Source organism: Streptomyces sp. NPDC028331 (assembly GCF_055565775.1).
Genome location: NZ_JBVHTR010000001.1, coordinates 1 through 355,749, shown reverse-complemented (window position 1 = coordinate 355,749; position 355,749 = coordinate 1). Strand labels below are relative to the sequence as shown.

At 71.3% G+C, this 355,749-nt stretch carries 329 protein-coding genes, 4 tRNA genes, 1 rRNA gene, 6 pseudogenes and 1 riboswitch; of the genes and pseudogenes, 119 read left to right on the top strand and 221 right to left on the bottom strand.

The genetic code is table 11. The annotated features are described in order from the left end of the window. Positions 1–97 precede the first annotated feature (97 nt). Both purH and purN read right to left on the bottom strand, forming a co-directional pair. The gene (gene purH, locus ACZ4SW_RS01700) at positions 98–1,660 is read right to left on the bottom strand and encodes a bifunctional phosphoribosylaminoimidazolecarboxamide formyltransferase/IMP cyclohydrolase (RefSeq protein ID WP_468236455.1); all 1,563 of its coding nucleotides are present in this window, start codon (positions 1,658–1,660) and stop codon (positions 98–100) included. Continuing rightward, positions 1,657–2,439 carry a phosphoribosylglycinamide formyltransferase gene (gene purN, locus ACZ4SW_RS01695; protein ID WP_468236453.1) on the bottom strand — a complete coding sequence of 261 codons (783 nt, stop codon included), beginning with the start codon at positions 2,437–2,439 and terminating at the stop codon, positions 1,657–1,659. Before purN ends, purH begins: the two co-directional genes overlap by 4 nt. Before the next feature lie 247 nt (positions 2,440–2,686). On the opposite strand from purN, the gene ACZ4SW_RS01690 reads away from it, so the two are divergent. Then, complete coding sequence (locus tag ACZ4SW_RS01690) at positions 2,687–3,475, top strand: hypothetical protein (RefSeq protein WP_468236452.1); 789 nt, start codon at positions 2,687–2,689, stop codon at positions 3,473–3,475. 45 nt (positions 3,476–3,520) lie between these two features. On the opposite strand, the gene ACZ4SW_RS01685 is transcribed toward ACZ4SW_RS01690, so the two are convergent. Continuing rightward, a complete protein-coding gene (locus ACZ4SW_RS01685; protein WP_468236451.1) occupies positions 3,521–5,056 on the bottom strand; it encodes a cell division protein PerM in 1,536 nt (511 codons plus the stop codon). A 104-nt stretch (positions 5,057–5,160) separates the two neighbouring features. Between ACZ4SW_RS01685 and ACZ4SW_RS01680 the strand changes: the two genes are divergently transcribed. Beyond that, the gene (locus ACZ4SW_RS01680; protein WP_468236449.1) at positions 5,161–5,967 is read left to right on the top strand and encodes a sigma factor-like helix-turn-helix DNA-binding protein; all 807 of its coding nucleotides are present in this window, start codon (positions 5,161–5,163) and stop codon (positions 5,965–5,967) included. A 90-nt stretch (positions 5,968–6,057) separates the two neighbouring features. On the opposite strand, the gene sucD is transcribed toward ACZ4SW_RS01680, so the two are convergent. From sucD to ACZ4SW_RS01650, 6 genes are all read right to left on the bottom strand, one after another. Next, positions 6,058–6,942 (bottom strand): succinate--CoA ligase subunit alpha, encoded by an 885-nt coding sequence (sucD, locus tag ACZ4SW_RS01675; protein WP_468236448.1) that lies wholly within the window; start codon positions 6,940–6,942, stop codon positions 6,058–6,060. A gap of 21 nt (positions 6,943–6,963) precedes the next feature. Continuing rightward, entirely contained in the window at positions 6,964–8,145 is a 1,182-nt protein-coding gene (gene sucC / locus ACZ4SW_RS01670; protein ID WP_468236447.1) for an ADP-forming succinate--CoA ligase subunit beta, read from the bottom strand. Between the two features lie 780 nt (positions 8,146–8,925). Further along, entirely contained in the window at positions 8,926–9,987 is a 1,062-nt protein-coding gene (locus ACZ4SW_RS01665) for a hypothetical protein (protein WP_468236445.1), read from the bottom strand. Positions 9,988–10,177: 190 nt separating this feature from the next. Further along, complete coding sequence (locus ACZ4SW_RS01660; protein ID WP_468236442.1) at positions 10,178–11,356, bottom strand: VWA domain-containing protein; 1,179 nt, start codon at positions 11,354–11,356, stop codon at positions 10,178–10,180. Further along, positions 11,353–13,707, bottom strand: coding sequence for a DUF5682 family protein (locus ACZ4SW_RS01655; protein WP_468236440.1), 2,355 nt, complete (start codon positions 13,705–13,707; stop codon positions 11,353–11,355). Before ACZ4SW_RS01655 ends, ACZ4SW_RS01660 begins: the two co-directional genes overlap by 4 nt. Then, entirely contained in the window at positions 13,704–14,924 is a 1,221-nt protein-coding gene (locus ACZ4SW_RS01650; protein ID WP_468236438.1) for an ATP-binding protein, read from the bottom strand. The genes ACZ4SW_RS01655 and ACZ4SW_RS01650 overlap by 4 nt, the downstream gene beginning before the upstream one ends. A 134-nt stretch (positions 14,925–15,058) precedes the next feature. On the opposite strand from ACZ4SW_RS01650, the gene ACZ4SW_RS01645 reads away from it, so the two are divergent. Both ACZ4SW_RS01645 and ACZ4SW_RS01640 read left to right on the top strand, forming a co-directional pair. Then, positions 15,059–16,411, top strand: a complete 1,353-nt coding sequence (locus ACZ4SW_RS01645; RefSeq protein WP_468236435.1) for an SWIM zinc finger family protein — start codon at positions 15,059–15,061, stop codon at positions 16,409–16,411. Between the two features lie 41 nt (positions 16,412–16,452). Next, a complete protein-coding gene (locus ACZ4SW_RS01640; RefSeq protein WP_468236433.1) occupies positions 16,453–18,075 on the top strand; it encodes a DUF5691 domain-containing protein in 1,623 nt (540 codons plus the stop codon). Positions 18,076–18,205: 130 nt separating this feature from the next. Here ACZ4SW_RS01640 and ACZ4SW_RS01635 read toward each other — a convergent pair whose 3' ends face one another. Continuing rightward, positions 18,206–18,622, bottom strand: a complete 417-nt coding sequence (locus ACZ4SW_RS01635; protein WP_059424972.1) for a cobalamin B12-binding domain-containing protein — start codon at positions 18,620–18,622, stop codon at positions 18,206–18,208. 583 nt (positions 18,623–19,205) lie between these two features. Here ACZ4SW_RS01635 and ACZ4SW_RS01630 point away from each other — a divergent pair. Next, on the top strand, positions 19,206–20,063 hold the full coding sequence (locus tag ACZ4SW_RS01630; RefSeq protein ID WP_468236431.1) for a lipase family alpha/beta hydrolase: 858 nt from the start codon (positions 19,206–19,208) through the stop codon (positions 20,061–20,063). Between the two features lie 266 nt (positions 20,064–20,329). Further along, positions 20,330–21,871, top strand: a complete 1,542-nt coding sequence (locus tag ACZ4SW_RS01625) for a M23 family metallopeptidase (RefSeq protein ID WP_468236429.1) — start codon at positions 20,330–20,332, stop codon at positions 21,869–21,871. 86 nt (positions 21,872–21,957) lie between these two features. Here ACZ4SW_RS01625 and pcrA read toward each other — a convergent pair whose 3' ends face one another. After that, positions 21,958–24,468: a DNA helicase PcrA gene (gene pcrA / locus ACZ4SW_RS01620; RefSeq protein WP_468236427.1), complete on the bottom strand. Its 2,511-nt coding sequence runs from the start codon at positions 24,466–24,468 to the stop codon at positions 21,958–21,960. A gap of 202 nt (positions 24,469–24,670) precedes the next feature. Here pcrA and ACZ4SW_RS01615 point away from each other — a divergent pair, with 202 nt between their 5' ends. After that, positions 24,671–25,645, top strand: a complete 975-nt coding sequence (locus ACZ4SW_RS01615; RefSeq protein ID WP_468236425.1) for a tellurite resistance/C4-dicarboxylate transporter family protein — start codon at positions 24,671–24,673, stop codon at positions 25,643–25,645. Here ACZ4SW_RS01615 and ACZ4SW_RS01610 read toward each other — a convergent pair. Next, positions 25,623–25,976 (bottom strand): hypothetical protein, encoded by a 354-nt coding sequence (locus ACZ4SW_RS01610; RefSeq protein WP_468236423.1) that lies wholly within the window; start codon positions 25,974–25,976, stop codon positions 25,623–25,625. The genes ACZ4SW_RS01615 and ACZ4SW_RS01610 overlap by 23 nt on opposite strands. 442 nt (positions 25,977–26,418) lie before the next feature. Here ACZ4SW_RS01610 and ACZ4SW_RS01605 point away from each other — a divergent pair, with 442 nt between their 5' ends. Then, positions 26,419–27,486 carry a C40 family peptidase gene (locus ACZ4SW_RS01605; protein WP_468236421.1) on the top strand — a complete coding sequence of 356 codons (1,068 nt, stop codon included), beginning with the start codon at positions 26,419–26,421 and terminating at the stop codon, positions 27,484–27,486. A gap of 33 nt (positions 27,487–27,519) precedes the next feature. Here the strand turns inward: ACZ4SW_RS01605 and ACZ4SW_RS01600 are convergent, their stop codons facing one another. Together ACZ4SW_RS01600 and ACZ4SW_RS01595 are read right to left on the bottom strand one after the other, a co-directional pair. After that, on the bottom strand, positions 27,520–28,227 hold the full coding sequence (locus ACZ4SW_RS01600; RefSeq protein ID WP_468236418.1) for a LuxR C-terminal-related transcriptional regulator: 708 nt from the start codon (positions 28,225–28,227) through the stop codon (positions 27,520–27,522). Further along, positions 28,224–29,516 carry an ATP-binding protein gene (locus tag ACZ4SW_RS01595; protein ID WP_468236416.1) on the bottom strand — a complete coding sequence of 431 codons (1,293 nt, stop codon included), beginning with the start codon at positions 29,514–29,516 and terminating at the stop codon, positions 28,224–28,226. Before ACZ4SW_RS01595 ends, ACZ4SW_RS01600 begins: the two co-directional genes overlap by 4 nt. Positions 29,517–29,692: 176 nt before the next feature. Between ACZ4SW_RS01595 and ACZ4SW_RS01590 the strand changes: the two genes are divergently transcribed. Then, on the top strand, positions 29,693–31,351 hold the full coding sequence (locus ACZ4SW_RS01590; protein WP_468236413.1) for a PspC domain-containing protein: 1,659 nt from the start codon (positions 29,693–29,695) through the stop codon (positions 31,349–31,351). Continuing rightward, positions 31,338–31,589, top strand: coding sequence for a hypothetical protein (locus ACZ4SW_RS01585; protein WP_468236411.1), 252 nt, complete (start codon positions 31,338–31,340; stop codon positions 31,587–31,589). The genes ACZ4SW_RS01590 and ACZ4SW_RS01585 overlap by 14 nt, the downstream gene beginning before the upstream one ends. 93 nt (positions 31,590–31,682) lie before the next feature. Here ACZ4SW_RS01585 and ACZ4SW_RS01580 read toward each other — a convergent pair whose 3' ends face one another. Next, complete coding sequence (locus ACZ4SW_RS01580; RefSeq protein ID WP_468236408.1) at positions 31,683–32,213, bottom strand: DoxX family membrane protein; 531 nt, start codon at positions 32,211–32,213, stop codon at positions 31,683–31,685. A 265-nt stretch (positions 32,214–32,478) separates the two neighbouring features. Then, entirely contained in the window at positions 32,479–33,768 is a 1,290-nt protein-coding gene (locus tag ACZ4SW_RS01575) for a hypothetical protein (protein ID WP_468236405.1), read from the bottom strand. 275 nt (positions 33,769–34,043) lie between these two features. On the opposite strand from ACZ4SW_RS01575, the gene ACZ4SW_RS01570 reads away from it, so the two are divergent. Then, positions 34,044–34,937 carry a DUF4429 domain-containing protein gene (locus ACZ4SW_RS01570; RefSeq protein WP_468236402.1) on the top strand — a complete coding sequence of 298 codons (894 nt, stop codon included), beginning with the start codon at positions 34,044–34,046 and terminating at the stop codon, positions 34,935–34,937. A gap of 19 nt (positions 34,938–34,956) precedes the next feature. Here ACZ4SW_RS01570 and ACZ4SW_RS01565 read toward each other — a convergent pair whose 3' ends face one another. Further along, positions 34,957–35,751 (bottom strand): class II aldolase/adducin family protein, encoded by a 795-nt coding sequence (locus ACZ4SW_RS01565; RefSeq protein ID WP_468236400.1) that lies wholly within the window; start codon positions 35,749–35,751, stop codon positions 34,957–34,959. A 490-nt stretch (positions 35,752–36,241) separates the two neighbouring features. Here ACZ4SW_RS01565 and ACZ4SW_RS01560 point away from each other — a divergent pair, with 490 nt between their 5' ends. Next, a complete protein-coding gene (locus ACZ4SW_RS01560; protein WP_468236397.1) occupies positions 36,242–36,715 on the top strand; it encodes a pyridoxamine 5'-phosphate oxidase family protein in 474 nt (157 codons plus the stop codon). A gap of 18 nt (positions 36,716–36,733) precedes the next feature. Here ACZ4SW_RS01560 and guaA read toward each other — a convergent pair whose 3' ends face one another. Then, positions 36,734–38,314, bottom strand: coding sequence for a glutamine-hydrolyzing GMP synthase (gene guaA / locus ACZ4SW_RS01555; protein ID WP_468236395.1), 1,581 nt, complete (start codon positions 38,312–38,314; stop codon positions 36,734–36,736). A gap of 347 nt (positions 38,315–38,661) precedes the next feature. Here guaA and ACZ4SW_RS01550 point away from each other — a divergent pair, with 347 nt between their 5' ends. Then, positions 38,662–38,994, top strand: coding sequence for a chorismate mutase (locus ACZ4SW_RS01550; RefSeq protein ID WP_468236392.1), 333 nt, complete (start codon positions 38,662–38,664; stop codon positions 38,992–38,994). Positions 38,995–39,722: 728 nt separating this feature from the next. Here ACZ4SW_RS01550 and ACZ4SW_RS01545 read toward each other — a convergent pair. Beyond that, positions 39,723–40,931, bottom strand: coding sequence for a hypothetical protein (locus ACZ4SW_RS01545; protein ID WP_468236389.1), 1,209 nt, complete (start codon positions 40,929–40,931; stop codon positions 39,723–39,725). 225 nt (positions 40,932–41,156) lie between these two features. Here ACZ4SW_RS01545 and ACZ4SW_RS01540 point away from each other — a divergent pair, with 225 nt between their 5' ends. Further along, positions 41,157–42,164 (top strand): LPXTG cell wall anchor domain-containing protein, encoded by a 1,008-nt coding sequence (locus ACZ4SW_RS01540; protein ID WP_468236387.1) that lies wholly within the window; start codon positions 41,157–41,159, stop codon positions 42,162–42,164. A gap of 101 nt (positions 42,165–42,265) precedes the next feature. On the opposite strand, the gene ACZ4SW_RS01535 is transcribed toward ACZ4SW_RS01540, so the two are convergent. The 8 genes from ACZ4SW_RS01535 to ACZ4SW_RS01500 all read right to left on the bottom strand — a co-directional run bounded on the left by ACZ4SW_RS01535 (position 42,266) and on the right by ACZ4SW_RS01500 (position 58,016). After that, positions 42,266–44,071, bottom strand: a complete 1,806-nt coding sequence (locus ACZ4SW_RS01535; RefSeq protein WP_468236384.1) for a GMC family oxidoreductase N-terminal domain-containing protein — start codon at positions 44,069–44,071, stop codon at positions 42,266–42,268. 40 nt (positions 44,072–44,111) lie between these two features. Beyond that, complete coding sequence (locus tag ACZ4SW_RS01530; protein ID WP_468236381.1) at positions 44,112–45,728, bottom strand: succinic semialdehyde dehydrogenase; 1,617 nt, start codon at positions 45,726–45,728, stop codon at positions 44,112–44,114. A gap of 115 nt (positions 45,729–45,843) precedes the next feature. Further along, the gene (locus tag ACZ4SW_RS01525; protein ID WP_468236379.1) at positions 45,844–47,616 is read right to left on the bottom strand and encodes a serine/threonine-protein kinase; all 1,773 of its coding nucleotides are present in this window, start codon (positions 47,614–47,616) and stop codon (positions 45,844–45,846) included. Between the two features lie 112 nt (positions 47,617–47,728). After that, positions 47,729–49,351 (bottom strand): serine/threonine-protein kinase, encoded by a 1,623-nt coding sequence (locus ACZ4SW_RS01520; RefSeq protein ID WP_468236377.1) that lies wholly within the window; start codon positions 49,349–49,351, stop codon positions 47,729–47,731. A gap of 120 nt (positions 49,352–49,471) precedes the next feature. Continuing rightward, on the bottom strand, positions 49,472–51,109 hold the full coding sequence (locus ACZ4SW_RS01515; RefSeq protein WP_468236695.1) for a serine/threonine-protein kinase: 1,638 nt from the start codon (positions 51,107–51,109) through the stop codon (positions 49,472–49,474). A gap of 175 nt (positions 51,110–51,284) precedes the next feature. After that, positions 51,285–53,744, bottom strand: coding sequence for a protein kinase (locus ACZ4SW_RS01510; protein WP_468236375.1), 2,460 nt, complete (start codon positions 53,742–53,744; stop codon positions 51,285–51,287). Positions 53,745–53,918: 174 nt separating this feature from the next. Further along, entirely contained in the window at positions 53,919–55,964 is a 2,046-nt protein-coding gene (locus ACZ4SW_RS01505; protein ID WP_468236372.1) for a serine/threonine-protein kinase, read from the bottom strand. Between the two features lie 345 nt (positions 55,965–56,309). Next, positions 56,310–58,016: a glycerol-3-phosphate dehydrogenase/oxidase gene (locus tag ACZ4SW_RS01500; protein WP_468236370.1), complete on the bottom strand. Its 1,707-nt coding sequence runs from the start codon at positions 58,014–58,016 to the stop codon at positions 56,310–56,312. A 263-nt stretch (positions 58,017–58,279) separates the two neighbouring features. Between ACZ4SW_RS01500 and ACZ4SW_RS01495 the strand changes: the two genes are divergently transcribed. Continuing rightward, the gene (locus ACZ4SW_RS01495) at positions 58,280–59,488 is read left to right on the top strand and encodes a nucleotide sugar dehydrogenase (protein ID WP_468236367.1); all 1,209 of its coding nucleotides are present in this window, start codon (positions 58,280–58,282) and stop codon (positions 59,486–59,488) included. 530 nt (positions 59,489–60,018) lie between these two features. Here the strand turns inward: ACZ4SW_RS01495 and ACZ4SW_RS01490 are convergent. The 4 genes from ACZ4SW_RS01490 to ACZ4SW_RS01475 form a co-directional block, all read right to left on the bottom strand. Then, entirely contained in the window at positions 60,019–61,143 is a 1,125-nt protein-coding gene (locus ACZ4SW_RS01490; RefSeq protein WP_468236364.1) for a GuaB3 family IMP dehydrogenase-related protein, read from the bottom strand. A 140-nt stretch (positions 61,144–61,283) separates the two neighbouring features. Further along, positions 61,284–62,789 (bottom strand): IMP dehydrogenase, encoded by a 1,506-nt coding sequence (gene guaB / locus ACZ4SW_RS01485; RefSeq protein WP_468236362.1) that lies wholly within the window; start codon positions 62,787–62,789, stop codon positions 61,284–61,286. A 190-nt stretch (positions 62,790–62,979) separates the two neighbouring features. After that, positions 62,980–63,555, bottom strand: coding sequence for a sigma-70 family RNA polymerase sigma factor (locus tag ACZ4SW_RS01480; RefSeq protein ID WP_055493219.1), 576 nt, complete (start codon positions 63,553–63,555; stop codon positions 62,980–62,982). A gap of 293 nt (positions 63,556–63,848) precedes the next feature. Further along, positions 63,849–64,460 (bottom strand): response regulator transcription factor, encoded by a 612-nt coding sequence (locus ACZ4SW_RS01475; protein ID WP_003948568.1) that lies wholly within the window; start codon positions 64,458–64,460, stop codon positions 63,849–63,851. Positions 64,461–64,839: 379 nt separating this feature from the next. Between ACZ4SW_RS01475 and ACZ4SW_RS01470 the strand changes: the two genes are divergently transcribed. Continuing rightward, on the top strand, positions 64,840–65,178 hold the full coding sequence (locus ACZ4SW_RS01470; RefSeq protein WP_468236359.1) for a WhiB family transcriptional regulator: 339 nt from the start codon (positions 64,840–64,842) through the stop codon (positions 65,176–65,178). 528 nt (positions 65,179–65,706) lie between these two features. On the opposite strand, the gene ACZ4SW_RS01465 is transcribed toward ACZ4SW_RS01470, so the two are convergent. Then, on the bottom strand, positions 65,707–66,606 hold the full coding sequence (locus tag ACZ4SW_RS01465; RefSeq protein WP_468236356.1) for a LysR family transcriptional regulator: 900 nt from the start codon (positions 66,604–66,606) through the stop codon (positions 65,707–65,709). Positions 66,607–66,686: 80 nt separating this feature from the next. Here ACZ4SW_RS01465 and ACZ4SW_RS01460 point away from each other — a divergent pair, with 80 nt between their 5' ends. From ACZ4SW_RS01460 to ACZ4SW_RS01450, 3 genes are all read left to right on the top strand, one after another. Continuing rightward, the gene (locus ACZ4SW_RS01460) at positions 66,687–67,361 is read left to right on the top strand and encodes an MOSC domain-containing protein (RefSeq protein ID WP_468236353.1); all 675 of its coding nucleotides are present in this window, start codon (positions 66,687–66,689) and stop codon (positions 67,359–67,361) included. A gap of 89 nt (positions 67,362–67,450) precedes the next feature. Beyond that, positions 67,451–68,224, top strand: coding sequence for an SDR family NAD(P)-dependent oxidoreductase (locus tag ACZ4SW_RS01455; protein ID WP_468236351.1), 774 nt, complete (start codon positions 67,451–67,453; stop codon positions 68,222–68,224). 75 nt (positions 68,225–68,299) lie between these two features. Continuing rightward, entirely contained in the window at positions 68,300–69,007 is a 708-nt protein-coding gene (locus tag ACZ4SW_RS01450) for an ester cyclase (protein ID WP_468236349.1), read from the top strand. Positions 69,008–69,080: 73 nt separating this feature from the next. On the opposite strand, the gene groL is transcribed toward ACZ4SW_RS01450, so the two are convergent. The 3 genes from groL to ACZ4SW_RS01435 form a co-directional block, all read right to left on the bottom strand. Continuing rightward, positions 69,081–70,706, bottom strand: a complete 1,626-nt coding sequence (gene groL, locus ACZ4SW_RS01445; protein ID WP_468236346.1) for a chaperonin GroEL — start codon at positions 70,704–70,706, stop codon at positions 69,081–69,083. 113 nt (positions 70,707–70,819) lie between these two features. Continuing rightward, positions 70,820–71,128, bottom strand: a complete 309-nt coding sequence (gene groES, locus ACZ4SW_RS01440; RefSeq protein WP_086729066.1) for a co-chaperone GroES — start codon at positions 71,126–71,128, stop codon at positions 70,820–70,822. A 335-nt stretch (positions 71,129–71,463) separates the two neighbouring features. Then, positions 71,464–72,312, bottom strand: coding sequence for a polysaccharide deacetylase family protein (locus ACZ4SW_RS01435; protein WP_468236344.1), 849 nt, complete (start codon positions 72,310–72,312; stop codon positions 71,464–71,466). Between the two features lie 153 nt (positions 72,313–72,465). Between ACZ4SW_RS01435 and ACZ4SW_RS01430 the strand changes: the two genes are divergently transcribed. After that, positions 72,466–73,680 (top strand): class I SAM-dependent methyltransferase, encoded by a 1,215-nt coding sequence (locus ACZ4SW_RS01430; protein WP_468236341.1) that lies wholly within the window; start codon positions 72,466–72,468, stop codon positions 73,678–73,680. On the opposite strand, the gene ACZ4SW_RS01425 is transcribed toward ACZ4SW_RS01430, so the two are convergent. The 7 genes from ACZ4SW_RS01425 to tsaB all read right to left on the bottom strand — a co-directional run bounded on the left by ACZ4SW_RS01425 (position 73,652) and on the right by tsaB (position 79,136). Next, positions 73,652–74,932 carry an RNA polymerase sigma factor gene (locus tag ACZ4SW_RS01425; protein WP_468236339.1) on the bottom strand — a complete coding sequence of 427 codons (1,281 nt, stop codon included), beginning with the start codon at positions 74,930–74,932 and terminating at the stop codon, positions 73,652–73,654. The genes ACZ4SW_RS01430 and ACZ4SW_RS01425 overlap by 29 nt on opposite strands. A 44-nt stretch (positions 74,933–74,976) precedes the next feature. Then, a complete protein-coding gene (locus tag ACZ4SW_RS01420) occupies positions 74,977–75,333 on the bottom strand; it encodes a YciI family protein (RefSeq protein ID WP_468236337.1) in 357 nt (118 codons plus the stop codon). Between the two features lie 119 nt (positions 75,334–75,452). After that, positions 75,453–76,436, bottom strand: coding sequence for an LCP family protein (locus ACZ4SW_RS01415; protein WP_468236692.1), 984 nt, complete (start codon positions 76,434–76,436; stop codon positions 75,453–75,455). A 130-nt stretch (positions 76,437–76,566) separates the two neighbouring features. Next, a complete protein-coding gene (locus ACZ4SW_RS01410; protein ID WP_468236335.1) occupies positions 76,567–76,833 on the bottom strand; it encodes a hypothetical protein in 267 nt (88 codons plus the stop codon). Next, complete coding sequence (gene tsaD / locus ACZ4SW_RS01405) at positions 76,830–77,927, bottom strand: tRNA (adenosine(37)-N6)-threonylcarbamoyltransferase complex transferase subunit TsaD (RefSeq protein WP_468236332.1); 1,098 nt, start codon at positions 77,925–77,927, stop codon at positions 76,830–76,832. Before tsaD ends, ACZ4SW_RS01410 begins: the two co-directional genes overlap by 4 nt. After that, the gene (rimI, locus tag ACZ4SW_RS01400) at positions 77,920–78,474 is read right to left on the bottom strand and encodes a ribosomal protein S18-alanine N-acetyltransferase (RefSeq protein ID WP_468236689.1); all 555 of its coding nucleotides are present in this window, start codon (positions 78,472–78,474) and stop codon (positions 77,920–77,922) included. The genes tsaD and rimI overlap by 8 nt, the downstream gene beginning before the upstream one ends. Positions 78,475–78,482: 8 nt before the next feature. Next, positions 78,483–79,136, bottom strand: a complete 654-nt coding sequence (gene tsaB / locus ACZ4SW_RS01395) for a tRNA (adenosine(37)-N6)-threonylcarbamoyltransferase complex dimerization subunit type 1 TsaB (protein ID WP_468236330.1) — start codon at positions 79,134–79,136, stop codon at positions 78,483–78,485. 226 nt (positions 79,137–79,362) lie between these two features. Between tsaB and ACZ4SW_RS01390 the strand changes: the two genes are divergently transcribed. Beyond that, on the top strand, positions 79,363–79,917 hold the full coding sequence (locus ACZ4SW_RS01390) for a hypothetical protein (protein ID WP_468236327.1): 555 nt from the start codon (positions 79,363–79,365) through the stop codon (positions 79,915–79,917). Between the two features lie 109 nt (positions 79,918–80,026). Here ACZ4SW_RS01390 and ACZ4SW_RS01385 read toward each other — a convergent pair whose 3' ends face one another. The 7 genes from ACZ4SW_RS01385 to ACZ4SW_RS01355 form a co-directional block, all read right to left on the bottom strand. Continuing rightward, positions 80,027–80,212, bottom strand: a complete 186-nt coding sequence (locus ACZ4SW_RS01385; RefSeq protein WP_468236324.1) for a hypothetical protein — start codon at positions 80,210–80,212, stop codon at positions 80,027–80,029. A 191-nt stretch (positions 80,213–80,403) separates the two neighbouring features. Continuing rightward, on the bottom strand, positions 80,404–80,934 hold the full coding sequence (tsaE, locus tag ACZ4SW_RS01380) for a tRNA (adenosine(37)-N6)-threonylcarbamoyltransferase complex ATPase subunit type 1 TsaE (protein WP_468236321.1): 531 nt from the start codon (positions 80,932–80,934) through the stop codon (positions 80,404–80,406). After that, positions 80,903–82,132, bottom strand: coding sequence for an alpha/beta fold hydrolase (locus tag ACZ4SW_RS01375; RefSeq protein ID WP_468236318.1), 1,230 nt, complete (start codon positions 82,130–82,132; stop codon positions 80,903–80,905). The genes tsaE and ACZ4SW_RS01375 overlap by 32 nt, the downstream gene beginning before the upstream one ends. Before the next feature lie 68 nt (positions 82,133–82,200). Continuing rightward, on the bottom strand, positions 82,201–83,364 hold the full coding sequence (gene alr, locus ACZ4SW_RS01370) for an alanine racemase (RefSeq protein WP_468236315.1): 1,164 nt from the start codon (positions 83,362–83,364) through the stop codon (positions 82,201–82,203). 116 nt (positions 83,365–83,480) lie between these two features. After that, the gene (locus tag ACZ4SW_RS01365; RefSeq protein WP_468236312.1) at positions 83,481–84,914 is read right to left on the bottom strand and encodes an NAD(P)H-hydrate dehydratase; all 1,434 of its coding nucleotides are present in this window, start codon (positions 84,912–84,914) and stop codon (positions 83,481–83,483) included. A gap of 82 nt (positions 84,915–84,996) precedes the next feature. Further along, positions 84,997–85,368, bottom strand: coding sequence for a holo-ACP synthase (locus ACZ4SW_RS01360; RefSeq protein ID WP_468236310.1), 372 nt, complete (start codon positions 85,366–85,368; stop codon positions 84,997–84,999). Between the two features lie 324 nt (positions 85,369–85,692). Further along, entirely contained in the window at positions 85,693–85,860 is a 168-nt protein-coding gene (locus tag ACZ4SW_RS01355) for a hydrophobic protein (RefSeq protein ID WP_200418852.1), read from the bottom strand. A gap of 209 nt (positions 85,861–86,069) precedes the next feature. Between ACZ4SW_RS01355 and ACZ4SW_RS01350 the strand changes: the two genes are divergently transcribed. Further along, a complete protein-coding gene (locus ACZ4SW_RS01350) occupies positions 86,070–86,243 on the top strand; it encodes a CsbD family protein (protein ID WP_468236307.1) in 174 nt (57 codons plus the stop codon). A 145-nt stretch (positions 86,244–86,388) separates the two neighbouring features. On the opposite strand, the gene ACZ4SW_RS01345 is transcribed toward ACZ4SW_RS01350, so the two are convergent. Continuing rightward, complete coding sequence (locus tag ACZ4SW_RS01345; RefSeq protein WP_468236304.1) at positions 86,389–87,129, bottom strand: SDR family oxidoreductase; 741 nt, start codon at positions 87,127–87,129, stop codon at positions 86,389–86,391. A gap of 232 nt (positions 87,130–87,361) precedes the next feature. On the opposite strand from ACZ4SW_RS01345, the pseudogene ACZ4SW_RS01340 reads away from it, so the two are divergent. Beyond that, positions 87,362–87,514, top strand: a pseudogene (locus tag ACZ4SW_RS01340) (DUF2201 family putative metallopeptidase); the annotation flags it as partial. A 113-nt stretch (positions 87,515–87,627) separates the two neighbouring features. Here the strand turns inward: ACZ4SW_RS01340 and ACZ4SW_RS01335 are convergent. Beyond that, positions 87,628–88,116 (bottom strand): hypothetical protein, encoded by a 489-nt coding sequence (locus tag ACZ4SW_RS01335; RefSeq protein ID WP_468236711.1) that lies wholly within the window; start codon positions 88,114–88,116, stop codon positions 87,628–87,630. Continuing rightward, positions 88,031–88,543 carry a hypothetical protein gene (locus ACZ4SW_RS01330; RefSeq protein WP_468236301.1) on the bottom strand — a complete coding sequence of 171 codons (513 nt, stop codon included), beginning with the start codon at positions 88,541–88,543 and terminating at the stop codon, positions 88,031–88,033. The genes ACZ4SW_RS01335 and ACZ4SW_RS01330 overlap by 86 nt, the downstream gene beginning before the upstream one ends. On the opposite strand from ACZ4SW_RS01330, the gene ACZ4SW_RS01325 reads away from it, so the two are divergent. From ACZ4SW_RS01325 to ACZ4SW_RS01315, 3 genes are all read left to right on the top strand, one after another. Further along, positions 88,544–88,837 (top strand): DUF397 domain-containing protein, encoded by a 294-nt coding sequence (locus tag ACZ4SW_RS01325; RefSeq protein WP_468236298.1) that lies wholly within the window; start codon positions 88,544–88,546, stop codon positions 88,835–88,837. It begins immediately after the preceding gene. Positions 88,838–88,926: 89 nt separating this feature from the next. Continuing rightward, entirely contained in the window at positions 88,927–89,874 is a 948-nt protein-coding gene (locus ACZ4SW_RS01320) for a hypothetical protein (RefSeq protein ID WP_468236296.1), read from the top strand. A 15-nt stretch (positions 89,875–89,889) separates the two neighbouring features. Next, on the top strand, positions 89,890–91,671 hold the full coding sequence (locus tag ACZ4SW_RS01315) for a M16 family metallopeptidase (protein WP_468236293.1): 1,782 nt from the start codon (positions 89,890–89,892) through the stop codon (positions 91,669–91,671). A gap of 57 nt (positions 91,672–91,728) precedes the next feature. Here the strand turns inward: ACZ4SW_RS01315 and glmS are convergent, their stop codons facing one another. Continuing rightward, positions 91,729–93,576 (bottom strand): glutamine--fructose-6-phosphate transaminase (isomerizing), encoded by a 1,848-nt coding sequence (gene glmS, locus ACZ4SW_RS01310; RefSeq protein ID WP_468236291.1) that lies wholly within the window; start codon positions 93,574–93,576, stop codon positions 91,729–91,731. 173 nt (positions 93,577–93,749) lie between these two features. Here glmS and coaA point away from each other — a divergent pair, with 173 nt between their 5' ends. Both coaA and ACZ4SW_RS01300 read left to right on the top strand, forming a co-directional pair. Further along, complete coding sequence (gene coaA, locus ACZ4SW_RS01305) at positions 93,750–94,718, top strand: type I pantothenate kinase (protein WP_468236288.1); 969 nt, start codon at positions 93,750–93,752, stop codon at positions 94,716–94,718. Between the two features lie 16 nt (positions 94,719–94,734). Beyond that, the gene (locus ACZ4SW_RS01300; RefSeq protein WP_468236286.1) at positions 94,735–95,676 is read left to right on the top strand and encodes a DUF389 domain-containing protein; all 942 of its coding nucleotides are present in this window, start codon (positions 94,735–94,737) and stop codon (positions 95,674–95,676) included. Here ACZ4SW_RS01300 and glmM read toward each other — a convergent pair. Next, a complete protein-coding gene (gene glmM, locus ACZ4SW_RS01295) occupies positions 95,673–97,031 on the bottom strand; it encodes a phosphoglucosamine mutase (RefSeq protein WP_468236283.1) in 1,359 nt (452 codons plus the stop codon). The two genes, ACZ4SW_RS01300 and glmM, sit on opposite strands and share 4 nt — an antisense overlap. 37 nt (positions 97,032–97,068) lie before the next feature. On the opposite strand from glmM, the gene ACZ4SW_RS01290 reads away from it, so the two are divergent. Beyond that, positions 97,069–97,338, top strand: a complete 270-nt coding sequence (locus ACZ4SW_RS01290; protein ID WP_468236281.1) for a Cys-every-fifth RiPP peptide CefA — start codon at positions 97,069–97,071, stop codon at positions 97,336–97,338. 115 nt (positions 97,339–97,453) lie between these two features. Here ACZ4SW_RS01290 and rpsI read toward each other — a convergent pair whose 3' ends face one another. After that, the gene (gene rpsI / locus ACZ4SW_RS01285) at positions 97,454–97,966 is read right to left on the bottom strand and encodes a 30S ribosomal protein S9 (protein WP_103837531.1); all 513 of its coding nucleotides are present in this window, start codon (positions 97,964–97,966) and stop codon (positions 97,454–97,456) included. A gap of 42 nt (positions 97,967–98,008) precedes the next feature. Beyond that, positions 98,009–98,452 (bottom strand): 50S ribosomal protein L13, encoded by a 444-nt coding sequence (gene rplM / locus ACZ4SW_RS01280; RefSeq protein WP_070026304.1) that lies wholly within the window; start codon positions 98,450–98,452, stop codon positions 98,009–98,011. 336 nt (positions 98,453–98,788) lie between these two features. Here rplM and ACZ4SW_RS01275 point away from each other — a divergent pair, with 336 nt between their 5' ends. After that, positions 98,789–99,664 (top strand): hypothetical protein, encoded by an 876-nt coding sequence (locus ACZ4SW_RS01275; RefSeq protein ID WP_468236278.1) that lies wholly within the window; start codon positions 98,789–98,791, stop codon positions 99,662–99,664. Positions 99,665–99,686: 22 nt separating this feature from the next. Here ACZ4SW_RS01275 and truA read toward each other — a convergent pair whose 3' ends face one another. The 31 genes from truA to rpsJ form a co-directional block, all read right to left on the bottom strand. Beyond that, complete coding sequence (truA, locus tag ACZ4SW_RS01270) at positions 99,687–100,541, bottom strand: tRNA pseudouridine(38-40) synthase TruA (protein WP_468236275.1); 855 nt, start codon at positions 100,539–100,541, stop codon at positions 99,687–99,689. Between the two features lie 92 nt (positions 100,542–100,633). Then, positions 100,634–101,161: a 50S ribosomal protein L17 gene (gene rplQ, locus ACZ4SW_RS01265; RefSeq protein WP_468236273.1), complete on the bottom strand. Its 528-nt coding sequence runs from the start codon at positions 101,159–101,161 to the stop codon at positions 100,634–100,636. A gap of 162 nt (positions 101,162–101,323) precedes the next feature. Further along, positions 101,324–102,346, bottom strand: a complete 1,023-nt coding sequence (locus tag ACZ4SW_RS01260) for a DNA-directed RNA polymerase subunit alpha (protein WP_003966937.1) — start codon at positions 102,344–102,346, stop codon at positions 101,324–101,326. A gap of 143 nt (positions 102,347–102,489) precedes the next feature. Next, positions 102,490–102,894, bottom strand: a complete 405-nt coding sequence (gene rpsK / locus ACZ4SW_RS01255; RefSeq protein WP_003956432.1) for a 30S ribosomal protein S11 — start codon at positions 102,892–102,894, stop codon at positions 102,490–102,492. Positions 102,895–102,959: 65 nt separating this feature from the next. Then, positions 102,960–103,340, bottom strand: a complete 381-nt coding sequence (gene rpsM, locus ACZ4SW_RS01250) for a 30S ribosomal protein S13 (RefSeq protein WP_388571531.1) — start codon at positions 103,338–103,340, stop codon at positions 102,960–102,962. A 199-nt stretch (positions 103,341–103,539) separates the two neighbouring features. After that, positions 103,540–103,653, bottom strand: coding sequence for a 50S ribosomal protein L36 (gene rpmJ, locus ACZ4SW_RS01245; RefSeq protein WP_003998809.1), 114 nt, complete (start codon positions 103,651–103,653; stop codon positions 103,540–103,542). A gap of 62 nt (positions 103,654–103,715) precedes the next feature. Next, on the bottom strand, positions 103,716–103,937 hold the full coding sequence (gene infA, locus ACZ4SW_RS01240; RefSeq protein ID WP_003948620.1) for a translation initiation factor IF-1: 222 nt from the start codon (positions 103,935–103,937) through the stop codon (positions 103,716–103,718). 180 nt (positions 103,938–104,117) lie between these two features. Beyond that, positions 104,118–104,954: a type I methionyl aminopeptidase gene (gene map / locus ACZ4SW_RS01235; RefSeq protein ID WP_468236269.1), complete on the bottom strand. Its 837-nt coding sequence runs from the start codon at positions 104,952–104,954 to the stop codon at positions 104,118–104,120. A 752-nt stretch (positions 104,955–105,706) separates the two neighbouring features. Then, positions 105,707–106,369, bottom strand: coding sequence for an adenylate kinase (locus tag ACZ4SW_RS01230; RefSeq protein WP_468236266.1), 663 nt, complete (start codon positions 106,367–106,369; stop codon positions 105,707–105,709). After that, positions 106,369–107,682 carry a preprotein translocase subunit SecY gene (gene secY, locus ACZ4SW_RS01225; RefSeq protein WP_468236263.1) on the bottom strand — a complete coding sequence of 438 codons (1,314 nt, stop codon included), beginning with the start codon at positions 107,680–107,682 and terminating at the stop codon, positions 106,369–106,371. The genes ACZ4SW_RS01230 and secY overlap by 1 nt, the downstream gene beginning before the upstream one ends. A gap of 250 nt (positions 107,683–107,932) precedes the next feature. After that, complete coding sequence (rplO, locus tag ACZ4SW_RS01220) at positions 107,933–108,388, bottom strand: 50S ribosomal protein L15 (RefSeq protein WP_468236260.1); 456 nt, start codon at positions 108,386–108,388, stop codon at positions 107,933–107,935. A 2-nt stretch (positions 108,389–108,390) separates the two neighbouring features. After that, positions 108,391–108,573 carry a 50S ribosomal protein L30 gene (rpmD, locus tag ACZ4SW_RS01215; protein WP_030174559.1) on the bottom strand — a complete coding sequence of 61 codons (183 nt, stop codon included), beginning with the start codon at positions 108,571–108,573 and terminating at the stop codon, positions 108,391–108,393. Positions 108,574–108,575: 2 nt separating this feature from the next. After that, positions 108,576–109,181: a 30S ribosomal protein S5 gene (gene rpsE, locus ACZ4SW_RS01210; protein ID WP_058923758.1), complete on the bottom strand. Its 606-nt coding sequence runs from the start codon at positions 109,179–109,181 to the stop codon at positions 108,576–108,578. A gap of 41 nt (positions 109,182–109,222) precedes the next feature. Further along, positions 109,223–109,606, bottom strand: a complete 384-nt coding sequence (gene rplR, locus ACZ4SW_RS01205) for a 50S ribosomal protein L18 (protein ID WP_468236257.1) — start codon at positions 109,604–109,606, stop codon at positions 109,223–109,225. 3 nt (positions 109,607–109,609) lie between these two features. Continuing rightward, positions 109,610–110,149 (bottom strand): 50S ribosomal protein L6, encoded by a 540-nt coding sequence (gene rplF / locus ACZ4SW_RS01200; protein WP_468236255.1) that lies wholly within the window; start codon positions 110,147–110,149, stop codon positions 109,610–109,612. A 24-nt stretch (positions 110,150–110,173) separates the two neighbouring features. Next, positions 110,174–110,572 carry a 30S ribosomal protein S8 gene (gene rpsH, locus ACZ4SW_RS01195; RefSeq protein WP_103837545.1) on the bottom strand — a complete coding sequence of 133 codons (399 nt, stop codon included), beginning with the start codon at positions 110,570–110,572 and terminating at the stop codon, positions 110,174–110,176. Between the two features lie 213 nt (positions 110,573–110,785). Further along, entirely contained in the window at positions 110,786–110,971 is a 186-nt protein-coding gene (locus tag ACZ4SW_RS01190) for a type Z 30S ribosomal protein S14 (RefSeq protein WP_003956452.1), read from the bottom strand. A gap of 5 nt (positions 110,972–110,976) precedes the next feature. Then, entirely contained in the window at positions 110,977–111,537 is a 561-nt protein-coding gene (gene rplE, locus ACZ4SW_RS01185; protein ID WP_468236252.1) for a 50S ribosomal protein L5, read from the bottom strand. Beyond that, positions 111,537–111,860, bottom strand: coding sequence for a 50S ribosomal protein L24 (gene rplX, locus ACZ4SW_RS01180; RefSeq protein ID WP_200418829.1), 324 nt, complete (start codon positions 111,858–111,860; stop codon positions 111,537–111,539). Before rplX ends, rplE begins: the two co-directional genes overlap by 1 nt. 2 nt (positions 111,861–111,862) lie before the next feature. Beyond that, on the bottom strand, positions 111,863–112,231 hold the full coding sequence (gene rplN, locus ACZ4SW_RS01175; protein ID WP_003998823.1) for a 50S ribosomal protein L14: 369 nt from the start codon (positions 112,229–112,231) through the stop codon (positions 111,863–111,865). Between the two features lie 185 nt (positions 112,232–112,416). Then, positions 112,417–112,701: a 30S ribosomal protein S17 gene (rpsQ, locus tag ACZ4SW_RS01170; protein ID WP_200418828.1), complete on the bottom strand. Its 285-nt coding sequence runs from the start codon at positions 112,699–112,701 to the stop codon at positions 112,417–112,419. Continuing rightward, entirely contained in the window at positions 112,701–112,925 is a 225-nt protein-coding gene (rpmC, locus tag ACZ4SW_RS01165; RefSeq protein ID WP_018564811.1) for a 50S ribosomal protein L29, read from the bottom strand. Before rpmC ends, rpsQ begins: the two co-directional genes overlap by 1 nt. Next, positions 112,925–113,344: a 50S ribosomal protein L16 gene (gene rplP / locus ACZ4SW_RS01160; protein ID WP_103837549.1), complete on the bottom strand. Its 420-nt coding sequence runs from the start codon at positions 113,342–113,344 to the stop codon at positions 112,925–112,927. Before rplP ends, rpmC begins: the two co-directional genes overlap by 1 nt. A gap of 5 nt (positions 113,345–113,349) precedes the next feature. Next, entirely contained in the window at positions 113,350–114,168 is an 819-nt protein-coding gene (gene rpsC / locus ACZ4SW_RS01155) for a 30S ribosomal protein S3 (protein WP_055706471.1), read from the bottom strand. After that, positions 114,168–114,515 (bottom strand): 50S ribosomal protein L22, encoded by a 348-nt coding sequence (gene rplV, locus ACZ4SW_RS01150; RefSeq protein WP_006130776.1) that lies wholly within the window; start codon positions 114,513–114,515, stop codon positions 114,168–114,170. The genes rpsC and rplV overlap by 1 nt, the downstream gene beginning before the upstream one ends. 43 nt (positions 114,516–114,558) lie before the next feature. Continuing rightward, positions 114,559–114,840, bottom strand: a complete 282-nt coding sequence (gene rpsS / locus ACZ4SW_RS01145) for a 30S ribosomal protein S19 (protein WP_039656232.1) — start codon at positions 114,838–114,840, stop codon at positions 114,559–114,561. 12 nt (positions 114,841–114,852) lie between these two features. Beyond that, complete coding sequence (gene rplB / locus ACZ4SW_RS01140) at positions 114,853–115,689, bottom strand: 50S ribosomal protein L2 (RefSeq protein ID WP_468236249.1); 837 nt, start codon at positions 115,687–115,689, stop codon at positions 114,853–114,855. Between the two features lie 40 nt (positions 115,690–115,729). Continuing rightward, entirely contained in the window at positions 115,730–116,149 is a 420-nt protein-coding gene (gene rplW / locus ACZ4SW_RS01135; protein ID WP_468236246.1) for a 50S ribosomal protein L23, read from the bottom strand. Then, entirely contained in the window at positions 116,149–116,802 is a 654-nt protein-coding gene (rplD, locus tag ACZ4SW_RS01130; protein WP_468236243.1) for a 50S ribosomal protein L4, read from the bottom strand. The genes rplW and rplD overlap by 1 nt, the downstream gene beginning before the upstream one ends. 8 nt (positions 116,803–116,810) lie before the next feature. Further along, a complete protein-coding gene (gene rplC, locus ACZ4SW_RS01125) occupies positions 116,811–117,455 on the bottom strand; it encodes a 50S ribosomal protein L3 (RefSeq protein WP_200418824.1) in 645 nt (214 codons plus the stop codon). An 18-nt stretch (positions 117,456–117,473) separates the two neighbouring features. Then, positions 117,474–117,782 carry a 30S ribosomal protein S10 gene (gene rpsJ / locus ACZ4SW_RS01120; protein WP_003948644.1) on the bottom strand — a complete coding sequence of 103 codons (309 nt, stop codon included), beginning with the start codon at positions 117,780–117,782 and terminating at the stop codon, positions 117,474–117,476. A 636-nt stretch (positions 117,783–118,418) separates the two neighbouring features. On the opposite strand from rpsJ, the gene ACZ4SW_RS01115 reads away from it, so the two are divergent. Continuing rightward, entirely contained in the window at positions 118,419–119,600 is a 1,182-nt protein-coding gene (locus tag ACZ4SW_RS01115) for a right-handed parallel beta-helix repeat-containing protein (protein WP_468236240.1), read from the top strand. Between the two features lie 67 nt (positions 119,601–119,667). On the opposite strand, the gene ACZ4SW_RS01110 is transcribed toward ACZ4SW_RS01115, so the two are convergent. Beyond that, positions 119,668–119,877, bottom strand: a complete 210-nt coding sequence (locus ACZ4SW_RS01110) for a DUF397 domain-containing protein (protein ID WP_468236238.1) — start codon at positions 119,875–119,877, stop codon at positions 119,668–119,670. Then, complete coding sequence (locus ACZ4SW_RS01105; RefSeq protein ID WP_468236686.1) at positions 119,874–120,749, bottom strand: helix-turn-helix domain-containing protein; 876 nt, start codon at positions 120,747–120,749, stop codon at positions 119,874–119,876. Before ACZ4SW_RS01105 ends, ACZ4SW_RS01110 begins: the two co-directional genes overlap by 4 nt. A gap of 116 nt (positions 120,750–120,865) precedes the next feature. Here ACZ4SW_RS01105 and ACZ4SW_RS01100 point away from each other — a divergent pair, with 116 nt between their 5' ends. Both ACZ4SW_RS01100 and ACZ4SW_RS01095 read left to right on the top strand, forming a co-directional pair. Continuing rightward, entirely contained in the window at positions 120,866–121,360 is a 495-nt protein-coding gene (locus ACZ4SW_RS01100) for an ATP-binding protein (protein ID WP_468236235.1), read from the top strand. A 193-nt stretch (positions 121,361–121,553) separates the two neighbouring features. Continuing rightward, positions 121,554–122,630: a helix-turn-helix domain-containing protein gene (locus ACZ4SW_RS01095; RefSeq protein WP_468236232.1), complete on the top strand. Its 1,077-nt coding sequence runs from the start codon at positions 121,554–121,556 to the stop codon at positions 122,628–122,630. Here the strand turns inward: ACZ4SW_RS01095 and ACZ4SW_RS01090 are convergent. From ACZ4SW_RS01090 to rpsL, 6 genes are all read right to left on the bottom strand, one after another. Beyond that, positions 122,527–123,933 (bottom strand): alpha/beta hydrolase family protein, encoded by a 1,407-nt coding sequence (locus ACZ4SW_RS01090; RefSeq protein WP_468236229.1) that lies wholly within the window; start codon positions 123,931–123,933, stop codon positions 122,527–122,529. The two genes, ACZ4SW_RS01095 and ACZ4SW_RS01090, sit on opposite strands and share 104 nt — an antisense overlap. A gap of 75 nt (positions 123,934–124,008) precedes the next feature. Further along, positions 124,009–124,362 carry a hypothetical protein gene (locus ACZ4SW_RS01085; protein WP_468236225.1) on the bottom strand — a complete coding sequence of 118 codons (354 nt, stop codon included), beginning with the start codon at positions 124,360–124,362 and terminating at the stop codon, positions 124,009–124,011. A gap of 165 nt (positions 124,363–124,527) precedes the next feature. Continuing rightward, complete coding sequence (gene tuf, locus ACZ4SW_RS01080) at positions 124,528–125,721, bottom strand: elongation factor Tu (RefSeq protein ID WP_468236222.1); 1,194 nt, start codon at positions 125,719–125,721, stop codon at positions 124,528–124,530. A gap of 166 nt (positions 125,722–125,887) precedes the next feature. After that, positions 125,888–128,014, bottom strand: a complete 2,127-nt coding sequence (gene fusA, locus ACZ4SW_RS01075; protein WP_468236219.1) for an elongation factor G — start codon at positions 128,012–128,014, stop codon at positions 125,888–125,890. Positions 128,015–128,053: 39 nt separating this feature from the next. Further along, on the bottom strand, positions 128,054–128,524 hold the full coding sequence (gene rpsG, locus ACZ4SW_RS01070) for a 30S ribosomal protein S7 (RefSeq protein WP_003998848.1): 471 nt from the start codon (positions 128,522–128,524) through the stop codon (positions 128,054–128,056). Positions 128,525–128,526: 2 nt separating this feature from the next. Then, complete coding sequence (rpsL, locus tag ACZ4SW_RS01065; RefSeq protein WP_003948652.1) at positions 128,527–128,898, bottom strand: 30S ribosomal protein S12; 372 nt, start codon at positions 128,896–128,898, stop codon at positions 128,527–128,529. Positions 128,899–129,467: 569 nt separating this feature from the next. Here rpsL and ACZ4SW_RS01060 point away from each other — a divergent pair. The 6 genes from ACZ4SW_RS01060 (at position 129,468) to ACZ4SW_RS01035 (ending at position 136,929) form a co-directional block, all read left to right on the top strand. Next, positions 129,468–130,175: a Crp/Fnr family transcriptional regulator gene (locus ACZ4SW_RS01060; protein ID WP_468236215.1), complete on the top strand. Its 708-nt coding sequence runs from the start codon at positions 129,468–129,470 to the stop codon at positions 130,173–130,175. A 203-nt stretch (positions 130,176–130,378) separates the two neighbouring features. After that, entirely contained in the window at positions 130,379–131,287 is a 909-nt protein-coding gene (locus tag ACZ4SW_RS01055) for a hypothetical protein (protein WP_468236213.1), read from the top strand. Further along, positions 131,284–133,419, top strand: coding sequence for a hypothetical protein (locus tag ACZ4SW_RS01050; RefSeq protein ID WP_468236210.1), 2,136 nt, complete (start codon positions 131,284–131,286; stop codon positions 133,417–133,419). Before ACZ4SW_RS01055 ends, ACZ4SW_RS01050 begins: the two co-directional genes overlap by 4 nt. A 37-nt stretch (positions 133,420–133,456) precedes the next feature. Then, positions 133,457–134,782: a PE-PGRS family protein gene (locus ACZ4SW_RS01045; protein ID WP_468236207.1), complete on the top strand. Its 1,326-nt coding sequence runs from the start codon at positions 133,457–133,459 to the stop codon at positions 134,780–134,782. Continuing rightward, on the top strand, positions 134,779–135,321 hold the full coding sequence (locus ACZ4SW_RS01040) for a Pycsar system effector family protein (protein WP_468236204.1): 543 nt from the start codon (positions 134,779–134,781) through the stop codon (positions 135,319–135,321). The genes ACZ4SW_RS01045 and ACZ4SW_RS01040 overlap by 4 nt, the downstream gene beginning before the upstream one ends. A gap of 429 nt (positions 135,322–135,750) precedes the next feature. Beyond that, positions 135,751–136,929, top strand: a complete 1,179-nt coding sequence (locus tag ACZ4SW_RS01035) for a M48 family metalloprotease (RefSeq protein ID WP_468236201.1) — start codon at positions 135,751–135,753, stop codon at positions 136,927–136,929. Between the two features lie 70 nt (positions 136,930–136,999). Here ACZ4SW_RS01035 and ACZ4SW_RS01030 read toward each other — a convergent pair whose 3' ends face one another. The 10 genes from ACZ4SW_RS01030 to ACZ4SW_RS00985 all read right to left on the bottom strand — a co-directional run bounded on the left by ACZ4SW_RS01030 (position 137,000) and on the right by ACZ4SW_RS00985 (position 150,952). Beyond that, the gene (locus tag ACZ4SW_RS01030) at positions 137,000–140,899 is read right to left on the bottom strand and encodes a DNA-directed RNA polymerase subunit beta' (protein ID WP_468236199.1); all 3,900 of its coding nucleotides are present in this window, start codon (positions 140,897–140,899) and stop codon (positions 137,000–137,002) included. A gap of 97 nt (positions 140,900–140,996) precedes the next feature. Next, positions 140,997–144,485, bottom strand: a complete 3,489-nt coding sequence (gene rpoB / locus ACZ4SW_RS01025; protein ID WP_468236196.1) for a DNA-directed RNA polymerase subunit beta — start codon at positions 144,483–144,485, stop codon at positions 140,997–140,999. Positions 144,486–145,646: 1,161 nt separating this feature from the next. Beyond that, on the bottom strand, positions 145,647–146,036 hold the full coding sequence (gene rplL / locus ACZ4SW_RS01020) for a 50S ribosomal protein L7/L12 (protein ID WP_468236193.1): 390 nt from the start codon (positions 146,034–146,036) through the stop codon (positions 145,647–145,649). A gap of 117 nt (positions 146,037–146,153) precedes the next feature. Beyond that, entirely contained in the window at positions 146,154–146,684 is a 531-nt protein-coding gene (gene rplJ, locus ACZ4SW_RS01015; RefSeq protein WP_468236190.1) for a 50S ribosomal protein L10, read from the bottom strand. Between the two features lie 381 nt (positions 146,685–147,065). Beyond that, entirely contained in the window at positions 147,066–147,935 is an 870-nt protein-coding gene (locus tag ACZ4SW_RS01010; protein ID WP_468236188.1) for an SCO4651 family lipoprotein, read from the bottom strand. Between the two features lie 161 nt (positions 147,936–148,096). Continuing rightward, positions 148,097–148,822 (bottom strand): 50S ribosomal protein L1, encoded by a 726-nt coding sequence (rplA, locus tag ACZ4SW_RS01005; RefSeq protein WP_103841201.1) that lies wholly within the window; start codon positions 148,820–148,822, stop codon positions 148,097–148,099. Between the two features lie 91 nt (positions 148,823–148,913). Beyond that, positions 148,914–149,348, bottom strand: a complete 435-nt coding sequence (gene rplK, locus ACZ4SW_RS01000) for a 50S ribosomal protein L11 (RefSeq protein WP_468236184.1) — start codon at positions 149,346–149,348, stop codon at positions 148,914–148,916. Between the two features lie 220 nt (positions 149,349–149,568). Then, positions 149,569–150,402, bottom strand: coding sequence for a transcription termination/antitermination protein NusG (nusG, locus tag ACZ4SW_RS00995; protein ID WP_468236182.1), 834 nt, complete (start codon positions 150,400–150,402; stop codon positions 149,569–149,571). 80 nt (positions 150,403–150,482) lie between these two features. Next, positions 150,483–150,770 carry a preprotein translocase subunit SecE gene (gene secE / locus ACZ4SW_RS00990; RefSeq protein WP_055493151.1) on the bottom strand — a complete coding sequence of 96 codons (288 nt, stop codon included), beginning with the start codon at positions 150,768–150,770 and terminating at the stop codon, positions 150,483–150,485. 109 nt (positions 150,771–150,879) lie between these two features. Next, positions 150,880–150,952, bottom strand: a tRNA-Trp gene (locus ACZ4SW_RS00985). Between the two features lie 259 nt (positions 150,953–151,211). Between ACZ4SW_RS00985 and ACZ4SW_RS00980 the strand changes: the two genes are divergently transcribed. Together ACZ4SW_RS00980 and ACZ4SW_RS00975 are read left to right on the top strand one after the other, a co-directional pair. After that, a complete protein-coding gene (locus tag ACZ4SW_RS00980; RefSeq protein WP_468236180.1) occupies positions 151,212–152,438 on the top strand; it encodes a pyridoxal phosphate-dependent aminotransferase in 1,227 nt (408 codons plus the stop codon). A 131-nt stretch (positions 152,439–152,569) separates the two neighbouring features. After that, entirely contained in the window at positions 152,570–153,622 is a 1,053-nt protein-coding gene (locus ACZ4SW_RS00975) for an adenosine deaminase (protein ID WP_468236177.1), read from the top strand. A gap of 810 nt (positions 153,623–154,432) precedes the next feature. Here ACZ4SW_RS00975 and ACZ4SW_RS00970 read toward each other — a convergent pair. After that, positions 154,433–155,056: a TetR/AcrR family transcriptional regulator gene (locus ACZ4SW_RS00970; RefSeq protein WP_468236175.1), complete on the bottom strand. Its 624-nt coding sequence runs from the start codon at positions 155,054–155,056 to the stop codon at positions 154,433–154,435. Between the two features lie 147 nt (positions 155,057–155,203). Here ACZ4SW_RS00970 and ACZ4SW_RS00965 point away from each other — a divergent pair, with 147 nt between their 5' ends. After that, positions 155,204–155,836, top strand: coding sequence for an NAD(P)-dependent oxidoreductase (locus ACZ4SW_RS00965; protein ID WP_468236172.1), 633 nt, complete (start codon positions 155,204–155,206; stop codon positions 155,834–155,836). A gap of 72 nt (positions 155,837–155,908) precedes the next feature. On the opposite strand, the gene ACZ4SW_RS00960 is transcribed toward ACZ4SW_RS00965, so the two are convergent. The 6 genes from ACZ4SW_RS00960 to ACZ4SW_RS00935 form a co-directional block, all read right to left on the bottom strand. After that, on the bottom strand, positions 155,909–156,964 hold the full coding sequence (locus tag ACZ4SW_RS00960) for a UDP-N-acetylmuramate dehydrogenase (protein ID WP_468236170.1): 1,056 nt from the start codon (positions 156,962–156,964) through the stop codon (positions 155,909–155,911). A 95-nt stretch (positions 156,965–157,059) separates the two neighbouring features. Then, positions 157,060–157,488, bottom strand: a complete 429-nt coding sequence (locus ACZ4SW_RS00955; protein ID WP_468236167.1) for a MaoC family dehydratase — start codon at positions 157,486–157,488, stop codon at positions 157,060–157,062. Positions 157,489–157,493: 5 nt separating this feature from the next. Further along, positions 157,494–157,949 carry an FAS1-like dehydratase domain-containing protein gene (locus ACZ4SW_RS00950; protein ID WP_468236165.1) on the bottom strand — a complete coding sequence of 152 codons (456 nt, stop codon included), beginning with the start codon at positions 157,947–157,949 and terminating at the stop codon, positions 157,494–157,496. 231 nt (positions 157,950–158,180) lie between these two features. Next, positions 158,181–158,345: a 50S ribosomal protein L33 gene (gene rpmG, locus ACZ4SW_RS00945; protein WP_003948671.1), complete on the bottom strand. Its 165-nt coding sequence runs from the start codon at positions 158,343–158,345 to the stop codon at positions 158,181–158,183. Positions 158,346–158,434: 89 nt separating this feature from the next. Further along, positions 158,435–158,507: transfer RNA gene (locus ACZ4SW_RS00940), tRNA-Met, on the bottom strand. Between the two features lie 46 nt (positions 158,508–158,553). Then, positions 158,554–158,626, bottom strand: a tRNA-Thr gene (locus tag ACZ4SW_RS00935). 200 nt (positions 158,627–158,826) lie between these two features. On the opposite strand from ACZ4SW_RS00935, the gene ACZ4SW_RS00930 reads away from it, so the two are divergent. Continuing rightward, positions 158,827–160,119 carry an amidohydrolase family protein gene (locus ACZ4SW_RS00930; protein WP_468236162.1) on the top strand — a complete coding sequence of 431 codons (1,293 nt, stop codon included), beginning with the start codon at positions 158,827–158,829 and terminating at the stop codon, positions 160,117–160,119. A gap of 334 nt (positions 160,120–160,453) precedes the next feature. Further along, a complete protein-coding gene (locus ACZ4SW_RS00925) occupies positions 160,454–161,110 on the top strand; it encodes an SDR family oxidoreductase (RefSeq protein WP_468236160.1) in 657 nt (218 codons plus the stop codon). 67 nt (positions 161,111–161,177) lie between these two features. On the opposite strand, the gene ACZ4SW_RS00920 is transcribed toward ACZ4SW_RS00925, so the two are convergent. Beyond that, positions 161,178–161,390: a hypothetical protein gene (locus ACZ4SW_RS00920; RefSeq protein WP_468236157.1), complete on the bottom strand. Its 213-nt coding sequence runs from the start codon at positions 161,388–161,390 to the stop codon at positions 161,178–161,180. A 155-nt stretch (positions 161,391–161,545) separates the two neighbouring features. On the opposite strand from ACZ4SW_RS00920, the gene ACZ4SW_RS00915 reads away from it, so the two are divergent. Next, positions 161,546–162,004, top strand: coding sequence for a YybH family protein (locus tag ACZ4SW_RS00915; RefSeq protein WP_468236155.1), 459 nt, complete (start codon positions 161,546–161,548; stop codon positions 162,002–162,004). A 54-nt stretch (positions 162,005–162,058) separates the two neighbouring features. Here ACZ4SW_RS00915 and ACZ4SW_RS00910 read toward each other — a convergent pair. Beyond that, a tRNA-Tyr gene (locus ACZ4SW_RS00910) sits at positions 162,059–162,140 on the bottom strand. Between the two features lie 223 nt (positions 162,141–162,363). Between ACZ4SW_RS00910 and ACZ4SW_RS00905 the strand changes: the two genes are divergently transcribed. Then, positions 162,364–162,852, top strand: coding sequence for a YajQ family cyclic di-GMP-binding protein (locus tag ACZ4SW_RS00905; RefSeq protein WP_468236152.1), 489 nt, complete (start codon positions 162,364–162,366; stop codon positions 162,850–162,852). Between the two features lie 85 nt (positions 162,853–162,937). Here ACZ4SW_RS00905 and ACZ4SW_RS00900 read toward each other — a convergent pair whose 3' ends face one another. Beyond that, positions 162,938–163,204 carry a GlsB/YeaQ/YmgE family stress response membrane protein gene (locus tag ACZ4SW_RS00900; protein ID WP_468236149.1) on the bottom strand — a complete coding sequence of 89 codons (267 nt, stop codon included), beginning with the start codon at positions 163,202–163,204 and terminating at the stop codon, positions 162,938–162,940. Between the two features lie 183 nt (positions 163,205–163,387). Here ACZ4SW_RS00900 and ACZ4SW_RS00895 point away from each other — a divergent pair, with 183 nt between their 5' ends. Further along, on the top strand, positions 163,388–164,650 hold the full coding sequence (locus ACZ4SW_RS00895; protein WP_468236147.1) for an APC family permease: 1,263 nt from the start codon (positions 163,388–163,390) through the stop codon (positions 164,648–164,650). A 48-nt stretch (positions 164,651–164,698) separates the two neighbouring features. Here the strand turns inward: ACZ4SW_RS00895 and ACZ4SW_RS00890 are convergent, their stop codons facing one another. The 13 genes from ACZ4SW_RS00890 to ACZ4SW_RS00830 form a co-directional block, all read right to left on the bottom strand. Next, complete coding sequence (locus tag ACZ4SW_RS00890) at positions 164,699–165,265, bottom strand: SMI1/KNR4 family protein (protein WP_468236143.1); 567 nt, start codon at positions 165,263–165,265, stop codon at positions 164,699–164,701. Between the two features lie 110 nt (positions 165,266–165,375). Next, complete coding sequence (locus ACZ4SW_RS00885) at positions 165,376–165,768, bottom strand: YccF domain-containing protein (protein ID WP_468236140.1); 393 nt, start codon at positions 165,766–165,768, stop codon at positions 165,376–165,378. Further along, positions 165,765–166,628 carry a zinc metalloprotease HtpX gene (gene htpX, locus ACZ4SW_RS00880; protein WP_468236138.1) on the bottom strand — a complete coding sequence of 288 codons (864 nt, stop codon included), beginning with the start codon at positions 166,626–166,628 and terminating at the stop codon, positions 165,765–165,767. Before htpX ends, ACZ4SW_RS00885 begins: the two co-directional genes overlap by 4 nt. 216 nt (positions 166,629–166,844) lie before the next feature. Further along, a complete protein-coding gene (locus ACZ4SW_RS00875; protein WP_468236136.1) occupies positions 166,845–168,344 on the bottom strand; it encodes an NADH-quinone oxidoreductase subunit N in 1,500 nt (499 codons plus the stop codon). Further along, on the bottom strand, positions 168,341–169,915 hold the full coding sequence (locus ACZ4SW_RS00870) for a complex I subunit 4 family protein (protein ID WP_468236133.1): 1,575 nt from the start codon (positions 169,913–169,915) through the stop codon (positions 168,341–168,343). The genes ACZ4SW_RS00875 and ACZ4SW_RS00870 overlap by 4 nt, the downstream gene beginning before the upstream one ends. A gap of 6 nt (positions 169,916–169,921) precedes the next feature. Next, positions 169,922–171,913: an NADH-quinone oxidoreductase subunit 5 family protein gene (locus tag ACZ4SW_RS00865; RefSeq protein ID WP_468236131.1), complete on the bottom strand. Its 1,992-nt coding sequence runs from the start codon at positions 171,911–171,913 to the stop codon at positions 169,922–169,924. Further along, complete coding sequence (nuoK, locus tag ACZ4SW_RS00860) at positions 171,910–172,275, bottom strand: NADH-quinone oxidoreductase subunit NuoK (RefSeq protein WP_468236129.1); 366 nt, start codon at positions 172,273–172,275, stop codon at positions 171,910–171,912. Before nuoK (ACZ4SW_RS00860) ends, ACZ4SW_RS00865 begins: the two co-directional genes overlap by 4 nt. Next, complete coding sequence (locus ACZ4SW_RS00855; protein ID WP_468236127.1) at positions 172,275–172,907, bottom strand: NADH-quinone oxidoreductase subunit J family protein; 633 nt, start codon at positions 172,905–172,907, stop codon at positions 172,275–172,277. Before ACZ4SW_RS00855 ends, nuoK (ACZ4SW_RS00860) begins: the two co-directional genes overlap by 1 nt. Further along, positions 172,904–173,425: a 4Fe-4S binding protein gene (locus ACZ4SW_RS00850; protein WP_468236683.1), complete on the bottom strand. Its 522-nt coding sequence runs from the start codon at positions 173,423–173,425 to the stop codon at positions 172,904–172,906. Before ACZ4SW_RS00850 ends, ACZ4SW_RS00855 begins: the two co-directional genes overlap by 4 nt. A 110-nt stretch (positions 173,426–173,535) precedes the next feature. After that, complete coding sequence (locus tag ACZ4SW_RS00845; protein WP_468236124.1) at positions 173,536–174,504, bottom strand: complex I subunit 1/NuoH family protein; 969 nt, start codon at positions 174,502–174,504, stop codon at positions 173,536–173,538. Further along, on the bottom strand, positions 174,501–175,832 hold the full coding sequence (locus tag ACZ4SW_RS00840) for an NADH-quinone oxidoreductase subunit C (RefSeq protein WP_468236122.1): 1,332 nt from the start codon (positions 175,830–175,832) through the stop codon (positions 174,501–174,503). The genes ACZ4SW_RS00845 and ACZ4SW_RS00840 overlap by 4 nt, the downstream gene beginning before the upstream one ends. Next, positions 175,829–176,449, bottom strand: a complete 621-nt coding sequence (locus tag ACZ4SW_RS00835; protein ID WP_468236120.1) for an NADH-quinone oxidoreductase subunit B — start codon at positions 176,447–176,449, stop codon at positions 175,829–175,831. Before ACZ4SW_RS00835 ends, ACZ4SW_RS00840 begins: the two co-directional genes overlap by 4 nt. Continuing rightward, positions 176,440–176,841: an NADH-quinone oxidoreductase subunit A gene (locus ACZ4SW_RS00830; protein WP_468236117.1), complete on the bottom strand. Its 402-nt coding sequence runs from the start codon at positions 176,839–176,841 to the stop codon at positions 176,440–176,442. Before ACZ4SW_RS00830 ends, ACZ4SW_RS00835 begins: the two co-directional genes overlap by 10 nt. Before the next feature lie 423 nt (positions 176,842–177,264). Here ACZ4SW_RS00830 and ACZ4SW_RS00825 point away from each other — a divergent pair, with 423 nt between their 5' ends. The 5 genes from ACZ4SW_RS00825 (at position 177,265) to ACZ4SW_RS00805 (ending at position 184,577) form a co-directional block, all read left to right on the top strand. After that, positions 177,265–178,467: a sensor histidine kinase gene (locus tag ACZ4SW_RS00825; protein WP_468236115.1), complete on the top strand. Its 1,203-nt coding sequence runs from the start codon at positions 177,265–177,267 to the stop codon at positions 178,465–178,467. 129 nt (positions 178,468–178,596) lie between these two features. Next, complete coding sequence (locus ACZ4SW_RS00820) at positions 178,597–179,946, top strand: sensor histidine kinase (protein ID WP_468236113.1); 1,350 nt, start codon at positions 178,597–178,599, stop codon at positions 179,944–179,946. A gap of 680 nt (positions 179,947–180,626) precedes the next feature. After that, positions 180,627–181,286, top strand: coding sequence for a LuxR C-terminal-related transcriptional regulator (locus ACZ4SW_RS00815; RefSeq protein WP_468236680.1), 660 nt, complete (start codon positions 180,627–180,629; stop codon positions 181,284–181,286). A 290-nt stretch (positions 181,287–181,576) separates the two neighbouring features. Next, on the top strand, positions 181,577–183,505 hold the full coding sequence (locus ACZ4SW_RS00810; protein ID WP_468236110.1) for a 2-oxoacid:acceptor oxidoreductase subunit alpha: 1,929 nt from the start codon (positions 181,577–181,579) through the stop codon (positions 183,503–183,505). Next, complete coding sequence (locus tag ACZ4SW_RS00805) at positions 183,498–184,577, top strand: 2-oxoacid:ferredoxin oxidoreductase subunit beta (protein WP_468236108.1); 1,080 nt, start codon at positions 183,498–183,500, stop codon at positions 184,575–184,577. The genes ACZ4SW_RS00810 and ACZ4SW_RS00805 overlap by 8 nt, the downstream gene beginning before the upstream one ends. A 13-nt stretch (positions 184,578–184,590) precedes the next feature. Here the strand turns inward: ACZ4SW_RS00805 and ACZ4SW_RS00800 are convergent, their stop codons facing one another. Next, the gene (locus ACZ4SW_RS00800; protein WP_468236106.1) at positions 184,591–184,998 is read right to left on the bottom strand and encodes a winged helix-turn-helix transcriptional regulator; all 408 of its coding nucleotides are present in this window, start codon (positions 184,996–184,998) and stop codon (positions 184,591–184,593) included. A gap of 91 nt (positions 184,999–185,089) precedes the next feature. Here ACZ4SW_RS00800 and ACZ4SW_RS00795 point away from each other — a divergent pair, with 91 nt between their 5' ends. Beyond that, complete coding sequence (locus ACZ4SW_RS00795; protein ID WP_468236103.1) at positions 185,090–185,944, top strand: SDR family oxidoreductase; 855 nt, start codon at positions 185,090–185,092, stop codon at positions 185,942–185,944. A gap of 137 nt (positions 185,945–186,081) precedes the next feature. Beyond that, positions 186,082–187,068, top strand: coding sequence for an EamA family transporter RarD (gene rarD, locus ACZ4SW_RS00790; protein WP_468236101.1), 987 nt, complete (start codon positions 186,082–186,084; stop codon positions 187,066–187,068). Positions 187,069–187,072: 4 nt separating this feature from the next. On the opposite strand, the gene ACZ4SW_RS00785 is transcribed toward rarD, so the two are convergent. Then, the gene (locus ACZ4SW_RS00785) at positions 187,073–188,872 is read right to left on the bottom strand and encodes a tetratricopeptide repeat-containing protein (protein ID WP_468236098.1); all 1,800 of its coding nucleotides are present in this window, start codon (positions 188,870–188,872) and stop codon (positions 187,073–187,075) included. 253 nt (positions 188,873–189,125) lie between these two features. Here ACZ4SW_RS00785 and ACZ4SW_RS00780 point away from each other — a divergent pair, with 253 nt between their 5' ends. From ACZ4SW_RS00780 to ACZ4SW_RS00770, 3 genes are all read left to right on the top strand, one after another. Beyond that, positions 189,126–189,662: a DUF6668 family protein gene (locus ACZ4SW_RS00780; protein WP_468236096.1), complete on the top strand. Its 537-nt coding sequence runs from the start codon at positions 189,126–189,128 to the stop codon at positions 189,660–189,662. 2 nt (positions 189,663–189,664) lie between these two features. Then, positions 189,665–190,207 (top strand): NUDIX hydrolase, encoded by a 543-nt coding sequence (locus ACZ4SW_RS00775; protein ID WP_468236093.1) that lies wholly within the window; start codon positions 189,665–189,667, stop codon positions 190,205–190,207. Between the two features lie 152 nt (positions 190,208–190,359). Next, complete coding sequence (locus tag ACZ4SW_RS00770) at positions 190,360–190,953, top strand: flavodoxin family protein (protein WP_468236091.1); 594 nt, start codon at positions 190,360–190,362, stop codon at positions 190,951–190,953. 35 nt (positions 190,954–190,988) lie between these two features. On the opposite strand, the gene ACZ4SW_RS00765 is transcribed toward ACZ4SW_RS00770, so the two are convergent. From ACZ4SW_RS00765 to ACZ4SW_RS00750, 4 genes are all read right to left on the bottom strand, one after another. Then, positions 190,989–191,864, bottom strand: coding sequence for an ABC transporter permease (locus ACZ4SW_RS00765; protein ID WP_468236088.1), 876 nt, complete (start codon positions 191,862–191,864; stop codon positions 190,989–190,991). Continuing rightward, a complete protein-coding gene (locus tag ACZ4SW_RS00760; protein ID WP_468236086.1) occupies positions 191,851–192,849 on the bottom strand; it encodes an ABC transporter ATP-binding protein in 999 nt (332 codons plus the stop codon). Before ACZ4SW_RS00760 ends, ACZ4SW_RS00765 begins: the two co-directional genes overlap by 14 nt. Before the next feature lie 40 nt (positions 192,850–192,889). Beyond that, on the bottom strand, positions 192,890–194,110 hold the full coding sequence (locus ACZ4SW_RS00755; protein ID WP_468236083.1) for a LolA family protein: 1,221 nt from the start codon (positions 194,108–194,110) through the stop codon (positions 192,890–192,892). Positions 194,111–194,415: 305 nt separating this feature from the next. Next, positions 194,416–195,426, bottom strand: a complete 1,011-nt coding sequence (locus ACZ4SW_RS00750) for a polyprenyl synthetase family protein (protein WP_468236081.1) — start codon at positions 195,424–195,426, stop codon at positions 194,416–194,418. 761 nt (positions 195,427–196,187) lie between these two features. Continuing rightward, a riboswitch (cyclic di-AMP (ydaO/yuaA leader) is annotated at positions 196,188–196,388 on the top strand. Between the two features lie 4 nt (positions 196,389–196,392). On the opposite strand from ACZ4SW_RS00750, the gene ACZ4SW_RS00745 reads away from it, so the two are divergent. After that, entirely contained in the window at positions 196,393–196,908 is a 516-nt protein-coding gene (locus tag ACZ4SW_RS00745; protein ID WP_468236078.1) for a transglycosylase SLT domain-containing protein, read from the top strand. Positions 196,909–196,917: 9 nt separating this feature from the next. On the opposite strand, the gene ACZ4SW_RS00740 is transcribed toward ACZ4SW_RS00745, so the two are convergent. The 3 genes from ACZ4SW_RS00740 to ACZ4SW_RS00730 all read right to left on the bottom strand — a co-directional run bounded on the left by ACZ4SW_RS00740 (position 196,918) and on the right by ACZ4SW_RS00730 (position 200,779). After that, positions 196,918–197,730: an HAD family hydrolase gene (locus ACZ4SW_RS00740; protein ID WP_468236076.1), complete on the bottom strand. Its 813-nt coding sequence runs from the start codon at positions 197,728–197,730 to the stop codon at positions 196,918–196,920. Positions 197,731–198,235: 505 nt separating this feature from the next. After that, entirely contained in the window at positions 198,236–199,438 is a 1,203-nt protein-coding gene (locus tag ACZ4SW_RS00735) for an FAD-dependent oxidoreductase (protein WP_468236073.1), read from the bottom strand. 90 nt (positions 199,439–199,528) lie between these two features. Beyond that, a complete protein-coding gene (locus ACZ4SW_RS00730) occupies positions 199,529–200,779 on the bottom strand; it encodes a carboxylate--amine ligase (RefSeq protein ID WP_468236678.1) in 1,251 nt (416 codons plus the stop codon). Positions 200,780–201,021: 242 nt separating this feature from the next. On the opposite strand from ACZ4SW_RS00730, the gene fahA reads away from it, so the two are divergent. From fahA to ACZ4SW_RS00695, 7 genes are all read left to right on the top strand, one after another. Further along, entirely contained in the window at positions 201,022–202,239 is a 1,218-nt protein-coding gene (fahA, locus tag ACZ4SW_RS00725) for a fumarylacetoacetase (RefSeq protein WP_468236071.1), read from the top strand. Between the two features lie 286 nt (positions 202,240–202,525). After that, positions 202,526–203,317 carry a GntR family transcriptional regulator gene (locus ACZ4SW_RS00720; protein ID WP_468236069.1) on the top strand — a complete coding sequence of 264 codons (792 nt, stop codon included), beginning with the start codon at positions 202,526–202,528 and terminating at the stop codon, positions 203,315–203,317. 32 nt (positions 203,318–203,349) lie between these two features. Next, a complete protein-coding gene (locus ACZ4SW_RS00715) occupies positions 203,350–203,577 on the top strand; it encodes a 4Fe-4S dicluster domain-containing protein (RefSeq protein WP_010986276.1) in 228 nt (75 codons plus the stop codon). 15 nt (positions 203,578–203,592) lie between these two features. Beyond that, complete coding sequence (locus ACZ4SW_RS00710; RefSeq protein ID WP_468236066.1) at positions 203,593–204,936, top strand: ABC transporter substrate-binding protein; 1,344 nt, start codon at positions 203,593–203,595, stop codon at positions 204,934–204,936. Next, a complete protein-coding gene (locus tag ACZ4SW_RS00705; RefSeq protein ID WP_468236064.1) occupies positions 204,933–205,802 on the top strand; it encodes an ABC transporter permease in 870 nt (289 codons plus the stop codon). Before ACZ4SW_RS00710 ends, ACZ4SW_RS00705 begins: the two co-directional genes overlap by 4 nt. Further along, a complete protein-coding gene (locus ACZ4SW_RS00700; RefSeq protein WP_468236062.1) occupies positions 205,786–206,553 on the top strand; it encodes an ABC transporter ATP-binding protein in 768 nt (255 codons plus the stop codon). The genes ACZ4SW_RS00705 and ACZ4SW_RS00700 overlap by 17 nt, the downstream gene beginning before the upstream one ends. Before the next feature lie 20 nt (positions 206,554–206,573). Continuing rightward, on the top strand, positions 206,574–209,342 hold the full coding sequence (locus ACZ4SW_RS00695) for a fumarate reductase/succinate dehydrogenase flavoprotein subunit (RefSeq protein WP_468236059.1): 2,769 nt from the start codon (positions 206,574–206,576) through the stop codon (positions 209,340–209,342). A gap of 30 nt (positions 209,343–209,372) precedes the next feature. Here ACZ4SW_RS00695 and recQ read toward each other — a convergent pair whose 3' ends face one another. Next, positions 209,373–211,361: a DNA helicase RecQ gene (recQ, locus tag ACZ4SW_RS00690; protein WP_468236057.1), complete on the bottom strand. Its 1,989-nt coding sequence runs from the start codon at positions 211,359–211,361 to the stop codon at positions 209,373–209,375. A 199-nt stretch (positions 211,362–211,560) separates the two neighbouring features. On the opposite strand from recQ, the gene ACZ4SW_RS00685 reads away from it, so the two are divergent. Further along, a complete protein-coding gene (locus ACZ4SW_RS00685) occupies positions 211,561–212,163 on the top strand; it encodes a Uma2 family endonuclease (protein ID WP_468236054.1) in 603 nt (200 codons plus the stop codon). A gap of 69 nt (positions 212,164–212,232) precedes the next feature. Here the strand turns inward: ACZ4SW_RS00685 and nuoN are convergent, their stop codons facing one another. The 14 genes from nuoN to ACZ4SW_RS00615 are packed head-to-tail and all read right to left on the bottom strand — an operon-like array spanning position 212,233 to position 228,286. After that, positions 212,233–213,882, bottom strand: coding sequence for an NADH-quinone oxidoreductase subunit NuoN (gene nuoN, locus ACZ4SW_RS00680; RefSeq protein ID WP_468236052.1), 1,650 nt, complete (start codon positions 213,880–213,882; stop codon positions 212,233–212,235). Continuing rightward, positions 213,879–215,450 carry an NADH-quinone oxidoreductase subunit M gene (locus ACZ4SW_RS00675; RefSeq protein ID WP_468236050.1) on the bottom strand — a complete coding sequence of 524 codons (1,572 nt, stop codon included), beginning with the start codon at positions 215,448–215,450 and terminating at the stop codon, positions 213,879–213,881. The genes nuoN and ACZ4SW_RS00675 overlap by 4 nt, the downstream gene beginning before the upstream one ends. A 5-nt stretch (positions 215,451–215,455) precedes the next feature. Further along, on the bottom strand, positions 215,456–217,402 hold the full coding sequence (gene nuoL, locus ACZ4SW_RS00670) for an NADH-quinone oxidoreductase subunit L (RefSeq protein ID WP_468236047.1): 1,947 nt from the start codon (positions 217,400–217,402) through the stop codon (positions 215,456–215,458). A 15-nt stretch (positions 217,403–217,417) separates the two neighbouring features. Beyond that, positions 217,418–217,717: an NADH-quinone oxidoreductase subunit NuoK gene (gene nuoK, locus ACZ4SW_RS00665; RefSeq protein ID WP_023547474.1), complete on the bottom strand. Its 300-nt coding sequence runs from the start codon at positions 217,715–217,717 to the stop codon at positions 217,418–217,420. Then, a complete protein-coding gene (locus ACZ4SW_RS00660; RefSeq protein ID WP_468236045.1) occupies positions 217,714–218,553 on the bottom strand; it encodes an NADH-quinone oxidoreductase subunit J in 840 nt (279 codons plus the stop codon). Before ACZ4SW_RS00660 ends, nuoK (ACZ4SW_RS00665) begins: the two co-directional genes overlap by 4 nt. Further along, positions 218,550–219,191, bottom strand: coding sequence for an NADH-quinone oxidoreductase subunit NuoI (nuoI, locus tag ACZ4SW_RS00655; RefSeq protein ID WP_388993169.1), 642 nt, complete (start codon positions 219,189–219,191; stop codon positions 218,550–218,552). Before nuoI ends, ACZ4SW_RS00660 begins: the two co-directional genes overlap by 4 nt. After that, positions 219,184–220,551 carry an NADH-quinone oxidoreductase subunit NuoH gene (gene nuoH, locus ACZ4SW_RS00650; RefSeq protein WP_468236042.1) on the bottom strand — a complete coding sequence of 456 codons (1,368 nt, stop codon included), beginning with the start codon at positions 220,549–220,551 and terminating at the stop codon, positions 219,184–219,186. The genes nuoI and nuoH overlap by 8 nt, the downstream gene beginning before the upstream one ends. Next, positions 220,548–223,052: an NADH-quinone oxidoreductase subunit G gene (locus tag ACZ4SW_RS00645; protein ID WP_468236040.1), complete on the bottom strand. Its 2,505-nt coding sequence runs from the start codon at positions 223,050–223,052 to the stop codon at positions 220,548–220,550. The genes nuoH and ACZ4SW_RS00645 overlap by 4 nt, the downstream gene beginning before the upstream one ends. Continuing rightward, positions 223,049–224,398: an NADH-quinone oxidoreductase subunit NuoF gene (gene nuoF / locus ACZ4SW_RS00640; RefSeq protein ID WP_468236038.1), complete on the bottom strand. Its 1,350-nt coding sequence runs from the start codon at positions 224,396–224,398 to the stop codon at positions 223,049–223,051. The genes ACZ4SW_RS00645 and nuoF overlap by 4 nt, the downstream gene beginning before the upstream one ends. Continuing rightward, positions 224,398–225,273 (bottom strand): NADH-quinone oxidoreductase subunit NuoE, encoded by an 876-nt coding sequence (gene nuoE / locus ACZ4SW_RS00635; RefSeq protein ID WP_468236035.1) that lies wholly within the window; start codon positions 225,271–225,273, stop codon positions 224,398–224,400. The genes nuoF and nuoE overlap by 1 nt, the downstream gene beginning before the upstream one ends. Further along, positions 225,270–226,601 carry an NADH-quinone oxidoreductase subunit D gene (locus ACZ4SW_RS00630; protein WP_468236033.1) on the bottom strand — a complete coding sequence of 444 codons (1,332 nt, stop codon included), beginning with the start codon at positions 226,599–226,601 and terminating at the stop codon, positions 225,270–225,272. Before ACZ4SW_RS00630 ends, nuoE begins: the two co-directional genes overlap by 4 nt. After that, the gene (locus ACZ4SW_RS00625) at positions 226,598–227,362 is read right to left on the bottom strand and encodes an NADH-quinone oxidoreductase subunit C (protein WP_468236031.1); all 765 of its coding nucleotides are present in this window, start codon (positions 227,360–227,362) and stop codon (positions 226,598–226,600) included. Before ACZ4SW_RS00625 ends, ACZ4SW_RS00630 begins: the two co-directional genes overlap by 4 nt. Further along, positions 227,359–227,913: a NuoB/complex I 20 kDa subunit family protein gene (locus tag ACZ4SW_RS00620; RefSeq protein WP_007383964.1), complete on the bottom strand. Its 555-nt coding sequence runs from the start codon at positions 227,911–227,913 to the stop codon at positions 227,359–227,361. Before ACZ4SW_RS00620 ends, ACZ4SW_RS00625 begins: the two co-directional genes overlap by 4 nt. A 13-nt stretch (positions 227,914–227,926) precedes the next feature. Then, positions 227,927–228,286 (bottom strand): NADH-quinone oxidoreductase subunit A, encoded by a 360-nt coding sequence (locus tag ACZ4SW_RS00615; protein ID WP_003992243.1) that lies wholly within the window; start codon positions 228,284–228,286, stop codon positions 227,927–227,929. Positions 228,287–229,091: 805 nt separating this feature from the next. Between ACZ4SW_RS00615 and ACZ4SW_RS00610 the strand changes: the two genes are divergently transcribed. Further along, positions 229,092–229,895: a C40 family peptidase gene (locus tag ACZ4SW_RS00610; protein WP_468236029.1), complete on the top strand. Its 804-nt coding sequence runs from the start codon at positions 229,092–229,094 to the stop codon at positions 229,893–229,895. A gap of 87 nt (positions 229,896–229,982) precedes the next feature. Here ACZ4SW_RS00610 and ACZ4SW_RS00605 read toward each other — a convergent pair whose 3' ends face one another. After that, positions 229,983–231,794, bottom strand: a complete 1,812-nt coding sequence (locus ACZ4SW_RS00605) for a hydroxysqualene dehydroxylase (protein WP_468236026.1) — start codon at positions 231,792–231,794, stop codon at positions 229,983–229,985. Between the two features lie 88 nt (positions 231,795–231,882). Here ACZ4SW_RS00605 and def point away from each other — a divergent pair, with 88 nt between their 5' ends. Then, positions 231,883–232,512, top strand: coding sequence for a peptide deformylase (def, locus tag ACZ4SW_RS00600; protein ID WP_468236024.1), 630 nt, complete (start codon positions 231,883–231,885; stop codon positions 232,510–232,512). Here the strand turns inward: def and ACZ4SW_RS00595 are convergent. Both ACZ4SW_RS00595 and ACZ4SW_RS00590 read right to left on the bottom strand, forming a co-directional pair. Continuing rightward, entirely contained in the window at positions 232,435–232,857 is a 423-nt protein-coding gene (locus ACZ4SW_RS00595) for a hypothetical protein (RefSeq protein WP_468236023.1), read from the bottom strand. The two genes, def and ACZ4SW_RS00595, sit on opposite strands and share 78 nt — an antisense overlap. Positions 232,858–233,025: 168 nt before the next feature. Beyond that, on the bottom strand, positions 233,026–234,315 hold the full coding sequence (locus tag ACZ4SW_RS00590; protein ID WP_468236020.1) for a geranylgeranyl reductase family protein: 1,290 nt from the start codon (positions 234,313–234,315) through the stop codon (positions 233,026–233,028). Between the two features lie 158 nt (positions 234,316–234,473). On the opposite strand from ACZ4SW_RS00590, the gene ACZ4SW_RS00585 reads away from it, so the two are divergent. Continuing rightward, a complete protein-coding gene (locus ACZ4SW_RS00585; RefSeq protein ID WP_468236018.1) occupies positions 234,474–234,980 on the top strand; it encodes a GNAT family N-acetyltransferase in 507 nt (168 codons plus the stop codon). Between the two features lie 120 nt (positions 234,981–235,100). After that, a complete protein-coding gene (locus ACZ4SW_RS00580) occupies positions 235,101–235,415 on the top strand; it encodes a PASTA domain-containing protein (protein ID WP_468236015.1) in 315 nt (104 codons plus the stop codon). Here the strand turns inward: ACZ4SW_RS00580 and ACZ4SW_RS00575 are convergent. From ACZ4SW_RS00575 to ACZ4SW_RS00555, 5 genes are all read right to left on the bottom strand, one after another. Then, the gene (locus ACZ4SW_RS00575; protein WP_468236013.1) at positions 235,402–236,097 is read right to left on the bottom strand and encodes a demethylmenaquinone methyltransferase; all 696 of its coding nucleotides are present in this window, start codon (positions 236,095–236,097) and stop codon (positions 235,402–235,404) included. The two genes, ACZ4SW_RS00580 and ACZ4SW_RS00575, sit on opposite strands and share 14 nt — an antisense overlap. A gap of 46 nt (positions 236,098–236,143) precedes the next feature. Beyond that, positions 236,144–236,785, bottom strand: a complete 642-nt coding sequence (locus ACZ4SW_RS00570) for a hypothetical protein (RefSeq protein ID WP_468236010.1) — start codon at positions 236,783–236,785, stop codon at positions 236,144–236,146. Positions 236,786–236,792: 7 nt separating this feature from the next. Then, positions 236,793–238,007, bottom strand: coding sequence for a cyclic dehypoxanthinyl futalosine synthase (gene mqnC / locus ACZ4SW_RS00565; RefSeq protein ID WP_468236008.1), 1,215 nt, complete (start codon positions 238,005–238,007; stop codon positions 236,793–236,795). Positions 238,008–238,095: 88 nt separating this feature from the next. Continuing rightward, positions 238,096–238,821 (bottom strand): prepilin peptidase, encoded by a 726-nt coding sequence (locus ACZ4SW_RS00560; protein WP_468236005.1) that lies wholly within the window; start codon positions 238,819–238,821, stop codon positions 238,096–238,098. 33 nt (positions 238,822–238,854) lie between these two features. Next, positions 238,855–239,703: a menaquinone biosynthetic enzyme MqnA/MqnD family protein gene (locus tag ACZ4SW_RS00555; RefSeq protein WP_468236003.1), complete on the bottom strand. Its 849-nt coding sequence runs from the start codon at positions 239,701–239,703 to the stop codon at positions 238,855–238,857. Between the two features lie 287 nt (positions 239,704–239,990). Here ACZ4SW_RS00555 and ACZ4SW_RS00550 point away from each other — a divergent pair, with 287 nt between their 5' ends. Next, entirely contained in the window at positions 239,991–240,194 is a 204-nt protein-coding gene (locus tag ACZ4SW_RS00550) for a cold-shock protein (RefSeq protein WP_043442843.1), read from the top strand. A gap of 139 nt (positions 240,195–240,333) precedes the next feature. Here ACZ4SW_RS00550 and ACZ4SW_RS00545 read toward each other — a convergent pair whose 3' ends face one another. Next, on the bottom strand, positions 240,334–240,909 hold the full coding sequence (locus ACZ4SW_RS00545; protein WP_468236001.1) for a helix-turn-helix domain-containing protein: 576 nt from the start codon (positions 240,907–240,909) through the stop codon (positions 240,334–240,336). A gap of 69 nt (positions 240,910–240,978) precedes the next feature. Here ACZ4SW_RS00545 and ACZ4SW_RS00540 point away from each other — a divergent pair, with 69 nt between their 5' ends. Together ACZ4SW_RS00540 and ACZ4SW_RS00535 are read left to right on the top strand one after the other, a co-directional pair. Further along, positions 240,979–241,680 (top strand): AzlC family ABC transporter permease, encoded by a 702-nt coding sequence (locus ACZ4SW_RS00540; RefSeq protein ID WP_468235998.1) that lies wholly within the window; start codon positions 240,979–240,981, stop codon positions 241,678–241,680. Beyond that, positions 241,677–241,991, top strand: coding sequence for an AzlD domain-containing protein (locus tag ACZ4SW_RS00535; RefSeq protein WP_468235996.1), 315 nt, complete (start codon positions 241,677–241,679; stop codon positions 241,989–241,991). The genes ACZ4SW_RS00540 and ACZ4SW_RS00535 overlap by 4 nt, the downstream gene beginning before the upstream one ends. 71 nt (positions 241,992–242,062) lie before the next feature. Here the strand turns inward: ACZ4SW_RS00535 and ACZ4SW_RS00530 are convergent, their stop codons facing one another. The 4 genes and pseudogenes from ACZ4SW_RS00530 to ACZ4SW_RS00515 all read right to left on the bottom strand — a co-directional run. Further along, positions 242,063–243,268 (bottom strand): cytochrome P450, encoded by a 1,206-nt coding sequence (locus ACZ4SW_RS00530; RefSeq protein WP_468235993.1) that lies wholly within the window; start codon positions 243,266–243,268, stop codon positions 242,063–242,065. A 72-nt stretch (positions 243,269–243,340) separates the two neighbouring features. Continuing rightward, positions 243,341–244,345, bottom strand: coding sequence for a DUF1259 domain-containing protein (locus ACZ4SW_RS00525; RefSeq protein WP_468235991.1), 1,005 nt, complete (start codon positions 244,343–244,345; stop codon positions 243,341–243,343). 159 nt (positions 244,346–244,504) lie between these two features. Further along, complete coding sequence (locus ACZ4SW_RS00520) at positions 244,505–246,442, bottom strand: AMP-dependent synthetase/ligase (RefSeq protein WP_468235988.1); 1,938 nt, start codon at positions 246,440–246,442, stop codon at positions 244,505–244,507. 207 nt (positions 246,443–246,649) lie between these two features. Continuing rightward, positions 246,650–246,850 (bottom strand): annotated as a pseudogene (locus tag ACZ4SW_RS00515) (acetyl-CoA C-acetyltransferase); the annotation flags it as partial. A gap of 178 nt (positions 246,851–247,028) precedes the next feature. Between ACZ4SW_RS00515 and ACZ4SW_RS00510 the strand changes: the two are divergent. Together ACZ4SW_RS00510 and ACZ4SW_RS00505 are read left to right on the top strand one after the other, a co-directional pair. After that, positions 247,029–247,175: pseudogene (locus tag ACZ4SW_RS00510) on the top strand (3-oxoacyl-ACP reductase); the annotation flags it as partial. A 41-nt stretch (positions 247,176–247,216) separates the two neighbouring features. After that, a complete protein-coding gene (locus tag ACZ4SW_RS00505) occupies positions 247,217–248,029 on the top strand; it encodes a MaoC family dehydratase (protein WP_468235986.1) in 813 nt (270 codons plus the stop codon). On the opposite strand, the gene ACZ4SW_RS00500 is transcribed toward ACZ4SW_RS00505, so the two are convergent. From ACZ4SW_RS00500 to ACZ4SW_RS00460, 9 genes are all read right to left on the bottom strand, one after another. Next, a complete protein-coding gene (locus ACZ4SW_RS00500) occupies positions 247,998–248,669 on the bottom strand; it encodes a TetR/AcrR family transcriptional regulator (protein WP_468235984.1) in 672 nt (223 codons plus the stop codon). The two genes, ACZ4SW_RS00505 and ACZ4SW_RS00500, sit on opposite strands and share 32 nt — an antisense overlap. Positions 248,670–248,711: 42 nt before the next feature. Next, positions 248,712–249,011, bottom strand: a complete 300-nt coding sequence (locus ACZ4SW_RS00495; protein WP_468235981.1) for a DUF4229 domain-containing protein — start codon at positions 249,009–249,011, stop codon at positions 248,712–248,714. A 96-nt stretch (positions 249,012–249,107) separates the two neighbouring features. Further along, positions 249,108–249,632, bottom strand: a complete 525-nt coding sequence (locus ACZ4SW_RS00490) for a GNAT family N-acetyltransferase (RefSeq protein WP_468235979.1) — start codon at positions 249,630–249,632, stop codon at positions 249,108–249,110. A gap of 8 nt (positions 249,633–249,640) precedes the next feature. Then, positions 249,641–250,804, bottom strand: a complete 1,164-nt coding sequence (gene mqnE, locus ACZ4SW_RS00485; protein WP_468235977.1) for an aminofutalosine synthase MqnE — start codon at positions 250,802–250,804, stop codon at positions 249,641–249,643. Positions 250,805–250,845: 41 nt separating this feature from the next. Beyond that, the gene (locus ACZ4SW_RS00480) at positions 250,846–251,301 is read right to left on the bottom strand and encodes an Lrp/AsnC family transcriptional regulator (RefSeq protein WP_468235974.1); all 456 of its coding nucleotides are present in this window, start codon (positions 251,299–251,301) and stop codon (positions 250,846–250,848) included. A gap of 103 nt (positions 251,302–251,404) precedes the next feature. Then, positions 251,405–252,094: a UbiX family flavin prenyltransferase gene (locus tag ACZ4SW_RS00475; RefSeq protein WP_468235972.1), complete on the bottom strand. Its 690-nt coding sequence runs from the start codon at positions 252,092–252,094 to the stop codon at positions 251,405–251,407. A 126-nt stretch (positions 252,095–252,220) separates the two neighbouring features. Next, entirely contained in the window at positions 252,221–254,578 is a 2,358-nt protein-coding gene (locus tag ACZ4SW_RS00470; RefSeq protein WP_468235970.1) for an ArnT family glycosyltransferase, read from the bottom strand. Between the two features lie 298 nt (positions 254,579–254,876). Next, complete coding sequence (gene mqnP / locus ACZ4SW_RS00465; RefSeq protein ID WP_468235968.1) at positions 254,877–255,779, bottom strand: menaquinone biosynthesis prenyltransferase MqnP; 903 nt, start codon at positions 255,777–255,779, stop codon at positions 254,877–254,879. Further along, on the bottom strand, positions 255,776–257,233 hold the full coding sequence (locus tag ACZ4SW_RS00460) for a menaquinone biosynthesis decarboxylase (protein ID WP_468235965.1): 1,458 nt from the start codon (positions 257,231–257,233) through the stop codon (positions 255,776–255,778). The genes mqnP and ACZ4SW_RS00460 overlap by 4 nt, the downstream gene beginning before the upstream one ends. Before the next feature lie 89 nt (positions 257,234–257,322). Between ACZ4SW_RS00460 and ACZ4SW_RS00455 the strand changes: the two genes are divergently transcribed. Beyond that, on the top strand, positions 257,323–257,721 hold the full coding sequence (locus tag ACZ4SW_RS00455; RefSeq protein ID WP_468235963.1) for a PLD nuclease N-terminal domain-containing protein: 399 nt from the start codon (positions 257,323–257,325) through the stop codon (positions 257,719–257,721). A 71-nt stretch (positions 257,722–257,792) separates the two neighbouring features. On the opposite strand, the gene ACZ4SW_RS00450 is transcribed toward ACZ4SW_RS00455, so the two are convergent. Beyond that, positions 257,793–258,770 (bottom strand): isopenicillin N synthase family dioxygenase, encoded by a 978-nt coding sequence (locus ACZ4SW_RS00450; protein WP_468235960.1) that lies wholly within the window; start codon positions 258,768–258,770, stop codon positions 257,793–257,795. A gap of 273 nt (positions 258,771–259,043) precedes the next feature. Here ACZ4SW_RS00450 and ACZ4SW_RS00445 point away from each other — a divergent pair, with 273 nt between their 5' ends. After that, positions 259,044–261,158 (top strand): hypothetical protein, encoded by a 2,115-nt coding sequence (locus ACZ4SW_RS00445; protein ID WP_468235958.1) that lies wholly within the window; start codon positions 259,044–259,046, stop codon positions 261,156–261,158. A gap of 112 nt (positions 261,159–261,270) precedes the next feature. Next, on the top strand, positions 261,271–262,815 hold the full coding sequence (locus ACZ4SW_RS00440) for a hypothetical protein (protein ID WP_468236676.1): 1,545 nt from the start codon (positions 261,271–261,273) through the stop codon (positions 262,813–262,815). A gap of 12 nt (positions 262,816–262,827) precedes the next feature. On the opposite strand, the gene ACZ4SW_RS00435 is transcribed toward ACZ4SW_RS00440, so the two are convergent. From ACZ4SW_RS00435 to hemL, 8 genes are all read right to left on the bottom strand, one after another. Further along, positions 262,828–263,226, bottom strand: coding sequence for an SRPBCC domain-containing protein (locus ACZ4SW_RS00435; protein ID WP_468235956.1), 399 nt, complete (start codon positions 263,224–263,226; stop codon positions 262,828–262,830). Between the two features lie 119 nt (positions 263,227–263,345). Beyond that, on the bottom strand, positions 263,346–264,428 hold the full coding sequence (ccsB, locus tag ACZ4SW_RS00430; protein ID WP_468235953.1) for a c-type cytochrome biogenesis protein CcsB: 1,083 nt from the start codon (positions 264,426–264,428) through the stop codon (positions 263,346–263,348). Further along, the gene (gene resB / locus ACZ4SW_RS00425; RefSeq protein ID WP_468235951.1) at positions 264,425–266,254 is read right to left on the bottom strand and encodes a cytochrome c biogenesis protein ResB; all 1,830 of its coding nucleotides are present in this window, start codon (positions 266,252–266,254) and stop codon (positions 264,425–264,427) included. The genes ccsB and resB overlap by 4 nt, the downstream gene beginning before the upstream one ends. A gap of 3 nt (positions 266,255–266,257) precedes the next feature. Further along, complete coding sequence (locus ACZ4SW_RS00420; protein ID WP_468235949.1) at positions 266,258–267,028, bottom strand: cytochrome c biogenesis CcdA family protein; 771 nt, start codon at positions 267,026–267,028, stop codon at positions 266,258–266,260. Position 267,029: 1 nt separating this feature from the next. Then, positions 267,030–267,665 carry a TlpA family protein disulfide reductase gene (locus tag ACZ4SW_RS00415; RefSeq protein WP_468235946.1) on the bottom strand — a complete coding sequence of 212 codons (636 nt, stop codon included), beginning with the start codon at positions 267,663–267,665 and terminating at the stop codon, positions 267,030–267,032. Between the two features lie 66 nt (positions 267,666–267,731). After that, entirely contained in the window at positions 267,732–269,051 is a 1,320-nt protein-coding gene (locus ACZ4SW_RS00410) for a polysaccharide deacetylase family protein (RefSeq protein ID WP_468235944.1), read from the bottom strand. A gap of 197 nt (positions 269,052–269,248) precedes the next feature. Next, positions 269,249–269,938 carry a histidine phosphatase family protein gene (locus tag ACZ4SW_RS00405; RefSeq protein WP_468235942.1) on the bottom strand — a complete coding sequence of 230 codons (690 nt, stop codon included), beginning with the start codon at positions 269,936–269,938 and terminating at the stop codon, positions 269,249–269,251. Then, positions 269,935–271,254: a glutamate-1-semialdehyde 2,1-aminomutase gene (hemL, locus tag ACZ4SW_RS00400; RefSeq protein WP_468236673.1), complete on the bottom strand. Its 1,320-nt coding sequence runs from the start codon at positions 271,252–271,254 to the stop codon at positions 269,935–269,937. The genes ACZ4SW_RS00405 and hemL overlap by 4 nt, the downstream gene beginning before the upstream one ends. Before the next feature lie 139 nt (positions 271,255–271,393). Between hemL and ACZ4SW_RS00395 the strand changes: the two genes are divergently transcribed. Further along, on the top strand, positions 271,394–272,083 hold the full coding sequence (locus ACZ4SW_RS00395; protein WP_468235939.1) for a hypothetical protein: 690 nt from the start codon (positions 271,394–271,396) through the stop codon (positions 272,081–272,083). 67 nt (positions 272,084–272,150) lie between these two features. Here the strand turns inward: ACZ4SW_RS00395 and ACZ4SW_RS00390 are convergent, their stop codons facing one another. Then, positions 272,151–273,464: a tyrosine-type recombinase/integrase gene (locus ACZ4SW_RS00390; RefSeq protein WP_468236670.1), complete on the bottom strand. Its 1,314-nt coding sequence runs from the start codon at positions 273,462–273,464 to the stop codon at positions 272,151–272,153. A gap of 1 nt (position 273,465) precedes the next feature. Then, on the bottom strand, positions 273,466–273,762 hold the full coding sequence (locus tag ACZ4SW_RS00385) for a helix-turn-helix domain-containing protein (RefSeq protein WP_468235937.1): 297 nt from the start codon (positions 273,760–273,762) through the stop codon (positions 273,466–273,468). 480 nt (positions 273,763–274,242) lie between these two features. On the opposite strand from ACZ4SW_RS00385, the gene ACZ4SW_RS00380 reads away from it, so the two are divergent. The 6 genes from ACZ4SW_RS00380 to ACZ4SW_RS00355 all read left to right on the top strand — a co-directional run bounded on the left by ACZ4SW_RS00380 (position 274,243) and on the right by ACZ4SW_RS00355 (position 279,956). Next, positions 274,243–274,485, top strand: a complete 243-nt coding sequence (locus tag ACZ4SW_RS00380) for a helix-turn-helix transcriptional regulator (RefSeq protein WP_468235935.1) — start codon at positions 274,243–274,245, stop codon at positions 274,483–274,485. 109 nt (positions 274,486–274,594) lie between these two features. Continuing rightward, positions 274,595–275,845 (top strand): DUF3631 domain-containing protein, encoded by a 1,251-nt coding sequence (locus ACZ4SW_RS00375; protein WP_468235932.1) that lies wholly within the window; start codon positions 274,595–274,597, stop codon positions 275,843–275,845. Between the two features lie 219 nt (positions 275,846–276,064). After that, a complete protein-coding gene (locus ACZ4SW_RS00370) occupies positions 276,065–276,919 on the top strand; it encodes a DUF2637 domain-containing protein (protein ID WP_468235930.1) in 855 nt (284 codons plus the stop codon). Between the two features lie 122 nt (positions 276,920–277,041). Then, on the top strand, positions 277,042–277,692 hold the full coding sequence (locus tag ACZ4SW_RS00365) for a MobC family plasmid mobilization relaxosome protein (RefSeq protein ID WP_468235928.1): 651 nt from the start codon (positions 277,042–277,044) through the stop codon (positions 277,690–277,692). Then, complete coding sequence (locus tag ACZ4SW_RS00360; RefSeq protein WP_468235925.1) at positions 277,689–279,398, top strand: relaxase/mobilization nuclease domain-containing protein; 1,710 nt, start codon at positions 277,689–277,691, stop codon at positions 279,396–279,398. The genes ACZ4SW_RS00365 and ACZ4SW_RS00360 overlap by 4 nt, the downstream gene beginning before the upstream one ends. Positions 279,399–279,491: 93 nt before the next feature. After that, positions 279,492–279,956 (top strand): ATP-binding protein, encoded by a 465-nt coding sequence (locus tag ACZ4SW_RS00355; protein ID WP_468235923.1) that lies wholly within the window; start codon positions 279,492–279,494, stop codon positions 279,954–279,956. Between the two features lie 40 nt (positions 279,957–279,996). Here the strand turns inward: ACZ4SW_RS00355 and ACZ4SW_RS00350 are convergent, their stop codons facing one another. The 3 genes from ACZ4SW_RS00350 to ACZ4SW_RS00340 form a co-directional block, all read right to left on the bottom strand. Beyond that, on the bottom strand, positions 279,997–282,471 hold the full coding sequence (locus ACZ4SW_RS00350; RefSeq protein ID WP_468235921.1) for a SpoIIE family protein phosphatase: 2,475 nt from the start codon (positions 282,469–282,471) through the stop codon (positions 279,997–279,999). A gap of 945 nt (positions 282,472–283,416) precedes the next feature. Next, positions 283,417–283,971, bottom strand: coding sequence for a flavoprotein (locus tag ACZ4SW_RS00345; RefSeq protein ID WP_468235919.1), 555 nt, complete (start codon positions 283,969–283,971; stop codon positions 283,417–283,419). Continuing rightward, entirely contained in the window at positions 283,968–285,239 is a 1,272-nt protein-coding gene (locus tag ACZ4SW_RS00340) for a helix-turn-helix domain-containing protein (RefSeq protein ID WP_468235916.1), read from the bottom strand. The genes ACZ4SW_RS00345 and ACZ4SW_RS00340 overlap by 4 nt, the downstream gene beginning before the upstream one ends. Before the next feature lie 175 nt (positions 285,240–285,414). Here ACZ4SW_RS00340 and ACZ4SW_RS00335 point away from each other — a divergent pair, with 175 nt between their 5' ends. The 11 genes and pseudogenes from ACZ4SW_RS00335 to ACZ4SW_RS00285 all read left to right on the top strand — a co-directional run bounded on the left by ACZ4SW_RS00335 (position 285,415) and on the right by ACZ4SW_RS00285 (position 295,385). Continuing rightward, positions 285,415–285,855 carry an ATP-binding protein gene (locus ACZ4SW_RS00335; RefSeq protein WP_468235914.1) on the top strand — a complete coding sequence of 147 codons (441 nt, stop codon included), beginning with the start codon at positions 285,415–285,417 and terminating at the stop codon, positions 285,853–285,855. Continuing rightward, complete coding sequence (locus tag ACZ4SW_RS00330) at positions 285,855–287,174, top strand: UDP-N-acetylglucosamine 1-carboxyvinyltransferase (RefSeq protein ID WP_468235912.1); 1,320 nt, start codon at positions 285,855–285,857, stop codon at positions 287,172–287,174. The genes ACZ4SW_RS00335 and ACZ4SW_RS00330 overlap by 1 nt, the downstream gene beginning before the upstream one ends. Continuing rightward, positions 287,171–288,405, top strand: a pseudogene (locus tag ACZ4SW_RS00325) (bifunctional UDP-sugar hydrolase/5'-nucleotidase). The gene ACZ4SW_RS00330 and the pseudogene ACZ4SW_RS00325 overlap by 4 nt, the downstream one beginning before the upstream one ends. Next, a complete protein-coding gene (gene dcd / locus ACZ4SW_RS00320; RefSeq protein ID WP_468235909.1) occupies positions 288,405–288,944 on the top strand; it encodes a dCTP deaminase in 540 nt (179 codons plus the stop codon). The pseudogene ACZ4SW_RS00325 and the gene dcd overlap by 1 nt, the downstream one beginning before the upstream one ends. After that, positions 288,941–289,477 (top strand): dCTP deaminase, encoded by a 537-nt coding sequence (locus ACZ4SW_RS00315; RefSeq protein WP_468235907.1) that lies wholly within the window; start codon positions 288,941–288,943, stop codon positions 289,475–289,477. Before dcd ends, ACZ4SW_RS00315 begins: the two co-directional genes overlap by 4 nt. A 23-nt stretch (positions 289,478–289,500) precedes the next feature. Then, entirely contained in the window at positions 289,501–290,589 is a 1,089-nt protein-coding gene (locus tag ACZ4SW_RS00310) for a glycosyltransferase family 4 protein (RefSeq protein WP_468236667.1), read from the top strand. 94 nt (positions 290,590–290,683) lie between these two features. Further along, positions 290,684–291,727: a serine hydrolase domain-containing protein gene (locus ACZ4SW_RS00305; RefSeq protein WP_468235904.1), complete on the top strand. Its 1,044-nt coding sequence runs from the start codon at positions 290,684–290,686 to the stop codon at positions 291,725–291,727. A 116-nt stretch (positions 291,728–291,843) separates the two neighbouring features. Further along, positions 291,844–292,280: pseudogene (locus ACZ4SW_RS00300) on the top strand (NUDIX domain-containing protein). A gap of 508 nt (positions 292,281–292,788) precedes the next feature. Continuing rightward, positions 292,789–293,301 carry a hypothetical protein gene (locus ACZ4SW_RS00295; protein ID WP_468235902.1) on the top strand — a complete coding sequence of 171 codons (513 nt, stop codon included), beginning with the start codon at positions 292,789–292,791 and terminating at the stop codon, positions 293,299–293,301. A 254-nt stretch (positions 293,302–293,555) separates the two neighbouring features. Next, positions 293,556–294,068: a DUF5994 family protein gene (locus ACZ4SW_RS00290; protein WP_467224122.1), complete on the top strand. Its 513-nt coding sequence runs from the start codon at positions 293,556–293,558 to the stop codon at positions 294,066–294,068. Positions 294,069–294,128: 60 nt separating this feature from the next. Then, positions 294,129–295,385: a PP2C family protein-serine/threonine phosphatase gene (locus ACZ4SW_RS00285; protein ID WP_468235900.1), complete on the top strand. Its 1,257-nt coding sequence runs from the start codon at positions 294,129–294,131 to the stop codon at positions 295,383–295,385. Between the two features lie 53 nt (positions 295,386–295,438). Here the strand turns inward: ACZ4SW_RS00285 and ACZ4SW_RS00280 are convergent, their stop codons facing one another. The 3 genes from ACZ4SW_RS00280 to ACZ4SW_RS00270 all read right to left on the bottom strand — a co-directional run bounded on the left by ACZ4SW_RS00280 (position 295,439) and on the right by ACZ4SW_RS00270 (position 299,117). Then, positions 295,439–295,921: a DUF5994 family protein gene (locus ACZ4SW_RS00280; protein WP_467224124.1), complete on the bottom strand. Its 483-nt coding sequence runs from the start codon at positions 295,919–295,921 to the stop codon at positions 295,439–295,441. Between the two features lie 1,016 nt (positions 295,922–296,937). Beyond that, positions 296,938–297,927 carry a LacI family DNA-binding transcriptional regulator gene (locus tag ACZ4SW_RS00275; RefSeq protein WP_468235896.1) on the bottom strand — a complete coding sequence of 330 codons (990 nt, stop codon included), beginning with the start codon at positions 297,925–297,927 and terminating at the stop codon, positions 296,938–296,940. Between the two features lie 188 nt (positions 297,928–298,115). Further along, entirely contained in the window at positions 298,116–299,117 is a 1,002-nt protein-coding gene (locus ACZ4SW_RS00270; protein ID WP_468235894.1) for a LacI family DNA-binding transcriptional regulator, read from the bottom strand. A 387-nt stretch (positions 299,118–299,504) separates the two neighbouring features. Between ACZ4SW_RS00270 and ACZ4SW_RS00265 the strand changes: the two genes are divergently transcribed. Both ACZ4SW_RS00265 and ACZ4SW_RS00260 read left to right on the top strand, forming a co-directional pair. Beyond that, positions 299,505–302,030, top strand: a complete 2,526-nt coding sequence (locus tag ACZ4SW_RS00265) for a GH32 C-terminal domain-containing protein (protein ID WP_468235892.1) — start codon at positions 299,505–299,507, stop codon at positions 302,028–302,030. A gap of 398 nt (positions 302,031–302,428) precedes the next feature. After that, on the top strand, positions 302,429–303,166 hold the full coding sequence (locus ACZ4SW_RS00260; protein WP_468235889.1) for a polyprenol monophosphomannose synthase: 738 nt from the start codon (positions 302,429–302,431) through the stop codon (positions 303,164–303,166). Between the two features lie 105 nt (positions 303,167–303,271). Here ACZ4SW_RS00260 and ACZ4SW_RS00255 read toward each other — a convergent pair whose 3' ends face one another. Together ACZ4SW_RS00255 and ACZ4SW_RS00250 are read right to left on the bottom strand one after the other, a co-directional pair. Then, positions 303,272–303,634: a DUF952 domain-containing protein gene (locus tag ACZ4SW_RS00255; RefSeq protein WP_468235887.1), complete on the bottom strand. Its 363-nt coding sequence runs from the start codon at positions 303,632–303,634 to the stop codon at positions 303,272–303,274. 92 nt (positions 303,635–303,726) lie between these two features. Further along, positions 303,727–304,557, bottom strand: a complete 831-nt coding sequence (locus tag ACZ4SW_RS00250; protein WP_468235885.1) for a hypothetical protein — start codon at positions 304,555–304,557, stop codon at positions 303,727–303,729. 457 nt (positions 304,558–305,014) lie between these two features. On the opposite strand from ACZ4SW_RS00250, the gene ACZ4SW_RS00245 reads away from it, so the two are divergent. Then, on the top strand, positions 305,015–306,970 hold the full coding sequence (locus tag ACZ4SW_RS00245) for an APC family permease (protein ID WP_468235882.1): 1,956 nt from the start codon (positions 305,015–305,017) through the stop codon (positions 306,968–306,970). A gap of 6 nt (positions 306,971–306,976) precedes the next feature. On the opposite strand, the gene ACZ4SW_RS00240 is transcribed toward ACZ4SW_RS00245, so the two are convergent. The 5 genes and pseudogenes from ACZ4SW_RS00240 to ACZ4SW_RS00220 form a co-directional block, all read right to left on the bottom strand. Further along, positions 306,977–308,494 (bottom strand): HAMP domain-containing sensor histidine kinase, encoded by a 1,518-nt coding sequence (locus ACZ4SW_RS00240; protein ID WP_468236665.1) that lies wholly within the window; start codon positions 308,492–308,494, stop codon positions 306,977–306,979. 48 nt (positions 308,495–308,542) lie between these two features. Continuing rightward, positions 308,543–309,241 (bottom strand): response regulator transcription factor, encoded by a 699-nt coding sequence (locus ACZ4SW_RS00235; RefSeq protein WP_468236662.1) that lies wholly within the window; start codon positions 309,239–309,241, stop codon positions 308,543–308,545. A 934-nt stretch (positions 309,242–310,175) separates the two neighbouring features. Next, positions 310,176–310,676, bottom strand: a pseudogene (locus ACZ4SW_RS00230) (FMN reductase); the annotation flags it as partial. Then, complete coding sequence (locus ACZ4SW_RS00225) at positions 310,673–311,818, bottom strand: LLM class flavin-dependent oxidoreductase (RefSeq protein WP_468235879.1); 1,146 nt, start codon at positions 311,816–311,818, stop codon at positions 310,673–310,675. The gene ACZ4SW_RS00225 and the pseudogene ACZ4SW_RS00230, both read right to left, overlap by 4 nt. A gap of 450 nt (positions 311,819–312,268) precedes the next feature. Continuing rightward, the gene (locus tag ACZ4SW_RS00220; RefSeq protein ID WP_468235877.1) at positions 312,269–312,727 is read right to left on the bottom strand and encodes a hypothetical protein; all 459 of its coding nucleotides are present in this window, start codon (positions 312,725–312,727) and stop codon (positions 312,269–312,271) included. Between the two features lie 141 nt (positions 312,728–312,868). On the opposite strand from ACZ4SW_RS00220, the gene ACZ4SW_RS00215 reads away from it, so the two are divergent. The 3 genes from ACZ4SW_RS00215 (at position 312,869) to ACZ4SW_RS00205 (ending at position 314,225) form a co-directional block, all read left to right on the top strand. Then, positions 312,869–313,204, top strand: coding sequence for a YnfA family protein (locus ACZ4SW_RS00215; RefSeq protein ID WP_468235875.1), 336 nt, complete (start codon positions 312,869–312,871; stop codon positions 313,202–313,204). Positions 313,205–313,299: 95 nt separating this feature from the next. Beyond that, positions 313,300–314,076 carry an SDR family NAD(P)-dependent oxidoreductase gene (locus ACZ4SW_RS00210; protein WP_468235872.1) on the top strand — a complete coding sequence of 259 codons (777 nt, stop codon included), beginning with the start codon at positions 313,300–313,302 and terminating at the stop codon, positions 314,074–314,076. Continuing rightward, positions 314,076–314,225, top strand: a complete 150-nt coding sequence (locus tag ACZ4SW_RS00205) for a hypothetical protein (protein ID WP_468235870.1) — start codon at positions 314,076–314,078, stop codon at positions 314,223–314,225. The genes ACZ4SW_RS00210 and ACZ4SW_RS00205 overlap by 1 nt, the downstream gene beginning before the upstream one ends. A 93-nt stretch (positions 314,226–314,318) precedes the next feature. Here ACZ4SW_RS00205 and ACZ4SW_RS00200 read toward each other — a convergent pair whose 3' ends face one another. Continuing rightward, positions 314,319–315,512 carry an RtcB family protein gene (locus ACZ4SW_RS00200; RefSeq protein ID WP_468235868.1) on the bottom strand — a complete coding sequence of 398 codons (1,194 nt, stop codon included), beginning with the start codon at positions 315,510–315,512 and terminating at the stop codon, positions 314,319–314,321. 193 nt (positions 315,513–315,705) lie between these two features. On the opposite strand from ACZ4SW_RS00200, the gene ACZ4SW_RS00195 reads away from it, so the two are divergent. The 3 genes from ACZ4SW_RS00195 (at position 315,706) to ACZ4SW_RS00185 (ending at position 319,175) form a co-directional block, all read left to right on the top strand. Then, positions 315,706–316,596 carry a DUF3558 domain-containing protein gene (locus ACZ4SW_RS00195; RefSeq protein ID WP_468235865.1) on the top strand — a complete coding sequence of 297 codons (891 nt, stop codon included), beginning with the start codon at positions 315,706–315,708 and terminating at the stop codon, positions 316,594–316,596. Between the two features lie 118 nt (positions 316,597–316,714). Beyond that, positions 316,715–317,695, top strand: coding sequence for a DUF3558 family protein (locus ACZ4SW_RS00190; RefSeq protein WP_468235863.1), 981 nt, complete (start codon positions 316,715–316,717; stop codon positions 317,693–317,695). 178 nt (positions 317,696–317,873) lie between these two features. After that, positions 317,874–319,175 (top strand): DUF2637 domain-containing protein, encoded by a 1,302-nt coding sequence (locus tag ACZ4SW_RS00185; protein ID WP_468236660.1) that lies wholly within the window; start codon positions 317,874–317,876, stop codon positions 319,173–319,175. 74 nt (positions 319,176–319,249) lie between these two features. Here the strand turns inward: ACZ4SW_RS00185 and lysS are convergent, their stop codons facing one another. Beyond that, on the bottom strand, positions 319,250–320,992 hold the full coding sequence (gene lysS, locus ACZ4SW_RS00180) for a lysine--tRNA ligase (protein ID WP_468235861.1): 1,743 nt from the start codon (positions 320,990–320,992) through the stop codon (positions 319,250–319,252). A gap of 221 nt (positions 320,993–321,213) precedes the next feature. On the opposite strand from lysS, the gene argS reads away from it, so the two are divergent. Next, positions 321,214–322,989, top strand: coding sequence for an arginine--tRNA ligase (argS, locus tag ACZ4SW_RS00175; RefSeq protein ID WP_468235859.1), 1,776 nt, complete (start codon positions 321,214–321,216; stop codon positions 322,987–322,989). Positions 322,990–323,080: 91 nt separating this feature from the next. Here the strand turns inward: argS and ACZ4SW_RS00170 are convergent, their stop codons facing one another. Further along, positions 323,081–323,536, bottom strand: coding sequence for a peptidoglycan-binding domain-containing protein (locus ACZ4SW_RS00170; RefSeq protein ID WP_468235856.1), 456 nt, complete (start codon positions 323,534–323,536; stop codon positions 323,081–323,083). Positions 323,537–323,868: 332 nt separating this feature from the next. Here ACZ4SW_RS00170 and ACZ4SW_RS00165 point away from each other — a divergent pair, with 332 nt between their 5' ends. Both ACZ4SW_RS00165 and ACZ4SW_RS00160 read left to right on the top strand, forming a co-directional pair. Then, positions 323,869–324,726 carry a peptidoglycan-binding protein gene (locus ACZ4SW_RS00165; RefSeq protein ID WP_468235853.1) on the top strand — a complete coding sequence of 286 codons (858 nt, stop codon included), beginning with the start codon at positions 323,869–323,871 and terminating at the stop codon, positions 324,724–324,726. Beyond that, positions 324,723–325,649 (top strand): helix-turn-helix domain-containing protein, encoded by a 927-nt coding sequence (locus ACZ4SW_RS00160; protein WP_468235851.1) that lies wholly within the window; start codon positions 324,723–324,725, stop codon positions 325,647–325,649. Before ACZ4SW_RS00165 ends, ACZ4SW_RS00160 begins: the two co-directional genes overlap by 4 nt. Positions 325,650–325,729: 80 nt before the next feature. Here the strand turns inward: ACZ4SW_RS00160 and ACZ4SW_RS00155 are convergent, their stop codons facing one another. Further along, entirely contained in the window at positions 325,730–326,146 is a 417-nt protein-coding gene (locus ACZ4SW_RS00155; protein WP_468235848.1) for an ATP-binding protein, read from the bottom strand. A gap of 113 nt (positions 326,147–326,259) precedes the next feature. Here ACZ4SW_RS00155 and ACZ4SW_RS00150 point away from each other — a divergent pair, with 113 nt between their 5' ends. Together ACZ4SW_RS00150 and ACZ4SW_RS00145 are read left to right on the top strand one after the other, a co-directional pair. Beyond that, positions 326,260–327,087, top strand: coding sequence for a helix-turn-helix domain-containing protein (locus ACZ4SW_RS00150; protein ID WP_468235845.1), 828 nt, complete (start codon positions 326,260–326,262; stop codon positions 327,085–327,087). Beyond that, positions 327,084–327,284, top strand: a complete 201-nt coding sequence (locus ACZ4SW_RS00145) for a DUF397 domain-containing protein (RefSeq protein ID WP_468235843.1) — start codon at positions 327,084–327,086, stop codon at positions 327,282–327,284. Before ACZ4SW_RS00150 ends, ACZ4SW_RS00145 begins: the two co-directional genes overlap by 4 nt. A 10-nt stretch (positions 327,285–327,294) precedes the next feature. Here ACZ4SW_RS00145 and ACZ4SW_RS00140 read toward each other — a convergent pair whose 3' ends face one another. Next, positions 327,295–328,500, bottom strand: a complete 1,206-nt coding sequence (locus ACZ4SW_RS00140; protein WP_468235840.1) for an aminotransferase-like domain-containing protein — start codon at positions 328,498–328,500, stop codon at positions 327,295–327,297. Positions 328,501–328,663: 163 nt separating this feature from the next. Between ACZ4SW_RS00140 and ACZ4SW_RS00135 the strand changes: the two genes are divergently transcribed. Continuing rightward, positions 328,664–329,596: a phosphotransferase family protein gene (locus ACZ4SW_RS00135; protein ID WP_468235837.1), complete on the top strand. Its 933-nt coding sequence runs from the start codon at positions 328,664–328,666 to the stop codon at positions 329,594–329,596. A gap of 83 nt (positions 329,597–329,679) precedes the next feature. Here ACZ4SW_RS00135 and ACZ4SW_RS00130 read toward each other — a convergent pair whose 3' ends face one another. Continuing rightward, entirely contained in the window at positions 329,680–330,585 is a 906-nt protein-coding gene (locus tag ACZ4SW_RS00130; protein WP_468235835.1) for an SAM-dependent methyltransferase, read from the bottom strand. 349 nt (positions 330,586–330,934) lie between these two features. On the opposite strand from ACZ4SW_RS00130, the gene ACZ4SW_RS00125 reads away from it, so the two are divergent. Beyond that, the gene (locus ACZ4SW_RS00125; protein ID WP_468235833.1) at positions 330,935–331,522 is read left to right on the top strand and encodes a DUF4232 domain-containing protein; all 588 of its coding nucleotides are present in this window, start codon (positions 330,935–330,937) and stop codon (positions 331,520–331,522) included. A gap of 17 nt (positions 331,523–331,539) precedes the next feature. On the opposite strand, the gene ACZ4SW_RS00120 is transcribed toward ACZ4SW_RS00125, so the two are convergent. Continuing rightward, complete coding sequence (locus ACZ4SW_RS00120) at positions 331,540–332,409, bottom strand: helix-turn-helix transcriptional regulator (RefSeq protein WP_468235831.1); 870 nt, start codon at positions 332,407–332,409, stop codon at positions 331,540–331,542. Between the two features lie 196 nt (positions 332,410–332,605). Here ACZ4SW_RS00120 and ACZ4SW_RS00115 point away from each other — a divergent pair, with 196 nt between their 5' ends. The 3 genes from ACZ4SW_RS00115 (at position 332,606) to ACZ4SW_RS00105 (ending at position 334,199) form a co-directional block, all read left to right on the top strand. Beyond that, a complete protein-coding gene (locus tag ACZ4SW_RS00115; protein WP_468235829.1) occupies positions 332,606–333,661 on the top strand; it encodes an aldo/keto reductase in 1,056 nt (351 codons plus the stop codon). Between the two features lie 31 nt (positions 333,662–333,692). Continuing rightward, entirely contained in the window at positions 333,693–333,995 is a 303-nt protein-coding gene (locus ACZ4SW_RS00110; protein ID WP_468235826.1) for a putative quinol monooxygenase, read from the top strand. 81 nt (positions 333,996–334,076) lie between these two features. After that, complete coding sequence (locus tag ACZ4SW_RS00105; protein WP_468235823.1) at positions 334,077–334,199, top strand: hypothetical protein; 123 nt, start codon at positions 334,077–334,079, stop codon at positions 334,197–334,199. 168 nt (positions 334,200–334,367) lie between these two features. Here the strand turns inward: ACZ4SW_RS00105 and hemB are convergent, their stop codons facing one another. Continuing rightward, on the bottom strand, positions 334,368–335,366 hold the full coding sequence (gene hemB / locus ACZ4SW_RS00100; protein WP_468235820.1) for a porphobilinogen synthase: 999 nt from the start codon (positions 335,364–335,366) through the stop codon (positions 334,368–334,370). Positions 335,367–335,552: 186 nt separating this feature from the next. Here hemB and ACZ4SW_RS00095 point away from each other — a divergent pair, with 186 nt between their 5' ends. After that, positions 335,553–336,545, top strand: a complete 993-nt coding sequence (locus ACZ4SW_RS00095; RefSeq protein ID WP_468235817.1) for a phospholipase D-like domain-containing protein — start codon at positions 335,553–335,555, stop codon at positions 336,543–336,545. 123 nt (positions 336,546–336,668) lie between these two features. Here the strand turns inward: ACZ4SW_RS00095 and ACZ4SW_RS00090 are convergent, their stop codons facing one another. The 5 genes from ACZ4SW_RS00090 to ACZ4SW_RS00070 form a co-directional block, all read right to left on the bottom strand. Beyond that, positions 336,669–338,375 carry a bifunctional uroporphyrinogen-III C-methyltransferase/uroporphyrinogen-III synthase gene (locus tag ACZ4SW_RS00090; protein WP_468235814.1) on the bottom strand — a complete coding sequence of 569 codons (1,707 nt, stop codon included), beginning with the start codon at positions 338,373–338,375 and terminating at the stop codon, positions 336,669–336,671. After that, the gene (hemC, locus tag ACZ4SW_RS00085; RefSeq protein ID WP_468235811.1) at positions 338,372–339,334 is read right to left on the bottom strand and encodes a hydroxymethylbilane synthase; all 963 of its coding nucleotides are present in this window, start codon (positions 339,332–339,334) and stop codon (positions 338,372–338,374) included. The genes ACZ4SW_RS00090 and hemC overlap by 4 nt, the downstream gene beginning before the upstream one ends. Next, the gene (locus ACZ4SW_RS00080; RefSeq protein WP_468235808.1) at positions 339,331–341,082 is read right to left on the bottom strand and encodes a glutamyl-tRNA reductase; all 1,752 of its coding nucleotides are present in this window, start codon (positions 341,080–341,082) and stop codon (positions 339,331–339,333) included. Before ACZ4SW_RS00080 ends, hemC begins: the two co-directional genes overlap by 4 nt. Next, complete coding sequence (locus ACZ4SW_RS00075) at positions 341,079–341,852, bottom strand: redox-sensing transcriptional repressor Rex (RefSeq protein ID WP_468235806.1); 774 nt, start codon at positions 341,850–341,852, stop codon at positions 341,079–341,081. Before ACZ4SW_RS00075 ends, ACZ4SW_RS00080 begins: the two co-directional genes overlap by 4 nt. 236 nt (positions 341,853–342,088) lie before the next feature. Then, entirely contained in the window at positions 342,089–342,379 is a 291-nt protein-coding gene (locus ACZ4SW_RS00070) for a glutaredoxin family protein (protein WP_468235803.1), read from the bottom strand. Between the two features lie 202 nt (positions 342,380–342,581). On the opposite strand from ACZ4SW_RS00070, the gene ACZ4SW_RS00065 reads away from it, so the two are divergent. The 3 genes from ACZ4SW_RS00065 to ACZ4SW_RS00055 all read left to right on the top strand — a co-directional run bounded on the left by ACZ4SW_RS00065 (position 342,582) and on the right by ACZ4SW_RS00055 (position 346,757). Next, positions 342,582–343,493: an HAD family hydrolase gene (locus ACZ4SW_RS00065; RefSeq protein ID WP_468235800.1), complete on the top strand. Its 912-nt coding sequence runs from the start codon at positions 342,582–342,584 to the stop codon at positions 343,491–343,493. Between the two features lie 1,006 nt (positions 343,494–344,499). Further along, on the top strand, positions 344,500–345,273 hold the full coding sequence (locus ACZ4SW_RS00060) for an ECF subfamily RNA polymerase sigma factor, BldN family (RefSeq protein WP_468235798.1): 774 nt from the start codon (positions 344,500–344,502) through the stop codon (positions 345,271–345,273). A gap of 263 nt (positions 345,274–345,536) precedes the next feature. Continuing rightward, positions 345,537–346,757, top strand: a complete 1,221-nt coding sequence (locus ACZ4SW_RS00055; RefSeq protein WP_468235795.1) for a DUF5667 domain-containing protein — start codon at positions 345,537–345,539, stop codon at positions 346,755–346,757. A 108-nt stretch (positions 346,758–346,865) separates the two neighbouring features. On the opposite strand, the gene ACZ4SW_RS00050 is transcribed toward ACZ4SW_RS00055, so the two are convergent. The 10 genes from ACZ4SW_RS00050 to rrf form a co-directional block, all read right to left on the bottom strand. Continuing rightward, complete coding sequence (locus ACZ4SW_RS00050) at positions 346,866–347,915, bottom strand: lysophospholipid acyltransferase family protein (protein WP_468235792.1); 1,050 nt, start codon at positions 347,913–347,915, stop codon at positions 346,866–346,868. Between the two features lie 14 nt (positions 347,916–347,929). Next, complete coding sequence (locus ACZ4SW_RS00045; protein ID WP_468235790.1) at positions 347,930–348,994, bottom strand: NAD-dependent epimerase/dehydratase family protein; 1,065 nt, start codon at positions 348,992–348,994, stop codon at positions 347,930–347,932. 304 nt (positions 348,995–349,298) lie between these two features. Next, positions 349,299–349,397: a 30S ribosomal protein bS22 gene (locus ACZ4SW_RS00040; protein ID WP_003948845.1), complete on the bottom strand. Its 99-nt coding sequence runs from the start codon at positions 349,395–349,397 to the stop codon at positions 349,299–349,301. A gap of 144 nt (positions 349,398–349,541) precedes the next feature. Beyond that, on the bottom strand, positions 349,542–349,754 hold the full coding sequence (locus ACZ4SW_RS00035) for a helix-turn-helix domain-containing protein (RefSeq protein ID WP_158712621.1): 213 nt from the start codon (positions 349,752–349,754) through the stop codon (positions 349,542–349,544). A gap of 129 nt (positions 349,755–349,883) precedes the next feature. Next, entirely contained in the window at positions 349,884–350,699 is an 816-nt protein-coding gene (locus tag ACZ4SW_RS00030) for a phosphatase (protein ID WP_468235788.1), read from the bottom strand. A gap of 722 nt (positions 350,700–351,421) precedes the next feature. Then, complete coding sequence (locus ACZ4SW_RS00025; protein WP_468235786.1) at positions 351,422–352,594, bottom strand: acetoin utilization protein AcuC; 1,173 nt, start codon at positions 352,592–352,594, stop codon at positions 351,422–351,424. Next, positions 352,545–353,840, bottom strand: coding sequence for an MFS transporter (locus ACZ4SW_RS00020; RefSeq protein ID WP_468235783.1), 1,296 nt, complete (start codon positions 353,838–353,840; stop codon positions 352,545–352,547). Before ACZ4SW_RS00020 ends, ACZ4SW_RS00025 begins: the two co-directional genes overlap by 50 nt. A gap of 66 nt (positions 353,841–353,906) precedes the next feature. Then, positions 353,907–354,692, bottom strand: coding sequence for a VC0807 family protein (locus tag ACZ4SW_RS00015; protein WP_468235780.1), 786 nt, complete (start codon positions 354,690–354,692; stop codon positions 353,907–353,909). Between the two features lie 93 nt (positions 354,693–354,785). After that, positions 354,786–355,430, bottom strand: coding sequence for an HAD family hydrolase (locus ACZ4SW_RS00010; RefSeq protein WP_468235777.1), 645 nt, complete (start codon positions 355,428–355,430; stop codon positions 354,786–354,788). 61 nt (positions 355,431–355,491) lie between these two features. Beyond that, a 5S ribosomal RNA gene (gene rrf, locus ACZ4SW_RS00005) occupies positions 355,492–355,608 on the bottom strand. Positions 355,609–355,749 lie beyond the last annotated feature (141 nt).

The window sequence follows — 355,749 nt, the reverse complement described above, 5'->3', positions numbered from 1 at the left end:
TCCCACCCCCACCCCCCCCCCCCCCCCCCCCCCCCCCCCCCCCCCCCCCCCCCCCCCCCCCCCCCCCCCCTCCCCCGTCATCACGGCCGGCCGCGGCTCAGTGGAAGAAGTGGCGCGTGCCCGTGAAGTACATCGTCACGCCCGCCTTCCGTGCCGCCTCCACGACCTGCTCGTCGCGGATCGAACCGCCGGGCTGGACGATCGCCCTGACGCCCGCGGCGATCAGGATCTCCGGGCCGTCGGGGAACGGGAAGAAGGCGTCCGAGGCGGCGTACGAGCCGCGCGCCCGCTCCTCGCCCGCCCGTTCGACGGCGAGCCGGCAGGAGTCCACCCGGTTGACCTGGCCCATGCCGACGCCGACGGAGGCGCCGTCCTTGGCGAGCAGGATCGCGTTGGACTTGACGGCGCGGCAGGCCTTCCAGGCGAAGGCGAGTTCCTTCAGCTCCTCGGCGCTCAGCGCCTCACCGGACGCCAGGGTCCAGTGCGCCGGGTCGTCGCCGTCGGCCTGCAGGCGGTCGGTGACCTGGAGCAGCGCACCGCCGTCGATCTGCTTGAGCTCGGCGGGGTTCTCCGGCGCGTTGGGCGCCCTCAGCACCCGGATGTTCTTCTTCTTGGCGAGTGCCTCGAGCGCGCCCTCCTCGTAGTCCGGCGCGACGATGACCTCGGTGAAGATGTCGGCGACCTGCTCGGCCATCTCCCGGCTCACGGGCCGGTTGACGGCGATGACACCGCCGTACGCGGAGACCGGGTCGCAGGCGTGGGCCTTGCGGTGCGCCTCGGCGACGTCCGCGCCGATCGCGATGCCGCACGGGTTGGCGTGCTTGATGATGGCGACGCACGGCTCGTCGTGGTCGTACGCGGCACGGCGCGCGGCGTCCGTGTCCGTGTAGTTGTTGTACGACATCTCCTTGCCGTGCAGTTGCTCCGCCTCCGCGAGGCCCCCGGTGCCGTCGACGTAGAGGGCGGCGGGCTGGTGCGGGTTCTCGCCGTAGCGCAGGGTGTTGCGGCGCTCGTAGGTCGCGCCGACGAAGTCGGGGAAGACGGAGTCGTCGACGGGCGCGTAGGAGGAGGCGAACCAGGACGCCACGGCGACGTCGTACGCGGCCGTGTGCTGGAAGGCCTCGGCGGCGAGCCGCTTGCGGGCGGTGAGGTCGAAGCCGCCGTCGCGGACCGCGGCGAGGACGTCGCCGTAGCGCTCCGGGCTGGTGACCACGGCGACGGACGGGTGGTTCTTGGCGGCGGCGCGGACCATCGAGGGGCCGCCGATGTCGATCTGCTCGACACACTCGTCGGGGGAGGCCCCCGAGGCCACGGTCTCGCGGAACGGGTAGAGGTTGACGACGACCAGGTCGAACGGCTCGACGCCCAGCTCGGCGAGCTGCTGCCGGTGGGTCTCGAGGCGCAGGTCGGCGAGGATGCCCGCGTGGACCCTGGGGTGCAGGGTCTTGACCCGGCCGTCCAGGCACTCGGGGAAGCCGGTCAGCTCCTCGACCTTGGTGACGGGGACGCCTGCGGCGGCGATACGGCCGGCGGTGGAACCGGTCGAGACGAGTTCCACACCCGCCTCGTGCAGGCCACGGGCGAGCTCCTCGAGCCCGGTCTTGTCGTAGACGCTGACGAGCGCGCGCCGCACGGGCCGCTTGGTGCTCTCGGCGGTCACTGGATAACTACCTTTCGTCCCTCAATGCGATAGCCGTTGCGGGCGATCCGCCCCACGACCTCGACGAGCAGTCTTCGCTCGACTTCCTTGATGCGCTCGTGCAGAGCGCTCTCGTCGTCCTCGTCCCGGACCTCCACCACGCCCTGCGCGATGATCGGCCCGGTGTCGACGCCGTCGTCGACGAAGTGGACGGTGCAACCGGTGACCTTGGCGCCGTACGCGAGCGCGTCGCGCACACCGTGGGCTCCGGGAAAACTGGGCAGCAGAGCGGGGTGGGTGTTGACGAACCGCCCGCCGAACCGGGCGAGGAACTCCTTGCCCACGATCTTCATGAACCCGGCGGAGACGACGAGGTCGGGTTCGTAGGAGGCGACGGCCTCGGTGAGGGCGGCGTCCCACGCCTCCCTGCTGTCGTAGTCCTTCACCCGGCAGACGAAGGTGGGCAGCCCGGCGCGTTCGGCGCGGGCGAGGCCCTCGATGCCGGTGCGGTCGGCGCCGACGGCCACGACCTCGGCCCCGTAGGCGGCGGCGCCGGTCTCGGCGATGGCGTCGAGGAGCGCCTGCAGGTTGGTGCCGGAACCGGAGACCAGGACGACCAGGCGCTTGGCCGCGGACTCGGTGACGGTCTCGGCCACGGACTCGGGCACGGCGGGGCCCTTTCTCGGGGAAGTGTGCGTGCGGTCGCTCGGGAGAGCGTTTGTACGGTCGTACGAATGCTTCGCGGCCCGCGATACGGGGAAGTCTACGAAGCGGCCGACCGTCAGCAACGATACCGGCACACCAGCGGGCCCCCGGGCGACGGGGGCGTGGCCGGAAGGTAGCGTCTGGGGAGGGAGCCACCCGGGGACGGCCCGGAAAGCGGTCCGAGGCGGGGGAACGCCGCACCTGCGCGGGACGTTGACCGGGTGAGGGGGGCCCGCGCGGGACCGCCTGCCCGGGGATGCGCCCGCCGTACGGCGAGCTCCGTGGACGAACCGCCCGCCCGTACCACCCAGCCCGTACCACCAAGGGGAAGACGCACACCTGATGCCGGACCGCAGTCTCCGACTCCCTCCGCTGCTGCTGCGCGAGCGGCACCCTTCGCCTGTGCCGCCGCAGGAGAGCGACGGGGCACCGTCCGCGGGCGGCGGGTCCGTCGGGGACGGTCGGGGACCCAAGGGGGAACCGGCGGACGACAACCCGTTCGCGCCACCGCCGGAGGGGGCGCCGGACCGCCCCTGGCAGCCGCGACGCCCAGGTCAGGGTCGGGGCGGCAGCGGCGAGGGCGGGCGTTCGCCCTGGGGCAGTCAGTGGAGCGACCGGCAGCCGGGCCCCGCGACGGGCGGCCGTTTCGGCGAGCGCCCGGGCGGCTCCGGCGGCCCCGGCGGCTCCGGCGGACAGGGCGGCCCCGAGGGTCCCGGCGGTTCCGGTGCGGGCCTGCGCTGGGATCCCACGGACCCGGCCCAGCGCCGTGCGCGGTACGCGCTGCTGGGCGGTATGTGGGCGTTCTTCTTCGCCCTGTTCAGCTGGACGTACGTGGCGCTGCTGCTGGGTGCGCTGTCGCTGTACTGGGGCGTGAGCGCCCTGCGCGCGAAGCCCCGCACCCCCGCCCCGAAGAGCCCTGCGCCACCGGCCCGCCCGCAGACCACGGCAGCGATCAGCGGCCTGGTCACGGCGTCCCTGGCGCTGGCGCTGGTGGCCACCACGTTCGCGGCGCAGCTCGTCTACCGGGACTACTACACGTGCGTCAACGACGCCTTGACGACGGCGGCGAAGCAGTCCTGCAACGACCTTCTGCCGAAGGACCTGCGGGGAGTCCTGGGGACGAACGGCTGACCTTCCCGGCCGTATCCCCTCCGGTCCGGTGAACCGACCGGGCGGTCACGACTCTTCCGGCCGGAACGGCGTCGGCCCCGACCCGTCCGGCAGGAACGGATCCACGTCCGCGGCCAGCACCTCGTACGGGATCAGGTCCGGGTCCTCCCAGGCCGCCTGGTCGGGCCCGTCCGCCCGCGCCCCCGCCGGTGCCGGCACCGGAGTCACCGCCGAGGCGACCGGGACCTCGGCCGACCGCTCCTCCACCCTCCGGACGGCCGCCCCGCGGACCTCCGCCCCCGCGGCCCGGACCGGCCGCTGTTCCACCCCACGCAGCGACCACCACCGCACCGCCGCCCCGACCGGCACCCCCACCCCCGCGATCCATCCCGCGGCGGCACCCCCGACCTGCCACCCCACCGGCCCGAACCGCGCCAGCGCCGCCACCCCGAGCGGCCCGCCGGACGCCTCCGCAAGCCCTCCGAGCAGCACCCCGCACACCACCGCGGCCGCCAGGACACCCGTCACCGTCCGCCCGGCCGACCACGCCGCCCCGCGCCCCCGTTCCCGCGCAGCGCAAGCCGCGAGCGCCACCAGCCGGCCCACCGCCGTCCCCGCCGCCACCGGCACCGCCACCACCGCCCAGCGCAGCAGCCCGCCCCCGTCTCCGGGCACGGCCGCCAGCAGCGGAAACGGCGGCAGCGACGACGGCGACGGCGCCGTCGACCACGGCCCCACGCCGTGCCCCGCCGCCAGCACGAACCCGGGCCCGAGCGCGTAGGCCGCCGCCCACACCGCCGCGTTCGGCACCAGGGCGACCGCCAGCAGCAGTACCGCGCTCCGTCCCGCCCAGCCCTGCGCGACCTGGAGGAACGACTCCCGCACCGCCCCGCCGTGCCACACCAGCGACAGCCCCGCGAGCAGCCCGCCCCCGCCCAGCAGCACGGCCACCCCGGCCAGACCCGCCCGTCCGACACCCCACAGCCACTCGTGTTCCGCACCGCCGAGGACGCGCAGCGCCCCGCACGGCCGCCCGTACGCCGTCCACACCCCCACCCCCGCAGCCGCCACGGCCACCAGTGGCAGGCCCACCAGGGTCCCCGCCCACGACGGCCGCAGCGCCCCGGCCGAGGCGTACAGCGCCGCCGCCACTCCCACCCCGGCATAGCCCGCGGCCACACCGCACCACACCGGTCCCGCCGCGACCGCCTGCGATCCCTCCGGGCTCTCCGCGTCCTCCACGCCGTCCCCGCCGGCCGCCTCCCGCGCCGCCCGGTACAGCAGCCACACCGGCACCACGGCCGGGAGCAGCGGTGTGATGCCGACGGGTGCGGGCAGCCCGGACAGCGTCTCGGCGCGGAAGAGCACCACGCCGTGCGCCAGCAGCCACAACGCGGCCGCCACCCGCAGTGCGCCACCCGGTCCGTCGTCGGGGTACGGCGTACTGATCCACAGCACGATCGTGAGGAGGGCGAACGCACCGAGCCCCAGCAACGCGGCAACCGCTCCGCCGAGCAGGCTCACCCCCAGCCCGGGCCACCGGTCGCGCGACCGGGCGAGCAGGGACGGCAACGGGGTGCGGCGGTCGATCCTTGGAGTCACGCCGCCATGCTCCCAACGACACGCACTTTTCCGGCGTAACGCGCGAAGCTCTGATGTGTCGTTAAAAATACTTTTATGTACTTTTCAGCACGAAGGGCCGTCCCGTGCGGCAGACCCTGACGCCTCATCAGGCCTTCGACGCGCTGTACGAGTACTGCGCCCCCGCGCTCGTACGGCAGGCGTATCTGCTCACCGGCCGGCGCGACCTGGCCCGCGCGGCGGTCGAGCGTGCCTTCGAGCTGGCGTGGCGACGCTGGCCCGAGGTGGCCGTGGACCGTGACCCCGCCGGCTGGGTACGGGCAGCGGTGCACGACCGGGCGCTCTCGCCCTGGCACCGCTTCCGCCTCCGCCACCGCCTCCCGGAGCCGCCGCCCCCGGGGCCCGCGAACCGCGCCCTGCTGCGCGCGCTCCGGAAACTGCCGCCCGCCCAACGGCGCACCCTGCTGCTCTACGACGGCCTCGGCCTGGACCTGCCGGACGTCGCGGCCGAGACGGAGGCGAGCACCCCGGCCGCGGCAGCCCGTCTGCTGCGCGCCCGCGCAACCCTGACCAGGCTCGTACCGGACCAGGCGGAACCGGAGGTCCTGCCCCGCAGGCTCGCCGAACTGGCCTCCTGGGAACTTCTCCGCGCCCCCGGGGCCTCCTCGGTCCGCACCCGCGGCGAACGCCACAACCGCCGGTGCACCCGCGCGGCGATCGCCCTGACGACGGCCGTCATCGGCATGACCACCCTGACCGTGCGCACCGCCCCGAACCACTACGAGCCACCGGTGGGCCCTGGCACACCCGTCCAGGACCTCCCCCCGCCCCTGGCCCAGGGGCCGCTGTCCCACGCCCGGACAGCGCTCCGCGCCAAGCTGCTGGCGGCCCCGCACCAGGGACCGGCCCGGCTGACCCCGGAACCCCGCTGAACCCGCGTGACGCGCTGCACCGCACAACAACGCCGGTGGGCCCGCCCCCGGAAGGGGTACGGGCCCACCGCACGTTCAGCCGGGCGGAGTTCAGCCGGCCAGGATCTCCCGCGCGAGCTTGGCGGTCTCCGTCGGCGTCTTGCCGACCTTGACGCCCGCCGCCTCGAGCGCCTCCTTCTTCGCCTGGGCGGTGCCCGACGAACCGGAGACGATGGCGCCCGCGTGACCCATGGTCTTGCCCTCGGGCGCGGTGAAGCCCGCGACGTAGCCGACGACCGGCTTGGTCACGTTCTCCTTGATGAAGGCCGCGGCCCGCTCCTCGGCGTCGCCGCCGATCTCACCGATCATGACGATCAGGTCGGTGTCGGGGTCGTCCTGGAAGGCCTTCAGCGCGTCGATGTGGGTGGTGCCGATGATCGGGTCACCGCCGATGCCGACGCAGGTGGAGAAGCCGATGTCCCGCAGCTCGTACATCATCTGGTACGTCAGCGTGCCGGACTTCGAGACCAGGCCGATGCGGCCCGGCTTGGTGATGTCGGCCGGGATGATGCCGGCGTTCGACTGACCGGGGGTGATCAGGCCGGGGCAGTTCGGACCGATGATGCGGGTCTTGTTGCCCTTCTTGCCGGCGTACGCCCAGAAGGACGCCGTGTCGTGCACCGCGATGCCCTCGGTGATGACGACCGCGAGCGGGATCTCGGCGTCGATGGCCTCGACGACCGCGTCCTTGGTGAACTTCTCCGGGACGAAGATGACCGTGACGTCGGCGCCGGTCTTCTCGATGGCCTCGGCCACCGAGCCGAACACGGGGATCTCGGTGCCGTCGAAGTCGACGCTCTGGCCCGCCTTGCGCGGGTTCACGCCACCGACGATGTTGGTGCCGGAGGCGAGCATGCGGCGGGTGTGCTTCTGGCCCTCGGAGCCGGTCATGCCCTGGACGATGACCTTGGATTCCTTGGTGAGGAAGATAGCCATGGTTGTCTTTGACCTCGTCCCTTACTTCGCGGCAGCAGCCAGCTCGGCGGCCTTGTCGGCCGCGCCGTCCATGGTGTCCACACGCTGGACCAGCGGGTGGTTGCGGTCGTCCAGGATCTGGCGACCCAGTTCGGCGTTGTTGCCGTCGAGGCGCACGACCAGCGGCTTGTTGACCTCTTCGCCCTTGGACTCGAGGAGCTCCAGGGCCTGCACGATGCCGTTGGCGACCGCGTCACAGGCGGTGATGCCACCGAACACGTTGACGAACACGGACTTCACGTCCGGGTCGCCGAGGATGATCTCGAGGCCGTTCGCCATGACCTCGGCGGAGGCGCCACCGCCGATGTCGAGGAAGTTCGCGGGCTTGACACCCTTGTGCTTCTCACCGGCGTACGCGACCACGTCCAGGGTGGACATGACCAGGCCCGCGCCGTTGCCGATGATGCCGACCTCGCCGTCGAGCTTGACGTAGTTGAGGTTCTTCTCCTTGGCCGCGGCCTCGAGCGGGTTGGCCGCCGCCTTGTCGTGGAGCTCCTCGAACTCGGGGTGACGGAACTCGGCGTTGTCGTCCAGGGACACCTTGCCGTCGAGGGCGATGACGTCACCGGAGGCGACCTTGGCCAGCGGGTTCACCTCGACCAGGAGGGCGTCCTCCTTGACGAAGACCTCCCACAGGCTGACCAGGACGTCGGCGACCTTGTCGGCCACCTCGGCCGGGAACTTGGCGGCCGCGACGATCTCCTGCGCCTTCGCCTTGTCCACGCCGTCGATGGCGTCGATCGCGATCTTGGCGACGGCCTCGGGGCGGGTGGCCGCGACCTCCTCGATCTCCATGCCGCCCTCGACGGAGGCGATGGAGAGGAAGGTGCGGTTGGCGCGGTCGAGGAGGAAGGAGACGTAGTACTCCTCGAGGATCTCCGGGGCGGTCTCGGCGATCATCACCTTGTGGACCGTGTGGCCCTTGATGTCCATGCCGAGGATGTCCGTCGCGCGGGCGACCGCCTCGTCCGGGGTGGCGGCCAGCTTGACACCGCCGGCCTTGCCGCGGCCACCGACCTTCACCTGCGCCTTGACGACCGACTTGCCGCCCAGCCGCTCGGTGATCTCGCGCGCCGCCTCAGGCGTGTCGATGACTTCACCGGCCAGCACCGGTACACCGTGCTTGGCGAAGAGGTCCCTCGCCTGGTACTCGAACAGGTCCACGCGCTTCCGTCCCTATCAGTGATCTCGCGGTTCGTTGGATGCGTGGGCGTGCCGCGAAGGGCAACGTGACGTCCGCTCTGTCACAAGGGAGGCGCACACGGTGTCCGAGCGCGCGGCATGTCCGTCTCGCAGGTTATCGCCGCTCGCGGGGCGTCCATAAATCGAGGGTCACACCTGAGCGGTGATACCTGTCACATGATGCCGGACTCTCTGGCACCGCGTGCCAGCGGTGAAGGGCCTCACCGGGCTGGGGTTGACCCGGTGAGGCCCCTGGAACAACCCCGAAGGGGTCAGGGCCACCGATCCCCACCCCAATGGGGACCGGTCGGCCCCTTCCGCGAGGTTCGGGGCGGACGGACCGACGGCTTTCGGTCGTCCGTCTCCGTCAGCCCGCGGAGTCGGTCGGGCGCCGTACGGCGGCGCCGGGTCGGACGGGGTCGGTGCGGCCTTCTCGCCGCTGGGACTGGGCTGGCTGGGCTGGGCTGGGCTCGGCGTGGCCCGGTCCCGGGTGCCGGGTGCCGGTGACGCCCTGGACGGTGAGCCGGCTTCTTCGCGGCCGGCTTCTCTGCGGCCGGCTTCTGCGGCTGGGGGGTGCGTCGCCGTCCAGGCGGTGCCGTCGGCGGCCCGCGCCGTGCGCGACGCCGGAGACGGTGTGGGTCGCCTTGGGGACGACGCCGTTCACGGCGCTGGAGGCCGTGCCGGCCGTGTCCGCGGTGGCGATGCCCGACGGGCACACCCGTGCCGCCCACGCGGCGGGTCCGGAGAGGCGGAGGTGCTGCCCTAACCGGGGGACTCGGGAAGGTCCCTGTGCCGGTCCCGGGTCCTGTCCGCGGTGACGGCCGCCGTGGCGCCTGGCACGAGCCCGTTCGGCGCCCGGTGGACCGAGGTGACGGCGCGCGCGTCGCCGTGGTGCGGCGAACCCGCGTCGGCGGCGGGCCGGTCGCCCAGCACCAGGGTCGCGTCGCCGCCGGGGATCCGGGGCGGGTGCGGGTGCGCGTGCGGGTGCGGGTGGGGGTACCAGTGCCGGTACGTGTGCGGGTGCAGGTGTTGGGCGGTCTGTACGGCGTGGGGCGCGGGCCCCGCGTACCGTGCCGCCGTCCCGCCGGGGCGCCCGGTGACCCGGGGCCCGGGGGTGTCGGTTTCCCGCTGCTTCGCCGTGCCGTGGCGCGCCGTGCCGCCGTCCGGTTGTTGCGGCGTGGCCGGCGCGGGCAGGGTGCGCACCGGGGGCGTCGGCCGGCCCGGAGCCGCCGGGATCCCGGGGAGACCGGGAAGGCCCGGCAGACCGGGCGGGGACGGCCGCCACGGCGGGGACGGAGCCGGCGGCCACTGCGCGGTCGCGTCCGCCACGCCCTCGGTCACCGCCCGCACCAGTCCGCCGACAGGCCCTGCGACCGCGTCGCCCACCGGCGGCACGAGGCCGTCGGTTCCAGGTGGCACCAACTCGTCGGCGACCGGTGGCACCAGTTCGTGGGCGACCGGCTGCGCGGCCTCGGTCACGAGGGGGACGAGGGCCCCGGCTGCGCCGGATGCGCTGCGCTGCGGGTGCTTGGAGGGGTGGACGCCCGGCTGCACGGTGGAACGGCCGACGGCCGTTTCGCCCCGCCCGCCTGACGGAGTTCCGTTCCCGGTCCCGGCCGCCGTGCCGGCTCTGGTCCCGGCAGCGGTGGGAGACCCCGGGGCCGCCGGTGTTCCGTCCGCGGCGTGTGCCTGTCCCTGGCACAGGAGTCCCAGCGCGAACAACGCGCCCAGCACCAGCGCGACGTGCAGCGCATGCCTTCCGGCCGCCGTACGCATCGCGCGCAGTGCGGCACCGGCGAAGGGCAGTGCGGCTGGCAGGGTCACGACGGGGAGAGCCTCCGTGCGGCGGAAACCAGGCGGGCACGGAGCGAACACCGCGCACCATGGATGCCGAGCGCCGTCGATCCTCGCACGGGACGCCCGCGATCGCGCAAGCCCGCTGTCACCGATGGACCGTCATATCCGTTTCCTCCTTGCATGGTGCGGTGTCCCGCCTCCGGGTCCTCGGTCGTCGTCAGGCCGTCTCCGGTATCGGCAGGGGCCGCTTCTCGATCGCCGCAGCCATCACCTCCGGGAACAGGTCGGGCGTGCACGCGAACGCCGGTGCGCCGAGCGCCGCGAGTGCCGCCGCGTGCTCCCTGTCGTACGCGGGTGCCCCCTCGTCGGAGAGCGCGAGCAGCGCCACGAACTGCACCCCCGACGCCTTCATCGCCGCCACCCGCTTGAGCATCTCGTCGCGGATGCCTCCCTCGTACAGGTCGCTGATGAGGACCACGACCGTCTCCGTGGGCCGGGTGATCTGCGACTGGCAGTACGCCAGCGCCCTGTTGATGTCCGTGCCGCCGCCGAGCTGGGTGCCGAAGAGGACGTCGACCGGGTCGTCGAGCTGGTCGGTGAGGTCCACGACGGCCGTGTCGAAGACGACGAGCCGGGTGGCGATCGACCGCATGGAAGCGAGCACCGCCCCGAACACGGACGCGTACACCACCGAGGCCGCCATCGACCCCGACTGGTCGATGCAGAGGACCACCTCCTTCTTCACCGACTGCGACGCCCGCCCGTACCCGATCAGCCGCTCCGGCACCACCGTGCGGTACTCCGGCAGATAGTGCTTGAGGTTGGCCGCGATCGTGCGGTTCCAGTCGATGTCCCGGTGGCGGGGCCGGGTGATACGGGCGCTGCGGTCGAGGGCGCCGGTGAGCGTGGCCCGGGTGCGGGTGGCGAGCCGCTTCTCCAGGTCCTCGACGACCTTGCGCACCACCGCCCGGGCCGTCTCCTTGGTGGTCTCCGGCATCGCCTTGTTCAGCGAGAGCAGCGTGCCGACCAGGTGCACGTCGGCCTCGACCGCCTCGAGCATCTCCGGTTCGAGCAGGAGGGCGGACAGCCCGAGCCGGTCGATGGCGTCACGCTGCATGACCTGGACGACGGACGAGGGGAAGTAGGTGCGGATGTCCCCCAGCCAGCGCGCCACGGACGGCGCCGACGCCCCGAGCCCCGCCGAACGGTCCCGCCCCTGCTGCGGCCTGTCGCCCTTCCCGTACAGCGCGGTCAGTGCCCCGTCCATCGCCGCGTCCCGCCCGGTCAGCCCATACCCGGTGCCGTCCGCCGCGTCTCCTCCGAGCACCAGCCGCCAGCGCCGCAGCCGCTCGTCGGCACCGGCGATGTTCGTGCCGTCGGTCGTGTGCGTGCTCATCCGGCCACCCCCACCAGGTCGTTGACATCGCTGCCGTCCGGTTCGTCCAGGCCGAGCAGCAGGCGCAGCACCGGGACCACGGCATCCGCCCGCCCGGCGTCGAGGTCGGTGCCGAACCCCGGAACGCCCGCCCCCGTGGCGGCCGTGCTCCCCCGCGTGCCCGGGCCGCGCCGCACCAACTCGCCGAGGGTGCGCCGCACTCCGGGCTCGTACGCCGAGAACGTCCGCCGCAGCAGCGGCAGCACATCGGTGAACGCCTCCGCCGGCACGCCGGTCAGCCAGGCGTCCACCAGCGCGAGCAGCCGCTCGTCGTGCACGAGCAGCATCCCGCCGCCGGAGCCGCCCCCGACGAACCCCTCGATCCACGCGGCGGCGTCCGCCGGTGGCGTCCCCGGCGACAGCACGAGCCCCATCAGCCGCGCGGCCTCCTCCTGCGCCAGTTCCCCCTCGTCCAGGAGCAGCCGCACGGCCCGCCCGCGGATCACCCCGGGGACGGTGTCCCGCCCGCCGAGCACCCTGAGGACGGCACGCCACCGCTCCCGTATGTCGCCGTGGTCCGCCCCGATGCCGTCCCCCAGCAGCCCCACCGCCCCGTGCACGGCGTCCACATGGCGCCGCATCTCCTCGGCCGCCTCGGCGTCCAGCGCGGCGCACGCCGGTGGCAGCCCGACGAACACGCGCTCGGCGAGACCCGCGGCCACCTCCCCCAGCGCCGTGGTGTCCGTGCCGCGCACGTCCCCGTAGCGCAGGGAGCGGACCAGGGCGGGCAGGGCCTGGGCGAGGTGGCCGACGTCGGCGTCGAGCGCGGCGCGGTCGGCGAGGACCCGCATCACCACGGGCAGCGCCTCCGTCAGTTCCGCCAGCAGACACCGCTCGGCGAGCGCGGTGACGTCGGCCAGGGACTGCGCGGCCGTCGCGTCCGCCTCGGCCCTGGCGGTCGCGGCGGCGAGCACGGTCGTCCCCCACACCCCGGCCTCCGCGACCCGCACCGCGAGCTCCGGTTCCCAGCGCAGCCGCCAGGTCTCCCGGAACGTCCCGGTGCTGCCGCGCGAGGCCGCGGGCTCGCCCCAGTCGATCCCGAGGAGCCGCAGCCGGTGCAGCAGCCGGCTGCGCTCGGTGTCGGTGTCCTTGCGCAGGTCCAGCTCCACCTCCCGCTCCAGCGGCTCGGGCTTGAGCCTGAGCCTCTTCTGGTGCCGGGCGAGGTCCCGCTGCAATGGCACGGCGGGGGCCGATTCCGGTACTCCGCCCATGTCGTCGCCGACCACGAGCCGGTCGTGCACCAGCGCCAGCGGCACGTCGGAGCCCTCGCACATCACCGCCCGCACCGCGTCGGTCGTCTCGGACAGTCCCGGCAGCGGGCGCCCGCGCAGCACGGCGAGCGTCTCGGCCAGCCGTACCGCCTCGATGACGTGCGCGGACGACACGATCCGGTCCTCGTCGCGCAGCAGCCCGGCGACCTTGGTCAGCCACCGCTCGACGGGCCGGTCGGGGGCGCGGAACAGATGCCCGTACCAGCCCGGCGAGTCGATGCCCGCCCCGTACCCACTGGCCCGGGCGAGCCTGCGGTGGGTCCAGGGCACCCAGGTCATGTCCGTCTTCACCTTGGGCAGGCCCTTCAGCAGGACGCGGTCGGCGGTGACGGAGGTCCGCTCGCGGAGCGCCGGCACGTGCCAGGCCCCGCACACCACCGCCACGTCCGGCCCGAACTCCCGCAGGGCCGCGCGTACCTGGAGCCGCATGTACGCCTCCCGCACGAGGTCCCGCTCGTGTCCCCCGGCGCCGTACTCCTCCCGCAGCGCGGCCATGGCCTCCTCGAGCACGGTGAACGGCGCGAGGGGGTCCCCCGTCCCCACGCCCCGGTGCTCGACGACGTCCTCCCACCACCGCTCCGGGTCGTCGTACCCGGCGGTCTCGGCGAGCACGGCGAGGGGGTCGATGCGGACGGTGTCCTCGGAGCCGTCGACCGCGTCAGGGTCCTCGGCTCCGGTGCCCGTCGGCTCCGGCCTCCCCCATGCCAGCGTGTGCGTCGCCGGCAGGTCGATGAACCGGGCCGGAACGCCCTGCCGCACGGCCCAGCGGATCGCCACCCACTCCGGGGAGAACTCGGCCAGCGGCCAGAACGCCGACCGTCCGGGCTCGTCCACGGCGTGGGCGAGCAGGGCGACCGGCGGCCGCATCTCCGGGTGGTCCGCGAGCGGGATCAGGGCGTCCGCCTCCGGTGGCCCCTCGATCAGCACGGCCTTGGGCCGCGTCGCCTCCAGCGCGGCCCGCACGGCCCGCGCGGAGCCCGGGCCGTGGTGCCGCACCCCGAGCAGCAGCGGCCCCGTCCGCGGCGAGTCGGAGTCCTTCACGCGGTCACCTCCCGGCACGCGCGGTAGAAGTCCGTCCAGCCGTCACGCTCGCGGACCACCGCTTCCAGGTACTCCTGCCAGATGACCCGGTCGGCCGCGGGGTCGCGGACGACGGCGCCCAGGATGCCCGCGGCGACGTCGCTCGGCCGCAGCACGCCGTCGCCGAAGTGGGCCGACAGTGCCAGCCCGTTGGTGACGACGGAGATCGCCTCCGCGGTGGACAGGGTGCCGCTGGGCGACTTCAGCTTGGTCCGGCCGTCCGTCGTGATCCCGCCTCGCAGTTCGCGGAAGACCGTCACCACGCGGCGGATCTCGTCGATGCCGTCGGGCACAGCCGGCAGGTCGAGCGAGCGGCCGATCTGGTCGACGCGGCGGGAGACGATGTCGACCTCGGCGTCGACGCTGTCCGGCAGCGGCAGCACCACCGTGTTGAAGCGGCGGCGCAGCGCGCTCGACAGGTCGTTGACCCCACGGTCGCGGTCGTTGGCCGTGGCGATCAGGTTGAAGCCGCGGACGGCCTGCACCTCTTCGCCCAACTCCGGTATCGGCAGCGTCTTCTCCGACAGGATCGTGATCAGTGTGTCCTGGACGTCGGCCGGGATGCGGGTCAGTTCCTCGACGCGGGCGGTCATCCCCTCGGCCATGGCCCGCATGACGGGGCTCGGCACCAGGGCGTCGCGGCTGGGGCCGTGCGCGAGCAGCCGCGCGTAGTTCCACCCGTAGCGGATCGCCTCCTCCGGGGTCCCGGCCGTGCCCTGCACGAGCAGGGTCGAGTCGCCGCTGACGGCCGCCGCCAGATGCTCGGACACCCAGGTCTTCGCCGTGCCGGGCACGCCGAGCAGCAGCAGGGCGCGGTCGGTGGCGAGCGTGGTGACGGCGACCTCGACGATGCGGCGCGGGCCCACGTACTTCGGTGTGATCACCGTGCCGTCCGGCAGCGTGCCGCCCAGCAGATAGGTGGCCACGGCCCACGGCGACAGCTTCCAGCGGGCCGGGCGCCGCCGGTCGTCCTGGGCGGCCAGTGCGGCGAGTTCGTGGGCGAAGGCGTCCTCGGCGTGCGGCCGGAGCGCTTCCGCGGGCGCGGTGCCCTTCTCCTGCGCCGGTGTGCGCACGGGCGCGGACGTCGGCCCGCCGGGGCTCGCGTCCCCGCTTCCGTTCGCGGGCGCGGACGGGTTCGGGTTCGCTTCGACGGACTTCTGGTCAACGGACACACGCATGGCCGTATCCCCCTCCAGCTCGGCCGGTTCGGATCTGCCACCAACCGTGCACCACGCCACTGACAATGCGTCATGACCTGCGGTTACGCCGTCGCGAGGGTCGATTGTCAGTGCCGGGACCTACCGTCGACGACATGACTTGGCAGGGGGAGCGCTGGACCGCCGACCAGGTGCTGGCACTGGCACCTGACGCGGCCTCACGCAAAGCGGGAAGCAAACTCGGCACGGCGGGACCGTGGTCGGAGGCGGGCAGTTCCGACGAGGGGACGGTGTGGGGACTGTGCAAGGGCAGTGGCATCAAGCCGTACCAGACGGTCGTCGACATCGCGGACGCGGCGGGGCCCGCGTACAAGTGCAGTTGCCCGAGCCGGAAGTTCCCGTGCAAGCACGCGCTGGGGCTGCTGCTGCTCTGGGCGGGCGGGGACGGCGTGGTGCCGCGGGGTCAGGCGCCGGACTGGGCGGAACAGTGGCTCGAGGGGCGTCGGCGGCGCGCGCAGGAGAAGCGGGCGACCGGCGGCTCGCAACCGGCCGCGTCCGCCGATCCGGAGGCGGCCCGCCGCAGGGCGGAGCGGCGGGCCGAGCGGGTCACGGCGGGGGCGACGGAGCTGGAGCAGCGGCTGGCCGACCTGGTGCGCGGTGGCCTGGCCGCGGCCGAGCAGGCGGGGTACGGGCTGTGGGAGGAGACGGCCGCCCGCATGGTGGACGCGCAGGCTCCGGGACTGGCCGGGCGGGTGCGGGAGTTGGGGGCACTGCCGGCGTCGGGGCCGGGCTGGCCGGTGCGGCTGCTGGAGGAGTGCGCGCTGCTGCACCTGCTGGACCAGGGGTGGCTCAGGCGTGAGCGGCTGCCGGAGGGACTGGCGGCGACGGTCCGTTCACGCGTCGGCCTCGCGGGTTCGCCCGACGGTCGGCCCGTCCGCGACCGCTGGCTGGTGCTGGCGCAGTACGACACCTCGGACGGCCGGCTGACCACCCGCCGGATCTGGCTGTACGGCGAGAAGTCCGACCGCACGGTGCTCCTCCTCTCCTACGGAGCGGCAGGGCGTGCGCCGGAGTTGATGCTGCCGGTGGGGCTGGCCTTCGAGGCCGACGTGACGTCCTACCCGGACGCGGGGCAGCTTCGGGCGGCGCTGGGCGAGCAGTTCACGCCCCCGGCCCCGGCAGCGACGAGACCGCCTGGAATGGCCACGTCCGACGCGGCGGCGCGGTACGGGGAAGCCCTCCGGGCCGACCCGTGGCTGGACTCGTGCCCCGTGACGCTGGACCGCGTCGTACCGACCCCGCTCGACGGCTCCTGGCAGCTCGCGGACGCCGACGGCGGCATGGCTCTGCCCCTGACGCCGTCCGCGGGCAGCCGACCGGGCCTGTGGCGGCTGGTCGCGCTGTCGGGCGGCGCTCCGGTCACGGTCTTCGGCGAGTGCGGGCACCGCGGTTTCACTCCGCTCACCGCCTGGCCCGAGGGTGCCGGAGAGGCGGTCCCGCTGTGCTGACGACACCCGAGCGACTCCGTACCGACCCGGAAGGGGCTGGCATGAATACGACTCCCGCTCCCGCGGACCCGTCCTCCGCCGTCTCCTGGGAGGAGCTTGTCACGGTGGCCCTGCTGGGCACCGACCGGCGCACTCCCCCCTGGCTGCCGTCCGGTCCGCAGGCCGCGACGGCCCTGCTGGACCTGGCCGCCGTGCAGACCGTCCGCCGCAGGGCCGGGCTGCGCCCCGCACCGGCCGGGCCGCGTCCGGAGCCCGCGGCGACGGACGCCCGCCCTCCGTTGCCCCCCGCGGCGGCCCGCAGACTGGCCCTGCTGCTGTCCGACCGGCCCGGCCCGGGCGGCGGCGGCCGCCGGGGGGCGGCCCCCGACCTGATGGAGCTGCTGCCGCAGTGGCTCGCGCTGGCCAACGAGCACGGCTACGCGCCGCCCCCGCAGACCCTGCCGGCCCTGCTGGACGCGGCCCGCGCCCGCACGGATCTGCGGCCGGCGGCACTGGCCTTCGCCGGACCGCGCGCCCTGTGGCTGGCCCGGCTGAACCCGGACTGGCGCTTCGCGCTGCGCTCCGCGCCCGGCGGCGGGTCCGATCTGCCGCCGCCGGAAGAGCCGGACCGTGTCCGGCGCCTGTGGCAGGAAGGCCTGTTCGCGGAACGGGTGGCCCTGCTCACCACCCTCCGCGCACGACGCCCCGCCCTCGCCCGCGACCTGCTGGCGGGCACCTGGGCGACGGAGCGGGCCGAGGACCGCCTGATGTTCCTCGACTCGCTGCGCACGGGACTCGAGCCCGCTGACGAGCCCTTCCTGGAGCAGGCGCTCTCCGATCGCAGCCGCAATGTGCGGGCCACGGCGGCGGAGTTGCTGTCCGCGCTGCCGGACTCGGCCCTGGCCGGGCGGATGGCGGCCAGGGCGGCGGCCTGTGTCGCGGTCGACCCCACGCAGGGGGAGCCGACGCTGGTGGTCGAGGCGCCGCACGAGTGCGATCCGGGCATGGAGCGCGACGGAGTGGTGCCGAAACCACCGGCGGGGCGGGGCGAACGATCGTGGTGGCTGGGCCAGTTGGTGGAGGCGGCACCGCTGGGCACATGGCGGGTCCGGCTCGGCGGACGTACGCCGGAGGAGATCCTCGCGCTGCCGGTCGCGGACGACTGGCGGAGCGAACTGCACGCGGCCTGGTGCCGGGCGGCGGTACGGCAGCGGGACGCCCCCTGGTCGCGGGCCCTGCTCGGCCCGCCGTCCGCGCCGGAGGCCGCGGGCCCGGGGGCGGTGTCCCTGGCGGAGCGGGCGAAGCTGCTGTCGACGCTCGAAGCGGGGGAACGGGCCGACTGGGTCGCCGGGTTCATCGCCACCCACGGCCTGTCGGAGGCGTTCCAGCTCCTCGGGGTGTGCGCGGTGCCCTGGGCCGCTCCACTGGGCCGGGCCGTCGTGGACGCACTCAACATCGCGCGGGACGCCGGAAGTTACCCGTGGAGCTTCAGCGGCGTGATGGGGCTGGCGGAGCGGTGCCTCGACCCGGCGGAGGCGAGCCGCCTGGACGCGCTGACGGCGATACCGGACGAGCCGGAGGACGCGTCCCCGGGAGCGGGCGGCTACTGGGCGGAGGCGTTCCAGCGCCTGACGACGACGCTGCGGCTGCGGGCGGCGATGACGGAGGAACTGCGGAGTGCGTGAGTCCGGGGGCCGCATCCGGCCCCTCGGTCCCTCCGCCTCCACCGGACCCCGATCAGCCTCCACGGCCGGCCGGCTGTCCCCGGCCCGGAGCGGGTCCGGCCTCGGTGGACGCGACACCGCCCACGGAGCCTTACGCCCCGGCCGGCTGCCGTACGTTCGCCCGTACCCAGTCCACGATCGACGCGGTCGTCGCCCCGGGCGTGAAGATCTCCGCCACGCCCTTCTCCTTCAGCAGGGGGATGTCCGCCTCGGGGATGATGCCGCCGCCGAAGACCAGGATGTCCTCCGCGTCGCGCTCCTTCAGCAGGTCGATCACCGCGGCGAACAGCGTGTTGTGCGCCCCGGACAGGATCGACAGCCCGATCGCGTCGGCGTCCTCCTGGAGCGCCGTGTCGACGATCTGCTCGGGCGTCTGGTGGAGACCGGTGTAGATGACCTCCATTCCCGCATCGCGCAGCGCCCGCGCGATCACCTTGGCCCCGCGATCGTGGCCGTCGAGCCCCGGCTTGGCCACCACCACGCGGATCGGACCGGCTGCCACACCCATCACTGCCTCCATGAAGCGACTACACACACCCTGTACCGATGTACCGCCTGCCGCCACATCACCGCACCGGCGGACACACGGACCGCACGCTCGGCACGCCTCGCACCGGCGGATCACGCCCCGTCGGCACCGGCGCCGCACGCCGTTCCGGCCCGGGAAGTGAACGAACGTTATCGCCAGCATCCCGCAACCGGCAGTTTCACGGTGGTGACCGAGGGGGAAATCACACAATGGGACACGTTCGCCGCGCAGGGTCCCCCTCCCCGCGGCACACGCGCCGCAGCAGCGGCTCGAGCGCCGTGGATCGAGGGGATCGTGCGCAAGGAGAGCCGCGAAAGGAATGCAAGGGCACGAAAGCGGGAGCACCACCCGTACGAGGAGGACGGGACACCGCGCCACGAGGACGGGCGGGTTCGCGTCACCACGACGAAAAAGGCGCCCGTCGCGTCACGGCGCCGTATGCGCCGCGTCCGCGGCAGGCCGTACCCGCGGCACCCGCCCCGCAGGCCACCGCCACGGCTTTCCATGAGGGCACACGGGGGACACGGAGACGTCCTCGCGCGTGCCGACGGGAGGTCGGCCAATGAAGGTCACCGGGGTAGTAGAGCCTCTGGTTCCGCTGTGCCAGCGCCTGTTCCCCAGCAGACTGGCCGGACTCTCCGTCGCGCTGCTGAAGGCGACCGCCCTGGAGCTGGCGATTCTCGCCGGGCACCTCCTGCTGTACCCGTCGGGGATCATCCAGGAGCGCCGCTGCGCCCCGCTCCCGCCCCCTCCGGACACCGCCAAGCTGCCCACCGGGGCCAAGCCCCCGGTGATCCTGCTGCACGGGTTCATCGACAACCGCTCGGTCTTCGTCCTCCTGCGCCGGAACCTCGCTCAGCACGGCCGCCAGCACATCGAGTCACTCAATTACTCACCGTTGACGTGTGACATCCGCACCGCTGCCGAGCTGCTCGGCCGGCATGTCGAGGAGATCTGCGAGCGCACCGGACAGCGGCAGGTGGACATCGTCGGGCACAGCCTGGGCGGCCTGATCGCGCGGTACTACGTGCAGCGCCTGGGCGGCGACCTCCGCGTACGCAGGCTCGTCACGCTGGGTACACCTCACTCCGGCACCCGCGTCGCCCCGCTGGCGAACGCGCATCCCATCGTCCGCCAGATGCGCCCGGGCTCGGAGCTGATCGAGGAACTGCACGAGCCGGCCCCCGGCTGCCGTACGCATTTCGTGAGCTTCTGGAGCGATCTGGACCCGCTGATGGATCCGCTGGAGGCGGCGTGCGTCGACCATCCGGACCTGGTGGCGCAGAACATCCGGGTGAGCGGGATCGGCCATCTGGCCCTGCCGGTGCACCCCGCCGTCGCGGCCGGGATACGGCAGGCACTGGACTTCGAGGAGCCGGCGGCGGCCGCGGCCCACACCGGCGGCCTCACGGTGGCGTGAGGCCCGCCGCGCGGCACACCTGGCCCGGCAGGCGGTACCCGCGACACATCACCCGCACAGCCGCCCGACAGCCCCCGGACACCCGCACACTATCGAACATTCATCGAACGCAGCGCCAAGGCCTTGGGCGGTGACCGCCGAAACACGGCCGAATGCCCGTTTCCTGCGCACCGGAAACCTGCGGAAGATTGTCGCGCCGCCGTACCGCCGGGTACAGTCGCCGCACTGCTCTGGCAGCCCTTGTTGTCGAGGCGAAAGAGAAGTCGGTGAACGACCGTCACCCGTCGGGGACCGCAACTCCCCCGGCCCCGGCTCCCGATGCCGCCTCGGCGCAGTACGCGTCGTACGGCCCCCAGGGCGGCCAGTACGGTGAGTTCCCGGCCTACGCCGACTCCACCACGGCCTTCGCGACCGACCCCCTCTTCGGCACCCTCCCGGGTGACGGCGGGACCGGTTCGTACGACGCCGGACAGTGGTCCACCGGCAGCCTGAACACGGGCAGCCACGACACGTTCGGCACCGGCACGCACCAGAGTCCGTACTACGACCCGTACGCCGCCCAGCACCACGCCGCGTTCGACACCGGCGTCCACGACACGGCGGCGTGGGCGACCGGCTACCAGCAACTGGCCGCCATCCCCGCGCAGGCCCCGCCCCCCGACGCCACCGGCCAGTGGGATGCGCAGGCCTGGCTCGAGGCGGAACAGTCGGCGGGCCTCACCCAGCAGTGGGAGTGGGGCACGCAGACCTTCGACACGGGCACCTACGACGCCACTCAGTGGAATTCGGCGGGCGGCCCGGAACACGAGACGGAGCAAGCGGCCACCGGCGGCTTCGAGCACGTGGCCCAGGATCCCTTCGCCGACGCCGAGTCCTTCACGGAGCCCTTCGCCGAGTCCTTCGCGGACGCCGAGCCCTTCGATCATCAGACGGCCACCGCCACCTTCGGCCAGCTTCCGTCCGGGCATCCCGCGGACGACGATCCGTCCGGGGCGGCCGACGAACTTCCGCTGCTCGACGGCCAGGAAGAGCGCGCCCCCGTCCCGTCCCCGCGTGTCGCGTCCCGCGCCGGGAGCCGTTCCCGGCGTCGCACCCCGGCGAAGCGGTCCGCGCTGCTCACGGTCGCCGTACCGTCGGTGTGTGTCATGGGGGTCGCCGGGATCGCCGCGGCGACCGTCGGCGTGGGCGGGGACGACGGCAAGGACACCACGGCGAGCGCCGCCGAGACACCGGTGAAGCCGTCCGCCGCCAACAAGAAGCTGGACTCCCAGCTCGCGAACCTCTCCGCGGGCGCCAACGACTTCGCGGACCGGGCGAGTCGCACGCAGGAACGTATCGACCTCAAGGCCCAGCAGGTGGCCGAGAAGAAGAAGGCGGCGGCCGAGGCGGCGCTCAGGGAGCGACTGCGGCCCAAGTTCGTGCTGCCGGTCCTGCAGAAGGGCCTCAGCGCCTACTTCGGCCAGGCGGGGGTCAACTGGATGTCCGTGCACACCGGCATCGACTTCCCGGTGGCGTACGGGACGACGGTGATGGCCGCGACCGACGGCACCGTGCAGACCAAGTGGAACAGCGCGTACGGCAACATGCTGATCCTGACCGCCAAGGACGGCACGCAGACCTGGTACTGCCACCTCTCCAGCTACCGGGTACCGGCCGGTGCGACGGTGAAGGCCGGTCAGCCGATCGCGTACTCGGGCAACTCGGGCAACTCCACCGGTCCGCACCTTCACTTCGAGGTACGGCCGGGCGGCGGCGCCCCGATAGACCCGCTGCCGTGGCTGCGGAGCCACGGGCTCGACCCCACCTGACCGACCGACCGCCCGTCAGACCGGCCCGCCCGAACCACTGTGCTCCGGAGCGGCCCCCGCCGTTCGGCGAGGGCCCGGATGCGTGGCTACAGCTTCTCCACCGGCGCGTACCGCAGCAGCAGCCGCTTCGGCTTCTCGTCGCCGAAGTCGATCGTCGCCTCCGCGTTCGCCCCCGTGCCCTTCACGGCGACGACCGTTCCCAGGCCGAACTGGTCATGGGTGACGCGGTCGCCCACCGCCAGCGAGACCACCGGCCTCTCCGTCGCACCGCCCCGGCGCGTGGCGAATCCGGACGCGCCCGCCGCCGACGAGCGCGAGCGGGAGGACGACAACGAGGCCGCCACCCCCGAGAGCGGTCCGGCCGACGGCGCGGCGGAGGAGCCGCCCTTCCGCTTCCACTCCATGTGCTGCTCCGGGATCTCCTCCAGGAACCGCGAGGGCGGGTTGTACGAGGGCTGGCCCCAGGCGCTGCGCATCGCCGACCGCGTCAGGTACAGCCGCTCCCGCGCACGCGTGATGCCGACGTACGCCAGACGCCGCTCCTCCTCCAGTTCCTTCGTCTGACCGAGGGCGCGCATGTGCGGGAAGACGCCGTCCTCCATGCCGGTCAGGAACACCACCGGGAACTCCAGGCCCTTCGCGGTGTGCAGGGTCATCAGCGTGATGACGCCGTCGCCCTCCTCGCCGTCGGGGATCTGGTCGGAGTCCGCGACGAGGGCCACCTGCTCCAGGAAGTCGGCCAGGGTGCCGCCCGGGGCGGGTGCTCCCGGGGCCTCCGCGCCCTCACCGCGCTCCTGTTCGAACTCCAGGGCGACGGCGGCGAGTTCCTGAAGGTTCTCGATGCGGGTCTCGTCCTGGGGGTCGGTCGAGGACTGCAACTCGGCGAGGTAGCCCGTGCGTTCGAGGACGGCCTCGAGGACCGTGGCCGGCCCGGCGCCCGACTCCACGATGGTGCGCAGCTCCTCCATCAGCGCGTTGAACCGCTTGACCGCGTTGGTGGAGCGGGCCGCCATGCCGTACGCCTCGTCCACGCGGCGCAGCGCCTGCGCGAAGCTGATCCGCTCGCGCTGGGCGAGGGCGTCGATCATCGCCTCGGCGCGCTCGCCGATGCCCCGCTTGGGCACGTTCAGGATGCGCCGCAGCGGCACGGAGTCCTCCGGGTTCGCCAGCACCCGCAGGTAGGCGAGGACGTCCCGGACCTCCTTGCGCTCGTAGAAGCGGACGCCGCCGACGACCTTGTAGGGCAGGCCGACGCGGATGAAGACCTCTTCGAAGACACGGGACTGGGCGTTGGTGCGGTAGAAGACGGCGACGTCGCCCGCCTTCGCCTCGCCCGCGTCCGTGAGACGGTCTATCTCGTCGGCGACGAACTGCGCCTCGTCGTGCTCGGTGTCGGCGACGTAACCGGTGATCCGGGCGCCGGCGCCCGCGTTGGTCCACAGGTTCTTCGGACGGCGGGACTCGTTGCGCTCGATGACCGCGTTGGCGGCGGAGAGGATCGTCTGCGTGGAGCGGTAGTTCTGCTCCAGCAGGATCGTCGTGGCGTCCGGGTAGTCCTCCTCGAACTGGAGGATGTTGCGGATGGTCGCGCCGCGGAAGGCGTAGATCGACTGGTCGGCGTCGCCGACGACGCACAGTTCGGCGGGCGGGACGTCGTGCTCGCCGGGGGCCGCGCCCGCGGGGTGCCCGGAGGTGCCGACGAGTTCGCGCACCAGGGCGTACTGGGCGTGGTTGGTGTCCTGGTACTCGTCGACGAGGACGTGGCGGAAGCGGCGGCGGTAGTGCTCGGCGACGTCCGGGAAGGCGCGCAGCAGGTTGACCGTCGTCATGATCAGGTCGTCGAAGTCGAGCGCGTTCGCCTCGCGCAGGCGGGACTGGTAGAGCGCGTACGCCTGGGCGAGGGTCTTCTCGAAGCCGTCGGACGCCTGGGCGGCGAAGTCCTCCTCGTCGATCAGCTCGTTCTTCAGATTGGAGATCTTGGCGCTGAAGGACTTGGGCGGGAAGCGCTTGGGATCGAGGTCCAGGTCGCGGCAGACCAGGGCCATCAGGCGCTTGCTGTCGGCGGCGTCGTAGATCGAGAAGGAGGACGTGAAGCCGAGCTTCTTGCTCTCCCGGCGCAGGATGCGGACGCAGGCGCTGTGGAAGGTCATCACCCACATCGCGTTCGCACGCGGGCCGACGAGCTGCTCGACCCGCTCCTTCATCTCGCCCGCGGCCTTGTTGGTGAACGTGATCGCGAGGATCTGCCCCGGGTGGACGCCCCGCTCGGCCAGCAGGTACGCGATGCGGTGGGTGAGCACACGGGTCTTGCCCGAGCCGGCGCCGGCGACGATGAGCAGGGGGGAACCGGCGTGCACGACGGCCGCGCGCTGGTTCTCGTTCAGCCCCTCCAGCAGCGCCTCCATGTCGACGGCAGGGCGGTGCGCGCCGTTGCGGTAGTACGCGTCCCGGTCCGGTGGCAGGTCGAACTTCCCGCCGAACAGATCGTCCGGAACCGGCTCCGGAGCATGATCGTCCTCGGGCGGCGGGGGCTCCTCCTCGTGGGCCGAGGTGGCCTTGAGGTCCGCCAGGAAGCTGTCGTCAAAGAGGCTGCTCATCGCTCTCCGAGTCTAGGCCGCCCCACCGACAGCCCGCCGCCACCCCGGAAACTCGGCGGCCGGAATCGCAGCACGGCCTCGAAGACGCCGGAAGCCGACCGGCCCGGGGGACGCCCGTCCGGCACGCGCGCGTGGGGTTGTTTTCCCTCGTGGCGCGCGTGGCCCGTACGCAACCCGTGTGGGGGTCCCTAGCATCGGGCGCATGTCAGGGACTTCCGCGCTGCGCACCTGGTGGGCGCCGCGTCCGCCCGCCACCGGGTCCGCCGTCATGGCGACCGGCATCCTGTCGGTCGGGCTGCACCTGACCGGTCACCAGGTCCTCTCCCGCCTCGCCCTGGTCCTGGCGGGCGCCGCCTGGCTCGGGCTCGCCGCCGACATCGCCCTGCAACTGCTGTGGGACCGGGAGCGGTGGCGGGCCCGGGCCGGCTCGCCGGCCGCGCTGACCGTGGTGCCGGCGACCACGGTGCTGGGGTCAGGCGTGTCCGCTCTGAACGGGCAGCCGCTCGCCGAGGCGCTGCTGGCGCTGGACGCGGTGGTCTGGGCCGGGCTGGTGCCGTTGAGCGTGCCGGACTGGGAGCGCCGGATGCCCGGGACGGTGTTCCTCGGCTGCGTGGCGACGGAGGGGATCGCGGTGCTCGGGGCGGTGCTCGCCAGGGCCGAGGGGGTGGCGTGGCTCGCCCACGCGGGGCTGGTGTTCTTCTGGCTCGGTCTGGCGCTCTACCTGATCGGGCTGGGGTGCTTCGACCCTCGGCAGGTGGTCACCGGGCCGGGCGACCACTGGATCTCGGGTGGCGCACTCGCCATCTCGGCGCTGGCCGGTGCGCAGCTCATGGGCGCCGCGCACAAAGGGCTCTACCTGTGGAACAACGACGACGGCGACGTTCTGCGCGGCGTCACCGTCGGCCTCCTCGTCCTCGCGCTGGCCTGCTACGTCGTCCTGGCGGTGGCCGAGGTGCTGCGGCCCCGGCTCGGCTACGACGTGCGGCGCTGGTCGACCGTGTTCCCGATGGGGATGACGGCGGTGGCGGCGCTGTCCGTCGCGTCGTCCGTCGGCGTGCCGTGGCTGCGCGGCCTCGGCCGGGTACTGCTGTGGATCGCGGTGGCCGCCTGGGGCGTGGTCCTGGCCGGAGCCGTCGCGTCCACCCTGGACCACATCAGGTCCAGAGCACGGCGATGAAGATGTTCGCCAGGGTGGCGGCGCCGACGAGGCCGAAGAGGGGCTTCTCGACGGTCTCCTCGTCCCGCTTCACATAGACCAGGCCGAGGATGACGATCAGCAGGGCCAGCTTGATCCCGATCTTGATCGTGTTGACCGAGTGGTGGTCCGCCTGGTTGAGGCCGACCAGGGCCACCCCCGTGACCAGCATGGTCAGCGCGCCGTGCAGCATCCCGGGCACGAAGCGTGCCGTGCCCTGGCCCATCGCCTTCATCTGGGTGAGGAAGCCGCCGAGGAGCGCGGCGATGCCGACGATGTGCAGGCCCACGAAGAGGTGGATGAGTACGTCCATGAGGCCGGAGCCTAATCAGCGCGCCCGTCCCCGCTGACACCGCCCCGGTGGATGTGACGCCGCTCGCTCGGCCCTCGCGGCCGGCCGTCCAGACCGCATATATGCGCCCTATAGCACTCGGCGACCGTCCGGCGCGCCGGATCCGCCCGATCGGTCATCGCAGAGCGTGAAGACGGCGACGCCGCACCGGGATCACGGTCACATACGGTCACCGTCAGTCCGGTCGTGCCACTTCCGTACATCGGGTCACGACGGCATCACCGACGGGTTTAGCGTCCTCCCCCAGGTGCCCGGCTCCCCATCGCCGCCCGGGCCAGGGGCGGCCGTCGGACACCACCGCCGAGAAGGTCCGGCGGCGGCGCGTTCCCCCTGTGCGGGCCGCCGCCGGACGCGCGACACCGCCCGTGGCCCCGGCGGTCGTACGAAAGGACGTGGCGTCCAGGTGGCAGCGCACCGCAAGCCCAGACAGCGTTCGCTCGGCGGCGGTACGGCCCGCACCGCCGCCACGATCGCCCTCGCGGGAGCGGCGACCGCGACAGGCTTCGACGGCACGGGGCACGCCGAGCCGCCGCGCTCGCCGGCCCAGGTCAAGGCCGAGGTCGACAAGCTGTACCGGGAGGCGGAGGCCGCCACCGAGAAGTACGACGGCGCCGAGGAGCAGGCGGAGGGGGCGCAGAAACGGCTGAACGCCCTGCGGGACGAGGCGGCCCGCCGGACGGACCGGCTGAACTCCGCGCGGGAGGCGCTGGGTTCCACCGCGGCGGCGCAGTACCGCGACGGGGGCCTCGACCCGGCGGTGCGGCTCCTGCTCTCCTCGGACCCCGGGCGGTATCTCGACAACGCCGCCTTCGCCGAGCGGGTGGACAGCCGGCAGGCGGCGGCCGTGAGGCGGGTACGCGACCAGCTACGGGAGATCGAACGGCTGCGCGGTGCGGCACGCGTCGAACTGGCCTCCCTGACGTCCCGGCAGGCCGAGCTACGGCGGCAGAAGCGGACGATCAACGAGAAGCTGGGCGAGGCACGGCAGTTGCTGTCCCAGCTCACGCCGGGGCAGCGGGCGGGGGTCGCGGCGGACGGGGGCGTGGAGCGGGCGTCGCGGTCCGCGGGGCGGGACCTGCCGGGCGCGGTGTCGGCCGCGACGGCGGCGGCCCAGGCGCCGGACACCCGGGCGGCGGCCGCGGTGGCGTACGCGTACGGCAAGCTCGGCAGCCCCTACATCTGGGGCGCGACCGGCCCGAACGCCTTCGACTGCTCGGGCCTGGTCCAGGCCGCGTACCGCTCGGCGGGCATCTCGCTGCCGCGGACGACCTACGCCCAGATCGGCGCGGGCCGCCGCGTCTCCCGCTCCGAACTGCTCCCGGGTGATCTGGTGTTCTTCTACTCGGGGGTGAGCCATGTGGGGATCTACGTCGGCCACGGCCAGATGATCCACGCCCCGAACCCGTCGGCGCCGGTCCGCCTGGCGCCGGTCGACGAGATGCCGTTCGCGGGGGCCACGCGGGTGGTGTGACCCGGGCAGGGGCCCGCGCTCACACCCGTCGGCTCACACCAGCCGGCGTGCCGTGGCCCAGCGGGTCAGTTCGTGGCGGTTGGACAACTGGAGCTTGCGCAGGACCGCCGAGACATGGGACTCTACCGTCTTCACCGAGATGAAGAGCTGCTTGGCGATCTCCTTGTACGCGTAGCCGCGGGCGATGAGGCGCAGGACCTCGCGTTCGCGCTGGGTGAGGCGGTCCAGGTCCTCGTCGACGGGCGGGGCGTCGGTCGAGGCGAAGGCGTCGAGCACGAAGCCGGCCAGGCGCGGGGAGAAGACGGCGTCGCCCTCCTGGACCCGGAAGATCGAGTCGACCAGGTCCGAGCCCGTGATCGTCTTGGTGACGTACCCGCGGGCGCCGCCGCGGATCACGCCGATCACGTCCTCGGCGGCGTCCGAGACGGACAGCGCCAGAAAGCGGACCGGCTGCTCGGTGTCGGCCGTCAGCGAGGCACAGCGGCGCAGCACTTCCACCCCGCCGCCGCCCGGCAGGTGGACGTCGAGGAGGACGACCTCGGGGCGGGTGGCGGTGATGACGGCGACCGCCTGGTCGACGTCGGCCGCCTCGCCGACGACCTCGACGCCGGTCAGCTCCGTCTGCCCGATCTCGGCCTGGACTCCCGTACGGAACATGCGGTGGTCGTCGACGAGTACGACCCGCACCCGCCGGTCCGCGTTTCCGCCGGACACCGCGGCCTCCCCGTTCGCGTCGCTCATGACGTCGTCTCCGCCCTCTCCATCTCCAGCTCGACCTCCGTGCCGCCGCCCGGCACCGCGCGCAGCCGTGCCGTACCGCCGTTGCGCTCCATGCGGCCGATGATCGATTCTCTGACACCCATGCGGTCTGCGGGTATCGCGTCGAGGTCGAAGCCGGGGCCGCGGTCGCGGACGGACACGAAGACCGTCTTGCCCTCGACCTCGGCGTAGACCTGGACGGCACCGCCCTCGCCACCGTACTTGGCGGCGTTCACCATCGCCTCGCGCGCGGCCTGCATCTGTGCGCCGATCCGTTCGTCGAGGGGGCAGTCGCCGACGATGACGACCTCTATGGGGACGCCGTGCTTGTCCTCGACCTCCGCCGCGTTGCGCCGGACCGCCTCCGCGAGGGTGTCGGGCTCCTCGGCCTCGTCCTTGCCGGTGCCCTCCGGTTTGTAGAGCCAGGCGCGCAGGTCGCGCTCCTGGGCGCGGGCCAGGCGGCGCACCTCGTTCGCGTTCTCCGCGTTGCGCTGGATCAGGGTCAGGGTGTGCAGCACCGAGTCGTGGACGTGGGCCGCGACCTCGGCGCGCTCCTGGGCGCGGATGCGCATCAGGCGCTCCTCGGACAGGTCCTGGGTCACGCGCACCAGGTACGGTCCGGCGAGCAGCGTGATGCCGACGAGGACCGCCAGCGCGGCCTGCAGCACCGAGCCGAGGTGGGCGGCGGAGCCCTGCAGGACGAACATGCCGGAGACACCCGCGGTGACCAGCAGGACACCGGCCGCGGCGCGCAGCAGGGTGAGGGTGCGCCGGCGGCTGCCGACCTCCATCCAGCGGGCCCGCCGGGCGTTGTCCGCCTGGCGCCAGACCAGGGCGACGCCCGCCGCGACGAGGACGGCCGGTATGAGGTACACCTTGGCGACGCTGCCGAGGTTCACGCTCCCCACGAAGGTGAGCGCCACCACGACCATGAGGAGCAGGGCGACGATCTGGCCCCGGTCGGGCTTGCGGGCGACGAGCCGGCGCCGGCCGTCGGGCGAGGTCTCGGTGCCGACGAGGGACGGGGCCCGGCGGTCGTCGACTCCCCCGACCCCGAGCGGCACGAAGAACCAGAACGCGGCGTACACCAGCGCGCCGAGGCCGTCCGCCATGAACAGGCCGACGAAGACGAGACGCACCCAGATCACGGGCAGCCCGAGGTGCCCCGCGAGCCCCCGCGCCACGCCCCCGAGCCAGCGTCCGTCGCTGCTGCGGTAGAGCTTGCGCGGCGGCCGCGGGTCGGCGAGGGGAAGCGTTGCGGCGTCCGGCATGCCAACGATGGTCACACGAGCCGACCGGCCGGGCATCAGGGTCGGCCCCCTAGACACCCCTGATCTTCGGATTTCCGTGATCGAACACTTCCCCCGCGGCCGTCAGGGCAGATTTCAGGGTCGGGCCAGGGTCGTCCCGACTGCCGCCGGGCGCCCGCGGCGGCGACCATGGACGCATGACGGATCAGCAGCACGCGGCAGCGGGGCAGGGCCCTGGCGCCGGGCACGCCTCCACCGCGGGGCGCGGCCCCGACGCGGAGCGGGGTGCCCGGCCGCCGGGGGACGGCGCGCGGGACACCGCCCCGCGGTACGCCGGGCCCGCGTCCGTCCCTGCCGCGCCCGCTGCGGAGGAGGAGCCGCGTGCGCGGGCGGGCGCGGGCGTGCGGCAGGATGCGACCGTGCGTGAGAACGGAGGCGAGGACACCGGCCTCGGTCAGGGCGGGGCCGGACGCCGGCAGGGGGGCGCCCGGGCGGGTGCGGCGGCGCGCGAGCAGGCCGGCGCCGGGAAGGACACGTCCAGACGCGGCGAAGCCGCCACGCCCGAGGACGCGGCGGCGGCCGAGGAGCCGGGCCGGTTCCGGCGTGACCGGCGGCACAAGATGCTGGCGGGTGTCTGTTCGGGTTTGGCCCGGCAGTGCGACATGGATCCGGTGATCTTCCGGATCGTGCTGGCGGTGCTCTCCGCGACCGGCGGTCTCGGCCTCATCTTCTACGGCTTCGTCTGGCTCCTGGTGCCCTACGAGGACGACGAGGAGAACGAGATCCGCAAGCTGCTGACGGGCCGCGTCGACGGCCAGGCCCTGGCCGCGGTGCTCTTCGCCCTGGTGGGCTGCGGCATCTTCCTGTCGATGCTCAGGAACGGCAGCGTGCTGACCTTCGCCACCGTTCTGTCCCTGCTCCTCGCCGGCGCGGGCTACTGGTCGCGGCAGCGCGGCGCTCCGGGCCCCGACCCCCTTGCCGCGCAGGCGGTGGCCGACGCCCCGCCGGAGGCGACGGCACCGCCCGTGCCCGCCTCCTACCCCTCCTGGTGGCGCGACCCCATCGTCAAGGACGGCACCCACGTGGGCGGCACCGGCTATCTGTGGGGCCCGAGCGACGCCCCCAGCCGTGACGTCGCGGCCGCGGTCGCCATCGCCCGCGGCTCCTCCTACGCGGAGCGCATACGGACCGAGCAGCGGCGCGAGCCGGGGCCGAGACCGCGGGGGCCGCGCTGGACAGGCGGCTGGGTGTTCCTGCTCGCCCTGCTCGCGGGCGGCCTCGGCACCCGTCTGACCTGGGACGACCGGGCGCTCGGCACGAGCCTGCAGACGGGCCTGGCGTGCGCGCTGGTCGTGTTCGGCGTGGGCATCGCGGTCAGCTCGTTCCTGGGCCGTACGGGGGCGGGGTCGATCTTCCTCGCGGTGCTCACGGCGGCCCTGCTCGCCGGCTCGGCGGCCCTGCCCAAGGACATCGGCACGCAATGGCGGCACACCACGTGGGCGCCGGTCTCGGTGGCGGCCGTTCAGGAGAAGTACGACTTGGGCACCGGCGTCGGCACCCTGGACCTCAGCGGCCTCAGGCTCGCCGGGAACCAGACGGTGACGACCCGGGCCGAGGTGGGTGTGGGCCGGCTGAGGGTGGTGGTCCCGCGGGAGGCGACGGTGAAGCTGAACATCGACACCGGTGTCGGCGACATCCGGTTGCCGGGCGACAGCCGCCAGGACGTGGACGTGGAGCCGGGCAAGCACCGGCAGGTGACGCTCACCCCCGCGGCGGGGACGGAGAAGGCGGCCACGCTCCGCCTCGACCTCGAGGTCGGCGTGGGCCAGGTGGAGGTGGACCGTGCTGCGTCATGAGTTCCAGCCGGGCCGGCTGGTGGCCGGGATCTTCCTGGCCGGTGCGGGGGTCGCTTACCTGGGTGATGCCAAGGGGGCCTGGGAGACACCGTGGTTCGCGATCATCCCGATCGTGGTCGGCGGCCTCTGCCTCGCGACCGTGACCGGCCTGCTCACCCGTGCGATACGCAAGCGCCGGACACACCGCGCCGAACAGCGGCCCCAAGCGGACGAGGCGAGGGTCCAGGGGGGCGTCTGACACCCCCCTGGTGCCGCGGCAGGCAGCGTTCGCCTCGCCGCGCGGCCCAGCCGCCGAGCCGTCGGCTCAGCGGTAGTCGCCCGAGCCGTCGGCTCAGCGGTACCCGCCCGTGCGTTGCCGTCGCCGGGCGCGCAGGGCGGCGTCGAGGGACAGCACCGGGGTGCCGGCGAGGATCAGCGGAATCCAGGCCATCAGGTAGGGGAGGTCGTTGCCGTAGTAGTAGGGGGTCGAGGCCCAGCTCATGGTCAGCCACAGGCTCAGTGAGATCAGTGCGCCGCCGAGCGCGGCGAGGCGGCCCAGCAACCCGAGGAGGGTGCCGATGCCGACGGCGAGTTCACCCAGGGCGATGGCATAACCGAAGCCGACGGGGTTCTTCAGCGCCAGGTCGACCAGGGCCGGGATCGCCGACGTGCCGCGCACCGAGTGCATCAGATCGCCGATGGAGCCCGGGCCGGAGGCATGCATGAAGGCGCTGTTGGTGAGCTTGTCCAGGCCCGCGTAGATGAAGGTGATGCCGAGGAAGACGCGCAGGGGAAGCAGGGCGTACCGGGTGGCGGTGTCCCGCCAGCTCCTGCGCTCGTCGACGTAGGAGGTGTGGGAGTCCGTGCGAATGCCATGAACCATCGTGCCGCCGCCTCTCGCCCGTCGTGCCCAGCCTTGCCCCTCACAGACCATACGTACGAAATGGGAGAACCGCTCAACCGCTGCGCGCACACTTTTCCGCTTCTCGGCCCAGAGTTCCGCATCAGCCCCGGACCGACGGGCGGGCGCCCCCTCTCCGCAGGGCGGACCCCGGTGGACCCGGGCTGGGCCGAACGGGGGCCCCGCACCCGGCGGTCGCAGCCCTCGGAGCCCCGCTCGCCGGGCCCGCGGCCGGCTAATCCGTCGGCTAATCCGTCACGTCGATGGCCATCCGGTTGGTCTCCACCCCGGCCGCCGTCACCACCTGCACCTCGACCCTGCCCGGTTCGACATCCGCCGGCACCGGCACCGGCAGCAGGGTGTCCGTCGGGTTGCTGAAGCCCCCGGTGACCGGCACCAGCGGGACATGGACGTGCACGGCGCCGATACGGACCACCATCCGCGACAGCCGGTCCGCGTTCTGAGCGCCGGGCGGTACGAAACCGGCGCCGCGGATCTCGATGTCGTCGCCCGTGCGGATCGGCGCGTCCAGGTCCCCCGCCTCACGCGCGCGGACCACCGAGAGGATCACCGGACGCCCGCCCTCGGAGTACTTCCCGGCGAGGTAGGTGGCCGCCGAGACCAGGACCAGCAGCGCGAGCCCCCACGGCAGGTCGGGCAACTGCTCGGGGCGGCGGGCCAGGCGGACCACCGCGAAGACCAGGGCGACCGCGCTGACGATCACGTACTGCGTGTCGGGGAAGCTGCCCCGTCCCGAGTCGTCCGTGAGGAGGTCCGCCGCCCGCGGCCGGTCGGCGCGCACCTTCTGCAGCCGCTGACCGAGCACCCGCAGCCCCACCACGCGCCGCACCAGGACCGCGATCCCGCACACCACGCCGACCACGGTCACCACACCGGCCCCGCGTGCGAGGTCGAGCCCGGCGATCAGGTCGTCGCGCCGATCCTCGGCCGAGGCCGCCGTCAACTCACCGACCAGCACCAGCACCGCGTACACGACGAACAGCACCCAGCCCGCCGCCACGGCACGGGAGGTCGACAGCCGGTTGTCCTCCCCGACGACGGGCGCGAGCGCCCCGCCGCGCGCCCGGTGGAGATACCCGGCGGCGGTCAGCGCCGCCCCCACCAGCACCGCCGCGACCAGCCCGGCCGTGCGTGCCACGGTCCACCCGGTGCCGATCGCGGTGAGCGCCTGCGCCAGCAGCAGCACGCCGACGGCGCCCCACACCGTGATCGCGGTGCGCCGCCACAGCCGGCCCAGCCAGGCCTCGGCGTCCGCCCGTCCGCGCTCGGCGACGACCGCGGCGGACTGGGTCAGCTCGTCGGACACCCACTGGCGGGACGCGGACGCGGAGTGCGCGACCGCCGCGGGCAGCCCCCGTCCGGAGGCGAACTCCTCCCGCTTGGCCAGGAACTCGGCGACCGCGCGCCGGTGCCCCTCGCGTGCGCCGTGCGGGCAGTCCCCGCAGGTGCAGCCACCCTCGTGCGTACCCGGGCCGCTCCCGCGCCGTTCGCCCTGCCTCGCCTCCTGCACCGCCACGCCCGCTGCCGCCTTCCCCGCGCCGGAACACACCACACCGCGCCCGGCCGCCGATCGGGCCGGACGTACGATCACCGGAGCCACCCGGCCCCGCCGTACAACTGCCGTGTGACGAGAGGGAATTGTGCCGTACGGAACGCCTCCCTCGTCCGTCGGGTCAGGTCCGGGCGGGTGAAAGCGCCGACTCCCGGTTGACCTCGGCCGACCGCCCTGGGAACACCCCTCCCCGCTCGCCGCCCACCTGCCCCTGTTGACCCGGCTGCGAGAATTTCCGTATGGCCGAGATCATCCAGCGCGACGGGACCTGGGCCTTCGACGGCAGCACGGTCCGGATCACGCCGGGACTCCACCGCTCGGTGCCGCTGTTCCGGCAGACGTACGGGGAGATCGCGGTGCCCCTGGAAGCGATCGCCGGCATCGTCTACGAGCCCGAGCGCAAGCGCGGCCGGCTCCGGCTCACCCTGCGCGAGGGCGCCGACCCGCTGCTCCAGGCCACCGGCGGGCGGCTGCCGGACGCGGCGGACCCGTACCGGCTGGCCGTGGACACCGACCGCGCCGGGGTCGCCGAGTACGTCGCCGAGGAGATCCGCCACGCCCTGCTGCTGGAGCAGGTCCCCAAGGAACCGGCCGCCGCCTATCTCCTGCCCGGCCCGCCCGTCCCCGTCTCGGTCCGCTCAAGCGACGGCACCGTCTCCTTCGACGGCTCCCGGGTGCGGATCGACTGGAGCGACACCTCCGACCGGGTCAAGCGCGCGACCGGCCCGCGCATCATCACCATGGGCGACCTGGTGCAGGTGGAGTGGCTGCCCAACTCCGGTTACGAGGACGGTTTCCTGCGGTTCGTGACGCGCGAGGCGATGTTCTCCAAGCTGCCGCCGGAGAAGGACCCGTACGCGCTCGACCTGTGGGGCAGCGCCCGCCGGGACCTGCTCACGGCGCTCGTCGCCGCCGCGGTCACCGCCCGGTTGCCGCACCCGTCCGCCCGCGTCGCCGACCACGTGGTCGCCACCGCACAGCGCCCGCGACCGGTGGCCGCCGTGCCGCCGCCGGCCGACCACCACGACGTACTCCTGCGCCGGCTGCGGGAGTTGGGGGAACTGCACCGCGAGGGAGTGCTCACCGACGAGGAGTTCGCGGCCACGAAGGCGGTCGTGCTGCGCGGTTTCTGAGCGACGGGGCCCTGGTGGGTCAGCCGAGCAGATCCGGTTCGCTGCGGCTGATGTCCTGCCACATCGGCTGGTAGTTGATCCAGGCCACCAGGTCACCGCCGAGTTGCTCCCGGGTCGCCACCGCCTGGCGGTGGTCGATCAGAACGGGGCGTCCCGCGGCCTTCGCGGTGAGCTGGACCTGGCAGGACCGTTCCATCGACAGGAACCACCAGGCCGCCGCGTCCACCGAGTCGCCCACGGTCAGCAGCCCGTGGTTGCGCAGGACGAGCGCCTTGCGACTGCCGAGCGCGGTCGCGATCCGGCGGCCCTCCTCGGCGTCGACGGCGACGCCGGTGTAGGCGTCGTAGACGGCGTGGTCCTCGTAAAAGGCGCAGGACTCCTGGGTGATGGGGTCCAGCAGATCGCCGAGCGCGGCCAGGGCCCGCCCGTGCACCGAGTGGCAGTGGGCGACGGCGACGACGTCGGGGCGGGCGGCGTGGACCTGGGCGTGGACGGTGAACGCGGCCTGGTTCACGTGGTAGCGGCCGTCGATCACCTGCCCGTCCTGGTTGGCGAGCACGAGGTCGCTCACGGTGACGTGCCGGAACGGCATTCCGAAGGGGTTGACCCAGAAGCAGTCGGTGAACTCAGGGTCGCGAGCGGTGATGTGTCCGGACACCCCGTCCTCGAAGCCGAGCCGCCCGAAGATCCGCAGGGCGCCGGCGAGCCGTTCCTTGCGGTGCCGACGCTCGTCCTCGACCGACTCGTGCATCGGCGGCATCGCGAACTGCAACCGGTCGGTGGGCAGGGGCGGGGGCGGAGTGGGGCCGTGCATGGGTCCTCCGGCACTGGACTTCGTCAACGGGCCGGAAGGTACCGCCGGTCGGTCGAGGATGACAGCGCTGATTGGTAAAGATGCCGCGCATGTGGTGCGGGGCGCGTCCCACGTCAGAGCCGGCACGCCCTGTACCCGGCAGCGAACGCGCCCCATGCCCGAGAGCCGACTGCGCCCCATGCCCCAGCCGAATGCACCACATGCCCGAGCCGACCGCGTCCGCCCCCGAGCCGGGCACGCCCGACACCCGGGCCGCAGACGCGCCCGACACCCGAGCCGGGCACGCCCGACACCCAAGCCGCGCGCGCCCGACACCCGAGCCGCAGCGTGCCCGACACCCGAGCCGGGCACGCGCGACACCCGGACGCGGACGCGCCGGATACCCGTAGCCGCGGAAGCCGCGCACGCGCCCCGCACCCGTGCCGAACGCAGCCGATACCCGACAGAAGATGTCGGGTATCGGCGTCAGACTCGCCGTATGACAACGAGCATGCCAACGAACTGGGCGGCTTTCGCTGCGGCGGAGCCGGCCCTGGCCCGGACCGTCGAGGAACGCTTCGGATCCTTCACCCACCACGTCCTGGCGACGCTGCGCCGGGACGGCTCGCCCCGCACCACCGGCCTGGAGGTCCACATCCTCGACGGGGAGCTGTGGCTCGGCATGATGCCCGACTCCCTCAAGGCACTCGACCTGCGCCGCGACCCCCGCTTCGCGCTCCAGGCGAATCCGGGCCCGGGCACCGGGATGGGCGGCGGGGATGTGCGGATCAGCGGGCGGGCCGTGGAGGTCGAGGACGCGGAGACCAAGGGCGCGTACGGGAAAGAGGTGGAACCGCCGGGGCCGTTCCACCTCTTCCGCACCGAGCTGACGGAGGTCGTACGGACCTACGTCGAGGACGACACGTATCTGGTCGTCGAGGTCTGGAAGCCCGGAGCGCCGGTGCGCACGCTCAAGCGGACGTAGACCGAGGAGCCCGGGGGCTCACTCCCACTCGATGGTGCCCGGCGGCTTCGAGGTGACGTCCAGGACGACGCGGTTGACGTCGCGGACCTCGTTGGTGATCCGGGTGGAGATCTTCGCGAGGACGTCGTACGGGAGCCGGGACCAGTCGGCGGTCATGGCGTCCTCGGAGGAGACCGGGCGCAGCACGATCGGGTGGCCGTACGTGCGGCCGTCGCCCTGGACGCCGACGCTGCGGACGTCCGCGAGCAGGACCACCGGGCACTGCCAGATGTCCCGGTCGAGGCCGGCCGCCGTCAGCTCCTCGCGGGCGATGGCGTCGGCCTCGCGCAGCAGGTCCAGGCGCTCCTTGGTGACCTCGCCGACGATGCGGATGCCGAGGCCGGGGCCGGGGAAGGGCTGGCGCTGGACGATCTCCTCGGGCAGGCCCAGCTCCTGGCCGACCATGCGGACCTCGTCCTTGAACAGCTTGCGCAGCGGCTCGATCAGCTTGAACTCGAGGTCCTCGGGGAGGCCGCCGACGTTGTGGTGCGACTTGATGTTGGCGGTGCCGGTGCCGCCGCCGGACTCGACCACGTCCGGGTACAGGGTGCCCTGGACCAGGAACTCCACGGCCGGGCCCTCGTCGGCGATGATCTCGGCCTGCGCCTGCTCGAAGACGCGGATGAACTCACGGCCGATGATCTTGCGCTTCTCCTCGGGGTCCGAGACGCCCTTGAGGGCGGTGAGGAAGCGCTCCTCGGCGTCGACGACCTTCAGCTGTACGCCGGTGGCCGCGACGAAGTCCTTCTCGACCTGCTCGGTCTCGCCCTTGCGCATCAGGCCGTGGTCGACGTACACGCAGGTGAGCTGGGAGCCGATGGCCTTCTGGACGAGGGCGGCGGCGACGGCGGAGTCCACACCGCCGGACAGGCCGCAGATGGCGCGCTTGTCGCCGACCAGCTCACGGATCGCCTCGACCTGCTCCTCGATCACGTTGCCCGTGGTCCAGGTGGGGCTCAGACCCGCGCCGCGGTAGAGGAAGTGCTCCAGTACCTGCTGGCCGTGCGTGGAGTGCATGACCTCCGGGTGGTACTGGACGCCGTACAGCTTCTTCTCGTCGTTCTCGAAGGCGGCGACCGGGACGACGTCCGTGGAGGCCGTGACGGTGAAGCCCTCGGGGGCGGCGGAGCAGGCGTCACCGTGGGACATCCACACGGACTGCTCGGCGGGGGTGCCCTCGAAGAGGGTGGAGGACGGCTTGGAGACGGTCAGGGCCGTACGGCCGTACTCGCGCGCTCCGGTGTTGTCGACGGTGCCGCCGAGGGTCTGCGCCATGAGCTGGAAGCCGTAGCACATGCCGAAGACGGGGACACCGGCCTCGAAGAGCTCGCGGTCGAGGCGGGGGGCGCCCTCCTCGTAGACCGACGAGGGGCCGCCGGAGAGGATGATCGCCGCCGGGTTCCTGGCGAGCATCTCGGCCACCGGCATGGTGCTCGGCACGATCTCGCTGTAGACCCGGGCCTCGCGGACGCGACGGGCGATGAGCTGGGCGTACTGCGCACCGAAGTCGACGACCAGGACGGTGTCGGGGGTGGCGGCAGCGGGGGTCGCTGATGACACGGGGTGCCTTCCGGCGGTTGGGCGGGTCCTTGTGCCACCCGATTCTACCGAGGTGGCCGCGGGTGCCGTCCCGCCGCCGCCGAGGGCCGCCTCCCCCGGCCTCCGTCTCAGCATGCGAGCCGTCTTGGACGGTGTCCTGCCCCACGGCATACTGGCCGCATGCTGAAGCACGCGACGATCTTCGTCTTTACCTATGGCGACCGGCCCGCCGGCTGCCATGGTCGTGCTGCTTGAGCAACTGACAAGCGACTTCCCAGGCGCCCCGGGCCGACAAGGTCCGGGGCGCCTGGCGTTTCCCGGGTCCTGTCGCTCCGGGGCACCGCGCACCCGTCCACGAGGAGCCCCGCATGACCGCCACCGCCGCCACCGCCGCCACCGCCGCCGCTGCCGCCGCCACCGCCGACGCCGCCGACAGGACCGGCGCCCGCACCGAGGACGCCGCGAACCTGATCAGCGGCGCCCGCGAACGCATCGACTCCCTCGACGACCGCATCATCGGCCTCATCCAGGAACGCATGGCCGTCTCCGCGGTGATCCAGGACGCCCGGATCGCCTCCGGCGGCCGGCGCGTGAACCTCTCCCGCGAGATGGAGGTCCTCGGGCACTACCGGGATGCGCTGGGCAAGCCCGGCACCGCTCTCGCGATGACCCTGCTCGAGCTGTGCCGGGGCCGGATCTGAGGGCGGGGGCCGCATCCGTGTTCCGCGGACGTACGTCCGCATGCCCCTCACCCGTACGGCGCGTGACCGGGCCCGCGGCGACTTCGTTGAGCGGGGTGTCCGTGCCAGCCAGGGGCGGGCCCGAAAGAACCACGCGTGGCTCCGCTGGGGCGATGAGACGTACGGATCGTGCCGTGCGTCGTGGGACCTCGCTCCAGGGATGTGACCGGACGGCAGGGGACAGCAGCCCGGTCACCCAGAGAACGGTCGGCTCCGGGGACGCCCGGAGCCGACCGGCGGAATCTGTTCAGAGGTGGTCGAAACGGTTGCGGAGGCCGTGACCCATCCAGCACGATGCGAGGAACAGAGAGCCGACGGCACTCCGCCCGGTTCCTGGCAGACAACAGCATCGCTCCTCCCACCGACTGCCAATGGTCGACACCACGCGCGCTTCCCGCGCGCGCCGGAGCGCACCACCGGCGGTCACGCAGGCAAGCGGCGCAACCCCCCGGCGCCGCTCCCCGGGCACCGGCGCTGCCCTGACGTCGGTGCTGACGGAGAAGGGCCCCGCGGATTCCCCGAGCCCTCGGCCACGCCGAGCCGGGGTCCCCCCGCCGCGGGGCCTTTCGCCGTCCGGCCTCGCCGCGGGCGGCCCGACGGTGTGCGGGGCCCGACGGTGTGGGGGCCCGACTCTGGCGCGGGCGGCCCACCTGTGTGCGGGGGCGTCACTCAGGCGCGGGCGGCCCGCCTCAGGTGCGGGTGACCGTTCCACAGCCCTTCTGGCGGTCGAGATCCTTGCTGCGGTCGTACGGGTCGCTGGTGGGGCCGCTGGGCGGCGCGCCCGTGGGCTGCTCCGAGGCGAACTGCGGGTGCAGGAAGCCGTCGTGGACCTCGCAGGCGGAGTTGCCGGCGTCCTCGTCGTAGCGCAGCACGGTGAGCTTGCCGGCGGTGACCCGGAAGCGCGCGGGGTTGGGCAGTTCCAGATCCAGGACACGGCGCACGATGGTGCGGGTCACCTCCTTGGCGCCCGGCCGCGCCACCGGGTAGACGAAGGTGTAGTCGGCGTGCACGACCACGGAGCCGCGGTCGGCCTCCTTGAAGCTCATGCGGCCGCGCGTCTTGACGACGTCGCCGACGAGCCGGACCTCCTTCGGGTCGAAGCGGCTGAACATCGACAGCGGGTCGTGCTTCTCGTCCGGCGCGCGCAGCGACGCGTCGAGGTGGTCCAGCACGTCCGGCTGCAGCGGGTCGACCACGGCGAGCGCGGCCGCGGGCCGCTCGCCGCGCAGCGTGCCGGGGTCGAGGTTGGAGTCCACGAGCAGCGTCCGGCTCTGCTGCAGCGCATCGGCCACCTGCTGCCGGGAGAAGACCCCGGTCGGCTCGGCCTGCGGCAGGACGATGCCGGCGGCGCCGTCCGCCCAGCGTTCGGCCGGGGACCCGGCGAAGGGATGCTCCAGGGTGGGGGTGTCCGAGGGCACGGCGGAGGGCGGCGCGGTGGGGGGCGCGGTCTCGGCGGGCAGTTCCGGCGTCGAGTCCGCCGAGTCCGCCGTCGACCGGCCGGTGCCGAACGGGTCGCCGGGGATCAGGGACGGCTTGATGGCCACGACGGCGACGACGGCGGCCAGGGAGACGCCCACGACGCCCCACAGCCGTCGGCGCCGGGCCGCGCGGTCCTCCCTCTCCCGCCAGGCGGGGCCGGTGCGCCAGCCTTCGGGCTGCCAGGTCTGGCCGGCGGCGGCCTTCCTGCCGCTCGCGCGCCCCCACCGGCGCTTCCCGGCGCCGGCCCGGGCGGCCTCCTCCTCCATCCGCCGGAGCCGCTCGGTGACCATGCGGGCCCGCGCGGACGGCTCTTTCGGCGCGGAGGCACGTATGTCCCGCTCGCTGTCGCGGATGAACTTCTCCCAGACGTCGTCCGGGATGGAGGGTTCATCGAGGTCTTCGGGGTGCTGATCGGACACGAGGGCAGTTCTACGGTGAGCGAGAGGCCCTTCACAAGCCGCACATGCGCGCATACGCATGTGACGCAAGCCACATAAGAATTCTGTGAATGAGAGCGCAACCATTCACAGCGGTCACAGGTCACACACGGCGAATCATGGGCCACACCCCGCGCCCCACACGCGGAGGCCTCCCCCCAAAGATGCGCCGCGTCGTAGCGGCGCACCGGACTCTTCGAGGTCTTCATGAAGCTTCGCCGTGCCCTGACCGCTGCTGCGGCGACGGCCGCCATAGCCCCGATCGCGCTGCTGTCCGCGCCCGCCGCTTTCGCGGCGGACCCGACTCCGACCGACAGCGCGACCGCGAGCGTCAGCGGGTCGCCGACCGGCAGCGCGTCCGAGACCGGCACCACGTCGTCCCCGTCCCAGAGCGTCTCGACGACGCCGGTGGGCGCGCAGTCGGCGTCTTCCTCCGCCTCGTCGTCCTCGTCGTCCACCGCCTCGGCTCCGAGCACGCCGAGCACGCCGACCGAGGGCAGCGAGCCCAGCGACGAGCCCACCGAGCCCGAGATCGACTGCACGGCCCAGGACTCCCACTACAAGTCGAAGCTGAACGCTTCGATCACCGGCCTGCCCGGCAAGATCGCGGCCGGCAGCGGCTGGCACCCCTTCACGCTGAAGGTCACCAACCCGACGAGCGACGCCGTCCAGGACGTCATCTTCTACGCGGGCGTCGGGCCGAACGACGAGAACGCCGAGAACGCGTTCAAGGCCAGCCAGGTCCAGCTCCAGGCGAAGGTCGACGGCTCCTGGGTGGACATCGAGGACGACGGCTACTCCGCCGGCTTCCTCGACCTCAACAACGTCGCCGGCGGCCAGACGCTCAACTACCAGCTCCGCCTGAACGTGAAGGCGAACGCGCCGGTCGGCTCCGGTCTGACCATCGGCGGCGGCGTGTACTTCGACGAGCAGGAGAACTGCGTCGGCGAGGGCCAGGCCGGCTACGTCATCGAGATCGTCAAGCCCGGCACGGACACCGGCGGCACCAAGCCCCAGGAGGGCGGCAAGGTCCCGGTTCCCACCGGTAAGCCGAACCAGAGCAACACCCACGAGGTGACCGGCACCCTCGCCTCCACCGGTTCCTCCTCCGCGCTGCCGACCATCGCGCTCGTCGGCGGTGTCGCCGTCGTCGCCGGTGGTGGCGTGGTGTTCGCGGTGCGGCGCCGCAAGACCGGGGGTCACGCCGCCGCGTAGCCGTCGCAGCCGTGGGCGGACCGCGTGAGCGGTCCGTCTCGCACCGAGGAGAGGGACCTGGGCTCGGAGGGGGGCTCAGGTCCTTCTCCGTTTCTCCCGCGCTACTGCTTCGGCGGTACGACGGGCATGCCCAGGAACGGCAGCCGCAGCGCCCCGAACGCCTCCGCGGGCACCGCCGGGTGACGGGGTGCCACCGGCTTCAGGCGCTCGTACGGCGCCCCCTGTGCCGGGCGCGGATCCGCCTCGCCCTTGTTCGGCCAGTACGACATCGCCCGCTCGGCCTGCGCGGTGATGGTCAGCGAAGGGTTGACACCGAGGTTCGCCGACACCGCCGCGCCGTCGACCACCGAGATGCCGGGGTGGCCGTAGAGCCGGTGGTACGGGTCGATGACGCCCGTCTCGCGGGAGGCTCCGATCGGGCAGCCGCCGAGGAAGTGGGCGGTGAGCGGAGTGCCCATCAGTTCGCCGATGTTGCTGCCGGCGAAACCGTTGATCTCGGCGGCGAGCGCGGACGCCGCCTCCGAGGCCGCCCTGATCTGCTTGGGGTTGGGGCTGCCGTGGCCCTGCCGGGCCGTCAGCAGGCCCTTGCCGACGCCCTTCGGCTTCAGATACGTCGTCAGGGAGTTGTCCAGCGACTGCATCACCAGGCCGATGATGGTCCGCTCCGACCAGCGCCGGTTGGACAGGGAACGGGCCACCAGCCACGGGTGGCGCGCCGCGTTCGCCAGCCAGGCCAGGGCGCGGGAGCGGCCCTCCGCGTAGGGGACCTGGAGGATCGACAGGCCGCCCATCGCGTTCGAGCCCCTGCCGTAGCGGACGGGCTCGATGTGCGTGTTCTCGTCCGGGTGGATCGAGGACGTGATCGCCACGCCCCGGGTGAAGTCGGCCCGCGCCGCGCCGTGCGCCCTGCGGTAGCGCCGGTCGTCGGTCTGCGCGCCCACCAGCGCCTCGGAGTTGGTGCGGGTCAGCTCGCCCAGCCGTGGGGAGAGGTACGGCAGTTGGCCGTTCGCCTTCATGCGGTGCAGCAGGGTCTGGGTTCCGTAGGTGCCCGCGGCGAGCACCACCTGCCGTGCCGTGAAGATCCGGCCCTTGCCCTTGCGCCGGTCGTCCGTGGGCAGGGTGGCGACCGCGTACCCGCCCCGCGAGTCGTCCGTGACCGCCACGACCGTCGTCATCGGGTGCACCACCGCGCCCGCCCGCTCGGCGAGGTGGAGGTAGTTCTCGTTGAGGGTGTTCTTCGCGCCGTGCCGGCAGCCGGTCATGCACTCGCCGCACTCGGTGCACGCCCGCCGGGCCGGGCCGGCGCCGCCGAAGTAGGGGTCCGGCACCTCCTCGCCGGGCCGGGCCTTCACCGTTCCGTCGGCGTCCTCGCCGTCGCCGAAGAACACGCCGACCGGTGCCAGGTGGAAGGTGTCCCCGACCCCCATCCGCTCGGCGGCGGCCTTCAGGTGCACGTCGGAGGGGGTCATGGTCGGGTTGAGCCGTACGCCGAGCATGCGCCGCGCCTGGTCGTAGTACGGCTTCAGCTCCTCCTGCCAGTCGGTGACGTCCCGCCACTGGGGGTCGTCGAAGAAGGCCTTCGGCGGTACGTAGAGGGTGTTGGCGTAGTTGAGGGAGCCGCCGCCGACGCCGGCGCCCGCGAGCACCATGACATTGCCCAGCAGGTGGATGCGCTGGATGCCGTACATGCCGAGGGCGGGCGCCCAGAGGTAGTTCTTGAGGTCCCAGGAGTTCTTCGGCAGCGTCTCGCGGGTGAAGCGGCGGCCCGCCTCCAGGACGCCGACGCGGTACCCCTTCTCCGTGAGGCGGAGAGCGGTGACCGAGCCGCCGAAGCCGGAGCCCACGACGACGACGTCGTAGTCGTAGGCGTCATCGCCCTGTTCACGGGCGGAGTTCTCCTGTGACACGTGCTCTCCTCGTTGAGAGTGGCGCTGTCCGAAACAGGCCCTAGCGGAGCCGGAACGTCTTCATCAGCTTCAGGCTCCGGCTCATGAAGGCCGCGTACTTCTCGTCGTCCATCCCCAGCGAGGGGGCCATCGGCAGCAGCCGCTGCTGGGCGACGGTCTGGGCCTCCGTGTACTTGAGGATGCCCTCCGAGCCGTGCCGGCGGCCGAGACCGGAGTCCTTCATGCCGCCCATCGGCGACTGGACGCTGCCGTACGCCGGCGCGTAGCCCTCGTTGACGTTGACCGTGCCCGTGCGCAGCCGGGCGGCGATCGCACGTCCGCGCCGGCCGTCCTTCGTCCAGACCGACGAGTTCAGGCCGTACGGCGTGGCGTTGGCGCGCTCGACGGCCTCGTCCTCCGTCGTGAAGCGGTAGACGGAGACGACCGGACCGAAGGTCTCCTCCGCGCACACCGCCATCGGGGCCTCGACGCCGTCGAGGACGGTGGGCTCGTAGAAGTACGGGCCGACGTCCGGGCGGGCCACCCCGCCGGCCAGCACCTTGGCGCCCTTGGCCACGGCTTCCTCGACATGCCGGGTCACGGTCTCGAGCTGCCGCTCGCCGACGAGCGAGCCCATGTCGGCGCCGTAGGCGAGGGACGTGCCGAGCCGCAGGGCCTTGGTGCGGGCGACGAACCGCTCGAGGAAGGCGTCCGCGATCGACTCGTGGACGTACAACCGCTCGATGGAGATGCACAGTTGCCCGGCGGAGGAGAAGCACGCCCGGACCGCGCCCTCGGCGGCCTTCTCGATGTCGGCGTCCTGGAGGACCAGCATGGCGTTCTTGCCGCCGAGTTCGAGGGAGACGCCGACGAGCCGGGCGGCGGCGCCCTGCGCGACCTCGCGGCCGGTGCGGGTGGAGCCGGTGAAGGAGACGTAGTCGGCGTGCTTGACGACCTCCGGGCCGACGACCGGGCCGTCGCCGATGACGACCTGGAAGACCTCGGCGGGCAGTCCGGCCTCGATCAGCAGGTCACGCGCCCACAGCGCGGTCAGGCAGGTCTCCGTGTCGGGCTTCATCACCACCGCGTTGCCCGCGACGAAGGCGGGCAGCGCGTCGCCGACCGACAGCTCCAGCGGGTAGTTCCAGGGGGCGATCTGGCCGACGACACCGCGCGGGTGGCGCAGCTCGGTGACCTTCGTGAGGGTCGGTACGGCGCCCGTGTGCCGCTTCGGCCTCAGATACCCGGGCGCCTTGCGGCCGTAGTGCCGGGCCGCGACGGCGACGGCCTGCACCTCCTCGTGCGCGTGCAGACGGGCCTTGCCGGTCTCGAGCTGGATCAGGTCGAGGACCTCGGCCTGCCGCTCCAGCACCAGGTCGTGGAAGCGGAGGAGCACCGCGGCGCGCTGCCGTACGGGGGTCTGCGCCCAGGCGGCCTGGGCGACGCGGGCCCGGTCGAAGGCGACGGCGACGTCCTCGGGCGTGGACTCGGGCAGGTCGGCCAGCTTCTCGCCGGTGAACGGCGTGTGGTTGGCGGTGCGGCCCGAGCCGACCACGCCCTTGGTGAGCTGGGCGACCAGTTCGGGGGTGACCACATCGGCGGCGGTACGGGCGCCCTGCGGAGCCGGGGCGAGCGGGTTGGTGCCGATGGCCTGCTTCGTGGCCTGCGAGTCCGTCATGAGCCGCAGGGTATGCCGGGGCGGGGCGTTTGGGTACCCGTCGGTAACGCGCTTTCACGGGCCGTCCACACCGCGCCAGTGACCGCTGGCAGCGAATGCGCTGATCAGGGCGTTGTCAGGAGCCCAGCATGCTCTTGCCCACTTTGAGGCGGTCCCGGGCACCCTTGAACAGGGAGGTTCCGCGCTTCTCGTCCGGGGTGCCCTTCGGCATGTCCACCCGCAGCACGTAGTACTCGTGGGCGGCCGTGACGATCAGCAGTTGCATGACCCGGTGGCGGCGCCCTCCGGCCTCGTACGTGGTGTCGGTGAGCATGGCGTCGTCGCCGTGAAAGCTCGTCGGGGTGTACTGCGTGCCGAGGTCGTCGCCGGGCCAGGAGGCGGTGGCCTGCCGCGCCCAGGCCTTCAGGGGGGTGGGGACCAACGTCTCCCGGGTCAGGCGGAGCCGGACGGTGTCGTCGCCGTAGGTCACCGTGCGGTCGGTGGCGGTGTCCCGGGCGATGTCCGACGGTACGGAGACGATGGCGTCGAGCTTCGCCTCGCGGTGGGGGATCCAGGAGCCGGGGGTGGCGATGGCCGGGGCCGAGTCGTAGGTCGCGGTGTGTTCGGTGACGCCCTCGCTGTCGGGGCCGCCGAAATAGGACGTGCCGAGCCAGGTGCCGCCGACGAGGAGCACGCCGAGCGCGGCGACGGGGGCGGGGCGGAGGAGGGTGGGACGCTTGGGGCTGGACACCGGCGGTGCGGTGGGCTCTGGTTCTGACGGCTTGGCGGCGTCCGGTTCGGAAGGCTTGGCGGCATCCGGTCCGGACGGCGAGACGGCGTCCGAACCGGACGATCTGGCGGCCTCGGCCTGCGGTACGGCTTCCGGTGCGGTGCGCGGATCACCGCCGTCGTTCGGTGGGGTGCCGGGGTCGCCGCCGTCATCCGGTGCGGTGCCGGGATCACCGTCGCCCCCGGCCCCGCGCGAGGCCGCGGCGCCGAACCGTACCGTACCGATGTCGTCGGCGAACTCCCGTATGCCGGAAGCATCCTGAACATCCGTCGGCCCGTCCCGATCCGCACCCGGCACCGGCCACCCCTCCGCCACCGTCTCCAGCACCGCGGCGACCTCCTGCGCACCGGGCCGCCGTTCGGGCTCCTTGGCCAGCAGCCGTGCGATGAGCGGACCGAGCTTCCCGGCCTGCCGCGGTTCGGGAGGATCGGCGGCGAGGATCGCGGCGAGCGTGGACTCCAGCGCCGTACGGCGGAAGGGGGACGATCCCTCGACGGCGGCGTACAGCAGCACACCCAGTGACCACAGGTCCGAGGCGGGGCCGGCGCCGCGCCCGGACATCCGTTCCGGCGCGATGAACTCGAGGGATCCGACGAACTCCCCGGTGGCCGTGAGGGATTCCTCGCCCTGGACGTGGGCGATGCCGAAGTCGGTGAGGACGACCCGGCCGCGCGGGCCGAGCAGGACGTTCGCCGGCTTCACGTCGCGGTGCACGATGCCGACGCGGTGCGCCGCGTCCAGGGCGCCGACGACGGCGAGCCCGATGCGCGCCGCCTCCTCGGCCGGCAGCGGCCCGCGGCGCAGGGCGTCCGCCAGGGACTCCCCCCGGACCAGCTCCATGACGATCCAGGGGCATCCGTCCTCCACGATCACGTCGTGGATCGAGACGGCCGCGGGGTGGTCGACGCGGGCGGCGGCACGTGCCTCCCGGTACAGCCGGTGGGCGGCGCGCTGGTGCGCCCCGTCCTCCGGATCGCCGGGCAGATGGGGCTGCTTGACGGCGACGTCGCGCTCCATGAGTTCGTCCACGGCACGCCATACGGTGCCCATGCCCCCGGAGCCGAGGCGTTCGGTCAGCCGGTAGCGGCCGTCGATCAGACGTCCCGCGTCAGTACGCATGTCTCATGAGTACCGTGCGGGGTCGGGAGTTGTCGAAGCGGGTCCGGTCCTCGGCGCTTTCGCCCGCGCGCCGGACCGGCGAGGCGGCCCGCAGCGGGTGACGGGCGTCGTGTCACCCCGGTGCGAAGGTGTCCACCGCCACGTCGAAGTACTCCTTCGCCTCCTTGACCTTGCCGACCGGTGCCGACACCCACACGTCGTACATCCGGCCGCCCTCGTCCCAGCACAGGTCGTAGGTGTGCCGAGGGCCCTCGGCCGCGGTGAAGCCGTTCCAGGTGAACTCCCAGAGCGCCGCCGGGTTGCCGTCGTGCGAGGTCGCGGTGACCCGGCCGTCGTGGTAGCCGGGGTTGGTGGACGGCCCGTCCGCGTCCGAGCGCCGCATCACCGCGAGGGGGCCGCCCGCCGCGGGGTCCGCCACCTTGATGCCGAGGCGGAAGGTCTCCCCCGGCGACACGTAGAAGATCCGCTCGCCCTGCGGGCTGCGGGTGAACCCGTCCGGCACGGCGAGCGAGAAGCCGCCCGGGTCCCGCACCAGCCGGTACCCGGAGGGCGCCCGGTGGGTGACGCCCGGCGTGGCCGAAGCCTGCGTGCGGGTCACCGTCACCGTGGGCGCGGGCGCGGGCCCGGCCGCGGACGGACGTGTCGGGCCCGGACTCACCGACGTGCGAGAAGGACCCGGACTCGTCGGCGCTCCCCCGCCGTCGCCGCCGTCGCGCAGCAGCAGTGCCGCCGCCGAGACGCCCGCGCCCGCCATGGCCGCGACCAGGGCGGCCGCCACGAACACGCCCCGCACGGACTGCCTGGCGGGGGCCGGGGCCACGGGCACCTCTTGCGGGGGCGGCGGCGCGCTCCGGGGCACGTCCCGCTGCGTCGGCGTGTACAGCACCGCGGCCTGCGGCGTGCGCCCCGTCTCCAGGAACTCCCGCAGCAGGCGCTCCGCCTCCGCCGCGTCCAGACGCCGGTCGGGATCGCGTTCCAGCAGCCCCCTGACGACGGGCAGGATGGGCCCGGCCTGCTCGGGCGGGCGGATGTCGCCCGCGACCACCGCGTGCAGGATGCCGCCCAACGAGTCGCGGCGGAACGGGGACTCGCCGCTCAGTGCCGTGCACAGCAGAGCGCCGAGGGACCACAGGTCGGACTCGGGCCCGGTCCGCTCGCCGGACATCCGTTCGGGCGCGGTGTACTCGGGGGAGCCGACGAAGGCGCCGGTCTCGGTGAGCGTGGTGGCGCCGGTGACCTGGGCGATGCCGAAGTCGGTGAGGACGACGCGGCCGGTGCCCGCCTCCATCAGGACGTTCGCGGGCTTCAGGTCGCGGTGCAGCACGCCCGCCTCGTGCGCCCGGCGCAGCGCGCCCAGCAGGGCGACGCCGATACGGGCGGCCTCCCGGGCGTCGACCGGGCCGTCGGCGGCGATGCGCTGGGCGAGCGAGCCGCCGTCGATCAGCTCCATCACGATGTACGGGCGTTCGTCGTGCTCGACGACGTCGTGGACGACGATGATGTGCGGGTGCCGCAACCGCGCGACCGCGCGCGCCTCGCGCAGGGTGCGCTCGCGGTGGAGCCGGGCCTCCTCGGCGGACAGGGAGAGGTCAAGGACGAGTTCCTTGACGGCCACCTGCCGGCCCAGGAGTTCGTCGGACGCCCGCCAGACGACGCCCATGCCGCCCCGGCCGATCCGCTCCTGAAGCCGGTAACGCCCCGCTATGACACGGCCGTTCTCCCCCTCGGTCCCCATGCGCCCCATCATGCCGCACCGGACGACGCCCCTCCGGGACGACGCCACGACGGTGGCCGACAACCGACCCACCGGGGGCGCAGCGGCGCCGTACGACGGCCTGCCGCGCCCCGGTGCCCGTCAAGCCGCCGGCGGACGCCACCCCCGCAGCACCGCCTGGAACTCCTGCCGTGTCGTCTTCCAGTCCGACTCCGGGCCGGAGAGGTAGATGGCGTACTCGACGCCGTTGCGCGAGAAGTACGTCTCCTCGATGGCGTGGCGCGGGCCGGGGGCCGTCGCCGAGTCCTTCGCCAGCGCCGTCCAGGTGTACTCCCACAGGGAGCCGGGGCGGTCGCGGTAGATGTTCCGCTTCAGGACCACCCGCTTGTAGTCGGCCAGCTTGTGGAGTTGCAGGTCCAGATCGATCTGGTGGTCGTACGCCGTCTCGAAGTCGGGTGAGCTGTCGACGGCTATGCGGATGAAGTGCTCGCCGCCGTCGGGCGAGTAGTCGACCTGGTGGGTGCCCTCGTCGAACACCTTCCGCTTCCACGCCTTGGAGGGCACGGCGAGGCTGAAGCCGTAGGGGTCGCTGCGGCGCACCCAGCCGGCGGGGAGGTCGCCCGTCGCGTCGTCCTCCTGCGTCCCGGCGGCGGTGGGCGTCGAGGAGGGCGACGCGGAGGCGGAAAGGGAGGCTCTGGCCTGCGGGTTCCCCCCGTCCCACTTCTGCCAGACCACCGCGCCCACCGCGCCGGCGACCGCCGCCAGGGAGAGCACGAGCGCCACCGTACGGCCGCGGTGCCGCCTGCGGGCCCGCGGCGCCGGCGGCATGGCGGGCTGGGGCGCGGTGCCCCGGGCCGTCTCCGCCTCGCGCCCCTGCCGGGGGCGCGGCACGTGCGCGGTCGTGTCCCGGGCCTCGCTCAGGTCGACGTGCCGTGTCGCCACGTACTCCTGTGCCGCCCTCGGCCGCCGTCCCTCCGCCGCCTCGGCCAGCATCTGCTCCAGCCGCGCCGCGTCGGGCCGCTCGGCCGGATCCTTGCGCAGCAGGCCCGAGATCACCGGTTCCAGGGCGTCGGCGAACCGCGGCGGCTCCGGATCCTCGTCGACCACGGCCTGCATGGTGGTCAGCGGCGAGGTCCGCCGGAACGGCGATCTGCCCTCCACCGCCGTGTACAGCGTGGCGCCCAGTGCCCACAGGTCGGAGGCCGGGCCCGGGTCGTGGCCGCGGACGCGCTCGGGTGCGAGGTAGTCGACCGACCCGACGATCTCTCCGGTGCGGGTGATGGTGGTGTCGCCCTCGACCTGCGCGATCCCGAAGTCGGTGAGCAGCACCCGGCCGTCGGCGGCGAGCAGGACGTTGCCGGGCTTGACGTCGCGGTGCAGCACGCCCGCGGAGTGCGCGGCGCGCAGCGCGCGCAGCACCCACAGCCCGATCCGCGCGGCCTCGGTCGCCTCGACCCGGCCGCGTTCCTTGACCGCGTCGGCCAGCGAGCCGCCCTCGACGAGCTCCATGACGATCCACGGCCGGTTGTCGTGCTCCAGGACGTCGTGCACCGTGACGACGGCCGAGTGGTTGATGCGCGCGGCGGCCCGTGCCTCGGCGTGGGTACGGGCGAGGAGCACGGCTCGGTCACTTTCCGTGACGTACAGTGCGGCCGTCAGTTCCTTGATGGCGACCGCCCGGTGCAGCACCTCGTCGTGGGCGCGCCACACCCGGCCCATGCCGCCGCTGCCGATGGAGTCGACGAGCCGGTAGCGGCCCGCGAGGAGCAGGCCCTGCATCTGATTCACGTTTCCCCGCAGTGTTCTTGACAGGGCTCAGACTAAATACCGGCCCCCGCACAGGGAACCGGCGGGGCCGTAACGGAGACCGCACTGTGACGGTTCTCCCTTCCTCGTACGGGACGGAACCACCGCACACTCAGCGCAATCGGACCACCGTGGGTGCCCGGGCCGGTCAGTTCGTCACCCGGTAGGTCTGCTCGGCCTGTTCGAACAGCCGGGTGACCTCGTCGCGTTCGGCGTCGGGGCCGCGGACCTGCACCACGTGGTAGTGGCCGTCTACGAGGACGGCGAGGTTGCGGACGAACAGCTCCTGTCCGTTGCCGTTCGTCCAGGTGAACTGCCCCTCGGCCATGGTCCGTCCGCCGACGTCGATGCGGCGCATCCCGCTGGAGGTGGCCCAGGTCGAGTCGCGGAACGGCTGCAGTTCGGGCTCCGACTCGCGCTGGTACGTCAGCGGGTCGGAGCCGTACCTGCCGGTGCTGTCGCGTCCGGGCACGACGATCAGCTCGAAGTCGCCCTGGGCGTAGACGACCTGACCCTGCGCGTTCTTCGGCGACCGGTTCCAGCCGTTCGCCACGGCGACGCTGAAGCCCTCGGGGTCCTTGCGGAGGGTGAACCCCTGGGCGACCTGGGTGCCGGTGGACTGCGTCTGCGGTGACTCGGCCGGCCGGGAGGGGCTCGTGGAGCCGCCCTGCCCCGGCTGCGGCGCGCCGCCGGTGTCCGACCGCTGCGGGGCGGGGCTCGCCTCTCCGGCGGCGCCGGTGCGTTCCCCGGTCGTGCCGCTGCCGTTGCCGGCCCCGGCCTTCGGCATGAAGGCCATGGCGTACGCGATCGCCGCGGCCAGCGCGAGCAGGATCAGCAGCAGGAGGGTGCGGCCGAGGCGGCGGGGCCGGGGGTGGCCGTCCTTGGCGCGTTTGTGGCGGGCGTGGGTGGTCGCGGGCAGCCCGGCCCGGCGCCTGCGGACCAGCTCGCCGCGGCGCCGCACGATCGGCAGCCGGGCGGGGTCGACGGGCGGCGCGGCGATGACGTGCGCCCCCGCCTCCGGCTCGGGCGCGGACCGTACGAGGGAGCGCACCCAGCCGCGCAGCTCCTCGAAGTCCAGCCGCTCGGTCGGGTCCTGACGCAGCAACGACTCCACGACGGGGCGCAGCGGGCCGCACTCCTCGGCGAAGGCGGGCGGCTCGGAGCAGACGAGCTGGACCAGTTCGGCGGTGCTCTCCTCGGGGTACGGGGCGTGCCCCTGCACGGCCCGGAACAGCAGCGCGCCCAGCGCCCACAGGTCGGTCGCGGGCCCGATCGGGGGCGCGAGCTGCCAGTTCTCGTGCACGGGTCCGGCCTGTTCCGGCGCCCACCGCTCGGTGACCGGGCCGACCACGGCCATCCGGGCCTGCCGCGCCCGCTCGGCGGCGAGGGGGGTGGCGGGGCCGCGGTGGGGCCAGGGGGCGGCGGAGGCGGGGGGCGCGGCTCGTTCGGCCGGGCCGCCGTCGGTGCCCCGGGGGCCTGATGGGGCGTCGGGGGCGGGAGCCGTGGGGCGGGGGACGGCGCTGTGCCAGGACGCCGTACGGCCCGTCCCGTACGGGTCGGCGATCTGGCCCGGGGGCGGGGTGCCGGGGCCGCCGCCCTGCCCGGACGGCGGCGGGGGCGAGTGGTCGGGGCCGGTGCCGGCCGGGCGGGGCGCGGGCAACGCCGTCCGGCCGCCGGACTGTTCCTCCTGCACCCGGGCCGCGGCCCGGGCCCCGGCGCGGTAGGCCGCGATCGCCCCCGCCCGGGCCGCCCGCACGTCCTCCGCGGACTCCAGCGTGCGGGGCGCCACGACGGGCACACCGGCCCCGGCCGCGCCCGGGGCGGCCCCGTTCGCCCGTGCCTCGATCGCGGCCCGTCGTGCGGCCTCGGCGTCCATGCCGCCCACGGTCGCGCCGGAGCGGAGCGTGCCGCCGCCGGGCCCACCGGGCCGGGGAGCGGGCGCCGGGGCCGCGGCGTCCCCGCCCGTCGTACCGGGCCCCGGCTCGGGCTCCCGTGCCGGTACCGGGTCGTACCCGCACAGCGCCTCCTCGGCCGCCCCGGCGGCCAGGCCGGTCAGTATCACGCGGCCGTCGTCGCAGACGAGCACCGTGCGGGCGGTGATGTTGCGGTGCACCCAGCCGTGGGCGTGCAGGACGCGCAACGCCATGAGGACGTCGGAGGCGACCTCGGCCGCGCGGTACGGCGTCAGCGGCTGCTCGGCGAGCAGCGCGGCGAGCGGAGTCGCGGCCACGAGTTCGCTGACGATCCACAGCGAGCCGTCCTCGGCGAACACGTCGAAGACCTGGTCCAGCCGGGGGTGGTCGGGTATCTGCGCGGCGGCCTGCGCGGCCTCGATGGCGCGCCGCACGGCCGGGTCGGTGGGCCGGCGCGTGGCCGTCGTCCGGCCGGGTCCGCCGCCGTGCCCGGCGCGCGCCACGAACCCTTCGGGCAGCCCGTCCGCGTCGAGCACCTCCGCCTCGACGACCTCGGGCAACGGCACCTGCCGTATCAGGACCTCCTGCCCGCTGTAGGTGTCGAAGGCCCGGGTCTCGGCGAACTCGTACGCGTCGGCGGGCGGCAGCGGCAGGCGGTAGCGGTCCGCGAGTACCCGTCCCGCGTAGTCGTCCACGATGCCCTCCCCCGGCCGCCCGGTCGGTCAGTTCCGTTCGCCTCGCGTCCCTTTCGGGATGCGTACGGCTGGCGATCCGTCCTCACGATACGTGCCGGAGGCAACCTGCAACCCGGGGATGTCATATCTGCCCGCTACACGATCGGACGGAACGTCAGCCGGACGCTCGGTACGTCACGACTTCGGCCGGAACGTCTGCGTCAGCGTCTGCCAGGTGCTCTTGCGCAGGTTCCCGTCCCAGTCGTCCGCCTTGGCCGTGTACATCAGCCCGTACCCCTGGTGCGGGTTGACGACGAATCCGCGGTCGATCACCCGGTAGGTGGTGCCGGAGTCCACGTAGGTGAACTCCCAGTCGGCGGTGTTCCAGCCGCGGTAGTCCACCTTCTCGATGCGGATCCGGTGGTACTGGGGGCGCACCATGTAGCGCTCCTGGCCGTTCCAGTCCGCCACCGGGTCGTCCTTGGGCGTGGACGTCCAGGCGACCAGCAGCTTCTGCCCGTTCGGCCCGGTGAAACGGTCGCCCGCGGAGTCCGACGACGCGTACTTCCAGCCGGCCGGCAACCCGATCGAGTAGCCCTGACCGCCCTTGTACGTCTTCACCGCGGGGCCGTCGCCCGCCGCACCGGACGCGGAGGCACTGACGCTCGCGACGGGTGCGCTGTCCGCCGCGTTCTGCTGGTCCGAGCCGTTCGTGCTCGTGCCGGTGCTTCCGCTGCCCGTACGCGTCCCGCCGCCGCTGCCCTTGCCGCCGCCCCTGGCGGTCGCGACGGGCCTGTCGGTGCCCTTGGAGCCGTTCTGCGAGTCGTCGTCCCCGCCCGGCAGGGTGAGCGCGAGCACGGTACCGAGCACCGCGAGCACCAGGACGACGGCGACGATCACCAGCGTCCGCTTGGGCACCACGTCGGTGAGCGGCGCCCGGGGCGGCGTCACCGGGCGCGGCGGCCGGTCCGGGTCCGGCACGATGGGCCATCCCGAACTCGGCTTCGCCGGACCGGAGTTCGATCCCACGGCAGCCGTGTGTTCCCGTGCGCCCGCCGAGGCGCCTCCCGGGCGCCCGGCACCGGCCGCGGGCGCCCCGGCCACGGGCGCGTCCGCACGCGCGGGCACCGCGTCCTCGGCCGTCTTGGCGGGGGCGGGTCCCTCGGCCCGCGCGGCCGTCGCGGCACCGGCGGTCGCCGCGCCGGCCGACGCCGCCTTGCGCACCGACCGCAGGGCCCCGCGCAGCCGGTCCGCGGCCTCCTCGCCCCGCTTGGCCCCGGACCCCGGCGCGCCCTTCTCCTTGGGCTGCTTGGGCTCCTTGGACTCCTTGGGCACCGGCGGCAACGCCACGACGCGCGTCGCGTCCGCCGGCACCTTCTCCTCGGTGTCGGGCGCGTGGATGACCTCGTTGAGCAGCGCCCGCGCGCCCGCGTCGTCGAGCCGCTGCGCCGGATCCTTGGTGAGCAGCCCGTAGATGACGGTCTTCAGCGGGCCGGCGTTCTTCGGCTCCTCCACCGGCTCGGTCATCACCGCGGTCAGCGTGGCGATCGCCGACCCCTTGTCGTAGGGCGGGGTGCCCTCCACCGCCGCGTACAGCAGTCCGCCGAGCGACCACAGGTCCGCCGCCGGGCCGGGCTTGTGCCCGCGGGCGCGCTCCGGGGAGATGTAGGAGGGGGCGCCGACGAGCATGCCCGTGGAGGTGATGGACGGGTCGCCCTCCACCTGGGCGATGCCGAAGTCGGTGAGCACGACCCGGCCGTCCTCGGCGATCAGCACGTTCGACGGCTTCACGTCGCGGTGCAGGATGCCCTCGCGGTGCGCGGCCCGCAGCACGTCGAGGATGGCGAGCCCGACCTCGGCGGCGCGCTTGGGCTCGAGCAGGCCGTCCTCGCGGATGACCTCGGCGAGCGACTTGCCCTCGATCAGCTCCATCACGATCCAGGGCCGGTCGTCCTCGTGGACCACGTCGAAGACGGTCACCGCGCCGTTGTTGCGGATCCGGGCGATCGCCTTGGCCTCCCGCAGCGTGCGCGTGATGAGCCGTCGCTTCTCGTCCTCGTCGATGTTCGACGGGAACCTGAGTTCCTTGACGGCGACCGTACGCCCCAGGGTCTCGTCCTCGGCCCGCCACACCGTGCCCATGCCGCCGCGGCCGAGTACGTCCCCCAGCCGGTACCGCCCGGCGAGGAGACGTTCGCTCTTGTCCTGACGGGTTGTCCCCGCCCGCTCCGCCTCCGACATGCGTCCCCTCATGCAACCCGCCCTGACAGAGCCTCCATTGTCCCCCACGCACGGACCGTCCCACGCCCAGGGTGCCCCTGATTCGACGGCTCCCCCCGGTCGGAGGACGCCGGAAGGCGGTGGACCGGGGCGGTGCGGCGGCCCAGGCGTACGCCGGGCACCCGGATCGCCCCGGCGTCGCGTCCCGCCGCGCCCCTTCGCGCCGCCGTGCCGCAGCCACCCGGCCGGCCCGAGCGGCCCCGGCACGGCCGCCGGGGAGTCAGCTCCCGTGCGCGCCCACGGAGATCCCCGGGTGCCGCTCACGGAGACCGCCGCCGCTTGAGCGGAGACCGCTCCGCGCCCCTCCTACAGCGGCGCTATGTCCGGTGCCCCCAGCCTCGCCGCGTCCGCCGTCAGATCGTCGGGCTGGCGCTGGGACTCCCGCTCCGCCTGGACCCGCTTCTCGTAGTGCTCGACCTCGCGCTCGACCTGGCCGGAGTCCCAGCCGAGCACCGGCGCCATCAGTTCCGCCACCTCACGGGCGCTGCGCGTGCCGCGGTCGAACGTCTCGATGGAGATGCGGGTCCGCCGGGTCAGCACGTCGTCCAGATGGCGCGCGCCCTCATATGACGCGGCGTAGACGACCTCCGCGCGCAGGTAGTCGTCGGCCGCGTGCAGGGGTTCGCCCAGTGACGGGTCGTCGGCGACCAGGTCGAGCACTTCCTCCGCCAGCGAGCCGTAGCGGTTCAGCAGGTGTTCCACCCGCACGACGTGCAGTCCGGTGCGCGCGGCTATGCGTGCCCGCGCGTTCCACAGCGCCCGGTAGCCCTCGGCGCCCAGCAGCGGGACGTCCTCGGTGACGCAGTCGGCGACCCGCCGGTCCAGGGCGTGCACCGCCTCGTCGACGGCGTCCTTGGCCATCACCCGGTACGTCGTGTACTTGCCGCCCGCCACGACCACCAGGCCGGGCACCGGGTGCGCCACGGTGTGCTCGCGGGAGAGCTTGCTGGTCGCGTCCGACTCCCCGGCGAGCAGGGGCCGCAGGCCCGCGTACACGCCCTCCACGTCGTCGCGGGTGAGGGGCACGGCCAGGACGGAGTTCACGTGCTCCAGCAGGTAGTCGATGTCCGCGCTGGAGGCCGCCGGGTGGGCCTTGTCCAGGTTCCAGTCGGTGTCGGTGGTCCCGATGATCCAGTGCCGGCCCCACGGTATGACGAAGAGGACGGACTTCTCGGTCCGCAGGATCAGGCCCGTCGACGAGTGCACCCGGTCCTTCGGCACCACCAGGTGGATGCCCTTGGACGCCCGCACGTGGAAGCGGCCCCGCTCGCCCACCATCGCCTGGGTGTCGTCGGTCCACACCCCCGTCGCGTTGACGACCTGCTGGGCGCGGATCTCGTACTCCCCGCCCGCCTCCACGTCCTGCACCCTGGCGCCGACGACCCGCTCGCCCTCGCGCAGGAAGCCGGTCACCCGCGCACGGTTGGCGACCTTGGCTCCGTACCACGCGGCCGTGCGCACCAGCGTCGCCACCAGGCGGGCGTCGTCGACCTGCGCGTCGTAGTACTGCAAGGCGCCGACCAGCGCCTCCTTCTTCAAGCAGGGCGCGATGCGCAGCGCGTGACGACGGCTCAGGTGGCGGTGCAGCGGCAGGCCCCGACCGTGGCCGCGGGCCATCGACATGGCGTCGTAGAGCGCGACGCCCGAGCCCGCGTACAGCCGCTCCCAGCCCTTGTGCTGAAGCGGATACAGGAAGGGCACCGGCTTCACGAGATGGGGCGCCAGGCGCTCCAGCAGCAGCCCGCGCTCCTTCAGCGCCTCGCGCACGAGGGCGAAGTCCAGCATCTCGAGATAGCGCAGGCCGCCGTGTATCAGTTTGCTGGACCTGCTGGAGGTGCCCGACGCCCAGTCACGGGCCTCGACCAGGCCCGTGGACAGACCGCGCGTGGCGGCGTCCAGCGCGACGCCCGCGCCGACCACGCCACCGCCCACGACCAGCACGTCCAGCTCGCGCTCGGCCATTCCCGCCAGTGACTCGGCGCGCTGCGCCGGCCCCAGTGCCGCTGTCCTCACCGCTGCCTCCCGCTCCGTCGCGCCGGCCACATCCGTCAGTCGGGCGAAGCCCGGCTCATGTCCCCCATGCCCAAAGTCTGACCGGGATGCCCGACTTCGGCCACCACGCACCAGCAGCCTGTGGACAACACTGACGGAAACGCCACCCATCAATACCGCAAATCGGTCATATTTACTCTTAGTCTGACACTGCGCTCGCTCGTTCTGTCCACAGCGGTTGCGCACCTCTCCCACCTCGGCTATTGGGAAGGACGGCCCACGCCATGCCCGCAGATCTCGCCGTCATCGGACTCGGCCACCTCGGCCTGCCCCTGGCCCAGGCCGCCGTCGCCGCCGGCCTCGCCACGCTCGGGTACCAGACCGGACCCGAGGCCGGTTCCCTCACCGCCGCCGAAGTCCGCCGCATGCTCGCGCGCGGATTCCGGCCGACCACCAACCCCGCCGAGCTCGGCCGCGTCCGCACCGCCGCCATCTGCGCCCCCGTCCCGCGCGGCGACGGCGGCGGACTCGATCTCACCCAGGTGGAGACGGCCGCCCGGACCCTCGCCGCACGGCTGCGCCCGCACACCACCGTGATCCTGGAGTCCCCGGTGCCGCCCGGCACCACGGAGGGCTTCCTTTGCCCACTCCTCGAAAGGACGTCCGGACTGCGCGCCGGACGCGACTTCCACCTCGCGTACTCGCCGAGCCGCGTCGACCCCGGCAACCGCGACTTCGGGACCGCCAACACCCCCAAGGTCATCGGCGGCCTCACCCCCGCCTGCACCGAGTCGGCCGCCACCTTCTACGGGCGCCTGACCGACAAGGTGGTACGCGCGCGTGGACCGCGCGAGGCGGAGACCGTGCAGGTGCTGGAGACCAACTACCGGCAGGTCAACATCGCCCTGGTCAACGAGATGGCGGTGCTCTGCCACGACCTGGGCGTGGACCTGTGGGACGTCATCCGCTGTGCGGAGACCAAACCGTTCGGCTTCCAGGCCTTCCGCCCCGGCCCCGGCGTCGGCGGCCACGCCGTCGCCCAGGACCTGGCCGGCCGAACCGGGCACAGCCTGCGCATGGTCGAACTGGCCCGGCAGGTCAACGGCCGCATGCCCCAGTACGTCGTCCAGCGCGCCGCCACCCTCCTGAACGAGCACGGCAAGTCGGCGCGAGGCGCCCGCGTGCTGCTGCTCGGCGTGACGTACAAACCGGACGTCGGCGACCTGCACGGCTCCCCCGCGCAGGAGATCGCCCTGCGGCTGCTGGAACTGGGCGCGTCCCTCAGCTACCACGACCCGTACGTGCCCGCGTGGAGCGTCCTGGACCGCCCGGTCCCGCGCGCGGACTCGCTGTACGAGGCGGTGGCCGGGGCGGACCTGACGGTTCTGTTGCAGCAGCACCGGACGTACGACCTGCAGGGGCTGTCGGTGAAGGCGCAGTTGCTGCTGGACACGCGGGGGGCCACGCCTGCGGGGGCGGCGCATCGGTTGTGAAGGGGGGCGCGTGGGGGCTTGAGCTTCCAGGGTTGGTGGCTCGGGGTTCTCCGCATCGACAGCGTACGAGCACGGAGTCCGTCGGCCCGGCGGCGGGCTTCCAGCCGGTGACGGGTGTCCGCCCCTGGTTCTCGCAGGGGCGGCCGCTCTTCTGGTGCCGTACCGGTGGACGAGTGGATCCGGTGCCGTACAAAAAGGTGGAGCCCACCGCAGGGGCTACTGCAGCGGGCTCCTGGCCGCTAGGCGGAGTGTCCACCCCTAGGTCTCTTGGGGGTGGCCGCTCAGCGGCCGTGAATCCGCAAGATCCACCTCCTCCGGAACTTCACCAGCCGGAGCCGGAAGGCCGCAGGCCCAGGCCGGCGTCACGGACGTTACCGCCCCGGAACCGCCCTCCCCCGGCGTATCCGCCCCGAAGGCAACCGTGCGCGCCCACTCCACAGCACGCGCCTCCACCTGCGAAAACGCCCAGCGCACAGGAAAGGGCCCGGCCCACCCCGAAGGGTGGACCGGGCCCTCGACGCGCCGTACGGCTACCGCCGGTGCTGCGAGTCCGCCACCGTCACCTCGACCCGCTGGAACTCCTTCAGCTCGCTGTAACCGGTCGTGGCCATCGCCCGCCGCAGCGCCCCGAAGAAGTTCATCGAGCCGTCCGGCGTGTGCGACGGGCCCGTGAGGACCTCCTCGATGGTGCCGACCGTGCCGAGGTCGACCTTCTGGCCGCGCGGCAGCTCCTCGTTGACCGCCTCCATGCCCCAGTGGTGGCCCTTCCCCGGGGCGTCCGTCGCCCGCGCGAGCGGCGAGCCCATCATCACCGCGTCCGCGCCGCAGGCGATCGCCTTCGGCAGGTCGCCGGACCAGCCGACGCCGCCGTCCGCGATGACGTGCACGTACCGGCCACCGGACTCGTCCATGTAGTCGCGGCGGGCCGCCGCCACGTCCGCGACCGCCGTGGCCATGGGGACCTGGATGCCGAGCACGTTGCGCGTGGTGTGCGCGGCGCCGCCGCCGAAGCCGACCAGGACGCCCGCCGCGCCGGTGCGCATCAGGTGCAGGGCCGCGGTGTACGTGGCGCAGCCGCCGACGATCACCGGGACGTCGAGCTCGTAGATGAACTGCTTCAGGTTCAGCGGCTCGTGCGAGCCGGAGACGTGCTCCGCCGACACCGTGGTGCCGCGGATGACGAAGATGTCCACGCCCGCGTCGACGACCGCCTTGGAGAACTGCGCCGTGCGCTGCGGGGAGAGCGCGGCCGCGGTGACCACGCCCGAGTCGCGCACCTCCTTGATGCGCGCGCCGATCAGCTCCTCCTTGATGGGAGCGGCGTAGATCTCCTGGAGGCGCCTGGTCGCGGTCTCGGCCGGCAGCTCGGCGATCTCGTCGAGCAGCGGCTGCGGGTCCTCGTACCGCGTCCACAGGCCCTCGAGGTTCAGCACGCCCAGGCCGCCGAGCTCTCCGATGCGGATGGCGGTGGCCGGGGAGACCACGGAGTCCATGGGGGCGGCCAGGAACGGCAGCTCGAAGCGGTAGGCGTCGATCTGCCAGGCGATCGAGACCTCCTTCGGGTCCCGCGTACGGCGGCTGGGGACGACGGCGATGTCGTCGAAGGCGTACGCCCGGCGGCCGCGCTTGCCGCGCCCGATCTCGATCTCAGTCACGTCTGTGGCCTTTCCCTGATGCGTTTCAGCGTCTTCCAGTATCGCCGACGGGTGCGGCAGCGGCCCTCCGCAGGTACGGCGAAGGGCGCCCCGGAGCATCCCGGGGCGCCCTGTCACCGGCCTTCACGCGCGCGTGGGCCTCACTGCTTGGTGCTGTAGTTCGGCGCCTCGACCGTCATCTGGATGTCGTGCGGGTGGGACTCCTTCAGACCCGCGGACGTGATCCGTACGAAGCGGCCCTTGGACTCCATCTCCTCGATCGTGGCCGCGCCCACGTAGCCCATGGTCTGGCGCAGGCCGCCGACGAGCTGGTGCAGCACGTTGGACAGCGGGCCGCGGTAGGGCACCTGGCCCTCGACGCCCTCGGGCACGAGCTTGTCGTCGGACGCCACGTCGGCCTGGAAGTAGCGGTCCTTGGAGTACGACCTGCCCTGGCCCCGCGACTGCATGGCGCCGAGCGACCCCATGCCGCGGTACGACTTGAACTGCTTGCCGTTGATGAAGAGCAGCTCGCCCGGGGACTCCTCGCAGCCGGCGAGGAGGCTGCCCAGCATCACCGTGTCGGCGCCCGCGGCCAGCGCCTTGCCGATGTCACCGGAGTACTGCAGGCCGCCGTCGCCGATCAGCGGGATGCCGGCCGGACGGGCCGCGAGGGACGCCTCGTAGATGGCGGTGACCTGGGGGACGCCGATGCCGGCGACCACACGGGTGGTGCAGATCGAGCCCGGGCCCACTCCCACCTTGATACCGTCCACACCGGCGTCGATGAGCGCCTGCGCGCCGTCACGGGTGGCGACGTTGCCGCCGATCACGTCGACGTCCACGCTCGACTTGATCTTCGCCATCCAGCTCAGGGCGTTGCTGTTGTGGCCGTGCGAGGTGTCGACCACGAGGAAGTCCACACCGGCCGCGGCGAGGGCCTGGGCCCGCTCCAGCGCCTCGGGGCTGGCGCCCACGGCGGCACCCACGAGCAGTCGGCCCTCGGCGTCCTTCGCCGCGTTGGGGTACTTCTCGGCCTTCACGAAGTCCTTGACCGTGATCAGGCCCTTGAGGACGCCCGCGTCGTCGACCAGCGGAAGCTTCTCGATCTTGTGGCGCCGCAGCAGTTCCATGGCGTCCGGACCGGAGATGCCGACCTTGCCGGTGACCAGGGGCATCGGGGTCATGACCTCGCGCACCTTGCGGGTGCGGTCGCTCTCGAAGGCCATGTCGCGGTTGGTGACGATGCCGAGGAGCTTGCCGGCCGGGTCGGTGACCGGGACGCCGCTGATGCGGAACTTGGCGCACAGCGCGTCCGCCTCGGCGAGCGTGGCGTCGGGGTGCACCGTGATCGGGTCGGTGACCATCCCGGACTCCGACCGCTTCACCAGGTCGACCTGGTTGACCTGGTCCTCGATGGAGAGGTTGCGGTGCAGAACGCCGACGCCGCCCAGACGGGCCATGGCGATCGCCATGCGCGCCTCGGTGACCTTGTCCATGGCGGCGGACAGGAGCGGGATGTTGACCCGGACGTTGCGGGAGATGCGGGACGAGGTGTCGACCGCGTTGGGGAGCACCTCGGATGCGCCCGGCAGCAGCAGCACGTCGTCGTAGGTCAGCCCGAGTGTCGCGAATTTCTCGGGCACTCCGTCGACGTTGGCAGTCATGACACCTTCCCCAAATGGCCTTGATCGGTGCGGATGTCCATGCTAACGGGAAGCGGGGAGCTCTCATTCCACGGTTCGGGGCGACCCCCGGCTTCGTGTGTTCGTACGGATTCCGTGTTCGGCCTGTTCACACGGGACCCCCAAGGCGGCGCACCCACAAGGAACTCGCTGCTGCCCGGCGCGTGACCCGCTACTGCTCGGCGAGCGCCCGCAGCCTGCTCAGCGCCCTGTGCTGGGCGACCCTCACCGCTCCCGGTGACATTCCCAACATCTGACCCGTCTCCTCGGCCGTCAACCCCACCGCGATGCGCAGCAGGAGCAGCTCGCGCTGGTTCTCGGGGAGGTTGGCCAGGAGCTTCTTGGCCCACTCGGCGTCGCTGCTGAGCAGGGCGCGCTCCTCGGGGCCGAGCGAGTCGTCCGGACGTTCGGGCATCTCGTCCGAGGGGACCGCCGTCGACCCGGGATGGCGCATCGCCGCCCGCTGCAGGTCCGCGACCTTGTGCGCGGCGATCGCGAAGACGAACGCCTCGAAGGGGCGCCCGGTGTCCTTGTAGCGCGGCAGGGCGAGCAGCACCGCGACGCAGACCTCCTGGGCCAGGTCCTCGACGAAGTGCCGGGCGTCGCCGGGCAGCCGGGACAGTCGCGTACGGCAGTAGCGCAGCGCCAGGGGGTGGACGCGGGCGAGCAGGTCGTGGGTCGCCTGCTCGTCGCCGTCGACGGCGCGATGGACGAGCGCACCGATCAGCGTTGTCTCGTCGTCGCGCATCGATCCATGGTGCCTCGGCGTCGTACGGTCCGTGGCACTGCGTCCGTAGTTGTGCACCGAAGCGTTATGAGCAGGTGCGCCGGAACTCATCTCCTGCGCCCTCCCCTGCCGCTCGATCGACTCGTCCCCGAGGAACTCCACACCCTCAAGGATGCGGCATCCGCGACGAAACGAGCAGCGGGCACCGGACGGGCCCCTTCGCCGGGCGGCTCGAGGGAGGAGCATCCCCGAGGTCGCCGTGCCCCGCCCGCCCTGCGGCAGGCGGGGATCCGCGCACCCCCGCGATGATCCACTTAGCGGACCAGGCCCCACCGGAAGCCGAGCGCCACCGCGTGTGCGCGGTCGGACGCGCCGAGCTTCTTGAACAGACGCCGGGCGTGCGTCTTGACGGTGTCCTCGGAGAGGAACAGCTCACGGCCGATCTCCGCGTTGGAACGGCCGTGGCTCATGCCCTCGAGCACCTGGATCTCGCGCGCGGTGAGCGTGGGCGCGGCGCCCATCTCGGCCGAGCGCAGCCGCCTGGGCGCGAGCCGCCAGGTCGGGTCGGCGAGGGCCTGCGTGACGGTCGCGCGCAACTCCGCGCGCGAGGCGTCCTTGTGCAGGTAGCCCCGTGCGCCGGCGGCGACCGCGAGCGCCACCCCGTCCAGGTCCTCCGCGACGGTGAGCATGATGATGCGCGCACCGGGGTCGGCGGACAGCAGCCGCCGGACCGTCTCGACGCCGCCCAGGCCGGGCATGCGTACGTCCATCAGAATCAGGTCCGAACGGTCGGCACCCCAGCGGCGGAGGACTTCCTCGCCGTTGGCCGCCGTCGTCACGCGCTCGACACCGGGCACGGTCGCCACCGCGCGGCGGAGCGCCTCTCGGGCAAGCGGGGAGTCGTCGCAGACGAGGACGGATGTCATGACCGCCCTCCGCAGCTGATGCGCGTCACCTTGAGCCTCCAGGCTGGTACGAATCGTCACCTGTGCGGTCGACGCCCTCGGACGCCTGCCCGAGCGCTTGTTGTTTCAACCGCCTCCGCACTCTCAACGATGGTCACTCGAAAGAGTTACGGTGCAGCAAGCCATCTTCGGCACTGTACGTGAGGGCGCGGACACGGTGCAGACACGCGCAGCGTAACCCCGAACTTTCATCACAACCTATGCCCCATTTAGCCGCTTTTCTTCCTGTTAGCTGGTGTCTGGAGCTAGATTCGCAATGAGTCATATTTTCATCCCATAAGATCGTCGCTGCACGGTCGAGAACCCATATCCGCCCAGAACGGCAACAAGGGGACACGCAATGGCAGATTTCTCCCGCCTTCCCGGTCCGAACGCGGATCTGTGGGACTGGCAGCTCCATGCGGCCTGCCGTGGGGTCGACAGTTCGCTCTTCTTCCATCCGGAGGGTGAACGCGGGGCGGCCCGGAGCGCTCGCGAGAACTCGGCCAAAGAGGTCTGCATGAGGTGCCCGGTCCGCGCCGAGTGTGCGGCCCATGCCCTGGCGGTGCGCGAGCCGTACGGGGTCTGGGGCGGGCTGACCGAGGACGAGCGCGAGGAGCTCATGGGGCGGGCGCGGAACCGGCTCGTACCGGCCTCGACGACGGGCGGTGGCCACGGTCACGCCTCTTCGAACAACTGAAGGAACGTTTCTTCGGTCGCGGGCACGCACAGGTGCCCGACGTTGGGGCGTCCAGCGCCCCGAGGGGGCTGTTTCAGGGGGCAGGCACCTCCACGAGGGGGCCGTTTCACGGGTCGGGCCGTTCAGGGGACATACGGGGGCCGTCGGCATTCCCCATCCCAGCCGCACCCGTCACCGCATCCCGCGGATCCCCGCCACGAGGCGAGAGCCCGCCGCAGCCACGCAGAGCCCGCCGCGGCCACACGAGAGTCGGCCACCGGATCCGCCGCAGCCACACGAGAATCCGCCACCGGATCCGCCGCAGCCACACGAGAATCCGCCACCGGATCCGCCGCAGCCACACGAGAATCCACCGCCGCGTCCCTGCCGCAGGCGCCACGCCCCTGCCGTACGCGCCCGGACCCCAGCCCTACGCGCCCCGGACTCCTGCCCTACGCAAAAGCCCGGACTCCAGCCCTACGCGCCCGAACCCTGGCCGTACGCGCCCCGACCCCAGCCGTACGCGCCGCCGATCCCCGTCCGGCACCCCTACCGCACGGCCGCTCGCGCCAGTTCCCCCAGTGTCGCCGCCACCGCCGGCACCTGGGCCAGGTCCGGCAGCGTGAGGGCGACGATCTCCCGGCGTACCGCCGGCTCGAGCGCGACCGGACGCACTCCCCGCGGACGTACGGACTCGACCGCGAGCTGGGGCAGGACGGCCACGCCGAGGCCCGCGCCCACCAGACCGACCACCGCCGGGTAGTCGTCCGTCGCGAAGTCGATGCGCGGCGTGAAGCCCGCACCCTCGCACACCTGCACGAGCCGCCCCCGGCAGCGCGGGCAGCCCGCGATCCACGGTTCCCCGGCGAGTTCGCCGATGGCGACCGACTCGGCACGCGCCAGCCGGTGCCCCTCGGGGACGAGCCCGACGAGCCGGTCGGTGAGCAGCGGCCGTACGACCAGGTCGTCCCACTCCTCGGCGCCCGCCTCGGCGCCCTCGTACCGGAAGGCGAGCGCGATGTCGCAGTCACCGGCGCGCAGCCTGTCCACGGACTCCGGCGGCTCGGCCTCCTCCAGGGAGACACGGGTGCCCGGGTGCGCGGCGCGCAGGGCGGCCAGCGCGGTGGGGACGAGCGTGGAGCTGCCGCTCGGGAAGGAGACGAGGCGGACGCGGCCGGCCCGCAGGCCCGCGATGGCGGCGACCTCCTCCTCGGCGGCGGTCAGCCCGGCGAGGATGCCCGCCGCATGCCGCACCAGCGCCTCGCCCGCCTCCGTGAGGCGCATCTCGCGGCCGCTGCGGACCAGCAGCGGCGTGCCGACGGACGCCTCCAGGGCCTTCATCTGCTGGCTGACGGCGGGCTGGGTGCAGCCGAGCTCGCGGGCCGCCGCCGAGAAGGAGCCGGTGGTGGCCACGGCGCGCAGTACGCGGAGATGTCGGGCCTCGATCACGCTGCGATCATAAAAGAGTCTTGGACAGAGCGGCGAATATCGCGTCGACGCTTTGACTCGGGGTCCCTTACCGTGCGGGCATGAAGCTTCTGTCTCTGAACGTGGGCCGACCGGTGGCCGTCGAGTACACCGACCAGCCGGAGGGTCTCACCGGCATCGACAAGCGGCCGGTGGACGGGCCCGTGCGGGTGACGGCGCCCGGGCCGAAGGGCGCCGGGGGGAGCGGGCTGACCGGGGACGCGGTGTGCGACCTGCGGCACCACGGCGGTGACGACCAGGCGGTGTACGCGTTCGCCCGCGAGGACCTCGACGGCTGGGAGCGCGAGCTGGGCCGGTCGCTGCCGAGCGGCTCGTTCGGCGAGAACCTCACCACGCAGGGGCTCGACGTGGCCGGAGCACGGATCGGCGAGCGCTGGCGGATCGGGCCGGAGCTGGTCCTGGAGGTGACCTGCGGGCGGATACCGTGCCGTACTTTCCAGGAGCACCTGGGCGAGCGCGGCTGGGTGAAGCGGTTCACGCGCCGGGGCGCGCCGGGCGCCTATCTCAGGGTGATCGAGCCGGGTGAGATACGGGCCGGCGACCCCATCACCGTGGTGCACCGGCCCGAGCACGACATCACGGTCGCCCTGCAGTTCCGCGCGGTGACCACGGAACGGGACCTGCTGCCGCGCCTGTTGGCGGCGGGCGACGCACTGCACCCGGAGAGCGCCGCGGCGGCACGGGAGTACGCACGCAAATACGCGGCCCGGAACTGACCGGTGGCACATGAACGTTGGCCGCGGAGCCGGTGAAATGCCCGGTCCACCGGGCGGACTCGCCGACTCCGGGTCACTATCGTTGGCCCATGACAACGGCTCTGATTACGGGATCGACCGCGGGCATCGGCGCCGCGTTCGCACGGCGGCTGGCCGCCGACGGCCATGACCTCGTGCTGGCGGCACGCGACACGAAACGGCTGCGTGAGCAGGCGACCGAGCTGCACGACCGGCACGGCGTCGAGGTGGAGGTCCTGACGGCCGACCTGGCCGCCGACGAGGGCATCGAGGCGGTGGCGGCGCGCCTGTCCGACCTGAGGAACCCGGTCGACCTGCTCGTGAACAACGCGGGCTTCGGCAACAAGGGCCGTTATCTCGACGTGCCGATGGCCGACGAGCTGCGGATGCTCAAGGTGCACTGCGAGGCCGTGCTGCGGCTGACGAGCGCGGCGGCGGAGGCGATGCGCACCCGCGGTCGGGGCGGGATCGTCAACGTGGCCTCGGTGGCGGCGTTCGTGCCGCGCGGCACCTACGGGGCGTCGAAGGCGTGGGTCGTGCAGTTCACGCAGGGCGCGGCGAAGGACCTGGCCGGGTCGGGCGTACGGCTGATGGCGCTGTGCCCGGGCTTCGTGCGCACCGAGTTCCACCAGCGGGCCGGGATGGGCACGGACAACATCCCGAACTGGATGTGGCTGGACGCGGACAAGCTGGTGGCCGCCGCGCTCGCCGACCTGGCCCGCGGCAGGACGCTGTCGATCCCGGACCCGCGGTACAAGGTGCTGATGGGCGTGGTGAAGGTGACGCCGCGCGCGCTGCTGGGCGGGATCAGCTCGCGGACGGGGCGGAAGTACGGGCCGCAGTAGCACGGGTGACGCCGCCCCTCGGGTGGGAAAATGGGGCGTATCTGCGTCAGGACCCAGGGGGTCGGAGGCGGCGTCATGACATTCGTGCAGCTCATCGACTGCAAGACCAGCCGGTTCGACGAGATGAACCGGATCATGGACAGATGGGTCGAGAAGACCAGGGGCAGGCGGACGGCGACCCACGACGTGATCGGCAGGGACCGGTCCGACGCCTCGCACTTCATCGAGATCGTGGAGTTCCCCTCCTACGAGGAGGCGATGCGGAACTCCAACCTTCCGGAGACCGACCAGGTCTTCCGTGACATGGTCGCCCTGTGCGACGAGATGCCCACCTTCGTCGATCTGGAGGTGGTGCGGGACGAGCAGTTGTACACGGATGCGGTACGACGCCTGTTCGACACGCTGGCGACGGCGGGCGAACTGCCACCGCTCAACGACCTGATCGCGGAGGGCTGCCACAGCCACGACCCCGTCAACCCGCAGGACACCATCGGCCTGGACGCCATCCGGCGCGAGTACCGGATGTGGCGGGACGCCTTCGACTTCACCTTCACGGTCCACGAGCTGATCGAACAGGGCGACCGGGTGTGTGCGCGGTGGACCTGGGACGCCACGCACAAGGGCGAGTTCCTGGGGATCCCCGCCACCGGCAGGAAGGTCACCATGACCGGGATGACCCTCTTCCGCTTCGGTGCGGACGCCAAGATCGCCGAGACCTGGTGGCAGCACGACCAGCTCGGGCTGATGGAGCAGCTCGGCGCCCTGGACGAGCTGGAGCAGTAGGCCCCTCCGGTACAGCGGGAAGGCCCGGCACCCCCTCTCGGGGTGCCGGGCCTTCGGCTACGCAGGACGTGCGTCAGTGCGCGTGACCGTGGCCGTGGCCGGCCGCGGCGGGCTCCTCCTCTTCCTTCTTCTCGACGACGAGGGTCTCGGTCGTCAGAAGCAGGGAGGCGATGGAGGCGGCGTTCTCCAGGGCGGAGCGGGTGACCTTGACCGGGTCGATGACGCCGGCCTTGATCAGGTCGCCGTACTCGCCGGTGGCGGCGTTGTAGCCGTTGCCCTTCTCCAGCTCGGCGACCTTGGAGGCGATGACGTAGCCCTCCAGGCCCGCGTTCTCGGCGATCCAGCGCAGCGGCTCGACGACCGCGCGGCGCACGATGGCGACACCGGTGGCCTCGTCGCCCTCCTTGCCGAGGCCGTCGGCCAGCACCTTGGAGGCGTGGACGAGGGCGGAGCCACCACCGGAGACGATGCCCTCCTCGACCGCGGCGCGGGTCGCGGAGATGGCGTCCTCCAGACGGTGCTTCTTCTCCTTCAGCTCCACCTCGGTGGCGGCGCCGACCTTGATCACGCACACGCCGCCGGCCAGCTTCGCGAGGCGCTCCTGGAGCTTCTCGCGGTCCCAGTCGGAGTCCGTGATCTCGATCTCGGCCTTGATCTGGGCGACGCGGCCCGCGACGTCCTCGGACTTGCCGGCGCCGTCGACGATCGTGGTGTCGTCCTTGGTGACGGTGACGCGGCGGGCGGAGCCCAGCACGTCCAGGCCGACCTGGTCGAGCTTGAGGCCGACCTCCTCGGAGACGACCGTGGCGCCGGTGAGGACCGCCATGTCCTGCAGCATCGCCTTGCGGCGGTCACCGAAGCCGGGGGCCTTGACGGCGACCGCGTTGAAGGTGCCGCGGATCTTGTTGACGACCAGGGTGGACAGGGCCTCGCCCTCGACGTCCTCGGCGATGATCAGCAGCGGCTTGGAGGAGCCGGCCTGGATGACCTTCTCCAGCAGCGGCAGCAGGTCCGCGATGGCGGAGATCTTGCCCTGGTTGATCAGGATGTACGGGTCGTCGAGGACGGCCTCCATACGCTCCTGGTCGGTCACGAAGTACGGGGACAGGTAGCCCTTGTCGAAGGCCATGCCCTCGGTGAAGTCCAGCTCCAGACCGAAGGTGTTGGACTCCTCGACGGTGATGACACCGTCCTTGCCGACCTTGTCCATCGCCTCGGCGATCAGCTCGCCGACCTGCTGGTCCTGGGCGGACAGCGCGGCCACGGCGGCGATGTCGGACTTCTCGTCGATCGGGCGGGCGGTCGCCAGCAGGTCGTCGGAGACGGCCTTGACGGCGGCGTCGATGCCCTTCTTCAGAGCGGCCGGGGAGGCACCCGCGGCGACGTTCCGCAGACCCTCGCGCACCAGCGCCTGGGCGAGCACGGTGGCGGTGGTGGTGCCGTCACCCGCGATGTCGTTGGTCTTGGTCGCCACCTCCTTGACCAGCTGGGCGCCGAGGTTCTCGTACGGGTCCTCGATCTCGACCTCACGGGCGATGGTGACGCCGTCGTTGGTGATGGTCGGGGCGCCGAACTTCTTGTCGATGACGACGTTGCGGCCCTTGGGACCGATGGTCACCTTGACCGTGTCGGCCAGCTTGTTGACGCCGCGCTCGAGGGCGCGACGGGCGTCCTCGTCGAACTTCAGGATCTTCGCCATGGCAGCGGGAGCCCTCTCGGAAATCTGGATGAACGAAACTGCGCCCCGGGCGCCCGGCTTCTCTTATCGGTCGCGGGGGCCAGGGGCGCAGCTCACAGCAGGAATGCGGTGAATTACTTCTCGATGATCGCGAGCACGTCGCGGGCCGAGAGAACGAGGTACTCCTCGTTGTTGTACTTCACCTCGGTGCCGCCGTACTTGCTGTAGAGCACGACGTCGCCGACCTGTACGTCGAGCGGAAGGCGGTTGCCGTCCTCGAAACGGCCCGGGCCCACGGCCAGGACGACGCCCTCCTGGGGCTTCTCCTTGGCGGTGTCCGGGATGACCAGGCCAGAGGCCGTGGTCTGCTCGGCGTCCAGCGGCTGGACCACGATGCGGTCCTCGAGCGGCTTGATGGCAACCTTGGAGCTGGCGGTCGTCACGATCCGACCTCCCCCTTCGGAGATCTCACGGGGTTAACTGTCTGAGGTGGCGACCAGGTCGATCCGTCGTCGCGGGTGCCGGACCTGCCCGTCGCTTTGTTGGCACTCTCTGGTGTCGAGTGCCAGAGCCGAGACTATGACCGCGATTAGCACTCGGTCAAGCGGAGTGCCAATGCCGACCCCGCGCGCCGGGGTGAGTCGGGTCCCCCCGGGTTCGCCGTTCACCCGGAAGTGGGGTGGCCGCCCCCGGGACTCCACCCCGGACTCCCGGACCGGCCTGACGGCCCCGTCCTCGAACCGGGCGGTCAGAGGTGGTCCTCCGGACGGGCCGCCGGTCAGAGGTAGTCCTCCAGACGGGCCACCGTGAAGCCCCTCGACTGCAGGCGGCGCAGGATGCGGCTCGTCTCCGTGGTCAGGGAGGCCAGCGGGCGGCCCGGTTCGTGGGGGCGGAGGATGTCGCCCGGGTGGGGGGCGGCGTACCTTCCGTAGGCGTGCGTCGGGCGCCACAGGATCAGGGCCTTGACGCCGCAGTCCGCCGCGGCCCGGAGGGTCGTGCGGTCGTACCTGCCGTACGGCGGGCGCAGCAGAAGGGGGCGCCGGGCCAGGCGGGTACGCAGACGGTCCCGCCCGGCGCAGATCTGGGCGCGCTGCTCCGCGTAGGGCCGGCCGCGCAGCCCCGTGTGGTCCAGGGTGGGGTTCTGGATGGTCGCCCCGGCCGCCCGCAGCCGTGCCACCCGCGCGTAGCCCGGCCCTTCGGCGCCGTCCAGGAACACGCTGACCGGCAGCCGCAGTTCTCGGACCATCTCGGCGAACCGGGGGTCCCGCTCGGCGCCCTCGTCGTAGGTGAGGAACACGACCTTGTCCAGGGTCGGGACGCGGTCGAGGACCTCCGGCAGCCCTTCGTCGTCCGGGTCCGCGCGCCGCGGCAGGGGGCGGGCCGGCCAGGGCGCGGGCGCGAGCGGGGCGCTGAGCCCCCAGTGGAGGTACGCCCCGTCGTGCGGTCCGTGCGACCTGCTTACCCTCTGCGCCGCCTTCTTGCCCAGCCGTTCGATGGGGTCGACCGACTGGGCGCAGCCGGCCGTCCCGGCCAGGACCGCGGCGGCCAGGATCCCCGCCAGCAGTGCGTGCAGCCGCCGTGCCCTGGGGATCGTCCGGGCCGCGACCGTCGACCCGGGACCGGTCAAGCGCGACGCACGCACATCGGTGCACTTTGCGCACTCTTTGTCATTTTGTCCTACGAGCCGCATGGTGCCGGATCCTTCCAGCGCCCGGCGGCCACGGCGGGCCGACACCGCGGCCGGGCGCACGCCGTCCACCGACTGGCCGACAATGACCGGGTGAACGACCTCTCCTTCGCCTCCCTGCTCACCCCCGAGGGCCGCGCCCTCCTGGACGAGGTGCGCGGCACCGATCCGGCGCGGGAGCTGGCCGTCGCCACCCGGCTGCGCCGCGAGCACCCGGCCGAGCTGGTCTCCGCGGCTCTCGCGCAGGCACGGCTGCGCGAGCGGGCGGCGGCGAAGTTCGGCACGGGCGACGCCCAGCGGATGTTCTTCACCCCCAACGGCGTCGAACAGTCCACCAGGGCCACGGTCGCCGCCCACCGCGCCGGGCGGCTCCGGGCCCTCGGGGTGTCCACCGTCGCCGACCTGTGCTGCGGCGTGGGCGGCGACGCGATCGCGTTCGCCCGGGCCGGCCTCCGCGTCCTGGCCGTGGACCGCGACCCGCTGACGGCCGCCGTGGCGCGCGCGAACGCCGACGCGCTGGGGCTCGCCGACCTGATCGAGGTCCGCGAGGCCGACGTCACCGAGGTGGACGTGTCCTCGTACGACGCCGTCTTCGTCGATCCCGCACGGCGGGGAGGACGCGGCCGCATCTTCGACCCGGAGGCGTACTCGCCCCCGCTGTCCTGGGCGGTGGCCACGGCGCTGAAGGCCCCGCACGCCGCCCTGAAGGTGGCGCCGGGCATCCCGCACGAGGCCGTGCCCGGCGAGGCGGAGGCCGAGTGGATCTCGGACGGCGGGGACGTGAAGGAGGCGGTGCTGTGGTTCGGCACACGGCCGGGCGCGGTACGGGCCACGCTCCTGCCCGGCCCGCGCGTGCTGCGCGGGCGCGGCCTGCCCGACCCGGCGGTGCGCCCCCTCGGCCGCTACCTCTACGAACCCGACGGCGCCGTGATCCGCGCGCACCTGGTGGCGGAGGTGGCCGAGGACGTGGACGGCGGCCTGATCGACGAGACGATCGCCTACGTGACGGCGGACGAGCTCCGCGACTCCCCGTACGCCACCGCGTACGAGATCACCGACCGGCTCCCCTTCAACGTGAAGAAGCTGAAGGCGCTGCTGCGGGAGCGGGAGGTCGGCATCCTGACCGTGAAGAAGCGAGGTTCGGCCGTCGAACCGGAGGAACTGCGCCGCAAGGTCCTGCCCAAGCCGCACGGCCCCCAGGCGGTGACCGTGTTCCTGACCCGGGTCGCCGGGGCGCCCACCATGCTGCTCGGGCACCCCGTCCAACGACAGTCCTGCTCTAACGACAGTCCTGCGCCCGCGCCGTGAGCAGCGCACGCTCCCGTTCGTTGCGGGCGAGGGCGGCGGCCCGGACGAACTCCTCACGCGCCTCGGCCGTGCGCCCGAGCCGGGCCAGCAGGTCGCCGCGGACGCTCGGCAGCAGGTGGTAGCCGCGCAGGACCGGTTCGGCGGCCAGCCGGTCGACGATCTCCAGGGCCGGACCCGGTCCCTCCGCCATGGAGACGGCGACCGCACGGTTCAGCTCGACGACGGGTGACGGGGAGCGGGCGGCCAGCAGACCGTACAGGGTGGCGATGCGCGCCCAGTCCGTCTCCTCGTACGTGTGCGCGAGCGCGTGGCAGGCGGCGATCGCGGCCTGCAGGACGTACGGGCCAGGGGCCCCCGCGGCGGCGACCGCGTCGGCGCGGCCGAGGGCGGCGATGCCGCGGGCGATGAGCAGGCGGTTCCAGCGCGCCCGGTTCTGGTCCTTGAGCAGCACGGGCTCGCCGTCCGGCCCGGTGCGGGCCGCCGTGCGGGAGGCCTGGAACTCCAGCAGCGCGGCCAGCCCGTGCACCTCGGGCTCCTTGGGCATCAGCTCGGCCAGCACCCGGGCCAGCCGCAGGGCGTCCTCGCACAGGGCGGGGTGCAGCAGGTCGTCGCCGGCCGTGGTCGCGTACCCCTCGTTGAAGACCAGGTAGATGACCTCGAGCACGGACCCGAGCCGGGCCTCCCGCTTGGGGCCGTACGGCACCTCGAAGGCGACGCCCTTCGTCGCGAGCGTCCGTTTCGCGCGGACGATGCGCTGCGCGACGGTGGCCTCCGGCACGAGGAACGCGCGAGCGATCTCGGCCGTGGTCAGCCCGCCGAGCAGCCGCAGGGTGAGGGCGATGCGGGACTCGGCGGACAGCACCGGGTGGCAGGCGGTGAACACGAGCCGCAGCAGGTCGTCGTCGATCTCGTCCGGGTCCGACGGCACGTCCACGTGGTGCGGCGCCGCCTCGAGGTCCCGCCCGACCTCCTCCAGCTTGCGCGCGTACCGCTCCCGGCGGCGTACGAGGTCGATCGCGCGGTGCTTGGCGGTGGCCATGAGCCAGGCCCCCGGGTTGTCGGGCACACCGTCCCGGGGCCACTGCTCCAGCGCGGCGACCAGGGCGTCCTGCGCCAGCTCCTCGGCGATCCCGACGTCCCGGACGATCCGCGTGACACCGGCGATGACGCGCGGGGCCTCCATGCGGAAGACCGTCTCGATGGCGCCGACGGGACCGTCACAGGCGGGGGAGGCGGCGGGCTGTCGTTCCACAGCCCACCATCCAATACCCCCGGCGGGCGGACGCAAAGCGGCGCTCACCCCTCGGCGATCTCCCGGACCTCGCAGGTGATCGTCCAGTACTCCTCGTGCACCTTCACGAACCGCTTGGCCCACTCGATCGCCTCGGCCCTGTCCTTGCACTGCATGAGCGCGTAGCCGCCGATGACCTCCTTGGACTCGGTGAACGGGCCGTCCGTGACGGACAGCTTCCCGCCCTCCCAGCGCACCCGGGCGCCCTGGGCGGCCGGCGTGAGCCCGGCGGTGTCGAGCATGACCCCGGCCTTGGTGATCTCCTCGATCAGCTCGCCCATCCGCTGCATCAGCTCGGGGCTCGGGCCCTCCGCGGGCGCGGTGGTCTCGTCGACGCGCACGATCGACAGGTAACGCGGCATGGTGACTCCTCGGGTACGGCGGCCGGGCTGTTCCCGGCCTCACACCCCTTGCGTCGAACGAGCGCCCTGCGGATCGACACGGCCCGCGGATTTTCTTCGACGGATTTTCCGGGCCGGCCTCACCGCAGCGACGCCCACAGCTCGCCCGCCGCCGGCTCCTTCGCCACCACCCGGTTGGCGTCCGAGGGGGCGGGCACCACCGGCATCATCACCGTCGTCACGTTCTTCGACGCCAGGCCCCTGAGGCTCTCGCCCAGACGCGTCAGCTCCGGCAGGGAGTCCAGGCCCGTGTCCGTGGTCAGGCTGCCGGTGATCGCGTCCGCGACGCGGTACAGCTTCACGGGGTCGGTGAGCAGACTCGTCGAGGCGAGCTGGTCCAGCAGCGCCTTCACCAGTCTCTGCTGCAGGCCTATACGGCCCAGGTCGCTGCCGTCGCCTATGCCGTACCGGGTGCGGGCCAGGGCCAGGGCCTGTTCGCCGTTCAGGTGGTGGGAGCCCGCCCTCAGGTGCAGATGGCTCTTGTCGTCGTCGATGTTCTGGTCGGTCGTCACGGTGACCCCGCCCAGCGCGTCCACCAGCTTGGCGAACCCGGAGAAGTCGATCTCCAGGAAGTGGTCCATACGGATCCGCGTGATCGACTCGACCGTCTTGACCGCGCAGACCGGACCGCCCAGCTCGTAGGCGGTGTTGAACATCGCCCCGTACGCCACCGCCGTCCTGCCGCCCGACGCCAGCGGGCACGAGGGCCGGGTGACGAGGGTGTCGCGCGGGATGCTGACCACCGTGGCCCTGGTGCGGCCCGCGTCGATGTGCACCACCATCGCCGTGTCCGAGCGGGCGCCCGAGACGTCGCCGCCGCCGAGGGCCGCGTTCTCCTTGCCGCTGCGCGAATCGGAGCCCAGGACCAGGATGTTCAGGGAACCGGTCGGCAGCGGGGACGCCGACGCGGACGGTGTCGTCACCGCCTTGGCGGGCCGGTCGTCGCCGAGCGCGCCGTCGATGTCGACGCTTTTGATGCCGTGGTCCAGGTGCCAGTACGCCCAGGCCGCCCCGGCGGCCGCGAGGACGATGCCGCAGGCCGCGACGGCACCGACGACCTTCATCAGACGTGGCCGCCGACGGCCACCCCCCTGCTCGTCATCTGAAGTCACACAGAGGAACGTAAGTCCGAATTATGACCAGCGGAGACACCGGGCCGTCATTCTTCGGAAAATCTCACTTTCTCACGCCTTTTCAGCCCGGCGTCACCGCGGACACCGACTCGAACCGCCACCGGTGCACCGCCCGGGTGACCAACTCTCCGTCCGGTTCGGGGAGTTCGGGGAGGTCGGCGGCGTAGTCCGCGTCCCACCAGGTGATGACCAGGACGCGGTCCTGCGGGGCCCGGAAGGTCTCGCGGCGCAGGGGCGGGGGCGTCAGCTCCTGGGAGCGGACCCAGGCCAGCAGTTCCTCGCCCCGGCCGGCGACCGCCCGGGCCTCCCACATCACGGCGACGGTCACGAGTAGAGGTTCTCCTTGCTCACCTCGTGCACGTGGTCGTGATCGTGCGACTGGCCCGGCACATGGGGGTCCGTGACCGGCAGCGACGAGTCGGCCGACAGGTCCCAGGACGACGCCGCACGGCCCCGGGCGACCATCTCCGCGCCCAGCGCGGCGACCATCGCGCCGTTGTCCGTGCACAGCTTCGGCCGCGGCACGCGCAGGCGGATGCCGGCCGCCTCGCAGCGCTCCTGGGCCAGGGCACGCAGCCGGGAGTTCGCCGCGACGCCGCCGCCGATCATCAGATGGTCGACGCCCTGGTCCTTGCAGGCCCGCACCGCCTTGCGGGTCAGCACGTCCACCACCGCCTCCTGGAAGGACGCGGCCACATCGCGGACCGGGACCTCCTCCCCCGCCGCCCGCCTGGCCTCGATCCAGCGGGCCACGGCCGTCTTCAGGCCGGAGAAGGAGAAGTCGTACGCGGGGTCGCGCGGGCCGGTCAGGCCGCGCGGGAACGCGATCGCGTCCGGGTCGCCCTCCTTGGCGTACCGGTCGATGACCGGGCCGCCCGGGAAGCCGAGGTTCAGCACGCGCGCGATCTTGTCGAAGGCCTCGCCCGCCGCGTCGTCGATCGTCGAACCCATCGGCCGCACGTCCGAGGTGATGTCCGTGGACAGCAGCAGGGACGAGTGGCCGCCGCTGACCAGCAGCGCCATCGTCGGCTCCGGCAGCGCGCCGTGCTCGAGCTGGTCCACGCAGATGTGCGAGGCCAGGTGGTTGACGCCGTACAGCGGCTTGCCCAGCGCGTACGCGTACGCCTTCGCCGCCGACACGCCGACCAGCAGGGCGCCGGCCAGGCCCGGCCCGGCGGTGACCGCGATGCCGTCGAGGTCCTTCGCCGAGACGCCCGCGTCCTTCAGCGCGCGCTCGATGGTCGGCACCATCGCTTCCAGGTGGGCGCGCGAGGCCACCTCCGGGACGACACCGCCGTAACGCGCGTGCTCGTCCACGCTGGAGGCGACGGCGTCCGCGAGGAGGGTGGTCCCGTGGACGATGCCGACGCCGGTCTCGTCGCAGGACGTCTCGATCCCCAGGACCAGGGGTTGGTCAGCCATTGATCTCGGTTCCTCGTACTGATGGGGAGCCCGCGGCGAAGTCGCCGTCGGGTGTGGTGGTCAGGCGCATCACCAGCGCGTCCACGTTTCCCGGCTGGTAGTAGCCGCGCCTGAACCCGATGGCTTCGAAGCCGTAGCGCTCGTACAGCTTCTGCGCGCGAACGTTGTCGACCCGGCACTCGAGCATCACCTCGGCGCACTCGAACGCCGTCGCGGCCCGCAGCAGCTCGGTCAGCAGCCGCCCGCCGAGGCCCGTGCCCCAGCGGTCGCGGGCCACGGCGATGGTCTGGATGTCGCCGACCGCGGCGTAGCCGCTGTCCGGCGTGGCGCCCTGGGCGGCCAGGCCCGCGTAGCCGACGATGCGCTCGCCCTCGACGGCGACGACGTAGCGGCGCGTCGCCTCCGGGCCGCGGGAGTGCGCGAGCTCGGACCAGAACATCCCCCGCGACCAGGCGTCCTCCGGGAAGAGGTCCTTCTCCAGCTCCAGCACGGGATCGATGTCCCACCAGCGCATCTCGCGCAGCCGGGGCGTCTCGGGCGGCGTCACGGGAGCGGTCACTTGGGCGTGACCACCTTGTAGCTCTTGGGCACCTGCGCGTCGGGGCGGCGCAGGTACAGCGGGCGCGGCGCGGGCAGTTCCTCGCCCTTGGCGAGTTTCTCGGCGGCCAGGGAGGCGAGGGCCGCCGCCGAGACGTGCTCGGGCTCGTGGGCCTGCGGGAAGGTGTCGGGGTACAGCAGTGCGCCGGCGCCGACGGCGGGCAGGCCCGCGACCTTCTCGGCGATCTCGGCGGGCCGGTCGACGGCGGGCTCGGTGGCCCGGGTGCGGGCGTCGTCGTAGCGCGCCCAGTAGACCTCCTTGCGGCGCGCGTCCGTGGCGACCACGAACGGCACGGTGAGGTCGGAGGCGTACGCGAGGCCGTCGAGGGTGCACAGGCCGTACACGGGCACGCCGAGCGCGAGTCCGAACGTGTCGGCGGTCATCAGGCCGACCCGCAGCCCGGTGTACGGGCCGGGGCCCACGCCGACGACGATGCCGGTGACGGCGTCGAGCCGGGTCCCCGCCTCGGCGAGGATCCGGTCGACGGCGGGCAGCAGGAGTTCCCCGTGCCGCCGGGCGTCGACCTGACTCGTCGAGGCGACGACGGACGTGCCGTCGTGCAGGGCGACGGTCACGGCGGGGGTGGCGGTATCCAGAGCGAGCAAGAGCACGCAAACAGCCTACGGCGCCCGCGCCCGTCGCACGGCCGGGCCGGTCCGCACCGCGGCTGCTGCTACCGTCACAGCAAAGGTGTGCGACGCAAGCGCGTGCAGCGGGGCAGGGGCGCGCCGGTGTGGAGAGACCGAGGGCGCACAGGCGCGCGGCGCCGAGCACGATCGGGTTCTCGACACCGGCACGAAGCGCCCCGAAGGTGATCGATCCGAGAGGTGGGCAAGGGTGGCTAGGAGCAGCTCGGGATTCGTGGCCGGGCTCACCGTGGCGGCCGTCGCCGCGGTCGGTTTCCTCGCCTACCAGGCGTCGGCGAACGTGCCCGACACGCTGGGCAAGCCGCACGTCGAGAAGTCGCCGGGGGCCGGCGCGGCCAAGGCCCCGCGCGACCGCACGGACCCCGCGGCGCTGCCCGGGGGCTCCGGGAGCAGGGAGCGGGTGGTGTACTCGCTCGACGACGACCGGGTGTGGCTGGTCGGCACGGACAACAAGGTGGAGCGCACCTTCACGGTGATGCCGGGGACGGTGGACCCGGCCCCGGGCACGTACACGGTGACGTCCCGGACCGCTGCGGGGACCGGTTCGGACGGCAAACAGGTGGAGCACATCGTGCGGTTCGCGCTCAGCGACGGCGTGGTGTTCGGCTTCAGCGCGGCCGTGGACGGCTCGACGCCGAAGCCGGACACGTCGAAGAAGCTGGGCGGGATCCGCGAGGCGCGCGCGGACGGCACGGCGATGTGGGAGTTCGCGACGATCAGCCAGAAGGTCGTCGTCGTCAAGTAGCGGCCCGGGGTCCTGCGCTCCCCGGGGTACTGGGCGGCGCCGGGCACCCCGAGGTGGTGGGCGGCGCGGCGGACCTGGAGGCAGTAGGCGGCGCTGCGCCCCCGAGGTGCTAGGCGGCGCTGCGCCGTTCCTCGGTCACGGAAGCCGGCCGCGGCTCGACGGGGGCCGGGTCCCTCGGCGGGGTCGAGACCGCCTTGGCCGCGGCGCACGACGCGAGCAGGTCCTTCATCGACGGCGCGCCGCCCGCTGCGGGCACCACGCGCGGCTGGCACTCATCTCGTTCTGCGGCCGGCATGGACGCCTCCTGGTGTCGCGGGGGCGGCACGGTTAGGTACACCTAACTCAGGTCTCGCCATCCATGTGACCACGGGGGATGCCCGCAGCGCAACAGCTTGCCGACGTGTTGTCGGGACGGTCGTCGCCGCGCCGGCGCCGTCGCCCCCGGAAAGAGGGCACCGATGCTCCCCCGGAAGAGGTCGCCCGGGTTCAGGCGGACAGCGCGCCCAGGTCCACCCGGGTCCAGCGCTGCCCGAGCCCCGCCAGGGTCACGTGCCGGACCTCGTCCGTCGTGTCGCCCACCGCCCGGTGGATCGTCACGTGCAGGCGGTCCTCCGTCAGCTCCTCGACCTTGCCCTCGCCCCATTCCACGACGACGACCGATTCCGGCAGCGAGACGTCGAGGTCGAGGTCCTCCATCTCCTCCAGGCCGCCGCCCAGCCGGTACGCGTCCACATGGACCAGCGGCGGGCCGTCCACGAGGGAGGGGTGCACGCGGGCGATGACGAAGGTCGGCGAGGTGACCGCACCCCGCACCCCCAGCCCCTCGCCGAGCCCGCGGGTCAGCGTGGTCTTGCCCGCGCCCAGCTCGCCGTTGAGCAGCACGAGGTCGCCGGCGCGCAGCAGCTTGGCCAGCCGGCGCCCCAGTTCCTGCATCTGTTCGGGGGAGGTGACGGTGAGCTCGGTGGTGACGCCCGGCACGGGGGTCTCAGCCGGGCTGTGCGGTGCTGGTGCTTCCATAGCCCCCCACGGTAGCCCCTGCGGGGACCGCTCCCGAGCGCATCAGGAGGTCGGCGAGGCGGTCGGTGACGACCTCGGGGTGCTCCAGCATCACCAGGTGCCCGGCGTCCGGGACGAGCACGAGTTCGGCGTCCGGCAGCAGGTCGGCGATGGCCTCGCTGTGCTCGCTGGGGGTGACCAGGTCCTGCACGCCGGCCAGGACGAGCACCGGGAGGTCGGCGAAGCGGGCGAGCGCCTTCGTCTTGTCGTGGTCGGTGAAGGCCGGGTAGAACTCGGCGACCACGTCGATCGGCGTGCTCTCGATCATTCGTTCGGCGAATCGGGCGACGGCCGGATCGATGTCCCGGGACGCGAACGAGTACCGCTTGATGATCCCGGCGAACAGGTCGGCGGTGGCCCTGCGTCCCTTCTCCACCAGCTCGGCCTGCTGCCCGAGCGCTCTGAGCACTCCGGGCAGGATGCGGCGTATCGCGTTGACGCCGGCGACGGGCAGCCCGAAGTTGACCTCGCCGAGCCGCCCGGAGGACGTGCCGACGAGGGCGACGCCGACCACCCGGTCGCGGATCAGTTCGGGGTACTGGTCGGCGAGGGCCATGACCGTCATGCCGCCCATGGAGTGCCCGACGAGCACGATCGGCCCCTCCGGCACGGCCGCGTCGATCACGGCCTTGAGGTCGCGTCCGAGCTGGTCTATGGAGACCGGGGTGCCGTCGGCCTGGGCCATGCCGCGCCCGGAGCGGCCGTGGCTGCGCTGGTCCCAGTGCACGGTGCGCACGACGCCGCGCAGCGCGGCCCGCTGGAAGTGCCAGGAGTCCTGGTTGAGGCAGTAGCCGTGGCTGAAGACGACGGTGACCGGGGCGGGGGTCTTGCGTCCGAACAGCCGGCGGCGGCGCTGCGCGGGGATCCGCTCCCGCTCGACGTCGTCGACCTCGTAGTACAGCTCGGTGCCGTCGTCCGCGTACGCCTTGCCGGGGGTGCCGCGGAGGGTGCCGTACGGCCCCGCCGAGTCGAGGGCCAGCCGGGCCTTCCTGCGCATGCCGCGGCCGACCGTCATCCGCTCGATCGCGACGCCGGCCGCGGCACCCGCCGCGACCACGCCTATCGCGGCGCCGGCGAGACCGGCGAGACGCCAGTTGCCGACGGCAGCGGCGGTCGCGCCCGCGACGGCTTCCGCCGTCTCCGCGCTGCTCTCGCTCACGTCCCGCTCCTTCGTGCCGGGGTCCCCGCCCGTTCAGCCGTACGTCTGCCCCGGCTCACCCGAGTGGATTACCCATCTTGTTCCGCGTTCACCTTTACGTAGACGCGCGGAACGCGGGTTCCGATCCGGGTCACGATTTCGTAAGCGATGGTTCCGGCCGCCTGCGCCCAGTCCTCGGCGGTGGGTTCGCCGTGGTCGCCGGGGCCGAACAGGACCGCCTCGGTGCCGGGCGGGGGCTGGTCGCCGCCCAGGTCCACGACGAACTGGTCCATGGCGATCCGGCCCGCGACGGTGCGCAGCTTGCCGTCGACCAGCACCGGTCCCGTACCGGAGGCGTGGCGCGGGATGCCGTCCGCGTAGCCGACCGGGACCAGGCCGAGGGTGGTGGCGCCGGGGGTGGTGTACAGATGGCCGTAACTGACGCCGTGGCCGCCGGGGACCTCCTTGACCAGCGCGAGCGACGCCTTCAGCGTCATCACCGGGCGCAGTCCGAGGTCGGCGGGGGTGCCGAGGTCGGGGCTGGGTGAGATGCCGTACATCGCGATCCCGGTGCGCACGAGGTCGAAGTGGGCCTCGGGCAGGGTCAGCGTGGCGGGCGAGTTGGCGATGTGCCGCACCTCGGGGCGCACGCCCTGCTGCTCGGCGTACGCCACCATCTCGCGGAACCGGGCCAGTTGAGCCTGGACGGAGGGGTGGCCCGGTTCGTCGGCGCAGGCGAAGTGGGACCACAGGCCGACGACGGTGACGAGGCCGTCGGCCTGGGCGCGCAGGGCCTCGGCGACGAGTTCCGGCCAGTCGCCGGGCTGGCAGCCGTTGCGGCCGAGGCCGGTGTCGGCCTTGAGGTGGACGCGGGCGGGCACGCCCGCGGCGGCGGCCGCCGCGCGCACCTCGTCCAGGGCCCACAGTCCGCTGACGGACACGTCGATGTCGGCCTCGACGGCGCGCTGCCAGGGGCCGCCGGGGGTCCACAGCCAGCACAGGACGCGGCCCGGCAGTCCTGCCTCGCGCAGCGCGAGCGCCTCCTCGGGCGTGGCCGTGCCGAGCCACTCGGCACCGGCTTCGAGGGCCGCGCGGGCGCACGGCACGGCCCCGTGGCCGTACGCGTCCGACTTCACGACGGCCATCAGGGCCGCGCCGGGCGCGAGGGCGCGCAGGGCACGCACGTTGGCCCGCAGGGCCGCCAGATCGATCTCGGCGCGGGCGCGCAGGGGTGCTGTCTCGATACGTTCCATCGCGCCCCAGTGTCTCAGAGGGGCCGGACGGCACGGGGATGCCGGTACCGGCGGGTAGCTCCGGCGGCCGACGCCGTCCGCGGTCGCCCACCCGGCCCGCTCGTTCGCCCGCCCGTTCAGCCCCGCACGTCCCGCCAGGCCTCGGGAATCGCCGCAGCCACGTCGTGCGCCCCCGCCGGCGCGCCGTCCGCGGCGTAACGGCCGGCCAGGCCGTGCAGGTACGCCGCCACGCTCGCCGCGTCCCGGGCCGGGAGCCCGGCCGCGAGAAGCGAGCCGGACAGGCCGGACAGCACGTCGCCGCTCCCCGCGGTCGCCAGCCAGGGCGTGCCGGTGGCGTTGACCCGTACCGGGCCGCCGTCGGGGTCCGCCACCAGCGTGGTCGAGCCCTTGAGCAGGACGGTCGCCCGGTAGCGGGACGCCAGCTCCCGGACCGCCGCGAGCCGCGCGCCCTCGACCTCCTCGCGCGCCACGCCGAGCAGTGCGGCGGCCTCGCCCGCGTGCGGGGTCATCAGCGTCGGCGCCGTGCGCGCCCGTACGGTGTCCCGGTCGGCCAGCCTGAGCCCGTCCGCGTCGACGAGGACGGGTACGTCCGCCTCCAGCACCTCGGCCACGGTCGCCACGTCGTCGCCCGCGCCGGGGCCGACCACCCAGGCCTGTACGCGTCCGGCCTTGGCGGGCCCCCGGTCGGAGACCAGCGTCTCCGGGAAGCGGGCGATCACCGCGTTCCCGGCGGGCCCCACGTACCGCACCGCCCCGGCCCCGCCGCGCAGCGCACCCGCGACGGCGAGCACGGCCGCACCCGGATAGCGCGCCGACCCGGCGGCGATGCCGACGACGCCCCGCCGGTACTTGTCGCTCTCGGCCTGCGGCACCGGCAGCAGCGCGGCCACGTCGGCGTGCTGCAACGCCTCCAGCTCGGGCTGCTCGGGCAGTTCGAGCCCGATGCGGACGAGCCGTACGGAACCGGCGTACTCCCGTGCCGGATCGACGAGCAGCGCCGGCTTGTGCGTACCGAAGGTCACGGTGAGGTCCGCCCGTACGGCGTCCCCCCGCACCTGCCCGCTGTCGGCCTCGACACCGCTCGGCAGGTCCACGGCGACGACGACCGCGCGCGAGGCGCCGGCGAGCGCGGCGAGCCGTGCGGCGTCGGGCCGGAGCCCGCCCTTGCCGCCGATCCCGACGATCCCGTCGACGACGAGGTCGGCGCCCCGGATCGCCTCCTCGGCGGCGCCCGACGCCTCCGCGACCGTGCCGCCCGCCCGCCTCAGGGCCGCGAGCCCGCCCTGGTGGGTCCGCTCGGGCGTCAGCAGCACCGCCGTCACCCCGGCCCCGCGCCGGGCGAGCCGCGCCCCGGCGTAGAGGGCGTCCCCGCCGTTGTCCCCGCTGCCGACCAGCAGCACCACCCGGCCGCCGTACACCCGCCCCAGCAACTGGGCGCAGGCCGCGGCCAGTCCGGCGGCGGCGCGCTGCATGAGCGCACCCTCCGGAAGCCGGGCCATGAGCGCACGCTCGGCCGTCCTCACCGTCTCCACGCTGTACGCAGTACGCATACCGCCGAGTCTCCCCCACCGCGCTCGGACCATGACGGAGGGCGCGGGGTCGCCCGGCCCGTTCACAGGCCGGTGTCCCCCGCTACCCCTCGGCGACGACCACCGCCGACGCGACACCCGCGTCATGGCTGAGCGACACGTGCCAGAACTGCACGCCGAGTTCGGCGGCGCGGGCCGCGACCGTGCCGGTCACGCGCAGCCGGGGCTGACCGCTGTCCTCGACGTAGACCTCGGCGTCCGTCCAGTGCAGCCCGCCCGGCGCGCCCAGCGCCTTGGCCACCGCCTCCTTCGCGGCGAACCGCGCGGCCAGCGAGGCGATACCGCGCCGCTCCCCGCCCGGCAGCAGCAACTCCCGCTCCAGGAAGACCCGTTCGGCCAGCCCGGGGGTACGCTCCAGCGCGGCCCGGAAGCGGTCGATCTCGGCCACGTCGATACCGACTCCGATGATGCTCATGCGGAAACCCTATGCGGCCCCGACCGCCCCCTCGCCGCGTGACGAAGGGGCTGCGCGCGACGGCCCTTCGTCGGCGACGGCCCTTCGTCGGGCGACGGCCCGAAGGCCGGGCGCCGGGTAGGAGGCCGCTGGTTCCGGTTGGCGCACCGGCGCCCGACGGGCCACGGATGCCCTGACAGCGGGGAGGTACGCCCGTTTTCACCTTTTCCACCCGTATATGACGACCCAATACACGACCGATTACACGGCGGGGTCCGTCGGCGGGCGCACGTAGGGCCCCGGACACGGCCGGGGCCCTACGTGTGCGCACGTCGAGACGCGTCGCTACCAGCGGTACCAGCGACCCCGTCGACCGCCGCTCGCCGGGCGGACGACGAAGCCCAGCAGCCACACCGCCAGCACGATGACGGCGAGCCACCACAGCGCCTTCAGGGCGAAGCCCGCACCGAAAAGGACCAGGGCCAGAAGAAGAACCAGAAGCAAGGGAACCATGTTTCATCAACCTCCGGTCGAACGGGTTCCCCGCCGACGGCTCGGCACGCATCCAAGAACTCGGGTTTATTCAGGGCTTTCGGTGGAATTCTGATCGGCTCGCCGCGAATCCTCGTGGCAGCATGGCCGATTACCGTGACGTTTAGGCGTTACGACGCGGGCAATCCGAACGTCACCGAACGCCGTGACGACGTAGGGATGTGACACCCATGGCTGAGAACCAGAAGGCACAGGCCAAGACTGAGCAGGCCAAGGGCAAGGTCAAGGAGGCCGCAGGCCGCACCGTCGGCAACGAGCGCATGGAGGCCGAGGGCCGCATGGAGCAGGCGCGCGGCGACGCCCGCGAGGCCAAGGAGAAGGCCAAGGACGCCTTCCGGCACTGAGCCTCGCTCCCGGCAGGTTCGGGCGCGCACACCGAATGGGGTGCGTACCCGAACCTGCCTTTCTTTGCATTCCTTCCCGTCGCGTATTTCTGAATTCTCGTCACATGGCGAGTAGTCAGCTTCCTTTGCCTGATCCCTACCTTGCTCAAGTACGCGGCCGGGAAAGCCAGTCGGCGTAGCGGGTGGGGGCGAGGTGGGCCTGCCTGTCGGTCAGGACGTCGCCCTTGACGGCGGCGAACATGCCGGCGGTGGGGTCGGTGACGACGGTGCGGTGGTCGCCCTTGCTGGACAGGGTGATCCGGCCCAGCTCGTCGAGGTTGAAGATCTCGGGGCCGGCGACGTTGTGAATGCCGTTCAGCGGGGCGCCCGCCGCCACCTCGGCCACCGCCGCGGCCACGTCCTTCGAGGCGATCGGCTGGATGGGCGTGGCGGGCAGCCGGACGGTGTCGCCCTCCGCGGTCCAGGACATGACGGCGTCCATGAACTCCATGAACTGCGTCGCCCGGACGATCGAGTAGGGGATCGACCCGGCCGCGAGGATCTTCTCCTGGAGCGCCTTGGCCCGGTAGTAGTCCAGCTCCGGCACCTGGTCCACACCGACGATCGAGAGGATGACGAAGTGGCCGACGCCGCCCTTGCGGGCCGCGGCCAGAAGGTTGTCCATGGAAGTCTGGAAGAAGGCCAGCGAGGCTTCGTCGAAGGTCGGCGAGTTCGTCAGGTTGACGACGACGTCGGCCCCGTCCACCGCCCCGTCCAGTCCCTGGCCGCTGATGACGTCGACTCCGGTGGAGTGCGAGTGCGGTACCGCCTCGTGCCCGGCGGCGTTCAGGTCCCTGACGACCTGTGACCCGATCAGGCCGGTACCACCGATGACTGCGAACTTCATGACACGCCTCCCGTCGGGGATATGTCCGCAATATGACATATGAGCCCCTCCGGCCCCTCCACGCCGGACCGCGTCGGCACGTTGCCGACCACACCGGGAGTCCGGAAACCGGGGGGCACGGCGTGCACCGCTGTGCTTACGCTGCTCGGGATGAAGAACTTCTCCTCGTACGGATTGGGGGAATCGTGCGCGCAGGGTGAGCGCTGATGGCACATCACATCGCGCAGACGATTTGACGGACTGCCAGACGCCGTGGCTTTCCGCGCAGCCACCCTGCCGCACCGTCGTCGGCCTCGCCCCCCGCCCCGCCCGTGCCGTGGACGAGGACAGCCCCGACTACGTTCCGGTTGCCCCGCCACCCTGGGCGCGTGTCATCACCATCGGCTGTGAGGGCGACAGGAGCGCGGCGTCTTCCGCGGGATCACCCACGGTGGGACCAGCGCCCCGTCCTGCGGAGCGATCACGGTGCAGGTTGACCTTGCTGCTGGTGGGCAACGCTCAGAGCTGTTCAGAACCGGTCCCCGGGACCTCCGGGTCCTCGGCGAACAGATCCTCCGCCCGCTCCACCGTGCGGGAGCGCTTCAGCCAGGCGTCCATGCGGTCCAGATCAGTGCAGGTGGTGATGCGTTCCCGCACACTCTCCGGCACGGGGACGCCACGCACCTCCAGCACGGACAGGATTCCCTTGGCCTCACCTTCTGCCTTGCCTTCCAGGTAGGCGGTCTCGCGGACCGTCCCCCGGCCGGGGAAGTAGCTGACGAACGACATGATTTCCTTCAGTTTCTGTCCGGCTGGGGAGTTCCCTAGGCTGATTTCCAGGAAGTCGAAGAAGTAGTCGGCAGTGTCGGGGTCGGTTTCCCGGATCTGTTCGAGGGCGGCTGTGATGGCTCTCAGTATGGCCTCACAGTCGGCGCTGCGGGCGTGTGCCAGTGCGGAGAGCACCGCCAGTGCGGGGTTCTTCGCCGCAGTCCTGACGTCGGTGATCACTGGCAGGTTGTCGGGCCCGGCGACGAGCGGATACGTCCGCTGAGCCGTCCAGCCGCGCGTGCCGCAGCCGAAGGGGCCTAGCCCACTTGGCCGTTGCCCGATCCTGGCAGACCACGATGAGCAGGACGGGCAGGCGGTACTTAGCCTGGAGGAAAGCGATGTAATAGGCCCAACTCGACGCCTTGTTCTCGTCCTTTCCCGACTGCGACTCGATGGCGAGCAGGAAGTCCTCACCGTCGGACGGGCCGACACGCAGCACGGTGTCCACGCGCCGCTCCAGCGGCCGGGCCTCCGTCACGTCCGTGGTGACGGCGTCCACGGTCGCCTTTGCGGATAACGGGACGCCCAGCACCCCGAACACCGGAGTCAGGACCTCGGGCCGCTCCTGAAAGATGCGGTGCATACCCTCGTGAGCTGATGTGACCATGTGCGCAACCTAGGCGGATCTAAGGACGGACTGTCCTGGCAATCAGGAGTCGTTCACTCTTGCGAGTGGCGGAAAATCGTTCAGGCGGCCGCGGTCAGCTCACACCACACCACCTTGCCCCGACTGCCACCTCTGGCCAGCGGCTGCCGGCGGCACCGCGTTCATCGACTCGGAGGCAGAACTCGCGACTCCAAAACCCCCGCCCGAGCCCCCCTCTCCTTCCCCACCGCCGCCTTCACCGCCTTCGTCGACGCCCTCAAAACCGAGTCCCCTCGCCTCACAGCTCCCTGCTAGCCTGCGCAGGCTCGATCGTGCGCCCTGGGGGAACAGCCGGCGCGCCGGGCAGTCGACTGCATTTCGAAAACGCCACGGGGGGCGGACGCATGAGCAGTACCAGTACGGCGTCGGAGCCGGTGACCGATCCGTTCGACGCACTGCCCGAACTCGCCCCGCTGCGCACCGCCGCACGTGCCGGTGACTGGGCGGCCACCCAGGCCTTCTTCGCCGGGCTCGACTCCGTCGACAAGGTCTCCTTCGCCGTCGGTGCCCTCGCCGACATCGACGGGACCGAGGGGTACCTGGAGGAGGCCGCCGCGGCCCTGCCCGGCGACCCGCTGCCGGCCACCCTGCTCGCCGAGCGGTACATCCGCATCGGCTGGGACATCCGCAGCGGCGCCCGCGCCAAGCACGTCTCGCGGGACCAGTTCGACCAGTTCCACGCCTGGCTGCGCAAGGCCGAGCAGTTGCTGATCGAGGTGTGCGCGGAGCAGCCCGCGTACGCGCCCGCCTGGAGCGCCCGGCTGCTGACCGCCCGCGGTCTGGAGCTGGGGCAGTCCGAGGCCCGGCGCCGCTACGACCGGTTGTCGGCCCACCATCCGCACCACTTCCGCGCGCAGGCGCAGTTGCTGCAACAGCTCTGCCCGAAGTGGGGCGGTTCCTGGGAGGCCGCGCACGGCTTCGCCCAGGAGTGCGCGAGCGCGGCGCCCGACGGCGCGCACGCGGGGATCCTGGTGGCCGAGGCCCACATCGAGCACTGGCTGGAGCTGGACGGGAGCGAGGCGACGGCCTACATGCGCGGCCTGCCCGTCCGCGACGACCTGCGTCACGCCGCCCGGGTGTCCGTGCTGCACCCGGACTACCGGCCGGGCTGGCACTGGATCGCCGGGCACAGCACCTTCGCCCTGGCCTTCTCGCTCGGCGGCCACCTCGAGGACGCCGCCCCCCACTTCGCCGCCCTGGGCAACACGGCCGCCAAGTCCTCGTGGCAGTACCTGGCCGACTGGAAGAACCGGTTCGCGAAGTACCGCACGGCCGCGCTGGCGACGCTCTGAGGGGGAGACCGACAGATGACCACGCACGACGCGACCATGAGACCCGACTCCGCGGACCTCACCGGCCTCGCCGCCCTCGACGGCCTGGTCGCCCACACCACCGTCCAGGGCATCCCCGTCCTGCACGCCCCGCGTCCCGGCGACATCACCGCCGGACTCTTCTTCCGCGTGGGCCGCGCCGACGAGACCCTGGCCACGTCCGGCGTCACCCACCTGGTCGAACACCTCGCGCTGCACCGCCTGGGCATGTCCGACGGCCACTACAACGGCGCCACGGCGAACGCGTACACCCTCTTCCACGTCACCGGCGGCGAGGACGAGGTCGTCTCGTACCTCAACGACGTCTGCGCGGCCCTGCGCGACCTGCCGCTGGACCGTCTGGAAACGGAGAAGGAGATCCTCCGCACGGAGGCCGCGGGCCACGCACACGGCGTCAACTCCCAGATGCCGCTGTGGCGTTACGGAGCCCAGGGCTACGGTCTGTCCAGCTACGAGGAACTGGGCACCTGGGGACTGACGGCCGACCAGGTACGGAACTGGGCCGAGACCCGCTTCACCCGGGACAACGCCGTGCTGTGGATCACCAGCGACCGGGTACCGGACGGCCTGGACCTCACCCTGCCCACCGGCAGCCGCATCCCGGCACCGGCCGCGTCCAGCGCGCTGCCCGTCACGCCCGCCTACATCCGCGGCGACGACGGCCACGTCGTCTTCAACGCCGTACTGCGCCGCTCCACCGCGGCCGCCGTGTTCGCCGACGTCCTGGGCCGTGCCCTCTTCCGGGACCTGCGCCAGGAGGGCGGCTACTCCTACACGGCGGAGGCCGACTACACACCGCGCGACGCCGACTTCGCCACCCTCACCGCGTACGCCGACGCGTTGCCCAGGAAGCAGGCTGCGGTGGTCGGCGGGTTCGTCGACGCGTTCGCCCGGCTGCGCGCGGGCCGCATCGAACAGGCCGAACTGGACTCCGTGCGCGGCAAGATGCTCAAGCGGTACGACACCCCCGACCTCGGTGCCGCGCTGCTGCCGTCGTACGCGCTCAGTCTGCTGCTCGGCCACCGGATCCTCTCCCCCGAGCAGCACATGGCCGAGTTGCGGGCGGTCACGGTCGCGGACCTGCGCGAGGTCGCACGTGAGGCGTGGGACGGCGGGCTGCTCCAGGTGCCCACCCGGGGCGCCGACTGGGCGGGCTTCGAGCCCGCCCCCCAGTTCTCGTCGTCCGCGCTCACCGGTAGCCGGCACCCGTCGCTGGAGGACGACGGCGTCACGCTGGTCATCGGCGCCGAGGGGGTGAGCCTGCTGCTGCCCGGCGGCCCGGTCACGGTGCGGTACGACGCGTGCGCCGCGATGACCGCCCGCCCCGACGGAGGCCGCGTCCTGACCGGCCTCGACGGCTTCCGCGTGGCCGTCGAGCCGACCTTGTTCGAGGGCGTCACGGCCGAACGGATCGCCGTGCTGGACGCGGCCGTCCCCGCCGCCGCGGTCGTCCCGCTGCCGGCCCGTGAACCGGAGCAGATCCCGCAGCCGCGCAGGCGGGAGACCCGGGAGACCACCGTGCCGACGGCCCGGGCCGGTGGCGGCAGGAAGGCGGCGCTGCGGCGGTGGCCCGTCGGCCTGGTCCTCATGGTGGCGCTGGACGTGCTGTTCGGGCTGGGGCTGCTGTTCGCCGTCGTCCGCCTGTCCGACGAGGCACATCCGGCGTGGAGCATCCTCGCCCGCGCGGTCCTGCCGGCCGCGGTGCTGATCCGCTACACCCACCGGGCCTACCGCCGCGCGCGGCTCGCCCGCGGCTGACCAGGGGCCCTGCCACCCCGGTCCGGCACCCGGGTCCGGGGTGGCGCCCCACGCGATCTACTCCACCGTCACCGACTTCGCCAGGTTCCGCGGCTGGTCCACCTCGTTGCCCCGGGCCGTGGCCAGCTCGCACGCGAAGACCTGCAACGGCACCGTCGCGACCAGCGGCTGGAGCAGGGTGGGCGTCACCGGGATGCTGATCAGGTGGTCGGCGTACGGGACGACCGCCTCGTCGCCCTCCTCCGCGATCACGATCGTGCGGGCACCCCGCGCCCGGATCTCCTGGATGTTGGAGACGATCTTGTCGTGCAGGACCGACCGGCCCCGCGGCGAGGGCACCACCACGACCACCGGCAGGTCCTGCTCGACCAGCGCGATCGGCCCGTGCTTCAGCTCCCCCGCGGCGAAGCCCTCGGCGTGCATGTACGCCAGTTCCTTGAGCTTGAGCGCGCCTTCCAGGGCGACCGGATAGCCGACGTGCCGCCCCAGGAACAGCACCGTGTTCTTGCCGGCGAGGGAGCGCGCCAGCCGGCGCACCGGCTCCATGGTCTCCAGGACCCGCTCGACCTCGTCGGAGATCCTCGACAGGTCGCGGATGACGTCCTGGATCTCGTCGCCCCACTTGGTGCCGCGCACCTGGCCCAGGTACAAGGCCACCAGGTAGCAGGCCACGAGCTGCGTCAGGAACGCCTTCGTGGACGCCACCGCGACTTCCGGTCCCGCGTGCGTGTACAGGACCGCGTCCGACTCCCTCGGGATCGTCGAACCGTTGGTGTTGCAGATGGCCAGCACCTTGGAGCCCTGCTCGCGCGCGTGCCGCAGGGCCATCAGCGTGTCCATGGTCTCGCCGGACTGGGAGATGGCGATGACGAGCGTGCGGGGGTCGAGGATGGGGTCGCGGTAGCGGAACTCGCTGGCCAGTTCGACCTCGCAGGGGATCCGCGTCCAGTGCTCGATGGCGTACTTGGCGATCAGCCCGGCGTGGAAGGCGGTCCCGCAGGCCACGATCACCACCTTGTCGACCTCGCGCAGTTCGGCCGGCGAGATCCGCAGTTCGTCCAGGCGCAGCGAGCCCGAGGCGTCGATGCGGCCGAGGAGCGTGTCGGCGACCGCCTTGGGCTGCTCGGCGATCTCCTTGAGCATGAAGTAGTCGTAGCCGCCCTTCTCGGCGGCCGAGGCGTCCCAGTCGACGTGGTACGAGTGCACGTCGGCGGGCCGCCCGTCGAAGCCGGTGACCGTCACGCCGTCGCGGCGCAGCTCGACCACCTGGTCCTGGCCCAGCTCGATGGCGGAGCGGGTGTGGGCGATGAACGCGGCGACGTCGGAGGCGAGGAAGGCCTCGCCCTCGCCGACGCCGACGACCAGCGGCGAGTTGCGCCGGGCGCCCACGACCACGTCGGGCTCGTCGGCGTGCACGGCGACCAGGGTGAACGCGCCCTCCAGCCGCCGGCACACCAGCCGCATGGCCTCCGCCAGGTCGGTGGTCACGGAGAACTCCTCGGCGAGCAGATGGGCGACGACCTCGGTGTCCGTCTCGGAGGCGAGGGTGTGGCCCCGCTCCTCCAGCTCGGCGCGCAGCAGCGCGAAGTTCTCGATGATCCCGTTGTGGACGACGGCGACGCGGCCCGCGTTGTCCAGGTGCGGGTGCGCGTTGCGGTCGTTCGGCGCGCCGTGGGTGGCCCACCGGGTGTGCCCGATTCCGGTGGTGCCGGTCGGCAGCGGCCGGTCGACCAGCTCCTTCTCCAGGTTGACCAGCTTCCCGGCCTTCTTCGCGGCGGCCAGCCCGCCGTCCGCGAGCACGGCGACACCCGCCGAGTCGTAGCCCCGGTACTCCAGCCGCTTCAGCCCGGCCATGACGACCTCGAGCGCCGACTGCGATCCCACGTAACCCACGATTCCGCACATGATCCGCAGCCTACGGTCCGACGGCCGCCGATACCCGCCCCCGCGTGCCCGAAATCGGAAATTCCCACCGGGGTACGAACGCCTGACGAGCCCGCTCCCCGGAGTGACGCACCCCACCCCCCACCCCGTTCAAACTCCGTTAACAATGGACTGTGATCTCTCCGGTCTCCTCGATGCCCCGGAGCGCCCACCGGCCCAGGCCGGAGGCGACTCCCTACGTCGACCTCACCCGTGCCGAGTGGAGTGCGCTGCGCGACAAGACGCCGCTGCCGCTGACCGCCGAGGAGGTGGAGAAGCTGCGCGGTCTGGGTGACGTCATCGACCTCGACGAGGTGCGGGACATCTATCTGCCGCTCTCCCGGCTGCTCAACCTGTACGTGAAGGCCACGGACGGGCTCAGGGGGGCGCTGAACACCTTTCTCGGCGAGCAGGGGTCCCAGTCCGGCACCCCCTTCGTGATAGGCGTCGCCGGCTCCGTCGCCGTCGGGAAGTCCACCGTGGCCCGTCTCCTCCAGGCCCTGCTGTCCCGCTGGCCGGAGCACCCGCGGGTCGAGCGGGTGACGACGGACGGATTCCTGCTGCCCACGCGGGAGTTGCAGGCGCGGGGCCTGATGGCGCGCAAGGGGTTCCCCGAGTCGTACGACCGCCGCGCGCTCACCCGTTTCGTCGCCGACATCAAGGCCGGCAAGGACGAGGTGACCGCTCCCGTCTACTCCCACCTCATCTACGACATCGTCCCCGGCCGGAAGCTCACCGTGCGCCGTCCGGACATCCTGATCGTCGAGGGCCTGAACGTCCTCCAGCCCGCCCTGCCCGGCAAGGACGGCCGCACCCGGGTCGGCCTCGCGGACTACTTCGACTTCAGCGTGTACGTCGACGCGCGCACCGAGGACGTCGAGCAGTGGTACCTCAACCGGTTCCGCAAGCTGCGCGACACCGCCTTCCAGGACCCCTCGTCGTACTTCCGCAAGTACACCCAGGTCTCCGAGGAGGAGGCCCTCGACTACGCCCGCACGATGTGGCGCACCGTCAACAAGCCCAATCTGGTGGAGAACATCGCCCCCACCCGCGGCCGCGCCACCCTGGTGCTGCGCAAGGGCCCGGACCACAAGGTGCAGCGGCTGAGCCTGCGGAAACTGTGACGGCTACCCTGCGGGCATGCTGCATCTGCGCCTGATCACCCCCGCCGAGCGGACGGCGGAGGTGGTGCGTCTGATCGAGGGGACGGTCGGCGCCACGCACCTCGTCGTCATACCGGGTGCCGCCCGCAACCCCGCCGGGGACGTCGTGATGTGCGACGTCGCGCGCGAGGCCGCGGACGGACTCCTCAGCGCGCTCCAGGAGCGGGACCTCGAACGCACCGGTTCCATCGCCGTGGAGGACATCGACCTGTCGCTGTCCGAGCGGGCCGACCAGGCCGAGGCGGAGGCTCCGGGCGAGGGCGCGGACGCGGTGCTGTGGGAGCACCTGACGGAGGCCACGCACGAGGAGTCGACGCTGTCGATCACCTACCTCGCGTTCATCACGCTGGCCACGATGATCGCCGCGTGCGGTGTGGTGCTCGACAACGCGATCCTGATCGTGGGGGCGATGGCGGTCGGCCCCGAGTTCGGACCCCTCGCGGGCGTCAGCACGGCGCTGGTGCAGCGGGCCCCGCGGCTGGCACTGCGGTCGCTGGTCGCGCTGCTGGTCGGCTTCGCGCTGGCGATGGCGGTGACGGTCGGCTTCAGTCTCTTCATGGACGCGGTCGGCCTGTTCAGCAAGGCGAAGCTGAGCGGCGCGCGGCCCAACACCGGCTTCGTCTACGCCCCGGACTGGTTCTCCGTCGTCGTGGCGGTCCTCGCCGGGGCCGCCGGCACGCTCTCCCTGACCTCCGCGAAGTCCGGCGCCCTCGTCGGGGTCGCCATCTCGGTGACGACGGTCCCGGCCGCCGCCAACGCGGCCGTGGCGCTGGCCTACGGCGACACCCGGCAGACGGCCGGTTCGACGGTTCAGCTCCTGCTGAACCTGCTCGGCATCGTCCTCGCCGGCACGCTCACCCTGCTCGCCCAGAAGTGGTTCTGGACGAGGCAGCGCGAGCGTGCCGCGAGAACGGGTTAACCGAGGGCCGACTTCACCGCGTCGGCCAGCCGTCCGGCGACCGACCGCGCCTGGTCGATGTCCGCGGCCTCGACCATGACCCGTACCAGGGGCTCGGTGCCCGACGGCCGCAGCAGCACCCGCCCGGTCGCGCCCAGCTCCCGCTCCGCCTCGGTCACGGCGGCGGCCAGGTCCGGGGACGAGCCGACCCGGGACTTGTCCACGTCCGGCACGTTCACCAGGACCTGCGGCAGCCGCTCCATCACGGAGGCCAGCTCGCGCAGCGTACGGCCGGTCTGGGCGATCCGCGCGGCCAGCAGCAGACCGGTCAGCGTGCCGTCACCGGTGGTGGCGTGGTCGAGGATGATGACGTGGCCGGACTGCTCGCCGCCGAGCGCGTAGTCCTGCTCCTTCATCTCCTCCAGCACGTACCGGTCGCCGACCGCGGTCTGCACGAGCCGGATGCCCTCGCGCTCCATCGCCAGCTTGAAGCCCAGGTTCGACATGACCGTGGCGACGACGGTGTCGGAGCGCAGCGCGGAACGTTCCCGCATCGCCAGCGCGAGCACGGCCAGGATCTGGTCGCCGTCCACCTCCTCGCCGGTGTGGTCGACGGCGAGGCAGCGGTCGGCGTCGCCGTCGTGCGCGATGCCGAGGTCGGCGCCGTGCTCGACGACGGCGGCCTTGAGCTTGTCCAGGTGGGTGGAGCCGCAGCCGTCGTTGATGTTGAGGCCGTCCGGCTCGGCGCCGATGGTGACGATCTCGGCGCCGGCGCGCGTGAACGCCTCGGGCGAGACCCGGGAGGCGGCGCCGTGCGCCTCGTCGAGGACGATCTTCAGTCCGTCGAGACGGTTCGGCAGGACGCTCAGCAGATGGGCCACGTACTGCTCGAAGCCCTCGTCGTACGACGTCACACGGCCGACCCCGGACCCGGTGGGCCGGTCCCAGGGGGCGCCGGTGCGGTGCTCCTCGTACACGGCTTCGATCTTGTCCTCCAGATCGTCGGCGAGCTTGTGGCCGCCGCGGGCGAAGAACTTGATGCCGTTGTCGGGCATGGCGTTGTGGCTGGCGGAGAGCATCACGCCGAGGTCGGCGCCGAGCGCGCCCGTCAGATACGCGACGGCCGGGGTGGGCAGCACGCCGACCCGCAGCACGTCCACGCCGGCGCTGGCGAGACCGGCGACCACAGCGGCCTCCAGGAACTCCCCGGACGCCCGCGGGTCCCGCCCGACCACGGCCTTCGGCTTGTGGCCCTCGAACGTGCCCGCCTCGGCCAGTACGTGCGCCGCCGCCACGGAAAGACCGAGCGCCATCTCGGCCGTGAGATCCGCGTTGGCGACACCGCGCACGCCGTCCGTGCCGAAGAGTCGTCCCACTGTGGTGTCCTCCGAACTTGCTGCGAATGTGCGGCTCATGCCGAGTGTCCGGACAGAGGCGGTATGCATGTGTCCCGCAGACGTCTGTGCTGCGGACGCATGTCCCACAGACGCCTGTCCTGCGGACACACGGCCCGTGGACATATGTCCTGCGGACGTATGTGCCGCTGACCTACGTCCCGCTGACCTACGTCCCGCTGATGCAGGTTCCCCTGACCTACATCCTGCGGCCTTGTCCTACTCATGGCTTCCCGGGAGCCCCTCCCGGGGCTGTCGGGATTGCTCCATAAGCTCCAAAAGCCGGTGATAAACACCGTCCCCCCGTAAACGAACCGCCCCGGCGGCACGGAAGAGTGCTGCCGGGGCGATGCGTGCATGCGTACAGCGGACAAGGGGTCGCCCGCTGTGACCAGCGGACGCGATTAGCGCTTGCTGTACTGCGGCGCCTTGCGGGCCTTCTTCAGACCGGCCTTCTTGCGCTCGACCGCACGGTCGTCGCGGCGCAGGAAGCCGGCCTTCTTCAGCGGGCCGCGGTTGTTGTCGACGTCGGCCTCGTTCAGGGCGCGGGCGACACCGAGACGGAGCGCACCGGCCTGACCGGAGACGCCGCCACCCGCGATACGGGCGATGACGTCGTAGCGGCCCTCGAGCTCGAGCACCTTGAAGGGCTCGTTGACCTCCTGCTGGTGCACCTTGTTCGGGAAGTAGTCCTCGAGCGTGCGCCCGTTGATCTTCCACTTGCCGGTGCCCGGGACGATCCGGACGCGGGCGATGGCGTTCTTGCGGCGGCCCAGGCCGGCGGCCGGCTGGGGCTCACCGAAGCGGGAGGCGAGGGACTCGGAGGTGTACTCACCCTCCAGCGGGACCTCGGTCTCGGTGGTGTAGCTGTCGATGTCAAGCTCTTCGAGCGGCTGCTCGGCAGTGGTCTCGGCCACGATTCTCCTCAGATTCTCTTCCGTCTTAGGGGGTGGCCGGACTTACTGCGCGACCTGGGTGATCTCGAACGGCACCGGCTGCTGGGCGGCGTGCGGGTGCTGGTCACCCTTGTAGACCTTCAGCTTCGAGAGCATCTGACGGCCCAGGGAGTTCTTGGGGAGCATGCCCTTGACGGCCTTCTCGATGGCCTTCTCGGGGTTGTTCGCGAGCAGGTCGTCGTAGCGGACCGAGCGCAGACCACCCGGGTAGCCGGAGTGGCGGTACGCCATCTTCTGGGTCCGCTTGTTGCCCGACAGGTGGACCTTGTCGGCGTTGATGATGATGACGAAGTCACCAGCGTCCACGTGGGGCGCGTAGATGGGCTTGTGCTTGCCACGCAGGAGAGTGGCGGCGGTGGTGGCGAGACGGCCCAGGACGACGTCCTGCGCGTCAATGACGTGCCACTGACGCGTCACATCGCCGGGCTTGGGGCTGTACGTACGCACGGTTCGTAGCCTTCGCTTCTTCAGTGAGGTTCCAGACAAGGTCACCGAAGACGATCACGACAGCCCTGACCGCACAGCGGTGACGCAAGCCGCGTGCTGGTCGCTGGTCATCGGCCCGGTGGACCGGTGTAAGGGCCCCTCACGTGAGAATGAGCAAGCCAATACACATAACGAACAGCCAGGATAACGGGGCCCGGCAGAAGGGTCAAAACGAGGGTCCGCCGCGGTCGCGCCCGGAGCCGGTGGCTGTGCGCCCGCTGTGGGGTGACCTGTGCGCTTGCCCTAGTGGTTACCGAAGGGGAACAAGCGTCCTGTGGCCCGTCTAAGATGCGCCGCATGAGTTATGGGCAGGGGGAGCCCCAGTGGGATCCCTGGAAACCGAGTTCCCAGCAACCCCAGTGGGGCAGTCAGAGCAGTTCGCCGGACTGGGCCGCGCTCGCCGAGGCCTCGGAGGCCCGCAACAAGCGCCGCCGGCTGTTGATGATCGGCGGCGGCGCACTGGCCACCGTCGCGATCGGCGCCGCCGTCGCCGCGGCGGTGATGTCCGCGAACGGCGGCAGCGAGGCCTCGAACAGGCCGGCCAGCGCCCTGCCCAGCACCGCGGACATCCCCAGTGAGAGCGCCGACGCGGTCCCGTCCTTCGCGCCGACCTCGGCCCCGCCGCCGCTGAACCCGATGGACTTCATATCCAGCGCCAAGAAGGACACGGCCCCGATCAGCGCGGACACGCTGTTCCCCGGCACCCAGCTCACCGTGGGCGCGAACGTCTACAAGAAGGGCCCGACCGCCTCCACCACGAACTGCGCGTCGGCCGTCCAGGGCACTCTGCCCACGGTGCTCGCCAAGAACGGCTGCACCCGCCTGATCCGCGCCACCTACAGCAGGAACGGCGTCGCGGTCACGGTCGGCGTGGCCCTCTTCGACACCGCGGCGAAGGCCACGAGGGCCAAGCAGGAGGCGGACGCCAAGAGCATCATCACGTCGCTGACCGGCCAGGGCGTGCCCGCGTTCTGCCGGACGACGGTCTGCCGGTCCACGACGAATTCCTACGGCCGCTACGCGTACTTCACGCTCGCCGGGTTCACCAACGGCAAGGACGTCACGGCCAAGGACGCCAAGGTCTTCCAGGCCGGCGACGACCTGGCCGAGTTCGCGTTCCGCCAGATCCGCCGCCGCGGCGAGGCACAGGCGTCGGCGGCCGCCAACCGGTGACGGCACGGCGGCGGCCGGGGGCTCAGCAGCAGGAGGCCCCCGGCAGGGACCGCTTGTTCCGCGCCACCCTGTTCCGTGCGGCGAGCTGGTCGTCGGCCGGGTAGCCGACCTCCTCCAGGGTCAGCCCGTGCGGCCGCACGACGTGCACCGCCGAGTCCCGTACGCCGGCCGCCAGCACCTTGGCGGGCCAGTCCGGCGGACGGTGGCCGTCGCCGACGAAGAGCAGGGCGCCGATGAGCGAGCGCACCATGTTGTGGCAGAAGGCGTCCGCGCGGACCGTGGCGGTGATGATCCCGTCCGCTCCGCGCGCCAGGCTCAGCTCCTGCAGCGTACGGATGGTCGTCGCGCCCTCCCGCTTCTTGCAGTAGGCGGCGAAGTCGTGCTCCCCGAGCAGGCCGCGGGCCGCCTCGTTCATGGCGTCGACGTCCAGGGGCCAGTCGTGCCACAGGACGTGGTGGCGCAGCAGCGGATCGACACCGCCGGGGTTGTCGGTGACCTGGTAGGCGTAGCGGCGCCAGATGGCGGAGAAGCGGGCGTTGAAGCCGCTCGGGGCCTCGCGCAGGGCCCACACCCTGACGTCCTTGGGCAGCCGTCCGGCGAGCCGCTTGAGCAGCTTCCCGCGGTGTTCGCCCCACACCTGGAGCGGCAGGTCGACATGGGCGACCTGCCCGCGGGCGTGCACCCCGGCGTCGGTCCGTCCGGCGACGGTCAGCTCGTACGTCTCCGCGGAACGGGTGACGGTCCGCAGGGCGTCCTCGATCTCTGCCTGCACGGTCCGCCTGCCGCCGGCCTGTTTGGCCCAGCCGTGGAACTCGGACCCGTCATAGGAGAGGTCGAGACGGACGCGGACGTAACCGGGCTGCACTTCGTCACTCACAAGCAGATCCTCACACAGGCTGACAGGCATGCGGGAACGCGAAAGCGGGCCCGCCCGGCAAGGGGCGGACCCGCTCAGCGCGAGGTGGAGCCTCAGGCGTCCTTGGACTCCTCGGCCGGAGCCTCGGCAGCCTCCTCGGCCGGAGCCTCGGCGGCGGCCTCGTCGGCCTTGGCCTCGGTCTCCTCCGCCTTGGCGGCGTCGGCCTCCTTGACGGCACGCTTGGTCGCCGCCTCGGCCTCGCCGACCGCCTTCTGCTGCACCGTCAGCGCCTCGACCAGCTCGATGACGGCCATGGGCGCGTTGTCGCCACGGCGGTTACCGATCTTGGTGATGCGGGTGTAGCCACCCGGACGGTTCTCGTAGCGCGGGCCGATCTCGGTGAAGAGCGTGTGGACGATGCTCTTGTCCGTGATGACCTGGAGCACCTGACGGCGGTTGTGAAGGTCGCCCTTCTTCGCCTTGGTGATCAGACGCTCGGCGTACGGGCGCAGGCGGCGGGCCTTCGCCTCGGTGGTGGTGATACGGCCGTGCTCGAACAGCGACTTCGCGAGGTTCGCGAGGATGTGCTTCTCGTGCGCGGCACTGCCGCCCATGCGGGCACCCTTGGTGGGCTTCGGCATCGTGTTTCTCCTAGGTGTCTGCCCCGGCCGTGTCAGGTACCGGGGTCAGTATCCGAGCGGGCGGTCGCCCGTCGGAGACCCCGCGCCCCGTGAGGGCGCGGGGAACTGCGCGACCAGCCACAGCGGGCCCGCAGCCGAAAATGCGGCGTTCCCGCGGAGCGCCTAGTACTGCTCGGTCTCGACGAACCCGGCGTCCGCGTCGTCGTCCGCACCGAAGGCGTCCGCAGCGGCGGTCGGGTCGAATCCGGGCGGGCTGTCCTTGAGCGCCAGGCCCATGCCGGCCAGCTTCGCCTTGACCTCGTCGATGGACTTCGCACCGAAGTTGCGGATGTCCAGCAGGTCCGCCTCGGAGCGGGCCACGAGCTCACCCACGGAGTGGATGCCCTCGCGCTTGAGGCAGTTGTAGGACCGAACGGTGAGCTCCAGCTCCTCGATCGGCAGCGCCAGGTCGGCGGCAAGGGCGGCGTCCGTCGGGGACGGGCCCATGTCGATGCCCTCGGCGTCGATGTTGAGCTCGCGGGCCAGACCGAACAGCTCGACCAGCGTCTTGCCGGCGGAGGCCATGGCGTCGCGCGGACGCATCGCCTGCTTGGTCTCGACGTCGACGATCAGCTTGTCGAAGTCGGTGCGCTGCTCGACACGCGTGGCCTCGACCTTGTACGTGACCTTCAGCACGGGGCTGTAGATGGAGTCGACCGGGATACGGCCGATCTCCTGGCCCACCTGCTTGTTCTGCACGGCGGAGACGTAGCCGCGACCGCGCTCCACGGTCAGCTCCATCTCCAGCTTGCCCTTGCCGTTGAGCGTGGCGAGGACCAGGTCGGGGTTGTGCACCTCGACACCGGCCGGGGGCGCGATGTCGGCGGCGGTGACCAGACCCGGGCCCTGCTTGCGCAGGTACATCACGACCGGCTCGTCGTGCTCCGAGGAGACCACGAGCTGCTTGATGTTGAGGATCAGGTCGGTGACGTCCTCCTTGACGCCCGGCACGGTGGTGAACTCGTGCAGGACGCCGTCGATGCGGATGCTGGTGACAGCGGCACCGGGGATCGACGACAGGAGGGTGCGGCGGAGGGAGTTGCCGAGGGTGTAGCCGAAGCCCGGCTCCAGCGGCTCGATCACGAACCGGGAGCGGAACTCGTCGACGACCTCTTCGGTCAACGAGGGACGCTGAGCGATCAGCATGTGTGGATCAGATCCTTCAGTCGGGGGCGCCCGCTATATGACGCCCGACCACACCGCACCCGGCGGGGTGCGGTACTGCAAGGGTACGGGCGGTACGACCCGGAACGGGACCGTACCGCCCGAAGCCTCAGGCAGGCTCTGCCTCAGACGCGGCGGCGCTTCGGCGGACGGCAGCCGTTGTGCGGGGTCGGGGTGACGTCCTGGATGGAGCCGACCTCGAGGCCCGTGGCCTGCAGGGAGCGGATCGCGGTCTCACGACCGGAGCCCGGGCCCTTGACGAACACGTCGACCTTGCGCATGCCGTGCTCCTGGGCGCGGCGGGCGGCCGACTCGGCGGCCATCTGCGCGGCGAACGGCGTGGACTTCCGGGAGCCCTTGAAGCCGACGTGGCCGGCGGAGGCCCAGGAGATCACGTTGCCGGACGGGTCGGTGATCGAAACGATGGTGTTGTTGAACGTGCTCTTGATGTGCGCGTGGCCGTGAGCGACGTTCTTCTTTTCCTTGCGGCGCACCTTCTTGGCAGCGCCCTGACGTCCCTTGGGGGGCATCTACTAACTCCTACGGGAGGTGGTCGGTCCTACAGCGAAGACCGTGGACAGGTGTCCGCTGCGGACTACTTCTTGCCCGGCTTCTTCTTGCCGGCGATGGCGCGACGCGGGCCCTTGCGGGTACGGGCGTTGGTGCTGGTGCGCTGGCCACGGACGGGCAGACCACGGCGGTGACGCAGACCCTGGTAGGTGCCGATCTCGACCTTGCGGCGGATGTCGGCCTGGATCTCGCGACGGAGGTCACCCTCGGTCTTGATGTTGTTGTCGACGTACTCGCGGATCGCGACAAGCTGCTCCTCGGTGAGGTCGCGAACACGGGTGTTCGGGTCCACACCGGTGGCAGCCAGCGTCTGCTTCGAGAGGGTCCGGCCGATGCCGAACACGTAGGTGAGGGCGATCTCCACGCGCTTTTCGCGCGGGATGTCGACACCGGAAACGCGTGCCATTCAATGGCTCCTGGTGATCTTCGGAGGTCTTCCGCAGAACCGGTTCCCAGCCGCCGTATCAGGTACGAACTGGGTCCCCGGCCTCCGAGCCGGGGGTGTCAAGCCGCCGTTCGCGGCTTGGGCCCTGCGTATGAACAAATTCAGCTCGCGTCGCGCGAAACTCTGCGATAGCGGTGCAGAGGGAGCGGTCGGTCGTGCGTCAGCCCTGGCGCTGCTTGTGGCGCGGGTTCTCGCAGATGACCATGACCCGGCCGTGACGGCGGATCACCCTGCACTTGTCGCAGATCTTCTTGACGCTCGGCTTGACCTTCATGGGATGTGAGGTTCTCCGGGTCAGTTGCCGGCGGCCCCGCTGACGCGGGACGTGGGCAAGATCTACTTGTAGCGGTAGACGATCCGGCCACGCGTCAGGTCGTACGGAGACAGCTCCACCACGACCCGGTCGTCAGGGAGGATGCGGATGTAGTGCATACGCATCTTGCCGCTGATGTGTGCCAGGACCTGGTGGCCGTTCTGGAGCTCGACCTTGAACATGGCGTTCGGAAGAGACTCGACGACAGTGCCCTCGATCTCGATGGCACCTTGCTTCTTGGCCACGCTTCGCCCTTCGAATCGACTACCTTGATCGACTCCTGGTGCGCCTTACGCGTGCATGCGGACATGCGGGTGCACAAGAGCCGACGAGTCAGTCTACGTCAGCGCACCCGGAAAGACGAATCGCGAAAGTCTGCCCCATCGGGGTGATCGCTATGCACGGGGGCGGTTCCTTGACCGAGGTCAGGCCAGCGGATCCGGCGCCGCCGTGATGCCGTGCTCGGCGAGCTTCGCCCTGCCGCCGTCGGGGGCCGTGAGGACCAGGGGGCCCTCCTCCGTGAGGGCGACGGAGTGCTCCCAGTGGGACGACCAGGTGCCGTCCGTCGTGATGACCGTCCAGTCGTCCGACAGGACCTCCGTCTTGGGGGTGCCGAGGGACACCATCGGCTCGATCGCGAGGCAGAAGCCGGGCACCAGCTTCGGGCCCTTGCCGCGGCGCCGGTCGACGTAGTTCAGCAGGTGCGGGTCCATGTGCATCTCGGTGCCGATGCCGTGGCCGCCGTAGTCCTCGATGATGCCGTACCGGCCGCCGCCCGGCTTCGGCTGCCGGCGGATGTACGTCTCGATGGCCCGCGAGACGTCGACGAGGCGGTTGCCCTGCTTCACCGCCGCGATGCCGGCCCACATGGACTCCTCGGTCACCCGGGAGAGCTCGATCAGCTCCGGCGCGTGCCCCGAGCCGACGAACGCGGTGAACGCGGCGTCGCCGTGCCAGCCGTCCACGATGGCGCCGGCGTCGATGGAGATGATGTCGCCGTCCTTGAGGACCACCTCGTCGGAGGGGATGCCGTGGACGACGACCTCGTTCACCGAGGTGCAGATGGTCGCGGGGAAGCCGCCGTAGCCCAGGAAGTTCGACTTCGCCCCGTGCTCGGCCAGCACCTTGCGGGCGACCTCGTCAAGATCCCTCGTCGTGGCGCCCGGCACGGCCGCCTCACGCGTGGCCGCGTGCACGGCGGCGACGACCAGCCCCGCCTCACGCATCTTGGCGATCTGCTCGCGGGTCTTGATCTGCACCATGGGGGCTGCGGCCTTTCTGGACCGGGAAGAGACGGACACCATCAAAGATACGGGGCGTCCCGCTCACGCCGTCCCGCACTCCGGGAGGAGACTGCCGACCCGACCCTCGCCCGGGACGGAGACGGCCAGTCCGGCCGCACGCCCGGGGGGCGGAGGCCATCAGGCCGACCGCACGTCCAGGGGCGGAACCCGCCAGACCGGCCCTCGGCTGAGGGAAACCCGGCCATCAGGCCGCCCGCACATCCAGGAGCGAAGGCCACCAGGCCAGCCGCACGCCCAGGAGCCAAGGCCGCCAGGCCGACCACACGGCCAAGGGCAGAAGCCACCAGACCGGCCCTCGCCTCAGGGAAACCAGGCCATCAGGCCGACCGCCTCCAGCAGCGAAGGCCACCAGGCCAGCCGCACGCCCAAGGGCGGCAGCCGCCAGGCCGACCGCACGCCCAGGAGCGAAGGCCACCAGACCGGCCCTCACCTCAGGGAAACCAGGCCATCAGGCCGACCGCCTCCAGCAGCGAAGGCCACCAGGCCAGCCGCACGCCCAAGGGCGGCAGCCGCCAGGCCGACCGCACACCCAGGAGCGAAGGCCACCAGACCGGCCCTCACCTGAGGGAATCCAGGCCGCCAGGCCGACCGCACACCCGGGGGGCGCAGGCCACCAGGCCGGGCTCCACGTCACGGGCGGCAGCCCCTACGTACCCACACGTCGGCCGCGGCCCCCGGAGGGAACCGCGGCCGTGGCACGCCGGGAGCGGCTACTCGTCGCCGCCCTTCTGCTTCAGGGCCTCCATCGCGCGGGCCGTGACCTCTTCCACCTTGCCGAGGGCCGAGATCGTGACCACCAGGCCCTGGGCCTTGTAGTAGTCGATGATCGGCTCGGTCTGCGTGTGGTAGACCTCCAGCCGCTTGCGGACCGTCTCCTCGGAGTCGTCGTCCCGCTGGTACAGCTCGCCGCCGCACAGGTCGCAGACGCCCTCCTGCTTCGGCGTCTTGTACGACACGTGGAACACGTGCGCCGAGTCGTTGCGGCACACCCGGCGGCCCGCGATGCGCTTGACGACCTCGTCCTCGGGGACCTCCAGGTCGAGCACCGCGTCCAGCTTCATGCCCTCGGCGTCGAGCATGTCGTCCAGCGCCTCGGCCTGCGAGACGTTGCGCGGGAAGCCGTCCAGCAGGAAGCCGCCCTGCGCGTCCGGCTCCTCCATACGGGCCTTGGCCATCCCGATGGTCACCTCGTCGGGCACCAGGTTTCCCGCGTCCATGTAGGACTTCGCGAGTTTCCCGAGCTCTGTCTGCCGGCTGATGTTGGCGCGGAACAGGTCGCCCGTGGAGATGTGCGGGATCGACAGGTTCTTGGCGAGGAACGCGGCCTGCGTCCCCTTGCCGGCACCGGGCGGCCCGACGAGCACGATTCGCATCAGCGGAGGAACCCTTCGTAATTGCGCTGCTGGAGCTGGCTCTCGATCTGCTTCACCGTCTCGAGACCGACACCCACGATGATCAGGATGCTGGTGCCACCGAACGGGAAGTTCTGGCTTGCCCCGAAGCCGACCAACGCCATTGTCGGTACGAGAGCGATCAGACCCAGGTACAGCGAACCCGGCCAGGTGATCCGGTTGAGCACGTACGACAGGTACTCAGCGGTGGGCCGACCGGCCCGGATGCCCGGGATGAAGCCACCATACTTCTTCATGTTGTCCGCGACTTCCTCGGGGTTGAACGAGATCGCCACGTAGAAGAACGCGAAGAACACGATCAGAAGGAAGTACAGGGTGATGTAAAGCGGGTGGTCACCCTTGGTGAGGTTCTGCTGGATCCACGTCTTCCAGCCTGAGTTGCCCCCGGCGAACTGCGCGATCAACGCCGGGATGTAGAGCAGCGACGAAGCGAAGATGACAGGGATCACACCCGCCTGGTTCACCTTGAGCGGAATGTACGTGGACGTGCCTCCGTAGGAGCGGCGGCCGATCATCCGCTTCGCGTACTGCACGGGGATGCGCCGCTGCGCCTGCTCGACGAAGACCACGAGACCGACCATGATCAGGCCGATCAGGATGACCGTGCCGAACTCGATCCAGCCGCCGGCCAGGGTGCCCTGCTTCTTGATCGCCCACAGCGCGGACGGGAAGGTCGCGGCGATCGAGATGAACATCAGGATGGACATGCCGTTGCCGATGCCGCGGTCGGTGATCAGCTCACCGAGCCACATGACGACGGCGGTACCGGCGGTCATGCAGATGACCATCGTGATGGTGGTGAAGATCGACTGGTCGGGCACGATCGAGGACGCCACGGGGCAGCCCGAGAAGAGGGCGCCGCTGCGGGCGGTGGCCACCAGACCGGTGCCCTGGAGGATCGCCAGCGCCACCGTCAGGTAACGGGTGTACTGCGTGATCTTCGTCGTGCCGGCCTGGCCCTCCTTCTTCAGGGCCTCCAGGCGCGGGATGACCACGGTCAGGAGCTGGAGAATGATGCTCGCCGTGATGTACGGCATGATGCCCAGCGCGAAAACCGTGATCTGCAGCAGCGCGCCGCCGCTGAACATGTTGACCAGACCGAACAGGCCCGTGTTGCCCTTGGCCGCTTCGATACAGGTCTGGACGCTCTTGTAGTCGACGCCCGGGATCGGGATGTGGGTACCGACCCGGTACACCACGATGATGCCGAGCGTGAAGAGCAGCTTCTTGCGCAGGTCGGGCGTCCTGAACGCCCGGGCGAACGCGGTGAGCACGGTGCCTCCTGCGACCCCCGCGCAACTGCGTCAAGGGTGACGGTCTGAGTTTCCGACTGAACAACGACAACAACGACATACGTAACGGTCGACTGCCGCCCCGGGTGCCCGAACAGCGACACCCGGTGAAACTGGGCAGTGCAGGCAACCTTACCGGCGAGACTGCCCCCGTGGAACGACCAACCGGGGATACCCCTCTGTGGGGTATCCCCGGTCGGGATCGTTCAGGTCATCGAGACGCCCGAAGGTTTCAGACGAGCTCGGTGACGGTACCGCCGGCAGCGGTGATCTTCTCCTTGGCGGAGCCGGAGACGGCGTCGACCGTCACCTGCAGCGCCACGGAGATCTCGCCCTGGCCGAGGACCTTGACGAGCGCGTTCTTGCGAACGGCGCCCTTGGCCACCAGACCCTCGACGGTGACCTCGCCACCCTCGGGGTAGAGCGCGGCCAGCTTGTCGAGGTTCACGACCTGGTACTCGGTCTTGAACGGGTTCTTGAAGCCCTTCAGCTTCGGGAGACGCATGTGGAGCGGCATCTGGCCACCCTCGAAGCTCTCCGGAACCTGGTAGCGGGCCTTCGTGCCCTTGGTACCACGACCGGCCGTCTTACCCTTCGACGCCTCACCACGACCGACACGGGTCTTGGCGGTCTTGGCGCCCGGGGCGGGACGGAGGTTGTGGATCTTGAGCGGGTTCTGCTCCGCCATGATCAGTCGACCTCCTCGACCGTCACGAGGTGGCGGACGGTGTGCACCATGCCGCGGAACTCGGGGCGGTCCTCCTTGACGACCACGTCACCCAGGCGCTTGAGGCCCAGGGAACGCAGGGTGTCGCGGTGGTTCTGCTTGCTGCCGATGTAGGACTTGACCTGCGTGATCTTGAGCTGTGCCATGATCACACACCCGCCCCGGCACGCGCACGCAGCAGGGCCGCGGGAGCGACGTCCTCGAGCGGCAGACCGCGGCGGGCCGCGATCTCCTCGGGACGCTGCAGGCCCTTCAGGGCCTCCACGGTCGCGTGCACGATGTTGATCGCGTTGTCGGAGCCGAGCGACTTCGACAGCACGTCGTGGATACCGGCGCACTCGAGCACGGCACGCACCGGACCACCGGCGATAACACCGGTACCGGGCGACGCGGGCTTGAGCAGCACGACACCGGCAGCCTTCTCACCCTGGATCGGGTGCGGGATGGTGCCCTGGATCCGGGGGACCTTGAAGAAGTGCTTCTTGGCCTCCTCAACGCCCTTGGCGATGGCGGCCGGCACCTCCTTGGCCTTGCCGTATCCGACACCCACGGTGCCGTCACCGTCGCCCACCACGACCAGCGCGGTGAAGCTGAAGCGACGACCACCCTTCACAACCTTGGCGACGCGGTTGATCGCGACGACGCGCTCAACGTACGCGGTCTTCTCGGCGGCAGCAGCGCCGCCGTCACGGCCCTTCCGGTCCCGCCGCTCGCCGCCACCGGCACCGCTTCCGCGGCGCTGGGGTCCAGCCATTGGAATTACCTCTCTCTGTTTCCGCTAGCTACGGAACCGGCTCAGAACTGAAGGCCGGCTTCGCGGGCGGCGTCCGCCAGGGCGGCGATGCGCCCGGCGTACTGGTTGCCACCACGGTCGAACACGACCTTCTCGACACCGGCGGCCTTGGCACGCTCGGCGACGAGGGCACCGACCTGCTTGGCCTGCGCGGACTTGTCGCCCTCGCCACCGCGGATCGAGTTGTCCAGGGTGGACGCCGATGCCAGGGTGTGGCCCTTGAGGTCGTCGATCACCTGCGCCACGATGTGGCGGTTGGAGCGGGTCACGACCAGACGGGGACGCTCCGCCGTACCGGAGACCTTCTTGCGGATCCGGATGTGACGGCGCTTGATCGCGGCGCGCTTGTAGGCGTCGCCCTTGAGGATCTTCTGCCCGTATGCCATGGCTTACTTACCCGCCTTTCCGACCTTGCGGCGGATGACTTCACCCTCGTACTTGACACCCTTGGCCTTGTACGGGTCGGGCTTGCGCAGCTTGCGGATGTTGGCCGCGACCTCGCCCACCTTCTGCTTGTCGATGCCCTCGACCGAGAAGCGGGTCGGGGTCTCCACCTTGAAGGTGATGCCCTCGGGCGCCTCGACGGTGATCGGGTGGCTGTAGCCGAGCGCGAACTCGAGGTTCGAGCCCTTGGCGGTCACGCGGTAACCGACACCGCTGATCTCGAGCTTCTTCACGTAACCCTGGGTCACGCCGGTGATCATGTTCGCCACCAGCGTGCGGGACAGGCCGTGCAGGGCCTTGTTCTGCCGCTCGTCGTTCGGACGGGTCACCTGCAGGGTGCCGTCCTCAGCCTTGACGATCTCGATCGGCGAGGCGACGGTGTGGGTCAGCTCGCCCTTGGGGCCCTTGACCGAGACCGTGCGGCCGTCGATGGTGACGTCCACGCCGGCGGGAACCGCGATGGGGAGCTTGCCGATGCGCGACATAGCTGTTTCCTCCGTTCCCTTCCGTTACCAGACGTAGGCGAGGACTTCCCCACCCACGCCCTTCTTGCCGGCCTGCTTGTCGGTGAGGAGCCCGTGGGACGTGGAGATGATCGCCACGCCGAGGCCGCCGAGCACCTTCGGCAGGTTGGTGGACTTCGCGTACACCCGGAGACCGGGCTTGGAGATCCGCTTGATGCCCGCGATGGAGCGCTCACGGTTCGGGCCGAACTTCAGCTCGAGGACGAGGTTCTTGCCGACCTCGGCGTCCTCGACGCGCCAGCCCGTGATGAAGCCCTCCTGCTGGAGGATCTCCGCGATGTGCGACTTGATCTTGGAGTGCGGCATGGTCACGGTGTCGTGGTACGCCGCGTTCGCGTTCCGCAGACGCGTAAGCATGTCTGCGATCGGATCAGTCATGGTCATGAATTGGCCTTCGGCCTCTCTCGCCGGGGTTTCCTGGTGCGCCATCCCTCTCCCCGATCCGAGACGGGACGGGTGCGGCGCGGTGGACCTACGGCGTAGTAAGTCGTAAGGGCGGCGACAGACGCCCAACCCCACAAGCCTAAGGCATGTGAGCTGGGCGCCCTGCCGCCCCGGTTGCTTACCGAGAGCTTCCGGAATCCCGCAATAGGGGGATTACCAGGAGCTCTTGGTCACGCCCGGCAGCTCGCCACGGTGAGCCATCTCACGAAGGCACACGCGGCACAGGCCGAACTTGCGGTACACGGAGTGCGGACGGCCGCAGCGCTGGCAGCGGGTGTACGCGCGCACACCGAACTTGGGCTTGCGAGCAGCCTTCGCGATGAGAGCCTTCTTCGCCATCTCGCTCACGCCTCCTTGAACGGGAAGCCGAGGTGACGGAGAAGGGCACGGCCCTCTTCGTCGTTGGTCGCCGTGGTGACCACGGTGATGTCCATACCCCGGACGCGGTCGATCTTGTCCTGGTCGATCTCGTGGAACATGACCTGCTCGGTGAGACCGAAGGTGTAGTTGCCACGGCCGTCGAACTGCTTGGGAGACAGGCCGCGGAAGTCGCGGATGCGCGGGAGCGCGAGCGACAGGGTGCGGTCCAGGAACTCCCACATGCGGTCGCCACGGAGCGTGACGTGGGCACCGATCGGCTGGCCCTCGCGCAGCTTGAACTGCGCGATGGACTTGCGGGCCTTGGTGACGGCCGGCTTCTGACCGGTGATCGTGGTGAGGTCGCGGATGGCGCCCTCGATCAGCTTGGAGTCGCGGGCGGCGTCGCCCACACCCATGTTGACCACGATCTTGACGAGGCCCGGAACCTGCATGACGTTCTCGTACTTGAACTGGTCACGCAGCTTCTGGACGATCTCGTCGCGGTACTTCTGCTTCAGACGCGGAGTCACGGTGGTGGTCGTCATCAGATGTCCTCACCCGTCCGCTTGGCAACGCGGATCTTGTTGCCGTTCTCGTCGAAGCGGTAGCCGACGCGGGTCACGACCTTCTTGCCGTCCTTCTCCACGACCAGCTGAACGTTGGACACGTGGATGGGGGCCTCGGTCGTGATGATGCCGCCGGCCTGCGAGCCGCGAGCGGTCGGACCAGCCTTGGTGTGCTTCTTGACCCGGTTGACACCCTCGACCAGGACGCGCTCCTCGCGCGGGAAAGCGGCAATGACCTTGCCCTGCTTGCCCTTGTCCTTGCCGGTGATGACCTGGACCAGGTCGCCCTTCTTGATCTTCATGCTTACAGCACCTCCGGCGCGAGCGAGATGATCTTCATGAACTTCTTCTCGCGCAGCTCACGGCCGACCGGGCCGAAGATACGGGTGCCGCGAGGGTCGCCGTCGTTCTTCAGAATGACGGCGGCGTTCTCGTCGAAGCGGATGTACGAGCCGTCCGGACGGCGGCGCTCCTTGACGGTGCGAACGATGACCGCCTTGACGACGTCACCCTTCTTCACGTTGCCACCGGGGATCGCGTCCTTGACGGTGGCGACGATGACGTCACCGATGCCCGCGTAGCGGCGACCGGAGCCACCGAGCACACGGATGCAAAGGATCTCCTTCGCACCAGTGTTGTCGGCGACACGCAGTCGCGACTCCTGCTGGATCACGTCTATCTCCTGATCGTCTGCCGGTTCCCTCCGGGAGTGGTGCCGGAGAGCCTGGCGGAACTGTCCTGCGGGGTCTGCCCCGCAGGAATTACTTGCGCCTCTGCAGGCGGAAACCGACGCCGGGGGCCGGGCACCGGGCGGTGCGGCCCCCAGCGGGGGTCAGCGGGGGCCGAGGCCCTCGCTTATTACTTCGCCTTCTCGAGGATCTCGACGACGCGCCAGCGCTTGGTCGCGGACAGCGGCCGGGTCTCCATCAGGAGGACGCGGTCGCCGACACCCGCGGCGTTCTGCTCGTCGTGCGCCTTGAGCTTGTTCGTACGGCGGATGACCTTGCCGTACAGCGCGTGCTTGACGCGGTCCTCGACGGCGACGACGACGGTCTTGTCCATCTTGTCGCTGACGACGAGACCCTCACGGGTCTTGCGGAAGCCGCGCGCCTCAGTCTTCTCAGTCACGTTGTTCTCGCTCATCAGGCGTTCTCCACCGTTTCGATGCCCAGCTCACGCTCGCGCATCAGGGTGTAGATCCGCGCGATGTCCTTGCGGACCGCCTTCAGACGGCCGTGGTTCTCGAGCTGGCCCGTCGCCGCCTGGAAGCGGAGGTTGAACAGCTCTTCCTTGGCCTCGCGGAGCTTGCCCAGAAGCTCCTCGTTGCCCAGCTCGCGCAGCTCGGACGCCTTGGTACCGGCCGACATCACGCTTCACCTGCCTCGCGCTTGACGATCCGGCACTTCATCGGCAGCTTGTGGGCCGCACGAGTCAGCGCCTCACGGGCGATCTTCTCGTTGGGGTACGACAGCTCGAACATCACGCGTCCGGGCTTGACGTTGGCGATCCACCACTCCGGAGAACCCTTACCGGAACCCATGCGGGTCTCGGCGGGCTTCTTGGTGAGCGGACGGTCCGGGTAGATGTTGATCCAGACCTTGCCACCACGCTTGATGTGACGCGTCATGGCGATACGAGCGGCCTCGATCTGACGGTTCGTCACATACGCCGGGGTGAGCGCCTGGATGCCGTACTCGCCGAACGCAACCGTCGTGCCACCCTTGGCAGCGCCGTCACGCTTGGGGTGGTGCTGCTTGCGGTGCTTGACCCTACGGGGGATCAGCATGTCGGTCAGGCCTCCGTTCCGGTGCTCTCAGCCGGAGCGGCAGGGGCCTCGGCCTTGGGGGCCTCGGCGCCGGCAGCCTGCTGCGGCTTGCGACCGCGCCGCTCGCCACCGCGGCCACCACGGGCCGGGCGGTCGGCGCCACCGCGGGCCGGGCGGTTACCCGCACGGGCGGCAGCGTTCTCGGCGCGGACCTCGGCGATGTTCTTGACGTCGCCCTTGTAGATCCAGACCTTCACACCGATGCGGCCGAAGGTCGTCTTGGCCTCGAAGAAGCCGTAGTCCACGTTCGCGCGGAGCGTGTGCAGGGGCACACGGCCCTCGCGGTAGAACTCCGAGCGGGACATCTCGGCGCCGCCGAGGCGGCCACCGCACTGGATCTTGATGCCCTTGGCGCCCGCCTTCATCGCCGACTGCATGCTCTTGCGCATGGCGCGGCGGAAGGAGACGCGGGAGGAGAGCTGCTCGGCGACGGCCTGGGCCACGAGCTGAGCGTCGGTCTCGGGGTTCTTGACCTCGAGGATGTTCAGCTGGACCTGCTTGCCCGTGAGCTTCTCGAGGTCGCCGCGGATGCGGTCGGCCTCGGCGCCACGGCGGCCGATGACGATGCCCGGACGCGCGGTGTGGATGTCCACGCGGACGCGGTCACGGGTGCGCTCGATCTCCACCTTGGAGATGCCGGCGCGCTCCATGCCGGACGTCATCATCCGACGGATGGCGACGTCTTCCTTGACGTAGTCCTTGTAGAGCTTGTCGGCGTACCAGCGCGACTTGAAGTCGGTGGTGACACCGAGCCGGAACCCGTGCGGGTTTACCTTCTGGCCCATTACCGGGTTCCTTCCTTGCTGCTGACGACCACGGTGATGTGGCTGGTCCGCTTGCGGATCCGGTAGGCACGGCCCTGGGCGCGCGGACGGAACCGCTTCAGGGTCGGGCCCTCGTCGACGTAGGCCTCGGAGATGAAGAGGCTGTCGACATCGGTGTGGTCGTAGTTGTGCGCGGCGTTGGCGATGGCGCTGTCGAGCACCTTGCCCACCGGCACCGAGGCGGCCTGCGGAGCGAATCGCAGGACGGCCTGGGCCTCCGTGGCGTCCATGCCACGGATGAGGTCCACCACGCGGCGGGCCTTCATGGGCGTGACGCGGATGTACCGCGCCTGGGCCCTGGCTTCCATGGTTGTCCCTTCAGTTACTTACGTGTCTGAATGCGATCCGCTACTAGCGGCGCTTCGACTTCCGGTCTTCCTTGACGTGACCCCGGAAGGTGCGCGTCGGCGAGAACTCGCCGAGCTTGTGGCCGACCATCGACTCGGTGACGAACACCGGGATGTGGGTCTTGCCGTTGTGCACCGCGATGGTGTGGCCCAGCATGGCCGGGACGATCATCGAGCGACGGGACCAGGTCTTGATGACGTTCTTGGTGCCGGCTTCGTTCTGCGAGTCCACCTTCTTCATCAGGTGGTCGTCGACGAAGGGCCCCTTCTTCAAGCTACGAGGCATCTCAACCCGTCCTTAGCGCTTCTTGTTCGTCTTGCGGCGGCGGACGATGTACTTGTTGCTCGCCTTCTTGGGAGAACGCGTACGACCTTCCTTCTGGCCCCACGGGGAGACCGGGTGGCGGCCACCGGAGGTCCGGCCCTCACCACCACCGTGCGGGTGGTCGACCGGGTTCATGACCACACCACGCACGGTCGGGCGGACGCCCAGCCAGCGCTTGCGGCCCGCCTTGCCCCAGTTGATGTTCGACTGCTCGGCGTTGCCGACCTCGCCGATGGTGGCGCGGCAGCGGACGTCGACCAGGCGGACCTCGCCGGACGGCATGCGCAGGTGGGCGTAGGCGCCCTCCTTCGCGAGGAGCTGCACGGAGGCGCCGGCGGAGCGGGCGAACTTGGCGCCGCCGCCCGGACGCAGCTCGATGGCGTGCAGGGTCGTACCGACCGGGATGTTGCGCAGGGCGAGGTTGTTGCCCGGCTTGATGTCGGCCCCGGGACCGTTCTCGACACGGTCGCCCTGCTGCAGGCCGCGCGGCGCGAGGATGTAGCGCTTCTCGCCGTCGGCGTAGTGCAGCAGCGCGATGCGCGCGGTGCGGTTGGGGTCGTACTCGATGTGCGCGACCTTCGCCGGCACGCCGTCCTTGTCGTGACGACGGAAGTCGATCACGCGGTAGGCGCGCTTGTGGCCACCGCCCTGGTGGCGGACGGTCACACGACCGGAATTGTTACGGCCGCCCTTGCTGTGCAGGGGACGGACCAGCGACTTCTCCGGCGTGGACCGCGTGACCTCGACGAAGTCGGCGACGCTGGCGCCACGACGGCCCGGCGTAGTCGGCTTGTACTTGCGGATACCCATTTCTCAGTCCTCGTCCGATATCGGACGATCCGGACCGCCCTTAGGCGGTCGGACCGCCGAAGATGTCGATACGGTCGCCCTCGGCGAGGGTCACGATCGCGCGCTTGGTGGCCGCACGCTGGCCGAAGCCGGTGCGGGTCCGCTTGCGCTTGCCCTGGCGGTTGATCGTGTTGACCCCGGTGACCTTGACCGAGAAGACCGACTGGACGGCCTCCTTGATCTGGGTCTTGTTGGCGCGCGGGTCGACGATGAACGTGTACTTGTTCTCGTCGAGGAGCGCGTAGCTCTTCTCGGAGACGACCGGCTTCAGCAGGACGTCACGGGGGTCCGTGTACGACTTGCTCAGCGGGGTCTCGACGGTGTTCTTGCCCTCGGCGGCGTGGCGGCGCGCCTTGGCGACGCGCGCGGCCTTGGCGGCCTTGGCGGCCTTCGAGGCAATGGCGGGGTGACGGATAGCCATCAGGCCTCGCTCCCTTCGGTGTCAGTGGCCTTCGGGCCGGACACGAAGGACTCGAAAGCGGCCTGGGTGAAGACCACGTCGTCGGAGACGATCACGTCGTACGTGTTCAGCTGGCCCGGCTCCAGGATGTGGACCTGGGGCAGGTTGCGAGCGGACAGCACGGCCTTCTCGTTCTCGCGGTCCACGACCAGGAGCACGTTCTTGCGCTCGCTGATCTTGGCGAGGAGAGCCTTGGCGGCCTTGGTGGAGATGTCCGACTCGACCACGTCGGTCACGACGTGGATGCGGTTGTTGCGGGCCCGGTCGGTGAGGGCGTGGCGCAGGGCCGCGGCCTTCATCTTCTTCGGGGTCCGCTGCGAGTAGTCGCGCGGCACCGGGCCGTGGACGACGCCACCGCCGGTGAACTGCGGCGCGCGGGTCGAACCCTGGCGGGCGCGACCGGTGCCCTTCTGGCGGTACGGCTTCTTGCCGCCACCACGGACCTCGCCACGCGTCTTCGTCTTGTGCGTGCCCTGGCGGGCAGCGGCCAGCTGGGCGACGACGACCTGGTGGATCAGCGGGATGCTGACCTTCTCAACGCCGAAGATCTCCGCGGGGAGCTCGACGGAACCGGCCTTCTCGCCCGCCGGCGAAAGGATGTCAACAGTGCTCATCGGTTACCTCAGGCCCCCTTGGCCGCGGTGCGGACCAGGACGAGGCCGCCGTTCGGACCGGGAACCGCGCCCTTGATGAGCAGCAGACCCTTCTCCGCGTCAACGGCGTGGACGGTCAGGTTCTGGGTGGTGACCCGCTCGTTGCCCATGCGACCCGCCATGCGGAGGCCCTTGAACACACGGCCCGGGGTGGCGCAGCCACCGATGGAACCGGGGGAGCGGTGCTTGCGCTGGGTGCCGTGACCGGCGCCGAGGCCCTTGAAGTTGTGACGCTTCATGACACCGGCGAAGCCCTTGCCCTTGCTCTTGCCGGTGACGTCGACCTTCGTACCGGCCTCGAACACCTCAGCGGTGATCTCCTGGCCGAGCGTGTACTCGGAGGCGTCCGCGGTGCGGATCTCGACGAGGTGACGACGGGGGGTGACGTCGGCCTTGGCGAAGTGACCCTTGAGGGGCTTGTTCACCTTGCGCGGGTCGATCTCGCCGAAGGCGATCTGGACGGACTCGTAGCCGTCGACGTCGTTCGTACGGACCTGGGTGACGACGTTCGGCCCGGCCTTGACCACGGTGACCGGGACAACGCGGTTGTTGTCGTCCCACACCTGCGTCATACCGAGCTTCTCGCCCAGGATGCCCTTGATCTGCTTAGCCATCTCTTCAGATCACCGGCCTCAGAGCTTGATCTCGATGTCGACACCGGCCGGGAGGTCGAGTCGCATCAGAGAGTCAACGGTCTTGGGGGTCGGGTCGAGGATGTCGATCAGGCGCTTGTGCGTGCGCATCTCGAAGTGCTCGCGCGAGTCCTTGTACTTGTGCGGCGACTTGATGACGCAGTACACGTTCTTCTCAGTGGGCAGCGGCACCGGGCCCGCGACCGACGCACCAGTGCGGGTCACCGTCTCGACGATCTTCTTCGCCGAGGAGTCGATGACCTCGTGGTCGTAGGCCTTGAGCCGGATGCGGATCTTCTGTCCCGCCATGGCTACTTCGTAGTCCTGTCTCTCTTACGCTCTGGAACCCGGCGTTCTCTGCCCTTGTCCTCCGACCCACGCGGTCGGGCGTGTCGCGCTCCCACTGACACAGATGTCCCTTGATCGAACATCCCTGCGGGATTACGCACGGCCCTGGAACCGCGCCGACCGGGCCGAAAGGCCCACCGGGTGCCTGGTCGGCGCCGCGCCCACGCTTCCCGGAAGATTCCCGTACGTCCGCCCCAGCGCTGCCCGAGGGCAGTTAGGGCGACGAGTACTGTGGGACTCGCTTCCGGTCCTCCCGGCGGGAGGCGCGCAGCATCAACACTCGACCGAGCAACTCCGACAGTCTGCCATATGGGGCGGGGGGCTGGCCAATCGAGCCGGAGAGAGTACCCCGAGGGTGACGTAGGTCAAACGCGGGGCTCCCGCGACCCGGTACCGCGGGGCGTCGGCCGGAAGGCGCGCAGGGCGGCGAGACCGCCTGCGGCGTCGACATTGAGTTCATGTCCGTGAATAAGAATCAAGTATCCGCCCATTGACGCGTCCACAGCAAGCGCTTACGTTCTCCCGGAGAAAGCGCTTTCCCTTGCACGGAACCCCTGGCCACGGAACCCCCACCCGTACGAACCCGGAGGCAGCACCATGCAAGTGAGACCCGTCATCGCGTGTGCCGGCCTGCTGGCCGGCGCGGTGGTCGCGCTGTCCGGCCCCACGGCCCAGGCCGCGCCCACGGCGAGCACCACGCTCTACGTGTCGCCGAGCGGCAGCGACAGCGCGGCCGGCACGCAGTCGGCCCCCACGACCCTCACCTCGGCGATCAGCCGCATCGCCCCTGGCGGAACGATCTACGTACGCGGCGGGACCTACAAGTACTCGTCGACGATCACCATCCCGCAGGGCGAGAACGGCACCCCCGGTGCACGCACCAACCTGTCCGCCTACCCGGGCGAGAAGCCGGTGCTGGACTTCTCGGGGCAGACCGAGAGCTCGTCCAACCGGGGCATCCAGCTCAACGCCGACTACTGGCACCTGTACGGCCTGACCGTCCAGCACGCCGGTGACAACGGGATCTACGTCGGCGGCAGCAACAACGTCGTCGAGCGCACGGTGACGGCGTACAACCGCGACACCGGGCTGCAACTCGGCCGGATCTCCTCCAGCACCCCGAACAGCCAGTGGCCGTCCGACAACCTGATCGTCAGCTCGGAGTCGCACGACAACAAGGACTCCACCGGCGAGAACGCCGACGGTTTCGCCGCCAAGCTCACCACCGGCACCGGGAACGTCTTCCGCTACGACGTCTCCCACAACAACATCGACGACGGCTGGGACCTCTACACGAAGACCGACACGGGTCCCATCGGCCCGGTGACCATCGAGTACTCCCTCTCGTACAACAACGGCACCCTCACCGACGGCACCCAGAACAAGAACGGCGACCGCAACGGCTACAAGCTGGGCGGTGACGACATCGCGGTCAACCACGTCGTCCGGCACGACATCGCCTACCGCAACGGCCACCACGGGTTCACGTACAACAGCAACCCCGGCACGATGGCCATCTCGAACAACGTCGGCATCGACAACACCCAGCGCAACTTCTCGTTCGACGTCGGCACCTCGGTGTTCCGGAACAACACCTCGTGCCGGTTCGCCGTCAGCGGGTCGAACGACAAGATCTCCGGCGACGCCGACAGCTCCAACCAGTTCTGGACCGGCTCGAACGGCTCCCGGTGCTCGTCGTACTCGGGCGCCCTGGGCTGGTCCTTCGCCTCGAACGGCTCGCTCGTGGTCACGTTCGGGGGCAAGGTCGTGACGCCCTAGCAGTCGGTGCCACGTCTACGCGCCCCGCTCCCGGTGTCGACCGGAGTGGGGCGCGTGCAGTTGAAGGTCAGCTTCCCGAGGCGTACTGCACGAAGCCGGTCCAGGCGTCCGGCTTGAGGGTGAGCTGGGGGCCGCCGACGTTCTTGGAGTCGCGGACGTGGACGGTGTGGGGGGCTATGGCGACCTCGACGCAGGAGTCGCCCTCGGTCCCGTCGCTATAGCTGCTCTTGAACCACGCCAGCGCTGAGGTGTCTCCGGCGGAGGCTTCGGGGATCATGCTTCTCCTCGTACTTGCTCGATGAACGCGAGCGACTCGTCTGGCGTGAGAGCCTGGGCCCGGATGATGCCATAGCGCAGTTCGAGGATCCGGAGCTGTTTCGGGTCGGAGATCGGACGGCCGTTGAACGCTCCGTCGGAACGCCCCACGGCCGTCCCGTCAGCGAACTTCAACACCTCGATCTTGCCGTCCACGCCGGGGTGGGCGTCGGTGTCCGTCGGCATCACCTGCAAGGTCACATTGCGCAATTTCGCCACCTCCAGCAGATGTTCGAGTTGGCGGCGCCGGACCATTGTGCCTCCGACGCGGCGCCGGAGCAGGCCCTCTTCCAGCACAAAGCTGAGTGACGGACCGGGAGAACGCTCGAAGATCGCCTTTCGTGCCATACGAGCGGCCACCATGCGCTCCACCTCCTCCTCCGAGTAGGGAGGCTGGCGTGCCTCGAACAGTGCTCTGGCGTGCTCCTCGGTCTGCAACAGGCCGTGGACGCTCAACCCGACGTACGCCCCGATCTCGACCGCCTGCGCCTCCAGCTTCGCCAGCTCCCGCACCTTCTTCGGGTACCGGACCTTGGCCACGTCCTCCTTCATCGCCGAGAGCAGCCCACCCGCCCCCAGCACCTCGTCCGCCCTGTCCAGATACTCGGGCCGCGGGATCCGCTTCCCGCTCTCGATCTTGTAGACCAGGTCCTCGCCGTACCCGACGGCCTTCCCGAAGTCGGCTGCCCGCATCCCCACCGCCTCGCGCCGCAGCTTCAACTGCCGCCCGACGGTCGCGACGACGGCCACTCCCCACGCGTCGTCCGGGTCCACCTCCCACCCCGGCTCGTCGGCCTCCCCCTTGAGTCGATCCGCGTCACCGTCCACGAGCATTCCGCGCCCCTCCCTCTCCCGACAGCCCGGACACCACCGGACAAGCACCGGACAGTCACCGTACGCAACGGCATCGTCACTGTTCACAGTAGGCAGGCGCGGCCACTCTGAGTGACGTGAATCAGGAAATCGCCGAATCCGCCGCCCAACTGGGCTGCCCCGTCCGGAACTTCAGCGTGCTGCTCTCCTCCACCCGGCGAGGAGCCCGTCTCGCCCGGCTCCTCGCCACCGAGCAACTGCGCGCCTGGGGGCTGCCGCTGGAGGCACCGGGCCACATCGTCGCCGAGCTGGCGGCCAACGCGGTCACCCACGGCCGGGTGCCGGGGCGCGACTTCCGGCTCATGCTCTACGTGGTCGGCGAGACCCTTCGCATCGAAGTGACCGACACGTGCTCTGACCGGCTCCCCCGGCTCCAGCAGCCGGATCCCGGCGCCGAGGCCGGCCGCGGCCTGCTCATCGTCGACGCGCTCGCGGACCGCTGGGGCGTACGCGAGGACCGCTTCCCGCGCAAGACCGTATGGGCGGAACTGCGCTGCTCAGAGCCGGAACCCGTCCCCACGGGCTCCGGTGGCGAAGGCGGTCCCCACCCAAAGAACTCCGGGGAGAAATGACCCCGCCAAGCCCCACCCCTCCGCCCGGGATCCACGCTCACCCGGGCGGGTGAACATCCCCGGCTCGGCTGGATCTCGCGGCCCCCGACTCCCCTACTCTCAGCGCAAACAACCGCACACATGCATCGGCCCCCGGCCGGGAGTAGCAATCCCGATCGAGGGCCTGGCCACCGAGGAAGGTAAGGACTTCCCGATGGGTACCCACGACCTTAGCGTGCCCCCGCACGCCCGGTCAGCCGTTGCCGCGAACGAACCCCACTCACGGGCGAACCCAAGCACGCGTGCGCGCCGCAGCGCCTACGGCGTCATCCACGAGAACACCCGCCACACCACCCGCTTCACGGTGATCGGCAACCACCTGGCTCAGCACCCGGAGCTGTCGCTGGTCGCCATCGCCCTGGCCGTGCACATCCAGTCCCTGCCGAGCAACGCCCCCGTGGACATCGGGACGCTCGCCGAGCGCTTCCCGGAGGGACGCGACCGCATCGCCGCCGGGCTGCGCGAACTGGAGGCCCACGGTTACCTGCGCCGCGTACGCGAACGCACCGCCACCGGCCGGATCATCACCCGCACGATCAGCTGCAACCAGCCGAAGGCACCGCGCCACCAGGGCCCCGCCCGCGCCACCGTTCCGGTCGTGCCGACAGGGATGGTGGACCCACCGAACTGCAACACATCCGGGACATGTGTCGCACCTGCGGACTCGACCCCCGCGGAACCCCCACCCCGCAGCAAGCCTCGCGAACCCCGCAGGAAGCACGCCCTCCCGCCCGTCCCCCAGCCGGCGTACCCCTCCCCCACCCTCCTCCGGACGGCCACCGACCTCCTCGCCACCCTGCACCACCAGGACCCTCGCCTGTTGCTCAGCGCCTGCGACGCGGCCCATCTGGCCCCAGGAGTCGCCGCCTGGCTGGAGCGCGACGTGTCCCCGATCGCCGTACGCCACGCCCTGACCACCGACCTCCCACCCGAAGGTCCGCGCCGCCCGGCCGCCCTCCTCGCCCACCGCCTCACCGCCCAGTTGCCATCCCCGCCGCCGTTCCGCGCACCGGCCGAGGCCCCGTCGGTCCGGCACCCCCTCCAGAACTGCGACGGCTGTGATCGCGCCTTCCACGCCCCCGAGCCCGGAACGCTCTGCCGCGACTGCCGCCCTCCGTCTACACGCCCTAGCCTCCGCCCAACCTCTCCCCCAGCCAGTCGAACACCACCTCGCAGTGCTGCTGCGGCGCCATCGGTGAGCAGTGCAGTTGGGCGCCCGTCGCCGCCGTGAGCTTCACGTAGTCCTTGGGTGCCCTCAGCTTGTCGTACAGCTGGGCCGCCTGGCCCGGGTAGAACTGCTCGTCCTGGTAGTCGAGGACCAGGGTGGGGGCCTTGATGCGGCCCACGACGTCCGTGATCGTCAGGGACCGGACGAGGCTCGCCGGGGTGTGGAAGTCGGTGAACGTCCTGCCCTGGCGGGCCTCCTGCATCGCCGCGGCGGAGAACGGCTCGAAGCGTTTCTTCAGCGTCGCCGCGTCGGCGGGGGACAGCTTCGGGACGACCTCCTTGTTCCAGACGGCGTTGGTCTCCGCCTGGTTCGAGGTGAGGAGCCTCCGGATCTCCGGGGGGAAGCCGAGCCACGGCTCCAGGCAGCCCGGCATGGCCACCAGGGCCGCGATCCGCTGTTCGAAGGCCGCCGCGCGGGGAGCCAGGCAGCCGCCCATGCTCAGCCCCGTGAGGGCGATTCTGCGGGTGTCCACGTCGGAGCGGGCGACCAGCCAGTCGACGAGCGGTTTGACGACGTTCTCCCAGCGCGGGGTGAACACCACCCGATCGACGAAGAGCAGATGCCCCTGGCCCGGCCCCTCGTACACCAGGGCGTTCCACCCCCGGTCCAGGGCGGCGGACACGCCGTACGTCCACATGTCGACGTTCTGCCCGTCGCTGCCGTTGGTGAGGATCACGGTGCGGCGGGGCCGTCCCGACGCGTCCGGGCGGAACAGCCACACGGGCATCGGGGTACCGCCGTACGGGACGTTCGCCGTCACCGGTGCCGGGTCGCACAGCCCGCAGAAGGTGTCCCAGGCACCGCGCCCGGCCCGGTACAGCGCCTCTTCGCTGCCGGGGTCCCCGGAACCGAGCACGAAGAAGAGCGCCTGGGCGTAGTACTGCGAGGCCCGCAGGGCGCCGAGGCGCCGGGTCTTCGGATCCGGCCTGCTGCCCTCGGGGGCCTTCATCAGCCGGTCGCCGAGGCTTCTGAAGGTCTGAACGTACGACTGTGCGGAGAGGCCGGCCTTGTTGATCGCGTTGACGGCGGTGAGCACCTCGCCCACCTCGCTGCTGCGCTGGCCGGCCGCGCCGAGCGCCAGGAGCGCGCTGAAGTTGAACTCCGGGTCGCCGAAGAGCGTCATCGCACCGGGGGCCGGTACGTCGGCCGTCGCGGAGGCCGACTCTCCGGCCGCCGGCCCGCGCCCCGGCGAGGTGCCCGTGGCCGTGCATCCGGCGGCCAGCAGGGCTCCGGCCGCACCGGCGAGCCCGGTCAAGGTGCTGCGCCTGCTGGGCCCGGTCCCGGGGGCAGCCGTTAGGTTCTCCATGCCGTAGGAAGGTAGGACCGCGCCCGTCCCGCCTCTCCGCACGACACCTGCCTTTACCCCGAACAGCCTCGGGGATCAGCTCGGCCAGGGCACCATCGAGGCGAAGACGAGGACCGAGAACACGACGGTGCCGGGTGCGAGCACGGCGAGGAGCCGGCGCGGGACAACGTTCCGTTCGGTCCACGGCAGGCACCAGCTGATCAGCAGGAGCACGAACGCGGCGACGAGGCCCGCGTGCAGGACCGTGTGGGCGGTGTTGAAGCCCCTGGTGAAGCGCTCGGCCTCGGCCCCGTCGCAGTTGTCGCAGGCCATGGGCGCGAGTCCGCCGAAGACGAAGGCGAAGAAGCTCGCGGGGAGGATGAACACGGTCGCGATCAGCGGTGCGGCCCACGCACGCCGCGCGGGCCCGCCCTGTGTGGTGTCCGGCATGGGACCACCCCATCGCAGGGCCGCCGGCCCGCACATGAGCGCTCGTACTCAGCCGAGCCGGGTCCCGTACGCACGCGGAAACGCGAAGAGGCCCGCACGACCGAAGTCGTGCGGGCCTCTTCAGGTCAACCGACCCGGGGGGCCGGACCCTCAAGCAAGCGGAACTTACTTCAGGATCTTGGTGACCTGGCCGGCGCCCACGGTACGACCACCCTCACGGATGGCGAACTTCAGGCCCTCCTCCATGGCGACGGGCTGGATGAGCTCCACCTTCATCTCGGTGTTGTCACCCGGCATGACCATCTCGGTGCCCTCGGGGAGGGACACCACGCCGGTCACGTCCGTCGTACGGAAGTAGAACTGCGGGCGGTAGTTGTTGAAGAACGGCGTGTGGCGGCCACCCTCGTCCTTGGACAGGATGTAGGCCTGCGCCTCGAACTCGGTGTGCGGGGTGACCGAGCCCGGCTTGATGATGACCTGGCCGCGCTCGACGTCCTCGCGCTTGATGCCGCGGAGCAGCAGACCGACGTTCTCACCGGCCTGGCCCTCGTCGAGCAGCTTGCGGAACATCTCGATGCCGGTGACCGTGGTGGAGGTCTTCTCCGGCTTGATGCCGATGATGTCGACGGTCTCGTTGACCTTCAGGACACCACGCTCGATACGGCCGGTGACGACCGTACCGCGACCGGTGATCGTGAAGACGTCCTCGATCGGCATCAGGAACGGCTTGTCGACGTCACGCTCCGGCTCCGGGATCGACTCGTCGACAGCCTTCATCAGGTTGAGGACGGACTCGGTCCACTTCGGGTCGCCCTCGAGCGCCTTCAGAGCGGAGACCTGGACGACCGGAACGTCGTCGCCCGGGAACTCGTACTCGGTGAGGAGCTCACGGACCTCGAGCTCGACGAGCTCCAGGATCTCCTCGTCGTCCACCATGTCGGCCTTGTTCAGGGCGACGACGATGTACGGCACGCCGACCTGGCGGGCCAGGAGCACGTGCTCCTTGGTCTGCGGCATCGGGCCGTCGGTGGCGGCGACCACCAGGATGGCGCCGTCCATCTGCGCCGCACCGGTGATCATGTTCTTGATGTAGTCCGCGTGACCCGGGCAGTCGACGTGGGCGTAGTGACGCGACTCGGTCTGGTACTCGACGTGCGCGATGGAGATGGTGATACCGCGCTGGCGCTCCTCAGGAGCCTTGTCGATGTTGTCGAACGGGGTGGCCTCGTTCAGGTCCGGGTACGCGTCGTGCAGCACCTTGGTAATGGCGGCCGTGAGGGTCGTCTTACCGTGGTCGATGTGACCGATGGTGCCGATGTTGACGTGCGGCTTAGTCCGCTCGAACTTCGCCTTCGCCACTGGGGTCCTCCTGTGGAGTGGTTCTGTACGCCTTACTCATCGGCGCCAGGTGATCTTTGCTGGGGTGCCGCCCGCCGGGGTCCTCCCCTGGTCGGAACCAGGGTTCCCTCCGGGGTCGGAAACCCCGGCGGTCGGTGTCAAGCCTAAAGCGTGTGAACGGGGTGCGTTACTCGCCCTTGGCCTTCGCGATGATCTCCTCGGCGACGTTCCGCGGAACCTCGGCGTAGGAGTCGAACTGCATGGAGTAGCTGGCACGGCCGGACGTCTTGCTGCGCAGGTCGCCGACGTAACCGAACATCTCCGAAAGGGGCACGAGGCCCTTCACGACGCGGGCACCGGCCCGCTCCTCCATGGCCTGAATCTGGCCACGGCGGGAGTTGATGTCGCCGATGACCTCACCCATGTAGTCCTCGGGCGTGGTGACCTCGACGGCCATCATCGGCTCGAGCAGCACGGGCTTGGCCTTGCGCGCGGCCTCCTTGAAGGCCTGCGAACCGGCGATCTTGAAGGCGAGCTCCGAGGAGTCGACCTCGTGGTACGCACCGTCGAGCAGCGTGACGCGGACGCCGGTCATCTCGTAGCCCGCGAGGATGCCGAACTGCATCGCCTCCTGGCAGCCGGCGTCGACCGAAGGGATGTACTCCTTCGGGATGCGACCACCGGTCACCTGGTTCACGAACTCGTACGACATGTCGCCGCTCTCGATCGGCTCGACCGAGATGATGACGCGACCGAACTGACCGGTACCACCCGTCTGCTTCTTGTGGGTGTACTCGACCTTCTCGACCTTCTGGCGAATGGTCTCGCGGTACGCGACCTGCGGCTTGCCGACGTTGGCCTCGACCTTGAACTCACGCCGCATACGGTCGACCAGCACCTCGAGGTGCAGCTCGCCCATACCGCCGATGACGGTCTGGCCGGTCTCCTCGTTGGTGTGCACCTGGAAGGAGGGGTCCTCCTCCGCGAGACGCTGGATGGCGACACCCAGCTTCTCCTGGTCGCCCTTGGACTTGGGCTCGATCGCGACCTCGATGACCGGCGCCGGGAAGTCCATGGACTCCAGGATGACCGGGTTCTTCTCGTCGCAGAGCGTCTCACCGGTGGTGGTCTGCTTCAGGCCCATGACGGCGACGATGTCACCGGCGCCCACCGACTCGATCTCCTCACGCTTGTTCGCGTGCATGCGGTAGATCTTGCCGATGCGCTCCTTGCGGCCCTTGACGGAGTTCAGCACGGCGGTGCCGGACTCCAGGCGGCCGGAGTACACGCGGACGAAGGTGAGCTTGCCGAGGTGCGGGTCGCTCATGATCTTGAACGCCAGCGCCGACAGCGGCTCGTCGTCGGACGGCTTGCGCTTGACGACCGTCTCCGGGTCCTTGACGTCGTGGCCCTCGATGGCCTCGATGTCGACCGGCGACGGCAGGTAGCGCACGACCGCGTCGAGCAGGGGCTGAACGCCCTTGTTCTTGAACGCGGTACCGCAGAACACCGGGGTCACGGTGGTGCCGGTGCCCTTGCCGGACGCGATGGTGATACGACGGATCGCCGCGTAGAGCTGCTCCTCGGTGGGCTCCTCGCCCTCGAGGTAGAGCTCCATCAGCTCCTCGTCGTTCTCCGCGACGGCCTCGAGCAGCTTGCCGCGCCACTCCTCGGCGGCCTCGGTGTGCGTGGCCGGGATGTCGACGATGTCGTACATCTCGCCCTTGGTGGCCTCGGCGGACCACACCAGGGCCTTCATCTTCACCAGGTCGACGACGCCCTTGAAGTCCGCCTCGGCACCGATCGGCAGCTGCATGACCAGCGGCTGCGCGCCCAGGCGGTCGGAGATCATGTCGACACAGCGGTGGAACTCGGCACCGGTGCGGTCGAGCTTGTTGACGAAGCAGATGCGCGGAACGCCGTAGCGGTCCGCCTGACGCCACACCGTCTCGGACTGGGGCTCAACGCCGGCGACGCCGTCGAACACCGTCACGGCACCGTCGAGGACGCGCAGGGAGCGCTCCACCTCGACGGTGAAGTCGACGTGGCCCGGGGTGTCGATGATGTTGATGGTGTGGTCGACGTTCTCCAGCGGCCAGTGACAGGTGGTGGCAGCAGAGGTGATCGTGATGCCACGCTCCTGCTCCTGCTCCATCCAGTCCATGGTGGCAGCGCCGTCGTGGACCTCACCGATCTTGTACGAAACGCCGGTGTAGAACAGGATCCGCTCGGTGGTGGTCGTCTTGCCCGCGTCGATGTGGGCCATGATCCCGATGTTCCGGACCCTGGCCAGGTCAAGTGAAGTGGTAGCCATAAGGCTTCAGTCTTCTCTCGGTCTCGATGTGGGTAGCGACTACCAGCGGTAGTGCGCGAAGGCCTTGTTGGACTCGGCCATCTTGTGGGTGTCCTCGCGCTTCTTCACGGCCGCACCGAGGCCGTTGGAGGCATCGAGAAGCTCGTTGAGGAGACGCTCGGTCATGGTCTTCTCGCGACGGGCGCGGGAGTAACCGACCAGCCAGCGCAGCGCCAGGGTGTTGGCACGGCCGGGCTTGACCTCGACCGGGACCTGGTAGGTGGCGCCACCGACACGGCGGGACTTGACCTCGAGGGTCGGCTTGATGTTCTCCAGAGCGCGCTTGAGCGTGATGACCGGGTCGTTGCCGGTCTTCTCGCGCAGGCCCTCCATGGCGCCGTAGACGATGCGCTCGGCGGTGGAGCGCTTGCCGTTCAGCAGCACCTTGTTGATGAGCGACGTGACCAGAGGAGAACCGTAGACCGGGTCGATGATGACCGGACGCTTCGGGGCGGGGCCCTTACGAGGCATTCTTACTTCTCCTTCTTGGCGCCGTAACGGCTACGAGCCTGCTTGCGGTTCTTGACACCCTGGGTGTCGAGCGAGCCGCGGATGATCTTGTAGCGAACACCCGGCAGGTCCTTCACACGGCCGCCGCGCACGAGCACGATGGAGTGCTCCTGCAGGTTGTGTCCCTCACCCGGAATGTAGGCCGTGACCTCGATCCCGCTGGTCAGACGCACACGCGCGACCTTACGCAGGGCCGAGTTCGGCTTCTTCGGGGTGGTCGTGAACACACGCGTGCAAACGCCGCGGCGCTGAGGGGAACCCTCGAGTGCGGGCGTCTTGTTCTTCTCGACCTTGTCCTGCCGGCCCTTGCGGACCAGCTGCTGGATCGTAGGCACTACTTCTCCGGTTTCTGTGTGCCGATGGGTACAGCTAACCTGGAACGTCGCCGACCCACGCGGTCGGGTGTGTCGAATCCCGCGGACTCCCGCCGCAAGGCGAAAAGGGCGCAGATTACGGTGGCCGCTCACGGCTCGCTATGCGGTTTGAAGGCACGCACAAGAGCCAGGGCACACCCCAGGCACAAGGTCTGAGCGTACCTATCGCATTCGCTGCGGTCAAAACAAATGGGCCCCACCGGCAGCGCCGTGCGGAGCATGTCAAGACCCCGACCCCTACGTGATCTTCGAATCGGCGGCCGCTGCCCGTTTTGAACACCATTGTGCCCTGCCCACGGCTGCGGAACACGCCCTGCCCCTGCTGCCGGGAGCGCCACGGCGGATACGGCGACTGCACCACGGGCACCTCCCCGGAACTCCGGAGTCCCTCCATCATCCCCCCGATGCGCCGCACCCGTCGGCGCCGCCCGCCCGCGCCTGTCGCCGGTTTACCGATCCGGTGTTCATGGCCAGGACATGTTCAGTACGTTGAGCGGTCGCGGTACGGATCAGCCGGGACGGGGGAGTTCATGACCACGGCAGGCTTACCGGGAGAGACCGGACTCGACGACCGGGTGCCCTTCCTGGCGCGCCTGGAGAAGCAGGACCGTGAGACGCTCCTCGGTCTGGGCCGCGAGCTGGGCTTCCGGCCACGGGATGTCCTGCTCCACCAGCACGAGCCGTCGTCGTACGTCCTCTTCGTCACGCACGGCTGGACGAAGGTGACCGCGGCCGCCGCCAACGGGTACGAGGCGCTGCTCGCACTGCGCGGGCCCGGCGACATCGTCGGCGAGTCCGCCGCGCTGACGGGGCGGCCGCGCTCCGCGACCGTGACCGCGCTGGAGCCGGTGCGCGCGGTTGCGGTCGACCGAAGCCGCTTCACCGAGTTCCTGTCCCGGTCCCCCGCCGTCTCGTACGCGCTGCTCGGGCTCACCTCCGACCGGATGCGCGCGGCCGACCAGCGGCGTCTGGAGTTCGCCTCGATGAGCGTGCGGGAACGGCTCGCGGCCCTCCTGCTCGAACTGGCCCACACCAACGCGCGCTACACGGAGGCGGGCGTCGAGCTCCTGGTCCCCCTGAGCAAGCAGGAGCTCGCCGGGTCCGTCGGGGCGTCGCGGGAGATGGTCCAGCGGCTGCTGAAGGAACTGCGGGAGAAGGGTGTGGTGCTGACGGGCCGGCGGACCCTGCGGATCGTCCGGATGGACGTGCTGCGGCGCATCGCACGAACGGAGTTCTGAACCGCGTCGGCGGGTTCCGGGCAGGCGGGCGGCTCGCCGGTACGCCCCCGCGACGCGGGGGTCCGGCGGCACGGCACCACATCGGTGCCGAGGGCCCCACTGTGCACACGGTCACAGTTCGAGTGCGTCATCCGCCCTCTTCCCGGAGCCGCCCGGAGCGCCACTCTTCTCACCCAGGCGTCAGCTCCCACCGAAAGGCGACCATGACGGACCCCGTGAGCCGGACGATCCTCCTGCTCGACATCGAGAAGTACAGCGACCGGGACGACGTCGAGCAGGCGTACCTGCGGCGGATGCTCTACGACATCACCGACCGTGCCCTGGAGAGCGCCGGCATCGACGAGACGCTGCGGCTGCGGGCCGACCGGGGCGACTCGGTGATGGAGCTGATCGACGCCAACGCCTCGGTGACCGCGCTGCTGAGGGCGCTGCTCACCGAGGTGCCCGCCCAGCTCCGGGCGGTCAACCGCATGGCGTCCAGCTCCGCGCAGATCCGGCTGCGGGGCGTGGTCGCCTCCGGATACGTCGCCGTGGACGGACACGACGGGTGGGTCGGCTCCGACCTCAACCACGCCTGCCGCCTCCTCGACGCCGAGCTGCTGCGCGCGGCCCTGCGGGAACGTGCGGCCGACTTCGCGCTGTGCGTCTCCGAGGCGGTGCACGCCGGCATCGTGCGGCACAGTCACCCCGGCATCCCGGCGGAGGACTTCCACCCGGTGACGGTGGACAGCAAGAACGGGCCGCTGCGGGCCTGGCTGCACGGGCCGCTGCCCGGCGGGACCGGGTCCGCCGGGCACGAAAGCCATGGTGACACGGGGGCGGGGGGAGCTCCGGTGCCGGGTGTCTCGGGGGAGCGCCCGGCACCGGAGCGGCGATCCGCCGTGCCCCCGGAGGCCGACGCCCGGCAGCAGCCACCCGCGTCCGCGCCCTCCGCAGGAGGCGTCGTCTTCAACTTCACAGGGGGCGCCCCCAGTTTCGGCGGCAGCCTCGTCGGCGGCGCCCAGCACGGCGTGTCCGGCGGGCAGGTCACCGGGGACGTCCACCTCGGCGGATCGAGCGGCCCGGCCACCGGCGACCACCCCGGCACCCGGTCGGGAGGTGAGCCGGCATGACGGTGGCCCCGCCCCAGGAGCCCGACTCGGACTCCGTACCGCAGCAGGACCCGCACCAGAGCGCACCCGAGACCGACGACGGGCCCGAGGAGAGAACGCAGGAGGCGCGGGCCGCGCAGCGGGAGCTGTTCGCGCACGCGCCGGGGTTCATCCTCGGTTCGGCCGCGTCCTTCGGCGGCAGCCTCGTCGGCGGCGCCCAGCACGGGGTGTCCGGCGGGCACGTGGCCGGAGACGTCTTCCTCGGCGGGAAGACGGAGATCCACCACCACGCGCCGGCGGCGGACGCCGCCGTCTCCGGGGAGATCCCCCGCGAACGCCTCGACGCGCTGGCCGCGGTGTTCGTCGAGAGCCCCGCCTTCCCGGCCGCCCTGGAACGGCTCCGCCGGGAACGCGTTCTGGTGCTGTCGGGCGCCCACGCCAGCGGGCGCTACGCGGCCGCGTGCATGCTGCTGCACCGGCTGGGCGTGCCCGCCGTGCACGCCCTGTCCGCGGAGACGACCCCGGCGACCCTGCCCGGCCGACTCACGCACCCGGGCGGACACGTCCTGCGCGACCTGCCCCTGACCCGGAACCGGCCGCTGCGGGACACCCATCTGTACGCGGCCCGCGACCAGCTCAAGCAGACCGACGGCTATCTGGTCGTCACCGTCGAGAACTCGCCCTTCCTGCTGGGTCCCACCCCGGTGCGGTGGGAACCCCCCGAGGCGGCGGACGTGCTGCGGGCCCACGTGGCCCGCCTGCGCGCGGCGGACGTCGAGGACCTGCTGTCCCTCGGCCCCGTGCGGGACTTCCTCTCCCGCCACTCCCGAGGGCGGCACCACCCTGCCGAGGCCGCCGAGTTCGCCAGGGCACTCGCCTCGTACGACGGCAGCGACGAGGCGGTCGCCCGGCTGGCGGACTTCGGTCAGGCGGCGGTGGAGAAGCAGTGCCGGGAGCGGCTGAGCGACGCCGGGACCGATCTGCGGGACAAGGCGTTCCTGATCGCGCTCGCCGTCTTCGACCGGGCCCCCTACGTCCTGGCCGCCGAACTCGCGGACCGCCTCTTCGTGCACTTCCAGCGGCTGCAGCACCCCGAAGAGCCGCCGGAGATCCCGGTGTTCGGCCTGGCCGCCGAGACCCGGCTGGAGCGGGCCGGCGCCGAGGGCGAGATGCGGAACGAGACGACCGAGTGGGGGGAGGTGCCGCAGTTCACGGCGTACTTCCCCAGAGAGGACACCCCGCGCGCGCTGCTGGCCGAGGTGTGGACCGGGCACCCCTCGGCCCGGCCCGCGCTGGTGGCCTGGCTCAAGGAACTGGCCCGCGACGCGCGTCCCGTCGTCCGGACCCGGGCCGCCGCGGCCGCCGCACTGCTCGCGTGCGCCGATCTGCCCTCGGCGATCGCACTGCTCATCGACGGCTGGGCCGTCTCCCGTTTCTTCGGGGCCCGGGTGACCGCGGCGAACGCGCTCACCCTCGCGCAACTGCTGGACGCGCCCGTCGTGCTGCGGCTGCTCACCCAGTGGTGCACGGACGCGCACTGGGCCCGCCGGTGGACCGCGATCCGCGCCTTCGGGCTGCTCGCGCCGCTCCGCCCGGACCTGGCGGCCCCGGCACTCGGCGCGCTCGCCGCCCGGGCCCGCGCCGACGACAGCAGCCCCACCGAGAGCAGCAACCTGATCGAGTCGACGGCCCTGCTGCTCTCCGTGGGTGAACGCCGCGGCGAGATGCTCTCCGAGCTCGTGGGGCTGCTCCACCACGACACCCCGGCGGTGCGGGCCCTCGCGCTGAACGCGTTCGTGCGGGCCTGCGACAACGCCGAGGAGAACGCGCTCGTGGAGTGGTACGCCCACACCGGCATGTACCAGGCGGACTCGGCCCGCGACCTCGCCACCCTGTGGCGCACCGCCCTCGGGGACCGCGCCCACACCCGGCAGGCCCTGAACGCGCTGCGCACCTGGGTGTACGCGGCCCAGTACCGCGCCGACGCGGCACGGGCCCTGGAGCTGCTGGTGCCCGCACTGGTCGTCACCGCGGCCGACCGCGACCGGCTCAGCCACGAACTGCGCACCCTGCGCGGCGAGGACGGCGGCCCACGCCCGCCCGTGGCGGACCGGCTGCTCACGGTGCTGCACCCGGCCGCCGCCACCCCCTGACGCACGAGGACCCACAGCAATCACGAGGAGTAACCCCATGGCGGACTTCCGCCGTCAGCCGGAGTGGCAGCAGGAAGCCGACCGGCACAGCACGTTGAAGGACCCGGTGCTCACCGTCCGGCCGATCTCCCGCTTCGACTACACCGGCCGGCGCCCGGTCATGGCGATCGACCACGCGCTGGTCTTCGCCACCAAGGACGGCGCGTACGACACCTACGTCCCGCCGCACCGGCCGAGCCGCACGGACGCGGCGACGCGTCGCTACGTCTCGGTGTACGAGGTGGACATGGGCAGCCACCCGGTGCAGCTCGAGCTCGAACTGCCCAGCGACGACGACGCGTTCTCCTTCGGTGTGACCGCCGACCTGACCTGGCGGGTCGGGGATCCGGAGGCGTTCGTGCGCAGCGGTGAGCGCGACGTCCCCGAACGGCTGAAGCGTGAACTGCAGCAGCTCGCCCGGCCGGTCAGCCGCCGCTACTCCATCGAGGACAGCGCGACCGCCGAGGCGGCCGTCCAGAAGGCGGTCGAGGCGAGCGGTTTCGCGGCGGGCACCGGGCTCACGGTCAGCTGCGTGGTGCGGCTGCGCCCGGACGAGGAGGCGATCGAGCACCGGCGGCGGCAGCGGACCCTGCGCTACGAGTCCGAGATGCTGGACCCCGAGCACGAGTTCGAGCTGCGCAAGGCCCGGCAGCAGTTCGAGCTGGAGCGCCTGCGTCAGCAGCAGCAACAGGAACTCGTGGCCGCGAAGATCAACTTCTACCGGTACCACCTGCAGCACGGCGGCGTCGGCGCCTGGGCGCTCCACCTGGCCGAGCACCCCGAGGACACCCAACTGGTCATCAACAGCATCCAGCAGGACCAACTGTCCTTCATCCAGACCCAGTTGCAGCTCATCGGCGGAGACGAGCTGGAGGACTACCAGAAGGCCGAGGCCCTCAAGCAGGTCCGCCACGCGGTCGACGACCTGGTCCGCCGCCGGGGGACCGTGCCCCACGGCCAGTCGGCGCTGCCGGCCGGGGCGACACCGGCGCCGGGCGGGTACGACGGGCAGGGCGTCCCGCGCCCGTACGACGCGCCGGTGCCGGACGCGAGCGGGCAGCGGCAGCCGTACGGCGATCAGCCACCGGTACCGGCCGCGCCCGCGGCACCGCACCCTCCGGGCGACCCCGCGCCCGCCGTACCCCCGCCGCCGTACGCCGCCGTCGGCCCGTCCCCGGTCACACCCCCGCCGCCCCACGCCGCCGCGGCACCCGCCACGCTCCCGGGGTACGCACCGCCCGACCGGCCGGACCTGCCCGCGTCGGCCGAGCCGCCCCGGCCCGCCGTGCCTCCGCGGCACACCGGGGATGCGGGGTCCGCATGACGACTCCGGATGCGACCGCCCACCGGACATCGGCCCAGGCCCCGCCGCGTCCCGGTACCCAGGTCGCCGAACGGTTGCTCTCCGAGATGCGCGGGGAGATCGCGCGGGCCGACAGCAAGGCGGCCGTTCTGGTGGCGGCGCTGGGCATGACCGCGGGCGTGTTCAGCGGGCTCGTGGCCGGGCGGAACTGGAGCCCGGGGTCCCTTTCGGCAGCGGGAACCACCCTGTGGTGGGCCGGAACGTTCGCGCTGGCGCTGTCCCTGCTCGCGCTGCTGCTCGCCGTACTGCCCCGCTACAGCAGCGGCGGTTGGGCCCCCGGTCAGCCCCTGTGCTATTTCGGCGACGTCCGGCAGGCGGCGCGCGAGGGCCTGCTGTCCGCCGCGCTCGCCGACACCGAAGGCGACCCCGTCGCCGGACTCACGACGGCTCTCACCGAGACCAGCCGTATCGCCGCCCGCAAGCACCAGTGGATCCGCGCCGGCCTGGTCGCCTTCTGCGCAGGCACGGTGCTGCTGCCCGCCGCACTCCTCATCGGCTGACGTCCCCACCCAGAAGGAAGTCCCGCCATGCCCCAGCCACCGGACCGGCCGTCCCCGTCGGCCCCCCACTCCGAACGCCCGGACATCACCCCACCGCCCCCGCGCCCGAAGGCACCACCGCCGTACCCGAAGGCACCACCGCCGTACCCGGAAGCCCCACCCGCCTACCCGGGCGCCCCTGTCCAGGACGCGAGCGGCCCGGGCGGGCCACCGCAGTACCCGGGCACCGCACCACCCCAGTACCCGGGCGCCATCCCTCCCCAGTACCCGGGCACCGCACCACCCCAGTACCCAGGTGCCATCCCTCCCCAGAACCCAGTCACCGCACCACCTCAGTACCCGGGCGCCATCGCTCCCCAGTACCCGGAGGCGGCCGAGGCCCCGCCCTACCCGGAAGCGCCGGAAGCGGCCGCGCCACCCCCGTATCCCGTGGCCCCACGCCACACGGAGACAGCCGCGGCCCTCCCCCACCCCGAAGCCCCTCCGTACCCGGGCAGTGCTCCGCCCGAGTACCCGGAGGCACCCGCGGACCCGCCACAGCCCATCGCCGCCCCGCTCGCTCCCCCGACTCCCGAAGCCGCCCCCACTGTCCCCGCTCCCCCGACTCCCGAAGCCACTCCCACTGTCCCCGCTTCCCCCAGCCCTTCCGCTCCCGACGACCTCGACTACCGCCACCAGGGCGCACGCATCCACATCTCCGCCCACCAGCGAGGCGCGGACGCCACGGCCTGGGGCCGACTGATCATGTACATCCCCGGCTTCGCGGCGAGCTTCGCCGTTGTCGCCACCATCTCCGTGGCCCTCGCCGGAAACATCGTCGGCTGGCTCATCGTGGCCGCCTGGCTGTTCTCGGGCGGACTCGCCTTCCACCGGCCCACCGAGCGCCTCTTCGCCCGCCGCGTCCTGAAGCTCCGGCGCCCCGAGCCGGACGAACGAGCCCGTCTGGAGCCGGTCTGGCACGAGGTCGCCGCCCGCGCGGGCATCGAGGCCCACACGTACGAACTGATGGTGGAGAACAGCGACGACCTGAACGCGGCGGCGGTCGCGGGCCACATCGTCGGCGTCACGACGTACGCGCTGGGCGAGGTCCCCAGCAGCCACCTGGCCGCCGTACTCGCGCACGAACTCGGCCACCACACCGGCGGTCACTCATGGGCCGGCCTGCTCGGCTACTGGTACTCGCTGCCCGGCCGGATCGCCTGGAACGTGGCGAGCTTCCTCGCCATCATCGCGGTCTACGTCGCCAGCCGGATCAACATGCTCGTGGCCATCGCCCTGTTCCTCCTCCTGGCGGGCTTCGCGCTCATGCTTTCGCTCGCCTACTGGCCCATCGCGCTCTCCCTGCTCGTCGCCCCGTACTTCCTCGCCTACACGGCGCGCAAGAGCGAACTGCGCGCCGACGAACAGGCGGTCGCGCTCGGCTTCGCACGGGAGATGACGGAGGTGCTGCAACACCTCCAGGCGCAGGAGGCGGCGCAGCGCGACCGTGCGGCCACGGCCGGAGAACAGCCGGCCGACCCCGGGGCGCTGACCCGCCTGCTCTCCAGCCATCCCGGCCACCAGGAGAGGCTGCGCGCCCTGGAGCCGCACCTCGCGATCAACCGCTGAGCAGCGCTCCGGCAACGCCGAAGGGCGGCCACCCCCACGGGGTGACCGCCCTTCGGTTCATGCTGCTCGCTTACTGGTTGTACGGACCGTAGTCGTAGTCCTCCAGCGGCACGGCCTGGCCGGAGCCCGTGCCGAACGGCGAGTAGTCGATGTCGTCGTAGCCCACGGCCGAGTACATCGCGGCCTTGGCCTCCTCGGTCGGCTCGACCCGGATGTTGCGGTAGCGGGCGAGGCCCGTACCGGCCGGGATGAGCTTACCGATGATGACGTTCTCCTTGAGGCCGATCAGGGAGTCGGACTTGGCGTTGATCGCCGCGTCCGTGAGGACCCTGGTCGTCTCCTGGAAGGACGCCGCCGACAGCCAGGACTCGGTCGCCAGCGAGGCCTTGGTGATACCCATGAGCTGCGGACGACCGGAGGCCGGGTGACCGCCCTCCTGGACCACACGACGGTTCTCCTGCTCGAACTTCGAGCGCTCGACCAGCTCGCCGGGCAGCAGCTCGGCGTCGCCGGACTCGATGATCGTCACACGGCGGAGCATCTGCCGGATGATGATCTCGATGTGCTTGTCGTGGATCGACACACCCTGCGAGTTGTACACCTTCTGGACCTCGCCGACCAGGTGGACCTGGACGGCACGCTGGCCCAGGATGCGCAGCACGTCGTGCGGGTTGGTGGCACCCACGGTGAGCTTCTGGCCCACCTCGACGTGCTCGCCCTCGCTGACCAGGAGTCGGGCGCGCTTCGAGATCGGGTAGGCCGTCTCGTCGCTGCCGTCGTCCGGCGTGATGACGATCTTCTTGGTCTTCTCGGTCTCCTCGATCCGGACGCGGCCGGAGGCCTCGGAGATCGGGGCGACACCCTTCGGGGTACGGGCCTCGAAGAGCTCGACGACACGCGGCAGACCCTGGGTGATGTCGTCACCGGCCACACCACCGGTGTGGAAGGTGCGCATCGTGAGCTGGGTGCCGGGCTCACCGATGGACTGGGCGGCGATGATGCCGACCGCCTCACCGATGTCGACCAGCTTGCCGGTGGCCAGCGAACGGCCGTAGCACATGGCGCAGGTGCCGACCGCGGACTCGCAGGTCAGGACCGAACGGGTCTTGACCTCCTCGACGCCGCGCGAGACGAGCTCCTCGATGAGCACGTCGCCCAGGTCGGTACCGGCCGGGGCCAGCACCTGACCGTCCACGACGATGTCCTCGGCGAGGCAGCGCGCGTACACGGACGTCTCCACGTTGTCCGCCTTGCGCAGGACGCCGTCGGCGCCGCGCTCGGCGATGTGGAGCTTGAGGCCACGGTCGGTGCCGCAGTCCTCCTCGCGGATGATGACGTCCTGCGACACGTCCACCAGACGACGGGTCAGGTAACCCGAGTCGGCGGTACGCAGAGCGGTGTCCGCGAGACCCTTACGGGCACCGTGCGTGGAGATGAAGTACTCCAGCACGGACAGACCCTCACGGAACGACGCCTTGATGGGCCGCGGGATGGTCTCGTTCTTCGCGTTCGACACCAGACCGCGCATACCGGCGATCTGGCGCATCTGCATCATGTTTCCTCGCGCACCCGAGTTCACCATCATGAAGATCGGGTTCGTCTTCGGGAAGTTCTCGTTCATGGCCTCGGCGACCTCGTTCGTCGCCTTGGTCCAGATCGCGATCAGTTCCTGGGTGCGCTCGTCCTTGGTGATCAGACCGCGCTCGTACTGCTTCTGGACCTTCTCGTCCTGCGCCTCGTAGCCCTTGACGATCTCCTTCTTCGCCTCGGGAACGACGACGTCGGAGATGGCGACGGTGACGCCGGAACGGGTGGCCCAGTAGAAGCCGGCCGTCTTCAGGTTGTCGAGCGTGGCCGCAACGACGACCTTCGGGTAGCGCTCGGCGAGGTCGTTGACGATCTCGGAGAGCTGCTTCTTGCCGACCTCGTAGTCGACGAACGGGTAGTCCTCGGGCAGCAGCTCGTTGAAGAGCGCGCGGCCCAGCGTGGTCTTCAGCGTGAAGCTGTCACCCTGCTGCCACTCCGGCTCGCCCTCCTCGCGGACCGGCGGGGTCCAGCCGCGCGGCGGGATGGTGCCCACCGGGAAGCGGATGTCCACGCGCGACTGCAGCGAGAGCTCGCCGGCGTCGAACGCCATGATCGCCTCGGCCACGGACGCGAACGAGCGGCCCTCGCCCTTGACGTCACGCATCTCGCCGTCGGTGGTGAGGAAGAACAGACCGAGGACCATGTCCTGGGTCGGCATCGTCACCGGACGGCCGTCGGCCGGCTTGAGGATGTTGTTCGAGGACAGCATCAGGATGCGGGCCTCGGCCTGCGCCTCCGCGGACAGCGGCAGGTGCACGGCCATCTGGTCACCGTCGAAGTCCGCGTTGAACGCGGTGCAGACGAGCGGGTGGATCTGGATGGCCTTGCCCTCGACGAGCTGCGGCTCGAAGGCCTGGATGCCGAGGCGGTGCAGCGTGGGCGCACGGTTCAGCAGAACCGGGTGCTCCGCGATGACCTCTTCCAGCACGTCGTACACGACCGTGCGGCCGCGCTCGACCATGCGCTTGGCCGACTTGATGTTCTGCGCGTGGTTCAGGTCGACCAGGCGCTTCATCACGAACGGCTTGAACAGCTCCAGCGCCATCGCCTTCGGCAGACCGCACTGGTGCAGCTTGAGCTGCGGACCGACGACGATCACGGAACGCGCGGAGTAGTCCACACGCTTGCCGAGCAGGTTCTGACGGAAGCGACCCTGCTTGCCCTTCAGCATGTCGCTGAGGGACTTCAGCGGGCGGTTGCCGGGGCCCGTGACCGGGCGACCGCGACGACCGTTGTCGAAGAGGGCGTCAACGGCCTCCTGAAGCATGCGCTTCTCGTTGTTGACGATGATCTCCGGGGCACCGAGGTCCAGGAGCCTCTTCAGACGGTTGTTGCGGTTGATCACACGGCGGTACAGGTCGTTCAGGTCGGAGGTCGCGAAGCGGCCACCGTCGAGCTGCACCATCGGACGCAGGTCCGGCGGGATGACCGGGACGCAGTCCAGGACCATGCCCTTGGGGCTGTTGGACGTCTGCAGGAACGCCGAGACGACCTTCAGCCGCTTGAGCGCACGGGTCTTCTTCTGGCCCTTGCCGGTGCGGATGATCTCGCGGAGGCGCTCGGCCTCCTCGTCCAGGTCGAAGGACTCCAGGCGCTTCTGCAGCGCCGCGGCACCCATCGAACCGTCGAAGTACGTGCCGAAGCGGTCACGCAGCTCGCGGTAGAGCAGCTCGTCGCCCTCCAGGTCCTGGACCTTGAGGTTCTTGAACCGGGTCCACACCTCGTCGAGGCGGTCGATCTCGCGCTGCGCACGGTCGCGAAGCTGCTTCATCTCGCGCTCGGCACCCTCGCGCACCTTGCGGCGCACGTCGGCCTTGGCGCCCTCGGCCTCCAGCTCGGCCAGGTCGGCCTCGAGCTTCTTGGCGCGGGCCTCCAGGTCGGCGTCGCGGCGCTGCTCGATCTGCTGGCGCTCCACGGAGACGTGGGCCTCCAGCGAGGGCAGGTCGCGCTGACGGCGCTCCTCGTCGACGTACGTGATCATGTACGCCGCGAAGTAGATGACCTTCTCCAGGTCCTTCGGCGCCAGGTCGAGCAGGTAGCCCAGGCGGCTCGGGACGCCCTTGAAGTACCAGATGTGCGTGACGGGCGCGGCCAGCTCGATGTGGCCCATCCGCTCACGACGCACCTTCGCGCGCGTGACCTCGACGCCACAGCGCTCGCAGATGATGCCCTTGAAGCGGACGCGCTTGTACTTGCCGCAGTAGCACTCCCAGTCCCGGGTGGGGCCGAAGATCTTCTCGCAGAAGAGGCCGTCCTTCTCGGGCTTGAGGGTGCGGTAGTTGATGGTCTCGGGCTTCTTGACCTCGCCGTGGCTCCACTGGCGAATGTCGTCAGCGGTGGCCAGGCCGATCCGGAGCTCGTCGAAGAAGTTGACGTCGAGCACTATGCGTCAATCCCTCTCAGGGTCGTTAAGTCTGTGGTCTGAAACGGGGGCCTGGGGGTCGGCGGGCCTGATGGTCGTCAGGCCCGCCGGACTCCCGTCAGACCTCTTCGACGCTGCTCGGCTCGCGCCGGGACAGGTCGATGCCGAGCTCCTCCGCAGCGCGGAAGACGTCCTCGTCGGTGTCGCGCATCTCGATGGACATGCCGTCCGAGGACAGCACCTCCACGTTGAGGCACAGGGACTGCATTTCCTTGATGAGCACCTTGAAGGACTCGGGAATGCCGGGCTCAGGGATGTTCTCGCCCTTGACGATGGCCTCGTAGACCTTCACGCGGCCGGTGACGTCGTCGGACTTGATGGTCAGCAGCTCCTGGAGGGCGTACGCGGCGCCGTAGGCCTCGAGGGCCCACACCTCCATCTCGCCGAAGCGCTGGCCACCGAACTGGGCCTTACCACCCAGCGGCTGCTGGGTGATCATCGAGTACGGACCGGTCGAGCGGGCGTGCAGCTTGTCGTCGACCAGGTGGTGCAGCTTGAGGATGTACATGTACCCGACCGAGATCGGGTCCGGGAACGGCTCACCGGAGCGGCCGTCGAACAGCCGCGCCTTGCCGGACGGGAGCACCATGCGCTCGCCGTCGCGGTTCGGCAGGGTGTGCTGGAGCAGACCGGCCAGCTCGTCCTCGCGGGCACCGTCGAACACCGGGGTGGCGACGTTGGTGCGCGGGGCGACCTGGTCGGCGCCGATGGCCTGCAGGCGCTGCGCCCACTCGTCCGCCAGGCCGGAGACGTCCCAGCCCTGGCTGGCAAGCCAGCCGAGGTGGATCTCCAGGACCTGTCCCGGGTTCATTCGGGACGGCACACCCAGCGGGTTGAGGATGATGTCGACCGGGGTGCCGTCCTCCAGGAACGGCATGTCCTCGATCGGCAGGATCTTGGAGATGACACCCTTGTTGCCGTGGCGGCCGGCGAGCTTGTCACCGTCGGTGATCTTGCGCTTCTGCGCGACGTACACGCGCACGAGCTGGTTCACACCGGGGGGAAGCTCGTCGCCCTCCTCGCGGTCGAAGACGCGCACGCCGATGACCTTGCCGGTCTCGCCGTGCGGCACCTTCAGCGAGGTGTCACGGACCTCACGGGCCTTCTCACCGAAGATCGCGCGCAGCAGGCGCTCCTCGGGGGTCAGCTCGGTCTCACCCTTCGGGGTCACCTTGCCGACGAGGATGTCGCCGGCGATGACCTCGGCACCGATGCGGATGATGCCGCGCTCGTCGAGGTCGGCGAGGACCTCCTCGGAGACGTTCGGGATGTCCCGGGTGATCTCCTCGGGGCCGAGCTTGGTGTCACGGGCGTCGACCTCGTGCTCCTCGATGTGGATCGAGGAGAGGACGTCGTCCTGGACCAGGCGCTGGCTGAGGATGATCGCGTCCTCGTAGTTGTGGCCTTCCCAGGGCATGAAGGCGACCAGCAGGTTCTTGCCGAGCGCCATCTCGCCGTTCTGGGTGGCCGGGCCGTCGGCGAGGACCTGGCCCTCGATGACGCGGTCACCCTCGTTGACGATGACCTTCTGGTTGACCGAGGTGCCCTGGTTGGAGCGGGCGAACTTGGCCAGGCGGTACGTGATGTACGTGCCGTCGTCGTTGGCGGTGGTGATGTAGTCCGCGGAGACCTCCTGGACCACACCGGCCTTCTCGGCCTTGACGACGTCGCCGGCGTCGACGGCGGAGCGGTACTCCATGCCGGTGCCGACGAGCGGGGACTCGGACTTAATCAGCGGCACGGCCTGACGCATCATGTTCGCGCCCATGAGGGCACGGTTGGCGTCGTCGTGCTCGAGGAAGGGGATCATGGCGGTCGCGACCGACACCATCTGGCGCGGCGAGACGTCCATGTAGTCCACGTCCTCGGGGGCGACGTAGTCGACCTCGCCGCCACGGCGGCGCACCAGGACGCGGGCCTCGGCGAACCGGAGGTCCTCGGTCAGCGGCGCGTTGGCCTGGGCGATGACGAAGCGGTCCTCTTCGTCGGCCGTGAGGTAGTGGACCTCTTCGGTGACGACACCGTTCTCGTCGACCTTGCGGTACGGGGTCTCCACGAAGCCGAACGCGTTCACGCGGCCGTAGGTGGCGAGCGAGCCGATCAGACCGATGTTCGGGCCTTCGGGGGTCTCGATCGGGCACATGCGGCCGTAGTGCGAGGGGTGCACGTCACGGACCTCGAAGCCGGCCCGCTCACGGGACAGACCACCCGGACCCAGCGCGGACAGACGCCGCTTGTGCGTCAGCCCGGACAGCGGGTTGTTCTGGTCCATGAACTGGGACAGCTGGCTGGTGCCGAAGAACTCCTTGATGGAGGCGACGACCGGCCGGATGTTGATCAGGGTCTGCGGCGTGATCGCCTCGACGTCCTGCGTGGTCATGCGCTCGCGCACGACGCGCTCCATACGCGCCAGACCCGTGCGGACCTGGTTCTGGATGAGCTCGCCGACGCTGCGCAGACGGCGGTTGCCGAAGTGGTCGATGTCGTCGGTCTCGACGACGACCGTCTCGCCGTTGTCACCGACGGTCTCGGTCTCACCGGCGTGCAGCTTCACCAGGTACTTGATCGTCGCGATGATGTCCTCGACGGTCAGGATGCCCGCGTCCAGCGGGGTGTCCGTACCCAGCTTCTTGTTGACCTTGTAGCGGCCGACCTTCGCGAGGTCGTAGCGCTTCGGGTTGAAGTAGAGGTTCTCCAGCAGCGTCTGCGCGGCCTCACGCGTGGGGGGCTCGCCCGGGCGCAGCTTGCGGTAGATGTCGAGCAGCGCGTCGTCCTGGCCCTGGGTGTGGTCCTTCTCCAGGGTGGCGCGCATGGATTCGTAGTCGCCGAACTCCTCGAGGATCTGCTCGGTCGTCCAGCCGAGCGCCTTCAGGAGGACGGTGACGGACTGCTTGCGCTTGCGGTCGATGCGGACACCGACCATGTCGCGCTTGTCGATCTCCATCTCGAGCCAGGCACCCCGGGACGGGATGATCTTGGCGGAGAAGATGTCCTTGTCGGACGTCTTGTCGATGGTGGAGTCGAAGTAGACGCCGGGCGACCGCACGAGCTGGGAGACGACGACACGCTCGGTGCCGTTGATGACGAAAGTGCCCTTGTTCGTCATGAGCGGGAAGTCGCCCATGAAGACGGTCTGGGACTTGATCTCGCCGGTCTCGTTGTTGGTGAACTCGGCCGTGACGAACAGGGGCGCGGCGTAGGTGAAGTCGCGCTCCTTGCACTCGTCGATCGAGTTCTTCGGCGGCTCGAAGCGGTGGTCGCGGAAGGTCAGCGACATGGACCCCGAGAAGTCCTCGATCGGGGAGATCTCCTCGAAGATCTCCTCGAGGCCGGACTTGGTCGGGACGTCCTGACCGTTCTCCAGAGCCTCCTCGACGCGAGCCTTCCACGCGTCGTTGCCGAGCAGCCAGTCGAAGCTCTCGGTTTGCAGCGCGAGAAGGTTCGGAACCTCGAGGGGCTCCTTGATCTTTGCAAAGGAGATGCGCAGCGGGGCGGTGCTGGCGCCGTTGTTCGTATTCGCGGTCGAGGCAGTGCGCGAGGCGGCCAAGAGGGGGTCCTTCCGAGGGCTCGGACTCACTACGCGCGTCCCGGTCCCCGCCGGGCACAGAGATGGAAAGCCTCAGGTCAGAGACTTTTATGCTCGGTGCTCAAGCATGGGGCGTGCTCCTGGTGACGGGCAGGAGGCAGCTAACAGGCAGCGCAAAGGGTCAGTGTAGCCACAAGGCACACTGATGTCCAGTGCGGGTTTTCAGGCTTCCGCTGGAGGCCCTCGTTGTCCCTCAACACCTGCGGCACGCCACGCCTTCGATGCACATCGATACTGCCCTCTTCGTCGTCGATCCATGCCTCGGATCCGGATCGTTGTGACGACGCGTCCTGAGAATTGCGCGCTGCGTGCGGTTCGTCAAGGCCCCCCTTGCCCAAACCGGGTGCTGCCATCGTCACGTTCGACCTGTCACCGGGGCCCTCGGGAGGCACGACCGAAGATCACCATACCCCCCACGGCGACGCACGCAAGGCAGCCGCCACCGGACCCCCCGGAACGCCGAAGAGCGACCACCCGGATGGATGATCGCACCTCGGCACGTCCGCGTTACAGCCTTGGGGGTGAGACGTGCGTCGGGTTCGAGGCGGGGGGTTACGGCGGACGGGTGAATGCCGTTCGGGGCTCGGGGGGGCGGGGTGGTCGGCCGGGGCTGGGGGTGGCGGGGTCGGCCGGGCCGGGGTCGCGCGGTCGGCCGGGGCCGGGTCCCGCAGTCGGCCGGGGCTGGGGGCGGCCAGGTCGGCCGCGCGGGCCGGGTCCCGCAGTCGGCCCGAGCCGCGGGGCGGCCGGGCCGGGGTCCCGCCCCCGGCCCGAGCCAGTACGGAAGGCTCCGTGGCATGGCATCTGACGAACTCGGCCCCGGCACCGTCGGCACGGGCTCATCAGCCGAGCCGCCTCCGGCAAGGGCCCGAGCAGCCCCGTCTTCGCCAAGGGCTCCCGGGCGCCGGCTCCGCCCCCGGCAATGGGTCCCGGGGCGCCCGATCCCCCCTCCCCGGGCGGGGCCGGCGGCCGCCCACCACCACCGGCCCGGACGGGCAGCGACGGCGGGCACCGCCGGACCTCGGAGTGTTGGCACATGCGAAAGGGGGCCGTACGGAGCGCTCGCTCCGTACGGCCCCCTCGGGTCCTGTGCGGACCCGGAGTCCTGCTGGACCCTCGAAGGTCTTACTTGACCTCGACCGAGGCGCCGGCGCCCTCGAGGGCCTCCTTCGCCTTGTCGGCCTGCTCCTTGTTGACCTTCTCGAGGACCGGCTTCGGCGCACCGTCGACCAGGTCCTTGGCCTCCTTCAGGCCCAGGGAGGTCAGCTCACGCACGACCTTGATGACCTGGATCTTCTTGTCACCGGCGCCGGCGAGGATGACGTCGAACTCGTCCTTCTCCTCCTCGGCCTCGGCAGCGGCGCCACCAGCGGCACCACCGGCGACGACGACCGGCGCGGCAGCGGCGGCGGTGACGTCGAACTTCTCCTCGAAGGCCTTCACGAACTCGGAGAGCTCGATGAGGGTCATCTCCTCGAACTGGGCAAGCAGCTCGTCCTGGGTGAGCTTCGCCATGATGGCGGTCCTTCCACTCAAATCGGCAGGTGCCGGATGTACTGGATAAGGCGGGCGTACGTCGGCCCGCTGCGACCCGTGCCGCGTCAGACGGCGCGGATCAGAAAGCGAGCCGAATTACTCGGCACCGCCCTGCTCTTCCTGCTTGGCGCGGAGCGCGTCCACGGTGCGGACGAGCTTCGACGGCAGCGCCTGGAAGACGGAGGCAGCCTGGGACTGCTTCGCCTTGAAGGCACCGGCCAGCTTGCTGAGCAGAACCTCGCGGGACTCGAGGTCCGCAAGCTTCTTGATCTCGTCGGCGGACAGCGCCTTGCCGTCAAGGACACCGCCCTTGATGACGAGATTCGGGTTGTCCTTGGCGAAGTCACGGAGACCCTTCGCCGACTCCACCGGGTCACCGGTGACGAAGGCGACGGCCGTCGGACCAGCGAAGAGCTGGTCGTCCAGCGTGATCCCGGCCTCGTTGGCCGCAATCTTGGTCAGCGTGTTCTTCACCACGGCGTACTGGGCGTTCTCACCGAGCGACCGGCGCAGCGTCTTGAGCTGCGCCACGGTGAGACCGCGGTACTCGGTCAGCACGGCGGCGTTGGAGCTGCGGAACTTGTCCGTCAGCTCGGCAACCGCGGCAGCCTTGTCGGGCCTCGCCATAGAGCCTCGGCCTCCTTCCGGGTGATTCGGACCGCGCGGACCCGAAGGAGGACTGGGGAAAACGAAACGCCCCGGCGCAGGCGCACGGGGCGGGCTCGACCAGCCGTACGCACATCTCGACGCACGTACTCCGGGAGCTCTTCCACTGTCACCTGCGCGGGTCGTCCGCAGTTCAGCGGATCCTTCGGCCACCGCGCCCTCGTTCGAGCGCACGGCAACGACCAGCGGTCTTTGGCTTCTGTAGGAGGGTACGGGAACGAATCGCCGGCAAGCAAATCCGCTCCCGCGGATCAGCTCCCGTCCAGCGCTCGCGGGTGGTCGCGCCCCATGCACGGGACGCACGCCGCGGGCCCCGCAGGCTCACCGGCGGGCTCCCGCGGGCTATGAGCCGCCCCGTGTGGTGAGCAGCTCCGTGAAGTCGGCCGTGTCCGCCCGCGGGGGCTTGGTCGCCGAGAACTTCGTGCCGTAGTCGCGGTAGTACGCCGTCGAGGACATCCGGCCGCTCGACAGCTCGCCCCGCTCGGCCTTCTTGACCAGCAGGCCCTGGCCGTCGACCCAGATGTCGACCGTCTCCTCGATGACGCCGGCCTGCTGCAGCCGCTCCTTCAGGCCGCCCGTCAGGGACGCCGGGGTGACCGTGCCGGAGTAGTGGGTGGTGCGACGGCCGCGTACCGTCTCCTCCGCGACCCTGTGCACGTCCCGGGAGGCGATGAGCAGCCTGACCGGCTGCAGCGGGGCGGTGTTGCGCAGCTGGGCCGTCAGAGCGGCGCCAGAGCCGCCCGGCAGGGCCGCCAGGTCGTCGTAGCCGTACCTGATCCAGTGCCGTCCGTTGAGCCGCCGGGCGAACGCGTCGCCCACCCTGGCGTAGTACGCGTCGGGCAGCAGCCGTGCCTCCATCGACGTACTGCCGAGCGTGCGCATCGTCTCCGCGAGCTGCCCGCCGGTGTAGGTGATGCGGAGCGTACCCACCGGGTCGCCGGACCAGCCGAGGACGCCGTCCGTCCGCAGGGCCAGCATCTCGCCCATGGCCGTCGTGGACTCGACCCGTGCCGAGCCGGCCCGGGAGGTGGCCTTCTCCACGGCCCGCAGGGCCGCCAGCGACCGCGTGTCGACGTGGGTGGGGCCGCCGGACGGCGCCGCGGAGCGCTGCCCGGAGCCGCCGTCGCCCGCGCGGCTGCACGCCGGCAGGGCGGACAGGGCGAGAACCGCCGCGACCGGGAGGATCCCGCGCCGGAAGATGCCGTCCCTCATGCGTTCCCCCCCTGATGCGCTCCGTGATCTTCACGCTAACTCCGGCTCGGGGAATCGGCACGCACATGAGGTGAAACGGCATGTGCCCCGCGTCTCAGACGCCGACGGGCCCCGCACCTCGAAGGTGCGGGGCCCGTGACCGACCGGGTGAGCCTTCAGGCTCAGACCGCGGCCGGGTCCTCCTCGACGAGGAGGTTGCGGGTGCGGTTCGGGTCGACCGGGATGCCGGGGCCCATCGTGGTGCTGACCGCGGCCTTCTTGATGTAGCGACCCTTGGCGGCCGACGGCTTCAGACGGAGGATCTCCTCCAGCGCCGCGCCGTAGTTCTCCACCAGCTTGGTGTCGTCGAAGGACGTCTTGCCGATGATGAAGTGCAGGTTCGAGTGCTTGTCGACGCGGAACTCGATCTTGCCGCCCTTGATGTCGTTGACGGCCTTCACGACGTCCGGGGTCACGGTGCCGGTCTTGGGGTTCGGCATCAGACCACGGGGACCGAGCACGCGGCCGAGGCGGCCGACCTTGCCCATGAGGTCCGGGGTGGCGACGACGGCGTCGAAGTCCAGACGGCCCTTCGACACCTCGTCGATCAGCTCGTCGGCGCCGACGATGTCGGCGCCCGCGGCACGAGCGGCCTCGGCACGGTCACCGGTCGCGAAGACCAGGACCCGGGCGGTCTTACCGGTGCCGTGCGGGAGGTTCACGGTGCCACGGACCATCTGGTCGGCCTTGCGCGGGTCGACACCCAGACGCAGGGCGACCTCGACGGTGCCGTCGAACTTGGTCGTGGAGGTCTCCTTGGCGAGACGGACGGCCTCGAGCGGGGCGTAGAGCTTCTCCCGGTCGATCTTGGCGTCCGCAGCGCGGAGAGCCTTGCTGCGCTTGCTCACAACTGCTCCTGTGGGTTCTGAAGGAGTCGTGGTACGGGCCGAGCAGGCCCTGCCACGTGCGGCCGGAGCCGCATGGTTACGAAGGTCGGGTTCAGCCCTCGACCGTGACGCCCATGGAACGGGCGGTGCCGGCGATGATCTTCTCGGCGGCGTCCAGGTCGTTGGCGTTGAGGTCGGGCATCTTGGTCTGGGCGATCTCGCGGACCTGCGCCTGGGTGATCTTGGCGACCTTGGTCTTGTGCGGCTCGCCGGAGCCCTTCTCGATGCCCGCGGCCTTCAGGATCATCTTGGCCGCCGGCGGAGTCTTGGTCACGAAGGTGAAGGAGCGGTCCTCGTAGACCGTGATCTCCACCGGGATGACCCAACCGCGCTGCGACTCGGTCGCGGCGTTGTAGGCCTTGCAGAACTCCATGATGTTGACGCCGTGCTGACCCAGCGCCGGACCGACCGGCGGGGCCGGGTTGGCGGCGCCGGCCTGGATCTGGAGCTTGATGAGCCCCGTGACCTTCTTCTTCTTGGGAGGCATAGCTCTCTCCGGGTCCTTAGTGAGAGTTTTCCGCCGCCATCCTTGGGCGTGATCGCCCGGATCACCTTGGGCTCGATCGCCCGGATCATCCGGATGGAGGCATACCGCACAACGATAACGGGTACCGGTGCGCGGCCAAAAACCGACAGGTCAGACGGCCCCTCAGGGGGAGTCCGTCTGACCTGGCCGGTGGCTGGTGCGGCAGAGGAACCAGTCGGAACTAGTTCTTCTGGATCTGGTCGAAGGAGAGCTCGACCGGCGTCTCGCGGCCGAAGATCTCCACCAGGCCCTTGACCTTCTTCGAGTCGGGGTTGATCTCGTTGATGGTCGCCTGCAGCGTGGCGAACGGGCCGTCGGTGACGGTGACCGAGTCGCCGACCTCGAAGTCCAGCACCTGGACCTCGACCTTGCGCTGCGGGGCCGGCTTGCCCTCGGCCTCGGCGGCCTCGCGGGCGGCCTTGGCCTCGGCCTCCGGGGCGAGCATCTTGACGACCTCGTCGAGGGACAGCGGGTAGGGGTCGTAGGCGTTGCCGACGAAGCCCGTGACACCGGGCGTGTTGCGGACGACGCCCCAGGACTCGTTCGTCAGGTCCATGCGGACGAGCACATAACCGGGCAGCTTGTTCTGCTTGACGGTCTTCCGCTCGCCGTTCTTGATCTGGACGATCTCTTCCTCGGGGACCTCTGCCTGGTAGATGTACTCCTCGACGTTCAGCGTGACGGCACGCTGCTCCAGGTTCGCCTTGACCCGCTTCTCGTAGCCGGCGTAGGTGTGGATCACGTACCACTCGCCGGGCAGTGAGCGCAGCTCCTCGCGCAGCTTCTCGACCGGGTCGAGCTCGGGCTCCGGCTCGCCCTCGGCCTCCTCGGACGCGGCCTCTTCCTCGCCCTCCACGTGCAGGGCGGTCTCCTCGGCCGGCTCGCCCGCGGCGGCTTCGGCAGCCTCGGCCTCGTCGACCTCGTCCGCGCCCTCGACGATGTCGAGCTCGTCATCCACGGACTCGACGGCCTCCCCGCGAGGCTCCATGGCGTCGTTCAGGTTCGGGTCAGACACGGTGGCTGCTTCTTCCTGGATACATAGGGGTGGAACATGCGAAAGGGACGCCGGGCACGACGGCGTCCTTCGCTCTCGGCTCAGCCGAAGACGTACTTGGCGGCGTGGTTGAGCCCATAGTCAATCAGGGTCACCAGGGCGATCATGATCGCGACGAAGAAGATCACCACGGTGGTGTACGACGTCAACTGGTTACGGGTCGGCCAGACGACCTTGCGGAGTTCCGCGATGATCTGGCGGTAGAAGAGGGCAAGGCGCTTCAGCGGGCCCTTCTTGGCTCGCTTGCCACCCTTACGGGCCTTCTTCTTCGACTCCTGCACCTCGTCCTGGGCGTCAGGCATGTCGATGGAGCCCACGGCGTCCGTCACTCGTCCTCACCTGATTCCCGGGTCGTGGCCGTGCCGCGCCCGGTGGAGCCGCACGGCGAGTGCAATACGTACGTACTGTCCGCACACTTCCTGGTGAAGGAGTGTGTAGCAGGGCCGGAGGGACTTGAACCCCCAACCGCCGGTTTTGGAGACCGGTGCTCTACCAATTGAGCTACGACCCTTTGTGTGTACCCCAACGTACCGCATCCGGCCGGGTGCTCGGTGTGCATCGCCGGTCGCGGCCGCTGAAGGCCAACGAGGTGAGAGTGTACGTGTTCCGGGGCCGGGCGTCGAACAGAAAGCGCCCACAGGCGCCTTGCAGGTGGAAGATCGGCCAGGCGGGGGCGCGGATCCGGACGGTTGTTCAGTCGTCGATCCCTTCTTGTTCAGTCTGTGAAACCCGCGTGCCCGGCGTGTTTCCCGTCTGAAACCATGGGTCCCATGAGCGCTGCAACCCCTCCCACCGAGCGCCGGGTCTCCGCCCGGATCGGGGCGATCTCCGAGTCCGCCACCCTCGCCGTGGACGCCAAGGCGAAGGCCCTCAAGGCCGCCGGGCGCCCGGTGATCGGCTTCGGCGCCGGTGAGCCCGACTTCCCGACGCCGGACTACATCGTCGAAGCGGCCGTCGAGGCCTGCAAGAACCCGAAGTACCACCGCTACACGCCGGCCGGCGGCCTGCCCGAGCTGAAGGCCGCGATCGCCGCCAAGACGCTGCGCGACTCCGGCTACGAGGTGGACCCCTCGCAGATCCTCGTCACCAACGGCGGCAAGCAGGCCATCTACGAGGCGTTCGCCGCGATCCTCGACCCGGACGACGAGGTGATCGTCCCGGCGCCGTACTGGACGACGTACCCCGAGTCGATCCGGCTGGCCGGCGGTGTCCCGGTGGAGGTCGTCGCGGACGAGACGACCGGCTACCGCGTCTCCGTCGAGCAGCTCGAGGCGGCCCGCACCGAGAAGACGAAGGTCGTCCTGTTCGTCTCCCCCTCCAACCCGACCGGCGCGGTCTACAGCGAGGCCGAGACCGAGGCGATCGGCCGCTGGGCCGTCGAGCACGGCCTGTGGGTGCTGACCGACGAGATCTACGAGCACCTGGTCTACGGCGACGCGGCCCGCGTGTCGCTGCCCGCGCTCCTGCCCGAGCTGCGCGACAAGTGCATCGTGGTCAACGGCGTGGCGAAGACGTACGCCATGACGGGCTGGCGGGTCGGCTGGATCATCGGCCCGAAGGACGTGGTGAAGGCGGCGACGAACCTGCAGTCGCACGCCACGTCGAACGTGGCGAACGTGTCCCAGGTGGCCGCCCTGGCCGCGGTGTCGGGCAGCCTGGACGCGGTCGCGAAGATGCGCGAGGCCTTCGACCGGCGCCGCAGGACCATCGTGCGGATGCTGAACGAGATCGACGGCGTGGTGTGCCCGGAGCCGGAGGGCGCGTTCTACGCGTACCCGTCGGTGAAGGGGCTGCTCGGCAAGGAGATCCGCGGCAAGCGCCCGAAGGACAGCGTGGAGCTGGCCGCGCTGATCCTGGAGGAGGCCGAGGTCGCGGTGGTCCCGGGCGAGGCGTTCGGCACGCCGGGCTATCTGCGGCTGTCGTACGCCCTCGGGGACGAGGACCTGGTCGAGGGCGTGAGCCGGATCCAGAAGCTGCTGGCGGAGGCGCGGGACTGACGTCCTCGCGTCCTTCACGCGCGTGTGCGGGCCGTTTCCCCTGGGGGAGGCGGCCCGTCCGCGTGTGCGAGCAAGACCACGTTCGGGGAAAGCGCTACCGGGACGGCAGGGACGTACGGCAGGATCCTGGGATGGAGCATGTACGTGATGTCTCTGCGCTGCCGAAAGCCCATCTGCACCTGCACTTCACCGGGTCGATGCGGCCCGCCACGCTGCTGGAGCTGGCCGACAAGTACGGCGTACGCCTGCCCGAGGCGCTGACGGACGCACTGGTCAGCGGGGAGCCGCCGAGGCTGCGGGCGACGGACGAGCGGGGCTGGTTCCGCTTCCAGCGGCTGTACGACGCGGCGCGCTCGTGCCTGCGGGAGCCGGAGGACATCCGGCGGCTGGTGCGCGAGGCCGCGGAGGAGGACATCAAGGACGGCTCGGGCTGGCTGGAGATCCAGGTCGACCCGACGTCGTACGCGCCGCGGCTGGGCGGTCTGATCCCGGCGCTGGAGATCATCCTGGACGCGGTGGAGACGGCGATGCGGGACACGGGCCTCGGCATGCGGGTCCTGGTCGCCGCGAACCGCATGAAGCACCCGCTGGACGCGCGCACGCTGGCCCGCCTGGCGGTCCGCTACCGCGACCGGGGTGTCGTCGGCTTCGGCCTGTCGAACGACGAGCGCCGGGGCATGGCCCGGGACTTCGACCGCGCCTTCGCCATCGCCCGCGACGGCGGCCTGCTGTCGGCCCCGCACGGGGGCGAGCTGACGGGCCCCGCCTCGGTCCGCGACTGCCTGGACGACCTGCACGCGCACCGTGTGGGCCACGGCGTACGGGCGGCGGAGGACCCGCGCCTGCTGAAACGCCTCGCGGACAGGGGCGTGACGTGCGAGGTCTGCCCGGCGTCGAACGTGGCGCTCGGGGTGTACGAGAAGCCGGAGGACGTCCCGTTGCGGACGCTGTACGAGGCGGGCGTCCCGATGGCGCTGGGCGCCGACGACCCCCTCCTCTTCGGCTCGCGCCTGGCGGCCCAGTACGAGCTGGCCCGCCGCCACCACGGCTTCACGGACGAGGAACTGGCGGAACTGGCCCGGCAGTCGGTACGGGGTTCGGCGGCCCCGGAGGACGTGAAGGCGAAGCTGCTGGCGGGCGTCGACGACTGGCTGAGCACACCGGGCGCCCCGGCAGAAACCTGAGAAGCCCACACGCCCCACCGACCCGGCCCAATCCAGCGAGCCCGCGCTCCAGCCCGTCCGACACCTGGGGCCGGGACGGCCGAAGGCCGGCGGAGGGGGCGGGTCGAGGCGGGGGCGGGGCGCAGCTCTTACGGCAGGGGCCGGGGCGCTTGGCTGTGGGGTCCGGAGTGGAGGCCCCAGCACGGGGGCAGGGGACGCAGCGCCGAGGCAGCGGCCGGGGGCGCAGCGCCGAGGCAGCGGCCGGGGGCGCAGCGCCGAGGCAGCGGCCGGGGGGCGCAGGGCCGAGACAGCGACCCGGGGGCGCAATCCCGAGGCGGGAGCCGGGAGGGGCAGCACCAGCACTCAGGCAGGGCGGGGCACTCGGCTGGGGTTCCGGGGCGGAGCCCCGAGGCGGGAGTCCGCGGAGCAGCACTCAGGCAGGGCGGGCGCTTGGCTGGGGTTCGGGGCGCAGCCCCGAGGCGGGGTCAGGGGCGCAGCCCCAAGGCGGGAGTCCGGGGCGCAGCCCCAGGACGGGAGTCTGGGGCGCAGGGCCGAGACAGCGACCCGGGGGCGCAACCCCGAGGCGGGAGCCGGGAGGGGCAGCACCAGCACTCAGGCAGGGCGGGCGCTTGGCCGGGGTCAGGGGCGCAGCCCCGAGGCGGGTCGGGGGCGCAGCCCCAAGGCGGGAGTCCGGGGCGCAGCCCCGAGACAGCGACCCGGGGGCGCAGCTCCGAGACGGGGGTCCGGGGCGCAGCCCCAAGGCGGGGGGCCGGGGGCGGTAGCCCCCGGGGACGGGAAGGGTAGGGGCGGCGGGGGCGACTTCCGCCCCGGCTACTCCGCCGGCGCGATGCCGTTCAGCAAGGTGCGTGCCAGGCGGTGCGCGAAGTCGTCCACCGGCGGCCGCCCCTCCGCCGCCTCGTAGGCGAACGCCCGCTGCGCACACGCCCCCAGCAACAGCGAGGCTGCCGCGAACGTGTCCGCCTCCGCCCGCACCCGCCCGGCCGCCCGCTCCGCCCGCAGGTACGCGTCCAGCAGCCGTATCGGCATGTGCGGCCCCGCCCCCATCTGCCGCAACGCCTCGTCGTGCCGCCTCTTGAGCTGGGTCTCGGCGTACAGCGACGCCGCGATCGGAAAGCTCTGCTCGTAGAAGAGCGCCGCCTGACGGGCGATGTCGGTGAGGTTCTCCTCCAGGCTGCGGCCCCCCGGCTCGGCCGTCAGACGGCTGATCAGCGGCGTGAGCTGCGGCAGCCGCTCCGTGAGCACTCCGATGAACAGCTCCTCCTTGCTGGAGAAATGCTTGTACAGGGCGGCCTCGGAACAGCCCGCCGCCTTGGCGATCTCCTTGGTCGTGGCCCGGGCGAGCCCCACCGTGAGCATCAGCTCGTGCGCGGCGTCGAGGATCCGGCCCCGCGCCGGCGCCGTCCGCGCTGCCTTCTGCGCCCCTGTCTGCTGCATGGGGCCCAAGGATTCCATGGTCTGTCCCCCGGGGGCTTGACGGGTGGGTGAGTGCTTACTCACTCTAGAGGGAAGCATCAGTGAGTGAACACTCACCCACCGGCACCGCAGGGGCACCACAGGGGCACCACAGGGGAGGCATGCACCATGAAACTGACCGTTTTCGGCGCCACTGGCGGCATCGGCCAGGAGATCGTCAAACAGGCCCTGGCGGCCGGCCACCAGGTCACCGCCGTCGTACGGGACCCCGCCCGGCTCGCCCTGACCGGCGCGGCCCTGGAGGTGGTCCGCGCCGACCTCACCGACGCCGAGGCGCTGCGCCCGGCGGTGACCGGCCGGGACGCCGTGCTGTCGGGACTCGGTGCGCGCAGCCGCGGGGACGCGGGGGTCGCCACCCGGCTGACCCGTACGGTCCTGCGGGCCATGGAGGCCGAGGGGGTGCGGCGGCTGGTCGTGGTGAGCGCGGCGCCGGTCGGTCCCGAGGCCGAGGGGGACGGCCCACTCGACCGCGCCGCTCGCAGCCTGATCTCCGCGATCCTGAAGGACGTCTACGCCGACCTGAGGGAGATGGAGGCCGAACTGGCCCGCAGCGCCACGGACTGGACGGTCGTCCGCCCGCCGCGTCTGCAGGACAAACCGCTCACCGGCGCGTACCGCACGGTCGTCGGCGGCAATCCGGCCAAGGGACGTTTCATCGCCCGCGCAGACGTCGCCCACGCGATGCTGCGGATGATCGACGACCCGGCCACGGTCAAGCAGGGGGTGGGCGTGGCCTACTAGGGGACTTCGGCCTACGGGGCCGACCGACCGGATCAGAGACCGACCGGCCGGATCAGAAACCGCCCAGCCGGATCAGAGGCTCACTCCGACCGTCACCGGCTCGTTCACCAGCGTGATGCCGAAGGCCTCGCGCACTCCCGCCACGACCTCCCGGGCCAGTGCGAGCAGGTCCTCGGTGGTGGCGCGGCCCCGGTTGGTGAGGGCCAGGGTGTGCTTGGTGGAGATACGGGCGGGCCCGGTGCCGTACCCCTTGGTGAAGCCCGCCTTGTCGATCAGCCAGGCCGCCGACGTCTTGGTGTGCCCCTCCCCCGCGGGGTATGCGGGCGGCTCCGCCTCCGCGCCCAGCCGCTCCTTCACGCGCGTGCGGAACGCCGTGAAGTCCTCGTCCGTGAGGATCGGGTTGGTGAAGAAGGAGCCGGCCGACCAGGTGTCGTGGTCCTCCGGGTCCAGGACCATGCCCTTGCCCGTGCGCAGCTTGAGCACCGTCTCGCGGGCGTCGGCCAGCGGCACGCGGTCGCCGGGCTCGACACCTAGGGCGCGAGCGGTCTCGGCGTACCGGATCGGCGCGGACAGTCCCCCAGCGTCCTCGAGTTCGAAGCGGACGCGCAGGACGACATGCCGACCCGGATCGGCCTTGAAGCGGCTGTGCCGGTACGAGAACGCGCACTCGGCGTTCGGAATCGTGACCGTCTCGCGTGTCCTGCGGTCGTAGGCGATCACCTCGGTGATGGTCGAGGAGACCTCCTGGCCGTACGCCCCGACGTTCTGGATCGGGGTCGCGCCCGCGGAGCCCGGGATCCCGGCGAGGCATTCGACACCGGCGAGCCCGGCCTCGACGGTGCGGGCGACGGCGTCGGTCCACACCTCGCCCGCGGCCAGCTCCAGCTTCGTGCCGTCGAGGGCGAATCCCCTCGTGGCGATGCGCAGGGCGGTGCCGTCGAAGCCCTTGTCGCCGATGACCAGGTTGGATCCGCCGCCGATCAGGAGCAGCGGCGTACCGGAGTCGTCGGCCTCGCGGACGGCTTCGATCACCTCGGCGTCGCTGGTGGCGGTGATCAGGCGGTGCGCGGGGCCGCCCAGCCGGAAGGTGGTGAGCGGGGCGAGCGGGGCGTCGTGGAGTTCCTGCACGCGCCCAAGACTACGAGACGGCACCGACAGCCCCGGCATGACGCAAGGGGCGCCCGCCGTGCCGGACGCCCCTTGCCGAATCCTCCGGCCGCCGGTCAGGCCAGCCGTACGACCGCGCGCGACATCCCCAGGACCTTCTGGCCGCCGCTGGTCGCCGTCAGGTCGACACGCACCGTGTTGTCGTCGAGCTTGGCCGCGACCTTGCCGGCGACCTCGACGAGGGCGCCCCGGTCGTCGTTGGGGACGACGACGGGCCTGGTGAAGCGGACGCCGTACTCCACGACCGCGCCCGGGTCGCCCACCCAGTCGGTCACCACACGGATCGCCTCGGCCATGGTGAACATGCCGTGCGCGATGACGTCCGGCAGCCCGACCTCCTTGGCGAACTTCTCGTTCCAGTGGATCGGGTTGAAGTCCCCGGACGCGCCGGCGTACCGCACGAGCGTGGCACGGGTCACGGGGAAGGTCTGCGCCGGCAGTTCGGTACCGACCTCGACGGCGTCGTATGCGATCTTCGCGGTCATCCGGGTCACTCCCCCTCTTCCGGCGCCCTGGCGACGAGCTTCGTCCAGGCGGTCACCACGTGCTCGCCGACCTCGTCGTGGACCTCGCCGCGGATGTCCAGGACGTCGTTGCCGGCCAGGCTCTTGATCGACTCGATGGTCGAGGTGACGGTCAGCAGGTCGCCCGCGCGCACCGGGCGGGTGTAGGCGAACTTCTGGTCGCCGTGCACCACCCGGCTGTAGTCCAGCCCGAGCTGCGGGTCCTCGATGACCTGGCCCGCGGCCTTGTAGGTGATCGCGAACACGAACGTCGGCGGCGCGATCACATCCGGGTGGCCGAGCGCCTTGGCGGCCTCCGGGTCCGTGTAGGCCGGGTTGGCGTCCCCGACGGCCTCCGCGAACTCACGGATCTTCTCCCGGCCGACCTCGTAGGGGTCGGTGGGCGGGTAGGACCGCCCCACGAAGGACTGGTCGAGCGCCATGGCTCGGCACCTCCTGGTGTGTGATGTGGTTGACCGCGCTGGACGAGCCGCCCGGCCCGGAGGCCGTCCGGTCTGGAGACCGCCCGGACCGGAGACCGTGCGGACCGGAGACCGTTCGGACCGTGCGGACCGCCCACATCGTCCCATCCGACGACGAACGCGTGCCGCGCGGGCGGAAACGACACGAGGCCGCCCCCCGTTAGTAGGGGACGGCCTCGCCGGTGAGTCTGATCAGCGCGTCTCGCGGTGCGCGGTGTGCGCGTTGCAACGCGGGCAGTGCTTCTTCATTTCAAGACGATCCGGGTTGTTGCGCCGGTTCTTCTTGGTGATGTAGTTCCGCTCCTTGCACTCCACGCAGGCCAGCGTGATCTTCGGGCGGACGTCGGTGGCAGCCACGTGAGTGCTCCTTGACGAACAGGTGGACGAAATTAACGCAAGAAAGAGTAGCCGATCGAAGGACCGACCCCACAATCGGCTACTGTGAGTAGCGGTGACCGGACTTGAACCGGTGACACAGCGATTATGAGCCGCTTGCTCTACCGACTGAGCTACACCGCTGCGATGCGATCGGGCCCCGCCTCGCGACGGATACCTCTCACACCAGAGCCCCAAAACGGAATCGAACCGTTGACCTTCTCCTTACCATGGAGACGCTCTGCCGACTGAGCTATTGGGGCGAGCGATGAAGACATTACACGGTCGCCCGCCGTTCGCCCAAATCCGTTTCGCGGCACCCCGTCCGTACTGTTCCCGGCACCCCCACGCACCACACCACCGGTACGACTATTGCGCTCCTCCCCGCCCCGGCCGGGTCGCCGTCCTAGGCTCGACCCACCCTGCGTGATCTTGCCCTGGTGCCGTGAACCACAGGAGCGCGATGCCCGACAGCCGACCGCAGCCGCCCCCCTTCCCGCCCCCGCCGTCGGCACCCGCGGACTCGGCCACCCTGCTGCTGTGCGGGGCCCGGCTCATCGACGGGCGGACGGTGGACGTACGGCTCGGCGGCGGTCGCATCGAGGCCGTCGGCACCCCCGGCAGTCTGGCGACCGGCCCCGTCGGCGCCCGCGTCGACCTGCGCGGTTATCTGCTCCTGCCGGCCCCCGCCGAGCCGCACGCCCACTGCGACACGGCCCTGTCCGCGGACGGCGCGGGCGAGCCGGGGCGTTTCGGGGGTTCGGGTGGTTCCGGCGGCCCCGGACCGGTGTCGCACGATCCGGGAGAGGTCCAGCGCCGCGCCACCGAGGCCGCACTGCTGCAACTCGGGCACGGGGCGACGGCCCTGCGCTCCCACGTGCGCATCGGTGACGTACCGGGGCTGGAGGCGCTGGCCGCCGTACTACGGGCGCGGCGCTCCCTGCGCGGGCTCGTCGAGCTCACGGCGGTGGCGATGCCGCGCGTGCTGACCGGGGTCGCCGGCGCGGAAGGGCTCGCGATGCTGCGGGACGCGCTGGAGATGGGCGCGACGGCGGTGGGCGGCTGCCCGGACGGGGACCCCGATCCCACCGGACACGTGGAGGCGGTCCTGGAGATCGCCTGCGAGTTCGGCTGCCCGGTCGACCTGCACACGGACGCGCGCGATCCGGTACGGCTCTCCCGGTTCGCGACGATGGCGGGCGGTCTGCGGCCCGGAGTGGCGCTCGGCCCCTGCGGCGGCCTCGGGCGCCTGCCGGCGGGGACGGCCGCCCGTGCCGCCGACCGGCTCGCCGCCGCCGGAGTCACCGTGGTCTGCCTGCCGCAGGGCGGCTGCGACGGCGTCGACCGGCGCGGCACGGCTCCGGTGCGACTGCTGCGGTCGGCCGGGGTGCGGGTCGCGGCGGGCAGCGGGGCGCTGAGGGACCTGGCGAACCCGGTCGGACGCGGAGACCCGCTGGAGGCGGCCTACCTGCTGGCGTCGCGGTACGGGCTGCCCGCCGAGGACGCGTACGACATGGTGAGCACCTCGGCGCGGGCCGCGCTCGGGCTGCCGGAGGTGCGCGTGGAGGCGGGCTTCCCTGCCGAACTGCTCGCGGTGCGCGCCGACGGGCTGACCGGCGCGCTGTCGCTGGCCTACAGCCGGGTGGTGATCCACCGGGGGCGCCTGGTGGCACGTACGAGCGCGGTGCGGGAGTACTGCGACACGGCGGCGGTGGCACTGGAGCTGCCGCGACAGGGCCGGGCGGAGCCGTCGTGACGGCGAGCGAAGCCATCAGGCCCGCGGGCGGAGCCGTCGTGACGGCGAGCGAAGCCATCAGGCCCGCGGGCGGAGCCGTCGTGACGGCGAGCGAAGCCATCAGGCCCGCGGGCGGAATCATCGCGACCGGAGGCGGAACCGTCGAGAACGAGGGCGGAGCCATCGGGACCGCGGGCGAAGCCATCGGGACCGCGGGCGAAGCCGTCCTGACGGCGGGCGCAGAACTCGGCTCTGCCGTGCGGTCGTTGCACCGGGCGGGAGGCGCGCCGTGCCGGTGCGTGAAGTCCTGGGGGTCATGGGGCAAAAGGCCCCGTCGGGGCGTACGGTCGGAAACATGCGCATTGTCATCGCTGGAGGTCATGGTCAGATCGCGCTGCGGCTGGAGCGGCTGCTCGCCGCGCGCGGTGACGAGGTCGCGGGAATCATCCGCCACGCGGAACAGGCGGACGATCTGCGGGAGGCGGGCGCCGACCCGATCGTGTGCGACCTGGAGTCGGCATCGGCAGAGGAGGTCGCCGCACACCTGGAGGGAGCCGACGCGACCGTTTTCGCGGCGGGGGCGGGCCCCGGCAGCGGCGCGGCCCGCAAGCACACGGTGGACCGGGACGCGGCGATCCTGTTCGCGGACGCGACGGAACGGGCGGGCGTGCGCCGCATCGTCGTCGTGTCGTCGATGGGCGCCGACCCGGAACACCCGGGCGACGACGTCTTCGACGTGTACCTGCGCGCCAAGGGCGAGGCCGACGCCTACGTACGCGCCCACAAGTCCCTGGACTGGACGATCCTGCGCCCCGGCTCGCTGACGAACGACGCCGGCAAGGGCCTGGTCCGCCTGGAGGCGCACACCGGGCGCGGCGCGATCCCGCGCGACGACGTGGCGGCGGTCCTGGCGGAACTCGTCGACACCCCCGCGACCGCCGGCCTGACGCTCGAACTGATCAGTGGCTCGACCCCGGTGTCCGTGGCCGTGAAGTCGGTGGCCGGGAACTGAACGCGGCACCGACAGCCCTGACGGGACGTCGGAAGACCGGCGCAGAGGGAGCGCCCGGAGACCCGAGTCAGAAGAGCGGAAGCTGACCGGGGAACTCCGGCACGGCGTACCCGTCCAGGGCGGGCTGCGCGGCGTCGGCCTGCGCGAGGCGGCGGGACCCGGGACACGAGACGAGCGTGCCGCTGCTCCGCGCCCCCGGCGGATCGTGGCGTGCGAACCGCCCCCCGACGACGGCGATGTCCCGACGGCACTCGGGGCAGGTCCTGCGGGGCGACGACATGGATCCAGCGTACGAGAACCGGCCCGGCGGAGGGCCGAAGCGGCCGGTGCCCGTCAGGGACACGGCAAGGGCACCCGGCGATGACTTCCGGCCCGCAGGGCGGTCTGTCTTCTCGAGAGAACGGACACCCGTGACCGGAAGAGGGAGCCGCACCCATGGCCGATGACGCAGAGCAGATCCGGACCCTGGTCGAACGGTGGGCCGCCGCGGTGCACCGGGGCGACATGGACGGCGTGCTGGCGGACCACGCGGACGACATCGTGATGTTCGACGTACCGCCGCCCTACCAGGGCGTCCGCGGCATCCAGGCCTACCGGGGGATCTGGCCGCCGTTCTTCGAGTGGCAGGCGCTGGGCGCCACCTTCGAGATCGAGTCGATCGACGTCACCGCCGGCACCGACGTCGCCTTCGTCCACGCCCTGCTGCGCTGCGGAACCCCGCAGGACCTGGCCGAGCACCCCGAGCTGCGCCTGCGGCTCACCCTCGGCCTGCGCAAGGAGCAGGACCGCTGGGTGGTGGCGCACGAACACCACTCGTTCCCGTACGTCGGCACCACGGAGACCACCGCGGCCGCTGTGGACGACGGACGGCAGATCGACCAGGTGAGCGCATGACAAAGGGCCCGCGACCTGCTTTTCTTCGCAGGCCACGGGCCCTTCGTTCCCGTGTGGCGGCGCCAGGATTCGAACCTGGGAAGGCTGAGCCGGCAGATTTACAGTCTGCTCCCTTTGGCCGCTCGGGCACACCGCCGGGGTTTGCTGCCGTGGAGGCCGCTTTTCGGCGGTGCTCCCTGGCAACGACGTAAACGATACCTGATGCAGAGGGGTGCTTCGCCACCCGATAGATCGGCGACCCGAGGGGAGGGGGTGGCTAGGCTTATGCGGATGCGGCCCGGATCAACTCGGGCCGGGCGGCCGCGCTCCCGCACGCCGATACGCACCCCGTTCCATCCCGATACAAGGAGCCACAGGACATGGCCGACTCCAGTTTCGACATCGTCTCGAAGGTCGAGCGGCAGGAGGTCGACAACGCCCTCAACCAGGCCGCCAAGGAGATCTCCCAGCGCTACGACTTCAAGAACGTCGGCGCCTCGATCGCCTGGTCCGGCGACAAGATCCTGATGCAGGCCAACTCCGAGGAGCGGGTGAAGGCCGTCCTCGACGTCTTCGAGACGAAGCTGGTCAAGCGTGGCATCTCGCTGAAGGCGCTGGACGCCGGTGAGCCCCAGCTCTCCGGCAAGGAGTACAAGATCTTCGCGTCGATCGAGGAGGGCATCTCCCAGGAGAACGCGAAGAAGGTGGCGAAGATCATCCGCGATGAGGGTCCCAAGGGCGTCAAGGCCCAGGTGCAGGGCGACGAACTGCGCGTCAGCTCCAAGAGCCGGGACGACCTCCAGACCGTGATCGCCCTGCTCAAGGGGAAGGACTTCGACTTCGCCCTGCAGTTCGTGAACTACCGGTAGAAGCCCTTCCAGAACGCGGGGTGGGCACCCCGGAGCGTGGGGTGCCCACCGTTCCGCGCTGCCGGCTGCGGCTTCGGTGGCGCGTTCAGCGGCGGGAGTCGCCGAACAGAACGCGGTAGATGATCAGCAGCACGAGCGAGCCGCCGATCGCCGCCGCCCAGGTGGCTCCGTCGTAGAAGTGCTTGGCGATCGGGTGGTGCAGCCAGCGGGCGGAGATCCAGCCGCCGATGAAGGCACCCGCGATGCCGATGAGGGTCGTACCGATGAAGCCGCCGGGGTCCTTGCCCGGCAGCAGGAATTTGGCGATGGCGCCTGCCAACAGCCCCAGAATGATCCAGCTGACAATGCCCATGCCGTGAACCTGCCTTCCCGCGCTGTGCCTGTGCTGTGCTGCTGCTCCGGCCAGGCTGTGCCATACGTCGACGGTGTGTGATTCTCCTGGTCACGCGCTCGTTCCCGAGTTCGTGGCGCGTCGTTGTCGGGGAGGACGCCTCTGCGGCGACCGCCGGTTGCAACGGTCAGTAGGGTGCCGTCCATGACACAGTCCGGGGCGCAGGCGTCCGGTGGCGTGGGGCTGCGACGGACCCTCGGGGTCGGGGACGCCGTCGTCATCGGGCTTGGATCGATGATCGGGGCCGGGATCTTCGCGGCCCTGGCCCCGGCGGCGCGGGCCGCCGGGTCGGGGCTGCTGGTCGGCCTGGCGGTCGCCGCGGTGGTCGCCTACTGCAACGCGACCTCCTCGGCACGCCTGGCCGCCCTGTATCCCGCCTCCGGTGGCACGTACGTGTACGGGCGCGAGCGGCTCGGACCGTTCTGGGGCTACCTCGCGGGCTGGTCGTTCGTCGTCGGCAAGACCGCCTCCTGCGCGGCGATGGCGCTGACCGTGGGCGCGTACGTCTGGCCGGGGCAGGCGCATGCGGTGGCGGTCGCCGCCGTGGTGGCACTGACCGCCGTGAACTACGGCGGCATGCAGAAGTCGGCCCTTCTGACGCGGCTGATCGTGGCGGTGGTCCTGGCTGTCCTCGCTTCCGTGGTCGTCGTCTGTCTCGGGTCCGGTGCGGCCGACGCCGCACGGCTGGACGCGGGCGGCTTCGGCGGAGCCGGCGGGGTGCTGCAGGCGGCGGGGCTGCTCTTCTTCGCGTTCGCGGGGTACGCCCGGATCGCCACCCTCGGGGAGGAGGTGCGGGATCCGGCGCGCACCATCCCGCGCGCGATCCCGCTGGCGCTGGGCGTCACGCTCGTGGTGTACGCGGCGGTCGCCGTCGCCGTCCTCTCCGTACTGGGCGCCGACGGGCTGGGGCACACCGCGGCGCCGCTGGCCGACGCGGTGCGGGCGGCGGGCGTGCCCGGTCTCGTGCCGGTGGTGCGGGTGGGTGCCGCGGTGGCCGCGCTGGGCTCGCTGCTGGCGCTCATCCTGGGCGTCTCGCGCACGACGCTGGCCATGGCCCGCGACCGGCACCTGCCCGGTGTCCTGGCCGCCGTGCACCCGCGGTTCCGGGTGCCGCACCGGGCCGAGCTGGCCGTGGGGGCCGTGGTGGCCGCGCTCGCCGCGACGGTGGACGTGCGGGGGGCGATCGGTTTCTCCTCCTTCGGGGTACTGGCCTACTACGGGATCGCCAACGCTTCCGCGTGGACCCTGCGTTCGGCGCCGGCATCGCGCGTCGTACCGGCGGTCGGGCTCCTCGGCTGCGTGACGCTGGCGTTCGCACTGCCCGCGGTGTCGGTGGGCGTGGGGGCGGGTGTCCTGGGCCTGGGCGTGGTGGCGTACGGCGTACGGCGGTGGGTGGCCGGGCGGTAGCCACCGGACCGCGCCGCGGGCGGACGCTCCGGTGTCGGCGCCGCCCGGCTACAGGCCCTGCGCAGCGCCGGTGCGTATCGCGAAGTCCTGCCACGGCGGCAGGTCCGTGCCGTCGTTGGACTCCTCGTACCAGCCCGTGCCGTCGAGCCAGGTCTGCAGCCACTCCGCGAGGCCGGGGGCGTCCACGTACCAGGCGTGGGTGGCGTCGTCGGCGTTCGGCTCGTAGAGCAGGACCGTGCCCTCGGGGGTGCGGCAGTCCACGCAGGCGTACATTGCGCAGCCCCAGTGGGATATCGGCAGCACCCCCTCGGGCCAGGGCCAGTCGGGGTCCCTGCGGCCGCTCTCGCGGTTGGCGAGGTACTGCGGGACGGCTGCGGGCTCGCTGGAGGGCCGGCTGTCGAGCAGGGGCAACAGGCCGTACTCCGGGCCGAATCCGCCGTCCGCTATCCGCAGGTACAGCTCGGCGAGCAGTTTCGGCAGGGGGAAGCCCAAGGCCGCCTCGGCGCGGGCGAGCGCGGTCTCCTCCACGGGCTCGGGGAGCGTGGGCCAGCCCCACGGTCGGGTGTTGCGGGCCTGCTCCGCCACCCTGCGCAGCAACTGCTCGATCTCGGTCATGAGTTCATGATGCAGGCCGCCACTGACAATCGGGCGGCCTGTGGATAACCCCCTCGGCGCCCTGCTCGTCGCCGTTCAGCAGGAGTGCGCCCGTGGTGCCCGCTCGTCCGTCAGCGCGTCGCGAAGGGCTGGTCGGTGGGCACGATCTCGCGGCCCAGCGGCAGCAGCGAGACCGGGATCAGCTTGAAGTTCGCGATGCCGAACGGGATGCCGATGATCGTGACGCACAGGGCGATACCCGTGACGATGTGGGCGAGGGCCAGCCACCAGCCCGCCAGGACCAGCCACAGGACGTTGCCGATGCAGGACGGGGCGCCCGCGTCGCGGCGCTCGACCGTCGTATAGCCGAAGGGCCACAGCGCGTAGAGACCGATACGGAACGCAGCGATGCCGAACGGGATGCCGATGATCGTCACGCACAGCAGCGCGCCCGCGAACAGATAGCCGAGGAACAGCCAGAAGCCGCTCAGCACGAGCCAGACGACGTTGAGGATTGTCTTCATCGGTGGCGACCTGCCATCTGCTCGAGCCGGGCGATTCGCTCCGCCATGGGCGGGTGCGTGGAGAACATCTTGGACAGCCCCTGGCCGGGACGGAAGGGGTTGGCGATCATCATGTGGCTCGCCGTCTCGATCCGCGGCTCGGACGGGAGTGGAAGCTGCTGCGTGCCCGTCTCCAGTTTGCGCAGGGCGCTCGCGAGGGCGAGGGGGTCGCCGGTGAGCTGGGCGCCCGAGGCGTCCGCCTCGTACTCCCGGGAGCGGCTGATGGCGAGTTGGATGAGGGATGCGGCGAGCGGGCCGAGGAGCATGATCAACAGGAAGCCGAGCAGGCCCGGGCCGTCGTCGTCGTCCGAGCGGCCGACCGGGATGAGCCAGGCGAAGTTGACCAGGAACATGATCACGGAGGCGAGGGCGCCGGCGACCGACGAGATGAGGATGTCGCGGTTGTAGACGTGGCTGAGCTCATGTCCGATGACGCCGCGCAGCTCCCGCTCGTCGAGGAGTCGGAGGATGCCTTCGGTGCAGCACACGGCCGCGTTGCGCGGGTTGCGGCCGGTCGCGAAGGCGTTCGGCGCTTCCGTCGGCGAGATGTAGAGGCGGGGCATGGGCTGGCGGGCCTGGTTGGACAGCTCACGGACCATGCGGTACAGGGCGGGGGCCTCGAACTCGCTCACCGGGCGGGCACGCATCGCGCGTAGAGCCAGTTTGTCGCTGTTCCAGTACGCGTAGGCGTTCGTGCCGATGGCGACGAGGAGTGCGACGACCAGGCCCGTACGCCCGAAGAAGCTGCCGATGACGATGATGAGTGCGGACAGTCCCCCGAGGAGTACTGCGGTCCTGAGCCCGTTGTGCCGGCGGTGCACGGTACGCCCTCCAAGTGGTGCGGCAGGGGAACCCTTTGTCTGCGTTGCTTGTTGACTCCACTTCTCAGTGGACCTTCCCGCACTGGTCAACGCCAGGCGGACGGCGCAAGTTCCCTTGTGCGGGCACCGGGGTCCGTCGGCCGTCCGGGTGAGGCCGAGGCATCCGGCACGCGCGTGTGCCGGATGCCGTGTGCCCGCGCGCGTGGGGGCGTGTGATCAGAAGAGTGCGGTGGCCGAGAAGCGGAGGACGAGCTGGGGGGCTCCCGACAGGGCGACGCCCAGCACGGCCGTCAGGGTGAGGGCGGCCGTGAGCGGGGCGGGGACCCGGTGCTTCGCCGGTTCCCCCTCGGGGGCGCGGAAGAGCAGGGCCGTCCACTGGAGGTAGTAGAAGAGCGCGATCACCACATTGACCGCCATCACCACGGCGAGCCAGCCGAGCCCCGCGTCGACGGCCGCGGAGAAGACGGTGACCTTGGCGAAGAGGCCGATGATGCCCGGTGGGAGGCCTGCCAGGCACAACAGGAAGAACGCCAGGAGCAGCGCTGCGATGGGGTTCGTCGTGTACAGGCCGCGGTAGTCGGTGACGCGGTTCAGGGCCCGGGTGCGGCCCACGAGGGCGGCCACGGTGAAGGCGCCGAGGTTCACGGCCGCGTACATCAGGGCGTACGCCACGGTGGAGCCGATGGCCTTCTGGGCGTCCTTGGAGTACGCGGCCGCGGCGATCGGCACCAGGAGGTAGCCGGCCTGGCCCACGGAGGACCAGGCGAGCAGTCGTACCGCGCTGTACGCGCGCGTGGCCTGCTGCCGCAGGGCGCCGACGTTGCCGACGGTCATGGTGAGGGCGGCCAGTACGGCGAGTGCCGGTCCCCAGGCGTCGGAGTAGGACGGGAGGGCGACGACGGTGACGAGGATCAGGCCGGAGAAGCCGACCGCCTTGCCGACGACGGAGAGGTAGGCGGCGACCGGAAGGGGCGCGCCCACATAGGTGTCGGGCACCCAGAAGTGGAACGGGACGGCGGCCGTTTTGAAGGCGAAGCCGATGAGGGTGAGGACGACGCCTGTCTGGGTGAGCGTGTGGAGCTGTCCGTCGACGTGCTGGATCCGGTCGGCGACCTGGGTGAGGTACAGGGTGCCGGTGGAGGCGTACACGAAGCTGATGCCCATGAGGCTGACCGCGGTGGCGGTGACGGAGGACAGGAAGAACTTCAGGGCGGCTTCGGAGGACTTCTTGTCGCCGTGCCGGATGCCCACGAGGGCGAAGGCGGGCAGGGAGGCGACCTCCAGGGCGACGACGAGGGTGGCCAGGTCGCGGGAGGCGGGCAGCAGCGCGGCACCGGCGGCGGAGGACAGCAGCAGGAACCAGAACTCCCCTTCGGGGACGTCCTTCTTGGCGTCCTTGAGGGCGGTGACCGACAGCAGTGCGGCGAGGAGGGCGCCGCCGAGGACGAGGAGCTGGATGACGAGGGTGAAACGGTCCGCCGTGTAGCTGCACACGTGGGGCCGGCCGGTCAGGCAGAAGGTGGCGCGGTCGCCGCCCAGGAGGGGCAGCAGCATGAGGGCCGCGGCAGCCAGTCCGGCGATGGACGCCCAGCCGAGGAGGGCCTTGTGCCGTTCGCCGAGGAACAGGTCGGCGACGAGGACGAGGAGTCCGACGGCCGCCGCGATGGTGGGCGGTGCGATCGCCAGCCAGTCGACGGACTGGACGAGGGAGCTCATCGGGTGCCTCCTGCGAGGAGCTGCTGCACGGCCGGGTCGGTCAGGCCGAGGAGTGCCCTCGGCCACAGGCCGGCGAGGACGGTGAGGACGACGAGCGGCGCCCAGGCGGCGAACTCGTAACGGTGGACGTCGGCGAGTTTCGGGGTCTCCTGGGGCGCGGCGCCCATGCAGACGCGCCGCACCACGATGAGCATGTACGCGGCGGTGAGCAAGGTGCCGAACGCGGCGATCGCCATGAAGGTGAGGAAGGCCGGGCGGCTGAGGTCGGCGGCGGGCTTGAACGCGCCGAACATCGCGAGCATCTCGCCCCAGAACCCGGCGAGGCCCGGCAGGCCGAGCGAGGCGACGGCGCCGAAGGCGAGGAGACCGCCGAGGCGGGGCGCCTTGCCGTACAGGGCGGCGCCCGTCTCTTCGGCCAGGGTGTCGAGGTCGGTGCTGCCGGTGCGGTCCTTCAGTGCGCCGACCAGGAAGAACAGCAGGCCGGTGATGAGGCCGTGGGCGATGTTCGCGAACAGCGCGCCGTTGACGCCGGTCGGGGTGGTCGTCGCGATGCCGAGCAGTACGAAGCCCATGTGGCCGACGGAGGAGTAGGCGATGAGCCGCTTGAGGTCTCCCTTCGCGCCGCGCTTGGCGAGGGCGAGGCAGGCGAGGGATCCGTAGATGATCCCGACGACGGCGAAGGCGGCGAGGTAGGGCGCGAAGGTGTGGAAGCCGTGGGGCGCGACCGGAAGGAGGATGCGGACGAAACCGTACGTACCCATCTTCAGCAGGACGCCGGCCAGCAGCACCGAGCCGACCGTCGGTGCGGCGGTGTGGGCGTCGGGCAGCCAGCTGTGCAGCGGCCACATCGGCGCCTTGACCGCGAGCCCGATTCCTACCGCCAGAACGGCGATGACCTGCACGGATGTGGTGAGCGACCGGCCGTTGTCAGTGGCGAGTGCCACCATGTCGAACGTGCCCGCCTTGAGTCCGATCAGGAGCAGGCCCAGCAGCATGACGACCGAGCCGAGCAGTGTGAAGAGGATGAAGCGCCACGCTGCCCGGGTCCGCCCCTCGCCGCCCCAGCGGGCGATGAGGAAGTACATCGGGATGAGCACCATCTCGAACGCCAGGAAGAACAGCAGCAGGTCGAGGACGGCGAAGGTCGCCAGGGTGCCGGACTCGAGGACGAGCAGCAGCGCGACGAAGGCCTTCGGGGACGGGCCCGCAGGCATCTTGAAGTACGAGTAGAGCGCGCAGAGGAAGGTCAGCAGCGCGGTCAGCACCAGAAGGGGGAGGGAGATGCCGTCGATGCCGAGGTGGATCCGCACGTCGAGTGCGGGGATCCAGCTGATGTCGGTCGTGGCCTGCATCTTCGACGGGTGGTCGTGGTCGAAGCCGAGCGCGAGGACGATCGCCGCGATGAGCACGGCGCCGGTGACGGTCACGCCGTGCCGCAGCACGGCCTGCTCGGGTGACTTTCCCTTCAGCCCGGGCGGGGCCGGGAGGAGGGCGGCGAGCGCGCCGATGAGCGGCGCGACGACGACGAATGCCAGAAGAAGCTGCATCACGGACTCGCTGATATCGATCACGCCGGCTCACGCTCCCGTGGCGACGAGGAGGGCGGCCACCGCCAGGACGACGGTGCCGGCGAGCAGCGCGCTCACATAGGTCTGCACGTTGCCGGTCTGGGCGCGCCGTACGGCGGCCCCGAGCAGGCGGGGCAGGGCGCCCGCGCCGCGTACGTAGGTCTCGACGACCTCCCGGTCGAGGAACTGCACCAGGCTCGCTCCGGCCCTGACCGGACGGACGAAGAGCGCGTCGTACACGGAGTCCAGGTGGAAGCCCTGGGCCGCGTGGCGGTGCAGCGGGCCGAGCAGGAGGCGGCCCGGGTCAGCCGGGTCGGGCGCGTAGGCGATGTCTCCGTACGCGGGTACGTGGCTCGCGATCGCCTCGGCCTCGACCAGCCCGGCGTCCGCCTCGGGGTGGGCCGCGACCGCACCCAGCGGGACGCGGGCCGCGAGTGCGGTGGTGTGCCGCCAGGCGCCGTAGGTCACGAGTCCGCCGACCAGGGCGAGGCCCGTGCCGAGGACGGAGGTGGTGAGCGTCGGCGTCAGGGAGCGTCCGTCGAACCAGTCGGGCAGGACGCGGTAGGCGAGCCCGAACGCGAGCGACGGGGCGGCGAGCACCCACAGCACGGCGTTCATGATCAGCGGCTGTTTGCCGTGGTCGGGGGCCTGGGCACCGTGGCCGCGGAAGGCGAGCAGCCACAGCCGGGTCGCGTAGGCGGCGGTGAGCAGGGCCGTGACGAGGCCGGTGACCAGGACGATCCAGCCTGCGGCGCCGGGGGCGTGGTCGGTGTGGCCGGTGGCGGCGTGCTCGGCGGCGCCGAGGACGGACTCCTTGGAGAAGAAGCCGGAGAACGGGGGGATCGCGGCGAGCGCGAGGAGCGCCACGGTCATCGTCCAGAAGGCGTCGGGGACGCGGTCGCGCAGGTCCCTCATCCGGGACATGGCGGCCAGCGAGTTGGTCCCGGCGGCGTGGATGATCACGCCGGCGGCGAGGAACAGCAGCGCCTTGAAGGCGCCGTGGGACAGGAGGTGGAAAAGGGCGGCACCGCGGTCGCCGACGGCGAGGGCGCCGGTCATGTAGCCGAGCTGGCCGATCGTCGAGTAGGCGAGGACGCGCTTGATGTCGTCCTGGGCGAGCGCGGCGAGAGCCGACCCGACCATCGTGACGGCGGCCATCACGGCGAGGACGACCATGGCGGCCGAGGAGGCCTCGAAGACGGGGAGGAGACGGGCGATGAAGTAGACACCGGCGGCGACCATCGTCGCGGCGTGGATCAGCGCGGAGACGGGCGTCGGGCCCGCCATCGCGTCGGGGAGCCAGGTGTGCAGCGGGAACTGCGCCGACTTGCCCGCCACACCGGCCAGGAGCAGCAGGGCGACCACGGTCGGGTGGTGCAGCCCGCCGCTTGCGACGGCGCCGAGGACGCGGGTGATGCGGAAGGAGCCGGCGTCGGTGCCGAGCGCGAACAGCCCGATGAGGAAGGGCACGTCGCCGAGCTTGGTGACCAGGAACGCCTTCAGGGAGGCGGCGCGGGCCTCGGGGGTCTCCCAGTAGTGGCCGACGAGGAAGTAGGAGCAGATGCCCATGACTTCCCAGCCGACCAGCAGCACGATCAGGTCGCCCGAGTAGACGACGAGGAACATCGCGGAGGTGAACAGGGAGACGAGAGCGGCGTACGAGGGGTAGCGCGGGTCGTCGCGCAGATAGCCCGTCGAGTAGAGCTGCACACAGGTGGCGACGGTGCCGACCAGCACGGCGACGAGGGCGGCGAAGCCGTCGATGTGCAGGGCGAGTTCGATCGGGACCGAGCCGGTGGGCGTGAGTTCGGTGGCGGCGTCGAGGGCCCGGCCTCCGCCCTGGCGGGCGGCTACCAGCACGGCGAGGACGAGCGAGGCGAGGGTCGGCAGGACGGCGAGCGGGCGGACGAAGCCGGGGCTTGTCCGGCCGAGCAGCAGACCGGCCGCGGCCGCGAGGAACGGAAGGAGGGGGACGAGAACGGCGAGGGTGGTCGTGGTCACGCGGTGGCCTCAGCCTTCTCAGCCGCAGGGGTGTCGCCGTCACGGCCCTCTGCGGTGTCGCGGAGCCGGTCGATGTCCGAGGTGCCGCGGTTGCGGTAGACGGCGAGGACGATCGCGAGGCCGATGCCGATCTCGGCGGCGGCGATGGCGATGGTGAACAGGGTCAGGGCCTGCCCGGAGTGCAGCGTTTCGCGGGCGGCGCGGCTCAGCCAGACGTCGAAGGCGACGAGGTTGAGGTTGACCGCGTTCAGCATCAGCTCGACCGACATCAGGACGAGGATCGCGTTGCGGCGGGCGAGGACGCCGTACAGACCCGTGCAGAACAGGAGGGCGGAGAGCACGGCGGGGTAGGCGAGGTGCATCAGCGGACGCCTTCCTTCTCGCTGCGGGTGTCCGGGGTGGCCGGGGTGTTCGCGGTCGTGGCCGCCGCGTCCGCCTTCGCCTTGCGGGACAGGACGATCGCGCCGACCAGTGCGGCGAGGAGGAGGACGGACAGCGCCTCGAAGGGGAGGACCCAGTTCTGGAAGAGGCTCGCACCGGTGACCTGGGTGGAGCCGGAGGCGGCGCCGCCGAGGTCGATCCAGGTCGTGCGGAAGGCGTCGACGACCACCCACACCAGGGCGGCCGCGGCGGCGACGGCCACGGTGAGGGCGGCCCAGCGGTTGCCGGAGTCGGCGTCCGGGGAGCGGCCGATGGGGGCCCTGGTGAGCATCAGGCCGAACAGGAGGAGGACGACGACGGAACCGACGTAGATGAGGACCTGCACCCAGGCGATGAACTCGGCGGTGAGCAGGAGGTACTCGACGGCGAGCCCGCCGAGGGTCACCACGAGCCACAGGGCGGCGTGCACCAGTTGCCGGGTGGTGACGGTGACCAGGGCGGCGCCGAAGGTGACCAGGCCGACGAGGAGGAAGGCGATCTCGACGCCGGTCGGGGAGAGGAAGCCGTGCGAGGCGGCGGCAGCCGTGCTCAGCGCGGGGGAGGCGGTGTTCACGACTGTCCTCCTTCTGCGTCGGTGGGCTCGCCGGTCTCGGCTGGTTCGGCCTGGGCGGCGGCCAGTTTCTCGGCGGTCTTGCGGGCCGCGCCGATCTCCTTGGGTTCCTCGGCGCCCGGGTCGAGGGCGGGCGGGGCCGGCACGGTCCACATCCACTCGCGGAGCTTGTCGCGCTCGTGGGTGAGGTCGCGGATGTCGGTCTCGGCGTACTCGAACTCCGGGGACCAGAACAGGGCGTCGAAGGGGCAGACCTCGATGCAGATACCGCAGTACATGCAGAGGGAGAAGTCGATGGCGAAGCGGTCCAGGACGTTGCGGCTGCGTTCGCGGCCGCCGGGGGCGGCGGGCGGGACCGTCTCCTTGTGGGAGTCGATGTAGATGCACCAGTCGGGGCACTCGCGGGCGCACAGCATGCAGACCGTGCAGTTCTCCTCGAACAGGCCGATGACACCACGGCTGCGGGGCGGCAGAGCGGGCTGGGCGTCCGGGTACTGCTCGGTGACGGACTTCTTCGTCATCGTGCGCAGGGTGACGGCCAGGCCCTTGGCGAGGCCGGAGCCGGGAATCGACAGGCGGGGTCGCCCGGAGGACGTCGTTGCGTGGTGGTGTTCATGCGACGGGCGGGACATCAGGAGATCACCACCTTGACGATGCCGGTGAGGGCGATCTGGGCGAGGGCGAGGGGGATGAGGACGGTCCAGGAGAGCTTCTGGAGCTGGTCCTCGCGGAGGCGGGGGTAGGTGACGCGCAGCCAGATGACGACGAAGGCGAGGATCGCGGTCTTCAGCAGCGTCCAGAGCCAGCCGAGTCCGGCGTCGCCCCAGGGGCCGTGCCAGCCACCCAGGAAGAGGATGGTGGTCAGGCCGCACAGAACCACGATCCCGGCGTACTCGGCGAGCAGGAACAGGGCGAAACGGAGGCCGGTGTACTCGGTGTACGCACCGAAGATGATCTCCGAGTCGGCGACGGGCATGTCGAAGGGCGGGCGTTGCAGTTCGGCGAGGCCGGCGACGAAGAAGACGATCGCGCCGACGATCTGCCAGGGCAGCCACCACCAGTGGAAGGCGTCGAGGATGCCGGGGAGTGAGACGGTGCCCGCGGCCATGGCCACCGAGGCGGCGGCGAGCAGCATGGGGAGTTCGTAGGCGAGGAGCTGGGCGGCGGTGCGGAGACCGCCGAGGAGGGAGAACTTGTTGGCGGAGGCCCAGCCGGCCATGAGGGAGCCGAGGACGCCGACGCCCATGACGGCGAGGACGAAGAAGATGCCCGCGTCGACGACCTGACCGACGGCGCCCTCGCTCGGACCGATGGGGATGGCGAGGAGCACCAGGAGGTACGGCAGCAGGGCCACGGCCGGGGCGAGCTGGAAGATGCGGCGGTCCGCGCCCGCCGGGACGACGTCCTCCTTCTGCGCGAACTTCACGCCGTCGGCGACGAGCTGGGCCCAGCCGTGGAAGCCGCCGGCGTACATGGGGCCGAGACGGCCCTGCATGTGGGCCATGACCTTGTGTTCCGTCTGACCGACGATCAGAGGGAAGGTGAGGAAGACGACGAACACGACGACGAGTCGCAGGGCGACGTCGAGAGCGCCGTTCACTGCGTGCCTCCGGAGGGGTCGTCGGGGTTCGGGGATTTCGGGGCCTGCCGCGCGCCGTCGGGCTCGGTGTCGCCGGGGCGGGCTTCGCCACGGTCGGTTACGCCACGGTCGGCTTCGTCGCCGGTCGCGTCGGGCTCGGCCACGGGGGCGGTGCCGGCTTCTGCGGCTACGGGCGGCGCGGCTTCCGGCGTGGGCTGCGCAGCTTCGGGCGTCGGCTCCGCAGCCTCCGTCGCGGGCTCCACGGCTTCCGGCGCGGGCTCCGCGGGTTCCGGCGCCGGTTTGGCCGGGTGCTCCGGGGTGGCGGGCTCGGATGCGTCGAAGGCCGGGCGGGCGTGGTGCCAGGGCGCGTCCGAGCTGCGCGGGGCGACGGCGGGCCGAGGGGGCGTGCGCTCGGCTGCCGGGGCCTCGGCACGCTGGGAAGCCGACCCCTCGGACGCACTCCGCGCACGGCGTGGCCCTGCGGCAGGAGCCGTCGGCTGGGCGCCGCCCTCGGCCCGCTGGGAGGCCGAGCCGCCGGAAGCGCTCCTGGCGCGGCGCGGACCGGCGGGAGCCGTCGGCGCCGTCTCCCCCGCCGTGCGCTGCGAGGCCGAACCCTCCGACGCGCTGCGGGCACGCCGCGGCGGCGCCGCCGTCTCCGTGGGCTCGCCGACGGCCGGTGCCTGGCTCGCGGAGCCCTCCGCGGCCGTGCGGGTGCGGCGGACGGGGCGTTCTCCCGCCGCCCGGCCCGCCGCTCGGGCCGGGCGGGCGGGTGCCGGGGGAAGCTGGCCCTTGAGGGGGCCCCACTCGTTGGGGTCGGGGACGCCCGGGGGCAGCATCTGGCGGCGCTTGGGGCCGCCGTGGTCCGACTCTCCCGGTTCCTTGGCTCCGGGCCACGCCTTGGCGACCCGGGCCGCCAGCACGAAATCCTTGCGCAGCGGGTGGCCCTCGAAGCCGTCGGGCAGGAGCAGGTGGTCCAGCGCCGGGTGGCCCTCGAAGGTGACGCCGAACATCTCGTGGGTCTCGCGTTCGTGCCAGGCGGCGCCGGCGTAGACGCGGACGGCGGAGGGCAGGACGGGCGCCGCGTGCGGGACGGTCGTACGGAGCAGCAGACGGCGGACCGGGGCCAGGGCCACCACATGGGCCGAGACGCGCAGTCCGGTGCCCGGTTCGTCGACCGCGCTCAGCCAGTCGAAGTACGTGCAGCCCAGCTCGTCGCGCGCCACCCGGAGCGCCTCGGTCCAGCCCGTCGGGGGCACGTCGACGGTCAGGACCTCGTACGACTCCTCGGCCGTGGCGTCCGGGCCGAAGAGGTCCTCGGCGGACGCGGGCAGCCAGCCGACGGCGGTCATCGCTCCTCCCGGGAGCCCGGTTCCGTGGCCGTGGGCGGCTGGACCAGGCCGCTCTGCAGGGCCGCGGTGGACGGCCGTGAGGACCCGTACCGCTCCCCCAGCGACTCGCGCGCGATCTTCTCCTGGAGCTTGAGGATGCCCTGGAGCAGCGCCTCGGGACGCGGCGGGCAGCCGGGAACGTACACGTCCACCGGGATGATCTGGTCGACGCCCTTCGTGACGGAGTACGAGTCCCAGTACGGTCCGCCGCAGTTCGAGCACGCGCCGAAGGAGATGACGTACTTCGGCTCGGGCATCTGCTCGTACAGGCGTTTGACGGCCGGGGCCATCTTGTCCGTGACCGTGCCGGACACCACCATCAGGTCGGCCTGGCGCGGACCCGGCGCGAACGGGATGACCCCCAGGCGGATGAAGTCGTGGCGGGCCATCGAGGCGGCGATGAACTCGATCGCGCAGCAGGCGAGGCCGAAGTTGAAGACCCACAGCGAGTAGCGGCGTCCCCAGTTCAGGATCACCTTCATCGGCTCGGGGGCGAGCCGGGACAGGGCACCCAGCCTCTTGGGCTCCGGAAGCAGCACGGGGCCGGAGGCCTCGGTGGTCGAGGGGTTCACGTCCATGCCAGGACCCCCTTCTTGTACGCGTAGAGCAGTCCCACGGCCAGGAAGCCGAGGAAGACGAACATCTCCACGAGGGTGGTCGCGCCGTACCGCGGATCGGCGAAGACCGTGGCCCACGGGAAGAGGAAGATCGAGTCGACCGCGAAGATCACGTACAGGAACGCGTAGACGTAGTAGCGGACCTGCGTGTGGGCCCAGCCCTCGCCTACGGGGTCGACGCCGCACTCGTACGTCAGGAGCTTCTCGGGCGTGGGCACGACGGGGCGCAGCAGCCGGCCCGCGCCGAAGGCGACGGCGACGAAGAGCACGCCGACGACGGCGAGCAGCCCGACGACGGAGTAGGACCGGAAGTAGTCCGCCGCCACGACAGCGACGGCGGTCGGATGCGGCACGTCAGCCCCTCGCTCCCTGACCTCGTGACCCTGGTGAATCCTGTGATTCGACGATCTGTACGCACGGGAGTCTAGGCCCTGCTAAAGAGAGGGTAAGCAGCCCGTCGCACCTCGAGATGTCCTGGTACACGCCGTACTCGCGGTACGGCTCCGACCACGTACCCCCGGTACGGCCCGGATCACGCCTCGCGCCGGGCGGATCGACGCAGGGTGGGGACATCCCCAGGGAGCCACGGCGGCCGGCCTCATGGTGCGACGCCGCGGGGCGCGGCAGGCTGGCGGACACCGCCGTACGAGGCCGGGGAGATGAGCGGACGGGGCCGGTACGTGACCGAAGGGGTCACGGCGGGCCGAACGGTCCGGGCAGGGCGGAACGGGGACGGGGACGGGGACGGGTGCATGACGGAACGGGGCCGGGGGGACATGACCGAACGCGGTAGCAGTAGGAGCCGGGGCGTGCTCGACGGCGAGCGGCCGCCGCCCGTGCGCATGGCTCTGGACGGGCACACATGGCGGGAGATCGCGCATCTTCTGACGAATCTGCCGATGTCACTGATCGGGTTCCCGTACGTGGTCACGGTGCTGGTCACAGGCGGCGCGCTGACGGTGACCGTGATCGGTGTCCCGCTGCTCGCCGTCGGGCTGCTGGGCGCACGGCAGCTCGGCAAGCTGGAGCGGGTACGGGCCAGGGTGCTGCTCGGGGTGCGGGTGGAGGAGCCGACCCCGCTGCCCTTGCGCAGGAGTGGCGGGTTGGTGCAGTGGCTGTCGATGACGCTGAAGGACCCGGTGGGCTGGCGGACGCTCCTGTACGACTTCATCCGGCTGCCCTGGGGGGTCCTGAGCTTCACGCTGACGTTCGTGTCGCTGTTCGTGCTGTGGCCCCTCCTGCCGTTGCTCGCGCGCGGGCTCAGCAACGTGGACCGGGCGATGGTGCGCGGCCTGCTGTCCCCCTCGGACGAGCTGGAGCGGCGCATCGCCGAACTGGAGTCCGACCGTGGAGTGGTCGTGGACACGGCGGCGGCCGACCTGCGGCGCATCGAGCGCGACCTGCACGACGGCGCACAGGCGCGCCTGGTGAACCTGGCGATGGGGCTCGGCCTCGCCAAGGAGAAGCTGCTCGAGGACCCCGACTCGGCGGCGGCGATGGTCGAGGAGGCGCACGGCGAGGTCAAGCTGGCGCTGCAGGAGCTGCGGGACCTCGCCCGCGGCATTCATCCCGCGGTGCTCACCGACCGCGGCCTCGACGCCGCGCTGTCGTCGGTGGCCACGCGCTGCACCGTGCCGGTGAAGGTCACCGTGGACCTGACCGCGAGACCGGCCGCGGCGATCGAGGGCATCGCGTACTTCACGGTCTCCGAGCTGTTGCAGAACATCAGCAAGCACAGCCGGGCCAGGTCGGCCTCCGTGGAGGTGTGGCGGGCGGAGGCACGGCTGATGATCCAGGTGTGGGACGACGGCCGCGGGGGCGCGCGCCTCGACGGCGGCACGGGCATGGCGGGGCTCGCGGAGCGGCTGGACGCGGTCGACGGCCTGTTCGTCGTCGACTCTCCGGTGGGCGGCCCCACGACGATCACGGCGGAACTGCCGTGGCGGGACCGCGGGGACGAGGGAAGGCGGCGGAGCTAGCTGCGAGGCGGCACGGGGTGGGGAAAACCCCCGGTCCAAGACGCCGACGCGCTCCATGGCCGGGCGGGCGCGAGCACAGCAGGGTGGAGACACGAACCGGGGTGGACGATCAGGAGAACGGACGAGCCGATGGCGACGCAGTACGGACACGGGTACGGAGAGTGGGGCGGCCCCGAATCGCCGGGCGCCGGGGGGCGGCCGCACCGGCTTCCGTTGGCGCTGCGGGCGCCGGTCGAGGCGCGTAGCTGGGGCGAGTTCTGCTACCTGCTGCTGAGCCTGCCGGTCGGGATCGCGATGTTCGTCTACAGCGTCACGATGTTCTCGATCGGGGCGGGGCTGCTGGTGACGTTCCTGGGCATCCCGGTGCTCGCGGCGGCGCTCGCCGGGTGCCGCGGGTTCGGGGCGCTGGAGCGGGCCCGGGCGCGGGGGCTGCTGGGGCTGGAGGTGGCCGCTCCGGAGCCGCTGCGGATGAACGGGCGCGGGCCGATGGCGTGGATGGCCGCGTTGCTCAGGAGCGGGGCGTCATGGCGGCACATGCTGTACACGGTGCTGCAGTTCCCGTGGGCGGTGTTCTCGTTCCCGGTGGCGGTCGGCTTCTGGACGTGCGGGTGGGCGCTGCTGACCTATCCGCTGTGGTTCTGGGTCTTTCCGATGTACGTCGGCCAGGGCGGGATTCAGCTCTACGCCGACGAAACGCATCACGTCTACCTCGACAACCCGTTCGAGATCACGGTGACCGCACTGGTGGGGCTGCTGATCACCTTGGCCACGCCCTGGATCGTGCGGGGACTGACGACCGTGGACCGGCTGCTGGTGCACGAGCTGCTCGGGCCGTCGCCGCTGGCGACCCGGGTGGTGGAGCTGGAGTCGGACCGCGGGGCGGTGGTGGACACGGCGGCGGCGGACCTGCGGCGCATCGAGCGGGATCTGCACGACGGGGCGCAGGCCCGGCTGGTGGCCTTGGCCATGGACCTCGGGCTGGCGAAGGAGAAGCTGACGGAGGATCCGCAGGCGGCGGCACGGATGGTGGAGGACGCGCACGGCGAGGTGAAGACGGCGCTGCAGGAGCTGCGGGACCTCGCCCGGGGGATCCATCCGGCGGTGCTGACGGACCGGGGGCTGGACGCGGCCCTGTCGGCGGTGGCCTCGCGGTGCGCCGTGCCGGTGGAGGTGGACGTGGACCTGCCGTCCCGGCCGGCCCCGGCGATCGAGGGGATCGCCTACTTCACGGTGTCGGAGCTGCTGCAGAACGTGAGCAAGCACGCGCGGGCGTCCCGGGCGTCGGTGGACGTCTGGCGGTCGGAGGACCGGCTGCTGCTGCAGGTGACCGATGACGGGGTCGGGGGCGCGGATGCCTCCGGCGGGTCGGGGCTGGCGGGGCTGGCGGGGCGGCTCGATGCCGTGGACGGCGTGCTGGTGGTGGATTCGCCGGTCGGGGGGCCCACGCGGATCACCGCGGAGTTGCCCTGGCGGGCGTAGGACGGCACCCTGCGGTGCCGCGCTGGAGGGTTGCGCCCCCGCCGCCCTTACCCGTCCCGTCCCCGGGGGCTCCGCCCCCGGACTCCCCCGCCGGGGACTGCGTCCCCAGGGCCCCTGCCCGGGGGCTGCCTCGCCAGGGGCTCGCCCGGGGACTGCGTCCCTAGGACCCCTGCCCGGAGGACTGCCTCGCCAGGGGCTCGCCCGGGGGCCGCGCCCCCAGGACCCCCGCTCGGGCACTGCCTCACCAGGGGCTCGCCCGGGGGCCGCGCCCCCAGGACCCCCGCCCGGGGACTGCCTCACCAGGGGCTCGCCCGGGGGCCGCGCCCCCAGGACCCCCGCCCATGGCCTCGCGCCACGTCTGCCGCACTGCCCCCGCCGGGGACCGCGTCCCGGCCCCGCTCGGGGGCTTGCGGCCCCGAACCCCGCGTGGCTTCTGCCCAGGCCCCCGCGCGTGGCTCCGCCCAGACCTCCCGACCCCCACGCGCAGCCCAGCCCAGACCCCCGACCCCCGACCCCCACACGTAATTCACCCTGTCGCCGCCCGCCCTCACCCCGCCGATCAGCCCGACACCCCCGCTTTCGGCCGTCGGCTGCCGCGCGTGCCGGGTGAGCCTGGGATGCTGGTGCCTGTTGTTCGGAGCGGAGACAGGTGTGGGGGGCCGGGGATCGTGGAGGACAGGGTGCGGGTCGTCATCGCCGAGGATTCTGTGCTGCTCAGGGAGGGGCTGACCCGGCTGCTGACCGACCGCGGGCATGACGTCGTCGCCGGCGTGGGAGACGGGGACGCGCTGATCAAGACCATCACCGAGCTGGCGGACCGCGGTGAGTTGCCCGACGTCGTCGTCGCCGACGTGCGGATGCCGCCGACCCACACCGACGAGGGGGTCCGGGCCGCGGTACAGCTCCGCGGGATGTATCCCGGGCTCGGTGTGCTCGTTCTGTCGCAGTATGTGGAGGAGCGGTACGCCACCGAACTGCTGGCCGGTTCCAGTCGCGGCGTCGGCTATCTGCTCAAGGACCGGGTCGCCGAGGTCCGCGAGTTCGTGGACGCCGTGGTGCGGGTCGCCGAGGGCGGCACCGCGCTGGACCCCGAGGTGGTCGCACAGCTGCTCGGGCGGAGCCGCAAGCAGGACGTGCTGGCGGCGCTCACCCCGCGGGAGCGGGAGGTCCTAGGACTGATGGCCGAGGGGCGGACGAACTCCGCGATCGCCCGGCAGCTCGTCGTGAGCGACGGAGCCGTCGAGAAGCACGTCAGCAACATCTTCCTGAAGCTCGGCCTCTCCCCGAGTGACGGGGATCACCGGCGTGTTCTGGCCGTGCTCACCTATCTCAACTCCTGATCGACTGACACTGTGTCAGGCATCGGGGGCCCGTTCCGGACCCCCACCGGGGTTCCGGCGTCGCCGAGCACCTTCGCAGTACCAGCACCAAAGGATGAACGGGGAGCGTCTTCACCAGCAGCCCGGGAAATGGGGCACATCATGACGAATCGGGGCGCCAGACCGTCTCACAAGGGTGTCCATCATGCGAACGGCCGAGGGAAGGCGACCCTTACCGACGTAGGGTTGATCCTGGGAGGACCGGTGGGACGGCCGCTCCCAGACAGCCGCCTCGAGGGAGGTCCAGTTCAGTGACCAGCCAGGTCAGCAGTCCAGCGGGACAGGCGGACGGAGCCGTCGTAGGAGAACAGCGCAAACCGGCGGGCACGAAGGACGTGCGCCGGCTGGACCGGGTGATCATCCGGTTCGCGGGGGACTCCGGTGACGGTATGCAGCTCACCGGCGACCGTTTCACCTCGGAGACGGCGTCCTTCGGCAACGACCTGTCCACACTGCCGAACTTCCCTGCCGAGATCCGCGCCCCCGCCGGGACCCTGCCGGGTGTGTCGTCGTTCCAGCTCCACTTCGCCGACCACGACATCCTCACCCCGGGCGACGCCCCGAACGTGCTGGTGGCCATGAACCCGGCCGCCCTGAAGGCCAACGTGGGCGACCTGCCGCGCGGCGCGGAGATCATCGTCAACACCGACGAGTTCACCAAGCGCGCGATGCAGAAGGTCGGCTACGAGGCCAGCCCGCTGGAGGACGGCTCGCTGGACGGCTACAACGTCCACCCCGTGCCGCTGACCACGCTCACCGTCGAGGCGCTGAAGGACTTCGACCTCAGCCGCAAGGAGGCCGAGCGCAGCAAGAACATGTTCGCGCTCGGCCTGCTGAGCTGGATGTACCACCGGCCCACCGAGGGCACCGAGGCGTTCCTGAAGACGAAGTTCGCGAAGAAGCCGGACATCGCCGCCGCGAACATCGCCGCCTTCCGCGCCGGCTGGAACTTCGGGGAGACGACGGAGGACTTCGCGGTCTCCTACGAGGTGGCCCCGGCCGTCAAGGCGTTCCCGGTGGGCACCTACCGCAACATCTCCGGGAACCTGGCCCTGGCGTACGGCCTGATCGCGGCCTCCCGTCAGGCGGACCTGCCGCTGTTCCTGGGCTCGTACCCGATCACCCCGGCCTCGGACATCCTGCACGAGCTGTCCAAGCACAAGAACTTCGGCGTGCGCACCTTCCAGGCCGAGGACGAGATCGCCGGCATCGGCGCGGCCCTGGGGGCGGCCTTCGGCGGTTCGCTGGCGGTCACGACGACCAGTGGCCCGGGTGTGGCCCTGAAGTCGGAGACCATCGGTCTCGCGGTCTCGCTGGAGCTGCCGCTGCTGATCGTCGACATCCAGCGCGGCGGCCCGTCCACCGGCCTGCCCACCAAGACCGAGCAGGCGGACCTGCTGCAGGCGATGTACGGCCGCAACGGCGAGGCCCCGGTCCCGGTGGTCGCCCCGCGCACCCCGGCGGACTGCTTCGACGCCGCCCTGGAAGCGGCCCGGATCGCGCTCACCTACCGCACCCCGGTCTTCCTGCTCTCCGACGGCTACCTGGCCAACGGCTCCGAACCGTGGCGCATCCCCGAGCTGGACGAACTGCCCGACCTGCGGGTCCAGTTCGCGCAGGGCCCGAACCACACCCTGGACGACGGCACCGAGGCGTTCTGGCCCTACAAGCGCGACCCGCAGACCCTGGCCCGCCCGTGGGCGGTCCCGGGCACGCCGGGCCTGGAGCACCGCATCGGCGGCATCGAGAAGCAGGACGGCACCGGCAACATCTCCTACGACCCCGCCAACCACGACTTCATGGTCCGCACCCGCCAGGCGAAGGTCGACGGAATCGTGGTACCCGATGTGGAGGTGGACGACCCGGACGGAGCGAGCACCCTGGTGCTGGGCTGGGGCTCGACGTACGGGCCGATCACCGCGGCCGTGCGCCGGCTGCGCGTGGCCGGGGAGTCGATCGCGCAGGCCCATCTGCGGCACGTCAACCCGTTCCCGCGGAATCTCGGCGCGGTGCTGGGGCGTTACGACAAGGTGGTGATCCCCGAGATGAACCTCGGCCAGCTCGCCACCCTGATCCGGGCGAAGTACCTGGTCGACGCCCACTCCTACAACCAGGTCAACGGCATGCCGTTCAAGGCGGAGCAGCTCGCCGCGGCGCTCAAGGAGGCCATCGATGGCTGAGACGACCACGGAAGGCACGGGCACGATCGAGGCGCTCTCGCTCGTCCCCAAGGCCGTGGCCAGGCAGTCCATGAAGGACTTCAAGTCCGATCAGGAAGTGCGCTGGTGCCCCGGCTGCGGTGACTACGCGATCCTCGCCGCGGTCCAGGGCTTCATGCCGGAGCTGGGCCTCGCGCGGGAGAACATCGTCTTCGTCTCGGGCATCGGCTGCTCGTCGCGCTTCCCGTACTACATGAACACGTACGGCATGCACTCCATCCACGGCCGGGCGCCCGCGATCGCGACCGGTCTGGCGGCCTCGCGGCGCGACCTGAGCGTGTGGGTGGTCACGGGTGACGGCGACGCGCTGTCCATCGGCGGCAACCACCTCATCCACGCGCTGCGCCGCAACGTGAACCTGAAGATCCTGCTGTTCAACAACCGGATCTACGGCCTGACCAAGGGCCAGTACTCGCCCACCTCCGAGGTCGGCAAGATCACCAAGTCGACCCCGATGGGCTCCCTCGACGCGCCGTTCAACCCCGTCTCGCTGGCGCTGGGCGCCGAGGCGTCCTTCGTGGCCCGCACGATCGACTCCGACCGCAAGCACCTGACCGAGGTGCTGCGCCAGGCCGCGGCCCACCCGGGCACGGCGCTGATCGAGATCTACCAGAACTGCAACATCTTCAACGACGGCGCCTTCGACGCCCTCAAGGACAAGCAGAGCGCCGAGCAGGCCCTGATCCGGCTGGAGCACGGGCAGCCCATCCGCTTCGGCACCGACGGCGCGCGCGGTGTCGTACGGGACCGGCAGACCGGCGACCTGAAGGTCGTCACCGTCACCCCGGAGAACGAGGCGGACATCCTGGTCCACGACGCGCACGCCGCCTCCCCCACCACGGCCTTCGCGCTCTCCCGCCTCGCCGACCCGGACACCCTGCACCAGACCCCGATCGGGGTGTTCCGGTCCGTGGAGCGGCCCGTCTACGACACGGCGATGGCCGACCAGCTCGATGCCGCCATCGAGCAGAACGGCAAGGGCGACCTGGCCGCCCTGCTCGCCGGCGGGGACACCTGGACCGTCGTCGGCTGAGCGGTGCCGCCGTTCACAAGGCCCGGGCGTCCGCCCGGGCCTCGTCGTATGCCCGGCGGGCCTTCTCCACGTCCGGCATGCGGTCATGGGTCCACAGCGCCAGCGCCCGCACCTGCTCGGCGGCCTCGCGGCCGAGGTCGGTGAGGGAGTAGTCGACGCGGGGCGGGATCACGGGCTTGGCGTCCCGGTGCACCAGGCCGTCGCGTTCCAGGGTCTGCAGGGTCTGGGCGAGCATCTTCTCGCTGACGCGGGCGGTCCGCCCGACCGCCCGGCGCAGCTCGCTGAAGCGGAGGGACCGGTCGAGGAGCTCGATCAGGACGAGGACGCCCCAGCGGCTGGTGACGTGCTCCAGGACGAGGCGGTACGGGCACATCGCCTCGGCGGCGTCGCGCCTGTCGGCGGCCACAGCACTTACCTTCATGCCAGTACCTTACTTCAAAGTGGGTACTTTCGCTTAGTTAGCGCACCTCCTAGGGTGAGTGTCGAACGCACCCCACAAGGAGAGTCACGTCATGAGCATCGTCGTCACCGGAGCCACCGGACACCTCGGCCGCCACGTGGTGGAGCAGTTGCTGGAGAAGGTTCCGGCCGACCGGATCACCGCGGTCGTCCGCACCCCGGAGAAGGCCGCCGACTTCGCAGAGCGCGGTGTGCGGATCGCGGTCGCCGACTACAACGCTCCCGAAACCTTCGACGGCCTCTTCTCGGCCGGCGACAAGGTGCTGCTGATCTCCGGAAACGAGTTCGACAAGGGCCGGGTCCAGCAGCACCAGGTCGTCCTCGACGCCGCCAAGGCCGCCGGAGTCGCGCTCCTGGCCTACACCAGCGCGCCCGGCAGCCTGAAGGCCGCCCTCGCCGACGACCACCGGGCCACCGAGCAGGCGATCCTGGACTCGGGCGTGCCGTACGTGCTGCTGCGCAACGGCTGGTACCACGAGAACTACACCGAGAACCTCGCCCCGGTCCTGGAGCACGGCGCCGTCGTCCAGGCCGCCGGCGCCGGCCGCGTCTCCTCCGCCTCCCGCGCCGACTACGCGGCCGCCGCCGTCGCCGTGCTGACCGGCGAGGGCCACGAGAACAAGACGTACGAGCTGGGCGGCGACGAGGCATGGGGCTTCGCCGAGTACGCCGCCGAGCTGAGCAGGCAGACCGGCAAGGAGATCGCCTACAACCCCGTCTCCGTCGAGACGTACGTGGAGATCCTCAAGGGCGCCGGACTGCCCGAGCCGCTCGCCGCGGTCTTCGCCGGCGTGGACGCGTCCATCGAGAAGGGCGAGCTGGAGGTCACCACCGGCGACCTCTCCCGCCTCGCCGGGCGCCCGACCACCCCGCTCGCCGAGGCGATCACCACCGCGCTCAAGGGCTGAACTCCCCCTTCGGGCCCTTGAGCTTCCCGACCCCCGCCTGTCATGACCGTATGCCGATACGGGCATGACAGGCGGGGGTCCTCGCGCTACCTTCGTGGAGGCTGCACCGGGGCAGTCGCGAGATGAGGGAGGGATCCGTGGCCGGGAAGCCGAAGGGTGAGCGACGGACAGGTCTGCTGAACGGCTTCGCGGCGTACGGAATGTGGGGGCTCGTCCCGCTCTTCTGGCCCCTGCTGAAGCCCGCCGGAGCGGTGGAGATCCTCGCCCACCGGATGGTGTGGTCCCTGGCCGTGGTCGGCCTCGCGCTGCTGGTGCTGCGGCGCTGGGCCTGGGCGGGCGAACTGCTGCGGCAGCCGCGCCGGCTCGCGCTGATCACCGTCGCCGCGGCGGTCATCACCGTCAACTGGGGCGTGTACATCTGGGCCGTCAACAGCGGCCATGTGGTGGAGGCCTCGCTCGGCTACTTCATCAACCCGCTCGTCACCATCGCCATGGGCGTACTGATCCTCAAGGAGCGGCTGCGGCCGGCGCAGTGGGCGGCGGTCGCGGTCGGCTTCGCCGCCGTCCTGGTCCTGACGATCGGCTACGGCCGCCCGCCGTGGATCTCCCTGTGCCTGGCGTTCTCCTTCGCCACCTACGGGCTGGTGAAGAAGAAGGTCAGCCTGGGCGGCATCGAGTCGCTGGCCGCGGAGACCGCCGTGCAGTTCGTGCCGGCGCTGGCGTATCTGCTGTGGCTGTCGGGGCACGGCCGGTCGACGTTCACGTCCCACGGCGCGGGGCACGCCACGCTGCTCGCCGCGACCGGGGTGGTCACCGCCCTGCCGCTCGTCTGCTTCGGCGCGGCGGCCATACGGGTGCCGCTGTCCACGCTGGGGCTGCTGCAGTACCTGGCGCCCGTCTTCCAGTTCCTGCTGGGCATTCTCTACTTCCACGAGGCGATGCCGCCCGAGCGCTGGGCGGGCTTCGCGCTGGTCTGGCTGGCGCTGGCGCTGCTCACGGCGGACGCGTTGCGCACCGCGCGGCGGGCCGCGCGGGCGCTCGGCGGGACGGTCCCGGGTGCGCGTGTCGCCCCCGGGAGGGTGAGCGGGGCCGCGGACGCCGACCCGGTGGACGCCACGCCGTAGCCGCCTACCCGGCGGCAGGAGGCTCGCCGGTGGCCTCGCGGGCGCGCTCGGCGAGACGGCCCATGCGGCTGCGGGCCTTCTCGAGCTGCTCGAGGTCGTCGGCGGCGGGGCCCTCGGCGGAGAGTTCGGTCCACACGGCGATGAGGTCCCGGCCGAGCTGCAGCCCCTCGAGCGGGTCGCGCACGGCGCGCCAGGCGGCGGCCGCGCTCTGCACGTTCCCGTACGCCCCGCGCGGGTCGCCGAGGCGGTGCCGGATGCGGGCCAGGTCCAGCGACAGACGGAACGAACGCAGGGGGTCCGTCGCCAGGTAGGCGATGTAGGCGGTGAGTTCGCGCAGGCGCAGGACGTCGGGGTGCTCGTCGCCGAGGGCCGCGGCCGACTCGGCGACGGCCTGCTCGGCCAGCCCGGCGGCCTCCTCGATACGGCCCTGCTTCACGGCCGCGCTGATCCGGGCCATGGGCCCGGCCGCGGACCCGTCCGGCGCGTCCCCGAGCACGGCCTCGGCCACGGAGTCGAACTCCCGCACGGGCGGCTCCTTGGCCTCGTCGTCCTGGCCGGCGGCGAGGGGAGCGGCCTTGGGGGCGGGGGCGGGGGCGGGCTTCCGGCCGGGGGCGGAGTAGGCGTCGAGGTCGGAGTCGGGGTCGGCGTCCGTGGTGGGAGGCGCGGCGACTTCGGGCGTGTGCGCGAAGGAGGGGGCGGGCGCGGGCCAGGTGGGGGGCTCGGGGACCCCGGGAGCGGCAGGGGCGGAGGGCGCTGCGGCCGGCATGACCGGCGGCGGGCCGAACGTTCCCGTCGGCGGGGAGACGGTGCCGGGCACCGCCGGTGCGGACGACACCGGGGCGCCACCGTCGTCCAGGGCACCCGGCAGCGCCTGGGCCGGCCCCGACATCGCGGTGATGAAGGCGACGTGCTCGGGCACGGCGATCGTGGCGACGGTACGGGTGGGGGGTGCGGGGGCGGCTTCGGGGGCGGGACGGCCGGGGGGTGCGGGGACGGCTTCGGGGACGGGCACGGCGGGCCCGGGGCTGGCAGCGGGCTCGGCGCGCCCGGGTCCCGCAACGGACTCGGCGCGCCCGGGTCCCGCAACGGGATCGGCGGCCCCGGGAGCGGCAACGGACTCGGCGGCCCAGGGTCCGGCAGCGGGCTCGGCGGCCCCGGGCGCGCTTGCGGAACCACCGGCCGCGGACCCGGCGGGCTCCCGTCCCGGCGCGGGCGCGGGCGAGTCTGTCGGCGAGGGTGCCGTCGTCCTCGGCACGGTGCGCAGTACCCGGGTGTCCGCCTCGAGGTCGTCCGGTGGCGGGGTCACCGGGGCCTGCGAAGGGGTGTTCGGGTCGTGGACCGCCTTCAGGGGGAACGTCGGGGCCGTGGTGCCCGGGGTCGGCTGCCGGGCGTCGTCGTACGCGGCCGGGTCGGCCGGCGCCGGAGCCGGACCGCCGTGCTCCGCGGCCGCGGGCGCCGCTCCCCTCCGTACCGGCTCCCCCGCGAACTCGCTCGAGCCGTCGACGTACACCCGGATCGGTACGACATAGCCGATCCGCTCGTCGTCCACCGAGGCGAGGACCGGGTGCCCCATGGCGCGGGCGAGGCGGTGCAGGTGGTTCAGGACGGCCTGCTGCACGGGCTCCCCGGGGCCCGCGGCCACCGGCATCCCGTCCACCGTCGCCCCCGAGTCCGGCACCCCGTCCCGCGCCCCGGCCGGCACGCGGACCTCCAGCGGCGCCACCACTCCCGACCCGGCACCCCCCTCGGGCGCGGCCCCGGCAAAGGTGCGGCCCCGCTTCTGTTCGCGGCTGAGTCGAGACATCGTTCCCTCACTCGGGTCGGTCGGTCGGGGAAGGACTCCGATGTCGTCCGCCTCCATACGGCATCGGCTCCCCTCGTTTCCGTCCCCCACCCCGGGTGCGGGGACGTACGGCACACCCCCTCGAGTCTCCCGCCCCCGCCCTCGTCCCCGCGTCACCGCCGCGTCACAGCCTCGTCCCAGGAACCGGGCCCGGGTACCGGTCCCGCGCCCCGCAGGTGAAGATCGAGGGGCGAGGAGCGAGCGAGGAGAGGCGATGCACGGGATCGCGCGGCAGGGGCCCGGCGGGCCGGAGATATGGGTCCGCGGGCCGGTCGACGCCGGGGCACGGCCCGCGTCCCGGGGCACCGCGAGAGCGCACCGGTTCGCCTGGGTGGCCGCCCACGGCGGTGCCGGCACCTCGACGCTCGCCACCGTCTTCGGCGGCTTGGACGCCGGCCGCGCCTGGCCCCGCCCCGAGCAGGGCGAACCCTCCTCGGTGCTGCTGGTGGCCCGCACGCACGCCACCGGTCTGGGGTCCGTCCTCGGCCACCTCGACGCCTTCCGGCACGGCGGAGCCCCACCCGGCCTGGCGCTCGACGCCGTCGTGCTGGTCGCGGACGCGCCGGGACGGCTGCCCCGCCCGCTCGCCCAGCGCGTCAAGGCGATCGAGTCGGTGATCGGCGTCCACCGCGTGCCCTGGGTACCGGCGTGGCGCACCGGCGATCTGGGCGGGCGGCCGCCGCGCGAGTGCGGGCCACTCGCCCGCCTGCTCGGTGCGTTCACGCCGTCGGGCGGGCCGGGGGGGCGCTGAGCATGCGCTGGACCGTGTACGGCGAACGGGCGCTGTACGAGACGCCCTGGGTGCGGCTGCGGGCGCTCGACGTCGAACAGCCCGACGGGACGCGCTGCGAGTACCACGTGGTGCGGTTGCGCGACGTCGCCGTCACCGCGGCCGTCGACCGCGAACAGCGCGTGCTCATGATGTGGCGGCACCGCTTCGTCACCGACACATGGGCCTGGGAGCTGCCCATGGGCCTCGTCGAGGACGGCGAGGAGCCCGCCGCCGCGGCAGGGCGTGAACTGGAGGAGGAGACCGGATGGCGTGCGGGCTCGCTACGGCCGCTCCTGTGCGCGCAGCCCGCGGCCGGTGTCACCGACTCCCGGCACTTCGTCTTCCGTACGGACGACGCCACGCGCGTCGGCGAGCCGACCGAGCGCAACGAGTCCGACCGCCTCGAGTGGATCCCTCTGCCGCGGGTGCGGGCGATGATCGAACGCGGTGAGATCGTCAGCAGCGCCACGCTGGTGGGCGTGATGGCCCTGCTGCTCGACCTCGCGCCGGACGTGAGCGGCTGACACGGGTGGGGCAGCGGACGCGTGCGGACGGCGGACGCGTGCGGATGGCGGACGCGTGCGGATGGCGGACGCGTGCGGGCGGCGGAGGGCTGGACATTAATTGCATGCACATTTAATGTGTGTGCATTCAGTCTTCCGTCCGGGAGGTTCCCATGGCCCGCCGCTTCCTCTTCGTCCTCGGCAGTGCCCGCACCGGTGGCAACACCGAGTTGCTCGCGCGCCGGGCCGCCGAGCAGCTGCCCGGTGACGTCGAGCAGCAGTGGATCCCGCTCGCCGGGCATCCCCTCCCCGACTTCGACGACCTGCGGCACGACGCCGACCACACCCGGCCCGAGGAGGGCGACCTCGCGCTGCTCCTGGACGCCACCCTCGCCGCGACCGACATCGTGATCGCCTCCCCGCTGTACTGGTATTCGGTGTCCTCCCACACCAAGCGCTACCTGGACCACTGGTCCGCCTGGCTGCGCACCCCCGGTCTCGACTTCAAGACGACCATGGCGGGGCGCACCCTGTGGGGGGTCACCGTCCTCGCCGACCGGGAGCCGTCGGTCGCCGATCCGCTGGTCGGCACGCTCAACAACTCGGCCGCCTATATGGGAATGCGCTTCGGCGGGGTCCTGCTCGGCAACGGCAGCAAGCCCGGCGACGTCCTCGAGGACACGGCAGCGCTGACGCGCGCGAAGACCTTCTTCGCTCAGGAGCCGCCGCTCGCCCGCTTCCCGTACGAATCGGTGCGCACCGCGTAGCCGCACACGCGCCCGCGTAGCCCCTGTCCGCCCGCCTACGCCGTGATGTCCTTCGCCGTGAACCGCGCCCACGCCGCCGAGCCGAAGACCGCCGCGTACAGGGCCTGCAGGCCCAGGTTGCGTATCAGGTCGTGCCAGTAGACCGGGTCGCGCATCAGGTCCGCGAAGGACAGCCAGTAGTGCGAGAAGAAGTACGGCTGGAGCGCGTGCAGCTGCGGTATCTGGTCCATGATCTGGACCGTGATCAGCAGCCCCACGGTCGTCGCCATCGCCGCGATGCCACTGCCCGTGAGCGTGGAGATGAACAGTCCGAGGGCCGCCACCCCGATCAGGGACGCGGCGACGACCAGCGCGATCAGCAGGGCCCTGCCGAGGCCCTCGGCGAAGCCGATGCGCGTACCGGAGATCGTCGTCAGGTCGCCCAGCGGGAAGAGCAGGGCGCCCACCGCGAGCGCCGAGACCGCGACGACGAGGGTGGCGATCAGGCAGAAGGCGATCGTCGTGGCGTACTTGGTGAGCAGCAGGCGGGTACGGCCCGCGGGGGCGACCAGCAGATAGCGCAGGGTGCCGGAGTTCGCCTCGCCCGCGATCGCGTCGCCCGCGATGACGCCGATCGCCATCGGCAGGAAGAACGGGAGCGTCGCGGCGAGCGCGGTGAACACCAGGAACAGGCCGTTGTTGGTGATCTGCGCGATGAAGGCCGGGCCGCCGCCCCCGCCCCGTGCGCCGGACCCGTCGCTGGTCTCGATCTTCACGGCGATCCCGACGAGGATCGGCACGGCGGCGAGCACGGCCAGCAGGGCGAGCGTGCGCCAGCGCCGGAACGTGGTGACCAGCTCGCTGCGCAGCAGGCCGAACGTCCACAGCGGGCTCGGCCGGCGCAGCGCCCCGGCCGCCTCAGCCTGCGACATCGAACCCCTCCCCCGTCAGCGCCACGAACGCGTCCTCCAGGGAGGCACGTTCGACGCCGAAGCCGCGTACGCGGACTCCCGCCGTGACCAACGCCGCGTTCACCTCGGAAAGTTCCCGGTCCGGGGGTTCGGCCGTCACCCGGTTCTCCTCCACCACCACGTCGGCCACGCCCTGTTCCTTCAGGACGCGTGCCGCGTCGGTCATGTCCGGGGTGGTCACGACCAGACGTCCGCGCGCCCCGGCCACCAGGTCCGCCACCGCACCCTGCGCGATCAGCCGGCCCTGCGCCATCACGGCCGCGTGCGTGCAGACCTGCTCGATCTCGTCGAGCAGGTGGGAGGAGAGGAAGACGGTCGTGCCGTCGGAGGCCAGTTCCCTGATCAGGGTGCGGATCTCGCGCATGCCCTGCGGATCGAGGCCGTTGGTCGGCTCGTCCAGGACGAGGAGTCTGCGGGGCTGGAGCAGGGCCGCCGCGAGACCGAGGCGCTGCTTCATGCCCAGGGAGTACGCCTTCGCCTTCTTGCCCGCGGCCGCCGTGAGGCCGACCCGGTCCAGGGCGGCCGCGACACGGGCACGCCGGGTGCGCGGGTCGGCGGTGGGGTCGGCGGCGTCGTAGCGCAGGAGGTTGTCGCGGCCGGAGAGGAATCCGTAGAGCGCCGGGCCCTCGATGAGGGCGCCGATGTGCGGGAGCACGGCGCGGGAGGCCCGGGGCATGGGCCGCCCCAGCACGCGTGCCGAACCCGAGGTGGGCTCGATCAGGCCCATCAGCATGCGGATGGTGGTGGTCTTGCCGGAGCCGTTCGGCCCGAGGAAGCCGAAGACGCTGCCCGCCGGGACGGTCAGATCGAGCCCGTCCACGGCGAGCTGCCCGCCGCGGTAGCGCTTGGTGAGGGCGCGGGTGGCGATGACCGGTGCCTGCGGGTCACTCGCCGCCCGTGCCGATGAGTCGTCCGACTCCGCTTCCGCGGCGGGCAGTTCCTCCATGGACTGTTCCGCTCCCCTTCGTCCGTACGCCGTACGGGGGTCAGTTCCCCGCGTTCGCCGCCTTGACCAGCGCGTCCTTGGTGACCGCGCCCGCGTACACCTTGCCGTTGTCCGTGATCAGGGCGTTGACCAGGCGGGTGGAGAAGACCGTGCCCGAGCCGAACTTGCCCGTGACGTGGTCGCCGAGCGAGTTGAGGAAGCCGGAGGCCGCGCCGTCGCCGGACGGCGATCCGGACGGCACCCCGCCCTTGCTGCCGGTGTCGAACACATAGATGGCGTTCCAGCCCTCGCCGAGGGTCTTCGGCGCGCTGCCCCAGGGCGTCCCGCCGGTTTCCTTGCGCGGTGCCTCGTGCCCGGCCTTGGCGTCGTCACCCTGGGTGACCTTCGTGCCCTTGGGCGGCGTGAAGTCGAACGTCGACGCGGCCGGCTTGGCGAACGAGACCTGGGTGAAGCCCACGTCCAGCACCGCCGCGCCGCCCTTGGCCGGGGTCAGCGTGAACTTCAGCGGCAGTCCGGTCTTCGCGTCCACCGCGATGCTGATCGCGCCGACCGTCGTACCCGACTGCTTCGGCCGGATGAGCAGCTTGTAGGCGTCCCGGCCCGCGACCTGCGCCGTGCCGTCGACCGTCACGGAGGTGGTCTTGTCGGCCGCCTTCAGGGCCTGATCGGCGAAGTCCCGCGGCGTGGCCGGCACGTCCTTCGGCGCCGCCCGGTCGCTCTTGTGCTCGCCCGCGCCGGTCGCGTGGTAGGCCTGGTTGGACGCGCTGTCGTACGCCCACACCTGGTCGCCGTTGCGGATGACGCTGTACTCGGCGGCCTTCTCGATGAGGGACAGCTTCTGCTTGTCCTGGCCGTCGGCGGCGACCCGCACGGTGTGGGTGCCGGAGGCCAGCTCCAGCAGCTTGGAGCTGGGGTCGGCGGCCGAGTCGCCCTTGCTCTGCCCGCCCTGGGAGAGCGCACCCGAGGCGAGGCTGTTCTCCAGGCCGCCCAGGTCGGGCAGGCCCAGGTCCGTGCTGATCGTCACCGTGCCGGACATCCGCTGGACGTCCGACTTGGAGATCTTCTCGATGAGCTGCTGCGCGCTGATCTTCGGCAGGTCGGGGTCCCCTGATCCGGCGAACGCCGGGACGAGCCCGATGGTCGCCGCCGCCACGCCCACCACCGTGACCGGGACGACGTACCGCGCGGCCCTGCGCCGGCCGTCGCGTACGTCCTCGACCTCCCCGGTGGGTGCGCTGTCGTCGGATTCGTACGGTGCCATGTGTGCCTTACCTCCGTCATCGGCGGCGGCCTGTCGTCTGCGCACTCCCCGAGCTCTCGACTTCTCTCGAGCCGGGGGACGCCCCCACCCCCTACGCCGCCATTCTCACCCGGATTCGTGTGAGGTGGTCCTCTCCATAGGACCAAATCGGCGGAAGAGAAGCGTCAGACCGCGGGGCCAACTCCGCGTACTTCTGGGGTATGACATGACGGGCGGGGCGCGGTGCCCCACCCGTAGGGGTCGTCAGGGAGCGCCGAGCGACGTGTGACGCGGCTCACGCCGGGCGGGGTACGGGGCGCCGGGCGTCACCCGGCCCGGTGCACCACCGCGTCGCACAACTCCGTCAGGGCCGCCTTCGCGCCGTTGTCGGGCAGCGGGGCGAGGGCCGAGCGGGCGTCCTCCGCGTAGCGGACGGCGTCACGGCGGGCCTGCTCCAGGGCCGGGTGGACCCGGAGGCGGGCGAGGGCCTCGGCGTGGCGGGCGTCGTCCGTGAGGTCGGACTCCAGCAGCTCGCACAGGGCGACGTCCTCCGGCAGCCCGTGGCGCTGCGCGCGCTCACGCAGGCGCAGGACCGGCAGGGTGGCGATGCCCTCGCGCAGGTCCGTCCCCGGGGTCTTGCCGGACTCGTGACTGTCGGAGGCGATGTCCAGGACGTCGTCGGCGAGCTGGAACGCCACACCGAGACGCTCGCCGTACTGCGTGAGCACGTCCACGACCGTCTCGTCGGCGCCCGACATCATCGCGCCGAAGCGGCATGCCACCGCCACCAGGGAGCCCGTCTTGCCGGCGAGGACGTCCAGGTAGTGCTCCACCGGGTCACGGCCGTCCCGCGGGCCCGCCGTCTCCAGGATCTGGCCGGTGACGAGCCGCTCGAACGCCTCCGCCTGGATACGGACCGCCTCGGGGCCGAGGTCGGCCAGGATGTGGGACGCGCGGGCGAACAGGAAGTCGCCGGTGAGGACCGCCACCGAGTTGCCCCAGCGGCTGTTCGCGCTGGGCACCCCGCGGCGCACCTCGGCCTCGTCCATCACGTCGTCGTGGTACAGCGTGGCGAGGTGGGTGAGCTCGACGACGACGGCCGAGGGGACGACGCCCGGCGCGTACGGGTCGCCGAACTGTGCCGCGAGCATCACGAGCAGCGGCCGGAACCGCTTCCCGCCCGCGTGCACGAGGTGCTGCGCCGCCTGCGTGATGAAGGGCACCTCGCTCTTCGTGGCGTCGAGCAGCCCTTCCTCGACAGCGGCCAATCCGGCCTGGACATCGGCTTCCAGAGCCTGGTCCCGCACGCTCAGCCCGAACGGCCCGACGACGGTCACGTGAGGTCTCCTGTCTGCTGACGTCTGCTGACGATCACACGGTCGGTAGCGAGGTCGGTCACTTGGTCGATGACGTCGCCCGTCGACATGGCTCACTGAGTTTGTCGATCTGTCGCCGCCATCACTCAAGTCAGCGTATCCGGTCAGGTTTCGATCACCACGAGTGCCCGCTGTTCCAGGCCGGGCCGTATCGGATCACGAGCGGCATGTTCTTGATCAGGTGATACGAGCGGGTTTGGAGCGACATGACCGCCCGCACCCGGTCGCCCCCGGCCGTCCCGCCCCGCGCCGTCACCCGGCCGGCGCCGTCACCCGGCCGGGCGCACATCCGGCTCCCGGGAAGCGGCTGAACCGGGGAGCGCGGGCGCGCGCACAGCCGTACCGCACGACGAGTGACGCCGGTCACGCCTCCCGGTCCCGGAATGTGATGCGCGCGGACACGGAGGCGTGTCCGAATTGTGGGTATTTACTCCAGAAATCCGTCAGGCGAGCGACAACCCTCGGCCTTTTTGCCCGATTTGCCGTCCCGACCTCTTGAATGACGAGTAACGATCAAGAAACACGCGAGTGAATTAGCTCACGCCCCTGCAGGGCGCGGCGGCGTCTTCGGAATCTCAACTTCCGCTTTGCTTCTGCCAAGTTGAACTCCGGTCAACAAATTGGATCACATCCCTTATTCCCGCATTTCAAGGTCATTTCCCTTGCAGTGTGACTTCACGGCTTGTTTCGGACATGTGCTCTCGCATACCTTCCCAATCGATCCGAGCGGACCGCCGAATCCTGCCGCCGCTCGCGAGCCCATCAACCCACCACGGCAGGAGCGGGGGACCCAGGTAAGTCGCCGGAACGGACACAGCGCCGGAACGGCTTGGGGTGAAGCCGAGCCCTCGACACCGAGGACACGGCCGGGCACCTCCCCGCCCGAACCCGACAGCTCACCTCGCAGGCGTTGGAGAGGACTACGACATGCCCGCTTTCGCCCTGCCCGCACGCCGTCGGGACCGCCGCTCCACGGCCGCGCGCCTCACCCGTGCCCTCGCCGCCGCGGGAACGGGTGCCGCCGTTCTCGCCCTCCCGCTCCTGGGCGCGACCAGCGCTTCCGCCGCCACCCCCGCCTCCGCGGCGACCAAGGCCGTGACCGCCCAGACCGCCCCCACGCGCGCCGCCGGCCTCGACGGCTGGATCCGCCAGTCCCTGGTGGTCATGCGGCAGCACGGGATTCCCGGCTCCTACTACGGCATCTACCGCAACGTGATGCGTGAGTCGTCGGGCAACCCGTCCGCCATCAACCTGTGGGACTCCAACGCCCGGATGGGCATCCCGTCCAAGGGCCTGCTCCAGGTCATCGACCCGACCTTCCGCGCGTACCACGTGCCGGGCACGTCCTGGAACATCTACGACCCGGTGGCGAACATCACGGCCGCGTGCAACTACGCCGCCCACCGGTACGGCTCGATCGACAACGTGCACAGCGCGTACTGAGGTTGAGGCCTAGCGGCCTGCGAAGATTCGTTCGAGGACGACGGCGATGCCGTCGTCCTCGTTCGACTTGGTGATCTCGTCGGCGACCGCCTTGAGTTCGGGGTGGGCGTTGGCCATGGCGACGCCGTGGGCGGCCCAGTCGAACATCGGGATGTCGTTCGGCATGTCGCCGAACGCGATGGTCCCGGACGGCCCCAGGCCCAGGTACTCGGCGGCGAGCGCCAGCCCCGTCGCCTTGGTGATGCCGCACGGCTGCAGCTCGACGGTGCCGGGCCCCGACATGGTGACCGTCGCCAGCGAGCCGACCGCGCTGCGCGCCGCCGTCGCCAACTCGTCGTCGGTGAGCGCGTGGTGCCGCAGCAGCACCTTGCTGATGGGCGCGCACCACAGGTCGTCGCGCCGTTGGACCCGCACCGCGGGCAGCGTGGGATGCGGCATCCGGTAACCCGGCTCGATGAGCGTGAGCCCGTCCACGCCGTCCTGGTCGACGGCCGCGTACACCTGCCCCACCTCGGCCTCGATCTTGCCCAGCGCGGTCTCGGCCAACTCCCGGTCCAGGGTGACGGAGAACAGCAACCGGTCCGCGCCGGCGTCGTACACCTGCGCGCCCTGCCCGCACACCGCGAGCCCCCTGCCGCCGAGGTCGTCGAGCAGCGGCCGCACTCTCGGCGCCGGACGGCCCGTCACCACGAGGTGCTGCGCGCCCGCCGCGGCGGCCCTCGTCAGCGCGGCCCTCGACCGGTCGGAGAGCGTGTCGTCACCGCGCAGCAGCGTCCCGTCCAGGTCAGTGGCGATGAGTGAATATGCGAGGGGTGCGGCCATGATCAGAGAATACGGATGGAACGCTCCCCCGACTCACCGGGAACCAGCCGTCGTCCGGCCACCCACCGGGAACCGGCCGACCTCGCGGGCGGTGTCCGGAGCCCGGCCGCGCATTCGTCGGCCTCCGGTCCGACAACCGTTGTGGGCGCGCCGGTCGAACGCTCGCGCCCCGTTCCGCACGCCCCCGCGGCAGGCGACCGCCGCCCCGGCGTGGCCCTTCCCGGGGAAGGACCACGCGGTGGTCCGGTGACCGACCGAGGTGCCGTGGCCCGTTGAGGCCACCCCTGGCCCGTCGAGGCCCGGTGACCGGCCGAGGCCCGGCGACCCGCCGAGGCCCGGTGACCGGCCGGGGCCCGGCGGCCCGCCCAGGGCCCGGCCGCCAACCAAGGCCCGGCGGCCCGGTGACCGGCCGGGGCCCGGCTGCCCGCCCGGGGCCCGGCGGCCGACCAAGGCCCGGTGACCGGCCAAGGCCCGGTGGCCAACCGGGCCCAGCGGCCCGCCGCTGTCAGCCGTGGGCCGCTGCCAAGTGCCTGGCCAGGCGCGGCGACGCGAACTCCGTGCCGCAGACGAACCGCATCACCGGCCCGTACGAGGCCGCCGCCGGCAGCCCGGTGAAGTACAGGCCCGGGACCGAGGACACATAGCCCGCGCCGAGCTTCGGGGTACCCCGGCTCACCGCCAGCCGGGTGCGCAGTTCGTGGCCCAGGAAGTCCATCGCGGAGATGTCCACGCGGTAGCCGGTCGCGGCGATGACGTGGTCGGCGGTCAGTTCCTCCGTGCGGCCCGTGTGGGTCCGGACCATGAGGACCGGGCCGCCGTCCGCGACGGACGCACGGATGATCCCTTCGACCTCGCGCACGTGCACGTTCTCCTGGAAGCGGTCGCGCAGCCACCACGCGCCGAGCGGGCCGAGGACGCGGCGCACCAGGTAGTGGCGGGTCTCGGCGGGCAGGAAGCGGTAGGGGTGCGGGTAGTAGCTCAGCGCCCACAGGGACCAGGCCCGCCCGAAGGGCGACTCGGGGCGCAGCTTCGGCTGGTCCCACGGGGGCGCGCCGAAGGCGACCCGGCCCCGTCCGCGCGCCACCACGCGCACCCGTGCGCCCGCCTCGGCCGCCAGCGCCGCCGTCTCCAGGGCGGACTGGCCGGCGCCGACGACCAGCAGGTCCTTGCCGGAGAACCGGCTGAGGTCATGGTGCTGGGAGCTGTGCGAGATCGGACCGGTGGGGGTGGGGCCGTCCGCGACCGCGGCGGCCAGTTCCGGCGGGAGGTGGGCGAGGCCCGACAGACCGGTCGCGACCACGACCGCCGACGCGGTGAACGACTCGCCCGAGTCCAGCTTCAGGTCGAAGCCGCCGTCCTTGCTGCGGTCCACGGAGACCACCCGGACCCGCTCCAGCTCGGGCAGCAGCTTCTGCTGGAACCACTCCCCGTACGCGATGAACGTCTCGACCGGAATGATGTCCTCGTCCGTCACCAGCCGGGGGATGCCCGCGGCGTCGCAGTAGTCGGCCAGGGTGTGGCCGGGCTGGGGCGCGTCGATGCTGGAGGCGACCGGGGTGGACTTCAGCAGCATGCCCGCGGGCATGTTGTCGCGCCAGCTCACCATGGGTTCACCGAAGACGCGGACCGGGATGCCGCGCCCGCGCAGATGGGCGGCGGTCGACAGGCCGAACGGCCCGGCACCGATGACTGCTACCGGTTGTTTCACGAAGTCCCTCCCCAGGACGCGACGTGCCTACTTCGTGGTGGAGCGCGTACGTCTGCGACGTACGGGGTGTGCGCCTGTGACGTACGGGTTCTACGCCTGTGACGTACGGGTGGTGCTGCCGCGGCGGTTGGTCCGCCACAGCTGGTAGAGGTGCTTCGCGCCCGGCCGGATGAAGCGCGCGAGCATGGTGACGAACGGCAGCGGGTCGTCCCCCGCGAACCAGGCCAGTTCCGTGCCGCTCGCCCGGGCCGGCGCGTGCGGTGTCGTGTAGCCGCTGCGGCGGTAGGCGAGCAGGGCGGGCAGGTCGATGTTCTCCACGACGTACCGGTGGCCGGCGCGCTGTTCCCCCTCCGGTACGGCGCGGCCCGTCAGGTGCAGGTGCATGGCGCGGACGACGTCCACCCCCGACTCGTTCTCGAAGAGCCGGAACTGGGCGCCCATGCGGGGGTTGAAGTCGAGCAGTTTGTACCGGCCGTCGCGGCGGTCGAAGCGGAGGTCGAGGTCGACGATGCCGGTGAAGCCGATCTGTTTGATGAAACGTGCGGCGAGATCGGCGAGTTCCGGGTTGTCGACGACGTACGCGTTCGCCGTCATGCCCGCGTGCGGCGGCCAGGAGCGCACCTTGACGCCGGTGAACATGGCGAGCGGGGTGGAGTCCTGGTCGAAGTAGGCGTGCACGATCCAGTCCTCGGCCTCCTCCCGGGGCAGGTACTCCTGGAGGATGACGCCGGGGTGCTCGCCCCAGTCGCGGGCGAGCCTGAGCAGCCCCTCACGGGTGGTGATCCTCGTCGTGCCGCCCACCGCGGGCCGTTCGCGGCGCACGAACGCCTCGCGGTTCTTCGCCACGAGCGGGAAGCGGGCCGTGTCGGCGAAGCGCAGGATGTCGTCGTACGACTGCGGGAAGGCGGCCCGGGGGCTCGGGATGTCGTGTTCCACGCACAGTTCGTGCAGGCTCTGCTTGCTGGCGAGGCGGCGCGGAAGCCCCGCGTCCACCTTCGGGAACAGGAAGGGCCCGGTGAGGGCGTCCTGGTGCTCGGCGATCAGGACCGCGGCCTCCTCGTCCGTCGGAACCAGGACCGTCGGCCGGCCGATACGGCGCCCGATGCGCAACAGTCCCTCCACGAGCCGCTCCGGTTTCTCCGTCCCGGTGGTCGGCCACACGAACGCGCGCCGCAGATAGCGGGAGGCCGCGGCCGGTGTGTAGCGGTCCTCCGTGATCGCGTACATCGGTATGCCGAGCCGGCCGAGACTGCGGATCGCGCCGACACCGCCGTGGTGCAGCGGGTAGTCGCCGAACTTCACGATGAGCCCCGGCACATCGCGGTCCGCGTCGAACGGCACACCGCCGGTGCTCCTGGCCACGGGTCCCCCCACGTGTCCCCCCTACGGACCGGACCCACCCCGTCCGTGTCCCCAAAGGACGCTAAGCCGGAATTGAACCCTCCGACAAGAGCAATACGGACATTGCAAACTCTTTAGACACTGCCCACGGCAGGTGACTCAGCCGTAACGTGTGCGGCGACCACATGGAAAGCACCCCATGCACGGCACATCCGAAGTGCACGAAAGCGAGGCAGCATCCCATGCCCCTCTTCGACGTCCCCGAGGGCGACCCCTTCGGCCCGCACAACCTCCCCTACGGCGTCTTCTCCCCCGCTGGCTCCGACGAGCGCCGCGTCGGCGTCCGCCTGGGCGAGCACGTGCTCGACGCGGGCGCGGCGGCCACGGCGCTCGGCTCCCCGTACGCCTCCCTGCTGGCGCGCCCCTCCCTGAACCCGCTGCTGGCCGCGGGCCGCACCACCTGGTCGGATGTGCGGCGGGCGCTGACGGCGTGGGTGACGGTGCCCGCGCACCGCGAGACCGTCCGGCCGCTGCTGCACCCGCTGTCCGAGGTGACGCTGCACCTGCCCTTCGAGGTCGCGGACTACGTCGACTTCTACGCCTCCGAGAACCACGCCCGCAACGTCGGGCAGATCTTCCGCCCGGACGCGGCGGACTCCCTGACGCCCAACTGGAAGCACCTGCCGATCGGGTACCACGGCCGGTCGGGCACCGTGGTGGTGTCGGGCACGGATGTCGTACGGCCGTCGGGGCAGCGCAAGGCGCCCACCGACCCGGCGCCGGTCTTCGGGCCGTCGGTCCGCCTCGACATCGAGGCGGAGGTGGGCTTCGTGGTGGGCGTGCCGTCGCGACTGGGCCGGCCGGTGCCGCTCACGGCCTTCCGCGACCATGTGTTCGGGCTCTGCCTGCTCAACGACTGGTCGGCGCGGGACATCCAGGCCTGGGAGTACGTGCCGCTCGGGCCGTTCCTCGGCAAGTCGTTCGCCACGTCGGTCTCGGCGTGGATCACTCCGCTGGACGCGCTGGAGGAGGCGCGGGTGGCACCACCGGAGCGCACCCACCCCCTGCTGCCCTACCTGGACGATGCCCAGGAGGAACCGGCGGGCTACGACCTGCGCCTCTCGGTCGCGATCAACGGCCATGTCGTCTCCGAGCCGCCGTTCTCCACCATGTACTGGACGGCGGCCCAGCAGCTCGCCCACATGACGGTGAACGGCGCGTCCCTGCGGACCGGCGACCTCTACGGCTCCGGCACGGTGAGCGGCCCGGCGGAGCGCGAGCGCGGCTCACTGCTGGAGCTGACGTGGAACGGGCGGGACCCGATCGAGTTCCCGGACGGGAAACGGACGTTCCTGGAGGACGGGGACGTGGTGACCCTGACGGCGTGGGCGCCGGGCCCGGGCGGAACGCGCGTGGGGCTCGGAGAGGTGACGGGACGGGTGGCGCCGAGCCGCGCCTAGGACGTGTCGCCTCCCCCAGAACCCTGACGGCCTGGGGGAGGCAGGGGCGGCTCGGGTGGGCGCTGCGGCCCCCTGCCCGAAGAGCACGGGGGAGGCACCTCGCACCGCCGGGCTGCGGAGCCGCCCCCCGGACTGCTCCGCCATCGGGCACCCCGCTCGCCCCGCAGTGGCAGATCTTGCCCCCCGCTCGAAAAAGCCGCAGGTCACAGACGTACGTGACGCCCCGACACATGGCGCAATACTTCAGCAACACAGCTTTTCCTACCGTCTCGGTATGGTTCCAGCCATGCCACCCACCGACCGCATCCGGGACCACAACGGTCAAGGCGCCGCGACCACCGTCGCCGCCCACCGCACGCGTCGTCGGCTGCGTGCGGACCAGGCCAGGCAGCTCGCCGATCTCCTCCGCCACCAGATCCTCACCGGCGGCTTCGCCGACGGCACCCTCCCCCACGAAAGCACCCTCGGCGACGACTACGGCGCCTCCCGCAACACCGTCCGCCAGGCCCTCGACCTGCTCCGCGCCGAGGGCCTGGTGGACCGGCTCCCGGGAGTCGGCACGGTCGTCGCCGCCCGCAAGTACCCCCATGGACTCGACCGGCTGATGGGCCTCGCGGAGACCCTGCGCGAACACGGACGGGTCACCAACGAGGTCCGCACCCTGGGCCCCGCCCCCGCCCCCACCCCCGTCGCCGAACGTCTCCGCGTCCCGCCCGGCTCCGACGTCCTCTACATCGAACGCCTGCGCAGACTGAACGGCCTCCCCCTCTCCCTCGACCTCACCTACATCCCTCTCGACATCGGCACCGCGCTCCTGGACGCCGACCTGGAGAACAGCGACGTCTTCCGGCTGCTGGAAGCCCTCACGGGCCGGCCCCTGGGCCACGCCGAGATCACCCTGGAGGCGGTGAACGCGGACGCCCACTCCGCCGCCGTGCTCCAGGCCCCGCGCGGCGCGGCCCTGCTGATGCTGGAGCGCCTCACCCACCTCGCCGACGGCCGGCCCGTCGACCTGGAGTTCATCCGCTTCCGCGGCGACCGCATCACCATGAGCGGTCTGCTGCACCGGTCCCTGTAACGCCCTGCCTGCACCGATTCCTGGAGACAGCCATGCCCTTGGCGCCCCAGCGGGCCGACGTGCCCGTGACCATCGACGAGTCCAAGTGCATCGACGGCTGCACCCTGTGCGTGGACATGTGCCCGCTGGACTCCCTCGCGATCGACGAGAGCAACGGCAAGGCGTACATGCACGTCGACGAGTGCTGGTACTGCGGACCGTGCGCGGCCCGCTGTCCCACCGGAGCGGTCACGGTCAACATGCCCTATCTGCTCCGCTGAGAGGCCCGAACTCCCATGAAACGCACGGCAGTCCCCCTCGCGACGGTCGCCCTTCTCCTCCCGCTCGCCGCCTGCGGCAGCAGCGCCCAGGCCGGCACCGGCTCGACGGTCACCGTCACCGTCGGCTACCAGTCCAAGACCATCAACACCGTCACCGCCGGCACCCTGCTGCGCTCCCTCGGCTACTTCGAGCAGCAGCTCAACGCCCTCCATGACGGCCACACCTACAAGGTCGACTGGCAGGACTACGCGACCGGGGCCCCCATCACCGCCCAGATGACCGCCGGGAAGATCGACATCGGCTCGATGGGCGACTTCCCGCTCCTCATCAACGCGGCCCGCGGGAAGCAGCTCGGCCGCCCCACGCACCTGGTCTCCGTCACCGGGTACAACCTGCGCGGCGGCCTCAACACCATCGTCACCGCGCCGGACTCGAAGCTGTCCTCCTTGCAGGACCTGAAGGGCAGGAAGGTCTCCACCAGCGTCGGCTCCGCCGCGGACGGCACCCTCGTACGGGCCCTGCAGCGCGCCGGCATCGACCCCGACAAGGGCATCGAGAAGCTCAACCAGCAGCCCGCGGTGGGCGCTTCGGCGCTCGCGGCGGGCAGCGCGGACGCACTGAGCCAGTTCGTGGCCTGGCCGGGTCTGCTCGCCTACCAGGGCAAGGCGAAGGCGCTGTACGACGGCGCGCAGCTCGACCTGCCGACGTTCCACGGCGTCACCGCCCGCGAGGACTTCGCCGAGCAGCGTCCGGCCGTCCTCGAAGCCTTCCTGAAGGCGCAGGCGGAGGCGACGGACTATCTGAACGCCCACCCCGTGACCGCGGCGGAGAAGGTCGCGAAGGCCACCGGCCTGCCCGCCGAGGTCGTCTACCTCTACAACGGCGCTCACGGCATCGCCACCTTCGACCCGGCCGTCAAGCCGCAACTGGTGTCCGCCCTGAAGCAGGACGTGTCGGTGCTGAAGGCCGCCAAGCTGACCGGCGACATCGACGTGGACTCCTTCGTCGACGACCGGTACGTGAAGAAGGCGCTCGGTTCCGCGTACCCGAAGGACCTCGCCACACCGCCCCCGCCGGCCGCCAGCGAGGTGTGGCCCAGGGGCGCCGAGACGACGCGCACCTTCACGTCCCCCGGTGAGCTCCTGAAGTACGTGGCGCGGCACCGCTCGGACGTCCGTGCCGCGTACGTGCCCGACGCCACCACCGGCACCCTGTGGTTCGCCGACAAGGCGGTGTGGGTGGCGGACGGCAGCAGTCTGCTCCCCTTCGTCGCCCCGGCCACCGCGCAGGCGTACGTGGCGGCGCACCCGGGGGCGCGCACGATCCCGTACGCGGACGCCCTGGGACGGGCGTCGTGAGGCGGTATGCGCTGAGGGTGGCGTCCCTCGCCGTCGCCCTCGGCCTCTGGCAACTGCTGACCAGCCTCAAGATCAACGTGTGGCTGCGCTTCTCGCAGTTCCCCACGGTCACCGAGGTGGCCCGCGCCTTCGCCGGCCGGCTCTCCGGCGGCGACTACTGGACGGACCTGGCCGACAGCCTGACCCGCATCCTCACCGGCTTCGTGCTGGCGGCGGTCCTCGGGGTGGCCGCGGGCGTGCTCGTGGCGCGCTCCCGCCTCGCCGAGGACGTGCTCGGCCCGCTGCTGGAGGTGGTCCGCCCGATCCCGGCGATCGCACTGGTTCCCGTCGCGATCCTCCTCTTCCCCAGCAACGAACAGGGCATCGTCTTCATCACCTGCACGGCCGCGTTCTTCCCCGTGCTGGTCTCGACCCGGCACGCGGTCCGCGCGCTGACGCCCGTGTGGGAGGAGGCGGTGCGGACCATGGGCGGCGGCCGCCGGCGGGTCCTCGGCTCGGTGGTCCTGCCGGGTGCGCTGCCCGGCATCTTCGGCGGCCTGTCGGTCGGCATCGGCGTGTCCTGGATCTGTGTGATCTCCGCCGAGATGATCTCCGGCCAGTACGGCGTCGGCTACCGCACCTGGCAGGACTACACGGTCGTCGACTACCCGGGCGTCTTCGTCGGCATGGTGACGATCGGCGTGCTCGGCTGGGCGACGTCCACGGCGGTGGAGCTGCTCGGGCGCCGTCTGACCCGTTGGCTCCCGCGGACCTCGCACACCGCCCCGGACCGTGCCCCCCGGGAGCGGGGCACCGCCTCCGCGCCGCCCGGGACGAGCAGCCCCGAGACGACCGTTACGGAGGTCCCCGATGACCAGCTCGTCTGACGTCCTGTCGCCGCCCCGCGCCGGTGCCGGGCTCACCCTGCGGGCAGCCACCCTCGGCCGCCCCGGCGCACCGGCCCTCGAGGGCGTCGCCCTGGACATCGCCCCGGGCGAGATCCTCACCGTCGTCGGTCCCTCCGGCTGCGGCAAGTCGACCCTGCTGCGGACGCTCGCCGGGCTGCTGCCCCCGCTCGCCGGCACGGTGGAGCAGGACGGCCGCACCCTCAACGGTCCCGCCGCGGACCGGGCGCTGGTGTTCCAGGAGGACGCCCTGCTGCCCTGGCGCACCCTGCGCGCGAACGTCGAACTCCCCCTCGCCATCAAGGGTGTTCCGCGCGCCGAGCGTCGTGCCCAGGCCGACGCCTGGCTGGCGCGGGTGGGCCTGGCCGACCGCGCACGGCACCTGCCGCACCGCGTCTCGGGCGGCCAGCGCCAGCGCGCGCAACTGGCACGCGCCCTCGCGGCCGGCCCGCGCGCCGTCCTCATGGACGAACCCTTCGGCGCCCTGGACGCGCAGACCCGCGCCGGCATGCAGGACCTGCTGGTGGAGGTGCTGCACGGCACGGGCGCGACCGTCGTCTTCGTCACCCACGACGTGGACGAGGCCCTGTACCTCGGCGACCGGCTGGCGCTGCTCGGCACGGGCCGGCTCCTCGCCGTACGGGACGTGCCGCACCCGCGCGACCGTACGGCACACGACGACCCGGCACGGCTCGCCCTGCGCCGCGACGTGCTCTCCTCACTCGGTTCCTGAACTCGGGAAAGGCAACCCTGGTGGACACCCCCCTGGAGATCCCCGCCCTCACCGAGGCGGAAGAACTCTCCTGCGACGTGCTCGTGATCGGCGGCGGCACGGCCGGCACCATGGCGGCGCTGACGGCCGCCGAACGCGGCGCGAACGTGCTGCTGCTGGAGAAGGCGCACGTCCGGCACTCCGGCGCGCTCGCCATGGGCATGGACGGCGTCAACAACGCGGTCGTCCCCGGACGCGCCGAGCCGGACGACTACGTCGCCGAGATCACCCGCGCCAACGACGGGATCGTCGACCAGTCCACGGTCCGGCAGACCGCGACCCGCGGCTTCGCCATGGTGAAGCGGCTGGAGTCGTACGGGGTGAAGTTCGAGAAGGACGAGCACGGCGAGTACGCGGTCCGCCAGGTGCACCGGTCGGGCTCCTACGTGCTGCCGATGCCGGAGGGCAAGGACGTCAAGAAGGTCCTGTACCGGCAGTTGCGGCGGCGCGAGATGCGGGAACGGATCCGGATCGAGAACCGCGTGATGCCGGTGAGGGTGCTGACGTCCGGGGGCCGGGCCGTCGGCGCGGCGGGCTTCCACACCCGGACGGGCGCGTTCGTCGTCGTCCGCGCGGGCGCGGTCATCCTCGCGACGGGCGCCTGCGGCCGCCTCGGCCTGCCCGCCTCCGGCTATCTGTACGGCACCTACGAGAATCCGACGAACGCGGGCGACGGCTACGCGATGGCGTACCACGCGGGTGCCGAGCTGACCGGCATCGAGTGCTTCCAGATCAACCCGCTGATCAAGGACTACAACGGTCCGGCCTGCGCCTACGTGGCCAATCCCTTCGGCGGCTACCAGGTCAACCGGCACGGCGAACGCTTCGTCGACTCCGACTACTGGTCGGGGCAGATGATGGCGGAGTTCGCGGAGGAGGTGGCCTCGGACCGGGGCCCGGTGTACCTGAAGCTGAGCCATCTGCCGGAGGAGTCGGTCTCGGCGCTGGAGTCCATCCTGCACTCGACGGAGCGCCCGACGCGCGGTACCTTCCACGCGGGCCGCGGCCACGACTACCGCACCCACGACGTGGAGATGCACATCTCCGAGATCGGCCTGTGCGGCGGTCATTCCGCCTCGGGCGTCCGCGTCGACGACCACGCCCGGACGACGGTCCCCCGTCTGTACGCCGCCGGCGACCTGGCCTGCGTGCCGCACAACTACATGATCGGCGCGTTCGTCTTCGGGGAGCTGGCCGGTGAGGACGCCGCGCAGTACCACGCCTACACGGGCGCGCTGCCGCAGGACCAGCTCCGCGAGGCGCACGAGCTGATCTACCGCCCGCTGCGCAACCCCGACGGCCCGCCGCAGCCGCAGGTCGAGTACAAACTGCGCCGCTTCGTGAACGACTATGTGGCCCCGCCCAAGTCCGGTGCCCGGCTGTCCCTGGCGCTGGAGGCGTTCGAGCGGATGCGCGCCGACATCGACTCCATGGGCGCCCGGACCCCGCACGAGCTGATGCGCTGCGCGGAGGTGACCTTCATCCGTGACTGCGCGGAGATGGCGGCCCGCGCCTCCCTGGCCCGCACGGAGTCCCGCTGGGGCCTCTACCACGACCGCATCGACCATCCGGAACGCGACGACGCGTCCTGGTTCCACCATCTCGATCTGCACAAGTCCCCCTCTGGTGCGATGGAGTTCACGGCGCGTCCCGTGGCTCCCTATCTGGTTCCGGTGGAGGGGTTCGCCCCCGTGGGCGGTGCCTCCCGGCGACTCGGCGAGGTGCGTCCCGAGCAGGTGGCGACCGCCGGGGCGCGGGATGCGGCACCCACCGCGGTGCGGCCGCGGCCCGCGCCGGGCGACGAGGCCGTCGCCCCCGTCGCCGACCGGGACGCGCCGACGTCGCCCCGTCTGCTCGACCTCCTCGCCCTGGCGGACGAACAACCGGAACTAACCGCTCTGCGGCCCTACCTGACCGACCCCGACCCTTCCGTCCGCCGCACCGCCGTCACGGTGCTGACCGAGACCGTGCCGCTCGGCACCGGTCCGGCGCTCGCCGCCCTGCTCGGCGACGCGGACGCCGACGTACGCGCCGCCGCGGCCGCCTCCCTGCGGGAACTCGTCGAGACGCTGCCCCGGGAGCCGGCCCTGCGCGATCGGCTCACCGCCGCCGTGTCCGAGCCGGACCCGGTCGTCCGGGCCGCCGCGCTGGACGTCCTGCGGGCGCTGCGGCTGGGCGACACCGACCTGTTCGCCGGTGCTCTCGCCGACTCCGACACGGCAGTCCGTCTCGAGGCCGTGCGCGCCCTGGTCTCGGTCGACGCGGTCGCGCCGCTGGTGCGTGCGGCGACCGCGGACCCGTCCCGCGAGGTCCGCGTCACGCTCGCCAAGGCCCTCGGCACGGTGGGCGCGGAAGGCTCCGGCGGCGGGGACTCGACAGGCCCGGACGGCGTCCTGCCCGCCCTGGCCGCCCTCACCGACGACCCGGACGCGCTGGTCCGTGCGGCCGCCCACGGCGCACTGGCCGCCGTCGGCTGCCCGCCACCGCTCGCCGACCGCGCCACGCACGCCCTGTCCGACCCGGCCTGGCAGGTCCGCGCCGGTGCGGCCGCCGCGCTCACCGCGGCCGACCCCGAGGTGGCGGTCCCCGCCCTCGCCAAGGCCCTCGCCGACCCCAACGCGGACGTCCGGAAGGCGGCCGTCCTGGCGCTGACCCGGCACACCCGCACGGAGGACGCCCGCGCGGCCCTCGCCACGGCCACGACGGACTCCGACGCGGACGTCAGGGCCTACGCGGCACGTGCGCTGTGAGCCCTGCCGACCGCCTCATGGCCGGGCGGCTCAGACCCAGTCGTCCGGCTCCGGCTCGTCGTCCGTCCCGGGCCAGTCGTCCGGCTCCGGCTCGTCGCTCGTCACCGCTGTCTGCTGGGCGGCCGGCGGTCCGCCCAGCGAGGCCAGCACGCCGAGCACACCCTCCCCGTAGGTGGTCAGCTTCTTCTCGCCGATCCCACTGATACCGCCGAGCTGCGCCACCGACGTCGGCCAGACGGTGGCGATCTCCCGCAGCGTGGCGTCGTGGAAGATGACGTACGCCGGGACGCCCTGCTCCCTGGCCTGTTCGGCGCGCCAGGCGCGCAGCGCCTCGAAGGCGGGGGCCAGCTCCGGGGGCAGCTCGGCGGCGGCCGCCTTCGGCTTGCGGTCGGACCGGGCGGAGGGCGACGACGTCCGGGAAGCCGCCGGTTTCTTCGGTTCCTTGCGCAGCGGGACCTCGCGTTCCCGCCGCAGCACCGCCCCGCTGGCCTCGGTCAGCGCCAGCGTCCCGTACTCGCCCTCGACCGCGAGCAGGCCCTGGGCCAGCAACTGCCGGACGACTCCGCGCCATTCGCCCTCGGTCAGCTCCTCGCCGATGCCGAACACGGACAGTTGGTCGTGGTCGAACTGGATGACCCTGGCCGTGCGCCGCCCCAGCAGGATGTCGACGATCTGGACCGCGCCGAACTTCTGGCGCCGCTCCCGGTCCAGCCGCCACACCGTGGACAGCACCTTCTGCGCCGCGATCGTCCCGTCCCAGGTGTCCGGGGGCTCCAGGCACGTGTCGCAGTTGCCGCAGCCGCCCGGCTGGGGGTCCTGGCCGAAGTAGGCCAGGAGCTGGCCACGGCGGCACTGGGCGGTCTCGCACAGCGCCAGCATCGCGTCCAGGTGCGCCTGGGCCCGGCGGCGGAACGCCTCGTCGCCCTCACCCGACTGGATGAGCTTGCGCTGCTGTATGACGTCGTTCAGCCCGTACGCCATCCAGGCGGTCGACGGCAGTCCGTCACGGCCGGCCCGGCCCGTCTCCTGGTAGTAGCCCTCGACCGACTTCGGCAGGTCCAGGTGCGCCACGAACCGCACGTCCGGCTTGTCGATGCCCATCCCGAAGGCGATGGTGGCGACCACCACCAGGCCGTCCTCCCGAAGGAAGCGGGACTGGTGCGCGGCGCGGGTGCTCGCGTCCAGGCCCGCGTGGTACGGCACGGCCTCGACGCCGTTGCGAGTCAGGAACTCGGCCGTCTTCTCCACCGAGTTCCGCGAGAGGCAGTAGACGATGCCGGCGTCTCCCACGTGCTCCTCGCGCAGGAAGGACAGGAGCTGCTTCTTGGGGTCGGCCTTCGGCACGATCCGGTACTGGATGTTGGGCCGGTCGAAGCTGGCCACGAAGTGGCGGGCCCCCGGCATGTTCAGCCGCTGGGTGATCTCCTGGTGCGTCGCCCGGGTCGCCGTCGCCGTGAGCGCGATGCGGGGCACGTCCGGCCAGCGCTCGCCGAGCAGGGACAGTGCCAGGTAGTCGGGGCGGAAGTCGTGGCCCCACTGGGAGACGCAGTGCGCCTCGTCGATGGCGAAGACGGAGATCTTGCCACGGGAGAGCAGGTCGAGGGTGGACTCCAGGCGCAGCCGCTCCGGCGCCAGATAGAGCAGGTCCAGCTCGCCGGCCAGGAACTGCGCCTCCATCACGCGCCGCTCGTCGAAGTCCTGCGTGGAGTTGACGAACCCGGCGCGCACGCCGAGCGCGCGCAGGGCGTCCACCTGGTCCTGCATGAGGGCGATGAGCGGCGAGACCACGACTCCCGTACCGGGTCTGACCAGGGCCGGAATCTGGTAGCACAGCGACTTGCCGCCGCCGGTCGGCATGAGCACGACTGCGTCGCCGCCGGCCACCACGTGGTCGATGACCGCTTCCTGCTCACCGCGGAAGGCGTCGTACCCGAAGACCCGGTGCAGCGTGGCCAGAGCCTCGCTCTCACCGTCCACCGCCCGCGCGACCGCCTCGGTCATCACAGCCGTCCCGTCCATCGCCCGTCCCCCGTCGGTCGTCCTTCGACCACTGCGTCCACGATAGGGGGCCGCACGGACAGTCCCGGGGTTATCCACAGGCCCCGATTGAGGCACCGGTCAAGGACACGGGAGTCGTTCACACGTACGTGGGAGACCTGCACGTTTGCCCTCGATAGTCTGGAGGGACCGGCGAGACTCCGTCCTCATGGGAGCACTGATGAGCGTCGCACCTAAGGCGTCCGCGTCCACCTGGCCGATCCCGCCGGAGGGCGGCTGGACCGCCGACGACCTGGACCGGCTTCCGAATCTGCCTCCGCACACGGAACTGATCGACGGGAGCCTGGTCTTCGTGAGTCCGCAGACCCTCTTTCACGCACGCGCTGTCGACTTCTTCAATTGGCAGCTCCAGTCCGTGGCACCCGCAGATCTTGAGGTCGTCCGTGAGTTCACCATCGATATCGACCGCCAGAACAGGCCCGAACCCGACGTGATCGTGGTGCACGCGGACGTGGTGGGGGACCCGGGCCAGACCCGGTTCCCGGCAGAGGCTGTCGTCCTGGCCATCGAGGTCGTCTCGGAGGACTCCGTGTCGCGCGACCGCGAGACCAAGCCCCTCAAGTACGCCCGGGCCGGGATCCCCCACTACTGGCGCGTCGAGAACGAGAAGGGCCGCGCGGCCGTGCACGCCTTCGAGCTCGAGCCCACGACCGGCACATACACCAGCGTCGGAATCTTCCGCGAGCGGATGAAGATGGACGTTCCGTTCCCCGTGGACCTGGACCTCACCCAGATCAGGACGCGTCGCACCGACGAGCAGTAGCCCGGACGGCACACGGCCCGGCACCCCCCGAGCGGGTGCCGGGCCGTTGCCCGTAAGCGGCCGAACGCCTCAGCGCACGAACACCCCGGCCTGGCTCGCCAGGTCCAGGAAGTACTGCGGGGCCACACCCAGCACCACCGTGACCGCCACGCCGAGCCCGATGGCCGTCATCGTCAGCGGGGACGGGACCGCCACCGTCGGGCCCTCGGGACGCGGTTCGCTGAAGAACATCAGGACGATCACCCGGATGTAGAAGAACGCCGCCACGGCGGACGAGATCACACCGATCACGACCAGCGGGATCGCCCCGCCCTCCGCCGCCGCCTTGAACACCGCGAACTTCCCGGCGAAGCCGGAGGTCAGCGGAATGCCCGCGAACGCCAGCAGGAACACCGCGAACACGGCCGCGACCAGCGGTGACCTGCGGCCGAGCCCGGCCCACTTGGACAGGTGCGTCGCCTCGCCGCCCGCGTCGCGGACCAGGGTGACGACCGCGAAGGCGCCGATCGTCACGAACGAGTACGCGGCCAGGTAGAACAGGACCGAGGACACGCCGTCCCGCGTGGTCGCGATGACACCCGCGAGGATGAATCCCGCGTGCGCGATCGACGAGTACGCCAGCATCCGCTTGATGTCGGTCTGCGTGATCGCCACGATCGCACCGCCCAGCATGGTGACGATCGCGACCGCCCACATCACCGGCCGCCAGTCCCAGCGCATGCCCGGCAGGACCACATACAGCAGCCGCAGCATGGCGCCGAACGCCGCCACCTTGGTCGCCGCCGCCATGAAGCCGGTCACCGGGGTCGGGGCGCCCTGGTAGACGTCCGGCGTCCACATGTGGAACGGCACTGCGGCCACCTTGAACAGCAGGCCCATCACCACCATCGCGGCGCCGACGAGCAGCAGCACGTCGTTGCCCATGGTGTTGGCGAGCGCCGGGTCGACGTTCGTGACCGTGCCGTCGACGACCTGCGCGATCCTCGCGTACGACACCGAGCCGGCGTACCCGTAGAGCAGGGCGATGCCGAACAGCGTGAACGCGGAGGCGAACGCTCCGAGCAGGAAGTACTTGACCGCGGCCTCCTGCGACATCAGCCGCTTGCGGCGGGCCAGGGCGCACAGCAGGTACAGCGGCAGCGAGAAGACCTCCAGGGCGACGAAGAGGGTCAGCAGGTCGTTCGCCGAGGGGAAGACCAGCATGCCGCCGACCGCGAACAGCAGCAGCGGGAACGCCTCCGTCGTCGTGAAGCCGGCCTTGACGGCGGCCTTCTCGCTCTCGCTGCCGGGCACGGACGCGGCCTGTGCGGCGAACGAGTCCACCCGGTTGCCGTGCGCCTCCGGGTCGAGTCGCCGCTCGGCGAAGGTGAACACGCCGAGCAGGCCCGCCAGCAGGATCGTCCCCTGCAGGAACAGGGACGGTCCGTCGACGGCGATCGCACCCATCGCCGCGATGTGGGCCTTGGTGGTGCCGTATCCGTCGGCGGCGAGCGCCACCACCGCGGCGAACGCGGCGGCGAGCGCGACGACGGACACGAACACCTGCGCGTAGTAGCGGGACCTGCGCGGCACGAACGCCTCGATCAGCACCCCGACGAGCGCCGCACCGATGACGATCAGGGTCGGCGACAACTGGCCGTATTCGATCTTCGGCGCCTGGATCTTCGCGATCGGGTCGGCCGCGGTTGTCCACAGGCTGTGGACGGCTGCTGCGCTCACTTGGCCGCCTCCACTGCAGGCTTGGGATCTGACTGGTGTACGTCGGACATGGTGTGCTGGACCGCCGGGTTGACGAGGTCGGTGACCGGCTTCGGGTAGACGCCCAGGAAGATCAGCAGTGCGATCAGCGGGACGACCACCACCAGTTCGCGGACCCGCAGGTCCGGCATCGCCGCGACCTCCGCCTTCACCGGGCCCGTCATCGTCCGCTGGTACAGGACGAGGGTGTAGAGCGCGGCGAGGACGATGCCGAAGGTGGCGATGATGCCGATGGCCGGATGGCGCGTGAAGGTGCCGACGAGGACGAGGAACTCACTGACGAACGGCGCGAGACCCGGCAGGGACAGCGTCGCCAGGCCGCCGATCAGGAACGTGCCGGCGAGCACCGGCGCCACCTTCTGCACGCCCCCGTACCCCGCGATCAGACGCGAGCCGCGGCGCGAGATGAGGAAGCCGGCCACCAGCATCCAGGCGGCCGTCGAGATGCCGTGGTTGACCATGTACAGCGTCGCCCCGGACTGGCCCTGGCTGGTCATGGCGAAGATGCCCATGATGATGAAGCCGAAGTGCGAGATCGACGCGTAGGCCACCAGCCGCTTGATGTCGCGCTGGCCGACCGCGAGGAGCGCACCGTAGAGGATGCTGATCAGGGCGAGGACGAGGATGACCGGGGTCGCCCACTTGCTCGCCTCCGGGAACAGTTGGAGGCAGAAGCGCAGCATCGCGAACGTGCCCACCTTGTCCACGACCGCCGTGATCAGCACGGCGACCGGGGCGGTGGCCTCGCCCATGGCGTTGGGCAGCCAGGTGTGCAGCGGCCACAGCGGCGCCTTCACCGCGAAGGCGAAGAAGAAGCCGAGGAACAGCCAGCGTTCCGTGCTGGTCGCCATGTGCAGCGAGCCGTTCGCCCGCGCCTGCACGATCTCCGGGAGGGAGAAATTGCCCGCCTGCACATACAGGCCGATCACCGCGGCCAGCATGATCAGGCCGCCGGCCAGGTTGTAGAGGAGGAACTTCACGGCGGCGTAGGACCGCTGCGTGGAGGCCGCCTTCTCGCCCTGTTCGTGGGCTCGGTCCCCGAAGCCGCCGATGAGGAAGTACATCGGGATGAGCATGGCTTCGAAGAAGATGTAGAAGAGGAAGACGTCGGTGGCCTCGAAGGAGATGATCACCATCGCCTCGACGGCCAGGATCAGGGCGAAGAAGCCCTGGGTCGGCCGCCAGCGCCGGCTTCCGGTCTCCAGCGGGTCGGCGTCGTGCCAGCCGGCCAGGATCACGAACGGGATCAGCAGCGCGGTCAGCGCGATGAGCGCCACCGCGATGCCGTCCACGCCCAGCTCGTACCGCACCCCGAAGTCCTTGATCCAGGCATGGGACTCGGTGAACTGGTAGCGGGCGCCGCCCGGATCGAAGCGGAACCCGATCACCGCGGCGAGGGCGAGCGTGGCGAGCGAGACGACCAGCGCCAGCCACTTGGCGGCGGTGCGCTGCGCGGCCGGGACCGCTGCCGTGGCGATCGCCCCCACGGCCGGAAGCACCGCCGTCGCTGTCAGCAGGGGAAAGGACATCGCTATCAGACCGCCCTCATCAGCAGGGTCAGGGCGACGAGCACCGCCGCACCGCCGAACATCGAGACCGCGTACGACCGTGCGTAGCCGTTCTGCAGGCGGCGCAGCCGTCCGGACAGGCCGCCGACCGAGGCCGCCGTGCCGTTGACGACGCCGTCGACCAGGGTGTGGTCCACGTACACCAGGGAGCGCGTGAGGTGCTCTCCGCCGCGGACGAGGACGACATGGTTGAAGTCGTCCTGGAGCAGGTCGCGCCGGGCCGCCCGGGTGAGCAGGGAGCCGCGCGGGGCGACGGCCGGGACGGGCTTGCGGCCGTACTGCGCCCAGGCGATGGCCACGCCGATGACCAGACAGACCATGGTCGCCCCGGTGACCGTCCAGGCGCTGACCGGCGAGTGTCCCTCGCTGTGCCCGGTCACCGGTTCCAGCCAGTGCAGGAACCGGTCGCCGATGCTGAAGAACGCGCCGCCGAAGACCGACCCGACGGCCAGCACGATCATGGGGATCGTCATGACGCCCGGCGACTCGTGCGGGTGCGGCTCCGCGTACTCGCCGCGGGTCTCGGCGGCGGGCTCCACGCTCGGCTCGTCCGGGGACGGAGTCGGGGCGTGGCGCCACCGCTCCTCGCCGAAGAACGTCATCAGCATCACGCGCGTCATGTAGAACGCCGTGATGGCCGCGCCCAGCAGGGCCGCACCGCCGAGGATCCAGCCCTCGGTGCCGCCCTTGGCGAACGCCGCTTCGATGATCTTGTCCTTGGAGAAGAAGCCCGAAAGACCCGGGAAGCCGATGATCGCGAGGTAGCCGAGGCCGAAGGTGACGAACGTGATCGGCATGTACTTCCTGAGGCCGCCGTACCGGCGCATGTCCACCTCGTCGTTCATGCCGTGCATGACCGAGCCGGCGCCGAGGAACAGCCCCGCCTTGAAGAAGCCGTGCGTCACCAGGTGCATGATCGCGAAGACGTAGCCGATGGGGCCGAGGCCCGCGGCCAGCACCATGTAGCCGATCTGCGACATGGTCGAACCGGCCAGCGCCTTCTTGATGTCGTCCTTGGCGCAACCGACGATCGCACCGAACAGGAGCGTGACCGCTCCGACCACGGTGACGGCCAACTGGGCGTCGGGCGCGGCGTTGAAAACGGCCCCGGACCGGACGATCAGGTACACGCCCGCGGTCACCATGGTCGCTGCGTGGATCAGGGCCGAGACCGGGGTCGGGCCCTCCATCGCGTCCCCGAGCCAGGACTGCAGCGGCACCTGGGCCGACTTGCCGCACGCGGCGAGCAGCAGCATCAGGCCGATCGCGGTGAGCTTGCCCTCGGACGTGCCCCCGACGTGGCCGAGGACCGGTCCGAAGGCGAAGGTCCCGAACGTCGTGAACATCAGCATGATGGCGATCGACAGGCCCATGTCGCCGACGCGGTTGACGATGAACGCCTTCTTCGCCGCGGTCGCCGCGCTGGGCTTGTGCTGCCAGAAGCCGATCAGCAGGTAGGAGGCGAGACCGACGCCCTCCCAGCCGACGTACAGCAGCAGGTAGTTGTCGGCGAGGACGAGCAGCAGCATCGCCGCGAGGAACAGGTTCAGATAGCCGAAGAAGCGGCGGCGGCGCTCGTCGTGCTCCATGTACCCGACCGAGTACAGGTGGATGAGCGAGCCGACTCCGGTGATCAGCAGGACGAACGTCATCGACAACTGGTCGAGCCGGAAGGTGACGTCGGCCTGGAAACCGGCCACCGGGACCCAGCTGAACAGGTGCTGGGTGACGGTCCGGTGGTCGGCGGCCTTCCCCAGCATGTCGGTGAACAGCACGGCGCCGAACACGAAGGAGACGGCGGCGAGCACCGTGCCGAGCCAGTGGCCGACCGCGTCCAGCCTTCTGCCGCCGCACAGCAGGACGGCCGCTCCGAGCAGGGGCGCCGCGATCAGCAGCGCAATCAGGTTCTCCACGATTCTCCCGACCCCTTACAGCTTCATCAGGCTGGCGTCGTCGACCGAGGCCGAATGGCGGGTGCGGAACAGCGACACGATGATCGCCAGCCCGACGACGACCTCCGCGGCGGCGACGACCATCGTGAAGAAGGCGATGATCTGGCCGTCGAGATTGCCGTGCATCCGGGAGAAGGTGACGAACGCGAGGTTGCACGCGTTGAGCATCAGCTCGATGCACATGAACACCACGATCGCGTTGCGCCGGATGAGCACGCCGGTGGCACCGATCGTGAACAGCAGGGCGGCGAGATACAGGTAGTTGACCGGGTTCACTTCGACGCCTCCTCGGTCCTCTTGAGCGCCGGCCGCTTCTCCTCGGTGCGCTCGAGGCGCTCGGCGGCGTGCTGCTCCAGCGCCTTGAGCTCGCTGATCGCCTCGTCGGACACGTCGCGGATCTGGCCGCGGGCGCGCAGCGTCTTGTTGACGGTCAGCTCGGACGGGGTGCCGTCCGGCAGGAGGCCCGCGATGTCCACCGCGTTGTGCCGGGCGTAGACCCCGGGGGCCGGCAGCGGCGGAACGTGCTTGCCCTCCCGTACGCGCTGCTCGGACAGCTCGCGCTGGGTGCGGGTGCGCTCGGTGCGCTCGCGGTGGGTGAGCACCATGGCGCCGACCGCGGCGGTGATCAGCAGGGCGCCGGTGATTTCGAAGGCGAACACGTACTTGGTGAAGATGAGGGCCGCCAGACCCTCCACATTGCCGCCCGCGTTCGCCTTGCCGGTGCCGGCGAAGTCCTTCAGGGACGCGTTGGCGATGCCCGCGAACAGCAGGATGCCGAAGCCGAGCCCGCACAGCAGGGCCAGCCAGCGCTGTCCCTTGATGGTCTCCTTCAGGGAGTCCGCGGCGGTGACGCCGACCAGCATCACCACGAACAGGAACAGCATCATGATCGCGCCGGTGTAGACGACGATCTGCACGATCCCGAGGAAGTAGGCACCGTTGGCGAGGTAGAAGACCGCCAGGACGATCATGGTGCCCGCCAGGGACAGCGCGCTGTGCACGGCCTTCTTCATGAAGACGGTGCCGAGGGCGCCGAGCACCGCGACGGTGCCGAGGACCCAGAACTGGAAGGCTTCTCCGGTGGAGGTGGAGTAGGCCGCGAGATCAGTCATCCGCCGATCACCTTCTTCGACGCAGGCTCGCCCTCACCGAAGGTGGAGGCGGCCTCCTGCGGGACCTCGCCCTTGGAGACGGCGACCTGGCGCACCGTGCCGGGCGCCGCCTCCGTCACCAGGCCCCGGTAGTAGTCCTGCTCGTCCGTCCCCGGGTAGATGGCGTGCGGGGTGTCGACCATGCCCTCTTCGAGGCCGGCGAGCAGTTGCTCCTTGGTGTAGATGAGGTTGGCGCGGCTGGAGTCGGCCAGCTCGAACTCGTTCGTCATCGTGAGCGCGCGCGTGGGGCACGCCTCGATGCACAGGCCGCACAGGATGCAGCGGGCGTAGTTGATCTGGTAGACGCGCCCGTACCGCTCGCCCGGCGAGTAGCGCTCCTCGTCCGTGTTGTCCGCGCCCTCGACGTAGATGGCGTCGGCGGGACAGGCCCAGGCGCACAGTTCACAGCCCACGCACTTCTCCAGGCCGTCCGGATGGCGGTTGAGCTGGTGCCGGCCGTGGAACCGCGGAGCCGTGGTCTTCTTCTGCTCCGGGTACTGCTCGGTGAGCCGCTTCTTGAACATGGCCTTGAAGGTCACGCCGAAGCCGGCCACCGGGTTCTGGAAGCCCGGCTTGGTGTCCTTGGGCTCGTCAGCCATCGGACGCCTCCTTTCCATCCGAAGGTCCGTCACTGACAGTGTCCGGCCCACCACTGACAATCAGCTCCCGCTCCCGGCGCGGGCGGCGCCTCGGCACCGGCGGCAGCGTCTGTCCCGGCAGCGGCGGCACGGGGAATCCGCCCGCCATGGGATCGAAGGCGGCGCCCTCCCGGGCGGGCCGCTCGGCGTCCTCCCCGGCCTTCGCGCGGAACATGTCGATCACGAACGACACCAGGAGCAGCGCGAGGACTCCGCCCGCGACATACAGGGCGATATCGCCGAAAGCGTAGTGCTCGTTACGAAGCGCCCGTACCGTCGCGACCAGCATCAGCCAGACCACGGAGACCGGGATGAGGACCTTCCAGCCGAGCTTCATCAGCTGGTCGTAGCGGACGCGCGGGAGCGTGCCGCGCAGCCAGATGAAGAAGAACAGCAGCAACTGGACCTTGATGACGAACCAGAGCAGCGGCCACCAGCCGTGGTTCGCGCCCTCCCAGAAGGTGCTGATCGGCCAGGGGGCCCGCCAGCCGCCCAGGAAGAGCGTGGTCGAGACGGCCGAGACCGTCACCATGTTCACGTACTCGGCGAGCATGAACATCGCGAACTTGATCGACGAGTACTCGGTGTTGAAGCCGCCGACCAGGTCGCCCTCGGACTCCGGCATGTCGAAGGGGGCGCGGTTGGTCTCGCCGACCATCGTGACGATGTAGATGATGAAGGAGACCGGCAGCAGCAGGATGTACCAGCGGTCGTGCTGCGCCTCGACGATCCTCGACGTCGACATCGATCCCGAGTAGAGGAACACGGAGGCGAACGCGGCGCCCATGGCGATCTCGTAGGAGATCATCTGTGCGCAGGAGCGCAGACCGCCGAGGAGCGGGTAGGTGGAGCCGGAGCTCCAGCCCGCCAGCACGATGCCGTAGATGCCGACCGAGGCGACCGCGAGGATGTAGAGCATCGCGATCGGCAGGTCGGTGAGCTGCATCGTGGTGCGGTGACCGAAGATCGAGATCTCGTTGCCCGCGGGCCCGAAGGGGATCACCGCGATCGCCATGAAGGCCGGGATGGCCGCGACGATCGGGGCGAGGATGTAGACCACCTTGTCGGCACGCTTGACGATGAGGTCTTCCTTGAGCATCAGCTTCACGCCGTCGGCGAGCGACTGGAGCATGCCCCAGGGCCCGTGCCGGTTGGGGCCGATGCGCAACTGCATCCAGGCGACGACCTTGCGCTCCCAGACGATGGAGAACAGCACGGTCACCATCAGGAAGGCGAAGCAGAACACCGCCTTGACGACGACCAGCCACCACGGGTCGTGGCCGAACATGGAGAGGTCTTCAGCGGCGAGGTACGGGCTCATGCCTCCACCTCCTTGGGGGCTTCGGCGGCCTGCGTCGCCGGGCCGATGCGGACGAGGGTGCCGGGCTGCGCCCCGGTGTCGGAGGGGACGCCGCCGCCCGTGGAGTTCATCGGGACCCAGACCACGCGGTCGGGCATCTCGGTGATCTGCAGCGGGAGTTCGACGGCTCCGGACGGGCCGCGCACGGCCAGCAGGTCGCCGTCCTGGACGCCGGCCTCGGCGGCGGTGGCGGCGGACACACGCGCGCGTGCCGCGTGCCGGGTGCCGGCGAGCGCCTCGTCGCCGTCCTGGAGGCGGCCCTGGTCGAGCAGCAGCCGGTGGCCGGCGAGCACGGCCTCCCCGGCGGCCGGGCGGGGAAGCTGTCCGCCGATCTCCAGCGGGTTGGCGGCCCGTGGACCGTCCCAGGCGCCGAGCCGGTCCAGCTCGACGCGCACGGTGCGCAGATCGGGCAGCCCCAGGTGCACGTCCATCGCGTCGGCGAGCATCTGCAGCACGCGCGCGTCGGTCGGCATCAGCGGGCGGGTCATCTGGTCGGGCTTGAGCGCGGCCTCGAAGAAGCGGGCCCTGCCCTCCCAGTTGAGGAACGTGCCGGCCTTCTCGGCGACCGCCGCGACCGGCAGCACCACGTCCGCGCGCTCGGTGACCTCGCTGGGCCGCAGTTCCAGGGAGACCAGGAAGTCCACCTCGGAGAGGGCTTCACGCGCGCGTACCGGATCGGGCAGGTCGGCGACCTCGACACCGGCCACGACCAGGGCGCGCAGTTCGCCGGTGGCCGCGGCCTCGACGATCTGGCCGGTGTCCCGGCCGTAGCGGTGCGGGAGTTCGGCGACGCCCCAGGCGGCGGCGACCTCCTCGCGCGCACGCGGGTCGGTGGCCGGACGTCCGCCGGGCAGCAGCGAGGGCAGCGCGCCCACCTCGACCGCGCCGCGCTCCCCGGCCCGGCGCGGGATCCACACCAGCTTGGCCCCGGTGGCGGCCGCGGTGCGGACCGCGGCGGTGAGGCCGCCCGCCACGGCGGCGAGCCGTTCACCGACGACGATCACGGCGCCCTCGGTGCGCAGCGCCTCGGCGGCCCGTACGCCGTCCGCCTCCAGGCCGACCCGTCCGGCCAGCGCGTCCAGCCACTCGGTCTCGGTGCCGGGCGCGGCGGGCAGCAGCGTGCCGCCTGCCTTCTCCAGGCCCCGGGTGCTGTGCGTGGTCAGGGCGAACACCTGCTGGCCGTGCTTGCGCCAGGCCTTGCGCAGCCGCAGGAAGACGCCCGGCGCCTCCTCCTCGGACTCGAATCCGACGAGCAGCACGGCGGGCGCCTGCTCCAGGGCCGTGTACGTGACGCCGCTGCCGTCGAGGTCGCGGCCGCGTCCGGCGATCCGGGCGGCCAGGAAGTCGGCCTCCTCGCCGCTGTGCACGCGCGCGCGGAAGTCGATGTCGTTGGTGTCGAGCGCCACGCGCGCGAACTTGCTGTACGCGTAGGCGTCCTCCACCGTGAGCCGGCCGCCGGTCAGCACCCCGGCCCGGCCCCGCGCGGCGAGCAGCCCCCGGGCGGCGATGTCGAGCGCCTCCGGCCAGGACGTCGGCTCCAGCGCACCGTTCTCCCGGCGCACCAGCGGCACGTCGAGCCGGTCCTTCATCTGCGCGTACCGGAACGCGAACCGCCCCTTGTCGCAGATCCACTCCTCGTTGACCTCGGGGTCGAAGGCGGCCAGGCGCCGCATGACCTTGCCGCGCCGGTGGTCGGTGCGGGTGGCGCAGCCGCCGGAGCAGTGCTCGCAGACCGAGGGCGAGGAGACAAGGTCGAAGGGGCGGGAGCGGAACCGGTACGCCGCCGAGGTCAGCGCGCCGACCGGGCAGATCTGGATGGTGTTCCCGGAGAAGTACGACTCGAAGGGGTCGCCCTCGCCGGTGCCGACCTGCTGCAGCGCTCCCCGCTCCAGCAGCTCGATCATCGGGTCGCCCGCGATCTGGTTGGAGAAGCGGGTGCAGCGGGCGCACAGCACGCACCGCTCGCGGTCGAGGAGCACCTGCGTGGAGATCGGGACGGGCTTCTCGTACGTCCGCTTCCTCCCGTCGAAGCGGGACTCGGCGTTGCCGTGCGACACCGCCTGGTTCTGCAGCGGGCACTCGCCGCCCTTGTCGCAGACCGGGCAGTCCAGCGGGTGGTTGATGAGCAGCAGCTCCATCACACCCTTCTGGGCCTTCTCGGCGACGGGCGAGGTGAGGTGAGTCTTCACGACCATCCCGTCCGTACACGTGATCGTGCAGGACGCCATGGGCTTGCGCTGGCCCTCGACCTCGACGATGCACTGGCGGCAGGCGCCGGCCGGGTCGAGGAGGGGGTGGTCGCAGAAGCGGGGGATCTCGATGCCGAGCTGTTCGGCGGCGCGGATGACCAGGGTGCCCTTGGGCACGCTGAGCTCCACGCCGTCGATCGTCAGCGTGACGAGGTCCTCCGGCGGGACCGCCGCCTCTCCCCCGCCCGAGGGAGCGCTGGTGGTCACAGTCATGCGGTCACCTCCGTGGGCTTGTCCGCCCAGGCCGTGGACTTGGCCGGGTCGAAGGGGCAGCCCCGGCCCGTGATGTGGTCCTCGTACTCCTCCCGGAAGTACTTGAGGGAGGAGAAGATCGGCGAGGCGGCGCCGTCGCCGAGGGCGCAGAAGGACTTGCCGTTGATGTTGTCGGCGGTGTCGGAGAGCTTGTCGAGGTCGGACATCACGCCCTTGCCCGCCTCGATGTCCCGCAGCAACTGCACGAGCCAGTAGGTGCCCTCGCGGCAGGGCGTGCACTTGCCGCAGGACTCGTGCGCGTAGAACTCGGTCCAGCGGGTGACGGCCCGCACCACACAGGTCGTCTCGTCGAAGCACTGCAGGGCCTTGGTGCCGAGCATGGAACCCGCGGCGCCCACGCCCTCGTAGTCCAGCGGGACGTCGAGGTGCTCCTCGGTGAACATCGGCGTGGAGGACCCGCCCGGCGTCCAGAACTTCAGCCGGTGGCCGGGCCGCATGCCGCCGCTCATGTCGAGGAGCTGGCGCAGCGTGATGCCGAGCGGGGCCTCGTACTGGCCGGGGTTGGCCACATGGCCGCTGAGCGAGTACAGCGTGAAGCCGGGCGACTTGTCGCTGCCCATCGACCGGAACCATTCCTTGCCCCGGTTCAGGATCGCGGGAACCGACGCGATCGACTCGACGTTGTTCACGACAGTCGGGCACGCGTAGAGGCCCGCTACGGCGGGGAAGGGGGGACGGAGCCGCGGCTGGCCACGGCGGCCTTCGAGCGAGTCGAGCAGTGCGGTCTCCTCACCGCAGATGTACGCGCCCGCGCCCGCGTGCACGGTGATGTCGAGATCGAGCCCGCTGCCCAGGATGTTCTCGCCGAGGTAGCCGGCCTCGTAGGCCTCGCGCACCGCCGAGTGCAGCCGCCGCAGCACGGGGACGACTTCACCACGCAGATAGATGAAGGCATGCGACGACCTGATGGCGTAACACGCGATGACGATGCCCTCGATGAGGCTGTGCGGGTTCGCGAAGAGGAGCGGGATGTCCTTGCAGGTTCCGGGTTCCGACTCGTCGGCGTTGACCACCAGGTAGTGGGGCTTGCCATCGCCCTGGGGGATGAACTGCCACTTCATTCCCGTGGGGAAGCCCGCGCCGCCGCGGCCGCGGAGCCCGGAGTCCTTGACGTACGCGATCACCTCGTCCGGCGACATGGCGAGCGCCTTGCGGAGCCCCTCGTAGCCGTCGTGCCGGCGGTAGACGTCCAGCGTCCAGGACCTCTCCTCGTCCCAGAAGGCCGACAACACGGGGACGAGCAGCTTCTCGGGGCTGGTCTCGTTGAGCTCGGGTGCCAAGGTCATCACTGCCCTCCCTCGTCGGCTACGGGCCCGGCCGGGTGGGCCGGGTCGGAGGCCGATGTGTCCTGCGGCGCGTCGTGCGAGCTGAGGTGCTCGGCGGGTGACGGCTGGTGCACGGCCGTGTCCGCGGCCTCGTCGTGCGGCCCGCCGTCCCGCGGGTGCACCACGCGCGCGGCCGGGGACTCGCCCTTGGCCAGCCGCAGCCCGACCAGGGAGGCCGGACCCGCGCTGCCGGACGCCTCGACGGCCCCGTCCCGTTCGTCGGGGAAGCCGGCCAGCATCCGGGCGGTCTCCTTGAAGGTGCACAGGGAGGCGCCCCGGGTGGGTGCGACCTGCCGTCCCGCGCGCAGGTCGTCGACCAGGCGCTTGGCGCTGCCGGGCGTCTGGTTGTCGAAGAACTCCCAGTTGACCATCACGACCGGCGCGTAGTCGCAGGCCGCGTTGCACTCGATGTGCTCCAGGGTGATCTTGCCGTCGTCGGTGGTTTCGCCGTTGCCGACGCCCAGGTGCTCCTGGAGGGCCTCGAAGATGGCGTCGCCGCCCATGACGGCGCACAGGGTGTTGGTGCAGACGCCCACCTGGTAGTCACCGGACGGCCGCCGCCGGTACATGGTGTAGAAGGTCGCGACCGCGGTGACCTCGGCCGTGGTCAGGCCCAGCGTCTCCGCGCAGAACCGCATCCCCGTGCGCGTGACATGGCCCTCCTCCGACTGCACCAGGTGCAGCAGCGGCAGGAGGGCGGACCGGGAGTCCGGGTAGCGGGCGATGATCTCGCGCGCGTCCCGCTCCAGCCGGGCCCGCACGTCGTCCGGGTAGTCGGGCGCGGGCAGTTCGGGCATGCCCAGGCTGACGCCCCGCTCGGAAGAAGAGGTGGTCACCGGTCGACGCCTCCCATCACGGGGTCGATGGACGCGACGGCGACGATGACGTCGGCGACCTGGCCGCCCTCGCACATCGCCGCCATGGCCTGCAGGTTGGTGAAGGACGGGTCGCGGAAGTGGACCCGGTAGGGGCGCGTGCCGCCGTCGGAGACCACGTGCACGCCGAGCTCGCCCTTGGGCGACTCGACCGCCGCGTACGCCTGTCCGGGAGGAACGCGGAAGCCCTCGGTCACCAGCTTGAAGTGGTGGATCAGGGCCTCCATGGAGGTGCCCATGATCTTCTTGATGTGGTCCAGGGAGTTGCCGAGCCCGTCGGGTCCCAGGGCGAGCTGGGCGGGCCAGGCGATCTTCTTGTCGGCGACCATGACCGGGCCGGGCTGCAGACGGTCCAGGCACTGCTCGATGATCCTGACCGACTGGCGCATCTCCTCCAGGCGGATCAGGAAGCGGCCGTAGGCGTCGCAACTGTCGGCGGTCGGGACGTCGAAGTCGTAGGTCTCGTAGCCGCAGTAGGGCTGTGTCTTGCGCAGGTCGTGCGGCAGCCCGGCGGAGCGCAGGATCGGCCCGGTGGCGCCGAGTGCCATGCAGCCGGCGAGGTTCAGGTAGCCGATGTCCTGCATGCGGGCCTTGAAGATGGGGTTCCCGGTGGCGAGCTTGTCGTACTCCGGGAGGTTCTTCTTCATCTTCTTCACGAACTCGCGGATCTGGTCCACGGCGCCCGGCGGCAGGTCCTGGGCGAGTCCGCCGGGGCGGACGTAGGCGTGGTTCATCCGCAGGCCGGTGATCAGCTCGTAGATGTCGAGGATCATCTCCCGGTCGCGGAAGCCGTAGATCATGATCGTGGTGGCGCCGAGTTCCATGCCGCCGGTGGCGATGCACACCAGGTGGGAGGAGAGCCGGTTCAGCTCCATCAGGAGCACCCGGATGACCGAGGCGCGGTCCGGGACCTGGTCCTCGATGCCGAGCAGCTTCTCCACGGCGAGGCAGTACGCCGTCTCGTTGAAGAACGGCGTCAGGTAGTCCATGCGCGTCACGAACGTGGTGCCCTGCGTCCACGTGCGGTACTCGAGGTTCTTCTCGATGCCGGTGTGCAGGTAGCCGATGCCGCAGCGGGCCTCGGTGACCGTCTCGCCCTCGATCTCCAGGATGAGCCTCAGCACGCCGTGCGTGGACGGGTGCTGCGGGCCCATGTTGACGATCAGGCGCTCGTCGTCGGCACGGGAGGCGGACTCGACGACCTCGTCCCAGTCACCTCCGGTGACCGTGTAGACGGTGCCCTCGGTGGTCTCGCGCGCGGACGCTGAGGACGGGGTGTGCGTGCTCATGAGTACGACCTCCGCTGGTCCGGAGCCGGGATCTGGGCGCCCTTGTACTCGACGGGGATGCCGCCGAGGGGGTAGTCCTTGCGCTGCGGATGGCCCTGCCAGTCGTCCGGCATCATGATCCGCGTCAGCGCCGGGTGGCCGTCGAAGACCAGGCCGAAGAAGTCGTACGTCTCGCGCTCGTGCCAGTCGTTCGTGGGATACACGGACACGAGCGACGGGATGTGCGGGTCGGCGTCGGGGGCGCTGACCTCCAGGCGGATCAGCCGGTTGTGGGTGATCGAGCGCAGGTGGTAGACGGCGTGCAGCTCGCGGCCCTTGTCGCCGGGGTAGTGCACTCCGCTCACGCCCGTGCACAGCTCGAAGCGGAGCGCGGGGTCGTCACGGAGGGTCTGGGCGACGGCGAGGAGGTACTCGCGTTCGATGTGGAAGGTCAGCTCCCCGCGGTCGACGACGGTCTTCTCGATCGCGTTCCCGGGGACGAGGCCCTGTTCCTCCAGTGCGCCCTCCAGCTCGTCGGCGACCTCGTCGAACCAGCCGCCGTAGGGGCGGGTGGCCGCGCCCGGGAGCCGGATGGACCGGACCAGGCCCCCGTAGCCGGAGGTGTCGCCGCCGTTGTTTGCGCCGAACATGCCGCGCTGGACCCGGATCTCCTCGCCGCCCTGGCCGCGCCGGCCGGGGAGGTTGGCGGATCCCAGGTCCTTCTCGGGGTTGACGCCGTTCGCGGAGCCGCCCGCCGCGTGGGTGCCGTTCGCGTCGCTCATCGCAGCAGCCCCTTCATCTCGATCGTGGGCAGGGCCTTGAGCGCCGCCTCCTCCGCCTCGCGGGCCGCCTCCTCGGCGTTCACGCCGAGCTTGGAGGACTGGATCTTCTGGTGCAGCTTGAGGATCGCGTCCATCAGCATCTCGGGCCGCGGCGGGCAGCCGGGCAGATAGATGTCGACCGGGACGATGTGGTCCACGCCCTGGACGATCGCGTAGTTGTTGAACATGCCGCCCGAGGAGGCGCAGACCCCCATGGAGATCACCCACTTGGGGTTCGGCATCTGGTCGTAGACCTGCCTGAGGACCGGCGCCATCTTCTGGCTGACCCGGCCCGCGACGATCATCAGGTCCGCCTGGCGGGGCGAGCCGCGGAAGACCTCCATGCCGAAGCGCGCCAGGTCGTAGCGGCCGGCGCCGGTGGTCATCATCTCGATCGCGCAGCAGGCCAGGCCGAAGGTGGCGGGGAAGACGGACGCCTTGCGCACCCAGCCCGCGGCCTGCTCGACGGTGGTCAGAAGGAAACCGCTCGGCAGCTTTTCTTCGAGTCCCATGACGTAAGGCCCCTCAGTCCCATTCCAGGCCGCCGCGCCGCCACACGTACGCGTACGCGACGAAGACGGTGAGCACGAAGAGCAGCATCTCCACGAGCCCGAAGATCCCCAGGGCGTCGAAGGTGACGGCCCAGGGGTAGAGGAAGACGATCTCGATGTCGAAGACGATGAAGAGCATCGCCGTCAGGTAGTACTTGATCGGGAAGCGCCCGCCGCCGGCCGGCGTGGGGGTCGGCTCGATACCGCACTCATAGGCCTCGAGCTTGGCGCGGTTGTACCGCTTCGGACCGATCAGCGTGGCCATGACCACGGAGAAGATCGCAAAGCCTGCCCCGAGGGCTCCCAGTACGAGGATGGGCGCATACGCGTTCACCGCTCCTCGCTCCTCTCAGTCGGCATTGACTGCTGGCGGTTGCGCTGGGCTCACATCCGTCCCACATGTCCCGATAGCCCCGCCGGCCCCAGCGAAGATCGCGGACATGTGAAGCAGGTCACAAGCCCAACTGCCGTGCATCTTATGCCCGCGGGTGTGTGATCTGCGACACGGGGGTCAGCACGTACTTTGTGATCTCCACCACCAGGCGAAGGATCATGAAGTCGGATGAGCGGTGATCTACGTACGCGAAGCAGTCGAGTGATCACCAAGAGGTGACATTTTCCCTCGTATCCGCTGGTCGGGGCGGTCTTGCATTATCAAAGGGCAAGCGTTCAAAGCAAATTGGCGCTGGGCCAGATCTCTTGGTAGAGGGCCCCGTTCACACGTCAGGGGGAGGGACGGGGCGAATGTGGACGTGTGCACGCGTTCACGAGCAGAGGGGCGACTTCTCGCACAGAGGTGCATGCATTCACAAGCGGCAGGGCAGGCGCACGACCGACGGAGGTCCGCCGCACGCGCGAGACGCCCCCTCGACGGTGACCGTTCCGTGACCTGTGCCACATCTGTGTGAGGGTTCAATAAAGCGGGCTTGGCCATTCGCCTCAACCGATGGTAAGCGGGGCGCAATTCGGGACGTAAAGACGAAAACCCATGATCACAGGCTTGATCATCGCTGTCCGCTTTGCCCGTTACGGCGTCAATAAAGAATGACACGCCCGGGATTCAGGCGGGCGATTGAACAACTGTGGCGCACCACACGTTTCTTGAAGGTATGGAGGAGTCCCTGGTACCGCTTGTCCCCATGTCCCACACCGCTCACATACGCAGCCACCGGAAGCCCCGCAACCGCAGCGCGTCGACCATCGCGATGCGGGCCGGAGTCGCCGGTGGTGTCCTCAGCACCCTGGCCGTGGCCGGAGCCTCGGCATCGGCCGACGCCGCCGAGCCGGTGACCCAGACGCTCGAACTGCCGACCCTGACGGCCGACGTGGCCTCGCAGGTCGCCCAGTCCGCGGCGGCCACCCAGCAGGCCGCGGCCAACTACCAGCTGCAGGTCGAGCGTGACGCGGCCGCCGCGAAGGCCGCCAAGCAGGCACAGGCGGACCTGGCACAGGCCAAGAAGAAGGCGGCCGAGGCCAAGCGGAAGGCCGAGGCCGAGCGCAAGCAGGCGGAGGCCGCCTCGCGCAGCGCCGAGCGGACCGTGCTCGCCGCCGCCTCGACCACCGCCTCGACGAGCTCCTCCACGGCCACCGGTTCGGCCGCGGAGGTCGTCGCCTTCGTCAAGGCGCAGATCGGCAAGGCGTACGTCTCCGGCGCCACCGGTCCGTCGGCCTACGACTGCTCCGGCCTGGTGCAGACGGCCTTCAAGCAGGTCGGGATCAACCTTCCGCGCGTCTCCCAGGACCAGTCGACGGCCGGCACCCAGGTCTCGCTGAGCAACCTGCAGCCCGGGGACATCCTGTACTGGGGCGGCGCGGGCAGCGCCTACCACGTCGCGGTGTACGTGGGCGGCGGCATGTTCGTCGGGGCGCAGAACCCCTCCAGCGGCGTCGGGGAGCACCCGCTGTCCTACGACCCGCCGTCCGGCGCGGTCCGCGTGCTCTGACCGAGCCGCCTTCCAGCGGTACGGGATGGACGGGCCGCCGCCCCTCGGGGACGGCGGCCCTCCCGGCTCACCCACGGCCGGTGCCGCTCACCCCACGTCGAACGTGTTCGGCAGGCCGAGCCGGTAGCGCACCTCGTCGACCCGCTTGAGGGGCTCCAGCTCCGGCGGGCGGTACAGCTCCCAGATCCGGCACCGCTCCGCGCCCGAGCCGTCCGCCTCCAGCAGTGCGTTGACGGCCCGCCGCGCCGACTCGTTGGCGCCCTCCATCGTCGCCAGGTCCACGTCCGTGCGGACGTAGTCGCCCGCGAGGAAGAAGTTCGGCACGGCCGTCCTCGCCGACGGGCGGTTGTAGAGCGTGCCCGTGGGATGGATGAGCAGCGGCTCGCGGTTCTGCGGGTCGGGGCCGCCGAGACCGGTCACCGCCGGGTCCATGAACCAGCCGAGGCGGTCCTCGTCCCTCAGCGTGGTCTTGCCCGAGTCGTTGAGGCCGTCCTTCAACTGGGCCCAGAGCTCGGCGACGATCTCCTCCTTGGTGCACTCGCGCGCCGTCTTGCCGTACAGGATGCCGGGCTTGTCCCATTCCGAGATGATCGCGGACAGGCAGTCCCGGGCCCGGCCGTCGCCGTAGTCCCGCGAGAAGTCCCGTACGTCCCAGAACTGGGCCTGCCCGATCCCGGTCACCGACCACGGTGAGTCCAGACAGTTGATGTGCCCGTGGACGACGGGCGTGGGCGTGCGCAGATAGAACTGCACGCCGGTCATCCAGTCCGTCTTCAGCGCGTCGCACCGGGCGAGCTGCGGGTCGGCGGCGCGCAGGGCGGCGCCCCAGGTGCGCCGGGCGTGCTCGACGGGCATCGCGGAGACGTAGTGGTCGGCGGTGACGGTGCGCTCGTCTCCGCCGTCGCGCGCTGCGACCCGCACACCGGTGACGCGCCCGCCCTCGTAGAGGACCTCGTGCACCTCGGTGCCGAGCACGAACCGGACCCCGAGGGAGCGCAGGTGCGCCGCCCACGGGTCGATCCACGCCTCGCTCGTGGGGGCGTTGAGGACGCGGTCGATGTCCGCGTCGCCGTCCAGGCCGCGGCCCAGCAGGCCCCAGAGGATGAGGGCCTCGATGATCACGCGGCCGACCGTGCGCGTGGACGCCACCTCCGCGCGCGTGGCGACGAGGTTGCGGGTCTGGCCGATGCCGAGGAGGGTCCGGTACTCCTCGCTCATCTCCCCGGCCCGGATGAAGTCCCACCAGGACGTCTTCTCCCACTGGTCCTCGCGGCGGGCGTCGCAGCTCGTGAGGTGGACCAGGAGGCGGTCGGCGAAGTAGGCGGCCTCGTGGGCGGGGAGGCGGGTGGCCAGGTCCAGTACGGAGAGGATCTGGTCGCGCAGCCAGGACGTGGTGATGTCGCCCGGGGCCGGCGGGGTGGTGACCCGGCGCAGGGGGAAGTGCAGGTCGGGGCGGCCGGCGGCGCGGGCGAACAACTCCTCCGTACCGCTGCGCAGGTTGTCGTGGACGCCGTTCGGATTGCCGGGGAAGGGGATGCGGCGCAGGGTGTCCGGCAGGTTCCGGTAGAAGCCGGGGAAGAACCGGAAGCCGTGCTCGCCGGGCAGCGGCCTGCGGCCTCCGGTCCCCGTACCGGGCACGTCCATGGAGCGGGCCTTGCCGCCGAGGACGTCGTAGTACTCGTAGACGGTGACGGCATAGCCGCGCTCGGCGAGTTCGTGTGCGGCGCTGAGCCCGGAGACACCGCCGCCGAGCACGGCGACGTGCTTGCGCGTGGCGGCCCGAGCGGTACCGCCGGGCCATAAGGCGAGCGCACCCGCCGCTCCCCCGGCGCCCGCGAGGAACCGTCTGCGGGAGTGCCCGCCGTTCTCCTGCGGCTGCTGCGAACGTTCTGTTGTCATGAGTCCCGGAGGGTAGGGAGGGGTTCCGGGTGGCCGGAAGCCCGATTTCCCGCCGCCACAGCATCCTCACAACCAAGGAGACACAGCGATGCCGAGCGTTTTCGTCCAGGGCAGGCCCGTCGACTCGTATCCGCCGCTCGCACCCGAGGCCCGGCGCGGGAAGGTGCGGCGCGTCACCGAGGTCGGCGAGGAGGTTCTGCACAAGCCGTGCCGGGACGTCACCGAGTTCGGCCCCGATCTCGCCGCGCTCATCGACGACATGTTCCTGACGATGTACATCGCCGAAGGGGCCGGTCTCGCGGCGAACCAGGTCGGGGTCGGTCTGCGACTGTTCGTCTACGACTGCCCGGACGACGAGGGCGTCCGGCATGTCGGGCACATCGTCAACCCGGTGCTCGACACCCTCGTCCCCGCCGGACGCCGGCTGCCCGAGGAGAGCGAGGGATGCCTGTCGGTGCCCGGTGCCGTCGTGGACGTACCGCGTCCTGACCGGGCCGTGGTGCGCGGGCTCGACAAGGACGGGGAGCCGCTCGTCATCGAGGGGACGGGGTACTTCGCCCGCTGCCTCGAGCACGAGACCGATCACTGCGACGGGCACGTCTACCTGGACCGGCTCTCCGACCGGGACCGGAGGGACGCGCTACGGCAGATGGCGGCCCGGCGCGACCAGGTGCTCGCACGCCGGGCCGCCGGCATCGAGGCGCTGCGGAGCAGCTAGTCCACGGTCCCGTCCGAACAGCGGCGGCATCGCAGCCGTGTCGGCCGCGTCGACGTCGCGCTCGAACTTCCACACCATGCCCTTGGCGCGGCAGATCACTTCCCCGAGGTACCAGACGGCGCCCGGCACGAACGGGTCGAGCCGCTGGGCACGGAGTTCCGCATCCGACTGGAACGTCTCGCGGAGAAGGCCTTCGAGTTCGTTCAGGGAGTCGGGGCTGAAGTCGAGCCGGTCGGCGCCGGTCTGCTGCGCCCACTGGTCGAAGGCCTGCCGGCGCCCGTCCAGCCACGCAAGAAGCTCCGGGTGCCGCGTCGGGTCCGTGCCGTGATCCGCGGAAGTGGTCATGGGCGGTCACGGTAGCGACACGCCGGCGCCCGGTGAACTGACAAGCTCCACCGTCGAGTTGACATGCCGAGCGTCGACAACTGCTGACCGGCACGCCCGGCGTCACCGAGTGACCGCGGCCCCCCTTTCCACGTCCCGGCGGGAGGTGGAGAGGGGGCCGCGCCGCGATCACGAACGCGGCGCCACCTTGCTCAGCCCGTTGATGATCCGGTCCATCGCGTCGCCGCCCGTCGGGTCGGTGAGGTTGGCCAGGAGCTTCAGGGTGAACCTCATCAGCAGGGGGTGCGTGAGGCCGCGCTGGGCCGCGATCTTCATCACCTTCGGGTTCCCGATCAGCTTCACGAAGGCGCGGCCCAGCGTGTAGTAGCCGCCGTAGGTGTCCTTCAGGATCTTCGGGTAGTTGTGCAGGGCGAGCTCGCGCTGGCCGGGGGTCGCGCGGGCCAGGGCCTGGACGATGACGTCCGCCGCGATCTGCCCGGACTCCATGGCGTAGGCGATGCCCTCGCCGTTGAAGGGGTTCACCAGGCCGCCCGCGTCGCCGACCAGCAGCAGGCCCTTGGTGTAGTGGGGCTGGCGGTTGAAGGCCATGGGGAGGGCGGCGCCGCGGATCGGGCCGGTCATGTTCTCGGGGGTGTAGCCCCAGTCCTCGGGCATCGAGGCGCACCAGGCCTTGAGCACCTCCCGCCAGTCCAGCTCCTTGAAGGACTCGGAGGTGTTCAGGACGCCCAGGCCGACGTTGCTCGTCCCGTCGCCCATGCCGAAGATCCAGCCGTAGCCGGGCAGCAGCCGCTCCTGGCCGCCGCGCCGGTCCCACAGCTCCAGCCAGGACTCCAGGTAGTCGTCGTCGTGGCGCGGGGAGGTGAAGTACGTACGGACCGCGACGCCCATGGGGCGGTCCTCGCGGCGGTGCAGGCCCATCGCCAGCGACAGCCGGGAGGAGTTGCCGTCCGCGGCCACGACCAGCGGCGCGTGGAAGGTGACCTCCCGTTTCTCCTCGCCCAGCTTGGCGTTCACGCCGGTGATACGGCCGGTGCGGTCGTCGATGATCGGAGCGCCCACGTTGCAGCGCTCGTACAGGCGTGCGCCCGCCTTCTGCGCCTGCCGGGCGAGCTGTTCGTCGAAGTCGTCGCGCTTGCGGACCAGTCCGTAGTCCGGGTACGAGGCGAGATCCGGCCAGTCGAGCTGGAGCCGCACCCCGCCGCCGATGATGCGCAGCCCCTTGTTGCGCAGCCAGCCGGCCTCCTCGGAGATGTCGATGCCCATGGAGACGAGCTGCTTGGTGGCGCGGGGCGTCAGGCCGTCGCCGCACACCTTCTCGCGCGGGAACGCGGTCTTCTCCAGGAGCAGGACGTCCAGACCCGCCTTCGCGAGGTAGTAGGCGGTGGTGGAACCGGCTGGCCCGGCCCCGACGACGATCACATCGGCGGTGTGTTCGGTAAGGGGCTGGGGCTCGGTCACGGCGGGTTCTCCCCAAGACTCGACGACGGCAACACCAGCACCTGGCGCCAACAGCGAGGAAGGCCCCGGCGAAACCACGGCCGAAACAGCGTGCTGACGGGCACTGGACATGGGCAGTCTATTCAGCGTCACGATCTCCCGGCTGAAGGGCTGCCCCCATGAACCGAGCTCTCCCCGACGTACGGCTGCGCGTCCCCAGCGACGAGGACGCCTTCGCCTGGCACCGGGCGTTCGCCGACCCCGAGGTCATGGAGTTCCTCGGCGGCCGGGCCGCCGAGCTGTCCGTCTACGAGGAGCTCACCGCCCGCCAGCGCCGGCACGACGCCGAGTACGGCTTCTGTCTGTGGAGCGTGCTCGACGAGTCCGGGGAGGTCATCGGCTTCACGGGCGCTCAGCCGTGGCCGCGCGAGTGGGGACCGAAGGGGGAGATCGAGATCGGCTGGCGGCTCGGGCGGGCGCACTGGGGCAAGGGTTATGTGACGGCGGCCGCCCGGACGACCCTGGAGCGCGTGCGTGCGGCGGGCGTGAGCAGCGTGGTCGCCATGGTCGACACCCGCAACACACGGTCCATCGCGGTCGCACAGCGGCTGGGGATGCGCCTCGCGGAGACGTACGAGAGGCCGTCGTCGCAGCGGCAGAGCCACTGCTACCGGCTCGATCTGTGACCCTGTGTGATCGACTGTCACAGAAAGACACCCGGCGCTTCCGGGTGGCACCCCCGGCCGGTTACCCTTCCAGTACCGCTGGGGGTGACATCTGTGCCTATACCACCCAAAACACCCGAAGTGCGCGTGCCGCGACTGATCGGTCTGATGGCGATGGACGCGCGCGAGGCCGCCAAGCAGCAGGGCGTGCTGCTCGCCGCGCCCGACCGGCCCGACTTCCACCGGACCGTCGTCGACTACGTCGTACGGCAGTACCCGCAGCCGGGCGCCGAGGTGCCGCGCGGTGCCGTCGTCACCGTCTGGTTCGACCTCGGTGAGGGCGAGGGCGGCGGAGGAGCGGGCGTACGCGAACCGCGCGTGCCGCCACCGCCCAGGGGCGGAATGCAGCGCGAGCTGAACGAGCCGGGCGACCCGTACGCGGTCAGTCCTGCTTGAAGCCCCGGTGCAGGGCCACGATCCCGCCGGTGAGGTTGCGCCACGCCACCTTGGACCAGCCCGCCTTGCGCAGCCGCTGCGCGAGCGCCGGCTGGTCGGGCCAGGCGCGGATGGACTCGGCGAGGTAGACGTACGCCTCGGGGTTGGACGACACCGCACGGGCCACCGGCGGCAGGGCACGCATCAGGTACTCCGTGTAGACGGTGCGGAACGGCGCCCAGGTGGGGTGCGAGAACTCGCAGATCACCACGCGTCCGCCGGGCTTGGTCACCCGGTACAGCTCGCTCAGCGCCGTGTCCGTGTCGTGCACGTTGCGCAGCCCGAAGGAGATGGTGACGGCGTCGAAGGTGTCGTCCTTGAACGGCAGCTTCGTCGCGTCGCCCGCGGTGAAGGGCATCCAGGGGTGCCGCGCCTTGCCGACCTGGAGCATCCCCAGCGAGAAGTCGCACGGGACGACGTACGCGCCGGTCCGGGTGAAGGGGAGCGACGAGGTCGCCGTGCCCGCCGCGAGGTCCAGGACCTTCTGCGCGGGCCGCGCGTCGACCGCCCTCGCGACCTCCTTGCGCCACAGCCGTGCCTGCCCGAGTGACAGCACGTCGTTCGTCAGGTCGTACCGTTCCGCCACGTCGTCGAACATCGAGGCGACTTCGTGCGGCTGCTTGTCCAGGGATGCGCGGGTCACGGGCCCATTGTGGCAGGAGGGTCCGACGCCACTGCGGCAGCCTCGGCTATCGGCGCCGGTGCACCAGGCGCCCGGCGACGACGGTCGCCACGCACGTCCCGGCTCCGCGCGCGGCGAGCGCGGTCTCGTCCGGGACGTCGAAGACGGCGAACGTCGCATCCATGCCGACGGGCGGCAGCGGCAGCGAGATCGCCTCGGCCAGGCTCCGTCCGGCCAGCGGATCGAGGCTCGGCGGCCCCGCGGGAGCCCGGAACCGCTGCTCGACCGTCATCCCCGCCCGGTGCACGGCGTCCACCACGGCGGGACGCCGCAGTTCCCCCGCCACGGCGACGGTCCCGTGCGCCAGCATCCGCTGCACCCCGCGCCGCGCGCTCGCGCCCCGGCGGGCGTCGCTCAAGGAGAGCGCCGCGAGGGCTTCGCCCATGAGCGGCTCGGTACCCAGCTCATCGGCCTCACGGGGGTCCGGGTGGTAGGCCTGCTCCAGCAGTTCGGGCCCGTACGGATTCAGCAGTCCCGGGGTGAGCAGTCCGGGCCAGCGTCGGATCCGGGCCGTGGGACGCGCCGCCACCAGCTCCTCGTACGGTCCGACACCCGCGATCTCCCGGCCGTCGACGAGCAGCGCGCCGCCCGGCAGGGACGGCCGGGCGTCACCGGGGATCAGCAGGTCGGCGACGTGAAGCGTCAGCATCCGGGCCCTAGTTGGACGTCAGGAGCTTCAACTCCGGGTGGGCGGTGCCGCCCTCGATGGCGGTGGAGGAGATGTGGGACATCACGCGGTCGTCGACCGGGTCGTTCGCCGGGTCGTCGTGGACCACGAGGTGCTCGTACGTCGTCGACCGCTGGGCCGGGACGCGCCCGGCCTTCCGGATCAGGTCGATGATCTCCATCCGGTTGGAACGGTGCTTGGCGCCGGCCGAGGAGACGACGTTCTCCTCGAGCATGATCGAGCCGAGGTCGTCCGCGCCGTAGTGCAGGGTGAGCTGGCCGACGTCCTTGCCGGTGGTCAGCCAGGAGCCCTGGATGTGGCGGACGTTGTCGAGGAAGAGGCGGGCGATCGCGATCATCCGCAGGTACTCGAAGACGGTCGCCTGGGTGCGGCCCTTCAGGTGGTTGTTCTCGGGCTGGTAGGTGTACGGGATGAACGCCCGGAAGCCACCGGTCCGGTCCTGTACGTCGCGGATCATCCGCAGGTGCTCGATGCGTTCGGCGTTGGTCTCGCCCGTGCCCATCAGCATGGTCGACGTGGACTCCACGCCCAGCCGGTGCGCGGTCTCCATGATCTCCAGCCAGCGCTCGCCGCTCTCCTTCAGCGGTGCGATCGCCTTGCGCGGCCGCTCGGGCAGCAGTTCGGCGCCGGCACCGGCGAAGGAGTCGAGCCCGGCGGCGTGGATGCGGGAGATGGCCTCCTCCACCGAGACGCCCGAGATACGGGCCATGTGCTCGACCTCGGAGGCCCCCAGGCTGTGGATGACCAGCTCGGGGAACGCCTCCTTGATGGCGCGGAAGTGCTTCTCGTAGTACTCGACGCCGTAGTCCGGGTGGTGGCCGCCCTGGAACATGATCTGGGTGCCACCGAGTTCGACGGTCTCGGCGCAGCGGCGCAGGATGTCGTCGAGGTCGCGCGTCCAGCCCTTCTCGGTGTCCTTGGGGGCCGCGTAGAAGGCGCAGAACTTGCACGCCGTCACACAGACGTTCGTGTAGTTGATGTTGCGCTCGATGATGTACGTGGCGATGTGCTCGGTCCCGGCGTACATACGGCGGCGTACGGCGTCGGCGGCGGCGCCCAGCGCGTGCAGCGGCGCATCGCGGTAGAGGGCGAGGGCTTCCTCGGGGGTGATCCGCCCACCGTCGGCGGCACGGTCGAGCACGGCTGTGACATCAATGGACGTGAGGTCGGCCTTGTCGGTCACCGGGCTCCCTTTCGGCGGGGGTGGACGGACACGTAAGGGTCGTGAACGGACCGAACCAGCCTACGCCAGCGGTTTTACGGACCCCACGTCAGGCCGCGTACGCGCCGATGAGCAGCCCGACGAACGCGCCCGCGATGAGGAACGGCCCGAACGGGATGGCGGTCCGCCGCCCGGCCCGCCGCGCGAGCACCAGACCGAGCCCGTACAGCCCCCCGAACAGGAACCCGGCGAAGGTCCCGAGCACCACGGTCCCCCACCCGTACCAGCCGAGCACCGCCCCGAGCCCGGGCGCCAGCTTGACGTCCCCGAAGCCGAGGCCGTGCGGGTTGAGCAGGAACAGCAGGAAGTACGCGCCGCCCAGCACCAGCGCGCCGAGCAGCGCGGTGCGCCACCGTCCCGCGTGCTCGGGAGCCAGCGCGGCCAGCCCCAGCAGGGCGGGGGCGGCGCCGGCCAGCGGCAGGGTCAGGACGTCCGGCAGGCGCTGCACCCGGAAGTCCACGAGGGTCAGCAGCACTCCGACGGGGGCGAGCAGCAGCCACACCCCCAGCTCGGGACGGGTGCCGGTGGCGAGGGCGAGCACCGCGCACACCAGTGCGGTGACCACGCCCACGAGCGCGGTGCCGGGACCGTAGGCCCTCCCGTCCGCGCACCGCGCCCGTCCGACCCATCCGCCGATCGGGTGCCCGTCCGGGCATCGCTCGCGCCACGGCTGCCCGGGCTCGACGGACAGCCGGTACGCGGCCCGGGGCACCAGCGCACCGGCCGCCGCACCCCACACCGCGGCGCCGACGGCCGCCCAGAGGTCCAGATCCACCCGGACAGCGTAGGGACCGATGGGGCAACCGCCCTACGGCTGAAGCAGCTTCACCTTCACATCCGCCGGGAATCCGGTCGTGGGGCCGGTGCGGCGGGCGAACTCGGCGACCGCCTCGAGCTGCGGGCCCCCGAAGCTGAAGTCGAGCGTCGTGAAGTACCGCTCCAGGACGTTCTCGTCGAAGGCCTCCCAGCGCGCCGCCTGTTCCGCGACCTTGCCGACCTCCTCCAGGGACAGGTTGCGGGAGGCCAGGAAGGCCTCGTGCACCGTGCGGGTGATGACGGGCTCCCGCTCCAGGTAGTCGCGCCGGGCCGCCCACACCGCGAAGACGAACGGCAGGCCCGTCCACTCTTTCCACAGCGTGCCGAGGTCGTGCACGTCGAGGCCGAAGCGCGGACCGTCGATGAGGTTGGCGCGCAGGGCGGCGTCGCCGATCAGCACGGCCGCCTCGGCCTCCTGCATCATCAGGCTGAGGTCGGGCGGGCAGGTGTAGTACTCCGGGGTCACCCCGTACCGCTCGGCCAGCAGGAGCTGGGCGAGGCGCACGGAGGTCCGCGAGGTGGAGCCGAGGGCGACCCGGGCGCCGTCCAGCCGGTCCAGCGGGACCTGGGAGACGATCACGCACGACATCACCGGACCGTCGCAGCCGACCGCGATGTCGGGGAAGGCGACCAGGTCGTCGGCGTTCTTGAGGAACTCCACCAGGGTGATCGGACCGATGTCGAGGTCGCCCTTCACGAGCTGCTCGCTGAGCTTCTCGGGCGTGTCCTTGGTCAGCTCGAAGTCGAGGAGGGTGCCGGTTCTCGCGAGCCCCCAGTACAGGGGCAGGCAGTTGAGGAACTGGATGTGGCCGACGCGCGGCCGGGTGCGAGAATTGTCCACATCGCGAGACTAGCCCCCGCCCCGTACGCCACCGTCCCCGGCCCCCGCTGTCAAGGGTTCCCGGAGCATTCAAACGTCCGGGTGACGTGATCTTGACCTCTATTGCTTTTCGCCGCCCGCGTGCTACGCTCGCAGCAAGTTGCAGTTTGGTTTCCTTGCAGTACAGAGCCTGCGGAGCATGTGACCGCGGGCTCTCGTCGTTTTCAGACATATGCAGTTGTGCAGCGGTTCCGTTTTCACACTTGCAGTTCTGGAGCAGGGCAACCCTTTGGGCCCAAGGAGGGCTTATGGCTACCGGAACCGTGAAGTGGTTCAACGCCGAGAAGGGCTTTGGTTTCATCGCCCAGGAAGGCGGCGGCCCGGACGTCTTCGTCCACTACTCCGCGATCAACGCGAACGGCTTCCGTTCCCTCGAGGAGAACCAGCAGGTCTCCTTCGACGTGACGCAGGGCCCGAAGGGCCCTCAGGCGGAGAACGTCACGGCGATCTGAGATCGCTGAGTCCCTGATCCAGAACTGAGAGCAGTACCCAAGGAGCCCCCCGCCATTCGGCGGCGGGGCTCCTGCCTTTCGGTGAATTCTTCGCGAATTCTTGTGTCTGCGCCCGTCTTCCGCGGAGAGCCGTGCGCGTTCAGACGTGCTGCATGACGAGCACGAAGGCACTCCCCTGCACCAGCGCCTCGTACGAATGGGCGACATCACCGCGGAACGCCATGTAGTCCCCGGGACCGAGCTCCACCTCCTCGCCGCGCGGCCCGGCGAGAACCCGCCCCTCACTGACGACCAAGTGCTCCACACTTCCCGGAATATGAGGTTCCGACACGCGTGCGCCCCCCGGTTCGAGGCGGATGTGATAGAGGTCCCGGCGCGCACCGGGCGGGCTCGCGGACAGCAGGGTCGCCGCATAGCCGGCCTGCTCCGAGTGCACGGACGGGCCCTCGCCCGCGCGGATCACCTGAACGGCCGGGGCGGGCGGTTCGACCAGCACGCTGAACGGCACGCCGAGTGCCACGCCGAGCGCCCACAGGGTCTCCACGCTGGGGTTGCCGCCGGCCGCCTCGAGCTGGGACAGCGTGGACTTCGCGATGCCGGCCCGTTTGGCCAGCTCGGAGAGGGAGAGCCCGGCGCGGGTGCGCTCGCGGCGCAGGGCGGCGGCTATCCAGTCCAGCGGGAGGCGGGGCGGTGGGGCGGCGGTGTCGTCGGTCATCTGCGTTCGCTCCGTCGGTACGTTCGTTCATCTTGACGAACAGAGAGGCTGTTGTCCATTGTAGAAAACATGCGTTCGCTTCTCCGAACACCCGAGCCGTTCCGCCTGCCGTCCACCGTCGACCGCGCCCTGCTCCGCGACATCGCCCTCGTCTGCCTCGCCAGTGGAGTCGTCGGCGTGTCGTTCGGGGCGATCGCCGTCGCGGGCGGGCTGCCGGTCTGGGTGCCGGTGGTGATGTCGCTGGTGGTGTACGCGGGATCCGCCCAGTTCAGCGCGGTGGGGATCCTGATCGCCGGGGGCGGCCCGGTGGCCGCGGCCGCCACGGGCCTGCTGCTCAACACGCGCACCGCGGCGTTCAGCCTCGCGGTGGCGGACGTACTGGCCGGGCGGGGACGCGCGGCACGGTTTCTCGGCGCGCATCTGGTGACCGACGAGACGGCGGCCTTCGCCCTGGCCCAGCGGGACCCGGCACGGCGCCGCGCGGCGTTCTGGATCTCCGGTCTCGGCCTGTACGCGGTGTGGAACCTGTGCGTGCTCGGCGGGGCCGTCGCCGGGAGCGCGCTCGGCGACACCGGGACGTTCGGGCTGGACGCCGCCTTCCCCGCAGTCCTGGTGGCGCTGGTCCTGCCGGCCGTCCGGGACGACGCGGGCGTGCGGCGGGCGGCGCTGGCCGGCGGCGCGGTGGCCCTGGCGGTGACGCCGTTCGTACCGGCCGGGCTGCCGGTGCTGCTGGCACTGGCCGGGCTGCTCGCGCTCGGGGGGCGGGCATGACGGCGACGTCGGCCGCGATCGTGGCGCTGGCCCTGGGCACGTACGCCTTCCGCCTGGTGGGCCCGTTGCTGCACGGCCGGGTCCGACTCCCCGACCGCCTCCAGCGGTTGCTGTCGGCGGGCGCGGTGGTCCTGCTGGTCGCGCTGCTGGTGACGGGCGCGCTCACGGAGTCGGGCGGCTTCGCGGGGTGGGCGCGCCCGGCGGGGGTCCTGGTGGGTGCCGGCCTGGCGTGGCGGCGGGCGCCGTTCGTCGTGGTGGTGCTGGCAGCGGCGGCCACCACGGCCCTGCTGCGGGCGGCCGGGGTGGCCTGACCGCCCGGCCGCGCCCAGAGGCTTTCGTTCGGACCACGCCGGGCCCGCGGGTCCTGGTCCGGACGAAGGCCCTACCAGGTCACCGGCAGCTCCAGCGGGAAGCGGCGGATCGTCTCCTTGTCCCAGCGGATCTCCTCCGCGGGCACCGCGAGACGCAGCGTCGGGAACCGCTCCACCAGGCGTCCGATGGCCACCTCCAGCTCCGCCATCGCCAGCGGGACGGCGATGCAGCGGTGGCCGCCCCAGCCGAACGTCATATGGGGCATGGGCGGCCGCTCCGGGTCGATGACGTGCGGGTCCGGGTAGCGCTTCGGGTCGCGGTTCGCCGTCAGGTACGACACATGGACGAAGTCGCCCTCGCGGATCCGTACGCCGTCCATCTCCACGTCCTCCAGCGCCACCCGGGGGATGCCGACCCCCTTGCGGAAGGGGATGTAGCGGAGCAGCTCGTTGATGACGTCGGTCAGGGTCTCCGGCCGGCTCCTGAGGTGGTCCATGAGCTCGGGACGGGTCAGCAGCAGGTAGCAGATGTCGCTGATCTGGCAGGTGGCGGTGTCCTGTCCGCTGAGCACCAGCGTCAGCGCCATGACCGCCAGTTCCTCGTCGTCGAGGGCGTCGTCGCCGTCCTTGGCCGCGGCCAGCGCGCTGATCAGGTCGTTCCCGGGGGCACGCCGCCGCTGTTCGACCTGCTCCAGGAAGTAGGAGCGCAGGGCGGCCTTGGCGTTCGCGGCGGTCTCGCGGCTGTCCGGCCCGGTCTCCAGCAACTGGTGCGCGTAACTCTGCATGCGGGGCCAGTCCTCGCGGGGGATGCCGAGGACGTCGTAGATGGTCTGCTGCGGGAGCTGGTTGGACAGGTGCTGGACGAGGTCGGCGGGCGGGCCCTGCTCGGCCATCTCCTCCAGCAGGGTGTCGGCCAGCCGGACGATCTGCTGCCGCATCCGCTCCACGTGCCCCCGGGCGAAACCCTGGGAGGCCAGGCGGCGCAGGCGGCTGCTGTGCGGCGGGTCCATCACGTTGATGGACTCCGGGGAGACGATGGGCTCCGGGGTCAGCCGCGGATAGTCGTGCCCCATGATGGCCGCCCGGCTGAACCGCTGGTCGGTGGTCACCTGCCGTACACCGTCGAAGTCGCAGATCAGCCAGGCGACGCCGTCGCCGTACGGCAGCCGGATCCGGGGGATGGGTTCGCGGGCCATCAGCTCCGCGAGCGCGGGATCGAACTCCAGACCCTCGCTGAAGTCGAACGGGCACATCATGGGTTCGCTGCTCTGGGTCATCGCGGGGTTCTCCCTCTTCCACGTGCTCTGCTTGGCCCCCGGCGGTACCGGAAGCGGGGGGATGACGTCTCTTCAACCAGCCGGTGCCGCGTTGGTGGCGTCCACCGCGGGCCGCAGCCCCCGGGCCAGCGTGACGGCGTCGCCGACGGCCCAGAAGTGGGTGAAGAACAGGCGCGGTTCGTCCCTCAGCCCGTGGTTGTGCAGCTCGACCAGCTCGGTCCGGGCGCGCCGCAGGGCCGCGAGGACGTTCTGGACCTCCTCGGCGACCATCGCGACGTCGCCGCTGATCGCCACCCGGTCGCCGCCCAGCGGCTGCCAGTTGAACGCGGTGGTCGCCCCCAGGCCCGGCGGCAGCACCATGCCGCCCTCGGTGATGGTCTCCCGGCGGATGAAGAGGCTCTTGTAGACACCGTCGTCCCAGGTGCCCTTGACACCCAGCGCGGCCTCGATGCCCGCGGTGTTCAGGGTGTGGCTCGACGGTGCGGGACGCTGCGGCGGCGGGGTGCCGGTACGGTCGAACGCCGCGCGCAGGCCGCGGGCGACGGACACCGGGTCGTTGCCGTGCGCGTGGATGTGCGCCCACCAGATGGCGGGCATCTGGGAGAGCAGGTGCTTGTGGAGCGCGGTGATCGCGATCCGGTGCTGTTGCAGCACGTCGATGAAGGGCTGCAGTTCCTGCTCGGTGACCACCAGGTCGCCCATCGTCATCGTACTGCCGTCGGCGTAGCGGACGAAGGACACATGGGAGCCCAGGGCGGTCTCCGGTTTGACGAGGACGCCCTTGGAGATCACCGACAGGTCCCTGCGCGGCAGGCCCGTGTGGTACATCAGGTCGCGCTTCATGTCACCGCCGCGGCCCAGCTCCTTGGCCACGTCCGCCCAGTCCGACAGGGCGGTGCGCACCGGTCTGACCGGCCCGTCGCGGTGCCCGTGGTCCGCCGCGGCGGGCAGGGCGCGGGCGGCGGCCGGCTGCGCGGCGGCCAGGGCCGGGGCCAGGGCGGCTGCCGCGGCCAGTACGCGCCGCCGGGGCGCACCCGATCGGGCGTGCGTGTCGTGCTGTGGGTCCTCGGCCATCATGTGAGCCTCCTCGACGCCTCGTGACGCGCCTCTCGACGCGATGGAAGCACGGGGAGCCCCGGACAGCCGCCAGCACGGCCGCCTCCTGCGGCCAGGTGGGCTAGTGGTCCTCGGCGAACGGGTGAAGCCGCCGACGGCGGGGGGCGTGACGTACGGGCCCTACGGCGCGTACAGCTCGTCCACCTCCCGGGCGAAGTCCCGCATGATCGCCTGACGGCGCAGCTTCATCGACGGCGTCAGGTGTCCGGCCTCCTCCGTGAAGTCCACCGGCAGGACCGCGAAGCGGCGGATCGACTCGGGGCGGGAGACCAGCTTGTTCGCCTCGTCCACCGCGCGCTGCAGGACCGCGTTCAGCTCCTCGTCCCCGACCAGCAGCTCCGGCGGCACGGGGTGCTTGCCGTTCATCCGGCGCCAGTGGGTGATGCCGTCCACGTCGAGCGTGAGGAGGGCGGAGACATAGGGGCGGCCGTCGCCGATGACGAGGCACTGCGAGATCAGGGGGTGGGAGCGCAGCCAGTTCTCCAGCGGGGCGGGCGCCACGTTCTTGCCGCCCGCGGTGATCAGGATCTCCTTCTTCCGGCCCGTGATCGTGAGGTAGCCCTCGTCGTCCAGCCGGCCGATGTCGCCCGTCGGGAACCAGCCGTCGGGCGTCGCCGGGACCACCCCGCCCGCGTGCGGGTCCCAGTAGCCGCGGAAGACCTGCCCGCCGGACAGCAGCACCTCGCCGTCCGCCGCGATCCGCACCCGGGTGCCGGGCAGCGGCCAGCCCACCGTGCCCAGCCGGGGCTTGAGCGGGGGCGTGACGGTGGCCGCGCCGGTCGACTCCGTCAGGCCGTAGCCCTCGAAGATCTCGATGCCGGCGCCCGCGTAGAAGGCGGCGAGGCGGCTGCCCAGCGGGGAGCCGCCGCTGATCACATGGCGGACCCGGCCGCCCAGGGCGCCGCGGATGCGGCGGTAGACCAGGGGGTCGTAGAAGGCGCGGGCCGTCTTCAGGGCGCGGCTAGGGCCCGGGCCGGAGCCGTGCTGCCGGGCCTCCAGCGCCTCGCCGTAGCGCCGGGCCACCGAGACCGCGCGGTCGAACAGCGCGCCCCGGCCGCCGCGCTCGGCCGTCGCCCGTGCGTTGTTGAAGACCTTCTCCAGCATGTACGGGATGACCAGAAGGAAGGTGGGCCGGAAGCTCGCCAGGTCGGCCAGCAGGTCCTCCGCCTTCAGGCTGGGCGCGTGCCCGAGGCGTACCCGTGCGCGGATGCAGGCGACCGCGACCATCCGGCCGAAGACGTGCGACAGCGGCAGGAACAGCAGCGTCGAGGGCTCCTCGCCGGTTCTGGCGTGGAAGACCGGGTGGAGGAGGCGGGTGGCGTTGTCCACCTCCGCGAGGAAGTTGCCGTGCGTCAGCGCGCACCCCTTGGGGCGGCCGGTCGTGCCCGAGGTGTAGACGAGGGTGGCGAGGGTGTCCGGGCCGAGCACGCCCCGGCGGACGCTCACCTCCTGGTCGGGGACCGCCGCGCCCAGCTCGGCCAGCCGCTCCACATGCCCCTTCTCGATCACCCAGGCGTGGCGCAGGTCGGGCAGGCGGTGGCGTTCCGGTCCGATGGCCGCCGCCTGGCCGACCGTCTCCGTGATCAGGGCCACCGCGCCGGAGTCCTGGAGGATCCAGCGGGTCTGGAACACCGAGGAGGTGGGGTAGACGGGGACCGTGACCAGGCCCGCCGCCCAGGCCGCGAAGTCGAGCAGCGTCCACTCGTACGTCGTGCGCGCCATGACGGCGATCCGGTCGCCCGGCATCAGGCCCTCGGAGATCAGCCCCTTCGCCAGGGCCAGCACCTGGTCGGCGAACTGGGCCGCCGTCACGTCCGCCCACCCGCCGTCCGCGTCCCGGCGGCTGAGGACCAGGTGGCCGGGCGCCTCGCTCGCGTTCTCGAACGGCAGGTCGGCCAGCGAGCCGTGGGTCACCGACGGCACCAGCGGCGGCACGTACGCCTCGCGGACCTCCCCGTTCAGCCGCCGGGTCTCCGGTTCCACGAGCACCGGGACGCCGTCGTGGTCGAAGTCGGCCGGAGCGGCGGGCAGGGGCGCGGACGAGTACGAGATGGGCATGGGCAGCTCCTGGGGCCTGCAGCTCTGCACTGCTTGCTGCATGAGGTACGCACCGCGCGTACCGAGACGTTCACCGACTGCAGCGGCTCGCTGTTACCGCCGGTTGGGAACGCGATGGTACGGCGCCCGCGTGGGGAGTCTGTGCGGGTTCCGGGAGTGTCCGGGGACGGGGCTGTGCAGGCCTTGCCAGAGTGGTTTGAGGTGCCGTCAGGGGCGCTCGGGGACCGCCGCGACGCCTTGACCGCCTGCCCCGCAGACCGAGCTCAGGCCACGACCGGGCGCCTCCCGCTCGGCGAGCAGACTGGCGAGGGCGGCCACGATCCGGGCGCCCGCGGCGGCGAGCGGCCGGCGGCCAGTCAGGACCCGGCCACGTTCAGCCGGGCGCCGTCCCACCGGGGCGAGGCCCCGCACCTGCTCGCCTCGACCCGCTCCTCACCGGTGACGTAGGCTTACCCCCGGTAACCTTACTCGGGAGTAAGCATTCGGGCGAGCAGGGAGCAGGGCCATGACGACCGACCGTTATCCGCGCTTCACCGGGACCCCCGCCGGTCGTTCCCTCCCCCGGCGGCCGGGGCTGCCGCAACCGGTGGCACTGCGCCGCCGGCCGGCCGGACGGCCCCTGCCGTTGCCGGTGGACGTGGCGGAGACGGCGGGGTGGCCGGCCCAGCCGGGGTCGGGGGCGGTCAACGGGCAGGTGGTACGGGTGTGCGGGCAGAGCCTGTTGGGGGCCTGAACGTCGTACGAAACCCCGGTTCCTCAGTTCTGGAGACAACAGTGCTGCTTCCCGTCCTGCTCCGTGGTGCCCTCCTCTCTCCCTTCAAGCGGCCCCGGCCCGACGCCTCCTTCTCCCGTGCGCCCCGCACCCTTCCCGGCGTACGCATCGACCTCGCGCACCTCGCCGCCTATGAGCGCGTATGCGGGTTCCCCACCGGAGTGGACGCCCTCCCCCTCACCTATCCGCACGTCCTGGCGTTCCCCCTCACCATGCGGATCATGGCGAGCGCGGCCTTCCCCCTGCCCCTGCTCGGGCTCGTGCACACTTCCGTGGAGATCACCCAGCGGGAGGCCCTCGGGCCCGACGGCGAGTACGAAGTGACCGCGCGCGTCGCCGGGTTGGCGCCCCACCGGCGCGGTACCGAGGCTCTTGTCGTCACCGAAGTCCGTGGTGAGTCGGGGCTGCTGTGGGAGTCGGTGAGCACCTACCTCGCCCGGCACCGCACGACCGCCCCGGCAGGCGCCCCGCCCACCGAGGTCCGCGGACGCCTTCCCGCCGTCGCGGAGTGGCGGCTGGCCGAGGACGTCGGGCGGCGGTACGCCGCCGTGTCCGGGGACCGGAACCCCATCCATCTGCACCCGCCCACCGCCCGCCTCTTCGGCTTCCCCCGGGCCATCGCGCACGGCATGTGGACCGTCGCCCGCTGCCTCGCCGAGCACCCGGTCCGCGCCGCCGTGCACCTGCGCGCGGAGTTCAAGGCGCCCGTCCTGCTGCCGGGCACCGTCACCTACGCGGCCGACGGAGGACGGTTCGAACTGCGCGGCGGGGACAGGACGCACCTCATCGGGGAGCTGCGGGCCGAGGCGGAGTGAGGCCGGGCGGTGACCAGGGGCGGCCCTCCATGAGGTTGCCGAGGCCCGCCCAGGCGAAGTTCATCAGGGTCGCCGCGGCCTGCCGGGCGGTGACGCCGGGGCTGGTGTTGGCCCAGGCCGCGAGCGACTCGGCGGCCCCGACCAGGGCCTCGGCGAGCCCGGCGACCTCGTGTTCGGGCAGGTCGGGGTCGCGGTGTGCGTCCCGGGCGGCCACGGCGATGAGCTGCGTGACGAACGCCACGATCTCCTCGCGCATCGCGGTGACCTCGGCGGCGAAGGGTTCACCGTGGGTACGGGCCTGGAGGTGCAGGATGGCCCATCCGTCCGGGTTCCGCGCGGTGTGCGTGAAGAACGCCTGGAGCCCTTCCCAGAGCTGGCGGTCGGCGCCCGTCCCGGGCCGGACGCCGGAGCGGACCGCCTCGGTGAGGGCGGCGGCCTCGCGGCGGATGCAGGCGCTGAAGAGGTCTTCCTTGGAGTTCAGGTACAGGTACACCAACGGCTTGGACACGCCCGCGAGTTCGGCGATCTCGTCCATCGAGGCGGCCATGTAGCCGCGCTGCCCGAAGGTCTTCACGGCGGCGTCGAGCATCTGCTGCTCCCGCACGGCCCGCGGCATCCGCTTGGTCTTCACGGAACCCATGCGGGCAAGACTACGGTCGGCCCGCTGCGGCGCAGCGGGACCTCAGCCGGTCTGCCCCTGCGCCCGCACCGTGTCGTCGGCCACGTCCTCCTGGCTGCGGTTCGCCTCGAGGTTCGCCTTCATGCGGTCCACCCGCTGCACGATCTGCACCGACGCCCGGTCCCGCTCCTTGCGCAGCACCACGAAGCTGATCGGCGCCGAGATCACCAGGGCGAGCAGGACGATCCACAGACCGTTGGAGTCGCCGAGGCCGCGCGGGGCGATCCCCGAGTAGACGAGGCCCCAGACGACCACGAGGCAGCCCGCGAGGATACCGAGGCGCATCAGCGTGTAGCGGAGCATCTCAATCCACTCTTCCGTTCAAACGACGCCAAAGGGGCACCGTCCAGTGAAGCACGCCGGGACCCCGATCATGCAGCGGGGTGCGCGCGACCCCGCTCACCCCAGCGGCAGCAGCATGACGATGTCGTCGCGGTCGTCCCCGGGGGCCACCCGGATCGCACCGGGGATCCGGCCGACCTCCTTGTAGCCGCAGGAACCGTAGAACCGCTCCAGGCCCAGGCCGCCGCGGCAGGTGAGCCGTATCGCCTCGATGCCGTCGAGGCCGCGGGCCGCGTCCGCCGCGGCGGCCAGCAGGTCACGGCCGTACCCCCTGCCCTGGTGCCGCGGGTGGACCATGACCGTGTACAGCCATATCCAGTGGGTCATCAGCCGGTGCGTGTTACGGGTGAGGAACGCGGTCGCGGAGACCTGTCCCTCCTCGTCGTGCCCCACGAGGAGCCGGCTGCGTCCCTCGCTCATCGCCACCAGGTGCTTGACCAGCTCGGGCCGTATCGCGTCCCGGGTGACCGGCGCCACGAACCCCACGGCTCCCCCGGCGTTGGTCACGTCGGCCCAGAGGTCGAGGATTCCGTCGCGGAGGGCAGGGGTCATGGCGGGGTCGAGCGTGAAGTCGAGAGCCACCGGCCGGATCACACCCTCATCGGCTGCGGCTGCTCCCGGCGCGCCGGGTCCGGGCCCTCGTACTCCCGGATGATCTCGTACCGCGTGTTCCGCTCCACCGGCCGGAACCCGGCGTCCCGGATCAGCTCCAGCAGGTCCTCGCGGGTCAGCTTGTTCGGCGTGCCGAAGTCGTCCGCGTCGTGCGTGATCTTGTACTCGACGACCGAGCCGTCCATGTCGTCCGCGCCGTGCTGGAGGGCCAGTTGCGCGGTCTGGACGCCGTGCATCACCCAGAAGACCTTCACGTGCGGGACGTTGTCGAAGAGCAGGCGCGAGACGGCGAACGTCTTCAGGGCCTCCGCACCCGTCGCCATCTGCGTCCGGGCCTGGAGACGGTTGCGGACCTTGCCGTCCTTCATGTCCACGAAGTCGTGCTGGTAGCGCAGCGGGATGAAGACCTGGAAGCCGCCGGTCTCGTCCTGCAGCTCGCGCAGGCGCAGCACGTGGTCCACGCGGTGGCGCGGCTCCTCGATGTGGCCGTACAGCATGGTGCACGGGGTCTTCAGCCCCTTCTCGTGCGCCAGGCGGTGGATGCGCGACCAGTCCTCCCAGTGGGTCCGGTGGTCGACGATGTGCTGCCGGACCTCCCAGTCGAAGATCTCCGCGCCGCCGCCGGTCAGCGACTCCAGACCGGCGTCGATCAGCTCGTCCAGGATCTCGGAGGCCGAGAGACCGGAGATCGTCTCGAAGTGGTGGATCTCCGTCGCCGTGAACGCCTTCAGCGACACGTTCGGCAGCGCCTTCTTCAGCTCGCGCAGCGACCTCGGGTAGTAGCGCCACGGCAGGTTCGGGTGCAGGCCGTTGACGATGTGCAGCTCGGTGAGGTTCTCCGACTCCATCGCCTTGGCGAGCTTCACCGCCTCCTCGATGCGCATCGTGTACGCGTCCTTCTCGCCCGGCTTGCGCTGGAAGGAGCAGTAGGCGCAGGACGCGGTGCACACGTTGGTCATGTTGAGGTGGCGGTTGACGTTGAAGTGCACGACGTCGCCGTTCTTCCGCGTCCGCACCTCGTGCGCGAGGCCGCCCAGCCAGGCCAGGTCGTCCGACTCGTACAGCGCGATGCCGTCCTCGCGGGTCAGCCGCTCACCGGAGCGGACCTTGTCCTCCAGCTCGCGCTTGAGCCCGACGTCCATGCGGTTACCTCTTTCTGAGACAGACTCCGTCAACCGTAGCCCTACGCCTGTTCCGGCAGGTCCCCGACCCTGTTCTCCCACTTCGTCGACAGCACGATCGTGGTACGGGTCCGCGAGACGCCCTTCGTGCCCGACAGCCGGCGGATGATCTTCTCCAGGCCGTCCACGTCCGTCGCCCGCGCCTTGAGCATGAAGGAGTCGTCGCCGGCGATGAACCAGCAGTCCTCGATCTCGGGCAGGTCCTTCAGCCGGCGCGCCACGTCCTCGTGGTCGGCGGCGTCGGAGAGCGAGATGCCGATGAGGGCGGTGACTCCGAGGCCGAGCGAGGCCGCGTTCACCGTGGCGCGGTAACCGGTGATGACGCCCGCCGCCTCCAGACGGTTGATGCGGTCGGTGACGCTCGGTCCCGACAGGCCGACGAGGCGCCCCAACTCCGCGTAGGAGGCCCGGCCGTTCTCCCTCAGGGCCTGAATGAGCTGCCTGTCCACCGCGTCCATGCGATCGAAGCCTTCCGGTGAAGAGATCCGATGAGAGATCTGCAGAGTTCCTGAAGTGTGATGAGTGGTGCCGGTACTGCGTGGTGCTCATGGGTGCCGGCGGTCAGCGGGCGGGCCGGGCACCGCCGAGTTCGCCCTCCCAGCGGCGGTACAGCCGGTGCGGCACCCCCGCCGCGTCCAGCACCCGCCCCGCGACGAAGTCCACCAGGTCCTGGATGTGCGTCGCCCCCGCGTAGAACGCCGGTGACGCGGGCAGCACCACCGCGCCCGCCTCGTCCAGCGCCACCAACTGCTTGAGGGTCTGCCCGGCGAGCGGGGTCTCCCGCACCGCGACGACCAGCCGCCGCCCCTCCTTGAGCGTGACGCTCGCGGCCCGCTGCAACAGGTCCTTCGACAGCCCGAGCGCCACCCCCGCCACGCACGCCGTGGACGCGGGCACGATCAGCATGCCCCTCGCGGGGTAGGACCCGGAGGACGGCCCGGCGGCCAGGTCCCCGGCGCTCCAGTGCCGCACCCGGTCCCCGTCGACGTCGACCACGAACGTCCCGGGCTTTCCGTCGGCTCCCCGTCCCAGCCACTCGCGCAGGTCCTCCCGCCAGTGGGCGTCCCGGAAGGCGATCCCGGTCTCGTCGAGCAGCGTGAGCCGTGCGGCACGGGAGACGACGAGGTCGACGCTCTCCCCGGCGGCGAGCAGTCCGCGCAGCACGGCGGCGGCATACGGAGTGCCGGAGGCGCCGGACACCCCTACGATCCAAGGCGTACGCGGCGTCTCTCCTGGCTTGACTGGGTTCACGACACCGAGCCTATCCGGCGCCGCGGCGCGGGAACCGGCCAAGGGGCGGGTTCGGCGTCGGCGGACATGACGACGGCCCCCCGCCCGCCGGTGGCGCGGGCAGGGGGCCGTCCGAGGGCCGTCCGGTCAGTGGCCGGGGGTGCACCGGTACAGGGCCTGCGCGGAGGCCGCCGCGCCGGCCCGGTCCGCACCGGCGGAGGCGGTGCCGGAGGAGTCCGTACCGCCGGAGCCCGTGCTGCCGTAGGCGGAGGCGGGGACAAGGGTGCAGGAGAAGCGGACCCAGTCGGTGATCTGCGCCGTGGCCGTCGTCCCGCTGCCGCCGCCGGACAGGGCGCCCGTGCCACGGCCGCCGCTCAGCAGCACGTACCGCACCTTGCCGTCGTCGACCAGTTGCCGGAACTGCGCCTCGGTCGGGAACGGCACCCTGCCGCTGAAGCCGCCGAGCGGCAGGACGTGGGCACCGGTGGCCAGGATGTACGGGGAGGCGCCGTTCCAGCTCGTGGTGGCGAACACGTAGGCGGCCGAGCCCTGGTGCGCGCTGGTGTAGGCGAGCACCTTCCGCTGGGCCGCGCTGAGTCCGCCGTCCGCACCGAACCCGCCGAACCCGCCGAACCCGCTCATGCCGCCCGTGCCGCCACGGCCCGCCCTCGTGCCGCGCGCCGTACCGCCGCCCCAGGGCGCTCGGCCCGCCCGGCCGGCCGCCGAGATCACCGACCCGTGACCGCGGTGCGCACCGGACGGGCCGGACGGGCCGACCGCGCCCATTCCGGAGCCGGCGTAGGAGGGGTCGAAGACCTGCACCGCCCATGCGCTCGGCGCGAGCAGCACCGCCGCGAGAGACGCGACCAGCCCGGCGAGGGCGAGCCGGCCGCCGGACGCCGTACGCCCGGGACGGGCCCACACCAGCAGGACGACGGCACCGAGCCCCAGCACGCCCACCGTAGGCGCCAGCCACGGCAGGAACGACGGGAACCGGCTGACGAGGTACGCACTCCACGCCGCCGTCGCCGCGACCGCGCCCGGCAGTGCCCATGCGCGCCGGCCACCGGCCCGGTAGGCGCGCCACATCAGCACCACGCCGCCACCGGTGAGCGCGGCCAGCGGTACCGCGATCACGCCCATGTAGTACGTGTGGCCGCCGACGCTGCCCGCGCTGAAGACCAGGAAGTACGTCGCCAGCCAGGTCCCCCACAGGAGGAACCCGGCGCGGATCCGGTCGGTGCGCGGCCTGCCCCGGCACCACAGCAGACCGCAGACCACGCCGACGGCGGCGATGGGGTAGAGCCAGCCGGTCTGCGAGGCCAGCGACGTACCGAACATCTTCGACCAGCCGTTCTGGTCACCGCCCCAGCCGGCACCGCCCGCCTGCCGCGCGGCGCCCGCCCGGGCTCCCGGGGCCTGCCCGAACGCCGGGGAACCCTGGGCGGTCCGGGTGTTCCCGGAGTTCCGGGTGCTCTGGGTGCTCCGGGTGTTCTGGATGCTCTGGGTGCCCACCGCGCCGGTACGGCGGTGGTGGGTGCCCCCGCCGAATCCGGTACCGCCACCGACTCCGGTACCCCCGCCGAATCCGGTACCGCCACCGACTCCGGTACCCCAGCCGAATCCGGTGCCGCCCGTTCGGCCGGCCCCCTGCCCCGCGCCCCCGTGACCGCCCCCGCCGCCCTGTGTCGCGCTGACGCTGCCCGTGGAGGCCGCGCTGATGCCGAGGGAGGAGAAGCGGTTCAGGAAGTTATAGCCGACCACCATGCTGAACGCGGAGTTGTTGGTGGTGCCATCCACATAGGGCCGGTCCTTGGCCGGGGTGAGGGTGACGGCGAGCATCCACGACGCCGACACGGCCGTCATCACCACGGCGGACACACCGAGGTGCGCCAGCCGCTTCCGCCGGGTGAGCGGCGCCGAGAGCAGGTAGACCAGCGCGAGCGCGGGCAGCACCGCCCACGCCTCCAGCATCTTCGCCTGGAAGCCGAGCCCGACCCACACACCGGCGAGCACCAGCGGGCGCAACCGGCCGTCCCGGGCGGCACGCTGGGTGGCCTCGGCCGCCAGCAGCAGACACAGCGTGAAGGCGGGATCCTCGACGGCGGTGCGGAAGAGGCCGACGGCCACCGGGGTCAGCAGGAACGCCGTGCAGGCGACGAGCGCCGCGTTCACGCCCGCCCAGCGGCGTACCAGCCGATACAGGACCAGCAGGCTCGCCACTCCCTCCAGGACCTGAGGAAGGGTCAGCGCCCATGGGTGGAATCCGAAGATACGGGCGGAAAGCGCCTGCGGCCACAGGAATCCCGGCAGTTTGTCGAGCGTGATGGAATTCCCGGGGTCGAAAGAGCCGTAGAAGAAGGCCTTCCAGCTCTCCGTCATACTGCGGACGGCGTTCGCGTAGAACGTGTGGTACTGGCTGTGGTCGATCCCCCATGCATAGAGCACGGCGGCGAGCACGGTGATGACCAGCAGCGCCGGGCGCGCGTATGCCGGCTGGCCCACCGGCGATCTCCAGGGTGCCCTTCGATCGGAACGGACGGGCCGGGTGAGGACTGTCGTAGCCATGCACAGCAGTCTTGGGGCACCGGGCCCGGCCGCCCCACCGAATCAGCCCGTTTCAAGGAAACTCTCGCCAGACTCAGGCCGATTCTTTAACCCCACCGGACGGGCTTTCAATAAGCGAACCGCTGTTTATTGCCGCCCGGCACACATGCCGCCCACATGAATGGCACAGCGCATGCACAGCTTTCGGTCTTTCAGCGAATGCACAGCTTTCGAACGGTCGGCGAATGCACAGATCTCAAACGGTCAGTCCGCGCACCAGCAGATCCAGCAGTGCACACACGAACAGGGCAATGCCGATGAACCCGTTGACGCTGAAGAACGCCCGGTTGAGGCGGGTCAGGTCGTGCGGGCGGACGATCGTGTGCTCGTAGACGAAGGCGCCCGCCACGATCACCAGGCCCAGCCAGAAGAAGAAGCCGGCGCCGGTGACGACCGCGTACCAGACGAACAGCGCCGTCACGATCGCGTGGCAGACGCGGGCGCCCCGGATCGCCGCGGGGATGCCGAAGCGGGCCGGTACCGACATGACGCCGATCTCACGGTCCGTCTCCACGTCCTGGCAGGCGTAGATCAGGTCGAAGCCGCCGATCCAGATGCCGACGGCGAGGCCGAGGATCACCGCGTCCCAGTCCCACCTGCCGCTGATCGCCAGCCAGCCGCCGATCGGGCCCATCGCCTGGGCGAGGCCGAGGATGGCCTGCGGGAAGTTGGTGAACCGCTTGCCGTAGGGATACACCACCATCGGGATCACCGCGATGGGGGCGAGCGCGAGGCACAGCGGGTTCAGCAGGGCCGCGGCGCCCAGGAAGAAGACCAGGGCGACCAGCGCGCCCGTCCAGGCGTGCCGCACCGTCATCGCGCCGGTGACCAGCTCGCGGTGGGCCGTGCGCGGGTTGCGGGCGTCGATCTCGCGGTCGATGATCCGGTTCGCGGCCATGGCGAAGGTGCGCAGGCCCACCATGGCGACGGTGACGAGGAACAGCCGTCCCCAGTGGATGTTCCTGTCCCACTGGTACATCGCGGTCAGTGCGGCGATGTACGCGAAGGGCAGGGCGAAGACGGAGTGCTCGATCATCACAAGGCGCAGGAACGCCTTGGTGCGTCCGGGCTGCGGGATCGCGGCGGAGGCGCTGCTCACAGGCCGTACTCCTTCCAGCGGCGGGTCACCTTGGCCGCCGTCTCCGGGTCGGACAGGACCATGTCGGGCCAGCCGCCGTCCCTCGTGTAGCCCTCCTCGGGCCACTTCTTCGTCGCGTCGATGCCCGCCTTGCCGCCCCAGAACTGCTGGTAGGACGCGTGGTCGAGGTGGTCGACGGGGCCTTCGACGACGGTGAGGTCACGGGCGTAGTCCGTGTTGCCGAGGGCGCGCCAGGCGACCTCGTGCAGATCGTGGACGTCGCAGTCGGCGTCGACGACCACGATCAGCTTGGTGAGGGACATCATGTGCGCGCCCCAGACGGCGTGCATCACCTTCTGCGCGTGCTTGGGGTACTTCTTGTCGATCGAGACGATCGCGCAGTTGTGGAAGCCGCCCGCCTCGGGCAGGTGGTAGTCCACGATGTCCGGCACGATGATCTTCAGCAGCGGGAGGAAGAACCGTTCCGTCGCCCGGCCGAGCGGTCCGTCCTCCGTCGGCGGGCGGCCCACGACGATCGACTGGAGCAGCGGGCGGCGCCGCATGGTGACGCAGTCGATGGTCAGCGCCGGGAAGGGCTCCTGCGGGGTGTAGAAGCCGGTGTGGTCGCCGAACGGGCCCTCCGGCAGCATCTCGCCGGGCTCCAGCCAGCCCTCCAGCACCACCTCGGCGTTCGCCGGGACCTGGAGCGGCACCGTCTTGCAGTCGACCATCTCGATCCGCTTGCCCGCGATGAAGCCGGCGAACAGGTACTCGTCGATGTCGCCGGGCAGCGGCGCCGTGGCGGCGTAGGTCACGGCGGGCGGGCAGCCGAAGGCGATGGCGACCGGCAGTCTCTCCCCGCGCCGGGCCGCCACCTGGTAGTGGTTGCGGCTGTCCTTGTGGATCTGCCAGTGCATGCCGATGGTGCGCCTGTCGTGGCGCTGGAGGCGGTAGAGACCGAGGTTGCGGATCCCGGTCTCGGGGTCCTTGGTGTGGGTGAGCCCGAGGTTGAAGAAGGAGCCGCCGTCCTTGGGCCAGGTGAACAGGGCGGGCAGGGCGTCGAGGTCGACGTCGTCGCCGCGCAGCACGACTTCCTGGACGGGCGCGTCCGCGGGCTTCACCTTCCTCGGCGGCACGTGCGCCATCGCGCCGAGCTTCCCGAAGGCCTCGCGCACCCCGACGAACCCGTGCGGCAGTTCGGGCCTCAGCAGGCCGCCGATCTTCTCGGAGATCTCGTCGTACGACTTCAGGCCGAGGGACTTCAGCAGCCGCCGGTCGGTGCCGAAGACGTTCATCGCCAGGGGCATGCTCGAGCCGCGCACGTTCTCGAAGAGCAGCGCGGGACCGCCGGACTTCTGCACCCGGTCGACGATCTCCCCGACCTCCAGATAGGGGTCGACCTCGGCTTTGATGCGCTTGAGGTCTCCCTCGCGCTCCAGCGCCCGGAGCAGGGACCGAAGATCGTCGTAAGCCATGCGTCCCAGTATCGGCCACCCGCTACCCTGACCCCGTCACCGGGGCCCGTCGCACGCCCCGTCGCCGTCTCCTGGGGGATCGCACCACCATGTTCAGGTATCTGCCCTTCCTGCTGGTCCTGGCGCTGTGGATATACGCCTTCATCGACTGCCTGAACACCCCCGAGGAGCAGGTGCGCGGGCTGCCCAAGGTGGTGTGGGTCATCATCATCCTGCTCTTCGGCGAGGTGCTGGTCGGCCCGATCGCCTGGCTGGTGGCCGGCAAGCACCGCGGCCCGGTCCCGGCGCACGGCTCCACGCCTTCCGAGTGGCACCGCAACCACCGCACCACCTGGGTCGCGCCCGACGACAACCCCGAGTTCCTGAAGTCCCTGAAGGAAGAGAACAAGAAGGACGAGGCCCTGCTGAAGGACTGGGAGGCCGACCTGCGGCGCCGCGAGGAGGAGCTGCGGCGCCGGGAGCGGGGCGAGGGGCCCTCGGCCGACTGACGGGCCCCGGGACCGCGGCGTGCGCGCGGCGCCGTCGCAGACGCCGGCCGGCTGCGTCCAGGCGGTGCGCCTCAGTTCACCGTGATCGAGTCGAGCTTCTCCCGCAGATACGCGTGGGACTCCACCGGCTCGTACGCCACCCTCCCCACCGGCGCCGGAACCGACTCCACGATCGTCCCCGGGGTGCACTCGCCGAAGTAGACCAGGGACATCAGCTCCTCGGCGGGGGCGTCCACCGGCGGCGGGAGGACGCGGTGGCGGCCCGAGCGCCAGCGGTCACCCGTCCACCGGGCCATCAGGTCACCGATGTTGACGGTGAAGGCCTCCGGGTCGTAGGGGGCGTCCGCCCAGCCGCCCTCTTCCGTCCACACCTGCAGCCCGCCCTTGCCCGCCTGCCGGTCCAGGATCGTGACCGTGCCGAAGTCGGTGTGCGGGCCGATGCGGAACTGGCCCGGCTCGGGCTCGCCGACGACCTCCGTGCCGGGATACCAGTTGATGTTGAAGCCGTACGTGGGGCGGCCCATGTGCCGGGTGAAGAAGTCCGCTTCCAGGCCGAGGGCCTCGCCGAGCAGCCACAGCAGATGGTTCTCCAGTCCGGTCATCCGCGCCAGGTACTCCTCGCACAGCCCGCGCAGCTCCGGCACCTCCGCCGGCCAGACGTTCGGCGCGTACCACTCGGCGTTGACCTCCGGGTCCTCGAACGGCTCCTGTGTCGCGAAGGTCAGCGACTCCTTCAGGTCGGGCGGCGTCTCGGTGCCCTCCGCGTAGCCGTTGGCCTCCGTGCCGGGCCCGAGCCAGCCGCGCCCGCCGACCCGGGCCGCGTACTTCTCCTTGACCTCCGCCGGCAGCGTGAAGAAGGCCCGCGCGGCCTCGCGGATCCTGGCGCGCAGGGACGACTCCACGCCGTGCCCCGTGACCAGCAGGAACCCCGCGGTCTGAAGGGCCTCGTCGACGGTACGGGCGATACGCGCGCGGGCGCTGCGGTCGCCGTGCAGCCACGGCCGCAGGTCGATGGTGGGGATACGGGGATCGGTCACGGCCTCGGTCATCGTCGCTGTCCTCGTTCCGCGGACGTAGGGGCGTGTTCGTGCGGGCGGTGCACCAGTGTTCCGCCCGGCACACTCCCGCGACCACCCGTGACCCGCCTCAGCGACCGAACGATCATGTCCCGTCCGCGGCCGGAAGATTTCCGCAACCCAACGGTCATGTTGTGCCCCGGTCCGGATCAACTCCCCGTTTTGCAACGGTGGTCTGGGTATACCTCACATCTGGGTATAGCTCACAGCAGCACATCGAAGCGGACCGCGCCGGGGGGAGATGCGGTGGACGACAGACGGCTGCACGGCCGGGGGCCTCTGTTCGACGCCGAGCCGCCCGGGCTCGCCTCACGGCTCATCGGCCTGCGGCCCCACCAACTCCGCTCCTGCCCGTACGAACACGACGGCGACCTGCCGTTCGTGGTGTTCGCGGGCGGACGCGGCCTCGGCAAGAGCGCCCTGCTCGCCGAGGTGCGCGCCGCCTACCAGGGGCACACGCCGGTCGCGCTGATCGACGGTGAGGAGCCGCAGTTCGCCGGGCCCCCGCCGGAGCGGCCCGGCGAGGTCTGGTCCCCGGTCGCGCAGGCGCTGACCACCGTCGCCGAGCAGCTCGCCGAGCCCGTGACGGGCGCCCGGCGGATCGGGTTCCCGCGGCTGGCCTCCGGGCTGCTGGCGGTCGCGGCCGGCGGCTGGGGCGACCGGGACGTACCGCGCATCCGGCAGGAGGCCGAGCGGATCCTGCTGCTGAACGACTCCCGGTCCTTCCTCGACGGCTTCGCGGGCCGCTGGGTGAGCAAGGTGGTCGCCAAGCTGATCGCGTCCATGTCGAACACCGGGCCCGTCGTCGAGCCGATCATCGAGGCGACCCTGGAGTCCTTCAGCGAGGGCGTCTCCCCCACCCACCGCCGCCTGCGCAGGGCGGCCACCTGGTACCGCGACTACCCGAACGCGGGCGGCAACCCCAAGCTCGGGCTCATCCTGCTGTCCGGGCACTTCCGGGCCGGCGGCGACTCCCGCACCCACGCCGAGCGCCATCTCGTCCGGGCCCTGCTGGCCGACCTCGACGACGCCTACGCCGGTGTAGTGCAGCGCTCCCGCCGCGTCGGCCGCCCGCTGATCCTCGTCGACAACGTGCAGGAGCCCGCCGGGCGCGGCCTGCTGGAGTGCGTGCTGCGGGACCGGGCGGACGGCATCCGCGACCAGGTCGTCTTCTTCGCGGCCCTGCGCGGCCACGGCCACCCGGCGCTGCGCAACGCCGCCCGCCGCACCCTGACCGAGGTCGCCCGCACCACGGGCTGGGAACCCGGCGCCTCCCCGTCCTCCCGGGCGCTGCTCGTGTCGCTGCCGCCGCTCAAGCCCGACGACACCCTGCACATCGTGGGCGCCGTCTGCCGGGGCGTCGACGTACCGCCCCAGCTCCCGCACGCCACGCACCGGCTCACCGGCGGCAGCCCGCTCGGCATCACCCTGCTCGCCGAGTCGGCCCGGCAGAACCTGCCGCGCGGGGCCGCCTCCCTCGGCGCCCTGCTCACCGGGGACGTCACCGTCCACGACGACCACGACGGCCGCCCCGCCTACCAGGAGCTGCTGGACCGGCTGGTCCCGGGCGGCCGGCTCGACGAGCTGACCGTGCTCGCCACCGCCCACGACCGCCCGTCCGCGCTGGCGCTCGCCCGGGACCGTCTCCCGGACGACTTCGGCGCGGCCGGGGTGCTCGGGCTGGAGGAACGGCTCGCCGCCGAGGGGTGGCCGAGCGCGCCCGGCCAGTTCGTCGGGGACCCGTTCCTGCGCGCGCTGCTCCTGCTGCGGCTGCACCACCTCGACGCGGACCACGCCGAGTGGCAGGCGGCGCACCGGGCGCTCGTGGACCACTACGGCGAGCAGGGCGGGGCGGACGCCGCCCGCTACCGGCTGCACCACGAACTGGCCCTGGGCAAGGCGGACTTCGCGGTGGCCCATCTGCGCGACACCTTCGCCGGTACGGATGTCGCCACCTGGCTGTCCTCGCTCGTCTTCATCGCCTCCGCGCCCTACTTCCACGCGCACGACCCCGAGGGCCGCGACTTCCACGGCGGTCACGACCACGACGACCGGGCCGCGGTCGCGCTCGGCCGTACGGACGCCGAGCAGCGGCCGCCCCAGGGCGTGGATCCGGTCCTGCACCTGCGGGTGCGGCGGCTGCTGCACGCGGTGTGGCAGCTCACCGATCCACTGGTGCTGCCCGATGCGAAGGTGGCCGAGCGGCTGCGCTTCGAACTGGAGCAGCTTTCCAACCTGCGGCCCTCGGGCACCGCCCTGCTGTGGCGGGCCTCGCGGGACTGGCCGACGGACGCGCTGGCCGGACGGCCGCTGCGCATCCCCGGCGACGACGAGGACAACGGGGACGGGGACCGGGGATGACCGGCGTGGCGGCGGGCCGGTGCGGTCCATGGGGACGGGCCGGCCGGGATGGCCGGGGCGATCAGGGCGGTCGGGGCGGTCCGTGCGGACCGTACGAGAGCGGGGGGCGATGATGGCGGCACGCTGGTGGACCTGGCTGCGCGAGGACGTCTGGGAGATCCGTTTCCGCCGGTACACGGCGCTGCTGCTCGCCGCCGTGCTGGTGGCCGGCGCCGCGTGGGCCGTCGTCGCCTACGTCGGCCGGCAGCCCTCCTGCGCCCCGGGCGTGGCCCGCCTCGGCGACGGCGACGACTGCGTGGGCGTGTCGAGCACGGCGTACGACTTCGGGCAGCCGCGGTTCACCGACGTGGTGCGGGCGGTGTACCGGGAGAACGACCGCCTGAAGCCGGGCGGTTATGTCACCGTCGCGCTCTTCGAGCCGTTCACCGCGAGGGACCCGGACAGTGTCGACGACACGCTGCACGAGCTCCAGGGTGCCTACCTCGCCCAGTACCGGGCCAACCACGACGCCACCGGCGAGACCCCTCAGATCCGGCTGGTGCTCGCCAACACCGGCCGGGACGGCACCTACTGGCCGCGGGTGGTCGACCGGCTGACGCAGATGACCGAGGGCGCCGACCGGCTGCGGGCGGTGACCGGGATAGGGCTGAGCACCGACAACAACCGGGCCGCCGTCAAGGAGCTGACCCATCGCGGCATCCCGGTCGTCGGCTCCTCCATCACCGCGGACAGCCTCGCCAACGGGGCCGACGGCAAGGACCCCTACCCCGGGCTCGCCCGTGTCGCCCCCACCAACAGCGACTCGGCCCGCGCGCTCGCCTCCTTCGCCCGGGTCTCCGGGGGCAGGGCGCTGCTGGTGTACGACAAGCCGGGCGACCCGTACACGCGCACCCTGGAAAGCGCCTTCGAGAAGCTGGTGGCCGGGTCGCCGTACCAGGCGCAGCCGTTCACACCACCCGCGGACCGCACGCAGGAGGGCACGACCGCGAACCAGTTCCGGCAGATCACCCAACTGGTGTGCGACACCCCGAAGTCCACGGACACGATCCTGTTCGCCGGGCGCCACACCCAGCTCCGGCAGTTCGTCAACGCGCTCGGCGCGCGCGGCTGCATGGACCACCGGCTCACCGTGCTCACGGGCGACGAGGGCTCGTACCTCAACGGGGACCAGCGGCTCGACTGGAAGGCCCTCACGCGGAACCTGTCCGTGCGCTACACCGCGCTCGCGCATCCCGACGCGTGGAAGAAGGAGACGGCGCGGACGGGGGGCAGCGCGGCGGACGCGCAGGAGCTGGACGGTCTGATCGCGCGCGGTGCGAAGCAGCCGGTGGGTCCCATCGGGCCGGTGGACCTGGCCGACGGGCAGCTCATCATCGCGTACGACGCCATGCGGCTCGCGGTGCAGGGGCTGCGGGAGGCGACGCCGACCGGCGACTCGGGTCCGGCGCTGACGGACGTGGTGAACGAGTGGGCGTTCATGAAGGGCTCGCACCGGGTGGACGGGGCGAGCGGATGGATCTGCCTCGACGTGCACGGCAACCCGTACGACAAGGCCGTGCCGATCGTGGAACTCACCCCGTCCGGGGGCGCGCGGTTCGTACGGATCGCCTGGCCGGAGGGCCGCCCACCGGCCAAGGAGTGCCTGCCGCCCGCCTGAGCCCTGCCGGCATCAGGACAGGGACCCCAGCAGGCGTTCGAACCGTTCCCGCCAGCCGGGGTCCCTGTCCTCGCCGCTCTCGTGCGTGAACCGGACCGTCGTCCCCGTCGGACGGCCCGGCTCCAGGTGGAAGCGGATACGGCCCCGGCCCCGCACCGTGTACTCGGCGACCCGTTCCACGTCCCACGCCGTGATCCGGCCCTCGGCCGGGCCGTCCGGGAGCCGCAGACCCACGGCCCCGCCGAGCCGTGGTTCGAACGGATCCGCCGGGGCGAGCCACTCCGCAAGGCCCGCGGCGGAGGCCAGCACCGGCCAGACCTCCTCCACGGGGCGGGGCAGACGCAGCAGGTAGTGCCGTACGTACGTGTCCCCCCGGTGCTCCGCGGTGCCCTCTTCGATGGGATCGGTCATGACACCAGCGTGGCCCGCCCGGGGATGTTCCGCACGCGTTGCGGGAGCCCGCCCGCGTGGACCGCGAAGGCCGGTTCCCGTGATCCGTGTCAGGGGAACCGGCCTTCGCCGCAGGGGACTCAGACGCCCGCGTAGGAGTGCTTGCCGCCGACGAAGATGTTCACGCCGTAGTAGTTGAACAGCCAGCAGCCGAAGGCGATGAGCGCGATGTACGCCGCCTTGCGGCCCTTCCAGCCGGCCGTGGAGCGGGCGTGCAGGTAGCAGGCGTAGGCGACCCAGGTGATGAACGCCCAGGTCTCCTTGGGGTCCCAGCCCCAGTAGCGGCCCCAGGCCGACTCCGCCCAGATGGCGCCCGCGATGATCGTGAACGTCCACAGCGGGAAGACGGCGGCGTTCACGCGGTAGGAGAACTTGTCGAGGGTCGCGGAGGAGGGCAGCCGTTCCAGGACGGAGGTGGCGAAGGTGCCGGGCTTGCCGCCGCTCGCGAGCTTGCTCTCGTAGGAGTCCTTGAACAGGTACAGGAGCGTGCCGACCGCGCCGACGTAGAAGACCGCGCCGCAGACGATCGCGGTGGAGACGTGGATGTACAGCCAGTACGAGTGCAGGGCCGGGACGAGCTGGTCGCTCGCCGTGTAGAGGACGGTGACCGCGAGGCCCAGGTCGAGCAGGACGGTGGTGGTGAGGAAGAGGCCGAGCCACCGCACGTTCTTCTTCAGCGCCAGCAGCGTGAGGTACACGCCGACGGCGACCGTCGAGAAGGTGATGTTGAACTCGTACATGTTGCCCCACGGCGCCCGCTGCACGGAGGCCGCGCGGGCGATCACGCCGACGAACTCGACGAGGAAGGCGAGCACGGTGAGGGAGACGGCGATACGGCCGTAGAGGTCGCCCTGCTCGTCGCCGCCGTGGGCGCCGGGACCGTCCGGCACGTCACGGGCGCCGGCCGCGGCCCGGGTGACGACCTTGGGCCGCTCCAGGACCGCGGTGCCGCCGGCCTTGTTGACCGTGACCGCGGGGGCTGCGGCCTTCCGCCCGGCGTCGGCGGTGAGCGCGGCGGCCGTGCGCGCGACCTTGCTGCGGCTGCCGAAGAGCCATTCGGCGATGTACGCGAAGAAGGCCAGGGTGTAGACGGCCATCGCGGAGTAGATCAGCACGTTGCTGAGGTTCGCGAGGTGTTCGTTGGTGGCGGTGGCGAGGGTCACTTTTTCTGAGCCCCTTCAGCGGCAGGTACGGGGGTTGCGGCGTCCGGCTCCTGTTCGGGGTCGGCGTCTGGGGTCGTGTCGTCGGCGGACTCGCCGGTCTTCGTGGGCGCGTGCTCGTGGACGAGCGCGGCCAGGTCGCCGAGTTCCTCGGGCACCTTCGCGGACTCGCTGCGGCCGAGGCCCGCCATCTCCACGACGGTGACGCCGTCGGCGCCGGTCGTCGCGCGCACCCACACGCGGCGGCGCTGGATGAACAGCGAGGCGGCCAGGCCGAAGATCGCGGCGACCGCGCCGCCGAGCGCCCAGGTGGTGCCGGGCTGCTGCACCACCTGGAAGCCGGCCCACTGCTTGATCTGCTTGTCGAAGGTGATCGAGCCGTTGCCGCCGGGCAGCTTCATGGTCTCGCCGGGCAGCAGCCGGGCCTTGACGATGTCGCCCTTGGCGTCCTTGTACGGCTTCAGCCCCCGGGCCTTGGTGTCGAGCTGGTACACGTTCTGCGGGATGCCCGCGTTGACGCCCAGGTCGCCGTGGTACGCGGACAGCGCGAGCACCGGGTAGTCGAGCGCCGGGAACTGGGAGAACATCGTGCCCTGGCCGGCGCCCGCGAAGGTCGGCACGAAGAACGCGGGGAAGCCGAGCTGCTCGGTCTGGCCCTGGGCGTTCCTGTAGCCGTCGAGGACCTTGACGGCGCCCTGCGAGGTCTCGTTGGAGTCGATCGGCAGCAGCGGCACGGCGTCATGGAAGACGACGTTCCCCTTGCCGTCGCGGACGGTGACGACGGGCGCGTAGCCGTGGCTGACCAGGTAGACCTTGGCGTCTCCGATCGACAACGGCTCGTTGACCTTGATGGTGGTCTTCTTGTCCTTGCCGTAGGCGCCCAGGCTGTAGGTGATGTCGGCCTGGAAGGTGCGCGGGGTGCCCTTGTTGGGGCCGCTGCGCTCATAGGTGCCGGTGAACTTGTTCAGGGTGAAGCTGAACGGCACCAGGTTGTCGTCGGTGAAGAGGTTGCCGGACTTGAAGTCGTCGTACTGGGTGAGGGTGTTGGAGAATCCGCCGCCCTCGACGATCAGCTTGTTGCCCTCGGTCTTGTAGAGCTGGCCCCAGGCGAAGGCGACCAGCAGCACGACCAGCGCGATGTGGAAGACCAGGTTGCCGGCCTCGCGCAGGTAGCCCTTCTCGGCGGCCACCGCGTCCCCGGCGACATGCGCGCGGAAGCGGCGGCGCCCCAGCACCGCGAGCGCGGCCTCGCGGACCTGCTCGGGGTCGGCGTCGGTGCGCCAGGTCGCGTACGCGGGCAGCCGGGTGAGCCGTTTGGGAGCGGCCGGGGGACGGCCCCTGAGCTGGCCGACGAACTGCCAGGTGCGCGGGATGATGCAGCCGATGAGCGAGATGAACAGCAGGATGTAGATCGCGGAGAACCACACCGAGCTGTAGACGTGGAACAGGCCGAGCTTGTCGTAGATCTCGCCGAGCGTCTTGTGCGAGGTCTTGAAGTCCTGGACCTTCAGCGCGTTCTGGCCGGTCTGCGGGATCAGCGAGCCGGGGACCGCGGCGAGCGACAGCAGGAACAGCAGGATCAGCGCGACCCGCATGGAGGTGAGCTGCCGCCAGAACCAGCGGGTCCAGCCGATGGTCTCCCGCGCGGTCCAGGTGATCCAGCCCCGGGCGCCGGGGGCGCGGGAGCCGCCGAAGGAGCCGGGCATGGCCGTCTCGACGGGGGCGGTGGACAGTTGGGAGCCGGCCTCGCCGAGGTCGGGTTCACCGCCCTGCGCCAGGATCTCGGGGGTCTCTTCACTGTGCACGTCGGTGCTCCGTGTGTCGCTCATGGATCAGACCCCCACGGTGAAGCCGTCGGACCAGCTCTGCATCTGCTGCACGATGCCGTCCCAGGCGCCGGTGAGCAGCAGCAGCCCGGTCGCGATCATCATGCCGCCCCCGATGCGCATCACCCACTGGTAGTGCCGCTTGACCCAGCCGAACGCGCCGAGCGCCTTGCGGAAGGCCACGGCGGCGAGCACGAAGGGCACGCCGAGACCGAGGCAGTAGGCGACGGTGAGGAGGGCGCCGCGGCCTGCGCTGCCCTGGTCGGAGGAGAGCATCAGCACCGAGGACAGGGTCGGGCCGATGCACGGGGTCCAGCCGATGCCGAACAGCGCGCCCAGCACGGGAGCGCTGACCAGTCCGGCCACGGGCCGCCTGTGGAGGCGGAACTCCCGCTGCGTGAACCAGGGCATCGCCCCCATGAAGAAGAGCCCCATGAGGATCATGAAGACGCCCAGCACTTTGGACAGGACGCCCTTGTGTTCCTGCAGCGTCGAGCCGAAGAACCCGAACAGCGCCCCGCTGGAGACGAAGACGGCGGTGAAGCCGAGCACGAACAGGGAGGCGCCCGCGACCATCCGCCCGCGCCGGGCCTCGGCGAGGTCGGTGCCGGTGACGCCGGTCACGTACGACAGGTAGCCGGGGACGAGCGGCAGGACGCACGGGGAGAAGAAGGAGACGAGCCCGCCGAGCAGGGCGACGGGGAGGGCGACCAGCAGGGCTCCGTTGAGCACCGTGCCGTTGTAGCCCTCGGCGGCGAGTGTGGAGACGTCCGTCACGTCACTTCTCCGCGACGACCGGGTCGAGCATCTCGCGCAGTTTGTCCTCGGTGAGGGCCTGCAGCGTGCGCGCGGCGATCTTCCCGTCCCGGTCGATGACCAGCGTGGACGGGATCGCCTGCGGGTTGAGCGTGCCCTTCTTGAAGCGGAGCATCAGCTTGCCGGTCGGGTCGTACAGGCTCGGGTACGTCACCCCGTACTGCTGCTCGAAGGCGCGGGCCGGGCCGGTGCTGGTGTCGCGGGTGTTGATGCCGACGAACTGGACGCCCTTGCTCGCGGTCTCCTTGGCGACCTGGACGAAGTTGGGCGCCTCGGCGCGGCAGGGCGGGCACCAGGAGCCCCAGACGTTGATGACGACGACCTTGCCCTTGTAGTCGGCGACGTCGAGGTGCTTGCCGTCGACGGTGGTGCCGGACAGGTCGGGGGCGTCGGCCCGCTCGCCCTTCTTGACGGTCGCGATGCCGTCCTTGCCCATGACGAAGTTGGTGTTGCCGGAGCCCCCCGAGGTGCCGCCCGACCCGCAGGCGGACAGGACGAGCGCCGCGACGGCGGCCCCGGCGGTGGCCAGGACGGCGCGTCGGCGGCTGCGGCTACGGGTGCGGTTCAGGCGCTGGGGGGCGCGGCAGGCGGCACTCATGTGAAAAGTTTCGCATGTCCGTTCCGGGGATCTTGCGCACCCCCCTTGTGGGCCGAAACCCGCATTTCAGGCAGGGTTCGAGGAGCTGCCCGAGGTGGTCTTGCCGGTGCCCTTGCCGGTGCCGGAGGTCTCGGAGAGGAACGTCTTCCAGCCACCGGCCGGCGCCTGGCCGACGCCGAGCGTGCGCAGCTTGGCCAGCACCTCGGGCCTCTGGACGTCGATCCAGTCGGTGAACTGCCGGAAGGAGACGAGCCGGACGTCGGCGCCCTTCTCCTTCTCGCGTGCGATGTGCTTGAACGCGTCTTCGACGGCGTCCATGTAGATGCCGCCGTTCCAGTGCTCGAAGTGGTTGCCTATGAAGAACGGCGCCCGATTCGTCTCATACGCCCGCTTGAAGCCCGATATGTACGCCTGGGCTGCCTGCTGGCGCCAGCCCGGGTAGTTGTACGCGGGCGCCTTCGTGGAGTTTCCGGACTGGTTGGCCATGATGTTGTAGTCCATCGACAGCACCTGGAAGCTGTGGCCCGGGAACGGAATCGCCTGGAGCGGGTAGTCCCAGAGCCCGTGCCGCTTCGTCGGCCACACCTGGTTGCCGCCGGGCGAGGAGGCGTCGTAGCGCCAGCCCAGCTCACGGGCGGTGGGCAGCAGGTTGTCCTGGCCCAGCAGACACGGCGTACGGCCGCCGACCAGCTCCTTCTCGTAGTCGAAGGGCAGGGGCGGCAGGTCGTGCCAGCCGGTGTTGGTCTTCCACTCCTTGACGAAGGCCTTGGCCTGGTCGATCTCGCTGCGCCACTGCTTGGGCGTCCACCACTTGACCGAGCCGTGAGCCTCGCCACAGAAGTGGCCGTTGAAGTGGGTGCCTATCTCGTGGCCTTCGAGCCAGGCCCTGCGGACGTTCGTCAGCGTGGCCTTGATGTGGTCGTCGCTGAGGTAGCCGATGTCGGAGGCGCCCGGCGCGTTGTTCGGCGGCAGGTACTTGCGCTTCTTCGACTCCGGCAGCAGGTAGAGCCCGGAGAGGAAGAACGTCATGTGCGCGCCGTGCTCCTTGGCGAGTTCCAGGAAGCGCGGGAAGAGGCCGTTGCCGACCTCCCCGGCACCGTCCCAGGAGAAGACCACGAACTGCGGAGGAGTCTGGCCCGGCTCCAGCGGCACCGGCTTGTCCGGCTGGTGCGGCTGCTTGCCGGTGTCGGCGGTGGAGCCGTCACCCAGCGGACGCGCGGTGGCCGAGGGGCTGTTGCTCGGATCGCCGGAGCCGTCGGATCCCCCCTTGCCGGAACCATGGGCCGGACTCGCACCGTTGTGCTGGCTACCGCACGCGGCGAGTCCCATCGCCGCCGCAGCGCCCGCCCCGAGTCCTATCAGTCCCCGTCGGCTGATCTCCCGCATTCCGTCCCCATCTCATAGCGCCCTCTCAGTGGTCGCACAGTGAGAGGGCGCGATGGAGAGCCAGGTTCCGTGGAAACCGTATACCTGTAAGGGATTTTACGAAGATACGGCCTGATGACCGGACTGAATACGTCTTGTGACGAAGGGGACGCCGGGCCGTAAACCGTAGGGCGTCGAACGTTGGCCCCGGCCCGCTCTCAGGCCCCGAACGCCTTGCCGTTGCCCGCGCCCGCCTTGCCCTTCGCCGGCTTGGCGCCCGCGCGCAGATGCGGCGGCACCAGATCGCGGGCCGGCTCGGTGTAACCCACCGACACGATCTTGTCCCCCTGGTACGTGAACGTGGTGAGGGAGGCGAGCGTGCACTGGCGCCTGCGCGGGTCGTGCCACAGCCGCCGCCGCTCGACGAAGCTGCGCACGATCCAGATCGGGAGCTGGTGGCTGACGCACACGGCCTCGTGCCCGCGCGCGGCGTCCTTGGCGGCGTTCAGCGCCGCCATCATCCGCACCACCTGCTCCACGTACGGCTCGCCCCAGGACGGCTTGAACGGGTTGAGGACGTGCTTCCAGTTCGCGGGCCGCCGAAGCGCCCCGTCCCCGATCCCGAAGGTCTTGCCCTGGAACACGTTCTCGGCCTCGATGAGCCGCTCGTCGGTCGCGAGGTCGAGGCCGTGCGCCTTGGCGATCGGGGTGGCCGTCTCCTGCGCGCGCTCCAGCGGGGAGGAGACGACGTAGGTGATGTCCCGGGAGGACAGGTGCTCGGCGACCCGCTCGGCCATCTGCCGGCCCAGCTCGGAGAGGTGGTAGCCGGGCAGTCTCCCGTACAGGACCCCGTCCGGGTTGGCGACCTCGCCGTGCCGCATCAGGTGGACGACTGTGATGTCACTCATGCCGCGGTCGCCTCCGCTGCTGCCCGGGCCGCCGCCGGAAGGGCGTCGGCGATCCGCTGGACGGCCCGCTCGTCGTGCGCGGTGGAGACGAACCAGGACTCGAACGAGGAGGGCGGCAGGTAGACGCCCTGCGACAGGAGGGAGTGGAAGAACGCCGTGAACCGGAAGGACTCCTGTGCCTTGGCGTCCTCGTAGTTGCGCACCGGCCGGTCGGTGAAGAACACGGAAAACATGTTCGAGGCGTTCTGCACCTGGTGGGCCACGCCCTCCTTGCCGAGCGCCTCCGTGACGAGCGTGCGGATCTCGGCCGAGACGGCGTTGACCTTGTCGTACGCGGCGTCGTCGAGCAGCCGGAGCTGGGCGAGGCCGGCGGCGGTGGCGACCGGGTTCCCGGAGAGGGTCCCGGCCTGGTAGACGGGCCCGGCCGGCGCGAGGTGCGCCATGACGTCCTTGCGGCCGCCGAACGCGGCGGCGGGGAAACCGCCGCCCATGACCTTGCCGAACGTCATCAGGTCGGGCTCGACCCCGTCGACGCCGTACCAGCCGGCCCTGCTGGTGCGGAACCCGGTCATGACCTCGTCGGAGATGTACAGGGCGCCGTTCTCCCTGCAGAGGTCCTTGAGCCCCTGGTTGAACCCGGGCAGCGGCGGGACGACGCCCATGTTCCCCGGGGACGCCTCGGTGATCACGCAGGCGATCTCACCAGGGTGGGCGGCGAAGGCGGTGCGGACGGCGTCGAGGTCGTTGTAAGGGAGGACGATGGTGTCGCCGGCCTGGGCGCCGGTGACACCGGGGGTGTCGGGCAGCGCGAACGTGGCCACACCACTGCCCGCCGCGGCCAGCAGCGCATCGACATGCCCGTGATAACAACCGGCGAACTTGATCACCTTGGACCGCTGGGTGAACCCGCGGGCGAGCCGGATGGCGGACATGGTGGCCTCGGTGCCGCTGGAGACGAGCCGGACCTGCTCGACGGGCGCGACCCGGGCGACGATCTCCTCGGCGAGCGCGACCTCGCCCTCACCGGGCGTACCGAAGGAGGTACCGCGGGCGACGGCCTCCTGGACGGCGGCGACGACCTCCGGGTGGGAGTGCCCGAGGATCATGGGCCCCCACGAACAGACGAGATCGACGTATTCGCGTCCGTCGGCATCGGTCAGATAAGGACCGGTACCGGACACCATGAACCGGGGCGTACCGCCCACGGCGCGGAAGGCGCGCACCGGAGAGTTCACGCCGCCGGGCGTGACGGCCGCCGCGCGCTCGAAAAGAGTCTGCGAAACTGGGGCTTCGTACGGATAGCTCACACTAACCATGGTGTCAGAGGCCTCGAAGATCGTGCGGACAGGTGGCTGCACGCACGTTTCGGCGGGCGGCCGCGGGGGAGGTCACTGACACGATGATCGGGTTGCGCGACGGGGACCACGGGTCCTAGAGAAGCAGTCGGGTGGAGATATGCATCGCGGTGGCGGACTGGGCGAGGGGACCGATGACCTGGGTCCTCGGCGTGCCCGGCGGGGAAGGCACCGGCGCGACGCGGAGGACACGAGCGAGACACGTCATACTCAGGGTTCGCAGAACGGACCTGGTGGAACCGGTGGGCCGGGCGGACCTGAGCGGATCGACCGGCTGACGCGTATGGATGGCATGGACCATGCGAACCGTAGGCGGGATCGATTCGGTGCAGGAAGCGGGAATGGTGGTCGGGTGGGGGTGACGTACAAGTACTTCGGCGCGCCGGACGGCGCCACGGCGGCCCGCGTCCCGATCTCCATGCGACCCGAGGAGCTGGGCGGCGACGAGCTCGGCATGGGCGGCATGTTCACCAAGATCAAGCCGGAGACGATGGCGGCGATGGTCCTCACGGGCATCGAGGGCGTCCCGCTGCACAAGGTCCCGCCGCTGGAACTGGTGGTCCTGCACCCCGACTACGCGGTCGTCAAACTCCCCATGACGGTCGTGGACCCGCTGCGCGGCATCGGCGAGGAGCAGGTGGGCGCGGCGGCCTTCATCTGGTCGACGGTGCCGGACCGGGGCGGACCGCGGGACGCGTTCAACGTGTACCAGTTGCTGCACGAGTGGCAGGACTTCAGCCATCGGCTGCATGAGGCGGGGCATCAGCCTTATTGCCTTGTGTGGCCGTGAGCTGGGGTTTCGCAGGGTTCGGGTGGGGTTTTCGGACCCCACCCTCGCTAGTGCCCGAGGGAGGCCGTCAGGCGGCCAGGGCACATTGAGGGCACATGGGTTTCTCTGGGGGCACTGATGTGCCCTGAGCCTCTGCTGCCGGGGCTTCGGTGAAGGCGTCGTCTATCGCCTTGCGGGTGCGGGTCTCGCTGGACGGCAGCAGGTGCGTGTACGTCCGCAGCGTGAAGCCCGGGTCCGAGTGGCCGAGGTACTCGGAGAGCGCCTTGATGCTCTCCCCCGCGTCCAGGAGCACGGAGGCGTAGGCGTGCCGGAGGGCGTGCATCCCGTCTTCGGGAGCCGCCTGGAGGTACCTCGCGCCGCGCTCGCGGGGAGGGATCACGCCGGCGGCGGCCAGGGCGCGCTTCCAGTCCCCCATGTTGAAGACGCTGCGGTTGTAGGCCCGCCCCTTCTGGTCGATGAAGAGGAGACGGAAGGTCTTCGGCTCGCCGTCCGGCCTGGCCCATGGCAGGGTCACTTCGCCCGGCGGAAACTCCTTCATGTGGGCCTTGAGGGCCGCGGCAAGCTGGGCCGGTAGAGGCACGGATCGGATCTTGTTCCCCTTGGGCAGGGCGAAGACGGGCTTCGTGCCGACGAGCCGCACTTGGCGGTTGACGTGGATCCAGCCGCCCTTGAAGTCGATGTCCTCGACGGCGAAGCCGAACACCTCGCCCTGACGCAGCCCGCAGCCGAAGGCGAGCTTGCCGCCGGCCTGGAAGCGCTTGGGCAGGCCAGCGAGGACTGCCCGGACGCGCTCCAGCGGCCAAGGGATGATCTTCTTCTTGGTCGCGGTCGGCAGCTTGACCGACTTCGCCTTGCAGGGGTTCTTCGGCAGCAGCCCATCCTCCACGGCCGCGCCGAGGATGCTGGAGAGGATGTCGAAGATGCCCTCGATCGTCGACACCTCCAGGCGGGCGTCCTGGAGCGTGCGGATCCAGCCCTGGATGACCGAGGGCTGGTTGAGGGAACGCAGCTCGCGTCGCCCGAGGTGCTCGACGATGTGGTTGCGGACCGTCGCCTCGTAGCGGAGGGCTGTCGTCGGACCGACGGAGTTCGTGTCCAGCCACTTCTGCGCGTAGGCACCGAGCGTCTGCTTCGTCTCGGCTGGTACGACGTAGGAGCCGCGCCGGATCTCGACGTCGACCTCGGCGGCCCGGTTGTCCGCCTCGGCCTTGGTGTCGAAGTTTTCCTTGCGCTGGCGGCCGTCCAGATCGCGGTAGCGGACCTGCCACCGCTTGCCGACGCCGTGATCGACGGTGGGGACCATCTGCCGCGTACGGCTCTTGTGTTCGCCGCATTCGGCCTCGGTGGGCTTGGGGTGGGACTTGTGCCAGCGGTCGTACACGTCAGCCAAGAAGGACCCCCCGGATGCGCTCCCGGGTCTGGAGCGGAGAGGTCTCCAGTGGCAGCAGGACTGCGGGCGAGACGCCGAGGGCGGTGGCGATCGCGACGAGGTCGTCGACGTCACAGCGGCGGTGGGCGCGCTCGGTGCGGCTGAGGGCTGTGTTGGACATTGGGCGGCCCAGCGCGGTGCATCGGACGGCCAGCTGGTGCTGGGTCAGGCCGCGCACGATGCGTATTCGCTCTATGGCGCGGGCGGCATGGAGGCCGGCGGGTCCTATTTCAACGGGTCGAGTTGCCATGACAGGTAGCTGTAACTTGCAGCCGACCTTTATGGCAAGAGTTGGCTCTAAAACTCTACAGAAGTCGTTGCAGGGTGACCGTGGGGTGGCGTGGCGTTTATCTCGTCCATTCACGAGGCACGGACGGGTAATTTCGGGAGTCGCCGTGCTAACTTGCCGTCGCGCGTGGAGTTTGGGCGTTTTGAGCCGGTAACTGATGATCTGCTCAGCGCTTGCGTCAGCTCACTGGATCGCCCGCCCAGCCAGGCTCCGGCCTGCACCAACCGACGCCCCGGGCCCGGTCGGGACGCCGCGGGCGATCAGGGATGAGGACGTAGTCGCCAACTTTTTGGTCAACGGCCGATCCGCCTCTACGGTTATTCCCCCCTCCCAGCCACACCGAGGGAATTAGTGGAGAGTTTTAGAACCAACGCTGGACTTCTTCGCCGGCGGTGTGGCTGTGTTGTCCAGGCACGCTGTCCAAGACCGAAAAGGAGCCCTGTGCCGAATACCTCTCTCCGCAGCGCGAACACCCCTTCCTCCGCCGACGCTGCCCGGCGCGGCCCGCTGGCCACCCCGACGGAAGTCGCCGCCTACCTCGGGGTGCCGGTGAAAACGCTCTACCAGTGGAAGTACCGGGGCATTGGCCCCCACGTGCACAAGGTCGGCCGCCACCTCCGCTACCGCTGGTCCGAGGTCGACGCCTGGGTGAACGCGCAATCCGCGTACGACCTCACGGCCTGAAGCCGCCCTGCCGGGACAGCGAAGCCGCAGAGTCCCCGCCCCATCGCCCTTGAACGATCGAATCGGTGGGCCGGGCCTTGCCTGTCCGGCCCACCGGGAAGGAACGCCTATGGACGAATCTACGTCCCCCGCCTCCTCCGGCGCAGCCTCGATACCCACCTGGCCGCCCGTCGCCGCCCTGGGCCAGGACGCCACCGCGAAAGCCTCCATCTCCGAGGACGACGAGCCAGGGCAGGCCGGCGAAGGCGCACAGCTACTGGACGAGCTGCGGGAAGCCATCGCGCGGTACGTGATCCTGCCCAGCAGTGAGGCGCTGACCGCCGTCACGCTGTGGGTGGCGGCCACGCACATCCAGCCCGCCCTCCAGCACGCACCTCGCCTCGCCGTGGTCGGACCGGCGAAACGGTGCGGCAAGTCCCGCCTGCTAGACGTGCTCACCGAGACGGTGCGCGAGCCGCTGATCACGGTCAACACCAGCCCGGCCGTGGTCTTCCGCGCCATCGGTGAGGACCCGCCCACCCTGCTGGTGGACGAGGCCGACACCATCTTCGGCAGCATCAAGGCCGCCGAAAAGAACGAGGAGCTGCGTGGCCTCCTCAACGCCGGCCACCAGCGCAACCGGCCCGCCCTGCGGATCTCCGGGCCGGAGCACAAGCCGCAGGCGTTCCCCACCTTCGCGATGGCCGCGCTCGCCGGCATCGGGGACCTGCCGGACACGGTCATGGACCGGGCTGTGGTGATCCGTATGCAGCGGCGCAAGGCAGGTGAGCGGGTGGAGCAGTTCCGCTCTCGCCGCGACATCCCCGCCCTGCACGCCCTGCGTGACCGGCTGACGGCCTGGCTGCGCCCGCTGATGGACACCGCAGCCGACCTGGTACCGCCGATGCCGGTGCAGGACCGGGCGGCGGACACCTGGGAGCCGCTGGTGGTAGTCGCCGAACTGGCAGGCGGCACGTGGCCGGAGAAAGCACGGGCAGCATGCGCGGCGATGTGCGCGTCCGAGGTTGGCCAGGACGACGAGTCCAACGTAAAGACGCGCCTGCTGAAGGACATCCGCCGCGTCTTCGCGTGCTACGGCGATCCAGACACCGTACGCACGCGGGACCTGCTGGAGGAGCTGCTGAAGGACCAGGAGGCGCCATGGGCGGAGTACCGCAACACCGGTCTGACCCCGCGCTACCTGGGAATCCTGCTGAAGGACTTCGGCATCCAGGCAGCCGTCATCCGCTTCGAGGGCGGCCGGCAGGCCCGGGGATTCACCCGTGCACAGTTCACCGATGCCTGGGCCCGCTACTGCCCCGAGGAGCAGCCACCCAGCGGCGATGGGACCACGCGTCACAGGGCGACCGACCACCCGTAAACACCCGTCGCACACGTCGCACCGCAGGTCATCCCCGTGACGGGTCCGGTAACTGTGACGGGTCCTCCCGTACCGCCCCAGGCTCCCGTACCAGCCCTGACCAGGCATGCGACGGGTGCGACGAGTCCGCCCCCTTCCCCACCGGCAGCCCTGCCCTGTGGCTATGGCAGCCGTCTCCCCCTGGAGCAACGCTTGCCCTCACGCACCACCCAAGCCCCTGTGCCTGCACTGACTGCCGCGATCCGCCTCGGGGTCGCCCTGGTCGGCACGATCGGCTTCGCCCTGTCCTACGACGCCCTGCGGCAGATGGCCGTCGCCATCCACGTCCGCGGAGTCCTCACATACGCCTTCCCGTTGGTGATCGACGGGTTCATCGCCATCGGCGTCGCCGCACTGCTCATCCTGCGTACCGCACCCTGGCGCTCACGCCTGTACGTCTGGGCACTCGTCGGGCTCGCCACGGTCACGAGCATCTGGGCCAACGCCCTGCACGCCATCCGCCTCAACCAGCAGGCCCGCACCGCCGGACTGCATCTGGACGACATCACCGTCGGCGCCCTGTCCGCCATCGCCCCTCTCGCGCTCGCCGGCGCCGTCCACCTCGACCTCGTCATCCGACGCCACCCCACACCCCGCGCCCAAGAGGCTGCCGCCACAACGAGCCAAACGGTCGGCCACAGCCACAACGGCAGACACAGTGCCGAGCCGCCTGCCCCTTCGGACGATGAGACCCCACTGCCGAAGAAGGTGCGGTGCTCGCCCGATGTGGCCGAGCGCGCGAACGTAGCGGAGGCAGCAGTCAAGGTGCCCCAGGCCCCGAAGCCGCTCACCAAAGAAGGCAGCCACGAACACGACGCCACCTTCGACGAGCTGCTCGCTATCGCCCGCACCGCACCACTGGGACGCGGGGACCGCGCCTCACGCCGCAACATCGAGGCGGCCATCCGCGCCGCTGGGTACCGCATCGGCAAGGACCGCCTGACCCAGATCAAGGATCACCTGCAGGCCGAACTCGACCAGGCCGCCCGCCGGCGGCAGCACGAGCCCGACAAGGAACCCGTCGGCGCCCACTGAGTCCGCAGACACATCCGTCCCCCTCGCGCTCGACTCCTCCCGCTCGCCCCCGCACAGCCCGCCGCGGGACGAGCGGCCTTGGAGCCATGACCTCTTTCCCACAACGCACGGAGAACCGCCCGATGCACGACCCTCACCACGAAGTGCCAAGCCTGCCGCAGCAGATGACCACTACCGCCACCAGCGCAGCAAGGTATGACGTTGGACCGTCCAAGGGCCGGTCCAACGCGGACACCTCCACCCCGGGGGTGGCGGAGGAGCTCGGGCACCAGGGGGTGCCCGAGGAGGAAACGCCCGCCGACGCGGCCGAGCAGTCCCCCGCCGCGCTCGCCGACGAAGTCACCCTGCGTCGTATCGCCCGCCGTCGTACCCGCCAGAGCGTCCAGCGCAAAGAGCGCGTCGACGTCCGCTACAGCATCGACGAGAAGACCCGGATCCTCACCCGCGCCCGCAAGCTGGGCATCGCCGCCGCCCACCTCGTCGGCGCCGTGGTCATGGCGTACCTCGACGGTGACCTTAGCGTGGGCCTGGCTGGGCAGCGCACCCAGCTCGACGACTGCCTCGACAAGCTCGACGCCCTGCGGGCCCAGGTCGCCCGCATCGGCAACAACGTCAACCAGATCGCCCACCGCCTCAACGCCGGAGGCGATCCGCACCCTGTAGACACCGCTATCCTCGCCCAGACCGAGCACACCCTGGACGCCGTCCGCGCCGCCATCGTCGACATCGCGCAGACCATGAACCACGCCGTCTCCCCGAAGGCCGCCCGGTGATCGCCAAGATCGGCAGCGGCAAGAGCACCGCCGGCCTGATCCGGTATCTGTTCGACACGAAGAAGGCCAAGGACCACACCGACCCGCACCTGGTCGCCTCCTGGGACGGCTTCGCCCCCGACCCCGGCCGCGCCAACGACTCCGACGCCACAAAGAAGCGCCTCGTGGCCGACCTCGACCTGCGGGTCAAACAAGCCCGCCGACTGGGCCGCGCACCCGAGCGGCACGTTTGGCACTGCTCTGTCCGTGCCGCCCCCGGCGACCGACACCTCACCGACGCCGAATGGGCCGACATCGCGCGCCGCGTTGTAGCCGCCACCGGCATCGCGCCACAAGACGACCCCGACGGGTGCCGGTGGGTCGCCGTACGCCACGCCGACGACCACATCCACATCGCCGCCACCAAGGTCCGAGGCGACCTGCGCACCGCCCGCCACTGGAACGACTACCTGACCGCGGACAAGGAACTCGCGGCCATCGAGAAGGAATACGGCCTGAAGCAGGTGGTGCGCGGCGACCGCACCGCCGCCCAGCGCCCCACCCGCGCCGAGACGGAGAAGGCCCGCCGCACCGGCAAGACCAAGACCTCCCGCGAGCACCTGCGCACCACCATTCGGCAGCTGGTGTCCATCGCCACCAGCCCCGAAGACTTCCTCCACCTGCTCGACGGCGTCGACGGCGTGCTCATCAACGTCCAGCGCTTCCCCTCCGGCGACGTGCGCGGCTACAAGGTCGCCCTGGAAGGCGACACCAACGCCGCCGGCGAGCCGATCTGGTTCTCCGGCGCCAAACTCGCCCCCGACCTGTCCTTCCCCAAGATCGCGGAACGCCTCACCGCGGTCGAGGCCCCGTCCGTCTCGCAGGCGGGCAGCCGGCGCAGGCCCAACCCCTGGCACCAGGCCGCCGCAGCAAGCGAGCGCATCCGCCACCACCTCGACCACGGTGACGACTCAGCCGCCCAGGCCCACATCGCGGCCTTCGGCGAAGCCATAGACGTGCTGCCGCTGCTCGCCCCCAGCCACCTGCGGCCACACCTGCAGCAGGCCGCCATCGTCTTCGAACGCGCCACCCGCTCCCGCATCCGCGCCCAGCAGGACCAGGCCCGCGCTCTGCGGAGCGCAGTGCGCGCCCTGCGTATCGCACCGGTCACCGGCGACGGCTCCGGGCTGGCCATGTTCCTCGACATAGCCGTCCTCGTCGTCATAGCCACAGCCCGCTGGCACCAAGCCCGCCGGCACGACCAGCAGGTCACCGCCGCCCACCAGACCCTGGTCCATCTCCAGGCCGCCTACCGACAGGCTGCTGCCGAGCCGCTGGCCGCCCTGGCCCAGCGCCGGCCACCCGCCGACATCGTGGAACGTCACGCCCAGCGCATCATCGCGATCCTGCCCGAGCACGCCCAACAGGTATTCGACGACCCCGCCTGGCCGGCACTGGCCGCCGCTTTGACCGAAGCCGAGAACATCGGCCACGACCCCGAGCGGCTCCTCCGGCACGCCGCACAGCGGCGCACCCTCGACGACGCCCGCTCCACCGCCGGAACCCTCACCTGGCACATCCAACGGCTCGCTGCCCGGCAGTCGCCCAGCGATCGAGCACGAGCCGCACAAGCCCACACAAGCGCGACAGCACGACCGGCACAGCCTGGCCAGACCCCGCCGAACCCGTCGGAACCCGGTACTGCGGCACCTGCTCGGTACCGGTAGGCCCGGCGCTGACGGCCTCGCCACCGGGAGGCTGTCCGCAGAAAGGAAGGTGCCTCACCCCGCCCGACCCTGAGCTGGCTGCGGCGATCCGGAATGCGGATGATCAACCACATTCTGGGCACAAGACTGGACCGAGAGAGTCAGACACTGGAGAAGGTGATGGTGCACTCATCCGAGGAGGACAATGACCGCGGAACCTACGAGGCGTACATACGCACGGCAGCCCAGGCGCGTGACATCACCCGCAGCTTCTTGGAATCGGTGGGGCCGTCGAACGGCGCGGAAGCCGAAGCGGTGCTCCTCGTGGTGTCCGAGCTGGTGACGAACGCCGAGCGGCACGCCGGCGGCGTCAAAGGGTTCCGGCTGGCTGCCGGGCCCGGCAGCGTCGTGGTCACCGTCTCCGACGCCAGCACCGACCCTCCACGACTCAGTCGCACCAACGCCTTCCAGCCAGGTGGGTTCGGCTGGTACCTCGTCCAGGAGCTGGCCACCGACATCACCGTCGAGGTCCACAGTCAGGGCAAGTCCGTCCGTGCCGTCCTTCCAGTGGCCCACTGAGTTGCGACATGGCCATAGGTGCTGTGGGCGGCGGTCGATGTCAAGGGAAGAAGGTGCCCGTTTCTGCCGCAGGGGCGAGCAGTTCCGCCCAGATGATTTTGCCGTCCGAGGTGTGGCGGGTGCCCCAGCGCGCGGCGAACTGTGCCACCAGGAAGAGGCCGCGGCCTCCTTCATCGCCGGCTTTCGCCCTTCGCATGTGGGGTGCGGTGCTGCTGCCGTCCGATACCGCGCAGATGAGACGGTTCTCCGTCCGGATGAGCCGCAGGGAAACGGGGCCGCGCGCATGCCGGACCGCGTTGGTGACCAGTTCGCTGACGATCAACTCGGCCGCGAAGGTCAGTTCCTCAAGCCGCCACTGAGCGAGGCGCTCGCCGGTCAGCGCGCGGGCCCGTCCGGCCGTTTCCAGTTCGAAGGCCAGCCCCCATGAGGCGACGCAGTCGGCAGGCAGGGGGCGAGGCCGGGCAACCAGGAAGGCGACGTCGTCCGGAGGACGATCGGGCAGCAGGATGCGCTCCAGGGTGCCGGTGATCTCTTCCAGTGGGCGGTCCGGATGGGCGAGCGCGAAGCTCAGTCGCGCCAGACCGATGTCCATATCGGACTCGGAGGCCGTGATCAGACCGTCGGTGTACAGAGCCACGACGCAGTCGTCCGGGATGTCGACCTCAACCGCTTCGAAGGGCATACCGCCCACACCGAGCAGGGGGCCGATCGGGATGTCGCAGAACTCCACCGGCTTGTTCCTGTGTGCGATGGCAGGTGGCGGATGCCCGGCGCTGGCGAACGTCGCACGCCGCGTGACCGAGTCGTAGACGCCGTACAGGCACGTGGCACCGACCACGCCCTCGGCTCCCTCGGGATGCGCGATCTCGGCCTCCTCGGCCAGGCGCTGGACCAGGTCGTCGAGGTGTGCCAGCAGTTCGTCGGGGGGCAGATCCAGATCGGCGAGCGTGTGCACGGCTGTGCGCAGCCGGCCCATGGTGGCAGCGGCACGCAGGCCGTGTCCGACGACGTCGCCGACCACCAGCCCCACCCGGGCACACGCCAGGGGCAGGACATCGAACCAGTCTCCGCCCACCCCTGCCTCAGAGTCGGCCGGCAGATAGCGGTAAGCAGCTTCCACGGCAGCGCGGGCGGGCATTTCGTGCGGCAGCAGACTGCGCTGGAGCATCAGCGCGGAGTGCCGCTCTCTGGTGAACCGGCGTGCGTTGTCGATGCAGACAGCAGCCCGGGCAGCGAGTTCCTCGACGAGGAGCAGGTCTTCCGGTGTGAAGGGTTCAGGGCTGCGCCACCGCATCAGGGTCGCCACTCCCATGGTCACGTCCCGGGCCCGGAGCGGAACCACCATGTGGGAGTGGATGCCCAGCTCTCGTCTGACGGTGCTGCGCGCGCTGTCCTCCACCAGCCAAGGACTCGAAGGCGCCAACACCGCGTTCAGGACGGGGCGCCCGCTTGCAAGACACTGCCACTGCGGGGACCCGTCCGCATACCCCACCGTGCCGCCAGGTGGGACGACGACTTCGGGCAGGTCCTCGCGGACGGATCGGTGGACGGCCCGGCGCATGTCGCCCGTCCGGGCGACGGAACGGGCATCGGGTTCACGGCCGCCCAGAACGGCCCCGATCAAGTCGACAGCGATGAAGTCGGCGATCTCGGGCACCAGGATCTCGGCGAATTCTTCTGCCGTGCGGTCGAGGTCCAGGGTGCTGCCGATCCGGGCAGCGGCCTTGTTCAGCAGTATCAGTCTGTGCTGAGCTCGGTACAGATCGGTGACGTCGACCGACTCCTCACACACGCCCAGCGTCCGGCCTGCCACATCCTGCAGTCGGTAGTAGGACAGTGACCACACGTGCTCGCGATCCGGATCCGCCAGAGTACGTCCCCGATACAGAAGATCTACGACGGACTGCCCGGAGGCGAGCACCTCGCCCATCAGCTGCGTCACCGAGGACGGGTGCCCAGCGGAGAGCACCTGGCTACCGGGATACAGATCGCCCTCACTGCGCCCCAGATACTGCGCGAACTCCCCCGGCAGCTCTTTTCGCGCCGCGGCATTGGCCCAGGCCACCCGCAGGTCCGGGCCATAGATCGTCAGCGCGATCGAGGAATCAGCGGCAAGGCCGTGGAGCACGGCCTGCCGAAACTGCCACTCCGTATGGTCCTCGGCATCCGCCAGCAACAGGAGGTAGGCGGTGCCCGCCGGGAGCCGGTGCAGCGCCGTCGCTGCCCGAAGAGAGTGACCGGAGCGGTGACGCAGAACCGCTTGAACAGGCATGCCATGGTCCGCCTGCGAGCCAGGCCAGTCCCCGTTCGCTTCACCCGCCCGCGCCAACAGCACACCGACCGGTCGGCCAAGCACTTCCTTCGCGTGGTAGCCGAGCAGCCGCTCAGCCTGCGGGCTCCAGCCGGTCACCCGTTTCCGTTCGTCCAGCGTGACGACGGCTGCGCGCGTGACACCCAGCGGGTCGCCGCGATCGGCCGCCCCAGGGGCGGATGTCAAAGTGGCCACGACGTCCATCCTCGCTGTTACCACGGCACGGTCAGCGCGCCTTCCTCCAAGAATCTGCCTGCTGGAGCGGAGGCACAACGGCTGGGCGGGAAAGGTAGCGCTGTGCGCGCAGTGACGCACCTGCCCGGCAGCCCGCAGCCGCGCTAAGATACGCCGCACAGGCCCCGGTCCGGCCTTTCCCCCGTAGGGCGTGACCGGGGCTTTTTGCTGCCTGGCCGCCAGGAGGGGAGTCAGTGCGCGGCCACGACCGCCCAGGGCACCATGAGGCCGATTGAATGAACGGGCCGCCGCGATGCCGACGGACCCATCACCGTGCACACAGCCGGCCCTGGTTCATGACCTCCCCCTTCCGGGAGAGCGGCCCTTGGCCCGGCCCGGGCGGACCGCCCGGCCGTGGCCGCGACATCGACCCAGGCTGATCACCCTCCGCACACTCCAGTTCGCGGACTGCACCAGCGACGAAAGGGTGCACCGGATCGTTGGACAAACCAAGGGCGGGACGACGGCTGCGAGTCACCGCCGTCAGCGCAGACCAACGTCGAGGGAATGACACATGATTCCGTTGCAGCACCGTACGAAGGGGCCGCGCACGCTCGGCGCCACGCCTGAGCGGCCCATCGGTCCGTTCGGCCGCTGGCCGGACGGCAGCGAGGACGAGGAGACGGACTCGGTCGCGGACCAAGCCGCTCACCCCGCCCTGCCCCCAACGCCAGGGTCCCCGGAAAGCAGCATCAACGCCTCATCAGCATGATTTGCTCGCCGATCCGGTCACTGACCAGGTCGGGCGGCGGCCTCGGCAAGCTGCGGACTTGCCGAGGCAGAGCGCAGGGCGTCATCGCCCCCGACGGAGTCGGCCTTGCAGCTCGACTCTTCGTTCTGCCCACCCAGCCGACCGTTCTCCGGTGTCGCGCCCTGACTCGGTCCCCAGCATCCGGTCCGGTGGAGGAAGCAGCGTCACCGCGCCGGGCTGACCAGAGGCTCCAGCAAGTCCAGTGCTTCCTCCCAGCTGAAGCGCTCCGCCGCGCCGCCGGCCCTCGGCCGGTGCGGCTCGCACGAACCGACCACGACACCCATCCCCCGCAGCCGGTCCAGGCTCTGCTGGTAGGCGGGGTGGGCGGCCTGGGCGGAGTTCAGGTAGGGCAGTGCCACGGTCGGGATGTCCATGCCGTACGCCTCGCACAGGATGCCCAGGGCGAGGGTGTCGGAGATCCCGGCGGCCCACTTGTTGATCGTGTTGAAGGTGGCGGGAGCCACAGCGATCGCGTCCGCCGGGGGCAGGGGGCGCGGGTCTCCCGGTGAACGCCAGGCGGAGCGGATCGGGTAGCCGGTCTGTGCCTCGATCGCCGTAGCGTCGATGAAGCCAAATCCCTGCGGTGTGGCGATGACGCCGACATCCCAGTTCGCCTCCTGGGCGGCCGTGATCAGCTTGCCGACGTCACGGGCCACGCCTGCCGCGCACACGACGACGTACAGGAAGGGCTTCTTGTCCGGGGCAGTCGGTTCGGTCACGCGGGGACTCCCAGTTGGCGGCTGAAGTGGTGCAGTTCCGGCAGGGTACGTCGGCGGTCGCGGGCGGCCATATCGGCGACCAGGTGGCGGACATCGGGGCGGCGGATGTCCTGGGCGGCACAGGTCTCGGCGATGCGCAGGGCCTGGTAGCCGTCGGCGAGGCGGCCCTGCTGGCTGTAGGCGCGGGCCGCCTCGACCCATAGTGCGGCGCGGCGCTCGGGGACCGGGATGTGCCGACGCATGAGGGGCCGGGCCGCCTGAAGGGCGAGGCCGGCGTCGCCGAAAGCCACCAGAGCGCTCAGCTCGTGCAGGGCGACATTGGTCGGGCTGAAGGTGGCCCAGGCGTCGGGCCGGTCGAGAGTGACGTAACGCGAGACTTCTTTCGCCTCGGTTAGGAATTCCTTCGTGGCCGCGCGATCACCACGACTGCTGGCCGCGGTCACACCGCGCAGGAGCAGCAGTCCCACGGCGGCGAGGTACTTCGGTGAACGCCGGTCGTAGGAGCCGGTGAGCTGGTCAGCGGTGTGCCGGACCAGGGTGACGGCCTCCGTGGCGTGCTTCTCACGGACCAGCACGTGGGCCTGGACACGGACGCTGGAGGCGAGGACGACTGGGTCGCCTGAGCGTTCGGCTTCTGCCATCGCCCGGCCGACGGCGAGCCATGCGTTGCCCTGGTCGTGCTGCTTGAGCAGCAGGCTCGTCGTCGTCTGGTACGCCGTGGCCAGGAGCCGGGACACCGTGTCCCCGTCCGTCGCATCACCGACCGCCAGTCGCAGGTCGGCAATCAGGCTCGGGAGGATGCGCTCCAACTCCGTGTAGTGGCAGGTGTGGAAGAGCCTCAGTGCTGATCCGACGCGTTCGTACAGGACGGCCGTGCCCTGGGGGCCACCGGTGCCCGCGGGGCCGGGACCGGGCAGGAGGGCCTGGACAAGGGCGGTGTGCGAGGCCGAAGAGCCGGCCGGGGCCGCGAGCGCTGCGATGCTCGCGGCGAGGAAGGTGCGGCGGTGCATGGCGTCAGCTTCTTGATCGGCGGCGGAGACGTCCTGAGACGGGGCGAGGCCCAACTCATGAGGCGGGATGTTCAGTTCCTGCGCGATGGCGCGTAGTACGCGGATGTCCTCCGTGCCGCGACCGATCTCCAGACGGCTCACCTTGGACTGGTGATACCCAAGCGCTGCGGCCACGTCGTGCTGTGAACGCCGCTGTAACACCCGTGCCCGACGGATCCGGTCTCCGATCCGTCTCGCTTCCCCATGCGCGTCGGCCATCTGCCACGGCTCCTTCCGCCGTCGCTGATCCTGCCTGCTCAATCGAGCATAGATCAGCCGTAGTTGGCCGTGATGCAGCCCCTGCATAAGTCATGCATCGCCCGCGTCAGGGCTCACCACTCGCGGCGACGGACTGGTTGCTTGGTGTGGCCCCACCTGCACCGGGAGGCCGCTCATGGAAGCGCACCAGCTCGCTCTTTCCCTACCCGCGACGCCCGCCGCAGCAAGCCAGGCCCGGCACCAGGCCGTGGACGCGATAGCGGGCTGGGGCTCGGGACTGGGCGCCGAGGTGGTGCACACAGCCGAACTGCTGGTCAGCGAGCTCGTCACCAACGCGGTCCAGTACGCCGGCACCGGATCCGTCTCGCTCGCGGTCTGTCTCGACGAGGCCGTCCTGCGGATCGAGGTCTGCGACACGAGCCCGGTCCTGCCCCAGCCGGCTCTGCCCGACGCGGACAGCGAGGGCGGCCGGGGTCTGTTCCTCGTCGCCGCTCTCGCCGACCGGTACCACGCCGAACCGACCGTGACCGGCAAGCGCTGCTGGGCCGAAATCGACCTGACCAGCAAACCCAGCCAGGAAGTCGCCTGTTTCCCGCCCCTCCAGAGGAGTCGATGATGACAACCACCCACGCCCCCGGCGTGGCCGCCGAGGTGATCGCCGTACGCCCCGGGCCGCCGCTCGCCGGCACCGTGAGCGTCGACGGCTCCAAGAACGCCGCTCTGCCGCTCCTGGCCGCCGCAGCGGCCCTCGGTCGCCCGGGCCGATTGAGCAACGTCCCGGACAGCACGGACGTCCAGATCATGCTCACTCTGCTGCACCAGGCGGGCTGGCATGTCACGCAGCCCGTCGGCGAACCGACCACTTACGTGATCCTGCCGACGGAGGCATCTCAACGGCTGCCCCATCTGGCGCAGGCAGCCCACATCCGCGCCTCGTACTACCTCGTCCCCGCCCTGCTCGCGCGTTACGGCCAGGCACGGCTGCCCTGGCCGGGCGGCTGCCGGATCGGTGCGCGCGGGATGGAGCTGCACTTCAACGTGTACGAGGCGTTCGGCGACCGGAGCCGGCAGGACAGCTCCGGATACGGCATCGAGGCCCTCACCTCTCACACCGGCACCGTCTCCATCGCACTGCCCTTCCGCTCTCGCGGTGCGACCGTGGCCGCGACATTGCGCGCCCTCACAACCGGCCGGCCTTTACGGCTGGGTCAGCCCAATCTCTCGCCCGAAGTCCTGAGCGTGCTCGACGCCCTGAGTTCGGTGGGCTGGGAGACGCGGGCCGGCGAACATGTACTCACTCTCTCGCCGCCCTCCTCGCCGCCGACTGCCCCCGCTGCCTGGACCGTGCCCGGAGACAAGGTCGAGGCAGCCACGCTGGCCTGCGCGATCGCCGCTACGCGCGGTACTGCCCGCATCGACGGCGTGCAGGGCAAGGACGTAGGCCCGTTCGTGGCTGCCCTTCATCAGCTCGGCATCCCCGCAGACGCGGAGCCGGGTGGCCTTACTGTCCGCGCGCATGAGACAGCCCCCACTGGTCGTCCCCTGCGGGCCATCGCCTCTCTGAGCCCTGCGGGCCTCGACGCCGACTTCGAACCACCGCTCATGGCACTCGCCCTCGGACTGCCCGGCACGCATCTGTTCGCCGACGCCATCAATCCCGGCCGCCACGGCAACCTGCTGCCGCAGCTGTCCCGCCTGGGCGCCCGGATCGAGGAGATCTCCCCCACCGAATGCCGCCTGACCGGGCCCCAGCAGCTGACGGGCGCGGGCGTCGAAGCCACCGACATCCGCACCGGGTCCGCCCTCATGGTCGTCGGCCTCACGGCCCGAGGCGTCACCACCATCGGCGGCCTCGACCAGCTGCGCCGCGGCCACGCCGACCTGTCCGGCAAGCTGCGCACCCTGGGTGCCGACATCTGCGAGGTCACCCCATGACCAGCGATGGCCGCGTCCTCCGCCTGATCGTTGCCACGACCGACGTGCATTCCGCTTTCGACAACGCCGCGCCGTTCCTGACTCACCTCCACGCGCTGCGCCCGACCTCGCTCATCGTGGACTGCGGCGACTTCTTCGAAGGCAGTGGGTACTACCGCCTCGGTCGCGGCACGATCGAGCGGGAGATCCTGCTCGGGCTCTACGACGTGCTGGCCCCTGGCAACCATGGCTGGCCCCACCACTTCGAACCCGACCTTCACCGGCGCACTGTCTGCGCCAACGCCGTCGATGCCAACACTGGCGACGCCCTGTTCCGCCGCCTGTACATCGCCGACATCGATGGACGGCGCGTCGGCGTAACCGCTGTGATCGGTTGGCAAGCCTTCCACTCGATCCCGGCCGCCCAACGAGCCGGCCGCTGCGTCACCGATCCCCTCCAGGCCCTGCGCGAGGTGATTCTCGCCCACCACCACGAGGTGGACAGCTGGGTCCTGCTCAGCCACTCCGGCTTCGACGGGGACCGGAAACTCGCGGCGGCCTGTCCGTTCCTCGACGTGGTCTTCGCCGGGCACTGCCACAGCGATCAGTACGGCCGGTCCGAGTCGACGGCACCCTGGTCGTCAAGGGTCGGGAGCTCGCCGAAGGCTATGCGATCGCCACGCCCGTGGGCGCGGGATGGGGCGCAGGCACTACATCCTTCCCGGATCAGCTCCCGAGCTTCGTCCCCGCGGAGCTTGCGGGCCTGCGCTCACGCATCGAGGACGTCAGACAGCAGCTGGCCGCCGTCCTCGGCGCCATCAGTCCGACCTACCGCCACCAGCCCCTCGACCGGCGCAATGTGCTCCTGGACCTCGCCGCCCGCCTGCGTACGGCACTCGGGGCAGACACGGTCATCCTCAACGAGACGGCACTACGCGCCGTACCACTCGGCGACACCCTCACCCAGGGCCACCTGCTCTCCATCGAACCGTTCGGCAACCAGCTGGTGCACGCCCACGTACCTGAGCCGGCACGCAGCGACCTCCCCCGCTGGCTGTCACAGCTGACCACCCAGACCGGCCCGCTCGTCACCGCCCCCGATCCCTTGCCGGATGCCGTCACCACCGTGCTGACCACCGACTACCTCGCCGACACCTACCTCGGCGAGCGCACGCACGAGGCCGGCCTGCGTCTGGACCAGGCTGTCCAGCACATCCTCACTGCCCCCGACACCGCGGAAGGAGGCAGTTAATGATCCTCACCGGCCCGGAGATCACCGCTGCCGCTCACGACGGCCGCCTCCGCATCACCCCGTTCGCCGCCGACCAGGTCAACCCCAACAGCTACAACGTGCGTCTGGGCCCCACCCTGATCACCTACACGGGCCCCGTCTTGGACGCCCACCGGCCCAACCTCACCCGCGAAACCACCATCGGCCCGGACGGGCACGTCCTCCAGCCGGGCGAGCTCTACCTCGGCCACACCCTCGAAGAGGTCGGCTCCGACACCTTCGTGCCGCTGCTGTTCGGCCGCTCCTCCGTCGGACGTCTCGGCCTGTTTGTCGAGATCACCGCCCCCATCGGCGACATCGGCTTCCACGGCCAGTGGACGCTCATGCTCACCCCGATCCGACCGCTGCGCGTGTACGCCGGCATGAAGATCGGGCAGATCATGTTCTTCCTCTCCACCGGCGCCATCGACCTCTACCGCGGCAAGTACCAGGCCGCCACAGGCCCGCAGCCCTCCGCCTACTGGCGAGACCTCACCCGACTCCGGGCGGTGGCCTCGTGATCCTCACCGGCCCCGCCATCGCCGCCGCCGTCCAGGCCGGCGAGATCACCATCGACCCGTACGAGCCCAGCCGCGTCTCCCCCAACGCCTACGACTGGCGCCTCGGCAACACCATCCGCGTCTGCGGCGGCGACCTCGACGCCGCAATGCCCACCACCTTCACCGAGCAGTCCATCCCCGACGCCGGCCTGGTGCTGCGCCCTGGCCTGCTCTACCTCGGCATCACCCTGGAACGGACCGGTTCGGAGACGTATGCGCAGCTGCTGAACGGCGACCGCACCATCGGCTCCCTGGGCATCTGGGTCCACGTGTCGGCTCCGCTTGGGCACCAGGGCCACGCGATCCGCTGGACGCTGGAGATCCGCGCCGTCCGACCGGTGCGCGTGTATCCAGGCATGACCTTCGGCAAGCTCGTCTTCCTCACCACCTTCGGCGCCCCGGCGAGCTACCAGCAGCAGCCCGCCAAGTACGCGTCCACGGAAGGCATCGACATCTCGCGCCTCTACGAGGAGATCGACGGAGGAGCGCGGTGAACGCCAGCTCGGCCACCGGCCCGATGGCCGCCACCTTCCTGGATCTCCCCGCCGGAAGCCCTGGCGGCAGCGTCGAGCTCTTCCTCGACCTCTACACCGGCGAGCAACCCCTCATCCCGGCCCGCGCCTTCATGCTCGCACCACCTGGTCACGCTCCCCGTCCACCCGCCGGCCTCAGCCTGCTCCCCGCAGCAGGCAAATGCCTGGAAGGAACAGCCTTCAGCCGCTACGTCACCACCCTGCGCAGAGCGCTTACAGCCACGCTCGATCCCACACGGATCGACGTCCTCCACTTGCAGCACCTCGCGTTCGGCGCCACCCCAGCCCTCATCCGCGCCCTACCCGCACACCCCCGGATCGCCCTCGTCCACGGCACGGACCTGCTCTTCGCCGAGACCCACCGAGACCAGCTCCAAGTACTGCGCGAGACAGCCAGGGCCGCCGACGCCATCGTGGTCCCCACCAACGCGATGGCCGACCGCCTCCTCAAGCTCGCCCCGCAGATCGAACGCCGCAAGATCACCCACATCCCCTGGGGCATCCCCGACCACCTGCTTACCGCCCCGCCCGCCCGGCCGGCACGCACCTCCGCCAGCCACCTGCGGCTCCTGTACGCAGGACGCCTGACCGCCGAAAAGGGTGCCGAGGCCCTGATCAAGATCCTGGCTCCCGTGCCCAACGTCGAGCTGAGCGTCGCAGCGCCCAAAGCCCAGTTCCACGTACTGGCCCCACTGCTGCAGCGAGCCGGCGTACGGGTCCGCTACCTCGGCTGGCTCCGCCGCCCACAGCTATGGAAAGCCTTCACCGAACACGACGTATTAGTCGTGCCGTCCACCACCCTGGAAGCCATGGGACTCGTCGCATTGGAAGCCCAAGCGTGCGGGCTCCCCGTCCTCTACCAGCCCGTCCCCGGCCTCAATCAAGCCCTCGCCGCTTCCGGCATGGCCACCGACTTCACCCACTCCGCCGCACTCGCGCGCGACCTCGACCGGCTGAGAAAGACACCTGGGCTGCTGACTGCCCTGCGACAGGCGGGCTATGCAAACGCGGCACGCTATCCCCTCTCGGCGACCGCACGGTTGCTGACCGACCTCGGCCGACAGCTCACTTGAACCGACCGCCAGACGACCCGACACGTCACTACCCGAACCGCTCCGCGAACGTCACTACGCTGACCGACGGGACACCCCGGCGAAGAGGGAGACCATGACGTACGACCGCGACCGCATCGAAGCCCTCCTCGACGAGGGAGTCCGCGACAAGGTGTACCCGGGCGCCGTGTGGGCCGTCGGCGATGCCACCGGCACCCTCGCCCACGGCACCACCGGCGTCCTCGACCCCGACGAGCCGGACGTGCCGATGCACACCGACACCGTCTTCGACGCCGCCAGCCTCACCAAGATCCTGGCCGTCTGGTCCTCCATCGGGGCCCTGTGGGAGGACGGCACCCTTGATCTAGACCAGCCGCTCGGCAGCTTCTGGCACGAGGTCGCCGGCCACCCACTCGGCACCGTCACCACACAGCAATTGCTGACCCACACCGCTGGTGTCCCGCTACGAGCCCAACTGAAGAACCTCTACGGCACCAACCCCGAGGAGATCCGCCGAGGCGTCCTCCGCGAACAGCTCCACCGGGCCCCAGGTGAGGCAGTCGAGTACACCGACCGGGCTGCCCTCATCCTCGGCTACCTCGCCGAACACCTCTCCGACCAGCCTTTGGACCAGCTGGCCGCCGCCCGCACCTGGCACCCATTGGGCATGACCTACACCCACTTCGGCCCCCTGCCCACCGACCTCGCCGCCCGCTGCGCGCCCACCGAACTCGACCAGGACACCGACACCCACCTCAAGGGAGTCGCCCACGACTTCTCGGCCCGCCTCCTGGGCGGCGTCTGCGGCATTGCCGGCGTCTTCACCGTCCTCGACGACCTCGCCACCTTCCTCCAGTACATGCTCGCCCCCACAGCGTCACAGCTCCGGGCTGGTTTCGGCATCGAGTGGATCAACGGGTCCCTGGCCATCGAGACGGGGCAGCTCCAGCCCGCTCGCGGCCTGTTCTGGCACCCAGCTCCCGGTACCACCATCGAGGAGGACGTCTGGGTCCACTACGGCTTCACCGGCACGGGCATGTGGATCTCCCCCATCAAGGGCCGCTGGGCGGTGCTCCTGACCAACAAGCTCTACTACACCCGCGACCGCGCACCGCTGACTGATATCCGCAACAGCTTCCGAGAGCTCGTCTTCAAGTAGAGGAGCCCATCGAGAGCTACGGCCGAGATGCCCACCGACCCGGCGAGGAAGGGACCCCCGTGGCTCAGCCGACAACCGATGATCAGCCCGAGGGGCTCCGGCCCGCTCTGGAATCCATGACCCTGCTGGTCGCCGCCGTCATCATCCACGACGAGGCCACCAGCCGCGTGGTCCTCCTTCAGCGCAGCGACCAGGCCAAATTCGGCAGGGGCAAGTGGGATCTCCCGGTCGGCAAGAGCGGGCCCGGCGAGCCGGTCACCGCGACGGCCGTCCGCGAGCTGTACGAGGAGACCGGTCTGACCGTCAAGCCGGAAGCGCTCAAGGTCGCCCACGTCATCCACGGCGCCTGGGGTGTGGAAGCCCCCAACGGCTTCCACACGGTCGTCTTCGTCGCCGACGAATGGTCCGGCGAGCCGGAGAACCGCGCAAGCACGCCCAGGTCCGCTGGGTCGACACCGGTGCCATCCCCGAAGAGTTCGTGGAGACCACCGCCAGCGCCCTTCATCGCTACCTGGCCGGCGGGCCTCAGGTGTCGCTGGACGGTTGGAACTGACCGAGCGCCTCTTCTGGGATAGCGTCTCGCCCCCACGGTGAGATGAGTGACCGCGTTCAGCGTTCGCCGACCTCGCCGCTTTCCTCCGCTACATGCTCGCCCCTGCCATGTCCCCCTTCGCGGGACGGTTTCGGTAACAGGTGGGTCATCTGCTCCATGAGCGCTGGCTTTCACGTAGGGACCGATCCTCCTGGCGTGCGACGTTTCGCTCGAATGGGTTCGGAGACCCGGCGAGTGGAGGTCGTGTCGCGTGTGGGTTCGGAAGTGAGCTGGCATTCAATTCGTCCGCCCGCTCTGCCGCCCGGCTTCGATCGCGGGCGGCAGTGTTGTGCTGTGTCCAGGGGAACTGCGCGGCGGCCAGTGTTGTGTCCAGAGCGGCGCGCATCCGGGCACCTGTCGCGACAGGGCAGGGGCGAGGTGGTGCCCCCTTACCCTGCCGGCCCTCGGCTGTGAGGTGCACACGTACCAGCAGCCGCAGCATCACCACCGTTCTGGCCTTGGAGAAGACATGCGCGCGGACATCGCGGACCTGGCTGCGGAGTCCGTCGCAGGCACCACGGGCGAGCGCTACCACAACCGCGGGGACTTCCTGCACCGCTTGGCGGTCACCGCCCGCCGCCCCGGCTTCGCCCTGCTGGGCGCCGAGACGACAGTGCTGGTCGGTTGCGCCTTCGGTCTTCCGATGGGCTCTGAAGGCTCCGGCAGCCGGGGGTCCGACGGAACGCTCCAGGAGATCATCCAGCGGCTCACCTCCCGCGCACGGTTCGTCGTCCTCACCCAGGTCGTGGACCACCCGCACGTTCAGCACCGCGACATCGCCCGCCGGCCGCAACAGCGTCTGCTCACAGAGCTGCACTCCTCCCTCGGGATCACCCTGCTGCATCCTGCCGACCGGGCAGGACAAGCCGCCTTCTCGTCCTGGGGCTGGCAGAACATGGGTGAGGTCGTCGGGCTGCCCGGCTCCGTAGCCCCCTGCGTGTTGACCCTGTCCGCCGAAGGGCAGCCCTCGGCACGCCGATGACGTGGCGGAGGGCGATGAGCCGGCGGTCGTACCGGCCGGGGCGGTCACGTGACACGTCATCCGCCGTATGGAGGTACCTCCACGGGATGGCTGCCTGCTTCTCGGCGCGATGGCTGCGCACCACGCCGCCCGCCACGGCTGGGAGTAGCGTGGGAGGTACCGAGAATTTCCGGGCGTACGACCACGGCGGCGCCGTTCCCGGCGAGTGACTGACGCGGGCAGCCGGAAAGCAGCGCCCGGAACGGGATCGCACGATGAACGCCATCACACAGCCCGCCGAAGGTACCGCGCCAGGTTACGGACACTCCTACCGGATGCCCATGCCCCGGCTGCGCCTCACGCCGGACGTCAGCCATGGCCCGCTGGACGGCGCATGGTGGCCGCGCTGCGACGCACTGGAACTCGAATTGCCCGCGCTGGTCGGTTCCCTGGATCCGAGCAGCGGCACCGTCACCCGCGTGACCGTGGGGACCGCCGCCTGGCCCGATGCCCCGCAGGAGGTGATGGCACCCGGCCACGTGATCGAGGTGGTCCTGACCGATTCCGCCGCCGAGGCGCACGCCATCACCGTGGACTGCGGCACCGTGGGACGCTGGGAACTGCTGGTGATCCCCCCGGACGAGCCGGCCGGAGTTGCCACCCGGTTGCTGACCGCCGCCGCCGACCCCGGGAACCCACTGTCGGCTCCGCGCCTGCTGGCACTCGCCGAGAGCAGCCTCGACGGACAGGACGCATGGGAGTCGGAAGGAGGAGCCGGACCCAGGTGAGCAGCCCGGCCGGCTCCGCCCGACCAGCGGGCCGGGCATTCACGACCGCATGATGGAGCCATGGCACCGACAGATCCGTTGTCATCCCGGCCCGCCCCCGCCCGAAGCGTGACCGCGGAAGGTGAGGGGATAGGACGGCGCCCGAACCGGTCCGAGAGCCTCGGGGAAGCGCTCCTCGGAAAAATCCTCGACAGCGCGCACGAACTCCCACCCCATCTCATCGGGCCCCTGGTCGCCGACGTGGTGGACCGGCTCGGTGGCCGCCGTCCGCAGGTGCTGTTGCAGGACTACGGCCAGTTGGTGCTCGTACCGCTGCCCGGTGAGGGACTCACCGGCGGGGAACCTCACTTGATCGACGACTCCGACGCGGGCCGCTGCTTCCTCGACGCCGTCCCTGTAGAGGAGCCCCATGAGGACGGCGTCCGGGTCCATCTGCCCCTGCTGGACGGCGGTGACCAGGTGGGGGTCATGGCGGTGACGCTGGACAGCGTCGATGACGACGACCGCCGCCTGCTGCTCAGGATCTCCGGGTTGGTGGCCGACCTTCTGGTGACCAAGCACGGCTACTCCGACCTGTTCTTCGACGTCCGACGCGGTGAGGCGATGAGCGTCGCAGCGGAGATCCAGTGGTCACTGCTGCCACCGCTCGCGATGATCATGCCCCGGGTCGCCGTGGCCGGGATCCTGGAACCCGCCTACGACGTGGGCGGCGACAGCTTCGACTACGCGCTCAACCACGACGTCCTCCACGTGGCCATGATCGACGCGATGGGCCACGGACTGGACGCGGCCACGATGGCCACCGTGGCCATCGGCGCCTACCGCCACGCCCGCCGCGCCGGCATCGGACTGTCGGAGATCTACGCGTTCATGGACCGCGCCGTGGCCAGGCAGTTCGGTCCCGAGCACTTCGTCACCGCGCAGATGATGCAGCTGGACACGACGACGGGACGGGTGCAGTGGGTCAACGCCGGGCACCCGCCGCCGATCCTCGTCCGCGACCACCGCGTCGCACAGCGTCTGGTCGGCCCGACGACCCTCCCCGTCGGCCTCGGTGGTCCGGAGCCCCGGATCAGCGGGCTGGGGCTGGTGCCCGGGGACCGAGTCCTCTGCTTCACCGACGGAGTGGTCGAGGAGCACAAGAGCGGCGGGGAGGAGTTCGGGGAGGACCAGCTGATCGACTGCGTGAACCAGTTGGAGAGGACCGGCCGCGGCATCAGGGCAGTGACGCGCTCCCTGTCCCACACGCTCAAACAGGCGCGCGGCGGACAGACCAGCGATGACGCGACGCTGCTCATGGTGGAGTGGCGCGGCTGATCTCCCCTCGCCGTCCGACACCGCTCGGCCGGTCACGCCCAGCGGCGGGCCCGTCAGCCGGACGGACCGTGCCCGCTCCCGGTCTCGATGAGGATCTGCTCGGCCTGGCTGATGTTGTCCGCCCGGACCGCCTGGGCCATCGCGGCGCGGGCGGCGTCCGGTGCTGTGTCCGGCGGGACCACCAGCAGCGAGAAGATGTCCCTGTCGCCCCGGGTGACCAGGACCGTGTCGTCACCGACCGGGAAGGAATCGACGTGCACCACCCGGTCGTCCACGGCGATACGTGTCGGGAGACCTTCCCAGGCCGCGGTGTCCAGTCCCACGCGGGTCACGGGGCCGAGGTGGGCAATGAGGGCGCTGAGCAGCGCGGGCAGCTCAGCGCCGATGTCGCGCGAGCGCGGCCACCACGCACCGTCGAGGACGCCTTCGCGTGATGCGGTCGTTTCCAGCCGGAGAAGCGCACACCCTGGCCGCACCGCCTCGTGGACGCCGCTGGGCAGACGCCGGGGAACAGGTGGTGTATCCGAGCTGGTCATGATGACCACCCGTCTGTAGGGCCGGTGCGACGACGGGACTCCGCCCCGCACCTGCCACGTTACTCCTGGTGTCACGCGCGACGGCATCTCCGAAGCTCCCCCTCGTCCGGCCCCGGAGGGAACGGATGCAGCACACAGGACGTCCGTCGCATGTCGAGAGCTCCCTAGGCGCGAAAACTGGGCATGAACGCCTCCCCAGCCAGGTCCCCGGAGGGCACATCCAGGGCACATGAGTCCGGGAAACGGCGTTGACCCGTGAGAACTACCGAGGAGTGTTTCCGCAGGTCAACGCACGCTTCACAGAGAAACCCCAGGCCAGCGCCCCGCCCCTCCCAATCGCTGCACGAGTGGCAGGACTTCAGCCACCGGCTGCATGAGGCGGGGCACCAGCCGTATTGCCTTGTCTGGCCCTGAGCCGGGGCCACATGGTGTTCGGGCGGGGCTTTCGGGCTCCGCCCAGGTCATGCGCCGGGCGGGTCCGTCAGGCCGCCAGGACCCACTGGTTCCGCTCGGGGCACTGATACGCCCTGGGCGACGCGGGGTCGCCGTCGTCTTCCGCCCCGGCTTCCGTGGAGGCGTCGGCGACCGCCTCCCGCTGATCACCCGCGGGTCAGGCCCAACTCGCCCGCGCGCACTCCGGCCTGCAAGCGTGAGCCCGCGTTGAGGGCGGCGAGCAGGTCCGCGACCCGGCGGCGGTAGGTGCGCAGCGACATGCCGAGTTCTCGGGCGGCGGCCTCGTCGGTGGCGCCGGAGCCCAGGGCACGCAGGACCCGGGCCGTCTGGGCGTCGATCCGGGCCGTTCCGCACTCAGGAAGGCGGCGAAGCCGGTGGCGCTCTCCCAGGCGGCTTCGAAGAGGGCGTAGGCTCCACCGACCAGGGCCGGCGCGGCGCTCATGGTGTAGGTGCGCCGGCGGTGAGCGGCCGCGGCGGGGAGCATCGGGTCGGTGAGGATCATGGTGCGCCGCCCCTGACGCCGTGCGCATCTCGGTGACGCAGCGTCAGTTCAAGCTCCGCTGTCACGTCGAGCCACGGACCACGAGGCTGGTGGGAATGATGCACGAGGGGGCGGCTTCCGGCGATCCGCGCACGTGGTCCAGCAGCAGACGCGCCGCCGCCGCACCCATCTCCCGCATCGGCTGCCGGATGGTGGTCAGCGCCGGATAGGTGTACGACGCCATCTCGACGTCGTCGAACCCCACCACGGCGACGTCCTGCGGAACCCAGAGACCGGCCTCGTGCAGGGCGGCGAGCACGCCGGCCGCCGAGGGGTCGTTGTGGGCGAAGACCGAGTCGAACTCCAGGCCGTCCGCGAGGGCGCGCGCGACCGCGCTCCGGCAGCGCTCGAACTGGAAGTCGCCGCAGACGATGCTGCGTTGGTCGATCTCGATCCCGGCTTCGGCGTAGACGTCGACGAAGCCGCCCAGCCGTTCCCGGGTGCAGCCGAACGCCTCGGGACCGGTCACGACCAGCGGACGACGGCGCCCGATCTCCAGCAGGTGCCGTGCCGCCTGCTCACCCCCCTCCCGATTGGTGGTGGCCACGTAGGGGAATCCCGGCCGCTGGAAGCGGTCGTCGATCAGGACGACCGGCAGCCCCGCTTCGTGCAGTTCCGTGATGTACCCCAGGGCGCCCTCGGGCTCTATCACCAGCAGACCGTCGAAGGACTTCGCGGCGACCTGCAGACCGAGCCTGCGCAGCGACTCCTCCCCGCGGTTCCAGGTCAGCATGCGCAGTCCGAAGCCCTCGGCCTCCAGCGTTTCGACGACCGCCTGCACGATGCCGGCCCAGGCCCAGGCCAGATCGGGGACCAGCATGCCGATCATCTGTGTGGTGCCGCGTGCGAGCCCCACTGCTCCGGCGCTCGGCACATAGCCGAGTTCCGATATCGCCTTGCGGACCCTGAGGACGGTGTTCTCGTTGATCTCGCCTTTGCCGTTCAGCACTCGCGAGACCGTCGTCTTGCTGACGCCGGCCCGTGCGGCCACGTCGGCGATGGTGACTCCCATGCCACCTCCTCTCCCTCCACGCAGGCGCGGGAGACGTCCTCCCGCACCGAGGGGCTGATCGTACAGAGATCCCTGGAACCGCTACCGGGAGCGGTACCGGAACCGGTTTCGGTACCGGTTCCGGCAGTGAAGCACCGGGAGGCGCGCCCCGTCAACACGCGGGAAACGACTCGTTCACGAGAAGGTCGTCAGCCGTCCTCGAGGGCGGGGAGTTCGCCGGAGCCGCGGGCGAGGTACCGGGTGGGCAGCACGCGGTGACGGGCGGGTCCGCCCTCGCCGTCGAGCCGGTCGAACAGCAGGCCCGCGGCCTCCCGGCCGATGGCGGCGTGATCCTGGGCGATCACCGAGATGCCGGGTTCCAGCAGGTCGGCGAGGGGCAGGTCGTCGAAGCCGATCAGCGCCACGCGGTGCTGCCGCTGAAGCTCCTGCAAGGTCCGGCGGGCCCCGACGGTCAGGAGGTTCTGGCCGGAGACGAATGCGGTGGGCGCGTGGGCGAGGGCCAGGAGTGCGCGGGTGGCCTCCTGGGCGGCCTCCGGGCCGTGCAGGTCGCGCCGCACGAGAGAGGGGTGCAGGACGCATCCGACCTCGGCGAGCCCCTCCACGAAGCCCCCATAGCGCTCCTCGGCGGTCCAGATCGAGCGGAGGTCCCCGAGGAAGGCGATGCGCCGGTGACCTGCCTCGTGCAGCCTCTTCACCGCGGCCCGCACGCCCGCGCGGTTGTCCACCGTCACCGTGTCCACCTGCGGCGCCGTGGTGCGGCGGTCCACGCAGACGACGGGTGTGCCGGCGCGGCGGGCCGCGTCGAGGTCGGTGTCGTTCCGTCCGGTGGGCACGACGATGAGGCCGTCGACCCGGCGGGCGGTGAAGGTCTTCAGCAGGCCGCGTTCCCGGACCGGGTCCTCATCGGTGGATCCGGCCAGAACCAGCACGCCACGGTCGGCGGCGGCGTCCTCCACCGCGCGGTGCAGCGCGGCGGAGAAGGGGTTGGCCGCGTCCTCCAGGACCAGCCCGAGGGTGTGGGTACGGCGGTCGGCCCGGCGCAGGCTGCTGGCCGTCAGGTCGTGGCGGTAGCCGAGCAGCTCGGCGGCGCGTGTCACCCGTTCCGCCAGGTCGGGGGTGACGGGCTTGCCGTTGACGACCCGCGAGACGGTGGCGATCCCGACCCCGGCCATGGTCGCGACGTCGCGCATGGTCGCCGGTCGTCGACCTGTGTCGTTCTGCTCGCTGGGCAACGTTTTCTCCCGGGGTCGATGGCACCGTGCAGCCGTCCCGATCCTCGCATTCGGGAGTTTTCCCTGCACAGGGTCTGGACTTCGGCGGCATGCTGCCCGTACGTTCGGCGAAACGTTTCCAGCCGGTGGCTGGAGCTGCCGGTGCCGTGCTGCCCCCACAGCCGGGCTCGCCCGCGGCCTTGGACGAGGCCACGGCGCAGCGCAGCCGCCGCCCGTACCCGCATCCGACACGCGTCGCCACCCGTACCCGCACCCGACACGCGTCAAGCGCCACTCGTCACGCGTCAGTCCTCACGGCTGAGCCGAAGCCCGCACGCCGAAGCCCGCACGCCTGCAAGGAGAGCCATGTCCAAAACCACTCGTCCGCGCCGCAGACTCCTGGCCGCGCTGGCCGTCCTGTCCGGGCTCGGCCTGGTCGCCGCCTCTCCCGCCATGGCCGACACGCTCTACCACGAGCAGTACCGCCCCCAGTTCCACTTCACCCCGGCCCAGAACTGGATGAACGACCCCAACGGCCTCATCTACTACAAGGGCCGGTACCACCTGTTCTTCCAGTACAACCCGTCCGGGAACACCTGGGGCAACATGTCCTGGGGCCACGCCGTCAGCACCGACCTCGTCCACTGGAAGCAGCTCCCGCTGGCCATTCCCCAGGACGACCAGGAGATGATCTTCTCCGGCAGCGTGGTGCTGGACCGGAACAACACCACCGGCTTCGGGACCAAGAAGAACCCTCCGCTCGTCGCCGTCTACACCAGTGCGCAGAAGGCCTCCGGCAAGCAGCAGCAGGCCCTTGCCTACAGCACCGACGGCGGCACCACCTGGACCAAGTACCACGACAACCCGGTGCTCGACATCGGCTCGAACAACTTCCGCGACCCCAAGGTCTTCTGGTACGCCCCGACCCAGCGCTGGCTGATGGCGGTCTCCCTCGCCGACCAGCACAAGATCTCCTTCTACGGCTCGGCCGACCTCAAGCACTGGACCCACCAGAGCGACTTCGGCCCGGCCGGCGCCACCGGCGGGGTGTGGGAGTGCCCGGACCTGTTCCCGCTCCCGGTCGACGGCGACCCGAAGAAGACCAAGTGGGTGCTGGCCGTCAACCTCAACCCCGGCGGTATCGCGGGCGGTTCCGGCGCCCAGTACTTCGTCGGCGACTTCGACGGCAAGAAGTTCGCCTCCGACGACACCGGCACGTACACCCCGCCGAGCGGCACCGTCCTGCAGGACTTCGAGTCCGGCTCCTACGGGGACTGGACGGCGACCGGCGACGCGTTCGGCTCCGCCCCCGCCACCGGGACCCTGCCCAACCAGCAGTCCGTCTCCGGCTACCAGGGCACCGGCCTGGTCAACAGCTTCAACAACGGCGACGGCACGACCGGCACCCTCACCTCACCGGACTTCACCGTCAGCCGGCGCTACCTCAACTTCCTGGTCGGCGGCGGCAACCACCCCCACATCGACGGCGCCGGCGACGGATCGGCACCCCCCGGACAGGTGTTCGCCGACTTCTCCGGCGACACCTACGGCGACGGCTGGACCGCCACCGGCTCGTTCGCGAACTCCGGGCCCACCACCGAGAGCCTCCCCGGCCAGCTCGGCCCCAAGACCCTCGACACCTACACTCCCGACGGCGACCCCGGCACCGGCACCATCACCTCGCCGACCTTCACCGTCACCAGCAAGTACATCGACCTGCAGACCGCGATGGGCTACCACCCGAACGACCTGCCGAACCCGACCGCCGTCAACCTCGTCGTGGACGGCAAGGTGGTCGCCACCGCCACCGGCTCCAACAGCGGCGACCTCAACTGGACCTCCTGGAACACCAGCGCCTACCTCGGCAAGCAGGCGCAGATCCAGGTGGTCGACCAGAACACCGGCGCCGGCGGCTGGGGCCACATCGCCGTCGGTGACATCGTCTTCTCCGACCAGCCCGCAGCTCCCCGCGACACCCAGACCGCCGTCAACCTCCTCGTCGACGGCAAGGTCGTGCGCACCGCCACCGGCTCCGACAGTGAAACCCTCGACTGGGCCTCCTGGGACCTGAAGGACCTGATCGGCAAGAAGGCTCGGATCCAGATCGTCGACCACAACAAGGAGGGCTGGGGCCACATCCTCGCCGACGACTTCACCGCCGCCGACAGCCCCGCGCTCAGCACCCTGCAGCGCGCCCACTGGCTCGACTACGGCGCGGACTTCTACGCCGCCAACACGTGGAACGACGCACCCGGCGGCCGCCGCGTCATGATCGCCTGGATGAACAACTGGAACTACGGGCAGGCCATCCCCACCAGCCCGTGGCGCAGCGCCGACACCTTCCCCCGCCGGCTCTCCCTGCAGACCGTCAACGGCAAGGTCCGGCTGATCCAGCAGCCGGTCCGCGAACTGACCGCCCTGCGCGGCGCCGGAACCCAGGTGCCCAGCACGCGCGTCGCGAACACCACCACCCCTCTCGCGGTGCACGGCAGCAGCCAGGAACTCCAGGCCGACCTCACCCCGGGCACCGCCGACCGCTTCGGCCTCGACGTCCGCACGGGCGGCGGGCAGCGCACCCGCATCGGCTACGACACCACCACCGGCGAGGTCTACATCGACCGCACCGCCTCCGGCGCGACCGACTTCGACCCCGCCTTCGCCGGCGTCCAGCGCGCCCCGCTCGCGCTCCACGGCGGCCGGCTGAGCCTGCACGTCCTCGTCGACGCCTCCTCCGTCGAGGTCTACGCCCAGAACACGCGCGGCGAACAGGTGGTCCTCACCGACCAGATCTTCCCCGACCCCTCCAGCACCGGCATCGACGTCTTCGCCGAAGGCGGCACGGCGACCCTCGACGGCATGCAGGCGTGGCAGTTGCGGTCCATCTGGCCCTGACGAACTCTTGTCGGTGATCGGCAGGCAGCTCGCGCGTCCGGCGGCCGAGGGCGGCTTCACGGCGCCCTCGGTCATCCGTGTCACGCCGGTCTTCCGGGACGTCCAGGCCGCGGACGGGATCCTCGGCCTGGAAGGGACCACTCGGCGCGCCGTCGAGACCGGCTGCCTCGGCGGCCGGGCGGCGGAAGCCCGGTTGAGCCATCTCGCCCAGGGCCCCTTTTTCGCGGCGGTGACGTTCTGCAGCGTCGCGGCCGAGGCGTGGTTCCGGACCGCTCCTCGCCCGGGCTCCCGTCCCCCCACGAGACTCCGACGCTCGGCCCGGGGTGCGACCGGCGCTCCGCCAACGCCGCTTGCTGATATCACTGAACCGTTCCCTGACCCCCTACTCAGGAGTTGCCATGGCCGTCGTGTCCCCGAAGGTCGTCGTCGTCGTGCCGACCTACAACGAGCGGGACAACCTGCCCGTCCTGGCCGGCCTGCTCGCCGACCTGCCGGTGCCGAACCTGCACCTGCTCGTGGTGGACGACAACTCGCCCGACGGCACCGGCGAGGTCGCCGACAAACTCGCCGCCGAGTCACCCGACACCGTCGGCGTGCTGCACCGCACCGCCAAGGACGGGCTCGGCCGCGCCTACGTCGCCGGAATGACCCGTGCGCTGGAGGAGGGTGCCGACGTCGTGGTCCAGATGGACGCCGATCTCTCGCACCCGGCCTCGGCGATCCCGGCCATGGTCGACACGCTGCTGACGAAGGACGCCGCCGTCGTACTCGGATCCCGTTACGTGGCAGGCGGCTCGACCGCCACCGACTGGCCGTGGCACCGCAAGGCACTGTCCGCCTGGGCCAACTTCTACGTCAACGCGATCCTGCGACTGCGTGTGAAGGACGCCACCGCCGGATTCAAGGCGTGGCGGGCCGAGGCACTGCGGGCGATCGACCTGCCGTCGATCCGCAGCAACGGGTACTCCTTCCAGGTCGAGATGAACTACCGCACCGTCCGGCAGGGGCGGAGCATCCTCGAAGTGCCCATCCGCTTCGAGGAACGCGTGCAGGGGGCGTCGAAGATGAGCCTGGGCGTCCAGCTCGAATCCGCGCTCACCCCGTGGAAGCTGCGCTTCGGCCGCACCTCGAACTGAGGGCACGGGAACGTTCAGTTCGCTCTTACGGTCGCTGGACCGGTAAGGGCAGGCACCGAGCCGGCTCCCGACCCGGCCGCTGCGCGCCCGGCACCGGGGTGCGGGTCAGCCCGCGTCCCTCAACCCGGTCGCCCGGCCCTCCTCGTCCCACACGACCTCGCGGATCCGCGCGACGGCGTCACGGTTGACCGGGCCGAACACATGGGGGAACAGGGTGCCCTCGGCCACGCCGGGCGGCGGCACGGGGACCGCCTGCTCCCACACGCACCGCGCGGTGAGCCGGCTCTCGTCGAGGAGCAGCGCCAGCAGCGGCCTCGGTGCGCCGCGGTAGAAGGCGTTGACGACGGCCAGCGTCGTCTCCTCGTCGGGAGAGCAGTGGACGAAGCCGTCCTCGGCGAGGGAGGCGGGGGCGTAGGGGCGGTCGGGAGCCGCGTCCCACTCGGCGAGCGGTACGACGTGGTAGATCATGACCCGATTGAACAACGGCACGCACGCCGCCAACGGCACGCACGCGAAAGCGGGGGCGCCCCGGCTCGGGGCGTCCCCGCCTTCTCACGGCCTCACTTCACGGTGATCGTCACAGTCGGCGACACCGTCTTCCCGTGGACCACGCGAAGCTTCTCCTTGCCCATTCCGGTCAGCTTCACGGCCATGGTGTAACTGCTGCCGTTCTTGACCGTGACGGTCTTCACGGTGACCCACTTCCTGCCGTCGAAGCGCTGGAGGTCGAGTCTGCTGCCGTCCTTCAGGCCCTTGGTGCGGCCGGTGAAGGTCACCGAGTGGCCGGACTTCACGTCCGTCCTGTCGGCCCGCACGGTGATCGTGGCCTTGGACGCCGCCGTCAGACGCGCGTTGAGCGGGCCGCTCTGCCCCGTCGGGGTGGGAGTGGGGCTGGGCAGCGTCGCCGTCTCGGTCGGAGTGGCCGTCTTCGTCGCCGTCTCGGTGGGGGTGGCGGTCGTGGCCGTCGTCTGCTTGGGACTGGCCGTCTTCGTCACCGTCTCGGTCGGAGTGGCCGTCTTCGTCGCCGCCGTCGGCGTGGGACTGGCCTTCTTCGTCGCCGTCTCGGTCGGAGTGGCGGTCTTCGTCGCCGCTGTCTGCGTCGGCGTGGCCGTCTTCGTCACCGTCGGGGTGGGCGACGCCGTGTGCGTGTGCTTGGGCTTCGGCGTGTACGTGTGCTTCGGCTTCGGCGTGTACGTCTTCTTCGGCTTCGGCGTCTTGGTCGACTTGGGTTTGGCCGTGTACGTCTTCTTGGGCTTCGGGCTCGTCGTCGTGGTGGTCGTGGGCGACGAGTCCAGTGCGAGCGCACCGGCCGCGGCGGACGTCAGCAGCGCGGCGGAGAGCGCACCGGCGGCAAGCGCACGAGTGGAGCGTGTGCGAAGTGAGGATTTCACGTTTGTCTCCTGTGCTACGACAGATCCCCCACTGACGGACTCCCCCAGCGCGCGCACTCTCGAGGCTTCCATGTAACCGACCCGGCGGCGACCGGTGTGTCACCGCATTGCAGTAACGCCGGCACGCCCGAACCGGTTACCTCTTGTAATCAGAGCAGGTGGATCGGGTCACCTCGGCGGGTTGTTTCTCACCTCGTCCCGCTTGGGCCCCGAGCGCCACCCCGTTGGCCCCGTTCGCCCCGGTGGTCCGGCGTCTCCGCACGTCATGCCGTGGACCGCCGCCGCGCCCGACGTGCCCGTGCCGCGGCCGGACGCCTGCGCCGGTCGTGCGCAGGCCCCGGCCCGTGACTCTGCCTAGGCTGGTAGCGCGGTCTCCTCCATGCCGTGTGCGGGACGCACCTGGTGCCCGTACCGGGCCGGAACCGTTCGCAGAGCCGTATGGCAGGAGTGCACGCCGATGGCCGCCACGGAGCACGCTCGTCCGAGCCGGTTGCGGGCGTGGATGCTGCAGGGGCTGTCCGACATGGGCAGGGCGGAGGTCCCGCAGGGTCCGCACGCCCAGCCCGAGCCCCCGCACAAGGGCCAGCGCTGGTGGCGGGTGATGTGCCTGACCGGTGTCGACTACTTCTCCACCCTCGGCTACCAGCCCGGTATCGCCGCCCTCGCCGCCGGACTGCTCTCCCCCGTCGCCACCGTCGTCCTCGTCGCCGTCACCCTGGCCGGCGCCCTGCCCGTCTACCGCCGCGTCGCCGAGGAGAGCCCGCACGGCGAAGGCTCCATCGCCATGCTGGAACGCCTGCTCTCCTTCTGGCAGGGCAAGCTGTTCGTCCTCACCCTGCTCGGCTTCGCCGCCACCGACTTCCTGATCACCATCACCCTCTCCGCCGCCGACGCCTCCACCCACCTGATCCAGAACCCCCACCTCACCGGCGCCCTGCACGGCCACCAGATGCTGATCACCATGCTGCTGATCGCCCTCCTCGGTGCCGTCTTCCTCAAGGGCTTCCTGGAGGCGATCGGTGTCGCGGTCGCCCTGGTCGGCGTGTACCTGGCGCTGAACGCCGTCGTGGTGGCCGTGGGCCTGTGGCACGTCCTGACCGCCGAGCACCTGGTGGTCGACTGGACGGGCGCACTGACCACCCAGTACAGCAGCGCGTTCGTCATGGTCGGGGTGGCGCTGATCGTGTTCCCGAAGCTGGCGCTCGGTCTGTCCGGGTTCGAGACCGGCGTGGCCGTCATGCCCCACGTCCGGGGCGACGCCGGCGACACCGAGGAGAAGCCCACCGGCCGGATCCGCGACACCAAGAAGCTGCTCACCACGGCCGCCGTCATCATGAGCGTCTTCCTGATCACCACGAGCTTCATCACGACGCTGCTGATCCCGGCACCCGAGTTCAAGCCGGGCGGCCCGGCCAACGGGCGGGCGCTGGCGTACCTGGCGCACCAGTACCTGGGGGCCGGCTTCGGCTCCGTCTACGACATCTCCACGATCGCGATCCTGTGGTTCGCGGGCGCCTCCGCCATGGCCGGACTGCTCAACCTGATGCCCCGCTACCTGCCCCGTTACGGCATGGCCCCGCACTGGGCGCGCGCGGTGCGCCCCATGGTCATCGTCTTCACGCTGATCGCCTTCCTCGTCACCTGGATCTTCAAGGCGAACGTCGACGCCCAGGGCGGCGCCTACGCCACCGGCGTGCTGGTGCTGATCAGCTCCGCCGCGATCGCGGTGACCATCGCCGCCCACAGGGCCCGCCAGCGCCGTCTGGTGGTCGTCTTCTCGGCGATCTCCGCGGTCTTCCTGTACACGACGGTCGTGAACGTCCTCGAACGGCCGGACGGTGTGAAGATCGGCGCCTGCTTCATCGCCGGGATCATCCTGGTCTCACTGCTGTCCCGGCTCGCGCGCTCCTTCGAGCTCCGTGTGACCAGCGTGACGCTCGACGACATGGCGGAACGTTTCGTCAGAGATATCGCCAGCCGCCGTATCCGCTTCATCGCGAACGAGCCCGACAACCGGGACTTCGACGAGTACCGGGGGAAGATCGAGCAGATCCGCAACGACAACGACCTCCCGCTCCAGGAGGACTTCGTCTTCGTGGAGGTGACCATCGGCGACCCCTCGGAGTTCGAGTCGAGCATGACGGTCCGCGGCGAGGTCCTGCACGGCCGCTACCGGGTGCTCACCCTCGAGTCGTCCTCGATCCCCAACGCCCTCGCGGCCCTGCTGCTGCACGTCCGGGAGAGCACCGGCTGCATCCCCCACATCTACTTCGAGTGGACCGAGGGCAACCCGTTCGCCAACTTCCTGCGCTTCTTCCTCTTCGGCCAGGGCGAGGTGGCACCGGTCACCCGCGAGGTCCTGCGCGAAGCGGAACCGGACCGCGCGCGCCGGCCGCGCGTGCACGTCGGCTGAACCCCGTCAGTCGCCGCCGGCCCGCGCTCTGCCGCCCACCGTGAACCCGATGACCGCCCCGCCGCCCTCACGCCGGTACGCGAACGGCGCACCCCCGTGCGAGGTGGCGACCTCCCGCACGATCGACAGTCCCAGCCCCGACCCCGGCAGGCTCCGCGCGTCCGCGGCCCGGTAGAACCGGTCGAAGATCCGCATCAGGTCCCCCTCCTCGATCCCGGGCCCCCGGTCCAGCACCTCCACCCGTACGATCCCCAGCGGTGCCCCGCTCTCCGGCTCGTCCGAGTCTTCCAGACGGAGCGGATGCTCCGGCCCGGTCACGACGACCTCGATCGGCGCCTTGGCGTCACGGTCGAACTTCGCCGCGTTCTCCAGCAGGTTCGACACCGCCCGCTGCAACGCCGTGGTACGGCCGTCGACGGTGGTGTCACCGCCGGCCCGGACGACGATCTCGCGCCCCGTACGCCGCCGGGTGATCGCCGCCGCGTCCTCCGCGACATCGGCCAGCGTCAGCCGCTGCACCGGCTCGGTGTCCGACTGCCCGGCCGCCAGCGCGACCAGCTCGTTCACCAGGTCGGTCAGCTCACGGGACTCCTCCGCCAGATCGGCGACCAGCTCCTCGCGGGCGGCGGGCGGCAGCTCGTCTATCCGCCGCAGCAGGGAGATGTTCGTCCGCAGGGAGGTCAGCGGCGTGCGCAGCTCGTGGCCCGCGTCCTGCACCAGGCGCCGCTGGTCCTCCTCCGACTGCGCCAGGCGCCCGAGCATGCGGTCGAAGGAGCGGCCGAGACGGCCCACCTCGTCGTTCCCGGTGACCGGCACCTGGATGCCGAGCCGCCGGGTGCGCGCCACGTCCTCGGCCGCACCGGCCAGGATGACCAGCCGCCGGGTGATCCGCCGGGCCAGCCACCAGCCGAACAGACCGGCCGCGATCACGACCGCCCCCATCAACAGCGCCGTGCGCTGCTGGAGGCTGCGCAGCAGGTCGTCGGTGGAGCTGAGCTCCTGGGCGACCTGCACCCCGCCCTGACCGCGGCCGAGCGCGACGGTCGCGACCCGGTAGACGTCGCCGCCGACGTCGACGGTGTTGTGCTGCACCAGTTTCGCGGCCTTGGCGCTGTCGGCGATCTTGCGGTCGTCGGCGCCGACGGGCAGCGGCGGGTTGGAGTGGTCGACGACCGCGCCGCCGGGGCCGAGCACCTGGACGACCGTGCGGGAGGGCCGGATGATGTCGTCACGCGGGGTGTCGTGGTCCTTGTCGGAGATGGCGAAGTCGTCCGGCATGAGCTGCTTCTGGCTGACCTGGTCCCGCAGGTCGGCGACGACCTGGGCGAACACGGTCTGCTGGTCCACGCGCACCAGACGGGCGGCGGCGTCGTAGCTCAGGAAGCCGACGAGGACGGTGACACCGGCGGCGACGGCGGCGAAGGACACGGTGAAGGTCGTCCGCAGCGAGGACACCTTGCGCAGCCGGGCCCGCAGCCGCAGCCGGCCGCGCAGCCCGGGCGGCAGCCGGTGCCACAGACGCATCCAGAACCCGAGGTCCGCGTCGGCGCCGGAACGGGGCGGTGGAGGCACCTAGTCCTCCCTCAGGACGTACCCCACGCCGCGGACCGTGTGGATGAGAGCCGGTGCGCCCGGCTCGTCGAGCTTGCGCCGCAGGTAGCCCACGTAGACGGCGAGGTTCTTGGATCCGGGGCCGAAGTCGTAACCCCAGATGCGGTCGTAGATGGTGGCGTGGTCGAGGACGATGCCGGCGTTGCGGGCCAGCAGTTCCAGCAGGTCGAACTCGGTACGGGTGAGTTCCAGCTCGCGCTCGCCGCGCCAGGCCCGGCGCGCCTGCACGTCCATGCGCAGCCCGGCGACGGACACCTGGCCGGTGGGGGACTTGTCCTCTTCCCTGGGAGCCTCGAAGGAGCCGCCGTTGGTACGGCGCAGCAGGGCCCGGAGCCGGGCGAAGACCTCCTCGACGTCGAACGGCTTGACGACGTAGTCGTCGGCGCCCGCGTCCAGGCCGGCGATGCGGTCGGCGGTCTCGACCAGTGCCGTGAGCATCAGGATGGGGGTGCGGTCGCCCTCGGCGCGCAGTACCCGGCACACCTGGAGGCCGTCGATGCCGGGCATCATCACGTCGAGCACGAGCACGTCGGGCTTGGTGCGGTGGGCCTGGGCCAGGGCCTCCACCCCGTCGGCCACGGCGGTCACCTGGTAACCCTCCAGCGTCAGCGCGCGTTCCAGGGCATGACGGATGGCGCGGTCGTCCTCGGCGAGCAGCACTGTCTGGGTCACGCCCCCAGTCTGCCAAGGTCACAGCGGTGCACCAGCAGGTGGGTGGAGCCGGGAAGGGGCTTCTTACCCGGCTCTCACCGCCCCGGGCGCGGTGACTTACCTGGTCGGGCCACTGTGTCGGCCATGTCACGTCGCCGCGTGCCCCTCCGGGGAGGGGCACGCGGAGGCCATCGATGCGGGGCGCGGGGCGGCGGCTTCGGCCCGTCGGCCGACGGGTGGGACCCGTCGCCGGACGCCAGGGCCGGGCTCCCGGTCCCGCCGGATCCCTCAGCCCACCCGGCCCGCCGTCCCAGGGCGTGGCCGGGTGACGGGCCCGCCCGACCGGCCCCGGACCCTCCCCCCGGTCCGGACACCGGCCGACGCGGAAGGGGTGGGCCGGCACGGCACGACGGCGGCGGCCCACCCCTCACCCTCGCCCACAGCACTAGCCGCGCAGGGCGGCCAGCCGCTCCTCGAAGGGAACCACCCGGAAGCCGTGCGAAACGGTCACACCACGACCGCCGCCCACCCCGGCCACACCCTCGGCAGCGGCCTCGGGCTCGGGCTCGCGACCGGCGGGCTCCGCCGCGGACCCGACAGACTCACGCGCCGCTCCGGCAGGCTCCGGTCCGGCGGCACCGGCAGATCCCGCCACCGACCGGGCAGGCTCGCGCGCCGCTCCGGCAGGCTCCGCCACGGACCGACCGGACCCGGCCAGAAGCCCGGCCGGCTCAGCCACGCCCCCGGCAGACTCCGGCCCGGCACCGGCAGGTCCCGCCACGGACCCGACAGGCTCACCGGCCACTCCGGCAGACTCCCGCCCCGCACCGGCAGGCGCCACCACAGACCCGGCAGACTCCCGCCCGGCACCGGCAGGCTCCACCACAGACCCGGCAGACTCCCGCCCCGCCCCGTCGAACCCCTCCCGGAGGGACCCCGTCCCCATCAGCCCGGCCAGTTCCCCCGCCGCCCGTTCGATGCGTTCCGGCAGGCCCTCGGCGCCCCAGTCCTCCGACGCGGCGTAGACGCCCGTCGGGGCGACCACGGCGCGCAGGTAGGAGAAGAGCGGACGCAGCGCGTGGTCCAGGACCAGGGAGTGGCGGGCCGAGCCGCCGGTCGCGGCGATCAGGACCGGCTTGCCCACCAGCGCGTCGTTGTCCAGCACGTCGAAGAACGACTTGAACAGCCCGCTGTACGAGGCCGAGAACACCGGCGTGACGACGATCAGCCCGTCCGCCTCCGTCACGGCCTCCAGCGCGGCGGCCAGCGCCCGGCCCGGAAAGCCGTTCGTGAAGTTGTGCGCGATCTCCACGGCGAGGTCCCGCAGCTCGACGACCCGCACCGACACCGGAGCCCTGTGCTCCACCGCGGCGGCCAGCCGGTCCGCGAGCAGCCGCGTCGACGACGGCACGCTCAGCCCCGCCGAGACGACGACGAGCTTCATATGCCGCTCACCCCTTCCGTGGCGGTCTTCCCGACCGTCTCCTCGACCGTCTTCCCGGCGGTCTCCCCGGCGTCCTTCGCGGCCAGCAGCGACGCGTGCGTCGGCGCCTCCGGCACCCCGGCCGGCCGGTCCTTCGCGAACTCCTTCCGCAGCACCGGCACGACCTCCTCGCCGAGCATGTCGATCTGCTCCAGCACCGTCTTCAGCGGCAGTCCCGCGTGGTCCATCAGGAAGAGCTGCCGCTGGTAGTCCCCGGCGTACTCGCGGAAGCCCAGCGTCCGCTCGATCACCTGCTGCGGCGACCCGACGGTCAGCGGCGTCTCGGCCGTGAAGTCCTCGAGGGACGGCCCGTGCCCGTAGACGGGCGCGTTGTCGAAGTACGGCCGGAACTCGCGCACCGCGTCCTGCGAGTTCTTCCGCATGAACACCTGGCCGCCCAGTCCCACGATCGCCTGCTCCGGTGTGCCGTGCCCGTAGTGGGCGAAGCGCTCCCGGTAGAACTCGACCATGCGCTTGGTGTGGTCGGCGGGCCAGAAGATGTTGTTGTGGAAGAAGCCGTCGCCGTAGTAGGCGGCCTGCTCGGCGATCTCCGGAGAGCGGATCGAGCCGTGCCAGACGAACGGCGGTACGCCGTCCAGCGGCCGCGGCGTGGACGTGAACCCCTGCAGCGGCGTGCGGAACTTGCCCTCCCAGTCCACCACGTCCTCGCGCCACAGCCGGCGCAGCAGGGCGTAGTTCTCGATGGCGAGGTTGATGCCCTGCCGGATGTCCTGCCCGAACCACGGATACACCGGCCCGGTGTTGCCGCGCCCCATCATCAGGTCCACCCGGCCGTCCGCGAGATGCTGGAGCATCGCGTAGTCCTCGGCGATCTTCACCGGGTCGTTGGTGGTGATGAGGGTGGTGGACGTGGAGAGGATCAGCTTCTCGGTCCGCGCGGCTATGTAGCCGAGCATCGTGGTCGGGGACGACGGCACGAACGGCGGGTTGTGGTGCTCGCCGGTCGCGAAGACGTCCAGGCCGACCTCTTCCGCCTTCAGCGCGATGGCGACCATGGCCTTGATCCGCTCGCGCTCGGTCGGGGTCCGGCCCGTGGTCGGGTCCGGCGTGACATCACCGACGCTGAAGATCCCGAACTGCATGGTCGCTCACACCTTCCAGATTGTTTACGATTCAACTATACCCGCAAACGACTCCGCCCCTCTCACTATTCCGGCGCTGTCAGTGGCCCCCCTTCGATCCGGACATGGCCGCCCCACGCCGCGCACCCGAGGCATCGCCGACGCAGCGGGACCCGTCTCCCGCGTGGCCTCGCGCCACCGCGAACCGGCCGCGCCTCTGCGGCCGTATCCGGACCACTCGGCTGACCGACCGGGACCTGCGGACTGGGCGGACCGGGCGGACTGGACGGGCCCGGCGCCCTACCCGGGCCGCGCCGACCAGGCCTCGCCGGTGAGGGCTTCACGGTGGCGGTGGGCGTACCTCGGCGTACCTCTCACGGCCCACGTCCGGCACCGCGCCCCGTGACGGGACGTCGTATCAGGTCGTATCAAGCGGGTGGGCGGCGGAAGCGGTGGTCACCCCCGCGTCGCCTAGAAGGCGTACTCGTCCCCCGTCTCCAACGCGAGCACGTGCTGCCGGTCGCCGGCCGGGTCCCGTTCCGCGGCGTCGCCCCCGCGCAGGGTGTCGACCTCCAGCCGCACCTCGGCCGGCGCCCCCTCGAGCCCCACCCGCAGCCGGATCTCCCGGCCCGCACCACCCCCCGCGAGCGGACCCGTCCCGCACAGCACCGTGCTCGGATCGGCCACCGCACAGCCCTCCGGCACCTGCTGCGCACCGTCCAGGGCGCGCGAGAAGTGCAGCCGTACGGTCGCCCCGGCGACGGCGGCCCACCCGTCGTTGCGCGGGGTGAGCCGTACGTCGGCCCGGCCGCCGCTCAGGCTCACGTACCCGTGGGAGGCGAGGGCGACCCTGGGCACCGCCGCCACGGCGGACACGGCGGAACCCACCGCCAGGGCCGCCCCCAGCACGCCTGCGATCCGCTTCCGCATGGGTCACTTCCTCCGCGTCGGCCCCCGCACATCACCGCATGTATGCCACGCGCACCACGGGCCAGGCGCCGCCGGGCAGGTGAGGCGAGGACGCCCCAAGGGTCGGCGGGCGCACGGGAGACGGCGTGCGAAGGTGGCCGCATGCTGATCCTCCGCTCCGCCGCCCTGTTCCTCCTCGCCGCGCTGTTCGAGATCGGCGGCGCCTGGCTCGTCTGGCAGGGCGTACGCGAACACCGCGGATGGCTGTGGATCGGCGCGGGCGTCATGGCCCTCGGCGTCTACGGCTTCGTCGCCACATTCCAGCCGGACGCCCACTTCGGCCGCGTCCTGGCGGCGTACGGCGGTGTCTTCGTGGCCGGTTCACTGACCTGGGGCATGGTGGCGGACGGCTACCGCCCCGACCGCTGGGACGTGACCGGTGCGCTGATCTGCCTGGCCGGGATGGCCGTGATCATGTGGGCGCCGCGGGGCCACTGACCGCTCTCCGGGCACCCCGCCGTACGCCTGCCCCCGCCACCTATCCTGGGCGGAAGCCGCCGCACGACCGTCGAACGACCGCCGAGGAGTCGCCCATGACCGCCGCAGCACCCTCCGCCGCCTCCCGCATCGCCGTCGTCACGGGCGCGAGCAGCGGAATCGGCGCCGCGACGGCCCGGCAACTCGCCGAAGCCGGCTACCGCGTCGTCCTCACCGCCCGCCGCAAGGACCGCATCGAGGCGCTCGCCGAGGAACTGACGAACGCCGGGCACTCCGCGACGGCGTACGCCCTCGACGTCACCGACCGTGCCGCGGTCGACGAGTTCGCCACCGCCTTCAGGACGATCGGCGTCCTCGTCAACAACGCGGGCGGCGCGCTCGGCGCCGACCCGGTCGCGACCGGCGATCCCGAGGACTGGCGCCGGATGTACGAGACGAACGTCCTCGGCACCCTCAACGTCACCCAGGCCCTGCTTCCCGCCCTCACCGCGAGCGGCGACGGCACGGTCGTCGTGGTCTCCTCCACCGCCGGCCACGCCACCTACGAGGGCGGCGCGGGCTACGTCGCCGCCAAGCACGCCGAGCACGTCCTCGCCGAGACCCTGCGCCTGGAGATCGTCGGCACCCCGGTCCGCGTGATCGAGATCGCCCCCGGCATGGTGAAGACGGACGAGTTCGCGCTCACCCGCTTCGGCGGCGACCAGGACAAGGCGGCGAAGGTCTACGCGGGCGTCGCCGAACCCCTGACAGCGGACGACGTCGCCGACACGATCACCTGGGCGGTCACCCGCCCCAGCCACGTCAACGTCGACCTCCTGGTCGTCCGCCCCCGCGCCCAGGCCTCGAACACCAAGGTCCACAGGGACCTGTGATGCCCGACCCCGACCGCACGGCGGAACAGCGGCGCCTCTCCCTGGAGAAGAAACGCGAACGCTACGTCTGGTACTACCTGGCGTACTTCCTCTTCGGCATCCACATCGTGGCCTTCGTGATGATCTACGCGGTGAGGCACGCGAAGTGAAAGCCGGACAGCCGATGACCCCGGTCAGCCGCCAAGTCCGTCTGCGTGTCGACCACCCCGGACGGCTCACTCAGCGTCATGGGGCTGCCGGCGTCAGCCCTTCACGCAGACGACCTGCTTGAGCTTGGCCACGACCTCCACCAGGTCGCTCTGCTGCTCGATGACCTTCTCGATGGGCTTGTAGGCGCCCGGGATCTCGTCCACGACGCCGGAGTCCTTGCGGCACTCGACGCCCCGCGTCTGGTCCTCCAGGTCCTTCGCCGTGAAGCGGCGCTTCGCGGCGTTGCGGCTCATGCGCCGACCGGCGCCGTGGGAGGCCGAGTTGAAGGACTTCTCGTTGCCGAGGCCCTTGACGATGTACGAACCCGTACCCATCGAGCCCGGGATGATCCCGTACTCGCCGTCGCCGGCACGGATGGCGCCCTTGCGGGTCACCAGCAGGTCCATGCCCTCGTACCGCTCCTCCGCCACGTAGTTGTGGTGGCAGGAGATCTCCGGCTCGAACGTCGGCTTCGCCTTCTTGAACTCCTTGCGGATCACGTCCTTCAGCAGAGCCATCATGATCGTGCGGTTGTACTTGGCGTACTCCTGCGCCCAGAAGAGGTCGTTGCGGTAGGCCGCCATCTGCGGGGTGTCCGCCACGAAGACGGCGAGGTCCCGGTCGATCAGGCCCTGGTTGTGCGGGAGCTTCTGGGCCACTCCGATGTGGTGTTCGGCCAGTTCCTTGCCGATGTTGCGGGAGCCGGAGTGGAGCATCAGCCAGACGGAACCGGCTGTATCTGTGCATACTTCAACAAAATGATTTCCGGATCCGAGCGTTCCCATCTGCTTTCCAGCTCGGTCCTGACGGAATTTGACCGCATCGGCCACCCCGCCGAACCGCCCCCAGAACTCCTCCCACCCGGAGGTGGCGAAGCCGTGCAGCCTGCCCGGGTCCACCGGATCGTCATGCATTCCCCGGCCCACCGGAATCGCCTGCTCGATCTTCGAGCGCAGTCGTGACAGATCCCCCGGCAGGTCGTTCGCCGTCAGTGACGTCTTCACGGCCGACATCCCGCACCCGATGTCCACCCCCACCGCCGCCGGACACACCGCGTCCCGCATCGCGATCACCGAGCCGACCGTCGCGCCCTTGCCGTAGTGGACGTCCGGCATGACCGCCAGGCCCTTGATCCAGGGCAGCGTCGACACGTTCCGCAGTTGCTGCATCGCGGCCTCCTCGACCGTCGACGGGTCCGCCCACATGCGGATCGGGACCTTCGCCCCGGGCACCTCTACGTACGACATATCGCCCTCAACCCCCCGGAATCACAACAGAAGTCTGTAAACACAAAACCGGCGCCAAGGTCGACGTAAAGGACAACGGACCGGCGTCCACGGCAGTGCGTGCGATACACATTGTCTCCAGGGGGCCGCCCGGTGCGGCAACCGAATAAGCAGCGGCCGCACCCTGCGGAACACCGTCGAGAGGAGCCTCACCGTGCAGCGGAAGGCGTACGTACCGGGCGCCGCCGTGCTCCTCGCGGCCCTGCTGGCCGCCTGCACCGGCGGTTCCGGCGGCGGCGGCCAGGCCACGGACCCGAAGGCCGGTTCCACCACGAGCGCCGCCGCTCCGCAGCCGGGCAAGTACCGCACCCTCGCCGACGCCTGCAGTGCCGTGAGCCATGACACCCTCGGCTCGCTCCTGCCGGGCCTGACGCGGATAGCGGACCAGGAGCAGCGCGACAAGGCGTACCAGGGCGAGGCGGCCCTCACCTACAACAACGACCGCCGCTCCGGCTGCCGCTGGAAGGCGGAGTCGACCGACGCCACGGACCATCTGTTCGTCGACTTCGAGCGGGTGGTGTCGTACGACAACACGGTGTCCGACGACGACGCGGCCCACCAGGTGTACGCCACCAAGGAGCAGGCCGCGAACCTGCCGGAGCCCGGTTCCGGTTCCCCCTCGGGTTCCGGTTCGCCCTCGAGCCCGGGTCCCGGCGCCGGTTCCGGCTCCGCCTCCCCGTCGGCCTCCCCGTCCGCCTCCGCTTCCGCATCGGGCGCCGCCGGCGGTCCGGCGCCCTCCGGTTCGGCCTCGGGTTCGCCCTCCGGTTCCGCCTCGGTCTCCTCCTCCGGCAGTCCCTCGGTCACCGGGACCCCGGCCGACCTCCAGCCCCGCACCCTCGACGACCTCGGCGACGAGGCGTTCATCGACGACCGGCTGAGCACCGCCGAGCAGCGGACCGTGACTGTGGTGTTCCGCACGTCCAATGTGATCGTGACCATCGAGTACGACGAGCAGCCGGCCGCCCCCGGAACCACCCCGAGCAGCGAGGACATGCAGGACAAGGCCAGGAAACTGGCCGGACAGCTCGCCGGCTCGCTCGGCTGAGGGACCCCCTCGCGCCGCCCCAGCGAGGGAACCGAACCTCACCCCGCATGCGTCCCCACCGCGTACCGTGGCCCCTCGGAACCGTTCCGACCGCACGACCACGAGCGTCACAAGCGTCATGAGTGAAGGAACCATGCACCGACCTGCACAGCGAGACCAGGTGGTATCTCCCGCGCCGTTTGGGCAGTGGGGGGACGATCACAGTGATCAGGGCGAGCGCCGGCCGGGCCGGCGGGGTTCGCGCATGAGCCGCCTCCTCGTCTGCGCGGCCGCCGTCCCGGGGATGCTCGTCGCCGCCGGGTGTTCCTCGGGCTCCTCCGGTTCGGGCTCGGGCGGCGACGCCAAGCCGCAGGCGCAGGCGCAGGAGTCGAGCGCCCGGCCCTCGCAGAGCGCGTCGGCGAACGCCGTGCAGCCCGCCGCGTACGCGACGCTGCCCCAGCCGTGCTCGGTGCTGTCGCAGAAGACCCTGGGCGACCTGGTCCCGAAGGGTGTGAAGTCCGGCAAGGCGGGCTCGACGGACGACGCGAAGACGCGGTCGAGCTGTTCGTGGAGCAGTCTGCAGAACAACGGCGTCAAGGGCTCCCAGTTCCGGTGGCTCAACGTCTCCCTGCTGCGCTTCGAGTCGGACGCCACGCGCGGCGACGGCAACAAGCAGGCGCAGCAGTACTACGACCAGCAGGTGCAGGACGCCAAGGCGGTCGACGGCGCGAAGAACACGAAGTCGGTGCCGGTGTCCGGGGTGGGCGACGCGGCGACGGCGGTGGTGTACGACCTGAAGAAGAAGGAAGGCGACTTCAAGCAGCAGACGGTGGTGGCGCGCGTGCAGAACGTCGTGGTCACCGTCGACTACAACGGTGCGGGACTGGCCGGTGACAAGTCGCCGGACGCGGACGACCTGACCAAGGCGGCGGAGGGCGCCGTCAAGGAGGCGGTGTCCGCGGTGTCGTCGGCGAACGGTGACGGCGGCAAGGCTGCGGGCGGGTCCGCGTCGCAGGGGGCGTCGAAGAGCGCTTCGCCGTCGAAGTCGGCCTCGCCGTCCGCGTCGGCGAGCCCGTCGAAGAGCGGGTCCCCGTCGGCGTCCGCCTCGGCGAAGAGCTGAGCCGGCTGCCGCGGAACTCGGCGCGCGCACAGGGCGGTTGTGGGAGGCCGGTCCGCTGCGGATGTGGGGTCTCCCCATACCGGCCACCCGTTCACCGCACGCGTGTGCCACCCTGTTGCGCGCAACAACAGGCACTGGGAGGGGAGTACAGGTGGCCGCGCCACTGCAGTTGACACGGATGCACCGGGTTCTCATCGGCGTGGTGGTCACCGGTGCAGTCATCATCGCCGGGATCGGCTTCGCGGGTTCGTACGCGGCCGTGCGTGCGCTGGCCATCAAGAAGGGCTTCGGGAACTTCAGTTATGTGTTCCCGGTCGGCATCGACGCGGGTATCTGTGTGCTGCTGGCCCTGGACCTGCTGCTGACCTGGATCCGCATCCCCTTCCCGCTGCTGCGTCAGACGGCGTGGCTGCTGACGGCGGCGACGATCGCGTTCAACGGGGCGGCGGCGTGGCCGGACCCGCTGGGTGTGGGCATGCACGCGGTGATCCCGGTGCTGTTCGTGGTCGCGGTGGAGGCGGCCCGGCACGCGATCGGGCGGATCGCGGACATCACGGCGGACAAGCACATGGAGGGCGTCCGCCTGACCCGCTGGCTGCTGTCGCCGGTCCCGACGTTCCTGCTGTGGCGCCGGATGAAGCTGTGGGAGCTGCGGTCGTACGACCAGGTGATCAAGCTCGAGCAGGAACGTCTCGTCTACCAGGCCCGCCTGCGCTCCCGCTTCGGCCGGGCGTGGCGTCGCAAGGCCCCGGTGGAGTCGCTGATGCCGCTGAGGCTGGCGAGGTACGGCGTCCCGCTCGCGGAGACGGCTCCCGCGGGCCTGGCGGCGGCGGGCATCGAACCGGCGCTGATACCCCCGGCCCCGCAGCTCAACGCGGCTGCGGGCGGTCGTGGTGCCGGGTCGGCGGCCGGTCCGCAGTCGGCCGCACCGCTGGGCGGGCAGCGCCCGCAGCTCGAGGGCAACCAGATCCCCGGTCAGCCGGGTTACGAGGAGCCGGACGACCAGAGCCCCTGGTTCCAGGCCCAGCGGCAGATCGACTACCACGGCGGCTACGACCCGACGTACGAGCCGGAACCCCCTTACGACGACTGGTACGAGGACCAGCAGCCGGAGCAGTTCGAGCAGACCGTCCCGCAGAGGTTCCAGGCGCCCGTCCCGCAGGGCCACCAGCAGCCCGGACCCCAGGGTCCCCCGCCGGTCTCCCCGGAGGACACCGGCAGCTTCCCCATCCCCGTCGGCCCGAACCGCACCCGGGAGCTCGGCGAGGGCGGTGGCACGCCCCAGCCGGAGCCGACCGAGGACGACTACTACCAGGTCTTCCGCAAGTCGATAGACGGCAGCTTTCCCACGCCCCACCAGTTCGCCGATGCGGTACAGGCGACCTACGGCATCACTCTCCCCGCCCGAGAGGCCGACCGCATGGTGAACCGCTTCACGAACCGCTTCAACGCGGAACTGGAAGAGGACCACATCGCCTAGTGCCACTGCCTTGAGTACGTGAAGGGGGCGCCCGGTGTTCACCGGGCGCCCCCTTCAGGCGTATGCGGCGGCTCCTACTCCCCGAGCAGCTTCCGCACCCGGTCCTGCCCCACAGCGAGCAGCAGCGTGGGCAGGCGCGGGCCGGTGTCGCGGCCGACGAGCAGGTGGTACAGGAGCGCGAAGAACGACCGCTGGGCCGTCTTGATCTCCGGCGGCAGCTCCTTGGGCGTGGCGTCCGCGGAGAACCCGGCCTGGACCTTGGGCACGCCGTACACGAGGTGGGTGAGCCCGTCCAGCGACCAGTGGTCCTCCAGGCCGTCGAGCAGCAGCCGGATGGACTGCTGGGAGGGCTCGTCGAGGGACTTCAGCAGCTCGGCGTCGGGCTCGTCGCGGACGATGGTGCGCTGGTCGGCGGGGACGTGGGTGTTGATCCACGCCTCGGCCTTGTCGTACCGGGGGCGGGCCTCGTCGAGCGAGGTGAGCGGGTTGGCCGGGTCGAGGTCGGACAGGATGCGCAGCGCCTGGTCCTGGTGGCCGGCGGTGATGTCGGCGACGGACGCGAGGGTGCGGTACGGCAGCGGGCGGGGCGTCTTCGGCAGCTCGCCGGCGGCGGTGCCCACCGCGCGGGTGTAGGCGGCGACGTCGCCGGGGAGGGCGGAGCCGTCGGCGACCTTGCCCGCCAGCTTGTCCCACTCGTCGTAGAGGCGCTGGATCTCCTGGTCGAAGGCGATCTTGAAGGACTGGTTGGGCCTGCGGCGGGCGTAGAGCCAGCGCAGCAACTGGGGCTCCATGATCTGGAGGGCGTCGGCCGGGGTGGGGACGCCACCGCGGGACGACGACATCTTCGCCATGCCGGAGATGCCGACGAAGGCGTACATGGGCCCGATGGGCTGCTTGCCGCCGAAGATGCCGACGATCTGCCCGCCGACCTGGTACGACGATCCCGGCGACGAGTGGTCGACGCCGCTCGGCTCGAAGATCACGCCCTCGTAGGCCCAGCGCATCGGCCAGTCGACCTTCCAGACCAGCTTGCCGCGGTTGAACTCGCTGAGCCGGACGGTCTCCGAGAAGCCGCACGCGGTGCACGTGTACGCCATCTCGGTGGTGTCGTCGTCGTACGCGGTGACGGTGGTGAAGTCCTTGCCGCACCCGCCGCAGTACGGCTTGTACGGGAAGTAGCCGGCGGCGCCGGAGCTGCCGTCGTCCTCGGACGCGGCGCCCGAGCCCTCCTCGGCCTCCAGCTCGGCCTCGTCGACGGGCTTCTGCTGCTGCTTCTTGGCGGGCTTGGGCTTGGTGCGGTACTGGGCGAGGACCGCGTCGATCTCACCCCGGTGCTTCATCGCGTGCAGGATCTGGTCCCGGTACACGCCGGAGGTGTACTGCGCGGTCTGGCTGATGCCGTCGAACTCCACGCCCAGCTCGGCGAGCGAGGCGATCATGGCGGCCTTGAAGTGCTCGGCCCAGTTCGGGTACGCGGAGCCCTTCGGGGCCGGGACGGAGGTGAGCGGCTTGCCGATGTGCTCGGCCCACGACTCGTCCACGCCCGCGACTCCGGCCGGCACCTTCCGGTACCGGTCGTAGTCGTCCCAGGAGATCAGGTGGCGCACCTCGTACCCGCGCCGGCGGATCTCGTCGGCGACCAGGTGCGGGGTCATGACCTCGCGCAGGTTGCCCAGGTGGATGGGGCCGGACGGCGACAGCCCGGACGCGACGACGACCGGTTTGCCCGGGGCCCGACGCTCCGACTCCTCGATGACCTCATCCGCGAAACGGGAGACCCAGTCGGTGGTCTCGGTGCTCTGAGCCACGATCGGCACGTCCTCTTTTTCTGAAGGTTCTCCACGAGCAGCCGGTACGGTCGCACGGCTGACCGCTCCATTGTCCCAGGCTGCGGCACATCCACGAAAACGCCTTTTCAAGGCGTTGGACGGGTGGACGCGGCCCGCCGTTCACCGGGCGAGGGGAAAAATTCGCTTTACCCCGCATGGGATACTGGCCGTGACTGTCCATCCCCACGAGGAGAACGGCACCCATTCCTATGGCCTCGGTCACGTCCCTCACGTCCGCCGTCCACCAGCGCCTCGCGTCCGCCCTCTCGGCTGCCCTGCCCGAGGCCGCCGATGCGGACCCGCTGCTGCGACGCAGCGACCGGGCGGACTTCCAGGCCAACGGGATCCTGGCGCTGGCGAAGAAGGCGAAGGCCAACCCGCGGGAGCTGGCGACCCAGGTCGTCGGCCGGGTGGTCACCGGTGACGTGATCGGGGACATCGAGGTCTCGGGCCCCGGCTTCCTCAACATCACGGTCACGGACCAGGCCATCACCGAGAACCTCGCCGCCCGCGCCGCCGACCCCGAGGGCCGCCTCGGCGTGCCGTACACCGAGCAGCCGGGCACCACGGTGATCGACTACGCCCAGCCGAACGTGGCGAAGGAGATGCACGTCGGCCACCTGCGTTCGGCGGTGATCGGCGACTCGGTCGTCAAGCTGCTCGAGTTCACCGGCGAGACGGTGATCCGCCGGCACCACATCGGCGACTGGGGCACCCAGTTCGGCATGCTCATCCAGTACCTGGACGAGCACCCGCACGAGCTGGACCACAAGGCGTCCGCCGAGGACACCGCGGCCTCCGGCGAGGAGGCGATGTCGAACCTCGACCGGCTCTACAAGGCCGCGCGCAAGCTGTTCGACTCCGACGAGGAGTTCAAGACGCGGGCCCGGCGCCGGGTGGTCGACCTCCAGGCCGGCGATCCGCACACGCTCGCCATGTGGCAGAAGTTCGTCGACGAGTCGAAGATCTACTTCTTCTCGGTCTTCGAGAAGCTGGACATGGAGATCCGGGACCCCGACATCGTCGGCGAGTCCGGCTACAACGACATGCTGGCCGAGACCTGCCGCCTCCTGGAGGAGTCGGGCGTCGCGGTCCGCTCCGAGGGCGCGCTGTGCGTCTTCTTCGACGACATCAAGGGCCCCGACGGCAAGCCGGTCCCGCTGATCGTGCAGAAGTCGGACGGCGGCTACGGCTACGCGGCGACGGACCTGTCCGCGATCCGGGACCGCGTCTTCAACCTGAAGGCGAACTCGATCATCTACGTCGTGGACGCCCGCCAGTCCCTGCACTTCAAGATGGTCTTCGAGACGGCGCGCAGGGCCGGCTGGCTGAACGAGGGCGTGAAGGCCTACCAGCTCGCCTTCGGCACGGTCCTCGGCAAGGACGGCAAGCCGTTCAAGACCCGTGAGGGCGAGACGGTGCGGCTGGTCGACCTGCTGGACGAGGCGATCGAGCGCGCCTCCGCCGTCGTACGGGAGAAGGCGCAGGACCTGTCCGAGGAGGAGATCGCCGAGCGGGGCGCCCAGGTGGGCATCGGCGCGGTGAAGTACGCGGACCTGTCGACGTCGGCGAACCGGGACTACAAGTTCGACCTGGACCAGATGGTCTCGCTGAACGGCGACACGTCGGTGTACCTCCAGTACGCGTACGCCCGTATCCAGTCGATCCTGCGCAAGGCGGGCGACGTGCGGCCGTCCGCGCATCCGGAGCTGGCGCTGACGGACGCGGAGCGGGCGCTCGGCCTGCACGCGGACGCCTTCGCGGAGGTCGTGGCGGAGGCGGCGGCGGAGTACGCCCCGCACAAGATGGCGGCCTACCTCTACCAGCTCGCGTCGCTGTACACGTCGTTCTACGACAAGTGTCCGGTGCTGAGGGCCGAGACGCCCGAGCAGGTCGAGAACCGGCTGTTCCTGTGCGACGTCACGGCCCGGACGCTGCACCAGGGGATGGCGCTGCTGGGCATCCGGACGCCCGAGCGGCTCTGAGCCCCCCCATGCCGGGGCCGCGGCCCGTCCTCTCCCCCGTGGGGAGGACGGGCCGCGGCGTCTCAGGCAGGGCGACTCCCGCGGCGGGCCGTCAGGCGTAGTGGGTGGCGAACCACTTGAAGGCGGCCTTGGTGTCCTTCCCGGCGATTCCGTCGATCTTGCCCTTGTAGCCGCAGTACTTCTTCAGCATGCGCTGCAGCGCCTTCACCGTGTCGCTGCCGACGACGCCGTCGATCTTCTTGTTGTAGCCCCAGTACTTGTGCAGGTAGCGCTGCATGGCCTTCCAGCTCTCGGTGCCGAGCCGGCCGTCGATGGCTCCCTTGTAGCCCCAGTCCCTCTTCAGCACCCGCTGGATGCGCTTGGCCTCGTTCGTGTTCAGGCCGAGGTTGTTCACCGCCTGCGCGGAGACGGCCTGGGCGCTGATCGCCGGCTTGGCGGCCGGCGCGGAGGCGGCGAAGCCCGCGGTCGCACCCGCGAGGCTTCCGGCGGTGATCCCGGCGACGGCGGTGGCGGCCACGAGGGTCCTCGCCATGAGGTTCGGTCGCATGCGTGTCCCTTTCGGGTGATCGGGTGGCGCCTGTCGTGGTGGGCGCCGCTGGCCACTCGAGAGTGCGGGACGGGCGGCGGGGACCGCCACGACCGCCGGGCATGTGACGTCGTCGTGGGACGTCCCGGGCGCTGGCCTGCGGGGACGCGTCCCGGCGGGGCGCTTCGGCGGGACGCGTCGGCGCGCGGCGAGGAGGCACGGATGTGGTGGGCGGGTGGCCTATTCGGTGCCGGTGCGGGAACCGATGTATGGGGTGCGCCGTGAAAGTTCGTGCAGAATGCGGCGGAACGGGGACCGGCCGATGACCACGGTCCCGGGACGCGAGGGGGAACATGTCGCGTTGGAAGGCGCTGCCCGCGGACCTGGATCCGCGTGTGCGGCAGTTGGTGGTCCGGTTACGGCGGCTGAAGGACCACGGCGATCTGAGCATGCACCGGCTGGCGGCGAAGACCGGATACAGCCGGAAGTCGTGGGAGCGGTATCTGAACGGCAGGTCGTTGCCGCCCCGGGAGGCCGTGGAGGCGTTGGCCAGGGTCGGCGGCGAGGATCCGACACGGCTGCTCGTCCTGCGCGAACTGGCCGCGGAGGCCTGGGAGAACCAGCGCCGGGGCCCCTCGGCGGCGGAGGCGGACGGGGAGGTACCGCCGCCGGCGGACGAGGAGACCCCGTCCACGGCGGACGGCGCCGCCCCGTCCACGGCGGACGGCGAGGCCCGGTCCACGGCGGAGGACGCGGCGGCGCGGCGGCCCCACGGACGTTCGTTGCGCATCGCGGTGGTGGCGGGGGCCGTGGCCCTGGTGCTGGCCGTCGTCTCGGCGGTCCTCTTGGCCGTGCGCCTCACGGACCACGGCACCGACGACCGGAACACGGCGAGCTCGTCCGGTTCCTCGGCCCCCGCCGCACCGGCCTCGGGGTCGGCGCCCACGTACGCCTGCCGCATCCAGCGGATCGACGGCCGCTGGTACGCGGGCAACAGCCGTACGCAGGACGCGATCCTGGCCCAGGGCCTGGCGGGGCCGGACGTGGCCGAGGCGCAGTGCCTGCTGCGCCGGGCGGGCCTCTCCCCGGGGGGCGTCGACGGCGTCTACGGACCGCTGACCGAGCGCGCGGTCAAGGACCTGCAGAAGCGGGCCGGTCTGCCCCCGGACGGGATCGTCGGCCCGCACACCTGGGGGGCGCTGCGCAAATGACCCGGCCGACGGGGACGCAGGGGACGACGTCCGCGGAGCGGGCGCGGCTGGCCGCCGAGCTGCGCGAGCTGAAGGCACGCACCGGTCTGAGCCTGGCCCGTCTGGAGGAACGCACCCCGTACAGCAAGTCGTCCTGGGAGCGCTATCTCAACGGCAAGACGCTGCCGCCGCGCCAGGCCGTCCTCGACCTGTGCCGCCTCGCCCGCGAACCCGTCGGCCGCGCTCTGGCCCTGTGGGAGCTGGCGGAGTCGGAGACGAGCGGACGCGCCCGCGAGGAGAGGCCGCCCACGGCCCCGGCACAGCAGCCTGCCCCGCCCGCGCCTGCGGCATCGCCCCCTTCTCCGGCCCCGGACACCGGCACCGCCCCGGACCCGGCGAAGGAAACCGGTCACGCCGTCCGGAAGGGCGCGGCCGCCGCGGTGCTCGCCGCCGTGTGCGCCGTCGCCACCGGAGTCGTCGCCCTGGCCCTCTTCGTACTGCCGCACCCGGGCGGTGGCCCGCGGACGTTCCCGTCCCCGCCCCGACCGGTCCTGGCCCCGCTGTGCGGGGGTACCACCTGCGAGGGCGGGAACCCGCTGGCCCTGCACTGCGGCCCCCACCCGGACACCCTGGTCTCGCACCACACCACCGCGGGCATCGGCATGGAGTTGCGCTACAGCCGGGAGTGCGGTGCGAGTTGGGCCCGCGTGTGGGGAACCCACGTCGGCGACCGGATCGAGGTGTCCGCGGCCGGGCGTACCCAGTCCGCCCGGGTCAGGGACGCCGACGACGCGGAGGACTACGTCTACACGCCCATGACCGCCACCCGCCCCGGCACCGCCGTCCGGGCGTGCTTCCGTCCGGCGGCGGGCGGGCGACCGGAGTGCGTGGACGGTCACGTGCCGGCGTCTGCGCCCAGCCCTGCGGGCCGGCAATACGGATGACCGGCTGGGCCGGTCGCGTCCACTGAGGTGGTGTGCCTGCGTACTGCGACACATCCGGGAAAAGTGTCGCACCGGCGGAGTCAACCGCCTGCCCACAGCGGCGACACGAACTCGCACCACACCACCTTGCCCGGGTCCCGCTCCCCGACCCCCCACTTGTCCGAGAGCGCCGCCACCAGCAGCAGCCCCCGGCCGCCCTCGTCCGCCTCCAGCGCGATGCGCGGCTCACCGGGACCGCTGTCGTGCACCTCCACCCGCAGTACCGCGCCGTCGTACCGCAGGAACAGCCGGAAGCAACGGCCCGGCGGCACGCCGTGCACCAGCGCGTTCGTCGCCAACTCGCTCACACACAACAGCACGTCGCCGCTCCGCTCGGTCTCCGCGAGCCCCCAGCCGGCCAGCACCTCGTACGCGAACTGCCGTGCGGCCGGGACGGATCGGCGCTCCCGCCGGAAGAACCTCTCGCGCAGGGGCGGGAGTTGGATCATCTCGTTCACGGGACGAGTGTTGCGGAGAGTCACTACCGTGGATCACCGAGTAAACCCGTACGGAATTTCTGTACGGGTTCGTTCGAGGTCGCGCACGAGCACGGGTGGGGAGTTGGACCGGCATGACCTCCAGGAAGCCGCCACGGAAGAAGAACGTCTCGGCCATGAGGATGCTGGGCGTCCAACTCGGCACGGCCCGCCGCGCGGCGGGCCACACGCAAGGGTCTCTGGCCAGGGAGCTCATGGTCGACGAGGAGACCATCGCGTCCATCGAGCAGGGACGACGTCCGTTGAAGCCGGATCTGGCCGAGGCGCTGGACCAACTTCTCGGAACTAAAGGGTTGTTGGCGGCCGGGGTGGCCAACCTTCCCGAGATCGACCAGTTCCCGATGTGGGCCGAGCTGTACGTCCATCACGAGAGCGAGGCCATTGCCTTGTCGTGGTACGACGCCCTGGTCGTGCCCGGCCTGCTTCAGACGGAGGCGTACGCTCGAGCGCTGCTGAGCAGCCGCGTTCCTCCGTACGACGAGGACGAGTTGGCGACGAGGATCGCGGCCCGCCTCAGCCGCCAGGAGATCCTGCATCGCAAGGTTCCGCCGACGCTCAGCTTCGTCATCTGGGAGCCCGCTCTCCGCATGCCCACCGGGGGACGCGAGACCCACCTCGCGCAGCTACGGTGCCTGCGCGAGTACTCCGAATTCCCGGGCCTCTCCCTCCAGGTCCTGCCGTTGAACCGCACGTCACACGCCGGCGACGCAGGCCCGTTCACCCTCCTGGAGACGCCCGACCACCAGCACCTCGCCTACACCGAGTCCCAGCGCGGCAGCCAGTGGGTCTCCGACCCGGATGAGGTGTCCATCCTTACGCGCAAATATGCGATGCTGCGAACGCAGGCCCTCACCATTGAGGACTCCAGAAGCCTGCTGGACCGTCTGCTAGGAGAGCAATGAGCCCCACACTTCAGTGGTTCAAGTCCAGCTACAGCAGCAGCGAAGGCGGCCAGTGCCTGGAAGTCGCCTTCACCGCCCCCCAGTCCCACGACGACGCGGCGGTCCGCATCCGCGACTCCAAGAACCCGGCCGGCCCCACCCTCCAGGTCTCCCCCGCCACCTGGGCCGCTTTCACCACGTACGCGGCGGCCCGCTAGGCGACAGCCGTCAGCTCAGCCCCTTCCCCAGCCTCCGCAGCCCCTCCTGGATCTCCTCGGGCGTGTGCGTGACGAAGCACAGGCGCAGGGTCGAGCGGTCCGGCGCGTCGGCGTAGAACGGCGCGCCCGGGACGTACGCCACGTCCTCCGCCACCACCCGCGGCAGCAGCGCCGTGCTGTCGTGGCCCTCGGGGAGCCGCGCCCAGAGGAACATGCCGCCCTCGGGGCGGTTCCAGACGGAGCCCTCGGGCAGGGCGTCCGCGAGGCCGGTGAGCATCGCGTCGCGGCGTTCGCGGTAGACCGCGGCCACCCGGGCGACGTGTGCGTCGAGGTCACGGTCCGCCAGGTACCGTGCCGCGGCGAGCTGGTTGACGGTCGGCGTGTGCAGGTCCGCGGCCTGCTTGGCGATCGCGCAGGCCCGCCGCAGTGCCGAGGGCGCCCGCAGCCAGCCCAGGCGCAGCCCGGGGGCCATCACCTTGGAGAAGGAGCCGAGGAGCACCGCGCGGTCGTGGGCGTCCTCGTAGGAGGCGATCCACGGCACCCGCTCGCCCTCGAAGCGCAGCTCCCCGTACGGGTCGTCCTCGACGACCCACAGGCCGTGCCGGGCCGCGACACGGGCGATGGCGGCGCGGCGGTCGGCGGGCAGGGTGCGGCCGGTGGGGTTCTGGAAGGTGGGGACGGTGTAGAGCAGCTTGGGGCGCTCCCGCTGCACCAGTTCCGCCAGCGCGTCCGGGTCGATGCCGTGTTCGTCGCCGGGGACGGCGAGGACCCTCGCGCCCGCGAAGCCGAAGGCCTGGAGGGCGGCGAGATAGCACGGGTTCTCGACCAGCACGGTGTCGCCGGGCTCCAGCAGGGCGGTCGCGAGCAGGGAGAGGGCCTGCTGGGAGCCGGTGGTGACGAGCAGGTCGTCGGGGCCGGTGGTGAGGCCGCGCGCGGTGGTGCGGTCGGCGAGCGCGGCGCGCAGGGCCGGTTCGCCCTCGGTGGTGGAGTACTGGAGTGCCCGCTGCGGGACCTCCGTCAGCACGGCCTGGAACGCGGCGGCGACGCCCTCGCTGTCGAAGAGCCCGGGGGCGGGCAGACCGCCCGCGAAGTTGACGACTTCCGGACGCGCGGTGACGGCGAGGATGTCCCGAACGGGGGAACCGCCGACGGAGGCGACCCGGGCGGCGAACGCGGGCTGTGGCGGGCCGCTGGGCCTGCTGTCGCTGGAGGTCACGGGGGCGGCTCCTCATACTGCGCGGGCGTTCATCGGACGAAATACGTCATGGCGAACACCACTCGAAAACGGTTCGTTCGTGCACCTTAGGGAAATCGCTGCCCTCTACAACAGTCTCGTTTCGCCATGCGGACCACGGTTCGGGGGCCCTAGCATGCGGCGCATGCTGCCGAGCGTGGACACGAACGACGAGTTGCAAGCCATGGTCTCGGACGAGGCGGTGTTACGCCCGGCCGTGCTGCATCTGCTCGACCGGATGGGCCTCGTCGGGCTGGCGGTGCGCCGCTTCCCGGACGGGACCCTGCCCGTGTACGCCGTCGGGGGCGACATGGTGCTGAAGCTGTATCCGCGCTTCGATGCGCGGGAAGCCGTGCGTGAGGCACGGGTGTTGCACCACCTGTGGGGGCAGCTCAAGCTTCCCACCCCGCGCCTGATCGGCACCGAGGAGTTCGTGAACGGCTGGCGTTGGGTGCTGATGTCCCGGCTGCCCGGCTGGACCCTCAACGAGGTGTGGCACCGGCTCACCGCGGCGGAACAGGACCGTATCGTCTCGGAGTCGGCCGAGGCGCTGGCGTCACTGCACGCGATGTTCTGGAACCCGCTGACGGACATCGTCGGGCCGCCGGACTGGACGGCGTTCCTGCGCCGGCAGCGGGCGCAGGCGGTGGAGTGGCATCGCAGGTCCGGGGTCACCGAGCCCTGGCTGAGCCGGATCCCCGACTTCCTGGACTCCGTGCCGCTGCCCGCGTCCACCGAACGCGCGCTGCTGCACACCGAGTTCATGAGCGAGCACCTGACCATCGACATGCGCGGCGGGCGCGTGCTGACCGGCCTGTTCGACTTCGAGCCGGCGATGATCGGCGACCCCGCGTACGACTTCGTCGGGGTCGGCCTGTTCATCACCCGCGCCGACCCGCGTCAGCTCCGCCGCTTCTACGAGGCCTACGGACGCGCCCCGTACGACCCGGACCAGCTCATGGCGTACACCCTGCTGCACGTCTTCAGCGATCTGCCCTTCTACCTCGACGAGCTGCCGAACCCGGCCGAACCGCGCTTCGACGCGCTCGCCGAGCTGTGGTTCGGCACGGACGGCTGAGCCCCGGTGGGCCAGAGGGGTCACGTGGATCAGACAGGTCGGGCGGATCGGGCAGGTCGCGCGGATCAGGCAGGGCGGGCGGGTCAGGCCTTTCGGCCGGTGGCCGCGTACACGTTGATGTCGGCGTCGGTGACGTCGTTGATGTCGCGGTAGCGGACCTTGTCGATGTCGTCGAGGGTGGCGAGGTAGTCGGGGTCCACGGCCGCGGGGACGGGTGCCGCGCCGTCCTGGTGCCAGTGGTGGACCGGGACGACGCCCGGCTCGTCCAGCGTGAGGCCCGGGGTGTCCGTGAAGAACCGGGCGACCTCGTCCTTGGAGCGCAGCACGAAGGTGAAGCCGCGCTCGGTGTAGGTGCGCTGCACGGCGCGGATGGTCTCCGGGTTGAGGTCCTCGGTGAGGTGGCTGAGCACCAGCCGGCTCCCGGAGGGCAGCGCGTCGATCAGCCCGCGCACGACCGGGTACGCCTCCTCGTCCTCGACGAAGTGCAGGACCGCCACGAGCACGAGGGCGACCGGCTGGTCGAGGTCGAGGGTCTTCGCGGCCTGTTCGAGGATCTGCTCGGGACTCTTCAGGTCGGCGTCCATGTAGTCGGTGCGGCCCTCGGGCCCGCTGGTGAGCAGGGCGCGGGCGTGCGCCAGGACGACCGGGTCGTTGTCGACGTAGACGACCCGGGAGTCGGGGTTGATGCGCTGGGCGATCTGGTGGACGTTCTCGGCGGTCGGCAGGCCGGTGCCGATGTCGAGGAACTGCCGGATGCCGTCCTCCTTCGCGAGCCGGGTCACGGCGCGGCGCAGGAAGTCGCGGTTGTGCCGGACGTCGAGGTAGCCGCGCGGGTTGGCGGCGAGCGCGGCGGCGGCGGCCGCGCGGTCCACCGGGTAGTTGTCCTTGCCGCCGAGGAAGACGTCGTAGACGCGGGCCGGGTGGGCCTTGGTGGTGTCGATGCGCTGGCGCAGCTCGGCCGGGTCGTGGCTGAGGGCATCGTCGGACATGGGGCGTCTCCTGGTGGTCGGCGTAAGGAGTCGGTCGTTCAGTCGGTCGGTCGGCCGTCCCCGGTGGTGCGTCATGCGGCCGATGCGATGGTCAACAACGTAACTCCTGAGGCCAGTTGGAAGTGCCCGGTCCGCTCGCGACCGTGGCCCGCCGTCCCGGATTCCCCTCCCAGGGGACGGCATGTCCGCAGGTCGGAAGGGGTGCCGCCGGTCCGGCGTCCCGAATTGGGCGGCGACTGTGGCGGGCGGGCCGACCACGGGTCAAGCTGGGCCGTCGAGGCCTCCGTTCCCGCCGAGCGGTCGAGCGGGGGTGTCACCCCCCAGCACGCACGTCCGAAGGGCCCCGACCATGTCCTCCGCTCGTACCGCCCGTCCCACCCGTGCCGTCCGTCCCGGGCTGCTCGCCGCCGCCACGGTCGCGCTCGCCGCGCTCGCGCTCTGCGCCTGCGAGAACGGCGAGGGCGTACGCGACGAGGGCCCGTCCTCGCTGCCCGGCTCCTCCGCCCGGGACACCGGGCACCCGGGCAGGGCGGCCCCCTGCTCGGGCGGGCACGTGCGGACGACGGTGACGCCGGTGAGCGAGCCGGTGAACCACCTGCTGTTGACGGTGACGAACACCGGTGCCGTGAACTGCGCCCTCAGCGGCTACCCCAAGGCCCGCTTCGGCGAGTCCGGGCCCCTCGCACCGCCGGCCGGGGAACCCAAGCCCCGCACGCGCCAGGTCACCCTCTCCCCCGGAGAGTCCGCCTACGCGGGCGTGCTGCTGTCGGCGGCGAACGGCACCGGCGGGCACGGACGCACCGTCACGTCCCTGACGATCGCGCTCCCCACCGGCCCGGCCGCCCGTCCGGCGCTCCCGGCGAAGGGCCTGCACGTCGACGACTCGCTGCGGGTGACGTGCTGGCTCTCCAGCCGGGAAGCGGCGCTGGCCTACTGAACCCGGCCGGAGAGCCTTCAGCCCGCCGGCACCGTCTGGCCCGCCCAGGCGGCCAGCAGGCGCAGTGCCGTCTGCGAGGGCGAACCCTCCTCCACCGTGTGGGCGATCAGCGCCTGGTCCGGGTCGTCGGGCAGGCGCAGGGTCTCGAAGCCGAGGTCCAGCTCGCCCACCACGGGGTGGCGATAGACGTAGCGCCCGTGCGTCTTGTCCTTGAGCCGGTGCTGCGACCACGCCTCGCGGAACACCGGGCTCGCCGCGCGCAACTCGTCCAGCAGCTCCGCGGTGCGCGGATCGTCGGGGTGGCGCGCGGCGTCGAGGCGGAGGTAGGCGGCCACGTCACCGACCTTGCCGTGCCAGTCGGCGTACAGATGGCGCATCCCCTCGTCCAGGACCACGAGACGGGCCAGGTTGCGCTGGTGCGGGGGCAGCGCGCCGAAGTCGGTGATCAGCGCCGCCGCCAAGGGGTTCCAGGCCAGGACGTCGGTGTTGCGGCCGACGACGTAGGCCGGGACCTCGGCGGTCGACTCCAGCAGGCGGCGCAGCCCCGGGCGCACCTGCTGCGTCCGCTGCGCGCCGTGCCCGTGCTCCGTCTCCGGCCGCGGCCAGGGGCGTGCCAGCCGGTACAGGTGCTCGCGTTCCACGGTGTCCAGGCGCAGGGCGCGGGCGACCGCGTCCAGCACCTCCTGGGAGAAGTGCAGTGTCCGGCCCTGCTCCAGCCGCACGTAGTGGTCCACGCTCACGCCGGCCAGCCGGGCGAGTTCCTCACGGCGCAGTCCGGGCACGCGGCGGCGGCCCCCGTAGTCCGGTAAGCCGAGCTCCTCGGGCCGCAGCCGTGCCCTGCGGGAGCGGAGGAACTCTCCGAGCTCCCTGCGTCTGTCCAGTGCCATGCGGCCAGTATCGGCAACCGCCTTCCGCCGCTGCCACCGTGATTCCTGGTCATGCCGTGCCCAGGCACGCCCCGGCCCTGGGTCGGGTCTTCGGACGCGACGACAGTGGAGCGCGCCGGAACGGTTCCGGCCGGCCGGCGGGCCACGACCCCGCGGCCGTCTCCGAGGCAGCGCCTCCGACAGGGAGTTCCACGACATGAGGGCAACCGACCCGCAGACCCTTCCGCTGGGCACCACCGGCATGGACATCACCCGCGTCGGCTTCGGCTCCTGGGCGGTGTCGGGCTCCGGATGGCTTTTCGGCTGGGGCCCCACCGACGACGACGATTCCATCGCCACCATCCGCCGCGCGGTCACCTCGGGCGTCAACTGGATCGACACGGCGCCCGCGTACGGGCTCGGCCACTCCGAGGAACTGGTCGGCAAGGCGATCGCCGGCCTGCCCGAGGCCGAGCGCCCCTACGTCTTCACCAAGGTCGGGCTGGTCTGGGACCCGGCCGACCCGCAGGCCGCGCCCCGCCGGATCATGAAGCCGGCCAGTGTGCGCCGCGAGATCGAGGACTCGCTGCGCCGCCTCGGCGTCGACCGCATCGACCTCTACCAGGTGCACTGGCCGGACACCGGCGCATCCCTGGAGTTCGTGGGCGACGGCTCCGGCGCCGTCTCCCCCGACGCCACCCCGCTGGAGGAGTACTGGCAGGTCATGGCGGACCTCAAGGCGGAGGGCAAGGTCCGTGCGATCGGGCTGTCCAACCACACGCCCGATCAGCTCGAGGCCGCCGAGCGGATCGCCCACGTCGACGTCATCCAGCCGCCGTTCTCCGCCATCAACCGCTCGGCCACCCCCGAGATCGCCTGGGCGCGGGCCCACGACACCGGGGTGATCGTGTACTCGCCCCTCCAGTCCGGCCTGCTCACCGGAACGTTCACCGCCGAGCGTGCCGCGAACCTGCCCGCGGACGACTGGCGGCGGGCGCACCACGACTTCACCACCGGCCTGGACGCCAACCTCCGCCTGGCCGACGCGCTGCGCCCGGTCGCCGAGAGGCACACGGCCACCGTCTCCGAGGTCGCCATCGCCTGGACCCTGGCCTGGCCGGGCGTCACCGGCGCCATCGTCGGCGCACGCAGGCCCGAACAGGTCGACGGGTGGATCGGCGCCGGTTCGCTGCGGCTGACGCCGGACGACCTGGACGAGATCGCCGAGGCGATCGTCCGTTCCGGCGCGGGCAGCGGCCCCGCCCGCCCGTGACCCGGGACCGCGTGCGAAGGGAGACACCTCCGTGCCCCTGGTCATCCTCACGGAATACCTGGCCGTACCGGGCCGGGAGGACCGGTTGCGGACCGCCCTGGAGGCGATGATCGAGCCCTCTCTGGAGGCACGCGGCTGCCTCGCGTACCAGCCCTACGTCGACCCCAACCGCCCCGCCCGCATGCTGAACGTGGCGGAGTGGGCCGATGCGCGGGCGCTGCGCGAACACCTCGCGGGCGGTCACCACCGGCACTTCCGGCAGGTCCTGGACCTCGTGCTCGCCGAACCGGAGATCGTGCGGACGCTGACGCCGTCCGGCGCGGCCGGGCCGTGAAAGCCCGGCCGACGGACCGGCGGACCCGGACTGTCCCTGGAAGCCGCGCTCGCGGGGCTGCGGACCTGGGCGGAGGAGCACATGGCCGAGATCGACCGCGCCAACGAAGCCGCCGACCAGAAGGCCGATGAGGGACAGGCAGGCCGGTTCCGCGCTCGGTGGTGGGGGCCGGGGCACTCCATGCAGCCTGCGTCGCCGCCCTGATGCCACGTCGCCTTGTCGGGCCGACGCGGAGGAGGAGTTCGGCGCGATGGTGTCGGGCACGTCGTTCCACTTCGACGAGCAAGGCACGGCGACGGCCGCGGACGCGATGAAGCGGACGCAGCCCCGGTCCCGGCACCACGTCCGGCCGGCGCCGGGGCCGTCCGGTTCTCAGTCCTCGCGGAGCGTGCGCGCCACCTCGGTGGCCCAGTACGTGAGGATGTTCCGCGCACCGGCGCGCTTGATGCCGGTCAGGGTCTCCAGGATGGCCCGGTCGCGGTCGACCCAGCCCTTCTCGGCGGCGGCCTCGATCATGGCGTACTCGCCGGAGATCTGGTACGCGGCCACGGGCACGTCGACCGCGTCCGCGACCCTCGCCAGGATGTCGAGGTAGGGCCCGGCCGGCTTGACCATCACCATGTCGGCGCCCTCCTCGAGGTCGAGGGCGAGTTCGCGCAGCGACTCGCGCCAGTTGGCCGGGTCCTGCTGGTAGGTCTTGCGGTCGCCCTGCAGCGAGGAGGCGACGGCCTCGCGGAACGGCCCGTAGAACGCGGAGGAGTACTTGGCGGTGTAGGCGAGGATCGCGACGTCCTCGCGCCCGATCTGGTCCAGCGCGTCGCGGACGACGCCGATCTGACCGTCCATCATCCCGCTGGGCCCCACGACATGGGCGCCGGCGTCGGCCTGGACCTGCGCCATCTCGGCGTACCGCTCGAGGGTGGCGTCGTTGTCGACCCGGCCCCTGGCGTCGAGCACACCGCAGTGCCCGTGATCGGTGGTCTCGTCCAGGCACAGGTCCGACATGACGAGGAGGTCGTCGCCGACCTCGGCGCGCACGTCCCGGATGGCGACCTGAAGGATCCCGTCCGGGTCGGTGCCCGGGGTCCCGACGGCGTCCTTCTTCGACTCCTCGGGCACGCCGAAGAGCATGATCCCGGAGATCCCGGCCTGCACGGCCTCCAGCGCGGCCTTCTTCAGGCTGTCCCGGGTGTGCTGCACGACACCGGGCATGGACGCGATCGGCACGGGCTCGCTCACGCCCTCCCTGACGAACGCCGGGAGGATGAAGTCGGCGGGATGCAACCGGGTCTCGGCGACCATCCGCCGCATGACGGGCGAGGTCCGCAGCCGCCGGGGACGCGTGCCGGGGAAGGATCCGTACTTCGTCATGCCTCCTACGCTACGCCCGCCCGGCCCCCGCCTTTGCCGACGCCCTGTCGGGCCCGGAGGGGCCGCGATACGAAGTCTTTGCGCTCCCCTGGCCGTACCTGGAACCGCACGCCTCCCCAGCGTTCTACGCGCGTGGTGTCATGCCCGCGCCAGCACCACTCCCCTGCCTCCCGACAGGAGTCACGCATGCTGTGGAAGGTCCTCGGCCGGGCGGGCGTCGCCCTGGCCGCCGGCGCCGCCGTCGTCGCCACCGCCGTCCCCGCGAACGCCGCAAGCTACTCCGCGTTCGCCTTCTCCCAGAGCGGCAGCCAGCCCACCGTCTACGACTTCATCGACTCGGCCACCAGCACGCTCGACATGACCATCTACGAACTGGAGGACACCACCGCCGTCAACGACCTCATAGCCCTGAAGAACAAGGGCGTCACGGTCAGGGTCATCCTCGACCGCCAGCACCAGAGCGCGAACAACTCCGCCTACACGTCCCTGAAGAACGCGGGCATAGGCGTCGTCTGGTCGTCCTCCGCCTTCGTCTACACCCACCAGAAGACCATCACGGTCGACGGCGTCAAGTCGCTGGTCATGACCGGCAACCTGACGTCCCAGTACTACACGACCAGCCGGGACTACGGCGTCTTCACCGACGACACCCGCGACGTCGCCTCCATCGAGAAGGTCTTCAACGCCGACTACACGGCCACCTCGATCACCCCCACCGACGGCGACCACCTCCTGTGGTCCCCCACCGACTCCCGCAACCGCCTGGTCTCCTTCGTCAACTCCGCGACCAAGACCCTGGACGTGGAGGAACTGGAGTTCAGCGACAGCACGGTGGTCAACGCGATCGTGGCGCGCGCCAAGGCGGGCGTGAAGGTCCGCGTGGTCCTGGAGGACCCCTCGAGCTACTCCAGCGAGGTCTCCGCCATCAAGGCCGCGGGCGGCACCGTCGTCGGCTACTCCGACCCCAACGGCTTCTACATCCACGCCAAGGCCATGGTCGCCGACTACGGCCTGTCCACCCAGGAGGTCGAGGCCGGCTCCATGAACATCAGCAGCAACTCCCTGAGCAACAACAGGGAACTGGGCATCATCCTGACCGGCACGGGCGTGGCCCAGCCGGTGGCCCAGACGGTCGAAACCACGTTCAACAGCGACTACGCGGGCGGCACCGCGGCGTGACCCGGTGACCGGCGGGTGCCCCGGACCGGCCGGGGGCACCCGCCGGCCCGGCGTGGAACAGACGCGCCGATCACCGGGCGCGGGTCCGGCGGAGGGCCCCGGCAAGGAGCCCTCCGCCCCGCCTCACGTCGTCGACCGCCGCCTGCGCGCCCCAGGCCTGCGCTCGCTCGGCCGGGTCACCGGGTCACCGGCCGCCAGCGCGGCGGCGCGGCGCCTGAGGCCGAAGTCCGCCAGGGCCTCCGCCAGCTTGTGGACCGACGGCTCCGGGGCCATGACGTCCACCCGCAGACCGTGCTCCTCGGCCGTCTTCGCCGTCGCCGGGCCGATGCACGCGATCACCGTCACGTTGTGCGGCTTGCCCGCGATGCCGACCAGGTTGCGGACCGTGGACGAGGACGTGAACAGGACCGCGTCGAAGCCGCCGCCCTTGATCGCCTCCCGCGTCTCGGCCGGCGGAGGCGAGGCGCGGACCGTACGGTAGGCCGTGACGTCGTCGACCTCCCAGCCCAGTTCGATCAGACCGGCGACCAGGGTCTCCGTGGCGATGTCGGCACGCGGCAGGAACACGCGGTCGATCGGGTCGAACACCGGGTCGTACGGGGGCCAGTCCTCCAGCAGACCGGCGGCCGACTGCTCGCCGCTCGGCACCAGGTCCGGCTTCACGCCGAAGGCCACCAGTGCGTTCGCCGTCTGCTCGCCCACCGCGGCGACCTTGATGCCCGCGAAGGCGCGCGCGTCGAGGCCGTACTCCTCGAACTTCTCCCTCACCGCCCGCACCGCGTTGACCGACGTGAACGCGATCCACTCGTACCGGCCCGTCACCAGGCCCTTGACCGCCCGCTCCATCTGCTGGGGCGTGCGCGGCGGCTCGACCGCGATCGTCGGCACCTCGTACGGCACGGCCCCGTAGGACCTGAGCTGGTCGGAGAGCGACGCGGCCTGCTCCTTCGTGCGCGGCACGAGGACCTTCCAGCCGAACAGCGGCTTGTTCTCGAACCACGAGAGCTGCTCGCGCTGGGCGGCGGCGGAACGCTCACCGACCACGGCTATGACCGGCCGCCCGCCCTCGGGGGACGGCAGGACCTTCGCCTGCTTGAGCGTCTGCGCGATGGAGCCGAGGGTGGCGGTCCAGGTGCGCTGCCGCGTCGTCGTACCGGCGATCGTCACCGTGATCGGGGTGTCCGGCTTGCGGCCCGCGGCCACCAGCTCCCCGGCGGCGGCCGCCACCGAGTCCAGCGTCGTGGACACCACGACCGTGCCGTCGGAGGCGCCGACCTCCGTCCAGCAGCGGTCGGAAGCGGTGCGGGCGTCCACGAACCGGACGTCCGCGCCCTGCGGGTCCCGCAGCGGCACACCCGCGTACGCGGGCACGCCCACGGCGGTCGCGATGCCGGGCACGACCTCGAACGGCACGCCTTCTGCGGCGCAGGCCAGCATCTCCCCGGCCGCGTACGCGTCGAGGCCGGGGTCGCCGGAGACCGCACGGACGACCCGCTTGCCGCCCCGCGCAGCCTCCATGACAAGATGTGCGGCATCCCGCGACGCAGGGACACCAGCGGCTGTTGACTCGGCGTCAACAACCGTGAGCTGAGGCGTGCCCGCGCCCGGATACGTACCCGTGGCGGGGTCCGTGTCCGTGTTGAGCACGGCGACGCCCGCTCTGGCATGCGTGCGTACCACGTCGAGCACCTCGTGCTCGCCGACGAGGACGTCCGCGTTGGCCAGCGCCTCGACGGCGCGCAGTGTGAGAAGCCCCGGATCTCCGGGTCCGGCACCGAGGAAGGTGACGTGCCCGTGTTCAAGGCCGGCGGGAAGGGTGGTGGGGCTCAATGTGCTCGCTCCCCCATCAGACCGGCCGCGCCCTTGCTGAGCATCTCGGCGGCGAGTTCGCGACCGAGCGCCATTGCCTGGTCGTGCGTCTCGGGCACGGGACCGGTGGTGGACAGCTGCACCAGCGCCCGGCCGTCGGGTGTTCCGACGACCCCGCGCAGGCGCATTTCCTTGACAACCTGCCCGTCGGCCAACAGGTCGGCCAGCGCGCCCACGGGGGCGCTGCAACCGGCCTCCAGGGCGGCGAGCAGGGACCGCTCGGCGGTCACGGCGGCCCGTGTGTACGGGTCGTCGAGCTCGGCGAGCGCAGCGATCAGGTCCGCGTCGTCCGCGGCGCACTCGATCGCCAGTGCCCCCTGGCCGGGGGCGGGCAAAACAGTGTCGACCGACAGGAAGTCGGTGACCTCGTCGATCCGCCCGATGCGGCTCAGCCCGGCCGCGGCGAGGACCACGGCGTCCAGCTCTCCGCTGCGGACGTACCCGACCCGGGTGTCGATGTTGCCGCGGATCGGGACGGTCTCGATGTCGAGGCCGTGGTCGCGCGCGTACGCGTTGAGCTGCGCCATGCGGCGCGGCGAACCGGTGCCTATGCGCGCCCCGCGGGGCAGGTCGGTGAACTTCAGGGCGTCGCGCGCGACGATCACGTCGCGGGGGTCCTCGCGCACCGGCACGGCGGCCAGCACCAGCTCCTCGGGCTGCGCGGTCGGCAGGTCCTTCAGGGAGTGCACCGCGAAGTCCACCTCGCCGCGCAGCAGCGCGTCGCGCAGGGCCGTCACGAACACACCGGTGCCGCCGATCTGCGCGAGGTGCTCGCGGGAGGTGTCCCCGTACGTCGTGATCTCCACGAGCTCCACGGGCCGTCCGGTCACCTGGCGTACGGCGTCCGCGACCTGCCCGGACTGGGCCATGGCCAGCTTGCTGCGCCTGGTGCCGAGCCTCAGTGGTGAATGCTCACTCATGCTCGCCCTCGGTTCTTGGCGTTCTCGGTGTTCTCGGTGCTGTTGGTGTCGTCCGCCCGGGAGACGGAGGCGACCGTCTCCGGGTCCAGATCGAACAGCGTGCGCAGCGCGTCCGCGTAGCCGGCGCCGCCGGGCTCGGCCGCGAGCTGCTTGACCCGTACGGTCGGCGCGTGCAGCAGCTTGTCCACGACGCGGCGCACCGTCTGCGTGATCTCTGCGCGGTGCTTGTCGTCGAGGCCGGGCAGCCGGCCCTCCAGGCGCGCGATCTCGCCGGCCACCACATCGGCGGCCATGGAGCGCAGCGCGACCACGGTCGGTGTGATGTGCGCGGCGCGCTGGGCGGCGCCGAACGCGGCGACCTCGTCGGAGACGATACTCCTGACCTGGTCGACGTCGGCGGCCATCGGTGCGTCGGCGGAGGCCTCGGCGAGCGACTCGATGTCGACGAGCCGTACCCCCAGCAGCCGGTGCACGGCCGCGTCGATGTCGCGCGGCATCGCGAGGTCGAGCAGCGACAGCACGGGCGCGGGGCGGGGCGCCTCGACGACGGGCTCCGGGCGGCGCCGCTCCGGGATCCGGCCGATCGTGGTGACGGTCGCGGCGAGCGCGCTGATCAGTTCGGCCTCGCCCTCCGGGTCCGCGGCGGCGGCCGTACGACCGCCGCGCGGCTCCTCGGCACCCTTGTCCACCCATACGGCGTGCTGCTCCAGCTCGGCGGCCGGCATCCCGGCGACGGCGGCCTCGCCGAACACCGAGAAGTGGGCGGCGCCCTGCACGGCCGACTTCTCGAGCGGGCAGCCCTCCTCGGTGCCCGGGCCGGTGGGCGGGAGGTCACCGCGTATCGGAGCCGGGCCGGCGGCCCGTGCGGCGGGCGCGGAGGCGGTGTCCTCGGCGACGGGTCCGCCGACCCGGCCCTCCAGGGCCGCGGCGACCGCCTGGGCGGTGAGGACGAGACCGGTCGCGCCCGTACAGGACACCACGACGTCGGCACGTGTCAGCTCGTCCGGGACCGTCTCCATCGGCACCGCACGCGCCAGTACGTCCGTGTCGTCCCCCTCGGTGAGGATCTGCGCCAGGCGCTCGGCGCGCTCCCTCGTACGGTTGGCGACCACGACCTCGGCGACCCCGGCGCGCGCGAGCGTGGCGGCGGCCAGCGACGACATGGAGCCGGCGCCGATCACCAGGGCACGCTTGCCCTTGGCCCAGGTCTCCACCGGCGCACCCGCCGAGAGCTGCTCCAGGCCGAAGGTGACCAGGGACTGCCCGGCGCGGTCGATGCCCGTCTCGGAGTGGGCGCGCTTGCCGACCCTGAGGGACTGCTGGAACAGGTCGTTCAGCAGCCGCCCGGCGGTGTGCTGCTCCTGCGCGGTGGCCAGGGCGTCCTTGATCTGCCCGAGGATCTGCCCCTCGCCCACGACCATGGAGTCCAGCCCGCAGGCCACCGAGAACAGGTGGTGGACGGCCCGGTCCTCGTAGTGCACGTAGAGGTAGGGGGTCAGCTCGTCGAGGCCGACCCCGCTGTGCTGGGCGAGCAGCGTGGACAGCTCGGCGACACCGGCGTGGAACTTGTCCACGTCCGCGTACAGCTCGATGCGGTTGCAGGTGGCGAGCACCGCGGCCTCGGTGGCGGGCTCGGCGGCGACCGTGTCCTGGATCAGCTTGGCCTGGGCGTCCGCGGTCAGCGCGGCCCGCTCCAGGACGCTGACCGGTGCACTGCGGTGGCTCAGCCCGACGACGAGGAGACTCATGCCGGCATCACGGCGGGGACATCCCCGTCGGGCCCCTTGTCGGCGGACTCCGTGGCCGTCGCGGCGGCGGCCGGCAGGCCGTCCGGCAGCGCTTCGGCGATGGCCTCCTCGCCGGCCTTGCGCTGCTCGTGGAAGGCGAGGATCTGCAGCTCGATGGAGAGGTCGACCTTGCGGACGTCCACGCCGTCCGGGACGTTCAGCACGGTCGGCGCGAAGTTCAGGATGGAGGTCACGCCGGCAGCCACGAGGCGGTCGCAGACCTGCTGGGCGGCGCCCGCGGGGGTCGCGATCACGCCGATCGAGACGCCGTTGTCCGTGATGATCTTTTCCAGGTCGTCCGTGTGCTGGACCGGAATGCCGGCGACGGCCTTGCCGGTGAGGGCCGGGTCGGCGTCGATGAGGGCTGCGACCCGGAAGCCGCGGGAGGCGAACCCGCCGTAGTTGGCCAGCGCCGCGCCGAGGTTGCCGATACCGACGATCACAACCGGCCAGTCCTGCGTCAGGCCCAGCTCACGGGAGATCTGGTAGACGAGATACTCGACGTCGTAGCCCACGCCCCGGGTGCCGTAGGAGCCGAGGTAGGAGAAGTCCTTGCGCAGCTTCGCGGAGTTCACGCCCGCGGCGGCCGCCAGCTCCTCGGAGGAGACCGTGGGGACCGAGCGCTCCGACAGCGCGGTCAGGGCTCGGAGGTACAGCGGAAGCCTGGCGACGGTGGCCTCGGGAATCCCTCGGCTGCGGGTCGCCGGTCGGTGAGTTCGGCCAGTTGCCACGGTGCTCCTGCGGGTAGAGCGGGGCTGCGGGCGGTCGTACGTCCCCAGACCGCCCCGTCGAATGCAGGCTATGTCTTTGTGAACGCGTGCACAAAGATGGTGTCCGATTTGCCCGGCCAACGTGACCGGGGTCACGCGCCGTGTTCCTGGGGGCATGACCGCACACTCTCCTCAACGATCCCCGCCCCCGAGACCAGTCGCCGTCGATCCTAGGCGACTTTCCGGGCCGCCCCGGACTATGCGGTCAGCGCCTTGCGCAACCGCTGCTCGTCGACGCGCCAGAAGGTGTGCTGGGCGCCGTCGACGAGGACGACGGGGATCTGCTCCCAGTACTCGTCGTGCAGCCGCCGGTCCTGGGTGATGTCCTTCTGCTCCCAGGGCACGCCCAGTTCGCCGCAGACCTTCTCGATCACGGCCTGCGCGTCGTCGCAGAGATGACACCCGGGCTTGCGGATGAGGGTGACGAGCCGCTCGCGCGGGTCCTGGCCACTGCTGTTGCGCCGAAAGATGGGACTCATGTCGGCCATTCTGACCCCGGACCGGGGCCGCGGCAGCTCCCGCGGCCCACCCCGGCGGCCGCACGCCCCGGCCCGCGCCGCGCCGACGGTAGGCCCACGCCGCGCCGAGTACAGCTCCCCGTGAGCCCTTTAACGACACGGTCGCGGAGAGTTCACGGCCTCCAAACCTCTCAAGTCCGGAACCACCGAACAGAGTGGCTATGCTCGCGTCATGGCCGCTCTCGGATGGCTCACTCCCCGTAGGCGCTCCGCCACGGCGCGGAGCGTGTTGGCAGGCGAGGCCTCGGCGGAGGCAGCGCGCAAGACCTCGCAGGAGGTCTCCGACCAGGAACAGCCGTTCCCCGTCCACGGCGACGACCGGGCGGCGGCGTTCTTCGACCTGGACAACACGGTGATGCAGGGTGCCGCGCTGTTCCACTTCGGCCGGGGCCTGTACAAGCGGAAGTTCTTCGAGACCCGGGACCTCGCGAAGTTCGCCTGGCAGCAGGCGTGGTTCCGGCTGGCCGGGGTGGAGGACCCCGAGCACATGCAGGACGCGCGGGACTCGGCGCTGTCGATCGTCAAGGGCCACCGCGTCTCCGAGCTGATGTCGATCGGCGAGGAGATCTACGACGAGTACATGGCCGAGCGGATCTGGCCGGGTACGCGGGCGCTGGCGCAGGCGCACCTGGACGCGGGCCAGAAGGTGTGGCTGGTCACGGCCGCGCCGGTGGAGATCGCCACGGTGATCGCGCGCAGGCTGGGCCTGACCGGAGCCCTGGGCACGGTGGCCGAGTCGGTCGAGGGCGTGTACACGGGCCGCCTGGTGGGCGAGCCCCTGCACGGGCCGGCGAAGGCGGAGGCGGTGCGCGCACTGGCGGTGGCGGAGGGGCTGGACCTCTCGCGTTGCGCGGCGTACAGCGACTCGCACAACGACATCCCGATGCTGTCGCTGGTGGGCCACCCCTACGCGATCAACCCGGACGCCAAGCTCCGCAAACACGCCCGGGCCTGCGACTGGCGCCTGCGCGACTACCGCACGGCCCGCAAGGCGGCGAAGGTCGGCCTGCCGGCGGCGGCCGGCGTGGGCGCGGTGGCAGGGGGCACAGCGGCAGCGATCGCCTTGCACCGCCGCCGCCGCTGACCCCGGCACCGCTGCCGGTCCCTGCACCGGGACCGGGCCCTGCACCGCCCCTGTCGGCCCCTGCGCCGCTGCCGGTGCCTGCGCGGCCCCTGCACCGCTGCCGGTGCCTGCACCGCCACCGGTCCTTGCGCGGCCCCTGTCGGCCCTACACCGCTTCCGGCCCCTGCGCTGCCGCCGGTCCCTGCACCGCCACCGGTTCCTTGCGCGGCCCCTGTCGGCCCTGCACCGCTTCCGGGCCCCGTACCGCTCCCGGCCCCTGCGCTGCCACCGGTCCCTGCACCGCCGCCGACCCTTGCGCCTGCACCGCCGCCGCTGACCCCAGCGCTACGGCCGACACCTTCACCGGAACCGAGCCCTGCACCGCCACCGGGCCCTGCACCGCCCTCGGTGCCTGCACCGCAACCGCCGGCCGGGGCGGCCCTCGCCCGTCGTCAGGCCCCTGGACCCCGCTCCCCGGGAGGCCTCCCCCGCTCAGAGGCCGCCGCAGGCGTGCCGTTCAGGTGAAGCTTCAGGTCGGCGTTCGGCCCGGCGCCGGGCCGGGCCCCTGTACGCAGCGTGCACGGAGCGTTCCCGGGGAGGGGTTCCAGGCCGTGGCGCGCCCTCCTCGGCGGGACTCCGGGGGCGGCGGTCCCCGGAAAGCGGCGGGCAGGGGCGGCGGGACCGGGGCAAAGTGCCGTGGCCGGGGGCGACTTGTGGCCGGTGGGCGTATTCGGGGGGTCCTACCCCGCCCCCGGCCCCAGCACTCCCCCACCCGGCACCCGGCCACAACACGCCCCGCACTCAGACGGAAGCCGGACTCATTCGATCAACAAACGGTCACTGTCTGGCACTTGAGCGGGCGTCAATCGGTTACAGAAGCGACGTAATCGATGATTTGAGCAACTGGGTGTAGCGCTGCCTGTACTAAGCGTTATTCTCCTCAGACGCAAACCGGTACCCCTCCGTCGCTACGACGGGTGAACGGTCCCGCACTGCACGTGATGGAAGCTCTGCCTCTGGGAGTCCCGTGTACCCACACGTCGGGGTTGACGCCTCGGGCCTGGCTACGCTCCGCGCGACGGTCCACGAGCTGTTGCGCGGCTTCGTCCCCACCGCGTACGCCGCCCCCGCCTTCGCCACCGCCACCCCCGTCGGCCCGTGCTACGCACTGGCCGACGGCGGCGCCGCGGTCGGCAGGCGCGGCCGCTCGGGCGCGGCCGCCCCCACCGCACGCCGCCCGGCCGCGGACAGCGACAGCGCCCGCATGATGGACCTCGTGGAGCGCGCCCAGGCCGGCGAGGCCGAGGCCTTCGGTCGCCTGTACGACCAGTACAGCGACACCGTCTACCGCTACATCTACTACCGCGTCGGAGGCCGGGCCACCGCCGAGGACCTCACCAGCGAGACCTTTCTGCGCGCCCTGCGCCGCATCGGCACCTTCACCTGGCAGGGCCGCGACTTCGGCGCCTGGCTCGTCACCATCGCCCGCAACCTGGTCGCCGACCACTTCAAGTCCAGCCGCTTCCGGCTGGAGGTGACGACCGGCGAGATGCTCGACGCCAACGAGGTCGAGCGCTCCCCGGAGGACTCGGTCCTGGAGTCGCTCTCCAACGCCGCCCTGCTCGACGCCGTGCGACGGCTGAACCCCCAGCAGCAGGAGTGCGTCACGCTCCGCTTCCTCCAGGGCCTCTCCGTCGCCGAGACCGCCCGCGTGATGGGCAAGAACGAGGGCGCCATCAAGACCCTCCAGTACCGGGCCGTCCGCACCCTGGCCCGGCTCCTCCCCGAAGACGCCCGCTGAGACCCCGGAACCGCCTCCGCCCGCACCCGGGCGGACACCGAGAGCAACCGTCAACTCACCGACCGTACAAGCCCGTTGTGTTCGCGATCCGATCATCCGCCGTCCGTAACCCAAGTGCCGAGCCGCTCGTTGTGCGGGATACAGGCTCCCTGTGGTCACACCCTGACCCTCTTTGATCACTCGATCGTGTGGATGCGGTCAGCGCGTGCAACCCTCAGGACCCCCTGGGGAGTCGACCGTCATGACGAGAGGAGGTGCCGCCAGTGATCGCGAACGTATCGGCGCACCGGCGGGCGAACGCCTTCGCCCAGGCCCTGGAGGAGCAGTCCGACGACCGGGGCGCGGCGGCCGAGCAGCCCGGAGGACCGGCCCCGACTGCCGCGGAACGGACCGATGAGACCCGCTTGTCGGGCCTCGCGACCCGTCTCGGCGAGCTGCCCAGGCCCGCGCTCGACCCCGAGGTCAAGGTCGTCCAGCGCGCGCGGCTGGTGGCCGCCATGGAGGCCATGTTCCGGGAGGGCGCGGCACCGGCGGGCGAGGCGGCGGACCCTTCGGTCCCCAGGCAGCGACAAGGGCGGGGCGCCCATCGGGCGACGACGCTGGGGAAGTTGCGGCCGCGGACACGGCTCACCAAGGGTCTCGCCGCGGGCGGACTCAGCGTCGGCGTGGCCGCGGCCTCCTTCGGCGGAGTCGCCGCCGCCAGTTCCGACGCCCTGCCCGGTGACTCCCTCTACGGCCTCAAACGCGGCATCGAGGACGTCAAACTCGACCTCGCCGACGGGGACAACGACCGCGGGCGGCTCTACCTCGACCAGGCGTCGACCCGGTTGAGCGAGGCCCGCCGGCTGATGGAGCGCGACCGCGCCGGCCACCTCGACCACGAGTCCCTCACCGAGGTCCGCCGCACCCTGACCGGCATGCGGCAGGACGCGTCCGAAGGCCACCGCCTGCTGCACGAGGCGTACGAGCGGGACGGCTCACTCGCCCCGATCCAGGCCCTCTCCGCCTTCTCCGAGTCCCACCGCGAGGCCTGGGGCGCCCTGCGCGAGCGGCTGCCCGCCCAGCTCGGGGACGTCAGTCAGCAGGTCTCGTCGGTCTTCGACGCCATAGACCGGGATGTCGCGCCGCTGCAGTCGCTGCTGCCCCAGCCCCCGTCCCAGAGCGGCCCCGGCCGGCACCGGAGCTCCGCCCCGGGCTCCTCCGGCTCCGCCGACCCCGACGCGCCGGCCCCCAGCACCACCGGCGGCTCCGCACCGGGCACCCACGGCAGCAGCGGCAAGCCCCAGCCGTCCAGCTCCGGCAGCGCCGGCGACGGCCTGCTCGGCGGCGGCACAGGCGGCCTTCTGGACCCCCCGAAGGACAGCGCGAGCAGTTCCCCGTCGGCCGGCAGAACCCCGTCCTCGGGCCCGAACGTCACGCTCCCGCCACTGCTGCCCGGCCTGCTCCCGGGCCTGGGCATCGACGGCGACGACACCAAGTCCTAGTCCGCGGGCGACTGCGACGGGGGCGCCCCTTCCAGCAAGGGGCGCCCCCGTCGTCGTACACCGAAAGACACGGCTCGGAAGAACACGGACTCAACGGAGTCAACGGACTCAGAAGAACACGGACCGCCGCTGCACCAGCAGCTTGTACAACGTGTGCTGGATCTGCTCCCGCACCTGATCCGTCAGGTTGAACATCAGCATCGGATCCTCCGCGGCCTCCGGCGGATACCCGTCCGTCGCGATCGGCTCCCCGAACTGAATCGTCCACTTCGTCGGCAGCGGAATCACCCCGAGCGGCCCCAGCCACGGGAACGTCGGCGTGATCGGGAAGTACGGGAACCCCAGCAGCCGAGCCAGCGTCTTCGCGTTGCCGATCATCGGGTAGATCTCCTCCGCCCCGACGATCGAGCACGGAATGATCGGCGCCCCGGCCCGCAGCGCCGTGGACACGAACCCTCCCCGCCCGAACCTCTGCAGCTTGTACCGCTCGCCGAACGGCTTCCCGATCCCCTTGAACCCCTCCGGCATCACCCCGACCACCTCACCGCGCTCGAGGAGCCGTTCCGCGTCCTCCGCGCACGCCAGGGTGTGCCCGGCCTTGCGGGCCAGTTCGTTGACCACCGGCAGCACGAACACCAAGTCGGCCGCGAGCAGCCGCAGATGGCGCCCCGCCGGATGGTTGTCGTGCACGGCGACCTGCATCATCAGACCGTCCAGCGGCAGCGTCCCGGAGTGGTTGGCGACGATCAGCGCCCCGCCCTTGTCCGGGATGTTCTCGATGCCCTTCACCTCGACCCGGAAGTACTTCTCGTACACCGGCCGCAGCAGCGACATCAGGACCTGGTCGGTCAGCTCCTCGTCGTAGCCGAAGTCGTCGACCTCGTAGTCGCCCGTCAGGCGGCGCCGCAGAAAGGCCAGCCCCCCGGCGATACGCCGCTCCAGGCTCCCTTCCCGGGAGCGGGCCGGCGGCCTTTCCTCACCTGTCACGGGAACATCATCCTGCGGGAGGGCCCCGCCGTGCAGGGGCTGGACCTCGCGGACCACCGCGGGCTCCCCCTTCAGCCGGCTGCTCCCCGCGCTCCGGCGCCGCGACGGCCGCTGCACGGCAGCGCCCCGGGACCGGTCGTCGTCGAACGGAATGACCTTGGCGTCCGCCATCGTTGATGCGCTCCTCAGTGGGCGGTAGGCGTCGTCGGGGGGTGGCCACCGCCCAGAACGGGCAGTGCGGCGATCCGGTCGACGGCCCCCGCGAGGGCCTCCGGCGGCAGCAGTCCGGGCCCGCGGCTGCGCGCGAAGTCCGCGAAGGTCTCCGCGGTCGTGTACTTCGGCTCGTAGCCGAGCGTCTCGCGCATCTGGTCCGTCTCCACGACCCGGCCGTGGGTGAGCAGCCGGATCTGCTCGGGTGAGAAGTCCGTCATGCCCAGCGTGCGCATCGCGGACCCGACCCAGGTGACGGCGGGCAGCAGCAGCGGCACGGTGGGCCGGCCCAGGCGCCGCGCGCACTGCGACAGCAGCAGCACCCCGTCGCCGGCGACGTTGAACGTGCCGCTGTTGAGGGTGCCGCGCCGCGGTTCGTGCGCGCCGATCCGCAACACCTCGATCACGTCGTCCTCGTGGACGAACTGCAGCCGCGGGTCGTAGCCGAACACGGTGGGCAGGACGGGCAGCGCGAAGTACGACGCCAGGGGCGTGTCGGCGCCCGGGCCCAGGATGTTGGCGAACCGCAGCACGCACACGGCGACATCGGGCCGGCGCCGCGCGAAGCCCCGTACGTATCCCTCGACCTCGACGGTGTCCTTGGCGAAGCCGCCGCTCGGCAGGGACTTGGGCGGGGTCGTCTCGGTGAACACGGCCGGGTCGCGGGGCGCGGACCCGTACACGTTGGTGCTGGACTTCACCACCAGCCGTGTGACGCTCGGGGACTTCTGGCAGGCACCCAGCAGCTGCATGGTGCCGATGACGTTGGTCTCCTTGACCGTGGCCCGGCTGCCGCTGCCCAGCGCCGTGCCGGTGACGTCCATGTGGACCACCGTGTCGACGGAGTGCTCGGCGAGCACCCGGGCGATGGTGGGCTGCCGGATGTCGGCCCGGATGAACTCCGCGCCGCCCAGATGGTGCTCGGGTGGGACCGCGTCCACCGCGATGACGCGGTCGACCTCCGGGTCACGCTGGATCCGTCGTACGAACCGGCCGCCGAGCCGGCGGGCCACTCCGGTCACGAGCACGACCTTGCCCAAGATCAGCGCCTCTCTTCCCGTCGCGTCCAGTAGTGGACGTAGCTGTGTCCGCCAGCCTGCCGCGTTCCCCGTATGCGGCCAACTTAGCGGTTCGGTGTTGCGCTGTGATGGCCGCCCGATGCACGAAGTGACGACACACCCGTACGTATGACCAGACCAAGCCATTCGCGTCACAGGCGTACGCACAGCGCGCCCCGGGAGGACCGGGCCGCACCCGGAAAACGACAAAGACCCCCCACCGGTGGTGGGGGGTCTCGCGCGCTCTCGCGCAGAAGCAGGGGCGGCCCCGGGTCGGGGACGCGCCCTACTTCTTGTTGCGACGCTGAACGCGGGTGCGCTTCAGCAGCTTGCGGTGCTTCTTCTTGGCCATCCGCTTGCGCCGCTTCTTGATAACAGAGCCCACGACTTACCCTCGCTCACTTCTCATCACTCGGTGCTGGGCGCCATGGGCCCATACGACCTACGAGGGGCTAGCCTACCCAACCCGAGCGCTGAGGTCGTAATCGAGGTCCCCCCGTAGGCCGCAACGGGCCTCAGGGGGGCGCCGTCAGACCGTCTCCACCCCCACATAGCTGTCGCGGAGGTACTCGTGAACCGCTTGCTCCGGGACCCGGAACGACCTTCCCACCCGGATCGCCGGCAGATGACCGCTGTGCACCAGCCGGTACACGGTCATCTTGGACACGCGCATCACCGAGGCGACTTCCGCCACGGTCAGGAACTGAACCTCGTTCAGAGGCCTCTCGCCAGCTGCAGCCATGACACACCTGCACCTTCCGCACTCGACGGCCACCGGCTTCCCCTTCCGGTGACTCTTCGTCGCTGCGTGCTCACTCCCCAATGTAGGGGCGGGTGATGCGAGTGGGGAAGAGGGGATGGCATCCGCGGCCTACTGTGACAGACACGCTCGATTGAGTACATAGCGAGTAAGCGGTCGGTAGTAATCAGACCGCACAGCGTCATCAAGTGGAACGACCACGGACACCCGCCCCTCCGCCTCGCCGACGAACAGCGCGGGATCGTCCGTATCGGCCAGGCCGATCGCCTCGAACCCGAGCTGACCTGCTCCGCAGACCCAGCCGTGGTCTCCGATGACCAGTTCCGGCAACGGCCCTCCGTCTTCCGCAGCGGCGGCCAGCACGGTGCGAACCGGGAGCGGCGAGTGCGTGTGCGCGCCGGGCTCACAACCGGCTCTTCCGGAGCGCGGTTCTCGTACGAGGGCGACTCCTCGTACGTAATCAAGGTTGTACGTACGTAGGCCGAACCGGGTCGTTATGTCGACACAGCGACCCTGCGCCGGGGTGAGGACGGTACATCCCGCCGCCGACAGGGCGTCCGCGAGCGCGGCGTAGAAGCCGAGCAGCCGGTGCGGGTGGCCGGTGCCGAGGAGGACCGTCTCGCGGCGCCAGGCGGCCCTGGCGACGCGCTCGGCGAAGGCCTCCAGACCCTCCAGCGTGCGGTCCGGATCGATCACATCGTGACCGGAGACATACCGTGGATCGGCCGAAACTCCACACTTGTCCGCCATCAACTCGATCAAATCCTCAGGACTCCACGTCCATTCGGGATCGAGTCCGATCAGTGCGCGGGGGTCGCGGGCGGCGAAGAGCCGATAGCTGCGCAGACTCTCCTCCCGCGAGGTGGCCACGGGCCCGGCCAGCCGGGCGGCCAGCAGATGCGCACGCAGTGCGCCGGTGCTCAACACGCCAGCGATGCTGTCCCAATCACCACGGCCACACCCCCGGAACGCACAGAACACCCCACAGTCGGCGTAACCACCGCCACCCCCACCCCCGCTACACCCCCGCCGCCCTTACCCTTCCCCTCCCTGGGGACCCCGCCCCCAGACCCCGCCGTCGGCCCCGAACGGGTCTGGGGCGGGGGCCCGCGCGGGTGCGCGGCGGAGCCGTCGGCGGTTGAAGGGGCGGAGCCCTGCGAGGGGTGCAGGGGACGCAGTCCCCGCAAGGGGTCCCGGGGCGGAGCCCCCCGGCGGGGTGCAGGGGACGCAGTCCCCGCAAGGGGTCCCGGGGCGGAGCCCCCCGGCGGGGTGCAGGGGCGCAGCCCCAGCCGGGACCCCGGGGGCCGAACTCCCGGGTTGAAGGGGCGCGGCCTCAGTGTCGTTGAAGGGGCACAGCCCCGCGGGGTGCAGGGGACGCAGTCCCCGCAAGGGGTCCCGGGGCGGGGCCCCTGGCGGGGTGCAGGGGACGCAGTCCCCGCAAGGGGTCCCGGGGCGGAGCCCCCCGGCCGGGTGCAGGGGCGCAGCCCCGGCGGGGTGCAGGGGCGGAGCCCTGCGAGGGGTGCAGGGGACGCAGTCCCCGCCAGGTCCCGGGGGCGGAGCCCCCGGCGGGGTTGAAGGGGCGCAGCCCCTGGAGGTCGGGAAGGGTAGGGGCGGCGGGGGCGAAACCAACCCGCACCCGCCCGGCAGGGCTACGCCAGCAACCCGCGCAGCGGAAACGCCGCCTTGCGTGCCGCCAACACCGCCTGGTCGAGCCGGTCGGCCGGGTCGTACCCGGCCTCCCACCCCGCGAACGCCACCGGCCAACGCCCATCCGTCATCCGCGCCGGCGCCAACTGCCGCGTCCGCGCGAAGACTTCCTGCCGCCACCCCTCCGGGATCACGGTCTCCGGCTCGACCGGCCGCCCCGCCGCGATCGCGACGAGATGCGTCCAGGACCTCGGCACGACCTCCACGACCGCATAGCCGCCCCCGCCCAGCGCGACCCACCGTCCGCCCGCGTACTCGTGCGCCAGGTCGTGACAGGCCACCTGCACCGCCCGCTGCGCGTCCAGCGACACCGCGAGGTGCGCCAGCGGATCCTCGAAGTGGGTGTCGGCACCGTGCTGCGTCACCAGCACCTGCGGCCGGAAGTCCGCGATCAGCTCCGGCACGACGGCGTGGAAGGCCCGCACCCACCCCGCGTCGCCCGTCCCCGCCGGCAGCGCCACGTTCACCGCGCTGCCCTCCGCGCTCGGCCCGCCCGTCTCCTCCGGCCAGCCGGTCTGCGGGAACAGCGTCCGCGGATGCTCGTGCAGGGACACCGTCAGCACCCGCGGATCGTCCCAGAACGCCGCCTGCACCCCGTCCCCGTGGTGCACGTCCACGTCGACGTACGCCACCCGCTCCGCGCCCAGTTCCAGCAGCCGGGCGATGGCGAGCGCGGCGTCGTTGTAGATGCAGAACCCCGACGCGCTGCCCGGCATCGCATGGTGCAGCCCGCCCGCGAAGTTCACCGCGTGCAGCGCTTCCCCCCGCCACACCGCCTCCGCCGCCCCGACCGACTGCCCCGCGATCAGCGCGGACACCTCGTGCATCCCGGCGAACGCGGGGTCGTCCAGGGTCCCGATCCCGTACGCCCCGTCGGCCGCCCCCGGGTCCGCGGACGCGGCCTTCACCGCCGCCACGTAGTCCTCCCGGTGCACCAGCCGCAGCGTCGACTCGCCGGCGGGCTTCGCCGCGACCACGTCGATGTCCCGGTCGAGCCCGAAGGCGCCGACCAGTCTCCGGGTCAGCGCGAGCCGGATCGGATCCATCGGATGGTCCCGACCGAAGTCATAGCCCGTTACTGCCTCGTCCCACATCAGCTGTGCGCGGCCGCTCATGTCCGCCACCGTATCGGTCTTGTCCGGGCTTGAACGAACGGGCGTACACCAGTGTCACCAGGACCAATGCCATCGGCACGAGCATGGCGCCCCGGTAGTTCCAGGCGTCCCCGAGCGCGCCCACCAAGGGCGAGCCGACGAGGAAGCCCACGTAGTTGAAGATGTTCAGCCGCGCGATCGCCGTGTCCGAAGCCCCCGGGAACAGCCGCCCGGCGGCCGCGAACGTCTGCGGCACGAGCACACACAGCCCCAGACCCAGCAGGGTGAACCCCAGCATCCCGGCCCAGGCCCCGGGCGCCCCCGCCACCACGGCGAACCCGAGCGCCGCCACCAGCGCCCCGAGCCGTACGACGGCCACGGCACCGAACCGCCGCACCCCGAAGTCCCCGAGGGACCGCCCGAGCAGCGTGGTGACCATGTAGACGTTGTACGGGACGGTCGCGAGCTGCTCGGAGCTGCCGAGCGTGTCCTGGAGGTACTTCGCGCTCCAGTTGGAGACGGTGGAGTCCCCGATGTAGGCGAACGTCATCACCAGGCACAGCGGCAGCAACAGCCGGAAGACGACGGGCCCCGCCTCGCCCTCCCGCCCCTCCCCGATCTCCCGGACCTTGCCGACCTCCCCGATGTTCCCGGTCGCCTCGGCTCTCTCGGCCTTCTCGGTCTTCTCGGCCTCCGGCGACGGGGCCGAGCGCCCGTCGACGTACCACCGGCTCCCGACGAGGGCGGCCGGCAGCAGCACCACGACGACCGGCAGATACGACACCCACAGCGCGAGATGCCAGTGCGCGCCCACCCAGGCGAGCGAGGCACCCACGATCCCGCCCAGGCTGTACGCGGCGTGGAAACCGAGCATGATGCTGCGCCCGTACGTCCGCTGGAGGCTCACCCCGAGCATGTTCATGGAGGCGTCCAGCGCGCCCACGGTCAGTCCGAACGCGCCCAGCGCCACCGCCAACGCGGCCATGTGCCGGCCGGCCCCGACGCCGAGGAGGGCGAGCAGGACGACGGGCTGGGACCAGCGCAGCAGCCGACTGGGCCGGACGCGCTTGACGAGCTGCTCGGTGGTCACACTGCCGACACCGGCGAGGACGGGCACCGCGGCGAGAAAGACGGGGAGCAGGGCGTCGGAGACGCCGTACCGGTCCTGGATGGCCGGAATCCGCGTCACCAGCAGTGCGAAGGTGGCGCCTTGAGCGAAGAAGCTGAACGCCAGCGAGGCCCTGCCGCGCCGCAGCACATCTGTCATGGCGGCGAGCGTAGGGCCCCGGTCTACTGGTGGGTAGATCCAGCCGAAGATGATTTTTGTTCAGCTTTACCTGGCGAGGACGGGCTCGGGGGCGATGGCCGGAACCGCATCGCCGCTCACGTCGGCGACCCCGGACGGCCCGGCCGTTTCCCTCACTTCGGCGGCGAGCATGTGCGCCATCGGGCCGGCGGCCAGGGCACCGCTGACGAAGAAGCCGAGCAGCATCGCGCCGGCGAGGATGACGGAGCCGAGCCAGACCATCGTGTCCACGGGCAGGGTGTAGGCGCCCACGACCCGCACGACGCACTCCCCGAGGAGCACCACGCCCCACACGAGCGAGAAGACCCGCTCGGCCCGCCGGAAGGCCGCGGACCCGCTCCGCAGCCGCGCCCAGGCCGTCTCCCTGGCCGGATCGCCCTTCACCAGCCAGGGTTTCACGGCGGCGGTCATCATCGGCCTGCCCAGCGCCACGGAGACGAGGATCCCGATCCCGATCGCGCTGCTCACGCCACTGTCCTTGGCCAGCATCAGCCGTGGGTCGCCGGAGACGAAGCTGAGCAGCAGTCCGACGACGTTCACGAAGAGGATGAGGGCGGCGAAGGCGTTGACCTTGCGCTCCTTCACCACGCCGAGGACGGTGCGCACGGCGGGCGGGACGCTGCTCCAGGCGAGCGCCGCGAAGGTGCTCATTCCGAGGGCGTCCTTGAAGAGGTAGTACGACCCGACGGGCACCGCCACGTCCCTGATGAGCGGCGCGAAGTTCTGCTTCTTGCTCTGGCTCTGGCTCTGGCTCTGGCTCTGGCCCTGCTTCTGGCCCTGGTTCTGGCGCTGGGACACCGTGTTCGTCGTCATGCCCTCAGCTTCGCCGCCACGGCGGGTCCGCCAGTAGAAACGATCGTCCGGAGCTCGGCATGACAAATGTCAGTGCCGGTCCCCTGGTGCGGGTCATACGAGCAGGTCGGCCAACTCGCCCATGGTGGAGAAGAGTCGGGTGGCACCGTCGAGCCGCTCGGCGGGCGTCATGGCGGTGAACCCGTACACGTCCATCCCGGCGGCCACGGCGGCCTGCACACCGAGCGGACTGTCCTCGACGACCACACACCTCTCCGGCGCGACCCCCATCCGCTCGGCGGCGTACAGGAACAGGTCGGGTGCCGGCTTGCCCCGTCCCACGTCCTGCGAGCTGAAGACGCGCCCGTCGCCGAACCACCGGTCGAGCCCGGTCGTGCGGTGCCCGACCCGGATCCGGTCGTGGCTGCCGGAGGACGCCACGCAGTACGGCACTCCGTCGGCGGCCAGCTTCTCCAGTACGTTCTCGACGCCGGCGACGGGCTTCAACTCCCGCTCGAACGCGGCGAAGACGCGCGCGTGGAAGACGTCGTCGAAGTCGTCCGGCAGCCGCTCTCCGGTCCGCTCCAGGACGAGGTCGTGGACGCGGTGCATGGCCGACCCCATGTAGTCCCGAATGGAGTCCTCGTACGTGGTGGGGTGCCCCAACTCGGTGAGGCAGGCGGCCAGGAGCCGGTTCGAGATGGGCTCACTGTCTACGAGGACGCCGTCGTTGTCGAAGATCACGAGGTCATAGCGCATGACTCGACCCTAAACGCAGAAAACCCCCGTGCCGAATAGCACGGGGGTTTTCTCAAAAATTGTTCGGCGGCGTCCTACTCTCCCACAGGGTCCCCCCTGCAGTACCATCGGCGCTGTGAGGCTTAGCTTCCGGGTTCGGAATGTAACCGGGCGTTTCCCTCACGCTATGACCACCGAAACACTATGAAACTGACAAACCGGCCGTGCGTGACCTGCACGGGGTTGTTCGTGGTTTCAGAACCAACACAGTGGACGCGAGCACCTGAGGACAAGCCCTCGGCCTATTAGTACCAGTCACCTCCACCCGTCACCGGGCTTC

What these genes read in the sequence shown, in the direction of transcription:
- ACZ4SW_RS01690 (WP_468236452.1), top strand. Translation starts at nt 2,687, where the DNA reads ATGCCGGACCGCAGTCTCCGACTCCCTCCGCTGCTGCTGCGCGAGCGG.
- sucD (WP_468236448.1), bottom strand. Translation starts at nt 6,942, where the DNA reads ATGGCTATCTTCCTCACCAAGGAATCCAAGGTCATCGTCCAGGGCATG.
- ACZ4SW_RS01660 (WP_468236442.1), bottom strand. Translation starts at nt 11,356, where the DNA reads ATGAGCACGCACACGACCGACGGCACGAACATCGCCGGTGCCGACGAG.
- ACZ4SW_RS01650 (WP_468236438.1), bottom strand. Translation starts at nt 14,924, where the DNA reads ATGCGTGTGTCCGTTGACCAGAAGTCCGTCGAAGCGAACCCGAACCCG.
- ACZ4SW_RS01645 (WP_468236435.1), top strand. Translation starts at nt 15,059, where the DNA reads ATGACTTGGCAGGGGGAGCGCTGGACCGCCGACCAGGTGCTGGCACTG.
- ACZ4SW_RS01640 (WP_468236433.1), top strand. Translation starts at nt 16,453, where the DNA reads ATGAATACGACTCCCGCTCCCGCGGACCCGTCCTCCGCCGTCTCCTGG.
- ACZ4SW_RS01635 (WP_059424972.1), bottom strand. Translation starts at nt 18,622, where the DNA reads ATGGGTGTGGCAGCCGGTCCGATCCGCGTGGTGGTGGCCAAGCCGGGG.
- ACZ4SW_RS01630 (WP_468236431.1), top strand. Translation starts at nt 19,206, where the DNA reads ATGAAGGTCACCGGGGTAGTAGAGCCTCTGGTTCCGCTGTGCCAGCGC.
- pcrA (WP_468236427.1), bottom strand. Translation starts at nt 24,468, where the DNA reads ATGAGCAGCCTCTTTGACGACAGCTTCCTGGCGGACCTCAAGGCCACC.
- ACZ4SW_RS01615 (WP_468236425.1), top strand. Translation starts at nt 24,671, where the DNA reads ATGTCAGGGACTTCCGCGCTGCGCACCTGGTGGGCGCCGCGTCCGCCC.
- ACZ4SW_RS01610 (WP_468236423.1), bottom strand. Translation starts at nt 25,976, where the DNA reads ATGGACGTACTCATCCACCTCTTCGTGGGCCTGCACATCGTCGGCATC.
- ACZ4SW_RS01600 (WP_468236418.1), bottom strand. Translation starts at nt 28,227, where the DNA reads ATGAGCGACGCGAACGGGGAGGCCGCGGTGTCCGGCGGAAACGCGGAC.
- ACZ4SW_RS01595 (WP_468236416.1), bottom strand. Translation starts at nt 29,516, where the DNA reads ATGCCGGACGCCGCAACGCTTCCCCTCGCCGACCCGCGGCCGCCGCGC.
- ACZ4SW_RS01590 (WP_468236413.1), top strand. Translation starts at nt 29,693, where the DNA reads ATGACGGATCAGCAGCACGCGGCAGCGGGGCAGGGCCCTGGCGCCGGG.
- ACZ4SW_RS01580 (WP_468236408.1), bottom strand. Translation starts at nt 32,213, where the DNA reads ATGGTTCATGGCATTCGCACGGACTCCCACACCTCCTACGTCGACGAG.
- ACZ4SW_RS01570 (WP_468236402.1), top strand. Translation starts at nt 34,044, where the DNA reads ATGGCCGAGATCATCCAGCGCGACGGGACCTGGGCCTTCGACGGCAGC.
- ACZ4SW_RS01565 (WP_468236400.1), bottom strand. Translation starts at nt 35,751, where the DNA reads ATGCACGGCCCCACTCCGCCCCCGCCCCTGCCCACCGACCGGTTGCAG.
- ACZ4SW_RS01560 (WP_468236397.1), top strand. Translation starts at nt 36,242, where the DNA reads ATGCCAACGAACTGGGCGGCTTTCGCTGCGGCGGAGCCGGCCCTGGCC.
- ACZ4SW_RS01550 (WP_468236392.1), top strand. Translation starts at nt 38,662, where the DNA reads ATGACCGCCACCGCCGCCACCGCCGCCACCGCCGCCGCTGCCGCCGCC.
- ACZ4SW_RS01540 (WP_468236387.1), top strand. Translation starts at nt 41,157, where the DNA reads ATGAAGCTTCGCCGTGCCCTGACCGCTGCTGCGGCGACGGCCGCCATA.
- ACZ4SW_RS01530 (WP_468236381.1), bottom strand. Translation starts at nt 45,728, where the DNA reads ATGACGGACTCGCAGGCCACGAAGCAGGCCATCGGCACCAACCCGCTC.
- ACZ4SW_RS01525 (WP_468236379.1), bottom strand. Translation starts at nt 47,616, where the DNA reads ATGCGTACTGACGCGGGACGTCTGATCGACGGCCGCTACCGGCTGACC.
- ACZ4SW_RS01520 (WP_468236377.1), bottom strand. Translation starts at nt 49,351, where the DNA reads ATGGGGACCGAGGGGGAGAACGGCCGTGTCATAGCGGGGCGTTACCGG.
- ACZ4SW_RS01515 (WP_468236695.1), bottom strand. Translation starts at nt 51,109, where the DNA reads ATGCAGGGCCTGCTCCTCGCGGGCCGCTACCGGCTCGTCGACTCCATC.
- ACZ4SW_RS01505 (WP_468236372.1), bottom strand. Translation starts at nt 55,964, where the DNA reads ATGTCGGAGGCGGAGCGGGCGGGGACAACCCGTCAGGACAAGAGCGAA.
- ACZ4SW_RS01495 (WP_468236367.1), top strand. Translation starts at nt 58,280, where the DNA reads ATGCCCGCAGATCTCGCCGTCATCGGACTCGGCCACCTCGGCCTGCCC.
- guaB (WP_468236362.1), bottom strand. Translation starts at nt 62,789, where the DNA reads ATGACTGCCAACGTCGACGGAGTGCCCGAGAAATTCGCGACACTCGGG.
- ACZ4SW_RS01480 (WP_055493219.1), bottom strand. Translation starts at nt 63,555, where the DNA reads ATGCGCGACGACGAGACAACGCTGATCGGTGCGCTCGTCCATCGCGCC.
- ACZ4SW_RS01475 (WP_003948568.1), bottom strand. Translation starts at nt 64,460, where the DNA reads ATGACATCCGTCCTCGTCTGCGACGACTCCCCGCTTGCCCGAGAGGCG.
- ACZ4SW_RS01470 (WP_468236359.1), top strand. Translation starts at nt 64,840, where the DNA reads ATGGCAGATTTCTCCCGCCTTCCCGGTCCGAACGCGGATCTGTGGGAC.
- ACZ4SW_RS01460 (WP_468236353.1), top strand. Translation starts at nt 66,687, where the DNA reads ATGAAGCTTCTGTCTCTGAACGTGGGCCGACCGGTGGCCGTCGAGTAC.
- ACZ4SW_RS01455 (WP_468236351.1), top strand. Translation starts at nt 67,451, where the DNA reads ATGACAACGGCTCTGATTACGGGATCGACCGCGGGCATCGGCGCCGCG.
- ACZ4SW_RS01450 (WP_468236349.1), top strand. Translation starts at nt 68,300, where the DNA reads ATGACATTCGTGCAGCTCATCGACTGCAAGACCAGCCGGTTCGACGAG.
- groL (WP_468236346.1), bottom strand. Translation starts at nt 70,706, where the DNA reads ATGGCGAAGATCCTGAAGTTCGACGAGGACGCCCGTCGCGCCCTCGAG.
- ACZ4SW_RS01420 (WP_468236337.1), bottom strand. Translation starts at nt 75,333, where the DNA reads ATGCCGCGTTACCTGTCGATCGTGCGCGTCGACGAGACCACCGCGCCC.
- ACZ4SW_RS01415 (WP_468236692.1), bottom strand. Translation starts at nt 76,436, where the DNA reads ATGAAGGTCGTCGGTGCCGTCGCGGCCTGCGGCATCGTCCTCGCGGCC.
- tsaD (WP_468236332.1), bottom strand. Translation starts at nt 77,927, where the DNA reads ATGGCTGACCAACCCCTGGTCCTGGGGATCGAGACGTCCTGCGACGAG.
- ACZ4SW_RS01385 (WP_468236324.1), bottom strand. Translation starts at nt 80,212, where the DNA reads ATGCCGGCCGCAGAACGAGATGAGTGCCAGCCGCGCGTGGTGCCCGCA.
- tsaE (WP_468236321.1), bottom strand. Translation starts at nt 80,934, where the DNA reads ATGGAAGCACCAGCACCGCACAGCCCGGCTGAGACCCCCGTGCCGGGC.
- alr (WP_468236315.1), bottom strand. Translation starts at nt 83,364, where the DNA reads ATGGAACGTATCGAGACAGCACCCCTGCGCGCCCGCGCCGAGATCGAT.
- ACZ4SW_RS01365 (WP_468236312.1), bottom strand. Translation starts at nt 84,914, where the DNA reads ATGCGTACTGCGTACAGCGTGGAGACGGTGAGGACGGCCGAGCGTGCG.
- ACZ4SW_RS01360 (WP_468236310.1), bottom strand. Translation starts at nt 85,368, where the DNA reads ATGAGCATCATCGGAGTCGGTATCGACGTGGCCGAGATCGACCGCTTC.
- ACZ4SW_RS01355 (WP_200418852.1), bottom strand. Translation starts at nt 85,860, where the DNA reads ATGGTTCCCTTGCTTCTGGTTCTTCTTCTGGCCCTGGTCCTTTTCGGT.
- ACZ4SW_RS01350 (WP_468236307.1), top strand. Translation starts at nt 86,070, where the DNA reads ATGGCTGAGAACCAGAAGGCACAGGCCAAGACTGAGCAGGCCAAGGGC.
- ACZ4SW_RS01345 (WP_468236304.1), bottom strand. Translation starts at nt 87,129, where the DNA reads ATGAAGTTCGCAGTCATCGGTGGTACCGGCCTGATCGGGTCACAGGTC.
- ACZ4SW_RS01330 (WP_468236301.1), bottom strand. Translation starts at nt 88,543, where the DNA reads ATGGTCACATCAGCTCACGAGGGTATGCACCGCATCTTTCAGGAGCGG.
- ACZ4SW_RS01320 (WP_468236296.1), top strand. Translation starts at nt 88,927, where the DNA reads ATGAGCAGTACCAGTACGGCGTCGGAGCCGGTGACCGATCCGTTCGAC.
- ACZ4SW_RS01315 (WP_468236293.1), top strand. Translation starts at nt 89,890, where the DNA reads ATGACCACGCACGACGCGACCATGAGACCCGACTCCGCGGACCTCACC.
- glmS (WP_468236291.1), bottom strand. Translation starts at nt 93,576, where the DNA reads ATGTGCGGAATCGTGGGTTACGTGGGATCGCAGTCGGCGCTCGAGGTC.
- coaA (WP_468236288.1), top strand. Translation starts at nt 93,750, where the DNA reads ATGCCCCGGAGCGCCCACCGGCCCAGGCCGGAGGCGACTCCCTACGTC.
- ACZ4SW_RS01300 (WP_468236286.1), top strand. Translation starts at nt 94,735, where the DNA reads ATGCTGCATCTGCGCCTGATCACCCCCGCCGAGCGGACGGCGGAGGTG.
- ACZ4SW_RS01290 (WP_468236281.1), top strand. Translation starts at nt 97,069, where the DNA reads ATGCCGAGTGTCCGGACAGAGGCGGTATGCATGTGTCCCGCAGACGTC.
- ACZ4SW_RS01275 (WP_468236278.1), top strand. Translation starts at nt 98,789, where the DNA reads ATGAGTTATGGGCAGGGGGAGCCCCAGTGGGATCCCTGGAAACCGAGT.
- rplQ (WP_468236273.1), bottom strand. Translation starts at nt 101,161, where the DNA reads ATGCCGAAGCCCACCAAGGGTGCCCGCATGGGCGGCAGTGCCGCGCAC.
- ACZ4SW_RS01260 (WP_003966937.1), bottom strand. Translation starts at nt 102,346, where the DNA reads ATGCTGATCGCTCAGCGTCCCTCGTTGACCGAAGAGGTCGTCGACGAG.
- rpsK (WP_003956432.1), bottom strand. Translation starts at nt 102,894, where the DNA reads ATGCCCCCCAAGGGACGTCAGGGCGCTGCCAAGAAGGTGCGCCGCAAG.
- rpsM (WP_388571531.1), bottom strand. Translation starts at nt 103,340, where the DNA reads ATGGCACGCGTTTCCGGTGTCGACATCCCGCGCGAAAAGCGCGTGGAG.
- rpmJ (WP_003998809.1), bottom strand. Translation starts at nt 103,653, where the DNA reads ATGAAGGTCAAGCCGAGCGTCAAGAAGATCTGCGACAAGTGCAGGGTG.
- map (WP_468236269.1), bottom strand. Translation starts at nt 104,954, where the DNA reads ATGGTGCAGATCAAGACCCGCGAGCAGATCGCCAAGATGCGTGAGGCG.
- ACZ4SW_RS01230 (WP_468236266.1), bottom strand. Translation starts at nt 106,369, where the DNA reads ATGCGAATCGTGCTCGTCGGGCCGCCCGGTGCCGGCAAGGGGACGCAG.
- rplO (WP_468236260.1), bottom strand. Translation starts at nt 108,388, where the DNA reads ATGGCGGAGCAGAACCCGCTCAAGATCCACAACCTCCGTCCCGCCCCG.
- rpmD (WP_030174559.1), bottom strand. Translation starts at nt 108,573, where the DNA reads ATGGCACAGCTCAAGATCACGCAGGTCAAGTCCTACATCGGCAGCAAG.
- rpsE (WP_058923758.1), bottom strand. Translation starts at nt 109,181, where the DNA reads ATGGCTGGACCCCAGCGCCGCGGAAGCGGTGCCGGTGGCGGCGAGCGG.
- rplR (WP_468236257.1), bottom strand. Translation starts at nt 109,606, where the DNA reads ATGGCATACGGGCAGAAGATCCTCAAGGGCGACGCCTACAAGCGCGCC.
- rplF (WP_468236255.1), bottom strand. Translation starts at nt 110,149, where the DNA reads ATGTCGCGCATCGGCAAGCTCCCCATCGCGGTTCCCGCCGGCGTGGAC.
- rpsH (WP_103837545.1), bottom strand. Translation starts at nt 110,572, where the DNA reads ATGACCATGACTGATCCGATCGCAGACATGCTTACGCGTCTGCGGAAC.
- ACZ4SW_RS01190 (WP_003956452.1), bottom strand. Translation starts at nt 110,971, where the DNA reads ATGGCGAAGAAGGCTCTCATCGCGAAGGCTGCTCGCAAGCCCAAGTTC.
- rplE (WP_468236252.1), bottom strand. Translation starts at nt 111,537, where the DNA reads ATGACGACCACCACCGTGACTCCGCGTCTGAAGCAGAAGTACCGCGAC.
- rplX (WP_200418829.1), bottom strand. Translation starts at nt 111,860, where the DNA reads ATGAAGATCAAGAAGGGCGACCTGGTCCAGGTCATCACCGGCAAGGAC.
- rpsQ (WP_200418828.1), bottom strand. Translation starts at nt 112,701, where the DNA reads ATGAGCGAGAACAACGTGACTGAGAAGACTGAGGCGCGCGGCTTCCGC.
- rpmC (WP_018564811.1), bottom strand. Translation starts at nt 112,925, where the DNA reads ATGTCGGCCGGTACCAAGGCGTCCGAGCTGCGCGAGCTGGGCAACGAG.
- rplP (WP_103837549.1), bottom strand. Translation starts at nt 113,344, where the DNA reads ATGCTGATCCCCCGTAGGGTCAAGCACCGCAAGCAGCACCACCCCAAG.
- rpsC (WP_055706471.1), bottom strand. Translation starts at nt 114,168, where the DNA reads ATGGGCCAGAAGGTAAACCCGCACGGGTTCCGGCTCGGTGTCACCACC.
- rplV (WP_006130776.1), bottom strand. Translation starts at nt 114,515, where the DNA reads ATGGAAGCCAGGGCCCAGGCGCGGTACATCCGCGTCACGCCCATGAAG.
- rpsS (WP_039656232.1), bottom strand. Translation starts at nt 114,840, where the DNA reads ATGCCTCGTAGCTTGAAGAAGGGGCCCTTCGTCGACGACCACCTGATG.
- rplB (WP_468236249.1), bottom strand. Translation starts at nt 115,689, where the DNA reads ATGGGTATCCGCAAGTACAAGCCGACTACGCCGGGCCGTCGTGGCGCC.
- rplW (WP_468236246.1), bottom strand. Translation starts at nt 116,149, where the DNA reads ATGGCTATCCGTCACCCCGCCATTGCCTCGAAGGCCGCCAAGGCCGCC.
- rplD (WP_468236243.1), bottom strand. Translation starts at nt 116,802, where the DNA reads ATGAGCACTGTTGACATCCTTTCGCCGGCGGGCGAGAAGGCCGGTTCC.
- rplC (WP_200418824.1), bottom strand. Translation starts at nt 117,455, where the DNA reads ATGGCTAAGCAGATCAAGGGCATCCTGGGCGAGAAGCTCGGTATGACG.
- rpsJ (WP_003948644.1), bottom strand. Translation starts at nt 117,782, where the DNA reads ATGGCGGGACAGAAGATCCGCATCCGGCTCAAGGCCTACGACCACGAG.
- ACZ4SW_RS01115 (WP_468236240.1), top strand. Translation starts at nt 118,419, where the DNA reads ATGCAAGTGAGACCCGTCATCGCGTGTGCCGGCCTGCTGGCCGGCGCG.
- ACZ4SW_RS01110 (WP_468236238.1), bottom strand. Translation starts at nt 119,877, where the DNA reads ATGATCCCCGAAGCCTCCGCCGGAGACACCTCAGCGCTGGCGTGGTTC.
- ACZ4SW_RS01105 (WP_468236686.1), bottom strand. Translation starts at nt 120,749, where the DNA reads ATGCTCGTGGACGGTGACGCGGATCGACTCAAGGGGGAGGCCGACGAG.
- ACZ4SW_RS01095 (WP_468236232.1), top strand. Translation starts at nt 121,554, where the DNA reads ATGGGTACCCACGACCTTAGCGTGCCCCCGCACGCCCGGTCAGCCGTT.
- ACZ4SW_RS01090 (WP_468236229.1), bottom strand. Translation starts at nt 123,933, where the DNA reads ATGGAGAACCTAACGGCTGCCCCCGGGACCGGGCCCAGCAGGCGCAGC.
- ACZ4SW_RS01085 (WP_468236225.1), bottom strand. Translation starts at nt 124,362, where the DNA reads ATGCCGGACACCACACAGGGCGGGCCCGCGCGGCGTGCGTGGGCCGCA.
- fusA (WP_468236219.1), bottom strand. Translation starts at nt 128,014, where the DNA reads ATGGCTACCACTTCACTTGACCTGGCCAGGGTCCGGAACATCGGGATC.
- rpsG (WP_003998848.1), bottom strand. Translation starts at nt 128,524, where the DNA reads ATGCCTCGTAAGGGCCCCGCCCCGAAGCGTCCGGTCATCATCGACCCG.
- ACZ4SW_RS01060 (WP_468236215.1), top strand. Translation starts at nt 129,468, where the DNA reads ATGACCACGGCAGGCTTACCGGGAGAGACCGGACTCGACGACCGGGTG.
- ACZ4SW_RS01055 (WP_468236213.1), top strand. Translation starts at nt 130,379, where the DNA reads ATGACGGACCCCGTGAGCCGGACGATCCTCCTGCTCGACATCGAGAAG.
- ACZ4SW_RS01050 (WP_468236210.1), top strand. Translation starts at nt 131,284, where the DNA reads ATGACGGTGGCCCCGCCCCAGGAGCCCGACTCGGACTCCGTACCGCAG.
- ACZ4SW_RS01045 (WP_468236207.1), top strand. Translation starts at nt 133,457, where the DNA reads ATGGCGGACTTCCGCCGTCAGCCGGAGTGGCAGCAGGAAGCCGACCGG.
- ACZ4SW_RS01040 (WP_468236204.1), top strand. Translation starts at nt 134,779, where the DNA reads ATGACGACTCCGGATGCGACCGCCCACCGGACATCGGCCCAGGCCCCG.
- rplL (WP_468236193.1), bottom strand. Translation starts at nt 146,036, where the DNA reads ATGGCGAAGCTCACCCAGGACGAGCTGCTTGCCCAGTTCGAGGAGATG.
- rplJ (WP_468236190.1), bottom strand. Translation starts at nt 146,684, where the DNA reads ATGGCGAGGCCCGACAAGGCTGCCGCGGTTGCCGAGCTGACGGACAAG.
- ACZ4SW_RS01010 (WP_468236188.1), bottom strand. Translation starts at nt 147,935, where the DNA reads ATGAGGGACGGCATCTTCCGGCGCGGGATCCTCCCGGTCGCGGCGGTT.
- rplK (WP_468236184.1), bottom strand. Translation starts at nt 149,348, where the DNA reads ATGCCTCCCAAGAAGAAGAAGGTCACGGGGCTCATCAAGCTCCAGATC.
- ACZ4SW_RS00980 (WP_468236180.1), top strand. Translation starts at nt 151,212, where the DNA reads ATGAGCGCTGCAACCCCTCCCACCGAGCGCCGGGTCTCCGCCCGGATC.
- ACZ4SW_RS00975 (WP_468236177.1), top strand. Translation starts at nt 152,570, where the DNA reads ATGGAGCATGTACGTGATGTCTCTGCGCTGCCGAAAGCCCATCTGCAC.
- ACZ4SW_RS00970 (WP_468236175.1), bottom strand. Translation starts at nt 155,056, where the DNA reads ATGCAGCAGACAGGGGCGCAGAAGGCAGCGCGGACGGCGCCGGCGCGG.
- ACZ4SW_RS00965 (WP_468236172.1), top strand. Translation starts at nt 155,204, where the DNA reads ATGAAACTGACCGTTTTCGGCGCCACTGGCGGCATCGGCCAGGAGATC.
- ACZ4SW_RS00955 (WP_468236167.1), bottom strand. Translation starts at nt 157,488, where the DNA reads ATGACCGCGAAGATCGCATACGACGCCGTCGAGGTCGGTACCGAACTG.
- ACZ4SW_RS00950 (WP_468236165.1), bottom strand. Translation starts at nt 157,949, where the DNA reads ATGGCGCTCGACCAGTCCTTCGTGGGGCGGTCCTACCCGCCCACCGAC.
- ACZ4SW_RS00930 (WP_468236162.1), top strand. Translation starts at nt 158,827, where the DNA reads ATGCCCGACAGCCGACCGCAGCCGCCCCCCTTCCCGCCCCCGCCGTCG.
- ACZ4SW_RS00925 (WP_468236160.1), top strand. Translation starts at nt 160,454, where the DNA reads ATGCGCATTGTCATCGCTGGAGGTCATGGTCAGATCGCGCTGCGGCTG.
- ACZ4SW_RS00920 (WP_468236157.1), bottom strand. Translation starts at nt 161,390, where the DNA reads ATGTCGTCGCCCCGCAGGACCTGCCCCGAGTGCCGTCGGGACATCGCC.
- ACZ4SW_RS00915 (WP_468236155.1), top strand. Translation starts at nt 161,546, where the DNA reads ATGGCCGATGACGCAGAGCAGATCCGGACCCTGGTCGAACGGTGGGCC.
- ACZ4SW_RS00905 (WP_468236152.1), top strand. Translation starts at nt 162,364, where the DNA reads ATGGCCGACTCCAGTTTCGACATCGTCTCGAAGGTCGAGCGGCAGGAG.
- ACZ4SW_RS00900 (WP_468236149.1), bottom strand. Translation starts at nt 163,204, where the DNA reads ATGGGCATTGTCAGCTGGATCATTCTGGGGCTGTTGGCAGGCGCCATC.
- ACZ4SW_RS00895 (WP_468236147.1), top strand. Translation starts at nt 163,388, where the DNA reads ATGACACAGTCCGGGGCGCAGGCGTCCGGTGGCGTGGGGCTGCGACGG.
- ACZ4SW_RS00890 (WP_468236143.1), bottom strand. Translation starts at nt 165,265, where the DNA reads ATGACCGAGATCGAGCAGTTGCTGCGCAGGGTGGCGGAGCAGGCCCGC.
- ACZ4SW_RS00885 (WP_468236140.1), bottom strand. Translation starts at nt 165,768, where the DNA reads ATGAAGACAATCCTCAACGTCGTCTGGCTCGTGCTGAGCGGCTTCTGG.
- ACZ4SW_RS00875 (WP_468236136.1), bottom strand. Translation starts at nt 168,344, where the DNA reads ATGAGCTCCCTCGTCCAGTCCGTCGACTGGCTGGCGATCGCACCGCCC.
- nuoK (WP_468236129.1), bottom strand. Translation starts at nt 172,275, where the DNA reads ATGCACCTCGCCTACCCCGCCGTGCTCTCCGCCCTCCTGTTCTGCACG.
- ACZ4SW_RS00850 (WP_468236683.1), bottom strand. Translation starts at nt 173,425, where the DNA reads ATGACGAAGAAGTCCGTCACCGAGCAGTACCCGGACGCCCAGCCCGCT.
- ACZ4SW_RS00840 (WP_468236122.1), bottom strand. Translation starts at nt 175,832, where the DNA reads ATGACCGCCGTCGGCTGGCTGCCCGCGTCCGCCGAGGACCTCTTCGGC.
- ACZ4SW_RS00835 (WP_468236120.1), bottom strand. Translation starts at nt 176,449, where the DNA reads ATGGACGTGAACCCCTCGACCACCGAGGCCTCCGGCCCCGTGCTGCTT.
- ACZ4SW_RS00825 (WP_468236115.1), top strand. Translation starts at nt 177,265, where the DNA reads ATGACCGAACGCGGTAGCAGTAGGAGCCGGGGCGTGCTCGACGGCGAG.
- ACZ4SW_RS00820 (WP_468236113.1), top strand. Translation starts at nt 178,597, where the DNA reads ATGGCGACGCAGTACGGACACGGGTACGGAGAGTGGGGCGGCCCCGAA.
- ACZ4SW_RS00805 (WP_468236108.1), top strand. Translation starts at nt 183,498, where the DNA reads ATGGCTGAGACGACCACGGAAGGCACGGGCACGATCGAGGCGCTCTCG.
- ACZ4SW_RS00800 (WP_468236106.1), bottom strand. Translation starts at nt 184,998, where the DNA reads ATGAAGGTAAGTGCTGTGGCCGCCGACAGGCGCGACGCCGCCGAGGCG.
- ACZ4SW_RS00795 (WP_468236103.1), top strand. Translation starts at nt 185,090, where the DNA reads ATGAGCATCGTCGTCACCGGAGCCACCGGACACCTCGGCCGCCACGTG.
- ACZ4SW_RS00785 (WP_468236098.1), bottom strand. Translation starts at nt 188,872, where the DNA reads ATGTCTCGACTCAGCCGCGAACAGAAGCGGGGCCGCACCTTTGCCGGG.
- ACZ4SW_RS00780 (WP_468236096.1), top strand. Translation starts at nt 189,126, where the DNA reads ATGCACGGGATCGCGCGGCAGGGGCCCGGCGGGCCGGAGATATGGGTC.
- ACZ4SW_RS00775 (WP_468236093.1), top strand. Translation starts at nt 189,665, where the DNA reads ATGCGCTGGACCGTGTACGGCGAACGGGCGCTGTACGAGACGCCCTGG.
- ACZ4SW_RS00770 (WP_468236091.1), top strand. Translation starts at nt 190,360, where the DNA reads ATGGCCCGCCGCTTCCTCTTCGTCCTCGGCAGTGCCCGCACCGGTGGC.
- ACZ4SW_RS00765 (WP_468236088.1), bottom strand. Translation starts at nt 191,864, where the DNA reads ATGTCGCAGGCTGAGGCGGCCGGGGCGCTGCGCCGGCCGAGCCCGCTG.
- ACZ4SW_RS00760 (WP_468236086.1), bottom strand. Translation starts at nt 192,849, where the DNA reads ATGGAGGAACTGCCCGCCGCGGAAGCGGAGTCGGACGACTCATCGGCA.
- ACZ4SW_RS00755 (WP_468236083.1), bottom strand. Translation starts at nt 194,110, where the DNA reads ATGGCACCGTACGAATCCGACGACAGCGCACCCACCGGGGAGGTCGAG.
- ACZ4SW_RS00745 (WP_468236078.1), top strand. Translation starts at nt 196,393, where the DNA reads ATGCCCGCTTTCGCCCTGCCCGCACGCCGTCGGGACCGCCGCTCCACG.
- ACZ4SW_RS00740 (WP_468236076.1), bottom strand. Translation starts at nt 197,730, where the DNA reads ATGGCCGCACCCCTCGCATATTCACTCATCGCCACTGACCTGGACGGG.
- fahA (WP_468236071.1), top strand. Translation starts at nt 201,022, where the DNA reads ATGCCCCTCTTCGACGTCCCCGAGGGCGACCCCTTCGGCCCGCACAAC.
- ACZ4SW_RS00720 (WP_468236069.1), top strand. Translation starts at nt 202,526, where the DNA reads ATGCCACCCACCGACCGCATCCGGGACCACAACGGTCAAGGCGCCGCG.
- ACZ4SW_RS00715 (WP_010986276.1), top strand. Translation starts at nt 203,350, where the DNA reads ATGCCCTTGGCGCCCCAGCGGGCCGACGTGCCCGTGACCATCGACGAG.
- ACZ4SW_RS00710 (WP_468236066.1), top strand. Translation starts at nt 203,593, where the DNA reads ATGAAACGCACGGCAGTCCCCCTCGCGACGGTCGCCCTTCTCCTCCCG.
- ACZ4SW_RS00700 (WP_468236062.1), top strand. Translation starts at nt 205,786, where the DNA reads ATGACCAGCTCGTCTGACGTCCTGTCGCCGCCCCGCGCCGGTGCCGGG.
- recQ (WP_468236057.1), bottom strand. Translation starts at nt 211,361, where the DNA reads ATGGACGGGACGGCTGTGATGACCGAGGCGGTCGCGCGGGCGGTGGAC.
- ACZ4SW_RS00685 (WP_468236054.1), top strand. Translation starts at nt 211,561, where the DNA reads ATGAGCGTCGCACCTAAGGCGTCCGCGTCCACCTGGCCGATCCCGCCG.
- ACZ4SW_RS00675 (WP_468236050.1), bottom strand. Translation starts at nt 215,450, where the DNA reads ATGTCCTTTCCCCTGCTGACAGCGACGGCGGTGCTTCCGGCCGTGGGG.
- ACZ4SW_RS00660 (WP_468236045.1), bottom strand. Translation starts at nt 218,553, where the DNA reads ATGACTGATCTCGCGGCCTACTCCACCTCCACCGGAGAAGCCTTCCAG.
- nuoI (WP_388993169.1), bottom strand. Translation starts at nt 219,191, where the DNA reads ATGGCTGACGAGCCCAAGGACACCAAGCCGGGCTTCCAGAACCCGGTG.
- nuoH (WP_468236042.1), bottom strand. Translation starts at nt 220,551, where the DNA reads ATGAGCCCGTACCTCGCCGCTGAAGACCTCTCCATGTTCGGCCACGAC.
- ACZ4SW_RS00645 (WP_468236040.1), bottom strand. Translation starts at nt 223,052, where the DNA reads ATGACTGTGACCACCAGCGCTCCCTCGGGCGGGGGAGAGGCGGCGGTC.
- nuoF (WP_468236038.1), bottom strand. Translation starts at nt 224,398, where the DNA reads ATGACCTTGGCACCCGAGCTCAACGAGACCAGCCCCGAGAAGCTGCTC.
- ACZ4SW_RS00630 (WP_468236033.1), bottom strand. Translation starts at nt 226,601, where the DNA reads ATGAGCACGCACACCCCGTCCTCAGCGTCCGCGCGCGAGACCACCGAG.
- ACZ4SW_RS00625 (WP_468236031.1), bottom strand. Translation starts at nt 227,362, where the DNA reads ATGAGCGACGCGAACGGCACCCACGCGGCGGGCGGCTCCGCGAACGGC.
- ACZ4SW_RS00620 (WP_007383964.1), bottom strand. Translation starts at nt 227,913, where the DNA reads ATGGGACTCGAAGAAAAGCTGCCGAGCGGTTTCCTTCTGACCACCGTC.
- ACZ4SW_RS00610 (WP_468236029.1), top strand. Translation starts at nt 229,092, where the DNA reads ATGTCCCACACCGCTCACATACGCAGCCACCGGAAGCCCCGCAACCGC.
- ACZ4SW_RS00605 (WP_468236026.1), bottom strand. Translation starts at nt 231,794, where the DNA reads ATGACAACAGAACGTTCGCAGCAGCCGCAGGAGAACGGCGGGCACTCC.
- def (WP_468236024.1), top strand. Translation starts at nt 231,883, where the DNA reads ATGCCGAGCGTTTTCGTCCAGGGCAGGCCCGTCGACTCGTATCCGCCG.
- ACZ4SW_RS00595 (WP_468236023.1), bottom strand. Translation starts at nt 232,857, where the DNA reads ATGACCACTTCCGCGGATCACGGCACGGACCCGACGCGGCACCCGGAG.
- ACZ4SW_RS00585 (WP_468236018.1), top strand. Translation starts at nt 234,474, where the DNA reads ATGAACCGAGCTCTCCCCGACGTACGGCTGCGCGTCCCCAGCGACGAG.
- ACZ4SW_RS00570 (WP_468236010.1), bottom strand. Translation starts at nt 236,785, where the DNA reads ATGCTGACGCTTCACGTCGCCGACCTGCTGATCCCCGGTGACGCCCGG.
- ACZ4SW_RS00550 (WP_043442843.1), top strand. Translation starts at nt 239,991, where the DNA reads ATGGCTACCGGAACCGTGAAGTGGTTCAACGCCGAGAAGGGCTTTGGT.
- ACZ4SW_RS00545 (WP_468236001.1), bottom strand. Translation starts at nt 240,909, where the DNA reads ATGACCGACGACACCGCCGCCCCACCGCCCCGCCTCCCGCTGGACTGG.
- ACZ4SW_RS00540 (WP_468235998.1), top strand. Translation starts at nt 240,979, where the DNA reads ATGCGTTCGCTTCTCCGAACACCCGAGCCGTTCCGCCTGCCGTCCACC.
- ACZ4SW_RS00535 (WP_468235996.1), top strand. Translation starts at nt 241,677, where the DNA reads ATGACGGCGACGTCGGCCGCGATCGTGGCGCTGGCCCTGGGCACGTAC.
- ACZ4SW_RS00530 (WP_468235993.1), bottom strand. Translation starts at nt 243,268, where the DNA reads ATGACCCAGAGCAGCGAACCCATGATGTGCCCGTTCGACTTCAGCGAG.
- ACZ4SW_RS00525 (WP_468235991.1), bottom strand. Translation starts at nt 244,345, where the DNA reads ATGATGGCCGAGGACCCACAGCACGACACGCACGCCCGATCGGGTGCG.
- ACZ4SW_RS00520 (WP_468235988.1), bottom strand. Translation starts at nt 246,442, where the DNA reads ATGCCCATCTCGTACTCGTCCGCGCCCCTGCCCGCCGCTCCGGCCGAC.
- ACZ4SW_RS00500 (WP_468235984.1), bottom strand. Translation starts at nt 248,669, where the DNA reads ATGGGTTCCGTGAAGACCAAGCGGATGCCGCGGGCCGTGCGGGAGCAG.
- ACZ4SW_RS00495 (WP_468235981.1), bottom strand. Translation starts at nt 249,011, where the DNA reads ATGCTCCGCTACACGCTGATGCGCCTCGGTATCCTCGCGGGCTGCCTC.
- mqnE (WP_468235977.1), bottom strand. Translation starts at nt 250,804, where the DNA reads ATGGACGTCGGGCTCAAGCGCGAGCTGGAGGACAAGGTCCGCTCCGGT.
- ACZ4SW_RS00480 (WP_468235974.1), bottom strand. Translation starts at nt 251,301, where the DNA reads ATGGACGCGGTGGACAGGCAGCTCATTCAGGCCCTGAGGGAGAACGGC.
- ACZ4SW_RS00460 (WP_468235965.1), bottom strand. Translation starts at nt 257,233, where the DNA reads ATGGCTTACGACGATCTTCGGTCCCTGCTCCGGGCGCTGGAGCGCGAG.
- ACZ4SW_RS00455 (WP_468235963.1), top strand. Translation starts at nt 257,323, where the DNA reads ATGTTCAGGTATCTGCCCTTCCTGCTGGTCCTGGCGCTGTGGATATAC.
- ACZ4SW_RS00450 (WP_468235960.1), bottom strand. Translation starts at nt 258,770, where the DNA reads ATGACCGAGGCCGTGACCGATCCCCGTATCCCCACCATCGACCTGCGG.
- ACZ4SW_RS00440 (WP_468236676.1), top strand. Translation starts at nt 261,271, where the DNA reads ATGGCGGCACGCTGGTGGACCTGGCTGCGCGAGGACGTCTGGGAGATC.
- ACZ4SW_RS00435 (WP_468235956.1), bottom strand. Translation starts at nt 263,226, where the DNA reads ATGACCGATCCCATCGAAGAGGGCACCGCGGAGCACCGGGGGGACACG.
- resB (WP_468235951.1), bottom strand. Translation starts at nt 266,254, where the DNA reads ATGAGCGACACACGGAGCACCGACGTGCACAGTGAAGAGACCCCCGAG.
- ACZ4SW_RS00415 (WP_468235946.1), bottom strand. Translation starts at nt 267,665, where the DNA reads ATGAGTGCCGCCTGCCGCGCCCCCCAGCGCCTGAACCGCACCCGTAGC.
- ACZ4SW_RS00410 (WP_468235944.1), bottom strand. Translation starts at nt 269,051, where the DNA reads ATGCGGGAGATCAGCCGACGGGGACTGATAGGACTCGGGGCGGGCGCT.
- ACZ4SW_RS00405 (WP_468235942.1), bottom strand. Translation starts at nt 269,938, where the DNA reads ATGAGTGACATCACAGTCGTCCACCTGATGCGGCACGGCGAGGTCGCC.
- hemL (WP_468236673.1), bottom strand. Translation starts at nt 271,254, where the DNA reads ATGGTTAGTGTGAGCTATCCGTACGAAGCCCCAGTTTCGCAGACTCTT.
- ACZ4SW_RS00395 (WP_468235939.1), top strand. Translation starts at nt 271,394, where the DNA reads ATGCATCGCGGTGGCGGACTGGGCGAGGGGACCGATGACCTGGGTCCT.
- ACZ4SW_RS00385 (WP_468235937.1), bottom strand. Translation starts at nt 273,762, where the DNA reads ATGGCAACTCGACCCGTTGAAATAGGACCCGCCGGCCTCCATGCCGCC.
- ACZ4SW_RS00375 (WP_468235932.1), top strand. Translation starts at nt 274,595, where the DNA reads ATGGACGAATCTACGTCCCCCGCCTCCTCCGGCGCAGCCTCGATACCC.
- ACZ4SW_RS00365 (WP_468235928.1), top strand. Translation starts at nt 277,042, where the DNA reads ATGCACGACCCTCACCACGAAGTGCCAAGCCTGCCGCAGCAGATGACC.
- ACZ4SW_RS00355 (WP_468235923.1), top strand. Translation starts at nt 279,492, where the DNA reads ATGCGGATGATCAACCACATTCTGGGCACAAGACTGGACCGAGAGAGT.
- ACZ4SW_RS00350 (WP_468235921.1), bottom strand. Translation starts at nt 282,471, where the DNA reads ATGGACGTCGTGGCCACTTTGACATCCGCCCCTGGGGCGGCCGATCGC.
- ACZ4SW_RS00340 (WP_468235916.1), bottom strand. Translation starts at nt 285,239, where the DNA reads ATGGCCGACGCGCATGGGGAAGCGAGACGGATCGGAGACCGGATCCGT.
- ACZ4SW_RS00335 (WP_468235914.1), top strand. Translation starts at nt 285,415, where the DNA reads ATGGAAGCGCACCAGCTCGCTCTTTCCCTACCCGCGACGCCCGCCGCA.
- ACZ4SW_RS00330 (WP_468235912.1), top strand. Translation starts at nt 285,855, where the DNA reads ATGACAACCACCCACGCCCCCGGCGTGGCCGCCGAGGTGATCGCCGTA.
- dcd (WP_468235909.1), top strand. Translation starts at nt 288,405, where the DNA reads ATGATCCTCACCGGCCCGGAGATCACCGCTGCCGCTCACGACGGCCGC.
- ACZ4SW_RS00310 (WP_468236667.1), top strand. Translation starts at nt 289,501, where the DNA reads ATGGCCGCCACCTTCCTGGATCTCCCCGCCGGAAGCCCTGGCGGCAGC.
- ACZ4SW_RS00305 (WP_468235904.1), top strand. Translation starts at nt 290,684, where the DNA reads ATGACGTACGACCGCGACCGCATCGAAGCCCTCCTCGACGAGGGAGTC.
- ACZ4SW_RS00295 (WP_468235902.1), top strand. Translation starts at nt 292,789, where the DNA reads ATGCGCGCGGACATCGCGGACCTGGCTGCGGAGTCCGTCGCAGGCACC.
- ACZ4SW_RS00290 (WP_467224122.1), top strand. Translation starts at nt 293,556, where the DNA reads ATGAACGCCATCACACAGCCCGCCGAAGGTACCGCGCCAGGTTACGGA.
- ACZ4SW_RS00285 (WP_468235900.1), top strand. Translation starts at nt 294,129, where the DNA reads ATGGCACCGACAGATCCGTTGTCATCCCGGCCCGCCCCCGCCCGAAGC.
- ACZ4SW_RS00280 (WP_467224124.1), bottom strand. Translation starts at nt 295,921, where the DNA reads ATGACCAGCTCGGATACACCACCTGTTCCCCGGCGTCTGCCCAGCGGC.
- ACZ4SW_RS00275 (WP_468235896.1), bottom strand. Translation starts at nt 297,927, where the DNA reads ATGGGAGTCACCATCGCCGACGTGGCCGCACGGGCCGGCGTCAGCAAG.
- ACZ4SW_RS00270 (WP_468235894.1), bottom strand. Translation starts at nt 299,117, where the DNA reads ATGCGCGACGTCGCGACCATGGCCGGGGTCGGGATCGCCACCGTCTCG.
- ACZ4SW_RS00265 (WP_468235892.1), top strand. Translation starts at nt 299,505, where the DNA reads ATGTCCAAAACCACTCGTCCGCGCCGCAGACTCCTGGCCGCGCTGGCC.
- ACZ4SW_RS00260 (WP_468235889.1), top strand. Translation starts at nt 302,429, where the DNA reads ATGGCCGTCGTGTCCCCGAAGGTCGTCGTCGTCGTGCCGACCTACAAC.
- ACZ4SW_RS00255 (WP_468235887.1), bottom strand. Translation starts at nt 303,634, where the DNA reads ATGATCTACCACGTCGTACCGCTCGCCGAGTGGGACGCGGCTCCCGAC.
- ACZ4SW_RS00245 (WP_468235882.1), top strand. Translation starts at nt 305,015, where the DNA reads ATGGCCGCCACGGAGCACGCTCGTCCGAGCCGGTTGCGGGCGTGGATG.
- ACZ4SW_RS00240 (WP_468236665.1), bottom strand. Translation starts at nt 308,494, where the DNA reads ATGCGTCTGTGGCACCGGCTGCCGCCCGGGCTGCGCGGCCGGCTGCGG.
- ACZ4SW_RS00225 (WP_468235879.1), bottom strand. Translation starts at nt 311,818, where the DNA reads ATGCAGTTCGGGATCTTCAGCGTCGGTGATGTCACGCCGGACCCGACC.
- ACZ4SW_RS00220 (WP_468235877.1), bottom strand. Translation starts at nt 312,727, where the DNA reads ATGCGGAAGCGGATCGCAGGCGTGCTGGGGGCGGCCCTGGCGGTGGGT.
- ACZ4SW_RS00215 (WP_468235875.1), top strand. Translation starts at nt 312,869, where the DNA reads ATGCTGATCCTCCGCTCCGCCGCCCTGTTCCTCCTCGCCGCGCTGTTC.
- ACZ4SW_RS00210 (WP_468235872.1), top strand. Translation starts at nt 313,300, where the DNA reads ATGACCGCCGCAGCACCCTCCGCCGCCTCCCGCATCGCCGTCGTCACG.
- ACZ4SW_RS00205 (WP_468235870.1), top strand. Translation starts at nt 314,076, where the DNA reads ATGCCCGACCCCGACCGCACGGCGGAACAGCGGCGCCTCTCCCTGGAG.
- ACZ4SW_RS00200 (WP_468235868.1), bottom strand. Translation starts at nt 315,512, where the DNA reads ATGTCGTACGTAGAGGTGCCCGGGGCGAAGGTCCCGATCCGCATGTGG.
- ACZ4SW_RS00190 (WP_468235863.1), top strand. Translation starts at nt 316,715, where the DNA reads ATGAGTGAAGGAACCATGCACCGACCTGCACAGCGAGACCAGGTGGTA.
- ACZ4SW_RS00185 (WP_468236660.1), top strand. Translation starts at nt 317,874, where the DNA reads ATGCACCGGGTTCTCATCGGCGTGGTGGTCACCGGTGCAGTCATCATC.
- argS (WP_468235859.1), top strand. Translation starts at nt 321,214, where the DNA reads ATGGCCTCGGTCACGTCCCTCACGTCCGCCGTCCACCAGCGCCTCGCG.
- ACZ4SW_RS00170 (WP_468235856.1), bottom strand. Translation starts at nt 323,536, where the DNA reads ATGCGACCGAACCTCATGGCGAGGACCCTCGTGGCCGCCACCGCCGTC.
- ACZ4SW_RS00165 (WP_468235853.1), top strand. Translation starts at nt 323,869, where the DNA reads ATGTCGCGTTGGAAGGCGCTGCCCGCGGACCTGGATCCGCGTGTGCGG.
- ACZ4SW_RS00160 (WP_468235851.1), top strand. Translation starts at nt 324,723, where the DNA reads ATGACCCGGCCGACGGGGACGCAGGGGACGACGTCCGCGGAGCGGGCG.
- ACZ4SW_RS00150 (WP_468235845.1), top strand. Translation starts at nt 326,260, where the DNA reads ATGACCTCCAGGAAGCCGCCACGGAAGAAGAACGTCTCGGCCATGAGG.
- ACZ4SW_RS00145 (WP_468235843.1), top strand. Translation starts at nt 327,084, where the DNA reads ATGAGCCCCACACTTCAGTGGTTCAAGTCCAGCTACAGCAGCAGCGAA.
- ACZ4SW_RS00135 (WP_468235837.1), top strand. Translation starts at nt 328,664, where the DNA reads ATGCTGCCGAGCGTGGACACGAACGACGAGTTGCAAGCCATGGTCTCG.
- ACZ4SW_RS00130 (WP_468235835.1), bottom strand. Translation starts at nt 330,585, where the DNA reads ATGTCCGACGATGCCCTCAGCCACGACCCGGCCGAGCTGCGCCAGCGC.
- ACZ4SW_RS00125 (WP_468235833.1), top strand. Translation starts at nt 330,935, where the DNA reads ATGTCCTCCGCTCGTACCGCCCGTCCCACCCGTGCCGTCCGTCCCGGG.
- ACZ4SW_RS00120 (WP_468235831.1), bottom strand. Translation starts at nt 332,409, where the DNA reads ATGGCACTGGACAGACGCAGGGAGCTCGGAGAGTTCCTCCGCTCCCGC.
- ACZ4SW_RS00115 (WP_468235829.1), top strand. Translation starts at nt 332,606, where the DNA reads ATGAGGGCAACCGACCCGCAGACCCTTCCGCTGGGCACCACCGGCATG.
- ACZ4SW_RS00105 (WP_468235823.1), top strand. Translation starts at nt 334,077, where the DNA reads ATGGCCGAGATCGACCGCGCCAACGAAGCCGCCGACCAGAAGGCCGAT.
- hemB (WP_468235820.1), bottom strand. Translation starts at nt 335,366, where the DNA reads ATGACGAAGTACGGATCCTTCCCCGGCACGCGTCCCCGGCGGCTGCGG.
- ACZ4SW_RS00095 (WP_468235817.1), top strand. Translation starts at nt 335,553, where the DNA reads ATGCTGTGGAAGGTCCTCGGCCGGGCGGGCGTCGCCCTGGCCGCCGGC.
- hemC (WP_468235811.1), bottom strand. Translation starts at nt 339,334, where the DNA reads ATGAGTGAGCATTCACCACTGAGGCTCGGCACCAGGCGCAGCAAGCTG.
- ACZ4SW_RS00080 (WP_468235808.1), bottom strand. Translation starts at nt 341,082, where the DNA reads ATGAGTCTCCTCGTCGTCGGGCTGAGCCACCGCAGTGCACCGGTCAGC.
- ACZ4SW_RS00070 (WP_468235803.1), bottom strand. Translation starts at nt 342,379, where the DNA reads ATGGCCGACATGAGTCCCATCTTTCGGCGCAACAGCAGTGGCCAGGAC.
- ACZ4SW_RS00065 (WP_468235800.1), top strand. Translation starts at nt 342,582, where the DNA reads ATGGCCGCTCTCGGATGGCTCACTCCCCGTAGGCGCTCCGCCACGGCG.
- ACZ4SW_RS00050 (WP_468235792.1), bottom strand. Translation starts at nt 347,915, where the DNA reads ATGGCGGACGCCAAGGTCATTCCGTTCGACGACGACCGGTCCCGGGGC.
- ACZ4SW_RS00035 (WP_158712621.1), bottom strand. Translation starts at nt 349,754, where the DNA reads ATGGCTGCAGCTGGCGAGAGGCCTCTGAACGAGGTTCAGTTCCTGACC.
- ACZ4SW_RS00025 (WP_468235786.1), bottom strand. Translation starts at nt 352,594, where the DNA reads ATGAGCGGCCGCGCACAGCTGATGTGGGACGAGGCAGTAACGGGCTAT.
- ACZ4SW_RS00020 (WP_468235783.1), bottom strand. Translation starts at nt 353,840, where the DNA reads ATGACAGATGTGCTGCGGCGCGGCAGGGCCTCGCTGGCGTTCAGCTTC.
- ACZ4SW_RS00015 (WP_468235780.1), bottom strand. Translation starts at nt 354,692, where the DNA reads ATGACGACGAACACGGTGTCCCAGCGCCAGAACCAGGGCCAGAAGCAG.
- ACZ4SW_RS00010 (WP_468235777.1), bottom strand. Translation starts at nt 355,430, where the DNA reads ATGCGCTATGACCTCGTGATCTTCGACAACGACGGCGTCCTCGTAGAC.